Source organism: Copranaerobaculum intestinale, from assembly GCF_009831105.1.
Classification (GTDB): domain Bacteria; phylum Bacillota_I; class Bacilli_A; order Erysipelotrichales; family Erysipelotrichaceae; genus Copranaerobaculum; species Copranaerobaculum intestinale.
This window is the reverse complement of record NZ_WUUQ01000001.1, coordinates 1-461373: the sequence shown is the minus strand read 5'-3', so window position 1 is coordinate 461373 and position 461373 is coordinate 1. Positions and strand designations below refer to the sequence as shown.

Annotated in this window: 456 protein-coding genes, 1 rRNA gene, 1 other RNA gene, 4 riboswitches and 3 other annotated features; of the genes, 282 read left to right on the top strand and 176 right to left on the bottom strand. The window is 42.0% G+C overall.

All coding sequences use genetic code 11. The features are described 5' to 3' along the window. Positions 1-11: 11 nt before the first annotated feature. The 24 genes from GSF08_RS02280 to GSF08_RS02165 form a co-directional block, all read right to left on the bottom strand. Complete coding sequence (locus tag GSF08_RS02280; RefSeq protein WP_160624255.1) at positions 12-431, bottom strand: serine O-acetyltransferase; 420 nt, start codon at positions 429-431, stop codon at positions 12-14. Continuing rightward, positions 428-1405, bottom strand: coding sequence for an SDR family oxidoreductase (locus GSF08_RS02275; protein ID WP_249805814.1), 978 nt, complete (start codon positions 1403-1405; stop codon positions 428-430). The genes GSF08_RS02280 and GSF08_RS02275 overlap by 4 nt, the downstream gene beginning before the upstream one ends. Before the next feature lie 30 nt (positions 1406-1435). Next, positions 1436-2224: a polysaccharide deacetylase family protein gene (locus GSF08_RS02270; protein WP_160624254.1), complete on the bottom strand. Its 789-nt coding sequence runs from the start codon at positions 2222-2224 to the stop codon at positions 1436-1438. A 1-nt stretch (position 2225) separates the two neighbouring features. Next, positions 2226-3134: a UDP-3-O-(3-hydroxymyristoyl)glucosamine N-acyltransferase gene (locus tag GSF08_RS02265; RefSeq protein ID WP_160624253.1), complete on the bottom strand. Its 909-nt coding sequence runs from the start codon at positions 3132-3134 to the stop codon at positions 2226-2228. A gap of 52 nt (positions 3135-3186) precedes the next feature. Then, a complete protein-coding gene (locus tag GSF08_RS02260) occupies positions 3187-4494 on the bottom strand; it encodes a nucleotide sugar dehydrogenase (protein ID WP_160624252.1) in 1308 nt (435 codons plus the stop codon). Next, complete coding sequence (locus GSF08_RS02255; RefSeq protein WP_160624251.1) at positions 4491-5609, bottom strand: glycosyltransferase family 4 protein; 1119 nt, start codon at positions 5607-5609, stop codon at positions 4491-4493. The genes GSF08_RS02260 and GSF08_RS02255 overlap by 4 nt, the downstream gene beginning before the upstream one ends. Beyond that, entirely contained in the window at positions 5606-6760 is a 1155-nt protein-coding gene (locus GSF08_RS02250) for an ATP-grasp domain-containing protein (protein ID WP_160624250.1), read from the bottom strand. Before GSF08_RS02250 ends, GSF08_RS02255 begins: the two co-directional genes overlap by 4 nt. After that, entirely contained in the window at positions 6757-7776 is a 1020-nt protein-coding gene (locus tag GSF08_RS02245; RefSeq protein ID WP_160624249.1) for a hypothetical protein, read from the bottom strand. Before GSF08_RS02245 ends, GSF08_RS02250 begins: the two co-directional genes overlap by 4 nt. Before the next feature lie 29 nt (positions 7777-7805). Next, positions 7806-8393 carry a sugar transferase gene (locus tag GSF08_RS02240; protein WP_160624248.1) on the bottom strand — a complete coding sequence of 196 codons (588 nt, stop codon included), beginning with the start codon at positions 8391-8393 and terminating at the stop codon, positions 7806-7808. After that, positions 8386-9594, bottom strand: coding sequence for a DegT/DnrJ/EryC1/StrS family aminotransferase (locus tag GSF08_RS02235; RefSeq protein ID WP_160624247.1), 1209 nt, complete (start codon positions 9592-9594; stop codon positions 8386-8388). The genes GSF08_RS02240 and GSF08_RS02235 overlap by 8 nt, the downstream gene beginning before the upstream one ends. Positions 9595-9727: 133 nt before the next feature. Then, positions 9728-10234, bottom strand: a complete 507-nt coding sequence (gene loaP / locus GSF08_RS02230) for an antiterminator LoaP (protein WP_249805812.1) — start codon at positions 10232-10234, stop codon at positions 9728-9730. Next, positions 10231-12117, bottom strand: a complete 1887-nt coding sequence (locus GSF08_RS02225; RefSeq protein ID WP_160624245.1) for a polysaccharide biosynthesis protein — start codon at positions 12115-12117, stop codon at positions 10231-10233. Before GSF08_RS02225 ends, loaP begins: the two co-directional genes overlap by 4 nt. 28 nt (positions 12118-12145) lie before the next feature. Further along, the gene (locus GSF08_RS02220; RefSeq protein WP_249805810.1) at positions 12146-12895 is read right to left on the bottom strand and encodes a CpsD/CapB family tyrosine-protein kinase; all 750 of its coding nucleotides are present in this window, start codon (positions 12893-12895) and stop codon (positions 12146-12148) included. Further along, complete coding sequence (locus tag GSF08_RS02215) at positions 12888-13682, bottom strand: tyrosine-protein phosphatase (RefSeq protein ID WP_160624244.1); 795 nt, start codon at positions 13680-13682, stop codon at positions 12888-12890. Before GSF08_RS02215 ends, GSF08_RS02220 begins: the two co-directional genes overlap by 8 nt. 9 nt (positions 13683-13691) lie before the next feature. Continuing rightward, a complete protein-coding gene (locus GSF08_RS02210; protein WP_160624243.1) occupies positions 13692-14390 on the bottom strand; it encodes a YveK family protein in 699 nt (232 codons plus the stop codon). 609 nt (positions 14391-14999) lie between these two features. Further along, on the bottom strand, positions 15000-15299 hold the full coding sequence (locus tag GSF08_RS02205; protein ID WP_160624242.1) for a PTS sugar transporter subunit IIA: 300 nt from the start codon (positions 15297-15299) through the stop codon (positions 15000-15002). After that, positions 15299-15598: a PTS sugar transporter subunit IIB gene (locus tag GSF08_RS02200; RefSeq protein WP_160624241.1), complete on the bottom strand. Its 300-nt coding sequence runs from the start codon at positions 15596-15598 to the stop codon at positions 15299-15301. Before GSF08_RS02200 ends, GSF08_RS02205 begins: the two co-directional genes overlap by 1 nt. 4 nt (positions 15599-15602) lie before the next feature. Further along, positions 15603-16316 (bottom strand): MurR/RpiR family transcriptional regulator, encoded by a 714-nt coding sequence (locus GSF08_RS02195; protein ID WP_160624240.1) that lies wholly within the window; start codon positions 16314-16316, stop codon positions 15603-15605. A gap of 7 nt (positions 16317-16323) precedes the next feature. Next, entirely contained in the window at positions 16324-16848 is a 525-nt protein-coding gene (locus GSF08_RS02190; RefSeq protein ID WP_160624239.1) for an RDD family protein, read from the bottom strand. 5 nt (positions 16849-16853) lie between these two features. Next, positions 16854-18167 carry a PTS sugar transporter subunit IIC gene (locus GSF08_RS02185; RefSeq protein WP_160624238.1) on the bottom strand — a complete coding sequence of 438 codons (1314 nt, stop codon included), beginning with the start codon at positions 18165-18167 and terminating at the stop codon, positions 16854-16856. Positions 18168-18180: 13 nt separating this feature from the next. After that, positions 18181-19587 carry a family 4 glycosyl hydrolase gene (locus GSF08_RS02180; protein ID WP_160624237.1) on the bottom strand — a complete coding sequence of 469 codons (1407 nt, stop codon included), beginning with the start codon at positions 19585-19587 and terminating at the stop codon, positions 18181-18183. 269 nt (positions 19588-19856) lie between these two features. Continuing rightward, entirely contained in the window at positions 19857-20957 is a 1101-nt protein-coding gene (locus tag GSF08_RS02175) for a M14 family metallopeptidase (RefSeq protein ID WP_160624236.1), read from the bottom strand. After that, positions 20944-22386 (bottom strand): YfcC family protein, encoded by a 1443-nt coding sequence (locus GSF08_RS02170; RefSeq protein ID WP_160624235.1) that lies wholly within the window; start codon positions 22384-22386, stop codon positions 20944-20946. The genes GSF08_RS02175 and GSF08_RS02170 overlap by 14 nt, the downstream gene beginning before the upstream one ends. A gap of 82 nt (positions 22387-22468) precedes the next feature. After that, positions 22469-23038: a hypothetical protein gene (locus GSF08_RS02165; protein ID WP_160624234.1), complete on the bottom strand. Its 570-nt coding sequence runs from the start codon at positions 23036-23038 to the stop codon at positions 22469-22471. 272 nt (positions 23039-23310) lie between these two features. Here GSF08_RS02165 and GSF08_RS02160 point away from each other — a divergent pair, with 272 nt between their 5' ends. Further along, positions 23311-25212, top strand: a complete 1902-nt coding sequence (locus GSF08_RS02160) for an Ig-like domain-containing protein (protein ID WP_160624233.1) — start codon at positions 23311-23313, stop codon at positions 25210-25212. On the opposite strand, the gene GSF08_RS02155 is transcribed toward GSF08_RS02160, so the two are convergent. Beyond that, entirely contained in the window at positions 25209-25838 is a 630-nt protein-coding gene (locus GSF08_RS02155) for a cytidylate kinase-like family protein (RefSeq protein WP_160624232.1), read from the bottom strand. The two genes, GSF08_RS02160 and GSF08_RS02155, sit on opposite strands and share 4 nt — an antisense overlap. A gap of 135 nt (positions 25839-25973) precedes the next feature. On the opposite strand from GSF08_RS02155, the gene GSF08_RS02150 reads away from it, so the two are divergent. Both GSF08_RS02150 and GSF08_RS02145 read left to right on the top strand, forming a co-directional pair. After that, a complete protein-coding gene (locus GSF08_RS02150) occupies positions 25974-26345 on the top strand; it encodes an arsenate reductase family protein (RefSeq protein WP_160624231.1) in 372 nt (123 codons plus the stop codon). 20 nt (positions 26346-26365) lie between these two features. Further along, positions 26366-26743, top strand: coding sequence for a metal-dependent transcriptional regulator (locus tag GSF08_RS02145; RefSeq protein WP_160624230.1), 378 nt, complete (start codon positions 26366-26368; stop codon positions 26741-26743). Between the two features lie 156 nt (positions 26744-26899). On the opposite strand, the gene mnmG is transcribed toward GSF08_RS02145, so the two are convergent. Together mnmG and GSF08_RS02135 are read right to left on the bottom strand one after the other, a co-directional pair. Then, positions 26900-28762: a tRNA uridine-5-carboxymethylaminomethyl(34) synthesis enzyme MnmG gene (gene mnmG, locus GSF08_RS02140; protein ID WP_160624229.1), complete on the bottom strand. Its 1863-nt coding sequence runs from the start codon at positions 28760-28762 to the stop codon at positions 26900-26902. Positions 28763-28829: 67 nt separating this feature from the next. Beyond that, the gene (locus tag GSF08_RS02135; RefSeq protein WP_160624228.1) at positions 28830-29093 is read right to left on the bottom strand and encodes a hypothetical protein; all 264 of its coding nucleotides are present in this window, start codon (positions 29091-29093) and stop codon (positions 28830-28832) included. Between the two features lie 140 nt (positions 29094-29233). On the opposite strand from GSF08_RS02135, the gene GSF08_RS02130 reads away from it, so the two are divergent. Together GSF08_RS02130 and GSF08_RS02125 are read left to right on the top strand one after the other, a co-directional pair. Further along, a complete protein-coding gene (locus tag GSF08_RS02130) occupies positions 29234-30910 on the top strand; it encodes a MutS-related protein (protein WP_160624227.1) in 1677 nt (558 codons plus the stop codon). After that, positions 30900-32474 carry a MutS-related protein gene (locus tag GSF08_RS02125; RefSeq protein ID WP_160624226.1) on the top strand — a complete coding sequence of 525 codons (1575 nt, stop codon included), beginning with the start codon at positions 30900-30902 and terminating at the stop codon, positions 32472-32474. Before GSF08_RS02130 ends, GSF08_RS02125 begins: the two co-directional genes overlap by 11 nt. A 92-nt stretch (positions 32475-32566) precedes the next feature. Here GSF08_RS02125 and GSF08_RS02120 read toward each other — a convergent pair whose 3' ends face one another. The 4 genes from GSF08_RS02120 to GSF08_RS02105 form a co-directional block, all read right to left on the bottom strand. Continuing rightward, complete coding sequence (locus GSF08_RS02120) at positions 32567-34381, bottom strand: sensor domain-containing diguanylate cyclase (protein WP_160624225.1); 1815 nt, start codon at positions 34379-34381, stop codon at positions 32567-32569. A gap of 165 nt (positions 34382-34546) precedes the next feature. After that, positions 34547-34747, bottom strand: coding sequence for a hypothetical protein (locus GSF08_RS02115; RefSeq protein WP_160624224.1), 201 nt, complete (start codon positions 34745-34747; stop codon positions 34547-34549). A 21-nt stretch (positions 34748-34768) separates the two neighbouring features. Then, positions 34769-36751 (bottom strand): methionine--tRNA ligase, encoded by a 1983-nt coding sequence (gene metG, locus GSF08_RS02110; protein ID WP_160624223.1) that lies wholly within the window; start codon positions 36749-36751, stop codon positions 34769-34771. Positions 36752-36782: 31 nt separating this feature from the next. After that, positions 36783-36987 (bottom strand) — a binding site (T-box leader). A gap of 39 nt (positions 36988-37026) precedes the next feature. Further along, complete coding sequence (locus GSF08_RS02105) at positions 37027-37542, bottom strand: RDD family protein (RefSeq protein ID WP_160624222.1); 516 nt, start codon at positions 37540-37542, stop codon at positions 37027-37029. Positions 37543-37603: 61 nt separating this feature from the next. Between GSF08_RS02105 and GSF08_RS02100 the strand changes: the two genes are divergently transcribed. Further along, positions 37604-38167, top strand: coding sequence for a hypothetical protein (locus GSF08_RS02100; RefSeq protein WP_160624221.1), 564 nt, complete (start codon positions 37604-37606; stop codon positions 38165-38167). Between the two features lie 196 nt (positions 38168-38363). Here GSF08_RS02100 and GSF08_RS02095 read toward each other — a convergent pair whose 3' ends face one another. The 13 genes from GSF08_RS02095 to GSF08_RS02040 form a co-directional block, all read right to left on the bottom strand. Beyond that, the gene (locus tag GSF08_RS02095; protein WP_160624220.1) at positions 38364-39896 is read right to left on the bottom strand and encodes an RDD family protein; all 1533 of its coding nucleotides are present in this window, start codon (positions 39894-39896) and stop codon (positions 38364-38366) included. 8 nt (positions 39897-39904) lie between these two features. Next, positions 39905-40213, bottom strand: a complete 309-nt coding sequence (locus GSF08_RS02090) for a hypothetical protein (RefSeq protein WP_160624219.1) — start codon at positions 40211-40213, stop codon at positions 39905-39907. Between the two features lie 87 nt (positions 40214-40300). After that, positions 40301-41917: an ABC transporter ATP-binding protein gene (locus GSF08_RS02085; RefSeq protein ID WP_160624218.1), complete on the bottom strand. Its 1617-nt coding sequence runs from the start codon at positions 41915-41917 to the stop codon at positions 40301-40303. Between the two features lie 9 nt (positions 41918-41926). Beyond that, a complete protein-coding gene (locus GSF08_RS11635) occupies positions 41927-42052 on the bottom strand; it encodes a hypothetical protein (RefSeq protein WP_283809447.1) in 126 nt (41 codons plus the stop codon). A 245-nt stretch (positions 42053-42297) separates the two neighbouring features. Beyond that, complete coding sequence (locus tag GSF08_RS02080) at positions 42298-43089, bottom strand: class I SAM-dependent methyltransferase (RefSeq protein ID WP_160624217.1); 792 nt, start codon at positions 43087-43089, stop codon at positions 42298-42300. 226 nt (positions 43090-43315) lie between these two features. Further along, positions 43316-44986: a formate--tetrahydrofolate ligase gene (locus GSF08_RS02075; RefSeq protein WP_160624216.1), complete on the bottom strand. Its 1671-nt coding sequence runs from the start codon at positions 44984-44986 to the stop codon at positions 43316-43318. Positions 44987-44998: 12 nt separating this feature from the next. After that, positions 44999-46294, bottom strand: a complete 1296-nt coding sequence (gene purB / locus GSF08_RS02070; RefSeq protein ID WP_160624215.1) for an adenylosuccinate lyase — start codon at positions 46292-46294, stop codon at positions 44999-45001. Between the two features lie 9 nt (positions 46295-46303). Then, on the bottom strand, positions 46304-47539 hold the full coding sequence (gene purD, locus GSF08_RS02065; RefSeq protein ID WP_160624214.1) for a phosphoribosylamine--glycine ligase: 1236 nt from the start codon (positions 47537-47539) through the stop codon (positions 46304-46306). 59 nt (positions 47540-47598) lie between these two features. Beyond that, a riboswitch (purine riboswitch) is annotated at positions 47599-47698 on the bottom strand. A 402-nt stretch (positions 47699-48100) separates the two neighbouring features. After that, on the bottom strand, positions 48101-49435 hold the full coding sequence (locus GSF08_RS02060; protein WP_249805893.1) for a sensor histidine kinase: 1335 nt from the start codon (positions 49433-49435) through the stop codon (positions 48101-48103). Beyond that, positions 49428-50135, bottom strand: coding sequence for a LytR/AlgR family response regulator transcription factor (locus tag GSF08_RS02055; RefSeq protein WP_160624212.1), 708 nt, complete (start codon positions 50133-50135; stop codon positions 49428-49430). Before GSF08_RS02055 ends, GSF08_RS02060 begins: the two co-directional genes overlap by 8 nt. Before the next feature lie 340 nt (positions 50136-50475). Continuing rightward, positions 50476-51186, bottom strand: a complete 711-nt coding sequence (locus tag GSF08_RS02050; RefSeq protein WP_160624211.1) for a TIM44-like domain-containing protein — start codon at positions 51184-51186, stop codon at positions 50476-50478. 72 nt (positions 51187-51258) lie between these two features. Beyond that, positions 51259-51558: a hypothetical protein gene (locus GSF08_RS02045; RefSeq protein WP_160624210.1), complete on the bottom strand. Its 300-nt coding sequence runs from the start codon at positions 51556-51558 to the stop codon at positions 51259-51261. Positions 51559-51705: 147 nt separating this feature from the next. Next, a complete protein-coding gene (locus tag GSF08_RS02040; RefSeq protein ID WP_160624209.1) occupies positions 51706-52575 on the bottom strand; it encodes a methionyl aminopeptidase in 870 nt (289 codons plus the stop codon). A 258-nt stretch (positions 52576-52833) separates the two neighbouring features. Between GSF08_RS02040 and GSF08_RS02035 the strand changes: the two genes are divergently transcribed. Further along, entirely contained in the window at positions 52834-53637 is an 804-nt protein-coding gene (locus tag GSF08_RS02035) for a hypothetical protein (RefSeq protein WP_160624208.1), read from the top strand. Between the two features lie 19 nt (positions 53638-53656). Here GSF08_RS02035 and GSF08_RS02030 read toward each other — a convergent pair whose 3' ends face one another. The 5 genes from GSF08_RS02030 to GSF08_RS02010 form a co-directional block, all read right to left on the bottom strand. Further along, positions 53657-54601, bottom strand: coding sequence for a hypothetical protein (locus tag GSF08_RS02030; RefSeq protein ID WP_160624207.1), 945 nt, complete (start codon positions 54599-54601; stop codon positions 53657-53659). 98 nt (positions 54602-54699) lie between these two features. Continuing rightward, positions 54700-55824: a GGDEF domain-containing protein gene (locus GSF08_RS02025; protein ID WP_160624206.1), complete on the bottom strand. Its 1125-nt coding sequence runs from the start codon at positions 55822-55824 to the stop codon at positions 54700-54702. Positions 55825-56017: 193 nt separating this feature from the next. Beyond that, complete coding sequence (gene fba, locus GSF08_RS02020) at positions 56018-56884, bottom strand: class II fructose-1,6-bisphosphate aldolase (RefSeq protein WP_160624205.1); 867 nt, start codon at positions 56882-56884, stop codon at positions 56018-56020. Between the two features lie 205 nt (positions 56885-57089). Further along, the gene (gene rpoE / locus GSF08_RS02015) at positions 57090-57419 is read right to left on the bottom strand and encodes a DNA-directed RNA polymerase subunit delta (protein WP_160624204.1); all 330 of its coding nucleotides are present in this window, start codon (positions 57417-57419) and stop codon (positions 57090-57092) included. A gap of 94 nt (positions 57420-57513) precedes the next feature. Further along, positions 57514-57909, bottom strand: coding sequence for a DUF1934 family protein (locus GSF08_RS02010; protein ID WP_160624203.1), 396 nt, complete (start codon positions 57907-57909; stop codon positions 57514-57516). Positions 57910-58031: 122 nt separating this feature from the next. Between GSF08_RS02010 and GSF08_RS02005 the strand changes: the two genes are divergently transcribed. Then, complete coding sequence (locus GSF08_RS02005) at positions 58032-59933, top strand: transglycosylase domain-containing protein (protein ID WP_160624202.1); 1902 nt, start codon at positions 58032-58034, stop codon at positions 59931-59933. A 26-nt stretch (positions 59934-59959) separates the two neighbouring features. On the opposite strand, the gene GSF08_RS11695 is transcribed toward GSF08_RS02005, so the two are convergent. The 5 genes from GSF08_RS11695 to GSF08_RS01980 all read right to left on the bottom strand — a co-directional run bounded on the left by GSF08_RS11695 (position 59960) and on the right by GSF08_RS01980 (position 65947). Continuing rightward, positions 59960-61834, bottom strand: coding sequence for a histidine kinase dimerization/phospho-acceptor domain-containing protein (locus GSF08_RS11695; protein ID WP_160624201.1), 1875 nt, complete (start codon positions 61832-61834; stop codon positions 59960-59962). Then, positions 61827-62528: a response regulator transcription factor gene (locus tag GSF08_RS01995; RefSeq protein WP_160624200.1), complete on the bottom strand. Its 702-nt coding sequence runs from the start codon at positions 62526-62528 to the stop codon at positions 61827-61829. Before GSF08_RS01995 ends, GSF08_RS11695 begins: the two co-directional genes overlap by 8 nt. Before the next feature lie 143 nt (positions 62529-62671). Next, on the bottom strand, positions 62672-63577 hold the full coding sequence (gene miaA / locus GSF08_RS01990; protein ID WP_160624199.1) for a tRNA (adenosine(37)-N6)-dimethylallyltransferase MiaA: 906 nt from the start codon (positions 63575-63577) through the stop codon (positions 62672-62674). A gap of 74 nt (positions 63578-63651) precedes the next feature. Then, on the bottom strand, positions 63652-65247 hold the full coding sequence (locus GSF08_RS01985; RefSeq protein ID WP_160624198.1) for a hypothetical protein: 1596 nt from the start codon (positions 65245-65247) through the stop codon (positions 63652-63654). Beyond that, complete coding sequence (locus GSF08_RS01980) at positions 65240-65947, bottom strand: ABC transporter ATP-binding protein (RefSeq protein WP_160624197.1); 708 nt, start codon at positions 65945-65947, stop codon at positions 65240-65242. Before GSF08_RS01980 ends, GSF08_RS01985 begins: the two co-directional genes overlap by 8 nt. Before the next feature lie 142 nt (positions 65948-66089). Between GSF08_RS01980 and GSF08_RS11630 the strand changes: the two genes are divergently transcribed. From GSF08_RS11630 to GSF08_RS01970, 3 genes are read left to right on the top strand one after another with little or no spacing between them, the layout of a single operon-like run. After that, positions 66090-66224 carry a hypothetical protein gene (locus tag GSF08_RS11630; protein ID WP_283809446.1) on the top strand — a complete coding sequence of 45 codons (135 nt, stop codon included), beginning with the start codon at positions 66090-66092 and terminating at the stop codon, positions 66222-66224. Between the two features lie 50 nt (positions 66225-66274). After that, positions 66275-66976 (top strand): response regulator transcription factor, encoded by a 702-nt coding sequence (locus tag GSF08_RS01975; RefSeq protein WP_160624196.1) that lies wholly within the window; start codon positions 66275-66277, stop codon positions 66974-66976. Between the two features lie 17 nt (positions 66977-66993). Further along, positions 66994-69306: a HAMP domain-containing sensor histidine kinase gene (locus tag GSF08_RS01970; RefSeq protein WP_160624195.1), complete on the top strand. Its 2313-nt coding sequence runs from the start codon at positions 66994-66996 to the stop codon at positions 69304-69306. A gap of 47 nt (positions 69307-69353) precedes the next feature. On the opposite strand, the gene GSF08_RS01965 is transcribed toward GSF08_RS01970, so the two are convergent. Further along, entirely contained in the window at positions 69354-70574 is a 1221-nt protein-coding gene (locus GSF08_RS01965; RefSeq protein WP_160624194.1) for an HD domain-containing protein, read from the bottom strand. A gap of 255 nt (positions 70575-70829) precedes the next feature. Here GSF08_RS01965 and GSF08_RS01960 point away from each other — a divergent pair, with 255 nt between their 5' ends. Further along, positions 70830-71819 (top strand): Gfo/Idh/MocA family protein, encoded by a 990-nt coding sequence (locus tag GSF08_RS01960; protein ID WP_160624193.1) that lies wholly within the window; start codon positions 70830-70832, stop codon positions 71817-71819. 99 nt (positions 71820-71918) lie between these two features. On the opposite strand, the gene GSF08_RS01955 is transcribed toward GSF08_RS01960, so the two are convergent. The 5 genes from GSF08_RS01955 to GSF08_RS01935 form a co-directional block, all read right to left on the bottom strand. Further along, the gene (locus GSF08_RS01955; RefSeq protein WP_160624192.1) at positions 71919-72911 is read right to left on the bottom strand and encodes an asparaginase; all 993 of its coding nucleotides are present in this window, start codon (positions 72909-72911) and stop codon (positions 71919-71921) included. Between the two features lie 77 nt (positions 72912-72988). Next, entirely contained in the window at positions 72989-73528 is a 540-nt protein-coding gene (locus tag GSF08_RS01950) for a flavodoxin domain-containing protein (protein ID WP_160624191.1), read from the bottom strand. Then, entirely contained in the window at positions 73525-73917 is a 393-nt protein-coding gene (locus tag GSF08_RS01945) for an FMN-binding protein (RefSeq protein WP_160624190.1), read from the bottom strand. Before GSF08_RS01945 ends, GSF08_RS01950 begins: the two co-directional genes overlap by 4 nt. Then, positions 73914-74396, bottom strand: a complete 483-nt coding sequence (locus GSF08_RS01940) for a MarR family winged helix-turn-helix transcriptional regulator (protein WP_160624189.1) — start codon at positions 74394-74396, stop codon at positions 73914-73916. The genes GSF08_RS01945 and GSF08_RS01940 overlap by 4 nt, the downstream gene beginning before the upstream one ends. A 145-nt stretch (positions 74397-74541) precedes the next feature. Then, positions 74542-74865 (bottom strand): cyclic-di-AMP receptor, encoded by a 324-nt coding sequence (locus GSF08_RS01935; RefSeq protein WP_160624188.1) that lies wholly within the window; start codon positions 74863-74865, stop codon positions 74542-74544. A gap of 246 nt (positions 74866-75111) precedes the next feature. On the opposite strand from GSF08_RS01935, the gene GSF08_RS01930 reads away from it, so the two are divergent. From GSF08_RS01930 to GSF08_RS01920, 3 genes are all read left to right on the top strand, one after another. Next, complete coding sequence (locus tag GSF08_RS01930) at positions 75112-75975, top strand: patatin-like phospholipase family protein (RefSeq protein ID WP_160624187.1); 864 nt, start codon at positions 75112-75114, stop codon at positions 75973-75975. Positions 75976-76251: 276 nt separating this feature from the next. Next, complete coding sequence (locus GSF08_RS01925) at positions 76252-78021, top strand: oleate hydratase (RefSeq protein ID WP_160624186.1); 1770 nt, start codon at positions 76252-76254, stop codon at positions 78019-78021. Between the two features lie 113 nt (positions 78022-78134). Beyond that, on the top strand, positions 78135-79208 hold the full coding sequence (locus tag GSF08_RS01920; protein ID WP_160624185.1) for a lysylphosphatidylglycerol synthase transmembrane domain-containing protein: 1074 nt from the start codon (positions 78135-78137) through the stop codon (positions 79206-79208). 113 nt (positions 79209-79321) lie between these two features. Here GSF08_RS01920 and GSF08_RS01915 read toward each other — a convergent pair whose 3' ends face one another. The 12 genes from GSF08_RS01915 to GSF08_RS01860 form a co-directional block, all read right to left on the bottom strand. Then, entirely contained in the window at positions 79322-79942 is a 621-nt protein-coding gene (locus GSF08_RS01915) for an HAD family hydrolase (RefSeq protein ID WP_160624184.1), read from the bottom strand. 22 nt (positions 79943-79964) lie between these two features. Next, positions 79965-80780, bottom strand: coding sequence for a BtpA/SgcQ family protein (locus GSF08_RS01910; RefSeq protein ID WP_160624183.1), 816 nt, complete (start codon positions 80778-80780; stop codon positions 79965-79967). Positions 80781-80788: 8 nt separating this feature from the next. Continuing rightward, positions 80789-81640, bottom strand: coding sequence for a PTS system mannose/fructose/sorbose family transporter subunit IID (locus GSF08_RS01905; protein WP_160624182.1), 852 nt, complete (start codon positions 81638-81640; stop codon positions 80789-80791). Further along, entirely contained in the window at positions 81637-82383 is a 747-nt protein-coding gene (locus tag GSF08_RS01900; protein ID WP_160624181.1) for a PTS mannose/fructose/sorbose/N-acetylgalactosamine transporter subunit IIC, read from the bottom strand. The genes GSF08_RS01905 and GSF08_RS01900 overlap by 4 nt, the downstream gene beginning before the upstream one ends. A 13-nt stretch (positions 82384-82396) precedes the next feature. Further along, positions 82397-82873, bottom strand: a complete 477-nt coding sequence (locus GSF08_RS01895) for a PTS sugar transporter subunit IIB (RefSeq protein ID WP_160624180.1) — start codon at positions 82871-82873, stop codon at positions 82397-82399. Positions 82874-82885: 12 nt separating this feature from the next. Beyond that, positions 82886-83284 carry a PTS sugar transporter subunit IIA gene (locus GSF08_RS01890; RefSeq protein WP_160624179.1) on the bottom strand — a complete coding sequence of 133 codons (399 nt, stop codon included), beginning with the start codon at positions 83282-83284 and terminating at the stop codon, positions 82886-82888. Then, a complete protein-coding gene (locus GSF08_RS01885; protein ID WP_160624178.1) occupies positions 83281-83691 on the bottom strand; it encodes a PTS sugar transporter subunit IIA in 411 nt (136 codons plus the stop codon). The genes GSF08_RS01890 and GSF08_RS01885 overlap by 4 nt, the downstream gene beginning before the upstream one ends. Beyond that, positions 83688-84170 carry a PTS sugar transporter subunit IIB gene (locus tag GSF08_RS01880; protein ID WP_160624177.1) on the bottom strand — a complete coding sequence of 161 codons (483 nt, stop codon included), beginning with the start codon at positions 84168-84170 and terminating at the stop codon, positions 83688-83690. Before GSF08_RS01880 ends, GSF08_RS01885 begins: the two co-directional genes overlap by 4 nt. Before the next feature lie 189 nt (positions 84171-84359). Next, on the bottom strand, positions 84360-86288 hold the full coding sequence (locus GSF08_RS01875) for a BglG family transcription antiterminator (protein WP_160624176.1): 1929 nt from the start codon (positions 86286-86288) through the stop codon (positions 84360-84362). A gap of 239 nt (positions 86289-86527) precedes the next feature. Beyond that, complete coding sequence (gene ychF, locus GSF08_RS01870; protein ID WP_160624175.1) at positions 86528-87631, bottom strand: redox-regulated ATPase YchF; 1104 nt, start codon at positions 87629-87631, stop codon at positions 86528-86530. Positions 87632-87691: 60 nt separating this feature from the next. Further along, positions 87692-88102 carry an NADH-quinone oxidoreductase gene (locus GSF08_RS01865; protein WP_160624174.1) on the bottom strand — a complete coding sequence of 137 codons (411 nt, stop codon included), beginning with the start codon at positions 88100-88102 and terminating at the stop codon, positions 87692-87694. Positions 88103-88105: 3 nt separating this feature from the next. Next, positions 88106-88309: a helix-turn-helix transcriptional regulator gene (locus GSF08_RS01860; protein ID WP_160624173.1), complete on the bottom strand. Its 204-nt coding sequence runs from the start codon at positions 88307-88309 to the stop codon at positions 88106-88108. A gap of 195 nt (positions 88310-88504) precedes the next feature. On the opposite strand from GSF08_RS01860, the gene GSF08_RS01855 reads away from it, so the two are divergent. Beyond that, positions 88505-90982, top strand: coding sequence for a transporter substrate-binding domain-containing diguanylate cyclase (locus tag GSF08_RS01855; RefSeq protein WP_160624172.1), 2478 nt, complete (start codon positions 88505-88507; stop codon positions 90980-90982). A gap of 25 nt (positions 90983-91007) precedes the next feature. Here GSF08_RS01855 and GSF08_RS01850 read toward each other — a convergent pair whose 3' ends face one another. The 9 genes from GSF08_RS01850 to GSF08_RS01810 all read right to left on the bottom strand — a co-directional run bounded on the left by GSF08_RS01850 (position 91008) and on the right by GSF08_RS01810 (position 99570). Further along, entirely contained in the window at positions 91008-91217 is a 210-nt protein-coding gene (locus GSF08_RS01850) for a DUF951 domain-containing protein (protein WP_249805806.1), read from the bottom strand. A 1-nt stretch (position 91218) separates the two neighbouring features. Further along, complete coding sequence (locus GSF08_RS01845; RefSeq protein ID WP_160624171.1) at positions 91219-92082, bottom strand: bifunctional 5,10-methylenetetrahydrofolate dehydrogenase/5,10-methenyltetrahydrofolate cyclohydrolase; 864 nt, start codon at positions 92080-92082, stop codon at positions 91219-91221. Between the two features lie 9 nt (positions 92083-92091). After that, on the bottom strand, positions 92092-92541 hold the full coding sequence (gene dtd / locus GSF08_RS01840) for a D-aminoacyl-tRNA deacylase (RefSeq protein WP_160624170.1): 450 nt from the start codon (positions 92539-92541) through the stop codon (positions 92092-92094). Between the two features lie 332 nt (positions 92542-92873). After that, complete coding sequence (locus GSF08_RS01835; protein WP_160624169.1) at positions 92874-93797, bottom strand: DUF1848 domain-containing protein; 924 nt, start codon at positions 93795-93797, stop codon at positions 92874-92876. Then, positions 93794-94666 carry a hypothetical protein gene (locus GSF08_RS01830; RefSeq protein WP_160624168.1) on the bottom strand — a complete coding sequence of 291 codons (873 nt, stop codon included), beginning with the start codon at positions 94664-94666 and terminating at the stop codon, positions 93794-93796. The genes GSF08_RS01835 and GSF08_RS01830 overlap by 4 nt, the downstream gene beginning before the upstream one ends. 73 nt (positions 94667-94739) lie before the next feature. Beyond that, the gene (locus tag GSF08_RS01825) at positions 94740-95981 is read right to left on the bottom strand and encodes a pyridoxal phosphate-dependent aminotransferase (RefSeq protein ID WP_160624167.1); all 1242 of its coding nucleotides are present in this window, start codon (positions 95979-95981) and stop codon (positions 94740-94742) included. A 4-nt stretch (positions 95982-95985) separates the two neighbouring features. After that, positions 95986-97062, bottom strand: coding sequence for a bifunctional chorismate mutase/prephenate dehydratase (locus GSF08_RS01820; protein ID WP_160624166.1), 1077 nt, complete (start codon positions 97060-97062; stop codon positions 95986-95988). 102 nt (positions 97063-97164) lie between these two features. Further along, entirely contained in the window at positions 97165-98274 is a 1110-nt protein-coding gene (locus GSF08_RS01815; protein ID WP_160624165.1) for a DUF362 domain-containing protein, read from the bottom strand. A 243-nt stretch (positions 98275-98517) separates the two neighbouring features. Beyond that, positions 98518-99570, bottom strand: coding sequence for an Mbeg1-like protein (locus GSF08_RS01810; protein WP_160624164.1), 1053 nt, complete (start codon positions 99568-99570; stop codon positions 98518-98520). Between the two features lie 109 nt (positions 99571-99679). Here GSF08_RS01810 and GSF08_RS01805 point away from each other — a divergent pair, with 109 nt between their 5' ends. The 3 genes from GSF08_RS01805 to GSF08_RS01795 are packed head-to-tail and all read left to right on the top strand — an operon-like array spanning position 99680 to position 102649. Further along, positions 99680-101281, top strand: coding sequence for a glucosaminidase domain-containing protein (locus GSF08_RS01805; RefSeq protein ID WP_160624163.1), 1602 nt, complete (start codon positions 99680-99682; stop codon positions 101279-101281). Continuing rightward, a complete protein-coding gene (locus GSF08_RS01800; RefSeq protein ID WP_160624162.1) occupies positions 101278-101952 on the top strand; it encodes an HAD family hydrolase in 675 nt (224 codons plus the stop codon). The genes GSF08_RS01805 and GSF08_RS01800 overlap by 4 nt, the downstream gene beginning before the upstream one ends. Before the next feature lie 4 nt (positions 101953-101956). After that, a complete protein-coding gene (locus GSF08_RS01795) occupies positions 101957-102649 on the top strand; it encodes a GNAT family N-acetyltransferase (RefSeq protein WP_160624161.1) in 693 nt (230 codons plus the stop codon). Positions 102650-102934: 285 nt separating this feature from the next. On the opposite strand, the gene GSF08_RS01790 is transcribed toward GSF08_RS01795, so the two are convergent. The 5 genes from GSF08_RS01790 to ispF all read right to left on the bottom strand — a co-directional run bounded on the left by GSF08_RS01790 (position 102935) and on the right by ispF (position 105882). After that, on the bottom strand, positions 102935-103636 hold the full coding sequence (locus GSF08_RS01790; protein ID WP_160624160.1) for a hypothetical protein: 702 nt from the start codon (positions 103634-103636) through the stop codon (positions 102935-102937). Further along, positions 103611-103976 carry a PadR family transcriptional regulator gene (locus tag GSF08_RS01785; protein ID WP_160624159.1) on the bottom strand — a complete coding sequence of 122 codons (366 nt, stop codon included), beginning with the start codon at positions 103974-103976 and terminating at the stop codon, positions 103611-103613. Before GSF08_RS01785 ends, GSF08_RS01790 begins: the two co-directional genes overlap by 26 nt. 159 nt (positions 103977-104135) lie before the next feature. Next, positions 104136-104675, bottom strand: coding sequence for a rubrerythrin (rbr, locus tag GSF08_RS01780; protein ID WP_160624158.1), 540 nt, complete (start codon positions 104673-104675; stop codon positions 104136-104138). 58 nt (positions 104676-104733) lie between these two features. Then, complete coding sequence (locus GSF08_RS01775) at positions 104734-105126, bottom strand: Fur family transcriptional regulator (RefSeq protein WP_160624157.1); 393 nt, start codon at positions 105124-105126, stop codon at positions 104734-104736. A gap of 261 nt (positions 105127-105387) precedes the next feature. Further along, positions 105388-105882, bottom strand: a complete 495-nt coding sequence (gene ispF, locus GSF08_RS01770; RefSeq protein WP_160624156.1) for a 2-C-methyl-D-erythritol 2,4-cyclodiphosphate synthase — start codon at positions 105880-105882, stop codon at positions 105388-105390. Positions 105883-106030: 148 nt separating this feature from the next. Here ispF and GSF08_RS01765 point away from each other — a divergent pair, with 148 nt between their 5' ends. Together GSF08_RS01765 and GSF08_RS01760 are read left to right on the top strand one after the other, a co-directional pair. Beyond that, a complete protein-coding gene (locus GSF08_RS01765) occupies positions 106031-106816 on the top strand; it encodes a hypothetical protein (protein ID WP_160624155.1) in 786 nt (261 codons plus the stop codon). A 180-nt stretch (positions 106817-106996) separates the two neighbouring features. After that, positions 106997-107557, top strand: a complete 561-nt coding sequence (locus GSF08_RS01760) for a manganese efflux pump MntP (protein ID WP_160624154.1) — start codon at positions 106997-106999, stop codon at positions 107555-107557. Here GSF08_RS01760 and GSF08_RS01755 read toward each other — a convergent pair whose 3' ends face one another. The 5 genes from GSF08_RS01755 to GSF08_RS01735 all read right to left on the bottom strand — a co-directional run bounded on the left by GSF08_RS01755 (position 107558) and on the right by GSF08_RS01735 (position 112929). After that, complete coding sequence (locus tag GSF08_RS01755) at positions 107558-108805, bottom strand: ABC transporter permease (RefSeq protein WP_160624153.1); 1248 nt, start codon at positions 108803-108805, stop codon at positions 107558-107560. Next, positions 108798-109679, bottom strand: coding sequence for an ABC transporter ATP-binding protein (locus GSF08_RS01750; RefSeq protein WP_160624152.1), 882 nt, complete (start codon positions 109677-109679; stop codon positions 108798-108800). The genes GSF08_RS01755 and GSF08_RS01750 overlap by 8 nt, the downstream gene beginning before the upstream one ends. Positions 109680-109726: 47 nt before the next feature. Beyond that, positions 109727-110302, bottom strand: coding sequence for a YitT family protein (locus GSF08_RS01745; protein WP_160624151.1), 576 nt, complete (start codon positions 110300-110302; stop codon positions 109727-109729). A gap of 154 nt (positions 110303-110456) precedes the next feature. After that, positions 110457-112028 carry a 2,3-bisphosphoglycerate-independent phosphoglycerate mutase gene (gene gpmI / locus GSF08_RS01740; RefSeq protein WP_160624150.1) on the bottom strand — a complete coding sequence of 524 codons (1572 nt, stop codon included), beginning with the start codon at positions 112026-112028 and terminating at the stop codon, positions 110457-110459. Between the two features lie 322 nt (positions 112029-112350). Then, positions 112351-112929 (bottom strand): energy-coupled thiamine transporter ThiT, encoded by a 579-nt coding sequence (locus tag GSF08_RS01735; protein WP_160624149.1) that lies wholly within the window; start codon positions 112927-112929, stop codon positions 112351-112353. A gap of 33 nt (positions 112930-112962) precedes the next feature. Further along, a riboswitch (TPP riboswitch) is annotated at positions 112963-113071 on the bottom strand. 181 nt (positions 113072-113252) lie between these two features. Here GSF08_RS01735 and GSF08_RS01730 point away from each other — a divergent pair. From GSF08_RS01730 to GSF08_RS01720, 3 genes are read left to right on the top strand one after another with little or no spacing between them, the layout of a single operon-like run. Continuing rightward, complete coding sequence (locus GSF08_RS01730; RefSeq protein WP_160624148.1) at positions 113253-113624, top strand: hypothetical protein; 372 nt, start codon at positions 113253-113255, stop codon at positions 113622-113624. Between the two features lie 49 nt (positions 113625-113673). Then, complete coding sequence (locus tag GSF08_RS01725; protein ID WP_160624147.1) at positions 113674-114156, top strand: RNA polymerase sigma factor; 483 nt, start codon at positions 113674-113676, stop codon at positions 114154-114156. Further along, on the top strand, positions 114149-114898 hold the full coding sequence (locus GSF08_RS01720; protein WP_160624146.1) for an anti-sigma-I factor RsgI family protein: 750 nt from the start codon (positions 114149-114151) through the stop codon (positions 114896-114898). The genes GSF08_RS01725 and GSF08_RS01720 overlap by 8 nt, the downstream gene beginning before the upstream one ends. A 42-nt stretch (positions 114899-114940) precedes the next feature. Here the strand turns inward: GSF08_RS01720 and GSF08_RS01715 are convergent, their stop codons facing one another. Then, positions 114941-116050 (bottom strand): SIS domain-containing protein, encoded by a 1110-nt coding sequence (locus GSF08_RS01715; protein WP_160624145.1) that lies wholly within the window; start codon positions 116048-116050, stop codon positions 114941-114943. 139 nt (positions 116051-116189) lie between these two features. On the opposite strand from GSF08_RS01715, the gene GSF08_RS01710 reads away from it, so the two are divergent. Beyond that, positions 116190-116738, top strand: coding sequence for a chromate transporter (locus tag GSF08_RS01710; protein ID WP_160624144.1), 549 nt, complete (start codon positions 116190-116192; stop codon positions 116736-116738). Beyond that, positions 116735-117304, top strand: a complete 570-nt coding sequence (locus tag GSF08_RS01705) for a chromate transporter (protein WP_160624143.1) — start codon at positions 116735-116737, stop codon at positions 117302-117304. The genes GSF08_RS01710 and GSF08_RS01705 overlap by 4 nt, the downstream gene beginning before the upstream one ends. A 62-nt stretch (positions 117305-117366) precedes the next feature. Here the strand turns inward: GSF08_RS01705 and GSF08_RS01700 are convergent, their stop codons facing one another. Further along, a complete protein-coding gene (locus GSF08_RS01700) occupies positions 117367-118053 on the bottom strand; it encodes an AT hook domain-containing protein (RefSeq protein WP_160624142.1) in 687 nt (228 codons plus the stop codon). A 123-nt stretch (positions 118054-118176) separates the two neighbouring features. Here GSF08_RS01700 and GSF08_RS01695 point away from each other — a divergent pair, with 123 nt between their 5' ends. Then, the gene (locus tag GSF08_RS01695) at positions 118177-119220 is read left to right on the top strand and encodes an HNH endonuclease (protein WP_160624141.1); all 1044 of its coding nucleotides are present in this window, start codon (positions 118177-118179) and stop codon (positions 119218-119220) included. A 24-nt stretch (positions 119221-119244) separates the two neighbouring features. On the opposite strand, the gene GSF08_RS01690 is transcribed toward GSF08_RS01695, so the two are convergent. From GSF08_RS01690 to yabP, 3 genes are read right to left on the bottom strand one after another with little or no spacing between them, the layout of a single operon-like run. Then, positions 119245-119580, bottom strand: a complete 336-nt coding sequence (locus tag GSF08_RS01690; RefSeq protein WP_347337975.1) for a septum formation initiator family protein — start codon at positions 119578-119580, stop codon at positions 119245-119247. Further along, entirely contained in the window at positions 119516-119977 is a 462-nt protein-coding gene (gene yabQ / locus GSF08_RS11740; protein WP_430641172.1) for a spore cortex biosynthesis protein YabQ, read from the bottom strand. Before yabQ ends, GSF08_RS01690 begins: the two co-directional genes overlap by 65 nt. Further along, positions 119977-120276, bottom strand: a complete 300-nt coding sequence (gene yabP / locus GSF08_RS01685) for a sporulation protein YabP (protein WP_160624140.1) — start codon at positions 120274-120276, stop codon at positions 119977-119979. The genes yabQ and yabP overlap by 1 nt, the downstream gene beginning before the upstream one ends. Before the next feature lie 150 nt (positions 120277-120426). On the opposite strand from yabP, the gene GSF08_RS01680 reads away from it, so the two are divergent. After that, positions 120427-121272 (top strand): DUF3298 and DUF4163 domain-containing protein, encoded by an 846-nt coding sequence (locus tag GSF08_RS01680; RefSeq protein ID WP_160624139.1) that lies wholly within the window; start codon positions 120427-120429, stop codon positions 121270-121272. A 12-nt stretch (positions 121273-121284) separates the two neighbouring features. On the opposite strand, the gene GSF08_RS01675 is transcribed toward GSF08_RS01680, so the two are convergent. Together GSF08_RS01675 and GSF08_RS01670 are read right to left on the bottom strand one after the other, a co-directional pair. Continuing rightward, positions 121285-121575, bottom strand: coding sequence for an RNA-binding S4 domain-containing protein (locus tag GSF08_RS01675; protein ID WP_160624138.1), 291 nt, complete (start codon positions 121573-121575; stop codon positions 121285-121287). Positions 121576-121605: 30 nt separating this feature from the next. After that, the gene (locus GSF08_RS01670) at positions 121606-122100 is read right to left on the bottom strand and encodes an AbrB/MazE/SpoVT family DNA-binding domain-containing protein (RefSeq protein ID WP_160624137.1); all 495 of its coding nucleotides are present in this window, start codon (positions 122098-122100) and stop codon (positions 121606-121608) included. Positions 122101-122371: 271 nt separating this feature from the next. Here GSF08_RS01670 and GSF08_RS01665 point away from each other — a divergent pair, with 271 nt between their 5' ends. Then, positions 122372-122635 carry a helix-turn-helix domain-containing protein gene (locus GSF08_RS01665; RefSeq protein WP_160624136.1) on the top strand — a complete coding sequence of 88 codons (264 nt, stop codon included), beginning with the start codon at positions 122372-122374 and terminating at the stop codon, positions 122633-122635. 185 nt (positions 122636-122820) lie between these two features. On the opposite strand, the gene mfd is transcribed toward GSF08_RS01665, so the two are convergent. The 7 genes from mfd to rpmH form a co-directional block, all read right to left on the bottom strand. Beyond that, positions 122821-126252, bottom strand: coding sequence for a transcription-repair coupling factor (gene mfd, locus GSF08_RS01660; protein ID WP_160624135.1), 3432 nt, complete (start codon positions 126250-126252; stop codon positions 122821-122823). A 3-nt stretch (positions 126253-126255) separates the two neighbouring features. Then, entirely contained in the window at positions 126256-126816 is a 561-nt protein-coding gene (gene pth / locus GSF08_RS01655; protein ID WP_160624134.1) for an aminoacyl-tRNA hydrolase, read from the bottom strand. A gap of 89 nt (positions 126817-126905) precedes the next feature. Next, positions 126906-128036, bottom strand: coding sequence for a DUF6709 family protein (locus tag GSF08_RS01650; protein WP_160624133.1), 1131 nt, complete (start codon positions 128034-128036; stop codon positions 126906-126908). A 137-nt stretch (positions 128037-128173) separates the two neighbouring features. Further along, positions 128174-128794 carry a Jag family protein gene (locus GSF08_RS01645; RefSeq protein ID WP_160624132.1) on the bottom strand — a complete coding sequence of 207 codons (621 nt, stop codon included), beginning with the start codon at positions 128792-128794 and terminating at the stop codon, positions 128174-128176. Positions 128795-128809: 15 nt separating this feature from the next. Beyond that, complete coding sequence (locus GSF08_RS01640) at positions 128810-129706, bottom strand: YidC/Oxa1 family membrane protein insertase (protein ID WP_160624131.1); 897 nt, start codon at positions 129704-129706, stop codon at positions 128810-128812. A 24-nt stretch (positions 129707-129730) separates the two neighbouring features. After that, positions 129731-130063: a ribonuclease P protein component gene (gene rnpA, locus GSF08_RS01635; RefSeq protein ID WP_160624130.1), complete on the bottom strand. Its 333-nt coding sequence runs from the start codon at positions 130061-130063 to the stop codon at positions 129731-129733. A gap of 88 nt (positions 130064-130151) precedes the next feature. Continuing rightward, the gene (gene rpmH / locus GSF08_RS01630; RefSeq protein WP_008977969.1) at positions 130152-130286 is read right to left on the bottom strand and encodes a 50S ribosomal protein L34; all 135 of its coding nucleotides are present in this window, start codon (positions 130284-130286) and stop codon (positions 130152-130154) included. A 702-nt stretch (positions 130287-130988) separates the two neighbouring features. On the opposite strand from rpmH, the gene dnaA reads away from it, so the two are divergent. The 13 genes from dnaA (at position 130989) to GSF08_RS01565 (ending at position 145691) form a co-directional block, all read left to right on the top strand. Continuing rightward, positions 130989-132338: a chromosomal replication initiator protein DnaA gene (gene dnaA, locus GSF08_RS01625; RefSeq protein ID WP_160624129.1), complete on the top strand. Its 1350-nt coding sequence runs from the start codon at positions 130989-130991 to the stop codon at positions 132336-132338. Positions 132339-132483: 145 nt separating this feature from the next. Further along, entirely contained in the window at positions 132484-133602 is a 1119-nt protein-coding gene (dnaN, locus tag GSF08_RS01620; protein ID WP_160624128.1) for a DNA polymerase III subunit beta, read from the top strand. A 210-nt stretch (positions 133603-133812) separates the two neighbouring features. Then, complete coding sequence (gene yaaA / locus GSF08_RS01615) at positions 133813-134019, top strand: S4 domain-containing protein YaaA (RefSeq protein ID WP_430641171.1); 207 nt, start codon at positions 133813-133815, stop codon at positions 134017-134019. Beyond that, positions 134016-135134, top strand: a complete 1119-nt coding sequence (gene recF, locus GSF08_RS01610) for a DNA replication/repair protein RecF (protein ID WP_160624127.1) — start codon at positions 134016-134018, stop codon at positions 135132-135134. Before yaaA ends, recF begins: the two co-directional genes overlap by 4 nt. Continuing rightward, complete coding sequence (gyrB, locus tag GSF08_RS01605) at positions 135121-137061, top strand: DNA topoisomerase (ATP-hydrolyzing) subunit B (protein ID WP_160624126.1); 1941 nt, start codon at positions 135121-135123, stop codon at positions 137059-137061. Before recF ends, gyrB begins: the two co-directional genes overlap by 14 nt. Before the next feature lie 18 nt (positions 137062-137079). Next, positions 137080-139575 (top strand): DNA gyrase subunit A, encoded by a 2496-nt coding sequence (gyrA, locus tag GSF08_RS01600; RefSeq protein WP_160624125.1) that lies wholly within the window; start codon positions 137080-137082, stop codon positions 139573-139575. A 17-nt stretch (positions 139576-139592) separates the two neighbouring features. Beyond that, positions 139593-139799, top strand: a binding site (T-box leader). A gap of 41 nt (positions 139800-139840) precedes the next feature. Next, entirely contained in the window at positions 139841-141127 is a 1287-nt protein-coding gene (serS, locus tag GSF08_RS01595) for a serine--tRNA ligase (RefSeq protein WP_160624124.1), read from the top strand. A gap of 103 nt (positions 141128-141230) precedes the next feature. Then, positions 141231-141328: signal recognition particle sRNA small type (gene ffs, locus GSF08_RS01590), an RNA gene on the top strand. Between the two features lie 47 nt (positions 141329-141375). Further along, entirely contained in the window at positions 141376-141831 is a 456-nt protein-coding gene (gene tadA, locus GSF08_RS01585) for a tRNA adenosine(34) deaminase TadA (RefSeq protein ID WP_249805804.1), read from the top strand. Between the two features lie 68 nt (positions 141832-141899). Beyond that, positions 141900-143762 carry a DNA polymerase III subunit gamma/tau gene (gene dnaX / locus GSF08_RS01580; RefSeq protein WP_160624122.1) on the top strand — a complete coding sequence of 621 codons (1863 nt, stop codon included), beginning with the start codon at positions 141900-141902 and terminating at the stop codon, positions 143760-143762. A gap of 1 nt (position 143763) precedes the next feature. Beyond that, positions 143764-144069 carry a YbaB/EbfC family nucleoid-associated protein gene (locus tag GSF08_RS01575; RefSeq protein WP_160624121.1) on the top strand — a complete coding sequence of 102 codons (306 nt, stop codon included), beginning with the start codon at positions 143764-143766 and terminating at the stop codon, positions 144067-144069. Further along, positions 144069-144659 carry a recombination mediator RecR gene (recR, locus tag GSF08_RS01570; RefSeq protein ID WP_160624120.1) on the top strand — a complete coding sequence of 197 codons (591 nt, stop codon included), beginning with the start codon at positions 144069-144071 and terminating at the stop codon, positions 144657-144659. The genes GSF08_RS01575 and recR overlap by 1 nt, the downstream gene beginning before the upstream one ends. Before the next feature lie 87 nt (positions 144660-144746). Beyond that, a complete protein-coding gene (locus tag GSF08_RS01565; RefSeq protein WP_160624119.1) occupies positions 144747-145691 on the top strand; it encodes a hypothetical protein in 945 nt (314 codons plus the stop codon). Positions 145692-145711: 20 nt separating this feature from the next. Here GSF08_RS01565 and GSF08_RS01560 read toward each other — a convergent pair whose 3' ends face one another. Then, positions 145712-145975: a DUF1294 domain-containing protein gene (locus GSF08_RS01560; RefSeq protein WP_160624118.1), complete on the bottom strand. Its 264-nt coding sequence runs from the start codon at positions 145973-145975 to the stop codon at positions 145712-145714. Beyond that, entirely contained in the window at positions 145963-146514 is a 552-nt protein-coding gene (locus GSF08_RS01555; RefSeq protein WP_160624117.1) for a CYTH domain-containing protein, read from the bottom strand. Before GSF08_RS01555 ends, GSF08_RS01560 begins: the two co-directional genes overlap by 13 nt. A 58-nt stretch (positions 146515-146572) precedes the next feature. Here GSF08_RS01555 and GSF08_RS01550 point away from each other — a divergent pair, with 58 nt between their 5' ends. Beyond that, a complete protein-coding gene (locus tag GSF08_RS01550; RefSeq protein WP_160624116.1) occupies positions 146573-147361 on the top strand; it encodes an NAD kinase in 789 nt (262 codons plus the stop codon). Positions 147362-147382: 21 nt separating this feature from the next. Here the strand turns inward: GSF08_RS01550 and GSF08_RS01545 are convergent, their stop codons facing one another. Further along, positions 147383-148600: an FtsW/RodA/SpoVE family cell cycle protein gene (locus GSF08_RS01545; RefSeq protein ID WP_160624115.1), complete on the bottom strand. Its 1218-nt coding sequence runs from the start codon at positions 148598-148600 to the stop codon at positions 147383-147385. Positions 148601-148779: 179 nt separating this feature from the next. Here GSF08_RS01545 and GSF08_RS01540 point away from each other — a divergent pair, with 179 nt between their 5' ends. From GSF08_RS01540 to GSF08_RS01480, 13 genes are all read left to right on the top strand, one after another. Then, on the top strand, positions 148780-150327 hold the full coding sequence (locus tag GSF08_RS01540; RefSeq protein ID WP_160624114.1) for a PTS sugar transporter subunit IIABC family protein: 1548 nt from the start codon (positions 148780-148782) through the stop codon (positions 150325-150327). A gap of 129 nt (positions 150328-150456) precedes the next feature. Then, a complete protein-coding gene (gene mutS, locus GSF08_RS01535) occupies positions 150457-153024 on the top strand; it encodes a DNA mismatch repair protein MutS (protein ID WP_249805802.1) in 2568 nt (855 codons plus the stop codon). Further along, positions 153024-154964 (top strand): DNA mismatch repair endonuclease MutL, encoded by a 1941-nt coding sequence (mutL, locus tag GSF08_RS01530; protein WP_160624113.1) that lies wholly within the window; start codon positions 153024-153026, stop codon positions 154962-154964. The genes mutS and mutL overlap by 1 nt, the downstream gene beginning before the upstream one ends. 238 nt (positions 154965-155202) lie before the next feature. Further along, entirely contained in the window at positions 155203-155559 is a 357-nt protein-coding gene (locus GSF08_RS01525; RefSeq protein ID WP_160624112.1) for a hypothetical protein, read from the top strand. Between the two features lie 39 nt (positions 155560-155598). Beyond that, entirely contained in the window at positions 155599-156333 is a 735-nt protein-coding gene (locus GSF08_RS01520; RefSeq protein ID WP_160624111.1) for a tRNA threonylcarbamoyladenosine dehydratase, read from the top strand. A gap of 139 nt (positions 156334-156472) precedes the next feature. Then, positions 156473-157105: a dTMP kinase gene (gene tmk, locus GSF08_RS01515; protein WP_160624110.1), complete on the top strand. Its 633-nt coding sequence runs from the start codon at positions 156473-156475 to the stop codon at positions 157103-157105. Next, positions 157095-158081, top strand: coding sequence for a DNA polymerase III subunit delta (locus GSF08_RS01510; RefSeq protein WP_249805801.1), 987 nt, complete (start codon positions 157095-157097; stop codon positions 158079-158081). The genes tmk and GSF08_RS01510 overlap by 11 nt, the downstream gene beginning before the upstream one ends. Then, on the top strand, positions 158082-158942 hold the full coding sequence (gene ricT / locus GSF08_RS01505; protein ID WP_160624109.1) for a regulatory iron-sulfur-containing complex subunit RicT: 861 nt from the start codon (positions 158082-158084) through the stop codon (positions 158940-158942). After that, positions 158942-159790, top strand: a complete 849-nt coding sequence (gene rsmI, locus GSF08_RS01500; RefSeq protein ID WP_160624108.1) for a 16S rRNA (cytidine(1402)-2'-O)-methyltransferase — start codon at positions 158942-158944, stop codon at positions 159788-159790. The genes ricT and rsmI overlap by 1 nt, the downstream gene beginning before the upstream one ends. A 221-nt stretch (positions 159791-160011) precedes the next feature. Next, positions 160012-162360, top strand: coding sequence for an anaerobic ribonucleoside triphosphate reductase (locus GSF08_RS01495; protein WP_160624682.1), 2349 nt, complete (start codon positions 160012-160014; stop codon positions 162358-162360). Further along, entirely contained in the window at positions 162350-162871 is a 522-nt protein-coding gene (gene nrdG, locus GSF08_RS01490; protein WP_160624107.1) for an anaerobic ribonucleoside-triphosphate reductase activating protein, read from the top strand. The genes GSF08_RS01495 and nrdG overlap by 11 nt, the downstream gene beginning before the upstream one ends. Before the next feature lie 118 nt (positions 162872-162989). Next, entirely contained in the window at positions 162990-164147 is a 1158-nt protein-coding gene (locus GSF08_RS01485; protein WP_160624106.1) for a hypothetical protein, read from the top strand. 117 nt (positions 164148-164264) lie between these two features. Next, positions 164265-165410: a D-alanyl-D-alanine carboxypeptidase family protein gene (locus GSF08_RS01480; RefSeq protein ID WP_160624105.1), complete on the top strand. Its 1146-nt coding sequence runs from the start codon at positions 164265-164267 to the stop codon at positions 165408-165410. 73 nt (positions 165411-165483) lie between these two features. On the opposite strand, the gene GSF08_RS01475 is transcribed toward GSF08_RS01480, so the two are convergent. The 5 genes from GSF08_RS01475 to aroB are packed head-to-tail and all read right to left on the bottom strand — an operon-like array spanning position 165484 to position 170774. After that, entirely contained in the window at positions 165484-166365 is an 882-nt protein-coding gene (locus GSF08_RS01475; RefSeq protein WP_160624104.1) for a prephenate dehydrogenase, read from the bottom strand. Next, the gene (aroA, locus tag GSF08_RS01470) at positions 166358-167629 is read right to left on the bottom strand and encodes a 3-phosphoshikimate 1-carboxyvinyltransferase (RefSeq protein ID WP_160624103.1); all 1272 of its coding nucleotides are present in this window, start codon (positions 167627-167629) and stop codon (positions 166358-166360) included. The genes GSF08_RS01475 and aroA overlap by 8 nt, the downstream gene beginning before the upstream one ends. Further along, positions 167629-168645, bottom strand: coding sequence for a 3-deoxy-7-phosphoheptulonate synthase (gene aroF, locus GSF08_RS01465; RefSeq protein ID WP_160624102.1), 1017 nt, complete (start codon positions 168643-168645; stop codon positions 167629-167631). Before aroF ends, aroA begins: the two co-directional genes overlap by 1 nt. A 16-nt stretch (positions 168646-168661) precedes the next feature. Beyond that, the gene (aroC, locus tag GSF08_RS01460; RefSeq protein ID WP_160624101.1) at positions 168662-169762 is read right to left on the bottom strand and encodes a chorismate synthase; all 1101 of its coding nucleotides are present in this window, start codon (positions 169760-169762) and stop codon (positions 168662-168664) included. A 10-nt stretch (positions 169763-169772) separates the two neighbouring features. Continuing rightward, entirely contained in the window at positions 169773-170774 is a 1002-nt protein-coding gene (gene aroB / locus GSF08_RS01455) for a 3-dehydroquinate synthase (protein ID WP_160624100.1), read from the bottom strand. Positions 170775-171335: 561 nt separating this feature from the next. On the opposite strand from aroB, the gene GSF08_RS01450 reads away from it, so the two are divergent. Next, complete coding sequence (locus GSF08_RS01450) at positions 171336-171602, top strand: hypothetical protein (RefSeq protein WP_160624099.1); 267 nt, start codon at positions 171336-171338, stop codon at positions 171600-171602. A 913-nt stretch (positions 171603-172515) separates the two neighbouring features. On the opposite strand, the gene GSF08_RS01445 is transcribed toward GSF08_RS01450, so the two are convergent. The 9 genes from GSF08_RS01445 to GSF08_RS01405 are packed head-to-tail and all read right to left on the bottom strand — an operon-like array spanning position 172516 to position 179146. Beyond that, the gene (locus tag GSF08_RS01445) at positions 172516-172920 is read right to left on the bottom strand and encodes a PTS sugar transporter subunit IIA (protein ID WP_160624098.1); all 405 of its coding nucleotides are present in this window, start codon (positions 172918-172920) and stop codon (positions 172516-172518) included. Further along, positions 172917-173729 carry a BtpA/SgcQ family protein gene (locus tag GSF08_RS01440; RefSeq protein ID WP_160624097.1) on the bottom strand — a complete coding sequence of 271 codons (813 nt, stop codon included), beginning with the start codon at positions 173727-173729 and terminating at the stop codon, positions 172917-172919. Before GSF08_RS01440 ends, GSF08_RS01445 begins: the two co-directional genes overlap by 4 nt. Then, complete coding sequence (locus GSF08_RS01435) at positions 173726-174676, bottom strand: eIF2B alpha/beta/delta subunit family protein (RefSeq protein WP_160624096.1); 951 nt, start codon at positions 174674-174676, stop codon at positions 173726-173728. Before GSF08_RS01435 ends, GSF08_RS01440 begins: the two co-directional genes overlap by 4 nt. A gap of 50 nt (positions 174677-174726) precedes the next feature. After that, on the bottom strand, positions 174727-175455 hold the full coding sequence (locus GSF08_RS01430) for an amidohydrolase family protein (RefSeq protein ID WP_160624095.1): 729 nt from the start codon (positions 175453-175455) through the stop codon (positions 174727-174729). A gap of 30 nt (positions 175456-175485) precedes the next feature. Continuing rightward, complete coding sequence (locus GSF08_RS01425; protein WP_160624094.1) at positions 175486-176337, bottom strand: PTS system mannose/fructose/sorbose family transporter subunit IID; 852 nt, start codon at positions 176335-176337, stop codon at positions 175486-175488. A gap of 9 nt (positions 176338-176346) precedes the next feature. Next, positions 176347-177093 (bottom strand): PTS mannose/fructose/sorbose/N-acetylgalactosamine transporter subunit IIC, encoded by a 747-nt coding sequence (locus GSF08_RS01420; protein ID WP_160624093.1) that lies wholly within the window; start codon positions 177091-177093, stop codon positions 176347-176349. A 47-nt stretch (positions 177094-177140) separates the two neighbouring features. Then, positions 177141-177632: a PTS sugar transporter subunit IIB gene (locus tag GSF08_RS01415; RefSeq protein ID WP_160624092.1), complete on the bottom strand. Its 492-nt coding sequence runs from the start codon at positions 177630-177632 to the stop codon at positions 177141-177143. Positions 177633-177654: 22 nt separating this feature from the next. Then, positions 177655-178386, bottom strand: a complete 732-nt coding sequence (locus GSF08_RS01410) for an amidohydrolase family protein (protein WP_160624091.1) — start codon at positions 178384-178386, stop codon at positions 177655-177657. 16 nt (positions 178387-178402) lie between these two features. After that, the gene (locus tag GSF08_RS01405; protein ID WP_160624090.1) at positions 178403-179146 is read right to left on the bottom strand and encodes a GntR family transcriptional regulator; all 744 of its coding nucleotides are present in this window, start codon (positions 179144-179146) and stop codon (positions 178403-178405) included. A 434-nt stretch (positions 179147-179580) separates the two neighbouring features. Here GSF08_RS01405 and GSF08_RS01400 point away from each other — a divergent pair, with 434 nt between their 5' ends. From GSF08_RS01400 to purH, 9 genes are all read left to right on the top strand, one after another. After that, entirely contained in the window at positions 179581-179910 is a 330-nt protein-coding gene (locus tag GSF08_RS01400) for a hypothetical protein (RefSeq protein ID WP_160624089.1), read from the top strand. Between the two features lie 86 nt (positions 179911-179996). Continuing rightward, positions 179997-180098: riboswitch (purine riboswitch) on the top strand. 185 nt (positions 180099-180283) lie between these two features. Next, a complete protein-coding gene (purE, locus tag GSF08_RS01395) occupies positions 180284-180775 on the top strand; it encodes a 5-(carboxyamino)imidazole ribonucleotide mutase (protein ID WP_160624088.1) in 492 nt (163 codons plus the stop codon). Then, complete coding sequence (gene purK / locus GSF08_RS01390) at positions 180766-181857, top strand: 5-(carboxyamino)imidazole ribonucleotide synthase (protein ID WP_160624087.1); 1092 nt, start codon at positions 180766-180768, stop codon at positions 181855-181857. The genes purE and purK overlap by 10 nt, the downstream gene beginning before the upstream one ends. Positions 181858-181872: 15 nt before the next feature. Further along, positions 181873-185577, top strand: a complete 3705-nt coding sequence (locus tag GSF08_RS01385) for a phosphoribosylformylglycinamidine synthase (protein WP_160624086.1) — start codon at positions 181873-181875, stop codon at positions 185575-185577. Between the two features lie 10 nt (positions 185578-185587). Next, positions 185588-186298: a phosphoribosylaminoimidazolesuccinocarboxamide synthase gene (gene purC, locus GSF08_RS01380; RefSeq protein ID WP_160624085.1), complete on the top strand. Its 711-nt coding sequence runs from the start codon at positions 185588-185590 to the stop codon at positions 186296-186298. 1 nt (position 186299) lies between these two features. Then, complete coding sequence (purF, locus tag GSF08_RS01375) at positions 186300-187739, top strand: amidophosphoribosyltransferase (protein ID WP_160624084.1); 1440 nt, start codon at positions 186300-186302, stop codon at positions 187737-187739. 2 nt (positions 187740-187741) lie between these two features. After that, a complete protein-coding gene (purM, locus tag GSF08_RS01370; RefSeq protein WP_160624083.1) occupies positions 187742-188785 on the top strand; it encodes a phosphoribosylformylglycinamidine cyclo-ligase in 1044 nt (347 codons plus the stop codon). Further along, a complete protein-coding gene (purN, locus tag GSF08_RS01365; RefSeq protein ID WP_160624082.1) occupies positions 188779-189363 on the top strand; it encodes a phosphoribosylglycinamide formyltransferase in 585 nt (194 codons plus the stop codon). Before purM ends, purN begins: the two co-directional genes overlap by 7 nt. A 4-nt stretch (positions 189364-189367) precedes the next feature. Then, positions 189368-190900, top strand: coding sequence for a bifunctional phosphoribosylaminoimidazolecarboxamide formyltransferase/IMP cyclohydrolase (gene purH / locus GSF08_RS01360; protein WP_160624081.1), 1533 nt, complete (start codon positions 189368-189370; stop codon positions 190898-190900). Between the two features lie 220 nt (positions 190901-191120). Here the strand turns inward: purH and GSF08_RS01355 are convergent, their stop codons facing one another. Beyond that, entirely contained in the window at positions 191121-192605 is a 1485-nt protein-coding gene (locus tag GSF08_RS01355) for a DUF1846 domain-containing protein (protein ID WP_160624080.1), read from the bottom strand. A 306-nt stretch (positions 192606-192911) separates the two neighbouring features. Between GSF08_RS01355 and murA the strand changes: the two genes are divergently transcribed. From murA to GSF08_RS01315, 8 genes are all read left to right on the top strand, one after another. Beyond that, positions 192912-194180 carry a UDP-N-acetylglucosamine 1-carboxyvinyltransferase gene (gene murA / locus GSF08_RS01350; RefSeq protein ID WP_160624079.1) on the top strand — a complete coding sequence of 423 codons (1269 nt, stop codon included), beginning with the start codon at positions 192912-192914 and terminating at the stop codon, positions 194178-194180. 38 nt (positions 194181-194218) lie between these two features. Next, the gene (locus GSF08_RS01345) at positions 194219-194620 is read left to right on the top strand and encodes a type IV pilin protein (protein WP_160624078.1); all 402 of its coding nucleotides are present in this window, start codon (positions 194219-194221) and stop codon (positions 194618-194620) included. A 101-nt stretch (positions 194621-194721) separates the two neighbouring features. Beyond that, a complete protein-coding gene (gene rpmE, locus GSF08_RS01340) occupies positions 194722-194925 on the top strand; it encodes a 50S ribosomal protein L31 (RefSeq protein WP_160624077.1) in 204 nt (67 codons plus the stop codon). Positions 194926-195039: 114 nt separating this feature from the next. Beyond that, the gene (locus GSF08_RS01335) at positions 195040-195645 is read left to right on the top strand and encodes a thymidine kinase (protein WP_160624076.1); all 606 of its coding nucleotides are present in this window, start codon (positions 195040-195042) and stop codon (positions 195643-195645) included. A 141-nt stretch (positions 195646-195786) separates the two neighbouring features. After that, positions 195787-196860, top strand: coding sequence for a peptide chain release factor 1 (prfA, locus tag GSF08_RS01330; protein ID WP_160624075.1), 1074 nt, complete (start codon positions 195787-195789; stop codon positions 196858-196860). Beyond that, the gene (gene prmC / locus GSF08_RS01325; RefSeq protein ID WP_160624074.1) at positions 196860-197726 is read left to right on the top strand and encodes a peptide chain release factor N(5)-glutamine methyltransferase; all 867 of its coding nucleotides are present in this window, start codon (positions 196860-196862) and stop codon (positions 197724-197726) included. The genes prfA and prmC overlap by 1 nt, the downstream gene beginning before the upstream one ends. A gap of 112 nt (positions 197727-197838) precedes the next feature. Beyond that, positions 197839-199080 (top strand): RNA polymerase factor sigma-54, encoded by a 1242-nt coding sequence (rpoN, locus tag GSF08_RS01320; protein WP_160624073.1) that lies wholly within the window; start codon positions 197839-197841, stop codon positions 199078-199080. Positions 199081-199096: 16 nt separating this feature from the next. Then, positions 199097-199408, top strand: coding sequence for a hypothetical protein (locus tag GSF08_RS01315; protein WP_160624072.1), 312 nt, complete (start codon positions 199097-199099; stop codon positions 199406-199408). 27 nt (positions 199409-199435) lie between these two features. Here the strand turns inward: GSF08_RS01315 and GSF08_RS01310 are convergent, their stop codons facing one another. Next, entirely contained in the window at positions 199436-200224 is a 789-nt protein-coding gene (locus GSF08_RS01310; RefSeq protein ID WP_160624071.1) for a hypothetical protein, read from the bottom strand. Between the two features lie 125 nt (positions 200225-200349). Here GSF08_RS01310 and GSF08_RS01305 point away from each other — a divergent pair, with 125 nt between their 5' ends. The 5 genes from GSF08_RS01305 (at position 200350) to GSF08_RS01285 (ending at position 205178) form a co-directional block, all read left to right on the top strand. Then, positions 200350-201105, top strand: coding sequence for a DUF2087 domain-containing protein (locus GSF08_RS01305; protein ID WP_160624070.1), 756 nt, complete (start codon positions 200350-200352; stop codon positions 201103-201105). Between the two features lie 182 nt (positions 201106-201287). Next, positions 201288-202967 (top strand): bifunctional diguanylate cyclase/phosphodiesterase, encoded by a 1680-nt coding sequence (locus tag GSF08_RS01300; protein WP_160624069.1) that lies wholly within the window; start codon positions 201288-201290, stop codon positions 202965-202967. 140 nt (positions 202968-203107) lie between these two features. Next, on the top strand, positions 203108-203401 hold the full coding sequence (locus tag GSF08_RS01295) for a DUF2087 domain-containing protein (protein ID WP_160624068.1): 294 nt from the start codon (positions 203108-203110) through the stop codon (positions 203399-203401). After that, a complete protein-coding gene (locus GSF08_RS01290; RefSeq protein WP_160624067.1) occupies positions 203391-204635 on the top strand; it encodes an MFS transporter in 1245 nt (414 codons plus the stop codon). Before GSF08_RS01295 ends, GSF08_RS01290 begins: the two co-directional genes overlap by 11 nt. Before the next feature lie 126 nt (positions 204636-204761). Further along, a complete protein-coding gene (locus GSF08_RS01285) occupies positions 204762-205178 on the top strand; it encodes an Hsp20/alpha crystallin family protein (protein ID WP_160624066.1) in 417 nt (138 codons plus the stop codon). A 31-nt stretch (positions 205179-205209) separates the two neighbouring features. On the opposite strand, the gene agaB is transcribed toward GSF08_RS01285, so the two are convergent. The 5 genes from agaB to GSF08_RS01260 form a co-directional block, all read right to left on the bottom strand. Continuing rightward, the gene (agaB, locus tag GSF08_RS01280) at positions 205210-205683 is read right to left on the bottom strand and encodes a PTS galactosamine transporter subunit IIB (protein ID WP_160624065.1); all 474 of its coding nucleotides are present in this window, start codon (positions 205681-205683) and stop codon (positions 205210-205212) included. 12 nt (positions 205684-205695) lie between these two features. After that, positions 205696-206223, bottom strand: coding sequence for a 6-phospho-3-hexuloisomerase (hxlB, locus tag GSF08_RS01275; protein ID WP_160624064.1), 528 nt, complete (start codon positions 206221-206223; stop codon positions 205696-205698). Beyond that, the gene (gene hxlA / locus GSF08_RS01270; protein ID WP_160624063.1) at positions 206220-206852 is read right to left on the bottom strand and encodes a 3-hexulose-6-phosphate synthase; all 633 of its coding nucleotides are present in this window, start codon (positions 206850-206852) and stop codon (positions 206220-206222) included. The genes hxlB and hxlA overlap by 4 nt, the downstream gene beginning before the upstream one ends. Beyond that, the gene (nagB, locus tag GSF08_RS01265; RefSeq protein WP_160624062.1) at positions 206849-207607 is read right to left on the bottom strand and encodes a glucosamine-6-phosphate deaminase; all 759 of its coding nucleotides are present in this window, start codon (positions 207605-207607) and stop codon (positions 206849-206851) included. Before nagB ends, hxlA begins: the two co-directional genes overlap by 4 nt. A gap of 165 nt (positions 207608-207772) precedes the next feature. Then, positions 207773-208552 (bottom strand): DeoR/GlpR family DNA-binding transcription regulator, encoded by a 780-nt coding sequence (locus tag GSF08_RS01260; protein WP_160624061.1) that lies wholly within the window; start codon positions 208550-208552, stop codon positions 207773-207775. A gap of 131 nt (positions 208553-208683) precedes the next feature. Between GSF08_RS01260 and mnmE the strand changes: the two genes are divergently transcribed. The 28 genes from mnmE (at position 208684) to GSF08_RS01115 (ending at position 234869) form a co-directional block, all read left to right on the top strand. After that, positions 208684-210018, top strand: coding sequence for a tRNA uridine-5-carboxymethylaminomethyl(34) synthesis GTPase MnmE (mnmE, locus tag GSF08_RS01255; protein ID WP_160624060.1), 1335 nt, complete (start codon positions 208684-208686; stop codon positions 210016-210018). Between the two features lie 29 nt (positions 210019-210047). Beyond that, positions 210048-210821: a TatD family hydrolase gene (locus GSF08_RS01250; protein ID WP_160624059.1), complete on the top strand. Its 774-nt coding sequence runs from the start codon at positions 210048-210050 to the stop codon at positions 210819-210821. A gap of 121 nt (positions 210822-210942) precedes the next feature. Beyond that, a complete protein-coding gene (locus GSF08_RS01245) occupies positions 210943-213771 on the top strand; it encodes a sigma 54-interacting transcriptional regulator (protein WP_160624058.1) in 2829 nt (942 codons plus the stop codon). Between the two features lie 140 nt (positions 213772-213911). Further along, positions 213912-214346, top strand: coding sequence for a PTS sugar transporter subunit IIA (locus tag GSF08_RS01240; protein WP_160624057.1), 435 nt, complete (start codon positions 213912-213914; stop codon positions 214344-214346). Further along, complete coding sequence (locus GSF08_RS01235; RefSeq protein WP_160624056.1) at positions 214340-214813, top strand: PTS sugar transporter subunit IIB; 474 nt, start codon at positions 214340-214342, stop codon at positions 214811-214813. The genes GSF08_RS01240 and GSF08_RS01235 overlap by 7 nt, the downstream gene beginning before the upstream one ends. An 18-nt stretch (positions 214814-214831) precedes the next feature. Further along, positions 214832-215626 carry a PTS mannose/fructose/sorbose/N-acetylgalactosamine transporter subunit IIC gene (locus GSF08_RS01230; RefSeq protein ID WP_160624055.1) on the top strand — a complete coding sequence of 265 codons (795 nt, stop codon included), beginning with the start codon at positions 214832-214834 and terminating at the stop codon, positions 215624-215626. After that, on the top strand, positions 215619-216440 hold the full coding sequence (locus GSF08_RS01225) for a PTS system mannose/fructose/sorbose family transporter subunit IID (protein WP_160624054.1): 822 nt from the start codon (positions 215619-215621) through the stop codon (positions 216438-216440). The genes GSF08_RS01230 and GSF08_RS01225 overlap by 8 nt, the downstream gene beginning before the upstream one ends. Positions 216441-216541: 101 nt before the next feature. Further along, a complete protein-coding gene (locus tag GSF08_RS01220) occupies positions 216542-217615 on the top strand; it encodes an SIS domain-containing protein (RefSeq protein WP_160624053.1) in 1074 nt (357 codons plus the stop codon). A gap of 56 nt (positions 217616-217671) precedes the next feature. Next, a complete protein-coding gene (locus tag GSF08_RS01215; RefSeq protein ID WP_160624052.1) occupies positions 217672-219042 on the top strand; it encodes an MATE family efflux transporter in 1371 nt (456 codons plus the stop codon). After that, positions 219039-219296, top strand: coding sequence for an HPr family phosphocarrier protein (locus tag GSF08_RS01210; RefSeq protein WP_160624051.1), 258 nt, complete (start codon positions 219039-219041; stop codon positions 219294-219296). Before GSF08_RS01215 ends, GSF08_RS01210 begins: the two co-directional genes overlap by 4 nt. A gap of 2 nt (positions 219297-219298) precedes the next feature. Next, positions 219299-219937 carry an HAD family hydrolase gene (locus GSF08_RS01205; RefSeq protein WP_160624050.1) on the top strand — a complete coding sequence of 213 codons (639 nt, stop codon included), beginning with the start codon at positions 219299-219301 and terminating at the stop codon, positions 219935-219937. Positions 219938-220084: 147 nt separating this feature from the next. Further along, a complete protein-coding gene (locus tag GSF08_RS01200) occupies positions 220085-221428 on the top strand; it encodes an MATE family efflux transporter (protein WP_160624049.1) in 1344 nt (447 codons plus the stop codon). A 217-nt stretch (positions 221429-221645) separates the two neighbouring features. Then, complete coding sequence (locus tag GSF08_RS01195; protein ID WP_160624048.1) at positions 221646-222086, top strand: RrF2 family transcriptional regulator; 441 nt, start codon at positions 221646-221648, stop codon at positions 222084-222086. Continuing rightward, positions 222079-222723, top strand: coding sequence for a DUF302 domain-containing protein (locus tag GSF08_RS11475; RefSeq protein ID WP_249805798.1), 645 nt, complete (start codon positions 222079-222081; stop codon positions 222721-222723). The genes GSF08_RS01195 and GSF08_RS11475 overlap by 8 nt, the downstream gene beginning before the upstream one ends. Before the next feature lie 23 nt (positions 222724-222746). After that, positions 222747-223067: a thioredoxin family protein gene (locus GSF08_RS01180; RefSeq protein WP_160624047.1), complete on the top strand. Its 321-nt coding sequence runs from the start codon at positions 222747-222749 to the stop codon at positions 223065-223067. A 15-nt stretch (positions 223068-223082) separates the two neighbouring features. After that, positions 223083-224003 (top strand): thioredoxin-disulfide reductase, encoded by a 921-nt coding sequence (trxB, locus tag GSF08_RS01175; RefSeq protein WP_160624046.1) that lies wholly within the window; start codon positions 223083-223085, stop codon positions 224001-224003. A gap of 79 nt (positions 224004-224082) precedes the next feature. Next, positions 224083-225636 carry an ABC transporter permease/substrate-binding protein gene (locus tag GSF08_RS01170; RefSeq protein WP_160624045.1) on the top strand — a complete coding sequence of 518 codons (1554 nt, stop codon included), beginning with the start codon at positions 224083-224085 and terminating at the stop codon, positions 225634-225636. Beyond that, positions 225629-226351: an ATP-binding cassette domain-containing protein gene (locus tag GSF08_RS01165; RefSeq protein ID WP_160624044.1), complete on the top strand. Its 723-nt coding sequence runs from the start codon at positions 225629-225631 to the stop codon at positions 226349-226351. The genes GSF08_RS01170 and GSF08_RS01165 overlap by 8 nt, the downstream gene beginning before the upstream one ends. A gap of 653 nt (positions 226352-227004) precedes the next feature. Next, a complete protein-coding gene (locus GSF08_RS01160; RefSeq protein ID WP_160624043.1) occupies positions 227005-227811 on the top strand; it encodes a 3D domain-containing protein in 807 nt (268 codons plus the stop codon). 184 nt (positions 227812-227995) lie between these two features. Then, positions 227996-228583, top strand: coding sequence for a helix-turn-helix transcriptional regulator (locus tag GSF08_RS01155; RefSeq protein ID WP_160624042.1), 588 nt, complete (start codon positions 227996-227998; stop codon positions 228581-228583). Between the two features lie 65 nt (positions 228584-228648). Continuing rightward, on the top strand, positions 228649-229185 hold the full coding sequence (rnmV, locus tag GSF08_RS01150) for a ribonuclease M5 (protein WP_160624041.1): 537 nt from the start codon (positions 228649-228651) through the stop codon (positions 229183-229185). After that, positions 229182-230054 (top strand): 16S rRNA (adenine(1518)-N(6)/adenine(1519)-N(6))-dimethyltransferase RsmA, encoded by an 873-nt coding sequence (gene rsmA, locus GSF08_RS01145; RefSeq protein ID WP_160624040.1) that lies wholly within the window; start codon positions 229182-229184, stop codon positions 230052-230054. Before rnmV ends, rsmA begins: the two co-directional genes overlap by 4 nt. Next, entirely contained in the window at positions 230051-230911 is an 861-nt protein-coding gene (gene ispE / locus GSF08_RS01140) for a 4-(cytidine 5'-diphospho)-2-C-methyl-D-erythritol kinase (protein WP_160624039.1), read from the top strand. Before rsmA ends, ispE begins: the two co-directional genes overlap by 4 nt. A 268-nt stretch (positions 230912-231179) precedes the next feature. Then, positions 231180-231575 carry a DUF3830 family protein gene (locus GSF08_RS01135; RefSeq protein WP_160624038.1) on the top strand — a complete coding sequence of 132 codons (396 nt, stop codon included), beginning with the start codon at positions 231180-231182 and terminating at the stop codon, positions 231573-231575. Then, the gene (locus GSF08_RS01130; RefSeq protein ID WP_160624037.1) at positions 231575-232042 is read left to right on the top strand and encodes a hypothetical protein; all 468 of its coding nucleotides are present in this window, start codon (positions 231575-231577) and stop codon (positions 232040-232042) included. The genes GSF08_RS01135 and GSF08_RS01130 overlap by 1 nt, the downstream gene beginning before the upstream one ends. 88 nt (positions 232043-232130) lie before the next feature. Continuing rightward, positions 232131-232394 carry a thioredoxin family protein gene (locus tag GSF08_RS01125; protein ID WP_160624036.1) on the top strand — a complete coding sequence of 88 codons (264 nt, stop codon included), beginning with the start codon at positions 232131-232133 and terminating at the stop codon, positions 232392-232394. Positions 232395-232548: 154 nt separating this feature from the next. Further along, positions 232549-233904 (top strand): bifunctional UDP-N-acetylglucosamine diphosphorylase/glucosamine-1-phosphate N-acetyltransferase GlmU, encoded by a 1356-nt coding sequence (gene glmU, locus GSF08_RS01120; protein WP_160624035.1) that lies wholly within the window; start codon positions 232549-232551, stop codon positions 233902-233904. A 14-nt stretch (positions 233905-233918) separates the two neighbouring features. Then, positions 233919-234869, top strand: coding sequence for a ribose-phosphate diphosphokinase (locus GSF08_RS01115; protein WP_160624034.1), 951 nt, complete (start codon positions 233919-233921; stop codon positions 234867-234869). A 42-nt stretch (positions 234870-234911) separates the two neighbouring features. Here GSF08_RS01115 and GSF08_RS01110 read toward each other — a convergent pair whose 3' ends face one another. After that, positions 234912-236333, bottom strand: a complete 1422-nt coding sequence (locus tag GSF08_RS01110) for a hypothetical protein (RefSeq protein WP_160624033.1) — start codon at positions 236331-236333, stop codon at positions 234912-234914. 106 nt (positions 236334-236439) lie between these two features. Beyond that, a complete protein-coding gene (locus GSF08_RS01105; RefSeq protein ID WP_160624032.1) occupies positions 236440-237321 on the bottom strand; it encodes a Cof-type HAD-IIB family hydrolase in 882 nt (293 codons plus the stop codon). A gap of 158 nt (positions 237322-237479) precedes the next feature. Further along, positions 237480-237567, top strand: a riboswitch (SAM riboswitch). Positions 237568-237635: 68 nt separating this feature from the next. Here GSF08_RS01105 and metK point away from each other — a divergent pair. The 8 genes from metK to GSF08_RS11690 all read left to right on the top strand — a co-directional run bounded on the left by metK (position 237636) and on the right by GSF08_RS11690 (position 246330). Then, the gene (metK, locus tag GSF08_RS01100) at positions 237636-238730 is read left to right on the top strand and encodes a methionine adenosyltransferase (RefSeq protein ID WP_160624031.1); all 1095 of its coding nucleotides are present in this window, start codon (positions 237636-237638) and stop codon (positions 238728-238730) included. An 86-nt stretch (positions 238731-238816) separates the two neighbouring features. Beyond that, positions 238817-239770: a glycosylasparaginase gene (locus GSF08_RS01095; RefSeq protein WP_160624030.1), complete on the top strand. Its 954-nt coding sequence runs from the start codon at positions 238817-238819 to the stop codon at positions 239768-239770. Beyond that, positions 239739-240875 carry a Sapep family Mn(2+)-dependent dipeptidase gene (locus GSF08_RS01090; protein WP_249805795.1) on the top strand — a complete coding sequence of 379 codons (1137 nt, stop codon included), beginning with the start codon at positions 239739-239741 and terminating at the stop codon, positions 240873-240875. Before GSF08_RS01095 ends, GSF08_RS01090 begins: the two co-directional genes overlap by 32 nt. Before the next feature lie 96 nt (positions 240876-240971). Further along, positions 240972-242150 (top strand): NAD(P)-dependent malic enzyme, encoded by a 1179-nt coding sequence (locus GSF08_RS01085; RefSeq protein ID WP_160624028.1) that lies wholly within the window; start codon positions 240972-240974, stop codon positions 242148-242150. Further along, the gene (locus GSF08_RS01080) at positions 242147-243595 is read left to right on the top strand and encodes an aspartate ammonia-lyase (RefSeq protein WP_160624027.1); all 1449 of its coding nucleotides are present in this window, start codon (positions 242147-242149) and stop codon (positions 243593-243595) included. The genes GSF08_RS01085 and GSF08_RS01080 overlap by 4 nt, the downstream gene beginning before the upstream one ends. After that, entirely contained in the window at positions 243592-244440 is an 849-nt protein-coding gene (locus GSF08_RS01075; protein WP_249805793.1) for a fumarate hydratase, read from the top strand. The genes GSF08_RS01080 and GSF08_RS01075 overlap by 4 nt, the downstream gene beginning before the upstream one ends. Then, positions 244437-244961, top strand: a complete 525-nt coding sequence (locus GSF08_RS01070) for a Fe-S-containing hydro-lyase (protein WP_160624026.1) — start codon at positions 244437-244439, stop codon at positions 244959-244961. Before GSF08_RS01075 ends, GSF08_RS01070 begins: the two co-directional genes overlap by 4 nt. Next, positions 244954-246330: a copper homeostasis protein CutC gene (locus tag GSF08_RS11690; protein ID WP_160624025.1), complete on the top strand. Its 1377-nt coding sequence runs from the start codon at positions 244954-244956 to the stop codon at positions 246328-246330. Before GSF08_RS01070 ends, GSF08_RS11690 begins: the two co-directional genes overlap by 8 nt. 23 nt (positions 246331-246353) lie before the next feature. Here the strand turns inward: GSF08_RS11690 and GSF08_RS01060 are convergent, their stop codons facing one another. Beyond that, positions 246354-246581, bottom strand: a complete 228-nt coding sequence (locus tag GSF08_RS01060; RefSeq protein ID WP_160624024.1) for a hypothetical protein — start codon at positions 246579-246581, stop codon at positions 246354-246356. A 214-nt stretch (positions 246582-246795) separates the two neighbouring features. Continuing rightward, positions 246796-247266, bottom strand: coding sequence for a pyridoxamine 5'-phosphate oxidase family protein (locus tag GSF08_RS01055; RefSeq protein ID WP_160624023.1), 471 nt, complete (start codon positions 247264-247266; stop codon positions 246796-246798). Between the two features lie 101 nt (positions 247267-247367). Here GSF08_RS01055 and GSF08_RS01050 point away from each other — a divergent pair, with 101 nt between their 5' ends. The 9 genes from GSF08_RS01050 (at position 247368) to GSF08_RS01010 (ending at position 255556) form a co-directional block, all read left to right on the top strand. Then, on the top strand, positions 247368-248036 hold the full coding sequence (locus GSF08_RS01050; RefSeq protein ID WP_160624022.1) for a LytR/AlgR family response regulator transcription factor: 669 nt from the start codon (positions 247368-247370) through the stop codon (positions 248034-248036). A gap of 684 nt (positions 248037-248720) precedes the next feature. Further along, entirely contained in the window at positions 248721-249638 is a 918-nt protein-coding gene (locus GSF08_RS01045; protein WP_160624021.1) for a LysR family transcriptional regulator, read from the top strand. Between the two features lie 126 nt (positions 249639-249764). Further along, positions 249765-250085 carry a hypothetical protein gene (locus GSF08_RS01040; RefSeq protein WP_160624020.1) on the top strand — a complete coding sequence of 107 codons (321 nt, stop codon included), beginning with the start codon at positions 249765-249767 and terminating at the stop codon, positions 250083-250085. A 255-nt stretch (positions 250086-250340) separates the two neighbouring features. Next, the gene (locus GSF08_RS01035) at positions 250341-251210 is read left to right on the top strand and encodes a S24/S26 family peptidase (protein ID WP_160624019.1); all 870 of its coding nucleotides are present in this window, start codon (positions 250341-250343) and stop codon (positions 251208-251210) included. A gap of 482 nt (positions 251211-251692) precedes the next feature. Beyond that, positions 251693-252154: a DUF1307 domain-containing protein gene (locus tag GSF08_RS01030; protein ID WP_160624018.1), complete on the top strand. Its 462-nt coding sequence runs from the start codon at positions 251693-251695 to the stop codon at positions 252152-252154. Positions 252155-252387: 233 nt separating this feature from the next. Continuing rightward, positions 252388-253110 carry a 16S rRNA (guanine(527)-N(7))-methyltransferase RsmG gene (rsmG, locus tag GSF08_RS01025; protein WP_160624017.1) on the top strand — a complete coding sequence of 241 codons (723 nt, stop codon included), beginning with the start codon at positions 252388-252390 and terminating at the stop codon, positions 253108-253110. Next, complete coding sequence (gene noc / locus GSF08_RS01020; protein ID WP_160624016.1) at positions 253107-253871, top strand: nucleoid occlusion protein; 765 nt, start codon at positions 253107-253109, stop codon at positions 253869-253871. The genes rsmG and noc overlap by 4 nt, the downstream gene beginning before the upstream one ends. Positions 253872-253886: 15 nt before the next feature. Continuing rightward, a complete protein-coding gene (locus GSF08_RS01015; RefSeq protein WP_160624015.1) occupies positions 253887-254663 on the top strand; it encodes a ParA family protein in 777 nt (258 codons plus the stop codon). 5 nt (positions 254664-254668) lie between these two features. After that, positions 254669-255556: a ParB/RepB/Spo0J family partition protein gene (locus tag GSF08_RS01010; protein ID WP_160624014.1), complete on the top strand. Its 888-nt coding sequence runs from the start codon at positions 254669-254671 to the stop codon at positions 255554-255556. A 250-nt stretch (positions 255557-255806) separates the two neighbouring features. Here GSF08_RS01010 and GSF08_RS01005 read toward each other — a convergent pair whose 3' ends face one another. Next, a complete protein-coding gene (locus tag GSF08_RS01005) occupies positions 255807-256334 on the bottom strand; it encodes a DUF5662 family protein (RefSeq protein WP_160624013.1) in 528 nt (175 codons plus the stop codon). A 154-nt stretch (positions 256335-256488) separates the two neighbouring features. On the opposite strand from GSF08_RS01005, the gene GSF08_RS01000 reads away from it, so the two are divergent. Together GSF08_RS01000 and GSF08_RS00995 are read left to right on the top strand one after the other, a co-directional pair. After that, positions 256489-257079: a DUF6434 domain-containing protein gene (locus GSF08_RS01000; protein ID WP_160624012.1), complete on the top strand. Its 591-nt coding sequence runs from the start codon at positions 256489-256491 to the stop codon at positions 257077-257079. 278 nt (positions 257080-257357) lie between these two features. Next, a complete protein-coding gene (locus GSF08_RS00995; protein ID WP_160624011.1) occupies positions 257358-258779 on the top strand; it encodes a helix-turn-helix domain-containing protein in 1422 nt (473 codons plus the stop codon). Between the two features lie 90 nt (positions 258780-258869). Here GSF08_RS00995 and GSF08_RS00990 read toward each other — a convergent pair whose 3' ends face one another. Further along, positions 258870-260237 (bottom strand): NAD(P)/FAD-dependent oxidoreductase, encoded by a 1368-nt coding sequence (locus GSF08_RS00990; protein ID WP_160624010.1) that lies wholly within the window; start codon positions 260235-260237, stop codon positions 258870-258872. A 138-nt stretch (positions 260238-260375) separates the two neighbouring features. Here GSF08_RS00990 and GSF08_RS00985 point away from each other — a divergent pair, with 138 nt between their 5' ends. The 5 genes from GSF08_RS00985 to GSF08_RS00965 all read left to right on the top strand — a co-directional run bounded on the left by GSF08_RS00985 (position 260376) and on the right by GSF08_RS00965 (position 263532). Then, a complete protein-coding gene (locus GSF08_RS00985; protein WP_160624009.1) occupies positions 260376-260756 on the top strand; it encodes a multidrug transporter in 381 nt (126 codons plus the stop codon). Between the two features lie 104 nt (positions 260757-260860). Continuing rightward, entirely contained in the window at positions 260861-261481 is a 621-nt protein-coding gene (locus tag GSF08_RS00980) for an L-threonylcarbamoyladenylate synthase (RefSeq protein WP_160624008.1), read from the top strand. Next, positions 261478-261921: a ribose 5-phosphate isomerase B gene (gene rpiB, locus GSF08_RS00975; protein ID WP_160624007.1), complete on the top strand. Its 444-nt coding sequence runs from the start codon at positions 261478-261480 to the stop codon at positions 261919-261921. The genes GSF08_RS00980 and rpiB overlap by 4 nt, the downstream gene beginning before the upstream one ends. Before the next feature lie 31 nt (positions 261922-261952). Further along, positions 261953-262312: a transporter gene (locus GSF08_RS00970; protein ID WP_249805791.1), complete on the top strand. Its 360-nt coding sequence runs from the start codon at positions 261953-261955 to the stop codon at positions 262310-262312. Continuing rightward, a complete protein-coding gene (locus tag GSF08_RS00965; protein ID WP_160624005.1) occupies positions 262309-263532 on the top strand; it encodes a serine hydroxymethyltransferase in 1224 nt (407 codons plus the stop codon). Before GSF08_RS00970 ends, GSF08_RS00965 begins: the two co-directional genes overlap by 4 nt. A gap of 143 nt (positions 263533-263675) precedes the next feature. On the opposite strand, the gene GSF08_RS00960 is transcribed toward GSF08_RS00965, so the two are convergent. From GSF08_RS00960 to GSF08_RS00950, 3 genes are all read right to left on the bottom strand, one after another. After that, positions 263676-264041 (bottom strand): acyl-CoA thioesterase, encoded by a 366-nt coding sequence (locus GSF08_RS00960; RefSeq protein ID WP_160624004.1) that lies wholly within the window; start codon positions 264039-264041, stop codon positions 263676-263678. Positions 264042-264136: 95 nt separating this feature from the next. Next, positions 264137-264664 carry a biotin transporter BioY gene (locus tag GSF08_RS00955; protein WP_160624003.1) on the bottom strand — a complete coding sequence of 176 codons (528 nt, stop codon included), beginning with the start codon at positions 264662-264664 and terminating at the stop codon, positions 264137-264139. Next, complete coding sequence (locus tag GSF08_RS00950; protein WP_160624002.1) at positions 264661-265620, bottom strand: biotin--[acetyl-CoA-carboxylase] ligase; 960 nt, start codon at positions 265618-265620, stop codon at positions 264661-264663. The genes GSF08_RS00955 and GSF08_RS00950 overlap by 4 nt, the downstream gene beginning before the upstream one ends. 369 nt (positions 265621-265989) lie before the next feature. Between GSF08_RS00950 and GSF08_RS00945 the strand changes: the two genes are divergently transcribed. The 19 genes from GSF08_RS00945 to GSF08_RS00855 all read left to right on the top strand — a co-directional run bounded on the left by GSF08_RS00945 (position 265990) and on the right by GSF08_RS00855 (position 282981). After that, positions 265990-267177, top strand: coding sequence for a CaiB/BaiF CoA transferase family protein (locus tag GSF08_RS00945; RefSeq protein ID WP_160624001.1), 1188 nt, complete (start codon positions 265990-265992; stop codon positions 267175-267177). 23 nt (positions 267178-267200) lie between these two features. Further along, complete coding sequence (locus tag GSF08_RS00940) at positions 267201-268742, top strand: acyl-CoA carboxylase subunit beta (RefSeq protein ID WP_249805789.1); 1542 nt, start codon at positions 267201-267203, stop codon at positions 268740-268742. A gap of 24 nt (positions 268743-268766) precedes the next feature. After that, positions 268767-270005, top strand: a complete 1239-nt coding sequence (locus tag GSF08_RS00935) for an SLC13 family permease (protein ID WP_160624000.1) — start codon at positions 268767-268769, stop codon at positions 270003-270005. Between the two features lie 17 nt (positions 270006-270022). Then, the gene (locus tag GSF08_RS00930) at positions 270023-270361 is read left to right on the top strand and encodes an OadG family protein (RefSeq protein WP_160623999.1); all 339 of its coding nucleotides are present in this window, start codon (positions 270023-270025) and stop codon (positions 270359-270361) included. Positions 270362-270378: 17 nt separating this feature from the next. After that, positions 270379-270747 carry a biotin/lipoyl-containing protein gene (locus tag GSF08_RS00925; protein ID WP_249805787.1) on the top strand — a complete coding sequence of 123 codons (369 nt, stop codon included), beginning with the start codon at positions 270379-270381 and terminating at the stop codon, positions 270745-270747. 16 nt (positions 270748-270763) lie between these two features. Then, positions 270764-271918: a sodium ion-translocating decarboxylase subunit beta gene (locus GSF08_RS00920; RefSeq protein WP_160623998.1), complete on the top strand. Its 1155-nt coding sequence runs from the start codon at positions 270764-270766 to the stop codon at positions 271916-271918. A gap of 52 nt (positions 271919-271970) precedes the next feature. Next, positions 271971-273947, top strand: coding sequence for a BglG family transcription antiterminator (locus GSF08_RS00915; protein ID WP_160623997.1), 1977 nt, complete (start codon positions 271971-271973; stop codon positions 273945-273947). Between the two features lie 153 nt (positions 273948-274100). Then, entirely contained in the window at positions 274101-274721 is a 621-nt protein-coding gene (gene upp, locus GSF08_RS00910; RefSeq protein ID WP_160623996.1) for a uracil phosphoribosyltransferase, read from the top strand. Beyond that, entirely contained in the window at positions 274721-274909 is a 189-nt protein-coding gene (locus GSF08_RS00905) for an AtpZ/AtpI family protein (protein ID WP_160623995.1), read from the top strand. Before upp ends, GSF08_RS00905 begins: the two co-directional genes overlap by 1 nt. Then, positions 274906-275277: an ATP synthase subunit I gene (locus GSF08_RS00900; RefSeq protein ID WP_160623994.1), complete on the top strand. Its 372-nt coding sequence runs from the start codon at positions 274906-274908 to the stop codon at positions 275275-275277. Before GSF08_RS00905 ends, GSF08_RS00900 begins: the two co-directional genes overlap by 4 nt. A 3-nt stretch (positions 275278-275280) precedes the next feature. Beyond that, a complete protein-coding gene (gene atpB / locus GSF08_RS00895) occupies positions 275281-275991 on the top strand; it encodes a F0F1 ATP synthase subunit A (protein WP_430641166.1) in 711 nt (236 codons plus the stop codon). Between the two features lie 28 nt (positions 275992-276019). Then, positions 276020-276262, top strand: a complete 243-nt coding sequence (atpE, locus tag GSF08_RS00890; protein ID WP_160623993.1) for an ATP synthase F0 subunit C — start codon at positions 276020-276022, stop codon at positions 276260-276262. A gap of 37 nt (positions 276263-276299) precedes the next feature. Continuing rightward, complete coding sequence (gene atpF, locus GSF08_RS00885) at positions 276300-276821, top strand: F0F1 ATP synthase subunit B (protein ID WP_160623992.1); 522 nt, start codon at positions 276300-276302, stop codon at positions 276819-276821. Beyond that, a complete protein-coding gene (gene atpH / locus GSF08_RS00880) occupies positions 276806-277348 on the top strand; it encodes an ATP synthase F1 subunit delta (RefSeq protein WP_160623991.1) in 543 nt (180 codons plus the stop codon). Before atpF ends, atpH begins: the two co-directional genes overlap by 16 nt. Positions 277349-277362: 14 nt before the next feature. Continuing rightward, complete coding sequence (gene atpA / locus GSF08_RS00875) at positions 277363-278880, top strand: F0F1 ATP synthase subunit alpha (RefSeq protein WP_160623990.1); 1518 nt, start codon at positions 277363-277365, stop codon at positions 278878-278880. A gap of 3 nt (positions 278881-278883) precedes the next feature. Then, the gene (gene atpG, locus GSF08_RS00870) at positions 278884-279726 is read left to right on the top strand and encodes an ATP synthase F1 subunit gamma (RefSeq protein WP_160623989.1); all 843 of its coding nucleotides are present in this window, start codon (positions 278884-278886) and stop codon (positions 279724-279726) included. Positions 279727-279740: 14 nt separating this feature from the next. After that, a complete protein-coding gene (atpD, locus tag GSF08_RS00865) occupies positions 279741-281138 on the top strand; it encodes a F0F1 ATP synthase subunit beta (RefSeq protein WP_160623988.1) in 1398 nt (465 codons plus the stop codon). Position 281139: 1 nt separating this feature from the next. Continuing rightward, positions 281140-281529 (top strand): ATP synthase F1 subunit epsilon, encoded by a 390-nt coding sequence (atpC, locus tag GSF08_RS00860; RefSeq protein ID WP_160623987.1) that lies wholly within the window; start codon positions 281140-281142, stop codon positions 281527-281529. A 168-nt stretch (positions 281530-281697) separates the two neighbouring features. Continuing rightward, positions 281698-282981 carry an EAL domain-containing protein gene (locus tag GSF08_RS00855; protein ID WP_160623986.1) on the top strand — a complete coding sequence of 428 codons (1284 nt, stop codon included), beginning with the start codon at positions 281698-281700 and terminating at the stop codon, positions 282979-282981. A gap of 12 nt (positions 282982-282993) precedes the next feature. Here GSF08_RS00855 and GSF08_RS00850 read toward each other — a convergent pair whose 3' ends face one another. Then, positions 282994-283866, bottom strand: a complete 873-nt coding sequence (locus GSF08_RS00850; RefSeq protein WP_160623985.1) for a YitT family protein — start codon at positions 283864-283866, stop codon at positions 282994-282996. A gap of 204 nt (positions 283867-284070) precedes the next feature. On the opposite strand from GSF08_RS00850, the gene GSF08_RS00845 reads away from it, so the two are divergent. From GSF08_RS00845 to GSF08_RS00730, 24 genes are all read left to right on the top strand, one after another. Continuing rightward, complete coding sequence (locus GSF08_RS00845) at positions 284071-285081, top strand: hypothetical protein (protein ID WP_160623984.1); 1011 nt, start codon at positions 284071-284073, stop codon at positions 285079-285081. A gap of 95 nt (positions 285082-285176) precedes the next feature. Continuing rightward, positions 285177-286373 (top strand): O-antigen ligase family protein, encoded by a 1197-nt coding sequence (locus GSF08_RS00840; RefSeq protein WP_160623983.1) that lies wholly within the window; start codon positions 285177-285179, stop codon positions 286371-286373. 302 nt (positions 286374-286675) lie between these two features. Next, positions 286676-286879 carry a DUF1146 domain-containing protein gene (locus GSF08_RS00835; RefSeq protein WP_160623982.1) on the top strand — a complete coding sequence of 68 codons (204 nt, stop codon included), beginning with the start codon at positions 286676-286678 and terminating at the stop codon, positions 286877-286879. A gap of 41 nt (positions 286880-286920) precedes the next feature. Next, positions 286921-288492 carry a helix-turn-helix domain-containing protein gene (locus GSF08_RS00830; protein ID WP_160623981.1) on the top strand — a complete coding sequence of 524 codons (1572 nt, stop codon included), beginning with the start codon at positions 286921-286923 and terminating at the stop codon, positions 288490-288492. Positions 288493-288532: 40 nt separating this feature from the next. Then, a complete protein-coding gene (spoIID, locus tag GSF08_RS00825) occupies positions 288533-289471 on the top strand; it encodes a stage II sporulation protein D (protein ID WP_430641190.1) in 939 nt (312 codons plus the stop codon). A gap of 15 nt (positions 289472-289486) precedes the next feature. Next, positions 289487-290143, top strand: coding sequence for a M23 family metallopeptidase (locus tag GSF08_RS00820; RefSeq protein ID WP_249805786.1), 657 nt, complete (start codon positions 289487-289489; stop codon positions 290141-290143). Between the two features lie 88 nt (positions 290144-290231). Next, a complete protein-coding gene (gene mreB / locus GSF08_RS00815) occupies positions 290232-291218 on the top strand; it encodes a rod shape-determining protein (protein WP_160623979.1) in 987 nt (328 codons plus the stop codon). A gap of 18 nt (positions 291219-291236) precedes the next feature. Further along, positions 291237-292355 carry an MraY family glycosyltransferase gene (locus tag GSF08_RS00810; protein ID WP_160623978.1) on the top strand — a complete coding sequence of 373 codons (1119 nt, stop codon included), beginning with the start codon at positions 291237-291239 and terminating at the stop codon, positions 292353-292355. 72 nt (positions 292356-292427) lie between these two features. Continuing rightward, complete coding sequence (locus tag GSF08_RS00805; protein WP_160623977.1) at positions 292428-292994, top strand: hypothetical protein; 567 nt, start codon at positions 292428-292430, stop codon at positions 292992-292994. A gap of 86 nt (positions 292995-293080) precedes the next feature. Then, the gene (locus GSF08_RS00800) at positions 293081-294958 is read left to right on the top strand and encodes a SpoIIE family protein phosphatase (RefSeq protein WP_160623976.1); all 1878 of its coding nucleotides are present in this window, start codon (positions 293081-293083) and stop codon (positions 294956-294958) included. A gap of 80 nt (positions 294959-295038) precedes the next feature. Next, complete coding sequence (locus GSF08_RS00795) at positions 295039-296415, top strand: PH domain-containing protein (RefSeq protein WP_160623975.1); 1377 nt, start codon at positions 295039-295041, stop codon at positions 296413-296415. Positions 296416-296417: 2 nt separating this feature from the next. Continuing rightward, complete coding sequence (locus GSF08_RS00790) at positions 296418-296795, top strand: GntR family transcriptional regulator (RefSeq protein WP_160623974.1); 378 nt, start codon at positions 296418-296420, stop codon at positions 296793-296795. A 101-nt stretch (positions 296796-296896) separates the two neighbouring features. Next, positions 296897-298330 (top strand): beta-Ala-His dipeptidase, encoded by a 1434-nt coding sequence (gene pepD / locus GSF08_RS00785; protein ID WP_160623973.1) that lies wholly within the window; start codon positions 296897-296899, stop codon positions 298328-298330. 161 nt (positions 298331-298491) lie between these two features. Then, complete coding sequence (pepD, locus tag GSF08_RS00780) at positions 298492-299925, top strand: beta-Ala-His dipeptidase (protein WP_160623972.1); 1434 nt, start codon at positions 298492-298494, stop codon at positions 299923-299925. 46 nt (positions 299926-299971) lie between these two features. Next, entirely contained in the window at positions 299972-301204 is a 1233-nt protein-coding gene (gene tilS / locus GSF08_RS00775) for a tRNA lysidine(34) synthetase TilS (protein WP_160623971.1), read from the top strand. Between the two features lie 26 nt (positions 301205-301230). Then, positions 301231-301770, top strand: coding sequence for a hypoxanthine phosphoribosyltransferase (hpt, locus tag GSF08_RS00770; RefSeq protein ID WP_160623970.1), 540 nt, complete (start codon positions 301231-301233; stop codon positions 301768-301770). 14 nt (positions 301771-301784) lie between these two features. Further along, on the top strand, positions 301785-303920 hold the full coding sequence (gene ftsH / locus GSF08_RS00765) for an ATP-dependent zinc metalloprotease FtsH (RefSeq protein WP_160623969.1): 2136 nt from the start codon (positions 301785-301787) through the stop codon (positions 303918-303920). Between the two features lie 95 nt (positions 303921-304015). Then, entirely contained in the window at positions 304016-304951 is a 936-nt protein-coding gene (locus GSF08_RS00760; RefSeq protein WP_160623968.1) for a tocopherol cyclase family protein, read from the top strand. 186 nt (positions 304952-305137) lie between these two features. Then, on the top strand, positions 305138-306028 hold the full coding sequence (gene hslO, locus GSF08_RS00755) for an Hsp33 family molecular chaperone HslO (protein WP_160623967.1): 891 nt from the start codon (positions 305138-305140) through the stop codon (positions 306026-306028). Further along, entirely contained in the window at positions 306015-307031 is a 1017-nt protein-coding gene (gene dusB / locus GSF08_RS00750; protein ID WP_160624675.1) for a tRNA dihydrouridine synthase DusB, read from the top strand. Before hslO ends, dusB begins: the two co-directional genes overlap by 14 nt. Positions 307032-307112: 81 nt before the next feature. Beyond that, positions 307113-307760: a hypothetical protein gene (locus tag GSF08_RS00745; protein ID WP_160623966.1), complete on the top strand. Its 648-nt coding sequence runs from the start codon at positions 307113-307115 to the stop codon at positions 307758-307760. A gap of 400 nt (positions 307761-308160) precedes the next feature. Next, complete coding sequence (gene lysS, locus GSF08_RS00740) at positions 308161-309648, top strand: lysine--tRNA ligase (RefSeq protein WP_160623965.1); 1488 nt, start codon at positions 308161-308163, stop codon at positions 309646-309648. A gap of 396 nt (positions 309649-310044) precedes the next feature. Continuing rightward, positions 310045-310533 carry an MGMT family protein gene (locus GSF08_RS00735; protein WP_160623964.1) on the top strand — a complete coding sequence of 163 codons (489 nt, stop codon included), beginning with the start codon at positions 310045-310047 and terminating at the stop codon, positions 310531-310533. Between the two features lie 590 nt (positions 310534-311123). Further along, on the top strand, positions 311124-311525 hold the full coding sequence (locus tag GSF08_RS00730; protein WP_160623963.1) for a MerR family transcriptional regulator: 402 nt from the start codon (positions 311124-311126) through the stop codon (positions 311523-311525). Between the two features lie 21 nt (positions 311526-311546). Here the strand turns inward: GSF08_RS00730 and GSF08_RS00725 are convergent, their stop codons facing one another. Next, positions 311547-311822 (bottom strand): DUF1905 domain-containing protein, encoded by a 276-nt coding sequence (locus GSF08_RS00725; RefSeq protein WP_160623962.1) that lies wholly within the window; start codon positions 311820-311822, stop codon positions 311547-311549. A 116-nt stretch (positions 311823-311938) separates the two neighbouring features. On the opposite strand from GSF08_RS00725, the gene GSF08_RS00720 reads away from it, so the two are divergent. The 3 genes from GSF08_RS00720 (at position 311939) to GSF08_RS00710 (ending at position 315089) form a co-directional block, all read left to right on the top strand. Further along, positions 311939-312259, top strand: coding sequence for a hypothetical protein (locus tag GSF08_RS00720; RefSeq protein WP_160623961.1), 321 nt, complete (start codon positions 311939-311941; stop codon positions 312257-312259). An 80-nt stretch (positions 312260-312339) separates the two neighbouring features. Continuing rightward, complete coding sequence (locus GSF08_RS00715; RefSeq protein ID WP_160623960.1) at positions 312340-313629, top strand: adenylosuccinate synthase; 1290 nt, start codon at positions 312340-312342, stop codon at positions 313627-313629. 32 nt (positions 313630-313661) lie between these two features. Beyond that, positions 313662-315089 (top strand): DEAD/DEAH box helicase, encoded by a 1428-nt coding sequence (locus tag GSF08_RS00710; RefSeq protein WP_160623959.1) that lies wholly within the window; start codon positions 313662-313664, stop codon positions 315087-315089. Positions 315090-315224: 135 nt separating this feature from the next. Here GSF08_RS00710 and GSF08_RS00705 read toward each other — a convergent pair whose 3' ends face one another. Both GSF08_RS00705 and GSF08_RS00700 read right to left on the bottom strand, forming a co-directional pair. Beyond that, a complete protein-coding gene (locus tag GSF08_RS00705; protein ID WP_160623958.1) occupies positions 315225-316403 on the bottom strand; it encodes an aminotransferase class I/II-fold pyridoxal phosphate-dependent enzyme in 1179 nt (392 codons plus the stop codon). Then, complete coding sequence (locus tag GSF08_RS00700; RefSeq protein ID WP_160623957.1) at positions 316400-316888, bottom strand: Lrp/AsnC family transcriptional regulator; 489 nt, start codon at positions 316886-316888, stop codon at positions 316400-316402. Before GSF08_RS00700 ends, GSF08_RS00705 begins: the two co-directional genes overlap by 4 nt. 364 nt (positions 316889-317252) lie before the next feature. On the opposite strand from GSF08_RS00700, the gene GSF08_RS00695 reads away from it, so the two are divergent. Continuing rightward, positions 317253-318101, top strand: coding sequence for a hypothetical protein (locus tag GSF08_RS00695; RefSeq protein ID WP_160623956.1), 849 nt, complete (start codon positions 317253-317255; stop codon positions 318099-318101). On the opposite strand, the gene GSF08_RS00690 is transcribed toward GSF08_RS00695, so the two are convergent. After that, a complete protein-coding gene (locus GSF08_RS00690; protein ID WP_160623955.1) occupies positions 318093-318710 on the bottom strand; it encodes a YigZ family protein in 618 nt (205 codons plus the stop codon). The two genes, GSF08_RS00695 and GSF08_RS00690, sit on opposite strands and share 9 nt — an antisense overlap. A 114-nt stretch (positions 318711-318824) precedes the next feature. On the opposite strand from GSF08_RS00690, the gene GSF08_RS00685 reads away from it, so the two are divergent. From GSF08_RS00685 to GSF08_RS00675, 3 genes are read left to right on the top strand one after another with little or no spacing between them, the layout of a single operon-like run. Beyond that, positions 318825-319676 carry a DegV family protein gene (locus tag GSF08_RS00685; protein WP_160623954.1) on the top strand — a complete coding sequence of 284 codons (852 nt, stop codon included), beginning with the start codon at positions 318825-318827 and terminating at the stop codon, positions 319674-319676. 17 nt (positions 319677-319693) lie between these two features. Then, complete coding sequence (locus tag GSF08_RS00680) at positions 319694-320560, top strand: DegV family protein (protein ID WP_160623953.1); 867 nt, start codon at positions 319694-319696, stop codon at positions 320558-320560. 32 nt (positions 320561-320592) lie between these two features. After that, positions 320593-321441 carry a DegV family protein gene (locus tag GSF08_RS00675; protein WP_160623952.1) on the top strand — a complete coding sequence of 283 codons (849 nt, stop codon included), beginning with the start codon at positions 320593-320595 and terminating at the stop codon, positions 321439-321441. Between the two features lie 64 nt (positions 321442-321505). Here the strand turns inward: GSF08_RS00675 and GSF08_RS00670 are convergent, their stop codons facing one another. The 7 genes from GSF08_RS00670 to GSF08_RS00640 all read right to left on the bottom strand — a co-directional run bounded on the left by GSF08_RS00670 (position 321506) and on the right by GSF08_RS00640 (position 328838). Then, complete coding sequence (locus tag GSF08_RS00670) at positions 321506-322195, bottom strand: DUF2461 domain-containing protein (RefSeq protein WP_160623951.1); 690 nt, start codon at positions 322193-322195, stop codon at positions 321506-321508. Then, positions 322192-323040: an RNA polymerase sigma factor gene (locus GSF08_RS00665; RefSeq protein ID WP_160623950.1), complete on the bottom strand. Its 849-nt coding sequence runs from the start codon at positions 323038-323040 to the stop codon at positions 322192-322194. The genes GSF08_RS00670 and GSF08_RS00665 overlap by 4 nt, the downstream gene beginning before the upstream one ends. Positions 323041-323142: 102 nt before the next feature. Next, the gene (locus GSF08_RS00660; RefSeq protein WP_160623949.1) at positions 323143-323577 is read right to left on the bottom strand and encodes a GNAT family N-acetyltransferase; all 435 of its coding nucleotides are present in this window, start codon (positions 323575-323577) and stop codon (positions 323143-323145) included. 212 nt (positions 323578-323789) lie between these two features. Further along, positions 323790-325832 (bottom strand): FtsX-like permease family protein, encoded by a 2043-nt coding sequence (locus tag GSF08_RS00655; RefSeq protein WP_160623948.1) that lies wholly within the window; start codon positions 325830-325832, stop codon positions 323790-323792. Positions 325833-325869: 37 nt separating this feature from the next. Further along, a complete protein-coding gene (locus tag GSF08_RS00650) occupies positions 325870-327882 on the bottom strand; it encodes an ABC transporter permease (RefSeq protein WP_160623947.1) in 2013 nt (670 codons plus the stop codon). Further along, the gene (locus GSF08_RS00645) at positions 327872-328639 is read right to left on the bottom strand and encodes an ABC transporter ATP-binding protein (protein ID WP_160623946.1); all 768 of its coding nucleotides are present in this window, start codon (positions 328637-328639) and stop codon (positions 327872-327874) included. The genes GSF08_RS00650 and GSF08_RS00645 overlap by 11 nt, the downstream gene beginning before the upstream one ends. Further along, positions 328608-328838 carry a hypothetical protein gene (locus GSF08_RS00640; RefSeq protein WP_160623945.1) on the bottom strand — a complete coding sequence of 77 codons (231 nt, stop codon included), beginning with the start codon at positions 328836-328838 and terminating at the stop codon, positions 328608-328610. Before GSF08_RS00640 ends, GSF08_RS00645 begins: the two co-directional genes overlap by 32 nt. A 216-nt stretch (positions 328839-329054) precedes the next feature. Here GSF08_RS00640 and aguA point away from each other — a divergent pair, with 216 nt between their 5' ends. Then, the gene (gene aguA / locus GSF08_RS00635; protein WP_160623944.1) at positions 329055-330152 is read left to right on the top strand and encodes an agmatine deiminase; all 1098 of its coding nucleotides are present in this window, start codon (positions 329055-329057) and stop codon (positions 330150-330152) included. 35 nt (positions 330153-330187) lie between these two features. Here the strand turns inward: aguA and GSF08_RS00630 are convergent, their stop codons facing one another. The 3 genes from GSF08_RS00630 to GSF08_RS00620 form a co-directional block, all read right to left on the bottom strand. Beyond that, positions 330188-330508 (bottom strand): phage holin family protein, encoded by a 321-nt coding sequence (locus GSF08_RS00630; RefSeq protein ID WP_160623943.1) that lies wholly within the window; start codon positions 330506-330508, stop codon positions 330188-330190. 133 nt (positions 330509-330641) lie between these two features. Continuing rightward, complete coding sequence (locus GSF08_RS00625; RefSeq protein WP_160623942.1) at positions 330642-331649, bottom strand: sensor histidine kinase; 1008 nt, start codon at positions 331647-331649, stop codon at positions 330642-330644. After that, positions 331636-332313, bottom strand: a complete 678-nt coding sequence (locus GSF08_RS00620; RefSeq protein WP_160623941.1) for a response regulator transcription factor — start codon at positions 332311-332313, stop codon at positions 331636-331638. The genes GSF08_RS00625 and GSF08_RS00620 overlap by 14 nt, the downstream gene beginning before the upstream one ends. Positions 332314-332607: 294 nt before the next feature. Between GSF08_RS00620 and GSF08_RS00615 the strand changes: the two genes are divergently transcribed. The 24 genes from GSF08_RS00615 (at position 332608) to GSF08_RS00500 (ending at position 355919) form a co-directional block, all read left to right on the top strand. Continuing rightward, positions 332608-334542 carry a Clp protease N-terminal domain-containing protein gene (locus GSF08_RS00615; RefSeq protein WP_160623940.1) on the top strand — a complete coding sequence of 645 codons (1935 nt, stop codon included), beginning with the start codon at positions 332608-332610 and terminating at the stop codon, positions 334540-334542. 262 nt (positions 334543-334804) lie between these two features. Further along, positions 334805-335230, top strand: coding sequence for a PH domain-containing protein (locus tag GSF08_RS00610; protein WP_160623939.1), 426 nt, complete (start codon positions 334805-334807; stop codon positions 335228-335230). A 60-nt stretch (positions 335231-335290) separates the two neighbouring features. Then, complete coding sequence (gene ispD, locus GSF08_RS00605) at positions 335291-335926, top strand: 2-C-methyl-D-erythritol 4-phosphate cytidylyltransferase (protein WP_249805781.1); 636 nt, start codon at positions 335291-335293, stop codon at positions 335924-335926. 109 nt (positions 335927-336035) lie between these two features. Then, a complete protein-coding gene (locus GSF08_RS00600; protein WP_160623938.1) occupies positions 336036-338132 on the top strand; it encodes a sensor domain-containing protein in 2097 nt (698 codons plus the stop codon). Positions 338133-338294: 162 nt separating this feature from the next. Further along, positions 338295-340214 (top strand): BglG family transcription antiterminator, encoded by a 1920-nt coding sequence (locus tag GSF08_RS00595; RefSeq protein WP_160623937.1) that lies wholly within the window; start codon positions 338295-338297, stop codon positions 340212-340214. Between the two features lie 72 nt (positions 340215-340286). Next, a complete protein-coding gene (locus GSF08_RS00590; RefSeq protein ID WP_160623936.1) occupies positions 340287-340562 on the top strand; it encodes a PTS sugar transporter subunit IIB in 276 nt (91 codons plus the stop codon). A gap of 14 nt (positions 340563-340576) precedes the next feature. Beyond that, positions 340577-341833, top strand: coding sequence for a PTS ascorbate transporter subunit IIC (gene ulaA, locus GSF08_RS00585; RefSeq protein ID WP_249805778.1), 1257 nt, complete (start codon positions 340577-340579; stop codon positions 341831-341833). 1 nt (position 341834) lies between these two features. Further along, entirely contained in the window at positions 341835-342575 is a 741-nt protein-coding gene (locus GSF08_RS00580) for an SIS domain-containing protein (protein ID WP_160623935.1), read from the top strand. A 357-nt stretch (positions 342576-342932) separates the two neighbouring features. Continuing rightward, on the top strand, positions 342933-344096 hold the full coding sequence (locus GSF08_RS00575) for an N-acetylglucosamine-6-phosphate deacetylase (RefSeq protein ID WP_160623934.1): 1164 nt from the start codon (positions 342933-342935) through the stop codon (positions 344094-344096). 193 nt (positions 344097-344289) lie between these two features. Further along, the gene (rpsF, locus tag GSF08_RS00570) at positions 344290-344583 is read left to right on the top strand and encodes a 30S ribosomal protein S6 (protein ID WP_160623933.1); all 294 of its coding nucleotides are present in this window, start codon (positions 344290-344292) and stop codon (positions 344581-344583) included. Positions 344584-344601: 18 nt separating this feature from the next. After that, positions 344602-345075, top strand: coding sequence for a single-stranded DNA-binding protein (locus tag GSF08_RS00565; protein WP_160623932.1), 474 nt, complete (start codon positions 344602-344604; stop codon positions 345073-345075). An 18-nt stretch (positions 345076-345093) separates the two neighbouring features. Next, on the top strand, positions 345094-345324 hold the full coding sequence (gene rpsR, locus GSF08_RS00560; RefSeq protein WP_160623931.1) for a 30S ribosomal protein S18: 231 nt from the start codon (positions 345094-345096) through the stop codon (positions 345322-345324). A gap of 67 nt (positions 345325-345391) precedes the next feature. Continuing rightward, the gene (locus GSF08_RS00555) at positions 345392-346315 is read left to right on the top strand and encodes a DUF2232 domain-containing protein (RefSeq protein WP_160623930.1); all 924 of its coding nucleotides are present in this window, start codon (positions 345392-345394) and stop codon (positions 346313-346315) included. After that, complete coding sequence (locus GSF08_RS00550; RefSeq protein WP_160623929.1) at positions 346293-348272, top strand: GGDEF domain-containing protein; 1980 nt, start codon at positions 346293-346295, stop codon at positions 348270-348272. The genes GSF08_RS00555 and GSF08_RS00550 overlap by 23 nt, the downstream gene beginning before the upstream one ends. Next, complete coding sequence (gene rplI / locus GSF08_RS00545; protein WP_160623928.1) at positions 348250-348702, top strand: 50S ribosomal protein L9; 453 nt, start codon at positions 348250-348252, stop codon at positions 348700-348702. Before GSF08_RS00550 ends, rplI begins: the two co-directional genes overlap by 23 nt. Positions 348703-348715: 13 nt before the next feature. After that, positions 348716-350071 carry a replicative DNA helicase gene (dnaB, locus tag GSF08_RS00540; protein ID WP_160623927.1) on the top strand — a complete coding sequence of 452 codons (1356 nt, stop codon included), beginning with the start codon at positions 348716-348718 and terminating at the stop codon, positions 350069-350071. Between the two features lie 14 nt (positions 350072-350085). Next, positions 350086-351579, top strand: coding sequence for a M23 family metallopeptidase (locus GSF08_RS00535; protein ID WP_160623926.1), 1494 nt, complete (start codon positions 350086-350088; stop codon positions 351577-351579). Next, the gene (locus GSF08_RS00530) at positions 351554-352327 is read left to right on the top strand and encodes an MBL fold metallo-hydrolase (protein WP_249805776.1); all 774 of its coding nucleotides are present in this window, start codon (positions 351554-351556) and stop codon (positions 352325-352327) included. Before GSF08_RS00535 ends, GSF08_RS00530 begins: the two co-directional genes overlap by 26 nt. Continuing rightward, positions 352324-353397, top strand: coding sequence for a S1C family serine protease (locus GSF08_RS00525; protein WP_160623925.1), 1074 nt, complete (start codon positions 352324-352326; stop codon positions 353395-353397). The genes GSF08_RS00530 and GSF08_RS00525 overlap by 4 nt, the downstream gene beginning before the upstream one ends. A gap of 47 nt (positions 353398-353444) precedes the next feature. After that, entirely contained in the window at positions 353445-353855 is a 411-nt protein-coding gene (locus GSF08_RS00520) for an NUDIX hydrolase (protein ID WP_160623924.1), read from the top strand. Next, a complete protein-coding gene (locus tag GSF08_RS00515; protein ID WP_160623923.1) occupies positions 353852-354583 on the top strand; it encodes a DUF5131 family protein in 732 nt (243 codons plus the stop codon). Before GSF08_RS00520 ends, GSF08_RS00515 begins: the two co-directional genes overlap by 4 nt. Beyond that, positions 354580-355056: a 23S rRNA (pseudouridine(1915)-N(3))-methyltransferase RlmH gene (rlmH, locus tag GSF08_RS00510; RefSeq protein ID WP_160623922.1), complete on the top strand. Its 477-nt coding sequence runs from the start codon at positions 354580-354582 to the stop codon at positions 355054-355056. The genes GSF08_RS00515 and rlmH overlap by 4 nt, the downstream gene beginning before the upstream one ends. Before the next feature lie 18 nt (positions 355057-355074). Further along, positions 355075-355350 carry a hypothetical protein gene (locus GSF08_RS00505; protein WP_160623921.1) on the top strand — a complete coding sequence of 92 codons (276 nt, stop codon included), beginning with the start codon at positions 355075-355077 and terminating at the stop codon, positions 355348-355350. 125 nt (positions 355351-355475) lie between these two features. Beyond that, positions 355476-355919, top strand: coding sequence for a nucleotide triphosphate diphosphatase NUDT15 (locus tag GSF08_RS00500; RefSeq protein WP_249805774.1), 444 nt, complete (start codon positions 355476-355478; stop codon positions 355917-355919). A gap of 27 nt (positions 355920-355946) precedes the next feature. Here the strand turns inward: GSF08_RS00500 and GSF08_RS00495 are convergent, their stop codons facing one another. Beyond that, positions 355947-356297: a tRNA-binding protein gene (locus GSF08_RS00495; protein ID WP_160623919.1), complete on the bottom strand. Its 351-nt coding sequence runs from the start codon at positions 356295-356297 to the stop codon at positions 355947-355949. 212 nt (positions 356298-356509) lie between these two features. Here GSF08_RS00495 and GSF08_RS00490 point away from each other — a divergent pair, with 212 nt between their 5' ends. Beyond that, positions 356510-356842, top strand: a complete 333-nt coding sequence (locus tag GSF08_RS00490) for a helix-turn-helix transcriptional regulator (protein ID WP_160623918.1) — start codon at positions 356510-356512, stop codon at positions 356840-356842. Positions 356843-356865: 23 nt separating this feature from the next. Continuing rightward, entirely contained in the window at positions 356866-357132 is a 267-nt protein-coding gene (locus tag GSF08_RS00485; RefSeq protein ID WP_160623917.1) for a hypothetical protein, read from the top strand. A 21-nt stretch (positions 357133-357153) separates the two neighbouring features. Here the strand turns inward: GSF08_RS00485 and GSF08_RS00480 are convergent, their stop codons facing one another. From GSF08_RS00480 to GSF08_RS00470, 3 genes are all read right to left on the bottom strand, one after another. Then, a complete protein-coding gene (locus GSF08_RS00480; protein ID WP_160623916.1) occupies positions 357154-359412 on the bottom strand; it encodes an ABC transporter permease in 2259 nt (752 codons plus the stop codon). Then, positions 359412-360116 carry an ABC transporter ATP-binding protein gene (locus GSF08_RS00475; protein ID WP_160623915.1) on the bottom strand — a complete coding sequence of 235 codons (705 nt, stop codon included), beginning with the start codon at positions 360114-360116 and terminating at the stop codon, positions 359412-359414. The genes GSF08_RS00480 and GSF08_RS00475 overlap by 1 nt, the downstream gene beginning before the upstream one ends. A 73-nt stretch (positions 360117-360189) precedes the next feature. Next, complete coding sequence (locus GSF08_RS00470; RefSeq protein WP_160623914.1) at positions 360190-360786, bottom strand: TetR/AcrR family transcriptional regulator; 597 nt, start codon at positions 360784-360786, stop codon at positions 360190-360192. A 169-nt stretch (positions 360787-360955) separates the two neighbouring features. Between GSF08_RS00470 and GSF08_RS00465 the strand changes: the two genes are divergently transcribed. From GSF08_RS00465 to GSF08_RS00455, 3 genes are all read left to right on the top strand, one after another. Further along, on the top strand, positions 360956-362218 hold the full coding sequence (locus GSF08_RS00465; protein ID WP_160623913.1) for an MFS transporter: 1263 nt from the start codon (positions 360956-360958) through the stop codon (positions 362216-362218). A gap of 49 nt (positions 362219-362267) precedes the next feature. Next, positions 362268-363365: an ArsR/SmtB family transcription factor gene (locus GSF08_RS00460; RefSeq protein WP_160623912.1), complete on the top strand. Its 1098-nt coding sequence runs from the start codon at positions 362268-362270 to the stop codon at positions 363363-363365. A gap of 227 nt (positions 363366-363592) precedes the next feature. After that, on the top strand, positions 363593-364777 hold the full coding sequence (locus tag GSF08_RS00455) for a M20 metallopeptidase family protein (protein ID WP_160623911.1): 1185 nt from the start codon (positions 363593-363595) through the stop codon (positions 364775-364777). Between the two features lie 751 nt (positions 364778-365528). On the opposite strand, the gene GSF08_RS00450 is transcribed toward GSF08_RS00455, so the two are convergent. Beyond that, positions 365529-366935, bottom strand: a complete 1407-nt coding sequence (locus GSF08_RS00450) for a YfcC family protein (protein ID WP_160623910.1) — start codon at positions 366933-366935, stop codon at positions 365529-365531. 159 nt (positions 366936-367094) lie between these two features. Between GSF08_RS00450 and GSF08_RS00445 the strand changes: the two genes are divergently transcribed. The 3 genes from GSF08_RS00445 (at position 367095) to pcp (ending at position 369730) form a co-directional block, all read left to right on the top strand. After that, the gene (locus GSF08_RS00445) at positions 367095-368279 is read left to right on the top strand and encodes a M20 metallopeptidase family protein (RefSeq protein WP_160623909.1); all 1185 of its coding nucleotides are present in this window, start codon (positions 367095-367097) and stop codon (positions 368277-368279) included. 231 nt (positions 368280-368510) lie between these two features. Continuing rightward, the gene (locus GSF08_RS00440) at positions 368511-369098 is read left to right on the top strand and encodes a TetR/AcrR family transcriptional regulator (protein WP_160623908.1); all 588 of its coding nucleotides are present in this window, start codon (positions 368511-368513) and stop codon (positions 369096-369098) included. Further along, on the top strand, positions 369095-369730 hold the full coding sequence (gene pcp, locus GSF08_RS00435; protein ID WP_160623907.1) for a pyroglutamyl-peptidase I: 636 nt from the start codon (positions 369095-369097) through the stop codon (positions 369728-369730). The genes GSF08_RS00440 and pcp overlap by 4 nt, the downstream gene beginning before the upstream one ends. Before the next feature lie 20 nt (positions 369731-369750). Here the strand turns inward: pcp and GSF08_RS00430 are convergent, their stop codons facing one another. Then, positions 369751-370251, bottom strand: coding sequence for a sigma-70 family RNA polymerase sigma factor (locus GSF08_RS00430; RefSeq protein WP_160623906.1), 501 nt, complete (start codon positions 370249-370251; stop codon positions 369751-369753). 447 nt (positions 370252-370698) lie between these two features. Between GSF08_RS00430 and GSF08_RS00425 the strand changes: the two genes are divergently transcribed. The 5 genes from GSF08_RS00425 (at position 370699) to GSF08_RS00405 (ending at position 374864) form a co-directional block, all read left to right on the top strand. Next, positions 370699-371520 carry a leucine-rich repeat domain-containing protein gene (locus GSF08_RS00425; protein WP_160623905.1) on the top strand — a complete coding sequence of 274 codons (822 nt, stop codon included), beginning with the start codon at positions 370699-370701 and terminating at the stop codon, positions 371518-371520. Next, positions 371517-372257, top strand: a complete 741-nt coding sequence (locus tag GSF08_RS00420; RefSeq protein WP_160623904.1) for a YaaA family protein — start codon at positions 371517-371519, stop codon at positions 372255-372257. Before GSF08_RS00425 ends, GSF08_RS00420 begins: the two co-directional genes overlap by 4 nt. A gap of 3 nt (positions 372258-372260) precedes the next feature. Next, a complete protein-coding gene (locus GSF08_RS00415; protein ID WP_160623903.1) occupies positions 372261-372722 on the top strand; it encodes a 2-thiouracil desulfurase family protein in 462 nt (153 codons plus the stop codon). A 112-nt stretch (positions 372723-372834) separates the two neighbouring features. Beyond that, a complete protein-coding gene (locus GSF08_RS00410; RefSeq protein WP_160623902.1) occupies positions 372835-373101 on the top strand; it encodes a phosphocarrier protein HPr in 267 nt (88 codons plus the stop codon). 59 nt (positions 373102-373160) lie between these two features. Further along, the gene (locus GSF08_RS00405) at positions 373161-374864 is read left to right on the top strand and encodes a phospho-sugar mutase (RefSeq protein WP_160623901.1); all 1704 of its coding nucleotides are present in this window, start codon (positions 373161-373163) and stop codon (positions 374862-374864) included. A 120-nt stretch (positions 374865-374984) separates the two neighbouring features. Here the strand turns inward: GSF08_RS00405 and GSF08_RS00400 are convergent, their stop codons facing one another. From GSF08_RS00400 to GSF08_RS00370, 7 genes are all read right to left on the bottom strand, one after another. Continuing rightward, positions 374985-375752, bottom strand: coding sequence for a sulfite exporter TauE/SafE family protein (locus tag GSF08_RS00400; RefSeq protein WP_160623900.1), 768 nt, complete (start codon positions 375750-375752; stop codon positions 374985-374987). Then, a complete protein-coding gene (locus GSF08_RS00395) occupies positions 375742-376191 on the bottom strand; it encodes a MarR family winged helix-turn-helix transcriptional regulator (RefSeq protein ID WP_160623899.1) in 450 nt (149 codons plus the stop codon). The genes GSF08_RS00400 and GSF08_RS00395 overlap by 11 nt, the downstream gene beginning before the upstream one ends. A 106-nt stretch (positions 376192-376297) precedes the next feature. Next, positions 376298-377593 (bottom strand): phosphoenolpyruvate mutase, encoded by a 1296-nt coding sequence (gene aepX, locus GSF08_RS00390; protein ID WP_160623898.1) that lies wholly within the window; start codon positions 377591-377593, stop codon positions 376298-376300. A gap of 5 nt (positions 377594-377598) precedes the next feature. Continuing rightward, positions 377599-378732 (bottom strand): phosphonopyruvate decarboxylase, encoded by a 1134-nt coding sequence (gene aepY / locus GSF08_RS00385; RefSeq protein ID WP_160623897.1) that lies wholly within the window; start codon positions 378730-378732, stop codon positions 377599-377601. Next, positions 378729-379814 carry a 2-aminoethylphosphonate--pyruvate transaminase gene (locus tag GSF08_RS00380; protein WP_160623896.1) on the bottom strand — a complete coding sequence of 362 codons (1086 nt, stop codon included), beginning with the start codon at positions 379812-379814 and terminating at the stop codon, positions 378729-378731. Before GSF08_RS00380 ends, aepY begins: the two co-directional genes overlap by 4 nt. Positions 379815-380059: 245 nt before the next feature. Further along, positions 380060-381508, bottom strand: a complete 1449-nt coding sequence (locus GSF08_RS00375; protein WP_160623895.1) for a YfcC family protein — start codon at positions 381506-381508, stop codon at positions 380060-380062. Between the two features lie 354 nt (positions 381509-381862). Next, positions 381863-382591, bottom strand: a complete 729-nt coding sequence (locus tag GSF08_RS00370) for a GntR family transcriptional regulator (protein WP_160623894.1) — start codon at positions 382589-382591, stop codon at positions 381863-381865. A gap of 164 nt (positions 382592-382755) precedes the next feature. On the opposite strand from GSF08_RS00370, the gene GSF08_RS00365 reads away from it, so the two are divergent. Continuing rightward, positions 382756-383208, top strand: a complete 453-nt coding sequence (locus tag GSF08_RS00365) for an MFS transporter (protein WP_160623893.1) — start codon at positions 382756-382758, stop codon at positions 383206-383208. A 131-nt stretch (positions 383209-383339) separates the two neighbouring features. Here GSF08_RS00365 and GSF08_RS00360 read toward each other — a convergent pair whose 3' ends face one another. The 6 genes from GSF08_RS00360 to GSF08_RS00335 are packed head-to-tail and all read right to left on the bottom strand — an operon-like array spanning position 383340 to position 388876. After that, positions 383340-383768, bottom strand: a complete 429-nt coding sequence (locus tag GSF08_RS00360; RefSeq protein ID WP_160623892.1) for a secondary thiamine-phosphate synthase enzyme YjbQ — start codon at positions 383766-383768, stop codon at positions 383340-383342. After that, positions 383761-384621, bottom strand: a complete 861-nt coding sequence (locus GSF08_RS00355) for an amidohydrolase family protein (protein ID WP_160623891.1) — start codon at positions 384619-384621, stop codon at positions 383761-383763. The genes GSF08_RS00360 and GSF08_RS00355 overlap by 8 nt, the downstream gene beginning before the upstream one ends. Before the next feature lie 11 nt (positions 384622-384632). Beyond that, the gene (gene frlD, locus GSF08_RS00350; protein ID WP_249805773.1) at positions 384633-385445 is read right to left on the bottom strand and encodes a fructoselysine 6-kinase; all 813 of its coding nucleotides are present in this window, start codon (positions 385443-385445) and stop codon (positions 384633-384635) included. Next, positions 385426-386283 (bottom strand): PfkB family carbohydrate kinase, encoded by an 858-nt coding sequence (locus GSF08_RS00345; protein ID WP_160623890.1) that lies wholly within the window; start codon positions 386281-386283, stop codon positions 385426-385428. Before GSF08_RS00345 ends, frlD begins: the two co-directional genes overlap by 20 nt. Positions 386284-386318: 35 nt before the next feature. Beyond that, entirely contained in the window at positions 386319-387287 is a 969-nt protein-coding gene (locus tag GSF08_RS00340; protein ID WP_160623889.1) for an SIS domain-containing protein, read from the bottom strand. A 50-nt stretch (positions 387288-387337) separates the two neighbouring features. Further along, complete coding sequence (locus tag GSF08_RS00335) at positions 387338-388876, bottom strand: amidohydrolase (RefSeq protein WP_160623888.1); 1539 nt, start codon at positions 388874-388876, stop codon at positions 387338-387340. A gap of 335 nt (positions 388877-389211) precedes the next feature. On the opposite strand from GSF08_RS00335, the gene glgB reads away from it, so the two are divergent. The 6 genes from glgB (at position 389212) to GSF08_RS11615 (ending at position 399035) form a co-directional block, all read left to right on the top strand. Then, complete coding sequence (gene glgB / locus GSF08_RS00330) at positions 389212-391128, top strand: 1,4-alpha-glucan branching protein GlgB (protein WP_160623887.1); 1917 nt, start codon at positions 389212-389214, stop codon at positions 391126-391128. A 344-nt stretch (positions 391129-391472) separates the two neighbouring features. Beyond that, a complete protein-coding gene (locus GSF08_RS00325) occupies positions 391473-393212 on the top strand; it encodes an ABC transporter ATP-binding protein/permease (RefSeq protein ID WP_160623886.1) in 1740 nt (579 codons plus the stop codon). Beyond that, the gene (locus GSF08_RS00320; protein ID WP_160623885.1) at positions 393205-394860 is read left to right on the top strand and encodes an amino acid ABC transporter ATP-binding/permease protein; all 1656 of its coding nucleotides are present in this window, start codon (positions 393205-393207) and stop codon (positions 394858-394860) included. The genes GSF08_RS00325 and GSF08_RS00320 overlap by 8 nt, the downstream gene beginning before the upstream one ends. A gap of 272 nt (positions 394861-395132) precedes the next feature. After that, complete coding sequence (locus GSF08_RS00315; RefSeq protein WP_160623884.1) at positions 395133-395495, top strand: YbaN family protein; 363 nt, start codon at positions 395133-395135, stop codon at positions 395493-395495. A 216-nt stretch (positions 395496-395711) separates the two neighbouring features. Next, positions 395712-398126 carry a glycogen/starch/alpha-glucan phosphorylase gene (locus GSF08_RS00310; protein WP_160623883.1) on the top strand — a complete coding sequence of 805 codons (2415 nt, stop codon included), beginning with the start codon at positions 395712-395714 and terminating at the stop codon, positions 398124-398126. 189 nt (positions 398127-398315) lie between these two features. Further along, complete coding sequence (locus GSF08_RS11615; protein ID WP_160623882.1) at positions 398316-399035, top strand: collagen-like domain-containing protein; 720 nt, start codon at positions 398316-398318, stop codon at positions 399033-399035. 63 nt (positions 399036-399098) lie between these two features. On the opposite strand, the gene GSF08_RS00300 is transcribed toward GSF08_RS11615, so the two are convergent. Further along, positions 399099-399560 (bottom strand): low molecular weight protein-tyrosine-phosphatase, encoded by a 462-nt coding sequence (locus tag GSF08_RS00300; RefSeq protein WP_160623881.1) that lies wholly within the window; start codon positions 399558-399560, stop codon positions 399099-399101. A gap of 196 nt (positions 399561-399756) precedes the next feature. Here GSF08_RS00300 and pulA point away from each other — a divergent pair, with 196 nt between their 5' ends. After that, the gene (gene pulA / locus GSF08_RS00295) at positions 399757-401883 is read left to right on the top strand and encodes a type I pullulanase (protein WP_160623880.1); all 2127 of its coding nucleotides are present in this window, start codon (positions 399757-399759) and stop codon (positions 401881-401883) included. Beyond that, a complete protein-coding gene (locus tag GSF08_RS00290; RefSeq protein ID WP_160623879.1) occupies positions 401880-402644 on the top strand; it encodes a Tim44 domain-containing protein in 765 nt (254 codons plus the stop codon). Before pulA ends, GSF08_RS00290 begins: the two co-directional genes overlap by 4 nt. Positions 402645-402681: 37 nt before the next feature. Here the strand turns inward: GSF08_RS00290 and GSF08_RS00285 are convergent, their stop codons facing one another. Further along, on the bottom strand, positions 402682-403704 hold the full coding sequence (locus tag GSF08_RS00285) for a lysylphosphatidylglycerol synthase domain-containing protein (protein WP_160623878.1): 1023 nt from the start codon (positions 403702-403704) through the stop codon (positions 402682-402684). Between the two features lie 250 nt (positions 403705-403954). Here GSF08_RS00285 and GSF08_RS00280 point away from each other — a divergent pair, with 250 nt between their 5' ends. From GSF08_RS00280 to GSF08_RS00135, 30 genes are all read left to right on the top strand, one after another. Next, positions 403955-404608 (top strand): uracil-DNA glycosylase, encoded by a 654-nt coding sequence (locus GSF08_RS00280; protein WP_160623877.1) that lies wholly within the window; start codon positions 403955-403957, stop codon positions 404606-404608. Continuing rightward, entirely contained in the window at positions 404605-405861 is a 1257-nt protein-coding gene (locus GSF08_RS00275; protein ID WP_160623876.1) for a bifunctional folylpolyglutamate synthase/dihydrofolate synthase, read from the top strand. Before GSF08_RS00280 ends, GSF08_RS00275 begins: the two co-directional genes overlap by 4 nt. A 111-nt stretch (positions 405862-405972) precedes the next feature. Continuing rightward, positions 405973-406794 carry a folate family ECF transporter S component gene (locus tag GSF08_RS00270; protein ID WP_160623875.1) on the top strand — a complete coding sequence of 274 codons (822 nt, stop codon included), beginning with the start codon at positions 405973-405975 and terminating at the stop codon, positions 406792-406794. Positions 406795-406881: 87 nt separating this feature from the next. Further along, a complete protein-coding gene (gene pta, locus GSF08_RS00265; RefSeq protein WP_160623874.1) occupies positions 406882-407847 on the top strand; it encodes a phosphate acetyltransferase in 966 nt (321 codons plus the stop codon). A gap of 325 nt (positions 407848-408172) precedes the next feature. Continuing rightward, entirely contained in the window at positions 408173-409426 is a 1254-nt protein-coding gene (locus GSF08_RS00260; RefSeq protein ID WP_160623873.1) for a hypothetical protein, read from the top strand. A gap of 190 nt (positions 409427-409616) precedes the next feature. Next, positions 409617-410747, top strand: a complete 1131-nt coding sequence (locus GSF08_RS00255; protein WP_160623872.1) for a glucose-1-phosphate adenylyltransferase — start codon at positions 409617-409619, stop codon at positions 410745-410747. Between the two features lie 10 nt (positions 410748-410757). After that, on the top strand, positions 410758-411873 hold the full coding sequence (gene glgD / locus GSF08_RS00250; RefSeq protein ID WP_160623871.1) for a glucose-1-phosphate adenylyltransferase subunit GlgD: 1116 nt from the start codon (positions 410758-410760) through the stop codon (positions 411871-411873). Continuing rightward, positions 411870-413312 carry a glycogen synthase GlgA gene (glgA, locus tag GSF08_RS00245; protein ID WP_160624670.1) on the top strand — a complete coding sequence of 481 codons (1443 nt, stop codon included), beginning with the start codon at positions 411870-411872 and terminating at the stop codon, positions 413310-413312. Before glgD ends, glgA begins: the two co-directional genes overlap by 4 nt. Before the next feature lie 41 nt (positions 413313-413353). Further along, on the top strand, positions 413354-414031 hold the full coding sequence (locus GSF08_RS00240) for an LptM family lipoprotein (RefSeq protein WP_160623870.1): 678 nt from the start codon (positions 413354-413356) through the stop codon (positions 414029-414031). 235 nt (positions 414032-414266) lie between these two features. Next, on the top strand, positions 414267-415781 hold the full coding sequence (locus GSF08_RS00235) for an IMP dehydrogenase (protein WP_160623869.1): 1515 nt from the start codon (positions 414267-414269) through the stop codon (positions 415779-415781). Between the two features lie 127 nt (positions 415782-415908). Further along, positions 415909-417087 carry a phosphoglycerate kinase gene (locus tag GSF08_RS00230; RefSeq protein WP_160623868.1) on the top strand — a complete coding sequence of 393 codons (1179 nt, stop codon included), beginning with the start codon at positions 415909-415911 and terminating at the stop codon, positions 417085-417087. Between the two features lie 2 nt (positions 417088-417089). Further along, on the top strand, positions 417090-417833 hold the full coding sequence (tpiA, locus tag GSF08_RS00225; RefSeq protein WP_160623867.1) for a triose-phosphate isomerase: 744 nt from the start codon (positions 417090-417092) through the stop codon (positions 417831-417833). A 127-nt stretch (positions 417834-417960) separates the two neighbouring features. Further along, positions 417961-418968, top strand: a complete 1008-nt coding sequence (locus GSF08_RS00220) for a diguanylate cyclase domain-containing protein (protein ID WP_160623866.1) — start codon at positions 417961-417963, stop codon at positions 418966-418968. A gap of 242 nt (positions 418969-419210) precedes the next feature. Beyond that, positions 419211-420368, top strand: coding sequence for an ABC transporter substrate-binding protein (locus GSF08_RS00215; protein ID WP_160623865.1), 1158 nt, complete (start codon positions 419211-419213; stop codon positions 420366-420368). Positions 420369-420458: 90 nt separating this feature from the next. Further along, positions 420459-421346, top strand: coding sequence for a branched-chain amino acid ABC transporter permease (locus GSF08_RS00210; protein WP_160623864.1), 888 nt, complete (start codon positions 420459-420461; stop codon positions 421344-421346). Between the two features lie 9 nt (positions 421347-421355). Beyond that, the gene (locus GSF08_RS00205; protein ID WP_160623863.1) at positions 421356-422312 is read left to right on the top strand and encodes a branched-chain amino acid ABC transporter permease; all 957 of its coding nucleotides are present in this window, start codon (positions 421356-421358) and stop codon (positions 422310-422312) included. A 1-nt stretch (position 422313) separates the two neighbouring features. Then, complete coding sequence (locus GSF08_RS00200) at positions 422314-423090, top strand: ABC transporter ATP-binding protein (protein WP_160623862.1); 777 nt, start codon at positions 422314-422316, stop codon at positions 423088-423090. 2 nt (positions 423091-423092) lie between these two features. Further along, the gene (locus tag GSF08_RS00195) at positions 423093-423797 is read left to right on the top strand and encodes an ABC transporter ATP-binding protein (RefSeq protein ID WP_160623861.1); all 705 of its coding nucleotides are present in this window, start codon (positions 423093-423095) and stop codon (positions 423795-423797) included. Between the two features lie 4 nt (positions 423798-423801). Then, positions 423802-424449 carry a CBS and ACT domain-containing protein gene (locus GSF08_RS00190; protein WP_160623860.1) on the top strand — a complete coding sequence of 216 codons (648 nt, stop codon included), beginning with the start codon at positions 423802-423804 and terminating at the stop codon, positions 424447-424449. A gap of 182 nt (positions 424450-424631) precedes the next feature. Then, entirely contained in the window at positions 424632-425126 is a 495-nt protein-coding gene (locus tag GSF08_RS00185; protein ID WP_160623859.1) for a PTS sugar transporter subunit IIA, read from the top strand. Between the two features lie 17 nt (positions 425127-425143). After that, positions 425144-426001, top strand: a complete 858-nt coding sequence (locus GSF08_RS00180; protein WP_160623858.1) for a PRD domain-containing protein — start codon at positions 425144-425146, stop codon at positions 425999-426001. Positions 426002-426013: 12 nt separating this feature from the next. Beyond that, complete coding sequence (locus tag GSF08_RS00175; RefSeq protein WP_160623857.1) at positions 426014-427399, top strand: PTS transporter subunit EIIC; 1386 nt, start codon at positions 426014-426016, stop codon at positions 427397-427399. Between the two features lie 16 nt (positions 427400-427415). Then, entirely contained in the window at positions 427416-428369 is a 954-nt protein-coding gene (locus GSF08_RS00170) for an eIF2B alpha/beta/delta subunit family protein (protein WP_160623856.1), read from the top strand. Positions 428370-428638: 269 nt separating this feature from the next. Then, on the top strand, positions 428639-429154 hold the full coding sequence (locus tag GSF08_RS00165) for a UTRA domain-containing protein (protein WP_160623855.1): 516 nt from the start codon (positions 428639-428641) through the stop codon (positions 429152-429154). Further along, the gene (locus tag GSF08_RS00160) at positions 429151-429876 is read left to right on the top strand and encodes a GntR family transcriptional regulator (protein ID WP_160623854.1); all 726 of its coding nucleotides are present in this window, start codon (positions 429151-429153) and stop codon (positions 429874-429876) included. The genes GSF08_RS00165 and GSF08_RS00160 overlap by 4 nt, the downstream gene beginning before the upstream one ends. Positions 429877-430059: 183 nt before the next feature. Beyond that, on the top strand, positions 430060-430821 hold the full coding sequence (locus GSF08_RS00155; protein ID WP_160623853.1) for a PTS mannose/fructose/sorbose/N-acetylgalactosamine transporter subunit IIC: 762 nt from the start codon (positions 430060-430062) through the stop codon (positions 430819-430821). 4 nt (positions 430822-430825) lie between these two features. Next, on the top strand, positions 430826-431659 hold the full coding sequence (locus tag GSF08_RS00150) for a PTS system mannose/fructose/sorbose family transporter subunit IID (protein ID WP_160623852.1): 834 nt from the start codon (positions 430826-430828) through the stop codon (positions 431657-431659). Positions 431660-431674: 15 nt separating this feature from the next. After that, positions 431675-432157 carry a PTS sugar transporter subunit IIB gene (locus tag GSF08_RS00145; protein WP_160623851.1) on the top strand — a complete coding sequence of 161 codons (483 nt, stop codon included), beginning with the start codon at positions 431675-431677 and terminating at the stop codon, positions 432155-432157. 23 nt (positions 432158-432180) lie between these two features. Continuing rightward, on the top strand, positions 432181-433266 hold the full coding sequence (locus GSF08_RS00140) for an SIS domain-containing protein (protein ID WP_160623850.1): 1086 nt from the start codon (positions 432181-432183) through the stop codon (positions 433264-433266). Between the two features lie 4 nt (positions 433267-433270). Continuing rightward, complete coding sequence (locus GSF08_RS00135; RefSeq protein ID WP_160623849.1) at positions 433271-433702, top strand: PTS sugar transporter subunit IIA; 432 nt, start codon at positions 433271-433273, stop codon at positions 433700-433702. 195 nt (positions 433703-433897) lie between these two features. Here GSF08_RS00135 and GSF08_RS00130 read toward each other — a convergent pair whose 3' ends face one another. Then, entirely contained in the window at positions 433898-434572 is a 675-nt protein-coding gene (locus tag GSF08_RS00130) for a LytR/AlgR family response regulator transcription factor (protein WP_160623848.1), read from the bottom strand. 243 nt (positions 434573-434815) lie between these two features. Here GSF08_RS00130 and GSF08_RS00125 point away from each other — a divergent pair, with 243 nt between their 5' ends. The 3 genes from GSF08_RS00125 (at position 434816) to GSF08_RS00115 (ending at position 437849) form a co-directional block, all read left to right on the top strand. After that, positions 434816-435292: a hypothetical protein gene (locus GSF08_RS00125; protein WP_160623847.1), complete on the top strand. Its 477-nt coding sequence runs from the start codon at positions 434816-434818 to the stop codon at positions 435290-435292. A 23-nt stretch (positions 435293-435315) separates the two neighbouring features. Beyond that, positions 435316-436335, top strand: a complete 1020-nt coding sequence (locus tag GSF08_RS00120; protein ID WP_160623846.1) for an amidase domain-containing protein — start codon at positions 435316-435318, stop codon at positions 436333-436335. 464 nt (positions 436336-436799) lie between these two features. Continuing rightward, a complete protein-coding gene (locus GSF08_RS00115; RefSeq protein ID WP_160623845.1) occupies positions 436800-437849 on the top strand; it encodes a helix-turn-helix domain-containing protein in 1050 nt (349 codons plus the stop codon). An 84-nt stretch (positions 437850-437933) separates the two neighbouring features. Here GSF08_RS00115 and GSF08_RS00110 read toward each other — a convergent pair whose 3' ends face one another. Beyond that, a complete protein-coding gene (locus GSF08_RS00110; RefSeq protein WP_160623844.1) occupies positions 437934-438806 on the bottom strand; it encodes an aminoglycoside 6-adenylyltransferase in 873 nt (290 codons plus the stop codon). A gap of 152 nt (positions 438807-438958) precedes the next feature. Here GSF08_RS00110 and GSF08_RS00105 point away from each other — a divergent pair, with 152 nt between their 5' ends. The 21 genes from GSF08_RS00105 to GSF08_RS00005 all read left to right on the top strand — a co-directional run. Then, positions 438959-440062 carry an endonuclease/exonuclease/phosphatase family protein gene (locus tag GSF08_RS00105; RefSeq protein WP_160623843.1) on the top strand — a complete coding sequence of 368 codons (1104 nt, stop codon included), beginning with the start codon at positions 438959-438961 and terminating at the stop codon, positions 440060-440062. A gap of 97 nt (positions 440063-440159) precedes the next feature. After that, positions 440160-440672: a GntR family transcriptional regulator gene (locus tag GSF08_RS00100; RefSeq protein WP_160623842.1), complete on the top strand. Its 513-nt coding sequence runs from the start codon at positions 440160-440162 to the stop codon at positions 440670-440672. Continuing rightward, a complete protein-coding gene (locus tag GSF08_RS00095) occupies positions 440669-441388 on the top strand; it encodes a GntR family transcriptional regulator (protein WP_160623841.1) in 720 nt (239 codons plus the stop codon). Before GSF08_RS00100 ends, GSF08_RS00095 begins: the two co-directional genes overlap by 4 nt. 160 nt (positions 441389-441548) lie before the next feature. Beyond that, positions 441549-442019: a PTS sugar transporter subunit IIB gene (locus GSF08_RS00090; RefSeq protein WP_160623840.1), complete on the top strand. Its 471-nt coding sequence runs from the start codon at positions 441549-441551 to the stop codon at positions 442017-442019. A gap of 15 nt (positions 442020-442034) precedes the next feature. Continuing rightward, positions 442035-442790: a PTS mannose/fructose/sorbose/N-acetylgalactosamine transporter subunit IIC gene (locus tag GSF08_RS00085; RefSeq protein ID WP_249805769.1), complete on the top strand. Its 756-nt coding sequence runs from the start codon at positions 442035-442037 to the stop codon at positions 442788-442790. Then, complete coding sequence (locus tag GSF08_RS00080; RefSeq protein WP_160623839.1) at positions 442787-443620, top strand: PTS system mannose/fructose/sorbose family transporter subunit IID; 834 nt, start codon at positions 442787-442789, stop codon at positions 443618-443620. The genes GSF08_RS00085 and GSF08_RS00080 overlap by 4 nt, the downstream gene beginning before the upstream one ends. A gap of 17 nt (positions 443621-443637) precedes the next feature. Further along, a complete protein-coding gene (locus tag GSF08_RS00075) occupies positions 443638-444660 on the top strand; it encodes an SIS domain-containing protein (RefSeq protein ID WP_160623838.1) in 1023 nt (340 codons plus the stop codon). Between the two features lie 66 nt (positions 444661-444726). Continuing rightward, positions 444727-445218, top strand: a complete 492-nt coding sequence (locus tag GSF08_RS00070; RefSeq protein ID WP_160623837.1) for a PTS sugar transporter subunit IIB — start codon at positions 444727-444729, stop codon at positions 445216-445218. A 3-nt stretch (positions 445219-445221) separates the two neighbouring features. After that, positions 445222-446313: an SIS domain-containing protein gene (locus tag GSF08_RS00065; RefSeq protein ID WP_160623836.1), complete on the top strand. Its 1092-nt coding sequence runs from the start codon at positions 445222-445224 to the stop codon at positions 446311-446313. After that, positions 446310-446744 (top strand): PTS sugar transporter subunit IIA, encoded by a 435-nt coding sequence (locus tag GSF08_RS00060; protein WP_160623835.1) that lies wholly within the window; start codon positions 446310-446312, stop codon positions 446742-446744. Before GSF08_RS00065 ends, GSF08_RS00060 begins: the two co-directional genes overlap by 4 nt. An 89-nt stretch (positions 446745-446833) precedes the next feature. Then, positions 446834-447652, top strand: a complete 819-nt coding sequence (gene proC / locus GSF08_RS00055) for a pyrroline-5-carboxylate reductase (protein ID WP_160623834.1) — start codon at positions 446834-446836, stop codon at positions 447650-447652. A gap of 129 nt (positions 447653-447781) precedes the next feature. Beyond that, positions 447782-448525 (top strand): C39 family peptidase, encoded by a 744-nt coding sequence (locus GSF08_RS00050; protein ID WP_160623833.1) that lies wholly within the window; start codon positions 447782-447784, stop codon positions 448523-448525. Between the two features lie 145 nt (positions 448526-448670). After that, complete coding sequence (locus GSF08_RS00045; RefSeq protein WP_160623832.1) at positions 448671-449492, top strand: MerR family transcriptional regulator; 822 nt, start codon at positions 448671-448673, stop codon at positions 449490-449492. Between the two features lie 283 nt (positions 449493-449775). Next, complete coding sequence (rplK, locus tag GSF08_RS00040; protein WP_160623831.1) at positions 449776-450195, top strand: 50S ribosomal protein L11; 420 nt, start codon at positions 449776-449778, stop codon at positions 450193-450195. Between the two features lie 18 nt (positions 450196-450213). Next, positions 450214-450900, top strand: a complete 687-nt coding sequence (gene rplA, locus GSF08_RS00035) for a 50S ribosomal protein L1 (RefSeq protein ID WP_160623830.1) — start codon at positions 450214-450216, stop codon at positions 450898-450900. A gap of 29 nt (positions 450901-450929) precedes the next feature. After that, positions 450930-451056, top strand: a sequence feature (ribosomal protein L10 leader region). Positions 451057-451093: 37 nt separating this feature from the next. After that, on the top strand, positions 451094-451588 hold the full coding sequence (gene rplJ / locus GSF08_RS00030; protein ID WP_160623829.1) for a 50S ribosomal protein L10: 495 nt from the start codon (positions 451094-451096) through the stop codon (positions 451586-451588). Between the two features lie 22 nt (positions 451589-451610). Beyond that, on the top strand, positions 451611-451985 hold the full coding sequence (gene rplL / locus GSF08_RS00025; protein ID WP_160623828.1) for a 50S ribosomal protein L7/L12: 375 nt from the start codon (positions 451611-451613) through the stop codon (positions 451983-451985). 67 nt (positions 451986-452052) lie between these two features. Beyond that, positions 452053-452661, top strand: coding sequence for a class I SAM-dependent methyltransferase (locus GSF08_RS00020; protein ID WP_160623827.1), 609 nt, complete (start codon positions 452053-452055; stop codon positions 452659-452661). A 99-nt stretch (positions 452662-452760) separates the two neighbouring features. Beyond that, a complete protein-coding gene (rpoB, locus tag GSF08_RS00015; protein ID WP_160623826.1) occupies positions 452761-456957 on the top strand; it encodes a DNA-directed RNA polymerase subunit beta in 4197 nt (1398 codons plus the stop codon). 3 nt (positions 456958-456960) lie between these two features. Further along, positions 456961-460812 (top strand): DNA-directed RNA polymerase subunit beta', encoded by a 3852-nt coding sequence (gene rpoC / locus GSF08_RS00010; RefSeq protein ID WP_160623825.1) that lies wholly within the window; start codon positions 456961-456963, stop codon positions 460810-460812. A gap of 358 nt (positions 460813-461170) precedes the next feature. Then, a 16S ribosomal RNA gene (locus GSF08_RS00005) occupies positions 461171-461373 on the top strand; the annotation flags it as partial.

The following is a 461373-nucleotide window of genomic DNA, read 5'->3' as shown; positions in this document are numbered from 1 at the left end:
TTCTAATACATTTATCTTTTTTTTATTACTTTTGCAGGATTTCCTGCTACTATCACATCACTATCTACATTTTTAAGTACAACAGCGCCTGCGCCAATTATTACATTATCACCTATCTCTATATGTCCAATTATTTTTGCACCAGCACAGATAATTACATTATTACCTATGACGGGTGCTAACATTTCATCATCTTCACCTAGATTTGTGCCTATAGTCACATTTTGAAATATTTTGACATTATCTTTAATAATGACTCCTCTATGAATAACAACACCTAGAGCATTATGTGCAAAGTAAACATTATTTCCGATTTTCAAACCAATTGGAATATCACAACTATAAACTATTCTAAGATATACTTTCGCTAATCTTTTTAAGATTATACTAGCATTAATCCATTTTGATTTTATTATTTTAGATATTCTCATAAATGATTTTTGTACCAATCAATAGCCAAATTAATACCTTCTTCAAAGCTATATTCTGGATCGTATCCAAGCAACTTTCTTGCTTTCGTTATATCTGCATTACTATGCTTGATATCTCCATTTCGATCCGGACCAAAAGATGGATCTATATGTATATCCAACGCATCACATAAATGGTTATATACATCAATTAAATACTCTCTGCCTCCATAAGCTATGTTAAAAGCTTCGCCAGCGGCCTCACTAGATGCGAGACATGCCTTTAAGTTAGCCTCTATTACATTATCGATGTAAGTAAAGTCACGAGATTGTTTCCCGTCACCATTTATTTTAGGTTGCTCGTTATTTAATAATTGTTTTATAAATTTTGGAATCACAGCAGCGTATGCACCATCAGGATCTTGACGTCTACCAAACACATTAAAATAACGCATACCATATGTATCCAGATTATAAAGTTTTTTATACAATTTACCATATTCTTCATTTACCCTTTTAGTTAAAGCGTACGGACTGATAACATTCCCCTCTTTCCCCTCAACTTTTGGCAGAACAGGATGATCACCATATACTGATGAACTTGATGCATACACGAATTTTTTGACGTTATTCTGACGTGCGGCCTCCATCATATTTAATGTTCCACCGATATTTACTTTCTCATAATACAAAGGCATTTCAATGCTTCTCGGTACCGACCCCCATGCAGCTTGATGAAGTACGTAATCAACATTTTTACATGCATTCATACAAGTATCAAAATCGGTAATATCTCCTTGTATAAATGTATAATTGGGAGATTTTATAAACATATCTACATTTTCTTTTTTTCCAGTGGAAAGGTTATCTAGACATATAACTTTATATCCCATATTTAATAATGCTTCGCATAAGTTAGAGCCTATAAATCCAGCTCCTCCAGTAACTAAAAATACACTGTTTTCTTCAAATTTCAATTCACAATATCTCACCATGATTCCTCCTATAATATTATTAATTATTTATCACTTATATTTCAACTTAATATATTCACTATGAATATTTTCTCTACATTCCTCATAACGTTGAAATTCATTACTAAACGTATCCATTAATTCTAACGTTTTTTCATTAATTAAAGACTTAAAATTATTTTCATTACTTAATCCTTTTTCGGTCCAGCTAAATGGATGTATTAATATTTGTATTTTATCATTTTCACGTAATGTTTTTTCATCGGGAAAGCCATAGTTCCATCTATGCTTACTATCTGAAATATATTTCACACCTAAATTCGAAGTTATATTTGCATTTTCATCAAATACAAAATAATCTTCTGCATAAGTATTTATTATATTAGGTATTTTTATTTCCCAATACCTGCTTTGTTTTGCAGGTCTATGCATGGAAAATCGATCTATTTTAATATCATTGCCTAACATACTTTCTAAAACAGGAATTTCATTTTTGATTCCTTTTTTTATTTTCTTTGAATCAAGGCATCCATTACAATGATAGTGAAGACCAACATGATGCCCATTTCGTATCATTTCTTGGAGCATTTTAATATTTTTCTGAGAAAATGCATTATATGAGTTATTAGTAATTTGTACAAAATAGGATGATACTAGTCCATACTTTGTTTCTAATAAGCTCATATAGTAAGCCCTATCAATCGAAAATTCAATATCGTGTCTTAAAACAATAAACTTATCTTTTCTCGGTGCTTCAGAATAATCACAATATTTTCCACTATTGATAAGATTTTTTAGTATTTTTTCATATTCACTATAACTTGGCAAAAACTCGTGCATGTCATTTTTCTCCTTTAATTTTTCCCGGGTTCCCGTAAATAAGAGTATCGTCAGGAACATCCTTTACAACATTAGTAGCAATCCCTGTAAATACATTGTTCCCAAGGGTCAATCCATTTTTTATCGAAGTGTTAGGTCCCAACCAAGTATTCTCTCCAATGGTAACACTTCCCGATATCTCAGAACATGCTGTAATCATTGCCCCGTCTCTTAGATGAACACTGTGAGCTATATGACATAAGTTATCTATTTTCACATTATCTTCAATGATTGTGTCATTTAAACTTCCGCGTGCTATACATGTTCCAGCCCCAATAACTACTTTGTTACCAATAATAATTCTGCCAAGATGAGGAACACGTTCAGATTTATTCTGCTCATTCAAATAGTATCCAAATCCGCATACACCAATATTTGCACCAGATTCGATAAACACATCATCTGCGATTGACACATTACCTTGGATTACAACATTATGCAGTATTGTAACATTATTTCCTATAGATACGTTTCGATCTATGAATGAATGATGTCCAATATATACAGAGTTTCCAATTTTTTCAGAAAGAACAATAGCACTTTTTTCTACTTTTGGTATCTGTTGATCATAATCCATTTCACCAAAAAACTCTTTTATAATTCTGAAAAAAGTTCTTTTTAAATTAGCGACAAAAATAACATTATCTAAGTCTTCCCTATATTCATCAATATCACACAGAAACAACACGTTTGAAGTATTCTTTAGATATGCTACTGAATGTTCATTTATATGCTTAACCCACGTTATTGAATTCTCTTTTAAATCATTGAGAGAACTAAAAGCATTTATAGATATTTCGGCTAAGTAGTTATATTTATACTTCACCTTTCCTTTTTCTAATATTTTAAGAACATCGTTTATAGAGTACATAGTATCTTTACCTTTCTACCAGAATGGTCTACAATTGATTAACCCGAAACTACTATAACCGCCAATAAATATATCCATCAGAAACGTATTCATGTTTATCCAGAATTCCTTTGACGTCAATTAAGATTCTTTTATCATTAAACATAGAATCAAAACTTTGCTTTTTTATGTTTTTAAACTCATGATGTTGTGTAGCAATAATCAACGCATCTAGATTTACTAGTTCACTCATAGGTTTCAAATTTATACCATATAAATCTTTTGCTTCCTCCATATCTGCAACAGGATCAACAACGATAGGAACTACTCCATATTCTTTAAGTTCGTCTATGATATCTATTATTTTAGTATTTCTAGTATCAGGACAATTTTCTTTAAAAGCAAAACCTAAAATACCTATTTTGGAATTTTTTATATTGATATCCGCTTTTATCAAATGTTTTATTGTATTTTCTGCGATATATTTACCCATTTCATCATTAATTCTGCGCCCCGATAAAATTATCTGCGAATGATATCCCACAGACTCTGCTTTATATGTTAAGTAATATGGATCAACACCTATACAATGCCCTCCTACAAGCCCAGGATAAAAATTTAGAAAATTCCATTTAGTTCCAGCTGCTTTCAAAACAGCTTGTGTATCTATTCCCAACTTATTAAAGATAATAGACAGTTCATTCATAAACGCTACATTAATATCTCGTTGCGAATTTTCAATAACTTTAGCTGCTTCAGCAACTTTTATTGATTCTGCTTTATATACCCCAACCTCTACAACTAATTCATATACCTTAGCAATTTCCTCCAGAGCTTCTTCATCGCAAGCAGAAACAATTTTGGTAATGTTATTTAATTTGTGTACCTCGTCACTTGGATTAATGCGCTCTGGAGAATAACCGACTTTAAAGTCTAATCCGCACTTTAATCCAGATTCCGCTTCCAAAATAGGAATACAGATTTCTTCTGTTACTCCCGGATACACCGTAGATTCATAAACAACAATTGAACCTTTTGTCAAATTTCTGCCAACAGTATGACTAGCGCTGATAACTGGCCGTAATTCTGGTGTATGATCAGATTTAACTGGTGTTGGAACAGCCACTATATGAAAAATTGAGTCCTTTAGTGCTTTTTCATCGCTTGTGAAATTCACATTACAATTTTTAACAACATCATTTCCAACTTCTTTAGTAGGATCAATACCTTGTTTATAAAGATTCACTTTATCTTCATTTACATCAAAACCTATGACTTTTACTTTTTGAGAAAAGGCAACTGCGATAGGCATTCCTACATAACCCAAACCAATTAAACTTAATTGTGCTTCCTTCTTGCATAATCTTTCATAATTATTCATTTATTCATTACCTCCCATAATTTTTTTACCATCTTTTCATTGACTTTATTAACTTCGAATTTTGATTTGCATAATTCGTATCCTTTGAGTCCCATAATTGCAATGGACTCCTCATTCTCAATAAAATATTTCATAGCTATTGCTAAACTTTTCGCATCTTGAACAGGAATTCGCAATCCATTTACTTTATGTTCAACGGCTGAACGGTTGCCTGGAACATCACTGACTATTGCTGGTCTCTTCTTAGCCATACCTTCAATTACAACTCTAGAAAGTCCCTCACGATAAGAAGGCATAACTACTACACTTGTTTTATCTAGAATCTCATTTACATCTTCAACAGCTTCATAATACTCGAAAATGCCATTTTTCAATAAACACCTTTTTTTCTCCCCAAATCCAATATCGTCAACTCGGTAAATATTTCCCACAACAATAAATCTAATATGCGGGTACACTTCCTTTATAATTTCAGCAGCTTCTAAAAACTCTAAAATTCCTTTTTCTGAACAGATTCTTCCTATGTAAGTAAACGTAATTTGATCTGGATATGGAGTAGGCTGATACCTTTCCATATCAACTCCTGATCCATCTGTCAATACGGTCTTTTCTTGAGAAAGTAAGTGCCTATTTATCAATTCATCTATATCATCTTGATTTTGCAAAAAAACCAAATCAGATGAGAAAAAAGCAAATTTTAACATGGGAAAAGATATGAATCTAACAATTTTAAACTTCATCGTATTTTGAATAAACAAATTCCCTACGCCATTTATATAGCTAAATAAATAAGGCACCTTCGCAAAGCGTGAAGCTAAAATACAGGTTGGGATGAATTTCATTCCAATCACTATTACAGCATCCGGTTTCAAATTGAGTAACTGCCTTCTAATACGAATTAAACTTTTAATCTCTTTAAATGGGTTAATATTTTGGGAATCTGCGTCTAGATGGAAATACTTAATACCATGTTCGTCATACTCGTAAATTTTTTGATGATAAATCTCAGGGCCACATATGGTAATATTAGCTCCTAATTTTAATAAACGCAGAAATAAGTTCCCTCTTATCTTCCACAATGAATCCGCAGTATTTTCAATTATTAAAATATTCATACAAATGTTAACCTCTTAATATGCTCCATATCAGTTTCGATCACATGTTTTTCTTCACTACAAAATAAAGCATAACCCTTTCTATCATTACTACTTTCAACTTTAGTTCTTTGATATTGAGTCAGCTGATCTGAACTAAAACGTACGATGCTTTTGCATTTTAACAGGTCTTCCTCTATTGTGGATGGACCATTGAAGTACAAAATTCCGGAAAAATTACTCTTTGTTGCCGTAAATTCGCTTACTTTGTATAATGTGTCATCGATCAACATTTTTACCATATTAATACCTGTAGACATAGGAACAAGATCGGTTGTTATATGGTCACCGCCAAGTCTTGCTCCTACTTCAACTATTTTAGGCCCAGATTTAGTGACAATTATTTCTACATGTGCTGGTCCACGATCGATTGCTAATGCCTTAACGGCCGAAATCGCAACTTTTGAAATTTTTTCATATAAATTATGATTAACTGTGCTTGGCTGAAAATGACCAATTTCAATAAAATGCGGTGCTCCTGTAGTTATTTTATCTGTTATCTGAATAACCCGAGGATCATTATTCACAACAAAAATTTCAACACTTACTTCAAATCCTTTCATATACTCTTCAACGAGAATTTCATTATTAGAAGAGTTACTTAATGAATATTGATATACCGCCGATAAATCACTATCTTTATTTGCTAATACTACCCCCCTAGATCCAGAATTATCACTAGGTTTTACGATAAATGAATTCGAAAAATGTAAAATTGCTGCTTTGAACTCATTGAAGTTTTTACATACAAAAAATTCCGGTATGGGTACCTGATGTGCTTTGAGTCTTAATCTCATAAGAGCTTTATTTGTTGCTGATAATGCCGCATCACAAGATATAGTCTTTAAGTTTAGTTGTTCACCGATTTTAGCAATAATCGGCATCGGTTTATCACTACAAATCGTAACAATTCCATCGATATTTTCTTTTAATGCAATGTTATATATCGCATCATAGTCTAATGTACTTGAACAGTAAAACTTATCAGCGTACTTTTTACCAATACACGTATCATCCCAATCTACAACTAAAGTAATAATATTGGAGCGTTTTGCTTCTTTAATTAATGGTAATTGCAATTCACTTCCACCTAATATACATAATTTTTTCATGAGTTTTTCTCCTGGAAACAATTTATCTTATAACAAATTTCTTCCATATCATCCAGAGTATAACGCTGATCAATCGGAATACACAAAATATGATCAGAGAGATAGCCACATTTACCATACATCCGTTGTTCGGGATCTAACTCCCAGATTACAGGGCAATAAACATTGTTTTCAGAAAGATATTGCTGTAAAACATCTCTATTTTTTGTTAATATAGGGAAATACAAACTATTCTCGCAGGCTTCAATTTTACTAATATTTACATCTGTCATATTTTCTTTTAAATACACAAAATTTCCTGCACGAATCTTCTTTATTTGACTTATATCATATGTTAACAATTTAAAATAACTAAAATCGCTTATTGCATAATTATCCATTTTGCTAAGTATAGTATCAGCTTTTTTTGATGCATCTAAGAAATAACTTTTATCATCACACAAATTGTGTAAATATTCATATTTCGTAAATCCTGCGTTCAATTTTAAATTATAAAAACTGTCATCGTTTAGAAATTCAATATCTAGTTTATTTTTTGATACTAACAAGCCTCCATCAGGTAAACTGAACCATTTTCGTAGACTACAAACCACATAATCTGCATATTCATAATACCAAATATCTCCAAAAAAATTTTGCGTTTTATCAATAATTATGCAGATATTGGGATTTTTATTTTTAATTTTTTTTAAAAATTCTTCATCTACACAAGAAATACCAAAATAATCAATAAGTAGTAAAATATCAGCTTTTTCGCACAATCCCTCTACTTCTGATTTAAGAAATTTAAAATTATTATCAATCCCATAAAATTTGATATTATCTTCTTTTTTGCTAAATGGAGTAATAACCGAATCACAAGAATAGGCTGGGAGTACAACTTCAATATTTGATTTAAAGCAATGGGCGATATAGTTCAGTGCATCTCTACAAGAACGAAAGAAATAAAAATTGTCTTGTAAAAAAAATCTATTCATATATATTTCCCAATCACTTCCTATTTCTTTTCTTATCACAAACACACCCTGCTTTCTTACATTTTTACTTATTCATGATTTACATTTTTTGAAAACATGATAGTTACAATCGTTTTTAGTATAATTTTTAAATCAAGAATAAATGATATTTTTTTTGCATAGTACAGATCATTTCTCATTTTAGTAGCACCATCAACTGAATTTCTGAAATAAGCTTGATTATATCCGGTTATACCTGGTTTAACTTCTAAAAATTCTAAATATTCTTTAGGATATTTATCTAACCAATCTGGTGGATCCGGTCTAGGACCTATAACGCTCATATCCCCTTTTAAAACATTTATAAATTGGGGAAACTCATCCAAACTTGTTTTTCGTATGAATTTGCCAACTTTAGTTACTCGATCGTCATCATCGGCATTGTAAGTAGAGCCATCATCCAGACGAATATCTGGCGAATTCACTTTCATACTTCTAAGCTTATACATTGTAAATAAACTGCCTCTTTTCCCAATTCGTTCAGCTTTGTAAATTATAGGCCCTCCATCCTCAACTTTTATGAAAGCACCAATTATTAAAATTTCTAATACAACAAAAGGTAAAAAAAGCAAGCTAAATAAAATATCGAAAACCCGCTTAATTATTAGTTTATACATCTTTCAACACTCCTGTAAAACACTTGATAATATAAGTTACTTCATCATTTGTTAAATTACTTCTTAATGGTAATGTAATTTCATTTTCATACTGCCTATATGCATTAGGAAAATCCTTAATATCAAACCCCAATGACTTATAAGCTGTCAGCATAGGAAGGGGTTTATAATGTACATTACATGCTATACCTTTTTCCGCCATTTGGATAATCAGCGCATTCCTCTGCTCAACCCCTATATCATTAACTCGAATCATATATAAATGACCACTTGATTCATGCTCTTCATCATAGTGATTCAAAAGCTGCACATGCAAATTTATAAATGATTTATTATACATATCAATAATTTCTTTTCTTCTTAGCAATAAATTTGAATATCTTTTCAATTGGGCTAGTCCGATACCAGCTGTAATATCAGTCATATTACATTTATAGGCCGGAAATAAAATATCATATTCCCAAGAACCTAAACTCGTTTTATTTAAAGCATCCTTTGTTTGACCGTGTAACGAATACAACTGATATTGTTTATAAATATATTCATTATCTATTCCGGGAATATCCTTCCATACAACAGCTCCGCCTTCTGCTGTTGTAAGATTTTTTACAGCATGAAAACTAAAAGATGTGAAATCCGCCACTTCACCACATACATTACCTTTTCTAGAAGAACCAAATGCATGAGCAGCATCCGCAAGGACTAAAATTCTACCAAGCGCTTCTTGAAATTTATTGGAAGGGCAAAATTTATATTTGTTGGCTTCAATAACTTTATAAATTTGATCATAATTGCACATAATGCCTGCAAGGTCAACTGGAATAATAGCTTTGGTTTTATTTGTTATTTTTTCAGACAGTTGCTCATAATCCATTTCATATGAATTTTGCTTTACATCAATCAGGACAGGTTTAGCGCCTACATGACATATTACACTACATGTAGCTGTATAAGTATAGGCAGTAGTTATAACTTCATCACCCGGTCCTATACCAAATAACCGCAATGTCAGCTCCATACAAGCGGTTGCGCTGTTAAGACACACAGCCCTTTGAGCATGACAGTATTTCGCAATTTCATTTTCAAAAGCTTTTACTTTTGGACCAGTTGTAATCCAACCAGATCTTAATGCTTGTACAACTTCCTCAATTTCAGCATCCCCCACATCTGGTGGTGCGAAAGGTATATTTTTTTTCTTCATTCTGATCCTCCTAAATTATGAATCATATAATAACAAAAAAGGATATAGCTCCCCTTACCCAAAGAGCCTCTACAGGTAATGAACTATATCCTTGAATCATCCATAAAGTGCCTAAGCAACTATTATTTCAGAATCATATCTTTTTCAGTATTTCTAAACTAATTTTAATTGATTTTCCAAGTAATTCATTTTTCAAATACGCAATCCTCTTATGCCGATCTATTTTCTCGATCCTGCTTTCCATCCCGCATAACGGACCATCAATAATTACTATTCGACTGCCTTCAATCATACCCGATGATTGCCTTACTGTATAATTCTCATCCATAAGCTGTTCAAGAAAGGCAGCCTCTTCGGGATATAAAGCACTTGTTCCTTCTTTATCATTTTTTAGTTGTTTTACTATACCGTTATGATTTTGACAGAACTGGTATAACCATAAATCAAATGCAGTATGATCTAAATCCGTTTTGATAAAAATGTAATTTGGATATATAGGAGTCTTGATCATATAATACCTTCCATCCTTTTTATGTACCTTTTCCATGAGAGGTATAAATGCAATCATGCTTTCACTGTTCAGCAAGTTTACCAAATAATTCGCTTTACTGGATCTTACAAAAATCACGTACCAGTTCATATTATATAAGAACCATTATTAATACGCTCGTCATGAATCACTTGCAAAAGCAGCTTTTTCCATTCAGTATTTTCTAAATCACTTCTTAACGCCACATCCATTTTCTCTAAAGCGTTATTTATAAAACTATGGCTTATTGACATCCGATCATTTACGAAGATAAGATCATTATCAGTCTTTTTGACATTTTCACAATCCAATTTTAATTCTTCAAACATCTTTTCTCCAGGCCTTAATCCTATTTCCTTGATGTCGATATCTTTATATGGTCGGTATCCGGAGAGCTTAATCAAATTCTCGGCCAAATCCAATATCTTCACCGGCTCTCCCATATCTAAAACAAATATTTCTCCTTTATTTGCATAATAGCCAGCTTGCAAGACTAATTGCGCAGCTTCAGGAATGGTCATAAAATAGCGAACTATTTCTCTGCTTGTTAATGTCACTGGACCTCCTTCGGCAATTTGCTTTTTAAAAATTGGTATTACCGATCCAGCACTTCCTAATACATTCCCGAAACGGACAGCCGCAAGTTTAGTGACTCCGTTATCCTGATGGGATTGTAAAATCAATTCCGTCATTCTTTTGGTTGCTCCCATAATATTTGTAGGATTTACAGCTTTATCAGTACTGATCATAATGAATCTAGGAATTTCGCATTTGATACAAGCATTGATCACATTATTAGTTCCGAATACATTATTTTTGACTGCTTCTTCCGGTCTTGTTTCCATTAGAGGAACATGCTTATGTGCCGCCGCATGATAAACCACATCAGGCCTACACATTTGAAACAGCTTCAGAATTGTAGAATATTCTCGGATGTTTGCTATGTAGGAATATATTTGTATTGTTTCATCCATCTTTCCATGAACGATATCACGATTAAATTCTTGCTCCAGCATATATAAATTATTCTCGTTGATATCAACCATGTATATTATTTTGGGTTTAAATTTAACAATTTGGCGACACAATTCAGAACCAATTGAGCCAGCTGCACCTGTAACCAAAACTTTCTTTCCTTCTAAGTAAGATCTCAGTTCTTCTTTGTTAAGTTTTACTTCACCTCGCCCTAGTAAATCTTCTATTGATACATCAGCAATAGGTAGTTTTTCTGATATTTTAGAAAGTACTTCAGAACGTAATATTTTTGTTTCTGCATTTGTCATCTGAGCAATTTCACAAATTTTTCGAATTCTCTCTCTTCCAGCACTAGGCATCGCAATGTAAATTACACTTATTTTTTTACTCTCCACAATTTCTGGTATATTATTTATTTTACCTAATACAGGTAAACCTGACACAATTTTTCCAACTTTATAATCATCGATAAATCCGACCAGCTGCCCTTCAAATTGACTGTTTTGCTCCAATTCTTTCATAAGAAGATAACCGCCGTCACCAGCACCCACAATGATAGCACGCTTATTCTGCTTTTTCTTATCATCAGCAGATTTCCTTCTTTGCAGACGATAGCTGGATCTGATCAGCAGCATGATAACGATCGTCAATAAACTTCCAGTGAAGTAAATACCGATATCATGTCCTGGATGACCACCGAACAAACAAGCAATCAATAGAACTATTGTTGCACATGCACTCGATGCACAAATTCTTAATACCTCTTTGATGCCAACATATTTCCATAATGAATTTTGAATTTTAAATACTAGAAAAAACAAGAGATAGACCAACAGCACTATAGGTAAAATACGAATCATATCAAGCAGGATAACATCTTTATTGCGAAGTAGACCGAATTCGGCTTTTGATAAGACTGCCACAGTAAAGGACGCTGCCACAACCGTCAAATCTAAAATACATAACAGCATTTCTCGATATTTTCGATAAATTGAATTCCCTAAAATACGATCAAACATCTAATCCCTGCTTTCTTTAACTTCATCCTTAATCTGAATAATAATTGTAATAATTCAACGTATTTGAATCTTGCACTTTTGTCAAAACGGCTCCTAACAAATTAACACCGTTGCGTTTCAATTGTGTGACCGCCGTTTTTGCCTGAATTTTATCTGTATCCTTTGAAGAAACAACAAATATGGTGCCATCACTGACATGCGATACATAGATGGAATCGCTCACTGCCGAAACAGGCGGACAATCCATGATGATCATATTGAATTTTTTTCGCAGTTCAGCAATCAAATTTGAGAATTTTTCAGAGGCTAATAATTCTAACGGGTTATACACTTTGCTACCAGCTGATAAAACATACAGCTTACCATCATCCTCTTTATCTTTAAATCGTTCAAAATAAGGAGATGAGTTGATATCAATTGATGCCACATCAACACCATCTTTCAACAAATTTGATAAACCAGTTTTATTTGAAATCCGAAAAATCTTATGAATAACAGGTTTTCTTAAATCACAATCAATAATCAGTGTTTTTGGATATTTAGCTGCATAAATAAGAGCTAAATTTGCAGATACAGAAGATTTTCCCTCTGCCGGATTCGTGCTGGTCAAGTTTATGACCTGAAGCTCATCTTTATCCAAAGAAGCAAATTCTAAATTCGTACGCAGCTGTCGATAAATTTCCGAATAATCAAACTGCTTTTGCTGCTTTTTCCCCGTTTTTTTCTTATGATCTAAATCATGTATCATTTTACGTTCATTATTTTTTTTCTTAATCATTTTTCCCTCCAAATATTTTCTTCAATAAGGATCGTTTCCGTACCGAAATTGAAGAAAGCGGTGTACCTTCAATAACCCTAGACGGATTCACACAACACAATAATTCTGCTGCTGCTTCTCCACATCTATTTTTTATCAATTCATAAGCATCTGAAAGCTTAATAATACGATTTCCTTTTTTTCTATGCACATCGCTTGCAACAATATGTGCAGCACCATTCTCAATAATTGTCCATGCATTTTTCTCGTTTATTTTTCCATGACCGCCAACTAAACTTGAACGATTTATCTGTATAAAATAACCATTATCAATCCACTCATAAATTCTATTCATATCAACTCCATGAGGGAAATAACGTTCCGCATGAGCGATGATCGGCGTATATCCTTTAATCCCAATTTCATAAAGGCGATCTTCTACTTGTAACTCGTCAGGCAATTGTATTCTCGTATCAAACTCAACCAGCATATAAGATGTACCATTCATATTTCGATGCCAGCCGTTATCAATCATTACATCGTAGGAACTATTTATGAAAACTTCTCCGCCAGCATAACCATTGATTTGGTATTCCTTAGCTAGCTGGATTGCTTCTTGTACACGACCATCAAGCTGCGTTAATTCATCATCTGATTGATGCCCAGGAATAATATGAGGAGTAAATATAATATTTCTTATGCCGTCTGCATACGCCTGCTGAAGGCATGCTATTGCATCATCCTTATTAGGTATGCCATCATCGATATCCCATGCAATATGATTATGTATATCTGTATATTCCCTCATATTTCACCGTTAATTTGATTCAAAATAAGGAATTTCTACCAATACAGGTATGCCTAAGTAAGATTCTGCATCCTGTTTATTTTTCAACCGCTTATCAAGCATGGATTTGATAGCGATAAAACCACAGGATAGTACACCGCCAAGAAACGCGCCAATCAAAGAATTCGTTTTAACATTTGGTGATACAGGAGACTTATTTAAGTTAGCTTCATCACTAACAATAACATTGTCCAAATTCAAAATATCTTTCAAATCAGATGTAAAGACATTCACTGTCGTTTGCACGATCGCTTTTGCTTTTTCTGCAGAATCAGCAGTAGCACTAACCTTAATAATCATCGATGTACCCTCACGAACCGCGCTTAATCCCTTAGATAATTCCGCTGCTGTTACTTCATGATTTGTTCCTTTCAGACGATCTACCACACGATTACGAACATTACTGCCCTTCAGCAGTATCACATAGTTATCTGCCAAAGAATTGTTTACAGTAACAGAAGAATAATCAGCACTTCCCTCAGTCACTTTTGGTGTTAAAAGCAGCGTCGATTCACTTGCATATTTTTTTGCCAAAAAGAAATTGGAAATTAAAAAGAATACTACAGCAAAAAGTACAATCATAATTGCAATAAATTTCCAATTTTTTTTCAATGCTTTATAAACATCAATCAAATTTATCTCAATCTGTTCATTATTTGTTTCTTCCATGGGCCCTCCTTAATTATTCGTAAGTACGTTAATATATAGAAATATTGAACCCTACATTTCTGTGACATTTTCTCAGACATAAGTGTTTGTCTTATGATCAATTTCAATACAAATGCTCATAGCAGACATACAAACGTAAATCTTTTGTCTCAAATAGTGTACTATTATACAATTAAAAAAACAAGGATTTTTTTGACAATAAGAGAGATAAACGTGTATAATTAAAGCGGTATTTTTAGTATAAACACATTTTTTATTACAGATTGTTAATATATATAAATGTACACATTTCTACACAATTTTAAACAACTCAATAATACCCATTGATAAGTTCTTTAAAATGCAGTTTAATTCACTCAATTCAGTGATTTTTTCTTCATTAGCTGTAATAAATTATGTGTTTTTTTATTTAATTCCTTATTTTGGTTTATTAAAGGAAAATTGAAATATCCTATATATAATAAATCGTCATTTCAGTAAAACTTGTATATCTTACATTGAATTGATTCATTTATCTTCAACCCCCTAAAAAACAATAATGGTTAAACAACAAAAAAACTATCCGCCAGCTCATGCAGATAGTTTTTTTAAATATTTCATTTTATAAAATCATTGATTTATTAATTCAATAATTGTAACACTTAAATCGCGAATCGTTTCCGCGCTGCACAGGATCGTTTCCGCATGAACCAACAGCAAACCCACCGGCAGCTCCCGATTCGCTTCCATCGACAATGCCCGATGATGCGCCTTGGATGCTTCCTGAAAAGCTTGATTCCCTTCCTTCAGCAGATTTTCATAATCCTGCTTTTGCTTTGCGCATTCGATCGCCTCCAGAAAACAGCTCTTTGCAGTCCCCGCAAACGATATAATCTGAAAACAGACCGCTTCGTATTCCCGCATATCCATTACTTTACAAGCTCCATGATTTGTTCAAACACCGCTTTACCATTCATGGTTCCATATGTATACATATCGATGTCAGCCAATGGCTTATTCGGTACTTCCTTTTGTAATTTAGTCTGCATATAGCGAATCTGCGGTCCGATCAAAATCACATCAGCATCCTGCATATAATCGTCCGCAACCGCCAAAGCGACTGCCCGTACTTCCATATCGACATCAGCTTCCTGAGCCGCTGCCCTTATTCGATCACACATAATTGCCGTGGACGCTCCCTGCGAACATATTAGCAGCACTTTTATCATATCTTTACCTCCTTCGGTTAGCCTGTAAAATCGCTAAGATGCTTTCAATCAAATTCATACTGTTCCCGATAAAATAATTGGGGAATTTATTTTTGGTCTTCCGGCCTTTTTTGATAATGATATTTCGTTTTGTTTTTTTACATATGGTACTATTTTCATTCGAAGACAACGCATACATTTTATAATTTTTCAGTTTCAGCCGCTCCTCGATCGCAATCAGGTCACTCGTTTCTCCGCTCTCGCTGATAAAAATTACCAGTGAAGGCAGATCGCATTCGAAGTCCAGCGGACTTTTTGTAGTACAGAAATAATCCATCTCCAGCAGCTTGTCGCGAAAATACGCTGCCGCATAATCGGAATACCCAATTCCCATCACATGAACCCGATGAAACGCTGAAGAAACCAGATCATGAATCAGTTCATCGACAATCGAAAGCGAATTTTCCGTTGTCAAAACCGATAGAGTCATATCCGATACGTGATATTCCACAGCGGAAGTGCATTGAAGCTTCAGCTCATAAAGCATTTCACTGTATCCGTCATATCCCATTTTCTTGGCAAGGCGTACTACACTGGTCGTGGATACGAACGCTGCTTTGGCAATTTCACGGATCGGTATTTTATAAACACCCTTATCCATCCGCTGAAGAATGGCTTCCAGAACTGCTACTTCATTATCAGTTAAGTTATTTTGTCGGGCCAGATCATTCCTATTCATGGATTCATTATACCACAACGACTTTTGTCGAGCCTATAAAATCATGAAGCATTCTGCCCTTACGATCAAACAGCAGAAAGGCAATCGAAACAAAACCGGCAGCGAATGAGAAATAGATGAAATATTGAGTAAACGATCTGCCGATCACCAGCATCAGCACATTGCGTATATAATTGCTTAAGGGCATAAAGCATCCTTCGATCACGATCATTCCTAAAATGTCCCGCTTCCATAAATTCAAGAAGGAAACCTCGCTTCCATCCTTATTGACAACTTTAATTTTTGTCAGCTTCTTGCCTAGTGTCTGTCCTTTCAATAAATACTTCGGAATAACACAAAAGTATAAAATTTGGAGAAAGAACAAAATGATCAGCAGGAGCACTTGTTCACCAGCCTGAAAACGAGTGATTGGCATGACATTGGTTGTCATTTCCCCGGTCTGCATATAGTCGGCTGCGACCAACAGCAGATTCATCAAAAAAGTGATGAGATACCAGTCGATAAAATATGCGATTGCTCTACGAATTTTCATAGCTTTTATGATCCTTCTTTCGTATCTTCAAGCATTTCCTGTTTTGCTTTCTCTTCTTTGATATACTGCTTATCCAGCGTTTTAATAAATGGGTAGTAAATAACGGCTGCGATCACCAAAATCACCAGCTGTAGGATACCGCCGCGAATATCATTGCACATCAGCCAGCCGCCAAAGAAGAACGGCATTGTCCACGGCACTGCTACACCGGTTGGCAACGGTACCAATCCCCATGCCATTGAGAAAAAGGCAACTGCCGTACAGACCATCGGAACCAAAATAAACGGTATGACCATGACCGGATTCATAACCAGCGGCAGGCCGAAGATAATCGGTTCATTGACATTGAAGATTCCCGGAATCAAGCCGCCCTTGCCAATCGTACGCACCCGATCTGATTTACACATAAAGATCATTTCAAATGCCAGCGGCAATGTCAATCCGGTGCCGCCTAAAAAGATAATCATATTTGAGAAATCGTTGGTAACAATATATGGTCTGAGCGCCATTGGATCCGCCTGATAGACCAACAGATTCGCATCACGCGCGGCATACCATAACGGGGTCATTACTGATGATACTACGTTGGTTCCATGTAATCCAAAGAACCACAGAAAGGAATTCAGAAATGTAACAACCATTGTACCGGCAAAGGTTGTGCCGATCGTTGTAAGCGGGGCTTGAAGCAAGCCGTAAATCATATTGTAAGCAGTTGTATACGGAGTAATCTGTATCACATAGCGGGCTGCAAGAAAGATAACACCGCAAATAACTGCCGGAACCAAGGCAGTGAATTGATCCACAACAAACGATGGGATGCTGTCCGGCATCTTGATAACAAAATTCTTTTTCAGACACAGCGTATAAATTTCAACGGATAAAATCGCCACGATGATCGATAAGAATAAGGAAGAAGCACCAAATTCATTCATTGAAATCATGGAATCAGAATTGACATGCACCAGAATAAAATATCCCATCAGCGACATAACAATGCCGGGCAGCGGTGATACTTTATTTTTGCGTGACAGCTCGTAGGATGTACCGATCATTGTCACCAACGCAATCAAACCGAACGTTGCCGGATTCAATACACTCCAGTTCCATTCCCCCCAAGCTTGTTCTCCAAAAATTGAAATCATGAAATTTTGATAACCATCCCATGGAAAATCGCTGATAATACAGGCAAACGCACCTACCAACAGCAATGGAATAGTCAGCATGATTCCATATTGGATGGATGATAAATATTTGTTTTGTTCGAAAAAAGCTGCGAGCGGATAAACTTTCTCTTCTAGCCATCCAGTTAGTTTTTCCATAATATCCTCCTATTTATTGAAATTGCGGCCAAAAATCACCGTTCACTTCTTTAAAATCAGCAATCAGTTGCTTTGCCAAATCAGCATCGCGGACAATACGGTTTTCAGTAAACGCCTGCAGCAGCTTGAAGTCATCCTTATCCAAAATGGCATCAACCAGCAGTTTTTCACACGCATACTGATTCTCCAGCAGCCCCTTTTCAAACTGCGGAACCGGACCGTAATGCAGCGGAACAATTTCCTCCTTACCAATACGGCAAGCTACCTCCAGCATCATTCCGGCATCCAGATTTGGACAAATACCGTCATTCTTAACCATTACCAAACCGATTTCATTCGCATTGTTGATGATTGAAAGCACCAACTCTACTAAATATGCCGCGTGCACATCGTTGTCCGCATAAACAGTCGAAGCTGCCTGCGGATTGTCTACTTTATAGTCCGGATTAATTTTCGCGCTGATATCGTATTTCGTACCCTTCATTTTACCCAGCGCCGCGATTTCTTTACAATATGCAAATACCATCGTTTCCCGGCCCTGAATGACCTCATCATACCGAGTATGCCGGATATCATAATGTTTTAGACATTTATCTGGATAAAGATAATACAGGTTGTAGGTATTCGGCAATGCATACGGGAAATCATGAAGCATTTCCAGATGGTGCAGGAAGGTAATTCCCCAATGGTCATCTTTCCCTTTGATTTTTGCGGTAAATTGTTCATGAACCTCATCATAATGCTCTTTTACATAAGCAAGCAGCTCAGGCAGATAATCATGTCCGCTCTTTTTATCGTAAAGACCGGTAAACCATCCAAAGTGATTCAAACCGAAGAATTTCGGATATATCTGTGAGCGTTTTACATGAATCAAGGGCAGATAAGCATCCAGTACCGATGTTGGCATATCACAGATATTCACCAATTTCTTATCATGCGGAAACAAGCGCTTCGTGGCCTCAGCCACAATCGCAGCCGGATTAGAGTAATTGATGATCCATGCATCCTTGGAATAGGTGCGAATATCCTTAATCATATCAATCATTTGCACGACGCTTCTGACCCCGTATGCCAGCCCTCCCGGTCCGCAGGTTTCCTGACCGATGCAGTTGTACCGATACGGTACCTTTTCATCGTTATTGCGCTGATCCATACCGCCTGCGCGAATTTGGACAAAGGCAAAATCTATATCCTGAAACGCTTCTTCTTTATCCAGAGTATACGAATATTCAAGTTCCGGATAGTATTCCTGAAACATAATTCTTCCATACTCCCCGACGATCTTCTGCCGTTCTTCATCATTGTCAAACAGCACCACTTTTTTCAATGGGAAGTCTTTTTGCATCATACAAAGTAATTCCATCATGTCCGGGGTATATGTGCTTCCCCCGCCACAGATGACAACTGAATATTTTTTCATAGGCTCTCCTTTTAAGCAGCATAAATACACTTCGCGAAGTAATTAAACAGCTTATAAACAAATTATAAAAAGAAAAGCTCAAATGTAAATAAGTTAACCTGTTTTAGAATTTTGTGTCTTTTTTAGTAACCTGTTACATCAATCGAAGGAAATAATCAGCAGATAAAACAGCTGAAATAACCTGTCAAACCAAAATAAAAGGAACCATTCCGTTTGGTCATCCAAATTTCAAGGTTCCTTAACGATTATTTCATCAAGAAAATGAAACATCATTTTATATATTGATAATATTTCAGAATACCGTCCATAGCTTTTACAAACTGCGGATAGATTGCCTGATAAAACGCATCGTCCATCGGCTGATATAGTTTTTGATAAGCTTCTTTGATCGACTGTTTCTGCCGCTCATTGCCCGTTCCATAAAAATATGCCTGATTTTCATTCACAATGGCTTTCAGCGTGCGAATATATCCCATGATATCATTGCCCAGAGTTCCGAATTCAAAGGTGGCTGCATACATTTTCTTATCAGGAAATGTCTGGTACAAATAATCAATTTCATCTCCATAAATTTCATAAAATTCCTGTGCGTCACTTTTCACTACATCAGGATATTGAAAATTTTCTTTCATTTCCTTTGAGCTCTGTTTTTCAAAACGCGAATTCACAATACTCATGTGATTCGCCGGTCCGTATCCAGTATGCATATCCAACAGAATTACTTCTTCATACTTGGTGAAATATTCCTGATACAAAGCTTTCATGATTGCGGTTGCCGGTTCATCTTCATGGCCGCCGTAATACAGTCCCTTATCACATACAAACTGTCCAAGCGTCATCGCCTTTTCGATATTACCCATTCCCATTTTCATTAGTAAAGACACGGTCGATCCAACAAAACGAATCGTTTCCAGAAATGCATGCCGGTAACCGCGGGCAGGCTGAAACAGTTTCGCAGCTTTCAAATAGAAAGGATTCGCATCCGCAGCTGCTTTTGTGAAATCTACCATGAAGTTGCGGTTCAGATCGACATTGTGCTCATTGGTTTTCCGATAGTGCTTCATGCCCCAGGAATTCATACCATGGATCAATACGATTCCGATCGATGCATCCAGATTAGGTAAATACTCTTTGATAAAGCATTGAATCAGACCTGCTCCTACATAGCCCTCTATGCCGTGCTGACCGCTGGTAATAAACAGCAGTTTCTTTTTGTCTGTTCCCTCACGGCAAAATAGATCAATCGTACAGTCATCAATGATCGGCAATGCCTTTACTTTACCATATTGTTTTCCGCATGCTTCACGAAACATTGTCCGGCTTGTTTCATAATCGGAAGCAAAACCGCTTTTAAAGTTAGAAAGGTCCATACGCAAAACCTGTCGCCAGCATGATAAATATCACAGAAACCGCAAACAGCATCAGCTGCAGCTTATAGGTGAAGCGAAACCACTTTCCGTAACTGACCATTGTCAGACCAAGAGCAATCAAAAGTACCGGATTGGTCGGGAAAATCACGTTTGAGAAACCATCTCCAAAGCAGAACGCAAGTACCGATGTCTGACGGGTAATTCCCACCAAATCCGCCAACGGGGTGATGATTGGCATTACCAGGAACGCTTTTGCGGTAGCTGATCCAATAAAGAAATTCAGCGCCAATACCAGGAAGAAAATAAAAATACCCGCAGCGTAAATATTCGATGAAGAGATCAGTGAGGAGGCTGAATAGAGAATCGTGTCCATGATTCCACCCTCAGAAATAATGAATTTTACTGACATTGCCAATAAAATCAGAATGATACCCGGAGCAATCCCGGCAATTCCACCGGCGAATGCTTTCAGCACCTCCTTAAAGCGCAGGCCGGCAATCTTCCCGCATCCGATTCCTGCTAAAAAGAATAATAAACCTACCAAGGGCAGTGAAAGATCAGAAATAACCGAAACAAAAGATGCCGAAAGCATAACAATGAAGATTACTGTAAAGGAAGCAAGCAGAAAATAGCGAGCTTTCTTCAGCTGTTCATTATCTTCCATATCCAACAACTGTGAACCATGATTGCTTCCGCTATTGTAAAGCAGTGATTTGCTCGGGTCTTTATCTATCTTTTTCGCATAATGAAGAATATAAGAGGTTAGAATCAGATAGACAACCGCAAAGATCAATAACCGATATAAAAGACCACTGAAGGCCGGCAGTCCGGCAATGCTTTGGGCAACCCCAATGGAGAAAGGATTTGTCATCGCAGCGGAAAATCCAAACGCTGTAGCAAGCAGGGATATGCCAAGCCCCACCATAGCATCCCAGCCAAGTGAATAGGATAGCGTTACAATGATCGGCACTAGCGGAATTGCCTCTTCAAAAACTCCTAATACCCCTCCAAGAATCATAAAAAACAAAATAACCAAAGGAATGATCCGATACTTGTGATTTTTTACTTTTTCCACAATTAAGGCAATTGTGCTGGTCAGCACACCGCTCTTTTGTAATATCGCAAACGAGCCGCCAATCGCACAGATAAACAGAATAATCATGGAAATCATCAGTCCATCCTCACTGAAAAGAACTTCCACAGGTGCTGTTATCAGATGCCATAAAGGATACTTAGCCTCATGAATCACATGATAGCTGCCGGATACAATTACTTCTCGGCCATCTTTTATGACTCGATCAAACATTCCCTGAGGAATGATCTGGGTCATGGCTCCAGCGATCAAGACCAAAATAACCAAGATAGCCAATGAGCTAAGAAATGATTTTGTACTAATCTTTACACTGGATCGTGAATCCTGCTGTTCCATAGAATAAGCCCCCTTTTCCTAAAGTGTAGTCCCATTCCTTTGAGGATTCAACAAAAAAGGCGAAATCCATCGCCTTTTATCTCTACATTGCCGGCTGTGCCTTTAATAACCCAACCATAAATTCTTTTAAAGCTTTTCCGATAGAATAACTAATATGGGCAGTTATTCCTTCATGTGTACTCTGCATGAAGAATTGAATCATGTAGTCATTATCATTTCCATGACTGTCATCAATCATAAGAATAAACAGAATAAATAGGTAATTATCATTTATATACTGTTTTTCAGCTTCACTCAGATGATCCATGGAATATGGATATTCTTCCAACACATGCTGATCACAGATCATCATATATAACTGTTCCAAATTAAACTCTTGCGGGAAATTAATTTCTTTTCCATCTACAAACAAAGATTCTCCATGCTGAGTCAAATGAAACTGTAAAGCAAAATCTTTTGCCCGCACACACAATGGCAGTCTCCAATCTTCAAAAGCATCGATGATTCCATTATCATTCATATCCTTAAAAGCATAACCATCTGATTCTAAGATGCGAATGCCGGAACCCGGGAAATAACCAATTGTTTTCCCGTTTTCATTCACGATGAGGCCGCGATTCTGTGCGTGCACGAGCTTCCATTTCTTTTCCATGAAATACCTCCGCTCTCTATTTGCATTATAGCACTTACATCGGCATAATTTATCGAACTATTGTGTGAAATTATCGCATATACTTCCATTCGCTTTAAAAACAGAAATACTATTTGTTCACAAATGTCTACCTTTATAAATAGTATAAAAGGTAGACAAATAATCAAATTCAGACACCCATATTATAGCATAAAAACACTTTACCCAATCATAAATTGATATTTCCTTAAGTAGACAATTTCAAACAAAATGACGAGAATGGAGGATCATTTATGAAAAAATTTTTATCCGTATTTCTTTCACTAAGTTTGTGCTTTTGCTTCCTTTCCCGCACCGAAGCAAAATCAGCAGCAGACATCACATCCCTTCAGCAAATAAACGGTTCTGGATCATATCGCCTCACGGCTGATATCACAGCTGACAAAAATCTCGAAATTTCCGCTTCCGATGCAGTCATATTGGATTTGAACGGTCATACGATACAGCTGCAGGAAAAATCCATAATCAATCAAGGATCATTAACAATTCAAGATCGTAAAGCAACCGGAAAAATTCTAACTGACAATACTATTTTGATCCGCAACAATGCCAGCTTATATATAGCCGGGGGTTCTTATGAAACAAAAACAGTGGGCGGGGCGGTCTTCTTGAACGCAAATGCAGACAGCTATCTTCAGATCGACGATGCTTCCGTTGAAGCACGCAGCTATGCTGTCTATAATAAAGGAAAAGCCATCATCAATCAGGGCACCTTTCACTCTTCATCATCAAACACAGATAAAACTGCAAGCGGTGCTACTTTCTTTGCTTACTGTATAGCCAATAAGGATTTGCCAACTGCCTCAATGACCATCAATAATGCCAAAGTAACCGGTGTTCAGGGAGCAGTAGCCAATGCCACCGGAAATATCATAATTAAAGATGGTTACTTTGCGACCGAAAAAGATAATCCGAAATCTTTTTACGCACTCTATGTTGCCGGGGAATACAATGTAGCCCACGGGGAAATCTACGGCGGATATTTCTATAGTCCTAAATATGCAGTCAGTGTAGGCAACGATAATACCGATGGTGACGGTGGAGTCAACGCAGAAGCGACAACTGAAATTTATGGAGGTTCCTTTTACGGGGATCAGGGAGCTGTTCAATATGCCCCGATCACAGGTAAAAATCCATATATTCTTGGTGGTACATTCAATTCTGATATATCTGCCTATTTAGCCGATAATGCTATCATGAAAGAAGCCGACGGTTTGTTTACCGTGGGTAAAAAGCTTTCATCCATAACGATGCCAGAAACCCTTTCTGTTTCCGTTCATACAAAACGAAGCCTTTCTCCAGTAATTGATCCGGCAGATACGATTGAAACTATTTCTTGGACTTCCAGTGATCCTTCCATTGTATCCGTCGATCAAAACGGTACTATAACAGCTCATAAAAAAGGATCTGCTGTCATCAAGGCTGTGGCTGCTTCCGCGCAGGCTCAATGTCAAATTCAAGTCTATCAATTAGATGTACCAGGTCAGGAAACGACATCAGGTTCTGTATCTTCAAATATCAAAGATCAAGCTTCTAAAAACATCATTTATCAATTTCTGGATCAGGCTATAAACGATCCAAATTCCAGCTTGGATCCCGCTACGAAAACCAATTTACAAAATGCCATTACCGCTGGTAAAAAAATTACCGTATTACCTGCTGCTAAGCCGCTTAAAGCAAATACAATCAATTCAGATATAAAAAAATCAATTACAAAAGCAGCAGAAAAGCTCAATCAGAAAAACCAAACTATCATCTTTGGCGAATATCTGGATATATCTTTAAACATCGAGGCTGATGAACAACCATTAGGATCGATCCATGAGCTGCCGGCTCCGATCAAAATATCAATTTCAATTCCGAAGAAGTTAATAAAGCCAAATCGAACCTATTATATTATTCGGTACCATGACGGAAAAGCAGATGTTCTTCCGACCAGTCAGTCTTCTGACACATTAACATTTGAAACGGATCGTTTCTCAACCTATGCGATCGTTTATACCGATTCCCCAAAAGCTTCAGCCAACACATATGATTCTACTGATCCAATTTCATGGACATCAGTGATGATTTTGTCCGCCATAACATCAATTTTATGTGTTATCAGTTATCGTTCGATAAAAAAATTCGGTTAATTACCGAATTTTTTATTTTGCGCTTCCACCAGCTGTTTAATAACGGTTACACATTCATCAACACCAAAGCGGCTGGAATCTAAGGAAACATGATAGTTCTCAACCTTGCCCCATTTCTTATCCGTATAGTAATTATAGTAATTCGCACGGCGTTTATCGATTTTCTCAATTTCCTTTTCAAGATTATCGCCATCAACCTCATAAGAAGTTCTTGCCCGCTCGATACGGGAACGCATGTTAGCGTGAATAAACACATTAATGCATTCCGGATGATCCTTTAAAACATAATCTGCGCAACGCCCGACAATAACGGCTGAACCCTGCATAGCTATTGACTCAATAACCTCAGACTGTACTAAGAACATACGATCGTTCAGCGACATTTCATTAATAGAAGTGATTGGTGAACCCAGCGTATAGCCCATTGCGGCCAACAGATGAAATCCGCGGCTGGTACTTTCGCCCTCGGTTTCAAACAGCTCCTTATCAATGCCGCTTTCTTTTGCGGCCAATTCCAGCAGCTCCTTATCATAAAACGGTATATTCAATTCCTTCGCTAGTTTCTGTCCGATTTCACGACCGCCGCTGCCAAACTGTCTGCTGATGGTAATCAACGTCTTTTTCATAAGACATTCCTCCTTACCTTTGTTACCTATATTATACTACGTTTTCAAAGATCCTTCATGCCATTTAAAAATTTTCTCATGCATACGATTATCTTTTTTTCTGTTTTTCAGCTACACTATACATGAGGTGAAGTTATGAAAACCATATTTATTGCGTATCCGAAGTGCAGTACCTGCCGCAATGCGGAAAAATATCTGAAAGCGCATGCTATTGATTATGAATTTCGCCACATCACTGAAGCAGTACCTACTGCTGATGAGCTGCGAAACTGGATATCTCAAAATGACTTTCCCATTCGTAAATTATTCAATACATCCGGAAATGTATATAAACAGCTGAATCTGAAAGAGAAGCTGGACTTAATGAGGGAAGAAGAAATGCTGCAGCTGCTGTCGAGCAATGGTATGCTGATCAAAAGACCGATACTGATTCAGGGAAATAGAATGATCAACGGATATTCAGCTGAAAAATACGATGCTTTCTTTTCCGGTCAAGATTTTGTATAATAATAAAAAGGGGTGAAGCTATGGAACTAGGACAATCACGGGAAGATTATCTGGAATGCTTGCTGATGCTGGAGGAAAACGGTAAAATCCGTTCAGTTGATGTTGCCAAAAAAATGAATGTATCAAAGCCTTCGGTAAATAAAGCTATGAATGTTCTGAAAGAATATGGTTTTATTTCCCAGGAAAACTATGGTGACATCCATCTTACGGAAAATGGCAGAGCACTGGCGGAAAATATACTGAACCGACATCGCACGCTGCGGGGGTTTTTGTTGGAGGTTTTGAAAGTAGAAGCTTCACAGGCAGAGGAAGATGCCTGTAAAATAGAACATGTATTAAGTGAGGAAACCTTTATAAAACTCAGCAATTTTTATCATTCTTATCAAAATCACGAGTAATCGTGATTTTTTTACAGCTTTTTTGTTCTCATTCCTTATCCTGAATCCTGATTTCTTTTTATACTTTCCAAATGATTCTCTGATTATTCAGATTCATATTGTTTTTAACCTAGCTGCATCCATAATTTCAAAAAAAGAATGCATACAATGCATTCTTTAGCTCCGATGATTTTTGCGCTGTTCCAGATAAATAGAAAGTACTGCGATATCTGCTGGGTTGACCCCGGATATACGGGAAGCCTGACCCATAGTAAGCGGCTGAATTTGTGACAGCTTCTGACGAGCCTCTAATGATAAATGGATGACCTCCTGATAATCCAAATCATCCGGAAGCTTCACATTTTCTAGCTGACGAAGATGCTGGGCATCACGCCGTGCTTTTTTGATATAGCCCTCATATTTCAGTTCAATCTCCAGCTGCTTAACAGTATCTTCATCCATTTCAAATGGTAAATAAGGACTTAGCCCCATCGCTGTAACATGGGGACGGCGAAGCAGATCAGCAGCACTCATACCTTCACTCAGTGGCGGATATCCGATTTTCTGCATATACTCATTCACATCGGAATGAATGGAGAATTTCACCTGTTTTAATCGTTCCATGTCCTGTGCAACCGCTCGCTGCTTATCACAATAGGTCTGATAGCGTGCATCAGAAATTAATCCGATTTCATATCCGTACTGAGTCAAACGCACATCTGCGTTATCATGGCGCAGCAGCAGTCGATATTCCGCTCGGGAAGTAAGCAGGCGGTATGGTTCATTCGTCCCTTTGGTAACCAGATCGTCGATCATAACCCCAATATACGCTTCATCTCGGCGCAGCACCAGCGGTTCTTCATGATTCAGCTTATGCACTGCATTTATGCCTGCGATCAGCCCCTGGGCTGCGGCTTCCTCATATCCGCTGGTACCGTTGATCTGTCCCGCGGTAAATAGATTTTCAATCCGTTTATTTTCCAGGGAAGGCTTGCACTGCAGCGGATCGATCGCATCATACTCGATCGCATATGCATATTTTTTGATGCGGCAGTTTTCCAGTCCCGGCAGACTGTGCAGCATCTGATCCTGTATATCGTGCGGCATGGATGTGGAAAACCCTTGAATATATGTTGTATCCAGTTCCTTGCTTTCCGGTTCCAGAAAAATCTGGTGACGCTCCTTATCAGCAAATCGTACAAGTTTATCCTCAATGGAAGGACAATAGCGAGGACCAACGCCCTCTACCAATCCGGAGTACATCGCGGAACGCTCCAAATTTTCACGGATAATTTTATGGGTTTTGGGAGTCGTGTAGGTTAAATAACAGAGAACCTGCTCAGCAAACGGCTTGATCTTCTTTGTTTCATATGAGAAACACACAAATGCATCAGTACCAGGCTGCACCGTAGTTTTAGAAAAATCGATAGAGTCTGTATACACCCGCGCCGGTGTACCTGTCTTTAACCGAAAGGTTTTGAGTCCGGCATCACGCAGCGATTGTGACAGATTCACTGTAGTCGGTTCCTGATCGGGACCGCTGTATACAAAATCATGACCTACCATTACCTTACTGGTCATAAACGTTCCGGTCGTCATAATGACAATTTTGCTTCGCTCCACCAATCCGTCAGCAAGCTTGACCCCGCACACTTTTCCTTTATCACAAATCACCTGTTCAATCATCATCTCTTTTACTTCCAGATGTTCCTGTCGCAGGAGCACCTCCTGCATGTAGCGTGCATATGCCAGTTTGTCCGACTGTACCCGCAGGCTTTGCACCCCAGGGCCCTTTGTCGTGTTCAGCATCTTAAACTGCAGTGCTGTCGCATCTGCAGCTTTTCCCATTTCGCCCCCCAAAGCATCAATTTCACGTACAACAATTCCTTTCGCCGGGCCTCCGACACTGGGATTGCAGGGCATAGTCGCTATCATATCAATATGCATTGTATATAACACGGTATCTTTTCCTAATCGAGCGCAAGCCAATGCTGCTTCTACTCCAGCATGACCGCCGCCGATAACTATAACATCTCTCATTGTAATTCTCCTATTCAATACGTGTATTATAATACAAAAAGAAAAGGGATGTACCCTTTTTCAGTATTTATTTTGATTTCTGCCGGCGCAGTTCCATTGACAAATCATAGAGATGAATATCCTGCAATCTATAAGCTTCCGTATTACGATGATGACAAATCCAAGCGGAAAGAAACAGCATGCCGGTGAGGATTCCCAAATATATCATATCTTTGTAGGCTTTCTGATATCCCGAATAGCAGGTAAGCCCAAGCATTATCAGTGCCGCCAGGGTCAACAGTCGGCATAGCCAGGGATGAGACTTTATCTGATATTTTCGCATGCAACGCATAACACACCTCCAGCAATCTGCTATGTAGAAAATATACCCAGAAAAAAACGGTTTATGCATTGAAAAGCAGTTCCTTATCAGGGTGCTTGTTGACAGAGCGCAGATATTTCCTTATTCTATTATCATTGGAAGGTGATCTTATGGATTTTACAGCCGTAGTCGTAACTTTAGGAGTTTTGGTTGGTATAGAGGTTATCTATACCATCTATCATTTCTGGAGCAAGCATCAGCAGCAAACCGCCGTTTTTCAAAATTGGGGCGAACATTCCTCCTCAGGTTCTTTCAGTAAAGACGAGCTTTCCTTTATAAAAGAACAGACGCAGGAACATTATGAACCCTTCCAAGTAGACGATATCACCTGGAATGATCTGGATATGGATATTGTTTATCAGCAGATGAATCAATGCTTAAGTGCGGCTGGTGATCAGGCGCTCTACCATATGCTTAGAAATCCCCTGTACGATCCTGCTGCCATCACGCAACGCCATGCGATGCTGGAATGGGCAATGAATGATGAAGCCGGAAGAAATCTGATTCGCAGCGCCCTGATTAAGACTGACAGCCGAGGTGAAATTGCGATTGATGCACTGTATACCAAGCCTAAAAACGTCAAAATGATTTCACAGCCGCTGGTCTACATCCTAGCCGGTCTACCGGTATTCTTTCTGATTGCCGGAATCTTTTACTGGCCGATACTGACCTACGCATTTTTAATCGGCTTCATTAACTGCTTTCTGGCCAATTCCATACGTAAAAATATGGCAGATGATTTTGACTCTGCGTTATACCTATACAGCTATGCCCGCTCTTTGCAGGCAATTTCTAAAGCATCGCTCCCCCCGTTTATCCAGGATCAGTACCCACTGAAGAAAACCGCAAAAGCATTAGGAAGTATCAAGCGTTCCTTATTTCCTGATATCCACAGTGGAGACGGTTTCTTTCTGCTGATTATCGGCAATGCACTGCTTGGTGAAGCATTTACGTATTATCGGCTTCGCGATCATCTGTTTCAGCATCGTAAAAACATCGAAACCGCCGTTACGATCATCGGTGAGATGGATGCTTTGATCAGCACGGCTTCCTATTATCAAACACTGACGAAAACCTGTACGGCAGAATTTGTCAGCGATCATATTCTGGAAGCAAAAACAATGATTCATCCACTGCTTGAGAATCCCGTTCCCAATGATGTCGACCTGCATCAGAATATCTTGATATCCGGCTCTAACGCGTCCGGAAAATCAACTTACCTGAAAATGATCGCAATCAATACCATCTTTGCCCAAAGCTTCGGTTTTGCCTTGGCAGCTTCCTACCGCGCGTGCATCTTCCAGATTTATACATCCATGTCACTGCGGGATTCTCTGGAAACGAATGACAGCTATTTCGTTGCGGAAATCAAATCAATCAAGCGTATCCTCGATCATATACACGATGAAATTCCGATTCTATGCATGATCGATGAAATTCTGCGCGGTACTAACACCGGTGAGCGAATTGCGGCGGCGAGTGAAGTACTGATGGCACTGAGCCGTTCCCAAGCGTTATGTCTGGCAGCTACCCACGATCTGGAACTGACCCGTATCCTTTCTAATCACTATCAGAACCGTCATTTTACTGAATCTCTGCAGGATGATCAGATGCAGTTTGATTATCATATCCATGAAGGAGCGTCACACAGCCGTAATGCGCTGGCATTGCTTACCCGACTGGATTTTGACCGCAATGTTGTCAAGCAAGCAGAAGAACAGCTTCAATACTATGAAACCAACGGGGTTTGGAAAAAATTGCGGGAGGTGAGCGGATATGAAAAATAAATTTCTGTTTCTGGATGGAAGATTTGGAATGGAACCGCTCTTCCCAATCAAGGATGATGAAATATCAACTGTACACAAATATTATCGTTCCTTCCTGGATACAAGCCTGCATACGCTGGATGACATTACTTGGAATGACCTGGATCTGGATACAATCTATCGAAATATGAACGCGACTTACAGCGGAGCAGGTGATTTCATGCTGTACGGTATGCTCAGACAGCCTTGCTTATCCAATGAATCCCTGCATCATCGGCTGACTGTGATGAACTGGGCTCGTAACGAAGTCGAAGAGCGTGATGCAGTCATTCATCATTTATATGGAGCCGGCAAACGCTATGAGGATGATTTAGAACAGCCGTTCCAGCATGATTACAGTAATTCTTCCCGTCAGTACCGCTCTCGCGCACTTGTTTACAGTATGTTTATATCTGCCGCTTTCGCATTTTTAATGCCGATGCCATTTGCGGTCATTGCCGGCGTGCTGTTGATCTACAATATTTTTCGATCCTTCATTCTTCATAAACAGCTCGAGAATGAGATGGACTCCCTCGTTTATATGCTTTCTCATATTGAAACAGTGCATCAGCTGGCCGCTGAACCTTTCACCGGATTACCCGGATTAAAGAAGCATCTGGAAGAACTCAGCGAAGCCATGCACGATGTACATGCCAGACGTTCTCTGGATTATTTTGAAAAGAGCTCCTCTACCCTGAATTTCCTGTTTCAAAGTGAATCCATTTACTATGATAAATACGCTAAAGCAATCTATGAACGACAGGATATCGTTCGTGATATCTTTCAAACGATTGGTACGCTTGATGCCTGTATCGCTGCCGCTTCCTATCAAGATTATGCACATGCATCTGACAATGTATTGCTATCAGAGGAAGGACGCTTCATCGACGCGACAGATATGATCCATCCATTGCTTGAAAATCCTGTTTCCAATCATGTGGATATACACGAAAATCGTTTGATTACCGGCTCCAATGCGACGGGAAAATCTACCTATCTCAAAATGATTGCCATCAATGCGATTTTCGCTCAATCCTTCCATTTTGCATTTGCAAAGCAATATCGCGCTTCCTATTTCAAGATCGCAACCTCTATGACGCTTCACGACGATCTGTTTCAAAATGAAAGCACCTTTGTGGCGGAAGTGAAATCGCTTCATTCGCTGCTGGAGCTTTGCCATGATGATATCCCTGCCTTATGCATGGTCGATGAGATCCTGCGCGGTACTAACACACTGGAGCGGATCGCTGCCAGCTCAGCCATTTTGCATCAGTTTGCCCAGTCCAACTGTATTTGTCTGGGGGCAACCCATGATATCGAACTGACGCATATTTTGGAAAAGGATTATCAAAATTATCATTTTACGGAAAAAATGGAAAAAGATAAAATGGTGTTTGATTACAAAATTCACCGCGGCCCTACCACAACCCGCAACGCGATCTCACTGTTAAAGATTCTGGGCTATCAAAGCGATTTGATCGAACAGGCAAAATCACGCTTGAATCATTTTGAACAGCAAGGCGAATGGGAAACCATCGCATCTTAAAAAAGGACTAGAAATTTAGAAAGCTATTCAAGAAAACAAAATAAAACTATCGGATCAAACCGATAGTTTTATTTTGTTTGCACATTATTGTATCAGCGGCGATTCCGGCGCTTTTCATGATACATTGCAGAATCCGCATGACCATAGAGCTGTTGAAAATCAATGCCGTCACCAGGGTAGCGGGCAGCTCCGACACTTATAGTAATCGGCATATCTTGCGTGTTAAGTATTGCCTGTGAAATTTTTCTTGAAATAGATGAAATCTGCTCATCATTTGCGGTATCTTTCAAAAATACAACAAATTCGTCACCGCCGATCCGTCCGAGAATATCACTTTTCCGAATATTGCTTCTGACATTCGCCACCAGATCAATTAGCGTTTGATCTCCGACCAGATGACCGCACGTATCATTAATGTTTTTAAAATCATCTACATCCAGGATCAACAAAGCATGACAGCCATTGGAACCTTCTCCTCTTAAATATTGATTAATGGAAATCTCAGCCGTACGGCGGTTATAAATACCGGTCAAAGAATCCAGCTCCGCCTTTTTCACCAATTCATTATTTTTCTTTTTTTCTTCATCGATATTTGTCAGCTTACCGATAATTCGATTTGGTTGTCCCTGCTCATCGTACAGTACACTGGCAATAATGCGCATCCATACAAATTGCTTATCTTTTGACTGAATCTGAAAATCCATATTAATATCCTGTCCGCTTTTCAGCATTTCCTTATAAACCTGCTGAAGCCTTTGCCAATCGGGTTCGGGAATACATGCCTTTCCCGTATCCATATGAATCAATTTACCGTTTAAATCATTAAATATCTCAATATAATTATCACCGATTTCAATCGTACCTTTTTGACAATCAGCTTCAAACAAAATATCTCGGCTCTTTTCAGACAGGATACGATAACGTTCATCACTCAGGCGCAGGCGCTCCTTTTCTTCTTTCAGCCGCTTTGTTTGCCGGCGATCCATAAACGTGAAAAAGGCAAGCAGAAAAAGGAATATAGATAAAAGCTTAATCGTCAAAAAATACACTTGATCAGAGATAAAACGAAACTGTGTACGCACCGCAGATTCTGGAACGAGAGTAAAGATATACCAGTCGTGAATACCCAGCGGCGTATAATTTAGATATTGGGTTTTACCAGCCAGATCAAATGCGAAATTACCGCTTTTCCCCAGCTTCATTTGCTTTTTCAAAACGGTTGTTTGTGTTTCATCATACTGCTTCATATCCACTAGGATATTGTTGTGATCCAAACGTCCTTTATTATTAGCTGAGGATATGACATTGCCTTTACCATCAGTCAAAATCACATAATCATGATTATCCATTTCCTTACCGAAGAGCTGAAGATGAATGGATTCCACATGCAATACACCATTCAGCACACCGTTGATCTTATTAGGATCATTGGGATCGTACACGGGAACCGAAAGGATAATGCATTTCTCTTTGTCTACCTGTGAAACCAGCTGATCGCTGATGTAGTTCTCCCCTTTCATGGCATTTTGGAAATATTCTCTGCTTTTCGCATCAATCTCATGATTATCTGTACTATAGCTTTTCCCGTCGATATCTGACACCGATATACGAATGAAAGACCCTTTCTTAACCGTAGAAGTCAGTATTTGCTTTACTTCTTCCAGTGTGATGCCTGCCTTATCACTGAGAAAATCTGCCATCGCGTTAAGCTGTGTAAATTTTCCTTCAATTCTCATATTTACTGCTTCACTTTGATCCTTTGCCGCATTCTCCAGGGTTTGATAAGCGTGCTTTTTCAGCTTCGCATTGACACGATAGGAAAACTCAAACAATGAGCCCCATATCAAGGCTCCTGCCGCAAGTATAATGAAAGTGAAAATCATAAATTCCCGTTTTCTGCTTTTCATATAATCTCCGATAGATAAATTCTGCTTTTTCATATTATCATAATCATTATATTACTTTCTGATAGAATTATCAAAATGGATTGCGATTTCCTAAGCTTCCCGCGACTTCAAGTTATGAAAAAAAGACTCCGCATCAGCGAAATCTTTTCGTTACTCATAGAAGTATCACTCATTTAAATCATCATGCTTTACTATTTTCAGATAAACGATAATTCTGAATATGCCCATGACGATCAAAATACCGCCGATCACAGGCATCGCATATGGATATTGTTTTGACAGAGATGCACCACATACTAGCAGATAACAGCCGATTCCGATCAGGACAATGTAAACCACTATATTCCGTAATACAATCTTATTCACAATATCGCCTCTTTCTAACGTTTAATCGACGTTTGTCCCAGCCGGCAGATCACGTGCAATCGTCAGCAGATCCAGCTGTTCATCATTTGGTGTAGATGCGCACAGCAGCATGCCGTTTGATTCCAAACCGCGGAATTTAGCCGGCTTCAGGTTCGTAACAACCACCACATTTTTGCCAACCAGTTCCTCGCATGTAAAGAATTCTGCGATGCTGGAGACGATCTGGCGCTGTTCTTCTCCTAAATCAATCTGAAATACTAACAAACGATCCGCATTCGGATGTTTTTCACATTTTAAAATTTTACCAATCTTCAATTCAATTTTGTCAAAATCATCAATCTTAATCAAATCCTTCGCCATAGTTTCTTCCTCCTGTTTGGTTTCCTTCGCTTTTTTTGCCTCTGCCTTTGCCTTTTCTTCAGCAGCGCGGCTGTGATCACTTTCAATCTGTTCCAGCATTTTCGCTGCGTCAATACGGGCAAATAATATTTCCGGCTTCGTTTCTACTATTATACCACATTCCAATGCGCCAAATTCACGAATACTCTCATGTTCCGTTTGATTGGTATGCAGCTCCTTCAAAATCTTTTCAGCGGTTTCCGGAATGAAGCTCTTCAGCAGCACCGCCGCAATTCGGATACTTTCCAACAGATTATACAGCACTGTTGCCAAACGATCCTGTTTTGATTCATCCTTACCCAGCGCCCACGGCGTCGTTTCATCAATGTACTTATTGGATCTTCGTAACAGGGTAAAGATTTCATCAATCGCATCTCCGACCCTCAGCTCATTCATCTTCTCATCAACCCGCTTAACAGTATCCTTCGCTATGTCAATCAACTCTTGATCGATAGCCTCATAAGCCTTGGGATTGCTGACAACACCGTCAAAATACTTATTCTGCATAGACAGCGTACGGCTTACCAAATTTCCCAATATATTGGCAAGATCAGAATTGATTCGTTCAATCATCAATTCCCAGGTAATCGTCCCATCCTGGGCAAACGGCATTTCATGCAGGCAGAAATAACGAACTGCATCAACCCCGAAGTAATGAACCAGCTCATCGGCATAAATCGCATTGCCCTTCGACTTTGACATTTTGCCGTCCCCGACCAGCAGCCAAGGATGTCCGAATACCTGTTTCGGAAGCGGCAGATCAAGAGCCATCAGCATGATCGGCCAATAAATGGTGTGAAAGCGTAAAATATCTTTCCCGATGATATGCACATCGGCAGGCCAGAATTTCTTAAAATTATCCCCGTGATTTCCATCCGCATCATAGCCCAATGAAGTGATATAGTTGGACAGCGCATCAATCCACACATATACCACATGCTTATTATCAAAATCTACCGGAATACCCCAAGTAAAGGAGGTTCGGCTGACACACAAATCCTGAAGCCCCGGCTTCAGAAAGTTATTCAGCATTTCGTTCTTACGCGATTCCGGCTGAATGAATTCCGGATTGTCCTCAATATGTTTGATCAGACGATCGGTATACTTATTCATTTTGAAGAAATACGCTTCTTCACTAGCCTTCTGCACCGGACGCCCACAGTCCGGACATTTCCCATCAATCAGCTGACTCTCTGTCCAGAAGGATTCACAAGGCGTACAGTACATGCCTTCGTATTTACCTTTGTAAATATCACCCTGATCGTACAGCTTTTTAAAGATTTTCTGTACCTGTTTCACATGACCCTCATCCGTTGTACGGACAAAATAGTCATAGGATGTATTCATCATATCAAAATTTTTACGGATACTTCCCGCTATATCATCCACGAACTGTTTTGGTGTGATTCCTGCTTCTTTTGCCTTTTCCTCGATCTTTTGACCATGCTCATCGGTACCGGTCTGAAAAAATACATTATATCCCTGTTCTCTGCGATACCTGGCTATTGCGTCTGTCAGGATAATTTCATATGTATTTCCGATATGAGGACGGCCCGATGTATAGGCGATTGCGGTTGTGATGTAATAATTTCCTTTTTCACTCATAAAATTCCTCCTTATATAAATAAAAGCTCCCGCAAAGGACGAGAGCTCGTGGTACCACCTTTATTCATGCATAATCAAATACGCATCTTACTCGCTAACGCTGAGGTGCGTTTTATCCTACTGTATCGGATAAACAGTTCCGGGTCCATTTTCTGATCCTGCCGCCTGTCAGCTTCCACCAGCTGCTGACTCTCTGTCAAGCACATAGATCTTACTCTTCCCTTCATAACCTTTACAGCCTATATTATATAGAATCCTCATGCAGTTGACAAGTACTAAATCTGAATCACAATGCGCTCTTCTTGTTCTATACGGACTTTACCGGAAAGTCGGGTATGCAGCAGAACATCCACCCAGGAGCGATGATGACGATCGACGAGGATAAACAAGATACAGAAGAAAAAATACAGCAGTACACCAAATGTATGAAACAGCAGATACAGTCCCACAAACGGAACTGCCTTTTCCAACAGCTCTCTCCGACATTTTACGGTTATTGATGCCGGTATCTGATTTTCCTGATACAAGGATAGATGGAGCAGCAGATTACCGCAGGTACCGCCATAGCGAATAATCAAAAACAAGTTAAATCCCAACAGGGATATCAACAATACCGGAAACATCCAGTACATGATGATTTCCAGCACCGTAAAGGATATCACATTGCCAAACACTAAAATGAAAGAATCGATAAACAGCGTGATGGGCATGAGGATACCGATCATATCATATACATAATTTAAGATCATCATCATTTTCTGAGAATGATTGCTTTGCTTTTTTTCTTCCATAATTTGCTCCTCTTTTTTTGAAACATCAGTTGTGCTAAAATGGTCTCAAGGAGGGATCTCCATGAAAAAATTATTACCCGCTCTCTGCTGTTTATTCATGCTCGTTACTCTTGTCGGCTGTCACGGCGAGGACAATGAATATAATGCAATGCAGACAGTCAATGACTATCTCACCAAATTAAGCAAGCTGGATCTGAAAGGCGCCGCTGAAATTACCGGTGAAGTATACGATGAAGATAATTTCGCCGCCTCCGGATATACCGCTGATGATTTAAAAAAACTGATGTTTTCCAATCTAAAATATGCCATTCGTGGTGAAAGCTATGACAGCAGTAAGCATCGAGCTGCGGTAAAAGTGAACATTACCAACTCTGATTACCAAAGCATTCTCCAAGCAGCACAGGCTGCTGTAATCGCTGATCCAAACAATATTGGTCTAGACAGCGCGACCCTGAACGGACTGGTCATGAAGAAAGCAAAAAAGTTATTAAAAGACGCGGATAAGCGTACTCAGACAGTTACGGTGTTATTAGAAAAGGGAGAGGATGGAACATTTCGCATCATCGAAGACAATGCCGCTTTCCATTACGCAATTACCGGGCAGGATCAGCCTGACGATGAATAACGAAACATTCCTACCCATATAATAATCGGGTTTCTGCGAGGATTTTGTCGAAAAAACATCTGTTTCATTCATCCGATTTAAACTATTCAGTAAGAAATACTCAATGATATGATGGTTAGAAAATAAAAAACTGTGCAGGTTCGATAGCGTCCTTGTTAAAAGACAACAGGTCTATCGCTTACACAGTTTTTTAATATTATTTTTCTTTAAATTGCAGAAAACGGTTCAAGATTTTTTCACCGTCGATCGGACATCCGGTATCACCGATCTGAATTTTTGGCTTTACCTTGCCATGGAAATCACTTCCGGCAGTTATATAAGCATCATGCCGCCGGGCAATTTGAAGCAGCTCGGACATCTGACGATTGGTATGATAAGAACTGAATACCTCTACACCATCTGCCCCAAGCTCTAACAAATCCTCGATAACCGAAATATCATCCTTGAAGTTACAGTAAGGATGAGCAATGACTGATAATCCTCCAGTCACCTTGATCATCTGCATAATTACTTTCACATCCGGATACTGGATCGGAACATAGCACGGCTTACCTTGCGAGAAATAATCCCAATAGAAATTTACATAAGGCATGTCACTTCGATCTCCGTGCAAATATGGATCAAATAACGGGTTGTTTCGATATTTTGGGTTGTTCATTGCCTGTTCGGCAATTTGTTCGCCGGCAATGGTCTGGAAACGGTTGTTCGCCAGCAGAGCATCGACATCGATCTTCATACCGGTGTATTCTTCAAAGTTCATGACTCGCTTCATACTTGCATCACGTTCGCGTTTCAGATTCTGATTTTCGATCTTGGCAAACATTTCACTCTTATAATCAATGTAGTAGCCCAGCATATGCATATTCCTGCCATGGTACACACAGTCGATTTCAATTCCAGGTATATAACGAATATCATATAATTTTGACATTCGCTCCGCAATCACATTTGCCTTAGCGCTATTGTGATCGGTGATCGATATCGTTTCTACACCACGGCGCTTTGCCAACTGAAAAATTTCCTCAACATTGAATTCGCCGTCATCACTAAAGGTAGTATGCATGTGGAGATCCACTTTGTTGACGCTCTTTTTCAGCAGCGACTCCGGCTGTCTGATCGCTTCCTTTACCTGCTTGATCTTCGCATTTGCGGGAACCTCCAGCAAGACAACCGGACGTGTTCCCAAGAAAAAATCAGCCAGGCTGCGATGATTGGGATCGACCAGCATAACCAGCAGATTAACTGCAGGCCAGATGAACACACCAAGCGCTCCCAGCAGTATACTCAAAACAAAGATCGGAAGGCCTTTACCGATTGCCTCACGCAGATAGAGGACTTTACCGCTGGCTTCATGACCATCTCTACGCACAATTTTAAAATTACACATATATCGACCAAGTGATTCACCGTTCATTTTCACCACCATCAGCGGATAGAAAAACAGCAGGGATACAATCATCAGACCCAGCTCGATAATCTGTACGACCGGCAAAAGGGAAGCCGGAAGAATATCAGAAAAAATCAATAAAACGACAATCAGCCACAGATAGATCGGAAAAAACATCACGGAACAGTCGATCAGTACACTGACAAAACGTTTTCCGATATCTTTATAAGTTACTCTTGAGATAAAATAGCGTCCCTCTTTTTCATAATGACGAGAACGCTGTTTAAAGAAGATCGTCAGAATCTCTTTCCATGTATAGTTATCAATTCCTGAATTTTCCATAAAGCACCTCAATTCTCTTTTTCATATGTGATGATACCAAACCGTACCAGCAGACAATCCGCGATCATCGCCAGCAGAAAGGACAGACCAACGATAAACAAAAATTTCAAATCGATATTATCACGGGGAAAGATCTGCATGCTGAGAGCAACGCTGATTCCTACCGAAAGCAGCGGTACAGCCATATGCTTTTTCACACTGCTCTGGGTCATTTCATACTTTGCTTCACAGTTTTTACAGCGAAGATGGACTGCGCCTTTGACAAAAGAAGCTTTGATATCTGATCCGCAGGACGGACACTTCATAATTTTCGGCACACTACCACGCTCCTGTTTATCATTATACTACAAAGTTCTGCTTTCTGTCTGCCTCCGCATAAAAAAAGCGGCAGCGCCGCTTTCTCTTTACGCAATGGACTGACAAGCCTGATCCATCTTTATCACTCGATGGAAACGCTCAAGGAATGCCGGTGTCCAGTCATGGGTTACCACAATACACAGAATATCCTGCAATGAGAAGATTAGATCATTGATCATATGTGCATTATTGGGATCAAGAGAAGCACATGCTTCATCAAAGATAATCACTCTGGACTGCTTCAGTAAGGCGCGGGCAATCGCAATGCGCTGCTTTTCACCTCCGGAAATGCTTCGTCCGAAATCCCCGATCGGTTCATTGCCATGGGCCTTCATGAGTTCTGTCAAATTTACTTTATCAATCACGCTCTGTACCAGCTGTTCATCATAATCACGGTACATTGTGATATTGTTTAAAATTGTGTCATTGAAAATAAAGGTATTCTGGTGAACAACTGAAATCAGATCATAGATATCCTGCTTACGAATTCTGGAAGCTGACTGATGACCGATTTGAATGGTTCCTTGATAATCTTGATAATACTGCATCAGCAGACGAGTAACGGTTGATTTACCGCAGCCGCTGGTGCCGATGATGGCATATTTCTGACCGGCACTGAAGGTATCACTAAAGTTTTCAATGACCGGCCGTTCGGTATATCCGAAAGACACATTTTGATAAGAGAGATTCCATTCATCGGCCAGATCCAGAGACTGCTGCTTGTCTTCACGCTCCTCATTTTGATGCAGGAACGTCTGTACTTTATCAATGATCGGTTTTGCACCTTTCATATAAGTGAGTATTTCGGAAAAGCTGGCAATCGGATTTACTACATAATTCAGCAGCTGAACGGCTGTCATCAGCATACCCGCTGTCAGCTCGCCGCGGATAACCAAGAGACCCCCAATCAGAAAGCAAAGACATTGGGATATGGCGCCCAGCATTCCGGAAGTATTAAAGCTGTTCATTTCCAGCGCAGTTGAACGACGTCGGCTCGCTTCTCGCTGTTTGGTATCACGATCAAAGCGGTTTAAAAATTTTGCCGCAATATTATTGGTACGGATACATTCATAGCCTTCAATCATTTCCTTTACACAAAATGTATAAGCTTCATTATCTTCACTCAAATGTTCTTTATTACGCTGAAGCCGCTTTGAGAATAACATTGGAACAGAGATCGGAAGAAGCAGAAGCAGGGCAAAGCAAATCGTTAAAAATACATTAATAGAAAGCAGTGCCCCTAAGGCTAAAATAAACTGTGAAGCATGCATCGCAATCATCGTCATATATTTCAAGTACTCATCATCCAAAAGATTCATATCATTAGACAAGAGATTCAAATAGTAAGCATTATCTTCTGCTTCAAAGGCCGCATATGGAACACGAAAGAGCTTAGCGGCTATATCTTTCTTCACATGAGTCATCACTTTCTCCACAAACACACGTTTCGTATAGGTAGCGATGATCAGTGTAAGCAGGGTACCGACAACTGCCAGCACTACCTGCAGGGAGGCCCAGTACAAATTAGCTTCCTGTCCTTTTAATATATAGTCGATCATGTCACCTAAATAAAAGGCAAATAAAACTTCCAGCCCGGCAGATACAAGGTAGCACAAACTGCTGATCAATAAGGGCAGCTTATGACGGTAAATGTAATATTGCATATTGCTCACCTATCGAGGAAGGTACAGCGTGCTAAGTCCATGAGAATAATGCAGCTGTTCTTTCCAAATCTGATCATGAAGCTTTTTTGTGTTATATACATGTTCTGCCGACTTGGCAGTATTTCCTTTTTTCATATGATCTTTCTCCTTTATAGAACAATGTTTTGTTCTTCATGTATATTATATAACATAACATTGTTTTATTGTAAAGAGGTTTCTGTTAATTTTTATTTTTTTCACATTAGCTTTAAGCAAAACCGGTTCCGTCCCCGCGTACGATCGCTTCAAGATAGGTAATTGAGAACACTTGCTTCTCCTTTCTTTGATCCAAAAGAAAAACTCTGCCGCGTGCAGCGTACAGAGTTTTTGATTACATTTACTTATGCTTTTTTCGCAAACAGCAGATAGGACAGCGGTAAGCCGCATCCGTCATATACATCAGTTAAACCTATATCATAGTCATATTCATTCAGCTTTGTTACATACATACCTACATCGCTGACAGCATTCATGATCGCAGACATCGTGTGTGTAAAGCTGATGAACGTCTTGGATGTGTACGTCTTTGACATATAGCCCATCCCTTCATTTTCAATCCAAGGCTCCTTACGAAAATACGAGTATACAAAACGGTCCAGATGATTTTGATCAAATTCAGGTTCACCCGGCATCGGCAAGCTATTCATGATCGGATGAAAATCATGAATTATCAGCAATCCACCCGGCTTCAAACATTTCGCTGTTTTTTCAAACAGCAGATTCAAATCCTCAAACCAGGTAATCGCACCGATCGTAAATAAAACATAATCAAATTTATTATGATAAGCTTCTGGAATATCCAAAATACTACATGCCTGAAATTCACAATTTTTGATACCTGCCTGGTCAGCTGTATCACGCGCCTGCTGAATGATATTTTCCGCAATATCAAATCCATATCCCTGCTTCACTCCAAGCTGCATCAGCGACAAAAGCTCCCGGCCGTTGTTACAACAGAACTGGGCAACGGTTTTATTTTTAAATTCCAGCTTTTTCAATTCAGTTATCATGTCATTCTGAAAGAACGGCAGTTCTTCGGTTAATAAACGCTGCGCATTTTCTTCACCCCAACCCTCGTGACGATGTTCAAAGGCCTCTTCCCAAGCCTCCTTATTTCCTTGTATATAATCCATCGTGTTTCTCCTTTTATACTTCTACATGGTTTTCATGATTCCAGCACTCATAATAGCGGATATCCAGTACCTTAGTATCCTTCGTTCACTGCATACTGCTGTTCATCACTTCTCGATTCTCGTAATCGATATCTGTATCTGTTCTTCCTTATGCTTGAACATTCACCAATTACTTCTTCATAATATCATATATTTTTTATCTAAAAAAGAAGCGAAAAACCGCTTCTTAGAATAATCCTTTGATATTCCCTGCCTCATCAATATCCATCTTAAGCGCAGCCGGTGCCTTCGGCAATCCCGGCATTGTCAAAACATTGCCCGTCAGTGCTACGATGAAGCCGGCTCCCAGCGATGGCCGGAATTCTCTCACCGTGATTGTGAAATCCTTAGGCGCTCCGTAAATCTTATCCTGATCAGTCAGGGAGGTTGGTGTCTTTGCCATGCAAATCGGTGTTTTATTCCACCCTAGTCGGTTATATGTGGCAATCTGTGCTTTCGCAAGCTCACTGTATTCAACATGAGCCGCCCCATAACAAGTTTTCGCAATTACCGCAATTTTATCTTCGATCGAAGCTTCCACTTCATAGATTGGATGATATTGATTCGGCTGCTCACAAACCTCAACAATTTTCTCAGCCAGGGCAATACCGCCGGCTCCGCCTTTTTCCCAAACCTGAGAAAGTGCCATCGGATGATGATTTTCTTCACACCAGTTTTCCAGTGCCATCACCTCAGCCGCGGTATCACTGACAAATTCATTGATTGCGACAACATAAGGCAGTCCGAAATGCTTTACCGTATCAATGTGCTTCGCAAGGTTAGCACAGCCATTCAGCATCGCTTCTACATTTTCCTGTTTCAGATCATCAAATGCTACACCGCCATGCTGTTTCAAGGCTCTTATCGTCGCTACGATTACAACTGCATTAGGTTTCAGACCGGCAAACCGGCATTTGATATCCAGAAATTTCTCAGCGCCTAAATCGGCACCGAACCCAGCTTCGGTAACAACATAATCACCAAGCTTCAATGCGGTCTTTGTCGCAAGAATCGAATTGCATCCATGGGCGATGTTCGCAAATGGACCGCCGTGTACAATGACCGGATTATGCTCCAGCGTTTGTACCAAGTTTGGCTTCACCGCATCCTTCATGACCATGGCCAACGCACCCTCAATTTTCAGATCGCGTACATACAGAGGTTCCCCTGCAGTATTATAAGCGATCAGCATACTGCCCAAGCGCTGTTTTAAATCCATCAAAGAGGTGGATAAACAAAGCACCGCCATGACTTCACTGGCAACTGTAATATTGAATCCATCTTTGCGTTCTACGCCATTGCTTTTCGGTCCTAAACCGACTTCAATCTGGCGCAGCGCCCGATCATTCATATCCAGGCAACGTTTCCATGTGATCTTTTCCAGATCGATCTGAAGCTCATTTCCCTGATGGATGTGATTGTCAATACAAGCGGAAATTAAATTATTAGCGGTTGTGATCGCATGCATATCTCCGGTGAAGTGCAAATTCAAATCTTCCATTGGCACAACCTGTGCATAACCGCCTCCGGCAGCACCGCCTTTCAGTCCAAACACCGGACCCAAAGAAGGCTCCCGCAGCGCGATCACGGTTTTCTTATTGATCCGGTTTAAAGCGTCGCCAAGTCCCACCGTTGTAGTGGACTTCCCTTCACCGGCTTTGGTCGGATTGATTGCCGTCACCAGAATCAGTTTTCCATCCGGCTGTGATTCACGCTTCTTTAAAATATCCAAAGACAGCTTTGCCTTGTATTTTCCATAATGTTCAAGATCATCTTCCTCAATCTCGATTCGTTTTGCGACTTCACTGATGTTTTGCATTTTACATGCCTGAGCGATTTCTAAATCGGTCTTATACATAGCCTGTTCCTCCTATAATATATGAACGCGATGAAATATTTCATCGACATTTTTCACATGATGCATTGGATTAAAACAGTCGTCTATTTCTTCTTGAGTTAACTTGGCGCGGACTGTCTCGTTCGCTTCCATAAGACCTTTAAAATCAGTTTTTTCTTCCCACGAACGAATCGCATTCGGCTGTACCAAATCGTATGCTTCCTCACGTGACAAGCCTTTTTCGATCAGCTTCAGCATAAAGCGCTGAGAGAAAATCACCCCATAGGTTTTATAAACATTTGCCAGCATGTTATCCTCAAAAACAGTTAAATTCTCCAGGATGTTGGCAAAACGGTTCAACATGTAATCCAACAGCTCAGTCGCATCCGGTGCGATGATCCGTTCCGCACTGGAGTGAGAAATATCCCGCTCATGCCACAGCGCCACATCCTCATAGCTGGTCATCATATACCCGCGCATCACCCGGGCACATCCGCACATATTTTCCGACCCGATCGGATTGCGTTTATGCGGCATCGCGCTGGAACCTTTTTGCCCCTTGCGGAAACGTTCTTCTACCTCCCGTACTTCGGTACGCTGTAAATGGCGGATTTCGGTTGCCATCTTTTCAATCGAGGTCGCAATCAGTGCCAGTGTGGAAAAATACTGTGCATGACGGTCACGCTGCAGCGTCTGCGTCGATATATTCGAACTGGTGATTCCTAGCTTCTCACATACATAATCCTGGACATATGGAGGTGTATTCGCAAAGGTACCGACTGCGCCGGAAATCTTTCCCGCCTCGATCACCGATGCGGCTTCTTTGAACCGATGCAGATTACGCTGCATCTCATCATACCATAAGGCAAATTTCAAGCCGAAGGTCGTAATTTCCGCATGTACACCATGGGTGCGCCCCATCATGATCGTATCTTTATAACGGAGTGCCTGTTTCTTCAAAATTTCGATAAATCGCTTTAAATCTTTCAATAACAGTTCATTCGCCTGTTTGTATAAATAGCCGTAAGCGGTATCTACCACATCGGTACTGGTTAAGCCGAAATGCACCCATTTCTTTTCTTCGCCCAGTGTTTCTGAAACAGCTCTGGTAAATGCCACTACATCGTGATGTGTTTCCTGCTCAATTTCATAAATTCGGTCGATGTCAAAGTCGGCGCGCTCCCACAATTTTTTCACATCTTCTTTGGGAATCTCGCCGAGCATGGACCATGCTTCACATGCCAGCAACTCTACTTTCAGCCAAGCCTGAAAACGATTTTCCTCACTCCATATAGCCTGCATTTCTTTTCTTGCATAACGATCGATCATAAATGCCTCCTACTCCATATCTTTCTTACCGATATCATTTCGGTAAAATAAATGTTTACAATGTATCTTATGAACATCCTCATAGGCCTTCTCATAAGCTGCCGCTAAGGTATCCGCCTTTGCCACCACAATGAGCACACGGCCGCCGTCTGTCACCAGCTGAGCATTATGACGCTTCGCTCCCATGTAGTAAACCATGCTGTCAACATTCTCTACTCCTTCGATCAGGGCACCTTTGGTGGAGGATGCCGGATAATTCGTACTGGCCATTACCACTCCCAGAGTTACCTGATCATCCCATTCCAACGTGATTTCCTGATGATTCATAACGGCCTGAATAATCGAAATAAAATCAGTTTTCAAGCGCGGCAGGATGACCTCTGCTTCCGGATCACCAAAACGTGCGTTAAATTCAATCGTTTTTACACCGTCATCGGTAAGCATTAAACCGCCGTATAAGAACCCCGTAAAGCTGTGACCTTCCTCGACCATCGCTTCGGCCATCGGACGCATTACCTGATTCATGGTATCCTCAATAATAGCAGGCGTGATGCGCTTCACCGGTGAATAGACGCCCATACCGCCGGTATTAGGCCCGGTATCTCCATCATAGGCACATTTATGATCCTGGGCTATTTCCATCGGAATCACCGTCGTACCATTGACAAAACAGATCAAAGAAAATTCAAAGCCTACCAAACATTCTTCGATAACCACCTGATTATTGGGAATCTCAAAGGCAATTTTCAGTGCTTCCTCAGCCTCTTCGATCGTCTTTGCTACGGTTACGCCCTTGCCGGCTTTCAACCCATCCTCTTTGATAACGATCGGAGCACCCTGCGCCATAACATAGGCATAAGCGCAGTCATAATCACGGAAAGTTTGATAAGCTGCTGTCGGAATCTGATATTTCATCATGATTTTTTTAGCGAAATCTTTGCTTGACTCCACCTGCGCCGCATCCTTGGTCGGGCCGAAAGCAAGCAGTCCCGCCTCCGTAAACGCATCCACAACGCCAAGTGACAGTGATGATTCCGGTCCTACGATCGTCAAATCGATCGCTTCTTTTTTCGCAAACGCAACCAGACCTGCGATGTCACTGTCGCTGATCGCTACACATCGTGCAATATTCTCCATGCCAACATTGCCGGGTGCTGCATACACCTGATCCACTTGGGGACTGCGATAGGCCGCATGCGCAATCGCATGCTCGCGCCCGCCTTTACCGATTACCAATACTTTCATAATTACCTCCTGCTATGAAAATAAAAAAACGTGAAAGTCAAAAAGGATATTTCACGTACTTAACCGCAAAAATCCCTTGTAGTTCACCGATTTACGGTCGGTGAGTAGAAACGTGTCAACCGATTATGACCTTATACAAGGATTCTGTACGTACTTATTTTACTTGATTGTAATCACTTTTACAATGACAATTCCAAATTTACAAAGCTCTGCCATAAAAAAGACTCCAAGGGGTAGTTGGAGTCTTTTTTAAAGGGTTAAAATTTTATAAGATGATGGATTACAGAGGATTTAGACAAGATGTCGTACAAGATGAACGATCCTATCTGACGTGCATATCTGAAGGCCCTCCACATTGAGCTTTCAGTATGCGTTTTTGAAGCAGTGTCCGTTGTGTTTTTTAATTATGTTATGAAAGGGAAATTAGACAGAATTAACGGATATCACTGTTTCAGCCCACTAGATAATTTCTGCTTGAAATTATCTAACCTGTTTATACGAAATATTTGAAGATGTTTCAACCGGTTAGGGACAAGATGTCATTTTTAGGGACGAGTTGTATTAAATTCCTCGCCCCTCATCTTCTTCGTCATCACTGTCGCGGTGAAAGGCTATTTGCGCAACCAGCCGCATTCCTTCTTCATAATAATAAATTTCACCGCCGTAGCGTTCCACAACTTCTTTGATTTTTTTAATGCCTATGCCGTGCAGTTCTTTATCCGGCTTCGTTGTCTGCATCTTCTCAATCACATGAATGACACTTTCATGAATACTGTTTCGCAGATAAATGATATCCATCTGTTTTTTCTGCGTGATCGTCAGCTTGATATATTTTTCCTCGGTTTTTTCCGCCGCTTCGATTGCATTATCCAAAAGATTGCCGAAGAGCGAGGAAAGATCAGAATCAGCGATATACATCAAAGCGGTTTGTACCACCAGCTTACAATCGATATGGCGTTTGGCGGCTTCCTCCAGCTTGTGATTGATGACAAAATTCAAAATACTGTTATTGGTCTGAATCATTGCCGGTATATACTCAAGATCAGTCAGATTTTCCTGAATCAGCTTTTCAATTTCTTCCTTTTGACCATTTTTCACATACTGATTAATAACCATTAAAATCCGTTTATACTCGTGACGAAACATCCGAATTTCCTGTATATGATCATTAATTTCCCGACTGTTCTCAACTTGGAGCTCATACTTTTTCTGGTTAAACATCAGCTTCTGATTCGCCTGCTGTTCTTCGAAAAACTTTCGCATATAATAATAGAATACGACATTCAGAAAGATCAATGAGACGATAATGCCGCCGGCAACCAAAAAGGTTGGTCCCTGAACCGGATTTTCCATAAACATCGACAGGATGAATACGGTTATCAAAATACTCAAAAGGGGCAGGATGAAATAACCGCGTCCTTGAGAAAACCAGATACTGAGGCGCTGATGCCGGTGGCGGCTGATAACGATTGCCATACAGATAATCAATAACGTCTTGGATATACAGAAGATACCAATGGCCTGTAAAAAATTCGGATATTTGGTGATGATCTCCAGATTGGTCTGAGTCAGCCATGAAGCGGTGACCAGCACGCCGGTATTCATGATCGCTACCAAAACAAACGGCAAGAGCACTGCCGCGATGGCCTGCTTGATCGGTATATGCAGATTTACAACAGTAACCACAAACAGCGTCAGAATCGGGATTACTGAGAAAAATCCGCTGTATCCCAGCAGCTGATCGACAAAAATCTGTTCCACCGCCAATACCGCCGTGACAATCATTTGTTGTGCCAGGTCGCGATGCTCATAATAACGGTATAGAAACTCGACCACGATGATATTTTCCACAATCGGAAAACAAAGGGCGATAATCAGACTTTCCAGCTCATTCATCTTCTTCACCCAGAAGCATCATATACTTCTTCATCAGCTCCGTTTTCCGCGTTCGGCTGATGTGAAAGACATTATGATTTTTCAGTGTTAATTCATCATGATAAATATTGTCAACGTAGTCATAATTGACCATCATGCCTTTGATCGGCACTAAAAATCGACGGAACTTCGGATCTTCCATTACCGCTTGAATCGTATTACGATCCTGATACTTTGCTTTCTCGGTACGAATGGTGATGTAATTGCGGTAGCTTTCGATGAACATGATCTCATTGATGTTGACCCGCAGCACTTTGGTTGGCTTCAAAAAGGTATAGACCGCTTCACTGCTCACGATGGATTTATGAACCTTCTCAATAAGCTTGGTTAAATCTTCGTCGAGACATTCCTTGCGGATAAAATAGTATGGTGAAAAATGGAAGGTGTCAAAGACGAGGTTGCTGTGACTGGTAATAAATATGATTCGGGTTTTCTCACTGTTCTTCTGCGCAAACTCGGCAATCGTATACCCGTGGATCGGCATGTCGATGTCCAGAAATAGGTAATGATAGAAATGTTCCGTTAACGCTTTCTCATATCCTTTGCCTCCCAGCAGGGTATATACATTTGTCTGATGATCAATACGTCCAAAATATTCAGTGACAAGGGTTTGAAGCCGCGATAAAAAAAGCTCATCATCGTCACACAGCAAAATTTCCATTGCTTCACCTCCCTTTTGTGTATCTATTGTACCGTAAATGAAGCCAGAAAAAAAGATACCGAAGTATCTTTAACGGGTAGGTTAGGGAGACCACGCCTCATGAGTCTAAAACATAAGGCTTTGCTTTCTTTACATCGTGGTCGGAGTAATCATCACTCTTTTCTGCGTTTTTGAGTAACGGTAATCTCACACATCCCTATATCATGATAATGTATAAACTTGTGATTTTTTTGTTACTACTTTCTCACTTATCGTATTTCATAACGATTTATCATCCAATCAAGGTGCTTTTTTACCAAGGTGGTATGACAATAGGCACATTTTCCCGCTTCATCGATATTCAAGGGCGCTCCGCAGTTTGGACAGTTTTCCAACCCTGCCAAAGGTTTTCCCAAGGGACGCAGAAATTCAACTTCGTAGGTATGTTGATCTGCCTGCTGGTTGACCCGCTGATGACAGTACCTTCCGCATTCTTCGTATACTCGATCAAACTCATATAGCAGATCAGCGTAATCGTATCATATCCCAGACTGCGATGAAATCCATCAATCGTCATGCCATTCATTTTTTGAAACTCCATATAGACGGTGCGATCCTGCATATTTTCCAGCAGCTCTTTTTGACTGAGATACTGCAGCTCCGTATTCAGATACTTCAGCGTATTAAAATCTTTTTCACTCAATGCTTTTTGAAGCCGAAGAATCCGTTTTGCGGCGAATTGCTTAAACTCTTCTTCAAAAAAAGAAGGATCAACGCTTTGTATTTCGGATACAATACTATTATCATCGGTTTTTATTACCGTTAATATCGGCACATCATCCGTTTCCTTGTCACGATTCTGACTGAAATAAATAAACATGCCGGCGCCGATCGGCAGAATAATGATAAGTGCCATGGCCATTTTTTCTGACTGAAAGCTCGTTTGACCATCATAAGATCGATATTCATCACTGTAATCTTCTGCTTTTATTAATTCAGCTGACAGCAGGAAACAAATACATACCAAACATACAATTTGTTTCCAATTTCGCAGAATTTTTTTCTTTCTCATAACTATCCTCTTTTTCCTAAATGATCATAGCACATCAATCATCGCTGTTTTAAAAAATCCACTTTCGTGGATTTATGCCTGCATTGCTTCACTGTACTTTCGGCGTTCCGGACTCAAATTATCAACATAATAACGAATTGTCAGTGCCGCTGCACATTTGCTTTTATTTTTTGGTTCAACGATAAAGCCGTCCCCCTCCAGCATTTGATTCAGCATGGCTTTACAGCAGGACTGTAAATTTTTCACCCCAGGCTCGGATGCTTCCATGAAGTCTTTCGCATTGACTTCAATGTAGAGCCATTGTTTATTATGGGCTTCGACCTTTTCGGCCTGTAGACGATTTTCATATTCCTCAACTGTAAACTTTTCCATGTTTTTACCTCACCTTCTTATTCATATTATACCATGGATCCTTTACTTTCACAGATTTTTCATTGGATATCCAAAGCATATTGAATATGTAAGGCATTACAAATTTCTGTTTTATACAAATTCCGACAGTTGAAGAATATTTTTGTCTTATTTTGCAAGTATCTCGACCCCGTGTTCGGTAATCAAAACGGTATGTTCCCACTGTGCGGATAAAGAACCATCCTCCGTATAAGCGGTCCAGCCGTTATCCGCATCGACAAATAACTCATAACCACCGATATTGATCATCGGCTCTACGGTAATCACCATACCCGGCACCAACATCATACCGGTGCCCGCAACACCTACATGAGAAACGATCGGATCTTCATGGAACTCATTACCCACGCCGTGACCGGCAAAATCACGCACCACGCTGTATCCATACTTTTTCGCATGGGTATGGATGGCCGCGCCGATATCGCCGAGATACCCCCATGGCTTAATTGCCTGAATACCGATTTCCAAACACGATTTGGTTACCTCAACCAGCTTTTTTGCTTCTTCGCTAACTTCACCGATCATAAACATTCGTGAAGCATCGCTGTAATAACCATGAAATATAGTTGATACATCCACATTGACAATATCCCCTTCTTCTAAGATGACAGACGCATCCGGAATACCGTGACATACTTCATCATTGACTGATGTACACACACTCTTAGGAAAGCCGCCGTAGTTTAATGGCGCCGGAATAGCCCCATGTCCTACCGTATAGTCATAAACCAGTTTATCAATGTCTTCGGTGCTCATGCCCGCATGAATTTTAGAAGCTACCAGGTCAAGCACCCCATCGTTAATGACCGCACTTTTCTTGATACCCTGAATATCCTGTTTGCTTTTGATCAATTCCTTAGGTGGCATTTTATTACCTTTAGCGCGATACATTTCATATTTTTCATCAAATGCTTCATGACAGTTTTTATATTTCAATCCACTGCCGCACCAGCATTTACTGTTTCTTTTTATATCCATAATCATACCCTCCAATGCATGTATCAGTATAGCACCTTTTCTTTGGAAACTCACATAGAAACTTTTTTGCATCTTTTCAAAATGATAATTGACTTCATTGAAACGCTTTCATATAATGGAAATGGTATTACATATTCACAACTATGAGAGAGTCATGAACATGTATTCCAAAACGGCCGAGAGGCTGTGAGAAGCGGATCCTTTCTGGGGATTCCGCTTTTTCTTTCTTTATGCTATGATCATACCAGAGGAATAAATATGAAAAAAATAATAATATTGCTTATTCTCTGTTTTTTAACTGCCGGATGTGCCTCTAACAATACGATGGCATACCCTGAAATCAAGCGAAAATTCAAGGCAGAGGGATTCAAAATGGTATATCATCGAGATCGAGAAAAGGATATTGATATTTTATCCTTTGAATCTGAGAATATGGAATTGTTTTATAATTCAAAAAGAGTTATGGGTGTAATCAAGGGGAATGTGCTTTATTCTCCTTCCACCAACAAAGGATATGCGAATGGTTTATCGGGCTGTATATACAATTTCCGTAAACAAGAAACCGGAAATTTTTGTTATGATCATGATTTAGCAGCACTAAAGAAATTGAAGAAGCAATATAAAAACACCCTAAAAAAACTGAATCTTACGGAAAAGCAATTTTATATGTTCGCAAAACATGAACTACGCGCTTATTTAGACAAGGTGGCATCATTGACCGACGAACAAAAACTTGAACGCATTGGCTTTAAAAGAAGCAAAGATGAATATCAGATTCATTTTAAAACAGATAATGAAGACGAATCACCGATCCCGAATACGATGAGTATTAATTTGAAGAAAAAGCAGATGGATTTTAAATACGAGTCCAGTGTGATTACGCTGGAATGGGCTAACCAAATAATAGTGAAGGAAACTTACACAGACGGTACTGTTTGTGCGTATGATATCACAAATAAAACTTGGCTAGAGCCCTGTGACGAGATTGATAACGAAAATAAATTTTATGAATACTATGATTTCTTTCAAAAGTTTCAGAAAGAGTATCAATTATCTTTATGAAAAAACCGTCAGCGACGGTTTATTTTTTTACTGCTTCAATTTTTAGATACTTGACAAGCATATCGTGAATCGCTTCCAATCGATCCATCTCCAGCTTGCCATCCTTGCGGCTGCGGGTATTCTTAATCTTGACTTCATGTTGCTCATCCGCGGTGCCGCTAGTTACATACATCAGATTATTGAACCATTGCATGCATCCCGGAACATCGGTAGGGCGCTCCAGCAGCCGACTTTTCGGCAGATACTTCTGAAGCCCTTCAGCAAGCTGTTTATCGGCCTTTTTATGTGCGATAAATACATCGCCGTCAGATGCGATACAATCCATGATAATCATATTTTTGCCTTTCAGCTTTTTTTCCATATTCTCAGCAATTTGCGCATAGCCATAGAAGGATGCGGACACGTTGTCACAGAAGATAAATGCCGTGCGGTTATCCTTAGCGGCAGCTGCTTCCTGCATCAATGTAATCGCAACACACAATGCCGACGTATTCTTATTAAAGTTATACTTATTCGCCATTCCCTTCCCCAAAAAGAAACTGGCGATGATCATTGCTACGCCGACGATGACCGCTGCGACTTTCATCCAGATGTTGTAGTCATTAAAACCTCGTACCAGCAGATAAAACAGGAAAATAACAAAAATGGAAGAAGCCATCTGAATCGCCAGTGCGATCATCTCCTGCTTATGATCTTTTTTGAAGTTGAACGGATAATACGTATAACCGGGCATCATCACCTTGCTCGGCGTGTCATATCCGGTAACGACGATATTCTCACATTTAGTGAAATTACCGACCAGCAGATTACGGGAAGCAAGCTTGCCCTTTTTCTTTTCGTCGATGTGAACTTCAAATCCCAAATCCTGTGCACTATGGGCCAGCCATGCCAGGAAACGCTCTTTCCGTTTTGCCGTATTTCGCTTTGCGAACTGAACGCAAAGCAGTGCAAATAAGTCTCTCATTCTCGTACCTCTTATATCCCTTTCACATTGCTTTCATTATATACGTTTTTTGTCTTATTATCAATTAGACCCTTTAAAATAACACATTTCCATTACTTCTAAAACGATTCAGCCCTACCTTCATACAAAGTGATCGCGCTGCGGCTGCGTTTCTTTGATTCATAGAGCGCTACATCCGCAAAATGGATGATCTCCATCATGGATTGATCCGACTCCCGTTTCGCAAATCCGGCGCTAAAGGTAATCGAGCTATTATCGTTTATTTTGCACATCATCCGGCTGAAATCCTTTTGAAGCCGCTGCAGCAGCTGACGCACACTTTCCGCGTGAGATTCCATAAACAGCACACAGAACTCATCCCCGCCAAACCGATAAGGATAACAGGTTTTTCCTAAACCGCACATACATTCTCCAAAGCAATGAAGCACACGATCACCATACAGATGTCCATAACAATCATTGATATGCTTAAATTCATCAATGTCGATCATCGCGATAAAGAAATCTTGTTCCTGTTCATTTGCCAGCATCTCCAAATGCTGAAGCATCGCCTGCCGGCTGCCAACCCCGGTCAGCTCATCCAAATGAATCCGCTGCCGAAGAATCTTTCGTTCCACATCCTGATTGATTATAATCTGTTTCTTCATGCGAGCAAACTGAATCATCGCTATGGCAACAGCCCAGGACGCGCAGGTACATAATATGATAATTACAAGATTTATTAGGTATAGGGAAGTGAAGGTATCTCCATGAAGCATGATCCCCAATGCACTGATGATTTGAAGGAGTATTCCGAATACTGCCGTTACGCTGGTAAGCCGTTTCTGTTCGTAAATGACCGTCATCAAAAGTGGTACGATGGATACAAATAAAATCGTTACATAGCTGCTGTGGACAAAGGACAAATTAAAGGTTATCAGCACAAACAGAAAGGACATACAATATTCTTTTTGACGGACAGACAGTTTCTTATGGAGAACCACGGTACGTCCGATATGAATCAGAATCAAACCGATCAAACCGGGTATCAAAATATAGGTAAGCCAGTAATGCAGATCACTGCCGCTGATGAAATGACCAAGCCGCGCTATGATATAGACCGCAATTTCCGCTAAAACACTGACAATCACGCTTAACTGAAGTATCCGATAGTGAAACTTCAGCCACTGATGATTCATTGATTGATAGGAAGCCGCTGCTTCGCTGCGTAACGAACGATTCATTATTTGCCTCCTTTCTCAGAATTTTCACGTGTTATTATCATAACAAATAAATATAATTTACGTCTACAAAGAATCTTAATTTATTTTATATATTTATATATATTCTATTTATTGATAATTTATGTTGCGTCTCTTAAACATGAAAAAAGCAGCTTACAGCAAGCTGCATTCTGCTTTTCATACCTACTTTCAATTAAGCTTTATCTTTAGAACCAAATTCTGTCATCATCGCAATAACTTTGGCTTTGATTGCTTCAGCACCCGGTGCCAGCAGTTTACGAGGATCGTATCCTTTGCCTTCGTTATCCTTTCCAGCTTCGATGTATTTACGGGTAGCCGCCGCAAATTCAAGCTGCAGCTCTGTATTTACATTGATTTTGGAAACGCCCAATGAAATGGCTTTTGCGATCTGATCAGCAGGAATACCGGAACCGCCGTGCAGTACCAATGGCAGTCCGTTGGTAACCTCCTGAATTTTGCCTAATACATCAAAGTTCAGTCCAGCCCAGTTTGCCGGATATTTACCGTGGATGTTGCCAATGCCGGCAGCCAGGAAGTCAACTCCCAGAGCCGCAATTTTTTCACATTCATTTGGATCTGCAACTTCACCCATGGAAGTAACGCCGTCTTCTTCACCGCCGATGCCGCCAACTTCACATTCAACAGAGATTCCGCGTGCGTGAGCAAATTCAATGATTTCTTTTGATTTTTCCATGTTTTCTTCAAAATCATAGTGAGATCCGTCAAACATAACCGAAGTAAATCCTGCTTCGATGCATGCCTTCGCTCCATCATAAGAACCGTGATCCAAGTGCAGAGCAACCGGTACCGTGATACCAAGATAATCGTGGATTTCTTTTACCATGGCAGTTACGGTCTTGAAACCGCACATGTATTTGCCTGCACCTTCTGATACACCTAACATTACCGGTGATTTTGCTTCTTCAGCCGCAAGCAGAATTGCTTTTGTCCATTCCATGTTGTTAATGTTGAATGCTCCTACTGCGTAGTGTCCGGCTCTTGCCTTCTTGAGCATTTCTGTAGCTGATACTAATGCCATAACCAAATTCCTCCTTCTATTTACCTTTTTATTTTACTGCATTTTTCATCGTTTGAAAAGGTAAGAGGGGTATTTTCTACCCGATAAAAGCTGAATTCTGGAATATATCTGAAATCCCTGACAAAAAGCTTTCATCTAAGCGCTTACTTTTCAAATGTCGGTGAATACTCTTTTCCTAACCACTAAAAAAGCCGTTAGCACGGCTTTAGAATTCTTCGGCTGTTTCCTTTGGAGCCACTTCTTCCTCTTCAGTATAAGTGGTGTCGTCTTCCTCTTCATCGATCAAAAGTGAATTTGTATCAACCACCACTTCCTCATACTTATGACGGGAACGCAGATCCCATTTATTTTCCGGCATATGAACAAACCGTTCATCAAGTGAAATATCGGTATAAAATTGTGCGATATTATCTTCTGCCTGCTGTTCATTCAAACCGGATACCTGAGATACTTCTTCCCAAATTTTCAAAAAAGTCACCGGTTTTTTCTTTTTAGACATTAAATCAAATGCTACATCAACCATCGGTTTTTTCATAATCAGATTTCCTCCTACACATAACATTCTCTGCTTTTGAGAAACCGTCGCTATATCATATGCCGTTCTCATAAAAAGAATCGAAAAATTTCATTTAAGCACTTATATCTTTGATTTTCCATATAAGTCGGTATGACTCGATTACTTCATTTTCATTCAATACCGCATATTCCACCGCGATGACATCCCGGGTACAGATATATGTCTGTGTTTGAATGATCAGTTCCAAGTACCCTAATTCATTGGTGACAGAACCGACTGTCTGCGTTGTATTCTGATCAAAGTGGAGCTGCGTAAGCATTTCTCCGCTTCGCCTCAAATGGGCAAAGTCGGAATGAGCAGTAAATGTTACTTCGGTAGTGCCGTCGCTTTCCCGATAGATGATTTTGCGGTTCTCCCCATCTTCGACAACTTCTGCAATCCCGTTAAACAGAGTATTTCTAACATTGCTGCTGCGTTCTGTACTTGTGACTATCAGCTTTTTACGCACCCTATCACCACTTATCATGAGCATTATAGCAGAATATTTTTTTACTGCAACTATAAATACATATATTTTAATAAATTGTGTTAATTTCTATAAATTGAACAAAATAAGAACGAGGTGACGCTATGAAGAAAATCGGCAGACTTTTCCTCTGGTTTCTGTTTATCGCCATGACGCTTTTGGTTGCGGTATATACCTATGCGTGGATGGATAAACTGGAGCTGCATGAAAAACGATCAAGCATTACTATTTACGATGTAAATGGTAATGTGCTATATGAAACAAACTTTAAAAAAAATATGCATTGGACCAATATTGATGATATTCCAAAATCTGTACAGGAAGCGTTTGTAAGTGTTGAAGATAAACGCTTTTATTATCACGCAGGCTTTGATCCGCTCCGCATTGTGCAGGCGATGGGACGCAATATCACTTCCGGCAATATCTTGGAAGGAGGCAGTACCATCACCCAGCAGTATGCCAAAAATCTTTTTCTAACCAATGAGCAGACAATGGCAAGGAAAGTGGAGGAATTTCTCTATGCGGCCAGGCTGGAGATGCAGTATTCCAAAGAAGAGATATTGGAGGGCTATCTTAATACATTGTACTTCGGACATGGTGTATACGGTGTCAACAATGCCGCGAAATACTTCTTTGATAAACCTTTGACGAAATTGACAACTGCAGAAACCGCTATGCTGGTAGGAATACCGAATGGTCCTTCAATCTATTCCCCGTATCTATCCAAGGAAAACGCAATCAAGCGTCAGCAGCTGATTCTGCAAGTGATGGTCAATAATGATGTCATCACTGAAAAAGAGAAGCAACAGGCGGAAAAAGAACCGCTGCAGCTGGCAGTTCACACCGATCATGAAAAGGCCGGAAATGATGAGTATTATATCGATGCCGTCATTCACGATCTTCAGCAGCGTGATGATATTGACTTAGGCAAGGAGCTTCATGTTTATACGTATTATGATCCAAGTGTTCAGGCAACCCTGAATACGTCGATCAGTAACCATGTATCCCTGAAATCAGAACTGGAGATATCCGGAGTAGTCATGCAGCCGTTTACCGGCAATGTTATGGCGTTGGCAGGCGGAAAGGATTATACACTGTCACAGTATAACCGGGCGATTGATTCTAAACGGCAGGTTGCTTCCACCATCAAACCGCTGCTTTACTACTCTGCTCTGAAAGAGGGCTTCGCTCCGTCCAGCACCTTCTTATCAGAACCTACTACCTTTCAGATCGATGATAAAAATACTTACGCGCCAAAAAATTATGCTGAAAAGTATCCCTATAAAAAAATATCAATGATTCACGCAATATCCGTATCCGACAATATCTACGCTGTAAAAACACATATTTTCTTAGGCATGGAAACTCTCGCGGATTCCCTTCATGCCTTTGGGATCAAGGATGCCAAGCCGGAGGCATCGCTGGCGCTTGGAACCGTTAATATGTCAATTCTGCAGCTCAGTAAAATTTATAATACCTTCGCTTCGGAAGGATTGTATACAGAACCGGCCTTTATCTCCAGCATTACCGATGGTCAGGGCAGATCGCTGTATCAACATGACAGCAAGCCTAAACGGCTTTTGGACCGTGACGAGACACTCGTATTGAATCAGATGCTGACAGCAACCTATGACAACAAAAACGTTGCTCATACCTTCCCGACCATGTACGGTAATCAGCCTGATACTCAGGCAGGGGTAAAAAGCGGCACCAGTGATTGGGATGCTTTGGTAGTCGGCTTCAATCCCAATTATACAGTTGGGATCTGGAGCGGTTATGATGATAACCGAGCACTCCCGAAAGCTGATTTCAATATCTCAAAGGATATCTGGCAGGAAACTTTTGATGAACTGAATCAAGGCAAAGAAAATGTTTGGTATCAGCCAAGTGATAACATCGTTAGCCGGAAAGTAAATCCGATTACCGGAAAACCTTCCAATGACGGCAGTAACTACTGGTTTATCCGCGGCAATGAAGACGGCAGTGAAAAACTAAAAGACGATTAAAAAAGGACCGATTTGTCGGTCCGTTTTTATAAGATCGGGAAAGTTAATTTACAGATAAACGTCTGTTCCTCACCCGTAATATCAAGCCTGCCCTTCATCAGCGACATCATTTTCGCTGTGCTTTTCAATCCGATATGATTTCGCTCCACCTTATCGAGATCCTGACGGACATGATTGATAAAACTCATTTCCATGGTTTCCTCATGGCATAATACATCAATTTCTATCGGCTGTTCCTGATCCGCATATTTCATAATATTTGAAAAAATATTATTGAATACACGCTTCATCATCTGCATATCGATTTCCATCCGACATGTATTATCGGGGGAGTGGTATTGAATATGATAATGATTCATCTCCAGCTGCTCCATTTGGTCAATCAGCAGCGGAAGCAGCTCTTCCAAGGTGATGTTTTCAAGCTGTGCCCGATGATCCGGCTCAAACACTAAGGAATATTCAAACATCGCATCACTCATCTCTTTAATATCTTCAGCCTTTCGGATACACCGATCAAGACATTTTTCATACTGCGCTTCATCCTTGTACTTACGATATTTCAGAATATCGAGATACGCCTTTAAAGAGGTCAGGGGAGTACGAAGATCATGTGACATGCTGGTAATTAATTCACTGTTGTTCTTACGGCTCATTTCCTCACTTCGGATATTTTCACTCAGAATCAAGCGCATTTGATTCAGATCCTGACCAAGCTGAGCGATTTCATCACGCCCCTGCGGATTGATATCATGACTTAAATCACCGCTTGCCAACACCAGAATATCATTTTGAAGCCGTTTGATTTCAAATACCTTGCGATTCATAAACCGCATTACTGGAATTAAATACATTGATACTGCAATTAATACAATTGCGACAAGGTATGGGGTCACATAGGGAATAAGCGGATAAGAATAAATCATCAGCTGTCCTGTTTCTCCAGAAAAGTTCACACTGTACATGTAATATTCAGGTACATATATAGCCGATACATCATAGACCGTACCTCGCGTAAACAGCCGTTCAATGCTTCCAACGCGATTCCAATTACCGGCAAAATAATCACCATTATTATCATAAATATAACAGTAAAAATAGTTGGATGTATATTGATCTAATATTTTTTCCGCGGTTTTCTTATTTTTCTTTGAGAAAGTAAGATTCTTCGCCTTTTTTGTGATTTCCTGATGAATCTCATCATAGTTTGTCTGTTCGGATATTTCAGTTGCTCTTATAAATTCAAAAAACGAGTAACGGTTCTCATACATAAAGAAGAACATGCCAAACGCAAACACCCCAGCCAACAGATTTACTATCAGAAGCTTCATCGAAAGCTTGTGAAACAGCTTCCACCGCATCCGCTGCTGAATATTTTGAAAAATATGCCGAAGGATGCACCGTTTCTTTTCCAGAAGCATCAGATAGTAGAAAAATAAAGATATCAGCAGCGACACGGCTGCATCTGCTAAAATATAAAGCCTGCTGTATCCTGTGAATTTTGGATAAAGCACAACTCTGACTGTTTCATCAAGAAAGTTGATTTCTAAAACATCAGAAAATTTTGTAGACATTTCATCCGGTGCCATACCATGAGAAGCTAAAAAATAATCCTGCTCATTTTTCATCTGAAAGATAGAGAAAGTGTAATCTCCAACAACACTGTCAATACTTTTCTGGATAAAGTTTAAATTATCAATATCAAATTCCTCACCGCCCAGATCATTTTGGATTTTCTGCGCAACTTCATCACTGATGCGAAATGAAACAATATCGTTGTCCACGAGGATTGACAATACATTTTTACGGTAAGCAAAAATGATAAAGAATGAAAGCAAAAAGAGAATCGCCGCAAGATATACTCGAAGCAGTACCGTTATGTCAAATCTGCGCCGCTTAATCACAGCGATAGCCCTTGCCCCAAATCGTTTTTATAATTTGCGGATTCTGAGGATCCTTTTCTATTTTCTTGCGAAGATTGCGCATATGTACCATAACTGTGTTGTTGGCAGAATAATAATAGGATTCTTTCCAGATGGTTTCATAAAGACGTTCCGCAGAAAATACCTGACCGCGGTTTTTCACTAACAGCACCAATAGCTGGAATTCAATATCCGTTAAATCAATTTCCGCATCGTCAACGGTGACGATCCGCTTTTGTTCATCGATCACTACACCATCGACCTTCAGCGCTTCAGCAGGTTCCGACGTATTCTCATCCCCCTTATATACCATATAGCGGCGAAGCAGTGCTTTTACCCGAGAGACTAGTTCATTATATGAGAATGGTTTTGACATGTAATCATCACCGCCGCTGGAAAAGCAGAGGGTTTTGTCACTATCCTGTGATTTTGCACTCAAAAACAAAATCGGCGCCATGCTGTATTTCCGAATTTCCACGCATGCCTGATAACCGTTCAGCCCTGGCATCATAATGTCCAGTATCACCAGTCGAAAGGTGTTCTCCTTCATCATTTCCAATGCTTCCTGACCATCCTTTGCCTTATATACCTGATATCCTTCGCTGTTTAAAAGAATTTCAATGACATCTCGGATATCCTCATCGTCATCTGCTACTAAGATTTTGATTTCATCCATAGTCTTTTACCCCTTTATGTACCTTCATTATATAATACCCACATCGAAAATGGGGAATGTTTCATAATTTTAAGCTCGTTCTTCAGAATTATTAAGAATTGAAAAAGGGCATCACGCCCTTTTCTTTTTGTATACCAGTTGACCTACGATTCACTCAGGTAGTTTTCAACGAGCCTGACTGCCTCTTCAAACGGCTGTTGATCCATTGTCAGCCAATGAATATCCTGATCTTTACGAAACCATGTTTTCTGCTGCTTCGCAAAGCGCTTGATCGCTCTTCCAAGTGCTTCATACAGTTCATCCTTCGTCTTATAATCACCGCTGATATAACGATATATATAACGGTATTCCAATCCCAAGGCTTCTAAAAATTCACCGGTTGCTCCCTGCCGTAAAAGCTCCTTAACCTCTTCCAGCATCCCCTGATCAAAACGGCGTTTCATCCGTTCATCAATCCGCTTATGCAAAATTTCATTGGGCCAGGTAACACCTAGCTGAAGCGCTTCATAGCGCGGTTCAAATCCCTCTTCTAGTCCTGCTTCACCAATCGTGTAATATTTCTCCAATGCCCGAATAATGCGTCTGCGGTTGCTTGCGGTATTGCGGGCTGCGGCTGCTTCAGAAATATTCTTCAGCTCTTCATACAATTCCTCGGTAGTTTTGGTTTCCAGCCGTTCCCGCAGTTCATCATTTTGCGGTACATCACGAAAGGTATAACCCTTTACTACGGCACGTGTATAAAGACCGGTACCCCCGGCAATGATCGGCAGTTTCCCTCGAGACAAGATATCATCAATGATTCGATATACTTCTCTTTGATAATCCACAACCGAATACATCGTATTCACATCCAGAATATCGATCATATAATGAGGAACGCCCTGCATTTCATCGATTGTAAGCTTTCCAGTACCCAAATCCAGTCCCCGGTAAAGCTGCCGTGAATCCGCGGAAATCACTTCGCCGTTAAAATGCAAAGCAAGCTTTACCGCCAGATCACTTTTTCCCGATGCGTTGGTGCCCACAACAGATAAAATTTTTGGTTTCATAACGATTCCCCATTTCTTGTGTTTCAAGTATAGCACACGTAAGAAAAGGCGGTCAATTTACCGCCCTTATGAATTTACTTGATACGAAAGGTTTTCGGTGCATAACGATATACACAGAACAATGCGATCAGAATATACGTGATCGTAAATAGAAAAACATAGATAACAAAATTCGCAATCTCCACATGCAGATTCATGACGGTAAGACATACGATATACATTGCATTATTTAAAATCGTATAGAAAGGATTCTTTTCATTATAATCTTTTGTAAATGGCTGAAAAACATAGTACAAAAATAAATAGTGTACCGAAAACAGCACAGACAGCAATAAAATCGTTATGATCGAGATCGCCATATCAGCGGCACTAATCGGTATATGCAAAACCGATATACCAACTGTCAGATAGATACAGAGAACGGCGGCAGGTATCATGTTGTATGTTACCAGATGGCGAAGGCGAATCGCAAAGTTTTTCAAAACCGCGTCCTTGCGTCGATAGAAGCTGTATTGAAGCAGTGACGCGTCACAGTTATAAAATAGCGAACGGGTCGCTCGAATACCGATATTCATAATATACATGATAAAGACAAGCCCCGGGAAAAGCGCGTTTAAAGAAGCCGCAGCTTGATCGCTGACCTTGATGATCCTGCCCAATATGATAATAAACAGAGCAAGCGCAGTAAGAATCAGCAAACGATTGCGCACCGGACGAAAGAATATCCGTTTTTGACGATGAAAAAACAAGGCATTCAGGTATTCATATCCATGCCGGTTCGCAAAGGTATTTCTGTCACTCGTCATCTCTGCTATATCTTTATCTCGAATCACTACATCTTGAAAGGCTGAATCACCGGTTCCGGCCGCAGAAATCATTTGATTAAAATAGTTGATAGAGAGCTGACTTGCCTCACTGAAATACGGATAGCGGTTTATTTTCATAAAAACTGCCGCAGTGATCGGGATGCCGAGGAAGCCGATATAACAAATATTGACAAGCGGTTGCAAAATCCAGTCCTGCATGATGAGTACAATGCCTGCGATAAATACTACAAAGGAGATGAAAACAATCTTGATATTATGCTTGATAAGCGGCAGGGTATGGCGTTTTTCAAACCATTTCATCTGGAGATAGTCAATGGCCGTATGAGCACCCAATGCCAGGGAAAGCAGCGCCGGCGCCAGCAGTATATTCCCATCAAAAAGCAAAATGGCAATGATCATGCCGGGAAGCATGAACACCGTATACATGAGATATTCACTATATACATAGGTTCTAATGTAAAGCGAGCTGTCAAAACGCATGATTTTTAAAAACATCCGGCGTAATTCATCGGTCTGAAACATCATTAGATTATTCATGGAACCGCCGATGACACTAAAGAATAGAAATAGCTGCAGAAAAGCGGCTAACCGAGGTCCATCGGGCGGAACGTTCATGATGACCAAACCATACAGCACGGCAATATAGAAGCTCTTTTTGAATAGCTCTGACAAAACGGCATACAAAACCATAATACAGGACAGACCGTCTTTTAAGCCGGTTTTATGATAAAGTGAGGCAGGAAACAGATGCTTGATGAGCGGAATTTTCCGCAGATAATAAATCCAGCGGTTTACCGCTGTGCTGAGCCGAATCCGATAGGTTGTAAGAAAACATTTAAGCATGGGGCTCATCCTTCAAGATCTCCACGATTTCTGCTTCAAAATTGGGACTATGCATCGTTTCCTCATCCAGCGTCTGTAAGCTGCCGTTGTGCAAAATTACAATTTCATCACACAAATCAGTGGCAAGCTGCAGCACATGTGTAGAAAAGATCAAAATATGCTCCTGCCGCATCTGCCGCAGCAAATTTTTCATTTCCAGTGCAACAACCACATCGAAGGAGGTCAGCGGCTCATCCAACAGCACCACAAGCGGTTTCGCTATGATAAAACACAGCATCTGCACTTTATTTTTCATTCCATGTGAATATTCCTTGATAAGCCGATGTCGATCTGTTTCGTCTATTTTCACCAGATCAAAGTATTCGTCTATAGAACGCGCATCATGAATATACGCCGCATTGGCTTCCATATAAAACTTTATAAACTCATATCCAGTCAAAAAATCAGGAAGTACCGGAGTTGAAAATACAAATCCGATATCACTCTCATCAATCTGCCGTACTCGATCTTGATCTTTCAGATAACAGCTTCCGCTGTCCATCGGCAATTCTTTGGAAATACAGTTGAAAAGAGTAGTCTTCCCGGCTCCGTTGCGGCCCAAAAGACCATAGATTTTTCCTTTTTCAAAGGTGATGCTGACATCCTGTAAAACCTTCTTTTCATTGAATGATTTGTTGATATGATCACAGATCAGCTGCATAAGCAAATCCTCCCTAAAAGTAGTTTCAGTATAGCATGAATGTTCAATGCTTGTATATTCTTTAGAAATTCTTTATGTTTCTCTACCGGTAGATTTTATAATTCCTGGGTATACTCAGAGTAACTAAGAAAGGTGATGTAAAATGATTGATACCATCGTAACCATAATCGGTTCTGTCTTTTTTATTCTGGGGTTTCTTTTGGTAATCATCACCTGCCTGTATATCATGGGCAAAAAGGATGATGATACAATTCGTCAGGATCAGTATTACCATTAGTGTAAGCTGTTTGTTTCATGTATAATAGGGGATAGAAAAGAGGGATAGCTATGGATTACCGCATTTTGGTCGTAGAAGATGAAAAAGAAATCAATGATGCCATTCAGATTTATTTGAAAAATCAGGGTTATGAGGTAGTTCAGGCCTTCAATGGGAAAGAGGGGCTTGATACAATGGCCGTCTATGATATTCATCTGGCAATCGTAGATGTGATGATGCCGATCATGGACGGCATTTCCATGACCATGAAAGCAAGAGAACTTTACGATTTTCCGATCATATTCTTATCCGCCAAATCAGAGGATATTGATAAAATCACCGGCTTGAACATCGGCGCTGATGATTATATAACAAAGCCTTTTACGCCAATGGAGCTGTTAGCAAGGGTGAATTCACAGCTGCGCCGCTATCAGCGCTTCCTGGATTTAAAAAATGGACAAGAGAGTGAGATCAATGGTTATGTAATCGGCGGTTTGGAACTCAATCTGGATTCTAAGGAAGTCAGTGTGGATGGGGAACCGATCAAGGTTACACCTATCGAGTTTCGCATTCTGGAATTGCTGATGCAGCATCCGGGAAGAGTATACTCCGCAGATGAGATATATGAAAATGTTTGGCATGAAAGTGCCATCAGTACAGAAACTGTCATGGTTCACATCCGCAACATTCGTGAAAAAATCGAAATTGATCCAAAAAACCCCCGCTATATCAAAGTAGTATGGGGCGTTGGCTATAAAATGGAAAAGGTCTAAGAAATGAGTGATGAATTATGAAACGCAGAATTATCGCCACATTATTCATTCTATTGGTTGCAGTCACCGCAAGCGGGGTTATGCTTTCGCAGTACCCTGAAATCAAAAAGAGTGTCGACAGCCTAAATGAATACGATTACAGCAACAATCTGGTTCGTACAATTCTCGCGGCCAACTATGCTATTCACTATAATATGGCAAATGCCGGACAGCCAGGCGAAACAAGCCGAACGCCATCTGATGTCTACATTGCGCCGAGTGAAAGCGCTCGTGAAAGCACATCGGAAACGCAAAGTGATGAATCGAAAGAAAGCCAAGCCTTGGCTAAGGCAAACGCAAAATATATCTCCGGTTCACTAGATACCACCGTTCAGCAGTGGGACACAACTTTAAAGTATAACTGCCAGAATCTTGTCTACTATGCAGCAGATACAGTGACAAATCAGGTGCAGGTATCCAGCAATGATGTCGATTCCATACCGAACGGTATCAATCTGAAAACTTATGCAGGCAAAGTTGGTACGGTCAGTAAATCCAGCAAAGACAAGGATGGAACCCGCTATCATTATCAGTGGGTCATAACCATTTCCTATGATAATGATGGAATTGCTTCGATCAAAAATCAATCTTCTTCAAAAGTAAAAATGACGGATTATATGTATCGAACCGAACAGGAAATATTTCTCAATGAAAATTTTCCGATCTTCTTCAGCAACGATGCGAATGATATATACACATCTGATGTAGCTTTGACGCAGCAAGAAGTCCAGCAGCTGCGAAAGGATTATCGTTTTAATGGCATTCGCAATATGACATTTGTATATGCTGTACCAGAAAAGCTTATTTATAACGATGATATCGCCAATATGCTGGGATATTTCGACAGCGGTTATTACTGGTCAGAATCAGTAGTCTATTTGCTCAGCATTTTAGCCGCGGTGATCATCATTGCTTTACTGGTACCGGTCAAGCTGCTTCAAAGCAGTACGATCGCTTTTGAATTCAGTAAAATACCGCTTGATCTGTTAGCTATTTTCTGGATTCTGATACCGTTCTTCTATCTGATCGCAGGAATCCCCGAAGTCATGCCGTTAACTTATCCGGATCGGGCTATACATGTATTTAACACATCAAATATGTTCTTTCCATATGCGATTAATTTCCTGTACCTGTTTCTGCTGTATGCCAGTGCACTGCTTTCTGTCATATCCTTTAAAAAAGCATGGAAGCTGGGATGGAGAAAATTCTTTAAACATACTTTCTTATATAAAGTATTCCACAATCTGAAGCAGGGGGTGGGAAAACTATTTCGATATTTGGACCGCATCGATCTCAATGATTCTTCCAGCGCCCGATTGGTCGGAATTATTCTGGCAAATTTCTTCTTATTATTTATTATGATTTATCTGGTACCTTCCTCATTGGGCATTTTCCTAGCCTGTGTGTATTCTCTGGCACTGATGTTTATTGCCCGTAGCTATATCACCCGGGTAAAAGAAAATTACCGCAATCTTCTGCAGGTAACCAAAAATATTGCAAATGGTGATCTCGATAAAGAAATCAAACAGGATCTGGGTATCTTCAATTCGTTTAAAGAGGATATCTCCAGCATTCGACACAGCTTTAAGAATGCTATCGAAGATGAAGTTAAGAGTCAAAAAATGAAAACGGAATTGATCTCCAATGTATCTCACGATCTCAAAACACCGCTTACCACGATTATCACCTATACCGATCTGCTGAAGCAGGAGGATATCAGTGATGAGGAACGGCAGAATTATCTGATAACCCTTGAACGTAATGAAGTTCGGCTGAAACATCTGATCGAGGATCTCTTTGAAGTAAGCCGGGTAAACAGCGGTGATATTCAGCTGAATGTTCAGGAAGTCGATATCATTTCACTGATATCTCAGATTCTCGTTGAACATGCTGATAAGCTGCAGAGTCAGAATTTAACGATTCGGACCAACTACAGTGATGATAAAATCCTAATGATGCTCGATCCGCAGAAAACCTACCGTGTACTGGTTAATATCATCATTAATATCGGTAAGTACGCAATGCCGGGAAGCCGTGTTTATATTGATGTAACAGACTACGGTGAACAGGTTGAATTATCATTTAAGAATATGTCCGCAACTGAAATCACCTTTGATCCAAGTGATATCGTTGACCGTTTTGTCCGCGGTGATAAATCCCGCAATACTGAGGGCAGCGGATTAGGGCTTGCCATTTCCAAGAGCTTTACTGAAATTCAAGGCGGAAGCTTTCATATCTCTGTAGACGGAGATTTGTTTAAAGCTGTCATGCGGTTTCCGAAAACAAGATAGAAATAAAAAAGTCTGTTTCACTAAGTAAATGAAACAGGCTTTTCTTATCAATCACTGAAATCAGGGTAGAAGGCCTTGTGATCTTCCTGAAGTCTGCTCTCACAAAGTGCCTTTACAATTAAGGATATTTCTGACAGTTCAACAATTCGCCCATCTTGAGCCAGCACCCAAATCGCTTGGCCGCCATCTCCCTGATAGGGAAGATACGGGCGCTGTGATGCGATATCCGACAGGAAATAATAGCGTATATCATACCCGTCAGCAGTCAAACGCTGCTTGATGCGTTGCGCATCTGCTTCATTTTCAAGGGTACAATAGGCAAATAAATGGCGATTCAGCAGTCGGCTTGATAAATCCTTCAAGATAGGATCCTGACTTTTTTCCAATAGCGAAAAACCATAGAAAGCAGCTGCCTCATCCAATCGATAATGTTCTTCTACATCGGCCGGTGTGTCTTTCAGGAAGGCGTGGAACATCACTACCTCATCCAGCAGCTTCCGATTGCTTTTCCAAAGGTCTTTCATCCGCCGAAACAACAGCTCCAGAATGCTTTCATAGCTGCGGGCAGTCGGGTGGTAGTATACCTGCCAATACATATGATAGCGTGCCATGATATAGTCTTCCACAGTATGAATGCCGCTTTCCTTAACCACCATTTTATTATCCACAACACGGATCGTCCGCAGAATACGCTCCAAATCGAAATTGCCATAACTGGTTCCGGTAAAATAAGCATCGCGCAGCAAATAGTCCATGCGATCGGCATCGAGCTGGCCGGAAACCATTTGATTCAACAATTCATTGGGATGCCGGTGACGGATAATTTTTGCGATATCTTCAGGAAGCGATGGATCAGCTTGTATCAAAATCTGATGAATTTCGGTATTCTCTTCAATAATGCGACAGGTAAATTCCTCATGCTTGCAGGTGCTTACCGCTTCAAATGCATGGGAAAACGGCCCATGACCTACATCATGAAGCAGACCCGCCAGCATAACGGTCGCTTTTTCGTAATCACTCAATATATTTTTAATGCCGTCGATCTCATTTACCATACGCCGGATAATTTCATAAACACCGATTGAATGAGAAAAACGAGAATGCTCTGCAGTATGATACACCTGAAAGCTTCCGCCCAACTGCTGAATGCGGCGCAGCCGCTGAAACTCCCGAGCATTGATACAGTCCCACACTACCTGTAGATCCACATGGATATAGCCATGGATCGGATCACGCATGACCTTTACTTCATTTGTCGGATCAAACATAACAGCATCACCTCACAGCTTCATTATACCATTATCAGGTAAAAAGATGTTTATTAACAAGCAAACCATTTGAATACAACATTTGCTACGATGTTTAAATTAAATATAATAACCTGCAAATTTAATGATCGCAGGAGGCCGTTCGGAGTTCGATAACACATACATACAAATATAATCGTAACTCCTTTATCGTAAGACTGTTTATTACGCACCAGTTATGCTATATTTATAACATAAAAACAGGAGGGATTATCCATGAAAGTAGCTACAATCGGTACCAGTTTTATAACAGAATGGTTTTTAACCGCGGTTGAACAAAACGAAGGAGTGGAGTGTATTGCCATTCATTCCCGCAGTGAAGCAAAGGGAAAGGCTCTGGCCGATAAATTCCATGTGGGAAAAGTATATACGAATGTCGATGAAATGCTGTGTGATGAACAAATCGATACTGTCTATGTTGCTTCACCAAACGCACTGCATTATGATTATGCGCTGCAGGCCCTGGAAGCTGATAAAAACGTTATCTGTGAAAAGCCGTTTACTTCTACGACTGCTGAATTAGATCATCTGACTGAGGTTGCGAAAGCAAGAAAGTTGTTTTTGTTTGAGGCTATTGTTACGGTACATATGCCTAACTTCAAAACCATCCAGGAGCATATCGAAGAACTGGGAAAGCTGCGTATGGTACAGTGTAACTTCTCACAGTATTCCTCCCGCTATGACAAATTCCTGGCCGGCGAAAATCCGAATATTTTTAATCCGGAGTTTTCCGGCGGAGCGCTCGGTGATCTCAACATCTATAATATCCATTTTACAATGAAGCTGTTCGGAAAACCGAAACACGCTCAGTATTTCCCGAATATTGCGGAAAACGGCATAGATACTTCCGGCGTACTGATTCTTGATTACGGAAGCTTTAAATCGGTCTGCGTTGCCTGTAAGGATTCCCGCAGTAAAAATTCTGTCCAGATTCAGGGTGAAAATGGTTATCTGTATATTGAATCTGAATCCAGCAAATGTGACAATGTGTCAATGCATATAAACGACTCTGAAACACTTCTGTCAGTCGAACAGAACCCGATTGCACTGTATTATGAGCTGGGTGACTTTATTAAGATTATCAATGCAAAGGATTATGATACCTGCTATGAAATGCTGAAGTATTCACGCGATGTGCTGGATGTTGTTGAACATGCCCGAAAAGCTGCCGGCATTGTCTTTAAAGCTGACTCACGTACTATTTAATACAGGGATTTTTAAAAAGCCCGAAGGCAATATCTGCGGGTAAGAAAAATAGATCGATTATTAAAATCGGTCTATTTTTTCTGTCTTATTTGGTTGAGCTTATGATTCAAGCGTGATTTCGTTAACAAAACTGGTAGCAAAGCTGTTTTTTACATCCTCTTTTAAGGTACTTTGTCCCAATGACCACATCAATTTAGTGAGGCATGCTTCACTGGTCATGTCGTATCCCTGGATGACCCCCTGCTGAAGCACCTTCAAGCCGGTCTGATAAATTGAAAAGTCACTATGCTCATATAAGCATTGAGAACATACAACAACGGCAATTCCCGCCGCAGCCATTTTTTCCAGCTTAGCAATCAAATCGCGCCGGATGAAGTTAATGCCTCCGGCACCAAAGGCTTCAATCACAATTCCTTTGTAATTCATTTGAAGCAGCATATCAAAGATTTCCGGATTCATCCCCGGAGTCAATTTCAGCAGCATGACATCTTCGCATAATTGATCCTTTAAAATAAATTCACCCTTACTGCGAATAATCTGATTTAAATGCAGTCCTCTAGCATCTACAATGCCGATGGGCTCCACATTGACACTTTCAAATGCATCAAATCCCATGGTCCGTACCTTAACAGCTCGGCAGCCCAGCATAACTTTACGGTTAAATGCGATAAACACTCCTTGAAGATCACTGAGAACAGCCGCAAAGGCTACCCGGATATTATCCAATCCATCACTGAGGGGATGCACTAGCGGCAGCTGAGAACCGGTAATCACAACCGGAATCGGCAGATTTTGAAGCATAAAGGAAAGGGCACTTGCGGTATATGCCATCGTATCAGTTCCGTGCGTCAGCACGATACCGTCTACATCATGGACCAATTCAGCAATTCTGCGGGCTATCAGCACCCATTCCTCAGGCTGCATATTGGAGCTGTCCAGCTGTAATAAATCTTCACAGCAGATTTCCACTTCCTCATTCAGCTCACCCAAGTATTTCATAATATCATCACTGGTTAATGCCGGTACCAATCCCTCCTCGCTCTGTGCTGATGCAATCGTTCCGCCGGTGGTAATAAATACAATTTTCTTCATGCAGCTCATCTTCTTTCCTAACCCATTATAAAAGATATCATGAAGCTGTGCTACTCTTTTTCACGGTTCTTAATATTTTATGCTGATAAAATATTTTCTACAAACGCAAGCAGCGGTTCAATAAAGCTTTGATCCATCCAATCAGCGTGCTCCCCTTGAGATTCCACCAACCCCAACATCCAAGGCTCCGTAAAAGTTTTCGGATCTTTTTTCATCAACGATTTTCTCAGCATTCGACACATTGTCCGGTCTTTAAAGCTCATCACACTCTCATCATAGATACCGCGGCCATAAAACAGCGCAGCGGAGACTGGAAAATCTTTCAAATTGCGTTTTCTAAGCTCCTCAATCGCTTTTTCATCGTAGGGACTGGCGCCGGTCGCAAAGATCAGAACAGCTGCCTGCGATGATCCGCCCAAAAGCTTTTTCAGTTGTCTGATCCCGTCAATTCCTCCGGCATAAATTCCTCCGGCAAATATGATAACCTCATAGTTATTCAGATTTCCCCGATAATCCTTAATAGCTGCCAGCTCACAGGACAGTGAGTTTTTTATCCATTCTGCGTATTTCTTTGCAGAGCCGTATTTTGATTGATAAAGCACGATTGCATGTTTCATTTTTCCTCCTCTGTCAGTGATATTTCAACTGCTTTTAAGATACATTGACTGCTTACGGTAGCACCGGATACTGTATCAACCTTCAATGTCTGCTGTGCGATGATTGATTTCACGATTGCTTCCGCATCACGACCAAGTCCGTTTTGATGTTTTATAATTTGAATATCGGTTATCCGGTGATTGGTTATTATCACTTTTAATGCCACTTGTACGGGATCAATATCGTATGCTCCCTCATAGACTCCGTTTGTTAAATTTGAGAGATTTACTGAATGAATTTTTAGATGTATTGCTTTATTGACGATTGATCGCATGAGAAATAATCCGCCGGCACCAAGCAGAAGAATCATGCATAAAGCCGTGATTCCAATTGTTTTAGATCGTTTCATTTTGGATCTTTTGTTTCCATTTGATCAATTCCCTCATACAGTTTCATTATGAGTGAAAAAAACTGGTTCAGTTCCTTTGCGTCATAAACGCTGAATAACGTATGAAGCTGAGTTTCATATGCTGCAAAAGTATCCTGAAAATAACGATGCAATTGCTCGGTAGCTTTAATACTGGCAGCACGGGAATCCGAAGTACTTTGACCGATTTTCACATAACCCTTCCGCTCCAGCGTGCTTGCCAGTTTTTTAATATTTTGGCGCGAGCAGCCAAGCAGCCGGCCTGCGTGTGTCAGTGTCAATTCCGTATTTGACTGCCTCACCATCGTCAGCAGCATAAACTGTTTCAAGGTAATTTCCGGTATTTCTTCATCAAATAACGTCTGTAACCGATTACCGGCAATAAACAATGTACTGAATATTGCTTTCATTTTATGTTCATCTGTATCTGAAAAGCGCTGGATCAAATCCTTTATTTCCATGGTTTCCTCCTATGCGTAACTTATTACCATTATATTAGCAACTAGTTACGCATCTGTCAACAATATTTTATCAATGAAAAAGACACCCTATTATAAGAGTGTCTTCACTTTATACAATTTTCATTTTGATGCAAAAGCATTACATTTACAATTTGATGAAGTTTTCTACATCAACTACAAAGATCGTCGCTCCGCCTACTTGCACTTCCACAGGGAAAGATGCATAGCGTCCGATATCATAAGAAGCGGTGCTTGGTACAACCTCCGTACGTCTTCTGCTGTATTCACCGATAACTTCAATCGCTTTATCCACTTTATCATCATCAGTTCCGACAATTAATGTAGTATTGCCCGCACGCAGGAACCCTCCGGTTGTTGCAAGACGGGTAACCTGGAAATTTTCTTTGGTCAGTGCACTGGATACTGCAGGACTGTCATCATTAGACATAATCGCTAAAATCAACTTCATGAGAACATCTCCTTCCATTACTTTACAGCAATTTTGATTATTGTCATTTTACCATATTCACCCTCTGTTTACAATCCGTAAGGTATATTTTCACATGCTTGGGATGTAATTCGATCTTATTTTTTTACTATTTCATAAATCTCATAATATTGCCGTATTTCCCCATGATTCTGCGTTTTATTCTTCCAGCGTTCTTTTGAATTTTGTGATATAATGATAACCGTTCAATCGACTGGAGGGAAATCTATGGATAAAATCGGACTGGTTTTAGAAGGCGGCGGTATGCGCGGCATTTATACTGCGGGTGTATTAGACTGCCTGCTGGATCATGAAATTGAAACCGACGGCGTGATCGGTGTTTCCGCCGGGGCTTGTCATGCGACATCCTATTTGTCAAAACAACGGGAACGTAATTTCCGTGTCAATACAAAGTATTTAAAGGACAAGGAATATCTGAGTCTTCATTCACTGCTGAAAACCGGTTCCTTATTTGGCATGGATATGCTGTTTAATCGAATACCTCATGAACTTGAACCCTATGATTATGACACCTTCAATCAATCAAAAAGCGAATTGATCATTGTATCAACCAATATTGAAACCGGTGAACCCGATTATCACGTGATCAAAGATATGGATAAAGAGATAGGCTATATTCAAGCCTCCAGTTCGCTGCCGCTATTAGCGCAATATGTAGAAATCGACGGGAAAAAGCTAATGGACGGCGGATGCAGTGACTCCATTCCCGTACAGTATATGCGCTCTCACGGCTATCCTAAGAATATCGTTATTTTGACGCAGCATAAGGACTACCGCAAAGGTAAAAATAATCTGCTGCCAATTATCAAGCACAATTATAAGGAGTATCCTAAGCTGGTAGATGCATTGGCAAACCGCCATTTTCAGTATAATCGCACCCTGGACGAGCTCCAATATTTGCAGCGGCAGGGTGAAGTATTCATCATTCAGCCCAGCGAGCCTTTAAGCATTTCACGGATTGAAAAAAATATTGATAAATTAAAGAAGGTTTATCAGCTCGGCTATGAAGATTGTGAAAAACAAATGAAGGAGTTAAAGACTTTTATGACTGAAGAAAAAGCAGTGGTTTAGCTGCCGCACATCTAAATTCAAGAAGCGAAAGCGGAAGTGTCAGTTCCGTTTTTTTATCTTTAGCAAGATATCGTACCCAGCAATGTATGAGATACAGCTTTTTAATCACAGAAGCGAAAACATTACCTGATCTTTTTGACAAACGGATACATTCGTCTGAAATATGTACACTCCTGTGAGTATGTTGAAAATTGCGACATTTGATGTGTGCTGTCTATGGTGCGTATTGCCGATTCATTATAAGCTGATACCAGTAAACAGATGGAGGTATTTAATATGTATTACAGCAACGGCAATTATGAAGCATTTGCACATCCTAGAGCTCCCAAAGGAGTAGACCGGAAAAGCGCATATTTGGTAGGCAGCGGTTTAGCATCCCTCGCTGCAGCCTGTTTTTTGATCCGAGACGGTCAGATGAAAGGCGAGCATATCCATATTCTTGAAGAAATGAAACTGCCCGGAGGGGCTTGTGATGGCATTCAAGATCCTACGAAAGGATTCATTATCCGCGGCGGACGCGAAATGGAAAATCATTTTGAATGTCTTTGGGATTTATTTCATTCCATTCCTTCCCTGGAAACAGAAGGCGCTTCGGTGCTTGATGAGTATTATTGGCTGAATAAAGAAGACCCCAACTACTCGTTGATGAGAGCGACAATTAATCGAGGTGAAGACGCTCATACCGATGGGAAATTTGCATTAAGTGATAAAGCCGCTATGGAAATCATGAAGCTGTTTTTTACCAAGGATGAAGACCTGTATGATAAAACAATCGACGATGTATTTGATGATGAATTCTTTTCCAGTAATTTTTGGTTATATTGGAGAACGATGTTTGCCTTTGAGCAGTGGCACAGTGCGTTGGAAATGAAGCTGTATATACAGCGATTCATTCATCATATCGGCGGACTGCCGGACTTTTCCGCTTTGAAATTCACAAAATACAATCAGTATGAATCTTTGATTCTGCCGATGGTCAAATTTTTGGAAGACCATCACGTTGATTTCATATATGATACACGTGTTACGAATGTCGTATTTGATATTCGTAAGGATAAGAAAACCGCAACCCAAATCGAGTGTATCCGAAACGGTCAAAAAATGAGTATTCAGCTGACTGAAAACGATCTTGTCTTTGTAACGAACGGAAGCTGTACGGAAAATTCCACCCTGGGTGATGAAACACATGTACCGCAGTTCGATACGTTACCGGGCGGATGCTGGGAATTGTGGCGCAACATTGCTCGTCAGGATGCATCTTTTGGTCATCCCGATAAATTTTGTGCAAATCCCGAAAAAACCTATTGGGAAAGCGCTACTATAACAACCTTAGATAACAAGATTCCGCCGTATCTGCAAAAGATATGCAAACGGGATCCCTTCAGCGGAAAGGTGGTTACCGGCGGGATCGTCACCGCTAAGGATTCCAACTGGCTGTTAAGCTGGACGATCAATCGTCAGCCGCATTTCAAAAATCAGCCGAAGGATCAGCTGATAGTCTGGTTTTATGGTTTATTCGGCGATGTGCCGGGAAACTTTGTCAAAAAACCAATGCGTGAGTGTACCGGCATTGAAATCACCGAAGAGTGGCTGTATCACATCGGTGTTCCAGAAGATGAGATTCATGAATTGGCGCTTCATTCCGCTCGCTGCATTCCATGTATGATGCCCTATATAACAGCGTTCTTCATGCCGCGAACTGCTGGTGATCGGCCTAAGGTTGTACCGGATGGCTGTGTAAACTTTGCCTTTATCGGTCAGTTTGCAGAGACCCTCAGAGATACGGTTTTCACTACTGAATACTCAGTTCGTACCGCAATGGAAGCAGTATATACACTGCTTGATGTTGACCGCGGCGTTCCGGAAGTATTTAACTCCTGCTATGATGTAAGAGTGCTGCTGGATTCTACCTATAAAATGATGGACGGCAAAAAACTGGCTGATATCGATGTTCCATGGCTGGTCAAATGGATTGAGAAAAAAGGAATGAAAAAAATCCAAGGAACAGTTATCGAAGAAATGCTGCAGCGTTATCATCTCATATAATTACCTTGAAAGACAGATAACTCTGTCTTTCTTAATTTTTGTGAAGTTTCTGTAAAAAAGGAAAATTTCGCAGCTGATTTTGTTATAATGTGTCGAGGAGAGGAGAAAGATACATGAATCAGTCTTTAAAAAAGCGAATATTCAATATCATTCTGCTGCTCGCACTGACTGCATTCGCACTGTGGTTCGCGTTAAAGGATGATTATCAGGATGTCCTGAATAATCTGAAGCACCTGCCGCTTCGCTGGCTGCTCCTGATTTTAGCTCTCGGTATTTTATATTATGTACTGCAGGGAATCGCACTTTATCTCATTGGTCATACCTATAAAAAGGATCTGCACATTATTGACGGTATTGATAATGCTTATATTGCCGCATTCTTCAACGGAGTTACTCCGTTAGGCGGGGGTCAGGTCGCTCAAACCTATGCATTTCGCAAGCTGCATATGAAATATGCGGATATCGCTTCCATACTTTGGATGGATTTTTTTATTTTTCAAAGTGTTGTATTACTTTATGCCGGATTTTTCATTATTTTTCGCTTTTCGTATGCCATGAATCACTTTCCGCAATTTCTTCCTTTGATCATCCTCGGTTATCTGGTGAACAGCTCAGTCATTATCGGACTTTGGACCGTTATTCGATTTCCGACCTTTTACCAAAAAGTCAGCACCATGCTGCTAAAGCTATTGCACCGGATACGTATTGTAAAGGATGCGGAAAAAACCGCGGAAAAATGGAATAAGCAAATTCTTTATTTTCAACAGGAAGTAAACAATCTTAAGCAGCATAAAACTCTGATCCTGCAGTGTGCGGGTCTTTATATCATACGCCAAACGCTGTTCTACAGCATGCCGTTTCTGGTTGCGCATGCGATCGGGCTTTCTTTACAGCTTAGTGATCTGCTGAACATCATGGCGATATCTGCTTTCATTCATATGCTGAATGCCTTAACCCCGCTTCCCGGCGATACCGGATGGACGGAAACCGCCTTTATAATTTTATACAGCATCTTATTTGGAAAAGCTGACGCAGGCAGTGTAATGATCTTGTGGCGCATGTCTACCTATCACTTAAATGTGGTAATCGGCGGCATTCGATTTATGAGAGTAAAGTCCAAAAAATATCCCATACAAGATACGAACCCTATTGTTAAGACAGGCAAAAACGCAGAAATACATTCATAAAGCCTCATTGAATCATAATCTTAAAATAAAATGTATCACGAATACGATGAAGATTTATATGCTTCTAAGACAAAAAAGATTTGACAGGATTTACGTCAAATCTTTTTCTTACTTCATGATTGTAAATAGGTCAAAAGTTCATGATAACTCGCTACTTCATAATCTGCTAACGATGTGTCTTGCTGAATCTCTGATCCTTTGTAGCCGATTACAATGGTATGGGCTTGCTTTGCCGCTTGAATTCCAGACGTGGAATCCTCGATTACCAACACTTCCTCAGCAATTTGATTCATCTGCTCAAGAGCTAACAAATATACATCAGGAAAAGGTTTTCCTCGTTCCACAGCCGCCGTGGAAAGAATCAGATCAAAGGTATTTTCCATGCCGATCATCCGTAAGGTCTCCTTGATACCGAATAAGCTGGATGAGGATACTACCGCCATTTGGATATCATGCTGCTTGAATACGTTGATAAGTTCCAGCAATCCCGGCATCGGTTTTACATTTCCCTCGCCGTAAAACAATCGATCATAGTAGACAAGCTGATGTGCTCTGATTTCAGAAAGTGTTTCATGAATATGATAATCCTGTTTCAGCTGGCGGCATATATCATGCATGCTCATACCCAAATATCTGGTTAATTCCTGAATTGAAACCGTATGGTTCAAAGATGCTAAATATTGCTTCAAAGCTTCCAAATATAGCTTTTCCGTATCCGCTAAAACACCGTCCATATCAAAACAAACACTTTGAAATCTATGATGAAGAAAGCGCATGAACCTTGTCCATAAATGCTTTTACACGTTTTTCATCAACTTCATTTTCAAATATGCCATCGCGTTTAAATGTAGTTCCAACGAATGCCCCATCAGCAAGCTCCATTATTTTTTCAACACTGTCGATATGAACTCCGGTCGTAGCGAAAATAACAGCATCCGGAAATGTTTCGCGAACCCGTTTCATTAAAGAAACATCCGCTTCCTCTCCTGCAACCGGTCCGGTAACACCCAAGGCATCCGGTTTATCCAATTTATATACAGGGCGCAGGGCATCAATCGCATCACGATTTGCTATATCTGCACTCGATTCCACATTCACATAATATACAAGCTTAAAATCATCAATTCCCAGACGGTGACGAAGCCGATGAATCGCTGCCCCGTCAGTATCCATCAATCCGCCTGCCGTCGCATAAACACCATGATAGGTACCGCGTGTAAATTTTGCTCCTGTGACTGCCGCAAGACATACCGTTGCCTGCGCATCACCGATTAAATGAACCCCGTAAGGAATGGTGATAAGATCGCGCAGCGCACCGATTATATACGCCATTGCCGCAACCATTTCAAACGATGCTCCTTTTGGATATGGCAATGAAAATTCATTCGAAAACAATAGTCCATCCACACCGCCTCGCTGTAACGCAAGAACATCGTGCCGAGCTGCCTCGATTACTTTTTTCATACCGCCCGCTTCATCATATCCGGGATCTCCCGGCAATGCCAGAAAATGTACCAAGCCGATAATGGCTTTTTCTTGGTGAAACATATCAGTTATCCAATTTTTTGACATACGCACCTCTATAACAATCCCAACGCAACCAGAATAATACCGGCGATTGTCATTGTAATCATGATCTTAATCACAGAAACATTCTTTTTCAAACCAAAGAATACAAGCGCTGTCACAGCTACTCCCAGAAAGCCCGGAAGAATCTGATCAAACAATTCCTGAAATTTAACTGCTGTTCCGCCCATCTTCAGCACAAACGGTGTTTGTATCGCCAGTGTTGAGGCCACAAGTGAACCGGCAACCGTCAGTCCGATGATACACATACAGTCTGTTATCCGTCTCATGATGCTGGAATCTTTGATTTTACTAAATGCATTTTTACCGAATTTATAACCCTGGAAATATGTAAAATAACCAGTAGCTAAAATATATGCGGTATATAAGAGGAAGAATACGAGCGGTCCGGCAACTGAGCCTTTCTGCGCCATTCCAATTCCGATCGCCAATAAAATTGTCTTCACAAGACCCTGTGTAATCGTATCTCCGATACCTGCGATCGGTCCCATTAATCCCGTTTTGATACCGTTGATCATATCACTTGAAATATCAACTCCATTCGCTTTTTCTTCTTCCAGTGAAGCCACCATTCCGGGAATTAAGGCACCCCAGTTATTTTCTGTATTAAAGAATGCCATATGTCTCGTTAAGGCCTCAGCACGTTCTTCTTTGTTAGAATAAAGACGCTTAATGATCGGAGTCATTGCATGACAGAAGCCAAGTGCCATTAATCGTTCATAATTCAAACACATCTCACTGGTTAGTTCCCAAATAATCCAGCTTTTCATCAGATCTTTTTTTCTTAAATGAATTTCTGTTTTCTGTTCAGCCGTTTCTTGATTTATCATTTGATTATCCATCATGACGCTGCCTCCTCTCTGGCTCCAAAGAACCAATATAACAATGCGAATGAGATACCCAGCAGTGTTACCGCAATAATATCCAATTTTAAATACTGTACCGCTAGAAATCCGATTATAAGAAAGGAAATAAACTGGATTTTATAAATAGCCTTGATCAGCAATGCCAGACCCAGCGTAGGGAGCAGCATACCGACTGCCATCATCCCGTCCACCAATACTTCTGGAATGACCTTCATAAAATTTTCAAAATGCTCTGCACCGTAATAAACAGCTAGAAATGCCGGAATAACATATACGAAGAAACGCACTACCTGCGGCATAATCACGTTGTTGATGAAAATTCCTCTGGTGTCTCCGTTTTGAGCACATTTATCAGCACGGTGAACCCAAATACAATTTAGTGTCCAGCGGCTCTCTGTTGCCAGCATACCGATCAATCCCATCGTAACCGCAATCGTGCATCCCATTTCCGGCGGCTGTTTGGTTAAGATGGTAAGCGAAGTAGCTACGACTGACGCATAAGTAAAATCTACAGCGCTAACCCCGCCAATTACGATATTTCCTAAGTAAACCAATTGTGTCATTGTTCCGATTGCTAAGCCCGCCTGAACATCTCCCAGAATGAAACCGACGATCGGTCCCCATATAAACGGTGCACACAGGCCTACTGACCAGCATAAAAATTCGATATTTGCACAACAGATCCATGCGCAAATTGCAATTAAAATAGCTTGTACTAGCATACTATCCTCCTTCTTATCCCAATGCGTGTTTCAAGCTGACTACCTTATCAGAAGGTGTTGCCTGAAAATATACATCGATTCCCTGTTTTTCCAGTGCTTCCAGAATCTCTATTTCTTCTATACTGGCACTGACATTTTTATACAGCTGCTTCCGGTTAGGATTCGCACCCATTCCCCCTACATTCAGTTTTTTAACGGCAATACCGTTATCAAATAATTTTTTCGCTGTCATCGGGGTCTTTACTAATATCACCGTGTTTGCTTTATCTTCTTCAAACTTCGGCAGTTGTTCCTGCAGGTTATCTGTTCCGATAACTGCCAGTTCGATGCCGGAAGGCGCTACCATTTTCATGACATCGATCAAAAATTCATCCTTTACCACTTGATCGTCCACGATCACAACTCGCCTTGCACTATAATTCTTAATCCATGCCACAACTACCTGACCATGGATCAAGCGATCATCAATGCGTAAAAATTTAATTGGCATTTTACTATCTCCTTATTTACTTAAAATATCTTTTTTTGATGTAATGCTTGTTTTTCCGATTTCCTTTGCCAAATCACACAACGATTCAAAAGGAAGATGATCTTTTTGCATTGCCGCTTCCAATACCATGGGAAGATTAACACCGGTAACAAGATATACATTGTCCTGCTTCATACTTGCAATCAAACTGTTAAACGGACTTCCAAAAAGCAGATCAGCTAATACTAAAAAGTTCTCATTTTCACGTTCTCGGATATACGCTTCAATTTTTTCTTTAAAATCATCAAGCTGAACTCCCGGTTCCAGCCCATATGCAACAACATTTTGCTGCTCACCAAATATTAAGGACGCAGTCGCAACCAGCGAAGAAGCTAAACTGCCATGTGATACGATTAAAAGATTTGTTTTCATTCTTCCTGTTGATTCTCCTTTTTGAGTAGTGTATTCATGAATACAATATCCTCTTTGCCTTTTTCACAAATCAGTTTCCCCAAATCCCATGGATTTTGTGTATTTTCACCGTTCAGCACTTCAATCAACATGGATAAATTCGTACCGCACACCAAAGCAAACGCATGATCCTTCAACAAGCGGGAACAGAGTATATTCGGCGTCCCTGCCATCATATCCGTTATAATCAACACCTGATCGTGACGCGTTACATAGGAACGAATTTGATTTTCCAATTCATCAAGTGAATCACCAGGCTCCACCGGGATAATGTCAACCGGCGGATGTTCACAAATAAACATCTCAGCAGCTTTCAAAAGCGCCTCTGCGTAATGCCCATGCATGACCATCAAAATATTACACGTCATATTTTCACCAAACGATTTAATGAGATTTCCTGTTCACCAGGAATCTGACGTATTTCCATTTTTATGCCGCGATGCATGATCTTCTTGCAGATTTCAAGGTCTGACTGCTGCAGAATTACATGACTTCCAATCTGCAGTGCTCCTGTTTCTTTCTTTTTCCGCTGTCCGCCGATATTTATTTCACGAATATAGGGAATCATTTCCCACACATGATAAGCATCATTAAAATTCTCTACGATCAGCATCGTATTGTTTTCAGATGCCTCCTCCATTTGTAATGCTTGATAACATGAATCTGTTTCATAAAAATACAATTCAACATTTTGGGGTTTTGCAAGACAAAGTGTTACTTTGGAGAATTCGTCATTTGCCACTTTTGTATTTACAATCATGATTTTGTCAATGTGGTATTTTCTTGTCCAACTCTTTGCCACCTGTCCATGTAATAATCGATCATCAACTCTAAATATTTGAATCATAGAACACATCCTCCAGTTTGCTTTTGCTAGAAATACATACCTGAATCAGTTCGGCCGCACCCTGATTTACATTGACATCTTCTGTGTGTCAAGAAGCAAATCACTTCCTCCTCCTGTCAACATCATAAGATTGAAGTTCAATTTCAGATACACAACAATTTTCACTAATTCAAGTGAAATCTTAATTCACTAAACTGATTTTAAGCTTTCAATTAAATTCTGATAATTGGGATTCGCATATATTTTCTGCACATATTCTTTATCCTCGCACCAGCGTGAAATCATTTCGAATAAATATTCCGTTGTTTCCCGATCCCGGATATGGTTCAGGCTGGTTATGATGATCGTCTTGATATACTGCCGATTCCACGCGATTGGTGCGGCTGCGCGCACATAAGCAACAAACGGATCCTTTACATCGTACAATGAGTGCAGCAATATGATATCATTGCCTATCTCTGCCAAATCAAAACGACATCCGGCCATAAACTTTTTGGCTTCTCGTTCTCCGATTTCACTAGCTAAGACGGCTTCAAGTGAAAGCAAGCATGCTTGTTTGCCGGTTACATCTAACTGTTTGACAAAAAGACGTTCCGGAAGATACATGGTTAAATCTTGATGCAATTCTCCGGGACGATCCAAAATATCACTAATTTCTGAGAAATAATCAGAGATGTGTTCCTGCACATAAATAACCGGTATTTCCAATTCCACCGGAATTGGAATGGTCGTTACCAAAATATCATTCTTTTGAAAAGTAAATGTTTCTAATTCAAAAACATCAATCGTTTTGATTTCCGCTATTTCGGTACCGAATTTTTCATTTAGCTGATTTAAGGTCAAGATCATTTCCGGCCGTCCATGTCCGCAAATCAAAATAATACGTTTTTTATTTCGCTTGCGTTTTTTTGATATAGCGAGATTAAAATACAAAACCAGATATGCAAATTCATTTTCATCCATCGTTACTTGAAAGCACTTTTCTATTTCATCGACTGCTTCTAATCCTACTGAAACAGCATAGGGATATCGGCGCAGTGTTTCATACAATAGCGGATTACGCATGAACAATCCGGTTTTAAGTCGTTTTACCATCGGCGGAATATGTAATTTCAAAAATGAAGTCAATTCCTGATCTAAAAAAAAGGATAAATGGAACCGTTGGTTGATCCGTTTGTAAATATTATATAAAAGCTCTTCAATATCTCCCTGTTCCAGTTGGGATGGATTATCCATCAGAATCGCTTTGGATTGAAAATGCATTGCTAAATAGACAAGCTCTGCTTTGGGAAGAATGATCTCAAATTGTTCATCAATCATCTTTTTTAAATCACAAGCAGCCTTATAAGATGTGCTCTCTAAAAATTCGGTTATGACTGCTTCCGGCAAAGTTACGTATTGGTAAAAACTGCATCGCCGGATCATGATAATGATATGGACAACCATATTTTGTATGGATAAATCAGAAAAACGGATGGCATGCTGGTTTAAAACATGTAGCAGTGCCTCACGGATAAAGCGTACTTCCTTTTGATTTTGTTCACTGGACAGAAGTGCATGATCCTGGACAAAAAAGTTAGTATTGCTGCGCTGAAAAAAGAAGTCATTCACGCAGCGCCGTTTTTGCATTTCCTCTCCTTTGATCACAATTCCCTCATTCATCGAAACATCAATCTGCAAATGATAATTTTGCAGGATATCACGTACGACCCTCATATCATTTTTGATTGTATTACTGCTGACATATAGTTCTTCTGCAAATTCATTGATCGTAATTGGATAGTCCACAGTAAGCATTTTTCGAATTATGTAGTTCGTTCGTTCTTGATGATTACGGGGGATTGCTGTGAAGGAGTGTTCATTGGTACGGTATATATCCTGTATAGCAGAAAACAGCTTTTGATTTTTTATAAACAGCTGATATCCTTCCCCTCTTTTCGAATACAATTCAGCTCCATGCTTTTCAAATATCTCATACAGCTCCTTCATATCCGTTTTTACAGTACGTGTGGTAACATGTGCCAGCTGGGCAAGCTCCATGCTGGTTATATTTAATTCTGGATGTGTAATGAAGTACTTCAGAAAGAGCTGCTGCCGCGGTGTAAGATTTTCAAGCATGTTTAAATACCTCCAAGATTGCATTATTTTTTTAAATATAGCATTCTAACCAGAAACTGTAAACAGAGGGTGATTTTTTATCTGTATCAGCTAATAGGAAAGGTATGCGTTAATGTAATCATCAATAATTTCAGCTGATTAATAAGCGCAGTTTCCCCTTATTTATCAATCATATAATTCCGTATAGTACATAAAAAATGCAGACACAGAAATGTGTCTGCAAATATTCGTAAATTTTTTTAAACGTTAAATCGGAAGTGCATCACATCTCCGTCCTGAACAATATACTCCTTACCTTCTAAACGCAGCTTTCCTGCTTCTTTTATCGCATGCTCACTGCCCAGTTCATCAATATCCTTGAAAGAATACGTTTCCGCACGGATAAACCCTTTTTGGAAATCACTGTGAATCACACCGGCACACTGCGGTGCCCTCATGCCTTTATGGAAGGTCCACGCACGGCACTCGTCTTCGCCGGCTGTCAAGAAGGTACACAAATCGAGAATATGATAAGCTGCCTTGATCACCTTGTCCAAGCCGCTTTCTCCAATTCCCAAATCCGACAGAAACATATCTTTTTCAGTCTTTTCCAATTCACTTAATTCTTCTTCAATTTTGGCACATATCGGAACCACTTCATTATGTTCTGCTTCCGCAAAAGCCTTTACTTTTTGATAATAGGCATTGTTGGATGCATCTCCGATTTCTTCTTCGGACATATTTGCAATATAAATCATCGGTTTCAGAGTAAGCAGGCTCATGGATTTGATGATCAGCAGTTCTTCTTTATCCAGTTCGACACTGCGCGCTGCCTTGCCTGCAGCCAGCGCCTCCTGAATCTTTTTCAGTACCGATACTTCGGCCAAGGCTTCCTTATCTTTATTCGTTGCCGCTTTGCGTTCGATCTTTCCCAAACGATTCTCAACAGTCTGCAAATCAGCCATGATCAGCTCCAGATTGATGATTTCAATGTCACGAATCGGATCGACGGATCCCTCGACATGCGTGATGTCATGATCATCAAAACAGCGTACAACGTGACAGATTGCATCCGTCAGGCGGATATTGCTTAAAAACTGATTTCCCAGACCTTCTCCCTTGCTGGCGCCCTTAACCAGACCGGCGATATCTGTGAATTCGAAAGTTGTATAAATTGTTTTCTTAGGATGGAACAGCTCAACCAGACGGTCGATACGCGCATCCGGTACTTCCACTACTCCTACATTGGGCTGAATCGTCGCAAATGGATAATTGGCAGCCTCCACCTGACTTTTTGTGATAGCGTTAAATAAAGTGGATTTTCCTACATTAGGAAGCCCCACAATTCCGGCGGTTAACGGCATAGTATCATTCCTCTCAATTTACCGGTATCATTTTACCATTTTCCTATTCAGATATCTACTTTAATTGCGATTTTGCCTTCTGCGCATGCAAAGAAAGGAAATACTGATCGCGTTCACCATCACCAAGGATGCCGCAATGATCATGGTAAGTGTTTCGCCGCGCAGACGGTCACTCACAAACAGTACATCGTCTATAATTGTGATGATGAAAAAGAAAATCATGAAGAAGGTCATCTGCTGCTGACTATGCATGCCAAAATAAGCATCTTTAAAAAGCAGCGCGCAGGAAGCATATGCGGACGCCAGCATAACTATCGAAATTAAGAAGTCTGAAAATCCGATCTTGTTGACAATGTCATAAATTCCGAAATCCTGAATAAAAGCAGCGCACAGCAGAACAATGATCAGACCGGCCATTGTATGAAAAAAGATCCTGCCGCGAATTTGTATTTGTCGTTCATCCATATTCATAGACTATTCCTCCTCTTCCCAAAACAAGTCGTTCAGTGTCTGATGCAGTACCCTGCATATCGCAATACAAAGCCTGATGCTCGGATTATAATCGCCCTTTTCGATTGCGTTCATCGTCTGCCGCGTGACTCCCACTCGATCAGCAAGTCCCTGCTGGGTCAAATCCATCGCTGCCCGAGCGGCTTTTACCTTTAAATTTTTACTCATATACATCACCTAACTTGTCATCATTATATAAACAGTTATACATAAAGTCAAGTATATATTACATTTTATATGATTAATATTACTAACATAATTAATTACACTTCATAAATGATCTGAAAGCAAGCATTTATTCACCTGTCTTTTCTTTTAATATGTGATAAAATGGTTATATATTACGGAAGGGTTGAAATTCAGATGTTTAAAAAAAGAGTACACCGTATAATAATTGCTTTTTTTACAGTTCTGTTGACCTTTTCTTTAACGCTTCAATTTCCGCAGGCTAAACAGAAAAAAACGATTCGTGTCGGAATGGCGATGCAAAGCGGTCTGTCAATGAAGGATGATAAAAACAATTATTATGGTTATGACTATGATTATCTAATGCAGATTGCGCAGTATACCGGTTGGGAATATGAATTTGTTGAAGTAGAAGGGGATATTAACCAACGCCTCACCAAGCTGCTGAATATGCTGGAAAATGGTGAAATTGACATTATGGGAGCTATGAAATACAGTGAAAAACTCGAGGAGGTTTATGATTATCCAAGCGAACCATATGGCTATTCCTACAATGTTCTGCGGGTAAATGATAAAAATGAAATTTATGATTTTAATACTCTCACCCACAAAAAAGATTTAAAAATTGCAGTCTTGAAAACCGCAGCCAAGCGTATTCAAAAGCTGGATCAATTCGCATCTGCCAATGGTTTTGCTTATACAAAAGTTTTTTGTAATTCTGAGGATGATTTAGCAAATGCTGTCACATCAGGAAAAGCGGATGCCCTTTTGGAAGTGGATCTTATCGCAAACGATCATTTCAATAACATTGTTAAATTCTCTCCGGATCCGTTCTATTTCGCAGTATCAAAAGGAAAGAGTGAAATCGTGGCGGAGCTCAATCAAGCGCTGAATAATATCCAGCAAAATAATCCAACGCTTTCCAGCAATCTTTATAATCGTTATTTTTCAGGGATCAATACCTTTGTTCTAAGTAAGAAAGAAGAGGAATTCATCCAATCGAAAAAAACGATTAATGTCCTGGTAAAGGACGGGGCTGCGCCTATCCAATATACGTTAAATAAAAAAGCATCGGGAGTCGGTGCCGATGTCTTAAATTTCATCAGCAGACAAAGCAATTTAGAATGCAATTTTATTGTAGCGAAAACCAGTAAGGAGTATAAAAATTATTTAGATGAAGGAGATATTGATGTTCTGCTTGGCGTTACTTATGATGCCGATTATGCAGCTTCTCTAAATGCAGAATTGACCAATCCATATTTAAGTACGAGTATGCAGTTGGTTACCAACAAAGCTGTGAGTCCCTCTAAGCTAAACGGAAAAACATTGGGTGTCAATGAAGATGCCAGCGCCAATATCAATTATGCGGATGGTTCCGAAAAAATGAAGATATATGATACTCCGGAAGAAATACTGAAAGCTATAGACTCTGGAGAAGCAGATTACACCTACTTGAATAAGTATTTGGTAACGTATTATATGAATAAGCACCGCTTTAAGAATCTCTCTTTCTTTTCAGCTCCGGATTATATGCAGAGTCAATTTTCATTCGCGATTTTGAATCATAATAATCAACAGCTGAAGAGCATTTTAAATAAAGGAATACGCGCCTCTCAGGATGACATAACTACATATATTTATAAGAATGGATATGTAGAAAGCGGTTTTGATTTAATTAAATATACACAGGATCATCCGCTGATGGCAGGAAGTATCACGCTTTTGACATTGGCAGTCATCATATTCAGTATTTTACTGTACTATAAACGGCAGCTTCAAATCAAGCAGGAAATGGAGCTTGAATATCAGAGATTTCAGAAGCTATCCGAAATTTCCGGTGAAATGACTTTTACATATGATTACCGTAAAGATGAATTAAAAATTAGTAAATTCGGTATTCATCAATTGGCAGAGGTAGATCAGATTCCGTCCTTTGCCCAAGGCAGTCAATTATCCAATCATGCGCTTGAGAAAATCCTGTATTACCTGAAACAGGAAAACGATGTGAATGATGAATTAGAGCTTCAGCTATTGGATCAGGAAGAAAAATGGTATCGCTTGATCATTAAGGTAATCAAAGGCGCGGGAAAAGAAGATCAGTCTTATTATGCGGTTGGTCGTGTAAAAGATATTCAGAAAGACGTAGAAGAACGGGAAATTCTGCTCCGCAAAAGTATTACCGACAGCTTGACCGGTATTTATAACCGCCGTGGTATTATCGAACGTATTGAGGAAGGAATGCAGGGATGTTCATCCAATCATGCACTTATCTTACTGGATTTGGATAATTTCAAAGTAATAAATGATACCTACGGTCATCTGGAAGGTGACAAGGTTCTCTGTCAGACAGCTGAAATGCTGAAAAAGATTTTTCTGAACAGTCCGGTTGGCCGGTTGGGCGGCGATGAATTTATTATTTTCATCCAGAATACCAGTGAGCGGGAGGTTGCCGAATGCTGCAGTGTAATGCTTGATAAGATCAATCACATTCCGTTTGTGGAAAAGCATCATCTTTCCCTGTCCATGAGTGCGGGAATCGTAATGACGACATACTCATGTGATGTGACCGAGCTCATCCGCTTTGCCGATGAAAGTATGTATCATGTTAAGAAGAGCGGCAGAAACGGATATTATTTCTACCATGAAAATATGTAAAAAGATAACCAAACAGTTATCTTTTTTATTGAGATTCATGATGTTCAATTACTTTCTTTAATTTTTTTTCAAATTCAGTGCGGGGAAATAATACAGAAGCACCGCAGCCCTGACACTTAATGCGAATATCGGCACCCATGCGGATAATTTTCCAGGTAGTTGACTTCCGGCAGGGATGCTGCTTCTTCATTTCCACAATATCATTCATATCATATTCTGGTACAGGCAATGCCATCTTATCCCTCCTTTTCCATATGCAGATCGTACGCTTCCAGCGTATTCTCTAGTAGCATGGCTATTGTCATCGGTCCCACACCCTTTGGCACAGGTGTGATATAACGGCATTTGGCAATGACTTCATCAAGATCCACATCGCCGCATAGTTTTCCGCATTCATCCCGGTTCACCCCAACATCTATGACAACAGCCCCGTTTTTCACCCAATCGGCTTTCACCATCCGCGGCTGACCCGCCGCTGCGATTAGAATATCTGCATTAGCAGCTTCCTTCGCCACATCCTCGGTTCGCGTATGACAAACGGTGACTGTCGCATGCTGATTCAGCAGCAGCTGAGAAACCGGCCTGCCGACAACATTGCTTCTTCCTAATATAACTGCCCGCAAGCCGCTCAGATCCTCATATCCGATGTGTTTTAAGATGGTCATGATTCCCTTTGGCGTACAAGGAATGAATGTTTTTTCCTGAATCATCATTTTACCAACATTAAAAGGATGAAAACCATCGACATCTTTATTCGGATCGATCGCAAACAAAATTTCATTTTCCTGAATATGCTTAGGAAGCGGCATCTGAATCAAAATACCGTCAACCGTATGATCATGATTTAATTGCTGTATTACCCTCAGCAGCTCCTGCTGTGTAATCGCATCATCCAACTGAATCAGATCATTTTCCATACCGATCGCCTGACATGCTTTTTCTTTGCCCCGAATGTAAGATTGAGAAGCCACTTTACTTCCGACAACTACAACGACCAGCTTAGGCAGGCGTTGACCCTTTTCCTTGATTGTATCTATGCGCGCTTTGATAGAGTCTTTAATATTCTGCGCAATTACATCTCCGTAAATAATTTTGTCCATCATATTCTCCTATGCAAGCTCATCGCTGTCCAATAAAATGGTGATCGGACCCTGATTGCAGAGCTCACAGCTCATCTCAGCAGCGAATTTTCCTGTCTCCACATGAATGCCGAAGTCTTTGAGCTCCTGATTGAATAGCTCATAAAGTGCAATGGCCTGCTCCGGTTTTGCTGCCTTATCAAAACCCGGGCGGCGTCCTTTGCGATAGTCTGCATACAGCGTAAACTGCGAAATAGACAGAATACTGCCGTTAATATCTTTTAAACTGAGATTCATTTTTCCGTTTTCATCATCATTGATACGAAGATCTATACATTTCTTCGCAACCTTATGCACTGTTTCAGGAGTATCACTATGCGTAATTCCCACCAAAAGCATATACCCATTCTCAATCTGACCGATCACATTACCTTCGACGGTAACGGAAGCGTGTGTTACCCGCTGTATAACTACCCGCATAAAATACCTCCTGATTTTCCTTATTATCATAATCATACCGTGTCCCCCTGTATTTCGCAACCATAAAAAGCTGACTATTTCCTATCTCATTAGATGCGCTGCAAAATCTGGATACCGCAGAAAAACATCGTATACGATAAACACATGGAGACAATGAATTCAAGCTTCAAGGCTGCTTCATCATTGGTCTATTCAATGATTTTGATAACCGTTATTTGGTTGACAAGAAGATGAAGGCCAATTAATTTTTGTATCTGCTGAGACTTATCACAACTGCATCGTGCCAGCTATCCGTTATGAATGTATCTGAAAATGTTTTAAAAAAGCACAGATCACACTGCGCTTTTCTTCTTATAATCTTTTCGTATTGTAATTGAATCCTGTGCTTCAATATGACCCAATAGAACGCTTGCATTCGGATCGTGTGCAGCCATGCGTTCGCGAATGCTCCGTGCGTTGTAATTTGCGTAACAATACAGACATTCATGAGCACAGGCATTATAGTCTCCGATATCGACTGTTGGCAGACAGCCGCAAAGCTGCTTGCGGACTCCTGCTATTTTACGGTATTGAAGATTTTTTCCGCATAGCTTTTGAACTGCTTCCAATTCTACACAGGGACGATCATAGATTCGATAACGCTTTAAATCTATTTTACCTTCCGCACATGTCTGTATTTGAAAACCATATAACGCCGCATCCTTTTGAAAAGAACTGCACAAGGCATAGATATCATCAGGGGTGATTGGTTTCATCCGTATCAGCGACTGGTTCGCTCGCGTATTTTTATACAGATCGACAAAGGAGATAATACAGGTATCGATATAGCCGCTTAATTCTTGAAGTAAATGATGAAAAGCTCGCTGATGATACGCGACTGTATAACGATCATTCAATATGATCGGATCATAACGAAGCATGACTCGATCCTTACCTAGCTTCACCGCCATGTCCTTTACCGCCTGCAGGATCGTCCGTTTATCCGGAACACGGCACTCCATGTCGGAATGGTAAGGCGTTACGGTTACATGAACAAAGTATGGAAGTTTTATTTCATCCAAATAAGGAAGCATCGGTATCGGGTTCTTTGTGCAAAAGAACAGGCAATCAACCATATCCTCATTCAGCAGAATCCGACTGATCTGGTGTTCATTAAATGGATTTCGAACATCAACAAACCCAGCGGTCAAACGTTTCATAAACCACTGCATATAGAAAGCAGGTATATCACAGCGTCCGCTGACAAATAAGATCATTGGACCTCCTTTGTTTCAAGCATTTCCTTGGCGATCTCAAATGTAACAAACGTTGATGAACGGGATAACTGTTCCTGTACATACCGTGCCAGATTAAAGTTTCCTACTTGATTTCTCAAGGATTGTTCATAATCATTCACCAGCTTCTGATTGCGTTTCACAAAGATATACTCCTTCAACGCTGCTTCCATTCGCGGCGGATGATAATATTCTTCAAATCCATGGCAAATCAGGGATACAGAATGAAGGTGATTTAACGGAACCATTCCGGTGATCGTTTCACTCCATACTGACGGATCTTCTCCCAAAATGTAATAGCCCCCCGGCAAATTGCGATGCAGTCGATTTTCAATCATCATATGATCCATGAAGGTACGTACTTGGTAAAGCGGTACATGCTTCTTTTCTCGCAGATCACGGCAGATACTTGTCAATCTGGCATCCATATGCGGTAATCGTAAATCCATGACAGATTTGGTACTGCCGTCATCGAAATGAAAGAGTATTTCACATGGCCCCAGTACATGATAACACAACTGATTCTTCTGGACATAAACAAGCGCCAAGGCTGTATTGGGATACTCCATATCGGTGATTTCTTCATCGGACATTGCTTCATACTGCTCAATCACTGCTTTTTGAGCATTGTGAAACAGCTCATCCGCATCGCTGAAATTACTCACATGCTCGCGCAGATAATCATTAATTTGTTTCACGAACCACTTTGCATCCGATTCATCATCGCTGATATGAAAAGGAAACAAACTGTTCGCACCATCAAGAATCCAGGCGATATTCGGTTTCACATGGATGACATCGATATTTTGATCCTTACGGCTGGCTGATGCATATTCAATATTTTTAAACATGAAGTACCTCTTTATGGAGATAATCATAACAGTTTTTTTAATGAACGACAAATACCGCCAGCAAAAAAGGAGCTTACGCTCCCTTAATTTGATCCCAAATATCCTTCATCCGCTCAGCCAATCCATAACAATGCTTGACGCTTAAGGAACAAACCGCAACACGGATACCATGATTTACTTTCACCGTATATATTTGTTCCTTCATCAAAGCTTCATGATACAGATCCCGTAAGCTATTATCAGGCACTGCTACGGTGATAAAGAATCCTTCTTTATATGGGTATACCGGTAAATTTACTTCCTCAGCTTCCTTTAGGAATACCTCACTGCGCTGTTTCAGCAGCGCCACATATTTCGCTTTCTCTGCCAAATATGCATCTTTATCAACGCTCGTCACGTAAGTAAAGTTGTCCATAGCGGCATTGGGAATATTGGACCAAAGCGCCCGTGCGGTTTTTTCAAAGACTATTTCCACACTGCGCACTGCTTCCTCACTTGCCGAAAGTGCCAGCGCCGCCCCACAGCGAAGACCGTAAGACGTTAACGTTTTACTGCAGCTGAATGCTATAACACACATGACATGTTCGCTCATACTCTCGAGTGTTTTCAGATAGTCACGAGAGTGCTGGCAATCATAAGCATAATCGATGTAGGCAATATCATTCAGCAGTACGACCGGCGCCTTTTCTCCGCATTCATTCAGAAACTGTATAATTGTTTCCCACTCCTGGATCGACAAGGAATATCCGGTTGGATTATGACAAGGATCATTGATAACTACCATCAATTTATTTTGTTCATCTAAAACTTTAAGGCAAGTTTTCTGAAAGGATTCCATATCAAAGTGATTATCTTTAAACAAAGAATAACGGGCAATTTTTAAATTATGCATTTCTGCCATCAATGCATAGGATCCCCATGCGATTTCCGGAATAATCGCCGTCTGTCCTTCATCTAAAAGCTCATTGAAGCAAAGACTTACGGCGCCGGTTCCGCCCGGTGTCGCGATAACTCGATGCTTCAAATTCAGCTTGTGATTTTGACATACCCAATTATAAACCTGTTCGCGAAAATCATCATTGCCGGTAAAGCTAGCCGCGTAAGCAGCCTTTGTTTCTTTGGTGATTTCATCATAGTGATGAAATACTGTTTCAAATGCAACAAGCTTTTCATCCTCATCATAGAGTGAACCGATGGTCGCATTGATTACCCTATCCTCACCAAGCTCTGCAATCGCTGCCTTAGCTTTTTTTACAACCGCAAATACCGTATCCTCGATCGGTGTTGTATTCACTTCATCTTTCACAAAACGCATACAATTATCCTTTCCGGGCATTAAATGCTCCTAATAATTTTACTTTTTCACATTGTTTTTCCAGTGCTCTTAACAGATCAGCGGTATGCGGATCCGCGATATTGCCATCCAGTTCAACATAGAAATAATACTGCCATGGCTGATCATGCAGCGGCCGTGATTTGATGCTTTCCATATTGAAGCCGTATTCTGCAATCAGCTGCATAACCTTGGCAAGCTGCCCGGCATCGTGGCGCAGGGTAAACAGAATATGAAAACGATTTCCAAAGCTTCGCATCTGTTTGCTGATTACGATAAAGCGCGTGGTATTTTGATCACTGGTATTAATATGTTCTTTCAGAATCTCCAGACCATAAAGCGCCGCAGTTTCTCCGGACGCGATCGCAGCCTTAGAAGGATCTTTTGTTTCCGATACATATTTTGCCGCTGTAGCAGTATTCGTATAGGGAATCACTTCCCAGTGATAGCAGTCCAGAAACTTACGGCTCTGTGAGATAGCCTGCGGATGAGAATACACTTGCTTAATATCAGCAAGATCAGTACCAGGAAGCACCAGCAGATTCTGCTGAATCTTTAAATCATAAACATCCTGGATATGCAAATCGTAATACAGCAGATGATCGAGAACCTCTCCCACTTCACCGGTATAGGAATTTTCAAACGGCACCACACCAAATTCGGCTTCTCCGCATTCGACTGCCTGAAACGCTTCCTCAAAGGTATATACCTGATGTAATGATGCTTCAGGAAACAGCTGCTTCGCCGCAATATGAGAAAAGGCTCCTTCTACTCCCGGATAGACAACACAGCGCTGTCCAATTTTATGCTTTTGAAAGTCACGTGATACTTGCATCATCATTTCCAGCACCTGCTGAAAATACGGTTTTAAACTTTCATCCTGCAAATACTCCAGATTCTTACGAATGACCGCCTGTTCTCTGGATACATCCAGAATCGGCAGTTGATGAGCAAGCTTATAGGCAGCGACATCGTTTACTGCCTGCATACGCCGTTCGAAGAGAGCTGCCATTTCTTTATCGATCGCATTGATTTCTACTCTTGCCTGTTCCAACTGATCCATCGTATCACTTCCTTTTAATAGTGCTATTATAGCATATTATCATTATATCTTTACATTTACTTTCATGAAAGAAATATGAAAAACTCTCATCAAGGATGAGAGTCAATCTATTTTGATTAAGTTGTATGTTCGGCTTCCCATCCCAAGCTTTTCACCATGCTCAAGACATACCCGCCAGTCCGTATCCGGATGGTTGTTAATGAAATGATCGTGTGTATGATGCGGCTGATGATCTAATACACTATCCGGAATCACCGGTGCCTGATTCGCCATATCCGCGCATGCCTGATCCAGGGCAATCGGATCAAAAGAAGCAAACATACCTACATCACCGATGATCGGGAGATCATTTTCATCGTGACAGTCGCAGTTCGGAGAAACATCGATGACCAAAGATACATGGAAGTTAGGACGGTCTTTTATGACCGCATAAGCATATTCCGCAATTTTCTTATTCAAAAGATCATTCGCAGATCCATTATCAGGACTGATGGCATCGACATTACAGGCACCGATGCAGCGTCCGCAGCCAACACAACGGTCATAATTGATCATTGCCTTATTTTCATCTGTATAAGCAATAGCGTCCTGCCCGCAGATTCTTGCACACTGATGACAGCCGACACAAGCTTTTTGATCGATCACCGGTTTGCCGTCATAATGCATTTCCATTTTCCCGGCGCGCGATCCGCATCCCATACCGATGTTTTTTAAAGTTCCGCCGAATCCGGTTTCTTCATGCCCTTTGAAATGAGTCAGTGTCAGGAAAATATCCGCGTCCATAATTGCCGTTCCGATCTTTGCTTCTTTTACATAATCGCCGTCAATCGCAACCAACGTTTCATCCGTACCCTTCAAGCCATCCGCAATGATGCAGTGACAGCCGGTCGCAAAGGGATTAAAGCCATTTTCATATGCCGCATCTAAATGATCCAAGGCATTTTTTCTACGACCGACATACAACGTATTACAGTCCGTCAAAAATGGTTTTCCCCCCAGCTCCTTTACCAGATCAACCATGACCTTAGCGTAATTGGGACGAAGATAAGCCAGATTTCCCGGCTCTCCGAAGTGAATTTTAATTGCCGCAAATTTATCCTGAAAATCAATATTCTTAATGCCTGCCGCCAGCATCAGCTTTTTCAGCTTCTGCAGCAGATTCATGTTGAAACCGGTATGTAAATCACAGTAGTAAACATTTGACTTATTCATAATCATACCTCCGTTACTGTCATTATAAAGCGACTGGTAAAACTTTACAATGGATTATCAAGCATTACAGAAGAAAATGTAAGCAACGCAAAGTATATGGTAAAGGGTTTGATTCATGATTGGTGTGTTTTGATCACCGCTATGATCATATATACTTTTGAAATGAACTTCTCATTTATCTATATAAACATTTTTAGCACCTTTTATTTAACAGATCATAAAAAACAGACAGCAAACTGTCTGTTAGATATGCGTTTCAATCATTTGATTGCAGGCAGATACACTCAGTATATCCGGTTCTATATGCCATGATCCTTTTTTTGAAAGGTGCTTGAATACTCCGTTTGTCTGTTCCTGATGCACTTGATCCAGCTGTTTTTGACTCTGTTGAAGCATGGAATACAGATAGCGTATGAAGGACTCTAACGGTGTATCTAATGCAAAGTACGCAAAAGCAGGCAAGGTGAGCACTCGCAGCTCCTGCGGCGACAATCGAGTAAGCAGCGTATTGAATAAGAAATGAATTTCTCTGGCATAAACGGCACGATGCGCTGTCGTCACAAAGCGCATCCCATCCTCCTCATATTCGAATAATCCGTGCGCCTTTATCACATTCTCCAAGGTATCTCCTTTGCGTTTCGACTTGATGAAGATTGGCTTCACCACAGGATAGAAAAGCGCTGATACAATATCATATTCATTATCAAGCAGATATACTTTCTTTTGATAAGCAGCAGATTGTATCCGCTTGCGATATTGCTTCTTCATTTCCGGCAGAATGCCTGGGGCATTAAAACCCACTACCATTTCCATGCGATCATTCATCGAATCATCTATCTTAAGTGATGTGTAGACTGCCAGCTTCCCTCCCTTAGAATGTCCACAGAGTGTTATATGATCAAGATTATGATGATGATTGACAAATTCTAAAGCCGCTTGTTCCTGAACTGTATTCTCATTAAATATAGTATCGAAATTATCTTCCCAATCCTGCCATCCTTTCGCTTCTGTTCCTGCATGATAGGATTCACTGCCGCGAAATACAAACAAATGTTCATCACGGAATTGAAATAAATAAACAGCCAGACCAGTCGTTTCATTCTCATTCTCATAATCCTCAATGACAACCTGTTGATAAATATTATCATTTAGGTGCGCTAAATGCTCGTCCTTTTTATGATCACTTTGATTCAGCAGCCATTTCGCAAATGCCTTGACACTGTTTCCGATCCACGTTGAATCAGGCAGATCAAAATAAGCAAGATAAGCAAGCTCACGCAGTTGAAATAGATTCATAGTATCCCCCCTTCTTCATAGGATATGTGAGATAAAAATCACAGGCACGGCAAAGGTAATCGCAGGAAAGGTAATGCAAAAAGCAATTATATTGTGTAAAATGATAGTTATGAAAAAGCAAAAGAAAAGAAAACGTACAAAGATGAAAATGAAACCGGCTGAATGGGCAGCCTGCGGTATCTTACTGATCGCCGCTATATTTCTGCTTGTTATTTTTAAAAGCAGGCCGATCCTCTATGAAGTCGCAGTTTTTAATGAGCAAAATCAGAAAGAAACGATTCAGTATTATCACCAGTATCAACAGGCACAAGCCGCAATGAGCTCAATCATCACAGCCGGAACTGAGAATGCGGCAATTTTGGCAAATGACGAAATCATTGATATCCGATATGGAATCGTTAATTTCAGAACCAAGGCATGTCGCGAAAACACATCCTTTATAACAGATCAAACTAATCAGATAAACTATACAAACGGATGTTATGGAGCAGATGCCCTATTCCTTGGACGATCAAATGATCTGAAAAAGGTAAAGTTTAAGCAGAGCGGCACCATCGGCTGGGTATCTGCAAATGATGTGGAAATTCTAAGTATCAGTGATCCGAAGATCGCATCTCTATCAATCTATCAGCAGCGCGGCGGCGGCATGTACCATCTGATAACAACCAATCTCACAAAAAGCCATACCGCTGCCGTCAACATTGGAGAACCTGAATTTTCCAATCCGAATCAAGATTTATACAGCTATGACGGGCATTATTTCTATTCAGCTTTTTCCGACATGGCAGATGATGAACGCAATCAGTCACACGCTCATGCTCTGAATATCAATAAACCTTACTATAATTACTATCAGTTTTTGTCTCATCGCGCACGCAGCAGCTATTTTGCAGCGGATATCAACTGGTATATATCCAACTATCTGGGATATACAGGCAAACCCGTAGGAAATACTGCCGCAAGCAATGAATCGCTGCTTAGCCAAGAGGGCGCAGCATTTATCCGCTATCAAAATCAATACGGTGCAAATGCTTTGATGATGCTTTCCTTAGCCATGAATGAAAGCAGTTATGGCCGCAGTGAACTGGCACTGAAAACCAATAATTTATTTTCTCATGCTGCTTTTGATATAGATCCTGATGGCAATGCAGCGCGTTATAAAAATGCTGCCGCCAGTATTCACGCTCACGCAAAAGTTTATCTTTCCAATGGTTATTTGGATCCCTGTGATCAATCAATACAGACAGACGATCCGAAAGCTTGCCGTAATGCGAATGGGAATCGCTACTATGGCGGATTCTTTGGAGATAAAAGCGGCGGCATGAATGTACGTTACGCATCAGATCCCTATTGGGGCGAAAAAGCTGCTGCTCATTATCGCAATTTTGATGAAACTATGGGTAAAAAGGATCAAAGCATCGCTGTCATCGGTATTATAGACGGACGAAAATCATGGGGTGTTTATCAAAAGGCCGACCCTTCATCCAAATTGCTCTATTACTCACCCAATACTGAAAATTATGCGGTTACCCTATTAGAAAAGGTAAAAGGTTCCTATTATGAAAACAGTGATGAATGGTATCGCATTCAAAGTGATGCAGTTTTGAATGATGATCACACTGCGGTCAAGCATGATAACGGTGTATATGATCAACGGCATAATATAGCGTATATACCAGCGAGTGCAGTTAAGGAGGTAATCGGAAAATGAAGCAGATAAAAGGCGTTATTTTTGATTTTAACGGTACATTATTCTGGGACAGCTTAAAACATCAGGAAGCCTGGTCAATCATGGCAAAACGATTACGGGGAACCCCCTTGGATGACACAGAAATGGCAGAGCATGTACATGGGCAGATCAATACGCAAATTATCAGCTACTTGCTCGATCATTCGATCAGCGATGAAGAAGCTAAGAATTATTCAAGAATGAAAGAGGAAATCTATCGTATGCTGTGCAGTAAGGATCCATCCTTTTTGCATCTTGCGCCAGGGGCAGAAAAGCTTTTTGATTGGCTGCAGAAGCATGATATTCCGCAGAGCATCGCCACTGCATCCATCCGTGAAAACGTTGAGTTCTTCAAGTCAGTCTTTCAGCTGAATACCTGGTTTGACGATGAGCATATCACATATGATGACGGTGTCAATAAGGATAAAACTGATATGTTTTTAAAAGCAGCACAGATCATGCAGCTGCCGATTGAAAACTGTCTGATCATTGAAGATTCAATATCCGGTATTCAGTTTGCCAATCAGATAAACGCCGGTATGATTATCGCTCTTGCCCCAGCTGATAAAGCGAGTATCTATCAAGCTTTACCCGGTGTTATTCAGGTAATTCAAAACTTTACAGACTTTGATACATCTATTTTTCGGAGGTGAAAATATGCAAATAAATAAAAACATTCTGCTTTACACACCCATCCTGGAGATTATGCGTCACAATGATTACCAAGTATTATGGGAAAGCGAAGCCTCTTTGGTGCTGTATGATCGCTGCTCCGGCATATACATTGGAGCCTGTGAAAAGGATGAGGAAGCAGATCATGTAGTACAGGTTATTCCAAATACGGCAGAGGAAGTTTTTCTGTTTCAAAAACGATTGTTTGAAGTGAAATTAAAATCGCATATACTACCGGATATGCTGAGCTATAACAGCGTGAATTTAAAAGCAGAGCCGCTGCCGGTAAAGCTGCCAAAAGATTTTAAACTGGAATGGATGAAGGAAGAGCATATTCCTTTTGTGGTGGAGCATTACTCGGTAAAAGAGCTCTGTACATTTGAGCATATGCGGGATCGGATGAATGCTGGCATCCTCGGTGTTTTCTACTGCGATGAACCAGTCGGCTTCATTGGAACACATCGCGAAGGAGCAATGGGCATGCTGGAAGTATTGCCGCAGTATCAACGCAAAGGCCTCGCTTTGGCTTTACAAAATGCTATGTCCAATGAGCTGAAAAAGCAGGGTGCTTATGTGTACGGCCAAATTATTCAAAATAATACTGCATCTTTTGCCCTTCAAAAGAAAAGCGGATTTACAATCTGTAATGAACCGACTTACTGGTATTTCGGCAATTAAAAAATCCTAACTAAAATGCCAAAAGTTCTTGAGATCATTCGGCAGAATGAACCCTGAAATAATCATTGTTAATTGTTATAGGTCATGTAACTGATATCTTATAAAAAATCCCACCTTTTTTGATCTCCTGAAATTCATTTCAGCAAGCTTCTTTGGTGGGATCATATCATTGTTTTGCGCTTGTTAAGCTCATGGAACAAAATTTGCAATAAAATAGCCTGATCATTTCATGATAAAAATTTTACAAGCCTCGTCTTTCAAAGACTTATGAAATTAAAATAATCTTTATTGTATACCATGATTGCTTTTCAGTTGACAAGCAAAATAAGCATAGCACAAAATGACCGTAGCGATACTTAAACAGAAAATGGTAAGAAAAATCGGCAGCACAAGTATTGATTCCTCCAAAATGTTTTTAAAAACATACTGTAAGATCATGTTGATAATGAAATAACCGATAAATAGCAGAAAAATTAAGAGTCCTTTAGAAGCATAGACAAAACGATATTGTATTTGATTCATGAAAAAAAACAAAAGCGGTATGCCAAGCAGCGGTAAGAGGTTGTATGCACTGCAATACAAGGATCCCTGTTTTATATAAAGAGGCTCCATCATGGAAAAATCCGGATAAGCTTCCGATATTTCTATTGCGATGCAGATAAAAAGAAATCCTAGCAAGCTGAGAAAAACCAGCACGACCGCATATTCCAGTAATTTTTCCATCACGGTTTTGCGCTTGCAGTTTTCTATCAACGAATTACAGAAGGCTTTACTATTATGATTGAATACTTCTTCGATAGGGCTGTTTCGCTTTTGATTTTCAAGACAAATACCAGCAAGCTCCAGTAAAACCTCTTGCTTTGCATAATAATTTAGAGAAAAGCTTCCCAGATAAATATTCATATCTCGATATGTTTTTTTATATACTCCTCGCAGCTGTTTCACTTCCTGCTTCAGCATCTTATCCGTTTCTGTTTTTCTGAACATGTTGATCATCCTCTCTGTCATCTTCCTCAAAAAGCGTATGCACACTGTAATACACTTGTTTCCAGTTTTCATAGAACTCTGACAAATAGGCTTTTCCGAGTTCGCTGATTGTATAATATTTACGTTTGGGACCGAAGGGTGATTCCTTGAGTGTGGATTGAATGTAAGCCTGCCTCTCCAGCCTTAACAAAATTGGATAAATACTTCCTTCTCGTATATCCTGAAAGCCAATCTGCTGGAGCTGTTCTGTTATTTCATAGCCATAAGTCATTCTTTTTTCAATGATTTTCAGAATACATCCTTCCAGACTCCCACGCATTAGCTGCGTTTTATCAAACATGACCAACCACCTACCTTGTCTCGCAAGATACCTAACTTTATTATATCGGATAACAGCAATCTGTCAAGCGAACTATTGAGAATATGAACATGATAAAAAACCGCCCAAAAAATTGGACAGTTTTCATACGCATTACAGTAGCTTTCTAAAAATTTTATCTTAGTAGTTTTGAGCTTCCATTGAGAAATGAGCTTTTGAATAACCGCATACCGGGCAAGCACCTGGGGCAACAGGTCCTTCATGACGGTAACCGCAGATGTCGCAAACCCAAACAACAGACTCTTCTTTTTCAAATACTTTACCTTCTACTACATTTTTCAGCAGTGCCAAGTATCTTTCTTCATGATGTTTTTCAATCTTTGCTACCTGCTCCATCTGGAAAGCAATTTTATTGAAGCCTTCTTCTTTTGCAGTTTCAGCGAATCCTTTATACATATCGGTCCACTCATAGTTTTCACCGGCAGCAGCATCCTTCAGGTTAACATCAGTCGTATCAACTTTATCACCGTGAAGTGCTTTGAACCATAATTTTGCGTGTTCCTGTTCATTGCGGGCAGTTTCTTCAAAAATACGGGCAATCTGATCCATGCCTTCTTCACGAGCTTTTTCCGCATAGTACGTGTACTTGTTGCGTGCCTGTGATTCACCAGCAAATGCAGCCATTAAGTTCTGTTCAGTCTTTGATCCTTTTAAATCCATGTTAATTTTCCTCCTGTCATTTTATATCCTTCTGTGTCTTAACACAGATAAGGTCTGATTAATTTGCCGATTTTTTCCGGCAGTTCTCACACACACCCTCAAAAATCAGCGAGTGTGACTGCAAATCATGATTGCATAAATGTGAGAATTCTTCATTCATTGCATCCCGGTATGGTATGTCCAGATCCAGCAGCTCATTGCACTTAACACAATGAAGATGATAATGCGGTTTACATGTCTTATCATACACATAACCATATATAGGATGGGCAATTTTCTTAATTTCATTCATTTGCGCGAGAATATTCAAATTACGATACACGGTCGCCAGAGAGATTGTTTTTTCATCTTTATTCAGTGCCGCAAAAATTTCCTCCGCGCTGGCATGACCTTCCATAGTCTTCATGTACTGTAATACGATATCACGCTGCTTTGACTGTTTTCTAATCATAACAACGCCTCCATATTAAGAACAATTCTTATTATAATTCTTAATTTAAAAAAGTCAAGTACTTCATAGAATTTTCAATAGATTTTGATAAGAAACTTACAAGGTATTCTTTCAGCTTTTGATATTACGTGCAGTTCAATCATCGTTCACGCTTTGTTTGCATTCCTATCACCTTTCCTGACCTGAAAAACACTGCTGAGCGTCAAACATTTTATAAACATAAAAAAAGTATCCTGATGATACCTTTTTTCATACATGAATTTATAACAACTCAACAGCCTGCTTCTTTTCCAATAAAACAACCGCTTGTGCAAGTACTCCCTCTTCGCGCCCAACATAACCAAGCTTCTCACCTCTTGTTGCTTTGACATTGATTTGTGATTGATCACAGCCCAATGCTTCAGCGAGATTGGCTTTCATTTTTTCAATATGAGGAGCCATTTTGGGTCTTTCAATCATAATCAATGCATCAATATTTCCAAGTTCATAATTTCTGCTTCTCATGAGTTCAGCAGCTGCGCTTACCAGCTTCAGTGAACATATTCCGCGATAGCGTTCATCTGTATCCGGGAAGTGCCGGCCCAAATCACCTTCACCCAATGCACCAATAATACTTTCTGCGATCGCATGACAGAGCGCATCACCGTCAGAATGCCCTGCTAGACCTTTCTCATGGGGTATTTCTACACCTCCAATAACCAATTTGCGGCCTTCACATAATGGATGGATATCACTTGATTGTCCGATTCGAAACATATCATTCACTTCCTTGTTATCTTTATTATACCGTACTTATTCATTTCCGCCAGAAAAATAAACAACAGACATTTTCTATGATTCATACATCCTTATAAGATTATGTTATAATACATATAAAAATAGGGGTTCTTAAGGAGGATATCATATGAAAAGATTAGGGACATTTATGCTTTGTACCGCATTGTTGTTTTCAGCAGCTGCTTGCGGTAAGAAAAATCCAGTCGATGATAAAGCGCTGGATAAACTGGAGGAAGTTCAGAAACAAACAATGAAATATCAGTCAGCGAGCTATGAGCTGCGTGTAAAAACTGCTGTGGATAAGGAAACCGCATCAATCAAAGCTGCCGGCAAATTTGTATTATCTGATAAACCACAGTTCTCTTTCATTTTGGACATGACTGCTAACGGTCAGTCATATAAGGATTTTGCGGACATTTATATGTACGACAATACCCTGTACTTGAATATGATGGGAAGTAAAATGAAAATGCCTTTTTCTTCTGCTGAAAATACCATAGAGGAGTTTACCGACGAAGGAAAAGGAATGGATCGTAAGACATTTAAAAAATTGTTGAAAAAGGCATCTTTTGACAATGATAAGATTGTTTTGGTAATCGACGGTAAAAAATTAACCAAATATGTGAAGGAAGCAAGTAAAGATACAGAAACCTTTACGAGCCAATACAAAAATACCGAATATGAGGATATCAAGTTGGAAATCGCGTATGATAAAAAAGCATATTTGACAGGCTTAACATCTAATTTCACAATGCTTTCTAACGATCAGACCTCTAAAGCGTCATTCACTCTGAAACTGTCTGAGCGTGATCGAATCAGTGATATTGACTTTCCTGATAATCTCAATGAGTATCAGATTCCGGGTACCGCCGGTCAAGAAATTCCAAGCTTGATTCCGGGACAAGGATTGTAAGAATTTGTTGCAATTTTTTTCCTTCTTTGATATGATATCTTCACTCGATAAGGGAGTAGTTAGCTCATCACCGCATGAGTCGTTAAGTCAACAGAATGATCGAAAGATCTGGCTTAGTGTTTAATAACGAGACTTATTCATGGTAAACATGATAGGTCTCGTTTTTTACTGGGAGGGAATATGAATCTTACATCTATCTTTATGATCGGCATCGGTCTTTCCATGGATGCCTTCGCTGTTTCTATTGCAAAAGGCATGTGTCTCAGCAAAAAGGATGTCGCAAAAAGCGCATGGAAGCTTGCCTTTTATTTCGGATTGTTTCAGGCAGTTATGCCGCTTTTGGGTTGGTGGATCGGCAGTTATTTCCAAAGCTTGATCACATCCATCGATCATTGGATCGCTTTTATTCTATTAAGTATCATTGGCGGCAAAATGATATATGATGCCTTTCATCCCGAGGAGGCAGAATGTGCCCCTTTAACTGCTAAGCTCGTATTGCTTTTGGCGATAGCTACCAGTATTGATGCATTAGCCATCGGCGTCAGCTTTGCTTTTCTTCAGGTAGAGATAATTTCTGCTGTACTGATTATCGGTATCACAACCTTTATCCTCAGTTTTACGGCTGTTTATCTCGGCAACCGCTTAGGCGGCTTTTTACAAAAATACGCAGAATTGCTGGGCGGCTGTATACTTTTTATCATTGGTTTAAAAATTCTGATTGAACACTTATTTATATCCTAATCAAGTATTTTTTAATTGTCTTAAAATATGAAGCAATCCTTTTGACGAATAATCCAGAACACCTTTTTGATAAATGTGCGAGCCGCTCTTTGCCAGCATGAAGAATGCACTGCAGGCAAAAAAGAAGGATAATCCCAATTCATAAAAAGAAACCGAGCCCTGTAATATACGGCAAGGCATAAACAGCATAGATAAAAACGGAATAAAGGAAAAATAATAACCAATCCCTTCGTTTAGATGATAAGGCGTATTCAAGGAGATAGCCAGATAATAGACGATCAACATAATAATATAAAATGGAGCCTGTATATTTCCGGCTTCTTCAATATTGCTGATAAAGCTGGACACGATCACCATTAACAGTTGAATCAGCAGAATGCCCGCAAATAAAAATAAGAATACAAACATCAGTTTGACAAGAAGATCACCATGAACTGATAGACTTGACAGAAAGGATCCGAATGTTCGTTGGGAAATAGACGCAAGATGGAGTTGATCAATCACTTTCAGCAAACCGGTTCCCTGATCATAAAAATTCCTCACCAGCAGCCAGAACCCTGTGTAAACGCATATAGAAAGACACTGAAAAAGCACCACCAGCCATCCGACAATAATTTTGCTGATAAAATGCGTACGAGCGCTGACACTGGTCAAAATCAATTCCAAAGTCTTCGTAGCTTTTTCATAAACCACTTCATTGGCTACCGTAGTCGCAAAGGATATCATCATAAAATAAATACCCGTTATTACCATAAAGGTCATATTACTCTGCTGTTCATTATGATTTGTTTGTTTATCCGTTATCTGATTTTTCATAGTTATCGGAGTAATATATGCGTTCAGCATCTCATTCTGACCTTGCGTTTCATTCAGAATAGCTGTTTGTCTAGCTTGGGCGATCATTGCGGTCAACGCTTCTTTCATAGCCGGTTCAACCTTATACTGCGATTTTAGAGTGTATGTATTTTGTTGTTCCAGAATATAAGAAGATGTTCCTTTCGCTTTTTGATGCTTCCATTCTTCAAAATGAAAGAGCGTGGAATTCTGAGAAAGCAAAAATTCCTTCACATTTTCATCCAGATCCGCCAGATATACAGTTGGCGGTTCCAGCATATCCGGATTGATGAAATCGATGATACGGTCAGCAAATACAGCACATCCGATTAAGACAATCAAAATGATATTTAAAAGGATTTGTGCACCATTGCCAAAACGCCGCTTTAACGAAAAGTGTATCAGCTCATTCATGGATGCGTTCCTGAATAATTTCCGATAATGAAGGAAGTGCTAATGCATACTCATCCAAGCCTAATTTCATCGCTCTGCGAATAAGCTTCTCTGCGGCCGGCAGCGTATTCATATACAGGATCAATCTTCCGTTTTCATAAAAATAGTCACATACTCCCGCTTCATCGATCCAGCGGTCGATTTTCGTATCATTCATAATAACCCTGGTGGAGGAAGAGGCTCTTTTTAATGACGAAATTTTTCCTTGAAACAACAATTCCCCTTCTTTTAAATATAAAACACTGTCACAAAACTGTTCGATCACTTCATACTGATGTGACGAAATCATAATACACTTCTTATTCTTTTGGAGCTTGCGGATAACCTGCTGAAACAGGGTTACATTTTCAATATCCAGTCCATTCAGCGGCTCGTCGAAAATATAGATGTCCGGCTGATGAACCAGCGCACACGCCAATTGAACCTTCTGCTGATTTCCTTTAGAAAGCTCAGCAATTTTTCGATTCCGATATTTTGCAATATCGAGATAGCTCAGCCAATACCCTATCTGTTCCTCAAGCTCTCCGGTCGACATTTCTTTTAATCGTCCCAGATAAAAAATCTGATCATGTACCCGCAGATCACGCAGCAAACTGCGCTCTTCCGGAAGATAACCGAATAATCTGGTATTCGTTCGATCAATCGGCTTATTTTCGTAAAAAATCATTCCCTGATCCTGCTTCAAAAGACCTAGCAGAATACGAAACGTCGTAGTTTTTCCACTTCCGTTACTTCCCAAAATTCCCAGTATTTTACCTGGCTTCAGGGTAAAAGATATATCATGAATTCCTCGGTTGTTTCCATACATTTTGGATAAGTGTTCAACTTTCAGCATAAATATCACCTATTACCTTATACGAAAAAAAAGAGTTATTCCTAACTCTATTTTGAAATAAGTGTATAATCAAGAACTCTTGAACAGATAAATACAGAAATCAGGCCAAGTATCACCTTCACCGGACCATAGAAGACAAATCCCAGCAGCACGGTTGTCGAATCCATGATCATCAGGATCGTCGCGACTTTTATATGGAAGAATTTATTGATAATGATCGGTGGGATATCCATTCCTCCGGTACTCGCGCCAGCTCGCAGCACCAGTCCTATGCCAAAGCCAACCAACACCGCGCTTATAACTGTTGCGATCAAGATATTGAAGGTAAATGAGGGAAGGTACCGCATAACCAATTCCAGTAATACCGGATAAATAATACTGCTTACGATCGTCTTGCCGGCAAATTCTTTTCCCATGAATATAAATCCGCATACAAAGGTTACTGCGATCAAAAGATTAATAATGGAGTTCACCGGAACATGAACGATCGGCTCCAGCACAAGCGCAATTCCGTTGACCCCACCGCTGACAATCTGGTTAGGCAGGATAAAAACGCCGCCGGCAATTGCAAGCAGCAGGTTTCCGATGAAGATCATAATCAAATTGCGCATCCATTTTTGCATACTTATATATTTCCTCGTAAACATCACTAATTGTAACACACTTGTTATGAATGTAAACAGCAATTCCTATTCCAATAATCATGTCCCTCCCTTATCATAACTGTGTTATATTTTCATGAAAAAAGCAGCTCTTTTTTAAGAACTGCTCCTTCCATTATTTTATGATTGACGGAAGCCAGTGAGAATCAGGCTCCAGCTCTAATAATTTTGCAACTGTTGAGGCTACGTTTGCCAAGCCGAAATCACCTTCATCCATTGTTACATCACGATTGTAAATGATAAATGGAACTTTATTTAATGTATGAGAAGTCTTTGCTTTCAAAGCTGCTCCTTCTTTTTTCGGTTTTTCATACATCTCATCTGCATTGCCGTGATCCGCGGTTACGATCAGAATACCATTTACTGCATCCACAGCTTTCTTGATGCGCTTCAGATTCAGATCAACAGCTTCAACACCGATGATCGTTGCTTCATAGTCACCGGTATGTCCAACCATATCTCCGTTAGGATAATTCGTGCGCAGGAAATCATACTTGCCGCTTAAAATTGCTTCTACCAGGACATCCGTGATTTCTGCGGATTTCATCCATGGACGCTGATCGAATGGAACAACATCAGATTTGATTTCTACAAAATCCTCAAGTTCATTATCAAATTTTTCGCTGCGGTTGCCGTTCCAAAAATAGGTAACATGTCCAAATTTCTGCGTTTCGCTGATTGCATACTGACGGATGCCCTTATTTACTAAATACTCTGATAATGTAAATTTAATTTTTGGAGGATACGTCAGGAAATGATGAGGAATATTCAAATCTGCATCATACTGCAGCATTCCCGCATACATCACCTTTGGGATGCGGACACGATCGAATTTATCAAATGATTCATCGCCATCAAACGCCAATGAAATTTCCTGAGCACGATCACCGCGGAAGTTAAACAGAATGACACTGTCACCATCCTCGATCGTACCGACCGGCTGATCATCCTTTGCAATAACGAAAGGCGGCAGATCCTGATCGACTACACCAGTTTCGTTGCGATATGTTTCAATCGCTTCCTTTGCGGATGCGAACATTCTTCCTTCGCCCAGAACATGTGTATGCCATCCTTTTTCAACCATTGCCCAATTTGCTTCATAACGATCCATTGTAATATTCATGCGTCCGCCGCCGCTGGCGATGCAGGCATGAAATTGATCGTCATTCAAGGCTGCCATGTAAGCTTCAATCTCATCGACATAGATCAGCGCGCTGGTCTCAGGCACATCACGGCCGTCCAGCAGAATATGTAAACGAGCTTCCTTTACACCGTCCTTCTTAGCTTGACTGAGCAGTGACTTCAAATGGTTAATGTGAGAGTGAACATTTCCATCTGAGAGAAGTCCCAAAAAATGCATCGTACCGTTTTCGCAGTTAGAGATAAGCTCTTTCCATGTTTCGGTCGTGAACATATCACCACTGCTGATAGATTCATTTACCAATTTTGCACCTTGACTGTAAATCTGTCCACAGCCAAGTGCATTATGCCCAACCTCGCTGTTTCCCATATCTCCATCACTCGGCAAACCTACTGCCAAACCATGCGCTTTGATTTCTGTATGAGGACATGTCTTCCATAACTCATCAAGGGTAGGCGTATATGCATTTTTAACGGCGTTGCCCAGCTCATTATTGCTAATACCAACTCCGTCCATAACAACAAGTACTACAGGTCTTTTACTCATTACTAAATCCTCCTTTTACTATATAAGTATACAATGAAAAAACGTTATTCTCAACGATGTTACTCCGATGAAAGGGCTGTCATTTTTAAAAAATCAAAAATTTCACAAGATTGTGTCGATTTTTCGTGATCAATGCTCTTTTATGTGGATACTTATATACAGATCACAGGAAAATTTCATTCGCAGCTTTCATCAATACAGAGAACAACGGCTTGATGAATGATACTTTGTTAGCGAATTCATGGAGTTTACAAGTCATAATTCAACCTAGAGGAACTGAGGACACCAACTTAAACAAACAAAAAAAGCGCATGTGCGCTTTTTAATCTTTTACTCCAATAAATTCCTTTGGCTTTACTTTGCGCAGACGTCTCACCAGAACCGGGGTGATGATCAACGCAGCGACCATTGTAATAAAATTATAGCCGGCATTGTAATTGATTGAGAACAAAAATGCGGGCATACTGCCTGCCGCTCCTTCTCCCGGCCAAAAATATACACCCGAAATCACTTGGGAAATATATTTCAGCAGCATGCCGCCGACAACTCCGACATATACATTAGAAATTCTGATTTTCCCAATATGAATTGCCGGAAACAGAGAAGCAAGGCCGACGGCTACAAACGGCGCAATATAATCAAATACGACTTGTAGCGGCCCAACCATATAATTATTCATGCCAAACATCATACCCAGCAGCCAAGCCAAGAAACTGATACCGGCACCCCATTTCCACCCCATATGATAGGAAGCCATAAAGAGCGGAATTACCATTAATTCCAAAGATCCGCCGTTTGGCATCTGAATGATCGGCATTACCGTATTCAGATAATTGAGCGCGATGGCAAGCGCCAGATAAAAAGCTGCAAAAACAATTTTTCTAGTTTGTTGATTAACCATAAAAAAACACCTCCATGAGGCGTAAGCAAGCAATCGTAAAACGATTCGACTCCCTACGCTAGTACTAACTAGATCAGGTCATAAGGGACCGGCTGGATCACAGCACATCTCAGCCCATATTTGGGCGCCCCTGTCTTGACAGATTTTATTATAGCGGAATTTGGATGAAATTACTATCCTTTTCTATTACTTTAGCTGTTCAAAAAAATAAATGCTGCTTGAAAATAAAGAAAAGTCACTGCTTTTTTAAAATAAATATTTAATTTTGAAAGGTTTCGATGACGCTATGCGTATTTAGAGTGAAACACATATGGAGGTCTTTTATGAAAAAGAAAAATTTAATATTTATGAGCAGCACCGCAATCGTTTGCGCATTAGGGTTTGGATTACAGGTTCACGCATACGATGCAGATAACAAACCGACAGATAATTCGCCAGCGGAGAGATCATCTCAACAGACAGAAAAACCTGCAAAAGCATCTTACAACACTACAGGATCAGCAGTCGATGCTGACTCCACCGTTATCCAGTATCAGAATACCTGTTCGAAAGGTCATCTGAACTGTGACGGTCTTCACGCTAACAGCAATCATCAAAATCATGACCGAAATGATCATAGCGGTTCTGCGCACCACCAAAGTAATCTACACGGACATAATGAAAGCGTAGATCATCATGGTAAACACCATAATTAACTATGTTTTCCCAATGGATAGAAGTATACTTTAGATAAGAGGAAATTACATGCGATGTGAAGAAGAAGTATCTCAAGCAATTGACAAATATGGAGATATGATTCGTCGTATCTGTTTCATTCATTTAAAAAAAGAAACAGACGTAGATGATATTTTTCAGAATGTCTTTATAAAATATGCTACAAAAGATATCGCCTATGCTTCTGCAGAGCATGAAAAAGCATGGTTCATCCGCGTGAGCATTAACGAGTGTCAAAGTATGCTGCGGGGCTGGTTTCACCAGAAAGTAGATTTGCGTGATGATTTGAGTAAATACGGACTTGCGGAACCGGCCCATCATCCAGAAGTGCTGCAAGCAATCTTAAAGCTAAGGGATACATATCGAAATGTTGTTTATCTATATTATTATGAAGGATATAAAATTACGGAAATAGCCAAAATTCTAAACCGCAGTGAAAACACTATTCACACCTGGATGAAGCGAGCAAAGGAGCAACTGAAGGAAATGTTGGGAGGTGATCCTCTTGCGTAACCCATTATCTGATCTGGACAGCATCAAAGCAAACTCACAGCTAAAAACGAAAACGCTGCAAGCCGTTATGAAAAAACAGCCGTTAAAGCATAGAAGCTATGGTTGGGGCATCTTGGCATTGGGCTTTTGCTTTTTGCTGGCGTTCTTTCTGCAATTACCATTTAGCCGTTCCAATACTGCACCTGCGGTAAAAAAAGACATTTATGCCTATGTCAGTATTGATATTAATCCCAGCATGGAATTTCAACTCGATAAAAATAATAAAATTATCCATATTATCGATTATAACAAGGAAGCTGCTAATGTTTTGAAGCAGAAGGATCTAACCGGCTATACGATCGAAGAAGCAATGGACTGGCTCCTGACTGACAAGCTGATTCAAGATTATATGACAAAAGGATTTATGCAGGTAAGTGTATACAGTAAGGATACTACTCATTCAGTTGCCCTTGAAAAAGTCTTAAATATGGTTCTGTCCGCAAATCTTGATGCTTCGCAATATGGATGTTCGCACGCCTCCGAAGAGGAGCACCGATCAGCAAGTAAACATCATATGTCCTTTGGAAAATATCAGGTAATTGAAGAAATCATAAAATTGAATTCTGACTACCGTATCGATGATCTTCAAAACAAGAGCATGCAGGAACTGAAAACAATATATACTCAATTAAGTGGAAACACCAGTTTCCCAAATGATCATGATTCCCATCATAATGAAAATTCTAAACATCATAACAAATAGCTTGATAAAAAACAGTCTTCTGTATGGAAGACTGTTTTGCAATTATTTTGGACTTACTTTTTCGCGGAATTTTGGAGTTCGGAAATCGACACGCTTATTCATTTCAAAATACAGCGGGTGTTTATCCCAGCTGTTTAATGCTTCTGCAGAATAATGTGCAATCAACTGAAAGAATGGAAGATAATAGAAACATGTGAAAGGTTCTTCACAAGGCTTAGATACACGAATTGCACGTGCATCCTCCACCGATTTATCATTTGTTAGGATATAGATATGATCAGTAACATAACTCATTGCATGATACAGATCTACGGCATGCTGACTAGTTTCATCCCCACTGTCAATCAGGAACACAGTATACGCAGGATCTAACTGCAGTGCCGGTCCGTGAAGTACTTCATCCAATTCATAGCATATCGCAGGAATCTTAACTGCTTCACCAACCTTTAAAGCACCTTCCATCGCAGTACCATAGTTGGTTCCGCAGCCGCAAACATATGCTTTACTCATAGAAGTCATATCTTTCATATGGGATTTGAAAAATGCTTCTGTCTGATCACACACTTCTTTATGCATTTCCATAGCCTGCGTAATCTGTGCTTTTACTTCATTCACACGTTCCGCTTTGATGAATCCCTTTGCTTTCGCTGCATATGTTGCAAACATCATCAAATATTCTGTCAGCGTTTCTACCCCTTTTGTAACATAACCGACAGTTTCAATACCCACTCCCCAATCCAGCAGATAATCGCTGTAATCTTTAAAGTCACAGTCCTCGGTGCCGGTCAGTGAAATAGATTCATGATTGATCTCTTTCAGCTTTTTCAGTACCTCAACGCCGTTTGTGCTGGCTCCGCTTTGTGACAATAATACACAGAAGTCATCATCGCGAAGTAACTTATAGTCATGGTGAGCAAAATTATATGGAGTGACAATTTTCACATCGGTATGCAGCGTTTCCGCAACATATAAACGAGCACAGTTGCAGGATGTATAAGATGAACCTGACGCTACCAAAACAATATTGTGATATTCCTTTCGCAAATATAGATCAACCAGCGGTTTGGTCAGCTCCTCTGCTCGCTGTAAATTCGCTAAAACAGCTTTCGGGGTTTCCAGGATATAATCCATCATAGTTTCTTTCGTTTCCATATTTCCTCCTTATATGTTATGACAATATGTCATTAATAATATAGCACACCACCCTTTTAAAAGCAAGAAAGCATCCGTTCCTGCCTTGCCTATTAGAACCTGGTACCGTATAATAAAAAACAGAAAAAGAGGGGATTTTATGAAAGAATATTGGGATTTATTTTATACCTTCTGTAAACTGGGAGCCTTCACGTTTGGAGGCGGATATGCCATGCTGCCATTGATCGAAAAAGAAATCGTGGAAAAGCATAAATGGGCTACGCAGGAAGAAATTATGGATTATTACGCTGTTGCTCAGTGTACCCCTGGCATCATCGCGGTAAATGTAGCTACTTTTGTGGGCTATTATCGCAAACATATTTTAGGTGGTATTATCGCTACGATCGGAGTAGTATTTCCATCCATCATCATTATTTTGGTTATTGCATCCCTGCTTCAGAATTATTCCAGTCTTGCAGTGGTGCAGCATGCTCTCAGCGGTATTCGGGTTGCAGTATGCGTATTAATTTTGAACGCTGTCGTAAAATTGTGGAAATCAGGTATTCAAGACCGTTACGGTGCGGTTATTTTTGCCATTGTGCTCCTCATTGCTTCTTTTACCGGAGTACCAACAGTAGCAATCGTGGTTTCAGCGGCATTTGCCGGTTTTCTGAAAGTAAAATTCACAAAGGAGACATCTGACCAATGATATATTTGACCCTGATATATGAATTCTTTAAAATCGGTCTGTTTGCGATCGGCGGAGGACTCGCCACCATTCCGTTTTTAAGTGAACTGATTAACCGATATCACTGGTTTACTACCAGCATGCTGGCTGATATGATTGCGGTATCCGAATCCACACCCGGTGCAATCGGCATTAATATGGCGACCTTTGCCGGTTTCCATACCGCAGGAGTTTGGGGAGGAATATTGGCAACTCTGGGCTTGATTGCCCCAAGCATCATGATCATTTGTATTGTCGCAAAGCTATTGAAGCAGTTTAAAGACAGTCCCCTTATCGCGGCGCTGTTTTATGGTCTGCGCCCTGCTGTTACCGCCCTAATAGCATCAGCCGGACTCACTATCTTTGGCACTGCTCTCTTTCATATGGATGCCCTGCAGGACAGATCCATAAATGTACTTACCCTATTCAACCTGCCATGTATAGTATTGTTTGTTATTCTCTATTATCTTTCTAACCGTTATAAAAAGCTGCATCCAATCGTTTGGATTGCTTCTGCAGCAGTTATCGGTATTGTCTTCCAATTATAAAAGATCGTCATGATGACGATCTTTTTCTATTGCTGATAATTTATGCTTACATGGTTACACTATTACAGTTCTGTGATATTTCCTTTTTTATCAGCCAGAATAACACTCATATTTAAACTTTCCTTGACTGCTTCAGGAATTTCGTTCCACTGACGCCGGTATGTAATGGAATCATTAAATGCAATACTATAGTGTGTATCCACATTATCTATACGTTTAATGACTTCACTCAGTTTAACCGGCAATGTCTGACGGCGGCCTCGTTTGATGCCTTGAACATTGATGACCCAGCGCTTTTGATCGCTCTGCGCTTCAATATAGTCTTTATTTTCTTCATATTGCCAACCATGCTCCTCAAGCCATGATTTTACTAGATTGCTGAGATCTTCTGTATTATGCTTCATTTTTGCTTTGCGAGCCATTCGTTTTTCTTCTTCGCTTTTTGCGGGACGGCCGCGTTTTTTGTCAGGGAACATGCGGTTACGATTTTCCATATCATTTAAATGAAATTTAACCGTTAAATGCGAACCAAATCCTGTGGTTCCCTTTGGTCTCCGAATAATTTCATCACCCTCAAGCAGCATCTTGTAAATTGCCTGACAACAAGTCGGCATCGTCGCATGCTGCGGTGATACCTCTTCATGAAGCTGTTTGGAGTTAATTTCTAATGTAGTTTCTCCGGCCTGTAATGCATTCATTTTTTTCTGATTTAGTATATGTAGGTAGTCCTTGATTCCTGGTCCTTTCATATGTGCTTTCACGCTCCTTTATTGGTTACATTGTAAGGGTTTCAATTTGTCGAATTCCCACGATTGATGTCATCGTGCGAAAAAATTAAAAATATCGGTTATAATAGAAAAAAAGGTGATCATATGAAGAAATCTGTTTTTAAAAAAATTCTAGTCATTCTTGATGCAATTGAGACAAATGGTATAACGATTGATACAGCTCTTTTGATGATTCAACAGAAGCTGAATCAGGAAAATATCCAAATGGAAGCTTCCGAAACAGCTGAGCTGCTGAGACAGATGGATGAACTGCGTTTTTTTCGCCATGTTCCCCGCGGCATTGACTTAAGTCCGTCAGCTACAATCATGTCTCGAAGTGATCCTTCCACAGAAGTGGAAGCTCTTGCTCTGCTGGAATGTTTAATACGCAATAATGACTATCGCAATCAATTTCGTGAGCTGATCAAAACCAATCCGTTTCTAAGCGATGCACAACTCGCATCGCTTCTGCCTTCTCCGATTTTTTTTAAGCTTTTAAAAGAAACGGTACTTTATGAAATCAAGCAGGATACCTACCGCATCAATCCGCTGCTGCTAAGTGATGCAGCCCATATCATTATGGAATATGATGAATTGCACCCCTTGGTATCCACAACCCTATGCGCCTTATATACAGCCGATATCGTCAACCATGAAGATCAGTCGATTCCTTACCGAAATACTGATATGAAAATGATCGACTATCCCTATCGAAAAATTATTATGGATATTATTCCCCGTACCGGCATCCCCTGTGAACGTGAAGAAACCAAGGCTTTGCAGACATTCTATAAGGATACGCTTTTTCATGAATTTGAGCACTGCTGTCCGCTCTGCGGCATTGATCTTCCGCATATGCTGATTGCCTCACACATTAAACCGTTTCGTGACTGTGCACACATATATGAGTGCAGCGATTATCACAACGGCCTGCTGCTGTGCCGCAATCACGACTACCTGTTTGATCAGGGCTATATATCCTTTCAGGATGATGGATCAATTATGATCAGCGAAGAGCTGGCAGCAAAAGAAAATCTGGAATATGCCTATGCGATTCACACTGATGATGTACTTAGAAAGCCTTACCTTAATGAAACTCGCCGGATGTTTCTCGATTATCATCGCCAACATATTTTTAAAAAACAGTAAAAAAAGACTGCTTCACAACAGTCTTTATTTATCTTTGCTCGGCAGCTTGAATACTTGCTCTCCGTCTACTTTTTTGGTAACCATAAATTTACCGCGCGCATATCGCAGCACATAATCAGGATCTTCCAGGTTCTTCTTTTCGGTTTTCAATTCCTTAGTATCCTTTTTAATCTGTGCCAGCTCCTGTTCGGAAGCCTCAATATTCTGTTTTAGTTGAATCGTGGTAAATACTTCTTTCAAAGAATCATATGTCAGAAGGCAAGCAATGGCAAAAGCTAAGGTGCTCATCATCACTTTAAGCGGGCGACGCTTTTTCTTTGCCGTTTTCTTCGTGTCCTGAATGCTTCTTACTTCGCTCACGCAGCTTCCTCCTTCTCTTCCATTTTCTAATCGGTACTTTTATTATACCAACAAATTTCTTTTTGGCAATAGCCAGAGATTGGAAGAGCGGTCTGAAAAACCGGCCTATTTGTTTATATATATGTGTAAAAATCATAAAATAAAAGCGGTAAAAAAGATATATTCCAACTAAAAACAAGACAATCAGATAAAGGGTGGTTACTCCCCCGTTTATAAAAAACAAACCGCGAAACATCAGCAGTGTAAATATTAGATGAAAAAGGATTTCTCCCGTGCCTTTCAGAAAACGAAATCTAACGTATTTTAATAGATATTCAAGAAAACTAAAGGTACAGCCATAGAGCCATCCCATCATCAAATGATATAGAATTGACTGTACCTGCTGTCCCAGCAGCATTATTTAAAGATACGGGACATCATAGAATCTTTACCGCCTTTTTTATTAGAAACATAACTCATGCTTTCGATCAGCCCGCGAATTACTACATCACCGCGTTCCGTATCCAGTTTATCCAAGGTCAAATCTTTACCCTGCACAACCATCCAACCCTGTGCCGTTTCCATTAGGAACTCATTCGCATCGAAGCTGTCAATCTGTTTTACCCCGGTCAGTTCCATGATCTTGCGATCCTTCAATACCACATTGTGATAAGGGTTTGTTTCAAAACGCAATGGATTATTCGTATCGTCTATCATATATATCCTCCTCTTGATAAAGAATATGAAAGATTCAATCGGTTTATGACACCCGCATGCTTGTGTCAGGATTATGAAAATGGTACACTGTAAACATGTTGAAGCAGGAATATCGGACATATTATACCAAAGAGAAGAGGCGGTGATAGGATGAAGAAAATAGATGATTTAAAATCAGAATATGAAGAGATCGAAATCCCAAAAGATTTAGATACCTTCATCGATCAGGCTATTCATACTGCTTCAAGATCTCGTAAAAGAAGGCAAATTTTTATCGGAACGGGATGTGCCGCCGCTGCGATCGTTCTATCCTTCGGTGTTGCGGTTAATACATCAAAAGTATTCGCTCAAAGCGTTTTTAAGCTGCCGATCATCGGCGATGCAGCGAAAATAATCTGTATTCGCAATTATCAGGAAACGGATGCCTTTGCACAGTTTGATGTGATTATTCCGAAAATTGAAAATACCGGGAACCCAAAACTTGAACAAAAGGTTAACCGTGAAATAGAAAAACAAATGAATTTACTGATCGAACAATCTAAAAAAGAGATTCGAGAAATTCGCGATTTTGAGAAAGAAAACAAGCTCTCACCGGCATCCGGTAAAACAAAGATTACCGGTGATTATGCAATTACTTATAATAAAGATACCTATCTGTCCTTTCAGGTAACCGTCTCTGCTGTGCGTGCTGCCGCCTATACTCATACCACATTCTATAACCTTAATATTAAAATCGGAAAGACCTTCACCCTACAGGATCTTTATGGTGATAACTATGCGGATGTAGTACGGTCTGAAGTTTTGAGACAAATGGATGAGCGAAAGGCAAAGGATAACAGCCTTGTTTTCTTTGATACCTTTGAAATCAAAAAAGACCAAGCTTTTTATATCAATGATAAAAAACAAGTTGTTATTTATTTTGAAAAGTATAAATGTGCAGCAGGATACATGGGACCACAGGAATTCATTATGCCCTTTCCCTTCACCCTTCCATGAAAAAAGCAGCTATTACAGCTGCCCGGCAGATGATTCATCATCTGCTTTTTTTATGAATTTTTCTTCCATGATCTCAAACATTGTACCGGCTTCTGCCTTACTAACCTGTTTTTGAATCATCGATACGCGTACAGTTATCTCCCGATTTCCAAATAAAACCCGAATTACATCGCCGACCTTTACATCGGTACTGGGCTTGGCCACCCGTCCGTTCACATAGACACGTTCACTGTCTGCCAGTTCCTTGGAAACACTGCGCCGTTTCAGAATCCTCGCTACTTTCAGATATTTATCTAAACGCATATCCTCACCTCGCTAGGATTAGTGTATCATTTATTGTTCCTGTTGGCGAGTTAAAACTTTCGCAAAAGCCTCTACCGCAGCCAGTTCCGATTCACTCAGCTCCCGTTTATCATATAATACCACAAACGCTCCATACCAGTCACCATAGGCTACTACCGGATATAACACACCGTTATACAGTGCAGGATCATTTTCATATACCGCCTGCTGTTCAAAGTGCGTTATACGATGTACTTTACATTTCTTTGCGAATCCCTCTGAGATGGTTTTTCCATGACTTGCCAGCATTTCATCCTGCATAAACAAAACGGTATCCTCAAACATAGCTGTCAGAGTTTCACACATGATCTTGATTTCTTCCACATGACGTGACAGCAGATCATATTTTTGAATGATGATCCGATCCTGATCAATATAAAACTCTATAGAATCGCCCTCTTTCAGGCGATATTGTTTACGAATTTCCTTGGGTATTACCAATCTGCCTAAATCATCCAAACGACGTACTATTCCTGTTGATTTCACATTCAGACACTCCTTTACTAATCAATAGTATGGTCATAATTATTTCCAATATACCCCTGTTTCTGGAAATCCCATATAACATTTTTGTTATCCGAATTCAGGTAAAGTGACATGACCCTACCGCAGTGCGGTTCTTCCCTTTTCATCCTATTTTTTCATCACTATCATTGAATTTATGGTTATTATAACACTTAATTGCAACATTAACTATATATAATTAACCTTTTTATATTAAATTTAATAAAATGAATTTACGGAGGGGTGGATAAAAATGGTAATCACGCAGGAACGTGTAAGTATAGGCAAAGCGGTGGGAGATCGCATTACCTATCTTTGTAAAGAACGTAATATTTCTCTGAATAAATTAAGTATCATGTGCGGAATGACACAATCAACACTCAACAACATCATGAATGAAAAATCAAAGAATCCTACAATTGGTACAATCAAGATGGTTTGTGATGGGTTGGATATCAGTCTTGCTGAATTTTTTGATACGGACGCATTTCGCGGTCTAGATCAGGAATTGCAATAATTAAACACATGCTTATGAAAAGAATCCGGTTAAAATAGACAATAAAGACTTTTATCTATTAGCGGGATTCTTTTTCTTTTATGTAAAAAAGCTGCTGAATCAAGGATGAACTGTTCATCATGATTATTAACGATCAAAAAAAGGCATGATACCGGATACCCATGCCTTTTTCTTTTTTATCCTTTTTATGAAGGAGTTTTTGTATGTTCCAAAATTTCAATAACCGTTTTCAGCCAATCTTTATACTTGGGCAGACGGACAGTTATCTTCTGATTGGTATAGCGAATTTTTATATCTTTGGAGATTGTGGTCATGCGTTCAAATAACTTTATCCCATCCACATGGCTGCTCCAGGATTCATCAAATGTAATGATAACTTCTTGAGTAGTTTCCCGGAAAGCTTCCACATGCTCCTCATTAACAAGAATATCCAGACGCTTCTTCTCAAACAGCAGTTGCACAGCTTTAGGAAGTTTACCGTAATTATCGGCAATTTCATCCATCATGCTCAGCAGCTCCTGTTTGGTCGTAATCTTTTCCATGCGCTGATACAGCGTTAACTTTTCATAGTCCTCTGGCGCGAATTGTTCAGGGATATATGCATCTAGTTTTGCATTTGTCTTTTTGAGCTCTCTGATTTCCGCTTTAGGAAGTCCTTTTTCTTCACGAATGGCTTCGTTCAGCATTTCGATATACATATCAATACCAATAGTATCAATGAAACCTGCCTGCTGCGGTCCTAACATATCACCGGCACCGCGGATCGTCAGATCTCGCATCGCAATTTTATAACCGCTGCCAAGCTGTGTAAACTCTTTGATCGATTTCAAGCGCTTCATTGCTATCTCTGACAGCTGTTTCTGCGGAGAATACATCAGATAAGCATAAGCCAGACGATCACTTCGGCCAACCCGACCCTTGATCTGATACAGCTGTGATAGGCCAAATCGGTCGGCATTCTCAATAAGAATCGTATTGGCATTGGGAATGTCAATGCCGGTTTCAATAATTGTCGTACATACCAAAACATGATACTCATTATTCGTAAACCGCATCATAACATCCTCGATATCGTCGCGGCTCATCTGTCCGTGAGCAACTCCGATTGCCACATCCGGAAGCATGTTTTGAATACGCCGGGCTGTCTGATAAATTTCTTTCACATTGTTGAAAAGATAGAATACTTGTCCGTTCCGAGATAATTCACGCTGGATAATTTCTTTGATAACTTGAAAATTTTTTTCGATGACATACGTTTGTACCGGCATGCGGTTTAATGGCGGTGTATCCAGCTGCGATAAGGCGCGGATACCGATGAGTGACATTTGAAGCGTTCGGGGAATCGGAGTCGCGGAGAGCGAAAGCACATCTACACTGTGCTTTAATTCCTTGATTTTTTCTTTATGCTCAACACCGAAGCGCTGTTCCTCATCAATTACCAGAAAACCCAGATCCTTGAATACAACATCCTTGGACAACAGCCGATGGGTACCGATCAGAATATCCACGTTTCCTTTTTTTAAATCAGAAATGATCTTTCTTTGATCAGAAGGAGTAACAAATCGATTCAATACTGCGATTTTCACAGGATAGTTCTGAAAACGATGCAGGAAGGTCTGATAGTGCTGAAGTGACAGAATCGTTGTCGGACACAAAAAGGCGACCTGCTTATTATCCAAGACGGCCTTGAATGCGGCACGGATCGCTACTTCCGTTTTACCGAAACCCACATCTCCGCACAACAGCCGATCCATCGGTTTATCAAGCTCCATATCGGCCTTGATTTCCGCGATCGCCCGGCGCTGATCATCCGTTAATTCATATTCAAAATCATCTTCAAACTGTTTCTGAAAGACTGTATCCTTACTGAATGCATGACCGATATGCTCTTCTCTATTTGCATATAAATGTACAAGCCGCTGTGCAAGCTCCGCGATATTTTCACGGATTTTTGACTTTGTACGTTCCCAATCGCCGCTTCCAATTTTATTTAATTTTGGGACAGCTCCTTCCTTTGAAACAAATTTACGAATCAGCTGAAATTGCTCCAGCGGTACAAATAAGACATCATTGCCTTTGTAAGCAATCTTTAAAAAGTCCTTATGTACATTGTCGATTTCCCGATTGACAATACCAAGATATTTACCGATACCGTGTTCGTTATGCACAACATAATCACCCGGGTCAAGCTCCTGAAAATTATGGAGCACTTCTGCTTCTTTAAATTTGTTCTGATAGCGGGCCAGCCGCGGTCTCACCTGAAAAATTTCTTTTGCGGTACATACCATTAAATTCTCCCGATTCATGATAAAGCCTTCCGGAAGTTCTTTTTCAAGCAATGAGATCCCCTTTGGAATACTATCCTCTTGAGAAAGCATCGTCCATTCATAATTATGCTCATTCAAATATTGCTTCACCTGCGGCAGCTCATGATGATTTAAAGTAAATAATAGACGCATATTTTTTGCTTCCAGCAGGATATTCTCCATGATTTTATCAAATCCTAAATTGGGCTGTGAAATACTTGTAATCTGCGAACTTACTGCTTTTACTCCCTGAACAAAAAGTCCGATATTCATCGGATGATAAGGGGCTGTAATACGATCCAAATCCGCAAACAGCTGATAAAGCGGAAGCATTTTTTGTTCATTGACAAGCTCCTGAACATAAGAGATTGTTTCTTCTTGGATATGTTTGTAAGAAGTTTTCAATTCTTCCAGGCTGGAAAAAATGATTTGCGGTTGTTTGGTATAATCCAAAATGGTGTAGTGTTTGGACAGCAGCGAAAAATATGGGTAAAGGTGTCCATCTGTCTGATGATTGGTAATTGCATCTAAGTCGTCATTGATATAGTTTTCCAGTTGGTTTGAAGCTTTCTGTTTTAAAGTCAACTGGCTGAGCTTCATCTGTGTCTGTTCCGCCATTTCTCTGAGTTCTTCATTATCTAACAGAAAATCCGTAGCCGGGATGATCCATGCATTTTGTATAGTTTCAATCGTTCGCTGTGTGCTGATATCAAAATATCGTATGCTATCTATCTCATTATCGAAAAATTCAATACGCAGCGGATGTTCATGATTGATGGAGTACACATCAACGATCCCGCCGCGGCTTGCATAGCACAAGGGCTGATCAATTCGGGATACCCGCCGATATCCTGCCTGAAAGAGCTGCGCCTTTAGCTTTTCAAATCCATATTCATCCCCAGTCTTTATATGAAGGGCACAGGACTGAAAAACCTCCGGTTTGGGCAAATAACGCAGCAGTGCTCCGATGTGCGTAACTAAAATACATGCTTGCTCCTCCAGCAACTGTGACATGGTTTCTAATTGATTTGCCTTCATTTCCGGAGAAGCCGCGATTGCTTCCACTCTTAGTGAATCCTCAGCCGCAAACAATAGAACATGATCATCCAGCAGCGATAAAAGACGCTGATAGAGCTGCTGCGCTGAATATAAAGTATTCTTAACAATTACCATAGAACGCTTTGTCTGCACAAAGGCTGTACTAAGCAAAAGCGCTTCTTCCATCGGCTGAACGTTGCCAAGATGATCCTCGTTCCGAATTAAACTGGAAACTGCCGGATTGGCCGCACATTCACGAAGTATCGTATTCATGATCTACTTCCTGTTATACAAACCCATCACATCCGAAAAGGGTTTTATAATGCTTGCTTCTGCGGCTTGAGCAGCTCGTTTTACTGCGTCCTGATGAAGCTCGCGGTCACTCTTAGGAATTTTACCTAATACATAGTCTGCTGTCAGCATCAGCTTATCATTGCCGATGCCAACACGAATACGCTTAAAATCTTGGGTATGCAGATGAGCGATAATATTTTTAATGCCATTTTGACCGCCGGCACTTCCTTGTTCGCGAAGCCGCAGCTTGCCAACCGGAAGATCAAGATCATCATAGATAACAAGAATATCATCCGCTGTAAGCTGATAAAATTTCATTGCTTCATATACAGCTTCCCCGGACAAATTCATATATGTCTGCGGTTTCATCAGAAGTATCTTTTCTCCCTGTACCATTGTTTGACCAATCAAAGCTTTGAATTTTTTTTGATCGATGGGACAATGAAGGGATGAAGCCAATTCATCCATAACCATAAAACCAGTATTATGTCTGGTTTTTTCATATTGTTTTCCGGGGTTTCCTAATCCTACTATCAATTTCATGATCCACCTCACTACATTCTTGCCTATCTATTATACCCCAAAGTATCATGAAAGCCAGCATAAATAAAAAAGATAAAGCATGAATAACTTTATCTTTCAGATCGTAAAATAGGTGTTTTTCGGATATGAATCACATGAGAAGATTTACGCTTGCGATAAATCGGTCCCTCTATGATCCGTCGTTTGATCGGTGTACGGCGATGATAATGGGTTCGAATCAAGCTTTCATCCTGTTTCGCTTCCGAAAGCTGTTTGCTTATTTCTTGCCGATCGCGCATTTCCTGTACCAGATTATCAAAATAATATAGCTGCATATTTTTACGCGCTGTTGTATTTTCAACTGTAATTTCCGGATTGCGCTCATAGATCAATTGAATATAACGATGAAGTTTTTCCTTTGTCAGCGTATTGGATAAGGTTACATGGTGTTTAGACGTATCCCAGGCAACCAGTGAATAGCGATTAAAATCACCATAGCGGTATACGTGGTAATGAAGCAGGGTAATATCCTCAAACGGATAGATTTCATATTGCCAGTTTTTTGATACATAGAGAAACTGATCGCCGAACCCCAGACGGTTTTTGCGCAGGCGCTCGCGGAAATCCTCATCAATTGCCTGACGCTGGTCTTCTCGCAGTGCCTGAAGCTGTTTTTTTATTTTGTGTTGGTAAATACCGCTGACTTCCAGCAAAATCACAATGATGATCAAAATAATCAGGAGAATTGTACTGTAAATGGATACGGTTATTTCGATTTTTTTACTGTTCCCTATATATCCATTACGAAAAATTAATTTGGTATAAGCCTCTTCAGACATATCATCTGCGATGATTTGTTCACGTTTATCTAATTCATCAAAACCGCCTCGCAGGACGATCGACTGATGATTTTGAAGCTTCATCATTAATTCTGCATCTAATTTTTTATCAAATCCAATCAAAATCGGTTGCTTATGTCCGGAATGATATAAGTAATACATATACTTTGATTTTTGAATTTGACGCAGCGGTATCATCGACTGATCATTTGCCTGAATCTCTAAATATTGATTATGCGGATCATGGATATCAAAGGAATCTTTTGGCTTGTCTTTCAGCAATTGCGGATATATTTCATCAAGTGCTGCCGGACCGCTCTGGTAATTTATTATTTTTGTCCCCCAGCTGCTTCCAATCACATAAAGAATCATGATCAAGCCGATCAGAATTAATTCTGTCATCTGCCTCGATCTCTTTTTACATTCGCGATAAAATAAACTCATATCAAAATCCTTTCATCTTAGGAAATCAATAAAATTTTAACATAAACCATTAATAATACAAGTAAGGCATGAAAAAAAAGCAGAATTGCTTCTGCTTAATTATCTTCCTTTCCAGGATTGTATACAATCTTTATACGCCGCTGATTTCCTTCACCCTCACTGACCGTGGATACATACCTCATATTCGTCAGATAATTATGAATTGCCTTGCGTTCATCTGCCGGCATCGGATCAAGCAGCGCGTCCGTCTTAGTGCGCTGTACCGTTTTCGCAACCCTTCCTGCCAATGCGCAAATCTTATGATATTTTTCTTCTTTATATCCGTTGATATCAATCAGCAGACCAATTCTTTTTTTAAATTCGCTGGATGCGGCAGATTTCAGAATACTATTCAGTGACTGAAGTGTCTGTCCATTGCGTCCAATCAGAATTGCATTGTTTTCAGCATTCAGAGTAACGCGGTAAAAACCGTCATCATTGATTACTTCAACCGTTACTTCCATTTCAATGTTTTCAAAATAGGTTTGCAGATATTCTTTGATAAAATTTTGAATATCCTGTTCACAATAAACAGTAGCACTAACTTCTCCGCCTAAACCAAGAAAACCTTTTTTTTCTTCAATAACATTGTAAGTTAAATTCTCTACAGAAGTATTTTTTCTGCGAGCTGCTTCCTGCAGTAATTCTTCCAGATTTTTACCAGTGTAAATTTCCATAACTGCCTCCTTCTGCTATACGTTTCCTTTAATAAAGAATTTATCGATAATCAAAGTCTGCAGAACACGGGCGATAGATGAAATCAGCCAGTAGAATGACATACCTAGAGGCCAAGAGAGGGCAAATACAGAAATCATTGCCAAACTCATGTACATCATCATATTCATCGACTGCATCATGCCAGAACCTTTCTGTTCCGGCTGTGCATACTTCTTTTCTTTTACGTTTGCTTTTTTCTTATGATGCTTCTGCATCCACTGTGGGAATTTCATTGATAGGAACTGCGCGATAATCATCAGCAAGAAAATCAACAGATATGCCCACTGACTGTCGCGGATACCGGAGATAACCGTTGTATCCAAATGAATGCCCATGAAATCACCGGAAATAACCGTATAGGCGCGCATGACCGCTTGATACATACCCAGAATGATCGGAAACTGGATAAACATAACCAGAATGGAACCAAATGGATTGATTTTGTTTTTACTGTAAATAGCCTGCATTTCCTGTGCCTGCATCATCCGAGAACGATCATCTGTCTTACCTGCATATTTTGCTTGGATACGATTCAGTTCCGGCTGAAGCATCTGCATTTTTTGAGACGCTACTTGTGATTTGATTGAAAAAGCGGATGTGATCAGTTGAATAAATAAAGTAACGACGATGATGGCAATACCAGCATCGGTATATTTACCAACAAAGTTGATCATCTGAGAAATCGGCCATACGATAATATCAAACCAACTTCCGTTTGTCACCGTGTCCCAAAACGGTGTATTCAGATAAATAATCTGATCTTTTAAGATATCACCATTGGCACCTCGAGGTTGTGAACACGCTGCCAGCGTAATCAGCATAAAGACACTGAGAAACAGCAGCTTTTTTTTGTCTTTAAAAAATCTTTTCATTCTTATTCTCCTCGCTAAGATAGCTTACCTATCTATTTTAACTTTTTTAACTACGCTTTCCAAGAGTTTTTTATTAGTATTGTATTTTTCTTCAAGAAAATGGGGGCGAACGAGGATAATTATGTCAAAATTTTCTTTGAATGTACAAGTTTCCATTATCATCATTCTCAGCTGCCGCTTTACTTTGTTGCGGACAACCGCGTTGCCCAGTTTCTTTCCTGCCGATATACCGACTCGCATATGATCCAATTTCCGCGGTTTTACATAAAGAGTGAAGGATGGTGTATGATAAAATTTTTTATATTGAATAATCGACAAAAATTCCTGGCTGTCTTTAATTCGATACTCTTTTTTCATGAACATTCCTCCCTTTCCTTATATACTAACTAAATATTTACCTTCAAACATTCCCTGAATTACAAAAAAATCACCTCGGAGGTGATTTTTAAGCTGATAACACTTTTCTACCTTTGCTGCGACGACGCGCTAATACTTTACGTCCTCCTACAGTAGCCATACGGGCCCTGAATCCATGAGTTTTTTGGTGTTTTCTTTTGCTCGGTTGATATGTTCTCTTCATAGGAGCCACCTCCAATTCTATTGTTAAACTTTCTATAAATTGAGCATTGCTTTTAGATTATACATAAAAACATTTATAAAGTCAATAAAATAACGTATCTTATGAAACTAAAAATATTCTTTTTTTGGATCCTTTTTTTCGATATCAAAATGAAGACTCTTTTTATAAGGTAACCATTTCATTTATGAAGAAAAATAAGCAATTATGACAGAAAGGTTTTGAAATTAGAAAAATTTACGTAAAATAACTAAAAATATGTGGATAAAAAAGAAGTTTTCAACAGTTTTAAGAATCTTTTATTTAATTTTGTGGAAAAACTCAGTTTTAAGTTAATTTTTGATAAAAAGTAACAATAAATTCACTTATCAACAAATTATTAACACTTTGAATAGCATAGTTTTCCACCATGTGTTGAAAAGGTGGAAAAGTTATTAAAATCCTTTGTTTATTATATTTTTTTAATATTCATATCGTGGAGTTTACAACTGTTATACCGAAGATAATCCCCATTTTCCACAATTAAAGTTATAAACAATTACTTTTCAACAACTTTTCCCAGTGGAATATTGTGGAAAACTACATAAAAAACCTATTTATCAAGGATATTCTATATTTTTGGTGGAAAACTCATTCTTTTTTATATAGTCATAGTAAATTATCCACTTTTATAGTAAAATTAACAAGTATAAATGAGGGATGATTATGGCAGAATACACGAATCAAAATTTAAAAAAAATATGGCAGGATACTTTAGATTTGATTCAAACAAATCATGATTTTGACAATGCGATTTTTAATACATGGATCAAAGATTCTTCTCTGTACGATATTGATGAAGAATTTGCAATCATTGTAGTTCCTTATAAAATTAATAAACAGATTATGCTTGAAAATATATTAATGATTCAGTCACGGCTGAGTTCTGTTTTGGAAAAAGACATGCAGTGTCAAATATTTCTTAAAGCAGAGGTGGATAATCTAACACCTAACAGTGTGGTGAAACGAAGAAATGATGAATTATTTGAGAATAAAATTAAAAAGCAATACAATTTTGATAATTTCATCATCGGTAAAAGCAATCGGGATGCGCAGGCCGCAGCTCTGAACTGCTGCTATTATCCCGGTAATTACAATCCGCTTTTCATCTATGGCAATTCCGGACTCGGTAAAACTCATCTTCTGCACGCCATCGGTAATTATGTACTGGAAAATCAACCAGATAAACAAGTTCTCTATATATACAGTGAAGATTTTGTTACATTGTTGATCGACGCCATGAAAAATAAAACGGTGGAAGACGTAAAGGAAAGAATCAGCAAAGTAGATTATCTGCTGATTGATGATATTCAGCGCCTGACGCAGAGTGCTTCACAGGAAATTTTCTTTAATTTATACAATAAGCTGGTTTCTGATAATAAACAGATTGTCATTACCAGCGATATGCACCCTGCTGAACTAAAAGGCATAGAAAATCGTCTGATTTCACGATTCTCCAGCGGTTTATCAATTACCATCGGATCTCCGGAATTTGAAACCGCAAAAGCAATTTTACGTAAAAAATTGGAAGGACGTCAAGACGATATCATTATTGAGGATGCCGTATTGGATTACATAGCAACCCGCTTTTCCAGCGATGTACGGAAATTAGAAGGAACTCTGAATGAATTATTTTTTAAAGCAATACTCTACAATCCGGAAACGATCAATTTAGAATTCGCAAAAGAAATATTCAAAGAAGATCCGTCCTTTTCAAAAAGTGAAAACATAACCCCTGCTAAAATAAAAAAAGCTGTCTGTGATTTCTATGGGCTGACCAAACATCAAATTGAAAGTAAATCACGCACTGCCAATATTGCCAATGCACGTCATATTGCCGTCTATTTATGCCGAAAGCATTTAGAAATGCCATTCGCAAAAATCGGTTTTGAATTTGGAAATCGCGACCATTCGACAATTATGTCTTCATATGAAAAAATGGTTAAGATGCTGAAAGAGAAAGAAAGCTTCCAACAGGCGGTTATTAAAATCGAAAATAAACTAGGTATCCACTAAAGTTTTCAACACTTTCACACTTTTATTCCCCATCGAATTTTGTTAAAATAAAGGTTGAAATACAGTTTATTTCAAGTTTTCCACATTTTCCACATGCTTATTGTTGTTATATATAAAAAATATATATCTAGAAGGGAGAACATTCATGTATTTTAAAGTATCGAAAAAAGATTTTCTAAATGCATTAACAGTTGTTTCAAGAGCTATTTCTACTTATTCACCATTACCGGCATTCAGCGGCATTAAAATAGAAGCAGGTGACAATGTTCTGACATTGACCGGAAGTGATTCTGATATGTCTATTCAAACCTTGGTGAAAAAAAGTGAAGAAGTATCCCTTGATGTGAGAGATAAAGGTTCCATCGTTCTGGAGGCAAAATATATACTTGAAATTGTAAGAAAGATCAACTCAGATGATATTGAAGTAGAGATCATTGATGGTTCATTAACAAAAATCAGCGGTCAAAATGCTGAATTCAAAATCAATGGTATGAAAGCTTCAGAATATCCAACAATTGATTTTAATCGTCCAAATGATGTTTTTACGATGAAATCGGATGTATTGACTCAAATTATCAATCAAACTTCTTTTGCAACAAGCGATAAGGAAACACGGCCAGTTCTGACCGGTGTCAATTTTAAAGCAGATGGTACGAAACTGGAATGTGTGGCTACCGACAGCTACCGTTTAGCAAAAAAAATGATTGAAATGGAAAGTTCGTTAAATTTTAATATCACGATTCCTGCTAAAAGTCTTGCTGAGGTTAATAAAACCCTTACTGACGGAATTGAAGTTCAGGTTGCCGTGGATGATAAAAAAGCACAGTTTATAATTGAGGATACACTGATTCAGACACGTTTGATCGACGGTGTATATCCTGAAACATCCCGGTTGATTCCATTGTCTTTTGATTATGAAATGACAATGGATACTCATGATCTGTTAGGCGCGATCGATCGTGCATCATTTATTAAAAATGATGGTGTATCGGTTATTAAACTCACTATGGATGAAACGGAGTGTGTGTTATCTTCCCGTGCGATTGAAGTCGGTTCTTCCACTGAAATCTTAAACAGCGCAAGCTATAAGGGCGGACATTTGGAAATCAGCTGTAACGGTAAGTATGTCTTTGATGCAATCAAGGCTTTGAACGGTCAGTTGGTGAAATTTAGCCTATGTGGTGAAATGAAGCCGTTCATTATCCAGTCTGTAGACGATGACTCGGTTTTGCAGCTGGTATTGCCGGTACGGACATACGCGTAAAAAATAAATGTGTATTTCAAAATCTGTTGATATATTTGTCAGCGGATTTTTTTTATTTTTGATTGACCTATATTGTTTGATTTTTATAAATTATTTATGCATGAAAAATATGTCGTAAAAGGTATGAAAATTTTATGGAAAAGCATCGTTAAAATCAACAAAAACAGTACTATTTATGATATAATATATAAGGTACGCGAAAGAGGTTTTATGATGAAAATACAGATACATACAGATTATATTACGTTAGGTCAGTTATTGAAGCTGGCGGATGTTATTCAGTCCGGCGGAGAAGCAAAAATAGCTGTGAAAACACTTCCGATTCAAGTAAATGGAGAACCGGAAAATCGCCGTGGCCGAAAGCTGTATAAAAATGATGAAATCATCATAAACGAAAAGCATATAACAATCGTATGATTTTAAAAAAAATGCGGATTCGCCAATTTCGCAACTATGAAGATCAGACGCTGATGTTTGATCAGGGGATTCAATATATTACCGGCCGAAATGCTCAGGGGAAAACCAATCTGTTGGAAGCTATTTTATATTTGTCAACAACACGTTCTCATCGGGTGAATGATGATGCGGAATTAATCAAAGAAAGTCGTGATTTCTTTTTAATTAACGGAACTTTGGAAAAAGGTAATCGAAGCATCGAGCTTAGAATCCATGTCAGTAAAGAAGGAAAAAATCTCTTTATTTATAAAAGTCCGATACGAAAAGTTTCTGATTTTGTAGGTACTTGTAATGCCGTAATGTTCTGTCCGGATGATTTGACGCTGTTTCAGGCAGCTCCGCGCGTCCGCAGACGATTTATCGATATGGAGCTCAGTAAAATGAGTAAGACATATATGAATGCATTAACGAAAGCCAATCGGCTTCTGAAGGAACGTAACGCGGCGCTGAAGCTGGAATCGATAAATCAGGAATATGTGAAAGTGATTGATGATCAGTTTCTTGATTTGCAGGTTCTGATTATGAAACAGCGAAAAAAATTTCTCGATGAATTGATGAGTTGCGGAAAGAATTTTTATGAAGATATCTCACAGGATCTCAGCGATCTTGCTTATACATATGTATCTGCTGTTCCCTATGAGGAAGATGAAAATGCTGTAAAACAGTCGCTGCGGAAGAAATATGAAAAGAACTGGACGCGTGACTGTATGATGAAACAGACTATGATCGGTTTTCATAAGGATGATGTGATATTTACTATCAATGGTAAAGAGATGTCAGTTTATGCGTCACAAGGTCAAAAGCGCAGTGCGCTTCTGGCATTGAAACTCGGTATTGTATTTATGAATAAAGAAGTTACCGGAGAATATCCGATTCTGCTGCTGGATGATGTGTTCTCAGAATTGGATGAATATAGGAGAAAAAAACTTCTGGAGGTGCTGCCTTCAGAAGTTCAGATATTTATTACGGCAACTGATCGCTATTCCATTCCGGAAGAATGCGGAAAAAAAATAACGGATTGGTATGTCGAACATGGAACTGTCAAAAAAGGAGCTGAAAATTATGGATCAAAGTAAAGAGATTGAACAACTGGAAAGGAAAGTTGAACATTCTTATACAGCCGATGATATTCAAGTATTGGAAGGCTTGGAAGCAGTCCGAAAACGTCCGGGCATGTATATCGGAAGTACATCGGAAAGAGGTCTGCATCATCTGGTTTGGGAAATTGTCGATAATGGTATCGATGAAGCCTTGGCCGGTTACGCTACTGATATTACGGTTGTGCTGGAAAAAGATAACATTGTCCGGGTAGAAGATAACGGACGCGGTATGCCGGTAGGTATTCATGAAAAGACCGGTATTTCTGCAGTAGAGACTATTTTTACAATTTTGCATGCCGGCGGAAAGTTCGGCGGCGGTGCCTATAAAGTATCCGGTGGTCTGCACGGTGTTGGCGCCAGTGTTGTAAACGCTCTTTCTAAATGGTTGGAGGTATTTGTCCATCAAGATGGAAAAATTTATTATCTGAAATTTGAAAACGGCGGACATGCGGTAGAACCACTGAAGGTTGTGGGTGAAACTGATAAGCATGGATCGATCGTACGCTTTGCGGCTGATCCTGAAATATTTCAGGAAACCACCGAGTACAATTATGACGTATTGAATTCCAGAATTCGTCAGCTGGCTTTTTTGAACCGTGATATTAAGCTTGTATTCCGTGATGAGCGCGGAGAAGAAGTTCGTGAAGTGGTTTATAAATATGAAGGCGGCATCAAAGAGTATGTAGAATATTTGAATAAAAATAAGGATGTTCTGCATGAGGATGTTGTCTATGTAGAAGGAATTGAGGACGGTATTTTAACGGAAATTGCACTCCAATACAATGATGGATATATTCCTAATATTTATTCATTCTGTAACAATATCAATACGCAGGAGGGAGGAACGCATGAAGATGGATTCCGATTAGCCTTAACCCGCGTTATAAATAACTATGCCAAAGACAACAATTTCATTAAAAAGGAAGAATCACTCGCCGGAGATGATGTGCGTGAAGGATTGACCGCGATCATATCCATCAAGCATCCGGATCCTCAATATGAAGGACAAACCAAAACCAAATTAGGAAACAGTGAATGCCGCAGAATCGTATCCAGTATTCTGGGTGATCAGCTGGAACGTTTCTTTATGGAAAATCCCGATACAGCTAAGATAATCGTTGATAAAGCGATCCTCGCCAGTAAGGCCAGAATGGCCGCAAAAAAGGCACGTGAGCTGACGCGCCGCAAAAGCGCATTGGAAATTTCTTCACTGCCTGGAAAATTGGCTGATTGTTCATCGAAAGATGCCAGCGAATGTGAAATTTACATTGTCGAGGGTGATTCCGCCGGCGGAAGCGCAAAGCAGGGTCGAAATAGTAAATATCAGGCGATATTGCCGCTGCGCGGTAAAATTTTGAATGTTGAAAAGGCACGTCTGCACCGTATCTTTGAAAATAATGAAATACGTTCCATGATAACTGCATTCGGGTGCGGAATCGGTGATGAAATGGATGTGACAAAGCTTCGTTATCATAAAATCATCATCATGACCGATGCCGACGTTGATGGTGCGCATATTTGTACGCTGCTGCTGACATTCTTCTATCGTTATCTGCGGCCAATTATCGAAGGCGGATACGTATATATTGCTCAGCCGCCACTGTTTAAGCTGCAGAAGGGTAATCATATTGAATATGTATACAAGGATTCAGAAAAAGACCGGGTTATGCATGAATTGGGTGAAAATGTAAAAATTCAGCGCTATAAAGGTCTTGGAGAGATGAATGCGGAACAGCTATGGGAAACAACCATGGATCCGGAATACCGTATTTTGAAAAAAGTCGAAATTCAGGATGCTATGGATGCAGATAACGTATTTGAAATGCTGATGGGCGATGAAGTAGAGCCTCGTCGTAATTTCATTCAGGAACACGCAATGTATGTTAAAAACTTGGATATTTAATTAGGAGGTGCAAAAAAGATGGATATAAGCAGGGATAAAGTAGAACTGGTCAATATATCGGAAGAAATGAGAAATTCATTTTTGGATTATTCCATGTCTGTAATCGTATCACGAGCACTTCCGGATGTCCGCGATGGATTAAAGCCGGTACATCGCCGAATTCTTCACGCAATGAATGAGCTTGGCATTGTAGCCAACAAATCTCATAAAAAATCAGCACGTATTGTCGGTGAAGTTATCGGTAAGTATCACCCGCATGGTGATACTGCTGTATATGATGCTATGGTGCGTATGGCACAGGACTTCAGTTATCGCTATGAACTAGTTAACGGTCACGGTAACTTTGGTTCCATGGATGGTGACGGAGCTGCTGCAATGCGATATACCGAAGCAAAAATGTCTAAGATCGCAATGGAAATGCTGCGGGATATTCAAAAGGATACTGTAGATTTTGATTTTAACTACGATGGTGAAGAACGAGAACCGGTGGTATTGCCATCTCGTTTTCCAAATCTGATCGTAAATGGTTCAGTCGGTATTGCGGTTGGTATGGCAACCAATATTCCGCCTCACAATCTGGGAGAAACGATTGACGCAGCCTTAGCGGTTATGGACAATCCGGATATTACAGTCATGGAGCTGATGGAAAACCATATCAAGGGTCCCGACTATCCAACCGGCGGCATCATTTTAGGCAGAGCTGGTATTAAGCAGGCGTTTGAAACCGGCCGCGGTGCGATTGTTACACGTTCTCGCGTTGAGGTTGATGAGTTACCGAATGGTAAACCGCGGATTGTGGTTAAAGAAATTCCTTATCAAGTGAATAAAGCTAATCTGGTAGAGAAAATAGCTGCTTTGGTACGCGAAAAAATCATTGACGGTATTACTGATCTGCGTGATGAAAGTAACCGTGACGGGGTACGAATTGTTATCGAATTAAGAAAAGACGTGCAGCCGGATGTTATTTTAAATCAACTGTACCGAATGACAGCATTACAAACTTCTTTCGGTGTTAATTTTCTGGCACTGGTTAACGGCGCCCCTAAACAGATGGGGATAAAAGAAGCATTACAGCATTATGTCAATCATCAAATTGATGTAATTGAACGCAGAACACGCTTTGATTTAAAAAAAGCTGAGGATCGCGCACATATCTTAGAAGGTTTGAAAATTGCATTGGATCATATTGATGAAATTATCCGTATTATCCGTTCTTCTAAAGAAGACGGAGAAGCTTCATCAAGATTGATTGAAACCTTTCAATTATCGGAAATTCAAGCCAAAGCAATATTAGATATGCAGTTTCGTCGTTTGACCGGATTGCAGAGAGAAAAAATTGAAAATGAATATAACGAATTGATCGCTCTGATCAGTGATTTGAAAGATATTTTGGCAAATCATTCCCGTGTTTTGGAAATCATTCGTACTGAATTGACGGAAATCAAAGAAAAGTATGGCGATGCCCGCAGAACCGAAATAAGTGATGCGGAAATTGATATGAATGATGAGGATTTAATTCCAGTTGAAGATATTGTAATAACAATGACAACCAATGGTTATATCAAGCGGATGCCGGTTGATACCTATCATACCCAACATCGCGGCGGTAAAGGTATTAAGGGAATGACAATTCATGAGGATGATGTCATTGAACTTTTAATTTCTATGTCAACACATGACTATTTACTGGTATTTACAAATATTGGTAAAGTATATCGTTTGCGCGGATTCAATATTCCGAATGCATCCAGAACCGCAAAAGGATTACCGGTCATCAATCTGTTAAACCTCGATAAAGAGGAAAAAGTAAGAGCATTGGTTCCGGTTAAACGTGATTCTGAATCAAAATATTTGTTCTTTGTAACGAAAATGGGAATTGTAAAACGGGTGAATATGGATGAATTTGAATCCATTCGTACCAACGGTAAGATCGCAATCACGCTCCGTGAGGATGATGAACTGCTCGGAGTTAAAGAAACAACCGGTGATGATGAAATCATTATTGCAGGATCAAATGGTAAGGCAGTTCGCTTTAATGAGGATGATGTAAGACCGATGGGTCGTACTGCCAGCGGCGTTAAGGGATTTAATATTGATGGCGGTGAAGTGGTTGGAGTAGCTACTACTAAAGAAGGAACGCATATTCTGACTGTCAGTGAAAATGGATATGGTAAACAGACACCGATTGATGAATACCGTTTAACATCACGTGGAACAAAAGGTGTTAAGACAATCAACGTAACAGATAAAACCGGTAGTCTTGTCAATGTACGTGCAGTAAATGGTGATGAAGATGTCATGATTATCACATCTGATGGTATCATCATTCGAATTTCATTAGATAATGTTGGAGTTTACGGTCGAAATACACAGGGCGTACGCTTGATCAATGTTAATGATAACACCAGTGTTGCCAAAGTGGCGATTGTCGCAAAAGCAGAAGAAGAGGCTGATGATTCAGCTGAAACAAGCAGCGAGACTGCAAATGAGGTTGACAGTGAATCAAATCAATGATATAAATTTCTTAAAATAAGAAATCGATGACAGGGACAAGTAAGATACAAGTATATTTCAGAGACATGACGGCGGGTGTGAGTCATGATATGATGTATTGGAAATCCCCCCTGGAGTGAATAGGTGAATGAAGTAGCTTATTTCGGTTGTACCGTTATCACATCAAGAGAAGTCTAATTTTTATGGACTTAAAAAGGGTGGCAACGCGAGGTATCGTCCCTTTACGGGGCGGTGCCTTTTTTCTATTCAAAAGGAGGAAATGAATATGTTGGATATGAAATTTTTACGTGAAAATCCAGAATTGGTGAAAGCAAATATTAAAAAGAAATTCCAGGAGCATAAGCTGGAATTGGTGGATAAGGTTATTGATCTGGATGTCAATAACCGCAAAACTAAGCAAGCTGCGGATGAACTTCGGGCAAAACGTAATACAATTTCAAAAGAAATTGGTGGTTTAATGAAAAAGGGGTTAAAAGAAGAAGCAGAAGCTAAAAAGAAATTAGTCCAGGAAATGGTCGGTGAATTAACAGCGCTGGAAGAAAAAGAAACTGCTCTTGCGGAAGAAATTAAGAAAATTATGATGGTTATTCCTAATATGATCGATGCATCGGTTCCGATCGGTAAGGATGATAGTGAGAATGTAGAGGTTCAAAAGTATGGAGAGCCAATCGTTCCAGACTTTGAAATTCCTTATCATAGCGAGATTATGGAACGATTTAATGGCATTGATCTGGATAGTGCCCGAAAAGTAGCAGGAAACGGTTTTTATTATTTAATGGGAGATGTTGCACGTCTTCATTCTGCGGTTATATCATATGCACGAGATTTTATGATCAATCGTGGATTTACCTATGTTGTACCGCCGTTTATGATTCGCAGTGATGTTGTTACTGGAGTAATGAGCTTTGCGGAAATGGAAAATATGATGTATAAAATTGAAGGTGAAGACTTATATCTGATTGGTACAAGTGAACATTCTATGATAGGAAAATTTATTGATACCATACTCGATGAAAAAGATATGCCTTACACATATACCAGCTATTCACCGTGTTTCCGTAAAGAAAAGGGTGCGCATGGAATTGAAGAACGTGGCGTGTACCGTATCCATCAATTTGAAAAGCAAGAAATGATCGTTGTCTGCAAACCGGAAGAAAGTATGGAATGGTTTGTTAAACTGTATACAAATACTGTTGATCTATTCAGAAGCTTGGATATACCGGTGCGTACTTTAGAATGCTGCTCCGGTGATCTGGCTGATTTAAAATGCAAATCTATTGATGTTGAAGCGTGGAGTCCGCGTCAGAAGAAGTATTTTGAAGTAGGAAGCTGTTCTAACTTAACCGATGCACAAGCAAGAAGACTGGGAATCCGGGTAAAAGGCGAAAATGGAAAATACTTTGCGCATACATTGAACAATACAGTGGTAGCACCACCGCGAATGCTAATCGCATTCTTGGAAAATAACTTAAATGCTGATGGCTCAGTCAATATTCCAGAAGTACTTAGACCATATATGGGTGGTAATGAAAAAATAGTTCCGTCAAAGTAAGAACAAACGCTATTTCTTGTTTTTTGTTTCACGTGAAACATTTGAATGATTTGTCGAAATACTATTCATGAAAATGTTGAAATATTGCTTGTCTATGATATAATATATAAGCTACTACAATGACATCTACTGAATCAGGTCAGATTGGGAACAAAGCAGCCTTAAGGGAGCTCTGTCATGTGTAGTAGTTTTTATTTATTATAAAAGAAGTATTGAGGATATAAAACATGACAAATGATGAAAGGTTCATGAAAGCAGCTTTGCGGGAAGCTGTGAAAGCAAGAGATATGAATGAAGTGCCGATTGGATGTGTAATTGTTCATGAAGGGAAAATTATAGCCAAAGCTCACAATTTAAGAGAGAAAAAGCAATTATCAACTGCGCATGCGGAAATATTGGCAATTAATAAAGCCTGTAAAAAAATCGGAAGCTGGCGATTGGAAGAGTGTACCTTATATGTAACATTGGAGCCATGCGTAATGTGTTCAGGAGCCATTCTATTATCCAGAATCAATCGTGTCGTATATGGAGCTAAAGATCCTAAAGGGGGATGCTTGGATAGTTGTATACAAATATATAAAGTAAAAGGATTCAATCATTATCCGATATGGAATGGCGGCATCCTTAAGGATTCCTGCAGTGAAATTATTTCTTCTTTTTTTCGTGAAAAGCGCAGACAAAACAAAGTAAAAAGCAATTTTTAGAATTGCTTTTTTTCATAGTTATAGATGTATAAATTTGATATAATATTAACAGAGAAAGTTGGTGGCATATGGCTTATAAAGCATTATATAGAACGTATCGTCCCAATGGGTTTCAGGATGTAGCCGGTCAGCAGCATATCGTGAAAACCTTGCAGAATGCTGTTCAGCAAAATAAAATCGCACACGCTTATTTATTCTGCGGACCTCGCGGTACAGGAAAAACATCAATAGCGAAGATTTTCGCAAAAGCAGTAAACTGTACCGGAGAAGGGAATAAACCTTGTTTAACTTGTGAGAATTGTCTGGCAATCACTGAAGGTAATCATCCGGATATCGTAGAAATAGATGCGGCGAGTAATAATGGGGTAGAAGAAGTCAGAAATTTGATTGAAAAAGTTAAATATGCTCCAATCAAAGGAAAGTATAAAGTTTATATCATCGATGAAGTACATATGATGTCAACTGGTGCATTTAATGCACTATTAAAGACAATAGAAGAACCACCAGCACATGTTATTTTTATTTTGGCTACAACAGAGCCGCATAAAGTGCTGCCAACAATCATATCGCGGTGTCAGCGCTATGATTTCACCAAAGTACCAAATAACGATATAGCTGAATATATTGATAAAATATTAAAAAAAGAAGCTGTGAACTGCAGTGATGAAGCAGTTCGCTTAATTGCTCAGCTGGCTGATGGCGGCATGCGAGATGCATTGAGTATTCTTGATCAATGTATAGCATATGCACAAAATAATATAGAAGCACATCATGTAAATGAAATTTACGGTATCGCAACTATTGAAGATAAACTGACCCTCTTAGAATCAGTTTTTCAAAAAGAAGCAGGAAAGGTATTAAATGAAATTGAAGAACTAACTGCAAAGGGAACGGATCTAAAACGGCTGACTACCGATTTAATCAATTTGTTAAAGGAAACAGTCATTTATGACTATACGAAGGATGCATCTCTTTTAAGAATTATTTCTGTCGAAGAAGTGCAAAGACTGAAAGTGAACAATGACATCGATAAACGATTAAATATGATTGATGTGTTGATGCAGACATTTGATAAGTATCGCAATGCAGCCAGTGTTCGTTCTTATTTCGAAGTATGTTTATTAAAAATGATGAATATTAGCGGGGAGCCAGTTATCCTACAAAAAAATGAGGCAACAACCGTATCACATAAACCAACTGAATCATCAGACTTATCCGAATTTACAGAAACCAAGCAGAACGGTAAACAGGTTGAGGAAACAGAAAAAATCGTCCAGGTAGCTAATGATGTTTCACGTGAAACAAATAACGACGAATTTGCGGAATCAGCGTTTGTATCGGATGATGATTCTTCGTCAGAACCGGAATTAACAATGGTTATGGAAATGATTCCAGAAGAACAGGCGAGTGAAACGCCATCTGCACAAGCGTATGAAAACAAAAGCGCAAATCCACTAAAGGATGAGTTTATTCTGCAATTATTGGTTGGTGCGAATAAGCAGGAAAAGAAAAAAGTTAATGACGCTTTTACCCATTTAGATGACTATTTGTATGAATTGAATTGGGCTAAGCACGCCAGTTTAATAAAAGGGGCACAAAATATCGCAAGTGGTGAGCAATATGTGGTCCTGGCAGTAGAAAATCAAGCACGAGCCAATGAAATTAATGAAAATGATAAGAACAATGAATTTATATCTTTCACTAGAGAACTGTTTCATCAAGATAAAAAAATATTTGCAGTCACATTTGAACAAAGCAAGCAAGTCATTCAAATTTTTAAAGAGCGAATGCTATCCAATTCGCTGCCGGAAGCAATTCAATTTGAAAATGTAGGAAAGAATTATGAAGCTGAAGAAGCACATGAATTAACACCGGAAGAGTCTATATTGAATTTGTTTGGTGAAAGTCATGTAACAGTAACGGAGGAATAATATGAATATTCAAGGTTTATTAAAACAAGCGCAGCAAATGCAGCGTGATATGAGCAAGGTGGAAACTGAATTAAAGGAAAAAAAATATGAAAAGACGATCGGCGGCGGTGCCGTCAAAGTGGTTGCGAACGGGGCTATGAAACTTGTAGACCTGCAGCTTGATGATTCATTATTAAAAGAAGATAGAACAGAAATTCAGGAAATGATCATGACAGCTGTGAATGAAGTATTGGCTGAAGCAGTAGAAGACAAAGATTCTGCGATGAATGAGTTGACAGCGGGTATCAAGCTGCCTGGTGGATTCTAATGTATCCAAAGCAATTTGAAGCACTTGTTGATTGTTTCCAGCATCTATCCGGAGTAGGATTGAAAACTGCAGAGCGATATGCATTCGAGGCATTGGAGTGGGATGATGAACAGATTCATCGATTCATGCAGGGGTTGGATGGCATAAAGGATATTCATCACTGCTCAAAATGCGGTCATTTAAGTGATGAGGATTTATGTGATATTTGTAAAAACAGCGATCGTGACCAAAGTGTTATTTGTGTAGTTCAGCAATCAAAGGATGTTGTGGCCATGGAGAAAACCCATGAGTATCATGGTGTCTATCATGTTTTGGGTGGAGTTATTTCTACTTCTAAAGGAATTCTCCCGGAAGATTTAAATATTGATAAACTAATCCAGCGAGTGGATCAAGAATCGGTAAAGGAAGTGATTCTTGCGACAAATCCGACTGTAGAGGGAGAGACCACTGCCCTATATCTGTCAAAGCTTCTGGAAAATAAACCGGTGGAGATCACACGGATCGCTCATGGTCTGCCGATGGGCGGTCATTTGGATTATGCCGATGAAATGACGCTGATCAAAGCATTAGAAGGACGCAAGAAAATGTAATAAAAGAGGAAATGTCCTCTTTTTTTTGTATCTTCCTTTGAAAATTGATTCATGATAAAATAGAGATATATAAAAGCAGGTGATAATATGGCTTCAATTGCTTATATTACCGATCAGAATATGATTTCTTATCATCGTTTAAATGGAAATACGGAAATAAATTTTTGGCGGCCTTCCGCCGGTAAAAAAATCAGCGACTTTAAAAAAGGGGATATGTTGTTTTTTTTGGCAAAAGGTACAGAGAAGGGAAGAGGACGAGAAAAAGGATTGATCGGTTACGGTAAACTGAAACAAACTAAAACTTTATCCTTAAAGGGGATGTGGAATCGTTATCAGGAACGAAACGGATATCCGTCTTTTAATCAGTTGTCAGAAGCAATTTGTAAGGTTTCAAAAGATAAGAAAATACCGGCACGACTGAACTGTATGGAATTGGAGTCAGTTGTTTTTTTCCAAGAACCGATTTATTTAAGTGAATTTGGAATAGTTATCTCTAATAAAATAGAAAGCTTCTTTTATCTGGATAGAGAAGATCCGATGATCACATCAAAAATATTACAGAAAGCCGATGAATTTGGAGTTGATATGTGGACAGCTATGCTTCAGGACGATCCAGCTGCTGATTTTCGAAACGATGCGGTATTCAGTGCTGTTGTGAATGCATATGAAATGATCAAGGAAAATTATTATACGGTATATGAAAATAAGCGCAATGCAAAATATGCTATTTCCTTGATGCAGCATTATCCGCATTCACAATTTCTGCCGGATTCTCGCAGCGATTTTATTATACGTTCTGCAAATGAATTAATCGTTGCGATTCCACTGATTGTGAATAGTAATGCATTTCAAGCTTCTTTTCAATATGCGATAGGACACTACCTTATCTACCGCAGCTATTTAAAATCCGCATTAGAAACCTATGAGGATGTTCATCTTATGATGTTTTTTAATCAGGAAATTTCAATTGATGTAAAACATATTCTAAATGATCTGCATATTCAGTATCAAATAATGCGTGAAATAAAATAAAAAAATGAGATGATAAATTCTCATTTTTTTATATAGAGTATGAGTAACCCAAGTTGAAGAATCGTCATAATGGGAACTGTAATGAAAAAGCGCGGTTTTCTTATCTTATGGCGAACCAAAAGCATGCCGATGAAACAGCCGGCAGCACCTCCAGCTGCTGAAAGGAGAAGAAGTGTTGCTTCGGGAATTCTTGGTTTCTTTTGCTTTGCCTGGATTTTATCCCATATCATAAGGAGCAGTACGATAAAGCTGATACAAATAATATAAGCAATTATTCCTCGCATAAGGCATCCAATGCTCGTTTGATCTTTGAATCACAGTTTTTTTCATAGTGAAGTCCTACGGTATCCAATATCTTTTGAAAAGCTGTTATTCCATCATGCGGTTTAATAATTTCATATTCGATTTCATAATCATGGTGATTACCATAGCGACTGCTATCAAAACACAATTCGGCATAACCGGTATCAATGACTGCTCGTTTCGTAATCAGCTTTGCGGTTTCGTGGAATGGCCCTTGAATATGGTATTGAGCCAATAATGCCTGTATATCCGCTTGATTCAAAGCAGAACAATCATCGCTTGTTACTACGCTTTCATATTCCAAAAGACCTTCCTCAGAAGGCATTTTTAATGTGAACATAAAACCATTCTTTTCACGGATTCGCATCGCTCCATGTGCTTTAGCAATATCCTGCTGATTGTTATCAAAGTAGGTATTGATCTGTTCTTTGAATACAGCATTCGGATACTTCGCAAGCAGTCGGTTAAACGTTTCCCTATTCACTAAAATCTTATACTCGGTTTCAATATTTTTTTCCATGTTTCTCACCTGCCTCTGTTATGATACAATAGAAAGTAAGGTAAAAGGAAGTCATATCATGAAAAAAATTGCTTTTGTAATAAGGAAGGATGATCATTCCTTATCCATTAAAAATCAACTGGAAATCAATCTTGTGAAAAGCGGTATGATCGTAGATGAAAAAAACCCGGATCTGGTAATTTGTGTCGGTGGTGATGGAACGATACTGTATGCTGTTCATAAATATTTGAATAAGTTAGACACAGCTAAGTTCATTGGCGTGCATACAGGTACGCTTGGATTCTTTACGGAGTATACAGATCAGGAAATAGATAGTTGTATACACGATATTCTCAGTGAACCGTGTGATGATTTTACCGCAGCTTTGCTGGAAGTCAATCTGATTGGTGATGTTCCTCAGTATTCCAAAACAATTTATGCATTGAATGAAATGCGCATTGAAAATATTATCCGTACGCAAGTCATTGATGTCTATATTGACGGTGAGCATTTTGAAAAATGTCGTGGTACCGGCGTATGCCTGTCAACACAGGTAGGATCAACCGCTTATAACCGTTCTTTGGGAGGTGCGGTTATTGACAGTGGTTTATCGATTATGCAGCTTAGTGAGATAACCAGCATACAGCACAGTAAACATCATTCCTTAGGCGTCCCGTATATCATGATGAGAAATCGTTCAGTAACATTTATGTCCGATACATTCAATCACGCATTGTTATGCTACGATCATTTATATATGGACTTGGAAAACATTCAAAAGGTAGTCTGTACTATTTCTGATCGCTGTGTTCATTTTGCTCGTTATCGTCCATACAGCTATCTTAAACGGTTAAAAAATCTATATTAAAAGACCGGCAATTACCGGTCTTTATTCATATTTGTAATCTGAACTTCTGCGAGCTTTGGCACTGGTATTCATCACAATTCCAAATGCGAGCAGGTAGGATAAAATCGAAGAACCTCCATAAGATATAAAAGGCAGGGTAATCCCGGTAATCGGCAATAAACCAATTATCATACCGATATTTTGAATCTGCTGAAACAAAAGTATTCCCAAAATGCCGATTACAATCAGTTTTTCAAAAGTATTTCGCGAACGGATAATAATTCGATACAGACAATAATCCAGCATGATACACAAGGCGATAATCAACAAGGTTCCGATCAATCCAAAACTTTGTCCAAATACAGCAAAGATAAAATCTGTCTGCGGCTCCAGAATTGTAACCACTTTTGCCTGCAATCCATAGCCGAAGATCCCGGCAGAACCAAGAGCAAGCAATGCAGTATAAAGCTGATTGCCGTCACTTTGAATATAGTTTTCCGTGCTTAACCATCCGGTAATGCGTTTTACTTTATAAGAACCGCCCATCATAGCAATAAAATCTGCATTATGATAATAATACAAATATAAGAATAGAGCGACTCCGACCACCAGAATACTTAATCCTACCAATATCCATTCTCTGCGGATTCCTGAACACATCAGCATAATCAGGATGCTGATTGCGATAATAATAACCACTCCGGTATCCGGTTGGATCAAAATAAGAAGCATCGGCGGCACTGCCCATTTACCAATTTTTATAAATAATTCAAAATCGCTCTGAAACGTAAATTCTGTTTTATCTTTGTTATGCTCATTGATAATATTCGCTACAATAATGATCAGAATGATTTTCATGAATTCACTTGGCTGAATGGAAAACCCAGGAAAGTAGAACCATGAGGTCGCACCGTTTGTCGAGTGAATGAACGGCAGATTGACAGAATCACCAAAGATGCGATTTACTCCCTGATTGATTAGCAGAAGAACCAACGCACCCATCAATATCCAATAACCGATTTTCGCAAAATCATATATATTATCATTTCCGTTAAACATAATTACACCAAGAGCAATAAATCCCAGCACGTACCACATGATCTGCTGTGCAATCAGTTTGGTGCCGCTGAGGTATGCCGGCAGCAGCGGAAATGCTGAATAAATTGCAACCAGACTAGTTAAGAACATGACAAAGATAACTCCTATTAATAAGAAGTCAAAATGCTTCGCCTCTTTTACACGGGATAGTTCTTGTTTCATAACATCACTCCATTGGATACGTTTCTTATTATATCATTGTTTTGTTTTTATATCATTAAATGTTTCCGCTCAAAATATTGAAAAACGTGTTCTTTTCCAAAATTGTCAAATTTGGAAAAATCGAACTTTATGGATTTTAAAGCTTTTTCTATGGTATCATAATATGGCGAGGTGATGGTATGGAAAGATGGCATGGACTGCTGGAATATGTGCAGTTTCCATTAAAAATTCTGTTCTTCGGAGTTGTGCTGCTGGGGCTTGGCAGTTCCGTCTTAAATCCCAACCTGAATTATATATGGCAGGTCGATAACGAATATATCATCCGTATCTGTGAGATGCTGAAATATATCGGCGGATTTATGATTCAAATATTTCCGTTAATCGTATTTATCAAAGTTTTATCAAAGCGTTTTGAAGATTCTGTACCAGTACTGATAGGTTTCTTTGGATTGATTATTTTATATATCGGTATTCTGTTTTTTATGAAAACCGATCTTCCCACTTATTTCTATAACGATGTATTGGGCATCGAAATAAATTTTACTAAATCAAAAATATTTGCGGAAGGTTATTTAGTCCCATATAATATGGGCATAATTCCGATCGTCGCAACATACTTTATCACAAAGTTTGCGTATCTTCGGTCTCGCCATCATTCCATGCATGGAGTTTTATCCTTTATCGATCATGATGCCTGGGCAATGCTTTCTGTATTTGTCTGTTGTCTGATCACAGGAATTCTATTTGCTTTTATCTGGCCGCTGATCGTACAGGGAATTGAGTTTATACATAATTTTATTGCCGATGATATCACAAGTCCGATTAACCTTTTCTATTATGGATTGATCGACAGAATATCCGAAATTCTGCATATGTCAGATATCACACACAGCGCTTTTTGGATGGGTGAGGCAGGCGGCAGCCTGATTGATGCTTCAGGGATCAAACATGTTGGAGATGTAGCAATTTGGACCTATCAGGCTACAAATTCACTTGATTTAACTGCCGGCAGATTTATCACACCTTATTACATCATGAATATCTTTATGATACCGGGATTTCTGCTCGGCTATTATTCACTGGTAAAAAGCAAGCGGGACCGCAGCCGATATCTGATGTTTTTCATCCTAGCAGTTGTATTAAGCATTCTATGTGGAAATACTTTCCCATTTGAAATTTTTATGCTGGTCATGGCGCCGCTTCTCTATGTTACATACTTAATCATATCAGCAATGCTGTTTGCTGTTTTCCAGATATTGAATGTGCATATCGGCTATAATTTAAGCGGAACCCTGATGACTGCAAATCCAGGCAGTCTGCTTGATCTCATTCCATATTTTCGAAATCCAGATATGGTGAGAAGTATTATTACCGTCTTAGTCGTGGGTATTATTTGTTTTTTGTTATTTTTTATGCTGACCCGGATATATTTCAAAAAATTCGCATTGGGACTGCTCCAGCTTGGCAATCGCAGTGAGGTCGCAGAGAAAGTTGTGAATGCACTTGGCGGCATTGATAATATTCTGGCTATTGAATCCAGTCCCGATAAATTGACTGCTTCTTTGATCAACCGTGATCTGGTCGATTTTGAAGCATTAAAAGAAAATGGTGCCTATTTGATATTGCAGGCAAAGGAAGGCTATCTGATACGATTAGGAAATATATCGACGATCGTAGGTGCAGATATCAATCATTTATTGAAACAGAAACAATGGAAAACCGAATAAGTTCGGTTTTCTTTTTTGTCGTGAGATACCAATCAAAGGTTTCAAACATTTTTATAATGTTCTGTTATTCTTACCATTCCCCAAAGGATCAGAAATTTGATATAATATATAAGTTAATAAAGAATGTTTATGGTGGAAGGAAGTGCGCAGAGAATGCCGGAAGCAGGAATATATACACCGATGATGAATCAGTATCTGGAAGTTAAGAATCAGCATATGGATGCGATTGTATTTTATCGGCTTGGAGATTTTTATGAAATGTTTTTTGATGATGCGAAAACGGCTTCAAAAGAATTGGATCTTGTACTGACCGGAAGAAATGCCGGAGTAGAAGAACGAGTACCAATGTGCGGGATTCCTTATCATGCCGCAAACGGATATATTCAGCGTCTGATCCAAAAAGGATATAAGGTCGCAATCGTAGAACAGATGGAAAATCCTGCGGAAGCAAAGGGGCTGGTAAAGCGGGATGTGATCAAGATCGTCACACCGGGAACGATTATGGAAGAGATCGGCGATGAAAAAACGACGGTTACGATTGCTTCTCTTTCAGATTATCAATACGGACTGGCTGTAGTATTATGTGAAATGACCACTGGAGAAATGCATGCTCAGTTGGTTGATCGTAATGTTATGGCACTTCAAAAGGTGCTGCTCGGAAACAATGTGAAAGAAATCGTCATCAATGAACATTTTGATAAAAAGCTTATCAAAATGATTCAGGAGCTGCGAATGATTACCGTTTCTTTACAGAAGAATCAAACGATGAATGAGAATTATACACATCTTATTGAGCATATTGATGATGAAAGGATTCTGAAAGCATTTGCTCAGTTGACCAATTATTTGGAAGAAACACAGCGGCGAAACATGTCGCACCTGAGCATGGTTGAAATGATCTATGAAGATCAGTATGTACAAATGGATTTTTCAACAAGACAGAATCTGGAATTGACCTCACCTTTGAGAACAACAGGGAAATCACAGACCTTATGGGGATTTCTGGATAAGTGCCAAAGTGCGATGGGAAGCAGACTGCTGCGGCGTTGGATCGAATATCCGCTGATTCAGGAAAAGTCAATCAATCAGCGTTTAGATGCCATTGATTTTTTAAATGAAAATTTTATAACGAAAGATGAGCTTCGTGAAGAACTAAAGAATGTATATGATCTGGAGCGTCTGAGCGCCCGTATCGCATACGGAAATGCAAACCCGCGTGATATTCAGCGGCTTTCTAAAACGCTTGCTTGTGTACCTGCCGTTTTTGAGCTTTGGAAAGACTGTAAAGCGTATCCGCAGTTTCAAAGCGTTGACCAGCTGCATGAGCTTCATGATCAAATTCAAGGAATCATTGCAGAAGAAGCTCCGATTGGAATTCGCGACGGCGGTATCTTTGTCGAAGGATATAATGATGAACTGGATCGAGTAAGAGAAATCGGCAAAAACGGGAAAAACTGGATTTTGGAACTGGAGAATAAAGAACGGGACCGCACCCAGATCAAATCTTTAAAAATCGGATATAACCGAGTATTCGGTTATTATATTGAAGTAACAAAAGCAAATTTAAATCAAATAAAAGATGAATTTGGATATATTCGCAAGCAGACATTAACCAATGCAGAGCGTTTTATCACCGAAGAACTGAAGGAAAAGGAAGATGCTATCGTGCATGCGCAAGAGCGCAGTGTGCGATTGGAAACCGAGCTGTTTCTTGATCTGCTTGAAAAAATTCGTGTCTATCTGCCAAAACTTCACGAGCTTGCCAGTACTTTGGCAACAATCGATGCCCTTTATGCGCTGGCTGTTATTTCGAATGAAAATGGCTATATTCGTCCAATGTTCCATCCAAGACATGAAATTCTTCTGGAAGAAGCCAGACATCCGATTTTAGATAAAATGATGAAAGAGACGCGGTATGTATCCAATGATCTGCATATGAATCCGGATTGCAGTGTATTAATGATTACCGGTCCGAATATGGGCGGTAAATCAACTTATATGCGGCAAACGGCCTTAATTGTACTGTTGGCACAAATCGGGTGCTATGTTCCGGCGCGCCGGGCGGAACTTCCGATTTTCGACCAGATTTTTACCCGTATTGGGGCGAGTGACGATATTATGAGCGGGCAGTCCACTTTCATGGTGGAAATGATCGAAGCGAACAATGCCCTGCAAAACGCAACAGAAAATTCATTGATCCTATTTGATGAAATAGGACGTGGAACATCAACTTATGACGGCATGGCGCTGGCACAGGCGATGTTGGAATACATTACTGTACATATTCGGGCAAAAACGCTTTTCTCAACACATTATCATGAACTGACAGCATTGGCCGATCAAAATCCGTCAATTCAAAATGTTCATGTAGAGGTACATGAAGAAGATGAACATGTTACTTTTCTATATCGTATGGCTGAGGGGAAAGCGGATAAATCCTATGGTATCAATGTTGCCCGTTTAGCCAAGCTTCCGGATTCCGTCTTGGAAAGAGCGAAACAGCTCTTGAATGATCTGGAGGTGCAGACAAAGGAAGTCTCCTTCGAACAACCGATTGTGATTGAAAAGGAAAATCGTACTGATAAAAAAATAAGAGCGATGCTTGAGCAAATTGATATCAATGCAATGACGCCGATGGATGCTTTAAAAATGATTGATGATTTAAAGTGTGAATTAAAAAAGGACGGTGATGCTTAATGGGAAGAATTAATCGTCTGGATGAACATTTAAGCAATATGATCGCGGCCGGAGAAGTTGTAGAGCGGCCGTCGGGAATCGTAAAAGAATTGGTTGAGAATAGTATTGACGCATCGGCAAAGCATGTTGATATTTACATCAAGCAGGGGGGAATCGAATCCATACAAATTATTGATGATGGTATCGGTATGGATTCTCAGGATGCAGTGCTGGCATTTGAGCGTCATGCGACAAGCAAAATAAAAGAAACCGATGATCTTTGGAATATTCGTACAATGGGATTTCGCGGGGAGGCACTCCCCTCTATTGCTTCGGTTGCGCATACAATCTTGAAAACAAATGACGGCAAAGATGGTACGGAGGTAGAAATTCGCTTTGGTAAGCTCATCAAAGCGCAGCCGGTAGGCACACCTCGCGGGACATCAATTGAAGTACGAAATCTATTTCAGAAAACACCGGCTCGCTTTAAGCATTTAAAAACTCCGCAATATGAATTTTCACTGATCAGTGATGTTGTGCAGAAATTCGCAGTGTCGCACCCACAAGTTGCCTTTTCTTTAACCCACGATGGACGAGCTGTTTTTAAAACCAATGGCGGTGGTAATCTAAAAGAGGTCCTTATGCAGATTTATGGCCGAGAAGCCGCAAAATCTGCCATTTCGGTAAATCAAGGTGACGGTGATTTTATCGTAACCGGCTATGCGGTACAACCGATGTTTCATCGTGCCACAAAATATTATATGCTGTTATTTGTGAATGAACGAATGGTTCGTTCTTATCATTTACAAAAAGCAATCCAAGATGCTTATGCGCCTTATATGCCGAAAGACCGTTATCCGATCGTAGTACTTGATATTAAAATGGATCCGCATTTGGTTGATGTCAACGTTCATCCATCAAAATGGGAAATCCGTCTATCAAAAGAAAAACAGTTGGAAAAGCTGATTTATACTGCATTGCATCATGCATTAAAAAAAGATATAGCTGTTAATGAAGTCACAAAAGTTAGGCAGGAAAATCATCGGGCACCGCAAAAAGTAGAAATGCCTAAGATGACCTTTACCTATGAAAATGACCGAGAAGTTATGAAGCTTCATACCGATGTGGATGAAAGCTTTATGAAAATATCCGATGAAGCAGAAGCCGATTTGGATCGGTCAAAGTCCGCTAAGGAGGAATTTCAGAAACCGATACCACAGCCGGTTTATGAAGATCGAAGCGTACATGAACCAGAAGTAGATTATCCGATTGATGGCGTCAACGCAATGAAAAAATCAGCGATATTACTCGATGAAACAAAAAAGCAATCGAATCCTTTACATTCACAAGGTGTCGGAAATATGTCGGATCATTCTGATACACTGCCCCATATGGAGGTTATCGGACAGCTTCATGGCTGCTATATTCTGGCGCAGGGGGAAGATGGATTATACATCATTGATCAGCACGCTGCTCAGGAACGCTATAATTTTGAGCGGCTGTCAAATATGCTGTATGCCGGCAATAAAGATATGCAGCCATTGCTGATCCCGATAACGGTTGAAACATCCTCTGCCGTAGTAGCCCGCATTGATCAAATCCATAAGGCATTAGAAGAAATAGGTATTGATATTGAAGCCTTCGGAGCGAATACGGTGGTATGCCGACAGCTTCCGGTATGGATGAGCGGCATTGATGAAACCGGGTTTCTTCAGGATTTGCTCGATATCTGGAATAAAGATGAGGAAATCGATATTCAGAAGCTGCGTGAAAATGCCGTCGCAACAATGGCCTGTCATTCCTCGATTCGCTTCAACCGTATTCTCACCCTAGATGAAATGAACAAGGTTATTGAAGATTTGCATCGCTGTAACCAGCCATATCATTGTCCGCACGGACGGCCAACCTTTATTAAAATGACCACAAAGCAGCTGGAGAAAGAATTTTTGCGTATCGTATAAGAATAGTCTGACTTGCCATTACAGAGAACCATGATACAATCAAGGTATAAAGATGAACTCAGATTGTTATTCTAAAAATGCAATCAATGATCACAAGCAGTGTTCTAGGACAGTGCCTATCGAAAGTACGCCCTGCTGATCAGGTATAAGATTTATGGCCAGCTCGATGTTTTTAGCTTATACATTCCCGTATATTGTTTGAAACTCAGATTCAAAGCACTGGGAAGAGGGTGAAAATGTGGTAGATAATATTTTGGAAGAAATCAGAATTTGCAGTAAATGCGGCACAAAAACATTCTGTGACTATTGTCCAAAATGCGGATCAAAAATGCCGGCGAGCCGCAGCATGAACCGATCTATTTTTAACCGTACGGATTTTGACAGTTATCGCCGTCGGCAGGCAAACAGCCACAGTGGGACTACGCAAAAAATGATTCGGCAGGTACCGGGAAAAGCGGCCGCAAAGCAGACAAAAATTACTGCACAGCAAACATCTGTCAATGGTTACAAGATCATTGCCTATGTGATCGTGATCATCATCATTGTTGTTTTGATGTTTATTTCCAATTTTTCGATTGACCAGTTTTTTGAGTAAGAAGAAGGTTTTCCTTCTTCTTTTTATAGGAGTGAAAACATGAGTGAAGCATTAGAAAGAATGAAATTATTAATTCATGAAGAAGGTATTCAAAAACTAAAAAATACCAGTGTTATGGTTGTCGGCATCGGCGGAGTTGGTTCATACAGTGCGGAAGCTTTGGCACGTTGCGGAATCGGACGGCTTATTTTAGTTGATGGGGATGAGATTGCGTTAAGCAATTTGAATCGGCAGATTCACGCGACCTTTGAAACAGTCGGAAGAAGCAAGACAACAGCGATGCATGAGCGAATAAAGTTATATCGAGATGACTGTGAGGTCTTAGAAGCGCCGCTTTTCTATTCCGCTGCGGAAAATGAAAAGCTGCTTTCTCTTCAGCCGGATTATATCATTGATGCGATTGATACGGTCACCTGTAAAGCAGATCTGATCGAGATGGCGCATGAACATGGAATTCCGTTTATCAGCTCTTTGGGGATGGCTAACCGATTTGATCCAACCATGATCGAAATTACCGATCTTTGGAAAACCAATTATGATCCGCTGGCGAAGGCAATGCGCAGTCAGCTGCGAAAACGCGGCGTCCACTATCGAGTTCCGGTGCTTTTCTCAAAGGAACCTCCTTTTGTTCAGCGTGCTGTCGTCGATCCGGACGCGGTTATCAGAAAAGTTAAAATGCCTCCTGCCAGCACCCCGTTTGTACCTTCTGCTGCAGGGCTGGCAGCGGCATCCTATATTGTCAGAAAAATCCTCAAACATGAAAAACCGGTCTAATCAGATCGGTTTTTCATTGGCATGCCGCATATATAAAAGGGATGATGAAATCCCTACTGATAGTCTATGTGGCACAGATAAAGTTATTCATTAATCTTTGGATAAATGATATAATAAATGCAGATTGTGAGGATGCAATATGACAAAAGGCTTGTTTATTACATTTGAGGGAAATGACGGTGCCGGAAAGACGACAATATCAAAACTGGTATACGAACGTATGCTGGATAAAGGCTATCCGGTTATTTATACGAGAGAACCAGGCGGAATCAAAATTGCGGAACAAATTCGTAAGGTGATTCTTGATCCTGAAAATATTGAAATGGATGCGAAGACGGAAGCGTTGCTGTATGCGGCCAGCCGCCGTCAGCATTTGATAGAGAAAGTTCTGCCAGCCATAGAACAGGGAAAGATCGTGCTGTGTGATCGCTTTATCGACAGCTCTTTGGCATATCAAGGAGTCGGACGTCAATTAGGCATTAAGGAAGTATTTGAGATCAATCAATTTGCAATCGAAGGGCATATGCCTGATGCAACTGTTTTTCTTTCCCTGCCCCCTGAAACAGGACTGTCCAGAATCAAAAGCCGGGCATTTAAGGATCGGCTCGATCAGGAAACAGAGAGTTTTCATCAACGAGTAGCCTTAGGGTATGAACAAATCCTAAAGCAGTTTGCCGAGCGCATGCATATTGTCGATGCTTCACAATCAATTGATAAAGTTGCAGAACAAGCATATGAAGAAGTGATCGGAGTGCTGAAACATGTTGTTTAAGGACACTTTGAAAACCTTTCAGCCAGTGGTATACCAAACCCTGCAGCATGCGCTGTCATCAAAAAAGTTAGCGCACGCTTATCTTTTTCAGGGCCTTGCCGGTACACCAAAGAAGGAAGCGGCATTTTTGCTGACCCAGAGCTTGCTATGTCCGCATGCCGATCCGTTTGGTTGTGAGATCTGTGATATCTGTCAGCGGGTGGTGAATGGCCAGTATGCTGATATGATCATGCTGGATGGTACTAAAGGATCAATAAAAAAGGAAGATGTGCTGAAGCTTCAGGATACCTTTTCGAAAACCGGCCTCGAAGCAGCCGGACATAAAATTTATGTGATTGACCGGGTAGAAAATGCGACGCCGGATGCATTGAACAGTTTGCTGAAATTTCTGGAAGAACCAACCAGTGATCTGACCGCAATCTTAATCAGCGAACAGATAGATCGAGTGCTGCCGACGATTGTTTCCCGCTGTCAGGTTGTAGCTTTTAAGCCGATGGATCATAAATATAGCTTGAAATTGTGCAAAGAACAGGGCATGGATGATTTGGATGCTTATTTACTGAGCCAGATGGTACATAGTCCGGAGGAAATTCAGACAACGCTGGACAGTGATGTTTATCAGCATGCGCGTTTCTGTATGAAAGAAGTAGTCACATTGTTTCGAAAGGATGTCTATCGGGCCCTGTTGTTTTTGGAAACAGAAGCATTTCCCGGGAAAAACAAGGGAGCAGATAAAATCTCACTACAATATCTGTTGGATATGCTGGTTATATACTATAAGGATTGCCTGAAGCAAAAATCTGTTTGTACCGATGCTTGGTACATGCAGCAGCTGCAGGATGGAAAACAAGCTGCCGATCAAATTTGTCAGATTCTGAATATTCTGATGGATACCAAAGATACACTGATTCGTACTTCAGTAAACATCGCACTGCTGATTGATCAGCTGGTGTATCGAATAAAGGAGGTTTCATAAATGAGTGACAATCACAACAAACGTAATCATAAGCCTTGTAAACAGACCTATGAGCTGTTGGCTTTTGTAAGTTTTGATAAATCAAAAAAAATATATACTTTCGGAACCGATGACCATCATTTAAAAATGAATGATAAGGTCGTTGTAGAAACGGTCCGGGGGCTGGAGCTCGGCACTCTGGTTAAAGAACCGGAACCGTTTATTGCCAATACAAATGGTATGGAAATTAAACCAATAGTACGCAAAGCAACGCAGAAAGATTTACAAAATGCGAAGCGTAATGTCGAACGCGCTGAAGAAGCTATGGAGAAATGTGCGGAATTGATTCGCAAGCTGAACCTGGATATGAATTTGATTGAGGCTGAATATACCCTGGATGCCAGTAAAATCATCTTTGTATATGTTGCCGATGAACGTGTAGATTTTCGTGAATTACTGAAAGAATTGGCATCTGTGTTCAAGTGCCGGATCGAGCTTCGTCAGATTGGACCGCGCAATAAATCGAAAATTATCGGCGGGCTGGGAACCTGCGGAATGGAAACCTGCTGCTCTCGTTTTCTGAATGACTTTGACGTAATATCCATAAATATGGCTAAAAATCAGCTGTTGGCGTTGAATGTGCAGAAGCTGTCAGGTCAGTGTGGAAAATTAATGTGCTGTTTAAAGTACGAAGATGAACAATATAAAAAGCTTCGGCAGGGTTTGCCGAAACTAAATTCACAAATTGAATATAAAGGAAGACGCTACCGCATTACCAGTATGAATGTTTTGCTTCAGCAGGCAAAAATAGAAAATAAGGAAGATGTCCAATTCTTGAGCTTTCAGGAATTATGGCCGGACATTGATTTCTCAGATCGCTGATGCATCGACAAAAGAGCTTTGAAGAAAATCGGCCTTCCTTATATTTGGTAGCGACGCCGATCGGCAATCTGGATGAATTTACTCCGCGAGCCGTTCAGATCCTGCGGGAAGTGGATGTCATAGCGGCTGAGGATACAAGAAATACGATGAAGCTGCTGTCACATTTTGACATTAAAACGCATCTGGTTGCTCATCACGCCTTCAATGAAAAAGAAAGCGCCAAAGGACTTTTGAAATTTTTGGAAGAAGGGAAGTCTGTTGCAGTGGTCAGTGATGCCGGATATCCGCTTATTTCCGATCCGGGACTTCCGGCAACACAGCTGATTAGTGAAGCAGGTTATCCGGTTATTCCAATTTCCGGTGCAAATGCGATGCTGAATGCCTTGGTCGCTTCTGGTCTTCCGGTTCAGCCGTTTCTATTTTATGGCTTTTTGGGAAGCAGTGAAAAGGAGCGTACGGTACAGCTGCATGCATTGGCGCAGTATCCTCAGACTCTGATCTTTTATGAGGCTCCTCATCGAGTGCGTAAAATGCTGATGAGCTGTCTTCGAGAGTTAGGTGATCGAAAAATGTGTCTTGCTCGGGAGCTGACAAAAAAGCATGAAGAGTTTATCCGCGGAACAATATCTGAAATACTGAATATTGATGAAGAGCTGAAAGGAGAAATGGTAATTGTGATTGCCGGGGCGGCTGCTTGTGAATCAAAGGATGATTTGCTGCAAAAGGCTTTGATTGATGTACAGCAATTTGTCAATGATGGAATGCGGGCAAAAGCTGCCGTACAAACTGCAGCCGATCTTCATAAAGTATCTAAGAATGAGCTTTATCAGCTATATCATCAACAGTAAGGACTGCCAGGCAGTCTTTTTTTCATACTCGAAGATACAGATAACCTATTGCTTTGCCTTGTGAATGTAACCGATTATCGGTACTAATGAAATTAATTTCAAATCGATTTTCCTTTGATTTATGGTAAAATAAACAGGCAGAAATAATTCTGACAAAAGAACGAACACAGTAAGAAAATATTACTGTGCCGTTTTTTATGAAGACATAGGGAGATAATATGATGATTACACATATTCAAAAACGAGATGGAAGAGAAATACATTTTGTACCGGAGAAGATAACCAGAGCTATTTTTCTTGCCGCTTCCAGTGTAGCAAAGGAAAAGGGAAGCGATGCAGATTATCAGACTGCCGAAGCACTGACCGCTAAAGCAGTAGGGATGCTTGAGCGCTTGTATCCTAACGGTAAACCAACGGTGGAGCAGGTTCAAGATGCTGTTGTCAAAACGTTGATTGAATCCGGTCATGCAAAAACCAGTGAGGCATACATCCTGTATCGAGCTGAACGCAGCCGTGTTCGCAGCATGAAAACCAGATTGATGAAAAATATCAGTGAGATTACCTTTGCGGATTCAAAAGATGCTGATGTGAAACGTGAAAATGCCAATATTGACGGCAATACTGCAATGGGTACCATGCTTCAGTACGGCAGCACAGTATCGCGTGAGTTCTGTATGTCAGAGCTGATGAGTCCAAGACATGCTCAGCTTCATGAGAATGGTGATATTCATATTCATGATATGGATTTTATGAATATGGGAACACTAACCTGCTGTCAAATTGATTTAAATAAATTGTTTGAAGGAGGCTTTTCCACAGGTCATGGTTTTCTGCGGGAACCGCAGGATATTACAAGCTACGCGGCTCTGGCAGCGATTGCAATCCAGAGTGATCAGAATGATCAGCATGGCGGACAGAGCATTCCGGCATTTGACTACTATATGGCACCGGGCATTACCAAAACATTCCGCCGTGAATATATCAACAATATGAATCGCGCTCTGCGTTTATTCATCGATGCGGATATTGATGTGAAAGAAGCGTTGAAAAGTCTAATGGCAGAACATTTATCCTATCCGGCACTTGATATGGATGATGCATACCTCGACATTCAGCGTGAGTATTTAAGAACTGAATTTTGTTTGGATGAGAAAATGCTTCAGAAAATTGAGGCATTTGTATATAAGGAAGCATATGTGGAAACAGACAAAAAAACGTATCAGGCAATGGAGGCATTTATCCATAATTTGAATACGATGCATTCTCGGGCCGGGGCACAGGTTCCGTTCTCCAGCATTAACTTCGGTACGGACACATCGTCTCAAGGACGTATGGTAAGCCGTAATCTTCTGCTGGCTCAGGAGGCTGGGCTCGGAGACGGAGAAACTCCGATTTTTCCTATCCTTATTTTTAAAGTTAAGGAGGGTGTAAACTTTAATGAACAGGATATCAATTATGATTTATTTAAATTGAGTTGCCGAGTTTCCGCCAAGCGTTTATTTCCGAATTTCAGCTTTATCGACGCACCGTTTAATTTGCAGTACTATAAAGAGGGTCATCCGGAAACAGAAGCAACCTATATGGGATGCCGTACCCGTGTAGTCGGTAATGTATGCGGAGATGAAATTGTTACCGGACGAGGTAATCTCTCTTTCACAACCATCAACCTGCCGCGTCTGGGAATCAAGCATGGTGTGGTGTTAGGCGGTGAATTTGATGAAGGTGGTTTTTTTGATGAACTGGATGAAAAAATTGATGCTGTCATCGAACAGCTGCTGGAACGCATGGTCATTCAGGGCAATAAAAAAGTGAAAAATTTTCCGTTCTTGATGGGACAGGGGGTTTGGCTCGGTGCTGATAAGCTTGGTGCGGAAGATACGCTAAACGAAGTTATCAAACAGGGAACCCTGACAATCGGATTTATCGGACTTGCTGAATGCTTAAAGGCATTGATTGGAGAGCATCATGGTGAAAGTGAACAAGCACAGGAGCTCGGCATCAAAATTATTTCTCATATGAGAGCGCGAATGGAGGATGCGTCAGCAACGTATCAGTTAAATTTCTCATTGATTGCAACACCGGCCGAAGGATTATCCGGACGTTTCACGCGCATGGATAAAAAAGCATACGGCATCTTACCGGGAGTTACGGATCGAGATTACTATACAAATTCGTTCCATGTACCAGTGTATTATCCGATAACTGCATTTGCCAAAATACAGAAGGAAGCACCGTATCATACCCTTACAAATGCCGGCCATATCTCTTACGTAGAAGTAGACGGAGATCCCAGCGGAAACTTAGAAGCATTTGAATCCATTATTCGCTGTATGAAGGAGTCCGGAATCGGTTATGGCAGTATTAATCATCCCGTTGATCGCGATCCAGTATGTGGCTACAGCGGTGTCATTGAATCACATATTTGTCCGAAATGTGGCAGAGATGAAACATTGAGCGCCTGTAAATTTGAAAAAATCAGACGCATTACTGGCTATTTAGTGGGAACGGTTGATCGCTTCAACAATGCCAAAGCAGCTGAAGAGCACGATCGTGTAAAACATGGAATCTAATCAGCTGCAGCTTGCTTCTAAGCTAACCTATGACAGTATTGTCGATGGACCGGGGATCCGCATGGTAATATGGACACAGGGATGTCTGCATCACTGTCCAGGCTGTCACAATCCGCAGACTCACTCTGTAACAGGCGGGTTTCAGGAAAATACGTCTGTCATCATACAGGCCATTCACGATGCACAGCTTCAAACCGGATTGACCTTATCCGGCGGAGAACCATTTGACCAACCGATTGCCCTGTTAGAAATCGTCAAGGAAGCAAAGAAAGATGGCCTCTCTGTGTGGGCTTACAGCGGTTATACATATGAAGAATTGGTAAAGGAACCAACACGCAAGAAGCTGCTTGAAGAAATTGATATTCTGGTAGACGGCCGATTCATGGAAGATCAAAAAGACTATCGGCTTCATTTTAAAGGATCAAAAAATCAGCGTATCATCGATGTGCAGAAAAGCTTGAAGAATGAAAAGATTGTTCTTTCATCCTATGACAAATCGAATCAATTTTAAGCAATGATCATTCATTGCTTTTTTTATCATTGTTTTGTGATAAATGTAATTTATGGCAAAGTTGTTAATTTACCAAAAAATATCTTCTATGATAAAATAAAAGAAAAGGAGAAGAATCATGAAAATAAAAGCAGCTTATGCAGTCTGCGTGATGTTATCGATTTCGATGCTTGCAGCCTGCGGTTCTGGGGGAAAGGATACACCGAAGAAAACTGATTCCTTAGCAGATATGGCAGTTGAAATCAATGGCAGTACGCTGCAGATTTATGGAACAGCCAATGAATTTATGCAGAATAACTGGAAAATCAGCTACACTGAAAATGATAAAAAGAAGGTTGATGATCTGGGGGAACTATACGCAACCATAACTAATAAAGAGGATGAAAACCAAGAAATTAATGTTCTATTAAAGAATTGGGAGGATGACGCTGTTAAGGTAAATGACGCCCAAATCGCCAGATTTTCGATCAGCCATATGGAAGAAATCGGAATGAAGATTAAGCTTCCTAAAAAAATAACGGAAAAATCAACAATCAGGGATGTAATAAAAGCTTATGGACAGCCTTCCGCTTATTATGTAAATTCGTTTATGGGCAGCGTGGATAGTTACTTAATTTATGAATCAAAAGGAGATTATCAAAAACGCGAGATGATTACATTTTCATTTGAAAATACTAAACTGAAAAGGGTTGATTTTGAGGGAGCTGAAAAGAAGAAGAAAGCAAATAAAAGTACGGTATTTACATTCAAGGATGTATTTGGATATAAAGCCTTTACGGATATAACAGAACCTTCGGTGATATATGATGATGTATTGCTAAATGGGAAGGTGAGAATCGGATCGATAGAAATAGGAAAAGACTCCGCCCTGGGTACGCTGATGGATGAAGGTTGGATGATTGACAGCACTTATGGGGATGAAACCACAACTGAAATTTATCTTACGAAGGATGATGCATGGCTGAGTGTAACAGCTGCTGGTGTATATCAGGAAGGCACTCAAATCGATAAAACCATGCCAATCATAAGTATAAATGTGCAGATCATCGGTTTAGATGATATTGAGATGGTTCTTCCCGGGGGACTGAATACTTCTGCCTCAGCCAAGGATATTATGAAACAATATGGCATGGCACACAGCCTGTACTATACAAAGGATGGGTTGGAAATGAATTATGCTTTATATACAGATGATTATGATATCGGTGCGCAAACCAGCTTTCAATATAATAAAAAAGGAGAAATGACCGATTTCAGTATTACTTTCCGGAAATAATAATAAGGTTCGATTTATTTCGGACTTTTTTATTACAAGTTATCTTGTGAAAGCATTTCCTTTGTTTAGGTTATTCTATATAATGTACGTATATCGGTTTAGAAGTGAGGTAGGATTATGAAAAATAAGAAGCTCATAATTGGTATTGTTATTGGAATTATAGCTGTGCTTGCGGCAGTCATCATAAGTTTGCTTCAATCCAATGAGCCGCAAATTGCTTTTTATATAAAAAATGGAAAAGCAAAAGAGTGCAGGGAAACCATTTCCTATGGTAAGACAGTGTCTTTGAAACCCACATCTTTTCATCTAACGGCGAAGGAAGGCAATACTGACATAACCGATAAGCTAATATATACGAAAGTGAATTTCAAACAGCTGCGTACATATAAAATCACGTATTCTTATAAGGAGAAAAGGTTTTACCGCTATATAACAGTTGAAGATAAAAAAGCACCAGTGATTACCGGAAAGAATACTTTGGAAATTGAACAGGGAAGCAGCTTTGATATGAAACAGCTTGAGCTGAAAGCTGAAGATAATTATGACGGTGATATGAGTGATCAAATAAAGCAGGAAGGAACTGTCGACAGTAATACCCCGGGTGATTATGAACTCACATATACAGTAAAAGATTCCTCAGGTAATCAGGCAGTATTCACGGTAAAGGTTACGGTTCTAAAAAAGGGAGCAGTCCAAGCTCCATCTGTATCTCATGTTCAGGTCCGTGTCGTTGCTGATCCCAATGATATTACCGCACTGGTAAATAAACAGAACATTCTGCCGGATGGCTGGGCACCTTCTGATTTGGTTACTATCCAGAATGGATTTCTGCTTAGGGCTGTTGCGGCTCAGGCATGGAATGCGATGATGAACGCGGCAGAACAGGATGGAATTACGATTAATGCGGTCAGTGCTTATCGAACGCAGGCATATCAAGCGAATCTATATAATCAATATTATGCAGCAGATCCAGTCAACACACCATTTTTGAGTGCACTTCCACGAAGAAGCGAACATGAGATGGGATTGGCTTTGGATATTAGTAACGGCGATTATCAGCTGCACAGTGATTTTGAAAGTACAGCTTCCGGTAAATGGCTTTCTGCACATGCCCATGAGTATGGATGGATACTGCGGTATCCTAGCAACAAAACCAATATAACCCAATATGCATATGAAGCATGGCATTATCGATATGTAGGACCAAGTTTAGCGAAACAGCTGAAAAGCAGTGGTCAAACGCTTGAAGAATATTATCAGTAAACAAAAAAAGCCGTCATAACAAGAAACGGCTTTTATACGCAGATAGCTGTATATATACTGATCATACATTCATTTATTGATTGCTTTTATGCTGATCAGGCTTATCAATTTTGTCGAAAAGCGTACGACGCTGGGTAGACTGACGGAAAAGTGCTTTTAAACCGGCTTCATCATTGTCTGCCAGCTTTTGTTTTAAGTGATTGAGCTCTTTCTCAAAATCTTCGATTTCCCGAATAAGATTATCCTTGTTTAGAAAAAATAGCTCTGACCACATATTTTCATTGATCTTTGCAATACGGGTTAGATCACGGAAGCTGTCACCGGTGTATTCGACAAGATGAGTATTGTCGTTGGTATTCATGAGACTAACCGCGATTACATGTGTTAGCTGGGATACAAAGCCGATCATTTCATCATGTTGTTTAGGCGTTAACGTTGTAATATGGTGAAAGTTCAGAATTGCCGCAAAATCCTTCATAAATGCGATTGCCCTTTTGGAATTGTTTGGAGTTGGCGTGATTATGAAATTTGCGATTTCAAAAATATGATCATCACTGTTTCTTACCCCGCTGACTTCTTTTCCGGCCATTGGATGAGAAGCGATAAATTCAACATCCTTTCTGAGATTTCGCTGAACGGTCTCAACGATATGCTGCTTGACCCCGCTAACATCAGTGATGAGAATACCTGATTTGAAGAATTCCTGATAGGTGGAAATCCAATCAATCATGGTTAGTGGATATAATGCAGAAATAATAACATCTGCATCCTGAATCAATTTTTCATCGAAAACAGCACCATTCTCAATATATTGATGATCTAGTGCAAATTGAATGCTGTCTTCATTGGTGTCAAGCGCGCTGACATGATATCCCTGACGGGTTAAGCCCATTGCATAGCTGCCGCCGATCAACCCTAATCCAACAATTAGAAATTTTGTATCCTTATCAATCATCTGAGATCACCACCTTGCCGCCGATTTTCTGTAAATCTTGGAAAAAATTCGGATAGGACTTTCGTATAGCCTGAGCACCATGGATGGTGCATGGCTGTTCCATTCGAGAAGCCGCTATTGCTAGACTCATGACAATTCTATGATCATTATGTCCGTTAAAATGCACACCGCCCTGATACTGTGTTTTACCACATATGGTAATAGTATCCTGCGTAGAATGAATATTGACTCCGCATTTACGAAGCTCTGTTTCCATGGCTTCAATCCGATCACTTTCCTTGATGCGTAATCTGCCGGCATGAATGATTTGAATCGTTCCTTTTGCATACATGCCCAGAACGGTCAGAATTGGTCCTAAATCAGGACAATCCTGCAAATCAATGGTTATCGGATTGATGATACCATGTTGGATCTGATAGCCGTTTTCCTCGGTATGAACAGTAATGCCAGCCTGCTCCAATATTGAAAGAATTGCCTTATCACCCTGTTTAGAAGTAATATCCATACCTTTAATGCAGAGATCATGATTGATTGCCGCCAATACTCCAAAAAAAGCAAACTGTGAAAAATCTCCTTCAATCGTATAATCGCATGGTTGATAGTGTTGCTTGCCCTCAACTGCAATCGTATTTTCATCCAGCCATTCAACATCAATCTGAAACCGTTTCAGCATATCAATTGTCAGTTGAATATAGGAACGAGATTCAAAAGGCTCCATGATATGGATAATTGATTTCTTATCCAAGAGAGGAAGGGTGAATAATAGGCCGCTGATGAATTGAGAGCTGATATCACCTCGCACGGTATATTCACCGGCTTGCAGCTGACCGTTTATTTTGATATGATCTTGATCCTGTTGAAAGGATAAATGTTGCCGATCGAATATCTCTTTATATACACTCTGCGGCCGCTGCATTAGTCTTCCCTGTCCATGAAATGTAATTGCTTGCTTACAAAGAGAAAATATCGGAATGAAAAATCGAAGGGTACTGCCTGATTCATTACAGAAGATATTTGTATCCTGAATATCCTGAAAGCTTTGGATGCCGGTGATTTCCGCATAATCATCATATTGATTGATGTGCGCACCCAATTTTTTCATTCCTTCCAATGTAACCAGAATATCTTCAGACCATGCAATATTACGGATTATGCTGGTTCCGGAAGCGAGTGAAGCACAGATGATTGCGCGATGTGACATGCTTTTGCTGGGTGGAACAGTAACGGTACCGGCAGGGTGAAACGGATATACTACTGCTTTCATCAGATATCTCTGCCGATAACCTGAGCGATTGCTCTGCCTTTACGGATTACCTCAGCAAATCGTTCCGGTTTTAAGCTTTGCATGCCGTCACTCCATGCGCATTCCGGACAATTATGAACTTCAATAATCAGACCATCAGCCCCGGCGGCAATAGCCGCTAAGCTCATTGATTCTACAAGCTCCCAGTCACCGGTCGCATGAGATGGATCAATGATGATCGGCAGATGACTTTTCTTTTTCACGATCGGAACAACACTGAGATCCAAGGTATTACGAGTGTATTTTTCAAACGTACGAATACCGCGTTCACACAGTATTACATTCTCATTTCCGCCGGCCATAATATATTCAGCAGACATCAGCCATTCTTCGATCGTATTGGATAATCCGCGCTTCAACAGAATCGGTTTGTTGATCTTACCTAGTGCTTTCAGCAGATCGAAATTCTGCATATTGCGGGCTCCGACTTGAATCAAGTCAACATTTTCAACAAATTCATCTATTTTATCAATGCTCATGATTTCACTGACGATTGGCAGCCCAGTCGCTTTTCGGGCATTTACCATGCATTTGATTCCTTCGCTTCCCATACCCTGAAAGGCATAAGGAGAAGTGCGCGGTTTGTAAGCACCGCCGCGAAGCATAACGCCACCGGCTGCTTTTACTTCTTTTGCGATTTCAGTAATCTGCTCTTGACCTTCAACACTGCAAGGACCACCGATAACAACAATATTTTCCTTGCCTCCTACTTTGATGCCTGCGACATCGATAATGCTGTCTTCGGGGTGAAATAAACGATTTACTTTCTTGTAAGGAGCGGCAACCCGTACAACATTTTCGACATGCTTATTTGCTTCAATTTGTTTCGCATCCAGAATGGTCGTATCACCAACCACCCCAAATACATTGTAATTTGTTCCTGATATCATATTAACATTGAGTCCTTTATTTTCAATGCTTTGGATAATACGGTCGATTTCTTCTTTTGGTGCGTCTTTTTTCATTGTTATAATCATGATAGTTTCCTTCCTCTTATGAATAGAACGGCTCAATCGCCTGTGAACATGTAATTGCTTCTAATATTCCGATTGCGGTAACGGCATCTACGACGATGCGAGCGCGGTGGATGATAGCAGGATCATGTCTGCCTTGAATGGTTAATGATACTTCTTTATTTGTTTCCAAATCAATAGTATTTTGCGGCTTATAGATAGATGGGGTTGGTTTTATAATCGTTGTAAACCGTAAAGGCATTCCATTGGTAATACCGCCATTGATACCTCCGTTATGATTGGTAGCTGTTTTTACACCTTCCTCATATATAAAGGAATCGTTCATTTCACTGCCGTAATGATCTGCAAAAGCAGTGCCTGATCCGAAGCTTACTCCTTTTACACCGGGAATTGAAAATAATAGCTGTGAGAGAGTGCTTTCCATAGAATTGAAGAATGGTTCTCCCAATCCCGCCGGTACATTGATGACAGCCGTTTCGAGTACGCCGCCGACACTGTCTTTCATATGGGCAGTTTTCTCAATAAACTGAATCATATCCTTGCCAATAGCAGGCTCAAGAACCGGAAATTCGGTTTCTTTCAGCCGTTGTATTTGATCCTTGAGCGTTGCTTTGTTATCACTGAACGAATTATCCTTTATCTGATGACACTGCAATATGTGAGTACCCATATCGATATTCATGGTTTGCAGCAGCTGCATAGCCACTGCCCCGGCAGCTACGATAGGAGCGGTCAGACGTCCACTGAAATGTCCGCCGCCTCGATAGTCCTGATTACCATGATATTTTACATGTGCTGTATAATCTGCATGACCGGGGCGCACTCGGTATCGCAGTGATTGATAGTCATTACTATGCTGAGCGGTATTTTTTATCAGCATAGTAAGCGGTGTTCCGGTTGTATGTCCTTCAAACAACCCACTGATAATTTCCACTTTATCCGCTTCGTGACGCTGGGTGGATATTTTACCGACTGCTTTGCGCTTATCCATCTGCTCAGCGATGAACTTTTGATCGATGAGAATGCCCGCCGGCAGACCGTCGATGACAATGCCAACTGCCTCGCCGTGGCTTTCTCCAAATAATGTATAGGTGATATTTGTTCCAAATGTATTTTTCATATTGTTCCCCTTACAGATAGTTATATAAATCAATGAATGGGACAGTAACCAGTTTTGCTTTTCCGCATTCTGCCACCTTGACGATGGTAATCAGATCTTCGCCATCTGCTTTTTTATCTTTCAGCATCCATTCGTAAATAGCTTCCTTAGACAAGTCATAGGTAAGTGGCAGATCTAACTTTTTATAGATATCTCGGCATCGCTTTCGCAGCTGCTCATCTTCAATCATCGGCAGCATGCCCAACGCAACCGCCTCTCCATGCAGGAGCGCTGTCAGTCCGCCGGCACTCTCAATACCATGTCCGATCGTATGTCCGAAATTCAGAATTTTGCGTATACCTTTTTCTTTTTCATCCGCTTCAACCACGGCTTTTTTAACCCTCAGTGATCGCTCGAGAATTGTTTCCAAGGAAGCGTGAATATCCTCATTCTCAAAGATTTCAAATAACTCACGATCATAGATCAGTCCTGCTTTCAACGCTTCTACAAGTCCGTTACGATAATGCCGCTTTGATAATGTGGAAAGTACAAGCGGATCGATAATAACCGTTTTCGGCTGATAGAAAGCACCGATGATATTTTTTGCGTCATCCAGATCTACCGCCACTTTACCGCCGATACTGCTGTCAATCTGAGCGAGGGTAGTAGTGGGAATATTAATGAAGTCAATGCCCCGCATATAACTCGCCGCCGCAAACCCAGCCAAATCACCGACTACACCGCCTCCCAGCGCAAGCACAGCATCCTTTCTGGTAAAGTGGTGATCAAGCATAGCTTTACATACCGCTTTGAAATTTTCCAGAGTTTTGCTGGATTCACCGGCCTTTAAACAATAGGAATAAGGGTGAGAAAGCTGCTTCATAACCGTATCCAGATATTGACCTGGAACCCCGCTGTCGGTTACAACCATCACTTTGCGGTGGACGTCCATAAAATCTGCTATTTTATGAAGAAGTCCGTTATCCAAATGGATATCATAGCTATTTGTCTCTAAGTCCATTGTTAGTTTCATGATCTGCCCTCCTTTAATGAAAAAAAAGCACCAACTTAATCGTCTGTGCTTTTTTTGTCCCAAATAAACAACAAAATAACCATACAATCTTTTGATGGTTTATTTGGGACTATCTAAAATAAAAATAATAGTTCTGAGTTTGGATTTTCATATTTATCACTCCAAGCATGTATATCATAAACCTAAATGAAAATAATTGCAACACTTTCCTGAAAATAGTTTCTGAAACACATCTTTAGATTCTCAATCCAAATCTTAACATAATTCAATAAGCTTTTAATAAGGTTGTAGTTTTTAGTAATGATGAGTTTTAAGAAAATCAAAAATAATGCATTTCATACATAAAAAGTGACATCTCATACCAAATCTATTCACATATATAGATAACTTGATACAATAAAGTTGTCAGAGTTAAGGTTGATTAATGGGTGCGAAGGGAGGCAATTATCATGATTTATCTGATGGGATCAATAATTGAATTTGGATAATTTAAATCTGTTAAACGATGAGCTATTATGATAATTAGCACAAATATTTAGAAAGGAAAAAGGGTTTAAGATTATGGAAAAAAAGATAAAAGAGGAAACGTTTATAAAAAAATATGGATCCCTTATCGTATTATTAATTTGTATAGTCATTTCAGGAGTACTTTACTTCAATAAAATTATTAATCATCAAACAAGTACAGTCATTGATGCTTTAGCGGGTCTTGGATGGATTATCTACGAGGCTAGAAAAGCAAAATTGGAAAATCGTACTATCGTCGCTAAAATTTTTTTCATCGGTGTGTGTATAGAGGCAATCATGCTGATTATTGATTTATTGTAATGACATCAAAGAAAGATGAAAATTTTTCTTATGAAGAATTAGATGAAGTTATTAAATAGTAACTTGATTTTCTTGCTAGAATCATTATTTTAGGGATTGCTGACATTTTATATTCATTTCCTATCATAAGCATGAATATGTTTGGTGTAAGATCGAATCTAAGTTATTGTATAACCGGCCATCTCAATAGGTTTTTGATCGTTTTTAAAATAGTATTCATTTTGATGTTTGTATTTTATTTTTTGTAATAAAAAAGAAAAAGTAATCTATCAAAATAATGAATTATATGATAAACACAGGGTGCTTTCTTATTGATATACAAAATAAAGTACAATGCAATAATAGACAATACGCCTTTCTTTATTGAAGAGAAAACCATATATATACGCATGATTATAAAGAGAGATGATTAACATGAAAAAAAGCATAAGCTGCTAACTACATTTTTATTAATTATTATTTTCATTGGAATACTTTTATTACATGTTAATTTATTTTAGACTCTAAAACGTCTGAAGTGCTTGGTGCTACGACGTTGACAATATTGGGTATTGGGGAAGCATATCGAGCTCAGAAATTGAATCGGAGCAGTGATTTTAAAGTTTATCAAACTTTAGCACTATTGGGAGTAATAATGATGATTATTCGTTTTATGATTGATTAATAAGCATCATCTAATATTTAGATACGCTTATCGCTTTGTCGTTTCTTTCGTTTAACTTTTATAATTATGCGGAAGTTCGTTTTATAAAAGAATAAATTACCTGTGCTTTCCATCGCTGGGTGGTAATTGACAAGTCTTTGCAGACAATGAATGGGATATTTAGGGAAAGAAGCACTAAAAAATCAGTATGCACCTTGTGAGAGCGATACTGATTTTACATAACTGTCAGTTAGAAGTTAATATACAGACCTATTGATAATCCTTAGCATGAAATTCAACCATGGAACCGGCTGCTTCCTTAATCGAAGATTGAATCAGTTCATCGGTATTTTTGATCGTGCTGCGGGATAGAACCATCTGTAATAACAATGGCAGACTGGTTCCTGTCAGAACCCGCACATGTTCTTCCTGCATGGAATAGAGGACACTCATTTTGAAGGGAGTTCCCCCGACGATATCAGTGAGAAGAATCCATTCCTTACAGTCAGACAGCTGTTCTTTTGCCTGCTTAATTTTTTCTAACAGATCATACTGATCCATACCTGCGGGAAAATCAACATAAGCATACTGTTCCACTTCACCGGCTAATAAATGCATAGAGCTGGTTAAACCGGATGCGAATTGGGCATGTCCGGTCAAAATAATGCCGATCATAGATTGCCTCTTTTTCGATCTTCACGGGCTTTTTCAATCTCTTTTAAGAATATCTCAGCACGTTTTGGATCAATGGGATTTTTCATGTCTCCGTTCTTGATCCAAGTAGCGACGCTAACCCCATCATAATATCTCATTAATTCACGAATATTATCGCCATTCGCTCCGCCGCCTAGAAACGTCAACGTGTTGGGAAGGCGTTTTTTCACATCTTTAATCAACTGTAAGCTCTCTTCAGTATCACTACCGCTGATAAACAGTCCATCCGCAAACGCACTTTTTACGACATCGACCGCAGTCTGTACTTTTGGTTTTGGCGCAACGTACGTGCTGTTTACTTCCTGAGCATCGGCATAGACTGGAATATTCAATCCAAGCCGTTTCTTAAATTCACAAATTTCACGACATTGACCCTGCATGAAGCCGACATTGCCGACCGCAACTCCGGTATACAAATGCTCAACCCTGATGAAATCCGCGTTGGCCGCTGCCGCTGCCGCAAGCGATGCGACACCATCCCAATTCACAAGAATTCCCAGCACTTTGTCAGGATAACGATCCTTTAAGTATTTCGCGAGAACCGTCATATATGCAATTGTTTCCGGGTTTGCGGTTTGTCCAATCGGTCCGTCATGCATATTTTGCAAAATGAACCCGTCAAATCCGGTATTCACGATCATTTCTGCTTCGTCCATGACTCGTTTTTGGATCGCTTCAAAGCTGTCTCCTTGGTGCAGATAGCTGCCCGGCAGCGGATCCGGCTGAATCATCACCAATGCCAGCGGCAGCCTAACCTCTTTCATATTCATAGAGATCCTCCTTTCGTAATGCGTTCTTGATAAGCAAGTGCCTCTGTATAAACAGCAGCGGGAGGAAGGATACCTGCTTCAGTAATCACTGCGGAGATGTATTGAGGTTTTACCCCAACCAGTTCAATGCTGTAACAGTCAACGGCATCAGCTTGTTCCGCTTCCCATCCCGCTGTTAGCTTTACTTTCAGATCTGCTGCGATCACATCTTTATAAATTCCCTGTAAAGCCCGCATGTCAATTTTTAAAAGGGGCGTTAATACGTAATAAGGAATATTGAACTCTTTACAGAGCACAGCCAGAATATCTGATCCGGCGGTATTGAAGCTAGTGCCGTCGGGATATAAAGTTTCTGCTCCGATACATACCGCATCACAATCTTTCAGCACGCTCATCATACAAGCATCGGGAATATAACGCAGATCATGTCTCGCTTTTTTTAATGGTTCGATAAATGGTCGGCCGCCGTCAATGGTACGGCTTTCCGGAATATAAATAACCATGCCCGGCTCCAATGCTTTTACAAATTTCTCGACGGTGCTGGAATAGTCGTACAGCATAATTGTCTTACTTCCGGCAACTGCACGTTTTGCATAGGTAATGATTCGTTCACAATTCGCTTCGTTTCCTTTATCATAAGACAGCACCGCCGTTTCTATATCGGCTACGGTACAGTTTTCCTTATGGAGAAAAGATGTCATAATATTCATTGCATTGATAAAAGCATAACTGGATTTGCCGCGGGTCGCTTTAAAAAATTCACTGACTGCTTCAATTTTCTGCTTCTTAATTTCGATGGGAGCCTCTTCTTTTTGAGCAATATTCAAAATAATATTGCCGATGATTCTGATATGATTACCAGCTCCCAGCACCGCTCCGGTAACAATTTGATCAAACAGCTGCTGATTTTCAACACTCAGCATGCTGCGGATTGTTTCTCTATCCATTTCCTCACCTCTATATAAATGGGATAGCCGAGTAATCTATCCCATTCTCACTATTTCTTGAACAATGCTTCTGCATTTTTATAAAACATATATGCCTGATCTTCTTTACTCAAGTGCAGACAATCGAAGGTATCAATGGAGCATTTGGTAAAGTTCTTCGGATAATTTGATCCAAATAACATCTTCTGGATTGGCAGTTTCTTAAACGCTTTATGCAAAACCTGAATTTCTGTCTGATCAGATGTTTCGGTCATCACATTTGGCATTTCTTCAATGAAGTCAATCGCTCCATAACCGAAATCAATACCGCCGATGTGGAGTACGACAAAGGTTAAGTCGGGGAATTTCAAACAATAACGGGTCCATTGCTCCGGCATCGTGCGCGGTCCCCAGCCCGCAAACATTTTGATAATAAATCCATGCTCCTGAGCAATTTCGAAAATTTGATCCAAGTGATAGGAATAGCGTTCCGGTAAGAAACCATGCTCCCATGGGTCAAATTCCAAAATCTTGATCTGCGGTATCGTTGTAAGCCGTTTTACTTCCTCTACACAGTCATCTTCTTTTGGATTAATGGCCGCACATCCTATAAAGCGATCCGGGTACTGATCAACTAAGGAAGCGATGAAATCGTTTTGATCCCGTGTCGATTTTCCTTCCAAGGTCGAAATGACTCGTTTATTGATATGATTTTTCTCCATATCATTCAGACAGTCTTCTACATCATACTGCTTAGTTATCATATCGCGTATTAAATGCGCGTGAAAATCAATAATCAAAGGATAAAACCTCCTTTCTGAATCATACAGTTATGCTAGAATACCACAGTAAACCAAGACAATGCCGAGTATCATAGTTGCCAGCATCAACAGGACTGCAGAAACGCGTTTCTTGTTAATCAGCCAATACATCAATAAGGTATACAGAAGTGGAATCAGGTTAGGCATCAAGCCATCCAACATTTCTTGAACACTGATAACTGTTTTTCCACTGGTATACGTAAGCGGTGTAGAACAATAAACCAATGAAGAAATAAACCCACCGCAGACAATGAAGGCAGCGATGGCTGCATATTTTGTCAGTTTGTTCAGCAAACCGCCTTCTTGCATGCTGGCAACCAGCTTCATACCGCTTTCATAACCCTTAAAGACACCGAGATAACGAATGGTCAGCGTTACCGCAGCCATTACGATGAAGAACAGCAAGGGTCCTAGTGCACTGGTATTGGAGCTGGCAGTTACTAATGAACATGCGATGCCTGCCATGATCGGACGCAGCGTGCCATGAATAATCGAATCACCAATGCCGGCAAGCGGTCCCATCAGCGCAACCTTTACCGCATTGATTGAATCCGGATCAATATCACGATGATTTGCATAGCGTTCTTCCATTGCGGCGGATACTCCAACGCAGAACTCAGCAAGATGGCCTTCCGTTAAGAATAATTGAGTATGACGTGTATACGCTTCTTTTTTATCTTCATCCTTATCATAGCATTTTTCGATAACAGGAATCATACCCTGAGTAAATCCAGGAGCTTCCTGTTTGGTAACATTACATCCACTCTCAATCGCAGATGAATAAATCAATATTTTCCAGAGATCTTTTTTAGTCAGTGTTACATCATTAGACTGAACCTCGTTATTAATAGTTTCGCTCATGATATCCTCCTATTCCTCTTCCTGAGATAGTTTATCTTTGTAGTAATTCAACGCTACGCATACGATTGCCACAACGGCAACACCAATCATATTGACGCCCAGATAGGATGCTACAAAGAATCCTACCAAGAAGTACGGCCAGGTAGTTTTATCCTTGATCGTTCCTAGCAGCAGCGCCACACCAACCGCACCGATCAAGCCGGCTCCCGCTGCGATACCGGAGATAACTTCTTTCGGAATAAAATTGATGAAATCCTGAATGTACTCTGCACCGAAGTAAACCCCGATAAAAGTCGGTAAACCAAAACAGAGATATTCAATGATACTTGGAATGATTGTCGTATACATGATAATTCCGTGCGTATTACCTTCCTGTGCGTAGTGCTCCATACGTTTAACGGTAAACTCATAGATGGTCGCGTTACGGGTCTGACGGAAAATCTGACCGATGATTGCGATCGGCAGGGCAGTAGCGATACCGACTGCGGCACTTCCGGCTAAACAGGCATAGGCTGCGGCTAAACCTGAGCTTACGGTTTCATCAGGCGGAACAGCTGTTCCAACGAAGACCATGGCTAAGAACATCGTTTCAACTGCGACACCGACTTCTAAGCCGATACTGACATTGCCCATGATTAATCCTACGACCGGGGCAACAATGATGGGGCGGTAAATAAAAGTGTGTAGGAACGCTTTATCGAGGAAGCCGATCCATACAACGAGCGAGACTAAAACAGCTTGCAATAACAAACTCATATTTCATATCCTCCTATTATTTTGATAGTTCTCGATTAATCTATATATTAATAGTGCTTTTTGATCAATTCCAATATATCTTTACTGCGATCGGTAGGAATGGCACGAATTTCCAATGTCACACCTTTGGCTCCGATCGACTGTAATTCTTCCACATCCTGTTGTTCCAGGTAAATGAAATCCAGCATCTTTTTTCGACCGGTTTCGGATTTGGAATTGCTGATGTTTCCGACATTGATCGTATCAACCTTTAGACCCATTTCCAGCAGAGAATTTGCTTCTTTAGGATTTCTCACCATCAGCAGCACGTTAATGGAAGAAGTATCTTCCTGAATCATTTTTAATGCATCAGCCTTAGTTAAAATTTCCAGTTTTACGCCGCTTGGCACCGCAAGCTTCAAAAGCATCTGCTGCATCGGATCGCCGGCCGCCTTGTCATCTACCACAATGATTTTTTTCGCATTGGCATAATCGATCCATTTGGTAACGATTTGTCCGTGAATCAAACGATCATCAATTCGCATTACCGTGATATTCATCGTTTTCTCCTTTCCCACCGAGTCACTTTTTTGTCCAAAGTAATTCAGCATTCTTATACATAACATCTTCGAGTTCAGTTTCTGATAAACCTAACATGTACATTTTTTCAATTTCCATATTCGTTGGCTTGTACGGCCAGTCCGTTCCAAGTACAATGCGTTTTGAACCAAGCTCCTTAACCGCAAGCTTCAGGTTCTCAACTTCATTTTGACAGGATGTTTCCACTACAATGTTTTCTACATTCTTGATTGCTTCAATCGTACTGTAACCGAATTCTCGGCATCCCATGTGAGTGAATAGTACACGCAAATTCGGGTGACGTTTAGCATAACGAATCCATGGGAATGGTGTACACAGCGGACTAGTTCCTACATGAACCTGAATGTGAACACCATATTTCTCAATAGCACTCAGCACACCGTCAATTTGGGAGCAGTTATCGGAATAATAACCATGTTTCCAAGGATGAAATTTCACACCATTCATGTTATATAAACCAAGACAGCGTTCAATTTCTTCATAAACATCGGGTGCTTTTGGATTGATGAATGCATACCCTTTAATAAATTCCGGAAATTCTGTCATGGCATCATGAACCAGATCGTTCTGTTCTTTGGTTACCGTACCGGATAAACTACTGATCCCCACCTTGGAAATGCCGAAACTCTTCAACTCTTCCACCAGCATGGCGGCGCTGTTTGATTCACCGGAGCTTGTTTTTCCCAGATGTGCGTGAACATCATATATCTTCATTCAATTCCTCCTCTCTTCAATTTACTTTGTCTTTCGTCAAATGAACAAAATAGTTATAGTCGTCTGCACGATAATAGTTTCGAGAGTATTCCACAACCCCTCCTTTACTGTCATACGTAACACGCTCTCGATAAAACACGGGTTGATTCTCGTCCATATATAGCTCTTTACGAATTGCCGAATTCGGCATTTTTGCGGAGATACTCTCATCCGCACTGTCCAGTATGATGCCATGCTTATCATAATAATCGTATAGCGATGTCATGGAATCAAAATCCGTTATCCTGATCCTAAAATCATAACGATGTGAGATATAGGTTTCATGCAGCCCATTGATTTTTCCGTTCAATAAACGCAGTCGTTTTAAATAGGTAACGGTTTCCCCAGGTTCTACTTTCAGCATCTCACTAACGCGGATGTCGGCGGGAAGATCAACGCATTCCAGCACGATGGAACCAGGATGATTCCCGTGCGCAATCGCATCCTCGCTATACCCAGTGAATTGGAATCGGTCATGATAAGTCTTCTGTGGCAGAACAATTGTGCCGGAACCACGTTTCTTGCGAACGTAGCCATCACGTTCAAGATCACTGACAGCCCGGCGTACGGTAATTCGGCTTACTTCAAATTCTGACTGTATATCTGCTTCGGAAGGCATAACACTATTAACGGGATATACCCCCTCAGTGATACGCTTTTGAAGAATCTGATATAGTTGTGCGTGCATTGGCACGTTTGTTTGCTTGTCAATCACAGCCATAAAGAAACCCCTTTCACACTTATTATAACAACATTCTAAGTTATTATAACAAGTTTGTCAACTATACATTTAAAGTATGTAACAATAAAATTTAGATAGTGATAACCAGATAAAAATTAGAGTTAACTGACATACATATGAAATAAGTGAGTTTATGCTTTTTAAGAGGGATCGTTTCATTTCTTTCGGTTTAATGTTTTGAATATGTAATAGCATTTCGTACTATGATCATTGTTTTTACTTTACAATTGATGGATAAAGGTATTATATAGAAATATAGTTATTCAAATTTTTTTGGCAAATCACCACTTAGACAAATATTAGATTAATCCTCTTGCATATCTTAATATCTGAAATATATTTATATTCATATTATAAAATTTATAGGTGAAGATGGAATCATAGTCAATTTGCTTGTAAAGGAGGCTTGGCTTATGAGATACAAACAGATAATGATGATCTATACGTTTGGATTTATTGGAATTATATTGCTGTCAGTCTTTTGTGTACCAAATTTCGTCTTGGTTTTTCATGCCGGAATGATACTGCTGATGCTTACCATGATGGTTGCGCTTGAATGGGTGATGTATGGAACGGGACAGCGTTTTTTCGTGGATCTCTTCTTATTTGCAGGAATCAGTATTGGTGTTCTGCTTGGTTTATTTGAGAATCCGCACTTGGAATGGATCATCACGAAGCAAAGTGTAGTATTCATTTTTGTTCTTACTATGATCGCAACATATCGCGCTTTACGAGAAAAATAATGGAAATGCTTACACTAAAATACAATCTTTTTCATGTGGGAATTTCTGATTTTCTCCTTGATATATACATATATCTCTTGTAAAATAAAAATGTAAATAGTTATGCTTGTATAATAGTCATGATATGGATGACAAGTTTCTACCTGCTGACCGTAAATCGGCGGACTACAAGCGGATTTTTGCTTTTTCGACTTTTGAAAACGTAAAAGTTTGCTTGCTAGGCATGCTTTTACGTTTTTTCTTTTTTATAGGAGGTACAGCTTTTATGCGAAATATGAATGTGTACTCTATAAAGGATTCGACAATCTATTTTCACGCTACATATTGAGAGTATTTTTCACAATATGTTTTTTTAATTTAGGAGGTAGTTACGATGGCAAAAGTAAGTGTTATTATGGGTAGCCGCAGCGATCTTGCGACAATGCAGAACGCTGTGGATATGCTGAAAGAATTTCAGATTTCCTATGAAGTAAAAGTGATTTCCGCTCACCGTACTCCGCATTCGATGGTTGAGTATGCAAAAGAAGCAAAGAGAAACGGCATTCAGGTGATCATTGCGGGCGCCGGAGGGGCAGCTCATTTACCGGGCATGGTTGCGGCCATGACTACCTTACCGGTAATCGGTGTTCCGGTTCAGTCGAAAGCGCTGAATGGTTTGGATTCGCTGCTTTCCATCGTTCAGATGCCGGGAGGCATTCCGGTTGCGACCGTTGCGATCGGTACCGCAGGTGCGAAAAATGCTGGAATTCTGGCCGCGCAGATCGTGGGGCTTCAAGATGAAGCAGTTGCGAAACGGCTGCAGGAATATCGTCATAAACAAACCCAGACAGTGCTGGATGACGCGCTGATTGAAGTATGCGAGTAGGTATTATCGGCGGCGGACAGCTGGGCATGTATCTGGTCGATGCCGCTCATGCACTCGGTCATACCACGGTCGTGCTGGATCCGGGACATGATGCTTCGGCACGGCAAAACAGCGATGAGTTTGTATGCGCGGAATATGATGATCATGACGCGCTCAGTATCCTTGCATCACAAAGCGATGTCATCACCTATGAATTTGAAAATGTCAAAGCCGAGGTCATTGATTTTCTCAAATCCATACATGCGAATGTTCCGCAGGGAAAGAAGCCGCTGTTAATTGCTCAGCATCGAATTACCGAAAAAACCAGCATTCATGAGGCAGGCATCAAGACAGCGAATTTTTTACCATTACATACGATTGAAGAAGCACAATCGCTATCCCGCCTTATGGAATATCCTTTTCTTATCAAGACCTGTACCGGCGGCTATGATGGAAAAGGACAGTGGGTCATCCGTAATGATTTTGATCTGTATGATTTTGTTACCCAGTTCAAAGCGAATGAATACATTGTGGAATCGATGGTCGATTTCGCATGTGAGATATCCGTAATTGCCGTACGCGGGAAGACCGGCAAGACGATTACTTTTGAACCGATCGAAAACATTCATGAAAATGGCATTCTGCATTTGTCCATTTCACCGGCAAGAGTCGATGATGTGATGAAAAACAAGGCGAAGCGGATTGCCATACAGATAATGGATCGCCTTGATTTCATTGGTATCGTGGCGATTGAAATGTTTGTTGGGAAAGACGGAGAGATTTACGTGAATGAAATCGCACCGCGTCCCCACAACAGCGGACACCTTACTATGGATGGTTATCAAGTCAGTCAATACGAAAATGCTCTGCGTGCAATTCTGAACGGCGATGTGCTGGAGCCGGCTATAACCAAGCCATGTGTGATGGTGAATGTCCTGGGGCAGTATCTGGAAGCGGCAGTCAGTCATGAGCTTCCCGATCACGCCCGTTTATACCTGTATGGAAAACCGGAAGCACGGATCAATCGTAAAATGGGACATATCACCTTCTGGGGTGAAAATTTGGAAGAATTGATTCAAGAAGCGGAAGCCGCGATTATATAAACAGAGGAGAATCTTATGAATACACGTATCTATGTTACAAAGAAGCCTGCCTATCGAATCGAATCACAGTCACTTTTCGAGGAACTGAAAACAAATTTTGATTTATCCGGCGTTACATCACTGCAGCTGTTTAATATCTATGATGTATTTCATGCGGATGATCAGGATATAGCACTCCTAAAACAGCGGGTGCTGTCCGAGGTGGTAACGGATGAAGTGCTGAATGATCTAGCCTTGGAAGGAAAGTCATACATTGCGATGGAATATCTGCCGGGACAGTATGATCAGCGTTCGGACAGCGCGCAGCAATGCTTAATGCTGCTGAATAATAAGGAAGAAGTTATCATCAAGAGCGGTAAACTTGTTGTTTTTGAAGGTGCTGTGGATGAAGTCACCATGCAGGCAGTACGCAAATATCTGATCAATCCGGTAGAAATGCGTGAAAAGGATTTATCTGTGCTTGCCTGTGAGGAAGAAGTGGAGATCGAACCGGTGCTGACGATCGATGGATTTTGCGGTTGGAGCGAGAAAGAAATCGCCGCATACCGGGAAAATGAAGGTCTGGCGATGAGCGATGAAGATCTGCTGCACATCCAGAAATATTTTGATAATGAAGAACAGCGCGACCCGACAATTACTGAGATCAAAGTGCTTGATACCTATTGGAGCGATCACTGCCGTCATACGACCTTTGAAACGGTGCTGGATGAAGTAACGATTACAGCCGGTAAGTTTCATGATCAATTACAAAAGGTTTATGATGATTATGTAGAACTGCGGAAAGCAGTACACGGGGAAAAGAAATACATGACCCTGATGGATATGGCTACGATAGCCGGTAAATATCTGCGCAAAACCGGTTATTTGGACGATCTGGAGGTAAGTGAGGAGATCAATGCCTGCAGTGTGGAAATCGAAGTGGATGTCAATGGGGTGAAAGAGCCATGGCTGTTAATGTTTAAGAATGAAACCCATAATCATCCGACCGAAATCGAACCGTTTGGCGGTGCCAGTACGTGTATCGGCGGAGCGATCCGTGATCCGCTGTCGGGAAGAAGCTATGTTTATCAGGCGATGCGGATTACCGGCGCTGGAGATATTAATAAGGATTTGAACGATACATTAGCGAATAAGCTGCCGCAGAGCGTGATATCAAAATCAGCCGCACAGGGTTATTCCTCTTATGGTAATCAAATCGGACTGGCGACTACGTATGTAAAAGAGCTGTATCATGAGGGATATGTTGCGAAACGTATGGAGGTTGGCGCGGTTGTCGGGGCAGCTCCGAAGGCTTGGGTTGTACGCAAGGAGCCGTGTGCCGGAGATATTGTTGTATTATTAGGCGGAGCAACCGGACGTGACGGTATCGGCGGAGCAACCGGTTCTTCTAAAGAACATAATGAATCTTCTTTAACGAAATGCTCCAGTGAAGTTCAAAAGGGAAATGCCCCGGTGGAAAGAAAGCTGCAGCGATTATTCCGCAATCCCGAAGCAACGCGTATGATCAAGCGTTCCAATGATTTCGGAGCGGGCGGCGTGAGTGTTGCGATCGGTGAACTGGCACCCGGCATTGATATTGATCTGGATGTCGTTCCGGTAAAATACCGCGGTCTGAATGGAACTGAGCTGGCAATCAGCGAAAGTCAAGAGCGTATGGCTGTGGTTATTGAAGCTGCTCAGTTTGAAGCCTTTAAAGAATTGGCGTATCAGGAAAATCTGGATGCGACAAAAGTTGCGGTAGTTACCGATGATAATCGTTTGGTCATGCACTGTAAAGGAGAAACAATCGTCGACATATCCCGCGCCTTTCTTGATACCAACGGTGTTCGTCAGCATCAGAAGGTAACGATCACCACCGTGGAACAGGATGAAAATCCATTTCACCATGAGGAAGTCTGCACCAAAGAAAATCTGCTGGAAAATTTGGCGAAAGAGAATACCGCTTCACAAAAGGGATTGGTTGAGATGTTCGATTCAACGATCGGGAAATCAACGGTTCTCATGCCTTACGGCGGTAAATATCAGCTGACGGAGAGTGAAGCATCCGTCCAAAAGCTTCCGGTTATGGGGTTAACCGATACCTGCAGCATCATGTCCTATGGATTTCACCCAGGCGTGAGCTGTTATTCGCCATATCTGGCCGGTGCTTATTCAGTTGTCGAAGCACTTGCCAGAGTGGCGGCAGTCGGTGGCGATATACATAAAGCACGCTTGACTTGTCAGGAATACTTCGAGCGGCTGCATCAGGATGAAGTGCGCTGGGGCAAGCCGGCACAGGCACTATTGGGTGTCATTGAAGCACAGCTGGCGTTTAAGACTCCGGCAATCGGCGGCAAGGACAGCATGAGCGGTACTTATAAGAATATCAGCGTTCCGCCAACGATCATCACGTTTGCGGTTGCGACTGGCAATACAGGCAATATCATCTCCAGCGAATGGAAAAAATCCGGTTCCAAGATTTATTTGGTCAAGCATCCGATCCATGATGATGAAACTCCGGATTATGAAGCACTGAATAAAAACTTTGATACCGTTCATTCGTATATTAAAAAGAAAACGATTCTTTCTGCCGCAACCGTGAAATTCGGCGGTATTGCGGAAACCTTATGCAAGATGAGCTTTGGCAATAAAATCGGTATTCGCGTTGATACAGAAGAAGCGTTATTCGCACTTTCCATCGGTTCTTTGCTGGTGGAGGCAACGGAAGATATACAGGACGAAAATTTCATTCTGCTGGGTGAAACCGGCGGTGATGAAATTGTCATCAATGGTGTATCCTTGAACATGGAAGAAGCGATCGCAAAATGGATGAGTCGTTATGAGCAGCTGTATCCAACGAAAACGGATACGGATGGTAAGCCGGTACAAACACCGCTGTATCATATCCAAGAGCATAAACATGCTCGTACCAGAATTGATAAACCAAAAGTAATAATCCCGGTATTCCCTGGCAACAACTGCGAGTATGATACGAAACAGCAGTTTGAACGGGCCGGTGCCGAGGTGGAAGTGTATGTTTTTAATAATCTTTCTGTCGAAGCGGTAAAACGCTCTTTGAAAGAATTGAGTGAAAAAATTGCATCGTCACAGATTCTGATGCTTGTTGGCGGCTTCTCCAGCGGTGATGAACCGGACGGAAGCGGGAAATTTATCGCCAATGTTTTGCAGAACGAACAGGTATATCAGGCAGTTCAAACCCTGCTTGCCAATGATGGATTAATTCTCGGCATCTGTAACGGATTCCAGGCGCTGATCAAATCCGGGCTGCTTCCATACGGCGACATCACGAAGCTTGATGAAGCTTCGCCGACGCTGTTTCGAAACAATATCAACCGTCACGTTTCCCGTATGGCGATGACACAGATCGCTTCCAACAAATCACCATGGTTATCCAGCTTCACGCCAGGAGAACTGCATAACATTGCATTCTCACATGGTGAAGGTAAATTTGTGGTTGATGAAGAGGTAGCGAAAGAATTGTTTGCCAACGGTCAGATCGCAACGCAGTATACCGATTTAGAGGGCAATCCGACCATGAACGGAGCCTTCAACGTGAACGGTTCCAGCTATGCCATTGAAGGCATCACTTCGGTCGACGGTCATATCTTCGGTAAAATGGGACACTGTGAGCGTTACGAAGAAGGACTTATGAAAAATATTGACGGAAATAAGGTTCAGGATATCTTTCTGAATGGTGTAAATTATTTCCGAGGCCGTTAGGAGTACCGGTATGAAGCTGCTGTACGAAGGCAAGGCCAAGCAAATATTGGAGGCTGATCAGCCAGATCAAGTCATCATCCGGTACAAGGATGATGCGACTGCCGGTAACGGCGCGAAAAAAGGAACCATTTTGAATAAGGGTGTATTAAACAATGAAATTACGACCTTGCTTTATGATTATTTGAAAACTAAAGGGATACCTACCCATCATTTAAAAACCTTGAATGACCGAGATCAGCTCTGTATCAAGGTTGCTATTATTCCCTTGGAGGTGATCATCCGCAACCGCTTTGCCGGATCTATCGCAAAGCGCCTGGGGGTGGAAGAAGGCAGAATTTCACCGGTTACGATCAAAGAAATCTGTTATAAATGTGATGAACTCAACGATCCATTGATCAATGACGATCAAGCATTGGCACTGGAGCTGGTTACAAAGGCTGAATTGAAGCAGATTTATGAATATGCACTGCAAATTAACCGTGAGCTTTGTGAATTATTTCATAGCATCCACATCGATTTGATTGATTTCAAGATCGAATTTGGAAAAACAAGCAACGGTACGATCCTGCTGGCGGATGAAATATCACCGGATACCTGCCGCTTATGGGACAGCGATACCCAGGAGAGGCTGGACAAGGATCGTTTCCGCCGGGATTTGGGCAATGTGGAAGCAGCTTATCAGGAAATCGCAAAACGATTAAAAGAAAGAATGGGGTTTTAAGATGAAAGACTTGTCAATAGATTTTATCAAGGAAAATGAATATTTCCTGGACGGAGAAATGCATGAGGAATGCGGTGTGTTTGGTGTATATAATGTATCTGATAATGCCAGCTCCTTGGCATATTACGGTCTGCATGCATTACAGCACCGCGGCCAGGAAGCCGCCGGTATCGCCGCAAGTGATAATCAAAAGGTAGAGTGCTATAAGGGCAAGGGTCTGTTAACGGAAATTTTCGATACGCAGACCATTGATCGGCTTGGAGGGGTACATGCCGTTGGACATGTCCGTTATTCAACCGCCGGCGGGAATGAAATCGAAAATGTACAGCCGATCATGGTGCGTGCGCATACCGGAAATTTTGCGGTTGTACACAACGGCAATATCGTGAATGCCCGAGAAATCCGCATTGAACTGGAAAATGAAGGCCGGATCTTTCAGGGTACCAGTGATTCTGAAGTCATTGCTCATCTGATTCAAAAAGAAACCGGAACCTTTGTTGAAAAGATTATAAAAGCGGCCAATCGATTAGAAGGGGCATTTGCCTTTATCATCATGACAAAAGACTGCATGTATGGTATTCGCGATAAAAACGGACTGCGTCCGCTGACGATCGCCAATGTTGATGAAGCCGGATACTGTCTGAGTTCTGAAACCTGTGCTTTTAATATCGTTAATGCGACAACGATTCGTGACATTGAACCGGGTGAAGTAGTACGTATCGCTGATGACGGTCTGAAATTCTTTCAATATACAACGGAAATTCAAAATAAGATGTGTGCGATGGAATATATTTATTTTTCCCGCCCGGATTCTAATATCAACAATATCAACGTTCATACGGCACGTCGATACAGCGGTCATATGCTGGCTCGTGAAGACAAGGGAAAGGTTGAAGCGGATATCGTGGTCGGAGTTCCTGATTCTTCCTTGTCCGCTGCGATCGGCTATTCCGAAGAAAGCGGATTGCCCTATGAGCTGGGTTTAATCAAGAACCGTTATGTCGGCCGAACCTTTATCCAGCCGACGCAGAAACAAAGAGAGCGCGGCGTTCGTATGAAGCTGAGCGCGGTGCGTGATATTGTTAAGGATAAGCGCATCATGCTGATCGATGACTCAATCGTCCGCGGTACGACCTCTAAGCGTATTGTTCAGCTGTTAAAGGAAGCTGGCGCAAAAGAAGTTCATGTTCGTATCGGATCTCCGGCAATTACCCATCCTTGCTTCTATGGGGTGGATACATCCACATATGAAGAGCTGATTTCTGCCCGAATGAGCGTGGAGGAAGTCAGAGCGTATATCGGGGCGGATTCATTAAAGTTCCTCTCCTGTGATTCACTGGTTGAAGCATTTGGAACGAAAGATTTATGTCTGTCCTGCTTCACCGGAAATTATCCGACACGTTTATTCAGTTTGGCGAAAACGCTGGTAAGGGAGGATTAATCATGAGTGAAATCAGTAAGAGTGATTTATATAAGGAAGCGGGAGTTGATTTAGAAGCCGGATACGAGTCGGTGCGGTTGATTAAATCTCATGTTGCCCGTACCCAGATCAAAGGAGCGATAGATTCAATCGGTGCTTTCGGCGGTATGTTTGACTTATCAGCGCTCGGGTTGAAAGAACCGGTGCTGGTGAGCGGGACTGACGGCGTCGGTACGAAGCTGCTGCTGGCATTTGCGATGGACAAGCATGATACGATCGGTATCGATGCGGTAGCGATGTGTGTCAATGATGTGCTGGTACAGGGTGCTTCACCGATTTTCTTCCTGGATTATCTGGCTGTGGATAAAAACCGGCCACAGGTGATCGAGCAGATTGTAAAAGGTGTGGCGGATGGCTGTGTGCAGGCGGAATGTGCATTGATCGGCGGGGAAACCGCGGAGATGCCGGATATGTACGGCGATCATCATTATGATGTGGCCGGCTTCTGTGTCGGCGCGGTTGATAAAAGCAAATTGATGGATAATCGAGGTATCGCACCCGGTCAGGTATTGATCGGACTGCCGAGCTCAGGAACGCATTCAAACGGATTTTCATTGATCCGCAAGGTGCTGCTGAAAGACGGTCATCTCGATCTGCATGAAACCATTCCAAGCCTTGGGAAGCCACTGGGTGAAGAGCTTTTAACCCCGACCCGAATCTATGTAAAAGCGATGAAACACCTATTCGGCAAGGTTGACATTAAGGGAATGTCTCATATAACCGGCGGCGGTTTCTATGAGAATGTACCGAGAATGCTGAAAGCCGGAGTCGGTGTAACAATCGATACCAAATCCTATCCGCGTCCGGCTATCTTCGATCTGCTTCAGCAGACCGGTAATATTTCAAATAAGGAAATGTACAACGTCTTCAATATGGGAATCGGATTTGTCATGGCAGTTGATAAGGCTGATGCCAAAACAGTCATTGACTTATTGGCGGAAATTGATGAAAAAGCGTATATCATAGGTGAAACTACAGCTAGAGAGGGTGTTGACCTGCAATGGTAAAATTTGCGGTTTTTGCCAGCGGAAGCGGTACAAATTTTGAAAATATCATTCATAATTTGGAGACCGGAAACATTCAAAACGCGAAATGTGTCACCTTGATTGTAGATAAGGCACAGGCTAAAGTGATCGATCGGGCCAAAAGACTCGGGATTGCTTACCATGTGGTGCTGCCAAAAGAATTTGCGGACAAAGAAGCATATGAACAGGCAGTGCTTGAAATCCTGAAAAAAGATCAAGTCGAGCTGATTATACTAGCCGGCTATATGCGGATTATCACGCATGTGCTGCTGGATGCGTATCCGAAACGCATCATCAATTTGCATCCTGCCTATTTACCGGAATTTCCGGGAAAGCAGAGCATTCTGGATGCATATGAAGCAAAAGTCACATACAGCGGGGTCACGGTTCATTATATTGATGAAGGAATTGATACCGGTGAAATTATCCGCCAGGAAAAAGTTATGATTGATCCATCCTGGAGTTTGGAAACCCTGGAGGAGCATATTCATGCTTTGGAATATCAGCTGTTTCCGGAAGTGATCAATTTAGTATGTAAACAGATAGAGGAAAGAAGGTAATTGCATGAAACGAGCATTAGTAAGTGTATCTGACAAAACCGGTCTGGTGCCTTTTGTTTCCGGGTTGGTAGAATTGGGTTATGAAATCATCTCTACCGGCGGAACGAAAAAAGCCTTAGAAGAAGCCGGCATCAAAACCATCGGTATTTCTGATATTACCGGTTTTCCGGAAATTATGGACGGTCGTGTAAAAACGCTGCATCCTAGTGTGCACGGCGCATTGCTGTGTGTGAGAAGCAATCCTGGGCATGTCAAACAGCTTCAGGATCTGAACATTGATTATATCGATCTGGTCTGTGTAAATTTATATCCGTTTAAACAAACGCTGATGAAGCATGGAGTAACCCATGAGGAAATTATCGAAAATATTGATATCGGCGGACCGAGCATGCTGCGCAGTGCGTCTAAGAATTACCAGTCTATTCCGGTCATTGTCGATCCGAAGGATTATGAATCGGTTCTGACGGAACTGCGTGAAAAGGGTGATACCAGTTTGTCTACCCGTGAATTTTTGGCTGCGAAGGTTTTCCGTCATACAGCTGCGTATGATACCATTATTGCCCAGTATCTGACAGAACGCACCGGTGAAAAATATCCGGAAAACTTTACGATGACTTTTGAAAAGGTTCAGGATCTTCGCTATGGTGAGAATCCGCATCAAAGCGCAGCCTTCTATAAAAATTTTGATCCGAAGTATTCACTTGCCAATGCCAAACAGCTGCACGGTAAGGAATTGTCCTATAACAATATTCAGGATGGCAATGCGGCGATTGAAATTTTAAAAGATTTTGAAGGTCAGCCGGCTGCGGTTGGTCTGAAGCACATGAACCCATGCGGTATTGGAATCGGTAAGACGATTGAAGAAGCTTGGAATAAATGCTTTGAGGCCGATCCGGTTTCTATTTTCGGTGGGATCGTAGCCTTCAATGAAGCGGTAACCATGCCGATCGCAGAAAAGCTGTCACAGATGTTCTTAGAGATCGTTATTGCCCCGGGCTATGAGCGGGAAGCGTTTGAACTCTTATCCAAGAAGAAGAATATTCGTTTGTTGGAATTGGATACCACATTAACGGTACATACAAAATTTAAGGTAACCAATGTAAATGACGGTTTATTGGTGCAGGATGTTGATGATAAGAAAGTAACCAGAGAAGAACTTACATGTGTAACAAAACGCAAGCCGACTGAGGAAGAAATTGCACAGCTCTTGTTTGCTTGGAAAGCGGTGAAGCATGTGAAATCCAATGCGATCGTACTGGTTCGTAATGATATGACGGTCGGTGTCGGTGCCGGTCAAATGAATCGTGTCGGCGCGGCGAAAATTGCGATTGAGCAGGCAGGTGAAAAAGCCAAAGGATCGGTAATGGGATCAGATGCATATTTCCCGATGCCGGATACCTGCGAAGCTGCTGCCGCTGCCGGTGTTACGGCGATTATTCAGCCAGGCGGAAGTATTCACGATCAGGACTCCATTGATGTCTGTGATCAGTATGGAATCGCAATGGTATATACAGGCATTCGCCATTTTAAACATTGATAAATTTAATCTGCACAGTTGGAAGACTGCGCAGATTTTTATATACATCCCTTTTGATTAATCGGTTCATAAAAAGAGAATAAGCTATTGAAAAGTAAAAAGATAACCATTTTTGAAGCATTTACTGAAAATGCTATTGGGGTTGGTTATGAGGCTGATAATACAGAAAGAATCAATAAAAAATCGAGATCGTTTTAAGATCTCGATTTTTTAATATCGTTTACTTATGATACAGTTTTTTTGTTTGATAGGAAGGCTCGCAGGTCAAATTGACTTTCAGCTTCCGAAAGACATTGCGATCCACTTCTGATAGAATGACCGTGCTATGAGCTTCACAGCCTTTCAATTTTGGCAGCTGCTGGAGCGCGAAGTGAGAAAGCGGATTGGTTGTCGCGGAAATAGACAAGGCAATTAATACTTCATCAGTATGTAAACGGGGATTGTTGTTTCCCAGCGAGTTGGTTTTCAATTTCTGAATTGGCTCAATGATGCTTGGAGCGATCAGCGGCAGGTCGTCATTGATATTGCCGATAGCTTTCAGGGCATTCAGCAGCGCGGCAGCACTGGCACCGAGCAGCGATGAAGTTTTGCCGGTGATAATGCGGCCGTCATCCAATTCGATCGCAACCGCCGGTGCGTCGGTATCTTCTGCCTTGGTGAGAGCGGCCTTGACACAGGAACGACGATCCGGGGATACATTTGCCTGGGACATTACCAGTTCAATTTTCTCGATGGTCGTTTCATCCGTAGCACCGGTTTTGAAATCCTCTCGAGCCTGATAATAACGGCGTACGATTTCATCCTTGCTGGCTTCGATCGCAGCTTCATCATCAATGATGCAGTTGCCGACCATGTTGACACCCATATCAGTAGGTGATTTATAAGGACTTTCCCCTAGAATTTGTCGGAATGTTTCATTCAGAACCGGGAAGATTTCCACGTCGCGGTTATAATTCACAGTCGTTTCACCATAGGCTTCTAAATGGAACGGATCAATCATATTTATATCATTCAAATCTGCGGTAGCCGCCTCATAGGCCAGATTGACCGGATGCTTCAGCGGCAGATTCCAGATCGGAAAGGTTTCAAATTTCGCATATCCGGCTTTTACACCACGCTTGTGTTCATGATATAGCTGGGAGAGGCAAGTAGCCATCTTTCCGCTTCCCGGGCCCGGACCGGTTACAACGACCAACGGCTTGCTGGTTTCCATATAATCATTTTTTCCATATCCTTCATCACTCACAATTAAGGAGACATTGTTCGGATAACCGTTGATTGGATAGTGAAGTCCGACCTTCACGCCCAGGTTTTCAAGATTTTTCTTAAATGTATCAGCGGCAGCCTGATTGTTGTACTGGGTAATCACAACACTGCCTACATATAGACCAATTCCCCGAAAGGCATCGATCAGACGCAGGACTTCAACATCATAGGAGATGCCTAAGTCACTGCGAACTTTATTTTTTTCAATATCACTGGCATTGATACAGATGATAATTTCCACCTGATCCTTCAATGTCAACAGCATTTTCAGTTTACTGTCTGGTTGAAATCCCGGCAGCACGCGTGCCGCATGGTGGTCATCGAATAATTTACCACCGAATTCCAAATACAGCTTATCACCGAAATTAGAGATTCTTTCCTGTATATGCTTTGATTGTTGTTTTAAGTATAAATCATTATCAAAAGCAATTTTTTTCATACATCCGCCTCCTTCACACCTTTTTCTATTATACCAAAAAAAAAGATACTTTACTAATAATCCAGCTATAAAAATTATTTAATAATTCTGGAAAAAGCATTCATAAAATGTGATTGTAAAAAATACACAAAACGGGACATTTATAATATAATAGAATAGAGAAATTGACAGATCGCTTTGCCGGCAGGGCTGCTTCTGAACTCATGTAAGAGAAATATCTGCCAAGTCGAGTTTTTGGTGGATAAACCCTATGAAATGCTTTATAATAGTAGCACTGTGAGGTATATGCGAAAAAGGAGAAACCGAATGAAAGAAGTTATTAAAATCGAGGGTGGCCATAAATTGAATGGCACCGTGCGTATTTCTGGTTCTAAAAATGCCACAGTAGCATTGATCCCGGCTTCGATTCTGGCGAACGGACCGGTTACAATCTGCGGTGTTCCTAATATTTCTGATGTGCAGGCACTTTCAGTGCTGCTTCGTGATCTTGGTGTGGAAGTTGTCTTTAAAGCTGAGGATCATATTATTATTGATCCTACGCATATGGAAAATAAACCGATGGTACAGGAGGATGTATCAAAGCTGCGCGCTTCCTATTATTTTATGGGAGCACTGCTTGGCAAGTATGGCCGGGTAGAAATGAAAATGCCGGGAGGGTGTTATTTAGGCCCTCGTCCGATCGATCTTCATTTAAAAGGCTTTGAGGCCTTGGGAGCAACGGTGCGCAATGAACATGGCGCCTATGTGATTGAGGCAAAGGAGCTGCGCGGAACGAAGATTTTCCTGGATATTTCCAGCGTGGGAGCAACGATCAACATCATGATGGCTGCGGTTTATGCCAAAGGCAGAACGGTTATTGAAAATGCGGCCAAGGAGCCGGAAATCATTGATGTCGCAACCCTGCTGAATAAGATGGGCGCACAGATTCGCGGTGTCGGTACCAATGTGATAACGATTGACGGTGTTGATAATTTAAGCGGATGTTTTCATGAGATCATTCCGGATCGTATTGAAGCGGCTACCTATATTGTACTGGCTGCGGCAGCGGCCGAGGAAATGACGATTGAAAACATCATTCCTCAGCATTTGGAATCCTTACTGTCTAAGCTTCATGAGATTGGTATTGATATGGAAGTCGGTGTAGATCACGTGAAGATTCGTCATCATGACGGCCCATTGCGCGCTACGGAGATCAAAACCTTGCCGTATCCTGGATTTGCCACTGATATTCAGCAGCCGCTGACTGCTTTAATGACCCAAGCGGAAGGACAAACCGTTGTGACCGAGACAATTTATACGGAACGATTTAAGCACTGTCATGAGCTGAATAAGATGGGTGCGGATATCAACGTGATGATACCGAGCTCGTTTATCAAAGGACCAACTCCGCTGTATGGTGCACAGGTGGTTGCGACCGATCTGCGCTGCGGCGCGTGTTTGGTCATCGCCGGATTGATTGCTCAGGGTATCACGGAAATTTCAGAAATTTATCATATCGACCGCGGGTATGAAAATCTCGATGGAAAGCTGAATGCGTTAGGAGCGAAAATCTGGCGGGAAAAGAAGGAAGACTAAGCGGGCCGGCTGCTCGCTTTTTTAAGGAGAGAATTCATATGCGCAAATGTAATCAGGGATTTACCCTTGTTGAAATTATCGTCGTGCTTTTGATTTTGGCAATCCTGAGCGCGATAGCAATTCCCTCCATGTTGGGATATGTTAAGGAAGCACGTAATTCCGCAAAGCTGGCAGATGCTCGTACCGGTTATCTTGCCGGTATGATTGGACTTGACCGCTACCTCGCTAAAGCTAAGCCCGCCTTTGACAAAGATGCCGCTTACTTTGAGGTACGGGAGGAAATCATTCAACAAACCGATGAAGAAATATTTACCTTATACAGCTGTAAATTTGATGCGGATAAGCGACAAATCAGTGAGATCATTTTCTATTTTCATGATGATGATACCTATGTGAAAATCACTTCCAATAAGGAAGCGGAAGTTATCGACAATCTGTGATAAAATAGTTGCATATTGCATTTCTTATGCTATAATGGTATAGCACTTACTTTAGATCGACAGAGAATTAAAATGGTCTAAGGCGGAAGGAGAGTAAAATCATGAAAAAAGGCATTCATCCTGAATACAACCGTATCATGGTAAAATGTACTTCTTGCGGTGCAGAATTTGAAACTGGATCTACATCTAAGGAACTGCGTGTAGATACTTGCTCAAACTGCCACCCATTCTTCACTGGACGTCAGCGCTTCGCTGCTGCTCAGGGTAGAATTGAGAAGTTCAACAAGAAATACGGACTTAAGTAAAAACACGAAAAACGGAGCTGGCAATCAGCTCCGTTTTTACATCCCTTTACACTTAAAAAGACCACCTATTCATGCTATAATCATTACGTGTGAAGATAAGTGAGGAGAATGATCATGTATCAGCATTATAAAGAGGGATGGATCGAAGTGATATCGGGCTGTATGTTTGCCGGTAAAACGGAAGAATTGATCCGCCGCATCAAGGTACTGCAGTATGCGAAAAAGAAAATTGTTGTTTTTAAACCGGCAATCGATAATCGTTATGATGAGCAGATGGTAGTATCACATGCCGGAACGAAGGTTGACAGCTTTGCGATTCGCAGAGCACATGATATTTTTAAATATATGGATGACAGTGTTGAAGTCGTCGCGATTGATGAGGTTCAGTTTTTTGACGATGAGGTTGTAGATATTTGTGAATATCTGGCTGATCAGGGAAAACGCGTAATGGTAGCAGGCTTGGATATGGATTTTCGCGGGGTTCCGTTTGGCATCATGCCGCGTCTGTTTACCATGGCTGAATTTGTTACGAAGCTGACAGCTGTTTGTACCAAATGCGGCGCGCCGGCAACGCGTACGCAGCGCTTGGTAAATGGTCATCCTGCCAGCTATGATGATCCGATCATCATGGTCGGAGCCGCCGAAAAATATGAAGCCAGATGTCGGCACTGCCATGAAGTAATAGGAAAACCACAGCTGGTAAAGCATAATTTGAAATAAAAGGAGGTGTGCATCATGAATAGCATGGTGAAAATCGTTCAAAATGATGATGTGCACATGAACCGAAAATACTATATCAGAGCGTTTCATTTATAGCGATGAAATGCTGTAAAGGAACGATTCAACAAGGAGGTATAGGATATGAGTGTAATGATTGAACGTTTAGAAGGCATGGTGAACCGCTACCATGAAATCAACGATATGATGATGTCGCCGGATATCGTCTCAGACAGTAAGATGCTGGCAAAGCTGGGAAGGGAACAGGCGGATTTGACGCAAATCGTTGAAACCTATCAGGAATATAAAAAGAATGCCGATGCGCTGGAGGAAGCCAAGGCTCTGCTTGGTGAAGAAGATAAAGAGCTTCGTGAAATGGCAAAAATGGAAGTGGAAGAGCTGGAACCGCTGTGTGAAAGCTATCTTCAGAAGCTGGAGGTACTGCTGATCCCCAAGGATCCAAATGATACGCACAATGCTATCATGGAGATTCGCGGTGCAGCCGGAGGTGATGAAGGCAATATTTTTGCCGGTGATCTGTACCGTATGTATGTGAAGTATGCAGAATCTTTAGGCTGGCGCATTGAAACGATTGAAATGGCCGAAGCGGAAGCCGGAGGCTTCTCGTTGGTTTCCTTTATGGTGAAAGGAAATGGCGCCTATGGTAAATTAAAATTTGAATCCGGTTCTCACCGCGTACAGCGGGTACCAAAGACTGAATCACAGGGACGCATTCATACATCAACAGCAACCGTGCTGGTATCTCCGGAAATTGAAGCGGATGATTTTGATATTGATATGAATGATCTGGAAATAGAAACCATGCGTGCCAGCGGTGCCGGCGGACAGCATATCAATAAAACTGATAGTGCGGTTCGTATTGTGCATAAGCCGACCGGTATCGTAGTGAAGTGTCAGGATGGACGTTCACAGCATGAAAACCGTGCTACTGCGTTGCTGACGATTCGTTCCCGTGTCTATGAGGAACATCAGCGGCAGATCGAAGCAGCAGCCGGAGCAGAACGGCGCAGTAAAATCGGAACCGGTGACCGTGCGGAGAAGATACGTACGTACAACTACCCCCAAAACCGAGTAACCGATCATCGTATCGGCTATACAGTGAATCAACTGGATCGTATCATGGAAGGCCGTATGGATGATTTGATCAACGCTTTGATTACCGCAGACCAACAGGCGAAACTGGCAGGAAATGCGTAATGGCCAGCTATAAGCAAAGCTTACGGGCTGCAGAGAAACAGCTGCAAAACGCAGAGTGCGGTGAACAAGCGGCATTTATGCTGCTGCTGGAGCTGGCGCAGATGGAAGCTCACAATTTATATATGGAATTTGACCAAGAAATTCCCGATGCCTTAAACAAACAGTTTCAGGAAGGGATCGCACGGCTGGCTGAAAATGAACCCCTTGCCCATATCCTCGGATATGAATGGTTCTACGGATATCGCTTTCTGGTGAATGAGGATGTTTTGATTCCTCGTCCGGAAACCGAAGAGCTAGTAGCAAATATTTTATCAGCCTATGATGATTACTTTAAAATGAATGGAAATATCATTGCGGCGGATATCGGAACCGGCAGTGGAGCAATCGCGATTTCGTTAAAAAAAGAGGAGCCCTCTTTGCATGTACTGGCTACCGATATCAGTAAAAAAGCAGTGGATGTGGCAGCGCGGAATGCGGAACTGAACGAAGTTTCAATCAGCTTCTGTATCGGTGATATGTTGGAGCCGTTGATTGATCGGGATCTTAAGGTGGATATTTTAATTTCCAATCCACCGTATATTCCCCAGGAAGAAATTTTGGAAGCCAGTGTAAAGGATCATGAACCGCATGTCGCTTTGTTTGGCGGGGATGATGGTTTGAAGTATTACCGCATCATGTTTGAGAAGGCAAAACAGGTATTGAAGCCGAGATCAATGATGGCTTTTGAGATGGGTTGGAATCAGCGGGAAGCATTATTGAATGAAGTGAAAAGGTATTTCCCGGATGCTTGTACAGAGGTATTGAAGGATATGAATGGTAAGGATCGAATGCTGTTTGTCTATTTTGGCATTCAACCTAATTCATAAATAAAAAGGTTTATCGGCGGCTGCTGGTAAACTTTTTTAATACAGATGTTTATCCTCATATGGTACAGTGCTTTATGTTATAATAAACATACATGAAAACTAAAGAGGTATTATGAAACTAGTCAATGTTGTAACCCAAAAAATGTCAATGCGTCAGCAGTTTTCTTTGAAAGTGCTGGAAATGAATACGCATGATCTTTTGGATGCAGTTATCGAAGAATTAGAAATGAATCCAGTATTGGAAGCAAATGAGCATATTTATAGTATGCAGTCAACGCATAAGGATACAGATTTTGACCTGCTGCTGAATTATGTGGAGGATCGAGAGACCTTATCCGATGTTTTGATGAAACAGTTGGAAACATGCCGAAAGTCAGTGGATATCTCATTAGGGGAATTTTTGATTGAATCATTAGATGATGACGGTTACCTGCGTATGAGCAATCATGAAATCAGCAGCTATACAGGTAAAAGCGAGGATGATATCGAGGAGATGATCAACCGGATTCAGACCTTTGAACCATATGGTGTTGCAGCTCGTTCGCTGGATGAGTGTCTTCTGATCCAGCTGAGTTTTCAGGAAAGCCCGTATCGTCGGCTGGCCATGAATATCGTATCTGAATATCTGATGCAGGTTGCCGATAATCGACTGCCGGAAATAGCGCAGAAGATTGGCTGTGAAATGGCTGATGTCGTGCAGGCAGTTCAATTGATAAAGCAGATGGACCCGCGGCCCGGAATCAATTATGCCAGCGGCAGCGATTATGTCGAAGCAGATGTTCGGGTCATGGTTGAAGATCAGGAAATCAAGCTGGAATTATTAAGTGAACAATATGATCTTAGGATCAACCATAATTATGAGCAGACAAAAGATAAAGAGGTCATTCAATATTTGGAACAGCATATGAAAAGTGCCAAATTGCTGATTGAAAGTATGAGGAAACGAAATGTTACGCTTTTAGCGATCGTAAACTGTATTGTTGAGCATCAGCGTGTGTTCTTTCTGGAGCATGCACAGCTTTCTCCGCTTACTTTGAAAAATATCGCTGATGAAATCGGCATTCATGAGTCTACCATTTCCCGGGCAATATCTAATAAATATATGGAATTTGAACAACGGCTGATTCCCTTAAAATTCTTTTTCCAAGCAAAGCTGGAAAGTGGAGAATCCGCTAATGAAATCCACATCCAATTGAAAAAGATGATTGAGGAAGAGGATAAACATGCACCATATAGTGACCAAAAGCTGGCTGACCTGCTAAGTGAACATGGTGTGAAAATATCACGCAGAACCGTTGCGAAGTATCGTGAACAGCTGCAGATACCGCCGGCGTCCCGGCGCAAGCAGTTTTAGAGAGGAGCTATTTGATATGCTGAAATATAAATCCCATTGTCCGAATTGCGGTGCAGAGATTACCGTTGATGTTCTGCATGGTAAAATTAACTCGCCGTGCGGTCATCATCTGCGTATACGGGCAAAACGAAATGGCTGGATCAGCTGTATGTTTGCTTTTTTCTTAGTTGTAACCTTGTCCAATTATACGCATTCCTATTTTGTAAAAATACCGATGGGAGGGTTTCTGGAACTCGTACTTGCGATGCTGCTGATTCTGGCTACTGTATCTGTTTTGTATAAAGTATTTGGTTTTGATAATGTATATCGGGTTGTGGAGCGTAAATAACAAGAAAAAATGAACCGAAGGCTCGGCTCATTTTGTTTTTAAAAAAGTCTTCCATCCCTTTTTAAAGGTGAATACAACCGCGTCAATTCCGCCGCCGCGATATAGGGAGTCCCAGATGAACATCCCGCCGACTGTACCGAATTGCTTCCAAAAGGAAGAATTGCTGACTGCATAGTTCAGCAGTGTTTGCTGAAGCTGGGGGTCTTCTTCTTTCAAGGCCTGTGTCAGCATCAGCAGATTCTGCTTGCGATAGGGCTCATATTTTTCTGTATGCAGCAAATAATTCTCCGCATTCGGACCCCAGGCGAGATACTGTGTGATTCCTTGACAGAAAGCATGGTAGGTAAGTTGGTCATGATACCCTTTCGCATAGCGGAACGGATAATAATTCTGCACTCCATGGAGAACTAGCCGCTTGGTCATTTCACTGCGCATCACATACATCATTTTATCAAGCTCCGGTCCATAATCCGCAAACTGCAGAAGATCCATGATCATCGTGTAAGTGCCGTTTGGCTGTAAGGTTAGAAAACAGTCATAACCGGGTTCCATTCCCACTGCAGGTATAATTTCAAAATCATAAGGCCCGCCTTTTTTGGCAAAGAGTTCTTTTATCATATTAAAATTAAAAAAAACATGTTCCTGTAATTTATAAATTCTTTGATCTAATTCTTTTACTACTTCTTTACGTCGATGATCCGGTGCATGATAGATATGCTTTCCCATCTGGCGCAAGTCATATATCCAGCCGTAAATTCCTGCTTCAAGCGGTTTATCATGAAGGTACAGCTGAATAACGTCGTGATTGAATTTCATGTCTACCCCTCGATTCATTCAAATTGTAACACATTTGTAACATTGATGAAAGAATCATTGCATTATGATAATATTATCGTATAATAGAAACATGATTTAAAATATAGGAGTAAGAACGGACAGGAATGGCAAAACAGGAAGAGCGTTATTTAGAGGAAATCAAGAACGGATATCGTGAAGAAGCGAATGGCTATCGCTGCAGTTTTTGTGAACAGCTATTTGAAAAAGGTGAAATCTTTCATATAGACGACCGTTTTTTTGATGCGGAACGGGCTGTGAAAATCCATATCTGTAAGCAGCATGGTTCTGTATTTGATCGCTTGATGGAAACGGATAAGAAACAGAACGGGCTGACGGATGTTCAAAAACAGCTGCTGCGCCTGATGAAAGAAGGCAATAGTGACAAGGAAATTGCGAAAATTACCGGCACTTCTGCTTCTACGGTCAGACATCAGCGGTTTGTGTTTAAAGAAAAAGCAAAGCAAGCCAGATTGTTTTTGGCAATGTATGAGCTGGCGCTTGAACAGGCGGAACAGCCGCAGGAAGAAAAGCTGGTAGAAGTACATATGGGTGCTAATATGATTGACGATCGTTTTATCACAACGGTAGCAGAAAGCGAGCAGATTCTGAATACGATGTTCGCGTCATTTGAACCTCTGAAGCTGAAGCAGTTTCCCGGCCGTGATAAAAAGAAAATTGTGGTACTGCGCCGGATAACCGAAGGTCTGGATTATGGACGTCATTACAGCGAACAGGAAATCAATGCATATTTAAAGGATATCTACAGTGACTTTGTGACGATTCGGAGGGCGCTGATTGAATATGGCTTTCTGATGCGTACGGAAGACTGCAGTGAATATTGGGTAAAAGGTACTGACTGATGAGAAATCATCAGTTTTTTTCTTTATAAACACGATCAAGAAAAAGAATGGATAGATGTGCTGAAAATTGTACAAGAACGGATATATTGTGCAGGAATTTGATACAAAACTAAAAAAATCAACGGATTTTATTTTTGTATTCCGGAAAATCCTGTTACTATTAAAACGGAGGTGTACAGCATATGGCTAATGGTGATTCTCATCTGAAAGAGTTCAGCTTTGATGCGGAAATGTTTTATGACGCATTGGTGAAAAGTACCGACAATTATGTATATATTGTTGATATGCTGACAGATGTTGCCTTGGTATCTCCGCAGATGTATGAGCGATTTGAACTTCCGGGACGTTTGGTTTCAGGATTGATTCCGATTTGGGGAAGTCTTGTGCATCCTGAGGATAAGGCAATTTATGATGAATCAATCGACAAAATGCTGAGGGGGGAGACCAACGAGCATAACGTAGAATATCAGATAAGGAACCGGAAAGGGGAATATATCTGGGTGCAGTGCCGCGGTTATCTGCAAAAGGATGATAATGGCAGGGCGATCATGTTTGCCGGAGTTGTGAACAACTTGGGTAGTAAAGGCAAGATCGACTATACAACAGGTCTGTTTACATATCGTGAATGTGAGAAATATGTGGATCATTTACTGGAAAAGAAGAAGACCGGCGGATTGCTGCTGATTGGTTTGGATGACTTTGTGCGGATCAATGATTTGAATACACATATGTTCGGTGATGCAGTGCTGCGTCAGTTTGCGCAGAGTGTACTGCAGCTGCTGCCGCCGAAAGCACGGATGTATCGTTTTGACGGCGATGAATTTGCAATCGTGCTGTCACCCGCGATTGAACAGGATATGGAGCAGCTATATCAAAAAATCCATGCTTATTGTAACCGGACTCACCGGCTCGACAACATTGATTATTATTGCACGGCTTCAGCAGGCATCGCGATGCTTGGTGCGGATGGAAACGACTATCAGGAGCTGTTAAAATGTGCCGTGAGCGCTTTGGAAATTTCCAAGCAGAAAGGAAAAAATAACGCAACCTTCTTTTCTCAGAATATTATGAATCATCGGCTTCGCACTCTGGAGCTGGGAAATGAATTACAAAACAGTGTTATTCATCATATGCAGGATTTTCATCTGGTCTTTCAGCCGTTTGTTCATGCCAACACTCTGGAATTAGCCGGTGCAGAGGCTCTGCTTCGCTGGTCCTGTGCGAAGTTTGTTGGGGTCGGTCCAATGGAGTTTATTCCGGTGCTGGAATCCAGCGGCTTGATCATACCGGTTGGTAAATGGGTGTTGGAAGAAGCAATTAAGGTTTGTTCAGAATGGATCAAATATCAGAAAGATTTCATAATGAATGTCAATGTTTCCTATTTGCAGCTGCTTGATGAAACCTTTCTTACTTATATGAAAAAGCTTTTGGATCGTTATCAGGTAGCGCCCAGTCATATCGTGCTGGAGCTTACCGAGAGCTGTTTCGTTACTGATATGGGAGCCTTGCGGGAAAGCTTTAAAAAGATACGAAACCTGAATATGAAAGTGGCAATGGATGATTTTGGAACCGGATACTCATCTCTTGGGATGCTTTCACAGATGCCGGCGGATATTGTGAAGATTGATCGATTGTTTATTTCCGCAATACATGAAAGTAAGAATGATTTTAATCGCAGTTTTATTGAATCAGTCATTCAATTATGTCACCAGGTTGGTATTACCGTTTGTGTGGAAGGCGTGGAAGTCAGCGAGGAGCTGCATGCGGCAGGTGATTTGCATGCGGACAGTATTCAAGGTTATTTTATTGCCAGACCACTTGTGAAAACAGATTTTGAAAAACGGTTTTGGGACAAAAAATAATGGTATATCATTTAAAGAAGGGAAACATTCCCTTTTTTTGTTTATATAAAGCATAAACGAATATTACACATGTTGACATATAGTGTAAATATGATATATACTGTGTTTATCATTGTTATAAACATATGGAGGAAACGTTTATGTGTGAAACAAACAAAAAGAAGCTGGAGCATATGCTGGATACTGCATTTTCATCTCGGGAACCACTGATTTTAAAGGAAATGCCGGTGAAATTTGAGAAACAAAGACTCGTAATGGAGGTTATTGCGGATGCTTTTCCAAAGCATACGGAAATGACCGAAATGGAATTGAATAAAAAGCTGAAAGCAATCTATTCTGATTATGCGTCATTACGCAGAATGCTGATTGATTTTCATCTGTTTGAACGAACAGAGGATGGTCGTTGTTATTGGAGAGTCGATTATGAAGACTGAAGCTTCACGGCGCATGAAAAATGTCCGTCAGTTACTATTGGGAAGAAGCATATCGCTGATGGGTTCTGGTATCTATACGATCTGTCTGCCGCTTTATATTTTAAAAATAAGCGGTTCGCTGACTCAAATGGGTTTCTTTTATGCCCTGACAGCGTTGCCTGCGGTAGCCTTCACAATTCCGCTCGGTATTTTTGTTGAGCGAAGAAATCATAAAAAAATACTGATCATTTGTGATGTTGTAAGCGGCACGCTTTTTTTATTTATGGCACTGCTGAGTATGAACAACCGATTAGAAATGCTTTGGCTGTATGCGTTTGGTATGATATTGGGAGTGATTGACCGTATCTTTTATTTGTCGTCATCGGTACTGTTCAGTGAGCTGAATACTTCAGACACCTTGGAGAAAATGAATGGATTGAAAAGCATCTGTGATAATACGGCCTCCGTGTGTGCTCCGATGGTTGGAACAATGCTGTTCGGCGCATTCGGTTTCACTATGGTGCTGCTGATCAACGCTTTCAGCTTTCTGTTGAGCAGCTTACAGGAAATGCTGATAGAATATCCGCGTATACAATCAACTGAAAAATCGGATAAAGTGCGAAATCAGCTGAAGGAAGGGATTCATTATGTAATTCACGCAAAGCATATTCTGGCGATGTTTCTATTGGTGATGAGTCTGAATTTCTTTGTTGCTCCCAGTGAGGAGATTTATTATCCCGGGATTTTAATTCAGCTTCATCATTTACCCGAAGCATGGTACGGATTCACCAGCGGCTGCTTTGTGATTGGAACCCTGCTCGCCGGTATTCTTGTTTATCGTATAAAGAATATGAATCTGGAACGATACATGAAAGAATTGTTTCTGGCCAACAGTTCGGTTATGGCATTTATGGGACTGTTATCCCTCATTATGCCGAGCGATTGGAAGCTGTTATTCTATCTATTGTTTTTGATTTTGATGATGATAGAAGGCATGCTGAATGCTTTTGTGAACATTCCGCTGATTTCCGGTTTTCAAAGAGACGTGGATATATCCATGCAGGCGCGCTTTTTCTCACTGCTTACCTTTTGCTCCAATTTGCTGATTCCCATAGGCATTGCATACGCAGGGATACTCAGTGAATGGCTGCGTCCCGACGGAGCATTTATCGTACAGAATTTAATGGTTATACTGCTTGTTATGATAGTTTACTATCTAAAAGATAAAGGGTCAAAAAAATTAGAAAAAAGTTAGCACTCTATACTTGACAGTGCTAAAAATGGTGTTATAATATAGTCGAAGTTAAGGTAAACCCCTTAACGAAAGTAATTTCATGTAGTATATATTGTTATGATAAACAAAGAAAAAGAGGCGATGTTTATGAAATTACTACCAGGATTCAACTTATTCGACAGTGCGTTTGACGATCTGTTTTATGATCCATTTATGAAGAAAACAGAAGGCTACATGAAGACGGATGTCACTGAGAAAGACGGCAATTATTTGCTGGATATGGAGCTTCCGGGCTATAAAAAGGAAGATATTAAATTAGAGCTCAAAGACGGATATCTGAATGTGTCAGCGGTTCGAAACAATGAAACGAGTGAAAAGGATGATCAGGGAAACATCATTCGTCAGGAGCGCTTCAGCGGTTCCTGCAGCCGTAGTTTCTATGTAGGTGAAGGTATTACTGAAAAGGATATCAAGGCGAACTATGATAATGGTGAGTTGAAAGTCATCGTTCCAAAAGAAGCACCGAAACAGGTCGAAGAAAAACGCTTTATTCCAATCGATTAATCAAAAAGGCCGCTCAAAGCGGTCTTTTTCTTTATAGTGAATATTTTCGTTCTTCGGGTGAAAATTGCAGGAATACTTCGGCACCGCTGTCAGCGATGAAACGTAAATCTTCAAGATCCTTTTCATCGACATAGACATGTTTTTCATGCCAGATCTTCTTACCGTCGGCATAATGCATGTTGCCGACATTTACGCGGTGAATCGCAATTCCGCCCTCGATCAGTGCCCGCACCGTAGCAGGAGTACGAGCAATCAAAAAGATTTTTTGACTCGGCTTGGCTTTGCCGATGATTTCAATTGTTTTTTCTATCGTGAAGAAGCGAATGCCAACCTGTGCGGCTTGTGCAGTCATTTTCATAACCGACTGCTGAATTGGATCAACGGCAGCCTTGTCATCAACCACAACAATCAAATTACAATTTAACGAGGAAACCCAGACGTTGCCCACCTGACCGTGAACCAGGCGGTTGTCGATACGAGTCAATACAATATTGGGCTCAGACATGAACCTCACCTCTTATTCTAAATTGGCATGCCGCTTATATACTTCATCCGGCGGCAGTGCTTTATCCTCCATGATCGCTGCGACAAAGGCATCCAGTGCCAACAGCAGCGATTGTTCAAAAAGCGATGCTCCCGGCTGGCCGCTTTGATGATTCTGCAGACTGACACAGACATCACTCAATTCAGCCATCGGTGAAGCGGGAGATTGTGTCCATACAATGAGCTTTGCCCCTAGTGCTTTCGCTTTCTTTGCTTTTGCCAGAATACCGGCGGTAGTTCCGGATCCGGATGCGGCGATCAGGACATCCTGTTTCGTGATTGCGGGACAGGTCACTTCATCCAGGATATGAACTTCATAGCCAAGATGCATCATCCGCATCGCAAAGGCTTTCATCATTAATAGGGAACGGCCTGCCGCAATGATGAACAAGCGAGATGAATGATCGCATATCCGCCGGCAGCCTTCGAGCGCGGCTTTATCCTCCACCTGGAAGCGGGATACTTCGGTGCGGATTAATGCACATGCCTTTTCATAATTCATGAGGAACACCCGGAAATAATATCCTTCATACGGGAAGCAACCATTTGTGGATCGTCAGCATTAGTGATGGCACTGCCGACAATCAGAATATCCGGATGCTGCTTCGCTATTTCTTCAATAGAATCCAGACGTACACCGCCTGCCACCGCGGTTTTTATCGAAACACTCTTTTTCAGGGTGATCAATTCTGCCAACGGCCCCGCTTCTTGTCCTTGAACATCCACTGCGGTATGGACGCAGAAGTAATCTGCACCTAAGGGCTCCAGCCGCTTTGCCAAGGATGAAACATTGGCAGCGATGAAATCAACGAGCACTTCTTTTTGATACATTCTTGCGCAGTCAATCGTATCCTTGATCGTCTGTTCATTAGCAAGCCCGACTACCGTTACGATATCCGCACCTGCTTCAAAAGCGCTCTTTGCTTCAATACTGGCGCCGTCGATGATTTTCACATCCGCCAGCACGGTCATATTTGGATAACGCTTCTTGATTTCACGTACGGGCTTCAGTCCCTCTTCGATAATAAAAGGAGTACCGACTTCAACGATATCCACAAACGGCTCGATTTTCTCTAACAGTTGCAGCGCTGCTTCCAGTGACAGGGTATCCAGCGCTACTTGAAGCTTCATGATGTATATTCCTTCAAAACAGCCGGATCAACCAAAGCAGCAGCGGCTTCATCTAGGATAAGAATGGCATTGGGATGCATACGGGTGAAAGATACCGGATACATAGGATCGATATGATCATTTGCGAACAGCTTCTGCAGCAGCGGCGCCTTTTTCTCACCGCTGGCAACAACAAGGAATGTTTTGGTACGCATGATATCTTCCATGCCGATTGAAACGGCTCGCTGCGGAACTTCCTCAATCGAGTTAAAGAAACGGGCGTTTGCCTGAATGGTAGATTCTTTCAGATCGACCGCATGAGTGCGCGGAAGCAGGTACGTGTCCGGCTCGTTGAAGGCAACGTGTCCGTCATCACCGATTCCGGTAATTGCGAGATCTAATCCGCCCATAGAAAACATATGCTTGCTGTAAGCGTCGCACATCTGATCGATATCTTTACTTAAACCATCCGGATAATACACATTTTCAGGCTTTACATCCACATATTTCAGGAAATGCTTCTGCATGAAATACGCATAACTGTTTTCATTTTCCGGACCGATACCGACATATTCATCCATATCAAAGGTAATCATATCCTTGAAGCTGACATTACCTTTTTTAAATTCCTCAACCAATACTTGATACATGCCGATAGGGGATCCTCCCGCCGGCAAACAGAAAATCATATTCGGTTTTTCTTTTACCATGGAGATGACAATATCCGCTGTAACTTTACTCAATTCTTCGTAATCCTTCGTAACAATAACCTTCATGTTATGTCCTCCTTCTAGTGGTTTTATTATATCACCAAATTTATTGAAGTCAATAATTTTGGTGATATAAAATATTGAAATCAATATAATTGTGTCAAAGAAAAGGATCAAGTATCATATCTGTTTCCCTTTGCTGCTTTGCATTATCAATAAAAAAACAGGCCGTTATGCCTGTTCTACATGCAAACCGCATTGCTCAATTTTTTGTAGCTCATCACGATCTGCCTGCTGGTCGGTAATCAACACTGCCGCGTCCTCAAGCCGGCAGATTACTTTGATCGCAGATTTACCGATTTTTGAATGATCCGCGACAAGGATTATCTGGTCACTTTGATGAATGAATGCCATTTTGGCTGCGTGTTCATCAATTGCTGTACTCGTTACCTGTGCTTCGGAATCGATTCCGTTCGGAGAAAGAAAAAAACGGTCACAGTGTATGGAGTTGATCATATCCAGGGTATTGTCATCGTGGCAGGAGCCATGGTTGCGATCGATCCGCCCACCGGCCAGAAACAGATCAATCTGTTCCCCCTTCATAAGAATAGAAGCCGCATGAAAATTGTTGGTAATTACCTGTACCGGTATTTTCGATTCCACCAGAGCCTGGGCGATAAAGCGGCAGGTGGTTCCGGCATCCAGCGCGATCGTCATCCCCGGTTCAATATAATGCTTTACCGCATAAGCGGCAATATTCTGCTTATCTTCATTGTATAAGGCAGTTCTGAGGTGCAAACTGGTATTGCGCGGGGTTCCCTCGGTGGAAATGGCTCCGCCCAAAACCCGCTTCAATACATGCTGTGATTCTAAGAACGTCAAGTCATTGCGTATTGTCGCTTCTGATGCATGAAGTTTTTCACAAAACTCATGGATCGTCACCACATCTTGAGTGAGCAGCATATCCCGTATTTTATCTTGTCTGATTTTTGCTTTTTTTGAATTATTCATACTATCCGTCCACTTTCATATTCCAGTTTATTATGGATAAACGGTAATGTCAAATTATGAAGGCAGGCAAATATCAGAAGAATGATAATTCGTGCTATAATACTAACAGTTATAAGGAAAGAGGAATCAACATGAATGAAACCATAGCTGCGATCGCGACACCGCTTCAGGAAGGTGCAATTTCCATTATCCGCATGAGCGGTGATGAAGCAATTTCAATCGCTGATAAAATTTGTACGCTGAAGCTGACCGACGTGCCGGCGAATAGTATTCGCTACGGTTTTATCGTGGATCCGCAATCACAAATGAAAGTGGATGAGGTACTGATTTCCGTTTTTCGATCTCCCAAGACCTTTACAACAGAGGATATCGTGGAAATAAACTGTCACGGAGGCGTGTATATTACCAGGCAGATCTTGAAGCTGTGTCTGGCGAATGGTGCGCGGCTTGCGACCCGCGGAGAATTTACCCAGCGGGCTTTTCTGAATGGACGCATTGATCTGACGCAGGCCGAAGCCGTTAACGATATGATTGAAGCTGATAATCACGCCAATGCGCAGATGGCGATGCAAGGAATACGCGGCAGTATTCGCAGGCTGCTGGATCCGCTTATCAATGATATCTTGAATATCATAGCGAACATTGAGGTAAATATTGATTATCCCGAATATGATGATGTGGTGCAGCTCACCAATGATCTGCTGCTGCCGATGGCACGAAGCTGGGTGATGAAGATCGATGAGATACTGAAACGTTCTGAAAGCGGACGATTGATAAAGGAGGGTATACAGACAGCGATTGTCGGAAAGCCAAATGTGGGCAAGAGCAGTTTGCTGAATGCTTTGCTGGAGGAAGAAAAAGCAATTGTTACGGATATTGCGGGAACGACTCGTGATATTGTTGAGGGAAACATTCAGTTGGGGAATTTCACCCTGCATTTGATCGATACTGCGGGTATTCGTGATACTGACGATACGGTAGAAAAGATCGGAATCGAACGATCTTTGAAAGCGATAGAAAACGCTCAGCTGGTAATTGTAGTGCTGGATGGCAGCCGGCCTTTGGATCAAGAGGATGAACAGCTGTTGGCAATGACTGAAGAGAAAACCCGTATTATTCTTTATAATAAACGTGATCTCATGGAAAAAACGAATGAGGAGCATCTAACTGTATGTGCCGCAAACGGTGAGATTGATCCCCTATTGACGCGGCTTCATGAATTGTATGACAAGCATTTGATCGCCTTAAAGGAACCGTCCTTGGCAAATGAGCGTCAGTCCGGTTTGATGATGAAAGCCCGCCGCTGCATGGAAACTGCGATTGAGGCGATGGAAGCGGGCTATGAACTGGATTTGATCACGATCGATATTCAGGAAGCATATACAGCTTTGAAGGAAATTTTGGGAGAAGTCCATCGTGAAGATTTACTGGATGCTCTGTTTTCAAACTTTTGTCTGGGAAAATAATCATTTATATATAGAAAGAAGGAATTGTCATGGAAGGAATCATTGATACACATGCCCATATCACTGCGGATGAATTATACGATCGAGTTGATGCGGTCATCGCTACCGCAAAGGCAGCGGGCGTTTCCAAAATACTGGCGATCGCGCAGAATCGCATACAGTGTGAGCGGGCACTAGAACTCACTGAAAAATATGATATGATCGACGTTGCGATGGGATTGTTTCCGGTCGACATGCCTGATTTAACGGAACGGGATTTTCAGGATCTGGAAGAGCTTGCTCAAGATCCCCATGTGGTCGCAATCGGTGAGATCGGTCTTGACTATTATTGGGATAAGGAACATAAGGATATTCAAAAGGCAGGGTTTATTCGCCAGATTAAGCTGGCTGAACAGTTGAATAAGCCTATTTTGGTTCATATGCGCGATGCTGCACAAGACACGTTAAGTATTCTGCGGGAACATCTGAAAACTGGAGGCATCATGCATTGTTACAGCGGGAGCGTTGAAACAGCCAAGGAAGTGTTAAAGATCGGTATGCATATTTCCTTTGCCGGTCCGATTACCTTCAAGAATGCCCGGGGATTGATCGAAGTGCCCAAGGTTGTACCGCTTGACCGCTTGTTTGTAGAAACCGACTCCCCGTATTTGACACCGCATCCGCTGCGCGGCACACAAAATGAACCAAAGAATGTCGTCCTCACGTTTCAGAAAATATGCGAACTGAAACAGATTGAGCCGGCGGATTTTATCAAAGCGATGAATGAAAATTATAAAAACTTGTTTTATAACCGAAATCGCTGAGCACAGATCATTCAATCTGTGCTTTTTTATCATCCAAATCTAAATTTCATACACTATACATGGTTAATCCTGCTATAATAAGCATAAACATGATAATGTAATGACAAATGGAGATGGGTTTATGACAGATCAGGTAAAGGAACAAGTTTTAAAGTATCTGGAAGATGCCACAATCGGGCTTGATCTTTTTGGAGAATGGAAAGAATCACAGCTGAAGGAGCTCACAGCAGGTCACCTTGCGAGTAAATTGGGGGTTAGCCGCAATCTGATATCGCATTATTTTAATGAATTTCATCATGATGGTTTGGTAGTAAAAGTCAATTCTCGTCCGGTCTATTTCTTTCATATGCAGTCACTTTGTGAGTATTTTCATACCAAGGCTGATATGCGCACCTACGATACGCTTGATGAGCTGCGTAAAAATCTGCTGCATAATGCACATCATTCATCCGCTTTTCATGATTTGGTCGGAGCGAATGAAAGCTTGAGCTACTGTATTGAACAATGCAAGGCGGCCATCACGTATCCCAACGGCGGTCTGCCGATTCTTTTGCAGGGACCGACCGGGACCGGCAAGAGCTTGATCGCCCGGCTGATGTATGATTACGGCGTCGAAAAGGAAATCATCGATAAGAACGGAAAGTTTGTGCATATCAACTGCGCTGAATTTACCAACAATCCGGAAATGCTGATGACCAATCTGTTTGGCTATAAAAAGGGCGCCTACACCGGTGCGGATAAGGATACGCAGGGTTTAATAGCTTTGGCAGAGGGCGGTGTGCTGTTTTTGGATGAGGTGCATGGCTTGAAACCGGAGTGTCAGGAGAAAATCTTCCTATTCATGGATAAAGGTATTTATCATATGGTAGGGGATAATGAAACTTGGCATGAGGGCAAGGTACGACTGATTTTTGCGACGACTGAAAATCCCGATGAGGTGCTGTTGAAAACGCTGCTGCGCCGTATCCCGATTTTGGTAAAAATCCCTCCGCTGTCTGATCGTCCCTTACAGGAAAAGAAAGAGCTGATCCATCATGTGGTATCCAAGGAAATGGAACACATCGGACGCACCGTCAAATTGTCTAAGCTTGCTTATCAAATCTTAGAAACAGCTGCTTATCCCGGAAATGTCGGAGAGTTAAAAAACTGTATCCGGGCAAGTGTTGCCAAGGCATTTCTGCGCGCTTCCAACAAGGATGAGGAAGTAGAACTGCACTTATTTGATCTGCCGGGAACAATGATCGCGGCACAGAGCGAAAATGAAACACTAGCGGAATATGATGACCGTACCATGCTGAGTGTATCGGATATTTTGAATGCCACCCGTACAGAAAGCACATTGTATCTGCTGAATCAGCAGTTCCTGCGGCTCTTTACCATGATTCCGCACAATGAAGCAGGGATGGAAGAATTTATCCACTCTACATACAGCAAGATCGAACCGTATATCGATTATCTGTTTTTCAATGAACAGACGCAGAATCTGCCGAAGTTCAAGCTGCTGAATAATCTGCTTACCAGTATTTTTAATATTTTGGCGCATAAATATAATATCGACCAGCTGTCAAATAATGAAATCAGCATCATGACGTACTTTGTCATGGACTATACACAAAATTTTACCGGACGGCAGGCACTCTTGAAGCAATATAAAAAAGAGTGCAGTGAATTTATGGATTTGATGCAGGATTACTACATTATGGATGATAAGGTGATCATGGATACAGTCCAGCTGTTGGAGGATGCATTAGATACCAAATTTGATTATCTTGGCTCGCTCGATCTGTTCCTGTTTTTTCATTATTTTGATCGGGATCAGGGACGGGCCGCAATTCCGGCAGTTATCATCGCGCACGGTTATTCGATCGCCAGCAGTATTGCGGAAACCGCAAATCAGTTATTACAGAGGCGAATTTTTGACGCGATCGATATGCCGATTGAAAGTGATTTTGAAGTGGTGGTCAAAAAGTTGCGCGAATATCTGAGCCGTCTTCCTGGATGTAAGGAAGTCGTGGTCATGGTGGATATGGGTTCTCTGCAGGAAATTTATAAACATCTGGAGAATATAAAGGATATGAATATCGGCGTCATCAACAATGTCACGACGATGCTGGCGCTGGATATCGGTACGATGATCTTGGAAAATGATCCAATCAGCTACATTTTGCGGGAGGCAAGTGAACGAAATCAGCATAACTTTGTGATTGTGGAAAACCGTCATAAGCCGGATGTGATCCTATCGGTATGTGAGACCGGTATCGGTACCGCCGAAAAGATATCCGAATTGATCGGTTCCTCACTTCCGGCATCCAGCGATATCACGATTGTTCCCTATGACTATCGCAGCTTAAAAGAAATGGGCACTAAATCACCGGTATTTGAGAAATATCATGTGCTGTTTATTGTCGGTACCTGTGATCCGGAAGTATACGATATGCCATTTATCTCGATTGAGGAGCTGATCCAACAAAAGAGCACGGATAAAACCGATGAAGTATTTGCGGATTATTTGACCAAGGATGAATTAATGCAGTTCAATAAGGATATGATCAAGAACTTCTCGCTGGATAATCTGCTGAACTATCTGACCATTTTGGATTCGGAAAAAATTATCAACAGTGTGGAGGAAATCATACGGGAGATACAGAATGATCTGAATCTGCATCTGGATTCCGGGATCGTACTGGGGCTGTATATTCATATCAGCTGTTTGATCGAACGCCTGATCATTGATAAGTATATTACGAAGTTCGATCATCTGGAGGAATTCATCCGCGATCATCAGGATTTTATTCAGGTGGTGAAAAAGGCGTTTGTGAAGGTGGAGAGCTGTTACAACGTAGAAATTCCGGTCAGTGAGATCGGGTACCTTTATGAATATATCTATAACCGTAATCGCCATAGTGTCAATGAAGAAGCGGATAGTGTCAATGGACTTTGGGAAATTTAATATTCAAAATTTATATAAAGTTAAAAAGAGCCGATAAACAGGCTCTTTTTTATGCTTCTACAAACTTTGACAAATAAGCTGGCACGCTTTTTGCTTTATGAAGAGTGAAGAATCACTCGTCAAGGAAAGGAGGAAGAAGCTTGCGTAAAATCATTTTGGCTTCACATGGTTCGCTGGCCGAGGGGATGCTAAGCGCTGGCAAAATGATCTTGCAGGACTGTCCTCAAGTAAGTGCATATGGGTTAGACACCTATGGCAGTCCCACGGATATCTATGAAATTTTGAATACTGAAATCAGCACGCATACGGATGATACCTACATCATTCTGTGTGATATCAATGGCGGCAGTGTTCACAATCAGCTGCTCCACCTGTGTGTTTATGAACATGTACAGCTTGTAACCGGCATGACGCTTTCGATGCTGCTGGAACTGGTGCTTGATCATGAACGAACCGATACGGCAGAACTGCTGGAGAAGATCATTCAGTCGGCAGGTCAGAATATGCTGATCTTCAACAGGGAGCGCGTTCAGGCAGAACTAGAAAAAGGAATCGAGGACGATAAATTATGGTAGAACTTTTAAGAGTAGATGATCGCCTGCTGCATGGTCAGGTCGCGGTAACATGGGTAGGAGCGGTCGCTCCGGACGCTATTCTCATTGCGAATGATGAAGCAGCCACCAATGAAATGAGTAAATTGGCATTGAAGATGGCAAAACCGGCTGGCGTCAAGCTGGCAATTAAAACAGTTGACGACGGCGCCGCATTGTTAAACAATCCAAACGCTCAGAAAACGAAAATCTTCGTGATCGTTAGAACGATCCAGGACGCGTTGAAAATTGTAAAGGCTACAGCCAACCAGATCCATCGGGTAAACATCGGCGGGGTAAAAAACAAGGAAGGAGGAAAAATGATCGCCGCAGCGGTTTGTCTGGATGATCAAGATCTGAAAGATTTAAAAGAATTAAAGACTTTGGTTACTGATTTAGAGCTGCGTATGGTTCCGTCAGAGAGCCGTACGAATATTGACAAATTTCTATAATAAAAAGGAGGAGTAGAAATGATTCAGGCATTACTTGTCGGATTGACAGTTTTGATTTTGATGTTCTTTGAGAACTGGCTGTCCTATCCAATGATTTCTCGACCGCTGATTGTGGGAACCGCAATCGGTATCGCATTAGGGGATATTAAGACCGGTGTCCAGGTCGGTGCTTCACTGGAACTGGTATTCATGGGGGTTATGGCTATCGGCGGTACGGTTCCGCCTGATCCGGTTTCCGGAACCGCGGTTGGTACGGCATATGCGATTATTCTCGGTAAAGGTGTAGAAACCGCCTTCGCATTGGCAGTACCTACTTCTATTCTGTGCCAGATGCTGTTCGTTCCGTTTGTCGCAACTCGTTCCATTTATACACCGTTCATCGATAAGATGATCGAAAAGGGAAACTGGAAAGGTATCCAGCGTTTATTCCCAATCGTTTCTATTACCAATGAAGTCTGCAGTGCCGCTGTCTGTGCCTTGGCAGTTGGCTTAGGATCTGATGCAATCAAATCCTTTATCGATGCAGTTCCGCAAACGCTGTTAGATGGTATGGGCGTATCTGCCGGTATGTTAGGTGCTGTCGGATTCGGCTTACTGTTAAAAATGATGTGGCAGAAGAAACTTGCCGTTTATTATTTCTTAGGATTTATTATGGCTTCTTATTGCGGTATGCCGTTGATGGCAATCGCAATCGTAGGTATCATCTTAGTTATCATCCTGTACTTTGAGGGTGAAACAGCGAAACGTAAGACTGCCCCGGCATCCGCTGCGGCAGGTGCTGATGCGGGAGAGGAGGACTTATTCAATGATTAGCGAAAGATTTGGTCTAAAAGGCGAAGATGCGAAAATGATGGCCAAAGTCATGCGCCGCTCCCACCAGAGTGATGCCGTATATACTTGGGAGAAATTCCAGGCAATGGGCTATGTATGGTGTATGATTCCGGTTATCAACCGTTTATATGATAAAAAAGAAGATCGTGTTGAAGGATACAAGCGTCACTGGGAGCTGTATAATACAAATCCTACAGTCGGCGGATTCGTAATCGGTCTGTCCGCTGCCATGGAAGTACAGGCAGCCAATGATCCAAACTTTGATAAATCTTCCATCAGTGCAGTAAAAACTTCCCTAATGGGTCCATTTGCCGGTATCGGTGACTCTATTTTCCAGAGTACATGGCGTGTCATCACCATGGGTATCGGTTTATCACTTGCCAAGGACGGAAGTCTGCTCGGCCCGATCATGTTCTTATTGCTGTATAATTTGGTTGCTGAACCTTGCCGTGTCCTGCTGCCTTATGTAGGATACAGTCTTGGATCAAAATTCATGACACAGGCAGAAGAAAGCGGAATTATGAGCTTCGTTACCAAAGCTGCCAGCATCGTCGGATTAATGACAGTCGGGGCAATGACGGCTACCATGGTTTCCCTACAAATCGGTTATGTCTTTAAGATGAACGGAGCTACACAGTCCATCCAGGAAATGATCGACTCTATCTTCCCATGCGCACTGCCATTACTGCTGACACTGGGATGCTTCAAGCTGTTGAATAAGAATGTAAAACCGACTACCCTGATCGTTGCGATCATGATTCTTGGCATCGTCGGAAAATACGCAGGTATATTCTAAAAATACTCCCTATCTTTACTTCCCACTTCTGGCTGAACGACCGCTTATCGGCGGTCTTCAGCACGCTTATGAAAATATGTATATAAAAGGAGGAAATAAATATGACTTTAGTTGATACAATCCGCCGAGTTCCTTCGGTTGTAGAAAAAGTGATCGGTGAAAGAGAAGCGCTTACCAAAGCGATGTTTGATTATCTGGGTGACCGCATCAATACGATTGATGAAATTGTATTGGTTGGTTCCGGTACCAGCAACACCTGTTCTTTGACTTCTCAGGAATTTGTGGAAAAGGCAAGCGGTCTGCGCACTCAGGTTGTACTGCCGAATCCATTTTTAAATAAAAGCGTGTATAATCCGAATGCTTTATACATCTTTACGTCACAGAGCGGAACCAGTACGTTGACGCAGGAAGCACAGATCAAAATGAAAAATGCCGGTTATGCGACTGTCGCATTGAGCGAATCCCATGATTCGCCGCTGGCTAAAGAAAGCGGAACACATGTTTTGATGGAAACGGATAACGAAGAATACGGATGCCGTACGATCGGTTATTGTCTGTCTGCTTTTACCCAGATGATCATTGCGATGGAAATCGGACGCAAACGCGGAGTCTTACATGACACAGATTATGATGCATATCTGAAACAGGCTTCTGCCGCAGCGGCACACCACGCTCAGCTATGTGATGAAACCTTAACTTGGTTCGATCGTAATAAATGGAAATTGATGAATAAGGACAGCTTCATTATGTACGGCGCCGGTTCTTTATACGGTGTTGCCGTAGAAGGCGCTTTAAAAGCTCTGGAAATTGCGAAGCGTTATATCTGCATCGGGTATGAGATGGATGATGGCATGCACGGTCCGACAATGGGATTCACAAATCGCCATGCGGTGATTATCTTGAACGACGGACGTAATGTAAACATTGCCAACGGTCTTGCGAAATACGTGAAAAACGAAGTCAGTGATGCTTTTGTTATTGGTCAGAACACACTGGATGACCGTGATCTGGCATTTGATCCGGTTGGCGGCCCATTTGAATTTCTGGAATATGCACCGGTGCTGGAAATTCTGGCATATCGTTTGGCGGTTGACTATGGTGTAGAAGTTCTGCCTTGGGGCGAGGGCGGCCCGCTTCCGGAAGGAAAATACTTCAATACACATGATGAAGAATAAGTAAAAAAAGCATGGTGAGCGATCACTATGCTTTTCAAAAGTAAGGAGGATGGGATATGAATAAAAAGCGTTTTTATCGGCATATGATGATTCTGGCAATTCCGATAGCTTTGCAGAATCTGATAACTGTGGGTGTCAGTATGGCGGATACGCTGATGCTGGGCTCACTGGGAGAAGTGCCGTTGTCTGCATCCTCGCTTGCGAATCAGCTGTTTTTCATTTTTACGCTGGTGATTTATGGCACGGCCGGCGGAACCAATGTATTAGTAGCACAGTTTTGGGGAAAACAAGATGTACCCTCCATTAAAAAAGTGCTCGGATATTCCTATCGGGTCATGGCAGCGTTTGCTTTTGTCATCGTTATTTTGGCAGCGGTGTTTCCGCAGTATGTCATGGCGGTCTTTACGACTGATCCGGAAGTTATCGAACAGGGTATCGCCTATCTGCACATTGCTTCCATATCGTTTATCTTTTTTGGCATCACGACGATTACGACCAGAGTGCTCTGTGCGGTACAGACGGTAAATATTTCTTTGGGGGCTTCCATAGTATCCCTGATTACCAATGTGTTTTTCAACTGGGTATTTATCTTCGGCAATCTGGGTGCTCCGGCGCTTGGGGTAGCGGGGGCGGCGATCGCAACGACGATTGCCCGTTTTGTCGAATGTGTCATCGTTCTGTATTACGTGCGCTTTAAGGAGACAAAGCTGCATCTTCGGCTGCGTGATCTGCGTCATCTGGATAAGGAAATCCGTCCTGCCTTTATCAAAAACAGCACCCCGGTTATCTGTAATGAGCTGCTTTGGTCAACCGGCACGTCACTTTTAAGTGTTATTATCGGACGCATGGGAACATCCTTTGTTGCGGCGTACAGCATCTATAATGTCATTTCACAGCTGTCAAGCGTCATGTCACAGGGGGTTGCTTCTTCAGCTGCGACCATTGTCGGCAATACCATCGGAGCCAAGGATTATGAACATATGCCGTTTATTACCTGGCATTTGCAGAAAGCATCAATGGTCGTGGGGATCGGAGCCTTTCTCTTCGTGCTGCTGATTCGTCCCACGATGCCGTTCTTCTATCATTTAGGTTCTGAAAGCATGGGATATCTGATGCAGATCCTATTGATTGGGGCGGTCATGGAAGGACTGCGGCCGATGGCTTTTGTCAATATGGTCGGTATTCTGCGGGGCGGCGGCGATGCGAAATTTGTTTTGGTCAATGATATTATCTTTCTGTGGACAATCTGTCTGCCGCTAGGCTTTGTCAGCGGTCTGATCTGGAAATGGCCGGTACCGATCGTATTTACGATCCTGCGTTTTGACGATATGATCAAGCTTGTGACCAGTACGATCCGAATCAAAGCAAATCACTGGATCAAAAATGTTACCGAAATCGGTCCTGAAAAAAAAGAGGCGATACAATGAAAGAAATCAGACATATCATAAAAAATAAAATGGGGCTTCATATTCGGCCGGCTTCTCATTTAGCAGCGTTGGTGAGAGAATATCATTCTACGGTCATGCTGTATTATAAAGAACACATCGTACGAGCCAACCGCATTGTGGAAATCATGCACCTGAATATTCCCTGCGGTGCGGATATCAAGCTGGTGATTGAGGGAAAGGATGAAGCGGAAGCCTATCAGGCCTTATCACGTTTCTGTATAAAGGAGCTGTGAATATGTATCAAATGGTAGTATGGGATTGCGATGGTACGCTTGTGAATGCATCACGGATGATTGACTGTCTGTATGAGGGATACCATCGAATGTATCCGGATCGTCCTCATAAGCCGCGCTCGGAATTTGTGTGCTGTTATTATTTCACGGATCGGGAAACCCGTGATTATCTGAATATTGCCCCGTCGGAAGAAGAAACCTTTCATCACATCTGCTTCGGAGAAAACAGCGAGGCGATGGACAGTGTTCAGGCATTCGACCACATCGTTGAAGTAATTTTGAAACTCAAGGAACTGGGAATCCGCCAAGGCGTGAATACCTCCCGTAATCATTTGATGTGGAATGAAGCGATCAAACAGTTGGGTAAGGAGGCGCATGAAGCGCTGGATACGGTCGTGACGCAGGAAGAGATCAAGCATCCCAAACCGGCTCCGGATTCTTTAGAATATCTCATGGATATAACCGGTCTGGCCGCGGAAGACATTCTGTTTATCGGAGATTCTATCAATGATGCGCTATGTGCCGAAAGTGTCCATGTGCCGTTCGCCTATGCCAAATGGGGAGAAGTGCTCCCGCAGCATATCCCTTGCCGCTATGTACTTCAAAACCCGCTGGAAATTTTGCAGATTATTAAAAATTAACCCTTTACAAGCTTACTATTTTGTATTAATATGAGCATTGACAAACAGGAGATGAGCCTGTTTTACATCGGAGGTATGGATTACCGGATAAGATGGTTAACAACGTTAATCGCTTATCCGGTTTTCTTTGTTTAAGGAGGAGATTATATGAAAAAATCCGTAAATAATCTGGCAGAGGGAAATTTGTATCGCTCGCTGATAGCATTTGCAGTTCCCTTTTTAATTGCGAATTTTATTCAAATCTTATATGGAGCAGTTGATCTGGCAATCGTGGGGAGATTCACCAATGATGTAAGTGTTGCGGCAGTATCGGTCGGTTCGCAGGTAACTGCTCTTCTGGTATCACTGATCACCGGACTGACGATGGGTTCCACTGTTTTGGTTGCGCAATATATCGGCGCCGGCAAGGAGCAGGATGTCAAAGAAACGGTAGCGACGACCTTTACGCTGTTCATATTGGCCGCGGTTGTGTTTACGATCATTATGTTTTTATTTACCCCGCAAATACTGGAATTGATTCAGACCCCCGGCCCGGCAATGGCAGATGCCAAAAATTATGTCTATATCTGTTCCGCAGGCATCTTTTTTATCTTTGGATATAATGCAGTCAGCGCGGTGCTGCGAGGTATGGGAGACGCAAACAGTCCGGTGCTTTTTATCGGTATCGCCTGTATATCCAATATAGTGCTTGATCTGCTGCTGGTCGGAGGCATGGGCATGGGAGCGGCCGGAGCGGCTTTCGCAACAATGCTTTCACAGGGTATCAGTTTGGTTTTATCAATAGCCTATCTGCGCTCGAAAGAATTTGTCTTCGATTTCCGTCTGCGCAGCTTTGTGATTCAGAAGGAAAAGGCAGTCAAGCTGATTAAGATTGGAATACCGGTATCGCTGCAAGAAACAATTTCTGCTGTTTCCTTCTTATTCATAGCGGCGATCGTCAATACCTTCGGTGTTACCGCGGCAGCGGCAGTCGGCATCTGTACAAAATTTGAAGGATTTGCGATGCTTCCCAGTACGGCGATGGCCGGAGCGATTTCCACGGTTGCGGCACAGAATATCGGAGCCGGAAAACCACAGCGGGCAAAACGAGCGATGTGGATCAGTATCGGATTTGCACTTGGTGCGTCCTTTGTCTTCTTTGTCTGGGGCCGTATGGCGCCGGATACGATCATGCGGATTTTTACCGACAGTAAATCGGTGATTACAGCGGGCAGTCAATACCTGCACTGGTTCAGTGTTGACTTTTTACTGGTAGCGTTCGGCTTTACGATGAATGGCTTCTTCAACGGCTGCGGAAGAACTTTCTTCGCCATGGTCAATGGCATTGCGGCATCCATTTTTATCCGCATACCGCTGACCTATCTCTTTGCGCATCTGATGGAAGGTGATCTTACCGGAATCGGCGCTGCTATTCCGATGGCTACCGCTGTTTCGGTCATTGCCGGTTTGATCTATCTGCGTATGGGCCGCTGGAAACGCCAGCTTATCTAGGTGAAAGGCTCATGCGCACCACTTACAAAGGAAGCTCTGCTGATAATTTGCAGGGCTTTTTTTGCTGAATGTGAAAATGAAACGATGTTGTTGTAAGACTTATTATTTGTTTAGTAAAGCAGAAATTAACCGGAAGCATTGAGTTTGACGAAGACGGAGAAAAGGAATACTATATAAATGTAATAAAAATAATTACAGTTAAGAGGTGATGTGTTCAATGTCAAGCGATTTTATGATTGCTATTCACGCGTTGGCGTATTTGAAGATTCATGAGCGACAGGTATCCAGTGAAGAGCTGGCGCAGAATATGTGTGTGAATCCGGTACGGGTGAGAAAGGTCATGGCAGCGCTCAATAAGGCGGAAATAATCTCTACACGGAAAGGAATCGACGGCGGCTACAGCTTTTCCCTTCCGGATGAGAAAATTACGCTGGCAATGATCTATGATGCTTTACCGATTCAAATGTTCAATACTTCGTGGCGAAGCGGTGATGTGAATATGAATTGTATGATCAGCAGCGGCATGTCTCAACTGATGGACGGCGTATATGCCGATATGGAGAAAAGCTGTCGAGCAACCCTTACAACGATGACCCTGCATGATGTGGTTGATCAGCTGGAGGCAATCCGAGAAAGCAGGAAGCATGAGCATGAATAAATCAACTTACTGCCAAGTAAAAAGCGGTGATTCCTTTGAAATGACGCGAAATCGTTTAAAAACAGAAATCATGAAACGTGATATTACGATCTTTGCGGAATTTGATCATCATCAAAATGCTTTGGAAGCAGGATTGGATTTGCCAAAATCCACCGTACTCGTTTTTGGTTCTCCCCAAGCCGGTACTCAGCTAATGCTTGAAAATCCGGCAATTGCACTGGAACTGCCGCTGCGAATTGCCGTGTGGGAGGATCGTGAGAAAGCTGTTTGGATTGGCTATAACGATCCAATAAAAGCAGCAGAGCCATATGGCTTATCAAATCATAGCGTTACGATAGCTATGCAAAAGAGCCTGGCGGACATTGTGCATCATGCAGTAAATACAAAAGAGGTGAATACTATGCTGGAAGAGGGCACTGAGGTTTATTTTTTGGTCAGCGGCTATGTACTAAAGGGTAAGGTCATTGATCTTCATAAGACTAAGGATTCCTATACCTTTAGTATCGAAGGCTATGGCGGATGCGGTGGAAATCATATTTTGAGCGGTGATCAGCTTCACCGCCGGATTTTCCTAAGTGAAGCAGAAGCGCAGCAATATAAAGATATCGAGCAGATGTATCTTGAAGGACACTGCTGAAAATCAGACAAGGAGGAAATGATATGAGTTTGATTACGGTAACAAAAGACAATGTGAATGAGGTAACAGAAAGTGCTGCAGTTGTTGTAGAATTCTGGGCGCCTTGGTGCGGATATTGTAAGCGTTTGGCGCCGGTCTTGAAACAGCTGGCACAGACCTATGAAAAGGATTTGGATATTTTACAGGTAAATATTGATGATTTTGAAGCACTGGCGGAAGAATATGGTATTGAAACGATACCGACGCTCGTTGTGATGAGACAAGGAAAGGCCGGAAAGCTGCTGATTGCTCCACAGGCAAAAACGTTGATCATTGACTGGCTGAAAGAAGAAAACCTGCTTTAAGAAGGGAGTTCAGACATGAACACATATGATGTAATTATTATCGGCGGCGGTCCGGCAGGCTACAGCGCGGCGCTGTATGCGGCACGTAATGCTCGTTCCGTGCTGATCATTGAGAAATTATCAGCGGGCGGTCAGATGGCGACCACCGGCATAGTGGAAAACTATCCGGGATTTGATGATGGAATTGACGGCTTTGATCTGGCGGAAAAAATGCAGGCCGGTGCTGAAAAATTCGGTGCAGAAACCGTTTATGACACGGTGGAGGCGGTAGATTTAAAAGCGGAACCAAAACAGGTGAAAACAAGTGAAAGTACCTATTATGGAGAAACGATCGTCATTGCGACGGGAGCACATCCTCGGGAATTGGGCGTTGCGAATGAAGCCAGCTATCGCGGTCGGGGCATTGCATATTGTGCAACCTGCGATGGAATGCTATATAAAGGTAAGGATGTTGTGATTGTCGGCGGCGGAAACAGCGCGGTCGCGGACGCCTTGTTTTTATCGAAGATCTGTCATTCGGTTACATTGATTCATCGCCGCCATGAGCTGCGCGCTTCCCGCATTTATGAAAAACAGCTATATGAAAGCAATATTTCATTCATTTGGGACAGCAAAATTTCAGAAATCATTGCGGATAAGAAGGTTACCGGGATAAAAGTAAAAAATTTGCTAACTGATGAAGTTCAGGAAATTGCTTGTGACGGTGTGTTTGTAGCGATTGGCAGAGTACCGGATACGGAGCTGTTTAAAACACAGCTGACACTTGATAAGAGTGGTTATATCATTGCCGATGAATCTACCCGCACCAATATTGAAGGAGTATTTGCGATCGGCGATGTTCGGACAAAAGCACTTCGTCAAATCGTAACAGCGGCGAGTGATGGTGCAGTCTGCACCAAATATATTGAAGATTATTTTATCAATAAGGAAAGTTAATTAGAACATAGGATGAGAAAACCAAACTCTCGATCGCTGACAAGCATTACATACTATATAAGAAAGCGAGGGAATCATCATGTTAGATGATCTTCTGAAATTTTATACCGAGCGCTTTGACTTTCTGTACCCTTTAATATGTGAACATCTTCAGATTTCGGTTATTGCGATTATCATCGCAACATTGATCGGGGTATCCCTCGGAATTTTTATTCATGAGAAAAAACGGCTGTCACCAATCATTTTGGGAATCGTGAGTTTTTTGTATACGATTCCCTCTATTTCAATGCTGGGTTTTCTTATCCCGCTCAGCGGAATTGGAAATAAAAGTGCAATTATTGCTCTTAGTATTTATGCATTGCTTCCCATTATCCGAAGCACCTATACCGGCTTGGAAAATGTTGATAAGGATGTTATAGAAGCAGCCCGCGGAATGGGCAGCACCAACCGGCAGATCCTAACCAGAATCAAGCTGCCGTTAGCTATGCCGGTGATCATGTCCGGATTCAAAAATATGACGGTTATGACCATAGCATTAGCAGGAATTGCCTCTTTTATCGGGGCTGGCGGTCTTGGGGTCGTGATTTATCGCGGAATTACAACCAACAACATCACCATGACTGTGGCCGGAAGTCTCGCGGTGGCATTGTTGGCCTTTTTGGCTGATATTTTAATCGGGCTGTTGGAACGGTATATGATGAATCGGCGAGCTAATGCGAAGCGTAAGCGGGCGGTACTAACTGCTGTCGCTGCGGTCTTTTTACTGTTTTCGACAAGTCTGTTTTACACTCCTTCACATAAAAAAACTGTCCATATCGCGACCAAACCGATGACCGAGGAATTTATCATCGGTGAAATGATGAAGCTGCTGATTGAGGACCGCACCGATATTGAAGTGGTTATGACCAAGGGTGTGGGGGGCGGCACCAGTAATATCCATCCGGCAATGGTAAAGGGAGACTTTGATATCTATCCGGAATATACAGGTACTTCCTGGAGCTTTGTATTAAAAGAAAAAACCATCCCCAATGATCAGACGCTGTATCAAAAGCTGAAAAAGAAATATCCAAAAGCATATCAGCTGGAATGGTTGGGACTCTATGGTTTCAACAATACATATGGACTGGCAGTCTCAAAAGAGCTTGCGGAAAAGTATCAGTTAAAAACCTATTCCGATCTTGCGACAGTATCCGATAAGCTATCCTTTGGCGGTGAATATGATTTCTATGAGCGGGATGACGGCTATGATGCTATGGTAAAAGCAAACGATTTTCACTTTCAAAAAACATCGGACTTGGATATTGGACTGAAATATGATGCCCTGAAGAAGGGAGAGGTTGATGTTATCATAGCGTTTACCACAGATGGTCATTTAAGTGATCCCAATGTGGTATTGCTGAAGGATGACCATCATTTTTTCCAATCATACTATGCTGGTACGGTTATCCGCAGTGAAACCATGAAAAAATATCCGGAGCTGAAACGTGTGCTGAAACTGCTTGACGGGATTATCAGCGAATCGGAAATGGCAGAGATGAATCATCAAGTGGAAAGTGAGAAGAAGGATGAAAGGGATGTAGCGCAAACCTTCCTGATTCAAAAAGGACTGCTGGAGGTGAATGACCATGAGTGAGATCATACTGGAACATATACAAAAGCAATATGACGGGAAGCCGGTATTGAATGACCTCTCGCTGACGATTCGATCCTGTGAGCGGGTAAGCGTCATTGGCGGCAGCGGCAGCGGTAAAACCACGATGCTGAAGCTGATCAACGGATTGATCGTGCCGGATCGAGGCCGCGTTTACATCGATCAGGAGGATATTCAAACCAAGGATATGAATAAGCTAAGGCAAAGCATCGGCTATGTGATTCAAAGTATTGGTCTGTTTCCGCATATGAATATCTATGATAATATTTCCTATGTCCTGCGTTTGCGCGGATATGAATCTGATATCATCAGGCAGCGGGTGCATGAACTGGTGAAGATCGTACATTTGGATGCGGCCATGCTGAAACGCTTTCCGGATGAGCTCAGCGGCGGTCAGAAACAGCGGGTAGGTATCGCCAGAGCACTGGCTAGCGATCCGGGCGTTGTTTTGATGGATGAAGCGTTTGGCGCAGTTGATGAGATTACTCGTCACTCACTTCAGGAAGAATTGCTTCGCATACACAGCGAAGCTCCGTTCACTATGCTGTTTGTCACCCATGATATTCGCGAGGCGCTTTATCTTGGGGAACGGGTGATCGTTATGCGGGACGGCGGAATCGATCAATTCGATACGCCGCAGCAGATCAAGGCGGCTCCGGCAACACCCTTTGTCCGTCAGCTGTTATCGTATTTATAAAAATCCAATTATTTTCAGCTCGCAAGGCGTTATGAAGATTCCAATAGTCAATGGGCACTATATTATATAGAAAGAATATGAAAAAGCGAATGGAAAAAGGCAGGCAGTCATGATTTTTATGCCTGTCTTTCTTTGTGCAGATAAAAATTTATTTTGTTCATGCACATACCGCTTTTTGTTTATGGAATACAAATAGAGAACGGTGTGGAAATTACAATCATAAAAAAATCTGCGTTCAGAATTTGATGATTGCACCGAAAAAGAAAGTGACAGAAGATGACAAAAGCCATGTGTATTTTCAAAAGTAAAACCGTTCTGTTTCACAAGCACAGCAGAAAAAAAGATAAGGTTATTTTATCAGGTATTTATGAATATTGATCGTAAATAAGAAAGACAACCTCATGCAGTATATGTGAAATATAAGATTATTTTAACAAGCTTTAAAATGGTATAAATAGGGAGTTATTAACATACGATTGTAAGAAAATCCTTGAATTAAAGGGTTTTTGTGAAAGGGCATTCATTCATGTTCAAGTATAATGTGTGGGAATGTGGGTAAAATCAGAATAACTGCATGTGAAAAAATAAAAAATTGGACAAGCAGGACAAAGTATGCTAGAATAGCGATTGCTTTGGAAAAAGGAGGAAAATAAATGAACTTAAAACGAAGATTCTTCGCTTTATTCATGACTGTTTTCGCTTTGAACGGCTGTATCTCCGCACGGGAGATGGAAGTCAGCACAGCTTCTGCCGTTCGTAAACCGAACCAAAACATCATCGACCGGGTGGCGCTCACAACAACTGTTGAGAATGTCGTTATGTCAAATAACGACGCGCAGCCGGGTCTGATATTAGACACAACGACTACAGAGGGCGGTCTCGCTTGGGTGATCACGCAGGTAAGCGCTGGTACACCCGGTAAAATAGAACAGGCATATCGGGTTACGAAGGATGCCTTGGGAAAAGAAATTTCACGAGTGCCGATTCCCGGCGCGAAGAAAGTTATTCCCAGTCAGGATGCGGTACTGCGTTATGGCGGTACGATTCGTGCCGGCAACTATTTCTATGCCAAAACTACGATGTATGGTGTAGACTGTGTTGGATGCAGCGGTCAATTCACCGGACGGGGCAATACCGGTACCGGTATTCAGTTGGACGCATCAAGAGGTGTCATGCAGCCAGATGGTTCATGGAAGCAAGGCATCACCTACAACGGCTACTACATCGTGGCAGCTGATAAAAATATTCCGATCGGAACAGTATTGAAAATTACTGATCACGGATATAGCGGCTGGGGCATTACTCCCGGTCAGCCGTTTTACGCGATGGTTTTGGATCGCGGCGGCGGTATTTCCGGCAATCACCTTGATTTATATGCCGGCAGTGAAAAAAGTCTGATGCTGAGCATCGACAATAGTGTGCATCATCCCAAGGCGGAAATTGTTTCAGTTGGGAACTGATGAAAAAGCGAAAATCAAAAGCTGACAGAATTTAGAGGTCAGTATGAGTACATTATCTGATGTGCTCTTTTTTTTCATCTTCATCGGTGGTATGCTTACTAAAACGATGAATTATTGTTGATGTCAAATACATTTGATAGCGAAAATTAACTGCGTCCTTTACGATATGGACAGGAGGTGCACCATGGAACTAAATACGCAAATTAAAAAGTATCGTACGGATATGAATTTATCCCAGGAGGAGCTGGCGGATAAAATCTTTGTTACCAGACAGACCATATCCAATTGGGAAAATAACAAGAACTATCCGGATATACACAGTCTGCTGCTGATGAGCTCACTATTTGGTGTTACTCTGGATCAATTGATCAAAGGAGACTTGGATAAGATGAGACAAGAAATTCAAATGAAAGAGATCCAAAAAATGAATCGTGATTCATGGATATTTTCCTGCCTGCTGATACTGACGATCATCAGTATCGCTCCGCTGTTTTATTTTTTTGGGACGTATGGGCTGCTTGGCATTACAGTGTTATTTTTGGTTACACTGTTTTATGCGGGACGGGTCGAGAAGCTGAAAAAAGAAAATGATATTCAAACCTATCAGGAGATTCTTGCTTTTATGAACGGCAAGCATTTAGACGAAATCACAAAGCAGCGGGAAGTGGGCAAACGTCCCTATCAGAAATTTTTATTGGCTGCCGGGTGCGGTGTTATCACCTTTTTGGTATGTATGGCGCTGATGCAGCTGCTTACGATGCTGAATGGATAGGCCGCAGCTCCTGCGGCTTTTCTTTTTCTCTGCAGATGTGATAAAATAAGCTGGTAGGTGACGGCATGAAGATAAAAGAAGTATTGGTCGTGGAGGGCAAACACGACAGTGATACATTGAAAAAATATTTTGATTGTGACACGATTGAAACAAACGGCACACATGTAGGACGTGAAGTGCTGAAGCTCATCGAGCAGGCACAGAAAACCCGCGGTGTGATTGTCTTTACCGATCCGGATGCTCCCGGTGAACAAATACGGAATAACATCAATCAAGCAATCCCCGGCTGTTATAATGCTTTTATCGAACGGAAGAAAGCACGTACTGCCAAGAAGGTTGGCATCGAACACGCCAGCCGCGAGGATCTCATAGAAGCGCTGGCACACCTGATGCATTATCAGGAACTGGATATGGAAACATTTACTATGTCAGATATGATGGAACTCGGTTTCATTGGGAAACATGACAGCGCTGAACGGCGGGCCAAGGTGGCGCAATGGCTCTATTTGGGAAAACCCAATGCCAAAACGCTGAAGAAACGTCTGAATATGCTTCAGCTCACCAGAGCGGATGTAGAAAATTATTTAAAGGAGCATGCATGAAAAAAGTAATTGCAACCCCCAGCAGAACGAAAGAGATACTGGAAACCTATCAGCTGTTCGCAAAGAAAAACTACGGACAGAATTTTTTGGTAGAACCGGGCATCGTTGAAAAAATAGCTCGTTTGGCAGTAATATCCGATCACTGTGCGGTCTTTGAAATCGGGCCGGGAATCGGAGCACTGACCCAATTTCTTGCGGAATACGCGAAAGAAGTAACGGCATTTGAAATTGACGATCGGTTGATACCGGTTTTAGCAGATACGCTTCAAGATCAAAAAAACGTTACCGTGATTCACGGTGATTTTTTGGAACAGGATATCAGCATGCTGATGCAGGCAAAGCAGCGGCAAGGACTGGATGTTGTGGTAGCGGCGAATCTGCCGTACTATATCACGACACCGATCCTGTTTAAGCTGTTTGAAAGTCCGGTGGCATTTCAGGCAATCACCGTGATGATGCAGAAGGAGGTCGCAGATCGTTTTGCGGCCGTTCCCAGTACCAAGGAATACAACGCGTTGTCGGTGCTGACGCAGTATCGCTGTCATGTTAAGCAGCTTATGAAAATACCGACCGAGGTGTTCCAGCCGCGGCCAGCGGTTGAGAGTGCAGTGGTGCAGTTTACGTTCAAGCCGCAGCGAGAGCTGCAGGCAGGAGCGGAGCCGCAGTTTTATGAAATGGTCAAAGCCTGCTTTAAACAGCGGCGCAAAACAATTTTAAATAACTATGGAGAATATTGCGGAGATAAACAGTTGGCCAGAGATATTTTGGCCGCAGCTGATATTGATGCCGGTATACGCGCTGAAGCTTTGACACTTGATCGGTATTTAACACTGTTTTCCGTCCAACAGGAAAGAGGTTTATCAAAATGATCGTTGAAGCCAATGCGAAAATCAATCTATGTCTGAATGTGATCGGCCGCCGAGCGGATGGTTATCATGATCTTGATATGATCATGGTTCCGTTGAAGCTGGCCGATCAAGTAGAGATAACTTTAGCACAGGAAGACCGTTTAAGCAGTGATGACCGTAACATGCCGTTAGACAATACGAATACAATCTTGAAGGCAATTCAAAAAATGCGAAGCGTATACGGCTTTACGCAGCGCTTCCATGTTCATGTCCAAAAGCGTATTCCCATGGAAGCGGGGCTGGCCGGAGGAAGCAGTGATGCGGCTGCCGTAATCCGCGGCATAAATAAATTGCTGGAACTGAACCTTCCGTTGCAGGAATTATTGCCAATCGGAAAAGCGGTAGGAGCGGATGTTCCCTTCTGTATCATGAACTGTCCTGCCCGTGTGCAGGGCATTGGGGAACGGGTGGAACCGATTTTGACAAATCTCGATTTTTCGGTTCTGCTGGTAAAACCATCGGTAGGAATTTCTACAAAAGAAGCGTATCAGACGCTTGATTTCACCAGATGTGCACATCCGGCTTGTGATCGTACCGCGGCCGCATTGAAGAAATCCGATTTTTCTGCTTTATGTGATTCGATCGGCAATACCCTTGAATCAAGCGCATTCACGTTAGCTCCTAAAGTGTGTGAACTGAAACAGCGTATTCTTCAGGCCGGATTTGAAGGGGTTCTGATGTCGGGAAGCGGATCAACTGTATTCGCAATTACCCGAAATGAAAAGCTGCTTAAAGAACAGGCAGCGTTACTGAAACAAGACTATCCATTTGTCGAAATTACGGAAATGAAAAAAACCGATTGTGAGATCTTATTATGATCTGATGATCGGCTTTTCTATTTTCTGATGTTAATTAGAGCTATTATTGGTAAGTCTTTTTATTAACTATGGATATATTTTTTGCATATGCTTTAGATCATCCATACCCTAAAGAACCTTGTGGATTACTTCAACCGTATCCTTTACCATCTGAACAGTATAGAAACTGATAAATGGAAAGAGCTGGAAAATGAGAGGAAACGATATATAACGACTTGCCGGTGGTATTTGAACGTGGTATAGTTGGATTAATATTAAAGGAGGAATTATGGAAAAGTTAAAGTTGACGTTTCATGGTAAATCTTTTACCGCCGCATTACTGGAAAAAGAAGCTCCTAAAATGGTGCAGGCGCTGCGTGAGGTCTGTCCGTTCAAAACACGAATTGCTTATGCGAAAATCTGTGAGAATGAAATATTTTTCCAGGCGCCGATTGCCCGCTATGAAGTGGAGAATCCGGTCTATTCCGTTAAGGGACATATTGCTTATTATGCACCGAAGCAAACCATCTGTATTTGGTATGGGGATACGCCGTCATTAGGTGACTGCGATTTATTTGCCCTGCTGGATGAGGATCAGATTCCCGCTTTCAAGGAAGAATCGGATAAGGTTTGGGATCAGGCCGGTGATATCATGCTGGTTGAGATCGTAGAGGAGGATGCATAATGGAAAAGTACCTTCAGGAAGTATCTGCGTATTTGGATACGCTGTGGATCGATATGCCGTCAGACATCGAAGAAATCCGCAAGCGCAACCGTATAGACGGTTTGAATTACGGTGTTGTTACTATGGCTTACTGTGACATGGAGGCAGCTGATGCATCACTGTACCAGCTGATATGCATGGTGATTGAAAGAAAAGGCGATCTGGAAACCATTAAAATGATGGCAAAGAATGTCGTTGACTGGAATGCCGGCGGTATGTCCAGCAGTTATGATATGGCAAAGGGCTGCGAATTGCTGAAAGCTGCCGATAAGCATATTGACGCATGCCAGGACTTTGCGTCGTTGGAAACACTGCTGCGGCTGCTGCATCGTTTCTTTATCCATATGACCTACTGGATCGATCTGATTCTGCCATGGGCAAAATTATCTTCAGTGTATGATGAATCCACATCAAAATTAACGTTTTAGAGGGGATGTTATCCCCTTTTTTTGTATCAGTCATATCAATTGGCATACACTAGTCGGTGTGATATGGTATAGAAAAGGAGCTGATCATATGGCAAAAGCAGTAAAGATGATGGTGCTGGATGGATGCCCGCACTGCCGCAATGCATTTCGCATGATAGAAGAGCTGAAGCAGGAGCATCCGGAGTATCAAAACGTAGACATTGAAGTGATTGAGGAGCAGCGTGAAGAAGAAAAAACCAGAGGTTATGATTACTGGTATGTACCGACATTCTTTGTTGACGATGTGAAAATTCATGAGGGTGTGCCTACGAAGGATAAAGTAGAAGCGGTATTTAAAGAAGCAATCCAATAGAACTGTGGTTTCTGCACAGTTTTTTTATATATGCGAACGCAGAAGGACATATCTACGAACAGTTTTAGTAAAAAATAATAAAATATAAAAGAAACGGGATAAAACCTTTTTTACACAAGCAATTTTTGATAAAATAGGTATGGAGGTATTTTTCATGAAATCAGCTATTATTCTGGCGGCCGGAAAAGGTACCCGGATGAAATCAGACTTGAATAAAGTCATGCATCCGGTTATGAACAAACCGATGATCGGCCATATTGTAACGAATCTGAAAAAAGCCGGCGTTGAAAAAATTGTCGTAGTAGTAGGACATGACGCAGACAGTGTTAAAGACTATTTAAAAGATGAAGTTGAATACGCACTTCAGGAACCTCAGTTAGGTACCGGTCATGCGGTAATGCAGGCTTCCGCTTTGGAAGGAATCGGCGGAGATACGCTGGTACTGAACGGAGACGGACCGCTGATTCAGCCGGAAACCATTCAGGAAGCGTTTGCCGCTAACCGTGAAAATGGAATGGTGGTATTAACTTCCATATTGGATGACGGTGCCCGTTATGGACGTATCATCCGTGATGATAAAAACCATGTTGTGAAAATTGTAGAAGCGAAAGACTGTACGGAAGAAGAACAGAAAATTTGTGAAATCAACACCGGATTATTCTGTTTCAACAACCAGCTGCTCTTTGAAAGTTTAAAAGAAATCAAAAATGATAATGCCCAAAATGAGTATTACCTCACTGATCTGGTTGCGATCTTCAACCGGAAACAGGTACCGGTCACCGGATTGGTCGTTAAAGATCCTGATGAATGTATGGGATGCAATGATCGCGTTGACCTGGCCAAAGCCCAGAATTGGCTGAAGCATAAGATTAATGAAATGCATATGCGAAACGGTGTTACCATCATCGATCCTGATCATACGTATATCGATGCAGATGTAGAGATCGGTAATGATACGGTTATTTATCCGAATGTGTATATCGAAGGAGCTACAAAAATCGGCAGTCATGTGACGATTTTACCCAATTCCTTCCTTCGCAATGCAGTGATTCATGATGATGTTACCATTGATTCATCAAAAGTCGTAGAAAGCAGTGTAGGAAAGGGTACTACGGTTGGACCGATGAGCCATCTGCGCAATCAAACGGAAATCGGTGAAAACTGCCGAATCGGAAACTTTGTTGAATTTAAAAACAGCCGCTTTGGAGATGGCAGCAAGTGTGCCCACCTTACCTATATCGGTGACAGTGATTTTGGCAAGAAAATCAACGTCGGCTGCGGTGTCGTTACGGTTAACTATGATGGCAAGCATAAATTCCGTACTGTGGTCGGGGACGGCGCATTCATCGGAAGCAACGTTAATTTGATCGCACCGGTTACAATTGGTGAAAATGCCTTGCTGGCAGCTGGCTCTACGATCACCGACAGTGTAGAAGCCGGCGACATGGGAATCGCCCGCGCTCGACAGACCATTAAATCAGGCTTTGGAACAAAATATAAAAACAAATAGAGGGGTATAAAAAAATGAACGAAAAGACTGTTGTATTTGCACTCACATCCAGTGTTGGACTGGCCAATGAAATTGTTGCACAGCTGGGTATTCCATTAGGCAGCTGTGACGTCCGCCATTTTGCGGATGGTGAAATTATGGTAGAATTAGGTGAATCTGTGCGTGGTAAAAACGTTTACATCGTACAGTCCACCTGTAATCCGGTTTCCAGTAACCTGATGGAAGTATTGATCGCTATTGATGCCTGCAAACGTGCCAGCGCTGCCCACATTGCTGTAGTTATGCCGTATTTCGGCTATGCACGTCAGGATCGTAAAGCAAAGCCGCGGCAGCCGATCACATCCAAATTGGTTGCTGATTTGATTGAAAAAGCCGGCGCTCACCGTATTATCACAATGGAGCTGCACGCCACACAAATTCAGGGATTCTTTAATATTCCGGCAGATGATATCAGTGCGATTGGTATCATCGGCAATTATTTTAAAGCGAAAAACATGGATGATATCGTAGTCGTATCACCGGATCACGGCGGAACGACCCGTGCTCGCCGCATGGCAGAAATGCTTCATGCCCCGATTGCCATTATTGATAAACGCCGTCCAAAACCGAATGTAGCGGAAGCGATGAATCTGATCGGCGATGTTCAGGGCAAAAAAGCAATTTTGATCGATGATATTGTAGACACGGCTGGAACTTTGGTTTCCGGAATTGATATGCTATATGCAAAGGGTGCTACCGAAGTTTACTGCTCTTGTGTACATGGTGTTCTGAGCGGACCGGCTATCGAACGCTTGAAAAATTCTCCGATCAAAGAATTTATCTGTACGAATACCATTCCACAGGATGATAAAAAGGCAGAGCTGCCAAACATGGTAGTGCTGTCAGTAGGTGAAATTCTTGGTCAAATCATCAATCAAATTGAAAATAACCACTCTATTAGTGAAGTGCTTACAAAGTTCAATTAATACATAAAAAAATACGGACCTCGAAATGTCCGTATTTTTTTGTTATGCTTCTTTCTTGATTCGTTCGTCTTTGTATATTTCACTGCCGGGATTGGTTTTCACGGTTTCTACATCGCTGTGATAACGTGTGAATTGTTTCAATGCTTTGGCATCGGTCTTATCTTTCTCATAGATACTCAGCGAATCCACGATCATATCCTTTGATTCATCGGATAGATCCAGCTTGTAGGAAGAGCTGATATTCTCAAGAATAACAGAATAATAGTTCACTTCCTTGCTTGTATCGGAGCTGCGCTCGCGGGTTTCCTTGGTACGGAAAATATAATAGGCAGTACCGCTGTTGTTATAGGATGTATATTTGTAGTAAATGCCAATCAGGGCAGCATCCTCTACCGTAATCGTGTCATAACCGAATAAACCATTGACATTGCTTTGAATATCTTTTTCTAAAAATGCTTTGGCAGCTGCTTCAAATTCATTGGATACTTTTTTAGGAATATCAGCAAAATCACGATATGCGATTTCTAATCCTTTCACTTTAAATTTTTTAGATGTTTTTACCGGATTGATTTTACTGCTCTCTGCAGTTGCCTCGCTATAATTTGCTTTCAGTGTTACTTCCATGCCATTTTCTAAGCGGCCGTCATTATCAATGGTGTAGGACACATTACTCATAAAGGAAGCAATGTTCTCGTTGTTGTGATCATAATCGGGAGAACAGTGAATATTAGCAGAGCCGTTTCCGGATACTCCTTCAAAAGTGACGGCGCAGGCAGAAGTCAGATCAATTTCGGTACGCCGATTGCTTTCATAAACATTCACAATAACGAGCAGCACGATGAAGACGGCGACTGCCGCACCGCCGATGCGAATATTGCGTTTGCCTTTTTCCGTTGCATAATATGCCTTGACCTGATCGACGATTGATTCATGATCAGAAGCTTCCTGATTTTCCTTATCCGATTCTTCCTCGCCGATGCGGCGGTTCTTTTTATAAAAAAGGAAATATGCTGCCGCAATTCCAGCGGCGATTTGAATCAACAGCATGATGCGCAGGATCGAAAATTGTCCTTCGATATCCCCCAACTGCAAAAGCGATGCGAAATCACCGCTTAAACCTGCTTTGATGCTGTGAATGGTGCTGAAACAGATGAGTCCAAATAAACATGCAATACCATTCAACGGTGTCAGAACCTTGATACTGAGGCTTGTATCCTTTTCATAAAAGATACGGAAGGCGTAGCCGGCCGTAGCAGCCAGTACAACAAAGAAATCCAGATAAAAGATATTACAAAAGGTTTTTAAGCTGGATATCAAGCCTCCAATATCTGAAAAGCTGCTGATTGACTCGGTGCTGCTGCCAATGGATGATGACATGATAAACATCATGATTGTGAAGGCAGTACCGATCAATGTCATAATCTGCAGATTTTTGCCTGTCACATATTTTTTTAACGTTTCCATAAATCTCCTTTCTATCCCTATGAATACATTGTATCACACAATTTCACATGATCGCTAACCTTATATGGGTTGAAATGAAAAAAGGACTGGGTTTCAGTCCTTCTCTTTATTCAAATCCCATTTTAATCAAACAATCCATGACGCCGTCTTCATCATTTGTCTTTTCACTGAGCAGCTTCGCCTTGGCAATCGTTCTTGATGAGCCGTTTTTCATCGTTACCGATATACCGGCACTCTGTAATAGCATTTCATCGTTGGAATTATCGCCGAACGCGATGATATTCTCCATTGTGAGCCCCAGCTCCTGTAAAATCCAATCCACGGCATTTTTCTTACTGACATTGCTGTGACAGATTTCTGCGGCAGTGCGATTTACCACCACAAAGAAATGATATTTCATCTGATAAGTGTTTTGAATATATTCCATAAATGGATTCAGTCTTCCGCAAGGTGTCAGATAGACGATCTTATGTACCTGATCCGGCGACATTTCCTCCAAATTACGGACAAAATGAATAGAATGAAGCAGGGAAATCAAATATTCCAGCTTATGTGAGGCAAACGGTTTGATGATTTTCGTGAAGATTTTCAACAGCGGCAGAATAAAACGGAAAAGTCCAACGGTCTGACAATAAAAATCATCACCGATGCGCATATGTACTGATAAGCCATAATCCAAACCGGTGCGGATCAGCATCTGGGCTTCTTCCTTATCCAAAGCGGAAAATGCTTCGCGATGACCCGTTTTCAGATTGTAGACGGTTGCGCCGTTGGAGGTAACTAGAAAGCCTCCGTAGTGTTCCATTTGCAGCTGCGCCGCATAATCCACAATTTCTTTACGATAGCGGCTGGTAGCGAGGACCAGACGGTAACCGTTTTTCTGTAACTGAATCAAATACTCACAGGTTTCCTTACTGATTGTTTTATTATCACGGAGCAGGGTGTCGTCGAGGTCGCATACGATGACCTTTATTTTGGTAATATCCATTTGTGCGTACACCTGTCTTTCCTAAAAAAACAGTATGACGAGGGCATACTGTCAAGCAAATTCATTTTAGTATTTCATGGGGTATTTGTCAAATAACTTTTGAGAGGTAAAAATATTCGGTTGCATGTTTCAGAATATTGTGCTTTAATATACATGCCTTTTTATCAAGAGACGGAGGAGAGAGTCAGCTCGTGGATCCCGCGCCAACCTGCCAAGGCAAGGTGGTACTGCTGACAGCGATAAGAGAGAACGTAATGATATGGATACTGTCTTCTCTACCGCGGGAAGGCATTTTTTATACGAGGAGGGTTATTATGAAGAACTACATTTTTACATCAGAAAGTATTACCGAGGGTCATCCGGATAAAATCTGCGATCAGATTGCGGATAGTATTTTGGATGCGGCGCTTACGCAGGATCCAAATGCGAAAATGGCAGTAGAAGCGACGATCAAGGATGATTTTGTCTTGATTTACGGTGAAGCGGATACGAAAGCAAAGCTGGATTATGAAGCGATCGCAAAGGCGACGATCAAGGAAATCGGTTATACGGAAGATTATCAGGTCTGTGTGCATGTGAATCACCAGTCAGCGGAAATTCATCAGGCAGTCGTCCAAAACGGCGGAGAAATCGGCGCTGGTGATCAGGGGCTTATGTTTGGTTTTGCTTGTGATGATACTGATAACTATATGCCGGCTCCGATTGACTATGCACATCAATTGGCAAAGCGTTTGAGTGAAGTCAGAAGAAAAGATAATCGGCTTCGCCCGGATGGAAAGACGCAGGTTTCCGTAGAATATGAAGATGATAAGGTGAAGCGCATCGATACTATTGTGGTATCAACCCAGCATGCGGCAGCGGTTTCACAAGAGGAGCTGGCACACGTAATTATGGAGGAGGTTATCAAACCGGTAATTGATGAAAAGCTGATTGATGAGCATACGAAATACCTGATCAATCCAAGCGGCAGCTTTGTACTAGGCGGTTCCTTTGGCGACAGCGGTACGACCGGCCGTAAGATCGTTGTCGATACATACGGCGGCATGGGCCGTATCGGCGGGGGATGCTTCTCATCTAAAGATCCATCCAAAGTAGATCGCAGTGCGGCTTACTACGCCCGTTATGTTGCGAAAAATATCGTAGCGCATGGCTATGCCCGCAAATGTGAGATCCAGGTTGCTTATGCGATCGGCAAAGCGAAGCCGGTATCCATCATGGTAGAAACATTCGGTACCAACACCGTATCTCATGGTGAAATTTTGGAAATCATCGACCGCAATTTTGATTTCTCTGTAAGCAATATCATCAAGGAGCTGGATTTATGCAAGCCGATTTATAAAAAAACTGCCTGCTACGGTCATTTTGGCCGTGATGAATTTAGCTGGGAACAGATCATTGACTTAAAATAACGGAAAGAAGCAGCTGCGGCGCTTCTTTTTTCTTAGGATTCTTGGTAAAATAGGTAGATAAAAAGGAAGAATAAGGAGGTATGACTATGTGGGGCATTATTGCGACATGGCGAATGGCGATTGAAGGAATTGAAGAAGCGGGAAGACGGCTGGATGATGGTGCTGAAAGCGGGGATGCACTGGAAGCGGCCATCCGTATTGTCGAGGATTATCCGTTTTATAAGTCTGTCGGATATGGGGGACTGCCGAATGAGAATATGGAGGTTGAGCTGGATGCAGGATTTATGGATGGTGATACCCTCGATGTCGGTGCGGTAGCGGGGATACGTGATTATGCCAATCCGGTATCAATCGCGCGATTGTTGTCTAAAGAAAAGGTGAATAACTTTCTCGTCGGAGCAGGTGCGGAAGCGTATGCGCATAAACACGGTTTTGAACGTAAAAATATGCTGACGGATCGGGGCATTGCTCATTATCAGAAACGCAAAAAAGAAACGGTCGATAAAGGTCTCAGTCCGTACAGCGGTCATGATACAGTCGCAATGGTAGCGCTGGACGAGCATCAGAGCATGTGCGCGGCAACATCCACAAGCGGTCTTTTTATGAAACGGCCTGGTCGGGTCGGGGATTCTCCGATGTCCGGATCCGGTTATTATGTGGATAGTGAAGTAGGAGGAGCTGGTTCAACCGGGCTTGGTGAGGATATCATGAAGGGCTGCGTATCCTATGAAATTGTTTCAAAAATGCGCAGCGGTATGCATCCGCAAACAGCCTGTGAGCAAGCGTTGAATCAATTTGAAAAAGCGTTGATCCGCCGCCGCGGTAAAAGCGGGGAAATGTCATTTGTGGCAATGAACAATAAAGGAGAATGGGGCGTTTCTACCAATGCGCCTGAATTCAGCTTCTGTGTCGCCACGAAGAAGGAAGCGCCGATCGTTTATCTGTCACACCGCGATGAAGCCGGTCACTGTCATCATGAGCCTGCCAGTGAGGAGTGGCTGGAAGCGTATGCAAGAAGAATCAAAGCGCCGATTATATAAGGCATGTGATGAGCTGTTTCCGCAGCTCGTCAAAACCCTTCAGGAAATTGTATCGATTCCCAGCGTAGAGGGAAAACCGGCTTTGGATGAACCGTTTGGCAATGCGGTGGCCAAAGCACTGAGGGCAGCCTTGCAAACTGCGGAATCACTGGGCTTTAAAACCGATTATGGCAGCGGCCATGTCGGCTATGCACAGTTGGGCGCACAAGCTGATTATGTAGCGGCATTAGGTCATTTGGATGTTGTGCCCGAAGGCAAGGGCTGGGTTCATGATCCTTATGGCGGTATCATCGACGAAACGAATAATTGTATGTATGGCCGCGGTGTACTGGATAACAAAGGGCCGATTTTGAGCTGCCTGTTCGCAATGAAGGCAATATCCCAAGCTCAGCTTCCGCAGCGCCACGCCATTCGAATCCTCTTTGGTACCAATGAAGAAACCGGTTTTCGTGATATACCTGTATATCTGGATAAGGAACGGCCGCCGGTGGCCGGTTTTACTCCGGATTGTAAATATCCGGTAGTCTATGGGGAACGCGGCCGTTTAAAGCTCCGCCTGCTATATCACGGAGCTGATCAGGGTGTTTTTTTTGCCTTTCTTAATTCGTATTTTCTAAGCGGTGATCGTACCGGAAAGGAATTGCATATCGACTGTCATGATCAAGAATTCGGAACTTTGCAGATGGGTGGCTTTCGGATGATTCAGGAGCAAGGCTGTCCGGGCTTTGAGGTTTCTATCCAATACCCTGCCTGCTGCAGTAAAATAGATCTGCTTGCTTCAATTCGGGAATGTCTGATCGCGGATGTAGAACTCATCGAGCTGCTCCATTATGCACCGGTGCGCTTTGCGAAGGACAGTCGGCTGATTCATACTTTGCAAACAGCTTACGAAGAGGTTACCGGGATGGATGGTACGCCGGTTACGACAAGCGGCGGCACGTATGCCAAGGTCATGCCAAACATTGTACCGTTTGGGCCAAGCTTCCCTAATCAAAAAGGAATTGCCCATCTGCCGGATGAATGGATGAGCCTAAAGGACCTTAAAACAAATATGAAGATTTACGCATTGGCATTAGCGATGCTTGCCGATACAGCGGAATTTTAAAAATTCCGTTTTTTTATTTCTGATAAGACGGCGTGCCGGGGAAATGGTTTTATGTTAGAATAATCGTAGGATGTTTAACCAACAAGGAGGGTTATCATGAGTTCAGTATATGAGGAATCTTTAGCTTTACATAAATTACACAAGGGTAAACTGGAGATTCATTCAAAAGTGGCAGTAGAGCGTATGGAGGATTTAGCACTTGCTTATTCCCCGGGGGTAGCACAGCCATGTCGTGAAATTGTCGACGACGAAGAGAATGCTTATGTGTATACCAATAAAGGAAATACGATTGCGATTGTAACTGACGGCAGTGCCGTGTTAGGGTTAGGTGATATAGGTGCGAAAGCAGCGCTTCCGGTTATGGAAGGAAAAGCAGTGCTGTTTAAACGGTTTGCTGATATTGATGCGATTCCGCTTTGCATCGATGTACATGATGCTGAGGGTATTATCACCTTAGTAAAAGCATTGGAACCGACATTTGCCGGTATTTTGATGGAAGATATCAGTGCACCGAAATGTGTAGCAATCGAGCGTACTTTAAAAGCGGAGATGAATATTCCGGTTTTCCATGATGATCAGCATGGTACGGCAATTATCACAATTGCGGCGATTGCGAACATGCTGCGGCTGACCGGTAAGAAGAAAGAAGATTTACGTGTTGTTACCTGCGGCGTAGGAGCGGCGGGCAGTTCGATTATTAAAATGATGCATGACTTTGGGATTCGTCATATTGAGGCGTTCAGCTCAAAGGGACAGATGCATCAGGAAAAGAAAGCACAGTATGATTTTCTGAAACAAGAGCTTTTGCAGTATGTCGATCAGGATGGTCTGCGCTTTGATACAATGGCTGATGCAATGGTCGGTGCTGACGTATTTATCGGTGTCAGTGCACCGGGACTGGTGAATAAAGATATGGTGGCATCGATGAATGAAAAATCATGCGTACTTGCGATGGCAAATCCGACTCCGGAAATTATGCCGGAAGATGCGCTGGCTGCCGGTGCTTATATTGTGGGAACCGGCCGCAGCGATTATCCGAACCAGGTAAATAATGTATTGGCATTCCCAGGATTATTCCGCGGTGTGTTGGATGTGAAAGCGACTAAAATTACCGAGGGCATGAAAATGGCAGCGGCGATGGCACTGGCTGATTTGATCAGTGATGAAGAGCTTGATCCGGAACATATTATTCCGACAGTATTTGATCCACGGGTTGCCCCGGCAGTCGCAAAGGCGGTTGCCGCTTGTGCGAAAAAAGAGGGAAATGTCAGATGAGTGAAGCGGAGTATCGAATAGAACGAGATTCACTTGGCGAGGTACATGTACCGTTTGACGCGCTGTATGGCTGTCAAACGGTACGGGCGACACAAAACTTTTCGATCACCCATATGAAGACGCATCCGATGATGATACGTTCGCTAGGTATGGTGAAGAAAGCCTGCGCAAAAGCAAATTGTATCTGCGGCCACTTAGATGAGGAACGCACCAATTATATTGTGTCGGCATGTGATGAGGTCATTGAAGGAAAACTTGATGCGTGGTTTATCACCGATGTTATCCAAGGCGGAGCCGGAACCTCGGTCAATATGAATACCAATGAGGTAATTGCGAATCGGGCAGCTCAGCTGGCCGGTAAACCATTAGGACAATATGATTATATTCACCCTAATGATCATATCAATTTCGGACAGTCGACCAATGATGTATTTCCGACAGCCGGGAAATTAACCTGTTTATTTTTAGTGGAAAATCTCTTGGAAGAAATTATGCTTCTTCAGGAAGCGCTGCTCGATAAAAGCATCGAATTTAACGATGTGATCAAACTGGGCCGAACGCATTTACAGGATGCTGTACCGATTCGTATGGGTCAGGAATTTCATGCGTTCGCAACTGCTTTTGTCCGGGATATACGAAGAATTAAATTGGCGTTTTCCAATCTGAAATCGATCAATATGGGAGCGACTGCCATCGGCACCGGAATCAATGCTGATGAAGATTATAAGCGTATCTGTGTCAGTCTGCTGTCCGATATCTCCAACGTCGATTTAACCAGTGCCCGGGATTTGATCGACGGAACGCGCAATGTCGACCCGTTTGTTTGGGCGCACAGCTCCTTGAAAACGTTTTGTGTGAACCTCTCGAAAATGTGCAATGATCTGCGTTTGATGGCATCCGGCCCGAAAACCGGGCTTGGTGAAATCATATTGCCTGCCCGTCAGCCCGGTTCCTCGATCATGCCCGGTAAAGTCAATCCGGTCATTCCGGAAGTATGCAATCAGGTGTGCTTTCAGGTGTTCGGCAACGATGTAACCATTCTGAAGGCGGCTGAAGCAGGACAGATGGAACTGAATGTATTTGAGCCGGTGCTTTTCTATAATCTGTTTCAGAGTATTGATATTCTGGCAAATGCCTGTCATACGTTGCGGGTCAATGCAATTAGCGGTATTGTAGCAAATCGCGAGCACTGTAAGGATCTGGTGGAAATTTCACTGGGAACCGCAACTGCGCTGGCACCGCATATCGGTTATGCGAACGCTTCAAAAATGGCAAAGCAGGCACTTCATGAAAACCGTAAGCTGCGGGAATTGATTTTGGAGCATGATTTGATGTCACGGGAAAAGCTTGATGAAGTCTTGAATGTGAAAGAGATGACACGTCCGGGGATACCGGGCATGCATAAGCGGAATTCCAAACCCAAAAAGAAGAAAGAGGAATCATGATGCGTGCTATCCAGGTAAAACAGGTGCAGAATGCAGTATGCACCATGGTACAGAAGATCAATTATCAGTATCCCAGTGATATATATGCCTGTCTGCAAGCTGCGGCAGATAAAGAAACTACACCGATCGGGAAAGAAACCCTGCGGATTCTGCTTGAAAACAGCCGGTTGGCAGCGGAAAAGCATATTCCGATCTGTCAGGATACCGGTATGGTTATCGTTTTTTTGAGAGTTGGACAGGATGTTCATTTTGAAGGCGGAAGCATTCGGGAAGCGATTCAGCAGGGAGTGCGCGATGGCTATGAACAGGGTTATCTGCGGAAATCAGTTGTCAGTGATCCTTTATTTGACCGTATAAATACGAAAGATAATACACCTGCGGTTATCTACATGGATATCGTAGACGGTGATCAGGTCGAGATTGAGCTCTCCTCCAAAGGCTTCGGCTCTGAAAATATGTCAGTATTAAAAATGCTGAAACCGGCGCAGGGATTAACAGGTGTGAAAGAAGCCGTTTTGGAAGCGGTAAAGAATGCCGGACCGAATGCCTGCCCGCCGATGGTTATCGGAGTTGGGATCGGCGGAACTTTTGATTACGCGGCAGTCCTTGCGAAAAAAGCGACGGTGCGTCCGGTGAATGAACCGAATCCTGATCCTCGTTACGCACAGCTTGAACAGGAGCTGTTAAATGAGATGAATGCTTTGCATATTGGTCCACAGGGATTGAAGGGCGATATAACTGCATTTCATGTGAATGTGGAACAGTACCCGACACATATTGCCGGGTTACCGGTAGCGGTCAATATCTCCTGCCATATCACAAGGCATGCCCGGGAGGTGTTATGATGATCAATTTGACGACGCCGCTTACGAAGGATAAAATAAAAGGCTTAAAAAGCGGGGATATGGTTACCATTACCGGTACGATCTACACCGCTCGTGATGCTGCCCATAAGCGGTTGAAAGAGATGCTGGAAAAAGGTGAAACCCTGCCCATAGATTTAAAGGACGCAGTCATTTACTATGTGGGTCCTACACCGGCAGCTCCCGGAAATGTGATCGGTTCGGCAGGCCCTACAACGAGCTCCCGCATGGATGCCTATGCACCCCAGCTGTATGATCTTGGAATGAGTGTTTCCATTGGTAAAGGCTATCGTACAAAACCTGTTTTGGATGCGATTGTCCGTAATCAAGGCGCTTATATGGTAGCGATTGGCGGTGCCGGCGCATACATCAGTCAGTGTATTACCGCTTGTAAAGTGATTGCTTTTGAGGATCTTGGTGCAGAAGCAATTCATGAGCTGCTGGTCGATCATTTTCCAGCCACGGTATGTATAGATGCGAAGGGGCATAATCTTTATGAATAAATATGTTTTGGAGGTTTGCTGCGGCAGTGTATCAGACTGTGTGCGGGCCGAAGCCGGAGGAGCGGATCGCATTGAACTCAACAGTGCCTTGTATATGGGTGGTTTGACGCCTTCTGCGGCAGCGGTTCGCTTGGCTAAGCAAAAGGTACATATACCGATTATCGCGATGGTTCGTCCTCGCGGCGCCGGTTTTGCTTATCATGATACAGAGCAGGAAGTCATGCTTGCGGAAGCAAAAGAACTGCTGGAAGCGGGTGCGGATGGAATTGCATTTGGTTTTTTGCATAAAGACTGCACGATTCACAAAGAAGCAACTAAAGCGATGACTTCACTTATTCACAGCTATCATAAAGAAGCCGTTTTTCACCGTGCATTCGATTGTGTAAATGATCCTTTTCAATCGATAGAAGTACTCATTTCGCTTAAAATCGATCGGGTTTTAACCAGCGGGTTACAGCATAAAGCGATTGAAGGGCTTGATCTGATAAAGGAGCTGCAGTATCGGTACGGTAAGCAGATTGAAATTTTAGCGGGAAGCGGTGTGCAGGCAGAGAATGCCTTGCATATTTTGAGAGTTTCGGGAGTGAGTCAGATTCACTCTTCCTGTAAAAGCTGGAATTTTGATCCAACAACATCATCAAATGGGGTAACCTATGGCTATGCCGATGCACCTCATGAGATGGATTATGATTCGGTATCCGCATCAAAAGCGATAGACATCAAAGCAGCGATTGCGGTTCCAGAAACGATTCATTATCAGCATGTGTTATTTGATATTGACGGCACATTACTGGATAATACCTATTCGGTTATCACTTCATTACAGGATACGTTGCGCTTGATTCTTAAGCGGGAATATAGTGAGGCAGAGCTCTCTTTCTGTCTTGGCATAACCGGGAAGCAGGCGCTGCATCAGTTGGGATGTCCGGATGTGGATGAAGCTCAGCGAATCTGGGATGAGGAGCTGCAAAAATATTTGCATACGGTAACGGTATTCACCGGTATCACGGAAACTGTAAAGAAATTGCATAATTTAGGTATTAGGCTGGGAATTGTATCGTCAAAGACTCGTTCTGAATTTGAGCATGAAATGCGAAATTATGAAATGATGCCATATTTTGATACGGTTATTCTCGCGGATGACACGTTAAAGCATAAGCCAAATCCTGATCCGATTTTGGCTTATTTAGAAAAAACCGGCGCTGATCCATTCAACACGGTATATGTTGGAGACAGTATTTATGACATGCAGTGTGCTGATGCCGCTAAGGTGGGGAAACTTTTGGCATTATGGGGATCACAGCTTAACACATGTGAACTTGCAGATGGATGTCTGCAAAAACCTGCTGATCTCTTTGCACATTTATAAAAAAGCTCACTTTTATAGTGAGTTTATTTTTTTAATCGATTGATTAATTCATTCTTGATTGCTTCACAACTTGTTTCAGTCGCATTATCTTCCGTTATGTATGTAAATGTTTCCTGCCAAGATGCTGCTGTGTATTCGCTGGGATCAATTTCTTCTAATACATGTATTAAACGTTTGCGTTTTTGATCTAATTTCAAATCAGATATGAAGCAGCCAGCTTTTTCAGCTAAATTCTCTAATAATTCTTCCACTAGAATCCCATCCTCTCTTGTTCAGAAACGTATACAAATGTATACGTATTCAAACAATCATAAATGGTTATAAAAACATATGTTTTTATACCGATTTATATCGGAATATACGGAAACTTGTAGCTTCTCAAAATCTATACGTTTATAAATAGAAGCACGTATCGTCTCTAATCATAATTCAATTTTACCAATACATGGAAGAATTTGCAATCTTTTACGCATCTCTATTCGCTTTTGCCGTGATATTTTTTATGGAGATTTTGCAAATTCCAACCACCGGGAGGAATTTGGCGATTACTTCTTCTCTGCGCTCTACAGCATCAGGGCAAAGACGCTGGCAAAGAATTCTGAGCTTTGCCTCGATTTCGTCGATGTTATCGATCAATTCTGCCGATCCTTCTACAATAATGCTTTGATAATGCGTGGTAAAACGTTCCTGAACAATTTTTTCCATACCATCGGTAATGAAAACGGAAACAATTGGATGATTTTTTATATTATTCATTTTTTTGCCGATTTTTTTCGTATGAAAATAGAGTGCATGTTCTTTTTCCATATAAAAACAGTTAATCCCTACCCCATAAGGATTTCCATGCTCATCAACAGTAGATAGGACTCCATAATGACAGTTTCTAAGTATATCCTGTGCCTGTTCTTCTGACAATTTACGATTTGGTATTGCCATCTGTAACGCCTCCTTTTTTCTATACGATAATCGCAGGGAACGAGTTTGTCAATTGAAAGCGCTTCATTTTCCGTCTATAATAAAAAGAGAGGGTGATCTGCATGCTGAAAGTAGCAGTGGTAGAAACCAAAGAGATTGCGAAAGAAGTTATTTATGATCTTCAGGATGTTCTTACGGATTACGATTGGAAATTTTGCTGTTATGCAAGCGTATCACAATTTGTTAATCAGGAAAATCCCCATACAATCGATATTCTGGTGCTGCCGAAGCGGTATAATCGGCAGCGTGTTTATCATGCCCTCATTGAGCCTTATCCAAATATGGTCGTAATCTGCACCTGTGAAAATACTGAGGATGGTATGATTGATCAGATTCTTTACATCAATATTGATCAAATTGAAAAGGAACTTCATAAAAATAAAGGGGAGATCCTGAAACGTCTGAAGGGACGGGATACTCTGTTTTTTCAGTACAATCAGGTAAAAGTGCCGCTTAAAATAATGGATATCATTTATTTGGAGAAAGAAGACAAGCTGGTTGTTTACCACACCCGCCGCGGAGTTTTTAAGGAACGCGGCAGTATCTATGAAAAAGCAGATGTGCTGGCTGCTTATGATTTTATTCGGATTCATAATTCATTGGTGGTAAATATGAACAGTATAGCCTATGTCGATGGGGAGATGGTTGTCTTGATCGATCAGACACGACTGCCGATTTCCCGTTCACGCCGCAGTGAGGTCATCGATAAACTAAAAAAACATGCTATGTAAGAAGCAGGTTTTTCCATAAAGTTAACCGATTTTTCCAGTAGTCTTACACTTATTTGAAGATTGACTATAATAAAAGTAACAACAGATATGAATATAAGAGAGGGATGAGAAGATGACTAATTCATAGATGTTAAATAATTGTATGATAAAGAATCGTACAAGCCGAAAAAAGATAAGCATATTGGACAGAATATGCGGATGTACAGAAGAACCAATAATATAATTATTTAACATAATCGGAAATACGGTGAAGGAGCATCGGAATTGGATGCCTGCGGACGTACAGGTGAAAGATGTACTAGGCAGCAGGAAAGGTTAAAAGTGATTTTAACACTTATGTATCTAAAACATAGGAGCTTCCACTGACAGAATATGAATTTCGCAACATGGAGCAAAAGGAGGCAGTCATTCATTAAGAAAACCGCAAAGAATGCGGAGGAATGATAAACAAGCTGAATTTGAAAGGATTATGATGCAGTGACTCAGTCAGATGATATTGGATAGCGAGGCGGGCAAGGTAGGAAAAATGTCTGCTGGAAACTAAATATTGGAAAATCTGATGAGGATAAAAGTGAATATTCAATAAAAAGCGAGAAATTGTCATAAATTCTCGCTTTTTTAAATGTTCTGCGAATTTGAATATGGTATCCTATATATAACAAATAACATTTACGAGGTGAGAAAATGGATAGAATGCAGCTAAAATACTTTGTCGAAGTGATTGAGTCCGGAAGTATCAGTAAAGCAGCGGCATCGCTGTATGTCAGCCAGCCGAACTTGAGCCGTGTCATGCATGCGATAGAAACAGAAATGGGGAAAGAGCTGCTGATTCGCGGCAATCGAGGAATTATGCCGACGAAAACCGGGGAACAGCTTTATTATTATGCACGTTCTTTATTAAATCAATTTGATTTATTAGAACAATTAAAAAATATAGATGAGGAGGTTGCTTACAGCAAGCTTGCGATTTCTGTTTTTGCGTTATTCATAAAAGATGACTTATTACTGAAATATTATGAACAGGCGAATTCATCACAGTCAGAAATACAGCTAATTGAAACGACCGCAGAAAAAGTTGTTGAAAATGTATCGTCAACTGCCTGCGAGCTTGGTATTTTGGTCTTGAATAGTCATCAGCTGACAGTATTCAAGCGGATCATGGAGATAAAGGATATTCATGTAGACGTATTGGATGAAGGACCACTGAGCATTCACCTCAGTGAAAAGCATCCTTTGGCAGTACAGGATGAGGTATCGGCGGCTCAGCTTTTGCCGTATCCTTATCTGCATATCCCAGATGATTTCTATTCTAATTTAAGTCATCCGCTGAATGTTGATGGAGTGCAAATTTCCAGCTTTCCCAGAACAATCATCATGAGTAATTATCATTCACTATTGAATATGCTGAATCATACCGACTGCTTTATATTAGGACATCCTTGGCAGAAGACAGAGCTTATGAAAAGTCATGTGAAAACCTTGAAGCTTATCCATAATACCATCAACAAGCATTTAGTAATAATTTATCGAAAAAAGCAGTTATTGTCAGATGAAGCTGAATTATTTCTAAAAATATTCAAAAAAGATTACCATGTATCCTGATATGCGCTTTTTGCATAGCTGACTATGATAATATAAGCATTACTCACTTTTTCTTGCAACGTATATAATAAAGATAGAAATAATCGCGATATGAAAGGGAATGTAGTTCGCAAGAAGGAGAATCTTATGAAAAATCAAACTATATTATCATTACTGACAGCTGGCGCTATCGTTGCCACTTCAGCCGCATCATTTGCCGCATGGGATAACACAACAGGAACAGCAACCGGGAAATTGAATGTTGCCAATCCGGTCGATATCGTTTCTACACCGATTGCTGATTTCACTGCCGGTACACGTACCTTGGGAGCAGCACCGGAATATTCTTCTACGGTTAAATTTAATGTCAAGAGTTCCAGTTTGGTAGATACGTTGTCATTATCCACAGTTATTAAAAAAGCTGACAATACGGTTGTTACTGATAACTTTACCGTTAGCTATGAATAGACAGGTGCTGATAATGGATTAGTCGGTGCTGTTGACAGTAAGATCGTAGATGGAGACAATGATTATACAGTGAAGATTACACCAAATGATACAGCTGAGGCAAGAGCATTGGCTGGGTCTGATTTAACTGTTGAAGTAACCGGCACATTGTCAAAAGCAGGAGCTTAAATTGAAAATACCGCTGCGGCGGTATTTTTCATCTAGTAAAACCGGTCAGAATTCGTTAAAATAACAGTAGACAGGAAAAGGTAACGTATGAAACTGTTTAAGAAAATCATGTCGTGGGTCTCCACTATATTAATTGCGAGCATTCTGATTTATTTTGTGGGAATGTATTTTTGGCCTGATGAAATATCTGAATTTGCCGGTTACCGGTTTTATACGATCCTGACCGGAAGTATGGAACCTACGATTCCCACCGATTCCCTTGTGCTGACAAAACTTGTTCCTGAAGATGAAAAAATAAAACCCAATTCAATTATTACGTTTCATGCCGACCGATTCGGAAATGACATTGTCTTGACGCACTATTTCCGGACAACTGAAAAAAATCAGAAAGGGGAAACCATTTACCGCACCCAGGCTGAGGGTGTCGATAAATATGATGATTATCAAACCAAGCGGAAAGATATCATCGGAACGTATGTAGGCCATGTACCTTTCATGGGAAAAGTCTTTCGGTTTCTGCAAAGCACATGGGGCATCATGACGCTTCTTGCCATACTGGTAATGCTGATCATAAACCGAATCATCAGCATGCGGCTGGATAAAGCGGAGGATAACGGAGATAAGGTTGTCTTTAAGGAAAAGCAGCATCGTCATAAAAGCGATGATCCTAATCAGGGCATTATAATCCGAGATACGGATATGCTGGTTATGAAACACAGTATGCAGATGCGCGGCATCGTTGTGAATCAGACAACGCAGAATATCACCTTTCTGAAAGTAAAAATTAAATTTACGGATAAGGAGGGTCATGTCATCGACAGTGTACCATGGTATATGGTCGGAGCGGAAGGCTTGGGACTCCATGAAGAAAAACGCTGGAGCTGTACCATTGAACGAGATGATCGAATCGAGAAGTGCCAGTTTGAAATTCTATCCTGCCGCCGGTCATGGAAATAGCAGGGCAGTGACAGTGTCGCTGCTCTTTTGTTTGAATAATCACGTTTCTTACTTTTAGAGCGAACGATATTCATCCTATAATATCAAATTGTGCAGGGCATTGGGCTTTTTGTATTTAAGTTGACGTGAAACGCTTAAACCTGTTCATGATATATATTAAAAAGTTACTGAGAAAAGCTCTTCTCAGCAATAGATTGTTTAGTGTTCTGCGTAATTCTCATGTCATGTTGTCGCTGCGCATGAAACCGGACTGCCCATTGTTTTCACACCGAATTTGAAAGAGAACCGAGATGTGGAGCAGATTCTCCCACGATGTGAAAACAGAAACATTTCATCAGAGAATATAGATATTGGCAAAAAAAACAATTTATTTCAAATTTTCAACCGCAATAATCAGGTAAAACTGTTTTTCTTATCCCAATTATGTGAAATATCCTCTATAATAAAAGTATGAAAAGTACGAAAGAGGAGGATCATTTCATATGAAAAAATTATTATGTTTAGCTATGGCAGCTTTGGTGTTAGGAGGATGCGGGGGAGATAAAACAAAAACAATGACTTGCAAGCTGTCAAAAGAACAATCGGGGATTACGACTGAAATCGACATGAAGCTGGAGTATAAGGGAGAGGTTGTAACAAAGCAGATTCAGACCGGAACAGTTAAGACCGACAATGAATCCGCATTGGATATCCTATTTTCTTCTATGGAATCACTTGGATATGCAGATAAAGCTGATGGAATGAAGGGTGTAACATATTCATTAAAAAAGTATGATGACAAAAAAGAAATCGTAGAAAAAATGACGATGGATCTGGAGAAAATTTCTGCGAAGGATTATAATACGATGACAAACAATGCATCCCAAGCAAGCGACAATTTCAAGGTTGGGTTAGAGAAAACACGCGATGGTTTAGAAGCACAGGGTTTTACCTGCGAGGAGTAATAAAATGTTGTTGAAACTGATTTCCCGGGAAATCAGTTTTTTCTTACGTGAATCAAAAGGACTGGGAAGAAAGAAGAATTTTTGGTAAAATAGATAAGTTGTCATAATACCATGCACAATTCTTACCAGAATGATGAAATCGATAGGTAAATACTCGGCCACGAATTTGACCGCATTACTGGTTTCGTTAATGTTGGAATTTTGATATAATATTGGTTACCGGAGGGACACGCATGAGGAATGAAAACTATCTGGAAAATTTCAAAGAACAGCTGCAGAATCATGGTGTCTGTCTGAGCGATCAGCAGTTGAAGCAATTTGCGGAATATGCACAGCTGCTGCAGGAATGGAATCAAAAAATGAATCTAACCGCAATTACGGATGTAGCGGATATTTATGAAAAACATTTCTTGGATTCGATTCTTCCTTCTTTTGATACTTTGATCACTGGAAAACTTTGTGATGTCGGAGCGGGAGCGGGGTTTCCAAGCATTCCGCTGAAAATCGTATACCCGCAGCTGTCGGTAACGATTGTAGAACCGCTGGGCAAGCGAATTTCTTTTTTAACTGCACTGACTCAGGAGCTGGGGCTTTCGGTGGAACTGATCAATGAACGGGCTGAGGATCATGCTTCCGATCGGCGAGAGTATTATGATTTTGTGACGGCCCGAGCGGTAGCGAACCTCGCTATGCTGAGTGAATTGTGTATTCCGCTGGTAAAGCTAAAGGGAACATTTTTGGCAATGAAGGGAAGCGCCGGCACGAAAGAATATTATGAGGCTGAAGCAGGCATTCAGAAATTAGGCTGTCGTCTTGCACATACCTATATAAATACCTTGCAGGATGGTTCAAAGCGAATCAATCTTGAATTTTATAAAGAACATGTTACACCAAAACAATATCCGCGCCCATTTGCGTCAATAAAGAAGCATCCTTTAAGGGGAGGAACAAAATGAAAGAAACAAAATTGATATCCATTGATTTGATTCAACCAAATCCTTACCAGCCGCGCCTTGAATTTGCCGATGAAGCACTGATGGATCTCGCGCAGTCGATTCGGGAGAATGGACTGATACAGCCGATAACGGTGAGAGAAAAGGATCATGCTTATGAAATCGTTGCCGGGGAACGGCGATATCGAGCGATGAAGCTGATCGGACAGACTGAAGTGCCGTGTATCGTTATGGATGCGAGTGAAATTCAGATGGCACAGATGGCGCTGGTTGAAAATGTACAGAGGGAAAACCTGAGCGCAATCGAGGAGGCGAAGGCTTATGTGCAGATTATGAAATATGCAAATCTGACACAGGCTGAACTGGCACTGAAAATGGGTAAATCTCAGTCTTCTATTGCCAATAAGCTGCGGCTGCTGAATCTTGATGAAAATATTCAAAATGCTGTATCATCAAAAATCATCAGTGAACGTCATGCGCGGGCACTGTTGAGCGTTGAGGGTGAAAAGCAGCAGGAAGTGCTTGATAAAATAATAAAAAAAGGTCTGACTGTAGCGCAGACTGAAAAAATGATCAAAGAAGAGAAACATGAAAAAATACATCCGGGAAAGCCCTTGCTAAAGGGCGTTACCCGTAATGTGAAAATAGCGATCAATACGATTCACCAGGCCGTCATGATGGTGAAGCGAAGCGGCTTGGAGCCGCAGGTCAGTGAAGATGAAACGAATGAAGAATATATCATAACCATTCGTTTTCCGAAATAGATAGGACGTGAAGAAATGGGAAAAATCATAGCAGTCTCCAACCAGAAGGGAGGCGTCGGTAAAACCACAACGGCAATCAATCTGGCGGCCGGACTTGGTTATCTGGGAAATAAGGTGCTGCTGGTGGATTTCGATCCGCAGGGCAATGCAACACAAGGGGTAGGTGCAACAACAAAAGACAGCAAGCTGAGTGTTTATAATCTAATTATGGAGGATTATCATCCCCATGATCTGATTCAGCACTTGAGTACTCCGCCGCTCGATATTATTCCGGCCAATATTTCATTATCCGGAGCGGATCTGCAAATGGTGAAGTTTGAAGCTGGTAAGGAACAGCTGCTGAAAAATAAATTAGATACCGTAAAAGAAGAATATGATTATATCATCATTGACTGTCCGCCTTCTTTGGGCTTGTTGAATACCAACGCGCTGACGGCAGCTGATTCAGTGATGATTCCAGTGCAGTGTGAGTATTATGCCCTGGAGGGAGTCACGCAGCTGCTTTTGACCATCCGTCTGGTTCAGCAGCTGTTTAATAAAGAGTTGATGATAGAAGGTGTTGTGCTTACGATGTATGATGCGCGCACCAAATTGAGCGTAGAGGTTCAGCAGGAAGTCCGCAAGCACTTCAAAGATCGAGTATACCGCAGCTATATACCGCGTAATATCAAGCTGTCGGAAGCACCTTCCCGCGGTATGTCTATTTTTGAATATGATGTGCGCTGTGAAGGCGCCAAAGCATATGCCGGACTTGCAAACGAAGTCGTAAAAACGAATGAGAAAAGAGGGTGAGGTAAATGGCTAAGAAAAATGATGCCCGTCTCGGTCAGGGACTCAGTGAAATATTCGGCATGAATATTGATTCGGTGCTGGAAGATATTCAGCAGGGCAAAAGCGAGCTTTCAAACAGCAGCGGAAAAATTGAAATTTCTGTAGATGAAATCAAAGCCAATCCCTATCAGCCCCGTAAGGATTTTGATGATGACAAGATTCATGAGCTCGCTGAATCTATTCGCCAGCATGGTGTATTTACTCCGATTTTGGTAAAAAAAGCGGTAAAGGGATATGAGCTGGTAACCGGAGAACGCCGTTTACGGGCAAGTCGTCTTGCCGGATTAGAAACGATTCCGGCCATCATTGTTGAATTTGATGATCAGCAGATGATGGAAATTGCCCTGCTTGAAAATATTCAGCGTGAAGACCTAAACGCAATCGAAGAGGCAACCGCTTATGAGAAGCTGATTCGCAAATTATCTTATACCCAGGAAGAGCTTGCATCCCGCATTGGTAAATCGCGTGAACATGTAGCCAACATGCTGCGGCTGCTGAAGCTGCCGAAAAAGGTACAGCAATTTGTTATTGAAAAAGAATTAAGCATGGGTCACGTACGTGCGCTGTTGGCTTTAAAGGATGAAAAGCAAATGGAAGCAGTAGCTAAAAAGGCTATTCATGAAAAGCTTTCGGTTCGGGCAGTAGAGGCATTGGTAAAAAAGGTTAATGCCCCCGCTGCTGAAGTAAAGGAAGCAAAGACTGAGGATGTAAATCTTCGTCCGGTACGGCTGCGGCTGCAGGATAAATTTCAGACACAGGTACATATTGATGAAAAACAGATCAGTATTCGTTACCGCGGAGTCAGTGATCTAAATCGCATATTAGAAATCTTGGATTGCTTAGAAGAGGAATAGGCGCATATGCAGCGCTTTTCTTTTTTATCATTCTGACAAAGTTTTAAAGAACGCCGGCTTTACCGCTTCCAAATAGTTATGAATTTCAATATCGCTGATTCAAATTCACGTCAATCAAGAATTTGCGATAAGTAAAAATGCATATGCTTCGTGAATATATATTGAGGAATTTTTTGTATTGAACTTTAGGTAACAAATTTATATCCTGTTAAAAAAGGCTGTCTGCTGTCAGACAACCTTTTATAATCTTTTATTTATTTTTTAAGACATTGCGGCGAATAAACTGTATGGTAACATCTAATCCATTCTCCTTCACCCGCAGCAAAAGCTCTTCAATCAGAGCCATCGTATTTTCATGCATGACCACATGGCTTTTACCGTTCATTAAATATTCATAGGCACTGGCATCTGTGCAGGCCTGCTTTAAATATATTTGGGTAGCCGCAATCCGGTCACAGAACATTTCTACAACATAGGGGATCGGCATTTCCAGCGGTTTAATACCATCATATGCATTATCGAGCCAGTATTCCCAGTGATGTTTATTTCTGCCCTTGTGATGAAGCCATCCCAGTGAATATCCCTTTACCTCTTTTTCTCGATCAATAGGACTTCGGTTTCCTTGAAAATATCTTACCCCTGACCAGAATTCAACCGGGCTGTATTTTGACAGATCGTGTAGCAAACCCTGTTTGTATAATCCGCAGCGGAAACAGAGCATCGTCACTTTCCATTTATGTCGGGTTATTGTTTGTAAATGGCCCCAAAATTTCCGCATTCTTCATCACCTTTCATTTCTCCCTATTTTATCATACGATTTTGCGGAAAACAATGAAAGGTCATACTCCCATGAAGGGTTTATAAAATATCATGTTATAATAAAGTAATCTGAATAAATGCAGTGGAAAGCTGATATATATAGGGAGAAAGATATGGAAACTAGACCGGAATTACATACGGGATTAAGCAAAGAACAATTTCTTCAGTACTATTATCTGTTGGAGGAATTAAAGGGCTTTTGTCGGAAAGAAGGTTTAATGACAACCGGGAGTAAATCTGAAATAACGAAACGAATCGCACATTATCTGGAAACCGGAGAAAAGCTGACGAGCCCTGTCAGAAAATCACCAGCAGGTAAGTTAATCGAAAATATCACCAGAGATACTAAAATTGAGAAGAATATTCGATGTTCACAAATACATCGGGCATTTTTTGAAACAGAAATTGGCCCTAAATTTCATTTTTATTTGGCGTTTCAAAAATGGCTGAAAGCAAACGCCGGCAAAACTTATGCAGATGCGATCCTTGCGTATGATGAGCTTCAAACCAAGAGCAAGCATCAAAAGACCATTATTGATCGTCAGTTTGAATACAATACGTATATCCGAGATTTCTTTGCGGCAAACCAGGGGCTGTCACTAGAGCAGGCGATCCGCTGTTGGAAGTATAAGAAGGGACTCCCTGGAAGCAATCATTATGAGGAAGCTGACTTGGATGTTTTGAAGAAGCAGGATGAAAACTAATGATTGAATATAAAGCTGTTATGATTGATATCACGATGATCATTTTGGTAAAAAGCATTTACTGTATCAAAACGATGAAATGATTCAGTATATATAATCGTTGCGTGAAGCGGATCTATTATCTGGAATCGACTTATTAAATTTGGCAGATCGAAGAGCATCTGCCTTTTCTTATATTTGACGGGTTTTAATAAATACATTTACTGGACAAATATGGTCATAATAAAACAGGAAGAATTGCCGATACCACGATATAATGGATAAAAAGGAGTGATAGTATGGAATGGATCGAGGTTATTCAAGGTGCGATCAATTACATCGAGGATCATTTGTTGGAGGATATTAATGCGGATGAGGTTGCTAAGCAGGTTTATACATCCTCAGCATACTTCCAGAAGATTTTTCGGATTATCACCGGTATTACATTTGGTGAATACGTCCGCAGCCGTAGATTATCTCTGGCGGCGGAAGAAATTGCCCGGGGCTCTATGAGAATAATTGATATCGCCTCAAAATATGGATATGAAACTCCGGAGAGCTTTACCAAAGCCTTTGTGCGTTTTCACGATATGACACCCTCGGCTGTCCGCAAATCGGCAAGCAGAATGCGGTACTTTTCTCCATTACGAATTCAAATTAATATCGAAGGAGGAACAATTATGTCTCGTAGACTCATACCCAATGTAGAGAAACTATATGATACGAAAACAGAGAACTATATGTTTCCCAGCTGTATGCGTTCTTTGATGGCTTCTCTGAATGAAGATGAAGGTTATGATTTTTCGTTTTTTGCCGGAGTGACTGGTGATCTTTTCAATATGACATGGCTGGAGCCGAAATGGCGTTATAATGATTCGTATTCCAATGTCTGCAAGGATTCACAGATACCGATACGCAGAGCCTTTGATGCCTGCGGATATGCGTATTCCTATCATGCGCATGAGGAAATCATCACCCATAAGAAGGAATTTACCAAACGTATTATGGATTCAATCGATCGCGGTATTCCGGTCCTTACCTTTGGAATAGTCGGTCCGCCGGTTTGTTCGATCATTAGCGGTTATGCTCAAGACGGTGATATTTTAATCGGATGGTCACAATTTACCGGAGAGACGCAGGATGATGAGATTTTCGATCATGTGTTCTCAAGTAACTATTTTCAAGTGAAAAACGATCTTCATCAATCAGAAGCTTTGATTTTTATCGGCCCTAAAAAAGCAAATCCAAGCATTGCGGAAAGTATTAGAAAATCGCTGAAAAATTTAATTGAGATAAAAAAATTGGAATCTACAGATGAAATTATCTTGGGAGGAAAGGCATTTCAGGCATGGGCGGATTCACTGCGGTGCGATGAGTTGTTTCAAGATGAAGCGATGCTGGAGGGAGCGTTGGATACCTACCGCAGCTGTGCTGTACAAGTTGGGACAAATCTATTTTATATGGATGACTACTTAAAACGAGCGATGACATTATGTCCGGATCTCAAAAATTTCATCAGTCATCTAGCAGAATTGTTTATGAAGGAGAAAATAGCTTTTGATAAGGTTATAGAATTTCAAGGCGGCTATTTCTTTGAGAAAGATCGGCATGCGCTTCTGGATAAGGATTTCCGATATACTTTAGCTGAGTATGTCAAAGCGGTAGGAGCGCGTTATGAAGATGTGATTTCCTTTGTATCGAGTTATCCGATGATAAGCTGAAAGTTAATCATTCAGCACAAAATAGATCGCATGAAGCACTGCGTATATACAATAAGAAAAAATGATGTCCGACGACATCATTTTGCTTTTTTATTTGGAATAAAGATGACGCGCTGCATAGACGCCGGAGGCGCTGGCATGAGACAGCGAATGTGTAACACCGGAACAATCTCCGATCACATACAATCCTTTATGAATGGTTTCCAAATTCTCATCTACCTCTACTTCCAGGTTGTAAAACTTCACTTCAACACCGTATAAGAGGGTTGAATCATTTGCGGTACCGGGCGCAACCTTATCAAGCGCATAAATCATTTCGATAATTCCGTCCAACTGACGCTTAGGAATAACCAGGCTTAAATCACCAGGAGTAGCGCTCAGAGTAGGCGTCACAAAGCTTTCTGCTACACGGTTTGGTGTACTTCGCTGACCGCGGATCAAATCACCGAAGCGTTGTACGATGACCCCTCCGCCAAGCATATTAGATAAGCGGGCAATGGATTCACCATAGCCATTACTGTCCTTGAACGGTTCTGAAAAATGATTGCTTACCAATAAGGCAAAGTTTGTATTTTCCGTATAACGTGCCGGATCATCATAACTGTGGCCGTTCACGGTAATGATACCGTTGGTATTTTCAGATACCACGACACCGCGGGGATTCATACAAAATGTACGAACCAAATCCTGAAATTTATTGGTCCGATATACGATTTTACTTTCATATAATTCATCAGTCAAATCTGCGAATACCTCTGCCGGAAGCTCAACTCGGACACCGATATCCACGCGATTGCTGGAGGTTTTGATGCCTAGAGAATCACAGATTTCGCCCATCCACTTACTGCCGCTGCGGCCGGTCGAAATAATACAGCTAGTACCGGAATACGTTTCTCCTTTGGAGGTAATTTCATAACCCTCATCCAATTTCTTCACCGAATCCACCGGAGAAAGAAAGTGGAAATCCACGTGCTCAGAAAGTAATGCGTACAAATTTTCCAGCACCACATAGTTAATGTCTGTGCCCAAATGACGAACCTGTGCATCAAGCAGATGCAGGTCATTCTGCAAACATTTCTTTTTTAAGTGCGTGTTGGATGTGGAATACAGCTTGGTTCCTTTACCGCCGAATTTCAAATTCAGAGTATCGACGTATTGCATCAGCGCAATTGCCTGATCACGTCCCACATGCTCATATAGTGTACCGCCGAACTGATTGGTAATATTGTATTTGCCGTCGGAGAAAGCACCGGCTCCTCCAAATCCATTCATGATGGCACAGGATGGGCAGCTTACACAAGACTTAACCTTTTTACCGTCGATCGGACAGTGTCTTTTCTCCAAGGCATTTCCGGCCTCAAAAATACCGATTTTTAAATCAGGGCGAAGCTGCAATGCCTCATAAGCAGAAAAGATTCCGCCTGGTCCAGCTCCGATAATGATTAAATCATACTTCATACTATCCCTCATTTCCTCATGAATTTTAACATAAACCTCAAAATTAATCATCTGTTTGTCCTGAAAACTTTTATGAAAATGATTCCTGCGCGTTTAGAAAAGTGATTGCTGCCCATAATGCTGATAACGAGGTGAAGTATGAAGAAGTATTGGCTGATCATAGGTATCTGGTTTTTGGCAGTAACTACCCAGGTTTCCTGTAAGGGAAGTGAATCGGTAAGCTATCGTATCTATTACGATTCGTCAACATCATCTACCTATGAGATCAAGGATGACGTACAGCAGATATTTGATTATCTGACCAAGGGATTAGATAAAGATTCCTATGCGACGATTGTCATGAACAATCTGGAAAAGTTTGAAGCGATTCCCGATGTGAGTGCGCGCTGGAAAAGACAAACGCTTATAATTACAGAGGGAGATGGAGAAGGCAGTACTGTAAAAGGAAAATTAAAACGGGAATCCGTTTGTATGGAAAATGTAAAACCAAAGAGCTTCATTGTGGAACTGTTTCAATAATCATAAGAAGGAATATGATGAAAATATTCCTTTTTTTGTTTGTCGCGGATGATTATCTGTACCTATCTGTGATACAATGATGCCAGTTAGAAAGAGGTGATGGTATGGATACGATCCGATATCAGAAAGAAGATCAAGCGGTAGTAGCAGAGCTTCTGAAAGAGGGAGAAGTGATTGCCTTTCCTACCGATACAGTATATGGTCTGGGAGTCGTTTATTATAATGAAAATGCGTTGATGCGGCTGAAAGAAGCAAAGGGCCGTCCGGAAGCAAAACCGATTCCGACAATGGTGGCAGATGTCGGACAAATTGAAAAAATTGCTTATGTAGAGCCTAAGGCAAAAGCATTGATTCAGGCATTTATGCCGGGCGCTTTTACAATTATCTTAAAAAAGCGGGAAGATCTGCCGGCATATGTAACCAATGGGTTTCCTACCATCGGAATCCGCATGCCGGATGATGATTTTGTATTAGGCTTGATTCGCGCATGTGAAGTGCCGCTATTAGTTACCAGTGCCAATTTATCCGATTATCCCAGTGCTGTCACTGATCATGAAGTGCTGGATCAGTTAGATGGCAGAATCGATGGTATCGTGATGGGAAAAAGCAAAGCAACACAGGCAAGCACAATTGTCGATGTCAGTGACGGGAGCTTACAAATTATCCGCAGCGGTTTGATAACAGAAGCGGAAATCAGAAAGATCTGGGAAGGAGCAGAAGGATGAAAGTAGCGATAGGTTGTGATCACGGAGCATTTGAATACAAACAAATTTTAATGAAGGAACTGAAAAGCTGGGGACATGAAGTAAAGGACTTCGGAACCTTTACGCAGGAAAGCTGTGATTATTCAGATTTTGCGGCTGCAGTAGGTAAAGCGGTAGCCAGCGGTGAATATGATCGCGGAATTGTCATGTGCGGTACCGGCATTGGAGTCAGTATTTCAGCCAATAAAATAAAAGGGGTTCGCTGTGCGCTGTGCAGTGAAACAACCTCTGCACGGCTGACCAGAGAACATAATGATGCGAACGTATTAGCGATGGGGCAGCGCATTATCGGTGAAGAGCTGATGAAAGATATTGCGAAAATATGGCTGGATACACCATTCTCAAACGGTGAGCGCCATGTCCGAAGAATTGCGAAAGTCGCAGCTCTGGAAAAGGAATAGATACGTTATGGAACAAAACTGCCGGACGTTCATGATTAAAATCATGCGCATCATTGAGCTAGTGGTAGCTGTGCTGCTGGTGATTGCGATTGTGACAGCTTTGTTATTTACAATCAAGGATACCCTTCAGCTGACACTGAAAGGTTCTTTCTCTTTAGATTTGGTTATGAATGCCTGTTTGATGATTGTCATAGGGGTTGAATTTGTGAAGATGCTGATTCTGCACACACCGGAATCAGTGATGGAAGTACTTTTGTTTGTCGTTGCCCGCTATGTGGTAATGTCTCATTCAGGCAGCTTAGAGATCCTGTTTGGAATGATCTCGATCGCTTTGATCTTTTTTATAAGAAAATATCTGTTTGATAAAACAAACAAGGAGGAAAAGGAATGAACGATACTCAAATTGCGCAGATGATCGAAAAGGAACACGATCGGCAGCTTTATAATATTGAATTGATCGCTTCAGAAAACTATGTATCTCACGATGTTTTAGAAGCCGCAGGTAGTATTCTGACCAATAAATATGCGGAAGGCTATCCGGCAAAGCGTTATTACGGCGGCTGTGAATACATTGATGAAGTGGAAGTGCTGGCAAGGGAACGGGTAAAAGAAATTTTCCATGCTGAACATGCCAACGTACAGCCGCATTCCGGATCACAGGCAAACATGGGTGTTTATATGGCGGTCTTGCAGCCAGGCGATAAAGTCATGGGTATGGATCTAAGCGCAGGAGGTCATCTGACTCATGGGCATCCTCTGAATTTCAGTGGGACGATCTATGATTTTTGTGCTTATGGTGTACGCCGGGATGATGAGACGATCGATTATGAGGAGGCCCGTCGGGTTGCCCTGCAGGAAAAGCCAAAACTGATCATCGCGGGAGCCAGTGCCTATCCTCGGTTCATTGATTTTAAAAAATTCCGTGAGATTGCGGATGAAGTAGGTGCCTATTTTATGATGGATATGGCCCATATTGCCGGCTTGGTGGCAGCAGGACTGCATCCCAGCCCGGTGCCATATGCAGATTTTGTCACCAGCACCACGCATAAGACGCTGAGAGGTCCGCGCGGGGGCATCATTCTCTGCAAGGAAAAGTACGCAGCTCTGCTAGATAAGAAAGTATTCCCGGGAATGCAGGGTGGACCGCTGATGCATATCATTGCGGCGAAGGCGGTTTGCTTCCATGAAGCAATGGAGCCTGGATTCTTGGATTATCAGAAGCAGATCCTTACAAATGCGAAGACTTTGGCTGCGCGTATGCAGGAACACGGTTATCGTATTGTCAGCGGCGGTACGGATAATCATATGATGCTGGTTGATGTAAAAGGCAGTATTGGCATGAGCGGAAAGCAGGCAGAAAAGCTGCTTGATCTGGCAGGGATTACCTGTAATAAAAATACCATTCCTTTTGATCAGGAAAAACCATTTGTCACCAGCGGCATCCGTTTGGGTACACCGGCGATGACTACCCGGGGATTCAAAGAAAAGGAATTCACACAGGTGGCAGATTGGATTCATGAGGTACTCAGTCATCCTGATGATATGGCATACATTGAAAATATACGCAAGGAAGTTCGCGCATTAACAGGTCAATTTCCAATCGAGCGCTAATACATTTATTCAATAGGGTAAGCAATATCTTACACGATATAGGTACATGTGAACGTTATATGATAAAAGCAGAAGTTTATCAGCTGTTTTGCTGAAGCTTCTGCTTTTTTGTTTAAAAATGGATCAATGCGCTTCGGTAGGTTTTATTGTGCGGTTAATCCGTGCGGTACTTTGTTTCCTTCTTTATCAGTTGTGACAAAGATAATATCGGAACGGATATAAATTTGATTCGGATCCAGCACACCGCAGGCTTCACAGTGCACCTGAATGCTGGTTGTACCGACTGCGGTTATTTCACTTTCCATATGAATAAGGGCTCCCAGCGGAATCGGCAGCAGAAACTCCAGATTTTGAATACATCGGCAAACAATCTGATGGTTGCCCTGTACTGCGGCACCGGCAGAGAGAAAGCCCGCCTCCACCATCCAACTGGAGCCTTGTCCGGCAAACAGCGTTCCATGATCATTCAGATCGGTTGATTTTACAAATCGTTCTACTATATGTTTCATCATTTATTCTCCTTTGTCACTATTGTATCGCTTTTTTCAAAATCGTACGATCAAATTTCTTCCTTTTTTGATGCTTTCATTTCGATTTGACATCATTATTTAATAATGTGTGATAAGCGGCGATACAGGAAAGTGCTCAAGCAGACGCTGACAGTATCACCGGGCAGAAAGATAAAGCAGTAGGAAGTGAATAAAGCGGGAATAGTAATTGCAATATCCATGACATAGGTGAGAATAAAATACAAATAAGGCAAAGCGATCAGATACATACAAAGGATGGCGACTATTCCGCCAATTAGCGGTGATAAACGATGATGAATATGTCGGGTAATGTAACCGCTGATAGCTGCCGCGGGAAGAAATCCTAACAGAAAACCAAAGGTTGGATGCAGTACATAGCCTAATCCGCCGCCGCTGGTGAATACCGGCAGTCCAGCCAGCCCAAGCGCGATATATACAAGCACACTCAGCATCCCATATTTCCAATCTAACAGCATGCCGGATAATACGACAAATAAAAATTGGAGGGTGAAGGGCACGATCGGTACTGGAATCCGTAAAAAGGCACCAACACAGATCAAAGCAGTAAAAATGGCTGATAGGGTCATTTTTTTTGTATTCATTGGGCTCTCACGCTCACTTCCCCGCTGAAAACTTTTTGGGTGCGATTTTTCATCTGTACCAAAAGATTTGCTTGTTCGTCTATCCCGACCGCAGTTCCTTCCATAATATGATTCCCTTCATAGATAATGATCCGCTTGTTCATCAATATGGAAGCCTGCCGATATTCATCAAGATACTCACGCTGATCCAAATGCCGATAACATGCATCAAAATGTGTCAGAACCGAAGCGGCCAGGGCTGCTCTGGTAAACGGTTGGTCAGTATAGGTGTGCAGTGCTGCGGCTATGGGTTCCAGATCCTGCGGGAATGTTTCTTCCCAGCAATTGATACCGATTCCCAGTACTGCCCATTCAAAGCGGGCAGCGTCGGTTTCCAGATTTCCTTCACAAAGAATGCCGCAAATTTTATGATTATCGATCATCACATCATTGACCCATTTTATATCGGCATCAATGCCGCAGACATCTTTTATAGCACGGCGGACTGCCACCGCTGCGGCTGCTGTAATTAAAAGCGATTCATGAATGGAGCACGCAGGTCTTAGTACTAGGCTCATATAAAGACCTGCCTGCTTCGGAGAATAAAACTGTTTCCCTTTTCGTCCCTTGCCTTTGCTTTGATGTTCACTGATCACCACGGTACGTTCGGGAGCATTATGAAAGGCGAGCTCTTTCGCGGCGTCATTGGTAGATGTTACCGTTTTGCGGATATCAATATGAAAGTCATGATCGATCGGAAGATGCTTTTGTATCGCAGCTTCACTGAGCAAATCATCGGTTAAGCTCAAGGCATACCCTTTTCCCGGAAACCGCTGGATATCATAGCCTTCCTCAATTAGCACCCGGATACTTTTCCACACCGCGGCTCTGGTTATATGCAAAGATCGGGCGATTGCCTCACCGCTGACGACCGTTCCCTGATGCTGAATCAATAATTTCAATAATTCTGATTTCATGCTGGATCACCTCCTGTCTTAATCTTAGAAAATTCATACTTTTATGTAAACTTCAAAATTGGATTTGGTTTACGGACAATTTTGTTAAAATCCGTTATTAAATCACTGTTTCCGAATATTTCCATTAGATGTTGTATTTTAATTACCTTATATTAAGGAAAAAGTCTGTTTTTGTGGAACTGTTAAGCAGAAAAAATTACTTTTTATACCTGATATAGAACTATAAAAGGTATTAAATCTTCAGTTTTTAAAGGTTTTTTTCAATGTTTAGATGCGTTTCGACCCTATTTATAATGAGGGTATGAGCAGGGACTGTGAATTTTACAGAAAACTGCTGAGCATAATGGGTTGCAGAAGGAGGAAACTGAAATGTTGCCATTAGAAGGTATTAAAGTCGTCGATCTTACTCGTGTATTGTCGGGACCGTACTGTACGATGATCCTTGCCGATTTCGGAGCAGAAGTCATCAAAGTAGAAATGCCGAAAACAGGGGATGATTCAAGGGCATACGGACCTTATGTAAATGGGGAGTCCGCCTATTACATGAGTATCAACCGCAATAAGAAAAGCATTACCGTGGATACGAAGAATCCGGAAGGTATCGCATTGGTCAAACAGTTGATTGAAAAAGCAGATGTAGTGGTTGAAAACTTCAAACCGGGAACCATGGAAAAATTGGGCATGGGTTATGAGGATTTAAAGAAAATCAATCCGGAACTGATCTATGCCGCATGCTCGGGCTTCGGTCATACCGGACCGTATTCCAAGCGTCCGGCTTATGACGCAGTCGTTCAGGCAATGGGCGGTATCATGAGCATTACTGGGCCGGGAGAAGGCCAGTATACGCGTGTCGGCGCATCCATCGGGGATATCACCGCCGGACTGTTCTCAGCAATCGGGGTCATGATGGCGCTGTATCACAAAGAAAAGACCGGTAAGGGACAAAAAGTTGATGTTGCGATGCTGGACTGCCAGGTTGCGATTTTGGAAAATGCGATTGCCCGCTATTGTGTAAATGGTGAAATTCCGCAGCCAAGAGGTAACCGTCACGCATCCATTACGCCATTTGAAGATTTCACTTGTAAGGACGGCGTCAAGGTTATGGTCGCGATCGGCAACAATGGCTTATGGAAAAAATTCTGTACTGCCGCCGGTCATGAAGAACTGATCGAGGATGAGCGCTTTGTCGCAAATCCGCTGCGTACAAAGAACTATGATCAGCTGAAGCCGATCATGGATGAAATATTCCTGTCTAAAACCAGTGATGAATGGTATGAGTCATTGGTTGCAGCGAATGTTCCGGTTACCTATGTCAATACTGTCGATAAAGTTGTCAGCAATGAACAGGTTCTTGCTCGCGACATGATCGTCGAAGCAAATCACGAAGGGGTCGGACCGTTCAAGATGGCTAATACACCGATTAAAATGTCTGAAACCAAAGGTGGTTATCGTGAAGCAGCACCTCTGCTTGGCGAGAATACCGATGACATCTTAAAGAATTACCTGCAACTTAGCGATGAGGAAATCGAAGCTGTAAAAGCAAAAGGAATTCTTTAATAAATGAAAGAGGAAGAATTTATATGAATAAAATAGACGATTTAAAAGAACGTAAGAAGGTCATTGCCCTGGGGGGCGGAGAAAAGGCCATTGAGAAGCAGCATGCCAGCGGCAAGCTGACAGCGCGTGAGCGTATCGCAATGCTTCTGGATGAAGGCAGCTTTGAAGAAATTGATGCCTTTGTAACGCACCGCTGTACTGATTTCGGCATGGCCTCTAAAAAAACCCCGGCTGATGGTGTAGTCTGCGGTTTCGGTCTGATCAACGGACGCCGTGTATGTGTGTACGCACAGGATTTCACGGTGCTGGGTGGATCACTGGGCGAAATGCACGCGAAAAAAATTACCAAGATACAGGATCTGGCGATCAAAGCCGGCGTTCCGCTGATTGGTATGAACGACTCCGGCGGTGCCCGGGTACAGGAAGGGATCGCGGCTCTTCAGGGATATGGCGAAATCTTCGCCAGAAATATTTCCGCAAGCGGTGTAATTCCGCAGATTTCCGTTATTCTGGGACCATGTGCCGGCGGGGCAACGTATTCTCCGGCTTTAACCGACTTTATTCTGATGGTCAATAATGTGGGAAGAATGTTTATCACTGGACCGGATGTTATTAAAACTGTAACCGGCGAGGAAATTGAACAGGAAACGCTAGGCGGAGCCAGAACACATAATGAGGTAAGCGGTGTTGCTCACTATATGTCTGATAATGAAGAGGAATGCTTTGACTGCATTCGTGAGCTGCTTTCCTATCTTCCGCAGAATAACATGGAAACGACTCCCGAGGTTGCCTGCGATGATGATGTAAATCGTTTGTGTCCGGAGCTGGATACGATCATACCAGAACAGGCAAACAAAGCGTATGATATGAAAAAAGTTATTGAGTCTTTAAGTGACAACGGTACGTTTATGGAATATCAGCCGCTGTTTGCCCGCAATTTAATATGCGGTTATATGCGTTTAGATGGTAAGAGCGTCGGAGTAATTGCCAATCAGCCGAATATGATGGGCGGTTCTCTTGATATCGATGCATCCGATAAGGGGGCACGATTCATCCGTACCTGCGATGCCTTCAATATTCCCTTGCTGACTCTGCAGGATGTACCTGGCTTCCTGCCGGGCAGTGCCCAGGAATACGGCGGTATCATACGCCATGGGGCAAAGATGCTGTACGCATATGGAGAGGCTACCGTGCCTAAGATTACCGTAATCACGCGTAAGGGTTTCGGCGGCTCCTACATCGCAATGTGCTGTAAAGCGCTTGGCGGGGATCTGGTTTATGCTTGGCCTAGTGCTCAGATCGCGGTTATGGGCGCCAGCGGCGCGGCGAATATTGTATTTAGAAAAGAAATCAAGGCTGCGGATGATCCGGCTGCCTTACGAGTTGAAAAGATCAAAGAATATGAAGATACGGTCGCAAATCCGTATGTAGCAGGAAGTTTAGGCTACATCGATGATGTTATTGTTCCGAGCAAAACTCGTCAATATATCATTAATGCATTTGATATGCTTTCCGGCAAACGTGTGAGCACGGTATCAAAAAAACACGGGAACATACCTTTGTAAAAAAAAGAAAAGAGGAAAAAATTTATGAATATAGCACTCATAACCCTACTTTCCCTTGTCGCTACGATTGCCATTGGTTATTTCTTTAATGTCAATACCGGTATTCTCGGTATTGGCATGGCCTTCATTATGGGACAATTTATTGTAGGTTTAAATGCAAAGGAAATCGTGGGAGGTTTCCCTACATCAACCTTCGTTACACTGTTAGCGATGACGTTTTTGTTCAGTATCGCAAAGGTCAACGGTACGCTGGAAACGATTGCTTTAAAAATCGTTCAGCTGGCTAAGGGAAAAAGCAAGCTGCTGCCGTTTATCTTCTTTATCATTACCGGTGTATTATCTGCAGTTGGTGCAGGACCGATCGTTGCTCCGGCATTGATCTTCCCGATTGCCACAAGTGTTGGTAAACGTCAGGGTATCTCTGATATCCTTATGATTATTTCCGTTACAACCGGAGGTCTGGCCGGTGGTATGACACCGTTTGGACCATCTGGTATTATTGCGAACAACCTATGCGCAGAAGCGGGCATGACCAATTATCTGCCGGTTATTTTGACCATGGCAACGGTTGCCGTTGCACAGTTCTTAGTTCTGTTTACGATTTTCAAAGGATGGGGTATCAAAAATATGGGTACCTCTGATGAAGAGAAAATTGAAGCGCTGAATACTAAGCAGTATCTTACGTTGTTTGTCATCGTCTGTGTTATCATCGCGGCGATGTTCTTAAAATACGATATCGGTTTATGTGCAATGCTGGGCGGCGGCGTTCTGCTGCTGTGCAAGGCTGCTGATCAGAAGCCGGTTATCGCGGGCATTCCTTGGGGAACACTGCTGTTGGTCGGCGGCGTTACCGTACTGATCAAGGTAATTGACACAGCCGGCGGCATTACTCTGTTATCTGATTTGTTGTCTAACATTATGAGTGAGCAGACAGCCGGTTCCGTTATGGCAGTTATGGCCGGTTTGCTTTCAGCAGTATCCAGTGCATCCGGCGTCGTTATGCCGACTCTGATTCCGACCGTTACCAATATCGCCTCCGGTCTTGGCGGTATGGCTCCGCTGATTCTGGCGAGCGGTGTTATCATCGGTGCGCACGTTGTTACCATTTCTCCATTATCCACCATCGGTGCACTTGGCTTATCCTCAGCCAATGCGGAAACCGATAAAAATAAATTATTTGGCCAGCAGCTGATCTGTGCCGGTGTATCGCTCGCTGTAGCATTTGCACTTGGCTTGATCGGAGTCTATGGTTGGTTCATCTAATACGAAGGAGGTAACAAATGTACGGTAATCAAATATCCATGGGTGATGCGTTCACCATTACCATATTCAGTATGCTTCTGGTATTTTCAGCACTGATCATCATCTCTTATTTTATCGATCTGGTAGCCATGATGGTAAATCGAAAGAAAAAACCGGCCGCGGAACCTGTTTCCGCGGTACCGGCTGAAGCAAGCGTACCGGATACAGATGATACGGAATTGATCGCGGTGCTGGCTGCTGCGGTAGCGGCAACTAGTGGGAAATCTTTGGACAGCTTCATCGTCCGCAGCGCCCGCCGCGCAGACCGCGCAAAATCACCATGGGAACAAGCCGCATTACGGGATTTAATGAGATAGAAGGAGAAACGAAAACAATGATTAAAAAATACAACATTACAGTAAATGGCTCTTTATATGAAGTAGAAGTAGAGGAGCTGGGCGGTGTTGAAAGCAGCGCTGCCCCAGCTGCTGCGGCAGCCCCGAAAGCTGCCCCAAAGGCAAAATCAGCCGCACCGAAGCCAAGCGGGCAAGCGGGAGCGGTCAATGCACCGATGCCGGGAACGATCCTGTCCGTTGATGTGAAAGCTGGGGATTCGGTAAAAGCCGGCGATACGCTGTGCATTCTTGAGGCAATGAAAATGGAAAATGAAATTGTTGCCCCGGTTGATGCCACGGTAAAAGGTGTTCATGTAAACAAAGGTGACACAGTGGCAAATGGTGACCTGCTAATTACCCTGGAATAGGGAAAGGAGGTAAACCATGTTAGAAATCTTATCTAGTTTCTGGGAGAGTACCGGTTTCTATCATATCTTCGATATGTTCGATCTGAACCTGTTTGGTTTAGAGCTGCAATTACCGGGCTATCTCATTATGATTTGTATTGCCTGTCTGTTTCTGTATCTGGCTATTTGGAAGGGCTATGAACCATATTTGTTGATTCCGATCGCATTCGGAATGCTGTTAGTAAATCTTCCGATGGCCGGCTTAATGGAAGAGGGAGGATTATTGAAGCTTTTATATATCGGAACGGATCTAGGTATTTATCCGCCGTTGATATTCCTGTGTATCGGCGCATCAACGGACTTTGGACCGCTGATTGCCAATCCCCGCAGCTTATTGCTCGGTGCGGCGGCACAGTTTGGTATCTTCTTCACCTTTGTCGGAGCGATCCTGTTAGGCTTTACCGGTCCGCAGGCAGCTTCTATCGGTATTATCGGTGGAGCAGATGGTCCTACTGCATTGTACCTGACCTCTCGTTTGGCATCGGATCTGCTGGGTCCGATCGCGATTGCCGCTTACTCTTATATGGCGCTGGTGCCGATTATCCAGCCGCCGATCATGAAACTGCTGACAACGAAAAAAGAGCGAGAGATCAAAATGGTTCAGCTGCGTCAAGTTTCTAAGACGGAGCGCATCATTTTCCCGATCGCAACAACTTTACTGGTTATTCTTTTATTACCATCGGCCGCCGCATTAATCGGTATGCTGATGCTGGGCAATCTGATCAAGGAATCTGGTGTTGTTCCGAATTTGGTTGAAACAGTGACCAAATCGCTGATGTATATCGTATCTATTTTATTGGGCATTACCGTTGGCGCGAAAGCCGATGCCATTCACTTTCTGAATACGCAGACGATTTCTATCATCATTTTGGGTCTGCTTGCATTTTCTATCGGAACGGCTGCCGGTGTATTGTTAGGCAAGGTTATGTGCAAGCTAACCCATGGCAAGATCAATCCGCTGATCGGTGCTGCCGGTGTATCTGCCGTACCGATGGCTGCCCGTGTCGTTCAGAAAGAAGGACAGAAATACAATCCGAGCAACTTCCTGCTGATGCACGCAATGGGGCCAAACGTTGCCGGTGTTATCGGATCGGCGGTTGCGGCCGGAGCACTGCTGATGTTCTTCGGTTAATATTTACTATTGAAATAGGATAGTTTAGAATGAATAAAAGGTTGTGATATGCATGAAACGACTTACAACAAGACAGTATGCCATCCTCACGCAGCTGATCGAAAATGATGAATTTATCAATTCCGATCAGCTCTCTGTCCTGGTAGGTGCAGCCGGTAAAACGATCCGAAAGGATATCGAACACATGACAACGTTTCTGTATCGGGACTATGGTATCGATATTGAAGCGAAGAGCGGTATCGGCTTTTATCTGCACCGGGAAGACAGCGATAAATTCAAACGATTTATCGCTGATTTTCATAACGCCTATCAGAGTATTTATCCGTATACTAATAACGATTACCGCATGCATTATCTGATGCAGCGGCTGCTGTCGGCCAATGAGCATATCAAAATCAGTGATCTGTGCGATGAAATCTATTCAAGCCGAACCATTATTACCTCAACTTTAAAAACCATCCGCCAGATTTTTGTAGACTATGATCTGCTTCTGGAACAGACACCAAATCACGGCCTTATCGTTACCGGCAAGGAACGAAACAAACGAATCTGTTTAATTAATGAATATATGTATTATCAGGCAATGCGGGGAACGATTTATGAGGTTAAGGAATATCATGATCTCTTTTGGATCGATGAAGCATCCTATAAGATCATTCGTGAAACGATGATGAATTACCTGAAGCGTGAACACAATTATATTATTTCACATCAGGGATCCAAAAAAGTCATTCTTGCGATCATCCTTATGCTGAGCCGCCGCCGCTATGCACAGGTGGTATCATTTACCGGTGAGGAAAGTTTTAAAACCTTCCATACCTTCTCTTACGGGGCAGCAAAAGAAATTCTGGAAATACTGTCCAAAAAACTTCATTTTGAAGTACATCCGGAAGATATCACCTTCATAGCGATCATTATGCTTGGCTTTAGAAACATCCTCTCGTATCAGGAAGTACACGTAAAGAAGCGCCTTGATGAAGGTATGATGCTGATTGATGAGGCGCTTCATTACATCTATGAAAAAACCGGCACACAGGAGCTGCTGTATGATCAACATTTAAAGGAACAGCTCGACTTCCATTTTGTTTCTATGAAAGTTCGTTTTGAGTATAATTTAATTATTGACTATATCTCCGGTGATCTGGTCAACAAGAAATGTCCGATTGCGGTGGAATACGCGGTTCTGTGCTGTGACTATATCCAAAATTATACTGGTTTTCCAATCAATCGCTGCGAAGTGATGTACATGGCTTACCTGTTTATGGCTGCACTATCGCGAATTGACAAGACTTACAGCAGAGACAATCGAATCGCAGTCATTGCAACGGTTGGACGTGATGTCGCTCTGGCGATTGCCGAAACGGTGTTTAAGCAGTTTCCGCGCTTTGCCCGCAGTATTGATACCTTTGAGGAATATCAGCAGGAACTGATCGAGGATCATACCTATGACTATATCCTGACCGATCTTCCGTTTTCCGGGTTTCATTTGCCGCATACGAAACTGATTCACTTTGATTTTTATCTACAGGAGAGCGATTATCAGAAGGTACGCTATATTTATCAGAATAAGCCGTACATGCTGGAACGCTATCGCGCGATCTTTCGCAAGGATCTGTTCTTTCAACTATCGATCAGCGGCACCAAAAACGAGATCATTCATGAGTTGTCGCAGTGCATCGCCCAAAAGCTATCGGGAATGGAACAGCTGGAAGCGGATATTCGAATGCGCGATCGCATGACGCCGTTAGAGAACAGCAATAATATTGCATTCTTCAAAACCTCGGAGAACTTTCAGGACAGATCCTTCGCAGCAGTATTCTTTCTGGATAAACCGATGATCTGGTTCCGTGAATCGGTACAATGCTTCATCATGCTGAGTATCGGCAGCGAAGAAAAAGAGGACATTCTGCTGTTTCAGGAACCGTTTGCGAAGTTTCTGAATGACAATAAAGCAATGCTAAGTGTGCTGGAAGTACCAACGTATGAGAATTTTATGGTATGTCTGGAAGACTCCCTGAAATCACTCTAATAATTATATAGAAAGCCACTTTGTGGCTTTTCAAATGCTCATTTGAAAAATTTATCAATCCATGCGGCAAACCGTCATAAACATTTTGTATTTTAAAAACTGGTTTGTTATAATGAAAGCAGTATGTAAATAAGTACAGAAGGAGATGAAGTCATGCTGCATGTTTTAAAGCATCCATTAATTACGCATAAGCTGACGCAGATGCGTAAAAAAGAAACAGGAACGAAAGATTTTCGTCAGAATCTGGATGAGATCGGTGGTTTGATGGTATATGAAATTACCCGCAATCTTCCAGTGCAGCCGGTTACGATAGAAACCCCGGTTGCGACCTGTGAAACATTTGAACTGAAAAAAGAAGTTATTTTGGTTCCGATTCTGCGTGCCGGACTTGGCATGGTCAGTGGAATCTGCAATTTGGTTCCGACGGTAAAGGTCGCTCATATCGGTTTGTACCGCGATGAGGAAACGCTGGAGCCGCATCCGTATTTTGAGAAGTATCCAAAACAGATGCCGGAGGCTACCGTGATCATTGTCGATCCTATGCTGGCAACCGGAGGAAGCGCCAATGCTGCCATTGATATGGTAAAGCGTCAGGGAGCCAAGGATATCCGACTGGTGTGCTTGGTCGGTGCCCCGGAAGGTGTGGCGGCTGTTGAAAAGCAGCATCCGGAAATTGATATCTACTTGGCAGCGCTTGACGAAAAGCTGAATGAAAAAGGCTACATTATACCTGGCCTTGGTGATGCCGGAGACCGTATTTTCGGAACGAAGTAATGCATGATTATCACCGGGCAATGCGTTTCATCGGGATGATGGCGATCTCATCCATACTGGCGGTGTTCATCGGACATTGGCTGGATGAAGTGTTACATACAACCCCGATCATTATGCTGGCGCTGTTAGCATATGCGATCGGCGGAAGCTTTTATCAATTATTGAAAGATACGGGTGATGAGTCATGAATGAAGAACAGCAGGAATATCAAAGAATCCGTCGGCTGAATGTGATTCTGGTGATAATCGCTGCCCTTTGTTCCATACTAATCTTTGGAAAATCCGGCGTTACCGTCAGTGCCGGTGTCGTTATCGGCGGCTGTGCCGGAATATTAGGCTTCAATAGTATCATCCGTATGAGTGAGAAGGTAAGCGGCGAGCTTCAGGATGCCTCGCGCTTCGCATATACTCGCTATATGCGCCGTTATCTCATGTATACCGTAATTTTCGCTTTGGCCGTATGGCGGGGCATTCATCCGATTGCGCTGCTGGCCGGTTATCTCTGCAACAAACTTGCAATTCTGATTGATACCGCAAGGTATAAGGAAGGAGGTTAGATAGTGGAAAACTTTGACGGACTGCTGATTCATATCGGCGGTATGGATATACAGCTGCACACATCCATTATTAACTGGCTGATGATCGGTCTGGTACTGTGCCTGTTCTTCATCATCGTCGGCAAAAAATTTGAGACTGCTGATGAACGCAAGGCGCCCAAAGGGATCTTGCTGATCGCAGAAATGATTGTTGGCCTATGCAAGTCGATCATCGGTGACAACCTGAAAGAATCGACTCGTCATTATATCCCGTTCTTTGGAACTTTGATCATGATGATGGCCGTCAGCAACCTTTTGGGGCTCTTGGGACTTCAGCCACCAACATCAAATTTAAGTGTCAACGTTACGCTGGCATTGATGATGTTTCTGCTGATTCAGTTCACCAATGTAAAGGAAAACGGTCTTGTAAATCGTTTGAAACAATGGCTGGATCCATTCCCATTCTTGGCTCCGCTGAATATCATTGGTGATTGTGCACTGCCGATTTCCCTATCGTTACGTCTGTTCGGCAACCTGCTTGCCGGAACGATCATCATGGGCTTGTTTTACAGCCTTTTACAGTCGGTATGGCCGTTTACGATCTTAGGATATGTCGTAACGCCGTTCCTGCATTTCTATTTTGATATATTTTCTGGTCTGATTCAGACCTATATCTTCTTTACTCTTGCAAGCTTCTTCTTAAGTGAAGCTAAAGCATCTGAGGAAGAAGCGTAATCGTAATTAACACAAGGAGGAAAATGTTATGTTTAACGATTCTTTTGTACAGGGTATGGCACTGTTGGGTGCTGGTATCGCAATGATCGCTGGTTTAGGTCCTGGTATTGGACAGGGTATTGCCGCAAGTAAGGGTGCGGAATCCGTGGGAAGAAATCCGGATGCGGCCGGTAAGATCCGTTCCATCATGGTACTGGGTATCGCACTTGCCGAAACCACGGGTATTTACGCTCTGATCATCGCCCTGATTCTGATTTTCATGAAAGGTTAATCAAAGCCGAATGCTGTTAATTAGGAGGTGATCAGCTATGGGAATTACAATCGATAATTATCTGCGCTTAAATGTGACAGATATGCTTATGGTACTGATTTCGACATTTCTAATCGTGCTGATCGCATATAAATTCTTCTGGAGTAAGGTTCTTGATTATCTGAAACGTCGGGAAGACGCCATAGCCGGTGATCTAAAAGCCGCGGCGGATGAAAAGGCCGCTGGAGAAGCCATGCGAGTGGAATATGAAACCCAGCTGGCTGGTGCGAAAGGAGAAGCGCTGGAAATCATCGATAAGGCAAAAGTACATGCCAAGGATGAAAAACAGGCTGCTTTAAAACAGGCAAAGGCGGAAGCCGATAAAATCAAAGAAAAGGCATTGCAGGATATCGAACGGGAAAAACTGCAGGCAAAGGAAGAAATCAAAGATCAGATTACGGAAGTTGCTTTTCTGGCTGCTGAGAAGATCGTCGGAAAAGAACTGGATGAAGCCAAGCATAAGGATTATGTCAAGGACTTCATTGATAACGCTGGTGAAGCATCATGGACAAGCGAGTAGCCGGCGGATACAGCGATGCGCTGTTTGAACTCGCATCGGAAGAAAAAAACTGGGACAGCTATAAGCAGGATCTTTTGAAGGTTGCCGATACGCTGAAGGCCAATCCGGAAATGATGACGGTGCTGGCACATCCCAAAGTAACGAAGGATGACAAGAAAGCGATCCTCACTACGGTTTTTGAAAATGAGGTAACGCTTCATATATTGTATTTCCTGAAGCTGCTGATCGATAAGAACCGATTTGGCGGTATCTTTGATATTGTCAAGGCATTTATCGCGCAGTACAATGAAGCATTTGGTATCGTTGTGGCACATGTATCCACAGCGCATGCGCTTGATGAGCAGGAACGTGCTGATCTGATCAAAATGCTGGAAACGAAAACAAAGAAGAAAATTGAACTGGTGATCCGCGTAGATGAAAGTCTGCTGGCTGGGCTCCGGATTAAAATCAAGGATGAAGTGCTGGATAATACCGCAAAGACACGTCTGTATCGGATGCGCAATACGGTTGACAGCGCAGTCCTGTAAGTGAGGTGAAAGCTGTGAGTTTAAGACCTGAAGAGATCAGTAAAATTATTAAAGAGCAGATCAAGCACTATGATGAAAAGCTGGAGGTTGGAGAAACCGGTACGGTAATCACGATCGGAGACGGCATCGCGTTGGTGCATGGTTTGGAAAACGCAATGGCCGGTGAGCTTTTATTGTTTCCGCATGATGTATACGGAATGGTGCTGAACCTGGAAGAGGATCATGTCGGAGCGGTGCTCATGGGCGAAGATTCGGGAATCAAAGAGGGTGACGAGGTTAAGCGCACCGGACGGATCGTAGAGGTTCCGGTCGGTGATGAGCTTTTAGGACGTGTCGTCAATGCTCTGGGTCAGCCGATTGATGGCGGAGTGCCGTTTACAACGAATAAACGCCGTCCGATTGAGCGTGTAGCGCCAGGGGTCATGACGCGTAAATCAGTACATCAGCCGGTGCAGACCGGACTCAAAATCATTGACTCTATGATACCGATTGGCCGTGGTCAGCGTGAATTGATCATCGGCGATCGTCAAACCGGAAAGACTGCGATTGCGATCGATACGATCATCAATCAAAAGGACTCCGGAATCAAATGCATTTATGTTGCAATCGGACAGAAGGCGTCTACGGTTGCGCAGATTGTCGAAAAGCTGCGTACCCACGATGCATTGAGCTATACTACCATCGTTTCCAGTACGGCCAGTGAGCCGGCACCGCTTCAATACATCGCTCCTTATGCGGGCTGTGCTATCGGAGAGGAATGGATGGAAAACGGTGAGGATGTTCTGATTGTTTACGATGATTTAAGTAAACATGCGGTCGCTTATCGAACCATGTCATTACTGTTGAAACGTCCGCCGGGACGTGAAGCATATCCGGGCGATGTTTTCTATCTGCATTCCAGACTGCTGGAGCGGGCGGCGAAAATGAGCGATGAATACGGAGCCGGTTCCTTGACTGCGCTGCCGATCATCGAAACGCAGGCAGGTGATATTTCTGCCTATATTCCAACCAATGTTATTTCAATTACAGACGGACAGATATTCTTGCAGACTGAGCTGTTTAACAGCGGTGTTCGTCCAGCCGTTGATTCCGGACTTTCGGTATCACGCGTAGGTTCTGCGGCACAGACCAAAGCGATGAAACAGGTATCCGGTTCATTAAAGCTGGAACTGGCTCAGTATCGGGAAATGCAGGCATTCGCAAAATTCGGAAGCGATCTGGACGCGGCGACCAAAGCCACATTGGATCATGGAGAGCGACTGACTCAGCTTTTGGTTCAGAAGCAATATGATCCGCTGACCATGCCGCAGCAGGTATTATCCTTATTTGCAGCGAAGAATAAATATCTAAAATCTATTCCGGTGGCTAAAATTTCTAAATATGAACAGGAAATGCATGCTTATATCGAACGGAACCATCAGGAAATTATGAAGCAGCTGGAAGAAAAACAGAAAATCGATGAAAGCCTGGATTCGGAAATCAGAAAAGCGCTGGATGCGTTCGCTGTTGAATTTGCGCAGCTGGAAGGATAAACCATGGCTGTCAATAAACTGGCTATCAAAACACGAATCCGTTCGGTTGAATCGACCAGTAAGATCACCAAAGCGATGCAGTTAGTTGCTGCCAGTAAGCTGAAACGGCAGAAAGAGCACATGGAGAAAAACCGTGAATATGCGTATTACTTTAAGGAAACTGTAAGTGAAATTCTGCCGACGATCAAATTTTCCAAGCATCCGTTTTTGAAAGCGAATGCTGAGGGTAAGCCGTTAACGATTGTCTTTACCAGTGATATGGGATTATGCGGCGGATACAATGCCAATGTATATCGTATGATTCAGGAAGAAATTGGTGAAGATGATCCGATTATCATGGTGGGAAGCCGCGGTGAGGGATGGATTCATCATCGTTCTTTCCGCGTCATCAAAACCGTCTCGGGAATGGATGACAATGATTATGGAATGATTGCATCGCTTGCGGATGAGGCGCTTGCGATGTTCTGCAGGCAGGAAATTGCATCGATTCGTATCTTATACACGCATTTTAAAAATGCCGTTACGTTTGAACCGCAGCTGGTTACTTTGCTGCCGATTGAAGCAGAAGCTGATGAACAGCAAATTACCAGAGATACCATCTTTGAACCGGAAGGGGATAAGATATTGGACACCTTAGTACCAATGTATGTTCGTTCACTCTTATTCAGCTATTATCTGGAAACCAAAACGAGTGAGCAGGCAAGCCGCCGTACCGCTATGGAGACGGCTACCGATAATGCGGATGAGCTGCGTACGACATTGGAATTGCAGTATAACCAGGCGCGCCAGGCAGCGATTACCCAGGAAATAACGGAAATTGTCGGCGGCGCCAACGCACTCGAGTGAAAGGAGTGAAAGCTTTGTCAAATATAGGAAAAGTAGTACAGGTCATCGGACCTGTTGTTGACGTATTGTTTGAAAATGAACTGCCTTCCCTGTTGAATGCTATTGATATTCCGTTGGCGGACGGCAAAAAACTTGTTGTGGAGGTTGCTCAGCATGTCGGTGATGATCACATTCGCTGTATTGCCATGGGTTCCACGGATGGATTAGTTCGTGGAATGGAAGCGATTGATACCGGCGCACCGATTCAGGTACCGGTAGGCAAAGAAGTTTTGGGCCGCATGTTCAACGTGCTCGGGGATGAGATTGATGAATTACCGCCGCTGGATAGCTGTGTAAAGCGGATGCCGATCCATCGCGACGCACCGGCTTTTGATGAACAGCAGACCGGAACAGAGATTCTGGAAACCGGAATCAAGGTCATTGACTTGCTGTGCCCATATGCCAAGGGCGGTAAGATTGGATTATTTGGGGGTGCCGGTGTCGGCAAAACTGTTCTGATCCAGGAATTGATTCACAATATCGCCAAGGAACACGGGGGCATGTCTGTTGTTACCGGTGTTGGAGAACGCACCCGTGAAGGAAACGACATGTATCATGAAATGAAAGACAGCGGCGTTTTAGATAAGACGGTGTTGGTATACGGTCAGATGAATGAGTCTCCGGGAGCCCGCATGCGGGTTGGCTTATCCGGACTCACGATGGCGGAGCATTTCCGTGACAGCGATCATCAGGATGTATTGCTGTTCATCGATAATATCTTCCGCTTCACCCAGGCTGGTTCAGAAGTGTCCGCACTGCTGGGCCGCATGCCTTCAGCCGTCGGTTATCAGCCGACGCTGGCCACAGAAATGGGACAGCTTCAGGAACGTATCACATCGACCAAGAACGGTTCTATCACGTCCGTGCAGGCAATCTATGTACCTGCGGATGACTTGACCGATCCGGCTCCGGCAACCGCGTTCTCTCATCTGGATGCGAAAACCGTACTGGATCGAGGCATTGCGGCACTCGGTATTTATCCGGCAGTTGATCCGCTGGAATCCAATTCTCGAGTACTGGATCCGCAGGTAGTAGGTGACGATCACTACGAGGTTGCACGCGGTGTTCAAAGCCTGCTTCAGCGTTACAAAGAATTGCAGGACATTATTGCCATTCTCGGAATGGACGAATTAAGTGAAGAGGACAAGGTAGTTGTAAACCGTGCCCGTCGTGTCCGCAATTTCCTGTCGCAGCCATTTAACGTGGCGGAACAATTTACCGGTATGCAGGGACGCTATGTACCAATGGAAGAAACAGTGCGAAGCTTCAAGGAATTGCTGGATGGCAAATACGATGATCTGCCGGAGCAGGCATTTATGTTCGCCGGTACAATTGAAGAAGTTGTAGAAAAAGCGAAAACTTTAGGTGAATAGTATGATCCAGGTAAAGATTATCACGCCCGTAGGATTATATCTTGAAACTGAAGCAGAAGCGGTTCACGTAAGAACCGTGGATGGCGAACGCACACTGCTTCCCAATCATATGCCGATTGTGGCGATGCTTGCGACCAGCCGGCTGCAGCTGAAGATCAAAGGTGAATATCAGGACTATGCCGTTTCCGGAGGAATTCTTCAATTTCAGGACAATGCATGCCGAATCCTGTGTGATGCCATTGAAGGAAAAAGCGAAATCGATTTGAAGCGAGCAGAAGAAGCACGGAAACGGGCCGAAGCGAGGCTAGCGAAAATTGATTCTGAAACCAATATGGAACGGGCGCAGATCGCTTTAGAAAAAGCGATAAATCGAATCCGTGTAGGACAATAAACAACAGTTATCATGACTGTTGTTTTTTTCAATCATCAAACCTAAAATTGATTAAGCAGCTATTTTATAATATAATATGTTCAGAAGCTATTATTACATAAAATGAGAATTTTATCTTTCGCAGCATATATTCGACAAGATGATATTCATGTAATAAAAGGAGAACGTATGAATCAATCGGAACGGTCTGAAGGTACGATTAAAACGGAAGCATGGCTGAGACAGAAATATGATGAAATAGTAAAAAGCGGGGTTGGACCCTGTTCATTGGTCTGCGCGAATATCAAGCAATTCCGTAATCTGTACACCCTGCATGGAAAAGAAAAAAGCGATCAGATGCTGGCAGATGTATTGCATTGTTTGGCTGATTTTATCGGTGATAAGGGTTACGTGACACGCAGTTATGCGGATAATTTTACGATGCTGTTGAATATGGATTCAACAAAGTTCGAAGAGTTGTTTTTTGCACCATTTGTTGATGTGATCTTTGAAATAGATAATCCCTATCTATATAAAAATATTTATTTATCCTTTGGTGTTTATGATATAAACGATGATACCGTAGATTATTATCAGGCTCAGGCATATGCGAATGTAGGACGATTAAGCGCACCGACTATTCGTAACCGTTCATTTTGTTCGGAAATATTTAAGCAGGAATTCTATGATGCATTTATGAATCCCTATTTAATGGAAGAAAGAGTTTCAAGGGCATATCAAAACAAAGAATTTGTAGTGTATCTGCAGCCCAAAGTGTGCCTGCATGATCATAAAGTAATCGGCGCTGAAGCATTGATACGCTGGTTTGATGAGGCTGGTAATATGGTGCCGTTGAGTTCCTTTCTGCCGATCCTCAACCAAAACAATTATATCCGTATGCTGGATATTCAGACTTTTGAGGTTTGCTGTGATCTAATAGCTGAACGTTTAAAAAAGGGATTGCCGATAGTACCCATCAGCTTTAACATTTCACAGTCATTTTTCTATGATACAAAGATGATGTCAGATTATATGGAAGTTTACAATCGTTATCAGATTCCCCGAAAATACATACAGTTTGAGCTTATGGAAAGCATTTCTCTGAATGATTCTCAGCAGCTTGTTAATGTTATTGATGATTTTAAGAAAGAGGGATTTACCTGTCTGCTCGATGATTTTGGAAACGGGTATTCTTCATTTGGCGTCCTGATCAATTCCCAACTGGATATTCTGAAAATGGATCGCCAATTCTTTGCTGATCCGCTGACTGAGAAAACCGGCAATATCATCAAAACGGTGATTAAACTGGCTAAACAGCTTCATTTGGAAGTGATTGCCGAAGGTGTGGAAACAGAAGAATATGTAGATTTTCTGAAAGAAGCGGGGTGCGACATTATACAAGGCTTCTATTTCTATCGCCCGCTGCCGATTCAAGAGCTGCTGTCTTTACTGGACGAAGAAAAAAACCGGTGATCGCCGGCTTTTTTATAATCGCTTTTCATAATTTCCTAATACCTGAAGTCCTTCATTCAGTATGATAAATGCATTTGGATCAACATCAAGAACAGCCCGTTTTAGATGATTGATTTCATATTTTGAAATAATGGTTACCAGGATATGTGTATATTCTCCGGTGTATGCGCCTACCCCGTCCCAATAAGTAACACCGCGGTGGAGCTCAAATAAAATCTTTTCATGCAGATTAGTCTCTTTTGTAAAAATCATAACGCTCATATTGATGTTTTGATAATGGATGCGATCAACGACCAGGGAGAAGACACCTGAGACCATAACGGAATAAAGCGCGGTATTCAAATCAAATAGAACAGCACACACAACATAAACCATGGCATTGAAGATAAGATTCATTTTTCCTATGCTAAAATCTTTTCGTTTTAGGGTTAAATAAACACCCAAAATGTCGATACCGCCGCCGGAGGCTCCTGCGCGCAGAATCAATCCAACTCCGACTCCTGTGATCATGCCGCCAATCAAACAGGCAGATAAGCGGTCAGCCATGATCGGTTTTTCCGGAATCAGGATAACGGACATGAAAATCGTCATCACAATAACGCTGAAGATCGTACGGCAGAAAAACTTTCGTCCAAGCTGCCGGTAAGCCAGATAAAGCAGCGGCACATTAATTAGAAAATTTATGATGCCTGAAACATCAACGTTGGAGGGAATCGGCAGATGCAAGGTTTGTACCATGATGGTACGCAGGATCTGAGCGACTCCGACTACGCCTCCGTTATAAAGATCAACCGGCACAATAAATAGATTCAGACCGGCGCAAAAAATGATGGAGCCTGCAGCAATGACCAGATACCGTTTAAGGCCGCTCAAATTATTAAACATAAAAACCCTCCGTTTTACCACTTTCATTTTTCTCCAAACGAGGGGGTTTGTCAATCAAATATTTTCATATATGATACTGGTATGATATAATTTTATAAGAAAAAGATAAAAACATGTGATGATGTGTGAAAATTCCCCAGAACTTGCAATTCTTCTTTCTTATGATATTATATGGATTTGAAGTACGGATAGGAGGTTTTTACTATGTTTGACAACAAAAACCGCAAAGACGAACTGTCGTCGGATGAGTTAGAATTAATGAAAATGATCAAAGAATATGAACAGGATGAAGCAGCAGAACAGCTTCGGGAATCGGAAGAAGTACAAGACGAATATAATACAAAAGCAAACCAATATGAGCCGGTATCTGATCAATTTGAAGATACCGCACTGATCAATCGCTGTGACCGCACCAAGGTGATGTCACGAGATCAGCTGGAAGATAAAACCTTAACGATCATGCCGGTAAGCGGAGTTAAGCCAAAGGAGGAATCAGGCGGTCAAACCCAGAACTTAGATTTCTCACAATTGGATGAAGATGCGGAGGATGATGATCCGCGTTTTGAACTGCATCGCAATAAAGATAAAAAACCAAAGCAGAAAAAAGATAAGAAGCCGAAAAAAGGCAAGAAGAAGGATGAAAAGCTGAATAAGACGGTTATTATCACGATTGTGGTTGCTTCCGTCATCGCTTTGATTGCCGGTGGTGTTTTGGTGTATAACTCATTCTTCAAAGATAAAAAAGCAGATGATGATAAAATCACCGATGTGACGAAAAAGAAAACCAAGAAGAAAACTACGAAGAAAACAGAGGATAAAGAAGAAGAGAAGGAAACACCGAAGGATGATCATTCAGCCGAAATAAAAACGCTGCAGGGCTTGATTGAGCAGGAGCGTACCAAATACAATGATTATATCAGTCAGGTGAACACCAAGCAGGAAGAACTGAATGCGTATAATACCTCCTTGAACACTTTGCAAAATAAAGTAGCTGAGGCTCAGAAAGCGATTGATGATGCCGGAGGAGAAGAAAACGTAACTGAAGCAATGCGAACGGAATTAGCGAATGCACAGGAGAATTTGGCAAAATTCAAGAACAATAATCCAAATCCACCAACCCAAGCTTCTATTGATGAGTTGAACCGCAAAGCGCGGGAGTGTCAGGATAATATAACCAATTATCAGAATCAGATTTCTCAGTATCAAAATAGTTAATTAAGCATACCTTCGAGTATGCTTTTCTATTTCTTGGAAGAATTGAAGTTTTTACTTGAGAATGTTATAATATGTGAGATTTTAAGGAGAATACTATGACAGAAATATTGCAGTCGATCAAAAGCTTTCCCAAACAGTGTTCAAGTGATGAAAAAACTGTTTTTATTGTTGGTGTCAGTCTATTCCTTCCCTATTTTATAACCGTTCCGGTTATTTTGTGGGCCGTAGCCAAGGCAGCAATGAAGGGCCGCCTGATGTATGCGGTGAAGCATGTGCCCAAGGCTTATGTGTTGTTAGGGTTCAGTGTGCTGATAACGATCGTAGCGCTTGTATATGGGAACTGGTTAGGGGCAGTGCTAGGTATCGGCATTCTGCTGCTGCTGTTGTTTGTGCTTTATTATCGGACCGTAGTTACCAAACCGCTGCTGGAAGTGTTGATGGATATCTTTATCGTCATGTCACTTCTGTGTGCTGTTTATGCAGTGTTTGAATATACTTATTACATTGTAGTACAGTTAAAATGGAATATCTTTACCCTGCCGATAGCGGCAAAGCGTGAATATCGGGTACACGTAGGATTTTTCAATTCTAATTACTATGCAATGATGATAGAATTTGTAATTTTGATGTGTGTATATAAAATTTATCAGATCAAAGTAAAAAAACAGCAAATTTTCTATTTGGCAGCGATATTTGTCAATGCCTTTATCTTATATATCAGCGGCTGCCGTACGGCATGGCCTGCATTGATCGCCGGAGTTGCACTGATTTTGATTCTGCATAAAAATAAGATAATGCTGGGCTTAGTAGGTATCGGTGTCGTTGGGGTAATCGGTTTCTTTGCTTGGAAGCCGCAGTATATTCCGCGTATTGCTTATTTAAAACGCAATGTTGGCGTACGCTTTAAAATATGGCGCGCTGCGGTCAAGGGAATTAAACTGCATCCGCTTTTGGGTCAGGGAGCTCTGACGTACTTCTTTACGTATAAGCTTTACAAGGGTCATAAGACACAGCATGCTCACAATATCATTCTCGATCCGCTTATGAGCTTCGGTATTATCGGAACATTGATGGCGTTGATCTATCTTGCGAGCAGCTTTAAAGAAATATGGCAGCTGTACCGTAAGAAATATGACATGGGATTATTCGCGCTGATTTTAGGTATGATCACTGTTACATTTATTCACGGCATGCTTGACTATACCATTTTTTGGGTACAGACTGCGCTTTGTTTCTTTATGATTTTTCATGGGGCATCCATCTACGCTACATCATATCGCGAACAAAAATAGGAAGGTATCTCGGATACCTTCTTTTTTGATATTTCTAGTTAAGACGAATTGAGAATACTAACGTTGAACATGGTTTCAGCTAAGATGATTCAATATAAAAAGCAAGAGCTTAAGAAAGGTTAACATTAAAAATTTCATAAACTGCTATTTTTGTTTTGGTATCCTATGGCTGACATCATACATTTCCATCGGTAAAAACTGCGGTGAAAGCTAAGACATATGTAATATTTCGTTCATAATATGAAATATTTTGCACTTTGAAGCATACGCGATTATAATAGATATAGATGGAGGATTTTCTTATGTTATATAATATTCTTTCTATTGCGGTTTATCTGCTGTCGTTTGTCGCCAGCTTTTATGCCTTGAGTTCTGTTCGCTTTGAACGATTTACCGACGTAAGAAAGCCCGCAAAAGTGCAGACACTGCTGCTTCTATTGTCCATGGGACTAGCCTATGTGGTTGCGCAGTTTCTAATGAGCTTTGTGATGTGGAAAGCCATGTAGGATTTTGATTATCATTGCATCATCCATGGAGGGGAGAAGCTATGTTTGATATTCTGATTGTCGATCAAGAAAAGGATTTTTGTGATGGACTAAAAGAGATGATCCGCTGGTCAGATGTGAACTGTCAGATTTCATCCAGTGTTTTTACGAGGGAAGAAGCACTGCGAGAGGTACAGCGCAAAATGTATGATATGATGTTTTGCTGTCTCTATCATACCGGTGCGGATGAAGTTGCTTTTATCCGTATGATAAAGCGTGAGTATCCGCATATTTTAATCTTGGCAATAAGTGATCATTCGGATTTTGATCTGGTACGTTCCGTAATGAAGGCTGGAGCGTATGATTTTTTGCTTCGCGGATCGCTCACACCGCCGCTGCTGCTGGAAGCGATGGAAGAATATAAGAAAGCTTATTTGTCCAGCTATGAGAATTTACGGATTCAGGAAGAAGCGATCATGGATAAGCTGCGCCAGTATTTGATCCTGCGCAAAAATCATCATGATGTGACGAGTGAACAATTTAATGCGGTATTAAGCAGATCCCGCTATGGCAGCTTGAATATTCCGTATCAGCTGGCCTATTTTCGTATCGACAATATCAATTTGATGTATCGAAACCAGATCAAGGATCATGCGTTACTGAAACAGCGTCTTTTTGAATGTATCAAACAGATGATACCGCCTTCGATCCGATACCGTTCGGTTTTTCTATCTAATCATTCAGGATTGCTGATTCTTGACAGTGAGAACCGCCATCAAGCTGTATCGATATGCAGTGACATTATGAAACAAGTAGAAGCTGCGATGCATCTGAATGTTTCTATTTCACTATCCTCGGTCAGTGAATCCAGGATGGAGCTGTTTACCCTGTATGAAAAACTGTTGGAGCTGCATGAAATGCGCTTTTACGTGGGAGACCGGGTATTGATTGAATCCGCAGATATGCATCCTTTTCAAGACTTGGACATGAATGCGATTGACTATCATTTGGATATCATGAATAAAATGAGTGAGCGGGATTTCATCGCTGTACTGCGCCTGCTGCGGCAGACGTTGGAATATATGCGGAAGCATTACATCCGCCCTGATGCGGTAAAGGAGTACTTTATTTTCATTCTCAACAATGTTGAGGGTAATGAAATTATGAAAGGCTCGCGCAATGCCAGCAGCTACGATGAACGTAAGCGGGATATTCGTGAATGTGAGGGCATTGCATCGCTCAGTGAAATGGTTTGGGACAGCTTTGTCCAAATTGAGTTGTGGTTGAAGGATAAGGGCAGTATCAAGTATCGCCAGGATATCAGTGATATCATTGATTATATCAATACAAACTATAAGAATAAGCTGACTCTGAAAATGATCGCAGATCATTTTGAAATGAATGAAAGTTATTTAAGTCGAATGTTTAAAAATGAAACCGGTAAGAATCTTATTTATTTTATCAATGAGCTGAAAATGAAAAAAGCATTGGAGCTGTTGAGCGAGCCGCATATGATGATCAAAGAAGCTTCTTCATTGGTCGGTATGGATGATCAGTTTTATTTCAATAAAGTCTTTAAGAAATTTTATGGAATTTCACCGAGCGAGTTTCGCAAGAAACTGCATGCCCGATGACATATAACTGAAATCACCCTCATATCTTTACTGTATGAAGGTGATTTTTTTGCGGAATGGAATCAAGCTGCTGACAGTTCTGATGATGACGGTGACGGCCTTTTTGATGTGGCTTGATTTGTCGGGGAAATCGGTGCATGAGAAGGCATCACCGCCAAAAAAAACAGATGCGAAGAAGGAAGTTCTCGCAAATAAGCATACAGTAGCGGTTGAGCGCAGCGACGGTACGATGCTTACGATTGATCTTGAGGACTATGTGCGTGGTGTAGTGGCATCGGAAATGCCGGTACGCTTTGAGAGCGAAGCTTTGAAAGCGCAGAGCGTCGCAGCTCGTACATTCGCTCTGCAGCGCAATCTGATGGTGGATGATACAACCAGCTCACAGGTGTATAAGAGCGACGATGAGCTGAAAGCACAGTGGGGTGACAGCTATGAAACCAATCTTGCGAAGATCAAAGCCGCGGTGAAAGCGACCGAGGGTGAAGTACTTACATATGACGGAGACTATATAACTGCCGCCTTTTTTTCAAGCTGTGATGGGAAAACGAATAACGCCGGAGAGTATTGGGAGAAAAGTACACCCTATCTGGTATCGGTGGATTCCCCTTGGGATGCACAAGTGAATGATGAGCTGATCCAGGTTCAGGAGTTTACTGCATCACAGATAGCGCAAAAGCTGGGATTTTTGAATCCCATTCAGTCCATTACTGATATTCAGCGTTATGATTCCGGATATGTGAAATCAATTATGATCGATTCTATCACTTTCAGCGGCCGAGAGCTTCGCGAGAAACTGAATCTTCGTTCCAATAAGTTTACGGTTACGATGAGCGGGAGCGATATTTCTTTTCAGGTAGCTGGTTTTGGACATGGCATCGGTATGAGTCAGTATGGTGCGGAAGGGATGGCGAAAGCCGGAAAGGGATACAAAGAGATTTTGCTTCATTATTACACTGGGGTAAAATTGGAAAAAAGATAGGTATAAGGAGCCTGTATGCAGGGCATAATCATCACTAGAGGTGATAATGTGTATTCCTATACGAAAAAGGGCAATAAAAAAGCAAGACGATATGTGTTACTGGGATTCAGTGCAGTGCTGGTGCTCAGTGTCGGCATTCTGTCATACAGCTATATGCAGAATCAGAATAAACCGGAGGATCAATCCGTGTTCGCAGAAGCGAAGATTCCGGTTATCACACTGCCGCCGACCAGTGAGAAAGCGATTCGGCCTTACAATGGTGAAGGCAAGATCGTGTTGGATTATTATGACGGCAAAGCTGGTGATGTGGAAAGCATCTCTGAATTTGAAGGTGTGTATCGTCCCAATCAGGGAATTGACTATGCGATGGACAACCAGAGCTTTGATGTCATCGCAATATACGGCGGCTCGGTGAGTGATGTACGCGATGATGCGCTGTTCGGCAAGACCGTCGTGATTAAGACTGGTGATGTAACCATCACCTATCAGTCCCTGTCTGATACCAAACTGAAAAAAGGTGATGTGATTAAGCAGGGTGATGTAATTTCCCAGGCTTCCACCAATATATACAACAAGGATCTGGGCAATCATGTCCATATTGCGGTTGTGAAAAATGGTAAGATTATCGATCCGGAAAGTATCTATAATCAAAAGGCCAGTGAAATAAAATAGTACCCATGCGGGTACTATTTTATTTACTATTTTATCCTTTAAAAAATTATGATATAATGTATATACTCGTATGATGGAGGATTTTTTTATGTTTTCTAAAGAAGTTGGGATCGACTTAGGAACAGCGAACTTATTGATATATGTTAAAGGAGAAGGTGTCGTTATAGATGAACCTTCGGTAGTTGCGATTGATGCGGATACCAAGAAATGTTTGGCAGCCGGCTCTGAAGCAAAGGAAATGCTGGGTAGAACTCCGGGCCGCGTCATTGCGATCCGTCCATTAAAAGATGGCGTAATTGCGGATTTTGAAGTTACGGAGATCATGCTTGAATTCTTCCTGAAAAAGCTGAACATCAAAGGTATGTTCAAACGTCCTTCTATCTTAATCTGTTGTCCTTCCAATATCACCAGTGTTGAGCGTAACGCGATTCGCGATGCGGCATATCGTGCCGGAGCGAAAAAGGTGTTTATCGAGGAAGAGCCGAAAGTGGCCGCAATCGGTGCCGGTCTCGATATCAGCAAGCCAAGCGGATGCATGGTTTTGGATATCGGCGGCGGTACAACCGATGTTGCGGTTCTTTCACTCGGTGAAATTGTATCCAGCACTTCATTGAAGGTTGCCGGTGATACACTTGACCGTGATATTATCAAATATCTAAAAGAAGAAAAGAAATTGTTGGTTGGTGATCGTACGGCTGAAGAAGTAAAGAAAAAAGTTGGAACGGCGTGGAAGGGTTCCCGCCATGACGTCATGGAAGTCAGCGGACGTGATCTGGTTACGGGGCTGCCGCATACGATTAACTTGACCAGTGAAGAAATCGAAGCCAGTATTCGTGAAAATTTACAGAACATCGTCCGTGCAGCGAAAACGGTTTTGGAACAGACTCCGCCGGAGCTGTCCAGCGATATCGTTGTACGCGGTATTGTATTGACCGGCGGCGGAGCGCTGCTTCACGGCATTGATGAACTGATGCGCAATGAATTGCATGTACCGGTGTATGTAGCGGAGAATGCACTTCGCTGTGTAGCGGAAGGTACTGGAATTATGCTGGAGAATCTGCACTTGGCAAAATGATGAATAAGAGGTGATTATATGGATTGGCTTCAATATTTGGTCGTGCCTTTTATCATTTCGGTTCTTGCGACGCCAGTCCTGAACATAATCGGCTGTAAACTGAATATCTATGCTGAGATGAATGAGCGGACGATACATAAAAAACCTATGGCAAGAGTGGGCGGTGTAGCCATATACATCGCTTTCATTATATCTATGGCTATGTACATGAAGGTAGATACGTCATTAAACGGTATCCTGATCGGGGGAACGATCATGTTTATCGGAGGACTGATCGATGATATGGACAATCTGAAACCGATTTATAAGCTGAGCTTTCAAGTGGTAGCGGCGATCGTCTTGATGTGGTATGGCAATGTCTATCTGGATGTTATTCGTCTGCCGTTTTGCATAACGATCAATATGGGAATCGTCACGACGGTTGTAACGTTTTTCTGGGTTGTCGGAATCACCAATGCGGTAAATCTCATTGACGGGCTTGATGGTCTCGCATCAGGCTTAGGTGTGATTATTCTGGTAGTGATTGCTTCACTGTCCGCGATCGAGAGCCGTGATGAAATTACGATGATGTCGCTGATTCTGGCAGGCGCTACGCTTGGTTTCCTGATTTTCAATACGCATCCTGCTTCCGTCTTTATGGGTGACTGCGGAGCGTTGTTTCTCGGTTTTATGATTTCCGCAATTTCACTGATGGGCTTCAAAAGCTCGACACTGATTACCCTAGGACTGCCGATCCTGCTGTTAGCGGTGCCGATCGTCGATACAATATCGGCGATATTGAGGCGAATGTTAAGCGGGAAAAAATTTTCCGAAGCAGATAAGAATCATCTGCATCATAAGCTGATGCAGCGGTTCGGTCATCGCAATACTGTTTTGATTTTATATGCAGTAACCGCAATGTTTGGTGTGACTGCCTATATCTACATCATTAATAAGGCGGCGGGACTTTCCTGTCTGTTTGTAATTGCGGTGATTGTAGAAATTTTTATCGAAACATCAGGAATGATTTCACCGAACTATCATCCGATCCTATCGGTATTAAATCGTTTAAAGCTGATGCTTCAGCCCAAGGATGAAAATAAAGACATTGATAAAACCAGAGAATTTAAGGTGAATGAGATAAATCCAAAAGAGTGATGAGAAATCATCATTCTTTTTTTAGGTTATTTTACATTTGTTCGTATAGAAAAGGGGGGGAGGTATACAAGGATGGAAGTAAAAAAACTGCAGGCGCTGCTGAAGCATCCATCAACGTATCAGATGAAAGAAGTTAGCGCTTGGCCGAAGCTGCGCAGGGATTATATTGAAGAACGAAGTGCGGAATATGAAGCGCTGCCGCTTCGCGAGGGAGTAGCCAAAATGATCAGCGAACAGAACTTTCGAGATTGGTCACAGTGCTATTCCTGTATGGAAAGGGGCATTCATATTGCAGAGGGTGATGTGTGCTTTTTGGATTTTGGGGATGCCTTTATCAATGAAGCCGGTTTTCAGCATTTCGGCGTGATTTTAAAGATTTTCCATGGCAAAGCCTTCGTCATACCCATGTCGAGCAATGCAGCTACCTATGCGCAGGCTTATCAGGAGGAAACGGGATGCGGGAAAAAGCATTTGATGCAGATTGGGTTAATTCCTGGACTGGTGAAGGAGAGTGTATTATTTATGAATGATGCCAAATTCATTAATACAGCGAGAATTATTGAAGTGAAAGCACATATTGATGTAAATAGTGAACTCTTTTTGAGAATCAAAACACGGCTCCTGCATTTTCTGGAATGATCATATACAAAGAAGCCATACATGATTCGACAGAATTTGTAAAAAATCTTCTTTACAATACAAATTACAGTAAAGGAGAGATATTGATGGAACACCTCTTGAAAAAAGAATCCATTCAAAACAGTATCGCAGCGAAGCATGAAGCTGCTTTCCTAGTACCGGCGCTGCTGATTGGATTAGTGCCTGATCCGTGGACGATCTGTTTTGTATTTCCATATTTGACTTACGCTTTTATGAAGAATGCGCGGGGATGGATTTATGCGATGGCAGGAATCCTCATTGCGGGGACGGCTGTAAATGTTGTGAATGCGTATATGTTTGCCGTATTGTTTTCGGCATTTTGTCTTTGCATACAGATTATCAAGTTTATGGAGCGTAATATTTATCAGGCGCTGACCGGATTATGCACGATGCTGTGCATCCCTTATCTGTTGGCATTGCCGGTAACATTGCGAGAAGGTGTGATTATTCTGGGCTTCACCGCGTTATATACCTATCTTGTGCAGACCGGTTATCATTGGACAAAAAAGACTTGCTCAATCAGCAAGGCGGTATATCCGCTATTGCTGTATGCGCTGTTTCTCTTGATCATGCCATGGATCCCAGAGGGTTATCAATTTGGTACGGGAATCGTGATCCTGACCTTGGCAGCGCTCAGCTCGAATCGGGAAGAAGTATGTCTGATTCTGCTGTTTCAATTTTTGATGACACCATTTCCGATAGGTGGTCCCTGGCTGGTTCTGCTGGCTTGCTTGAGTATCTATCAGGGGAGAAAGCTATTCCAGCTCATCTTTATTACGATAGCTGCTCTGTTTTTGGCGACAAATAGCTCGGCAATTTCCGTTTTCATCATCATGATGATCCTAACTCTACTTTATAAAGAGCGGCTGTTACCTTTTTTAGCCGAGGATCGTGAGCCGATTTCTATTTCACAGAATTTGGCGCTTCGAGATATGAATTTAAAATTACATAATTTTTCTGCTATCTTTGATGCCCTGTCTAATTTCTATATGGAAACCAGTGATATTCAGGGAGAAATGCTTCAAAATATGTCACAGGCTCTTTCATATACGGCTGCCGAAATGCGGGTGAACACAGATTATGATGATCGGCGGCTGAAAATTTTGGATGCGCTGGAAGGATATCAATATGAGGTAGAGGATCTGTTGTTTGAGGAAATGGAAAACGGGAATATTCATATTGAAGTCACAATACGAAATATCAAGCGCGATGAGATTAAGACTACGCTGATTCCGCTTTTGGAGGTTCTTGTAAAAAGCCGCTTGGTCATTGCTGATGATCAAACCCGTAAATTCCATAAGGCCTGCCATCACATTGTACTGGATAGTGCCGTTCCGTATTATATTGATGCTTATGCTGACAGTTTAAAAAACATCAGTGATAAAAGCGGTGATTGCTTTTCCATATATCGGTATCGTCAGAATGTGGTCTGTATGATCAGTGATGGGATGGGGCACGGATCAAAAGCAGCACAGGCATCTCATCTGATTACTGATATTTTTCAGCGGATGATGTCCAGCGGAATTGCTCAGGATCGGGCAATTTGCTGTATTAATCGGCTGCTTCAAAGTGACACATATGCGACGCTTGATGTGATTACATTTGACCGGATGCGGGGTGCAGCATATATTTCAAAAGCAGCAGCATGTCCGACCTATCTGATCCGTGCGGGAGACCTACATGAAATTTCAAGCAGTGCACTGCCGGTAGGCATTATTGCCTCAAGCGAGCCGGATTACTTCATTGTAGAACTGCAGGAGGAGGATGTTTTCCTGATGGCTTCAGACGGTGTTTATATGGATGAGATCATGAGCTGGATGAAGAATCGTGAAAAGGGTTCTGCCAAGGAACAAATTAATTGCTTCATGGATATATTGAAAAAACAGATCCGTGAAGATGATTCAACCATACTCCTAGCACAAGTCACAAAATCGAAAAATTAATTCAAGTACTGTGAGAACAGTACTTTTTATTGACATATGTATTATTTGTATTATAATCAATAATACAAAGAGGTGTATGTATGATGAATTTTCTGTTTACGATTGTCTGTTTGTTTATTAATTTGTGTATTTACTTGTCTATGCGTAAGAGTGGGGAGTACCGCAGCGGCAAGATGTTTCTGGTATCCATTCCGGAATGGGAATCTCGAGATACGCAGGTACAGGAAATTAATCAGCAGTTTCGAAAAGAGTTTCGAATTGTTCTATGGATCAACACCGGTCTGGCTTTGACACGTCTTATCCTGCCGAATATGTGGCTTCTGCTGTACTCCTTGCTGATATTTGTGATGCTCATGCTTTATGAGCTTCCGCTTCGTAAAGCGAATCGTCTCATGAAAGAACTCAAAAAAGAGCGTTCATGGCCGATCGTAAACGGGAGTCAAAAGCTAATTGATATTACGATAGCGGCACATATGAAGGAAAGCATCGTACGTCCGATCTGGTATGTCATTCCTTTTCTTATCGCTTTAAGTGCTTATCTGATGAGTCCCAAGCGTTCTTTCATCATCAATGGCTATCTTCTTCTCATTGCCGTGATTCCGGCATGCTTATATGTGACGATACGGCGCCTCCCTAATCACACCTATTGTGAGGATTCCGTTTTGAATATTCGATTGAATCGAAATCGCCGGCGCACATTTAGTCTAGTCCTGTTAATGCTGGCTTGTGGGGACGCCTTGATGTTCACCTTAATTTCTGTTTTAACTGCAGACGGTCCGATTTGGCTTGTTTTTGTATTGCTGTTTTTCGCAGTTGTTACGGTGTTATCTTCCTTATGGATTTTTTATCACTATCATTGCAGCCGACAGGAAATTATTCGGACGATTAAAAATCCAATCCGATATGATGACGAGGATGACTACTGGAAATACGGATGGATAGCAGGTCCCTGCTACAACAATCCGAATGATCCGGAAGTATTCAAAGACAATGGTTCTGACTCCAGTATGACGCTGAACAGCGGCAGACCATCGGTTAAGATCTTTTACAGTGCGGTGGTGCTGGGACTTTCCTGCCTTATGATCGGTATTTTTGCTTATCCTGCCGTATTGGATTATCAGCATAAGCTGGTCGATGTGTCGATCACCGGTGAAAAGGTCAAGATCGACAGCCCATTCTACGGAAAGGAAATACCGCTGGCGTCCATTCAAAAAGTTGAACTTCGTCAAAAATTGGGTAACATGACAAGAGTTGGCGGGACTGATACAGGTATCTATGCCACCGGCAATTATGAAACCGATGCGTTTGGACGTGTGAAAATGTATATTGCGTCCCGTCATAAACAATTTATTATCGCCTATACTTCAGACGGTATCATTATATTTAATGATGATGATACTGGTGAAACAAGTAAGCTGTATCAAGCGTTGGATCAGTTATGTAGGGAGCGTGAGTAAATATGTTGATTCATCTGGATTACAGCAGCGACATACCGATCTATGTCCAGCTGCGAAATGAAATTGTTCGGGCCATCGGTTCCGGCACCCTCAAAGACGGCGAATCGCTGCCGACCGTGCGCGCTTTGGCCAACGACCTGCATGTGAATGCGATGACCGTCAACAAGACATATGCGGTTTTGAAGCAGGAGGGCTTTATCGAAATTGACCGCCGGCATGGCGCTAAAGTGAAACAGCAGGGTTCCTGTTCGATGCTGTATCGAGAAAAGCTTGAGAGTGAGCTGGAGCTGCTGGCTGCTGAAGCTAATGCCAAGGGGATGAGCGAAGCTGATTTTCTAAAAATGTGTCAGTCTTTTTATACCAAAACAGCAAAGCGATGAGCCTCTCTCTGAAGGTTGTATGCAAGAAATAAAATTTGTAATGTATGCCTTTACAACTCTCATTTGTTGTGGGACAATGGTCGTATACAGGAGGTATTTACATGAGCGTTTTAGATCAGAATAAACCCTATCAGAAATATTTTGAAGAATTGACAAAGATCCCGCACGGATCGGGAAATGAAAAAGCAATCAGTGATTTCCTGGTGAATTTTGCGAAAGAATTGAATTTGGAAGTTGTTCAGGATGAAGCAAACAATGTCATTGTCTATAAAGAGGCAAGTAAGGGATATGAAGACCACCCTTCGGTTATGCTGCAGGCACACATTGACATGGTGAATGAGAAAAACGGTGACAGTGATCATGACTTTGATAAGGATCCTCTGGATATTTATATTGAAGATGGTTATTTGAAAGCACGCGGCACAACGCTGGGTGGTGATGACGGAGCCGGTGTTGCCTATATTATGGCGGTATTAGCAGATGAATCATTAGAACATCCGCGTTTGAATGCGCTGTTCACGACCGGTGAAGAGGCGACCATGATCGGTGCCTTTACGGTTGATCCAAAATTGTTGGATGCCCGCCGCCTGATCAATATTGACGGTGAGGAAGAAGATGTATCCAATACGGCAAGTGCGGGTGGAATCGACGTGTTGTTTCACCGTGCTGTCAACTGGACAAAGAATGACACAGACTGCTATGAGCTGAAGGTCAGCGGCCTGAGCGGCGGACACTCCGGCGGTGAAATTCATAAGGAAAAAGGCAATGCAAACAAAATTGCGGCTCGCATTCTGCATAATCTTGCGAAAGATGGAACAATTACACTTTGTGAAATCAGCGGCGGTTTGAAGGTCAATGCGATTCCTCGTGAAGCAAAAGCGGTTTTCGCTGCCACAGCTGGTGAGGCTAAAGTAAAAGAAACGGCACAGCGTGTGATCGACGAAATAAAAAAGGAATTGGAATACACAGACAGTGGGCTGTGTGTCGAAATAAAAGCGGTGGATAAAGCAGCGGAAGCGATGGATCAGAAAACGAGTGATGCGATCGTTGATCTCATGTATCTGATGCCGACCGGACTTCGTCACAAAAGCGATCACCTGGATGGATTAACGGTAGCATCTGAAAATATCGGGGTTGTGACAACTGGGAAAGCGGGTTTTGACCTGGCTATTTCAATCCGTGGAGCACTGGATTCCTACGTTCAGGATATGACTGATGAATTGAAAACCTTAGGCTCGCTGCTTGGCTTTACCTGCAAAGATGATAACTGGTATCCTTGCTGGGATTACATGGATGTAAGCCCACTGCGTGATACAATGAATGAAGTATACAGAGAAGTACACGGCAAAGATTTGATTCTGGAAGCAATCCACGGCGGTTTAGAATGCGGCATCTTCAAAGAAAAAATGCATGATCTGGATATCGTGACCATGGGTCCGAATCTGTATGATGTGCATACACCGGATGAAAAATTAAACATGGAGTCATTCGACCGTACCTATACATTCCTGTGTAAGTTCCTGTCAAGACTGTAAACGGGTTGGTTATTCTTGAGAATCCTTACAATGAGAAACGGAAAACAGGGGTGTTTTCCGTTTTCTTTTACATTTATGGACTTTTTTACAGATAAATCTGTCAAATCTATTATTATAGAAACTGAAGATGCCCAGCGTGAAAAATACCGGAGGTGAACAATATGAGTATTTTGGATGAGAAGAAACCGCATCAGAGATTTTTTGAGGCTTTGACTAAGATCCCTCATGGTTCAGAAAATGAACAGGCAATCAGTGATTTTTTGGTTGAATTTGCGAAAACGCGAAAACGAAAGGTTATTCAGGATGCGGCAAATAATGTCATTGTGTATAAAGAGGCAAGCCGCGGCTATGAGGATCACCCGGCGGTGATGCTGCAGGCGCATATTGATATGGTCAATGAAAAGAGCAGTGACAGTACTCATAATTTTGAAACTGATCCATTGGATATTTATGTAGAAGACGGCTTTGTGAAGGCACGGGGAACTACGCTTGGTGCCGATGACGGAGCGGGTGCTGCTTATATCATGGCAGTGCTGGATGATGATACGCTTATGCATCCAAGAATCAATGCAGTATTTACAACCGGAGAAGAATCTACAATGAATGGTGCTTTCCAGATTGATCCAAAGCTGCTGGACGCGCGTCGTTTGATAAATCTGGACTGTATCGATGAGGGAATATCCACAACTGCCAGCTCAGGGGGAATGGATGTGCTGTTTCATCGTAAACTAAACTGGATAAATAATAATCAAAATTGCTGCCAATTATGTGTATCTGGGCTGTATGGAGGTCATTCAGGCGGGGATATTCATTTGGAACGAGGCAACGCTTTGAAAATTATCGCGCGGGTACTCCACGTGCTTCAAAAACAAAATACCATAATGCTCAGTTCTCTTTCGGGCGGTTTTAAAGTAAATGCCATTCCGCATACTGCAGAAGCGGTGTTTGCCTATGACGGGGATTTCTCACATCTGTCATCGATTGTGAAGGAAACGGCAGCAGCAATCCAAAAGGAACTGGCGTATAGCGATCGGGAACTTCAAATCGAAATAAGACAGATTGAACCGGTAAAGGAGGTTGTCGATCAAAATGACAGCGAAGCGATCGTGAAGCTGCTGTATCTGCATCCGACCGGACTCCGCCATAAGAGTGAACACATGGATGGCTTAACGGTAGCGTCTGAAAATATCGGCGTAGTAACGCTTGACCGCATGCATTTTGAAGCGGCTGTGTCGATGCGCGGCGCTTTGGATTCATATGTGAAGGATATGCAGGATGAAAGCCATACGCTGGGAGCTTTGCTGGGGTTTGAATGTGAAGACGCAAACTGGTATCCATGCTGGGAGTATGTTGAAAATAGTGCTCTGCGGTCGATCATGAAAGAGGTTTATCATGATATGTACGGTACGGATCTAATTTTAGAAGCAGTTCATGGTGGCTTGGAATGCGGAATCTTGAAGGATAAGCTGCCAGACCTGGATATTGTGACTCTGGGCATGGACATGTATGATGTGCATACACCGATGGAAAAACTGGACTTGGCATCATTTGACCGCTCCTATCATTTCTTATGTGAATTTCTGTCAAAACTGTAAAAAAGGCTCGTCAGAGTCTTTTTTTTCGATTATAATGTACGATGATATGGATATCTTTAAAACTTTCAAAAAAGAAAATAAGCGATGGGTCATTGGAGTTTCGGGAGGCGCCGATTCAATGTCCCTGCTCGATATGTGCCGTTCTAACGGTATTTTTGTCGTTGCCGCGCATGTAAACTATCGTAAGCGCAGCACTGCGGATCGGGATATGAACGGCGTACAGCGCTACTGTGAACGTTTCAGTATACCTTTTGCCTGCAAGATCGTCGATGAGTTTCCGAAGTCGTGCAACTTTCAGAATTATGCACGGCAGCTCCGCTACGCATATTACCGTGAAATTTGTGATATGTATCAGTGTGAAGGTGTTATGGTTGCGCATCAGTTGGATGATCATTTGGAGACCTATCTGCTTCAGAAAAAACGCGGTGCACATATTCGATATGCCGGTATTCAGCCGGAAATCACCTTATATGGGTTGCGTGTGGTTAGGCCGCTTTTGGGCTATACCAAGCAGGAGCTGCAGGAGTACTGCCATCGCCATCATGTGCATTATTATGACGATGAAAGCAACTTTACCGATCATTATGCCCGCAATCAGATACGGCATCAGGTGATTGATAAACTGACTTATGATGAGAAGCAGCGGATGGTGAATGAAATTGCCGCGTTCAATGAACACGGGAAGCAGCGGGAAGAACGAAATATGGCGCTGCATGAGGAATTTATTCAAGAATGTACCTCGGATTTTCTGCACAGACTAAGTGAAGGAACTTGCTTGAATGTGCTTCGCAGTTTTCTGGAAATGCATGATATTTACAAAGTCAGTGAACCCCAGCTGCGAAATATCCGCCAGATGCTTCTGCAAAAGGAAGGAAATCATGCCTGCCGGGTAGGAAATTATACACTTCGCTGTGAGTATGGTATGATTTCTCTGACCCAACAATCCTGTCTAGGATATTCTTATATTGTTCACAGCCCTGCGATTTTGACTACTCCGTATTTCCGCACCGTTAAAACAGGTACGGTGATCGATGGTGTAACAGTATCGGAAAGTGATTTTCCGTTAACGATACGAAATGCCCGTCCAGGTGATGCTATTTCGCTGCGATTTGGCAAGAAACGGCTCAATCGATGGTTTATCGACCGTAAAATACCTGCTTCCCAGCGAGAAATCTGGCCGGTAGTTGAGAATAAAAACGGGAAAATTATCTTTGTTGTGGGAATTGGGTGTGATATTGAACATTTCTCTAACAATCCGAATCTGTTTGTGTTAAAATAATTTATGTGTATATCAGGAGGAGTCGTATGCATAAGGATGTCAAAAAAGTTCTCGTATCACAGGAAGCGATCATTGCCCGCTGTGAAGAACTCGGAAAACAAATCAGCGATGAATATCGCAAAATAGAAAGCACCCCGCTGTTGGTTGCCCTGCTGAAAGGAAGCGTTCCTTTTTTAGCTGAATTGGTGAAGCATATTGATCTGGATATTCAGTTTGATTTCATGGATGTATCGAGTTATGAAGGTACTGAATCCATTGGTGATATCCGTGTTGATAAAGATCTGGACTGTTCGGTAAAAGGAATTGATATCCTGCTTGTCGAGGATATTGTAGATACCGGCAGAACCTTGCTGGAAGTTACAAAATTACTGAAAAATAAAGGTGCCCGTGATGTAAAGGTTGTATCCCTTTTGGATAAACCGGATCGTCGCGTTGTTGATATAAAGGCTGACTATGTCGGTTTTGAAGTACCGAATGAATTTGTTGTCGGCTTCGGTCTTGATTTCGATCAGAAGTATCGGAATCTCCCCTATGTTGGAGTATTAAAAGATGAGGTATATCAGTAAAAGGAGCGAATTAAATGAAAAACAAGAAAGTTGTTAACGGTCTTCCGTATCTTCTGGTAATCTTGATCTTAGTGATGCTGTTTACATACAGCGGCGGATCCAATACAAAGCAGTTCAGTTTTAATGCATTTAAAGAACAAGCAGAAAAATTGACGTTTACCGATACAAGTGTCGGCATGTATTCGACCGTTATGGATGTCAGCGGAAGCTATTTGAAGGGTGGAGAAGAAGTCAAATTCTCTGTAACCGTCCCGCGTACCGAGAAAAATGTGGAGTGGTTAACGAAAGTATTAAATGACAAAGGCAAAAATCAGGTTGTGTTCAGCGATCCTACCCGCCGTAATTATTGGATGGATTTTCTGCTGAATATCGTACCTTTGTTACTGCTCGTCGGTGTTGCCATCTTCATGTTTACGAAGATGAATGCCGCTGGTGGAAACAATAAGGCATTTGAATTCTCAAAATCACGCGCCCGTATTGAAGGCGATGTGAAAGTGCGGTTTCGTGATGTAGCCGGATGTGATGAAGAGAAAGAAGAAGTAAAAGAAATTATTGATTATTTAAAAGCACCGAAGAAGTTTTCGGATATGGGAGCCCGCATTCCTAAGGGTATGCTGATGGTAGGTCCTCCGGGTACCGGTAAAACATTGCTTGCAAAGGCAGTGGCCGGTGAAGCGGATGTTCCGTTTTTCTCTATTTCAGGATCTGATTTCGTGGAAATGTTCGTAGGTACTGGTGCAAGCCGGGTTCGCGATATGTTTAAAAAGGCGAAACAGACTGCTCCGTGTATTGTCTTTATCGATGAAATCGATGCAGTAGGACGGATGCGCGGTGCCGGCATGGGCGGCGGAAACGATGAGCGAGAGCAGACGCTTAACCAGTTGCTGGTTGAGATGGATGGTATGAGTGAAAATACCGGTATCGTTATCATTGCAGCTACCAACCGTCCCGACGTATTGGATCCGGCGCTGCTTAGAAGCGGCCGGTTTGATCGTCAGATTACGGTAAATCTTCCGGATAAAAAAGGCCGTCAGGCAATTTTGGAAGTGCATGCTAGGAACAAGAAGCTGGCATCGGATGTCAACTTAGATAATTTGGCAAAACGTACCCCGGGATTCAGCGGAGCGGATCTGGAGAACGTATTGAATGAAGGAGCCATCCTGGCCGTTCGCGACAGCCGCAACCTGATTACTATGGATGATCTGGATGAAGCTATTGACCGCGTTATGATGGGCCCTGCTAAGAAAAGTAAAACTTATACCGATAAAGAAAAGCGTCTTGTGGCATATCACGAGACGGGACATACGATTATCGGATTAAAACTGGAAAATGCCGATATGGTACAGAAGGTTACGATCATTCCGCGTGGTGATGCAGGCGGATATAATCTGATGACACCAAGAGAAGAAAAAATGATGCCGACGAAGGCGGATTTCATGGCTCAAATCACGGGACTGCTTGGCGGCCGTGTGGCAGAAGAAGTTGTCTTTAATGAAATTTCTGCCGGTGCCAGCAATGATATTCAAAAAGCTACGAAAATCGCGAAAGCAATGGTACGCAGCTTTGGTATGTCTTCGCTAGGACCGATTCAGTATGATGACGGCAGCGGCAACGTATTTTTGGGCCGTGACTATGGCAGCAGAAACAATTACTCCGGAGAAATCGCATTTGAAATCGATAAGGAAGTACGCCGGATCATTAATGAATGTTATGAAAATGCCAAAGCGATTATCAAGGCAAACCGTACACTGATGGATCTGATTGCGGTAACCTTAATGGAAGAAGAAACACTGACAAATGAACAAATTATGAATCTGGTCGAATATGGAACCATTACCAATCCCAATGAACCAGTTAAACCAGCAGTTACAGAACCTGTTGAAGCGACTGAAACACTTGAAGAAGGTGTTGAAGCCGCCACTGCAGCTGCAATCGTCGCTGGAAGTGATGTAACAGTAGCGACCGATGCTGATGTTGTGGTTGAAGCAAAGCCGGTTGAGAAACCAAAGGCACCGCGTAAGCCGCGGGCTCCTCGTAAACCGAAATCTGAAGGTGAAGCAGAGGAAAAAGTACCGGTGCGAAAGCGTTCTCCTAAGAAACCAAAAGCTGAGGATTCAAAACCATCTGATGATGAAAATAAAGATGCATAAGCAATCTTCAAACTATTTTATCTACAACTAAGACGCACGTAAGTGCGTTTTTTTATGGGTCATACTTTAAGCGCTTTTTTCATAAAGTAATGTAGATGAAAAATATAACATATGAACAGGAGCTGCAGCTTCATGAATCCCTGAAGATACCATTTTTTGAAGGATGGTATTTTCGTTTTGTCAGTGATGAATTTTCGGCGGCGATCATTCTTGGAATTGCGAGAACCGCAGAAAATCAGGAAGCATTTATTCAAGTCTTTCATACTGAAGCACAGATCATGGAAAAAGCATCTTATAATCAGGATGAATGGCGGTATCAGGCAAAACCGTTTGAGCTTCATATAGGACGCAGTGTATTTCTCGGAAATTATCTTCATATTGAAGATACAAGACTTTCTAGAGTGTTTGATTTTCAGTTTCAAAATGCTGTTCATATTCACCAGAGTGTTTACGCGCCTACTATTATGGGTCCATTTGCTTATCTGAAAAATATGCAGTGCAATCATGCCATTATCAATCTTGGCAGCCGTGCTGTCTGTTTTATGGAAAATAATCAACAGATACTGAAGCGAAAAGGAATTGTTTATCAGGAAAAGGATTGGGGAACCTCCTTTCCTCAAAGATATATATGGGCACAGTCTAATTGTTGTGATGAGCAGCCAGCCGCGCTCTTTTTTTCCTGTGCAGCGATTCCGCTGGGGCTTTTTCATTTTACCGGTATCATTATGGTGGTGAAGGATCAGCATACAGAGTATCGTTTTGCTTCTTATCATGGAGCAGTTCTGACAAAAGCAAGATCTAATGAGAATGGCTTTTATCTGTGCATCCGTCAGGGTTTTTATCAGATCGAATGCACGATACGGATGAATACAGCCTTTCAGCTGGAAGCACCGCAGCAGGGAGAAATGAACCGCATTGTGCAGGAGTGCTTATTGGGTCATGTTGATCTGTATATATCAAGATGTGGAAAACGTATCCGTAAGCTCACATTTCATCATTGCGGCATTGAGAATGATCATTTCTTTTCATAAGGATTGAGCTTGGCAAGTTTTTTCATGTTCAACGCAATACAGAAAATTCGCAGAAGCATAAATGATTTGTGAAATGGCTAATGCTTGAGAATTATTTTAATATACTGATGATCTGCTTATTACATCAAAGTCGTGATTTTTTTAGGAATATGGTATACTTATACATGCTTAAAAGGATGTGAAGATATGGAAGATCAATTAATAAAAGCATTGGCATGCGACGGACATGTCCGAATTTATATATGTGCTACAACGTCCATGGTAGAAGAAGCGAGAACACGCTTTGATATGTGGCCGACAACAGCTGCAGCGCTTGGACGTACACTAACGGTCGGTTCTATGATGGGAAGTATGCTGAAAAGTGAAAAAGAGCAGCTTACAATTCTTATCAATGGCGGCGGACCGATTGGGACCATCATGGTAGATGCGTACAGTGACGGTCATGTACGCGGTTTTGTCAGTGAACCGCATTGTCATTTTCAGTATGAAGAGACCGGTAAATTGGCGGTTGGTATTGCGGTTGGCAATGCGGGTAATCTGGAGGTTATCAAGGATGTCGGAGGGCGCGATAACTGGAAAGGCACCGTCCAACTGCAGACCGGTGAAATCGGTGATGACTTTGCTTACTATTTCACAGTGAGCGAGCAGACGCCTTCTGCAGTATCAGTAGGGGTTCTCGTAGATACGGATAATCATATTCTTTCCGCAGGCGGCATGATATTACAGATGATGCCGGATGCAACTGAGGAAGATATTGCGGTCTGTGAAGAAGTATTGAAGCAGCTGAAGCCAATGTCGACAATCATTCATGAGGAAACTGATCTGGAAATGGTATTGCATGATATGTTTGGTGATGTAAAGATCTTATCTAAACAGCCGGTTGCTTTTCGCTGTGACTGCTCCCATGCAAAAATGAAACGGGTGCTGACTACCCTTACCAAAGAAGAACGTATGCAAATGATCGAAGAAGACCACGGCTGTGAGATTACCTGTAATTTTTGCAACGAACGATATCAATTCAGTGAACAGGAGCTGCGCGATTTGGAGGATTTCATTGATACTTATGGGAGAACATAGCTGGAAAATCGGCAACGTTGAAATTGCCAATCAGGTAGTCATTGCACCGATGGCTGGTATCAGTAATATTGCTTTCCGTCATATCTGCAAGAAGTTTCAGGCCGGATTGATTTATACGGAAATGGTCAGTGACAAGGCGCTTTATTATCAAAATGTCAAAACACTGGGGATGACGCAGGTGGATGCGATCGAGCACCCGCTAACCATGCAGATATTCGGCAGCGATATTGAGACGATGGTGTATGCAGCGAAGCTGCTGGATACTCAAACGGCTTGTGATATCATCGATATCAATATGGGATGTCCGGTAAACAAGGTAATTAAGAGCGGTGCGGGCAGTGCCCTGATGCTGGATGAAAATCATGCGGCAGCGATTGTAAAAGCAGTGGTGGAGGCAGTCCGAAAACCGGTTACCGTGAAAATGCGGATCGGTTATGATGATTACCATTTAAACGGTGTATCCATGGCGAAAAAACTGGAAGCTGCCGGGGCATCGGCATTAGCGGTACATGGACGAACCCGCAAACAGATGTATGAAGGGAAGGCTGATTGGAATGCCGTGAAAGCTGTCAAGGATGCGGTATCTATACCGGTGATGGTAAACGGCGATATCAAAACGCCTCAGGATGCACTTGCCGCATTGAAGCAGACCGGCTGTGATGCGGTAATGATCGGACGTGGGGTGCTCGGTGATCCATGGGTCATAAAACAAACAGTGGAATATTTGGAAACGGGGAAAATACCTGAAGAAGCATCCATGGATGAAAAATTCCGGCTCGCGCGTGAACATGCCAGTCGCTTGTGCGACTTAAAGGGAGAAGCTGTCGGAATGCGTGAAATGCGCGGTCATGCAGCCTGGTACGTAAAAGGACTGCATCAATCTCATCGGCTGAAGGATGCCTTAGCTCATATGAATACATACGAAGATTTGGAAACAATCCTAAATGATTATGAAAAACAAGAAGAAATAAGAATAAGAAATACGGAAATTGGCAATATCTAACTTTGCATTTCTTTACAAGCATTTTCACATACGATATACTTAAGTTATATAAACCCAATCAAGGGGATAGAAAGGGGTCGCATGATGAAAAAGTTTTTCAAAGTTTTTTTCGTGGCAGCGATGGTGCTGTCATTAGCCGCATGCGGAGGTAAAGATTCTACCGATGCACAAAAGAAAGCGGTGAATACCTTCTTCACATATATGAAGAAAGCGGATTTTGATAAAATCAAAGGTATTATGACGGATGATGGATACAAGGATGTAGAGGATCTGCAGAAAATGGCCGGTTCCAGTTTCGATGAAATGCTGGACGCAGAAACTTATGGGGATGAAGCTGCGAAATCTGCCCAGAAGTATATAGACTATGCTTTTGAAAAATTATTTAAGGATACAAAGATCAAAGAAGTAGAAGTCAAAGACGGGAAAACGATTATTAAGGTAAAAGGGAAAATGGCTTCCTTTGATGAATTGAAAAATATTGAATCTTCTACGGAGATACAGAACCTGGCAACCGATTTTGAGAATAATGAAGAAAATAAAAAGCAAGCTATGGAAATTTATTTAAGTCAAGGTCAGGATGCCATGATGAAGTATATTTATAACAGTATCATGCCGAAATTCTTTGAGGAAGCAATCAAGTTGATCGACAAGAGCAGCTATAACACATATAACGCTACGTTTACGCTTATTGAGAAAGACGGGAAATGGCTGATCGATAATATCAAATAAAGAATACAATTTGATATTATAAAAAATTGAACGGTATATCAGAGGGATAAGCCGTTCTTTTTTATGAAATTCTTAGAGTGCTTAGGATTTGATAATTGTGGTTGACAAAGCATTGAAAGCAATTTATAATGCAGATGTTAATATGGCTGTGAAGAGAGAGTAGCATGTGTGAAAGCATACAAGAGAGTCCCGGATGGTGGAAAGGGATGTGCAGAAGCCTTGTGAAATAAAGACTTGGAGCCTTCCTGTTAGGACGTTTCATTCACGTTACGAATAACTTTTATAAGTTGCTAAGACTGCAGCGGGAGACCGTGCAGTGAAGTAGGGTGGTACCACGATCTAAGCTCTCGTCCCTAACGGATGAGAGCTTTTTATATGTGAAAGAAAGGATGTAGAACTCATGGAAGAATTAAACTTAACCGATCAGGAACAAGTAAGGCGCGAAAAGCTGAAGTTCCTCGAAGAAAAAGGAATTGCTCCGTTTGGGCACCGCTATGACCGTACGCATAAAAGCGGTCAGATCAAGGCGGAGTACGAGCAGTTTTCTAAAGAAGAATTAGAAGAAAAACATGTTGAAGTAAAGGTAGCCGGCCGTATTATGACAAAGCGTATGATGGGCAAGGCAGGATTTATGCATATTCAGGATCTGGACGGCCAGATTCAGGTATATGTTCGCAAGGATGCGATTGGCGAAGAAATGTTTGAGGTATTCAAAAAAGCCGACATCGGCGATATTGTCGGTATTGAAGGCTCAGTGATGAAAACAAATCACGGAGAGCTTTCAATCAAAGCAAGAGAATATACACATCTGTCCAAAGCGCTGCGTCCGCTTCCGGAAAAGTTTCATGGTTTGCAGGACGTTGAAGAACGTTACCGCCGTCGTTATGTAGATCTGATCATGAATGAAAGAAGCCGTCAAATTGCCTTAACCCGCCCAAAAATCATCCGTGCGCTGCAGGAATATCTGGATGGTCAGGGTTATGTAGAGGTAGAAACGCCGGTGCTGCAGCCGATCTTGGGTGGTGCGAATGCGCGGCCGTTTATTACCCACCATAATACGCTGGATATGGAATTCTATCTGCGTATTGCAACTGAGCTGCCGCTGAAGCGCTTGATTGTGGGCGGATTGGAAGCAGTTTATGAATTTGGCCGACTGTTCCGCAACGAAGGCATGGATACGAAGCACAATCCGGAATTCACGACCGTGGAAGTGTATAAAGCGTACTCAGATATGGAAGGTATGATGGAGCTGACCGAAGGTATGATCGATTACGCAGCGAACAAGGTATGCGGAACTACCGAGATCACGTATCAGGGAAAAGCGATTTCACTAAAAGCACCGTTCAGACGTCTGCATATGGTGGATGCAATCAAGGAAGCATGCGGCGTTGATTTCTGGAAAGAGATGAGTGTAGAAGAAGCATTGGAACTGGCGAAGAAACACAACATTGAGGTTGAGAAGCATGAATACTCAGTGGGTCATATCATCAACAAGTTCTTTGAAGAATTCTGTGAAGATAAGATTATTCAGCCTACATACGTATATGGCCATCCGGTAGAGGTTTCACCTTTGGCGAAAAAGAATCCCGATGATTCACGCTTTACCGATCGTTTTGAATTATTCATTGATGGCAGTGAATACTGTAACGCATTCACGGAATTGAACGATCCGATCGATCAGCGTCAGCGTTTTGAAGCACAGATCGCGCAGAAGGAACTGGGTGATGATGAGGCTTGTGAAATGGATGTTGACTATGTAGAAGCCCTGGAATACGGTTTGCCGCCGACCGGTGGTATGGGTATGGGAATTGACCGCTTGGTGATGCTGCTGACGGATTCCGATAGCATCCGCGAGGTGCTGTTATTCCCGCACATGAAGAACAAATAAGTAAAGTAATACGCTAATGCGGCTTAAATAAAGGGAAATACAGTTATATCATGTAAAATGAAAAACGGTATTTACACCTGATTTACACCACAATAATACATTACAAAAACACTGCAAAATTCATAGATTTTAAAGGGCGTTGGTTTTAACCAATGCCTTTTTCAATATGTTTCAAGCGACGCATGCTGAATTGCTGTGACAGAAATAGGATTTGGTTTCAAACGATACTCTTTTTATGATGCTGTTAAAGTATCCTAGTGATTTAGTAAAAAGCTTAGCCTGCATAATTCGCATAGGGAATCATGTATTCCAACATACAAATTTATATTTATTTTAAAACTGCCTCATTGCATACCCATAGAAAGTGTTGTATGTTTTACTTAGGAGGTGGATGTCATGGCAAATGAAGATCAAAAAGATTTTAATGTAATGCTGAAAAGAAAAAATGGAATGCCTAAGATTCAGATTATTGATGATGATGCATCGATCAAAAAATATGGGGGAAACAGAATGTATTTTGCTCCGCCGATTGATTATGATATGGTTATGAAAAAGATACCAAATGGCAAGGTGATCACCGTGGGAGCGATTCGTGAATATTTTGCTAGGCATCATGACGCGGACTTTACCGATCCGATCACAGCCGGTATTTTTGTATCAATCGCTGCCTGGGCCAGTCATCAGCGTGATGAAGATAAAACACCGTATTGGCGAACTTTGAAAGCAAAGGGTGAACTGAATCCCAAATATCCGGGTGGGGTTGTGAAGCAACGCAGTCTATTGGAAGCGGAGGGACATGAAATTATTCAGCGTGGCAGAACGAATCTACGCTATTATGTCAAAGATTATGAAAATGTATGTGTGAATCTTGAGGAGCTGCTGTGAAGGGCTTCGTCAGAAGCAATCAAAGCTTGTCATTATGCGGCTTAAACTGAATATCGTGCTCAATGTATCTGGATAATTTCTGCATGGGATGCGGCGGAGCAGGAAACCGGCCTTGTAAAATAGCTCGATGCAGTCTTAAACATAATCATGTTCAATACTGTTCCTATTGTGAGAAGTATCCTTGTGACATCTGAAGCAGAAGAAAACTATGCTTCTTTTTCAGTCACCGACACCGTCGTGCAGATTTAAAGCACATCGTCGAGAACCGCCAGGATACTTACCATACAGAACAGCAGAAAAAAGAAAAAATAGCACTTTATTTGTTGCAGGAATGCAGCGACTGATGCCGAAAAAGCTTCTATTGTCAGGCAGTTAATTTATTAAGCTTATTTGATTTGCAAATAGTAATGAAAGATATACAAGATAAAAAAGTAATGAGGATTCGATAAAAGAACGTGCGGTTTTTCTGGTACACAGCCTTAAAACACTGTCATAGCGATCCAATATAGATAAAAATTGCGAAAAAAGAAAAAATGATTGACTTGGAGTGAGCTCCAGATGTTACACTATCATCAGATAGAGGTGATGGTATGACGATTAAAGAGGTAAGTTTAAAATTTAATTTATCTCCGGATACCCTTCGTTATTATGAGCGTATCGGTCTGATTCCTCCGGTTCCCCGCAGTACCGGTGGAAATCGTGATTATGATGAAGAATCCTGTAACTGGGTAGAATTCATCAAATGCATGCGTTCATCAGGACTTCCCATCGAAGCCCTGATTGAATATGTCCATTTATATCAGCAGGGTGATTCCACATTGGATGCGCGGCTTCAACTGCTGAAGGAACAGTACGAACTATTGAATGAGCGGATTACAGAGATGCTCGCGACGCAAAAACGGTTGGAGGGCAAGATTGAGCACTATACCGAGCTATGTGCGGTGGAAATGAGCTCTTGCGGTTTATCTGACGGAACAAATGCTATGAAATAAAATAAAAAATGAGAGCATTTCTCATTCTTTTTTGACTCGTTCTTGAATGGTTACGCGGACGGTGTCACCTGGCTTTTTTTGAATCACGGCGCGGATATTTTTTCGGATACCGATGATATGACAAGGGGTTTTCATACGCACCAAAGAACCCTGATAGGGATAGCCGTCAAAGGTTGCGTAGATGGATACCCGCTTCTTTCCAAATACCGCTTCAACATCAAACGGGATTTCCACATAGGCGCCGTCGATATTTGCGACTTTTTTGATTACGGCATCAAATTCAAATATTTCAGACATTATAGCACCTCCTATTCACTCTGAATAGGATACCCTAAAAACCATGAAAAGACACGGTTTTCTTGTCTTATATGGAAAACTCGCATATAATTATGATGTTGAAAAGGAGGTATCCTATGCCTTTAACAGTGGATACAGGACCGCGTATTTATCTGGAAATCGATAATCACAGCGATACTGAAATGCATGCGCATTTTACATGGAGTACAATGGATATGGAACAATTTTTAATTAAGAATGAAAGCAGCGATACGGTAATTTTAAAAAACGGAAAAGAAACTTTCACTTTTGATCATAACTGCAATCATATCATGCTTTCGATTTTGCAAGCAGATTTAGAAGTTTTTCAAGCTAAGCTGGAATCATACACAGTCTCGCGAACCTATACGATCAGCGGGGCAAATGGGGTTTATGAATGCACTTCACATGAGAATTAATGAAATCATTTACATGTTGAAATAAACGGTACATACCTTTATAATGGTAAAGGATTGTTGTCCGAAAAAGGAGAAGCATCATGTCAGGATATGTAGTAGTTGGGACCCAATGGGGCGATGAGGGAAAAGGTAAAATCGTCGATGTTCTGGGTGAAAAAGTAGATTATGTTGTACGTTTCCAGGGCGGAAACAATGCTGGTCACACGGTTATCGCAAACGGTGAAAAAACCGTGCTGCACTTGTTGCCTTCCGGGGTTTTACATAAGCAGGCAAAATGTATCATCGGCCCAGGGGTGGTAGTTGATCCATTCGTTTTACTGGAAGAAATTAAAGTATTGGAGGATCGCGGAATTGATACCTCCCACATTTTTTTAAGTGACTGCGCGCATTTGATTATGCCGTATCACATCAAACTGGATGAATTGCAGGAAGAACGCAAAGGTGATAAGAAAATCGGTACAACGAAGCGTGGTATCGGACCTTGTTATGCTGATAAATATACACGTATCGGGATTCGGGTCGGCGATCTCGTCGATTGGAATATTTTTAAGGAAAAACTGGCTGATACCTTAGCGATTAAGAATGAACAGATCGTTAAGTTGTATGATAAAGAACCTTATGAATATGATGAACTGCTGGAGAAATTCCGCGATGTCCGTGAAAAGCTGCTGCCGCGAATCATCGACAGTGTAGTTGAAGTAAACAAAGCACTGGATGAACATAAATTTGTACTATTCGAAGGTGCCCAGGCAGCAATGCTGGATATTAACTACGGAACCTATCCATATGTAACCTCTTCTTCACCTACATCAGCCGGTGTGTGCGAAGGCGCAGGAGTTTCACCAAAGAAATTAGACCGCATCGTCGGTATTGTCAAAGCGTATTCGACCCGAGTGGGAGAAGGACCTTTTGTGACCGAGCTTTTCGATGAAGACGGCGAAACGATCCGCAATAAGGGAAATGAATTCGGAGCTACGACCGGACGTCCGCGCCGCTGCGGCTGGCTGGACATGAATGTAGTTCGTCATGCGGCGATCATCAATGGCTTGACCGATCTGGTCATTACTAAGATTGATATCCTGAGCGGATTTAAGAAACTGCCGATTTGTGTCGGCTACGACATTGACGGTGTGATGTATGAATCCATTCCTGCTTCTTTGGAAAAAGTATATCGTGCAAAACCGGTATATGAAGTATTGGATGGCTGGGATGAGGATATTTCTACTGTTCGTTCCTATGAGGAGCTGCCGGAAAATTGTAAGAAATATCTAAAGCGTATTGAAGAGCTGGCAAAAACACGAATCAGTATTGTTTCGGTTGGACCGGACCGTACGCATAACATTTATATCAATGATATCATAAGTAAATAATCCCGGTCATACCGGGATTTTTTGGAGGTTTTATGGATTTTAAACAACTTGGATTAAAAAACGAATTGCTTCGCTCTTTGGAAAAACTGCAGTATACGAACTGCACATCAGTTCAAGAGAAAGCGATCCCCTGCCTTCTCAATAAACAGGATTGTATCATTCAAGCAAGAACGGGAAGCGGAAAAACCGCTGCATTCGGGCTTGGTATTTTAGAACAGCTGGATTGGAATACAAGATTGCCGCAAGCGTTAATTCTGGCTCCGACCAGAGAGCTGGCACTACAGATTCAGGAAGAATTAAAAGCGTTGGGTATTTATCAGAAGCTGCGCAGTGTGCTGCTTCTGGGACGGCAGCCGTATAAACGGCAGATGGAACAGCTGAAAGATCACTGTCATTTGGTGATTGGTACTCCGGGCCGTGTGAAGGATCATATTGACCGCGGTTCATTCAAACCGGATCAGATACAGACAGTCGTGCTGGATGAGGCCGATCAAATGCTGAATATGGGATTTATCGATCTTGTACGCGATATTTTAAAGCTGCTCCCCAAGAAGCATCAAACCGTACTTTGTTCAGCGACCATGCCGGAAGCGGTAAAAAAAATTGCCGATGATTTTCTGCAGGAACCGATCTGGATTCAAGCTGAAGCAGCATCCTCTCTGCAAATTCATCAATCTGTTGCCTATTGTGATGAAGCACAGAAGGCTGAGCTGCTAGCTAGACTGCTGGCATATGAGCAGGTTGAAACAGCAATGATCTTTGCTTCTACGCACGAAGCGGTTGACGAGCTTCACGATATCTTGTTGGGGCTGCATTACAGCTGCGGGAAACTTCATGGGGGAATGATGCAAAATGATCGGCTTGCGGTGATGGAAGATTTTCGCCGTGGAAAGTTTCGTTATCTTGTAGCAACCGATGTAGCAGCACGGGGCATTGATATTGCTTCCTTGGCAATGGTCGTGCATCTGCACCTGCCGCGCTCCCGGGAAACCTTCGTGCATCGGATGGGCAGAAGCGGACGCATGCAGGAAACTGGTCAGTCGGTATTGCTGGCTGCCTTTCGAGAGAAAGCATATATAAAGGAAATGTTTGAGAAAATGGGTCTGATATATGAAGAAAAGGATGTCGAGGCACTGATGAACACCGCTCTCGATGAATCACAGCTGCGCTTCGTATCGAATCCTCCAAAAACCCGCACGACCAAAACCGATATCATTCGTGAGGACGTTATGCGCCTTCATTTGAACGGCGGAAAGAATAAAAAAATTAGAAAGGGTGATATCGTCGGGGCAATTTGTGAACTGGATACGATAAGCGGAGAGGATATCGGTGTAATTGAAATCAAAGATAACGGTTCTACCGTTGACATTTTAAACGGTAAGGGGATGGCAGTGTTAAAGCATTTGCAAAACGTTACCATTAAGGGTAAAAAGCTGCGGATTGAAAAAGCACGTGATTGAGCTTGCAGTATATTCTGTATGGAAGCTTTTTAAGATTTAAAATGATATAAAAAAGCATGGTTTTTAATAAGATCACTTTTATAGTATTCAGCAAGTTCATTCCCGCTGCCCACTTGAAAGTGATCTTATCATCATTCATGCTTTTTCTTTTTGATATTTTTTCATGAAAATTTCAATACGTGCTAAGGCGGCTCGTATTTCCTCAATACTGTAAGCATAGGATACTCGAATATATCCTTCTCCTGCTTGTCCGAAAGCAGTACCTGGAACGCAGGCAACTTTTTGTTCCTTCAGCAGCTCCTCGCAGAATTCATCAGATGTTAATCCGGTTGGCTTGATACATGGAAATATATAAAAGGCACCCTCCGGCATATGCGTCGGTAAACCGATGCGATTGAATCCCTTTACGATATAATTACGGCGTTGTCGGTAAGCTTCTTTCATTTCCGCGACATGCTGATCACCGTGCCGCAATCCTTCAATTGCTCCATATTGGGCAGCGGAAGGTGCTGACATGATGATATATTGGTGTATCTTGTTCATCGCCATAGCAAACACTTCATGAGCACACAAATAGCCAAGCCGCCAGCCGGTCATCGCAAAAGCTTTTGAGAAGCCGCTGATAACGATGACCTGATCCTTGATCTCAGGGAAATTAGCCGGTGAGCAGAAGGCATCGTCATAGGACAGCTCTGCATAGATTTCATCACTGATGACGATCAGATTGTGTTTCTTGATGATCGGAACCAATTCTTTATAGTCATCGTAATTCATCATGCCGCCGGTTGGATTGCTTGGAAAGTTAATCAGCATAGCTTTGGTCTTATCGGTGATTGCCGCTTCCAGCTCAGCTGCTGTCAGTTTAAAATGATTTTCTTCTTTCAGTTCGATGAATTTGGGAATAGCGCCAGCCAGCTGAACTCCCGGCTCATATGCGACGTAGCATGGCTGTAACAGGATCACTTCATCGCCTGGATCAACGACTGCCCGCAGGGCAATATCAATCGCCTCACTGCCGCCGCAGGTAACCACAACATTTTTGATCGGATCATAGTCTAAATGGAAACGCCGCTTCTGGTAACGGCAGATTTCTTTGCGCAGCTCCAAAAGTCCCTGATTTGCTGTATAAAAGGTTTTCCCGCTCTCGATTGAATAAATCGCAGCTTCGCGTATATGCCATGGTGTATCAAAATCCGGTTCACCGACACCAAGGGAGATAACGCCCTCCATCTCATTAGCGAGATCGAAAAACTTACGGATACCGCTTGGCTTGATTTCCTGCACATGTCTGCTTAAATATTCTTTGTGATTCATGGCGTCATAATCAGCCGTTCATCCGGCTTGCTTTCTTCATCAAAAACTACGCCGTTCATTTTGTACTGCTTCAGTACAAACAGCGTTACGGTTGATTTCACATGCTCAATGCATGCGAGCTTTGCTCCGACAAAATTGCTGATCTCCTGCATGGTCTTACCGTAGATAATTACGATAAACTCACTCTTGCCGCTCATCAGATACATGGTATCGACCTCTGGAAAGCGGTAGATATTGCTGGCAACGCGGTCATAACCAAATTCCCGTTCCGGAGTGACCCCGACTTCGATCATGGCCATCACCCGTTCCTGATTTGCTTTATCCCAATTAATAACGGTATGATAGCCGCAGATAATTTTGTTTTTTTCCAATTCATCCATTGTATGAATGACACTCTCTTCATCAGCCAGCAGGATATCTGCGAGATCTCTGGTTGACATACGCGCATTTTTTTCAAGCAGCGATAAGATAACTTGTTCTTCCATTTCATCACCTTTTCTATAAGTATGTATATTTTACCTCTGGATAAAGTATGTGTAAATAAAAAGATATCACATTGTTCACTGTCGTTCTTTATAGATTGCATACCTGTTGTTTTTGTTTGATTCTTTCAAATAAGCAAAAGAATGTAACATTTCATGAATTTTGTCGAAAAATTAAGAAAAACCTGCATTTTTATTCGTTAGCGCTTACAAAATATCGGAAATACTATTGAAGTTCGCATTCTTTAAAGGTAAAATAAGACTAGAACATGGGGTAATGAATACTTTTTAACATAGCACAATACAATATTAGCAAAGTATGTACTGCTGAATGGATGATGCCAGTCAGGGAAAGGAGGGATATTGTATGGCGATTTATGATATCCTAAAAGAATTGAAAGATCAAAGAGAAAGTGAAACAGGGGTATGTTCCTTCAATGGCTATCTGGAAGATTATCTGGGAATGCTGGAAGAGGATGAACGCAATCAAGATCTTCTATCAGTTCTGCAGGAGATCTATGAAGAAGATGACAGTCTTCGTATCTGTGTCGATCTAGAGCTGAATATCAATAAAGAGGCGATTGCCAATCAAATTATTCGCTATAAGGATTCCTTTAAATTACCGCATGGTGAGATCAAATGTCCTTACCTGATCTATGGCAAGAGTGATGATATGCAGCGGGGACTGATTTTGAAAACCGGAGATAGAGAGGCTTATATTCTTGCAAAAGCATTATATTATGTCATCAGTGAACCGGAGAATGAATTTGAGGGCACTCGTAATGAAATTATTTCAATGAATATGAATCAGGATAACCGGGAGCTGGTGCGTAAAACGGTTCAGCGCTTCTTTATGAAAAAAGAAAAAGCCGGAATCGTACAGCGTTCACTGGATCGTACGGTATTTAACAGCTATGAAGAAATGTACGAAACAGCCGCAAAGATCGGAAGCGATCAGATGGAGCATTTGAGCGAACTGCTAAAGGATGCAGAAAATAAGGAACATGCGATCAATCAAATGATTGCGACTTGGTTTCTTTTGAAGAAATTTTCTTATGTGCAGTATATGATGGATAAAAATACATTGAATACGATTCATGAGGGAAATGTAAAGAAACAGCGGCAGGTCGCAAAAGAGAAATGTGATGCAATAGCCTTTGTTTCGTATGCGGAACTTTGGAAATTATCGAAAGAAATAGAAAATGGCTCAGTCTGAGCCATTTTTTTTGTATATCGTTTCTACGGTGACGGTTTCCAAAAAATGGGGCAGGCAGCGTCCGCTGGTTATTTCACTGAATTCATTTTCCCATGATTGATCACTTTGATATTGATAATAGACCTGTTCTTCATATTGTTTATCGATCACTTCAATCTCATGGCTGGCAAAAAAATAATCCAGCTTACCGATAAGATCATATGAAAAGGTGAGCTGATAACGGTTCATAGTGCGGGTTTCGGTCAGCACCGCATGCTGAATTGCTTCACTGACACTTCCGCTATACGCACGGATTAATCCGCCGGTGCCTAACAATGTACCGCCGAAATAGCGTACCGTAACGGCCACGATGTCCTGAAGCTGATGTCCCTTCAGTGTTTCCAGCATCGGCAGCCCGGCCGTCCCATGCGGTTCACCGTCATCGTTGGATCGCGTGAGCTGATCTTTGATAATCATCGCGTAGCAGTGATGGCTGGCATCCGGATGAGCACGCTTGATTTCCAACAGAAAATCCTTTGCATCAGCTTCACTGAAACAACGGTGCAGGTAACAGATAAACTTAGATTTTTTTATTTCCGTTTGATTCCAGACATCCTCTTTGATTCGCATACGATCACCAGCTTTATTATAACGGTTTTTCAGATGCTTGCAAAGAATAAGTTTGACAATCAAAGCGATAATGATATAATAGTCCCGACCAAACGTGTCATAAAGGAGATTCATATGAGTCAGATAAGAATTGTAACCGATACGACATCAACTTTGACTTTTGCGGAAGCAAAGGAATACGGAATTGATTTAATACCGCTTTCCGTTGTATTACATGACGAGGAATATAAAGACGGAGTAGATATGAATGCTGAGGCATTGTATAATAAGTTAGGACAGGGAGAAGTTCCGACGACTTCACAGCCCAATATCGGATTGGTAGAAGAAGCGATGATGAAATGGCGGGAAGCGAAAGACGACGCGATTATTATCATTACGATTTCATCCGGATTGTCCGGAACCTATCAAGGTTTTTCATTAGTGAAAGAACAGTTGGGTATGGATCAGGTATATCTGGTCGATTCTAAAACTGTCGCAGCTCCGATTCGTGATGCGGCGCTGAAAGCAAAAGCAATGGCTGATGAAGGCGCTGATGTTGATGCGATTTTAGATATGCTGGACAATTGCTTCAACAATACGATATCCTTTCTGTATCCCCATGATCTGGTACAGCTGAAACGGGGCGGCAGAATATCACCGGTAGCGGCAAACATGGCGAGCTTATTGAAAATTAAACCGCTGCTGTTTCTTTTGCCGGATGGTTCCGTAGTAGATAAATTCGGCATGGCCCGTACTGAGAGTAAAATTTTTGATATGGTCCTTGATCATTTTCTCGAACAGGGAGTTACAGCCCAAACCCATAAATTGTATATACCGCATGCTTTGGCGGCTGATACAGTGGATCGTTTTCTGAAAGCGGCAGCGGCAAAATTGGGAAATATTGAATATGAAATTTTGGCACTGCCGGCAGTACTCACCTGTCATGGAGGACTTGGCTGCATTGCCATACAGAGCACGATCCGTTAGGATCAGGAGGAAATAGTATGAAAACAGCGATTATTACAGACAGCGGCAGCAGTTTGAGTGAACAGCAGGCAAAAGAACTGGGAATTTTCTATCTGCCGCTTCAGGTGATGAATGGTACGGAAACATTATTAGACGGGGTTGATCTGGATCAGCGCATGATCTATCAGTTTTTGCATGAAGAAGCGGATTTATCCACTTCTCAGCCTCCGATCGGTATTCTGGAAAGTGTCGTCCAGGATATCAAAAAACAGGGTTATGATGAAGCAGTTGCGGTCACGATCTGCCCCGGTCTGTCTTCAACGATGTCTACATTGCAGGCGCGGTGTAAATATATGGAGCTTCCGCTGTATGCCGTGAATACCTTCACGACTTGTTTTGTCGAACAATATTTGGCGGTGAGCGCCAAAAAGCTGGCTGATCAGGGAATGTGCGGGACAGATATCAAAGCTCGGCTGGAAGCGAGCATATCGCACAGCGATACCTTGATCGTGCCTGACGATCTTCAGCATTTAAAACGCGGCGGACGGCTTACTCCGCTGGCTGCGGCACTGGGCGGTTTGTTGAAAATTAAACCGATTCTGAAGCTAAATGCGTCCTCAGAAGGAAAGATTGATGTTTTCGCAAAAGTGCGGACGATGTCAAAGGCTTTGCAGATGACAGTTGATACTTTTAAAGAAGCCGATCTGGATGAACGCTATATTCTGTATATTCTGCATACGGATGCGTCAATAGAGGGCAGAAAGTTCTATGAACAGATGAAAGAGGCCTTCCCTTTGACAGAAATTGTTTTTGATCACATCGGACCGGTGATTTCTGTTCATACGGGAATCGGATGTATGGGGGCACAATATATTCGCAAGGTGGATTTTGAAGATAATCTGTGAGATAATACTGAACAGAAAAATGAGGTGGATGCATGAAAACAGCGTTTGTTACAGACAGCGGTACCGGTAAAACAATCGAAGCGCTGACAGCGAAGGGGATCTTTTCGGTTCCTTTACAGATCAGCTTTGATAATGTGAACCGCAACGATCTTGAAAATATAACACTGCCGGAAGTCTTTGATTTGATCCGGCAGGAAAAAATGCTGACTACCAGTCTTCCTTCACTAGGAAGAATTACCGCATTGTTTGAACAGTTGAAGGCAGACGGATATGAACAAATTTTTGCCGTACCGATCTGTAATGGCTTATCCGGAACGATATCTGCGATGGAGATGATCGCCGCACAGGTTGGGATCGTATTTGATTATCTGGACTGTTATGTGACAGCGGTGGTACAGGAATATCTAATTGAAAATGCCAAGCGGATGCACGAGGCAGGTATCGCCCTTTCAGCAATTAAGGAGAAACTTGCGGCAGTCGTAAAAACGACCGATACGCTGCTGCTTCCTAACGATCTTCAGCATCTGAAGCGCGGCGGACGGCTGACCCCGCTGGCCGCGGCACTGGGCGGTCTATTAAAAATTAAACCGATTCTGAAAATTAATCAGGAAACAAACGGTAAGATTGATGTGGTTGGAAAAGTACGTACGATGCATCGGGCCATGGATGAAGCTATCAACATCATGAAGCAGGAGGGTGTAGATGACAGCTATTGGATCACGGTTGCCCATGCGGATGATGAAGCTGAAGCGAAAGTGCTTCAGGAAAAACTCAAGACAGCGTTTCCAAATGCCCAGCATTCCCTGATTCCTCTCGTCTCGGTGGTTTCTATTCATACCGGACGCGGCTGTCAGGCAATTCAGTATTTCAAAAAATTATAAAAAAAGCAGGAAGCTTAAGCAAGCCCGAACCATGAAATGGGGGATGCTTCACCTTCCTGCTATTTTATTGCCGTTTTGGCATTTCAAATCCAACCAAAGCAGTATTTAAAAAATCATTGAATGGTTTTATGATCTCGCAAAGCTCTGCGCTTTTCTGAAGAAATTTCATATCGTTTTTTACCAGATCATCTGACAAAGCGTATTCAATATACCAGCTTTTATGTTTCAGATAATCGCCATAGGGGTGATTTTTATCATATCCGCGCGGTACATTTTTCAGTTTGGTTCCCTTTAGCTGAAAATATGATGCGAATTGCGGATCAGAAAGGATCGCATCAAAGGCTGCTCCGTGTTCATTCAAATAATTGCGGATACGCATCGTTGCATCCTGAAACATATCTGCGAAGAGTCCACCGCAGATCATCGTTTCTTGATGAGGCTTTATTACGATATAGTAGCCTACCGGTATTGGCAGTTTTCCCTTCGCTGCGATGTGAGCACGAAAAGCCGGCAGATAAGGCGATACATCATGACTGAAGCGGGTATCGCGCACCATTTTAAAGGTCAGCGTGTGCGGATCAAGCAGCGGGATGGAAGCATCAAATTTGCTGATTTCAACAATGAGGTCCTCAAGAAAACTTTCGAACGCTGCTTCCGCTTCCTTACGTTCCTCTTTATGCGCATGATACCATTCTCGATCGTTGTTTTCCTGGAGCTCCTGCAGGTAGTTCAGTATCGTTCTTGTATTGCTCATACGGTTTCCTTATAGGTGCGGATTTTCATCATCGCATCTGAGCTTACAAGCTTTTGTATAAATTGCTTTGTTTCAATCGGTGATTGATAATGCGGCAAGTTTTCAAAGATATCCATTTGTTCATCAAAAACCTCCATCGCTTCTGTATATTCTTCCAGCAGGGAATGGTTCAGTGTTTTCAGATGAGTGAATTCCAATCGGGCAGGATCGAGACGATGGGTCTTGATTGCGTATCCCACTCGTTTAAAACAATCGCAGGAGCCTTTTGCCAAACCGCAGTTCGCTTGTAGAAAATCAGCCATTTTATGACGTGCCCGTGATAGCTTTTGACGGTAATTTTCAGGACTCATATCCAAGATTTCGGCAGCGATGCGGCTGTCAAAATGAAACATCGTGCCAAGTATGTAAATACAGCGGCTCTGTGCATCAAGACATTGAAGCATGACATTCGTACAGGACAGCTTGAGTTCATTTGCCAGAGCCTGGCGGTCTGCTCCAAACAGCAGTTCATTGTCATCAGGCAGATATCCGGCACGGATATCATTGGCATAATACTCAAAATCCAGCGGATGTTGGGCAAACATTGATTTTTTGTAGTCGATCAGATAACGTACGGCTATCCGATAGACCCAAGTTTGAAAGGCAGCCTCCTGACGGAATGCTGATAAGTTGGTAATGACCTTTATCAGAATATCCTGTGAAGCATCTTCTGCATCAGCGGTTAATCCCAGCATTCTTAAAGATAGATTGTAAATTGGGTCCTTGATTTCCCGGATGATCTCCTCCAGGGCGGTACTGTCCCCGTTTACCGCTTTCAAAATCGTTTGATTGATGGATTTGTTCATAGAAATCTCCTTTCAATAGATTAGACGGCTGGTTTTCATCATTGTGACATATTTTTAGAAGAATTCTATCGCTTGTTTTAAAATATACCATGATTCTAATAACTAGCAGTCCTTATAAAAGGAATATCCCTTTTTACGGAAGCCGAATTGCTCATAGAACCGATGAGCTTCTTTTCGCTGCAAACCGCTGTTCAAAGATATTGATGCTATGCCGCTTTTTCGCGTATATGCTTCTACGGCCTCCAACAGCTTTGTGCCGATTCCTTTCCCCTGATAAGCATGCTGAACTGCGAGTGCGGTTACACGCAGATAGTTACCCTCAAGCTCGTATGCGATTTCCTCGCTAAGACCGACAAAGCCGACAGTTTTTTTCTGAACCTCCGCAACCAGTGTATGACATGTATCATGATGTTGAATCTTTTCCAGTCTAGCATAAATCTTTGCTTCGCTATTTTCTTTATAACCAAGCTCATTCATAATCAATTGACTGATTGCTGAATAATCACATGCTTTCATTTCGCGGATCAAAATTTTCATAAGATGCCTCCTTAATAGCTTCAGTATACACCCAGCAAAGCGCGGGCAGCCATTTTTATCGAAGATTTTCGTTCACGATCATTACTCATCAAAGAATCCGCTTATGGTTAGCCTGAACGGATTTGGCATTGAGCGATTCCTGACAGCCTTTGTATCGTACAATTATTCACATTCACATATGAAAAATGCGGATGCTAAATCACCCGCAATTCTTATTGGATACTTCGGTTTTTTAATATATATCGGTAGCTTTGATATGCTGCATAGAAATAAGAGATATAGATAATCGCAATGATACCTGCGGTAATCAGTGAGGACTGGAATATATCACCTTTCCCCAGCAGCGAGATCACTTCACTGACTGCCTTGATGCCGACGTAGGAATGAACGATGGCCAGAGCGAGCGGAAGCAGAAAATAAACCGCAATTTGCAAACAGACGCTGTGATTGATCATCTTATCTTCTGTGCCGAGTTTCCTTAAAATCATATAACGCTGACGGTTATCTTCAGCCAGGGTAAGCTGATGCAGAGCCAGCAGCACGGTACTGGATAAAAGAAAGACGATTCCCAGATACATTCCTACATAACTGAAGGTTACGGACATTTGCGATTTTGTTTGATAGACATCGTCCTTTTCTGTCATGGTGAATTGGATACGATTCTCTTTTGATACCTCGTTCAAAGTTTCAAATGTGCGATTCTCTAAATCGCGCAGCGGTTTTACATTCACGTTCTTTTTAAATGTAACATTATAGTAATGAAAAGAATAGGAGAATTCTAAATCACGGCTTTCCTGTTCTTTCAGCCAATCATCGTTCACGATCATATAAACGCTGTATTCGGTATCAGCAGAATTATACGGTACAAAGAATCCGGCTTTTTTGGTTTTCAGCTTGAGCGTTTGATCGTGGAACGGGATAGAATTCGTATTGTGGGAAATAGTGCTGAGGGCATCGGTGATAGATTCATCCGAAGCCCCGAGATATACTTCATCATGATTCAGTTTCAGCGGTTTTTGATGGGTCTGGCGCTGGAATGCCTGATATTGTGATAATGGTATAAACCATACGGAAATCGCTCCGATGTGTTCCAGCTTGCTGTCGATGACATCCTGATCCATATACTGCCAAAGATCGGTCAGCTTCATATCGTTAGAGGCGATTGAACGAATCGGCTGGACATCTGAAAAATAGCGGTCAGACTGAATACCCTGCTGTTTTAGATAGGCATCCAAATTCATTTCATTACTGCGATAATCATAAAATTGAATGGTGCCGTCAACCGGCGTGTAAACTTTCATATCCTGATTAATCGTTTGGGTAATAGAAATCCCCGATGCGATTGCCCCGATGCTTAACAGAAGCATCAAACAGATAATGGAAATAGAAACAAAGGAGGAATTGATGGAGGCGTTAAGCTGGCGCATTGTAAATGCATTCAAATTGCGCAGATAGAGGCTAGGACAGCTTTGTACCAGTTTCAAGAAAAAGCCGGATAAGGAGAAAAAGAACAGAAAAGTGCCGATCGTACCGCATAACAGCATGATGGGATCAAGTGCCGCATAGAGGAAACCATCACGCAGCAGAGTGTGATAAGCATATGCGAGCAGGAGCACGGATACGATCAATAAAAAGATACTTACCGGGATGCTTCGGATCATGATTTTTTCATTTTGAGCTTCGGCCTGTAAAAGTGAACGCAGATTATACCGGCGTAAAACGATCTGATAGAAACAGATCATAATCAAGAATATCAAACAGAATGCGGCTATCGTAAGAAGGAACGCTTCCGGAGAGAAGAATACCCGATACTGCGTTACCTCCGCCAAAAACATCTGAGCGGTTATCAAACTCATGATCTGCGAGAGAAAGATTCCTAAAATCAAGCCGATCACCAGGGATAACACACCGATGATAATCGTTTCCAGAGTAAACAGGCGAGCTGTCTTTTTGGCATCCATGCCCAAAATCATATAGACAGCGAGTTCCCGTTTGCGCCGGCGGATCAGGTAATGGCTGGCATACAGGATCAGAAACCCGAGAATCACTGCTACCAGAATGGACAGATAATGCATGATATCCCCGGTTGAGCGCATGATCTCGGATTGTGTTTTTGTTATGACCATGACTGCCTTTTGCGATTCAAAGGAGTTAAAAGTATAGAACAGACACACCGAGAAGCTCAATGTGAGAAAATAAATCAAATAGTCACGATAACTCTTTTTTACATTTCTGAATGCTAATTTCCATAGCATAAAAGGTCTCTCCCTTCACGGCAGAAAAAGCATGAAATCATGCTTTTTCCTGTTGCAGTATGCGATTGTATCCAAAGTAGGTAAGAAGAAAATAGGAACCGTAGAAGATAAGGATCAGCAAAGCGGTAAACAGTGAGGAGGACATGATATCCAGCTTACCGAAAAGGATCAAAACACTGTTCACGACCTTGATGCCGATAAAGGAATGTACGATCGCAAGTCCCAGCGGCATGATGAAGTAGATACCGATCTGCATCAATACAGACTGATTCAGCATGCGCTTCTCAGCACCGATCTTCTTTAAAATCTGATAACGGTGATGGCTGTCCTCTGCTTCTGACAACTGCTGAAGAGCAAGAATTACAGCACTGGCAACTAGGAATACAATTCCCAGATACAAGCCGACATACGTAAACATGACGGATGTTCCAACGGCATTTTCTAAAACTCCGGAGCGGGTTTCATTGGCTAAGTAGCTATGCCCCATATAAGCTTTTTGTCCCTGCAGCTCGAACATTTTATCTGACATTTCACTTTGAAACTTCTTTTCACTGACGCCTTTATTTAAGTTGACGTTCCAGATGCTGCTTGCCGGTAAGGCGTTGTTTGGAATATAGGCATCATCGACTACCAGCCCGATGGAGGCTGAAGTAACATTATAACCGGCTTGTGCAGTACCTAACTGTTCCAGCTCATAGGCTTTGTTCGTAACGGTAATTTCTTTTCCATAGAGTTTTAAAACGGCATTTTTACCTAAAATCGGGTCTACATATTCCGTTAAGCTGTCTAGTGAAGTAAACATATATGCTTCATTCGCTTTTAAGCTTAGCTTTGGTTTTCCGGTTAATTCCCGTTTTCGGTTAAATTCAGATAATTTATATATATCAAGCGGTGTATTCTTTATATTTTTGGGATCTAGTTTACGCATCGGTTTTGAATAGGGAACGAGGAGATCAGCGGTTAAATCCTTATCCTGATAGCTGTTGATCACCATTTGGTTTTTTATACGGCTGTCATCCTTGGCGTACTGAACCAGTTCAGTTATGATTTCATGATGATTTGACACACCGGTATAGTTGAACGGAATGGTGACCTCGGTGCTGTCATTGATCGTGTTGCGCAGGGTGATGCCGGTGGATAAGGCACCGATGCTGAGCAGCAGCATGATACAAACGACGCTCATTGACAGGAAGTTACTGTTGATTTTTGAATTGATCTGCCGCAGCACAAACATATTCAGCTTGCGGTAATACAGACGTTTGCTGGTCTGAATAAACTTTAGAAGAAATCCGGACAGTGATAAGAAGAACAGCACGGTTCCGATGCTTCCGGCAAGAATGATCGGAGTCAGGGTTTCAACAAACATCATGCCTTTATCAATAGCTGTGTAGTAAGCATAGCCAAGCAGGGCGAGGGAAACTAAGAAGATCAGTACCGAAAGCCAAAGGTTACGGACTCTTGGCTTTTCGTTGCGGTGACCGGCCGTAATCAAATCAATTAATTTATAGCGGTTAATGATAAAGGCATTGAAGATCATCACGATAAAGAAGATGACCGCAAAGGCAAATATGGTTATGAATGTAGAATCAAATGAGAATACAAAGTGATAATTTAAGGTAACGGTAAACATGGATGCAGTTAATACCGTTAGCAGTTGGGAAATCAGAAGTCCTAAGGCAATACCGGCAATCAGTGAGATCAATCCAATCAGCAGAGTTTCGTAAACCAATACTTTGGAAATCTGCTGTTTTGGCATACCCAACAGCATATATAAACCAAATTCGCGTTTACGGCGCTTGATCAGAAAGCTGTTGGCATATAAAATCAAAAATGCCAAAACGACTGATACAAAGTTAGATAGCAGACCCATGATGACTGATATAGAATCCACGATTTGAGACTGCGCTTTATTCAGGTTCAGCACTGCCTGCTGAGCCTGAAAGGAGTTAAAGGTATAAAACAGGCATACTGAAAAGGCCAGGGTAAGGAAATAAATTAAAAAATCCTTATAGCTTTTCTTAACATTCTTTAAGGCTAATTTAAAGTACATGAGAGGTGTCACCTCCAAGCAGTGTCACAACCTCAATGATCTTGTTGAAAAATTCCTTGCGGGAGCTGTTGCCGCGGACAATTTCATTGAAGATTTTACCGTCTTTAATGAATAAGATACGATGGGCATAAGAGGCTGTGAATGCATCATGAGTAACCATCATGATCGTAGCATTCATTTCGGTGTTCAGTTTTTCCATGGATTCCAACAGCATCCGGCTGCTTTTGGAATCCAAAGCACCGGTTGGTTCATCAGCTAAGATCAGCGATGGGTTGGTAATCAGCGCACGAGCGCTGGCAACGCGCTGTTTCTGACCGCCTGACATCTGGTATGGATATTTCTGAAGCACATCATTGATCTCTAATTTCGCCGCAACCGCTTTGATGCGTTTATCAATTTCGTTTGGCTTTACTTTTTGAATGGTCAGCGCCAACGCGATATTCTCGTAAGCGGTTAGGGTATCCAGCAGATTGAAATCCTGAAAAATGAAGCCCAGCTCTTCACGGCGAAAACGTGACAGTGAATTCTTCTTCAAGGTGGTAATGTCACGGCCGTTGATCAGAATATGACCGCTGGTGACATGGTCGATGGTAGAAATGACATTCAGCAGAGTCGTTTTACCGGAACCGCTGGGACCCATGACACCGACAAATTCACCTTCATTTACCTGGAAGCTGATATTGTCAACTGCTTTGGTGATATTCCCTTTACTGCCGTAATATTTTTCAATTGCTTTTACATCTAAAATGGTATTCATAATGATCCTCCTTAATATTTGATCTTGTTTTTAAATGCTGATCCATTTGATCCAGTTTGAGTATAATAAGTGTCAGTATCAGCAGCACCAAGGACAGCATATGCATCCATTCGGGAAGCACGCTGATGTGGAAAATGTTCAGACACTGAATGACACCCAGAACAATGATCAGGGTATACAGTAAACCTTTTTTACTCATAACCTTCACCTCCATGTTACACCCATATTGTAAAGCGGAGGAAGTTTTTCAGCCATCGAATCAACTTACAGATGACTTACATTTTTGTAAGTTAAGACTTTCTATCTTGTATTATAACCAATCTAACCAAACAGGACTACGTTCCGTACAGATTTAATTGTCTTTGGTATCGGAATTTGATATTATGGAAACAATTATGACGAAAGGACGGATCTTATGAAAACTTTGACAACAACTCCAAGACAAGACGGCTTTTATATGCCGGGTGAATTTTATGAGCATGAGGGATGCTTTATGGTTTGGCCGCAGCGCCCTGATAACTGGCGTAACGGAGGAAAGCCGGCACAGCGGGCATTTGTGGAAGTGGCAAAGGCAATTTCTCAGTTTGAACCGGTAACGATGCTGGTGAATTCCGATCAATACCAGCATGCCCGTTATTTACTGCCGGAATCCATTCGGGTGTTGGAGGCTTCCAGCAATGATGCGTGGATGCGCGATATCGGTCCTTCCTTTGTGACAAACGGAAACACGGTACGGGGCATCGACTGGCGGTTCAATGCCTGGGGCGGTTTGGTAGACGGCTTGTATTTTCCTTGGGATAAGGATGATGCGATGGCACAGAAAGTTTGTGAGTTTGCCGGAAAAGATCGCTACCGCTTAAATAATTTTGTTTTAGAAGGAGGATCAATTCACGTAGACGGAGAAGGAACGGTCATTGTTACCGAAGAATGTCTTTTAAGCAAAGGCCGTAATCCGCATTTATCGAAGATGGAAATTGAAGCGGTATTAAAAGAATATCTGAATATCGAAAAAGTCATCTGGATCAAGGACGGTATCTATTTGGATGAAACCAATGGGCATGTGGATAATATATGCTGCTATGTAAAGCCGGGAGAAGTCATGCTTGCATGGTGTGATGATGAGGCTGATCCGCAGTATGCAATCAGCAAAGCGGCCTATGATCTGCTGACAAAGGAAACGGATGCCAAGGGCCGCAGACTAAAGATACATAAAATCCATGTGCCAAAGCCGATTACCATTCGGGAAGAAGAAAGTATTGGGGTTGATGCCAGTGAAGGTACTCTGCCGCGCTTGGCCGGTGATCGTTTGGCGGCTTCCTATGCGAACTTTTATATTGCCAATGGCGGTATTGTCTACCCAACCTTTGATGACCCGATGGATCAGGAAGCTCAAAAAGTTTTGGAATCAGCCTTTCCGGATCGCAAGGTCGTTGGGGTTTATGCCCGTGAAATTTTATTGGGTGGAGGGAATATCCACTGCATAACCCAGCAGCTGCTGAAAAGCAAGGACTAGAAAAGTGAAGCGATCAATCCGCTTCACTTTTTTTGTTATGGCTTCTTCACACTTTCCTTTTTGGCTTTCATAAGATTGCCCAGTATACCGCTGAATACCGCACTGCCCGATAAAAGAATTCCTTGAATCAGGGTTGAAAAAGCAGCCATCAAGAATGTTTTCAAACTGTTAACCGGCATTACGGCAAATGTATATATACCAGCCAGCGTCACCGATATGATCAGCAGTATCAGCGGAATTTCACGATTTGGCACTTTGCTTGCGGCAAATATCTTAGCCAATACATATAGCACCGGCACGACCACAAGCAGCTCACTGCGGACATACTGATTCAGCAGCGTAATAAAATCCTGCATATGATCACCCCCTTTCTATTATTCAGTTTATGGATTTATTTAGAAAGAGGATGGGATAACGTATAAGCTGTTCAGCATACTCATGAAAGTATAACTGCTGTACTGATATAAAAGCGATGTCTTATTGACATCGCTACTTTAATAACATCATATCACTGATCGGGAATACAATTTTAACACAGGTTCCTTGTTTATCTGATTGAATCGTTATATCAAGATTTAATTTTTCACAGAGCTTTTTACATAAATACAATCCCATGCCGGTTGATTTCTGATTGGTACGGCCGTTATGACCGGTAAAGCCTTTTTCAAACACCCGACTCAAATCCTCACTGCGTATACCGCAGCCGCTGTCCTGAACTGACAGAATAATTTTATTCGGGAATACTTCCGTTGACAGTGTGATAGTCCCCTCACTCGGCGTATAGGTCAAGGCATTGGCAAGAATTTGATGCAGGATAAACTCCAGCCACTTGCTGTCGCTGTATACCATAACATCCAGCTGGATCATAACCACTTTAATTTTCTTATAGATGAAGCTTTTGGAATGACGTTTGATGACTTTGGAAACAACCGGCTGAAGCTCCAGCCGCTTGATCATATAATCTTTTTCAGTATTATTGCTGCGGGCATAGTACAGCGCCTGTTCTACATATTCTTCAACCTTGGCAATTTCTTCTTCCAGACTCGCATTTGCTGGAGAAGGGTTGTTGGTGAGGATCAAGTGAGCAGCGGCCAGTGGTGTTTTGATTTCATGCACCCACATTTCGATGTATTCCTTATAATCCTGCTGCGCGTACTTGTAGCTGTTCACATGATCGATCATTGACTTATTCACTTCCTGCAAACAGTCGAACAGCTCTCTTCCATCGGCAAATTCCGGTTCATTGATCATTTCTGTAATCAGATATTTCTGATCGAGCTCATTTAAAGTTTCACTAAGCTGAAGGTAAAACGGTGCCCGGCGTGCATATTCAATGATCAGCGAGGCAATGATAATCATCCAGTATAAGATCAATAGCATTACGATGACCGGCTGCTGTACCTGCGTCGCATACAGAAATAGGAAAGCTACGATACTGAACAGAATGGAAAGGATCAGCAGATAACCCTTTTCCTTAATATATTTAGAAATCTTCATAAATAATATAACCCAAACCCCGTTTTGTCTGGATCAGGTCGTCAATTCGCAGATATTCCAGTTTTTTTCTAAGTCGATTAATGTTTACGGTCAAGGTGTTATCATCGACAAATAAATCACAGTCCCACATGTGCTGCATCAATGCTTCTCTTGAAACGATGGTGTTCTTATGCTGAAACAGACAGTGCATGATTCGTAATTCGTTCTTAGTAAGATCAACGTTTTGCCCGTGATAGGTCAAAACACTTTTGGAAATATCCAGTGTAATCTCACCGATATGCAGGACATGCGATGCTCCGCTTTCATATACACGTTTTAAAACGCGTGATAAATGAGCCAGCAGTACCTGTAAATTATAGGGCTTGGCAATGAAGTCATCAGCTCCCAGATTCAAGGAAAGCAGTTCGTCTACATCAGAATCGCGGCTGGTTACAATGATGATGGGAACCGTGCTGGTCCGGCGCACCTCACGGCAGATATAATGACCGTCCATTACCGGCAGATTCAGGTCCAGCAAAAGCAGGTGCGGCTTTTCCTTATGTATGACAGACAATATGTTGCCAAAGTCATCGGGCATTGATACTTCATAGCCGTTTTTGCTTAAAAATTCCCCAAGCTCACTGCGGATCTTCTCGTTATCCTCAATGATCATGATTTTATACATGCTACCACCTCACATTTATTAACAGTATACACAGAATAAAATTGAAAAACAATGAAGGAAAATGAAAGAATAATTCTTTGAGAACCTTATATATATCCTTAGAAACCGTTATAGTCTGAAAGAAAAAAGGAATATTTACACATAAAATCTGATTTCAGTCAGTTTTTGCAAGGCGGTGAAATCATACTGCCGGTTTTCATCAGTAAAATTGAAATATCCTTCGATAACCTGGATATACTAACAAATGCAGGCACATTCAGACATAAGATAGAAGTGCGAGGATGGTGACACTTTATGAATATACGTTTTAATAAACAGGTTGCGGCAATCATGAAAGATGCACGGCAGGAAGCAAAGGACATGGGCAATAATTATATCGGCAGTGAGCATTTGCTGCTGTCGTTGATGAAGGATACAACAACGACATTCTCTAAGGTTCTGGCAGCACAGGGCGTTTTTTATTTTCAGGTAAAAGATGATCTGATGATTTTATTCGGTTTAAAGGATAAGGAAGTACAGGAGATTTCAATTACCCAGGTAGTTGATGATATCCTGGAGCGCAGTCAGCTGATGGTGCAAAGCCGTAAAGGAAAAAGCATTGATGCGGATACGCTGACACTGGCGATGCTGCAAACTGAAAGCTGTGTGGCAACAGAAATATTGAACCGCTATGATCTGCAGGTGAATATGCTGCTGCGGGAATTTTCCTGCGGCAATATGAGCGAACTGGATAAGATTGAAGAGCTGCGTAACTTGAATGCATTAAGAAACAACCGGGACATTGTGGGGCGCGATAAAGAGATCGATCTGATGATTTCGGTGCTTTCACGTAAGGACAAGGCAAATCCGATGCTAATTGGGGATCCCGGAGTAGGCAAGACAGCACTGGTAGAAAAATTAGCCTGTTTGATTGCCGATCGGGAGGTGCCGGAAACGCTGAAAAACGCTGTCATTTATGAACTGCATCTCAATACCTTGGTCGCCGGAACGAAATATCGCGGGGATTTTGAGGAGAAGCTCCAAAATCTCATCAAGTCACTTCAAAAATATCCCGAGGTAATCCTGTTTATCGATGAAATCCATCAGATGATCGGAGCGGGAAAATCAGAGGGATCTATCGATGTGTCATCAGTGCTGAAGCCATATCTGGCCCGCGGTGATATTCGCTGTATTGGTGCGACGACCTTTGATGAATATGAGAAATATATCGCTAAGGATCGGGCTTTGGAACGCCGCTTTCAGATCATTCAGGTTAAGGAGCCGGATAAACGGGCAACCAAGGATATGCTGCTGGCAAAAATGAAGGAATACAAGGAATATCATCATGTGGATATACGTGAATCCATTCTTGATGAAATTGTCGAATACTGTGATTATTTTATGCCGAACCGAAAGTTTCCCGATAAGGCGATTGATGTGCTTGATCTTGCTTGTGTGCGGGCAAAAAGACAGAAGCTTTCGGAGGTGAACGAACTGGTGATCCGTGATGTCATCGAACAGCTGATTGATATTCCGATTGCTTCCAAGGATCGGGTCGCGTACCTAAAGGCATCCTTAAAAGAACGCATCATCGGTCAAGAGGAAGTTGTGAATAAGATCATGCGTCAGGTATCGTGGATTGAACAGGGTGTTATCTCCAATCGTCCGCTTGGTGTATGGCTGTTTCTGGGCAGCTCAGGGGTTGGTAAGCATACCGCGGTGGAAGCCTTCAATCGGGCCTACTTCAACCAAGAGGACTTGATTGAAATCGATATGGCGGCTCCGGAAGCTACGCTGAATTCGGCAATTACAAAAATTCACAGAAATCCCTATGCGGTGCTGTATGTATCCAATTTACATGCGGCGCAGCCAAAGTATCTGCAGTTTCTAAAGCAATCGATTACCCGGGGGTATATGGAACAGGACATGCAGAAGATCGATCTGCGTCACTGCATCGTGATCATGAGCGGTGACTTTAAACTGGAAAGCACTGTCAGTCTTCGCTTCAACGACCGGCAGGACTTGATGAAGCAGATTAAAAAAGCACTGGGTGAGGAGTTTATGGAGGTTTTTGATGAAGTATATGATTTTAAAGACTTGCAGGATGAGGATAAATATTCCATTATGAAAAAGATGCTACATGTATGGCATAAGGAAGTGGATGAAGCCGCAATCACAGCGGTGATTCAAACCTCTGCCACACTGGATGAAGCGGCCCGTAAGCTGCGTAGTCATATCGTACACAGCTGAACATACCACATCGGTATGTTTTTTTCTGTATGTATCATAAAAGTTTGATATTTCACCTTAGGCAAACCGCACATAAGGTTATCCTTTCACTCATCATCATTTTTAAATCCTATCGTATTGGGCAGACACGTTTGTCTGCACTTGATTTTTTTTCATAATTCTGATATATTGTGGTTCATTTCGGAAGAATATAACGACTGTTCCACAATAGGGCTTTCGCTGTTGATAATCTGTGATAGAATAATAGGAGAAGAGGTGGAATATGACATTTAGAGGAAAGATCGAGTGGTGGTACTATGTATTGGTGATGGCAATTTTTGCCTGCTGTATCCAGGCGGGAAATGTTGCGATCCGAATGATGGAATGGTTCTATTGGGCAACCTTTGTATTTGAACTGTTTGTACTGCTGCTGATGTTAAGTGTATTTGTGTCGAATGAGTATACATTTCAGGACACTTATCTGGAACTGCGTTTTTCCATTTTCTCCCGTCAGAAGATATTCTATGAATGTATCCATCACATTGAGAAGGAAACAAGATTGTTTGTTTTATCCTCGACGGCCTCCCTTCATCCGCTGCGTTTGGAATATGCGGAAAGCAAAGCGATCTACGTAGCGCCGATGGATGAGATCGGGTTCATCAAAGAGTTGAAAAAGCGGATCAGCACAAAGCAGGATGAAGTTAATTGATACCGCAAGGTATCTTTTTTTATGAGGATAATGATTAACCGGTAAGGAGAGGTAATGATTATGGACTATACAGCTTTGATCGTAGCCGCGGGGAGCGGTTCAAGAATGGGATTGGGATACAATAAGCTGCTGTTTCGTTTTGATAATGATGAGACGATCATTGAACGTACGATTCAGATATTTGAAAAGGATGAACGATGCAGACAGATTGTTGTGGTAATCAGCGAACAGGATGAGGAAATCATGCGGCCGATGTTAAAGGATCGGGTGCAGCTTGTCTATGGCGGGGAAAAGCGCTCTGACAGTGTATACAATGGTCTGTCTGCGGTTGAACAGGATACGGTATTAATTCATGACGGGGCACGGCCATGGCTGTCTAAGGATTCTTTGGATGCGCTGCTGGCGAAAAAAGCAGAATGTCGGGCATGCCTTTTGATGACTCCGGTAAAAGATACGATCAAGGAAGTGATTGACGGTAAAATTGTGAAAACACACGTTCGCAGCACGCTCATGCAGGCACAAACCCCACAGGCGTTCGATACGGCGTTTTTACTGTCCTGTTATCGCACATGCATGGCCTCTGGCTATTCGGTTACCGATGATGCTCAGGTGGTGGAGCTTTGCAGTGATGAGCCGATCTATGCGGTTTTGGGAAGCTATGAAAATCGCAAAATTACGACCAAGGAAGACTTATAAAAAAATACCAAGCCTGCTGTTTTGATTTTCATAAAAAACAGAAAAGGTTTTGTTTTTTATAAAAAGTTTTATAATAAAGATAATGGTTTAACCTTGGAGGCACTATCTCATGAATAAGAAAGCTGCGGAATTATCAAAAGATTTAGAATATCATTATCTGATGACATCCTTAAATGCCAGTATCAGCAAGCATATGCTGGATGAACATTTTACCCTTGTGGCGGCGAATAGCCGTTATTATGAGTTGTTTGGATATACAAAGACAGAATATGAGGCATTGTATGAAAATCGCCCTGATCTGTTTTTTAAAGACAGCCCCGAAGAATGGAAAAAGTTAAATGAATACGTGATGGATGCGATCCAATCCGGCCGCAATCGCTATGACTGTATTATGCAGATGAAGCATCGAAATGGTCAAAAGCTGTGGATCCGCTTGATTGGTATTTTTATTGATGAATATGTAGAAGGATGTCAGATCTCTTATTCCATTATGATGGATATCACCGATTCAATGCAGACAAAAATCGAAAGAGATGCGGTTCAGGATACAATGCCGGGACTTGTATCAAAATATCGAGTAACGGCAGATGGTTATGAATTTTTAGAAGGAAACCGCAATTATTATGCTTTTTTTAAACAGCCTCTGTCTTTTCATAAGGATGAGATTCAAAAACATGCAGGATTGGATTCCCTTGTTGATATGTATCCTGCGTTTCGCCGAGGACAAAGCTGTTCCTTTATGATTTCGCCGATTGATCAGGAGGGTAAAACCACATATTTTACGGTGAATGCACAATGTATCTACTGGATTGGGGAGGATCCGATCTATATGCTGATCTACAATGATATCACCGAGCTTAAGGCGCAGCAGCAGCAATTGGAGGAATACAATCAAATGCTTCATACACTTGCATATTCCGATGAGCTTACGGGCGGATACAATCGCCGTAAGTTTGAACAGGATGCGGCTGAGTGTGTAAGCGGCGCTCCGGAAGGAAGCTATTGTATGCTGTGGCTGAATTTACAGAAATTTAAAGCGATCAACGATACGGCTGGCGCGGATTTGGGAGATGCCACGCTTGTGTATATTCATAATGCGATCAGAAAACATCTTGAGAAGAATGAATTTACCGCACGCATTTATTCCGATAATTTTGTGATTCTCATGAAGAACAATGAATCGATGGAAGCGCGTATTCAGAAAATGATAGAGGATGTAAATAGTTATAACCGAGATTCTGAATACAAGTATTATCTGACCTTTACGATCGGCGTATATCGTATTGCCGATCCGCACATGCCGATCACGTATTGTGAAGACCGTGCTCATGCCGCAAGAAAATCGGCAGAGACGAAAATAAATGAATACTATACGCTGAACTATTATACAGATTCGGTGTTTCAGAAAATGCTCTATGATAAAAAGCTGGAAAACCGTATGCAGGATGCACTGAAAAATCAAGAATTCAAGATTTATCTTCAGCCGAAGTTTTCTATCAAAAAACAGGCTTTTACCGGTGCCGAAGCGCTGATTCGCTGGGATGATCCCAAACAGGGAGTCCAGCCGCCGGATACGTTCATCCCATTATTTGAAGCAAACGGCTTTATTGTACAGATTGATTACTTTGTTTTTGAAGAAGTATGCAAATTGATCAAGAGCTGGATCAGTGCGGGCTGGGAGCCTGTCAAGGTATCAGTTAATATGTCACGAAGACATTTTTCAAGTCCGGGCTTCATGGATTTTTATGTGCGTACAAGTGAAAAATATGAAATACCCAAACAGTATCTTGAAATTGAATTAACGGAAACCATGGTATTTGAAAGTCCTGAAGCATTCGCAAAAATCGTTCAGCGTATCCACGATGCCGGATTCAGCTGCTCTTTGGATGACTTTGGAAGCGGATATTCCACCTTGAGCACATTAAAGGATCTGGATGTTGACGCAATTAAGCTGGATAAGTCCTTCTTTACTGCTGAGCAGATGAATAATACGAAGGAAAATATCATCGTAGAGAATATTTTAGATATGTCCAAAGCACTGGAGATGGTAAGCATTGCGGAAGGAATTGAAACCGACGAACAAAAAGAGTTCCTTTATCGTACATCCTGTGACTTGATTCAAGGATATGTGTTTTCAAAGCCGGTGCCGCCTGATGACTTTAATGAGCTTGTTTATGGAAACTGTTCTGAACCGAAAGCGATCTGAAAATGATCGCTTTTTTTATGCAGGATGAATGTCGTTTGAATTCGACAGTATCTGTAAAATAAAAGAGAGCAGCTGTGATAAAATAATGTGCAATCACTGTGCAAGCATTTGGTATTGAGGACAGTCGAAATCTGATGAATAATGAAATCAGCGGAGGGTTGAATGAAAGAAAGAGAAAATCGGATATTAGAATATATCATCGAGCATAATCGAGTTGGGTTGGAGGAATTGCTTCAGGAGTTTTCCATATCAAAGCGTACGCTATATTACGATATTGAATCCATCAACTACCATATCCGGAATTGCGGTCAGATCAAAAATATTGAACGCAGCTTCTGTTATGTGGGTAATTATCATTCTCTGCAGGATATTCTCAACAATACAGATGAACGATACAATGCAATGGAAAACCGTAAACCGTATATTTTGTATCAAATTCTGAATCAACACCGCAAATTGACAATCGAAAGCTTAGCGGATGAAATGTATGTCAGTAAGAATACGATCGTTCAGACGCTGGATGAAATTAAAAAGGATCTGGCTGAACAGGGTTTGGCATTGAAAACCCGGCCTGCTTATGAAATAGCGGGTGATGAGTGGCAGATACGAAGCCTGTATATCCTGCTCATGCAAGAGGATAACAACCTGCTGAATCATCTGCAGAAAGAGGTTTTGGCATTTGATCGAGCCGCCGGATTAAATCTCACCGATTATTCACTGGCTACGTTGTCACAGTTCTGCAGTTTCTTAAAGAAACGCTTTTCCAGTCGTAAATGGATATCACCGCTTCCTTTTAAAGATGAAGTACAGCAGTTTCCCTATTATCCTTTTATCAAGAATTTGATTGCGGATATGCCGGAAGCGGAACAAATTTATCTGGGGGCTTACATCTCATCGCTGCCGTCCTTGAATGCACAGGTGGAAGCATCGCGCATCAAGCATTACGTTGAGACGTTGATGATGCAGTTTGAAGCACGGACCGCAGTCAGTATCGACAACCCTGAAGAATTTAAGAAAAACATTGAACGGCATCTGCTGTCATCCTATTATCGTATTAAATTTCGATTTCCGATCGCCAATCCTTCCTTGGAGGAGATCAAGCGCAATCACGGTTCATTGTTTAAGATCATCAAGAACCTGATCGAAGATGAATCCCGGTTTCCGGATTTTAAGGGAATACGAGAGGAAGAGATCGGTTTTCTGGCAGCGTATTTCGGCGGTTATCTGCGCGGCAGTAAAACCGGCTGCGGACGCAAAAATAAGGTGCTGCTGGTGTGTCCGAATGGCTTGATGGTTTCCAAGACCTTGGAAATACAGCTATATAACTATATTCCAGCCATTCAGATTATCGGCAACATCGCATTGAAGGACCTGCCGGACTTTCAAGCGCAATATGATTATATCGTTTCGACGATATCCATACCGGATCATGAAAATGTGCTGGTCGTGAATCCGCTTCTGACGCGATTGGATATTGACATGCTGATGAGCAAGCTGATTCATATATCCGCAATGAATGTGCATTTCGATGTAGAAAGTATTATGCATTTGGTGAAGCAGCATGCTTCCGATGTGGATGAAAATAAATTAAAGCAAGATTTAGAACGACTGTTATATAAACGAGAGGAAAAGGAGAATTATCAGCCTATGTTGAAAGAGTTACTGAATGAAAAAAGAATCCGAACCGCGGATTATGTAGATAATTGGAAAAGTGCCATCGAGCTGGCGGCGAAACCGCTGCTGGAAGAAGGAACGATTGAACAGACCTATGTTGATCAGATGATAGCAAGCGTAGAGGAACACGGTCCGTATATCGTACTGGCGGATGAATTCGCGCTGCCGCACGCCTCCGCTGCAAGCGGGGTGCATGAACTTTCGATGTCACTTCTGATTGTGAAAGAACCGGTTGACCTGCTGGGAAAACCGGTAAGACTGTTCATGGTGCTGGCGACCATTGATAATTCTTCTCACATGAAGGCATTGGCGTCCTTGACGGAAATTCTGTATGACGATGCGAATATGAAGCTATTTCAAAGCGGTGATATATCCGCCATCATGAAATTGATTCAGGATAAAGGGTAGCTCTCAGGAAGTTTCCTGATCTATATAAAGAAAATTAAGAATTTCACATACAAACCAAAGGGAGGTGAAGGAATGAAATTTTTAGCAGTGTGCGGTTTCGGCGTCGGATCATCGATGATTCTGCGAATGAGTATTGAAAAGGTCTGCAGGGAGCTGAATCTGGATGCAGAAGTAGAAAACACAGATATCAGCAGTGCTCACGGTGCGCAGTGTGATGCGATTTTCACCAGTGCAGAGCTGCAGGCAGAACTGCAGAACTCCGACATTCCGGTTTATCCGATCAAAAAATACATGGATCTGGCGGAAGTGAAGGAAGCGGTTCAAAAATTTTTAGAGGAACAGAAATAGGAGGATATTAAAGTATGATGGATTTTATTATTAACAATATATTTCGCAATCCACCGGTACTGCTGGGACTGATCGCAGCCATCGGTTTGATCCTGCAGCGCAAGGGAACTGCAGAAATCGTAAAAGGAGCTTTGATGGCTGCCTTCGGCATGGTAATATTGAATGCCGGTGTCGGCATGCTGGTCGGTTCCATTTCCCCGATCAACGCGGCTTTCCAAACGCTGGCAGGATCGGGTGCGGCAGAGGGACTGAATGATATCACCTTCACTGCATCATATGGCGGAGACATCGGACTTGCGATGTTCTTCGGTTTGGCTTTGCATTTATTGATTGCGCGCTTTACGCCAATTAAGACTATTTTCTTAACCGGTCATATGCTTTGGTGGTTCCCGTTTATCTTCGTCGCTGCCGGCGTTGAAGGCGGTATGAAGGGTATTCCTTTGATTGCCTTCGGTGCAATCACCAGTGCTTTGTATTGGTCGATCATGCCATGGGCACTGCGCAAATATGTATTTGCGGTAACCGGGGATGAATCATTTACCTTGGGTCATCCTACTGGATGCCTGTCGTTAGTTTCCGGATTCGTTGCCGGCAAGCTGGGAAATAAAAAGAAATCTACCGAGGATTTAAACCTGCCGAAGGGTTTATCCTTCTTCCGTGAAATTTCGATTACCGGAGGTTTCGTTATCTTCATTATGTTCGTTGTGGTTGGTTTAGCGGTACCTTCATCCGTAGCAGAAGGTGAAAACTTCTTCATGGCGGCAGTTACACAGGGCCTGAATTTCGGTGCCGGTCTGATTATTATGCTTCAGGGCGTTCGTATGTTAATCAATCAGATCGTGCCTGCTTTCAAGGGAATTTCCGAAAAATTGGTACCGAATGCCCTGCCGGCATTCGACTGTCCGATTATCTTCAATTACAAACCTAACGCTGTCCTGATCGGCTTCGTTACCGCAATGATCACTTCCACGGTTTTGGTACTGATCTGTAATTCATTAAATGTGTTCAATGTCATGTTGATTCCATTGGTTATCACATCATTCTTTGAATGCGGTGCCGCAGCGGTTATCGGTGAAGGCCAGGGCGGCCTGCGCGGCTCTGTCATCGGTACAGCAGTCGCTGCGATCCTGATGGTTGCGCTGGTCGGCTTCTCGGCGGTTATTTATTCCGGTACGATTCAGAATTGGATGCTGATCTTCGGCGGCAATGATCTGTCTTTATTCGGCATCATCGGCAAATTCATCGCTTCGCTGTTCGGCGGTATCCTGTAACATGAAGTTTTCATATCTGGATGAAATACGCCGTCTGATCGATGTGATCGAACGTCAGGAGCAGGCTTCCATGGAGACTGCGGTCAACTGTATCAGCGACGCGATTCTAAACAAGCATGCGATTTTCACCTTTGGGGCTTCGCATGCCGGTATCCTCAGTGAGGAGCTGTATTACCGGGCTGGGGGTCTTGTGGTCATGAATCCTATCTTTGGACGGGAGCTCATGCTGGATACAACGCCGATTACGCAGACGAGCCGCATGGAGCGGTTGGTTGGCTATGGCACCGCTTTGATTGAGAAAACCCCAATACAGGCTGACGATGTATTGATCATACATTCGGTATCCGGCCGCAATCCGGTCAGTATTGAAGCCGCGATGAAAGCAAAGGAACGCGGGGCGAAGGTAATCTGCATCACCAACCTCGCTTATTCCAAAACTGTTTCATCCCGCCATCCATCCGGAAAAAATCTCTATGAAATCAGTGATATCATTCTTGATAATCACGGAGAAAAGGGTGATGCGTGTGTTGCGATCGAAGGGCTCGATCAAAAAGTCAGTCCTACTTCCACCGTCATCGGCGCTGCGATCTTGAATTCCATCGTAGCTGCCGTTACTCAGAAATTGGTGGATGCAGGTCTGGAAATCCCTCCGATATTCTACAGTGCCAACATTGACGGTGGGGATGAAAAAAACCGTAAAATTTTTGAAGAATATCGAGATCAGATTCATTATAAATTCTAAAAACAGGCTCTGTCCGTATGGATGGAGCCTGTTTCTTGAGGCTTGGTTTAAGCGTTGTTCAGCAGTTTAAAATACGATGATACAGGAAATGCCGGCATAGCATAAAAAGGGTTCTGATGAAGGAATACAGATTTGGTTGGAATCTTTGAAAAATAATGATATTATTATAACATAGTAACAATATGATGAGAGCTTTGTTATCATGAGAAAACAGCCTGAAAAATACACGATAAGATAAAGTAAACATGATATATGTCAGGAATGATGTGTATATTTGAATATATCTGCTTATCGGATTTTCCTATCCAAGTCACGGATAGAAGGATAAAGAAATCTGGATGAAAGAGGAGGAGCATTATGAAAATTAAAAATGCCAAGGTATTTATCGACGGGAAGTTCAACGATGTGGAGGTACAGTTTCAAGATGGGATCATTACCGCTGTCGGTGAGCATATCGAGGATGATGAAGTCATCGACGCGATGGGGAACTATCTATACGCCGGCGGGGTAGAAACGCATATGCACGGCGGCTTTCTGTATTCTTTTTATGACAATGGTCAGGTAGCGTTTCGCGGTCATGGGGAAGAACATGTCAGAGAGATCTGTAAGCGGCTGCCGCAGTATGGTGTCACCTCGGTGCTGGCAACGCTAGGTGCGGATTCTTCCCTGGAAAATCTGAATTACGCTGTGAAATGTATTCGTAAAGCCCGTAAGGATATTGTCGGAGCCGATCCCTTCAAGCTGCATTTTGAAGGGCCGTATACCAATCCCAACCAGCATTGCTGTTACAATCCGGAATTTTCGGCACAGCCGACCAAAGAACATACGCTGGCAATGACGGACGGAGATTTGAGCGATGTCGCATTGATCAATGTGGCACCGGAAGCTCCCGGGGCAATGGAATGGATTCGCTGGGTGACTTCCCAGGGTGTAAAAGCGGAGGTGTGCTACACGCACTGTACCAGCGATCAGGTACGGGAAGCAGCTGATAACGGGCTTGATCAGACATCTCATCTGTACAACTGTTTTCAGCCGATGCATCACCGCATCAACGGTCCGGTGATCGGCAGTCTTTTGGATGATCGTATCAAGGTGCAGCTGACCTGCGATAACTATCATGTGGCATCAGATTGGATCAAGCTGGCGATCCGATTGAAAGGAATTGACAAATGCTATGGCATTACTGATATGACAAGTCTGGCAGGTCTTGGTGAAGGAGAGCATGACAATGTACCGTACTATGGCAAAATTTTTGTGAAGGACGGTATCATCAAGGCACCGGATGGAACGATCTGCGGCGGCAGCAACACCTGGAATGAAATTATGCGGGTATGCCGTGACAAGGTTGGTTTGACCATGGAAGAAGTGGGCAGTCTGTATTGTGAAAGTCCGGCAAAATGTCTGGAGATCAAGGATCGCGGCAAAATCGAAGCCGGCCGTCGGGCTGATTTGGTAATGATGGATCATGATTATCATGTGTTGCGTACGATCATTCAGGGTGAAACCTATTATCAGGTGTAAGCAGGGCAGAATAAAGTAAATTGTGATTCGATTTGAGGCGGCCGTAAAGCAGCTTTAATCGCTTGTGTTTGTGATAGAAATTTCTTTACAGTTTGACAGTTGGATGCTATAATCATTAAACGGGTAGATTTGAATTTTCTACTCCTTGCTTTCCCGCAGGAGGAAAGCCAATAGACCATAAGGAGGTGTACACATGAAGAAATATGAGATTATGTACATCGTGAAGGCTGATCTGGATGACGCAAAGCGTCAGGAAGTAATCGATGGATTACACAAGATCATCACTGACCACAACGGAACTATCGATAAGGTAGACGAGTGGGGCGTGAAAGAATTCGCGTATGAAATTAATCACATGACGAAAGGTTATTATGTTGTTATTAACGTAACTGCCGGCAACGAAGCAATCGCTGAGTTTGACCGTCTGATTCGTATCAACAATAATGTAGTTCGTCACATGACAATCAAAACGCAAGATGAAGAATAATAAAAGGAGTGGATGTTTATGATTAACCGAGTTGTATTGGTTGGACGTCTTACCAAAGATCCGGTAATGCGGAAAACAGGATCAGGAGCATCTGTTGTTTCTTTTACCGTCGCATGTGATCGTCGGGTAAAAACCCAGGATCAGACGGCTGACTTCATCAACTGTGTCGCTTGGAACCGCGTTGCGGAGCTGATGGCGCAGTACTTGCATAAAGGATCATTGGTCGGCGTGGAAGGAAGGATCCAGACACGCAGCTATGATGATCAAAGCGGCAAACGTGTATATGTCACTGAAGTAGTTGCGGATTCCGTACAGTTCCTCGATTCCAAATCGGCGAGCGGCGAACGGGCTCAAAGCGCGCCTGCTTATGATAACGGATTTGTACAGCCGAGTGCGGAATATACACCGGACTCAGAACCGGCAAACAGTTATTCAAGTGACTTTGCATCCTCGGACACACTGGATATCGCCAGTGATGACCTGCCCTTCTAAAGAAAGGAGAATTTATCCATGGCATACAAAAAACAGCGTATGGGTCGTAAAAAGGTTTGTTATTTCACAAAAAACCATATCGAAACCATTGACTATAAAGATACTGAACTGTTAAAACGTTTTATTTCTGCGAACGGAAAAATTATTCCGCGCCGCGTAACCGGCACTCGTGCGAAATATCAGCGTATGCTGGCAACGGCTATCAAACGCGCGCGTCAGATGGCTCTGCTGCCTTACGTAAGCGAATAAGAAATTGTAAAAAAACCTCCGTCGTGTGAAAGTGATGGAGGTTTTGCTCATTGAAAGGGGTATTTTCATGAAGCAGAATGTCAGAAGAATCACCGAAGGAAGCATGATGTGTGCGATTGTCGGTGTAGTGCTACTGATGAACCGGGAACTTGCCGGTATTTTGGATAATATACTCTGCTGGCTGCTGAGTCTTCCCATCATTATTTATACGGTTAAATACGGCTGGAAAAGCGCTCTGGTACCGGCAGCGGCAATGCTTATGCTGTCGTTTATGATATCGATGCCTTCCAGTACCTTTTATCTGTTTGCGGCCTTGTTAGTAGGAATTGTCTATGGCCAGGCATGCAATTTGGGCGTGTCCAACCGTATGAAATTGATTTTGGTTATTGTTCTGACATTTATCGCGACGCTGATCACCATGGTGATTTTCGCCGGTTTCTTTGGCTATTCACCAGAGGAGGATTTGGAACTGCTGAAAATGGTCTTTCAAACGCTGCAGCTTCATGTGCCGGGAGGGATCGCCAAGCTGGCGCCGCTGTTCTCTTTGCTGTTAGTGGTCTTAATCAGCGTCTTGCAGGGAATTACGATCCATTTGCTGGCATTTGTGCTGATGACGCGGCTTAAGCTGCCGGTAAAGCCGATTAAAACAATTTTGGATATTCGTGTGCCAAAGGCAGCCGGCTGGATTTGTCTGTTGCTTTGGCTTCTATTTTTAGGTACATATGTGTTAAAATTAGATAGTAATACCGCAGCGATCATTACCGGCTGTTATTTCGTGATGCTGGTATTTGCTGTAAGCTACGGATGTTTGAGTGTTATGAGTTATTTCATTCTCAGCAATCATAAAAAATGGATCTTTATCCTGCCTGTTTTGGCATTTGTGCCTTATCTGCAGTCAATTCTCATGCTCATCGGTATTGCTGACATGATCAAAGATCTGCGGGGCAGAATGAAACGAGGTGTAATATATGGAAAAACTGGAAAACTTTAAGGTTCAGGTGGGCATTATCATGTTTGCCCAGCTGGTGGCGATTATTGGCTTCTATGTGACCGGATTTGAAAATGTCGCCAAGGCGCTGTTCTGCTTTTTTATTATCAATCTGGCGATTGTTATGTGGGTGTTCATGCGCTTGGAAAAGGACAAGCTGAATCGGGAGCTTGATATTTCAAGGATTCTGGGTCGTGATGCCAAGGATGCGTTGTTGTTTGGTGAAATCGGTATCCTGACCTATGATGATCAGTATATGGTTACCTGGACGAATGAATTTCTGGATCAGCGGGGAATTGATATCGTCGGTAAGAAGGTTACGGCATGGATTCATGAGATCAACGATCTCTTCTATGGTGATGTGGATCGCATCACTGCCCATGATGGGGATTATATTTATGAGATTACCCGTAAGGATAATGCACAGGTGCTGTATATCCGTGATGTGACAAAGCTTGAAGATCTGGCCGAGCGTTTCGATCGGGAACAGGTGGTCATCGGTTTGCTTCAGTTAGACAACTATATGGAGATTCAGCAGTACGAAGATGAAACGATGATGGCCAATATCAATACCAATTTGCGCCAGCCGGTATCGGAGTGGGCAAAGAGTTACGGCATGCTGGTAAGACGCATGCGTTCGGATCGGTTTTTGGTCGTGTTAAATGAAGCAACGTACGATAAGGTCAAGGAAGATAAATTTTCGATTCTGCAGCAGATCCGCAAGGCGGCAGAGGATATTGATGTGCAGATTACTTTAAGCATGGCATTTGCCCGCGGTACCAGTGATCTGCATGAGCTGGATGAAATGGTCAGCAGTCTGCTGGAACTGGCGCAGAGCCGAGGCGGGGATCAGGTCGCGGTGAAACGCTATGGTGAAAGCGTGAAGTATTACGGCGGTGCCAGTGAAGCGCAGGAAAAGCATAGCCGGGTTCGGGTGCGGGTCATGGCACAGGCGATCAAGGAAGCGATTCAAGATGCCGATAAGGTATTCATCGTCGGACATAAGGAAATGGATTTTGACTGTATGGGCAGCGCGCTCGGTGTAAGCCGGATGGTCAGCTCATACGGGCGGGAAGCATATATCGTTTCAAAAGGCGGAGGAATTGAATCACAACTGAGTGAAGCACTGGATCTGTATTCTAAAGTGCTGGAGGAACGTCATACCTTTATCAGTGATACGGAGGCTTGTAAAATCAGCGGAAAGAACGATTTGGTCATCGCAGTCGATCATCATAATCCGCAGCAGAGCGGGGCACCGCTGATTATCGAAAAGCTGTCAAAAGTGATCGTTATCGATCATCATCGCCGTTCGGAAAACTTCATTGACAATCCGCTGTTAGTTTATGTGGAATCGGGAGCGTCCAGCGTCAGCGAGCTGGTAACGGAGCTGCTTCCTTATCAGACCCAGAAAGTAGATGTCTGTGAAGAGGAAGCAACGATCATGTATTTGGGTATCTTGATTGATACGAATCGGTTTAAATCCCGTACCGGAAGCCGAACCTTTGAAGCGGCTGCGGTCTTAAAGAAAATGGGAGTGGATCCGATTACTGCCGAGAATTTATTGAAAGAGGATTTCTGTGATTTCGAAGCAAAGACCCAGGTCTTAAAGTACGCCCGCAAATATAATGGCAGTACGATTATCGCGGCGGTCGAGGACAAACAGATTTTAAGCCGTACGCTGATGAGTCAGGTAGCGGATCAGTTATTGAATATCAAAGGTATTGAGGCAGCTTTTGTCATCGCCAAAATCGATGAGGAAACATCTGCGGTCAGCGCTCGCTCCAAGGGCGTCATGAATGTTCAGATCATCATGGAAAAAATGCAGGGCGGCGGTCATTTTACGGCGGCGGCGCTGCAGCGAAAAGAAACAACTGTAGCTGCAATTGAAAAGGAATTGCAGGAAACAATCGATGCATATTTAAAGGAGGAATCAGGGAATGAAAGTAATACTGCTAAATGATGTGAAAAAAGTAGGTAAAAAGGGTGAATTGGTGGAAGTAGCCGATGGGTATGGCAGAAACTTTCTGATTCGTCAGCGGCTTGCCGTAGAAGCGACGAAACGCAGTATGGAAATATTGGATCGCCAGAATGAAGAGCACGCGCAGCATGAGAAAGAGCTGGAAGCTGAAGCGGAAGAACTGAAGCGGAAGTTGGCGGATATCACGCTGGAATTTACCTTGAAAACCGGTAAGGACGGCCGGACTTTCGGATCGATATCAACCAAACAGATCGCAGAGCAGCTTCATAAGCATTACAATATTGTGATTGATAAGCGTAAGATCATCGACGCGGATCATATTGATTCACTGGGGGTTGCTTATGTGAAGGTAGATCTGTATCGTAACTCCGTAATCGGTACGATCAAGGTTCACGTAAGTGAAGCGAAATAGAGGATAAGGGAACATGGGACGAGAACTGCCGCACAGCATTGAGGCGGAACAGTCACTTCTGGGGGCATTGCTGATTTACCCGAGTGTTGGGAAAACCGTATTTGATCAGGGATTGGAGGAGTCCGACTTTTATCTGGATATCCATGCCCGCATCTTTCATGAAATGATGGTGCTGATCAATAACAACAAGCCGGTGGACGTAACAGGCTTGATTACGCGTCTGTCCGATACCAATCAGCTGAATCTGGTCGGCGGTGCCGATTATGTGGTGAAACTGAGTGATACTGCGGTATCCAGCGCCAATAGTAAATATTATATTGAAATTATAAAAAATCGCTCGCACCTGCGCCGTTTGATTGAAACAGCGGAAAAAATCGCAGCCGAGGGTTTTGATGCGGGCAATGAGCTCGATGATATTATGGATGAAGCAGAAAAACAGATCCTGGATGTCACCAGAAGCCGCCGTGCCACGGATTTTAAGAGCAGTAAGGATGTCGTATCCGAAGTAATTGAGGAAATCATCAAGCTGCGGGCAGCGGATCAGCGTATAACCGGCATCAAAACCGGCTATACCGATTTGGATCATATGACCAACGGGTTTCAGCGCGGAGATCTGATTATTTTAGCGGCACGTCCGGCGATGGGAAAAACTGCATTTGCTTTGAATATCGCCATGCACTCTTCTTCGTTCAATGATGGAGCCATAGCGATTTTTTCACTGGAAATGGGCGCCGAACAGCTGATGAAGCGAATTTTATCGGCAAAGAGTCAGGTAGAGGCCTCTAAACTGAAATCCGGTTATCTGCGGGATGATGAATTTAATAAGCTGAATGAAAGTGCGAATGAGTTGATGAATACGCAGCTGTATATTGATGATTCTGCTTCGATCAAGATGGGTGAGATATTTTCCAAGTGCCGTAAGCTGAAAAGTGAGCATGGCCTGGATATGATCGTAATTGATTATCTCCAGCTGATTACCGGTTCCGGCAAGGGCGGCAGTGATAACCGTCAGCAGGAAGTATCCGAGATATCGCGTTCCCTGAAAGCACTGGCTCGTGAGCTGAAAGTGCCGGTCATCGCACTGTCACAGCTGTCGCGAAGTGTCGAATCCCGTAAAGAGGACAAACGTCCGATGTTATCGGATTTGCGTGAATCAGGGGCGATCGAGCAGGATGCCGATATCGTTATGTTCCTGTACCGCGATGCGTATTATGCAAAGCCGGAGGAAACCGGAGCGGTATCTGAAGAAACAATCGACAATACCGAAGTGATCATTGCCAAGCATCGAAACGGGGCTACCGGTACGGTTAATCTAGGCTTCAACAAGTCGATCAGCGCCTTCTTCAATGTCGCCAAGGAAGGATACTAGGAAGGGGGAGATTCATGAAGAAAACATATGGAATTTTGATTCTGTCAGCGTTCTTAGCGCTGCTTCTTGCTTTCCTGATGCCTGGTGACCACGGTACGGTGGATGCCAAGTCCTTTTCTGAAAAAGCTTTAAAAGAGGCAGTCATTCCACAGAAGATTGCGAAAATCAATAACGATGAAAAAGAAGTATCCATTATTTATTATAAAGATCAGGCGATCGGGGTTTTAAAGGATCATGCAAAGCTGGATTCGATGCTTACCAAAATCTATAACGATAAATATAAGACAGAATTTCCTGACGCCAGGCTTGGTTTGGGAGAAGATATACATATCACGAATACGCTGAGCCTGTTTCAGTATGAAGATAAGGATCAGGAAATATTGAATTATTTGAAAAAACACGATCTTTTTTCGATCGAAGTCAATAAGATTACCTTTTCCAACGGTGAAGAATGCTACGTGAAAAACATTGATGATTTTACAAGAGCCAGGGAAGCGTTTGTAAAGACGTTTATTCCTAAAAAGGATTATCAGCTGATTAAAAGCGGACAGGGAACGGATGCGCTAACCACCTATGGAAATCGCTATGTATCCTTTCAAATCCTGGAAGGGGCAACGGTTTCAAAGGGGCTGGCTTCACAGTCAAAAATATTGAAGAATGAAAAGGATGTGCTGATGTATTTGAGCTATGGCTACGATCATCAGGAGGTATATTACACAACGCAGGAATTTGATACGGTGGCCGGTATAGCGTGGCTGAACCGTTTGGAGCCGAAACAGCTGATGGCGATCAATAGTGATATTCTGAAATCCAAGGATCAGGTCATTCAGGCCGGTCTGAAGTTAAATGTCACCAAGATCTCCCCGCCGATATCCGTTGAGGTCGTCAAACAGGAAATGGTAAAAGAATCCATCGCTCCGGAGAATACAAAAACGATTTATGATGAAACACTGCGTGAAGGCAAGGAAGTCATCGTGCAGAACGCTGAAGAGGGAAGCCGTGATGTGACATATGAAATAACCTATATCAATGGGGAGCAGACGGCATCTAAGGAGGTTGCACAGAAAATCACCAAGAGTCCAGTACAGGAAATAATTCGAATCGGTACGAAAATAGAGCCTAAGATCGGTAGCGGTCATTTTGGCTGGCCGGTACGAAATCCACTGGTTACCTGTCCGATGTACTGCTATTCCGGTCATGTGGGTACGGATATACAGAACTATACAGATTTATATGGTGATGTGCTCGCATCTGACCGCGGAGTCGTCGTGACCAATTCCTATACCAGTATCAACGGGAACTACATGGTTATTAACCATAATAACGGCTATGAAACATATTATGGACATATGGCGCGGCCGGGTTACTTCCAACCGGGAGAAACAGTAGCGAAGGGTGAAGTGATCGGACCGATCGGGATGACTGGTTTTGCGACCGGACCGCACGTGCATTTTGAAATTCGTCAGAATGGTCAGCGCCTGAATGCGCTGGATTACATTGGTAAATAAAATGAAATTCGCACTATTAGCGAGCGGTTCCAAGGGCAACTGCTGTATTGTAAAAGCCGGCAATACACAGCTTGTTATCGACTGCGGGTCTACCAAGCGATATCTCAGCGGATGCTTTGATCAGCTTCATGTCGATCATATGCAGTCCGATGGATTATTGATCACGCACACCCATACCGATCATGTATCACAACTGAAGATGTTTTATGATGTGCCGGTCTATGCGCCGGAATCAGTACAGGGAAATCGGGTGACAACGATTATGCCGTATCAACACTTTCAGGTGCGGGATATTGACGTCACAGTACTTCCGATGTCCCATGATTGTGAACACACCGTAGGCTATGTTTTGAAATGTCAGGATAAGAAAATGGTATACATAACTGATACCGGGTATATTAAGGAAGAAGTAAAGCCGTATATCCAAAATGCGGATTATTATGTATTTGAAAGCAACCACGATATTGAAATGCTGATGCAGACGCGGCGGCCGGTATACGTCAAACAGCGTATCATCAATGATTATGGCCATTTATGCAATGAGGACAGTGCGTATATCCTGTCCAACTGCATTGGGGATCGCACGCGTGAAATTGTATTGGCGCATATTTCTCAGGAAGGAAACACCCGGGAGCTGGCGCTTCAGACCTTGAAACAGACATTGGTAAAAAAACAGGTTTCACTTGATCGGATGAAGCTATATGCGGCTGATCAGTTCTCAATCTATATCGGAGGCGGTAAAGAATGAAAAAAGCATTGACGATAGTCCTGATGATACTTTTGGTTTGGAATGTACTGCTCACCATTCAAGTTGTGAAAATGAAAAATCAGGATCCTGCGGTGCAGGAAACAAAGATCGTACGGAAAGCCTCCACCGATATCAGCAGTGATTTAACCGAGCTTGTAAAAAAATGCGAGGATAAGGTAGTTACGATCACAACTCTTGTTTACGGTGAACAGGCATCCAGCGGCAGCGGAGCCATTTATCGTACTGATGGTAAAACTGCATTTATCATCACCAATAATCACGTTATTGAAAGCGGTCAGAAAATTATGGTATCTTTTGCGAACGGCAGTGAAAAAGAAGCCAAGATCGTCGGTAAGGACGCGATCAGCGATTTGGCGCTGATAAAGGCAGAAACAGATTTCCAGCCGGAAGCATTTACATTGGGTGATTCCTCACTCGTCAAAAAAGGAGAATATGTCATGGCGATGGGTTCGCCGCTGGGGATCGAATACCAGGGCAGTGTATCCTATGGGGTGATCTCCGGTGTCGATCGTCGTATTGATATCGACGTCGATCAAAACGGTACCGCCGATTGGGATATGCTGGTGCTGCAAACAGATGCTGCGATTAATCCGGGAAATTCCGGAGGGCCGCTTATCAATATGGCGGGAGAGCTGATCGGCATCAATTCGCTTAAAATTTCGGATGAAAAGGTCGAGGGATTCGGTTTTGCAATCCCTTCAAATGAAGTCGCAACGATCATTACTCAGTTGGAGAAGGATGGAAAGGTGGTACGGCCGATTATGGGTATTACCGCCGCATCGGCGTCTGATTTCACAGCGTACGAAAAAGCCCGATATCAGATTGATGATGACACAAGCGGGATTGTCATAACCAGTGTGGTTAAGGATGGTCCGGCTGCGAAAGCGGGCATACGCGCAGGTGATGTAATCACTAAATTTGACGGCAAAGAGCTGACTTCCTTCAAGCAATTTAGAAAATTGCTTTATGAAAAGAAAGTCGGAGACAAGGTAAAAATTGAATATCTCCGCGAACGTAAAAAGAGCGAGACATCGGTTGTCTTATCGTAGTATAATAAAGCTGGCTAAACGCCGGCTTTTTTCATGGGAGAAATAAAATGATGCAATATTGTGACCGCAGTTCTATTTTGGATCATCAAATTAAATATGTTGTGATCGTTAGCCGTGAACAGGATAAATGGCTTTTTGTGCGCCATCGGCAGCGGACGACCTGGGAATTGCCGGGCGGCAAACGTGAACCAGGTGAAGCTGTGATTCAAGCAGCACGCCGGGAGCTGTATGAAGAAACCGGATCATTATGCTACCGGATGCAGGAAATCTGTGCATACCGAATCAGTGAAGAAGATCCATACTGGGGACTTCTGCTGTATGCGGAAATAATCGATCGGGGGGAATTGCCGGAAAGTGAAATCAAAGAAGTAAAGTCTGATGAGGGAGAACCCGTTTATTGGACATATGAGGCTCATGCAGAGCTTCTTAAACGGATCAAGCAGGAAATGAATCTATGAACAGCTGGAGTCCATGGCACGGCTGTCACCGCATCTCTGAGGGCTGTCTGCACTGCTATATGCATCGAAGCGATCTTCGCTATGACCGAAATCCCGATCATGTCTATAAGACAAGCATGTTTGATCTGCCGCGCCGACACTGCCGCGATGGCAGTTTTAAATTAAAACCGGATTCTTATGATGTCTTTACCTGCGGCTCCAGTGATTTCTTTTTAGAGGAAGCGGATGCTTGGCGGCTGGAGGCTTATCAAATGATGAAGGAGCGTCCGGATTTACACTTCTTTATTATCACCAAGCGAATTGAGCGGCTTTATGAGGTTTTGCCCGAGGACTGGCAGGAAGGCTATGATAATGTGATCATCGGCTGCACGGTGGAGAATCAGAAAATGGCTGATCAGCGACTGCCGTTTTTCCTGAATGCACCGATTGCCCACCGTAATATTATCTGTTCGCCGCTGCTGGAAAAGCTGAATCTGAAACCGTATTTGGATCCGAAAAAAATCGAGTTGGTGGCGGCTGGAGGAGAAAGCGGTAGTAACGCGAGAATCTGTGAGTTTGAATGGATTACCGATATTCGCAGCCAGTGTCTGGAAAAACATATTTCGTTTCACTATCATCAAACAGGCACATATCTGAGAAAAGATAAGAAAATTTATCACATTCCAAAGCGGGAAGAGTATCATCAGGCAAAGAAAAGCGGACTTGATTGGAGGAGCGATCAATTATGATAAAGATCATCGCCGTAGGAAAATGTAAAGAAAAAGCAACTAGGGAACTGGTCAATGAATATTGTAAAAGGCTAGGAGCTTATACAAAGCTGGAATTGATCGAGGTTTTGGATGAGCAGACACCGGATCGTAATTCCGCTGCGCAGAATGATGAAATTAAGCGGCGTGAAGGTGAACGGATCCTGCAGAAAATACAAAAGGATGAGTATTTGATTCTGCTGGATTTACAGGGAAAAATGCTCAGCAGTGAAGAGCTTGCGGATAAGGTAGCTGAGATTCAGACGTATCAAAGCTCTAAACTGACCTTTGTGATCGGCGGTTCGCTTGGCATCAGCGATGCGGTGAAGGAACGAAGCAATTTCAGATGGCAGCTCTCCAAATTGACGTTTCCTCATCAGTTAGTAAGAATCCTTTTATGTGAACAAATCTATCGCGCCTATAAAATTATGAATCATGAGCCTTATCATAAATAAACAGAAAGAAGGAATGATATGATCAAAGCTATGAGAATAAGTTTGACATGCTTTATCATCGGCATTGGCTGCTTTGCTGTTGCTGCAGCTGATGTAATCAGCATTGGAGCAGGTATCGTGAATACATTGTTTCATACATCGCTGCCGGATGTGTTTTTCAGCTCTTTGTTGTTTCGAACCGGCATACTGATTGTCGGTGCAATATTTCTGCTCATCGGCGGTATATTATATAAAAAACTGGAACCGGAAGCGAAAGATTCAGAACATAATAATCATACGGATGAAGCGCGTTGAAAGATTTAAGATGGATTAAATGTAAATGAATATATAGAAGCGAGTGATATGCACAGCGATACTTATGCTGGTAATGTATCTATTTAACCTTTAGAAGATAGAGAAAGTGAAAGGGGATGGCAGTTATGCAGTCGATTAAAGTAGGGATCGGAGTACTGCTGGTAGATCATCATCGAATTTTGCTGGGGCATCGGACAAAATCTGCCGTTGATACCGGCGGTATCTATGAACCGGACAGCTGGTGTCTGCCGGGCGGTAAGCAGGAGTATCATGAAACGATTTTTGAGGGTGCTGCTAGAGAAACAAAGGAAGAAACAAATTTAACCATTCATCAGATGAAAATTTTTTCAGCAGCAGATGATATTCAGCCCGCTAAGCATTATGTGACGATACATGTGATCGCTTACGATTTTGAAGGAACGCTGAAGGTCATGGAACCGGATAAGCAGGATGCTTGGGAGTGGTTTGATCTGGATAATTTGCCTGATCGTATCTATTCTCCTTCGCGTCAATTCATTGAAGCTTATTTAGCAAGTATACAGAGCGATGAAGGTATAACATGCATTTGATGTAAAAGAAAAGGTCTTTGGTAAGACCTATCCTAAACGGGTACCATTCGGTACCTTTTTTTCTGGAATGGCGAGCACCGGCACAATACCATCTTCAAAACCGATATCATAAACCATTCCTTCGGAATACTCTCCAGCGATTAAGCGCGGCTCTAAATTGACCACAAATAATGCCTGCATACCTTCTATTTCAGTTGGATCCTCACGCTCTTTTTTCATACCGCAGAGGATCGTGCGCTGAAAATCTTGGAAATCTACACGCAGGCGGCAAAGCTTGCGGGAGTTTTTTACATCCTCCACTTTTTGAATGGTTCCCACCCGGATATCAATTTTTTCTAAATCTTCAAATGTAATAACTGGTTTTATTGGCAAAGTCATCTCATCACCTCTTTCTAATATCATCATATCACACTTATAGTGGATAGACATTTTATCAATTATTGATATACTGAAAATGTTAAACAAGCTAGAGAAAGTATAGAACCTTACCCTATAGATTCACGTACATTGAATCAATTTCATAGTTAGGGTAAAAGTCTTCGTTGTACCGGATAATGTTTATAATATATCTGACAAAGGGATGGTTTTATATGACAAAAGCTGGAGACGTTATATTTCGTAAACTGGAAGAACTGGACATCACCCAGGTGGAGTTTGCTAAGCGAATGAATATCAGTCGCAGCTCGCTGAACGGATATCTGCATAATGAACGCCAGATACCTTTTGATTTACTGGTTAAGATTTCACAGGAATTGGAAATTTCTTTGGATAATATCTATCATCTGCAGCCAAAAGCCGATGATCGTATGATGTCCGAACGGGAATATGAAATCATCCGTGAATATCGGAAGCTAAGTGATGATAAGCGGGAACATGCCCATGAAGCCTTTATGAAAATACTGAAGATAACCAATCAGACATAAACAAGATAAAGGGGAGTTATGTGATGGAAGATCATGTATTGGCATGGCTTAAGAAGGAATTGAATATCACTGATGAAACGAGGTATCTCAACGACTGGATCAAGGCGCGCGGTGACATCATGGATGTGGTTGTGGAAGCGCTGGATCTCCACAGTAAGGAAAATATCCTAAGCCGTCGGGAACGCGATTTGATCAAAGTATTTCGCTGTATGAGTCCGGATGGGAAAAGCAAGGCTGAAACAATGATCAATGTGTTCTATGATGAGGAATGCCGTAAAGAAAAGGAGTGACGTTGGTCATTCCTTGTTTTCTTATTCCATGATTTTTAAAGCACTTACCATATTGATTCGCTTGACTTTCCGTGATACGATGCGCATTACCAGCGCGGATACGAGCAGTGTAGCAAGACTGCATCCGATATAGGTCGACGGTTGAATGACGATCAGCACATCTAAGGAATCTCCTACTGTGGATATAACGGTATAGATCAAAGCATAGCCAAAGGGCAGACCCAGGAGAATACCGCAAATCGTAAGCCAGAGGTTTTGCTGCCGCAGCAGCTTTTTAACCTGATGATCGTGGAATCCGAGAACTTTCAGGGTTGCCAAATCGCGCACCTTTTCCAGATAGGAGAATGAACCGATATTATAAAGCACGACAATACCGAGCACGACGGCGCCCATGATCAGGATCGCAATCATCACCATCATACCGTCGAGCATTTGATCCATGCTGCTTTCAATATCAGTTTTTAAATACTGGATGTTCTTGATACCGGAAAGCGTCTTGATATCAGCAGCTTTACCAACTACGGAAGTCGGCAGGAAGCTGTGTCCGCTTTGAATAAAGCTATTAGCCGACATTGTGATCCCTTGAGATGATGGAGTGTGAAGGATGGCGTTAATTTTGCTTTTCGTCCAAGCTGTGCTGCCGATAATCCGCCAGGAAATCGAATCGCCTGCTTTCAGACCAAAGCTTTCCGCAAGCTTATAGGATAGGGCTATCCCGTTGTTAGGCAAGGAGACAGTATGCAAGTCCTGATTTTGCAGCTTGAGATATTTGGTGGATTCCTGAACGGTCAGACTGCCGGTCTTTTTTACGCTGTTGAATTTCATTTCAACTGCACTTTCCTGTATGGCATTGCCGTTCATTTTTGATTTTAATACTTTCAGGTCAGCGGTTTCATCTATTTGCACCCGCATATCATATGTTTGCAGCTCATGAAACATCATATTTATCATATGATTCATGCTGTCCTGCATACCAAAGGCACAGATCAGCAGTCCCATGCATCCCGTTACGCCGATTATGGCAATCAGCGAGCGAAGCTTATTTCGCAGGATATCACGGATATTCCACTGTGCACAGAAGTTTGCACGCTTTATAAGGCTGTTTGGTTTGTGATGTGACTGTTTATAAGATATATTGGCGGAGCGAAAGGCATCTGCTGGTTTCTCCTTTAAGTGGCGGTAACATACGATAAAGGCAGTCATAAAACAAATGCTGATACTGCCGATAACCATATACAGACTGTTATCCAGCGGTACAGCATGCAGTTGCGGCAGAATATATATGGCACTCATCATCGGATAGATGAAGGTTGGTACAACGAGCGGACCGATCAAGTAACCAAGGATGGCACCTAAGATAACAATCACCATTGCATGTGAGAAATAATGAAAAATAATTTTGCGGTTCTTGAATCCCAATGCTTTTAGTATGCCGATCAAAAGCCGCTGATTCATGATCATTTTACTGACCGTGGTAAGGGTCGTTAAGACTGCGATCAGCAGGAATACGATCGGAAAGACTTCACCGAATGCCTGATGTTGGGTTATTTCATCCTCCAACATGGAATAGCTCGGTAAATCTTTTCTTTCCATAAAAACTAGATTATTTTTTTGGAGCTTATCGCTGATGAGTTTCTCCATTTTCTGCGGTACCTTGGTTTTTATCAAAAGCTGGGTATAAGGAATTGTATATTGATCGGTAAAATGGTTCATCGATATACATGCATAGCCGTTATTTTTATGATCGGGAATAATATTTCCAGCTGTATTTTGATAGACCAGCTCAGGATGCAGGATCAGTCCCTTTACCGGTTTGGTGATCTTAAAGCCATTGACTTGCAGAGAATAGCTGTCGCCAACGCGAATATGATTTTCTTTCGCAAAGACTTGATCTAGCCAGATGCCGTCCTTATCAGGTGAATAGGATTCTCCCTGCATTCGCTTTGGCTGGGACAGGGTATTGGACTCGTCCAGATATAAGGTTAATTTTTGTTTTTTATTGATTGTTGAAGTGGCTTCAATCACGGCTCGGCGGGTAACCTCCGTTACTTCATTTAACTCTTTTATTTGTTTAATATCCTGCTTGGTAAAGCCGGTGCCGTATACCCAGACATCCGCAAGCTCGGTTTCGCGATAGAGCTTTTGAGCGTGAACCCGCATGCCGTTCCATTCGCTGTTTACTCCGGTATAAATGAATACACCAAGGAATATCATCAGGAAAATTGCGAGGAACTGAGACATGTTCGCGCGCAGATCACGCAGCATTTTGCGTATCAGCATTACCAGTTTACCGCATCGATATCACATGGGTGTTCCTGCGTCACCACATTTTCAATCATGCCGTTTTTTACATAAATTACTTTATCTGCCGTGTTCTTCAGCGCGCTGTTATGCGTGACGATAATGGTGGTATGACCATACCTTTTGCACATATCTTTCAGCTGCTTCATCACCAGCATGCCGGTTTGGGAATCTAGTGCGCCGGTAGGTTCATCACAGAGCAGCAGCGCCGGTTTCTTACTGATGGCGCGGGCGATGGATACTCGCTGCTGTTCACCGCCCGATAACTGTGCCGGGAATTTATGCTGATGAGCCTTCAAACCCACCCTTTCCAGCGCTTCCTGTGCGGACAATACATCCTTCTTTAATTCTTTCATCAGCGCAACGTTCTCAAAAGCGGTGAGCGTCGGGATAAGATTGTAAAATTGAAATACAAAACCGATTTGCTTGGCTCGATAATCAGCCAGTTGGGTTTCGCTCAACACTTCAATTTGCTGATTGTTAATGCATATAGTTCCAGATGATACGTCATCCATACCGCCAAGCAGATTCAGCAGGGTACTCTTTCCGGCTCCGCTTGGCCCTAAGATCACTACAAATTCTCCTTGGCAGATTGTGAAACTGACATCTCTTAATGCGTATATCAGATTCTCTTTATCTCCGTATGTCTTGCATACTCTTTTAAATTCGACAATGGTTTTCATCCTATTTCCTCCTTTTGAGTTTTATAAAAACAACAGGTCAATGCCTGCTGCCTTTTCTTGAAATGTATATTGATCAGGAAGGATCTTCCTCATCGGTATGCTGAACGGCAACACAGCGGCACAGCATACTGAACATTTCAATCATATCCTGTTTTTTATGCTTGACACAATCATCACAGCGGATGAGATGAATAGCACATTCAATGATCATCTTAGAAATAATAGCCGCAAAGTGGTTATTGGCTTTCGGTGAATGCATATGCCATGCGATATGTCCTTCAAATACCTTCATAATCGCATCGCGGCGTTTCATGTAATCAGGATCTTTGGTCTGTATAAATATCGCAAATTCTTTAGACAGCAGGGAATGCATAGGTTCCTCTTCAAAGTTTGCGGCCTCCAGTAAGCGGTTGATTTCTTTCATGTCGGTAACATGCTTCTGCGAGGAAACATGTTCATGAAGAAATACATCGATCCTGGATACTACCGGTTCCAATAAACGATCAAGCATTGCTTTTTTATTGGGGAAGTAATGATAAATATTTCCTAGAGAAGTATTTGCTTTTTTCGCAATTGTCCGCAGCGAAGCATCCTCATAGCCATGTATGAAAAATTCATCACGCGCAGTCATCAGGATTGTTTGCTCCATATCTGCTTTTTTTACTTGCATCTGATCATCCCCTTTTTCATAATGCTACCCTCTTTTGTCTCAATCATCAATACTTTGATCGGATAAAAAAACATAACTTAACATGCGTTCATTATATAAGATACGTCTAATTAATGTTTGACAAATATCTAATAAACGAATATACTTAGGTGCAAGGAGATAGATGAGTATGAAACGATTATTAGATAAATACAAAACATTATCTAGTCAGAAAGAATTTCTGAAAATGATATTAGCAAATGTGATTAATCGCTTCGGTGATTCAATTGATGCGATTGCCTTTACTTGGCTTGTGTACCAGATTACGCAGGATGCAGCATGGAGCGCCATAATATTCGGTGTAAATATGCTTCCGACCATTCTGCTTCAGCCCTTGGCAGGACCGTTGGTAGAATGCATCCGCAAGCAGAAGATCATGGTACTTTGCGATATTGCGCGGGGATTAGCGGTTACAGCGATTGCAGTCTGTTATATGGCAGGGCTCTTAAACCCTTGGCTTCTGCTGTTGATAACCTTATTAAATTCAAGCTTTGAAGCGCTGCGGGTACCGGCTGGCATCGCTATTGTACCAAAGCTGTTAAGCCGCGAGCATTACGATACCGGACAAGCGTTAAACTCCAGTATATCCCGCATTATGGAATTGATCGGAACCGGCTGTGCGGGATTGATCATTGCGGCTCTTGGTATTCAGACAGCGATTTTGATCGATGCCGTGACTTTTTTCGGGAGTGCCTTTATTATCTATCTGATTCAGTATCAAGAGACAGTTCGAAAAAGCAAGATCAGTATGAAGGAATATATGAACACAATGAAAGAAGGATTCAGCTATGTGTTCCACCGCCGAGCCATTGTACTGCTGTGTGTGCTGGGGGCATTGATGAATGTAATGGCAGTGCCGATCAACAGCCTGTTCCCCGCATTTGTCAGTGAAGTGATGAAAGGAGACAGTCAAACTCTTTCTGCACTGAGCTTAGGACTTACGATCGGTATGATGATTGGCAGCTTTGTTTATCCGGTCATAGCAGAAAAACTAAAACGCCGTTTTCTTATGATCGGAGCTCTCTTGTTTTCCGGCTTTGTCTATATTATTATGATTCTGCTTCCGATGGTATTTCAACCTCAGCTGGCCCTGTTATTGAGTATTCTGCTCTTCACTGTGTTCGGTATGATCATGGCTTTTGCGAATACTTCACTTTCGGTTTATTTTATGGTCGTTGTAGAAGAAGATTACATGGCCCGGGTTGGTTCAGTGTTTAATGCGAGCGTGACATCGATCATGCCCGTCAGTTCCTTTCTGATATCCGGGATTGTATCGTTTGTTTCCGTTTCAACGGTTATTATGGTTGCCGGTATCATCTCGATCATCATTTCACTGGTTTGTTTTACCTCCAAGTGCTTGTATGTATTGGATGAGGATAGAAAGGCTGCCTGATTGGTGAAAATTTATGATATACTAATGCTACAAGATAGATGGTGAGAACATGTTTACATTTTATGAGAACTGTAATTTAGTTAAGGAAGCATCGCTTTTGATGTATCGCTTCTATAATCAACATGATTTTCTTGATTTAAAGGAGAGCATATCTAAAAAGAGCGGGTATAATCAGGAAATTGGTGACATGATCGATCTGCTGCAGGAAATCTATGAGAAGATCATGAGACAGGTGAGCCTTCCCGATGATTTGAAGGTTTTGTTTGAACCCCTCTATGAACAAGATAACGTATTATGCATAGCGGATTCGATGATCATGACCGATTATGAAATGCTTATGCATAAGGTTGACCGTAAGGCCATCAAAAAGAGATTTGAGGAGGATAACGGGCGAAGCTTTATAGATGGTTTGGTCAATGACTTCCTCGATGATCCAAAAGAGAATGATCAAGGGATACCTTTAACAGTGGATGAACTCATGGATAAGCTCGATCAATCGGAAATGCGTGTGAAGATGAAATGGGAAGTGCTGCGGGTCTATCATTATTATCTGGAAACAGTGGATCGGCTGTTTGATGTCATGGAGCCCTTAATAGCGATTATGGAACCTTTGTATCGGGAGTATGCCTTCCATTTTCAAAAATTTTATGATTTTTGGAGTAGAGTGTGTACTCAGGGCACACTTAAAGAAGCGCTTGAACATGCGGTGAAATTGAAGATTGAGGATTCCAATCATATCACGGTTGTCCCATCCTGGATGGGGTGCAACGCAATTGCCATGCAAGCGATGGATGCGAAAGCAGATACGCCGATCGTAATGTATATCGGTTTATTTTTCCGGGATTCCGATTTCTTTTTCCACAGTCAAAAAATCAGCCGGGAAGAAATGTGCAGTCATCTGAAGCTGCTCAGCGATCCCAGCAAATACGCAATACTATGCCGGGTCAAGGATCAGGCTCGCTATGGCTTACAGCTTGCAAAGCATTTGAATTTGACAACGGCAACAATCTCTCATCATGTCAATGCCTTAAGCAATGCTGGATTGTTATCTTTAGAAAAGGATGCTAATCGAGTTTACTATCGGATGAATAAAGAACATCTGGGAATGCTGCTGGATCAGCTGCGAGAGGATTTGTTAGAGTCATGAAAATAATAAATGAGGAAGCTGCTTGAACGGCAGCTTCCTTTTGTATGGTATGCATGGGAACGTTATCTTAAAATGGATGTCTGTATGAGCACTAGGCAAAGTGATGCATCTTGACAGATCACCGAATATTTAGTAGAATAAATTCATCGAATTAGTTCTATGAAAATTAGAGTTGAGAATCATAGAGACTGAATAAAGGATCAGTATATCGGAAAGGGGATTCTTATATGCATCGATTTTTAGAGGAAGCAAAAGCACTGGAACAAGAAATTATTGCCAATCGCCGATACCTGCATGAACATCCTGAATGCGGATTCAATCTGGAAAATACTTGTCGTTTCGTTATGGATAAATTGACTGAATACGGCTATCGTCCGAAGCTGATCTGTGAATCGGGTATTGTTGCGACAGTAGGCAAACCGGGCAGCACCATTCTGCTGCGAGCGGATATGGATGCACTGCCAATGGAAGAAATCAACGATCTGCCATTTCGCGCGAAGGGAAATATGGCGCACACCTGCGGACATGATACCCACACAGCCATGCTGTTGGGAGCGGCGAAAATCTTAAAGCAGCATGAAGCAGAGCTGAACGGTACGGTTAAGCTCATGTTTCAGCCTGATGAAGAAGGTACCTCACCAACCGGAATCAGCGGCGGAGATGCCATGGTATCAGCTGGTGTGCTGGAAGATCCGAAAGTTGATGCGGTAATGTCACAGCACATTACTTCCGGTACGATGCATGCTGGTGAATTAGGGGTCCGCAAGGGACCTCTGCTTTCCTCAAGTGATACCTTTGAAATTACCGTTGAAGGAGTCGGAACACACGGTTCACAACCCAATCTTGGGGTTGATCCGATCAATGTAGCAGTCCATATCTATCAGGGCATTCAGAACTTAATTGCCCGTGAGCTGGCTCCGGAAGAACAGACTGCACTGACAATCGGTTGTCTGCAGGCCGGTGATGCGGCAAATATTATTCCGGATAAAGCTAAAATAACCGGTACGCTTCGCGCGACACGCGAACGTACACGGGCTATGTTTAAAACCAGAATCGAGGAAATCAGTGAGCATTGTGCAGCTGCGTTTCGTGCTAAAGCAGATGTAAAATTCATGCATGGTATCCCCAGCGTGTATAACAATCCAGAGCTGACCGAAGAATTATTAACCTATGCTGAAAAGCTATTCGGCTATCCATGTACCAATATGGAAAGTCCGCTGAATAATTCCGATGACTTAAGTGTCATCTCACAGCTGGTACCTACGACATATTTCATGTTAGGCTGCGGTACTGAAGAAGAAGGATATTGTTATCCGCACCACAATCCACATGTTCTTTTTAATGAAGATGTGTTGTATAAAGGAACTGCTCTTTACGTCCAATCCGCAGTCGAATGGCTGAATCATCATTAATTTGTCTTTCTATTTCGGCATACAAATTTACTTTTGTATGCTTTTTTATTTGTGAATGAATTAGATGCGCGAAGATGAAAAGCTATGATTAACTTTTCAGAGTATACGATATGGCATGGAAAAGATACAGCTGTTCGAGTTTGATCTCTTTGAGATATGTTCAATCGGATTTGTTGAAGTGTCCGTATTTGAATAATCATATATTGTTATAAAAGCATAATTTACATCGATTTATATCGGAATATACGGAAATTTGCAGCTTCTTAAAATTTATGATAATCAGTATGAATATTATCAAAGCTTACGATATCATGTTTGATATTGTAAATCTTCCTTAATTGAGCACTTTCGATATTTCAATTTGAAAAAGATCATCCCGTTTTCTGATTGATGCTTAAATCAGTGAAGGGTGTCCTTAAATTTAACTTGCTCTGGGAGATGAGACTTGTAAAATGTATGACCCTAAAAGAGCTTTTTGATGAAGCCTTGTCTGTACTCCTTTTGCATCAGCATAATCTTTTCATGTTTGGTATCCCTCAAGTAAGCGTATTGAAGGGATTCTCCATGGTCTTTCTTACGTTGGCTTGCTTTAATGCGTTTACCAATTTATCAGAATGAAACGGATATACTGATCTGTTATTCTATTTGATTGTCTTATCATTTGTAATGCCATTATGATGAGGGGAGGAAAGGATATCATAATAAAACAAAAAAAGCCGTTCCTCGAACGGCTTACGTGCATGGTATTGATTTAGAAAATTACCATAGCAGCTGATAGAATCAGAATGTGGACAACTAACAGCAATAAGAAAATTTTCCAAATGTATTTTAACCAAGTTGAATATTCAATTCGGGCAATTGAGATACCGCCCATCAGCACACCGCTGGTCGGGGTTACGGCATTGATCAGTGCGCATGATCCGCTCAGAATACATACCGCAACTTCCGGTGCCAATCCCAAGCTTTGAGTCAGCGGCCCGATAATTGGCATTGTTACAGTAGCCAAGCCGGAGCTTGAAGGAATCAAGAAGGATAACAGCAGATATACCATATAGGCAAATCCCGTATACAGTACAGAGTTTGTACCCTGCAGCGCTTGGGAAGCGGCTTTCAGGATATACATATCCAAACCGGTTGTGGACATAACCACGGAAATACCGCGGGCTACGGCGATGATTAAGGCAACACTCATAAGATCGCTGGCACCGCTGATAAAGGAGGATACAATTTCATGCTCTTTCAAACCATATACCAATCCGGTAATAATAGCAATTAGGAAGAACCATGTTGATAAATCAGAAAACCACCATGCACCCAATGGGGCACCGGTAAGGAAATCGGTATTCTTAAAGATTGTGATACCGAAGTTTTCCCAAGGGATAACACCGATGATCATAATCACAAAGGAAACAGCAAAGAGAACCATGACCAGCTTTTGCTTTCCGGTGAATACAATTTCTTTGCTTTCGCTTTCCTCTCCGCCGTATTTTTCAAAGACGGCTTTCTGTTCTTCTTCGGTCAGTAATGTCGCTTCTTTATTCGCTTTCACTTTCTTAGCATAGCGCATAACGAAGATTGCAGCTAGTACATAGCAGGTGATCCATGAAATCGCACCGACGATAATCACGACACTCTGATTGATCTGAATTCCAGAATCGGCAAGTGCGGCCATACTGGAAGATACGACGAACGGGTTCACGGTAGAGCCGAGAACTCCCGTTGTAGAACCTAGCAGGATTGTCGAAGCAGCCACCAGAGAATCAAATCCGGCAGCTACCATTGTGGCGGTTACCAGCGCGTAAAATGCGATGGTTTCTTCGGCCATTCCATAGGTGGTGCCGCCAAGTGAAATCAAGAACATCAGAATAGGAATCATATATAATTCTTTTCCGTTCAGTTTTTTTACAACGGTGTCAATAGCAGCATCAAGTGCACCTGTTTTTGTAACAACCCCTAAAAAACCTCCAAGTACTAATACAAATAAGGAAACATCCAATGCGCTTTTGAATCCGGAAACCGGAGCCATCAGCAAGTCTGAAACTTTTGCGCTCTTTACATCTGGTATAAACCAGGTTATGATACCGATCACAAAGATTAATGCGATGAGAACGGTAAAGGCGGTGGGCATCTTAAATGATTTTTTCTTTGTCTTCTCCATCGAAGAAACTCCTTTCCAAAATAAATTTTGTTCTTCCTCTTGACAGAATCCCAATTGTTTTATAGAATGAATTCACCGAATTAATTCCATGAACGTATTCTATCATACGTCATGGAAAAAGACAACACCCAAAAGGAAAATTTGAAAGGAGAAATTCTCATGCATCAATTTTTAGAAGAAGCAAAGGCTTTAGAAGCTGAGATTATCGCAAATCGACGTTATCTGCACGAACATCCTGAATGTGGATTCGATTTAGAAAATACTTGCCGTTTCGTTATGGAAAAGCTTACTGAATATGGTTATGAGCCGAAGATGATCTGCCGTTCGGGCATCGCCGCGACAGTAGGCAGACCGGGAAAAACGATTATGCTGCGAGCGGACATGGACGCGCTGCCGATGGAAGAGGAAACGGATCTGCCGTTTCGTTCAAAAGAAAAACGTGCGCATACATGCGGGCATGACACCCATACGGCAATGCTTCTGGGTGCCGCTAAAATCCTGAAGCAGCATGAAGCGGAGCTGAATGGTACGGTTAAGCTTATGTTTCAGCCGGATGAGGAAGGCACCTCACCGACCGGAATCAGCGGTGGTGATGTTATGCTGGAAGCCGGGGTATTGGAAAATCCGAAAGTTGATGCAGTCATGTCGCTGCATATCATGTCCGGCTCTTATCCAAGCGGCAGTATCAATATCCGTAAAGGACCGATGATGTCATCTAGTGATACTTTTGAAATTACAGTGCAGGGAAGCGGAACCCACGGCTCACAGCCCAACCTGGGAGTAGATCCGATCAATGTAGCTGTTCATATCTATGAAGGGCTGCAAAATCTGATTGCCAGGGAGCTGGCACCGGAGGAACAGGCATGCTTAACTGTGGGCAGCTTTCAATCTGGTGATGCCGCAAATATCATTCCGGATGAAGCCAAAATAACCGGTACAATCCGAACAACACATGAAAATACCCGTACCGCATTCAAGGATCGGATCCGGGAGATCAGTGAACACTGCGCAGCAGGATTCCGCGCAAAGGCGGATGTGAAATTTATGCATGGCATTCCGAGTGTTTACAATGATCCAAAGCTTACAGAGGAACTGATCGCCTATACCGAGGATATGATGGAGTATCCATGTGAAATACTGGAATATCCGATGAGCGGATCAGACGACCTGAGTGTGATCTCACAAAATGCACCGACAGCATACTTCATGCTGGGCAGCGGAACAGCTGAGGAAGGTTATCTGTATCCGCATCATAATCCCCATATTTTATTCAATGAAGAAGTTTTCTATAAGGGAACTGCCATGTATGTGAACGCAGCTATTGAATGGCTGAAAAATCATTAATTTGCCTCTCTTTCTGGCATACAAAGATATCTTTGTATGCTTTTTTTGTTTTAAAAGCCTGAAAATGAGTATAAAATTATTGTTGAAAAGAAAATATAGTAGCCGTATCTGATACTTGCTTCAGTGAGCTTTTTTATATTGAAAGAAAGCGTTGTTAAGAGCTTTTATCCATCTTATATACTGTATTTTCTTACCTAATAATGGTATGATGATACAGATAGGAGTGGTAGTATGGAAAAAAAACTTACTTCACGGCAGAAGCAGGCGATTGCCACAAAAAAGAAAATTTATAAAACAGGTGTTACAATGTTTAAGGAATACGGTTATCATAATGTGTCCGTAGAAGAAATTGCAAAAAAAGCCGGTGTGGGTGTCGGAACTTTTTATCATTACTATAAATCAAAACTGGAATTGTATACAGAATTGTTTATTAACGCTGAGGATTATTTTGAAGAATTTCGGAATATTGATCTTACCAAGGAGGATATGGTTTCTGTGCTTCAGCGATATTTCCAGCAGTATGCGAGGCTGAATGAGGAACCTGGTTTAGAATTTGCGCAAATGCTCAGCAATCCTTCAGGAAGAAGCGTGCTGGAGGGCAATCAGGATTTTGAAAAGCAGCTTGAAGAAATGATTGCATATTACCAAAAGAGCGGTAAGCTGATCGATGAACGGTCAGCGGCTGAGTTATGTGATTACTTCTTTGTATGTGCCCGCGGGGTACTGTTTGACTGGTCAATTAAAAACGGTAACTTTGATTTAAAAACAAAAATGCATGCTGTCATGGATTATTTTATTGCGGGTGTGACCAAGCGATGAAAGTCTTGGTAACCGGATTTGAACCCTTTGGCAACGATGTAATCAATGCATCGCAGGAAGCGGTTCAGCAGCTTCCCGACCGGATTGAAGAAATGGAAATAATCAAGAAAATCATTCCGACGGCCAAAAGAGCCGCAATGAATCAAATTGAACAGCTCGTGTTTCAGTACCGGCCGGATGTAGTACTGTCGATCGGACAGGCTGCCGGCCGCAACGCTATCACCGTTGAACGAGTTGGTATTAATATTGACGATTACCGTATTCCGGATAATATGCAGGAGCAGCCGATCGATCAGCCGATTGCGGTGAACGGACCGGATGCTTATTTGTGCCGGCTTCCTATTAAGCGCATGGTGCAGGCCATTCGCAGCGAACATCTCCCTGCCGATATATCAAATACCGCCGGTACTTTTGTATGCAACCATGTCTGTTATGCTACAGCGCATCTATTGAAAGAAAGTGGTCTTTCAGCAAAGTCGGGTTTTCTGCATGTTCCGCTGCTGGAATCACAGGCAAAGCCAGGACAGCCCAGTATGACGCTTACTGATATAGTGCGGGGGCTGATTGCAGCAATCGCATCACTGCGGGTTTTGGATGAGGATGTGAAACAAACGGAAGGCACCTTCCAATAAAAAATGAACACGGTCGGTGTTCATTTTCTTTTTATGCAGGTATCTTCATATTCCATAAAGACGCGCAGTTCTTCCAAACTTTTATATAAACGGCTTTTAACCGTACTGAGCGGCATATCCATGATTGCGGCAATCTCTTTCAGCTTTCGTTCTTCAAAGAAGCACAGCACGATGATCATCTGCGATTTTTCATCCAGTCGATGAATCATATCCCAAAGCTGTTCCTGTTGGAGCGTATCCTTTGTTTTGATTGAGAATACATCCATCTCCTGTGTATCCTCACGACGCTTGCTTTTACGGATGTGAAGCAGACATTCATTAATCAGGACATGATAAAACCAACTGGATAATGTATCGGCTGAACGTATCTGATGATACTTGCGATAGGCCTTCAATATAGTATTCTGCAATATGTCTTTTGCATCTTCTTCATTTCGCACATACATGGCGGTAAAACGATACAGTTTCTGTTGATTTTCCTTGATGAAATGAAGCAGCTGTCCCTCACTGATTTTATACACGGAATATCCTCTCAAATGATTTGTCACGGATAATAGAGAAATCGATTATCGGCCGAACCTTGTACCATATGGTATTACCATAAAATTAACGCATTATTGTAAACAAGTCAAGGTTTTTAGACAAATATGTACTGAGATTCGGAAAGGTTTCAAAAATATGAAATTTTATGGACATATCTAATAAAAGCATATTAGAGTGTTTTTTTAAAAAATCGAAAAGAAAGCTGGGTTATTCGAAGCTTTGTTTTGTGTTTTTGTAAATAAAAAAAGACAATGAATTATTTTTTGATTATTTCGGCAAGCTTAGATAGGACTTGAAAATTTGTCGTCAGAATACTTTTTAATAGGCACTGCTTTAATCGGCATAGAAAGGTTTTCAGTGGTTTTTTAGAAAAGAATCAGGTAAAATTACAGTATCTTAAAAGAATCTTAGGGAGCAGGGATACAATGCCGGTTATTACGAACGATGAACAGGGAATCCAAAATCCAATTTTGTATCAGCAATTTCTGATGCAGTTTGGAAAAGGTATGTTTCATAAAAAATTATATACAAAGGAACTTGCAAAGGTAACCTCACTTTCCGTTTTTCGAAGGGAGCTCCGGGATTTGGATTTTTTGAAATTCTTTCCCAATTTACAGGAGCTGTCACTTGCCGAGAATGAGGTAAGCGATCTGCGTAAGCTTCATTATGTCCCAAAGCTTCGCTCACTGGTGTTAATGGGCAATCCAATCGTGGATTTGACCCCGCTTCAGAATTGTCCGAATCTGGAAGTGCTCGATCTGGATCATACGCTGGTTGAAGATATACATGTATTATCAGGACTTCGGCATTTGCGTATGCTGAGTGCCTGCTCCTGCCGAATTATGGACACGACGCCGCTGAAGGTCTGTGTAGGACTAGAGATTTGCATTCTTGAGCATAATGGCATCATTGATCTTTCCTTTACTGCCGGCATGAAGAAACTGACGGAAGCAAATTTTGCGTATAATGAGATTTCAGATTATCGCCCGCTGCTGAACTGTTTGAATTTGGAAATTCTTCATTTGGAACATAATCATATTTCGGATCTGGAAGGTTTTTCAACATTGGAAAATCTCCTGTATCTGAATCTGTTTGATAATGATCTGCAGATGGATCTGGATTGTTGGTATGACCGTTTATTTTATATTGATCAGCTGATTTTAGATGAAGCAGATCTCATGCATATGAAAAATGAGGATTTTGAGACCGGTCTCTATGAGAAAACAGATGAGGAGGAATCAGGATGAAGTATGTTATATCGCCGGCTAAAACAATGAAAGAGTTTACCTATGCCTATGGTGATATTGTCCAGATGCCGCGTTATCCGCAGGCGACGCTGGCGCTTTATGAATATATGCGCGGATTGGATCTGGAGGCGATTTGCAACTTTTGTCGGATAAGTGAAAAGCTGGGCCGGAAAAGTATGCGCGAATATGAGGAATGGGCATGGGATACGATGGGAAATCCAGCGATATTCACCTATCATGGAATCCAGTATCAGGCTTTAAAGCCGATAACGTTTCATGCGCAGGAGCTGGCTTATGCCAACGATCATGTGCGTATTTTATCCGGTTTATACGGTTCACTTCGTCCGCTCGACTGCGTGCATCCGTATCGCTTGGAGATGCAGGCACCATTGACACTGGGACACTTTCATAATCTGTATGAATACTGGAAGGATCGTTTGGAAAGTGATTTGCGGGATGATTGTCTGGTTGATTTGGCCTCTCAAGAATATAGTAAAGTGATCAGCGAAGCTATCAGGAACAGTGATCAGTATGTAAGAATTGAATTTTACGTGATGAAAAACGGAGTCCCCAAAGCGATCAGTACGGCGATCAAAGCGGCACGGGGTGCAATGCTTCATGAAATTATCCGTATGCAGCCGAAACAGAAGGAAGATTTGAGGCAAATAAAGGTTGATGGCTTTTGTTTTTGTTCAGCTCGATCAGATGAAAAACGATATGTCTACATAAAGGAGTAAATGATGAAAATAATGGTGAGTGCCTGTTTATTAGGGCAAAACTGTAAATACAACGGCGGCAACAATCGAAATGAAATCCTTTTGGAGCTCATAAAAGATCATGAAGTTGTTTCAGTATGTCCGGAACAGCTGGGCGGCTTGTCCACCCCAAGGCCCTGTGCGGAACGCTGCGGCAGTCAGGTAATGAACGCGGACGGGGAAGATGTGACAAAGGAGTATATGCTGGGTGCAGAGCGTACAGTAGCTATCGCATGCAGGGAACAGATTGATCTGGCCATTCTGCAGCCACGCAGCCCATCCTGCGGGTGCGGAAGTATTTATGACGGTACCTTCAGCGGTCGTCTGATTCCAGGCGAGGGAATTACCGCAAACGCTTTGAAACGGAATGATTTTCCAGTTTTCAGCGGGAATGAACCGGAAAAAATATCCATGTTTCTGGCTGTTTATGATAAAATTAATGAATAATGATTGTTTTTCCTATTATCCAGGGAAAAAAGCAAAAATAAGATTGTAAGTGTTACCAAAATGAGTTAGAATAGAGAGGAAAAAGAAGAGAATTAATAGGAGGAATCATTCGATGAAACAGATTACTGTAAATGTAATTGATCCAGTAGGATTACACGCACGTCCTGCTACAGTAGCGGTTAATGCGGCCAGCAAATTTAAATGTGAAGTGAACGTGTCCTTCAAGGGACGCGAGGTTAACATGAAGTCCATCATGGGAGTTATGTCCCTGGGAATTCCTACTCACTCTGAAATCACAATTTCTTGTGACGGTGATGACGAAGATTCAGCAATTGCGGCCATCGAAGAAGTATTGCGCGCACAGAAAATTATCGGTTAATAAAAAAAGATGGCGAACGTCATCTTTTTTTGTAAAGAAAGACAGAAAGGGGAGTAATTATGTCTATTCAGGAATCTTATCAGCATTGGTATCAGCATCCTTTCATCGATCCGAATTTGAAAGCGGAATTGGCACAAATGAATGAGGAAGAGAAAGCCGACGCATTTTATACAAATATTGATTTTGGAACAGCCGGTATGCGCGGTCTATTAGGAGCCGGAACCAACCGGATCAATGTCCACACCATCAATAAGGCAACTGACGGATTTGCCCGAACAATATTAGAACAGGGAGAGGAAGCGGTTAAAAAAGGGATTGCAATCGGTTATGATAATCGTCACATGTCCTACGAATTTGCGATGGCCTCAGCAAAAGTGCTGGCAAGCTACGGCATTTGCGCATATGTATTTACATCGCTTCGTCCAACTCCGGAGTTGTCCTTTGCGGTTCGTTATCTCCACTGTGCCGGCGGGATTATGATTACAGCATCTCATAATCCGAAAGAATATAATGGATATAAGCTGTATGATGATAAGGGCTGTCAGCTGGTGCCAGAGCTTGTGGAAAAGGTGATTCAAAATATCAATATGGTAAAGGATGAGCTGGATATCCATCCGACTTTGAGCGAAGCCCAAAAACAGCTGATTACAATGATCGATCATGATATCGATGAAGCGTATTATAAGGAAGTACTCAGTATCCAGTTGAATCCGGATGTTGATAAGTCATTGGTGAAGATCGTATTTACTCCGGAGCATGGGACTGCGAATATACCGGTCAAGGAAGTATTTAACCGCAGCGGATATCAGTATGTTGCGGTGGAAGAGCAATGTACTCCTGATCCGAATTTTTCGATGACAAAGACTCCGAATCCGGAAGAAAAAGGGGCTTATGAGCTCGCACTGAAACTGGCTGAAAAGGAAAATGCCGATATTATATTGGTATGCGATCCTGATGCCGATCGTATGGGAGTCGGGGTTAAGCATGACGGTGAATATGTACTGCTTACCGGTAATCAGAGCGGATCTGTCCTAATTGAATACATTTTTTCTCAGCTGCGTGATAAAAATCTAATGCCCGCGCATCCGGTTATGTTCAATACTGTGGTTACCAGTGACCTTGGAGAGGCTATCGCTAAAAAATATAATGTAGAGACCGAAAAGACCTTGACCGGCTTTAAGTTCATCGGTGAAAAGGTTGCGAAATATGAAGTTACCAAGGAAAAACAATATGTATTCGGTTATGAAGAAAGCTATGGTTCTTTGATCAAGCCATTTGTCCGTGACAAGGATGCTCCACAGGCTTGTCTGATGCTTGCGGAAGCAGCGGCATTCTATAAAGCGAAAGGTAAAACACTAGTTGATGTACTGAATGATCTGTATGATGAATTTGGTACGTATCAGGAAAGTCAAACCTCTTTGACGTTGAAAGGGGAGGAAGGTGCAGCCCGCATCAAACAGATACTGAGTGATCTGCGTACTTCCAAGCCGGACTTGATTGCTGATCAGAAAGTGATTCGGTTTGAAGACTATAAAGAACAAATCGTGGAAGAAAACGGCAATGTTTCAACGCTGAGCGGCTTTACAAAATCAGATGTATTGAAATTTTATCTGAAAGACGGAAGCTGGATCGCAATTCGTCCAAGCGGTACGGAACCGAAATGTAAATTTTATTACTGTGTAAAAGGTGAGGATAAGCAAGATGCGGCAAATAAAACCACAGCATTTGTTTCTGCTATGAAAGAATTAAGTGAAGCATCATAAAACGCGAGAAAACAGGACGTATTATCGTTCTGTTTTTTTATGGATGAATGAAAACAGTTTCTTATCATCCCTTGCGGGGATGGTGAAACAAGCAATAGAAAAGCCTGCGGAAACAGGCTTTTACAAATATTGAACCGCGATGATTGCCGCGCCGAGAATGGTTAAGACAATGCCGGTGGCTCGATTCAGGATAATTGGATCAGCACGGTTGGCGAATTTGGCGGCAATTCTTGCCCAGAGCAGGGTAAAGATGATGCAGGCGCCCAGAATATAGAAGTCAGGAGCTCCGCCGATGGTAAAATGACTTAAAGAACCGGTTAATGCAGTGAAAGTCATGATGAAAACGCTGGTGCCGACTGCTGTTTTCAATTCATAGCCCAGTACACTGGTCAGTATCAGCAGCATCATCATACCGCCGCCAGCACCGACAAATCCGCAGATAAAACCGATCAGAGTACCGCAAAGTACAGATTGAAGGATTCGCTTTTTCACGCTGACATCGGCCATTGCTTCCTTTGTAGTTAACACCGGCCGCACAATAAATTTAATCCCTAATAGCAACGTCATAAAGACTGAAAAACCACCCATAGCCGTTCCCGGCAGCAGACTGGATACCCAGCTTCCCACTAGGGTGAAGCAGAGAACTGTAATCATCATGACCATACCGCTGCGGATATCGAGATTTTTATGTTTGCCGTATGTATAGGCACTGACGGCACTTGCTAAAACATCACTTGCAAGGGCGATGCCTACCGCTTCATAGGCAGGAACGTCCAGAAAGGTAATCAGCATAGGACTGATAACGGCTGCGGCGCTCATTCCTGCAAAACCAGTTCCCAGACCAGCGCCGATACCAGCCAGAAAGCATATGAAAGTTTTATACAGCATGCGTATTTCCTCCCGTTAATGATAATTGAATGTTTTGAATCAGTTTGCTGCTAAGTTTTGCGAATTGTTCTTTTTCCTGTATCGAAAAATGGCTGAAGACAGTTTCCGTAAATTGTTTTTGGCAATCACGTCCGCAGGCGATGATCGGCGCTGCTTTAGCGGTCAGCTTCAGGTAAACCGTCTTGCGATTATCTTTTTCATAATATTTTATTACAAGCTCTTTTTCTGCCAGCACTTTCAGTGCGGATGAAACATGAGATTTGGTCAATCTTCGATGCTCAATGATATCCGTAGCGGTACGGTGCTGCGGGTTGTTGGCAAGGAAAACCAGAATGTCCAGCTCCATACGGGTAATGGAAAAAGCGGTACATGCCGGCAGCATGCTCTGGTCATAAAGCCGCTTAACCAGAGATATGGTTTCAATAAAGGATACTTGCATGTTACACCTCTTATAGTTCTAAATAGAACAATATATATTGTAATCTATTCCTTTGGAAAGTCAAGCAAAGAAAAAGCCCCGTTTGCTTTTTAAACAGGGCTGATGTTTAAATTTCATCGATCAGGGTGATGATTTCTTTGATTGGCATTAAGTGACTGTCAGTCTCCTTTGCCCGATGATTTTTCAATATTTCAACTGCAGTTTCCTGCATGGCCGGAAAAGCACTGCGGGTCAGCTGATTAGCATAGATAACGAGATTGACACCATGCTTGATGAACTCTGCCTCCGTTACCGAATTGAAGGAAGTTGGCACTACGATAATTGGTGTCGTACTATCAAAGGAGCGAAAGCGACGACAGAATTCGAATATTTCATCCGGCTCCTTGCGCCGTGAATGAATCATGATGCCGTCTGCACCGGCCTCGACATAAGCGGCGGCTCGGGCGATTGCATCCTCCATGCCCTGTTCCAGAATCAGACTTTCAATTCGTGCGATAATCATAAATTCATCGGTACGCAGTGCCTGCTTGCCAGCCTGAATTTTTGCACAGAAATTTTCAATGGTATCCTGCTGTTGAACAACCTCATTGCCAAACAGTGAATTTTTCTTCAAGCCGACCTTATCCTCGATGATAACTGCTGAAACACCCATTCGTTCCATCGTTCTTACATTATACACGAAGTGTTCGATCAATCCGCCGGTATCGCCATCGAGAATGATTGGTTTGGTGGTCACATCCATGACGTCATCGATCGTACGCATTCGGCTGGACATATCAACCAGCTCGATATCAGGCTTGCCTTTCGCTGTGGAATCGCAGAGACTGGAAATCCACATCGCATCGTATTGATCGATTTCACCATCATGCGCGACGACTGTTTTTTCCGCAATTAATCCGGTCAGTCCGCTGTGTACTTCCAAAGCTTTGACGATCGGCCGCAGTGACAGCAGCTTTTTCAGCCGTCCGCGGCGGTATTCCGGCATTGCCAGAATTTCCTTCATATGCTTATCAATTGCTTTTACTTGGGGATTTCGCGTATAAGGGATTTCTATCAGCTCACCGCTCCATTCCTGTAAAAGCTCAATAACCTCATTTCGTACACTTTGTAAGGCATCGCTTCGCCAGTTATCGCCATGTACGACATAATCCGGTTTTCGTTTCATCAGCACCTCGCGATAGGAGATAGTGGTTTGAGGAACAACCTCATCAACCTGTGGCAGTTCCTGAATCATATGACAGCGCTCCTCAAATGAAATAGTCGGAAAGCGATCAAACCGAACCATTGCCTGATCACTCAATACACCGACGGTAACTCTGCCAAGTGATTTCGCTTTATCTAAAACATGAAGATGTCCTTCATGGATGACATCGGTACTCATACAGACATATACATTTTTCATAATCTTTATCCTTTCAGTTTCTTCATAAACATCAACTTGTTTTCGATCGGCGTTTCTTTGGGCCGTCCCAGATCGTCTCGCGAGCCAAGTGCGACCTGCACTTCGGTCAGGGAAAGGGCGGGAGTTTTCTGATGCAGTAATACATCTATGCACGTATGTAATTCAGTTTCATTTTGAACACGGCAGGTGTTGGGATAGCCGCAGGCTGCGGCTATTGTCGTCCAATCACTATCAGGAGCACCGATCGGCATTCCGCCGACTGATTCATGTGCTTGATTGTTAAAGATGATGTGAATCAGATTGGCAGGTTTTTCTGTTCCCAGAAATTTTAAGGCGCCCATATGCATGAACGCTGCCCCATCTCCATCCAGACAGATCACCCTGCGATTTGGTTTTTGCAGCGCAATACCATAGGCAATCATGCTTGCGTGGCCCATCGAGCCGACGGTTAAAAAGCACTGTCCGTCTTCTAGCCCAAGGCGTTTTCCCTGTTCATAAACTTCTCTGGATATTTTTCCGGTCGTTGATACGATAATCGTATCATGATCCAGCTTACTGAGAATGATTTGAATTGCTTGTTCTCGTTTCATCATAAACTTATTTTGATAAGGATGTGATATTTCCTTGGCAAATGCATCCTTTTCGACGATGATGGCGTATGGATGGTTTGAAGAAAGGGTTTTGCCTGCTTCCTGAAAAATCGTATCCAACTGGTTATTTGAAGTGTTTTTTCCCAGAAACGCATAGGGTATTTCGAACACATCGAATAACGGAGCGGTGATGCGCCCCTGAAAGATATGCTGTGGTTCATCTTTGATACCGGGTTCACCGCGGTATCCGATCAAAAACAACATCGGTATTTCATACACGTCCTTATGAATCAGGGAAGCAATCGGATTCAAAGCATTTCCGATACCTGAATTCTGCATATAGACGCATGCTGGATGACCGGTGGCTAAATAACTGCCGGCCGCGATCGCAACCGCTGCTCCTTCATGCGCAGGTACGATATGGTTGAAAATTTCCTTACCTTCATGATTCATATAGTCACAGAAGACTTTCAGCTGGGAATCCGGGATTCCGGTTACTGTGGTTATCGACAGGCTTTGAAGCTGCTTGATAAAGTGTTCCAGTTTCATTTAATTTCCTCCATATACTGTTTCATACAAGTCATAAAATAGCTAATATCATCATCACTTAGTTCTCCGATATTGCCGATGCGGAAGGCTTCTATTCCCGGAAGCTTACCGGCATACAGCAGAATGCCCTGCTGTTTTAAAGCATCATAGAGTGATGAAAAAGAAATGGTATCAGGAATCGCAAAGGTAGTAATGATCGGAGCCTGATAAGCGGGCTCGACCAGAAGCTGAAATCCCAGTTCACGCATAAAGCCGGAAATACGCTTCTGCAAGTTACAGTATCGTTGATTACGCATAAGCACACCGCCGCTTGCTTGAAGATCATGCAGCGCTTGATGAAGGGCCAATAGCACATGAGTAGGTGAGGTGAAGCGGAATCCGCCGTTATCCTTCATGAATCGATACTGTTCATAAAGGTCGAGCGATAACGACGGGCAGTTGCCTGCACATTGTTCAAGTGAAGAAATGCGGGAAAAGAGAATGGCAATGCCCGGAACGCCGTGCAGACATTTATTGCTGCTGGTAATCAAATAATCAACCGGGGTTTCCCGCAGCGAAATGGGGATTCCACCGAAGCTGCTCATAGCATCGACAATTACCTGTTTGTGATAGCGGGATGCCAGCTGATACAGCTCGTTCAGCGGATTCAGAATTCCCGCCGTTGTTTCATTGTGCACAAACGCAACGTGCGTGAAAGATGCTTCCTTGATATAATCCTCTGCCTGATCTAGGGGAATCGGATGAAGCATATCAAACGTTATCAGCGTATACGGCAGACCGGCTTTCTGAGCGATAAGACCCATTCGCTGCCCATACGCTCCATTGGCGAGAATCAATAAATGATCCTGCTTGCTGATGCAGGTCGTCAACACGCTTTCCACACCATACGTTCCCGACCCCTGAAGCAGGGTACATGCATATTCATCTGAATCCGCCTCGGCAATATCCAATAGTGAATGCTGTATTGTCTTTACCAGATCCATGTACTCCTGATCACGGGTTCCCAAATCCAACTGCATCGCCTGTTTTACTTCTGATGAAGTATTCAGCGGTCCCGGAGTAAATAAAATTGCTTGCTTCATAGTCTTGATTTTCCTCTCTAATGTTCATAAAATATAATATTATTCACAATAAATACATTTAAATAGAATAACCCTTATAAAAACGTTCATTTTATTAAAATAATATATAAAAATGTACATTTATGGATACATCATAGTCCGTGCGGCACAAAAAAACAACCCCTAAGGCTATAATTTGTACAAAAAGATAATGTTATATATGAAAATTGAACAAAAAAAGAACCCAATTGGGTTCTTTTTGTCTTTTATACTGGAAGCATACCGGAAATTGCGGTAAATACCAATCCTAATAAGGTTAATAACAGAACAAACTTCCAACAAGTTTTCCACCACTGTGGGAATGAAATCTTACATACTGCCAATCCGGCAACTGTCATACCAGCTGTAGGGCTGACGGTGTTCATAACCTGATTTGCATACTGCAGGGCAGTAACTGATGCTTCCGGGTTAACACCCATCAGTTCGGTAAGCGGTCCCATAACTGGAATTGTCAGAGCGGCTAATCCAGAAGAGGATGGAATCAGGATTGTTAAGATAGATTGCGCAATATACATCATCGTTGTATAAATGAAGGTTGGAACTCCTGCCAATACGGTAGCTAGCGAGTTCAGGATCGTATCAATAATCATACCGCCTTCGGCAACGACCAAGATACCGCGGGCGATACCGATGATAACAGCCGCATAAGCGAAGTCTTTCATACCAGTTACAAACTGTTCAGCCATTTCTTTTTCACGTAAGCCGCCGACAATACCGGCTAAAAGCCCCATGCCAAGGAAGACCATACTGATTTCATCCATGTACCAGCCGTAATTCAGCAAGCCAAAGACGATCAATCCCATGCCGCCGGCAAACACCAGCAGAACCAATTTGTGACGGGTGGTAAACGGTATATCAACGTCACTTTCATTAACGGAAAATTCCTTATGCTTTTCAATATCATCATGATAGGTAACTGATGATTTTGGATTTTTCTTAACCCGACGGGCATACCACATAACCCAGATAATACCCAGAACCGTGAAGATCACCCACTGAATGGCACGGAACCATAACTGCGGATTACCGGAAATACCGGCGATACCCTGAGATATCAATACGTTAAACGGGTTCACGGTCGATGCACAATAACCTAATTGCGGTCCCATGAAACAGATCATGAAGGCGGTCATGGAATCATATCCAAGACCCATCATGATCGGCATGAAAATCGCATAGAACGGCAATGCTTCTTCGGACATACCGAAGGTACTGCCGCCAATACTCAGCAAGGTCATAACGATTGGAATAATCATAATATCCTTGCCCTTTAACTTCTTGATAACACGGCTCATACCGGCGTTGATAGCATTTGTTTTTGTGATGATCTGGAATGTTCCTCCGATTAATAAAACGAATGCTACAACATCCGCAGCGGCCTGGATACCTTTGGTCGGTGCCATCAATACTGCATCAACACCTTGCCGCAGATCATTTCCATCCTTATCAACTTTCGCTACTTCATGATACGTACCTGCAACAGCGACTTCACGATCACCGGCTGCCGTCGAAACAACCTTGCGATCGAAGGAACCGCTTGGCACGACCCATGTAAGGATAGCAAAGAAGATGATCAATCCAAATGCGATCGTATAGACGTGGGGTAACTCAAACTTTTTCTTTTTCTTCTTTGGGGTTACAGCTTCAGTCGTCATAAATTTTCCTCCTCTATTTCCCTTTACTGTATGTATTACTTATTGAATCCTGCCATACAGCCAACAGAATCGGCGAACGATAACGCAATCATCTTCATGATTCGTCTTATCAGCACATTGTCCAGGCAATGATGGATAGAAGCGGCCCTTCCTATGATGTGCTAATATGAGCTAAGACGTAATATATCGTTATATATAAAATACCAGTAGTCAAGACGTTTGTCAAGATTATATAGTTAAAAAATGAAACCCCTATCATATTTTCGTCTCAAAAACCTATTTATGATGAAATCGAGGGGATTTTATTCCATAAGCTAATCCATAAAAAAAGTCTGCTATTGAGCAGACCCTTGTTTATATATTGAACATGTAGCGGCTGCCTACGATGTATTGCCGTCCAATGAACAGCGGCGTGCCTGAGGCATCGGTAAAGTAGGCAGTCATGAAGAACAGCGGCTCGCCTACTGCAACATGAAGCAGCTTGGCATTGGTACTGGTAGCCCGTACAATTTCTAACGTACACTTCTTAGTTGATGATGGGTCAATGTTATATTTTTCCCGCAGCAACGAAAACAGCGATGTTTTATCCAGCTTTTCATTTTCCAGAAAATGAAACTTCTCATAGTTGAAATAATTGTTTTCCAGCATGATCGGTTCGCCGTTTGCAGATAATACACGCTGCAGATACAGGACACTGTCTCCCTCATCCAAATGCATGAATTTTTGTTCATCCTTACGGGAAGGAAGCTTTTGTATGCCGATGACTTTCGCTCCCGGCTTCATACCGTTGGCCCGGCATGCGGCTGAAAAGCTCTGCACATCATCTGCTTGTTCTATTTTACGCAGCAGCTTGGGTTTATTTACATAGGTACCCTTACCCTGCTTCTTAATAAGATAACCCTCATTACACAATTCATCGATTGCCCGGCGCACCGTGATGCGGCTGACACTGTATGATTCACTGAGCTCCGGCTCAGATGGTATTTTATCCTCATATTTATACTTGCCTTCTTCAATCGCAATTTTGATGTCTTCCATCAGCTGCTGATAAAGCGGTGTTAAAGATTCTTCATTTAACTTCATTGTATCCCACTCCCTTATGAAAAAATATACATTTATAACCCAAGTATACTGGATTTATCCTGTTTTTACAAGTTTATCATAATTCCATACTTGCCATAGCAGGAAAAGGTGTGCTATACTCTGTTTAAGATATGATGTTATATGACGTGTTATAGGAGAATGATATGGAACAGGAAAGTAAATTCATCCAGGCCCCGATCTTTATCGGGACGCGCAGTGTACAGGACGACGGGGTGCATTTCCGCTATGAAAAAGCAGAGTTTCCGGTAGCAACAGCACTAATTAATGAACATATGAGCCATAATTACAGCGGGATGTTCTTTTATATCGGATTACAGATGTGCTGGCTGGTAACCGCTAAGTACGGCTTATTTTCACCGTTTGGAGGATTTGGTGCACTGATTGCTTTGATTGCCCTGTGGCGTCTCTATGTGATGCTTGCAAAACGTAACTGGCAGCGGAAACACCCGGACGCACCGCTTCCAAAATATTTATTTCGCGATGACGATCTGATCGAGGAAGCCAGCGAGATCATTAAGGAACAAAAGGCTGCTGAGTATCAGCAGAACGGTAAAAAAGTTCTTTCTTTAAAGGAATATCGTAAATTAGCTTCCTAAACATACCGAAAGGTGTGTTTTTTTGTATCAGGATGAATGATCACAGTAGTATATTTCAATTATATACATATGCTTGGGATGATACCACCAAAGAGAACACCACCCTCTTTCATGGACATAAAAAAGGGAGATTACTCTCCCATTACTTGTATATAAACCTTGCGGGTCTGCGGCCCGTCGAATTCTACTAGGTAGATATCCTGGGCGCCTCCGCATATGATCTTTCCATCCTTTACCGGAAAGATACAGTGATTTCCGCAGATCATGCTGCGAATGTGACCTACTGAATTATTGCCGGTTGCGCCATACGATGGTAAAAAGTGTGCATGCATATAGTTATTATCTTCCGGAACCATACGGGTGAGGGTATCCATAATATCCGTTTCTACACAAGGGAGGCCTTCATTGACCATGATGCCGGTGGTGGTGTGGGCGGTCATGACTAAGACGATTCCGTTTTTTATCGGACTTTCGGATACGATATGATGTACCTCATCGGTGATCATATGGAATTCTTCCGGTTTCCTGCTCATCCAGGATAGGGTGTGTAAATCAGTCATATGCATCCTCCTCTCCAAGGAAAGCAAGCGCATTGCGGTAGTAGATATTCTGTCTTGTATCATCGCGCATTTCCACCTGCTTCAGTCCTCTCAATAGTTTGAACTGGCGGAAACGCGGACCGTTTGAAGCAAACATGATCTGTTTAGCTAAAGCGCGGTCTGCCCATAAAGGGCCCATGTCTATGGTAAATAATCGTTTCATTGATGCTTCGGGAGAATCCAGATACAAAAGGGATGTATCGGCATAGACATTCGGATATTTAATCATCAGCATGACTGTCTCCCGAACAAACGGCCATCCAAAGTGAGCCAGACAGAAGCGCAGATTCGGATACTCGATGGCAACCCGTTCAAATTTCAGCGGATGCGCATACTCCGTAACTGCATTCGGCTCCCAGCTTAGACCGGCATGAAAAATGATTGGTTTATGATATTCCAGACATTTCTCATAAATTGGCTTCATGATTGGATCGTCCGGGAAAAAATGCTGCTTGGCCGGGTTTAGTTTCAAGCCTTTCAGCTGGAGGGTGCCGAAAGCTCGATCAAGTACCTCCAACGCATCTTTGCGGCGCGGATCAACGCTGGCAAATCCGATAAAACGATCCGGCTGCTCGCTGATGATCTTTGCGATCTGCTCATTGGTGACAACCGCTCCGCCCTCGGTGGTGGTTAGATCGAGGGGAAGCAGGGCCGCCTTGTCCACTCCTGCATAATCCATTTCCGCAAACATTTCCTCATAGCCGTAAGGTGCCTGTTTATAGACTCCGAACGCTTTGGAACGAAAGGCTTCTTCGTTTGGATCACCGCAGATGCTCTCATAGTAAATTGGGTGAATGTGCATATCAATAATCATAGCTTCACCTCCTAGTAAGGTTCAAACTTTGTAATGACACCGGCACTGGTATGCGCGCCGTTTTTCATGCAGGCGGGAATATCCCATCCCATCATAATGCCGTACGTAAACCCGGCAATATATGAATCACCAGCACCTACGGTATTTACCACTTCAACCGGTTCGATACCGCAGTGATAGTACTGTTTGCCATCGTAGCTGACACTGCCGTTTTCCCCGAGCGTTGCGGTTACAATTTTTGGACCGTGAGCCTGAATGTTCTTAATATGCTGTAAAATATAGTCATCTTCCTGCTCATAAGACAGGAATGCATAATCGACGTATTCAAAACAGTCTTTCGCATGAAATTCATCCTCATCGCTGAAGGTTGAGAAATCCATGACAATTTGAATTCCGGATTCATGCAGTTCCTTTAAATCCGGCAGTACATTTCCAAATAAATCGGTATGCATATAGTCAAAGGTTTTAATGTATGCCTTATCCTCTTCGCTGAGCGCGAAGTCTTTCATAACCCCTTCAATCTCTTCTAAATGAACCCGGTCAACACCGTTTTTCAAATCCATCAGCATTTTGCATGTTTCCCCTTGCGCCGTCCGCAGATGTGAGATATCAAAGCCTTCTTTGGTTAATGCTTCCTTCATTTTTGCGCCGTAGGCATCAGTACCTACTACGGAAAGAATGCTCACCGGGATACCCATACGAGAAAGGTGGACTCCCCAGTCCACACCATTTCCCGTCGGATAGAATTTATCTAATTTTTCATAAATATCCACACATGAGAATCCAACCGCAATCGCTGTTGGTTTATTCATAGATCTTTCCATGTCCCCATGCACCCGCTACGCCGCAAATCTTAGATGCAAATCCAGCTGCCTTGTCCAGACATTCACGGATGGCATCCGGTCCTGCTTTGCCATCTTTTACTTTCTCAACATAACCTACTAAGAAAGAGGTTAGTAAGCTGTCACCGGCCCCCATCGTATCAACAATATTTTCAACCGGCTTTGCGCTTTGATGATAGAATTCTTTGCCGTCATAAGCGATGCATCCATCGGCACCGCGGCTCGCACAAGCAAATTTAGGACCCAGTCCTACAACCATTTTCAGGTGTTCTTTTACGTCCGCTTCACTCATCTCTGAGCAAGACATAAAGGCATAATCAACCATTGGTGCAATCTGTTCATAATATTCCTTAGTGGAATCATCTGAGAAGTCAAAGCTGATCGGGACACCGGCTTTTTTGATTTTTGGCAGCTGACGTTCCGTGAAGCAGTAGTTTCCGCTGTGAACCAAATCAAATTGTTTCACATACTCCATATCAAAGCGATCTAGGGCAAACAGCATTTCACCGCGGATGCCGCCTTCATTGGATCCCAGGAAAACCCGGTCATTATCAATTACCGTTGCCCGTGCGCATCCGTTTTCACCGACAACCTGACGGCATTTAATCAATTCAATATCCTCTTCCTGCATGGAAGTGATGACATGCTCGGCTTCTTTATCATCACCGAAGATTCCCATGTAGGCTGCGCGCTGCGCGCCGAACATTTTCGCGTAGACGGCGAAGTTTACCGTATTACCGCCAGGGTACATCGTTTTGAGATGTTCATATTTATCAACAACATTATCGCCAAAGCCTAACACATTTACATGATATGTCATAATTGTTTTCTCCTATTTAAATGTTTTTGATCTTTTTAATACTTTTCAATGCCCATGTAACGACGGGTTTCCGGATCATGATCAAAGCGTTTTCCGCGGGCTGCGCGAAGCTCCACATTCATTGCATAGAACAATGCCGGTTCAACAAAGTCACGGACGCTGGCATCAAGCTTATCCATGCCGTATTCCATAGCATCCAGCACCATATATGCATCGGTATGCGTTTTCAAGAAGGCCTCAGCACGTTCATCACATACCCGGTTAACACCGCTGCCTTTCTGTAAGAAGTAGAATACACCGTTTTCAGTACATTCAAATGGACCATGGAAGTATTCGGCACTGTTGATGTAGGAGCAGTGCTGCCACTGCATTTCCATCAGGGAACAGATAGCGAATCCATAGGTCTGTGAGAAGTTGGGACCGCTTCCTAAAATGTAGAAAAAGTCATGCTTTTCACATACATCAGCGAATTTTTCACCCAGCTCATTATTTACTTTTACTTTTGCACTTTCAATGATCGGATCGATATCGGTTACGGCTTTTGCCAGGACATCGTATTTCGGGAAGCCTTCCTGTGCCTTGATCAACTCAGCTGCCAGCATCAGGGTAATGCCGATCGGCACTTCTTTAGTCGGCACGCCTTCACCCCAAGGATACACCCAAGTGATAAAACGACTGTCATCGCATTTAGAACCGGCATTATCAGTTAAGGTAATAACTGAAGCGCCCAGTTCAGTAGATTTGACTGCTGCTTCAAATGCTTCCGGGGTATTTCCAGAGTGTGAACAGACAACCACCAATGAGTTTTTTCCAACCTTCTTAGGCGTCGTCAGATTAAATTCCGCTGCGGTAATCCAGCCGGATTCAATTTCCGCACTTTCTGCATTCAACAGACAGTGTGCCGGATACAGATCGATCAAAGATCCGCCGCATGCTACCCAATAAACCTGTTTGATACTGCCTTTTTCTTTTAACACCTTTGTAATTACTTCATTTGCATTCATATTCATTCTCCTTTTCCTATACATTTATCTGATTGGATTTCATCCATTGTTCAGTTTTCATAAACGATGCGTCCATCGCTGATGGTGAGACATACCTTCACATCCCGCATATCTGCCAGTTCTTTGGTGAAGACATTCTGGTCGAGTACCGCGATATCGGCGCGCTTGCCGGCTGTCAGGGTGCCGACATAGGCGTCACGCCCGCAGTTGATCTGTCCGTTGCGCGTCCAGGCAGTCAGCATTTCTTCCACCGTCAGCATATTTCCTTTATTGAAACTCTGACCGTCCTTGAAGTAGCCGCCGCAGCCGCAGTAAATTCCTTCGGGAATATCGGGAATCAATAAGGGCAGATCAGTACCGCAGGATACGGTTATTCCGCTGTCCCACATGATTCGGCGGTTCCAGTAGTTGACACTTCGCTCCATGCCCAGCTGATGATCGATCATATCCATAACATCCTGCTTATTGTCCAGAGACTGGATCTGAGAATAGATTTCCGTGATGCCGCCGATCTTTCCGAATTTCTCTAAATCCTTTGGATTTGAATATTCCAGATCGGTGATCGCATGACGATTTTTGAGCTTGCCGTTTACTTTTTCACAGCGGTCGAACAGTTCCACACAGTGGCGTACTGCGCCGTCACCCTGCGCATGCAGGGAATAGCGGAATCCATTTCGATCCGCTTCCAGCGTTTCCTGTTCAATCAAATCCCATTCTACCGGTACTGTGCAGGTAACACCCGGATGTGATTTATAAGGTTCGATCAGCTCTGCTAGAGAAGATGGAATACCGCGATCGGTCATGCGGTTGTATCCGCTGAACTGCAGAAATTCACTGTGGAAACGTTCCCGCATGGCTAGGCCGTGAGGAATGTTGATACCCTCTGCTACCGGCTGAGACATCATGTCAACGCGAACCGTCAGTTTCTTTTCCTGTTCAAGCTTCTCCATCACATCCATGAAACCATAATATGTGTCAAAGGTCATCTCTTTAATGGAAGTTACCCCGCGCTCATTCAGCATTCGCATATATGCGAGGTATTTTTCTTCCATTTCCGTATCCTTCAGATACTCCGCCATCATCTTTACGATCTTTTCCGCATAACACTCCTCCGGTGTAAATCCATAAGCTTGTCTCGCGGCTTCATTCATCCAGCAGGTGTCGCGATCAAAGGTAAAAATCACAACCGGCGTATGCGGGAATGCACGATTTAATTCGTCGACATCCGCATTGGGAAAATCAGGATGCAGGTTATGCCCGAACAAGGGTTTGTCTACTCTTGTTTTCGCATATTCCTGAAGTGCGGTGATCCCTTCACTTACCGTGTGTACATCAGTGAAGTCAATGCCCAAACTGCGCAATACCCAACCGCTGAAAAACGTGTGAACATCACAATAGCCCGGGGTAATGACCTTATCACCGAGCTCTATGACTTTTTGTGCCTGATCCAACCATGGCTGGATCACATCATCGGTGCCGACCGCTGCGATATCAGAACCTTGGATCGCTACAAATCCGCGAAACGGGGGAGTACCGTCAGCCGGGAAAACATTGTCGGCTCTTAAAACTAAAATAGCCTCATCTTTCATGTCTCTTTCCTCGCAAAATAAGTTGTTTTGCTTCTATCCAATACCAGTATAACATAATATAACGTTATAATACAAGTTGTTAAATAGAAAATGTTTATAATTTAAAAAAACAGTGGTTATGTTTTCTATATAAATGATGAGAAAATTACTTCCTTTTTCAAATGGCTGTATGGCTAAATAGACACAGAACTCTTTAAACTGCGTGTTTTTGCGGAAAACAGGTTGAGAAAACCAATTAATCAGACATCGGGCATACGACAAATTACCGGTTTTATCTATGGGCAATCCCTGTAAAATGAGTTACAATAAAATAAGAAGTGAAGGGAGAGAATCATATGGATAGATTAAAGCTGGAAAAATTCTATGCCGGACATTGTCTGGAGGCTTATGAGCTATTTGGAGCACATCTCTGTTTTGAGGGCAGAAAGGGAGCGAGATTTACTGTCTATGCGCCGCATGCCATGTCGATTCAGGTGATCGGTTCTTTCAATGACTGGAGCTGTGAGGGCTGTGTCATGAAGCGTGCTGATGAATCTGGTGTCTATTCCTTGTTTATACCGGATGTCAAGCATGGCGATATGTATAAATATCGGGTAACACAGGCTGACGGGCGAGTTGTGGATAAGATGGATCCGTATGCATTTCACAGCGAACTGCGTCCGAATACTGCATCTATCGTGACTGATCTTGACTTTCACTGGCATGATGAGACATGGATGAAAAATCGCGACCGTAATGTTTCTAAGGCCATGAATATCTATGAAGTACATATCGGTTCCTGGAAGCAGAAGGAAGATGGCTCTTGGTATACGTATCGTGAGATTGCGAAAGAATTGATCGCCTATGCGAAGGAGCATCATTTTACGCATCTTGAGTTTATGCCATTGAACGAGTATCCGTTTGACGGTTCATGGGGCTATCAGTGCAGCGGTTACTTTGCGGCGACTTCCCGTTACGGCAGCTGTGAAGATCTCATGAGCTTAATCGATCAGTGCCATAAGGCGGGCATTGGGGTAATTCTGGATTACGTTCCGGTGCATTTTGTCCGCGATGATTTCTCACTGTCTTATTTTGATGGAACTCCTTTGTATGAGTATCAAAAGGATGTCGATGCCAACAGTCAATGGGGAACCTCCAACTTTGATTTGTGGAGTGAAACTGTTCGCAGCTTCTTAATGTCAGCCGCTTCCTTTTGGCTGGATAAATATCATATCGACGGTTTGCGCATGGATGCGATTTCTAATATTATCTACTGGCACGGCAATCGTGATAATGGCGTCAATGAAGGTGCGCTGGCATTTATCCGCCGCATGAATTACAATCTGCACCGCCGTTACCCGGGAGTAATGCTGATTGCGGAAGATTCCAGTGATTTTCCAAATGTCACAAAGTCCACCCTGGATATGGGGTTGGGATTTGATTATAAGTGGGATTTGGGCTGGATGAATGATACCTTGAAGTATATGGAGCTGGATCCGGTCTACCGTAAATGGCACCATAATCAAATTACCTTTTCCATGGCTTATTTCTATTCGGAAAAATTTCTGTTGCCGTTTTCACACGATGAAGTCGTACACGGTAAGAAGACGATCGTTGATAAAATATGGGGAACCTATGAGGAAAAATTTGCCCAGCTGCGAACCCTGTATATGTATATGTTTACCCATCCCGGCAAAAAGTTGAATTTTATGGGGAATGAATTTGCACATTTTCGCGAGTGGGATGAGAGCAAGGAAAACGATTGGTTCTTACTCGGTTATCCGGTACATGATGCCTTTCACCGCTTCTTTGCGAAACTGGGGGAATGCTACTCAAATATTCCGGCGCTTCATGAGAATGATTACAGTATAGACAGTTTCCGATGGATCAACGCGGATGATGCGGATGAGAATTTATTCAGCTATATTCGCATCGGTTCAACGAGCGATGTTGTTGTAATATTAAATATGTCACCGAATGCTTATCGGCAACATGCTTTCGGAGTGTTGAAAGCAGGTTCCTATAAGGAAATTTTGAACACCGATCAGGATATCTATGCCGGCGGTAATATGGTAAATTCCAAGGCGGTCAAGGCGGTAAAAGCAGAATGCGATCAGCTTCCGTATCGGATAATTGTGGATGTACCGAGCTTTGGCGGTGTCATGTTGGAAGTGAAGAAGCGCGCGGTTAAAAATGCAGCTGATAAAGCAGAAAAGAAACCAATTAAAAAAACAGTGAAAAAAGCTTCGAAAAAAATCGCTGCTGGTGATTAGACATACTTCATTTTGCTTATAGATACATGCCGCAAGGCTTATGGGAAATCGTTTAGAACAAAATTGAGTAAATGCGGAGCGAAAACAGTTGATCATGGTAATCCATATGGTATACATGGCTAGAAGCTCGATTGGCTAGGGGAGTGTAAGCAGAAAATAAAACAGCGGATATCGAAAGCGGTATCCGTTTTTTATGATCTTTCTTAATAAAACACGTACTGCTGTTGGTGAGTCGGAAAAGTTATCCATATCTAACAAAGGGATTGACAAGAGGAAAAGGGAATGCTAAACTCTCTTCATGTGTTAAGTAAGCCAAGGCTAACTATATAAGGGATGGTGAATGAATGATCAAGAAACGATTATTGAAGGAAGTGCCGAGTGCACGTAAATATGTTTGGTATCAGGTAGGTTTACAGTGGGTTTCACTGTTGGCAAATGCTGGAATTCTGTTTCTGGCAGCGGAGCAGATTCAGCGTGCTGGACAGGGCGTGCTGACCCACGGTGATCTGGGGTACGGTTTTGGCGGTATGCTTGTTTTGATCGGATTAAAGATGCTTTGTGCAAGCCGGGTTCAGTATTATTCCCATCTTGCATCCTGCACTGTGAAAAATCAACTGCGTTATGCGATCTATGATAAGCTGCTTCATTTGAAACAGAATTATCAGGCATATGTTTCCACCAGTGAGCTTGTACAGCTGAGCGTTGAGGGAATCGATCAGCTCGAAATTTATTTTGGCCGATATCTGCCACAGTTCTTTTACAGTATGTTAGCACCGATCACACTATTTGTAATGCTTGTTTGGATAGAGTGGAAAAGCGCTTTGGTGCTGCTGATCTTTGTTCCGTTGATACCGATTTCCATCATTGCGGTACAAAAATTTGCGAAACGCTTGCTGAGCCGCTATTGGGGGGCATATACCGACTTGGGTGACAGTTTTCTCGATAATCTGCAGGGATTGACAACATTAAAAATTTATCAGGCCGATGAATGGAAGCATCATGAAATGAATAAGGAAGCGGAGCAGTTCCGCCGTATTACGATGAAGGTGCTTACGATGCAGCTGAATTCCGTCAGTGTTATGGATATGATTGCCTACGGAGGCGCTGCTTTAGGCTGTATTACTGCGGCATTTGCATATATAAACGGCAGTTTATCACTGGTCGGTGTGCTTTTGATTATTCTGTTATCCTCAGAATTCTTTTTACCGCTGCGGCTGCTTGGTTCTTATTTTCATATCGCCATGAATGGTATGACTGCCAGTGATAAGATCTTTCGTATTTTAGATATACAGGAAGATAAAGCATCAACGGATTCATTGACGGATTCACTCTTTCCGATTCATGTGGAAAATTTGCAGTATGGTTATCTGAAGGATCAGGATGTTTTGAAGAAGATTCATCTGGATATTCCTAAAGGAACCTTTATCGGCGTGTGCGGAGTCAGTGGCAGCGGCAAGAGTACACTGGCGAAAGTATTATGCGGCATGCGGAAGGATTACCGCGGTCATATTACCTGCGGAAAACAGGAGCGTTCAAAAATTGAGGATGCATCCTTTTGGAAATCTGCCTGTTATGTTGGACATCAGGGATTTATCGCAAAAGGTACGGTAAAAGAAAATCTGCTGATGGGTAATGAATATGCGAATGATGATGCCATGTGGAGGGCGCTCAAACAAGTCCGGCTTGATGCCTTTATACAATCGCAAGGGGGATTGGATACGGAACTCGAAGAAGGCGGTGCGAATTTCTCCGGGGGACAGCGGCAGCGTTTGGTGTTGGCGCGAGCTTTATTAAAAGATTGTGTTTTTTATATCTTTGATGAAGCTACCAGTAATATTGACAGCGAAAGTGAACAGGCAATCTTAGATGTCATTCAGGAATTGCGATCTAAGAAAACGATCTTTATGATCACGCATCGCTTGCGTGCTATGACTGAATGCGATCATATTTATTTGCTGGATAACGGAGCATTGCAGGAATCGGGCAGTCATCAGGCTTTGATGAAAAAACGAGGGAAATATTATGAGCTTTATTCCGCCCAGCAAGAACTGGAAATGATTCGGGGAGGTGAGCGTTATGCGTAAGTGGAGCAATCCTGTTGTTATGAGAAAAATGCTGAAGCTGGTAACACCGCTTAGCGGATGGATGTGCATGGCTGTACTGCTGGGAATCCTTGGATTTCTGTGTGCGATCTTTATTCCGGTCGGAGCAGTCCTGTTGGTCATTGTGAGAATGGATTCCGGTATTCACCTATCCTATGGAGCGCTTATCAGCTTAATGATCGCCGCTGCAGTGCTGCGGGGAGTCCTTCGCTATGGGGAACAGGCATGCAATCATTATATTGCCTTCAAGCTTTTGGCCCTATTGCGGGATCGCATCTTTGGTAAGCTGCGGACTCTTGCACCGGCACGTCTGGAGGGACAGGATAAAGGAAATTTAATCAGCGTCATTACCAGTGATATTGAATTGCTGGAGGTGTTTTATGCACATACGATATCTCCGATCATGATTGCATTTTTGACAAGCCTACTTTTACTGGCAGGTTTTTGGGTGATTGAACCGGTCTTTGCTTTGATTGCTGCGCTTGGCTATCTTTATGTTGGACTTTGGATCCCCGTCCGTATTTCTAAGCTGGGAAAGGCTGATGGTGACGAATACCGCAAGCAGAGCGGAGATTTAAGTGCTTATATGCTGGAATCACTACGCGGCATTGATGATATTCGTCAATTCGGACAGGGTGATGAACGTTTATCGCAAATGAATTATCAAAGCAATAAATTGAATGCGTTGGGTCGTAAGCTTAAAAAATATGAGGGGAAGAGTACATCGCGCAATACAATGGCAATTCTGATTTTTCCCCTGCTGCTGTTGTTCTGCGGTTTGGGACTGCATCAGCATGGAATGCTTTCAATCGAGCGAATTATTTTGGGAACAGTTTTACTGTTTTCCAGCTTCGGACCGGTTGTCGCATTATCCAACCTATCCAATAACTTGTTACTGACCTTAGCGAGTGGCCGCCGGGTACTTTCATTATTGGAAGAAGCACCGGAGGTGGCGGAGCTCAGTCATCAAAAACCGATTGAAATGGGTGATGTAACGATTGAAAAGGTTCGTTTCGCATACCGTGACAAATGGGTTTTAAAAGATTTTGATCTTAAATTAGAAAAAGGAAGTGCGTTGGGTATCTACGGTCCCAGCGGATGTGGGAAAAGCACTTTGCTGAAATTGCTGATGCGTTTTTGGAGTATTGAGAAAGGCTCCATCCGTATTCACGGCCGTGATCTGCGTACGATCAACACAACGGATCTGCGTGATCTGGAAAGCTATATGACACAGGAAACGGTTTTGTTTCAGGATACGATTGAAAACAATATTAAAATAGCGAATCTTACCGCATCGCATGAACAAGTGGCAGATGCATGCCAAAAGGCTGGACTTCATACATTTATCATGTCGCTGCCGGAGGGTTATCAAACCAAGGTAGCAGAGCTGGGGGAATCCCTTTCCGGCGGAGAACGTCAGCGTATCGGATTAGCCAGAGTTTTCCTCCATGACAGCGAGCTGATTCTGCTGGATGAACCAACCAGTAATTTGGATGCGCTGCACGAGGGAATGATTTTAAAATCTTTGAAGGCATTAAAGGGGAAAACGATCGTCCTAGTATCTCATCGCCGTTCCACGCTGCAATCCACCGATACCATTCTCAATATGGATCAGGGTCGTCAAAGCTGATGAATGATTCGGCTGATAAGATACATTCAAAACGGATGATGGAATAACCTTTTGATAAAGCCTGTGCATGTATATGGATTGCGAAACACATATGGGAATAACAAATATCCAAATCGAAAAACAGATTGCTTTGCCCGCATGATTTACTGCTGTCAAAAGGAACAGCAAAAATAAATCCTTAAGGTAATGCGATATAGTAAGCTGCGCATGCTGAAATATCATTCGTATATGATCGATCAGATATATCAATTTGGACACAAGGAGCGAAATTTATGAAACTAATCTATATTGTAATCGGCTGGATCGCCGTCATTTTGGGTTCGATCGGCGTTATGCTGCCCGTGCTTCCGACAACTCCGTTCGTATTGTTAGCGGCATGGTGCTTTGCGAAAAGCTCACCGAAATTTCATCGCTGGCTGACTAGTACGAACATGTACCAAACGCATTTACAGTCTTTTGTGGAACATCGCAGCATGACAAAGAAAACCAAAATTACCCTGCTCACGTTTGCGACTGCTATGCTGCTGATCGCGATGTATTTTATGGAAGCTTGGTATTTGCGGTTGTTTCTGCTCTTTCTGATTCTTTTTAAATACTATTACTTCTTCTTTAAAATTCGTACCATTCCCGCATAAACGATGTAAGGAATCCAACGGACAGTGATTTTCTTCACTGTCTTTTTTAAATTCTGATTATTTTATAGTCTTTTTTATTCTTCATACTTAAAAAGAGTGATAAACAACTGCATGAAAATGTCTATGACCGATATACTAAGGTAAGCTATTCATTCATTGTCATGAACGGCAAAATTTGTTAAAATACTTGTTGAGACACAATAAGAGGTGTAAATAATGGAAAATAAATTCAGTAATAAAGAAGAATTTAAGAATGAATTTAAACGACGGATTATCGAAAAGTATGGCCGTTCCATCGAGCAGGCTCATAAAACAGAAAAATATATGGTACTTGGAACCATGATTCGCGACTTTGTCGGTGTAAACTGGAAAGCCAGCAAAGAAACGATTGCGCAAAAAGGACAAAAGCAGATGTTCTATTTCTCTATGGAATTTCTGATTGGAAGGCTGTTGACGAACAACCTGATGAATTTGGGTGTCTATGATATCGTAAAAGACGGACTTGCGGATTTGGGTATCGATATTAATGAAATTGAAGATATGGAAAGTGATGCAGGTTTGGGCAACGGCGGTCTGGGGCGGCTGGCAGCCTGCTTCATGGATTCACTCGCATCCCTGAATTTACCGGGACATGGCAACTGCATTCGCTATGAATACGGTTTGTTTAAACAAAAGATCGTGGATCATGAACAGGTGGAAGTGCCGGATCAGTGGCTGCGCCTTGGCAATGTGTGGGAGGTCAGAAAGCCAAAGCACGCTGTCGATGTGAAATTTGGCGGTCATATTGAAATGTACATGAACGAACACGGGAAAACCAAAGTGAATTATGTGCCGGATATGATTGTGAGAGCAGTCCCTTATGATGTACCGATCGTCGGTAAAAATACAAAGGTAACGAATACCCTTCGTTTATGGAGTGCCGAAGCTGCCGAGGATCCATGCAATGCAAATGATTTCGGACAGTATATCGCCGATGTAAAAGCAATCTGTCAGAATGTATATCCGGACGATTCTACCGAAGAAGGACGCAAGCTGCGCATCAAACAAGAGTATTTCTTTGTTTCTGCCGGTATCGCACAGATTGTGAAAGCGCATTTGAGAGTTTACCCTTCTTTGGATAATCTGGCGGATAAAGTATGCATTCAGCTCAATGATACCCATCCGGTTCTCGCCATTCCGGAATTGATGCGGGTGCTGATGGATGATTATGAATATGAGTGGGATGATGCATGGGGAATTACCCATAATACAATTTCTTATACGAATCATACCGTGCTGTCGGAGGCGCTGGAAAAATGGCCGATACCTTATATACAGTCATTGTTGCCGCGTATTTATCTGATCATCGATGAGATTCATCACCGGTTTGAATATAACTTGAGTCATGTTTATAACCGGCCCGATATTGCGAAAAATGTAGAAATCTTAAAAGACGGACAGGTGCATATGGCGAATCTGGCGATTGTCGGATCGCATAGCGTCAATGGTGTCGCTGCACTTCATACTGAAATCTTGAAAAAGGATGTATTTAAGGATTTCTATGCGATCATGCCGGAGAAATTTAATAACAAAACCAATGGCATTACCCATCGCAGATGGCTGCTGTATTCCAATCCCCAACTGACAAAGCTGCTTCATGATACAATTGGCAATCGATTTGATGAGCATCCGGAAGATTTGATTCAGCTGATGGATCACGTAGAGGATAAACAGCTTCAGGAATCCTTTATGCAGGTAAAGCTGGAGCGAAAGAAAATATTAGCAGATTATATTAAGAAAACCTTGCATATCGATGTGGATATTCATTCCATTTTCGATGTGCAGGCAAAACGTCTGCATGCCTATAAACGGCAGCTGCTGAATGTTATGAATATCATCGCTGAGTACCAGCACATGAAGGCCGATCCAAGCTATCGCATTTATCCGAGAACCTTCATTTTTGCGGCAAAAGCGGCACCGGCCTATCTATTTGCCAAGCAGGTTATCAAGCTCATCAACTGCATGGCGGATGTCATTAACAATGATCCGGAAATCAGTCCGTATATGAAAGTGATTTTTATTCCGAACTACGGTGTCAGCATAGCGGAAATTTTGATGAACGCGGCTGATGTCAGCGAGCAGATTTCTACTGCCGGAAAAGAGGCAAGCGGTACCGGAAATATGAAATTTATGATGAACGGAGCGATAACTTTAGGTACCATGGATGGCGCAAATGTGGAGATCGTCGAACGCGTCGGCATGGAAAACGCAGAAATATTTGGACTGCGCGCAGAACAGGTAGATGAAATCGTTCATGAAAAATCATATAATGTATGGGATTATTATCATCATGACGAGAAATTGAAAAAAGTAATTGATGCGTTGGTAGATGGAACATTCTCGGAGGAGAAAGAGGATTTCCGTCTTGTATATAATGAATTGATGTTTAAAAATGATGAATATTTATTGCTTCCGGATTTTGAAGCATATGCGGAAGCACAGAAGCATATTGAAGCACGATATCAGGATCGCAGCGGATGGGCTAAAATGTGTCTGATTAACGTGGCCCAGTCCGGTTATTTCTCAAGTGATCGGACAATTCAGCAATATGCGGATACGATTTGGCATATTCAGCCTGTTGATGTTGAATAATACGATTATTCTACAGCTTTATAGAAGAGAATAAAGAAATAGATACACTACCGATTACGATGCTCGTAATTGGTAGTGTTTTTTTAGGGCAAAGGATTGATGCAGCAGATAACGATTTTGAAATTTTCTTCTTATTGTCCAGAACGCTTGAAGGCTGCTTCATAGTATAGTATCAAGAGGTGAAAATATATGAATATTTATGATACGGATTGTTGTATACCGTGTTGTGCAGAAGGTCCGCAAGGTCCAAGAGGAGCCACCGGACCCCGTGGTCCGATGGGAGATACAGGCGCAACTGGCAGCACCGGAGCTGACGGCATTACTGGACCGCAAGGACCCACAGGTCCGCAGGGACCAATCGGAAACACCGGACCCAGAGGTGAAGCAGGACCTAGAGGGAATACAGGAAGCACCGGTCCGACTGGGGCTGTCGGAATAACAGGACCGATCGGCCCTACCGGCCCAACCGGAGCTGTTGGTCCCACCGGAAATACTGGGGCTGTTGGCCCCGCGCTGATTCCTTCCTATGCGTCCTATTATAATTTCATGCAGCAATTTGAAAATGGCAGTACCATACCATATTTGATCCTGCTTGCGGATCGCACCGATCAAATTGTTCTGGAAGATAAAACCCGCATCCATTTACAACCGGGTGATTATATGATCAGCTATCATGTATCAGCATTGATGCCCAATCCCGGTTATATCCAGGTAACGCCATATTATAACAACGCACCCCGTTTAGATTTAGGAATTTATTTTCGTACCGCTGCGAGCAATTCCAGCGTAACCGGTTCACAGTCGATCATCGTCCATACAGCGGATTCAACATTTTTTTCACTGACCTTCAATACTGATGTAACCGCGAATGAATGCACGGTCACACTTACATTTTTGAAGCTTTCATAAAAAAGAACCGAATCATAGAGCTTGTTCACAGAAAAGTGAATCCTCTATAGCTTCGGTTCTTTGTTAGTCTGATGAAGTCAAAAGATAGGAGAGGAAGGCCTTGCAGCCTTTTGTAATATCAGAAAAGGTTTCATCAAAGTCACCCGTATACCAAGGATCGGCAATGGCTTTTGGATGATCGGTAAAATCCAGCAAAGCAAAGATCTTATGATTTGGATCATCCCCGAAAATCCGTTTCATATTTCGCAGATTCGCATCGTCCATTCCGATCAGATAATCATATTGCTCATAATCAACGGGTGTTAAGCGGCGGGCACTTCTTGGTGAAAATGGGATATTTTCAGTTAGCAATTTCTTCCTCGTTCCCCAATGTATATCATTTCCGATTTCTTCAGCACTGGTTGCGGCAGAAGCAATGATAAACCTTTGTTTGATTCCGGCTTGTTCAACAAGCTCTTTCATCACAAATTCTGCCATCGGAGATCGGCAGATATTGCCGTGGCAGACAAACAGAATCTTTATCATTTAGACACCTCCTCAATTTATAGATCAGAAAATACATGTATTGCTGTTTTTCCACTCTATTATATCCGGTGTATGATCGATTTATCAATCACTCCTTATGCAATAGCATTCTGTTTGTTTATCTGATCTTCATTGTTCATATGAAAATAGTCCAAGGAAATCAACTTACATGGTATAATGGAACTAAGGTGATTGTATGAGACAACAGAAGTATTTTGAAGCATATCTTGATGACTATAATAAAATTATTGTATATATGTCACGCAACAGCTATGAGGGACAAAGCAGCCGTTTTTATATTCGGGACTGCAGCGGTTTTTTAGAGCCATTGTCCATATTATCGGTAGAGCAGACACCGCAGTATTATAACCGCTACACATTAATGGTCAATTCCTCGTTGGTGATCGGCAGAGAGTATTATGTAATGCATGAATATGCCCGCAGTACACCGCTTCAATATGCCAATATTGTAAAAACGAAGCGATTTGATGAAGAATTCTATTACGATGGCAAGGATTTAGGCGCGATGTATAGTCCGACCAGTACTGTATTTAAGGTATGGGCACCGACAGCCAGCCGGGTACGAGTAGAATTTGATTATCATAATGAAAAGATTACCCGGGAAATGAAACGGGAAAACTGCGGTATTTTTGCTTCTTTGGTTGAAGGTGATCTGGAAGAATCACGTTATACATATCATGTCTATGTTAATGGGGAATGGAAGGAAACGATTGATCCTTATGGTATTGCTTCTGATACAAACGGACGTCATTCTGTCGTTATTGACCGGCGGAAATTGACTGCGGTTCCCTATGTATTACCAATCACGGATCATTACAGCGATGCTATTTTGTATGAAGCGAGCGTCCGTGATTTCACGATGCAGGAAAACTGCGGTGTTACAGAACGCGGTGGGTTTGCGGGGTTTGTTGAGGAAAATCACATGACCAAGTCGCGTCAGACCGGGTTTTCTTATCTAAAATCGCTGGGCATCACCCACGTTCAGCTGATGCCGGTAATGGATTTTGGCAGTGTTGATGAGTTCTATCCGCAGCTGTATTATAATTGGGGCTATGACCCGGTGCAGGCAAGATGTCCGGAAGGAAGCTATGCCCGAGACAGTGAGGATCCTTACAGCCGTATCCGTGAATTGATTCGATTGGTTGAAGAATGCCATAAGAATGGTATCAAGGTGAATTTGGATGTCGTATTTAATCATGTGTATGATGTGGAAACGCATCCGCTGAATAATATGGTTCCTTATTATTATTTTCAGATGAATGAAAATGGGGAATATTCCAATGGTACCTTCTGCGGAAATGATATCGACAGCTTAAGAAAGATGTGCCGCCGGTTTATTATTGACACATGCCGTTATCTGCAGGATACCTTTTTAATTGACGGTTTCCGATTTGATCTTATGGGGATTCTGGATATGGATACTGTTAATGAGGTGTATTGGGAATGTGCCGTACATGATCCGGATTTCATGGTATATGGAGAAGGCTGGGACATGCCTTCTCTGCTAGACTATCGGCTGCGCGCATCCCTTGCAAATCAGGATAAGATGCCGCATATTGCCCATTTTTCCGATCGTTTCCGTGATGTGGTTAAAGGGCGGACAGCCGCCAATGAAGTTAATGTAAAAGGGTATATCAGCGGGGATATCAGCTTGATTGAGATCATGAAAAATTGTCTTAGCGGCAGTGTTACCGATAAGGGAGGATCCCGTATGTTTCATTCTCCTCAGCAGGTCATCAATTATGTGGAATGCCATGATAACATGACGGCCTGGGATAAACTGAAAGAATGCTGCAAGGAAGATACCCGAGAGATTAGAATGCGCCGTCAGGAAATGCTGAATGCTTGTGTGCTGCTGGCACAAGGAATTCCGTTTTTGCACAGCGGACAGGAATTTGCCCGAACGAAGCATGGTTTGAATAATACCTATCACGATATGGATTCCATCAATATGATCGATTATGAAAGGCGGGATCGCTACCGGGAAATGGTCGATCATACCAAGGCTTTGATTCAGCTGCGCCGTACGTATGAGTGCTTTCGCTATTCCGATGCTGAAAGGATTGAAAAATATGTGCATTATCAAACGATCGACGGTAAAGTGCTGATTTATGAAATGGATGATGAAAAGGGCACGATGCAGGTTATTTTTAATCCTTTAACAGAAAGCTTTCATCATTCTTTGAATGCTGCATATAAGCTGCTTTACTATAACGGATCAGTACAGCCGGATGAATTTATCACCGCGGTTGCGGTTGAACCTGTCAGTACCATTGTATTGTGGAAAGAAAAAACATCATGAGAAAACGTATTGTTTTCATAATACTCATCGGAGCGCTGTGGATATCAACGATCCCGGTGTCAGCACATGCCGGAGGCAGCGTCGGGGGAGGGAGCGGTTCTTCATCTGGCGGCAGTTCTGCTTCCCCTAATAATGATACAGAGACTCACCCGCCTGCAAAAGCGGGCAGCCAAATTCTCTCCCTGCTTCCTTATCTGCTTGTATGCGGAGCTTTTACGTATGCCGGAGCCTATGTGATGCATAAAAAACATCGGGAAGGACATCAGCTGATGAAACAGCTGGAAAAACTGGATCCGATTTGGAATGAAGAAGCGATGAATCATTATGTGACGGATACCTTTTATGCCGTACAGTATGCATGGATGGAAATGGATATCGAGAAGCTGAAAGAATATTTGACACCGCGGCTGATCGAGCAGTGGACGGCAAAGCTGGCATGGATGGAGCAGCGGGAAGAAGTATCCGTTATGAAGGATATTCATCTAAAGGGACGACAGATAATGGGAGTTTATGATTATTTGGATGATGACAGAGATTTTGTTTGGTATTATATCAAAGCGAGCATGATCGATTACAATCAGAATATACGAACTATGGAGGTTACCGAAGGGGATGCGGAACACAGCATTACCTTTGAAGAATATTGGAAGTTTCAAAGAGTAGGCAGCCGATTTTTGCTGGATGATGTGATGGGGATTGATGAGGTAGCGGCGGAAGCATTTCGATCCATGAGTGAAAGTGTAACAAATGAGGACAGCTAAATGAGCTGTCCTTTTTCATATCGGCATATTTATCAATTTATGGATGCAAAGACTTCCATGTGATATCGGGCGTCAGCATAAAAATCAAAATGGCAAAAACAGTGGGAATATAGTAAACCGCGAGCCGCCATAGGATCATGACGCCAAGACAGGCGCCTTTAGGCAGCAGCGGGGTACAGATCAATAAAAATGCGCTCTCGGCAATACCGTGTTTACCGGTAACCGGAACGACCGATATCATAAGCTCGATGAAGATGCTGGCAATGAATAAATGAATATACTGGGATGGCAAAATCTCTACATGTAAGGCATAGGCAGCCAGAATCGGGAGGGAATGGCGGAAAAAGATACGAATGAAATTACTGATGAGTACCATGAACACACGGCTTGGCTCCTGCTGAATGCGGCGCTGCTGTTTCAGGGTGCGCGCCCCCTTTTTCAAACTGGATAAAAGCTGGCGGCGCGGCCGCATACGGATTTTCGTTTCGAGGAAATGAAGCAATGAGGCAATGCCCGGCATATACAACAGCAGGGCAGCAGCCGCTAACGGGGCAATATCGCATAAGAATCCGGTAATCACAACTGGCATTTCCACGGCGAACTGCCGCATCATGAAGGAGTCACAGAATACAAGCATTGAAAAACAAAATGTTACCATTTGAAAATTAATGAAATCGAATCCTACACAGCATAATGATTGTTCCCAGGTGAGCTTCTGCCGATGAAGCAAAAGCATCTGTGTACCCTTTCCGGCTGCTCCGATCGTAAGATTTTCCACCATTAACGCGATGAATTCCAGTTTTATGCCGCGCCAAAAGGAAAAGCAAGGATCGTAGGCTCGGGCAAACAGCGTCATCGTAATGCCGCCGATCATATAGATGAACAGTGAAATGAAAATGAGGATACAAAGAAAAAACGGCCTGGTATGAAGCAGGATCGATAGATTATCTAAGGATTGTGTTTTCAGCATCACACCTAACAAAACCGCTCCGATAAAAAACATGAAGGCTTGTTTCAGGAACGGCTTGGCGGATTGCTTTGCCTGAGTCAACGCTGTCATATTACTTTTTATGCGAAAGCGGCATTTTCAAGAACCGCTCATGCATGATTTGATGAACGTAAGCCTTTTGTTTTTGATCCCGTAAAGCTGTGATTTCATCTTTGTCAGCTTAACCGCCTTGTCTGTACGTAATGTAAGTTTTCTTTCTTATGCCTTTCGGCTTGAATATCAAATCCTATTCTGGTTTATTTTAATGTAAATACAGCGATTCTGTGATAGTATTATATACGTGAAAAAATGAGGTGGAAGCATGAACTGGAGCACATTTTTTGAAGAAGAAAAAAGACAGGATTATTTCCAGAAGCTCATAATGCATCTGGATGAGGCATATGCGTCAGCTCGTGTATATCCGCCTCGAGAAAAGCTGTTTTCCTGTTTTGAAGCATGTCCGCTGGATCAAGTGAAGGTAGTCATAATCGGACAGGATCCTTACCACCAGCCGGGACAGGCTCATGGATTATGCTTTTCGGTTTCACCTGATACCAAGCTTCCGCCCAGTCTAAGAAATATCTATAAGGAACGGGAAACCGATCTTCAAATTCCTGTTTCTAAACAGGGATATTTACAGCATTGGGCTGATCAGGGAGTACTCATGATGAATGCGGTAATGAGTGTGGAAGAGGGCAAACCGGGCTCTCATCGAAAATTCGGATGGGAAATCTTTACTGATCATGTGATCGACATGCTGAATCGTCAGGATCAGACCATTGTTTATATTCTTTGGGGAAACTATGCCATCAGTAAAAAGTGTAAGATTACCAATCCTATGCAGTACTGTTTATGCAGCGCGCATCCCTCACCGCTTTCAGCGTATCACGGCTTCTTTGGCAGCCGGCCTTTTTCCCGCACCAATGCGATTTTAGTTGAACACGGCTTAGCCGCGATTGATTGGAGTAATGAATGATGTTTAAGGATGTGGAGACGGCGATCGCCGTTATTGAGAAAAGATGTAATCAGTCACATGGATTAGCGCCGATTCAAACCTTTATGCATGAGCTCGGTGATCCGCAGGATGATCTTAAAATCATTCATGTGGCCGGTACCAATGGTAAGGGCAGTACCGTGAATGATCTGCGCTCGATATTACAGATCGCAGGATATACCGTGGGAACCTTTACGTCACCTTATCTGGAAAAGCACCAGGATCGCATCCGCATCAACGATGAATTTATTGATGATGAAGAGCTTTTGGAATACTTCAACCGCTATTTCGATCGATGGTGCGAGCTGGAACTCAGCATGTTTGAAATTGACACGGCAATCGCTTTTTTATATTGTCATAATCATCATGTGGATTTTATGGTTTTGGAAACCGGCTTGGGCGGGCTGTTGGATTCAACCAATATTATCAAGGCACCTTTGATATCTGTCATCACCAATATCGGGATGGACCATATGGCCGTGCTCGGCAATACCTATGAAGCGATCGCTCATCAAAAAGCAGGCATCATCAAACCGGATTCGCTGTTTGTAACGGCTGAGCGAAAGCCGGAATGCTTGAAGGTTTTTCAAACTGTATGTGATGCAAAGCACACCGCCTTTCATCAGACTGCCGAACCAAAAAAAGTGCGCTTGGAAAATGGGCATATCCATTTTGATTATCGAGATTGCAAGAATATATCTCTGTATGGACCGGCTCGCTATCAGGCGGACAACGCATCGCTGGCGATAGAAGTGATACAACTGCTGCGCGGCGCGTCATATGTGCAGGTGAGCGAAGCACAGCTTCGGGAGGGTCTGCTTCAGGCAAACTGGAAGGGACGTTTTGAGGTAATTCACCAGCATCCAACTGTAATTCTGGACGGTGCTCACAATCCGCAGGGTATTGATGCCTTATGCCGTTCCCTTCAGGATTATCCACAGGTGCATATTCTGTTTACCGCGCTGCGTGACAAAAAAAGTGATGATATGATTCGATCATTGTTGGCAATAACGCCTGATGTAACGGTGACCACCTTTGATTTCTATCGTGCCAGCAGCTTGGAAGCATTGGGAAACGATTTGCCGATCAAGCGCGCCGCTGATTATCGGCAGGCTATTGAAGCCGGATTGAACCAACCCGGAACCTTTGTGATTACCGGAAGCTTGTATTTTATTTCAGAAGTAAGAGCTTATTTTAAAAAACGAAAGGAGAGCCTACTCAGCGAGTATCGTTAGCACATGTCAAGCATGTACGGGAGTCATCCCGGAATTAACGCCTGTGGAGTACGTGAAGTACGGAGAAGCAGGAATCTCTCAGTCCGAGGACTTGAGTAGCAATGAAACAGTATGATAGAACAGTTAATCGCAGGCGCAGTAATCGCTGCCCTTGGTATCTATGTCTTTAAAAAATATCCGATCCATTTTCGGGTTCAGGAGCTTGTAACATCCTCTTTTATGATCATTATCGGAACGATTCTTTCATTTTTGTCAGTCATGGTACCGGTACTGGGATTTCCGGCGGTGAAAATCGGATTTGCCCAGCCAGTCATGATGATGGTGGGAATTCTCATGTCACCGTCTTGGGCCTTTTTGACCGGACTGGTGTTTGATATTGTCGGAGTGATTTTAGTACCGAGCGGATTTCCATTTCTCGGCTTCACATTAAACAATATCCTAGTCTGTGTGATCCCGGCACTCTGGTATCAGCATCAGCAGAAGCTGCGGGAAAAAACGGTCATGCGATTGGTATGTACTGTACTGGCCGCTGTCAGTGTTTTGGCAATCGGATATATCTCCGCTCTGTCACAGGTTGTGATTGAGAAACAGACGATTGTGATGAGTACTCCTCTGAAGCTTGGTATAATCGTGCTGATTATCGTGATCATGATCTTTATGCTGACGATTCTCTACGTTTTGAAACAGCGGATGCATACGGAACACGCTCATTTATTTGCGGTGTGGATCCTTAGTGTTGTCATGATTGAAATCAGTATACAGTTTATGCTGACACCGATCTGGCTGCAGAGCATGTATGGCATTCCGTGGGTGCTTTCTTTATTTATACGAGTCTTAAAAGCCTGCATCACGATTCCATTGAATGTAGTGGTCGGCTTCCCGCTTTTGAAGCTGATGATGCGTTTGAATCATCAAAATTTAAAAGGGGCGTAATTTAAAGGGGATTTTCTAGGAAAGTCCCCTTTTTTATTGCTTGGAACGGGTGTATAATAAACAAGTATGAAAGTGAGGAAATAAGGAATGCTGGACACATTAATTGGCAAGATCAAAGGAAAGAATGTACGGATTGTTCTTCCCGAAGGATCGGAACCGCGGGTGCTGGAAGCAGCCAGCAAACTGCAGAAGGAAGGAATTCTGCAGCCGATTTTACTGGGTAATCCCGATGAGATCATAAACGCGGCAAGAGAATACGGCTTTGATATCGAAGGGGTAAAACTGGTTAATCCCCTGACATTTGAGAAGCTGGATGAAATGATTGATCTGATGGTAGAGCTTCGACGCGGTAAAGTCGATGCCCCAACGGCAAAAAATATGCTGGAGCACACCAATTACTTTGGAACGATGTATGTAAAGATGGGCTATGCAGAAGGACTGCTGGGCGGAGCGACCTATTCCACTGCGGACACGGTGCGGCCGGCGCTGCAGCTGATCAAAACCAAGCCTAATAATAATATTGTTTCCAGCTGCTTCATCATGGTAAATGGTGATGAACGGCTGGTGATGGGAGACTGTTCCATTAATATTGATCCCAGTGAGGATGATATCGTGGAAATTGCTTTGGAAACGGCACGGACGGCACGTTTCTTCGGCATTGAGCCGATTATGGCTCTGTTGTCTTATTCAACGCTGGGAAGTGGAAAAGGGCCAAGTGTAGATAAGATGCGAAAGGCTGCCGAGCGGCTGAAGAATATGAAGGTGGACTTCACCTTTGACGGAGAATTTCAGTTTGACGCGGCGGTGTCCGATACGGTAAGTAAGCTGAAGGCGCCGCAGTCACCGATCGGCGGTAAAGCGAACACCTTTATTTTCCCGAATATCGATGCAGGAAATATCGGTTATAAAATTACTCAGCGGCTGGGCGGCTATGAGGCGATCGGACCAATTCTGCAGGGCTTGAATGCACCGATCAATGACTTATCACGCGGCTGCACTTCAGATGAAATCTATCAGATGGCGATTGTAACAGCGATCGCTACAACCATGTAAATTATTAATAGGCCGTTATATCTTATGATATAGCGGTTTTCCTTTTTTAGCAGACCGCTTATTCACATCGCACGCGATGAAATGTTTTATTTAAAAAGCTTGGGTATTTTATCTGCATCATGAATTGGCTGATACTTTTAAAGTGCTGAAATTTGTACGCATCACATTTTTTACCTTTGTAAGCGGCTTTCAGTATTTTCATTGAAATATGATGAGAATGCGTGACTTGCTTTAGGTGCTTACAAAGGACCAACGTACAAGCTAATGAAGAAGTGTTATACTGAAATTGATACAAGTGTTTTGAATCAGGAAAGAAGGAGTGAATATGAATCAAGAAACAATTCGTTTGGGTATCGGGTTTGCGACGGGACGAAAAGCTTTTCGGAAAGTGATGTCAGCGTATATATACAGCTGGAATGAATTTATCAAAAAGGAACAACCGTCAGCTAAGATCGAGCTGTTTCTGTTTGTTGCTTATGATCTGTCTTATTCAAACGCGCAGTCCACAGATTTCACGAATTTGAGTCAGGAAATCGTCGACTCCTTTGAAGATATTATTTTTATTGATGAAAAACGTGCAAAACATACAGCTATGGACATTATACATGATGATAATTTACAGGAAGAAGATATGAAACTGATTTTTTCTTCCGGCTATGCAGGCAAGCGCAACGCTATTGTATATGCAGCGTTAAAGAATCAAATGGATTATTTGTTATTTCTGGATGATGATGAATATCCGGTAGCGGTGACGAACAGCAAGGAAAGCTGTCTGTGGAGCGGTCAGTATGTAATCCCGATGCATTTGAAAAGTATTGTCCACGCCGATATCACAAACGGATATCACTGCGGATATATATCACCGATCCCTCAAATTTCATTTGATAATACATTATCGCAGACGGATTTCCGTCAGTTTATCGAAGCTATCAGCAATGATGTTATTACATGGGAGTCGATTCGGACGATTATGAAAAACGGAGGTGTTACATATGCCGATACGAAGATCTTAACTGATTTAAAACCGCAGGATGTACCGCAGATGCATTCTTGTAAATTCATAACCGGTTCAAATCTTTGTCTGAATCTTACCAAACCAAAACGGTTGTTTCCGTTTTATAACCCTCCTGGCGCTCGTGGTGAGGATACCTTTTTAAGTACTCTGTTGACGGATCGCTCGGTGGTGAGAGTTCCCTGCTATACCTTTCACGATGGCTTTTCTGCATATCGTCATCTGCTGGACGGCGTTTTGCCGATTCGTTTGAATTCCATAACCGCAGAATCCTCGGCGATCATAACCCGATTTTATCAAGCCTGTATCGGATGGGTACGCTATAAACCGCTGCTTCTTTATATTACGGATGCATGCGGGTATGATAAAAAAATACTGGAAATACAACACATACTGGAATTGGTGCTGCCGAAAATATGCGCTTGCTTTCAGGATGATAATTTCTACAATTTATTGCCAGAGTTTCGTAAATACAGTAAAAATGCTGCCAAGCATTATCAAAAATTTATAGAGACGCAGCAATCATGGGCAAAATTGATGGATCATATTGAAAGCAGCTGCCGGTAATTCAACCGACGAAAGGAAATTAAAAAAATCTCTTGACTTTTTCTGAAAACATGCTGTTTTGCTAAGAAATGTCGAAATTTACAGAAATTTCTGTAAACGCATACATAAATAATACTTTTATATCCAAAACAGTGGTATTTCATTCTTGAATTGAGTATAATCAAATTATAAAAAGCAGGGGGTTTTGCTTATGAAACAGGAGAACATGCTGGCCATGATTCTGGCTGGCGGCCGGGGTACTCGTCTGGAGGCTCTGACCAAAAAGGTTGCCAAACCTGCGGTATTCTATGGTGGTAAATATCGTATTATCGATTTTCCACTGAGTAATTGCGCAAATTCTGGCATTAATGTTGTAGGGGTTTTAACCCAGTATGAATCGGTGCTGCTGAATTCGTATGTTGCCGGCGGTTCACGATGGGGACTGGACGCGAAAAACAGCGGTGTCTTTGTATTACCGCCGCGCGAAAAAGAAGATACGGACTTCAATATTTACCGCGGTACTGCTGATGCGATTTCGCAGAATATCGATTTTATCGATAGCCATGATCCGGATTATGTATTAATTTTATCAGGTGATCATATTTACAAAATGGATTATTCCAAAATGCTGGCACATCATAAGGCATGCGGCGCAGATGCAACGATTGCCGTGCTAGGGGTTCCCATGAAGGAGGCCAGCCGATTCGGTATTATGAATACGGATGAGACAGACCGTATCATTGAATTTGAGGAAAAACCGGAAAAACCAAAGAGCAATTTGGCTTCTATGGGAATTTATATCTTTGACTGGAAGCTGCTGAGAAAGATGCTGATCGCAGATATGGATAATCCAAATTCCAACCATGACTTCGGCAAGGATATCATCCCTACCATGCTGGAGGATAACAAGAAGCTGTATGCCTGGAAGTACAAGGGCTATTGGAAGGACGTAGGTACGATCGATTCACTCTGGGAAGCGAATATGGATCTGCTGGATAAGAATAATGAATTGGATCTAAGTGATCCGAACTGGAAAATTTATACGGAAGATGTATGTGCGATGCCGCACTTTGTCGGTGAACATGGTAAAATTATCCGATCCTATGTAAATCAGGGCTGTGTGATCGATGGCGAGGTGACAAATTCCGTTTTGTTTACCAATGTGAAAATTAATCAGGATGCTAAGGTGAATGATTCTGTAATCATGCCGGAGGCGGTCATCGGAGCCGGAGCCGTACTGAATCGCGTGATTGTTGCCGAAGGCGTGAAAATTGCCCCGAATGCGGTCGTAGGCGATCCAAACAGCGATGAGATTGAGCTGGTCGCTAAAAACGTAAGGTAGGTGGATGAGTATGTGTAATGCATTTGGTATTATCAATTCCGAAGGATCCAACGTGAATGTAGAAGGTGTGCAGGACTATCGTCCGGTAGGAGCGTTTTCATTTCTCGGGCGTTACCGCATCATCGATTTTCCAATTTCCAATATGACAAATTCAGGTGTCAATCACATTCAGGTCTATGTGAAAAGCAAACCGCGTTCGCTTATCGAACATTTGGGAACCGGCCGTCACTATAATCTGAATTCAAAACGAGGAAAGCTGCATATCCTCTATGGTGAGAATCTGTCTGATTCCAGTTTCTATAATCACGATGTAGCAGCGTACCGTGCCAATATGTCAGCGATTGAAGAGGTCAATTACCCATATGTAATTATTGCGCCGAGCTATATGATCTATGCGATGGACTACAGCAGTCTGCTGAATAAGCATATTGAAAGCGGTGCGGACATTACCATGGTATATCAGAGCGTGGAGGATGCACGCAATGAATTTATTAACTGTGATGTACTGAATCTGAATAAGCAGAAAGGGGTTTTGAGTATTGAGCGTAATCGCGGCAATTACAAGACCCGAAATATTTCATTGGAGACCTATGTGTTAAGCAAGGAATTGTTTATCAGTCTGGTGAATAAAGCGGCGAATATTTCTTCACTGTACAGCTTCCGCGATATGCTGAATGATGAATGCAGCGAATTGGATGTACGAGGAGTTGCCCACCGGGGTTATTTTGTCGCCATCAATGATTTTAAGAGCTATTATCATGCCAATATGGAGCTGATCAACATCAATAAGGCAATGACGCTGTTTGATGATGAATGGCCGATCTATACTCGGACCAATGATTCCGCACCGACCCAATACTATGCATGCAGCGATGTGCATCACAGTGTTGTGTCAAATGGCTGTCTGATTGAAGGAACGGTTGAAAATTCCGTTATCGGCCGTGGCTGTACCCTGAAAAAGGGTTGTGTAGTCAAGGATTCCGTTGTTCTGCCCGGGGTTATGATTGGCGAGGATGTGCATATCGAGGGTGCGGTTGTCGATAAGAAAGCGAAAATTACCCGTGTGAAAGAGCTTATCGCAGATGCTGAACATCCTGCATATGTAAAGCGTGGGGATCGTATCTGATGCGGATTCTGCACGTAGCCGCTGAGGGCCTGCCGTTTGTTAAGAGCGGCGGTTTGGCTGATGTTATAGGATCACTGCCGCAGGAGCTGGCAGCCAAGGGGAATGATGTACGGGTCGTTCTTCCCCTGTATCGTAAAATAGCCTGCAATTATCATCAGGACTTTAATCTGGCAGCACAATACAGTGTTTCGATCAATTATCGCGAGATACCGGTATCCGTATGGTATCAGCAGGTAAAGAGCGTTACGTATTATTTCGTCGAACATCAGGGCTATTTCGAGCGAGATGCACTGTATGGATATATGGATGACGGTGAACGTTTTGCGTATTTTCAGAAGGCAGTAATCGAAATGATGAATCAGCTTGATTACTTTCCTGATATTCTGCATTGCCATGATTGGCATACCGGTATGATTCCGGCAATGATCAAAGAGACGCATCATTATGATGACCGTTATGCCCATATTCGCCATGTTTATACGATTCATAATCTGGCTTATCAAGGAAATTTCGGTCCGGAAATGCTGGACAGCTGTCTGGGACTTCCGTGGTCGGTATACGACAACGGAAATGTACGCTTTGATGGAGGAATCAGCTTTATGAAATCCGGTATTCTATATGCGGATAAAGTGACAACAGTTTCTCCGAGCTATGCACAGGAGATTTTGACTCCGCAGTATGGGGAGCATCTGGATCTGGTGCTGCGGCTGCGGGAATATGATCTATGGGGCATCACCAATGGTATCGATTTGGAGGAATGGAATCCGAAAACAGATCCATGTCTGCCTTATCATTTTAATAAAGTAAATGTAAAGCGAGGTAAGTCAGAAAATAAGCTGGCTTTACAGAAGGATATGGGTTTACAGGAGAACAAGGATGTCATGATGGTGGGAGTTGTTTCCCGTCTGACGTGGCAGAAGGGTTTCTATTTGGTGATCGAACAGCTTAGCCGCTTATGCGCGGAGCCGATTCAGATAATGATATTAGGCAGCGGTGAGGCGGCATTGGAAGAAAAAATGTATCAGCTGGAAGCGGGAAACCGGGGTAAGATTGCATTCTACCGCGGTTACAACGAAGAATTGGCACATCGCGTTTATGCGGCGAGCGACTTGTTTTTGATGCCTTCGCTGTTTGAGCCATGTGGTATCTCACAGCTGATATCAATGCGCTATGGTGCCCTTCCGCTGGTTCGTGAAACCGGCGGATTGAAGGATACCGTACAGCCTTTTAATGAATTTGAAAAGACCGGAAACGGCTTCAGCTTCACCAATTACAACAGTGATGAAATGATGACAGTGCTGGAATATGCAATTCATTTGTATTATGACAAAAAAGACGATTGGCGAAAGCTGGTACAAAATGCGATGAATACAGATGTTAGCTGGGAACACAGCGCTAATCATTACATGCGGCTGTATCAAGAGGTAAGCAAACAATAATACAGCGGAAACGCTGTATTTTCAAAATAAGGGGTAGACCAATGAAAAAGATAATCCTGGCACTTACAGCCACTGCCTTTCTGTTTGCGATGACAGGATGCGGAAAAGAAGATGAGCAAAAAGCAGAAAAACCTAAAGCTGCAGAGAAGCAAGAAAAAAAAGCAAAAGAGGATGATTTCATTCGCGGTAAATGGGTGGATTTCGTTTATACCAATGAATTTTTAAACCTGTCCTTTCAACTTCCGGAGGGGTTTATCCATGCGAATGATGAACAATTAGCAGAAATGATGAACCTTACTCTTGAAGATGTCAGTAATGGTTCAGAGCTGAGTAAAGAGATACTGAAACAGCGTGTTATTATGGATATGGTCGTTAAGCAAAGCGATGGCGGCAGCGGTGTGAATATTGTATTGGAAAACCTGTCCACTGTGAATAACTATCAGGAATTTACGGTTGAGCAGTATGCGGAATCGGCCCGGGATTTACTGACAAGGCAGGGGGCGGTCATTCAGGGAACACATCAGGAGGAGTTGGCGGGTGAAACTTACTTGGTCATCACATCCGATTTGAAGCAGGGGGAAGAAATTGTTCATAATCGACAGTTTTGTAAAAAATACGGAAAATATATGATGGTCATCACATTCAGTACTCTGAATGATCACGAGCATTTTTATGAACAGCTGAAAGCAAATTTCCATCATGGTTATCAGGAGGTGTAGGCACACCTCTTTTTTTCTGTATGAAGATCAAATATTTCCTTTATCAAAAAAAATGAATTTTTGTCCGTTTACAAGGAAGCGGATATGATGTGAAAAAGATTGTAAAAAATGTAATTTATGTGAAAAAACGCTTGTAAATAAATAGTTTTATTACGTTTTCATAAACGCTTGACACAGAACAGGCAAATCTTTATAATGTATGAAAATTTACATTTTTAGAGAAGGAGATTACATTATGGCGTACTTTTTTGATGAACCATCTCACACTTTCAGTGAATACCTGCTCGTACCTGGATATTCTTCCAGCGAATGCATTCCTGATAAAGTTTCGTTAAAGACTCCCTTGGTGAAATACCGCAAAGGGGAGGAAGAGCCAAAACTCACGATGAATATACCGATGGTTTCTGCCATCATGCAATCTGTTTCCGGTGAGCGCATGGCCACAGCTCTGGCTCGTGAAGGCGGTGTTTCCTTTATTTACGGATCACAGAGCATCGAGAATGAAGCTGCGATGGTAGCTCGAGTGAAAGCGACAAAAGCGGGATTTGTGACCAGCGATTCTAATATTTCCGTTGATGCGACCTTAGCGGATGTGATTGCAATGAAGGAGCGTACCGGTCATTCTACCATGGCGGTAACAAAGGACGGTACAGCCAAAGGCAAATTGGTAGGTATTGTTACCAGTCGTGATTATCGTGTAAGCAGAATGGATCCTGCAACAAAAATTACGGAGTTTATGACGCCGTTTGAAAAATTGATTTATGCGAAGGACGGCTGTACCTTGGGTGAAGCAAACGATATCATCTGGGAATACAAGCTGAATGCATTGCCGGTGATCGATTCTGATCAGCATTTGACAGGCTTTGTATTCCGTAAGGATTATGAATCTCACAAAGAGAATCCAAATGAACTCCTGGATGAGCACAAGCGCTATGTTGTCGGTGCTGGCATCAATACCCGTGACTATGAAAAACGAGTACCGGCGCTGGTAGAAGCAGGAGCGGATATTTTATGTATTGATTCATCTGAGGGGTTCAGTGAATGGCAGCGCATTACCCTGAAATGGATTCGTGAAAAATACGGAGATACGGTAAAAGTAGGAGCCGGTAATGTCGTGGATGCGGAGGGCTTTCGTTTTCTGGCAGAAGCTGGAGCGGATTTTATCAAAATCGGCATCGGCGGCGGCTCTATCTGTATTACCCGTGAACAGAAGGGAATCGGGCGCGGTCAGGCTACGGCAACCATTGAAGTAGCGAAAGCCCGTGATGAATATTTTAAAGAAACCGGCATTTATATTCCGATCTGCAGTGACGGCGGTATCGTCCATGATTATCACATTACCCTTGCCCTGGCGATGGGAGCTGACTTTGTCATGTTGGGACGCTATTTCTCCCGCTTTGAAGAATCTCCGACGAACAAGGTAACGATCAACGGTACTTATATGAAAGAATACTGGGGAGAGGGAAGCGCCCGCGCCCGCAATTGGCAGCGCTATGATTTAGGCGGTTCTGGGAAACTGTCCTTTGAAGAAGGGGTTGACTCCTATGTACCTTATGCCGGGGCATTGAAGGATAATGTCGATCTGACCTTGAGCAAGGTTCGTCATACAATGTGCAACTGCGGTGCTTTAAGCATCCCAGAGCTGCAGAAGAATGCCAAAATCACACTGGTATCCTCTACGAGTATCGTAGAAGGCGGTGCTCATGATGTAGTGGTCAAGGATAACAAGTACGACGCGAAAGTAAATTAATGATCAGAAGGCGTAAAAAGCCTTCTTTTTTCATGCTGATAACCCAGTCGATAGCGCTGTTTTTACATTTACTAACATTTTGGTTAGTGTTATAATAATACCGATTCATTAAGGAGGAAATTATAAAATGGCAAAAAGAACCGTTCAAGATTTAGATGTTGCCGGAAAGCGTGTCATTGTACGTGTGGACTTTAACGTACCGCGCAAGGATGGCGTCATCACAAACGACAATCGTATTGTGCAGGCATTGCCTACCATCAACTATCTGGTAGAGCATCATGCTAAAGTGATTCTGATGTCTCACCTTGGTAAAGTGAAGACAGATGAGGATAAAGCAAAAAACAACATGGATGTGGTTGGTAAACGCTTAGCTGAACTGGTAGATGCGAACGTTACCTTCGTTCCGGTTACACGCGGTGAAGCATTGGAAAAAGCTGTTGCCGATATGAAAGACGGAGACATCGTTCTGATGCAGAACACTCGTTATGAAAAGGGTGAAAGCAAGAATGATGAAGAGTTGGCAAAATATTGGGCTGGCTTAGGTGATCTGTTCGTAGAGGACGCATTCGGTTCCGTACACCGTGCTCATGCTTCTACCGCAGGTATTGCGGCAATTCTGCCAAATGCAGTTGGCTTCTTGGTTGAAAAAGAAGTAAGCATGCTGGATGCTGCTGTCAATAATCCGAAACATCCTTTTGTTGCCATTATCGGCGGCGCGAAAGTTTCTGATAAGATTGCAGTAGTTGATAATCTGCTGAAAATTGCCGATAAAGTATTGATCGGCGGCGGTATGGCTTATACCTTTATGGTAGCTAAAGGCGGTAAGGTTGGTACATCGCTGCTGGAAGCAGATAAGGTTGAGCTTGCGAAGGAATACTTAAAGAAGGCTGGTGACAAGCTGGTTCTTCCGGTTGATAATGTATGTGCTGATGCTTTCTCTGAAGAAGCCAATACAATGGTATGCAAGAGCGGGCAGATCCCGGATGATTACATGGGATTAGACATCGGACCGGAAACGATCGAATTGTTCAAAAAAGAGCTCGAAGGTGCGAAAACAGTTATCTGGAACGGCCCGATGGGTGTGTTTGAAATGGAAAAATTCGCGAAAGGTACCCTGGAAGTTTGTAAATCAATTTCAGAACTGCCGGATGCTACCACGGTTATCGGCGGCGGTGACTCTGCAGCTGCAGCTATTCAGCTGGGCTTTAAGGAGAAATTCTCGCATATTTCTACCGGCGGCGGTGCATCACTTGAATTCATGGAAGGAAAGGAATTACCGGGTATTGCGGTAATCGCGGATAAATAATTATGAGAAAACCTATTATTGTCGGAAACTGGAAAATGAATAAAACAATCGCGGAAGCGGTAGATTTCATTAAAGCAGTTGACCCGGTATGTCATGATGGAGCTACTTATGGTGTTGGTACATCTTTCCTGGCGTTGCAGGATTCTGTCAAGCATGCTAAAAATTTAATTATTGCGGCTGAAAATTGTCATTTTGCTGATAGTGGTGCATTCACTGGTGAGGTAAGTGTTCCAATGCTGGAAGAAATCGGCGTGAAATACTGCATTATCGGTCATTCTGAACGTCGTCAGATGTTTGGGGATACAGATGAAAGCGTCAATAAAAAGGCAAAGCGCCTGATTGATGCAGACATTACACCGATCGTATGTATCGGTGAAACAGAAGCACAATACGATGCCGGAGAAACTGAAACGGTTATCCGCAGTCAGCTGAGCGGATCTCTGGCTGATCTGTGCCCTGACTGCGTAAAGGGTATCGTGGTTGCCTATGAACCAATTTGGGCAATCGGTACCGGTAAATCTGCTACCAAGGAAGATGCACAGAAATGCTGTCATATCGTTCGTGATCAGATTGAAAAGATGTATGGCAAGGAAGCGGCAGATGCAGTGCGTATTCAGTACGGCGGATCGGTAAAACCTGAGAATATCGTGGAATACATGGCTTGTCCGGATATTGATGGTGCTCTGATTGGCGGCGCTTCTTTAAAAGCGGACAGCTTCACGGAAATTATCAATAAGACAAAATAAATGTTTGAAACTGCTGAGCAATCAGCAGTTTTTTTATGCATCGTGGCATTGCACAGAATTATATAGGATCTGCCTTGGCAATCTAGGCTGAGGTATTGTATACTTGTACTAGAAATGATGAGATGTCATGGATCACAGGGTATCAGCAGAACAGTTTTGTCTGGGAGTATGGAAAGCCTACATGGAGAATCATAAATATGATCTTTTGCATGAGGTTATGGATGAGCGTCTTACAGTAATCGGTACTGGTGCTCATGAAATTAGCCGAACAGCAGAGGAGTTTGCGGCCTCTATGGCAAGGGAAGAAACCTCTTGGAGCGGAACTTTTCATATGGAGCCAAAATGGATTCAAGCCACGCCGCTCAGTGAAGTAATATACAATGTGATCGGTGAGATGGCTGCACGGGAAAATGCCGATGATCGAATCATCTACGATTTTGATTTTCGTTTTACCATGATTTTGAGGCATATCCACGATAATGATTGGAAAATTATGCATGTTCATCAATCGGTAGCCGATCGGTATCAGTCCGAAGAAGAATTTTTTCCGCAGAAAATCACGGAACAAAGCAATCGTCTGCTGCAGGAGAAAATAGAAGCCAAGACAGCTGAACTGGAGGAAGCGACCAAGAAGATTATCTATTACTCACAATATGATTCCTTAACGGATGTATTCAACAAGCATTTTTGTGAAGAAGCTGTGGAAACGAATATGAAACAGTATCCGCATGGAATTATGGTCATGTTGGATATGGATAGTTTTAAGCTGGTAAATGATCGGTATGGACATCCGTTCGGAGATGTGGTGCTGAAGCGCTTGGCGGATACGCTGAAGGAATCGTTTGCGGACAGTGTGATCGGCCGTATCGGCGGAGATGAATTTATCCTGTATATGCCGTTTTCCAAGGAGCCGGATGATGCGGTTATCTATGATCGAGCAACCCAATTTCAAGCGCGATGGGATGTGTATAAAAAGCAGTTAGGGGTAGACGACATCGGGGGTGTCAGTATGGGAGTTACCAGCTATCCTAAGCATGGATGTAATTTCGACACCCTTTGGAATTGTGCTGATCGAGCCTTATATCAAGTTAAAAATCACCGTAAGGGTGCTATACACTTTTATCAAGATTCATAGGTGCTGCTTAGCGGCACTTTTTTAATTTACCTTGTCAAAATCTTGATTATGATAGATATCCTAATGTAAGAGCTCGATTATTATGTGAAAGTGTGTGAATGAAACTGAATGAAAATGGTGAAAAATATGTAAAAGATGTGAAAAGGTGTTGAAAAAGGCTGTAAATAAGTTTATACTATTGTCAATATACTTGTACACGAGAGATAGACAAGATATGAATAAGGGAAAAGGAGAGAAGACATATGAGGAAGCACATGAAAATGATGGCAGCCGGATGTATGGCATTGACTGTACTGGCCGGATGCGGTGGATCGGGGGATGATTCAAAAACCATTAAAATCGGCGTGGATTATGAGCAAACCGGCGGGGTAGCTGATTACGGGAAAGCTCATGTAAACGGCATTAAGCTGGCAATTAAAGAAATCAATAAGAAGGGCGGCGTCAACGGCAAGAAGCTGGAGCTGGTCGTTGCTGATAATAAGTCAGAAATTACGGAAGTCGGAACCGTTACAACCAAGCTGATGACCGAGGATGAAGTCGTTATGGTGCTGGGGCCTGCCACTTCGGGAAATACAAGCGCGGCGATTAATGTCGCCAACAAAAACAAAATACCGGTAATTTCCGCATCGGCAACAGCGAATAACGTTACGGAAAATAAAGACGGCTCCGTTACTAAATACGGTTATAAAATCTGTTATTCCGATAACTATCAGGGAGAGGCGCTGGCGAAATTCGCGCTGTCTAAAGATGCGAAAAGGGCAGTTATCGTTTCTGACAGCGGCTCTGATTATGCAAAAGGCCTTGCGGAATCCTTTAAAAAGGAATTCGCGGACGGCTCCGGAACGATTGTCGCAAGCAAAAGCTATCAAACCGGCGATACCGATTTTAAGAGTATTCTTACTAGTTTGAAATCTGAGAGCTTTGATGTTATGTTCGTACCCGGTTACTATCAGGAGGCCGGGCCGCTTGTAAAACAGGCACGCGAAATGGGAATCGACGCTATGATTCTTGGACCGGATGGTTTTGATTCTGAAAACTTTATCAAACAGGCGGGGAATGCCAATTTAAATAATGTATTCTTCTCAACTCATTTCTCCAAGGTCGGTGAAAATCAGAAAGTAAAAGATTTTGTGAAAAAGTATCAGGCAGCTTATGACAAGGAACCGGGATGCTTTGAAGCATTGGGTTATGATCTTGCGTACTATGCCGCAGATGTTATCAAGCGTGCAGGTAAGGATGTAACACCGGAAACAGTCAATAAGGCATTGGGTGATACCAAGGCAAAATTCAGTGGTGTTACCGGTTCCTTCACGATGAAAAAGGATCATACACCCGATAAGGTGATCACGGTTGTTGAACTGAAAAATGGTGAACAGGTGAGCGCTGCGGAAGTTAAATAAATAGATCATGATAAGATGATGCACAAATAGGTGAAAGTCGATTTCGCCTATTTGTTTCATTTTTAATTAATGAGGAAGGGAGAGAATGCAATGGTACAGTTTATTCAGCAATTAGTAAACGGTCTTTCCATTGGCAGTGTTTTCGCTCTTGTCGCACTTGGATACACGATGGTTTACGGGATTATCAAATTGATCAACTTTGCCCATGGTGATATTTATATGCTGGGAGCTTTTATCGGATATTTTTCGTTTAAATATATCGCCGGAGGATACGGCGGCTTTATCCTTGCGCTGGTGCTGGCAATGGGCGGCTGTGCACTAATCGGGATGCTGATTGAAAAGGTGGCCTATAAACCGCTTCGCAATGCTTCACGGATCACCGCTTTGATTACGGCAATGGGGGTTTCCTATTTCTTAGAGTATGTCATGGTGTATTTCTTCGGAGCAGAGCGCCGTACGCTGACAGCTCCGTTTGAAAATACCGTTTTTCATATCGGAGAAATTACGTTTACGTTATCGACGATGATCATTGTTGTCACAACGATCATCTTAATGCTTCTGCTAACCTATATCGTTAATTGTACGAAGATGGGAAAAGCAATGCGGGCGGTTTCAACAGATCCGGATGCGGCGAGATTGATGGGCATCAATGTTGATCATACCATTTCCTTTACATTTGCGCTTGGAAGCGCACTCGCCGGCGCAGCAGGCGTTCTAATTGGCCTTCATTATAATATCGTTGAACCGTTAATGGGTATGATTCCGGGATTAAAAGCATTTATTGCGGCAGTTTTCGGAGGCATCGGCATTATTCCCGGAGCGATGTTCGGCGGCTTGTCAATCGGCGTCATCCAAACCTTTGCATCAGGTTATATCTCCTCACTTTGGCAGGATGCCATCGTATATGGTCTTTTGATTATTATTTTGGTTGTGAAACCGGCAGGCTTGCTCGGTAAAAATAAAAAAGAGAAAGTGTAGGTGTTTGACATGAAACAATCCTTTTCAAGAAAAAACATCACTGCACTGCTCATCCTTGTTGTTTCGGTTATTCTGTTATCAGTAATGTTTGGGTTGATTCCGCCGAAATGGCAGAAAACGTTTATTACCGCGTGCTATTATATCATCGGAGCGCTCGGGCTGAATCTGATCATCGGGGTCAGCGGTCAGTTTTCGCTTGGGCATGCCGGCTTTATTGCCATCGGTGCATACAGTGTGGGCATCATCTTTCAAAGCAATGCGACAATCTACGGTTTTGCCTTAGGTACTGCGTTGGGAATCGTTATTACATGTGCGGTAGCGTTGATCATCGCGATTCCAACCTTTCGCTTGCGCGGAGATTATCTGGCTATCGCAACATTGGGCTTTTCCGAAATTATCCGCATTGTGATTCAAAACTTAGATATTACCGGCGGAGCCAGCGGCCTGAGTTATTTATCCTTTGAAGGAATCAACGATCAGGGGATGTTCATTATGATGGTGATCACGATTATGCTGGCTATTTTATTGATCGTCAATTATGTAAAGTCATCACATGGCCGAGCTACTGTTTCCGTGCGTGAAGATGAAATTGCGGCAGAGGCGATGGGTATCAATACGACGAAATACAAAACCGTTGCTTTCTTGATCGGAGCGAGTCTAGCGGCAGTAGCGGGAGCGTATTTCGGACCGATGAATTTCTTTATCAAACCGGGGGATTTCGGTTTTACCAAATCGATCGATGTATTGGTCATCGTTGTGCTGGGGGGGATGGGTTCGCTCAGCGGTACGGTTGTAGGCGGTATTTTTATCGCTGTCATGAATACGTTTTTACAGGATTACTCGGAAATTCGGATGATCCTGTACGCGCTGATTCTGGTGCTGGTGATGATTCTGCGCCCCCGCGGTTTGTTTGGGAATAAAGAAATCACCGACATATGGAAGAAAAAGACAAAGGGGGCTGAATGATATGGCACTTCTCACCGTCAAAAATTTAACTAAGAATTTTGGGGGATTGTGTGCAAATTCCAATATCAGCATGGAAGTGGCATCAAATGAACTGGTCGGTTTGATCGGTCCCAACGGTGCCGGCAAAACAACGCTGTTCAATATGCTTACCGGGGTTTATGAACCAAGTGGAGGGACGATTCTTTTAAACAATGGTGATCATGAAGTCAGTATCGGCGGAATGAAGCCCTATAAAGTAACAGCTATGGGAATCGCGAGAACTTTTCAAAACATTCGGCTGTTTAAGGGACTAAGCGTATTGGAAAATGTAAAGATCGCGATGCATAAAGATGTTCACTATCATCTTGCCCAGGCGATCTTTCGAACCCCTAAATTTTATCAGGAAGAAGCCCGTATGGAAAAGCAGGCTCGGGAATTGCTTTCCATTATGAAACTGGATCAGAAAAGCGGAGAGCTGGCGGATAACCTTCCCTATGGAGAGCAGCGCCGACTGGAGATTGCCCGCGCTCTGGCTACCAACCCCAAGCTGTTGTTTCTGGATGAACCGGCAGCCGGTATGAATCCTCAAGAAACCGCGGAGCTGACTGAATTGATTCGCTTTATCAAAGAGCGATTTCAAATCAGCATTGTGCTGATTGAGCATGATATGTCATTAGTCATGAATTTGTGTGAGCGGATTTATGTGCTGGATTACGGAAAAATGATAGCAAAGGGAACACCGTCGGAAATTGCGGTAAACCAGAAGGTTATCGATTCTTATCTGGGTGAGGAGGTGTAGTGATGCTGAAGATTGACAATCTGGAATTGAACTACGGCGTCATCCGCGCTTTGAAGGGCATCACCATGGAGGTTAACGAAGGAGAGATCGTAACCCTGATCGGGGCAAACGGAGCGGGCAAGAGCTCGACGTTAAAAGCAATTTCCGGTATCGAAAAAATCAAAAGCGGTTCTATTACATTTATGGAAGAGAATCTGCATCGGAAAAGCGCACAGGATATTGTAAAACGGGGAATTTCACACGTACCGGAAGGAAGGCGCATATTTCCCGGTTTAACCGTACTTGAAAATCTGGAGATGGGAGCTTATCTGCGAAAAGATAAGGAAGGGATCCGCCAAGATTTGAAAATGGTCTATGAACGCTTTCCAATCTTGGAGGCTAGAAGCAAACAGGATGCGGCTACTTTGAGCGGTGGTGAACAGCAGATGCTGGCGATGGGCAGGGCCTTGATGTCACGGCCGAAGCTGCTGCTGCTGGATGAGCCTTCTATGGGATTGGCGCCGATTTTGGTAAGGGAGATTTTTTCGATCATCAAGGACATTAAGAAGCAGGGTACAACGGTTTTGCTGGTAGAACAAAATGCCCGTATGGCACTTTCAATCGCAGACCGTGCCTATGTTATGGAAACCGGAAGCATTGTTCTATCCGGGAGTGGAGAAGAACTAGCTTCCAGCAAAGATATTCAAAAAGCGTATTTAGGAGGATAAACTCATGTATGTAAGAGATCAAATGACCAGAAATCCGATCTGTATCGATATCAACAGTAAAATATCCGAAGTAGTCGATCTGATGAGCGAAAAAAATCTGCATCGCATTCCGGTTATTCAAAACGGTAAGCTGGCAGGGCTTGTCACGGAGGGGCAGATTGCGAAAAAGGGTCCCAGCAAAGCAACCAGCTTGAGTATTTTCGAATTGAATTATTTGTTGTCAAAAACCAGTGTGGATGCAATTATGATTCGGGATGTGATCACGATTCACGAGAATCGCTTTCTGGAAGATGCGGCGCTGCTGATGGAAAAGCATGATATCGGATGCTTGCCGGTTGTTAATGATTATCAGGAGGTAGTTGGCATTCTGACTCAGAATGATGTATTTGCGGCTTTTTTGGATATTCTGGGATATCGCGAGCGCGGCAGCCGGGTTTGTATCAAGGTGAAGGATAAGCTGGGAGCGATCGGTGAATTGTCACAGGTATTTGTACGCAATGCTATCAATATCACACATGTCGGTGTCTATCACAGCGAAAATGGCATGGCCGAATTAATTTTTAGAATCGATAGTTTTAATACCGATGCTCTGGAAGCTGATTTGAAGCAAAGCGGCTACGAGGTATTAAATATCACTAAAAATCCGAATTAGGGATTGTCATAAATTGGTAAAATATCAGGAATTGACAAATTGCTTGTAAACGATTACAATTATTATGTAAATACGGAATGAATTTGTATTCCTGAGTTTGTTACTTATTGATGTAATAAGGCAAGGCTCAAAACGTTTTTTAAACGTTTTGGGCCTTTTCTATTTCACGGGAGGTATACCGAATGATAAATTGGATGAAAGCAAAAAAGAAGGACAAGACACAAGACTTGATACAGGTGTTAGCTCCCTGTGACGGTACGGTGCTGCCGCTGGGGGAATCGCAGGATGAGATGTTTCGAAGCGGCTTATTAGGACATGGCTGCTTCATTTATCCCAAAAGCAAGAAAATCTTCGCACCGGTGAGTGGAGTGGTTAAATCGGCCTTTCCCACCGGTCATGCGCTTGGCATCGTCAGTGAGGAGGGTGTGGAGCTTTTGCTTCATTTCGGGATTGATACGGTGAATCTGAACGGTCGTTTTATTCATACCACAGTTTCGGCAGGAGATTTAATCGAGGCAGGAGATAAGCTTGCGGAAATTGACTTTCCAATGATTAAAAAGGCAGGCTATGCGCCGGATGTCTATGTCATTATTTTAAATTCTGAATCGTATCAAATAAAGATACGGGAACAGGACTGTGAAAGCGGACAGACGGTGATGACCCTTGCTCGTAAATAGAGAGGCAGGCGAATTTCATGCGCTACACATATGTCAGAGTAATCAATAACAATGCGGTCGTAGGGCTCGACCAAAACGATGAGGAAGCTGTGCTGTTGGGCAAAGGCATCGGTGTGCGTTGTGTGAAAAACCGTCGGTTTGTGATTGATGAGCGGTTGATTGAAAAAGTATTTGTGATGGAAAAAAAGTCCAATTATATGGAAGCATTGATCCAATCCATTTCTTTTGAAACAATTCAAGCGGTCGATCAGGTAGTAAAGCTGGCTTCACTTCGTTTAAAGCATGACTTCAAGGATCAGCTGTTCCTTACTCTGCTTGACCATATTGCCTTTTCCAGACAGCGGCTGGAAGCAAATGAATATATCGAAAATCCCTTGGCCGGTGAAATTCGACAATTCTATCCGCAGGAATATGAGACAGCTTTAGAAGCTGTACGACTGCTGAATCGAGAGCTTCATGTGACCTTTGATGATAATGAAGCCTCCTTTATCGCTTTTCATTTTATTAATGCGATGTCACCGTTGGGACATTCACTCAATAAAAAAATGACCATGATATTAAAGGAATTGACCGATTTGGTAAAGGGTTACTTTTCAATCGAGATCGATGAGCAGTCGGTTTATTATATCCGATTTCTGACACATTTAAAGTATTTTCTCAGCAGGGTGCTGAAAGGAGAGCTTCATAGCGATGAAAGTGAGGTGAAACTATACGAAGTAATCCAAGATCATTATCAGTACGAGTGGGGCTGTGCAGAACGTATCCGGGAATTTCTGCTGGAACACTATCAAGTAGATACATCCTATGAAGAAATGGGATATCTTACGATGCACATTGTACCAATGCTGTTAAAAAAGGATTCTTATGGGGAGTGAAAGGAGAAAGCAATGGCTTTAAACAAAAGCGCGCTTGCGCAGGAAATCATTCGCCTGCTGGGCAGCAGTGACAATATCAAGGATGTGGCTCACTGCATGACTCGGCTTCGTATCGTTGTGAAAAATGAATCGCTGGTACAGCTGGAGGAGCTTCAGAAGCTGAATGGGGTCATGAAGGTTATCCTGATAGGCGGACAGTATCAAATCGTGCTGGGCGGGATTGTCGATGATGTATTTGATGAGACCGTAAAGCTCTGCGGTAATGTCGCACATATCAATGAAGAAGTGATTGATGAAAATTTGGATGCGAAATCCGATACAACGCATCGCTCTTGGCTGGGCAAGCTGGTAGAAACCATCTCCGGTATTGTGACCCCAATCATACCGGCGATGCTTGCCTGTGGATTTATCAAGACTTTGGCAGTACTTTGTACGGTTGTATTTAAGGTTCCGGAGGACAACAGCACCATTCAGATATTCAATGTGATTTCAGATACGCTGTATGCCTTTTTTCCGATTATCATCGGATGGTCGGCAGCTAAAAAATTTCGCACAAACATGGCAGTATCGCTGGTCATCGTTGGCTTGCTTGTAAATCCTGCCTTTACCTCACTGTTTGCGAATGGCGCTAAGGTCTCATTTTTGGGTATTCCGGTAACAGACGTCTACTATGGTAGTTCAGTTCTGCCGGCTATCCTATCAATTTACTTATTATCGAAATTGGAGCTGGGGCTGCGCAGAGTGATTCCCTCAGCGCTGCGCAGTATTTTCGTCCCATTCTTATCCACATTGATTATCGCGCCGCTGCTGATTGTCGCAATTGGGCCGATCGGCGTATGGGGCGGAAATCTCTTTGCTTCCATCTTTACCAAACTCTATGAATTTTCACCAATCGTAGCCGGTGCACTGATCGGCGGCACATGGCAGATTTTGATTATCTTCGGCATGCATATTGCTATTCTGGGTCTTGTTTCAGTTCCTAATATTGCCCGTTATGGCCGCGATACGGTCATCATGACACATGCGCCGAGTCTGATTTGTCAGGTTGCGGCTGGTTTGGCGGTCGGATTAAAGGCTAAGAATCCGGAAATTAAGAAGAATGCTTTAACGCTGTCACTTACTTCGTTTTTTGCCGGAAGCGTAATAGAACCGGTAATGTACGGTGTTAACCTGAAATATAAGAAACCATTTATTGCGGTATGTATCGGCGGTGCGGTCGGTGGGGCGATCACCGGAGCATCTTTAGCAGGCACTACAGCGGCAGTCGCCTTCAGTCTTTATACAATTCCTGCTTATCTGGGAGCTGGCTTTACCGGATTGCTGATCGGCTGCGGAGTTGGCGCACTGATTACCTTTATCCTTACTTGGTTAATGGGAATTGATGAAAGCATTGCATAACATAGGAGGAAAGAGAATGAAAGTAGAAGATCTTACATTTACTTCAGCGGATCATGTTATTCGTGAAATTCGCAATATGAACGTAAAGGGTGGCAGTCCATTTGGACGAGCAGCTGCATGGGCATTTAAACTGGTCTCCGAACAGGAAGACATTCAGGATAAGGATGTATTGTTTCAGCGCTATGATGATGTAGCAAAGCAAATGATTGACTTGAAACCAACCATGGCAACTATTTATAATACCTGGTATCTGGTACAAAAGGTTCTTGAACAAAAGCGGCATGAGGATATTGAAACCCTAAAGCACGCAGTTATCGAGCTGGCTGACCGCATCATTGATTATTCCTTTGAGGCAGTAGATAAGCTTGCTGGATATGGAGCGAATTTGATTCAGGACGGACAAACTATATTGATGCACAGTTACAGCAGTACGCTGATGGGTATCTTTATTCAGGCAGCGCAGGCCGGCCGTAAGTTTACCGTGATCTGCACGGAGTCCAGACCGCTGCGTGAATCTCGTGTGGCAGTTCGCCTGCTTCAGAAATTACAGGTTCCAGTAATTTATATTACCGATGCGGCTGTATATGAATTCATGCCAAGAGCTGATTTCATCGTTATGGGAGCAGATTCACTCTGTGTGAATGGAGACGTGGCAAATAAGATGGGAACGGCTATGATCAGTAAGCTGGCAAAGGTATGCAAAAAACCGGTTTACATCGCCAGTGAGTTATATAAGCTCGATCTGCGCACCGCTCAGGGTTACCCAGTTATGCTGGAGCGGCGTACAGAAAAGGAAATTATCCTGCCGGACGATTTTGAGTCGCTGGAGGGTATTGATGTCATCAATCAGTTTTTTGATTTAACGCCGGCACGTGATGTAGACTCTATTATCTGTGAATTTGGGTGTATCGCGCCCGGCGCAATGATCAGCTATTGGGAGAAACTAGAATGTGATTTATTGGAGTGCTAGATGTTTGGCCCCGTTACCCTTTTGGATAACGGGTTTTTTTGTGAGTCCGCATCAGCTTCAGCAGGTGTGATCGGCAGATGATTAACGTGGATACAATTTTATAAAGGTGGATATCGGTACAGAACTTGATTTGGTTACTTATGCTGAAACAAACAAATATAATGATATAATGTAATTTTTATACGTACGGTAAAAATTCGTAAAATGGGGGAAATAGTGTATAATAGAACTAACAAATAACAAAAATGAGGGGGAAAGGAGGACCTTTTGTGGACAGTGAGGATATCTACGTCATTAAGGAGCTTGATAAATATGTGTCCATTACCGAGTATCTGAAGAGTCAGGAACTTCATTACCGCTATCAGATTCTGGAAAATAAGATTGTGGAAGCGAATCGCTGGATCGCCAGACAATTACAGATCCCGCTTGCGACAAAGGTGTTTTCTTTTAAGAAATTGAGGATCGTCAATGATCTGCCAAAGTCGATCGATCATGTCTATCTTGAGTACAGCAGGGTGCCGGGGATCGAACAGCTTGATCTCAGCGATGTGTCTTTTTATGCAGTTTTGAAGGAGCATTTCAATTTGCAGGTGACTCGTAATGAAGAGGAGCTGGCAATTGTCATGCCTACGAAGGAAGAGGCAGAGCTGCTTCAGCTGCGTGAAAACGAAGAAGTACTGACAACCAAGGGCCATACATATACTTCCTCGATCCAACCGCTGGAGTACTTTGAGATCACTGCCGTAACCTCTTTCTATCGTTTTAGGAGCGTGAGCAGCACATGAGCAGAGAGAACTATGCCATCTATCTGGAACTTGTCGATAGTATCAAAGAAAAAATCATTCAAGAGGAATATCAGCTGGGGGAGCGGATCATGTCGGAGCGAGCCATGGCGGAAGCCTATGGATTGAATCGATTGACGGTGCGCCGTGCACTTCGTAAATTAGAAGCGGAAGGATGTATTCAGGCAATTCAGGGAAAAGGAACCTTTGTGAAAGCAATTCCGATCATTGAAAAAAAAGTAACCTTGGGTACCGAAGAAAACGTCAGCTTAAAGGCTACCATTAAAAAAGGCGGTATGAAATCCTCCCGTCGGGTGCTGGCCTTTACCAAAATCGCGGCAGCCGGAGAGATCGCTGATTATTTCCCTGATACAGAAGATGTATACCAGTTGGTTCGCCTTTCATTGGTGAACGATCATCCCTATGCGGTGCAGGAGGCGTACTTCCCCTGTAATTTGTTTCAAAATGCCGAAAGGTTCAATTTTGAAGAGGACTCTTTATATGATTACATGGATATATACGGGCATTGTCCACAGAAGGTAGTATCGTATCTGCAGGTGGAAAAGGTTCCTGACGAGTATGCTGAAGTATTAGAAATCGATCCGGGAAAGTGTATTTTTCATTTTAATTATTTCGGATTTGATATTCATCACAAAATTACGGAGTTTACCCGCTCTTATCATAAATCGGAATATACAGCGGTAAAATATCTGACAGAGGTATAAGAATAAGAATGAAATATTTATGTTATTTCATTCTTTTTTATTGCAATTATGAATATTAAGTGGTATATATGTAATATACTGGTATATATGATATACAATGCATTAGATGTATACCACTTGAAAGGAGGATCGTATCCGGTTATATCATTGAAATACCAATAATTGATAGGGAGGATATAAACAATGAGCTTAATACAAGCAATACTAGTCGGAGTTGTCGCTGCTTTAACACAATTCGAAGGTGGTTGGCTCGGTGAATGTAAACTGCGTGAACCAGTCGTTACCGGATTCTTAGTGGGGTTGATTTTGGGGGATGTTACAAAAGGATTGATCATCGGAGCAGAGCTGCAGATGATGTGGATGGGCGCTACCGGAATCGGTCCTACAGCACAGCTGAACATCGGTACCGGAGGTACAATGGGTACGGCGATCGCCCTCACCACCGGCAAAGGCGCCGAAATAGCGATAACCTTTGGACTGCCGGTAGCTGTCATTATGCAGTTTTTGGGAACACTGCTGATGACCGCATATTCCGGAGTTATGCATCATGCGGATAAACTGATTGATCAAGGTAAGGACAAACAGGTTGAATACATGCATTATTTATGTGGCTTCTGTGATTTTATGATGTATTTTTCTTTGACCTTTATCGTTATGTATTTCGGCAATGGCGCGATTCAGGGTATTGTTGACAGTTTTCCGGAATGGGCAAATGCCGGTATGGCAGCAGTTTCGAAGATTTTGCCGGCGATGGGATTTGCGCTGCTGCTGAATTTGCTGTTGGAAAAAGATTTGATTCCGTTTTTCATCTTGGGATTCATTATCACAGCTTACACCGATTTGACAATGGTTGCGGTAACTGCAATCGCAATTGGTATCGCCTGGATCGTATATTTACTGAAGTCATCGAGTATGCAGGCGAAAGTCGATGAGTGGGAGGAATAAGGATATGAGTAAAAATAATATTGTAAGTGCAGAAAATAATTTGACGAAAAAGGACTTCCGGCAGATTTTCTGGCGTTCCTTTACCTTATTGGGTTCCTTCAATTATGAGCGAATGGAAGGCTTAGGCTTCTTATATGCAATCCGCCCGGCACTGCGCAAAATATATAAAGATGATGACGAAGCGTATAAAACAGCGATGCATCGTCATATGGAAGCATTTAACATGACGGTTGCGCCGTCGCCATTTGTCATGGGCATTACGGTGGCAATGGAAGAAAATGCAAAGCGTGATCCGAATTTCGATGTTACTTCTATCAATGCGATCAAGGTTGCGCTGATGGGACCGCTGTCCGGTATCGGCGATACTTTCTTCTGGGGTATTTTTAGAATCATCGCCTGTGCTATCGGTGTATCGTTTGCCAAGGAAGGAAATATTATAGCGCCGTTCGCATTGTTGATTCTATTTAATATTCCGAATTTCTTAACCAGATGGTACGGTTTGAAATTTGGTTATCGCAACGGCAGTACAATGCTTACGCAAATGGAAGAATCGGGGAAGATGGAGCTGTTCACATACTGTGCCGGCATTGTCGGTGTCGCGGCAGTTGGCTGTATGATTGCATCATGGGTAGGCTTGACATCACCACTGACCTTTACCATTTCAGGCAGTAAAATTGTCATTCAGGAATATTTGGATCAGGTCATGCCACAGCTGCTTTCATTAACGGCAACCTTGATTATTTTTGGATGCCTGCGCAAGAAAATAAAAGTGGTATACATTATCTTGGGGATCATTGTAGTGGGATTCCTTGGCGGTGTATTCGGTATTTTAGGTTAAACGGGAGGAATCATTATGGCTATCGTAGATGTGAGAATTGATGATCGATTGATTCACGGACAGGTTTGCGGATATTGGATTCCGCACTATCAGGTGGATCGGATCGTCATTGTCGATAATGAGATCGTACATGACAGCATGCGTAAAACGGCGTTGAAATTCGGCTGTCCGCCCAAAGTCGCATTGGCCATTTTGAGCGCTTCCTCAGCTGCTGAAAAATTCAAGCGGCATTTGGATAAGGGAAGTAAGGTCATGATTCTTTGCAGCGGACCAAAGCCTTTGTTGGAGATGGTAGAAGCCGGATTTACGTTTCCGTCCATCACAGTTGGGAATATGTCCAGTAAAGAAAATACGAAGTCCTTAAAACGGACGTTATTTATCTCACCAGAAGATAAGGCGAATTTTGAAAAGCTGGCACAGCACGGTATCAAGCTGTATTCACAGATGACGCCGAGCGATACGAAAGAAGATTTCAGTGAAATGATCAAATCAATTTAGAATGAAGGAAGGATGGTACCATTATGGATAAACCAACGGTTTTAGGATATATGAAGGATCAGCCGCGTGCATTGCAGGCTGCCTTTGCTCATCAAAGTGAATTTGTTGATCCGTTTGTGGAAGTTTTTAAACGTCATGATATTAAGAAAGTGATTTTCTTTGGATCGGGAACTTCCTATAACGCATCAATCATCGCATCATACTATTTCAAGCAGATATTGGGAATTGATGCATCCGGACAATATCCGACTGTATTTCAAAATTATGAAAAGGCAGATTGGACTGGTACGCTGAAAAAAGAGCAGATATTATTTGTAGGAATATCACAATCCGGAACGTCCATTTCCACGGTTGATGTAATGAAATTTGCAAAAGCAAACGGTTATTTGACGTTGGCACTGACGGAAGATCTTAACTCTGAAATTACCAAGCATGTCGATCAGGTTGTGCACCTGCTTTGCGGTAAGGAGCTGACGCCTCCGGAAACCCGCGGTTATACGGTTACGCTGCTGACGCTGTACCTTTGGGTACTCGGCGCAGCGAAGGCGCTGCACATTTATGATGATCAAAAATATGAGGAAGAGATGGCAGCAGTCAAGCATTTGACGGATCAATTTGAAACCGTTGTCGATGAGAGTGAAGCGTGGTATGAACGAAATAAGACAACCATTGTGAATTCTGATCGCATCTATGTGTTAGGATACGGTGTGGATTATGGTTCGGTTTTAGAAGGTATGCTGAAGATCGGCGAGATGCTGCGGCTGCCGACCATCGGTTATGAGATCGAAGAATATGCTCATGGCCCGACGATGGCGATCACGAAACAGCAGACACTGTTTATGATCGGTTCGGATGATGCGGAATGGAATCGCATGCTGGAATTCCGTAAGGTTTTCAAAAAATATACGGATCGCGTACATTTGATTACCTGCAAGGATACGGATGTTGATGATCGTGATGTAAACTTCAGCGTAAAAACGAATAAATATTTAGCTCCATTGATGTATACCGTGCCATTTCAGTTCGTATCTGCAAAAGGTGCGCTTGATATCGGAATTGATACCGGAATAAATCCATTTACAGATCAGTTGGCACATTTACCGGAATAAAGCTATGATCGGAATTATTGTAACCGGGCACGGATACTTTGCGGATGGTATCAGCAGCTCTATCGAATTGATTATCGGGGCACAGTCCAATTATCAAAAAGTGAATTTCCCGCAGTCAACCGATCCTGACAAACTCGGCAGTGAATTGAAAGCTGCTTGTGAAAAACTGTCTGCCTGCGAAAAGGTGCTGATATGCTGTGATCTGTTCCATGGAACTCCCTTCAATCAAGCGATGATGCTTGCACTTTCTATGGAACATGTCGATGTGATTTACGGGGTGAACGTCGGTATGCTGATGGAGCTGCTGATGAACCGCCAGCAGGATATGGATTACGAAGTCATGCTGCAGTCGGTACTTGAAACCGGCCGTCAGCAAATCGGACGCTTTCACGCGGATGATCTTCCGGATGAGGAGGAAGATGACCCATTTGCATAATGAATCATATAAGAATCTCCATGAGAAAAGACATCGTTTTAAAACAGATGTCTTTTCTTTATTAAAAAAGCGAATAGCCCTATATAGGGCAGTTAAAAAATTAATTACGGGTGACAGTTCAACGACTTCGATATTTATAGATTCAGCAATATTAAAACGTCGTACGCATGTAACGCTTATTTCTTTTAAGTAAATTCATAATAGACTGGTCATTTTATAAATACCAGCTCTGCTTGCATGTATATATTTACCATTTTCTAAATATATAATTTTCTGTTTTTTATCCACTTTATTTACAAAATCAGAATTAACAATAACACCTCTATTTACCTCTACGAAAACTGACTTAATAAATTTGTTTTTAATACTTTTAAAAACTATTCTGAATTTATACATACCATTTAACGTTTCAATGAATGTATAATTATCATAAGAAATACAGTATAAAATATCTTTGAATTTTAATTTATGTAAAGTACCTTTATATTCCAAAATAAGATAATGCTCATGAAATCTTCTGCAAGCCTCCCCCTTTAATTCTTCCATGATTTCCTTGATGTTTTCTATAAAGATACGTTTTTTATAATATCGATATACATTGTGACGGTAACCTTCTAATACGAAGCATGAATTTGTGTCTATCAGTATTACGAGCTTGTCCCGATCAAATTTTGAAATGTTTCTTGCTAAATTTAAACTTTCCTCACCTAGATCATCAACATCAAATATAAAAATATGGTTGTTAAAAAAATCATTTTCTGTGTCTATATATGGATAAATTAAAAAAACAACATTTAAAAATTTTTTCGAACGTAAATAATTTATGTGAGTAATAACATCTTTATCATTTCCAAGATATGCAACTTTCATAAATGATGTCCCCCTATACTGAATATAACAAGTAAAATTTATGCGGTCAACGCATTTTTATTCAATTACTGTCGAAGTTTGCAGTAAATTCAATTAAACGACAAAAAGTGCAAATTTAGTAACGTAATTTCAAAATTATCATTCATATATGATTTAATGTAGATGATGATAACGGAGGTGGTATTATGGTTTTTTAAAGATTTCAAAAGGTTTTAATGTGTATAGACAGCATGGAGGAAAGCTATGGACAATAGAAAACGCATTCTGATCTTTGCTTGTATGATTATCTTTCTTTTTTTATCAGGATTATTATTTGTGTTAATAACAGATAATGGAGCCGGTGCACTGCCCGAAGGTTACTTCGTTTCACTGGCTGAATTTTGTCATGATAGTACGGAACTTTACTATGCTTTTTTTGAAGTATCCAATTCAGTTATTGTTATTACTTTTTTGCAGATATTAGTATATGGATTTCTATTTTTCTTATCTTCGAGTAAGCATAAATTACAAATATTATTTTTTCTTCTTTCAATTACTTTTATTATCATAACCTTAATATTATCCATATTTGCAAAATTTAATGGGTCTGAAATGTTTATTATATTAACGTCTTATTTTGTTGGTGTCTTAGCTTTTAAGAATTATTTTCTGTCTTTTTTATTATTCGTTTTCACATTGTTTTCTATTCTAAACATAAAAGCAAAGGAGTGGTATAACTAAATGGGTTTATACCAAAGTCAATTATGAAAAAATTTAAAGTTTTATTACTTACTTTTTCTATTTTTTGCTTCATAACACCTTTTAGCAATGTTTATGCTGAATCAAATGAAAATCAAATTAATAAAGGCGAGTATTATGCAGATAGATTAAACAAAAATGGTAGCTTTGATAAAGTAACAACAAATGAGGCAAAGTTACGTAATTCACAGATTGACTTATTGATAACATTTGAGAATCAAGAAAGAGCTTTATCAAATTTCATTGATAAATATAAGTCACAATTAAGCCTTATTAAGGAGAAATTTGACCTTGATGATTTGATTTCATCAAATTATCAAACATACTACCAAACTGTTAAAGAAATCACTGAGAATGGGATTTTATCTTATGAAGACATAGGTGAAATGCTAGCCTTTTTTGATATTTTTGAAAATTTTGATGTTAATAAAGAATTGCAAGCTTCTATATCTGAGTATAATAAAACTGGATCTCAATCAACTCTAAATTATTTAGAAGAAAATTTACCAAACTATTATGACTCAATGAGTATTGATGATTTAAAAGTAAGTTTACGTAGTATGCCTTTGCCAAACTTACAGGCAGGCATAAATTACGCAACAAAATATGCAGTTAAGCCAAATCCTAATTATTATACTTGGAGCAGTGACTGTACAAATTTTGTTTCCCAAATATTAAAAGCCGCTGGAGTAAATGAAGTATATACAGGAAATGAGAATTCAGGTTGGTGGTATCGTAGCGGATCTAAAAGATCGATTTCTTGGATAAATGCAGATACATTTACAAGATATATGGGAAGAGGATCTACCAACAAATGGTCACTGCTAATGGCAACCGCTAAACCGGGAAGCTTTATTGCATCAGATTTTGGCGGAGATGGAGTTGCAGACCATTGTGCATTTATCACTAGCAAAGCAGGTGGAACTGTCAAAATAGCACAACATACAACTAATTATCACAAATGGAGTAATGAAACAAATTGGCCAGTAGATAATAATAAAAGAATTCTATATCATGTACGATAAATTAGGGATTTTGATTATCTAACGGAAGTCCTCAATTATAAATATGCGATTTTTTAACAGAGAATCAAGAGAATGATTGTTTATTAAATTACTACCTTAGACTGTTGACAAAAAAGTTGACAGTCTTTTCTTATTGGCATTCTTGAATTTGATTTTTGAGATAATAATAAAAGCTTTCTATCTATTCATAAAGCTGAAGCTGAGATATTCATTGCACCTTTTCAAGCCAAACATTATTGCATATAATATGAAAAATGTTGAACTATCGGGATTATTTAAGTAGTTTTCCTGTCCTTATAATTGAATGATGTGAGAATCTATTTCCCATCTTTAATAAAATCTTGGATTTGTCTGCTGTACAACTCTTTTCATTTCGGTTAACTTTTCTAACAAAAAGTTAATGATCCTTCAATGGCTGATGATCAGGGTTGTTGCTATAATGGATACAGATAAAGGAGAAATGTATGAAATTTCAGGAAATCATGAAGGCAAAACGACGGTATTTAAAATTGACGCAGGAGGATATAGCCAATGCATTGGGTGTCAGCACTCCCGCAGTTAATAAGTGGGAAAAGGGAATCAGTTATCCGGATATAACTCTACTGCCCGCCTTGGCAAGACTTCTGGAAACTGATTTAAATACCTTGCTTTCTTATCAGGAGGATTTAAGCGAAAATGAAATAGGAGTATTTTTAAATGATTTATCCGCAATGACTGATACTTCTGAATTTGATGATGTTTATCAAAAGGCAATGCAAAAAATCCGGGAATTTCCTAATTGTTATTTGTTGCTTGTAAGTACAGCGGCAGTGCTGGATGGTATGCTAGTCATGAGCTCAGTTCATGAAACGGTGAGAGCAGAAGCGGAAAAAAATATTGAAAAGCTGTATGAACGGGCGCTTGCCAGTGACCAGCCGCAGGTTGTTGCCCAAGCGCAGCAAATGCTGATCTCGCGTTATATGAATCGCCATGAGTATGAAAAAGCTAAGTCTATGCTGAATGAAATTCCAGATCGGCTATCAATCGATAAAAAACAGCTTCAAGCAAATTTGTATGCAGCACAAGGACAATATGCAAAAGCAGCTTCTATGCTTGAAGAAAAGCTGCTGGTTACGGTTCAGGAAATGCAGAGCTTACTTTCGACACTCATGAATCTTGCATTTAAAGAAAACCGTAAGCCTGACGCGCTGTATATCGCAGAAACCTCCAAGACTGCTGCTGAAATATTTCATCAGTGGGAATACACGTCCTATATTGCGCATTTTGAATATTATGTGAAATGTCAAGATGTGAAACACACCTTGGAAATCCTACCGCACCTGCTTACTTCCATACGCCGACCATGGAACATGAAGGGAAATCCGCTGTACCAGCACCTGAAAACGAAAGATCTGGATACGGGATTTCAGGAAGCTATGCAAAAAAATATTATAGAAGCATTGCTTCACGATGAAGAAACTGCATTTTTGCGGGAGCAGGATGCCTTCTTTGAGATTGTAAATCAATATTGCTGAATATAAAAAGGATATGCGCATGCATATCCTATTTCATCATGTAACAAAAGGAAGATAAGCACTTATATCATCCAGTAAACAGGATCAGGATGAGAAAATTGATGTGGCATCAGGGGATAAAGAGAGAACCTGACGGACATAAAGCTGGGCATTTTTACCCTCTTTTATATGATAGGAGTAATGAAGTGCCTGACTGACCAGTATTGCCTGTTCCTCAAATAGTGTCATCATATCCAGCAAAGCAGAAGTAAGGTCACTGTCATATCCTACATACGTCTTCAAATATCGTTTCCAAAGGTGTTCACTTAAATAGATTTTCAGATATTTTCCGCTTTTTCCGCCGCTGCACTGAAAATCTTGCATGCTTCCGGCTTTCCATTCCAATAGTCGCAACAGCATCGGACGCACATAGTAATTCAGCTGATCAAATGCGTAACTGTCATCACCGCGCCAAATACCTTTTGCTACATTGTTAAGACACCACCAAAATTCATTGCAGGTCTGTGAGAATTCCGTTTGGGATGGTTTTTTGATCCAGAAGGAACGGTCGCTCGAAATGGGCAGCTCTGGGAAAACATCCTGCTTGTCCAGCAATATCTCACAGAGCGACTCATCACTGATGTGTGCCTGCATATGGGAGATTGTTTCAATATGCAAATCAATGCGGTTACCATCTGTAAACAGCATCAGCCAGCCGTAATATTCATGCTGCTGTGCGTTTGTTCCCTCTGCTCCTACATCCTGCATCAATAACCGTTCGCCAAATCGGTCAATCCATGTTTTATCGAAAATGTAGGGCGCGGTTTTCTGCACAACATAGACAATATCATAATCCTGAAATATGTCTTTCTGCACCTTGGGATTTGCACGGGAACCGTTTTGGTAAACACCTACAATATTTGTATCCTGCTTTGCCGTTTCCAGTAAAAGCTGCATCATTTCTGCTTCTGTTCGCATTGTATCACCTATCCTTATTATAACGGATAAACATGGATTTACAATCATTCACAAGTGGAGTACAATAAAGGAAAGTTCATCATCAGCGAAGAGAACAAGAAAACGACCAGCAGCTAAGCTTTTTTTGTTCTTCTTTTTTTTGGAGGGTTCTTATGAAAAAACGTACAAAACGCATTCTTTTAACGATCGGTATTCTGCTTCTGATACCAATTTTGTTTGTAGCCGGATATGTTGGCTACATGAGTTTCCAATATTATCGCATTGCCGACAATACCAATGTGAAAACAGAGAATCAGCAAATTTCAATGGCAAAAGCTTCACAAACGTTTACGTTAACCACGTATAATATCGGTTTCGGTGCTTATGACCATGATTTTTCATTCTTTATGGACAGCGGGGAAATGAAGGACGGTACGAAAGTCCAGGGTAAAAATGGACGTGCGCAAAGTGAAAAAATTGTATTAGACAATACCAGCGGGGTAATTGATACAATTCAACGGGAAAGCTCTGATTTCTACTTTTTTCAGGAAGTAGATGTTGACGCAACCCGCAGTTTTCATGTTGATCAGCGGGCAAAGATCGAAAAGGCGATGAAGCATTATGCGGATATTTTCACTTTGAATTTTCATTCTGCGTATTTACTGTATCCATTTCATGAACCGCATGGGGCAGTAAAGGCGGGACTGCTTACCTTGAGTAAATATCAAGTCAAGGATACGGTACGCCGCCAATATCCGGTAGATAACAGCTTCATTACAAAATTCACAGATTTGGATCGCTGTTTTATGGTTAGCCGGATACCGTTGGATAACGGCAAGGATCTGGTGTTGATCAATTCGCATATGTCAGCTTATGATAAAGGCGGTAAAATTCGTCAAAAACAGTTGAAAGTATTAAATAAGGCAATGAGTGATGAATATAAAAAGGGAAATTATGTAATTGTCGGGGGCGATTTCAACCATGATATTGCAGATTCCCTTCATACATTTCAAACTGAACAGAAAGTACCGGCATGGGTATTCCAGATTCATGATAAAGATATCGCAGAACATTTCCATATTGTTCAGGCAGATAATAAAAAAGAAGTTGCCACCTGCCGAAGCACGGATATGCCATATCAAAAGAATGTAAATTACACGGCAGTTCTGGATGGATTTATCGTATCTGACAATATTGAAGCAGCTGCTACCAACATTGACACGGATTTTATGTATTCAGATCACAATCCGGTAACGGTTACTTTCCAATTAAAATGATCGTTATCGTTTGGACTTGAAGAACTTTCGTGAATTCGATACAATAGAGGAAATGGTTTAGACCACTTATACCACTTTGCATGGAAGGCGAGGTCTTATGAAGAATAAACGAATCCAAATTACACGTCAGCTAGCTAAGTTTTCGTCTACGACAAAAGCACTGGAAGATGCTGGCTTGACTTGTGAAATCCGTATTTTAAAAAATGAGATATTAGAAGCAAATCGATATCTTTCTCAGAAATTGCAGGTTTCTCTGGCCTCGCCGTTAATCTTTTTTCAACGTTTAAGAATTGTAGAGGGTCAGCCTAAAACGATTGAAACGAGTTATATTCCTGAAGAGCTGGTACCGGGAATGGAACAGGTCCAATTGAATGATCGTTCCTTTTACCAATTTCTGAATGATGAATATCAAATTGAAATTAGAAAGAGTGAAGAGGAAATTCTGCTTGTGAAAGCTAGCGAAAATGAAAAAAGGTTGCTGGAACTGACAGATGATGAAGTGCTTGTCTTAAAAGGAAAGACATTTGATAAATCGCAGCGCTGCATAGAGTATTTTGAAATTGCGGCTGTTCCGGATTTTTATGTTTTCGAAAGCGGGGTTTCCGTATGAATAATTATGCTCAGCCTTTATATTTACAACTGAAGGACAGTATCATTGAAAAAATTCATCGCGGAGAATATTGCACAGGAATGAAAATACCATCCGAGCGGGAAATGGCTAAATTATATGGTATTAACCGCATGACGATTCGCAGAACCGTTGGTCTGCTGATTGAGGAGGGCTATCTTGTCAGCGTTCATGGAAAAGGAACCTATGTAACAAAAGCAAACAGCAATCGTATTGAATTGGGAATGAATAGTTCTACCCGTTTAAGTGTAGATATCCGTATGGGGGGGATGGATCCCCGCAAGGAGATCATCTCTTTTCAAAAAATTGCGGCGATTCCCAGACTGCAGGAGCTGTTTCCGCAGTATGATACCTTTTATGAACTGGTACGTCTTCTGTTTGCAAATAATGAACCATATGCTTTACAAAAGGCTTATTTCCCTTATTTGTTATTTCCTGATGCAGATCGCTATGATTTTAAAGATGGTTCACTTTATGACTATATGGATACGAAGAAAAAAATGCCGGTTCATATTAGTTCGCGCTTATGGGTGGAACCGCTTGATGCAGATAAAGCTCGATACCTGAATATGAGGGAAGGGGAGCGGGCATTTGTATTTGCTTATCAAGGACATAGTGAACAGCAGGAATTAGTGGAATATACGTTATCCTATAATCGCCCGGAATATACATCTTATAAATATGTGAGTATTCGTTAGATCCGATAAAAGTCGGATCTTTTTTAATGGTAATAATTGTAAGCTAAAAAATAAGATTGCTTTTTCTTATACACGTTGTATAATGATGGTGTAGAGTGGTATATAAATTATACCAGTTATACCTCGAAGGGGCTGTATAAGAGAGAAAGGAGGTTACAGAATGATTAAAGTTTTGCGTATAGATGATCGGCTTATGCATGCACAAGTAACGTTTGGTTGGTCCACCAGCTTAAATGTTAAGGGAATTCTAATAGCAAGTGATGCAGTTGCGGGTAATGAAACAATGAAAATGGCCGTTCAATTTGCGAAACCGGCAGCAGTAAAGCTATGGGTTAAACCGCTAGATGAAGCAATCGCGGTAATTCCCAAGCTAAATGGATTCGATTACAATACCATGGTTTTGGTAGAGCATGTGCAGGATGCTTTGAAAATTGTACAGAACTGTGATTGTATTCCATTTGTCAATATGGGAGGAAATCGGATCGCAGAGGGAAAGCGGCCTATTCTTGGTACGATTTATGTATCGGATCAAGACCTGCGTGATTTAGCTGTCATTGAAAAAATGGGAATCAAAGTAGAAGTTCAGAAAATGATAACAGACCCTTCACATTCGTTGGATGAATTTATTTAGAAGAGGAGATAAATTATGATACTACAAGCTATGTTGATTGGATGTATCGCTGCCCTTACCGCTTTGGAAGGTGACTGGCTCGGTGAATCGAAATTTCGAGAGCCGTTGGTCACCGGCTTCTTAGTCGGTTTGGTTCTGGGAGATGTAAAGCAGGGGGTTATCATAGGCGGTCAGCTGCAGTTGATTTGGATGGGCGCAACCGGTATCGGCTTATCCGCGCAATTGGATATTGGAACCGGAGGTACGATTGGTACGGCGTTTGCTTTAATGACAGGAAAAGGTGCAGAGGTAGCAATTACCTTTGGATTACCGGTGTCCATTCTGATGCAATTTATGAATACCGTAAAAATGACGTTCTTTTCTGGAATGATGCATAAGGCAGATCAGTATGCAGAAGCCGTGAATATCCGGGGCATGACCTGGATTCACTATTCTTGTGGACTCATAACATTCGTATTATATTTCTTCCCTACGTTTTTTACGATTTATTTGGGAAGCGGGGCTGTGGAAGCGATTGTAAAACAGCTTCCGGAGTGGGTGACTCAAGGGCTGACAGCGGTTTCGTCCCTGCTGCCGGCGCTAGGCTTTGCGATGCTTATGCAGATCTTGATGGAGACGCGCTTGATTCCTTTTTTCATCGTCGGATTTGTTGCGGCTGCTTACACAGGTTTGGATATGATGGCAATTACTTTAATTGCGGTTGCGATTGCATGGGTAATGTATATGCTGAAGGCAGACAGTGTTAAAAAAGAAGAGGAGGATCTCCTATGAGTAAAGACAAAAATTTTGTAAATAAAGAGTACAATATTACCAAAAGAGATTTTCGTAAGGTATTCTGGCGTTCTTTCACCCTGCTCGGTTCCTATAATTTTGAACGTATGGAAGCACTGGGTTTTGATTATAGTATGATGCCAGTGCTTAAAAAGATTTATGGGGATGATAAGCAGCGTTTAGCCGAGGCTCTTCGCAGACATATGGAGGCCTTCAATATGACCGTTGCCCCATCGACCTTTGTTATGGGAATTTCAATCGCAATGGAAGAAAAATATGAAAAAGATCCTAGTTTTGATGTTAACTCAATCAATGCGATTAAGTTGGCGCTGATGGGTCCGCTTTCGGGTATCGGTGATACGTTCTTCTGGGGTATTTTTCGGATTTTGGCCGCTGCTATTGGTGTAAGCTTCGCTTTAAAGGGAAATATCATCGCCCCGTTTGTATTTTTGATCATGTTTAATGTTCCTCATTTTCTGGTTCGCTATTTTGGGTTATTTATTGGCTATCGGAACGGCAATGACTTTTTGACAAAAATTGAGCAGAGCGGTCAAATGAGTTTGTTTACCTATTGTGCAGGAATTGTGGGAATCACAGCGGTTGGCTGTATGATAGCGACACAAATTGCAGTTTCCAGTCCGCTTCAGTTTACGATCAGTGGCAATAAAATTGTAATTCAAGAGTATTTGGATCAAATCATGCCGCAGCTGTTACCCCTAATTGCCACGTTGGTAGTGTATTACTGCCTAAAAAAGAAAGTTAAAGTCGGTTATATTATGGCTGGTATCATCATTGGATTTATCTGCGGTGTCTTAGGCATTTTAGCATAGAATGAGAGGTGATTATTGTGTATAAGGATTTAGTATCTGAATTTAAGCACATCTATCGTGAACATGGTAAAACGACCATTGCCGCCCGAGCGGAAGCAGAGCAGGCAGCGGATCGCATATCTCAGCATGGTTATAAAAATATATTCTTTGCCGGATCAGGCGGTTCGATTACTACCATTATGGCGTTTGCTGAAATCATAAAACGATTATCGGATATTCCGGCGTATTGGGAAGAAGCAGCAGAACTTATGGTATCAAACTATAAACAGTTGAATCAGGATTCTTTGGTTGTGATTATGGCAAAGACCGGAACGATGATTGAAACCGTACAGCTTTCAGCGTATTGCAAAGAACATCATATTCCATGCATCGGATTCGTTATGATTGATGATACTCCGGTTGCTAATCAAGTTGCATATAAAGTAATGCTTGATGTAGAAAGTTCGCCTATTCGTTATCTTACCCTATATTATTTTGTATTTCGTTTGCTTTATAATCATGGTGATTTCCCCGATTATGAGTCCTTTTGTGCATCGCTGGAACAGTTACCGGAAGCCCTTTGTCATGTTTTGGACGCATATGATGAAACTGCTCAAGGTTTTGTTGAACGCTATCATGAGGAACCATTTCAGCTTTGGATTTACTCGGGACTTAATCAGGGAGAAGCTTTGAAGTATGCGGCGGATATTGCGGAAGAATTATTCCGTCAAAAAACACAAATAATGAATGCGGCAGAGTTCTTTCACGGCTGCTTGGAAATAGCGGATGATGACACAAATATCATTTTGCTGAAAAGTGAAGGTCCTACAAGAGTATTGGATGAGCGGGTCGAACGGTTCTTAAGAAAATATGCTTCTAAAAAGCTTGTTGTAATTGATACTGCACAGTTTGAGCTTCCGGGAGTGGATGACGCGTACCGTGGTTATTTTTCACCGGTTATCCTCAATGTCTGCATTGAAGAACTCATTACGAACTACATGATCGAACGTACCGGGAAGAGTGCAGCGACACGCCGCTATTATGGAATCGTGGATTATTAAAATACTCTGTGAAAAGCTATATGCTTCCATCTCATATAGCTTTTCACTTTGAAAGGGGAAAGGCACATGAGTATTGTTGATATACGAATAGATGATCGTCTCATACATGGACAGGTCAGTAATTTTTGGATACCGCATCTCGGCGTGCAGAAAGTGCTCATCATTGATGATATGATCGTTCATGATAATTTGCGTAAAACAGCTTTGAAATTTGGATGTCCGCCGTCAGTGTCCTTAACCATTCTAAGTCCAAAAATCGCTGCAGAAAAATTATTGAGACATGCGGATCGCGGTGCACGGGTTTTGATCCTTGCAAATTCTCCACAGCAGTTGGAAGCACTCTTGAAATCCGGCTATCCATTTACTGATATTACGATCGGCAATCTGTCAAATCGGCCTAATACAATACCGATTAAGAAGACAGTTTATGTCAATCAGGAAGAAATCCATTCTTTGATCTATCTAGCTAAAAAGGGAGTTCGTCTCTTTGCGCAGATGGTTCCTGGTGAGGCAAAACTGGATTTTACGGACACAATTTTAACATTAGGAAAGGAGTAGTTTATGGAAAAACCTACCGTTATTGGGTATATTATGGATCAACCGCGGGCATTGAAGCAGGCTTATGCTGATCGGCAAGTATTTATCCGACCGTTTATAGAATTATTTCGTCGTTATCCTATCAAAAAAATTTATTTTTTAGGATCGGGTACTTCTTATCATGCTTCGGTGATCGGAAGCTATTATATGAAGCATTTGCTGCACATTGATGCGGAGGCTCATTATCCAACAATATTTGCGAATTATGAACGGGTCGATCCGCATTATGATAAAACAGAAGTTTTATTTTTAGGTATTTCCCAGACCGGTACGAGCATTTCTACGATTCAAGTGATGCAGAAAGCAAAACAGGAAGGTTATTTAACTGCGGTGCTGTGTGAGGATCTAAATAGCGAAATCACCCATCATGTCGATGAAGTCATTCATCTTCGCTGTGGAAAAGAATTGACGCCTCCTGAAACCAGAGGCTTTACAGTTACGGTGCTGACACTTTATTTGTGGACACTTGAGCTAGGACTTGCACAGCAGAAAATGACGAATGAAATATATGAAAAATACCAAGAAGAACTGCGTCATCTTTTAGAAGAGCTGCCGGCGGTCTTTGATGACTGTATCAAATGGTATCAAGAGAATAAAAATGATTTTTTGGAAAGCGAACGTCTTCATGTTTTGGGATATGGAGTAGACAGCGGTTCTGCCCTTGAAGCGGCTTTAAAGATCGGTGAGATGTTTCGCAAACCGACGATAAGCTATGATATTGAAGAATATGCACACGGCCCCAATATGGCGCTGAAACCTGATCAGGCAATCTTTATGATCGGAGCGGATGAAGTAGAGTGGGAACGGCTTCTGCAGTTTCGAGATGTATTTAAAAAGTATACCGAACGTATTTATGTAATCACGACGAAGCATTTGAAAGACGCAACTAAGCGAGATATGATCTTTCCGTTAACCGTTAATAAATATTTGGCAGTTATTCTACATGCGATTCCTTTTCAACTGGTAGCTGCGATGGGAGCGCGGGACAGTGGTATTGACACGGCTGTTAATCCATTTGAAGAGCCGCTGTCTCATCTGCCGGATAAAGCATCATGATACGGATCTTTGTGAGCGGACATGGATCTTTTGCCAGTGGAATCCTATCTGCCTTTACGCTCATTTTGGGCAAAACGGCCGGTGCTGAACTATATAGCTTTGATTTTCCCGAGGGTGATTCAGCGCAGCAGCTGCTTGCTCGGATGAAATGTGCAATTTCAAAATTTGCCGGCGAAGATGAAATTCTGATTTTTACTGATGTGCGAGGAGGTTCTCCTTTTCATATGGCAGTATCATGTATGAGTGATGATGCCCGCTGCCGTGTCCTTTACGGTGTCACCTTAGGGATGCTGATAGAAACCTATATGGGACGGGAGTCTTATGAGGATGCAGATGAATTGATTGATGAAGTGCTGAAAAATAAGGATCACCAGAGCGGCTGCTTTAGAATTTCTGATGCTGAAAGTTCCTGTGATCTGGATGATCTTTAAAAAACAGGGAGTGCTGACTGCACTTCCTGTTTCGTTCTTGCTGATGTATTGAGAAATGCGTATAATAAGGATAGAAAAGAGGTAGGATCATGAAAAAAACGATTGGCTTTATCGGATGCGGAAATATGGGCAAAGCGATTGCCGAAGGTATTTTGAAAGCCGGCGCTGTTTCCGGCGAAAATATGTATATTACCGATCATCATCTGGATCGCTTAAAGACATTGAAAAACACATATCACGTACAACTGGCTGAGCAGGCTGAAACGGCAAAAATCAGTGATATTCTGGTGCTGGGAGTTAAGCCGCATATGTATCGTGATCTGATTGAAGAAATTCGCGATCAGGTTAAGGAAAATGTCATCATTGTAGATATTGCGGCAGGTCAGACAATCGATAATGTACAGCACATGTTCGGAAGGGAAATTAAGGTTGCACGCATTATGCCAAACACTCCTGCAGCGGTAATGGAAGGGATGACGGCGTTATGCGGCAGTTCTAATATGAACACGGACGAAATTATCATGATGAAAGAGTTGTTTTCCAGCTTTGGACGCTGTGAAATTTTGAGTGAAACAATCGTATCAGCAGCGGGTACTGCCAGCGGTGCTTCACCTGCCTTTATATATATGTTGATTGAAGCGATGGCAGACGGTGCGGTTTTATTAGGAATGAAGCGGGAACAGGCGTATACCTTCTGTGCCCAAGCGGTTCTTGGTTCGGCACGTATGGTGCTGGAAAGTGGCCTGCATCCCGGTGCCTTGAAAGATCAAGTATGTTCACCAGGCGGCTCTACGATTGAAGGGGTGGCAGTTTTGGAGAACCGTGGTTTTCGATCTGCTGTGATCGAGGCAATGCGTGCCGCAAATTCGAAAAGTGAAGCGATGAAAAAGCATAACGAAGCGAACTAATCGCAAAGCTGCGAAAAACCAAAAAATATAAATGAGCTAATATTGTGCAAATGTCTTTATAAAAAGATTGGATAGATTTTACATATTATATGAGCAAGGAAAAAATTATCCGTGCTTCAGGTGATGATTATGAAACAAAAAAAGGTGATTTATATACTGCTGGCTGGGATGATGCTGAGCTCTTCAATCGTGCTTGGCGGCTGTTCGATTCATAATGAACAGAATAAAGCGCCGCAAACTGTTAAAGAAACAAAAACAAAAACGAATGTTGATCAGAATACGAATTTTGAGGTTCCGGCGAAATCAGAAAAGCAGGATAATAAAGTGATCATGAATATGGAGCTGGATGTGCAGGAGAATAATTTTTATTGCGGACCCGCTGTTGTGAAAACGATATTACAGTATTTTGGAATTGATCGGACACAAGGTCAATTGGCCGAGGCAATGCATACAAGTTCGATTACAGGTACGGAATACGCAGATATCACCCAGGTTCTCAATCAAGAAGTTTTTCATCGAGAGAATCCCGGATATCAAGAAAATGGGTATCATGTGCACACATTGCCGATACAGAATAATAGCCCGGATGAAAAAAAGAATTGGCAGCTGCGGATGCGGAAAAATATCGATGATGGTTATCCCAGTATATTAGCAGTTGACATGCATACCTTATATCCGCAGATGAAGCGAGCGAATCATTTTGTAATTTGTGTTGGATATCTGGCGGATCAAGAAAATGAAATTACATATTTTTACATTTTAGACCCTTTCTATGGGGTACAGGATGAAACATATGGAGGCCTGAAATACTTCTCACCGACTGAATTGTGGAGTGCGATTGCGGAAAACGAAGAACCGGCTTACATATATTAAGGAATGAAATTGATGATTTATTGATCAAAATGAATTCACTTTTATAAAAAAATGAAGCGAGAGAAATTTCTTTCGCTTTTTACTTGACTCTATCATGATGTCATACTCTAAGATAGATGTGTGCACAGAATTCAGGAGGTCCTCTATGTTTAAGATTGGTGATTTTTCACGTTTGACCAGCATTAGTATCCGCATGCTTCGTTTTTATGATCAAAACGATATATTAAAACCGGTTTTCATCGATGAGGAAAGCGGTTATCGCTATTATCGAAGAGAACAGATTTTCGAAGCATCACAGGTTCGGTTTCTTCGCGATATTGGGTTAAGTACGGCGCGTATCAAAGAGATTCTCGAAAATTATCAAAATGCGGAAGAGGTCCAAAAACATTTGGAGATACAGCTGATCGAACTGCGTGAAGAAGCCAAGAAAATCGATATGCGAATCAAAATGATTGAAACAGCAAAGCAAATTCTTGTAAAGGAGGACATGTTTATGAATTACCAAGTAGAAATTAAAACCATTCCTGCGATATATGCAGTCACCAAAAGAGGTATTATACCAAGCTATGAAAATGAGCATCTGATGTGGATGGGAATGACCAAAGAACTGCAGGCGCTGCAGCTGGATCTGCCCTACACGAAGGATAAGCAGACCCGCTGCTATTTCCATGATGAGGGCTTCAAGGAGTCGGAAGTCGATGTGGAAATAGCGGCAAGCATTCAGCCGGGCCAATATCAGGACACAGAAAATTTGAAATTTAAGGAACTGCCGGAAACTCGTGTCGCGTCAATCACTTTTAAAGGCGATTACAGTCAGTGTACGGATGTCAGCATGGCTTTGTCCGCATGGTTCGCCGGCCATGATTATGAAATCAACGGCTGTCAGTTTGCAATTTATAGAGTTGGCTATATGGCAACCCAAAATCCTAATGAATTTGTGACAGAAATCTGTTGGCCGATCAAATAAACACAATGTGCTGTACACAGCACATTTTTAATGGCAAGGGAGGATTGGATGCAGTTGATAAAGCTCAGCGGCAGCTGCAACGAATCATTTACAAACCGGGTGGATCATATCGGATTGGGGTTTTGTTTTTTTTAAAACCGCACAGGAAACAGTTGCTTTTTCATGCGAAACTCGCTATAATACATGAGCACCACTTTTGCGTGGTGTTTTATAAGTGCGTGGGAGAACGTGCAACCGTTCTATTACCACAGCATGAGACAACAATTTATAGGAGGTGTGTCTTGTGAGTAAGAAAAAAGTTGCTAAAGTGTGCAAACTGCAGTTTATGGCAGGCGGCGCAAAACCAGGACCGGCTTTGGCTTCTGCAGGCATCAACATGCCGCAGTTCTGTTCGGCATTCAATGATGCGACAAGAGAACGCGCAGGAGATTTAGTACCGGTTATCATCACAGCGTACGAAGATAAGACTTTCGACTTCGTATTGAAAACGACACCAGCTGCAATTCTGTTAAAGAAAGCTGCCGGTATCCAGAAAGCATCTGCAAATTCAAAAGAAATCGCAGGTAAGATCACAGTTGATCAGCTGCGTGAAATTGCAGAATACAAAATGCCAGACCTGAACGCAAACGATGTTGAAGCAGCTATGAAAATTGTAGCTGGAACTGCTAAAAACATGGGTATTGCCGTTGAAGGCATGGAATAGGAAGGAAGGTAAACGAAGATGGCAAAAGTAGGAAAGAACTATGCTGAAGCTGCTAAAAAAGTTGACCGTTCAAAATCTTATTCTATTGATGAAGCGGTAAAACTGGCGAAAGAAGCAAGCTTTGCAAAATTTGATGAATCGGTGGAAGTAAGCTTCCGCTTAAATGTAGACCCTCGTCATGCTGATCAGCAGATCCGCGGTGCGATGGTGCTGCCCAACGGTACCGGACGTTCTCAGAAGGTTTGTGTCATTGCACAGGGACCTCAGGAACAGGAAGCAAAAGATGCCGGCGCTGATTATGTTGGCGGCAAAGAATTATTAGAACAGATCGGAAAAGGCTGGTTTGACTTTGATGTCATCGTAGCCACTCCAAACATGATGGGAGAACTTGGTAAACTGGGACGCGTATTAGGTCCAAAAGGTTTAATGCCAAACCCGAAAACCGGCACGGTAACAATGGACGTTGCCAAAGCGATCGAGGATATCAAAAAAGGTAAAGTAGAGTACCGTGTTGATAAAGAAGGAAATATCAATATGTTGATCGGTAAAAAGAGTTTCGACGATGCAAAATTGGTTGAAAACTTCAAGGCGATCTATGATGTACTGCTGCGTGCCCGTCCGGCTGCCGTCAAGGGCGTTTACATGAAAAATGTAGTGCTGTCCACAACCATGGGCCCGGGCATTAAAATCGAAACTTCCCGCTAGTTGACAAACAGCGGAGTTTCCTTTAGAATATCGTTGTTATCAATATACCATAGACAGTAACGGTGCAATGCACTTAATCATGTTACCGAGGTGTAGAGCGAAACATAAATGTTCACTCACACTGTCTTGCGGTGTGAGTGTTTTATATTTTTCCCTGGTATATTGTGACATATAAAATCAGGAGGTGTAAGATATGAATCAGTCGATTATCGACGCTAAAAAGGCGGTCGTTACTGAAATTGCAGACAAAATGAAAGCATCTCAGTCAACGGTTGTTGTCGAGTATCGCGGTCTTACCGTTGCCGAAATGACCCAGCTGCGCAGAGCGCTGCGCGAAGAGAACATCGAGTTTAAAATTTATAAGAACTCATTGACTCAGCGCGCTGCAGTTGAAGCTGGATTTGACGGTTTAACGGAAAGCTTGACCGGACCGAATGCAGTTGCATTTGGTGACGATGCAGTCGCTCCTTCCCGCATCCTGGCGAAATTCGCCAAAACTCATGAGCACTTAGTGATCAAGGGTGGTGCCGTTGAAGGTAAGGTTGTAAGCGTAGATACAATCAAAGAATTATCTGTTCTGCCGAACCGTGAGGGTATGCTGTCCATGCTGTTAAGCTGTCTGCAGTCACCGGTTCGCCAATTCGCATGTGCTGTAAAAGCGGTAGCTGACAGCCGAGAAGAAAACTAATAACCAATAGGAGGAAATGAACATGGCAAAATTAACACATGAGGAAATTTTAGCTTACTTAGAAGAAGCTACTATTCTTGAACTGAACGACTTAGTAAAAGCAATCGAAGAAAAGTTTGACGTTACTGCTGCTGCACCGGTAGCTGTAGCTGCTGCACCGGCTGATGGCGGCGCTGCTGAAGGACCAAGCGAAGTTACAGTAACGCTGACAGATGTTGGACCTACTAAAGTAGCTGTTATTAAGGTTGTGCGCGAAGTAACCGGTTTAGGTCTGGTTGAAGCAAAGGGCTTAGTTGACAAATGCCCATCTGCAATCAAGGAAAACATCAAGCCTGAAGAAGCAGAAGAAATCAAGAAAAAATTAATGGATGCAGGAGCTACTGTAGAAGTTAAATAATTCTTATATCACTGATAACAACAAAAAGCCTTCGGGCTTTTTGTCACCTAAAAGGGAGGACGATCGTATGGATCATTATTTTACCGATAATCGTCATCTGGAAAATAACCGGAAGGAAATTTCTTTCCGGTTTTGGTGTTTTAATCTGCGCTTTATTACGAATACTGGTGTTTTCTCAAAAAATGAAGTGGATTACGGTACCCGGGTGCTGTTAGACACGATCGCTGAACGAAAAGAGCTCGGTGATGCGGCGCTTGATCTGGGGTGCGGTTACGGTCCGGTTGGTATTACCCTGAAATCGTGCTTTCCGGATACGGACTTTACGATGGTCGATGTGAATCCGCGGGCGGTTGAGCTTGCCAAAGAGAATGCAGCACGCAATCACGTTGCTGCGGAAATTCTGGTGTCTGATGTATATCAGGCAATATCTGGGAACACTTTTACTGATATCATTACCAATCCGCCGATTCGTGCCGGCAAGGCAGTTATCTATAAAATGTTTGATGAAGCCTTAGATCATCTGCGGGATAAGGGCGTGCTCTGGGTTGTGATCCGCAAACAGCAGGGCGCAGAAAGCGCTTGTGCGCATATTGCTTCCGTGTTTGGTAATTGTGAAGTCATAAACAAACAAAAAGGATATTTTATATTAAAGGCCATAAAAACGTTGACATCTTGAAAAAGAGTTGCTATTATAATAAATTGCATAATACTAGTATAGTAAAATGGGATTTTCTGCCCTTCCCATGGCAGAAAAAATGTAGAAAGGATGGCGTGCATGGACAAAAAAGAAACTTATCGTGTAGTTGATGCTGGTAAAAAGGCACAGCGGCGCGACTATTCAAAAGTGAGCGGTCACTTAGAGCTGCCGAATCTGGTTGAAGTACAGACAGACTCTTTTGAATGGTTTACAGATGAGGGTATTGCTGAAGTATTTAATGAGATTTTTCCAATCCAAAACTATGGAGGTAACATCAGACTCAAGTTCTTGGATTATGAATTTGGAACGCCGAAATATACTGCGGAAGAAAGCCAGTTCCGCGAATGTAACTTTGCGGCTCCGCTGAAAGCAAAAATGGAGCTGGAAATTACTGATACAACAACCGGTGAGGTTATGACAAAATGGGAAGATGTCTTCCTGGGTGACTTCCCGATGATGACGGAAACCGGTACTTTTATTATCAATGGTGCGGAACGAGTAATCGTTTCACAGATTGTACGTTCTCCGGGAGCCTACTTCTCAACCGGATATGATATGAAGACCGGACGTGAATCTTATGCCTGCGAGTTGATTCCTAGCCGCGGTACTTGGCTTGAATTCATGACTGAAATGAAAAAGACGTCCAGCGGACGTATTTTGAGCATGAGCATCGATCGCAAACGTAAGATGCTGTCAACAATTTTATTTAAAGCATTGGGCATGTCTGTCGATCTTGATCGCAGCGAGGATGCTTTTGATACTACACATATCAAAAACTTCTTAACGGCCATGGGCCGTGAGATTCCGGTGGATCTGCCGGAAAACACCGACAATGTAGAGTTTTTTGATCTATATCAAAACCTGTACGCCGCTTATTTTGGAAAATATGAGGAAATTGAAAATACCTTATTATCAGATAAGGTAAAAACTACGCAGGAAGCGCTGCTTTCTATTTATGAGAATCAGCGTTCGGATGAAATTCCTACGCTGGATGGATCCATCAACCTGATGAATGCGAAATTTTTTGATGCACGCCGCTATGATCTGACCAAGGCAGGACGCTTTAAATTATGTAAAAAACTGAATGCGATCAATCGTCTGGAACATAACCTGCTGGCGCAGGATATTTTAGATGTTAATGGCAATGTGATTGTGAAGAGCGGTACGCATATTACCCGTGAGGAGCGCGAAAAATTGCGTGTTGAATTGAAAAAGGGCGTTTATGTAACTGCTTTCCCATTCAATCCGTTGTTTAATCATGAAGATCCGGTCGTTGTCCCAACCGACTACGCAAGCGGTTTGGTAGGCCGCGTACTGGCTGGTGATATTGAATTGGATGAGATTACGCTGTATGCCGGTGATATCTTGAGTGAAGAAGATGTTCAGCTGTTGATGAGCAAGGCTGAGAAAATCACGGTTGAAGGCGGTATTATCGCAAAGAAAATAAAGCTTGATAAAAGCAATATGGATGATGTGCTGAATTATGGACAGCGCATGTATTCATTGGGTCGTTTAACCGATGAGCAGGGGCATGATCTGATGGATGAAGACGGTGAAAAGTTCGCTTACGGATACACTCCGCGGGTACGTAATGAAGTGCTTTCCAGTAAGGCCTTGGAAGAAGTGAAAAATCGTGTGCAGAAGGGCACGGTTTATGCATGGTTAGTCGGTGCCGCAGTACAGGAAATCAAGATCCGTACGCTCGACAGCGATGCGGTGGTAACGGTAATCGGCAACGATCCGTTTGCCAATAAGCACACTATTACCATTTCCGATATGTATGCATTCTATTCCTATAATCTGAACGTAATGGAGGAGGCCGGCGATACCGATGATATTGATATGCTGGGCAACCGCCGGATTCGTTCGGTGGGCGAGCTGATTCAGAACCAGTTCAGAATCGGTTTATCCCGTATGGAACGGGTTGTAAAGGAACGTATGTCCATCGCGGAGGTAGCAACCTTAACACCGAAAAAACTAATGAACATTCGTCCGCTGACAGCTGCCATTAAAGAGTTCTTCTCGAGTTCTCAGCTTTCTCAGTTCATGGATCAGCAGAATCCGCTGGCTGAGCTGACCAATAAGCGCCGTATTTCAGCATTGGGACCGGGCGGTCTGACACGTGATCGTGCCGGCTTTGAAGTTCGAGATGTACATTCTTCTCACTATGGACGAATCTGTCCGATTGAGACCCCTGAAGGACCGAATATCGGATTGATCTCCAACCTGACTACATATGCGAAGATCAATGAATATGGTTTTATTCAGACTCCGTATCGTAAAGTAGAAGCAGATGGAACTGTATCGGAAGAAGCGATTTATCTCTCTGCCGATGAAGAAGCAGATTATGTAATTGCCCAAGCCAATGAAGTTATCGATGGCAGACTTGTAAATGAGCAGGTCGTATCCCGTTTAAACGGTGACACGATCTTGGCGAAGCGCGAAAGCGTAGAATTAGCCGACGTCAGTCCGAAACAGATCGTTTCGGTTGCGACTGCCTGTATTCCGTTCTTAGAAAATGACGATGCTTCCCGTGCCCTGATGGGTGCCAATATGCAGCGTCAGGCAGTGCCTTTGGTTAAACCGCATTCACCGTTTGTCGGAACCGGCATTGAGCACGTGATCGCAAAGGATTCCGGTGCTGGTATCGTTGCGAAGAATGATGGTGTCGTTGAATATGTTGATTCACAGCGTATCATCGTTGCGGAAAAAGAAGGCAAACGCGAATATCGTGTAAAGAAATTCACCCGTTCCAACAATTCAACCAGCATGAACCAGATTCCGATTGTTCGCAAGGGCGAGAAGATCGAAAAAGGCGATATCTTGGCCGATGGTCCATCCATGGAAAACGGTGAATTAGCACTTGGACAAAACGTCACGATCGCATACATGACTTGGTATGGCTATAACTATGAGGATGCAATCATCATGAGTGAACGTTTGGTTCGCGATGATGTCTATACATCCATTCATATTGAGGAATATGATATTGATTGTCGTGAAACAAAATTGGGACCTGAGGAAATCACCCGTGATATTCCGAATGTTTCCGAAAACGCATGCCGTAATTTGGATAGCCGCGGTATTATCATGGTCGGCGCTGAAGTTATGGAAGGCGATATCTTGGTTGGTAAAGTTACGCCGAAGGGACAGAGCGAAATTTCTCCGGAAGAAAAGCTGCTGCTGGCGATCTTTGGTGAAAAATCACGTGAAGTCCGTGACAATTCGTTGAAAGTACCGCACGGCGGAGCCGGCATTGTTCATTCAATCCGCAGCTTTAAACGAAGTGAAGGACATGAACTGCCGCCTGGAGTAAATGAAACCATCAAAGTATATATCGTTCAGAAACGTAAGATTTCTGAAGGTGATAAGATGGCCGGACGCCATGGTAATAAGGGTGTCATTTCCAAAATTTTACCGCAGGAAGACATGCCGTATATGCCGGATGGAACGCCGATTGACATTATGCTGAATCCGTTTGGTGTACCTTCCCGTATGAATATCGGTCAGGTATTAGAAATCCACTTGGGATTTGCGGCAAAGAAATTGGGAGTTAAATTCGCCACTCCGGTATTTGACGGTATCAGCAATGATGAACTGCGTCAGATCATGGAAGAAGCAGCCATGACAAAAGATGGCAAGATGGTTCTGTATGACGGCCGTACCGGTGAGGCATTTGATGAACGTATCTCAGTAGGCGTCATGTACATGATCAAGCTGGCTCACATGGTTGATGATAAACTGCATGCCCGTGCAACCGGACCGTATTCTCTGGTTACGCAGCAGCCGTTGGGCGGTAAAGCACAGAATGGCGGTCAGCGTTTTGGTGAGATGGAAGTTTGGGCATTGGAAGCATATGGTGCTGCGCATACTCTCCAGGAAATCCTAACCGTTAAATCTGATGATATTGTTGGCCGCACCAAAACCTATGAATCTATCATAAAGGGTAAAGATATTCCTGAACCGGGAATTCCAGAATCATTCCGCGTATTGAAGCATGAGCTGCAGGCTTTGGCGATCGATGTGAAGATGCTGGATGAAGCTGGCAATGAAGTTGATCTGATGAAACCCGATGGCGATGAAGCAGCGGCGCTGCCTCCGATCACTGCTCCGATAGAAGCAGCTGATGAGGAAGAAGTCGTCGTTGATCTGGATGAAGAATCTGATGAAGACGGTGAAGAAATTGATCTGAGCGATCCGGTAACAATAATCGAAGAAGACGAAGAATTTGAAGTATTAGAAGAAGAAACAGATGTAGAAGAGAAGGAGGCGTAAGAGATGAGCGTTAACAATTTTGCTTCCATTCAAGTATCACTGGCGTCACCTGATCGCATTCACGAATGGTCTCATGGCGAAGTAAAAAAACCGGAAACCATCAACTACCGTTCTCAAAAACCAGAACGAGATGGTTTGTTTTGTGAGCGTATCTTCGGTCCATCAAAGGACTGGGAATGTTATTGCGGTAAATATAAAAAAGTTCGTTACAAAGGTGTGATCTGCGATCGCTGCGGTGTTGAGATAACAAAATCCAGTGTTCGCCGTGAGCGCATGGGACATATTGAACTGGCTGCTCCGGTTGCCCATATCTGGTATCTGCGCGGAATCCCATCCCGCATGGCACTATTATTAAACGTAACACCGAAGCAGCTGGAAGAAGTCGTTTATTTTGTCAGCTGGATTGTTACGGATCCTAAGGATACGAAGCTGGAATATAAACAGGTTCTTTCTGAAAAAGAATACCGTGAAAATATTGCAATCTATGGGCCGGGTTCTTTCACTGCCCAGACTGGTGCAGAAGCAGCTCAAACCCTGTTGGAAGAAGTTGATCTTGAAAAAGAATATACGGAAATCCAAACACAGCTGGAAACTGCTCAGGGTGAAAAGCGCAAAAAGCTGATCAAGCGTTTGGATACGGTAGAGGCATTCCGCCATTCTGATAACAAGCCGGAATGGATGGTGCTTTCTGTAATTCCGGTAATTCCACCAGATCTGCGCCCGATGCTGCAGTTGGACGGCGGCCGTTTTGCGACCAGCGATCTGAATGATTTATATCGTCGTGTTATCACCCGTAACAACCGTTTGAAGAAACTGCTGGAGCTGGGTACTCCGGCAATCATCGTACAGAATGAAAAGCGTATGCTTCAGGAAGCGGTAGACGCTCTGATTGATAATGGACGCCGTTCCAAACCGATCACCGGTGCCGGTGGCCGTGCTCTGAAGTCGCTGTCTCATTCTTTAAAAGGTAAACAGGGACGCTTCCGTCAGAACCTGTTAGGTAAGCGTGTTGATTTCTCAGGACGTTCCGTTATTGCGGTCGGCCCAGATTTAAAGATGTATCAGTGCGGGCTGCCTAGGGAAATGGCAATCCAGCTGTTTAAGCCTTTTGTAATCAATGAAATTGTGAATCGTGAAATCGCCAGCAATCCTAAGACTGCGGAAAAATTAATCGATCGTTTAGACCCTAGGGTTTGGGATATCGTAGAAGATGTCATCGAAGGCTACCCGGTTCTGATGAACCGTGCACCAACTCTGCATCGTCTTGGTATTCAGGCCTTTAAACCGAAATTGGTTGAAGGCCGGGCAATTCGTCTGCATCCGCTAGTATGTACTGCGTTCAACGCCGATTTCGATGGTGATCAGATGGCCGTGCACGTACCGCTTAGTGAAGAGGCACGAGCCGAAGCTCTGATCCTGATGCTCGGTTCTCACAATATTTTGGGACCAAAGGATGGTAAGCCAATCGTTACCCCTGGACAGGATATGGTCATGGGTAACTTCTATCTGACAATGGAAGAAACAGCAGAGGAGTTCCGCCGTGAGGCTGAACGTTATCTGTCAGTGGACTGTCCGGATGTAGCTGCTTTGTGGAATACGTATGCGGACAGTGAAGGCCATGTTTACCGCAGTGTCAATGAGGTATTGATGGCATATGAGAGCAAGGAAGTACACCTGCATTCCCGCATTGCCGTTTTGGCAAGTGCGATGAAGAAGACTTCTTTCACTGAAGAACAAAACCGTAAATATCTGCTTACAACTGTCGGTAAGGTTATTTACAATGATATGTTCCCAGCTGACTTCCCGTATTTAAATGAAGTGAGCACCGAAAATTTCCAGGCAACACCGGATAAATACTTTGTTCCGATGGGCTGTGATATTAAGGCTGCGCTGCAAGAGCTGCCGATTGTATCTGCCTTTAAGAAAAAGGATTTAGGAAAAGTTATCGGTGAAGTCTTCAAACGTTATGATGTGGACACAACCGCTGAAATTCTGGATGAGATCAAGAACATGGGATTCAAATACTCAACAGTTGCCGGGGTTACGGTGTCTTTGGCGGATATTGAGGTTGCGCCGAATAAATACGAGCATGTTGAAGAGGGCAAGAAAAAGGCTGCTCAGCTGATGACAATGCGCCACAAAGGTAAGTTGACGATGCAGGAGTGGGAACGTCACTTAAACAAGCTATGGGCTGATGTTAAGGATGACATTGCTGGAGAATTGATGAAATCATTGGATCGGAAAAATCCGATCAACATGATGTCCCGTTCCGGAGCCCGTGGTAATATCTCGAACTTTACTCAGTTAGCCGGTATGCGCGGATTGATGAGTAAGCCGTCTCAGTCAAAATCGACGAAAGATGGATATGTTCCAAGTATCATCGAGGTACCGATCTATTCCTGCTTCCGTGAAGGACTGAACGTATCAGAGTTCTTTATTTCCACCCATGGTGTGCGTAAAGGTCTGACGGATACCGCATTAAAGACTGCAGAGTCAGGTTATCTGACCCGCCGTCTGGTAGATGTAGCCCAGGATGTTATTGTTAAACAGGAAGACTGCGGTACTGATAAGGGCTACTATATTGAAGAAATTATTGACCGCAAGACAAACAGTGTCATTGAGTCACTGGAAGATCGTTTGGTCGGACGCTATATCAAGGAGACGATCATCGATCCGAAAACCAAAGAGGTTATCATCGAATCTGATGAATTTGTTACAGAGGATATCGCGAAACGTATTGTTGATGCAGGCGTAACCGGTGTCCGTATCCGTTCTGCATTCACTTGTAAATCTATTTACGGTGTATGTAAGAAATGCTATGGACGTAATATGGCAACCGGTAAAGTAGTGGAAGTCGGAGAAGCTGTCGGTATCATGGCCGCTCAATCAATTGGTGAGCCAGGCACACAGCTGACCATGCGTACTTTCCATACCGGTGGTGTAGCTTCTGCTGACGGCGGAGATATCACCCAGGGTCTGCCACGTGTTGAGGAGCTGTTTGAAGCTCGCCGTCCGAAGAGCGCAGCTGTATTAGCGAAGATCACGGGCGAGATTACCGCGATCAACCAGCTGGAAAGCGGAAGCGGTTATGAAGTAATGATAACCAACGATAAGGAAACCATTACTCATAAAGTGAACTTGGCGCAGGCAATTCGTCCTTGGATGCAGGTCGGCGCTACTGTTGAAGCAGGCGATAAGATCACAGAAGGCCAGGTTGATCCAAAAGAGCTGTTAGATGTAGCGGGAGTACGCGATGTACAAAACTATATTCTAAAAGAAGTAAAGAAAGTATATCAGAGTCAGGGTATCGAAATTTCTGATAAGCATATCGAGGTCATGATCCGTCAGATGCTGCGTAAAGTAATCGTAGTAGAAGGCAACGATACGAAGCTGAACCCGGGTATCCAGATTTCTCTGACGGAAATTACAAAAGTCAACCGCGCAGCTTTGCTGAGCGGTCAGGTTCCGGCAACTTTCCGTCCGGTTCTGCTGGGTATTTCAAAAGCATCTGTAGAAACGGATTCCTTCCTGTCTGCGGCATCCTTCCAGGAAACAACCAAAGTACTGACTGAGGCTGCTATTAAGGCGAAGAAGGATTATCTGATCGGACTGAAAGAGAATGTTATTATCGGTAAGCTGATTCCTGCGGGAACCGGCTGTCACAGCGACCGGGAAACTTCAGTTCTGATTGAAGAAAAAGCTGCAGAGCTGAAAGCAAAACGAGAAGCTCGTAATCACAATGATGAAGATGATGATCAAGGGTTAATGGCATTTGTACCAACTGATAAAATGTCCGGTGCTCAGATCAGCGAGATTCTTGCAGAAGAGGATTTAAGTGTTGAGGAAGCAGAATAAAGTTTCACTGTATTTATATGAAAAAGCAGATGGGCCATCCGGCGCATTTGCTTTTTTTCTTTTTCGATGTATAAAAGTGAAAAATCAGGGGATATAAGGTTATGGGAATAGGGTAGAAAAATCACAAATCTGTCGTTATTTGGCGGAATCTGTATATGATGCTTAAACATTTGAGATTTCTTCAAAAAAAACAGAAAAAAGTAGTAAAAAAGATTGACATAGGTAGAAGAGATTTGCTATTATATACAAGCGCTCAAGCGAGGGCGACGATCTTTGAAAACTAAACAGAATACGTCAATTCAAAAGAAACTCAAGAAAACAGAAACGCGAAAGCGTAAAGAAGAGCTAAACAAACAATCAAATGGAGAGTTTGATCCTGGCTCAGGATGAACGCTGGCGGCATGCCTAATACATGCAAGTCGAACGCATAGAAGAGAGAGCTTGCTTTCTTGGAAGTGAGTGGCGAACGGGTGAGTAACACGTAGGTAACCTGCCCATGTGCCCGGGATAACTGCTGGAAACGGTAGCTAAAACCGGATAGGTGAGGAGAAGGCATCTTCT

What these genes read in the sequence shown, in the direction of transcription:
- GSF08_RS02280 (WP_160624255.1), bottom strand. Translation starts at nt 431, where the DNA reads ATGAGAATATCTAAAATAATAAAATCAAAATGGATTAATGCTAGTATA.
- GSF08_RS02275 (WP_249805814.1), bottom strand. Translation starts at nt 1,405, where the DNA reads ATGGTGAGATATTGTGAATTGAAATTTGAAGAAAACAGTGTATTTTTA.
- GSF08_RS02270 (WP_160624254.1), bottom strand. Translation starts at nt 2,224, where the DNA reads ATGCACGAGTTTTTGCCAAGTTATAGTGAATATGAAAAAATACTAAAA.
- GSF08_RS02265 (WP_160624253.1), bottom strand. Translation starts at nt 3,134, where the DNA reads ATGTACTCTATAAACGATGTTCTTAAAATATTAGAAAAAGGAAAGGTG.
- GSF08_RS02260 (WP_160624252.1), bottom strand. Translation starts at nt 4,494, where the DNA reads ATGAATAATTATGAAAGATTATGCAAGAAGGAAGCACAATTAAGTTTA.
- GSF08_RS02255 (WP_160624251.1), bottom strand. Translation starts at nt 5,609, where the DNA reads ATGAATATTTTAATAATTGAAAATACTGCGGATTCATTGTGGAAGATA.
- GSF08_RS02250 (WP_160624250.1), bottom strand. Translation starts at nt 6,760, where the DNA reads ATGAAAAAATTATGTATATTAGGTGGAAGTGAATTGCAATTACCATTA.
- GSF08_RS02240 (WP_160624248.1), bottom strand. Translation starts at nt 8,393, where the DNA reads ATGTATAAACTAATAATTAAGCGGGTTTTCGATATTTTATTTAGCTTG.
- GSF08_RS02235 (WP_160624247.1), bottom strand. Translation starts at nt 9,594, where the DNA reads ATGAAGAAAAAAAATATACCTTTCGCACCACCAGATGTGGGGGATGCT.
- loaP (WP_249805812.1), bottom strand. Translation starts at nt 10,234, where the DNA reads ATGAACTGGTACGTGATTTTTGTAAGATCCAGTAAAGCGAATTATTTG.
- GSF08_RS02225 (WP_160624245.1), bottom strand. Translation starts at nt 12,117, where the DNA reads ATGTTTGATCGTATTTTAGGGAATTCAATTTATCGAAAATATCGAGAA.
- GSF08_RS02220 (WP_249805810.1), bottom strand. Translation starts at nt 12,895, where the DNA reads ATGATTAAGAAAAAAAATAATGAACGTAAAATGATACATGATTTAGAT.
- GSF08_RS02215 (WP_160624244.1), bottom strand. Translation starts at nt 13,682, where the DNA reads ATGAGGGAATATACAGATATACATAATCATATTGCATGGGATATCGAT.
- GSF08_RS02210 (WP_160624243.1), bottom strand. Translation starts at nt 14,390, where the DNA reads ATGGAAGAAACAAATAATGAACAGATTGAGATAAATTTGATTGATGTT.
- GSF08_RS02205 (WP_160624242.1), bottom strand. Translation starts at nt 15,299, where the DNA reads ATGGATATGCGGGAATACGAAGCGGTCTGTTTTCAGATTATATCGTTT.
- GSF08_RS02200 (WP_160624241.1), bottom strand. Translation starts at nt 15,598, where the DNA reads ATGATAAAAGTGCTGCTAATATGTTCGCAGGGAGCGTCCACGGCAATT.
- GSF08_RS02195 (WP_160624240.1), bottom strand. Translation starts at nt 16,316, where the DNA reads ATGAATAGGAATGATCTGGCCCGACAAAATAACTTAACTGATAATGAA.
- GSF08_RS02190 (WP_160624239.1), bottom strand. Translation starts at nt 16,848, where the DNA reads ATGAAAATTCGTAGAGCAATCGCATATTTTATCGACTGGTATCTCATC.
- GSF08_RS02185 (WP_160624238.1), bottom strand. Translation starts at nt 18,167, where the DNA reads ATGGAAAAACTAACTGGATGGCTAGAAGAGAAAGTTTATCCGCTCGCA.
- GSF08_RS02180 (WP_160624237.1), bottom strand. Translation starts at nt 19,587, where the DNA reads ATGAAAAAATATTCAGTTGTCATCTGTGGCGGGGGAAGCACATATACC.
- GSF08_RS02175 (WP_160624236.1), bottom strand. Translation starts at nt 20,957, where the DNA reads ATGGACCTTTCTAACTTTAAAAGCGGTTTTGCTTCCGATTATGAAACA.
- GSF08_RS02170 (WP_160624235.1), bottom strand. Translation starts at nt 22,386, where the DNA reads ATGGAACAGCAGGATTCACGATCCAGTGTAAAGATTAGTACAAAATCA.
- GSF08_RS02165 (WP_160624234.1), bottom strand. Translation starts at nt 23,038, where the DNA reads ATGGAAAAGAAATGGAAGCTCGTGCACGCACAGAATCGCGGCCTCATC.
- GSF08_RS02160 (WP_160624233.1), top strand. Translation starts at nt 23,311, where the DNA reads ATGAAAAAATTTTTATCCGTATTTCTTTCACTAAGTTTGTGCTTTTGC.
- GSF08_RS02155 (WP_160624232.1), bottom strand. Translation starts at nt 25,838, where the DNA reads ATGAAAAAGACGTTGATTACCATCAGCAGACAGTTTGGCAGCGGCGGT.
- GSF08_RS02150 (WP_160624231.1), top strand. Translation starts at nt 25,974, where the DNA reads ATGAAAACCATATTTATTGCGTATCCGAAGTGCAGTACCTGCCGCAAT.
- GSF08_RS02145 (WP_160624230.1), top strand. Translation starts at nt 26,366, where the DNA reads ATGGAACTAGGACAATCACGGGAAGATTATCTGGAATGCTTGCTGATG.
- mnmG (WP_160624229.1), bottom strand. Translation starts at nt 28,762, where the DNA reads ATGAGAGATGTTATAGTTATCGGCGGCGGTCATGCTGGAGTAGAAGCA.
- GSF08_RS02135 (WP_160624228.1), bottom strand. Translation starts at nt 29,093, where the DNA reads ATGCGTTGCATGCGAAAATATCAGATAAAGTCTCATCCCTGGCTATGC.
- GSF08_RS02130 (WP_160624227.1), top strand. Translation starts at nt 29,234, where the DNA reads ATGGATTTTACAGCCGTAGTCGTAACTTTAGGAGTTTTGGTTGGTATA.
- GSF08_RS02125 (WP_160624226.1), top strand. Translation starts at nt 30,900, where the DNA reads ATGAAAAATAAATTTCTGTTTCTGGATGGAAGATTTGGAATGGAACCG.
- GSF08_RS02120 (WP_160624225.1), bottom strand. Translation starts at nt 34,381, where the DNA reads ATGAAAAGCAGAAAACGGGAATTTATGATTTTCACTTTCATTATACTT.
- metG (WP_160624223.1), bottom strand. Translation starts at nt 36,751, where the DNA reads ATGAGTGAAAAAGGAAATTATTACATCACAACCGCAATCGCCTATACA.
- GSF08_RS02105 (WP_160624222.1), bottom strand. Translation starts at nt 37,542, where the DNA reads ATGGAAGAAAAAAAGCAAAGCAATCATTCTCAGAAAATGATGATGATC.
- GSF08_RS02100 (WP_160624221.1), top strand. Translation starts at nt 37,604, where the DNA reads ATGAAAAAATTATTACCCGCTCTCTGCTGTTTATTCATGCTCGTTACT.
- GSF08_RS02095 (WP_160624220.1), bottom strand. Translation starts at nt 39,896, where the DNA reads ATGGAAAATTCAGGAATTGATAACTATACATGGAAAGAGATTCTGACG.
- GSF08_RS02085 (WP_160624218.1), bottom strand. Translation starts at nt 41,917, where the DNA reads ATGCAATATTACATTTACCGTCATAAGCTGCCCTTATTGATCAGCAGT.
- GSF08_RS11635 (WP_283809447.1), bottom strand. Translation starts at nt 42,052, where the DNA reads ATGAAAAAAGGAAATACTGCCAAGTCGGCAGAACATGTATATAACACA.
- GSF08_RS02080 (WP_160624217.1), bottom strand. Translation starts at nt 43,089, where the DNA reads ATGGATTATATACAAGGAAATAAGGAGGCTTGGGAAGAGGCCTTTGAA.
- GSF08_RS02075 (WP_160624216.1), bottom strand. Translation starts at nt 44,986, where the DNA reads ATGTATAAGACCGATTTAGAAATCGCTCAGGCATGTAAAATGCAAAAC.
- purB (WP_160624215.1), bottom strand. Translation starts at nt 46,294, where the DNA reads ATGATCGATCGTTATGCAAGAAAAGAAATGCAGGCTATATGGAGTGAG.
- purD (WP_160624214.1), bottom strand. Translation starts at nt 47,539, where the DNA reads ATGAAAGTATTGGTAATCGGTAAAGGCGGGCGCGAGCATGCGATTGCG.
- GSF08_RS02060 (WP_249805893.1), bottom strand. Translation starts at nt 49,435, where the DNA reads ATGAATGAGCTGGAAAGTCTGATTATCGCCCTTTGTTTTCCGATTGTG.
- GSF08_RS02055 (WP_160624212.1), bottom strand. Translation starts at nt 50,135, where the DNA reads ATGGAAATTTTGCTGTGTGACGATGATGAGCTTTTTTTATCGCGGCTT.
- GSF08_RS02050 (WP_160624211.1), bottom strand. Translation starts at nt 51,186, where the DNA reads ATGAGAAAGAAAAAAATTCTGCGAAATTGGAAACAAATTGTATGTTTG.
- GSF08_RS02045 (WP_160624210.1), bottom strand. Translation starts at nt 51,558, where the DNA reads ATGGAAAAGTTTACAGTTGAGGAATATGAAAATCGTCTACAGGCCGAA.
- GSF08_RS02040 (WP_160624209.1), bottom strand. Translation starts at nt 52,575, where the DNA reads ATGGATATAAAAAGAAACAGTAAATGCTGGTGCGGCAGTGGATTGAAA.
- GSF08_RS02035 (WP_160624208.1), top strand. Translation starts at nt 52,834, where the DNA reads ATGAAAAAAATAATAATATTGCTTATTCTCTGTTTTTTAACTGCCGGA.
- GSF08_RS02030 (WP_160624207.1), bottom strand. Translation starts at nt 54,601, where the DNA reads ATGAGAGACTTATTTGCACTGCTTTGCGTTCAGTTCGCAAAGCGAAAT.
- GSF08_RS02025 (WP_160624206.1), bottom strand. Translation starts at nt 55,824, where the DNA reads ATGAATCGTTCGTTACGCAGCGAAGCAGCGGCTTCCTATCAATCAATG.
- fba (WP_160624205.1), bottom strand. Translation starts at nt 56,884, where the DNA reads ATGGCATTAGTATCAGCTACAGAAATGCTCAAGAAGGCAAGAGCCGGA.
- rpoE (WP_160624204.1), bottom strand. Translation starts at nt 57,419, where the DNA reads ATGAAAAAACCGATGGTTGATGTAGCATTTGATTTAATGTCTAAAAAG.
- GSF08_RS02005 (WP_160624202.1), top strand. Translation starts at nt 58,032, where the DNA reads ATGAAGAAAATCGGCAGACTTTTCCTCTGGTTTCTGTTTATCGCCATG.
- GSF08_RS01995 (WP_160624200.1), bottom strand. Translation starts at nt 62,528, where the DNA reads ATGGATGAAATCAAAATCTTAGTAGCAGATGACGATGAGGATATCCGA.
- miaA (WP_160624199.1), bottom strand. Translation starts at nt 63,577, where the DNA reads ATGAAACCAAAAATTTTATCTGTTGTGGGCACCAACGCATCGGGAAAA.
- GSF08_RS01985 (WP_160624198.1), bottom strand. Translation starts at nt 65,247, where the DNA reads ATGCTTAAATGTTTTCTTACAACCTATCGGATTCGGCTCAGCACAGCG.
- GSF08_RS01980 (WP_160624197.1), bottom strand. Translation starts at nt 65,947, where the DNA reads ATGCAGCTGATCTGTGATCATATCAACAAATCATTCAATGAAAAGAAG.
- GSF08_RS11630 (WP_283809446.1), top strand. Translation starts at nt 66,090, where the DNA reads ATGATTGATACCATCGTAACCATAATCGGTTCTGTCTTTTTTATTCTG.
- GSF08_RS01975 (WP_160624196.1), top strand. Translation starts at nt 66,275, where the DNA reads ATGGATTACCGCATTTTGGTCGTAGAAGATGAAAAAGAAATCAATGAT.
- GSF08_RS01970 (WP_160624195.1), top strand. Translation starts at nt 66,994, where the DNA reads ATGAAACGCAGAATTATCGCCACATTATTCATTCTATTGGTTGCAGTC.
- GSF08_RS01965 (WP_160624194.1), bottom strand. Translation starts at nt 70,574, where the DNA reads ATGTTTGATCCGACAAATGAAGTAAAGGTCATGCGTGATCCGATCCAT.
- GSF08_RS01960 (WP_160624193.1), top strand. Translation starts at nt 70,830, where the DNA reads ATGAAAGTAGCTACAATCGGTACCAGTTTTATAACAGAATGGTTTTTA.
- GSF08_RS01955 (WP_160624192.1), bottom strand. Translation starts at nt 72,911, where the DNA reads ATGAAGAAAATTGTATTTATTACCACCGGCGGAACGATTGCATCAGCA.
- GSF08_RS01950 (WP_160624191.1), bottom strand. Translation starts at nt 73,528, where the DNA reads ATGAAACATGCAATCGTGCTTTATCAATCAAAATACGGCTCTGCAAAG.
- GSF08_RS01945 (WP_160624190.1), bottom strand. Translation starts at nt 73,917, where the DNA reads ATGAAACGATCTAAAACAATTGGAATCACGGCTTTATGCATGATTCTT.
- GSF08_RS01940 (WP_160624189.1), bottom strand. Translation starts at nt 74,396, where the DNA reads ATGGAAATAAAGGATTTGATCCAGCGCTTTTCAGATACAGATGAACAT.
- GSF08_RS01935 (WP_160624188.1), bottom strand. Translation starts at nt 74,865, where the DNA reads ATGAAGTTGATTTTAGCGATTATGTCTAATGATGACAGTCCTGCAGTA.
- GSF08_RS01930 (WP_160624187.1), top strand. Translation starts at nt 75,112, where the DNA reads ATGGATAAAATCGGACTGGTTTTAGAAGGCGGCGGTATGCGCGGCATT.
- GSF08_RS01925 (WP_160624186.1), top strand. Translation starts at nt 76,252, where the DNA reads ATGTATTACAGCAACGGCAATTATGAAGCATTTGCACATCCTAGAGCT.
- GSF08_RS01920 (WP_160624185.1), top strand. Translation starts at nt 78,135, where the DNA reads ATGAATCAGTCTTTAAAAAAGCGAATATTCAATATCATTCTGCTGCTC.
- GSF08_RS01915 (WP_160624184.1), bottom strand. Translation starts at nt 79,942, where the DNA reads ATGGACGGTGTTTTAGCGGATACGGAAAAGCTATATTTGGAAGCTTTG.
- GSF08_RS01910 (WP_160624183.1), bottom strand. Translation starts at nt 80,780, where the DNA reads ATGTCAAAAAATTGGATAACTGATATGTTTCACCAAGAAAAAGCCATT.
- GSF08_RS01905 (WP_160624182.1), bottom strand. Translation starts at nt 81,640, where the DNA reads ATGATGGATAATCAAATGATAAATCAAGAAACGGCTGAACAGAAAACA.
- GSF08_RS01900 (WP_160624181.1), bottom strand. Translation starts at nt 82,383, where the DNA reads ATGCTAGTACAAGCTATTTTAATTGCAATTTGCGCATGGATCTGTTGT.
- GSF08_RS01895 (WP_160624180.1), bottom strand. Translation starts at nt 82,873, where the DNA reads ATGCCAATTAAATTTTTACGCATTGATGATCGCTTGATCCATGGTCAG.
- GSF08_RS01890 (WP_160624179.1), bottom strand. Translation starts at nt 83,284, where the DNA reads ATGAAAACAAATCTTTTAATCGTATCACATGGCAGTTTAGCTTCTTCG.
- GSF08_RS01885 (WP_160624178.1), bottom strand. Translation starts at nt 83,691, where the DNA reads ATGACGTGTAATATTTTGATGGTCATGCATGGGCATTACGCAGAGGCG.
- GSF08_RS01880 (WP_160624177.1), bottom strand. Translation starts at nt 84,170, where the DNA reads ATGATTCAAATATTTAGAGTTGATGATCGATTATTACATGGACAGGTG.
- GSF08_RS01875 (WP_160624176.1), bottom strand. Translation starts at nt 86,288, where the DNA reads ATGCTTGAAAATCTTACACCGCGGCAGCAGCTCTTTCTGAAGTACTTC.
- ychF (WP_160624175.1), bottom strand. Translation starts at nt 87,631, where the DNA reads ATGCCGTTAACCGCCGGAATTGTGGGGCTTCCTAATGTAGGAAAATCC.
- GSF08_RS01865 (WP_160624174.1), bottom strand. Translation starts at nt 88,102, where the DNA reads ATGAATATGGATGAACGACAAATACAAATTCGCGGCAGGATCTTTTTT.
- GSF08_RS01860 (WP_160624173.1), bottom strand. Translation starts at nt 88,309, where the DNA reads ATGAGTAAAAATTTAAAGGTAAAAGCCGCTCGGGCAGCGATGGATTTG.
- GSF08_RS01855 (WP_160624172.1), top strand. Translation starts at nt 88,505, where the DNA reads ATGTTTAAAAAAAGAGTACACCGTATAATAATTGCTTTTTTTACAGTT.
- GSF08_RS01850 (WP_249805806.1), bottom strand. Translation starts at nt 91,217, where the DNA reads ATGGCATTGCCTGTACCAGAATATGATATGAATGATATTGTGGAAATG.
- GSF08_RS01845 (WP_160624171.1), bottom strand. Translation starts at nt 92,082, where the DNA reads ATGGACAAAATTATTTACGGAGATGTAATTGCGCAGAATATTAAAGAC.
- dtd (WP_160624170.1), bottom strand. Translation starts at nt 92,541, where the DNA reads ATGCGGGTAGTTATACAGCGGGTAACACACGCTTCCGTTACCGTCGAA.
- GSF08_RS01835 (WP_160624169.1), bottom strand. Translation starts at nt 93,797, where the DNA reads ATGATCTTATTTGTCAGCGGACGCTGTGATATACCTGCTTTCTATATG.
- GSF08_RS01830 (WP_160624168.1), bottom strand. Translation starts at nt 94,666, where the DNA reads ATGTTTAAAAATATTGAATATGCATCAGCCAGCCGTAAGGATCAAAAT.
- GSF08_RS01825 (WP_160624167.1), bottom strand. Translation starts at nt 95,981, where the DNA reads ATGCGTTTTGTGAAAGATGAAGTGAATACAACACCGATCGAGGATACG.
- GSF08_RS01820 (WP_160624166.1), bottom strand. Translation starts at nt 97,062, where the DNA reads ATGGATCAGTTGGAACAGGCAAGAGTAGAAATCAATGCGATCGATAAA.
- GSF08_RS01815 (WP_160624165.1), bottom strand. Translation starts at nt 98,274, where the DNA reads ATGAATAAGTCAAATGTTTACTACTGTGATTTACATACCGGTTTCAAC.
- GSF08_RS01810 (WP_160624164.1), bottom strand. Translation starts at nt 99,570, where the DNA reads ATGAATCTATTTCAACTGCGTGAGCTTGCTTATCTTGCTTATTTTGAT.
- GSF08_RS01805 (WP_160624163.1), top strand. Translation starts at nt 99,680, where the DNA reads ATGAAAAAGCAAAAGAAAAGAAAACGTACAAAGATGAAAATGAAACCG.
- GSF08_RS01800 (WP_160624162.1), top strand. Translation starts at nt 101,278, where the DNA reads ATGAAGCAGATAAAAGGCGTTATTTTTGATTTTAACGGTACATTATTC.
- GSF08_RS01795 (WP_160624161.1), top strand. Translation starts at nt 101,957, where the DNA reads ATGCAAATAAATAAAAACATTCTGCTTTACACACCCATCCTGGAGATT.
- GSF08_RS01790 (WP_160624160.1), bottom strand. Translation starts at nt 103,636, where the DNA reads ATGTTCAGAAAAACAGAAACGGATAAGATGCTGAAGCAGGAAGTGAAA.
- GSF08_RS01785 (WP_160624159.1), bottom strand. Translation starts at nt 103,976, where the DNA reads ATGTTTGATAAAACGCAGCTAATGCGTGGGAGTCTGGAAGGATGTATT.
- rbr (WP_160624158.1), bottom strand. Translation starts at nt 104,675, where the DNA reads ATGGATTTAAAAGGATCAAAGACTGAACAGAACTTAATGGCTGCATTT.
- GSF08_RS01775 (WP_160624157.1), bottom strand. Translation starts at nt 105,126, where the DNA reads ATGATTAGAAAACAGTCAAAGCAGCGTGATATCGTATTACAGTACATG.
- ispF (WP_160624156.1), bottom strand. Translation starts at nt 105,882, where the DNA reads ATGTTTCGAATCGGACAATCAAGTGATATCCATCCATTATGTGAAGGC.
- GSF08_RS01765 (WP_160624155.1), top strand. Translation starts at nt 106,031, where the DNA reads ATGAAAAGATTAGGGACATTTATGCTTTGTACCGCATTGTTGTTTTCA.
- GSF08_RS01760 (WP_160624154.1), top strand. Translation starts at nt 106,997, where the DNA reads ATGAATCTTACATCTATCTTTATGATCGGCATCGGTCTTTCCATGGAT.
- GSF08_RS01755 (WP_160624153.1), bottom strand. Translation starts at nt 108,805, where the DNA reads ATGAATGAGCTGATACACTTTTCGTTAAAGCGGCGTTTTGGCAATGGT.
- GSF08_RS01750 (WP_160624152.1), bottom strand. Translation starts at nt 109,679, where the DNA reads ATGCTGAAAGTTGAACACTTATCCAAAATGTATGGAAACAACCGAGGA.
- GSF08_RS01745 (WP_160624151.1), bottom strand. Translation starts at nt 110,302, where the DNA reads ATGCAAAAATGGATGCGCAATTTGATTATGATCTTCATCGGAAACCTG.
- gpmI (WP_160624150.1), bottom strand. Translation starts at nt 112,028, where the DNA reads ATGAGTAAAAGACCTGTAGTACTTGTTGTTATGGACGGAGTTGGTATT.
- GSF08_RS01735 (WP_160624149.1), bottom strand. Translation starts at nt 112,929, where the DNA reads ATGGTTAATCAACAAACTAGAAAAATTGTTTTTGCAGCTTTTTATCTG.
- GSF08_RS01730 (WP_160624148.1), top strand. Translation starts at nt 113,253, where the DNA reads ATGAAAAAGAAAAATTTAATATTTATGAGCAGCACCGCAATCGTTTGC.
- GSF08_RS01725 (WP_160624147.1), top strand. Translation starts at nt 113,674, where the DNA reads ATGCGATGTGAAGAAGAAGTATCTCAAGCAATTGACAAATATGGAGAT.
- GSF08_RS01715 (WP_160624145.1), bottom strand. Translation starts at nt 116,050, where the DNA reads ATGGAAACGAAAGAAACTATGATGGATTATATCCTGGAAACCCCGAAA.
- GSF08_RS01710 (WP_160624144.1), top strand. Translation starts at nt 116,190, where the DNA reads ATGAAAGAATATTGGGATTTATTTTATACCTTCTGTAAACTGGGAGCC.
- GSF08_RS01705 (WP_160624143.1), top strand. Translation starts at nt 116,735, where the DNA reads ATGATATATTTGACCCTGATATATGAATTCTTTAAAATCGGTCTGTTT.
- GSF08_RS01700 (WP_160624142.1), bottom strand. Translation starts at nt 118,053, where the DNA reads ATGAAAGGACCAGGAATCAAGGACTACCTACATATACTAAATCAGAAA.
- GSF08_RS01695 (WP_160624141.1), top strand. Translation starts at nt 118,177, where the DNA reads ATGAAGAAATCTGTTTTTAAAAAAATTCTAGTCATTCTTGATGCAATT.
- yabQ (WP_430641172.1), bottom strand. Translation starts at nt 119,977, where the DNA reads ATGCTGCTGGGACAGCAGGTACAGTCAATTCTATATCATTTGATGATG.
- yabP (WP_160624140.1), bottom strand. Translation starts at nt 120,276, where the DNA reads ATGATAGACGATACGAATAATCCATTGCGTTTTGAAACAAACCCTTAT.
- GSF08_RS01680 (WP_160624139.1), top strand. Translation starts at nt 120,427, where the DNA reads ATGAAGAAAATAGATGATTTAAAATCAGAATATGAAGAGATCGAAATC.
- GSF08_RS01675 (WP_160624138.1), bottom strand. Translation starts at nt 121,575, where the DNA reads ATGCGTTTAGATAAATATCTGAAAGTAGCGAGGATTCTGAAACGGCGC.
- GSF08_RS01665 (WP_160624136.1), top strand. Translation starts at nt 122,372, where the DNA reads ATGGTAATCACGCAGGAACGTGTAAGTATAGGCAAAGCGGTGGGAGAT.
- mfd (WP_160624135.1), bottom strand. Translation starts at nt 126,252, where the DNA reads ATGAATACGATACTTCGTGAATGTGCGGCCAATCCGGCAGTTTCCAGT.
- pth (WP_160624134.1), bottom strand. Translation starts at nt 126,816, where the DNA reads ATGAAATTGATAGTAGGATTAGGAAACCCCGGAAAACAATATGAAAAA.
- GSF08_RS01650 (WP_160624133.1), bottom strand. Translation starts at nt 128,036, where the DNA reads ATGACAGAATTAATTCTGATCGGCTTGATCATGATTCTTTATGTGATT.
- GSF08_RS01645 (WP_160624132.1), bottom strand. Translation starts at nt 128,794, where the DNA reads ATGGAAATTTACACTGGTAAAAATCTGGAAGAATTACTGCAGGAAGCA.
- GSF08_RS01640 (WP_160624131.1), bottom strand. Translation starts at nt 129,706, where the DNA reads ATGAAAAGATTTTTTAAAGACAAAAAAAAGCTGCTGTTTCTCAGTGTC.
- rnpA (WP_160624130.1), bottom strand. Translation starts at nt 130,063, where the DNA reads ATGAAAAAAGAGTATCGAATTAAAGACAGCCAGGAATTTTTGTCGATT.
- rpmH (WP_008977969.1), bottom strand. Translation starts at nt 130,286, where the DNA reads ATGAAGAGAACATATCAACCGAGCAAAAGAAAACACCAAAAAACTCAT.
- dnaA (WP_160624129.1), top strand. Translation starts at nt 130,989, where the DNA reads ATGGCAGAATACACGAATCAAAATTTAAAAAAAATATGGCAGGATACT.
- dnaN (WP_160624128.1), top strand. Translation starts at nt 132,484, where the DNA reads ATGTATTTTAAAGTATCGAAAAAAGATTTTCTAAATGCATTAACAGTT.
- yaaA (WP_430641171.1), top strand. Translation starts at nt 133,813, where the DNA reads ATGATGAAAATACAGATACATACAGATTATATTACGTTAGGTCAGTTA.
- recF (WP_160624127.1), top strand. Translation starts at nt 134,016, where the DNA reads ATGATTTTAAAAAAAATGCGGATTCGCCAATTTCGCAACTATGAAGAT.
- gyrB (WP_160624126.1), top strand. Translation starts at nt 135,121, where the DNA reads ATGGATCAAAGTAAAGAGATTGAACAACTGGAAAGGAAAGTTGAACAT.
- gyrA (WP_160624125.1), top strand. Translation starts at nt 137,080, where the DNA reads ATGGATATAAGCAGGGATAAAGTAGAACTGGTCAATATATCGGAAGAA.
- serS (WP_160624124.1), top strand. Translation starts at nt 139,841, where the DNA reads ATGTTGGATATGAAATTTTTACGTGAAAATCCAGAATTGGTGAAAGCA.
- tadA (WP_249805804.1), top strand. Translation starts at nt 141,376, where the DNA reads ATGAAAGCAGCTTTGCGGGAAGCTGTGAAAGCAAGAGATATGAATGAA.
- dnaX (WP_160624122.1), top strand. Translation starts at nt 141,900, where the DNA reads ATGGCTTATAAAGCATTATATAGAACGTATCGTCCCAATGGGTTTCAG.
- GSF08_RS01575 (WP_160624121.1), top strand. Translation starts at nt 143,764, where the DNA reads ATGAATATTCAAGGTTTATTAAAACAAGCGCAGCAAATGCAGCGTGAT.
- recR (WP_160624120.1), top strand. Translation starts at nt 144,069, where the DNA reads ATGTATCCAAAGCAATTTGAAGCACTTGTTGATTGTTTCCAGCATCTA.
- GSF08_RS01565 (WP_160624119.1), top strand. Translation starts at nt 144,747, where the DNA reads ATGGCTTCAATTGCTTATATTACCGATCAGAATATGATTTCTTATCAT.
- GSF08_RS01560 (WP_160624118.1), bottom strand. Translation starts at nt 145,975, where the DNA reads ATGCGAGGAATAATTGCTTATATTATTTGTATCAGCTTTATCGTACTG.
- GSF08_RS01555 (WP_160624117.1), bottom strand. Translation starts at nt 146,514, where the DNA reads ATGGAAAAAAATATTGAAACCGAGTATAAGATTTTAGTGAATAGGGAA.
- GSF08_RS01550 (WP_160624116.1), top strand. Translation starts at nt 146,573, where the DNA reads ATGAAAAAAATTGCTTTTGTAATAAGGAAGGATGATCATTCCTTATCC.
- GSF08_RS01545 (WP_160624115.1), bottom strand. Translation starts at nt 148,600, where the DNA reads ATGAAACAAGAACTATCCCGTGTAAAAGAGGCGAAGCATTTTGACTTC.
- GSF08_RS01540 (WP_160624114.1), top strand. Translation starts at nt 148,780, where the DNA reads ATGGAAAGATGGCATGGACTGCTGGAATATGTGCAGTTTCCATTAAAA.
- mutS (WP_249805802.1), top strand. Translation starts at nt 150,457, where the DNA reads ATGGTGGAAGGAAGTGCGCAGAGAATGCCGGAAGCAGGAATATATACA.
- mutL (WP_160624113.1), top strand. Translation starts at nt 153,024, where the DNA reads ATGGGAAGAATTAATCGTCTGGATGAACATTTAAGCAATATGATCGCG.
- GSF08_RS01520 (WP_160624111.1), top strand. Translation starts at nt 155,599, where the DNA reads ATGAGTGAAGCATTAGAAAGAATGAAATTATTAATTCATGAAGAAGGT.
- tmk (WP_160624110.1), top strand. Translation starts at nt 156,473, where the DNA reads ATGACAAAAGGCTTGTTTATTACATTTGAGGGAAATGACGGTGCCGGA.
- GSF08_RS01510 (WP_249805801.1), top strand. Translation starts at nt 157,095, where the DNA reads ATGTTGTTTAAGGACACTTTGAAAACCTTTCAGCCAGTGGTATACCAA.
- ricT (WP_160624109.1), top strand. Translation starts at nt 158,082, where the DNA reads ATGAGTGACAATCACAACAAACGTAATCATAAGCCTTGTAAACAGACC.
- rsmI (WP_160624108.1), top strand. Translation starts at nt 158,942, where the DNA reads ATGCATCGACAAAAGAGCTTTGAAGAAAATCGGCCTTCCTTATATTTG.
- GSF08_RS01495 (WP_160624682.1), top strand. Translation starts at nt 160,012, where the DNA reads ATGATTACACATATTCAAAAACGAGATGGAAGAGAAATACATTTTGTA.
- nrdG (WP_160624107.1), top strand. Translation starts at nt 162,350, where the DNA reads ATGGAATCTAATCAGCTGCAGCTTGCTTCTAAGCTAACCTATGACAGT.
- GSF08_RS01485 (WP_160624106.1), top strand. Translation starts at nt 162,990, where the DNA reads ATGAAAATAAAAGCAGCTTATGCAGTCTGCGTGATGTTATCGATTTCG.
- GSF08_RS01480 (WP_160624105.1), top strand. Translation starts at nt 164,265, where the DNA reads ATGAAAAATAAGAAGCTCATAATTGGTATTGTTATTGGAATTATAGCT.
- GSF08_RS01475 (WP_160624104.1), bottom strand. Translation starts at nt 166,365, where the DNA reads ATGATTGATAAGGATACAAAATTTCTAATTGTTGGATTAGGGTTGATC.
- aroA (WP_160624103.1), bottom strand. Translation starts at nt 167,629, where the DNA reads ATGAAAGCAGTAGTATATCCGTTTCACCCTGCCGGTACCGTTACTGTT.
- aroF (WP_160624102.1), bottom strand. Translation starts at nt 168,645, where the DNA reads ATGATTATAACAATGAAAAAAGACGCACCAAAAGAAGAAATCGACCGT.
- aroC (WP_160624101.1), bottom strand. Translation starts at nt 169,762, where the DNA reads ATGAAAAATACATTTGGAACAAATATCACCTATACATTATTTGGAGAA.
- aroB (WP_160624100.1), bottom strand. Translation starts at nt 170,774, where the DNA reads ATGAAACTAACAATGGACTTAGAGACAAATAGCTATGATATCCATTTG.
- GSF08_RS01450 (WP_160624099.1), top strand. Translation starts at nt 171,336, where the DNA reads ATGGAAAAAAAGATAAAAGAGGAAACGTTTATAAAAAAATATGGATCC.
- GSF08_RS01445 (WP_160624098.1), bottom strand. Translation starts at nt 172,920, where the DNA reads ATGATCGGCATTATTTTGACCGGACATGCCCAATTCGCATCCGGTTTA.
- GSF08_RS01440 (WP_160624097.1), bottom strand. Translation starts at nt 173,729, where the DNA reads ATGAATATGAAAGAGGTTAGGCTGCCGCTGGCATTGGTGATGATTCAG.
- GSF08_RS01435 (WP_160624096.1), bottom strand. Translation starts at nt 174,676, where the DNA reads ATGGATAGAGAAACAATCCGCAGCATGCTGAGTGTTGAAAATCAGCAG.
- GSF08_RS01425 (WP_160624094.1), bottom strand. Translation starts at nt 176,337, where the DNA reads ATGAGCGAAACTATTAATAACGAGGTTCAGTCTAATGATGTAACACTG.
- GSF08_RS01420 (WP_160624093.1), bottom strand. Translation starts at nt 177,093, where the DNA reads ATGAGTTTGTTATTGCAAGCTGTTTTAGTCTCGCTCGTTGTATGGATC.
- GSF08_RS01415 (WP_160624092.1), bottom strand. Translation starts at nt 177,632, where the DNA reads ATGAATATCACGGTAATGCGAATTGATGATCGTTTGATTCACGGACAA.
- GSF08_RS01410 (WP_160624091.1), bottom strand. Translation starts at nt 178,386, where the DNA reads ATGAAGATATATGATGTTCACGCACATCTGGGAAAAACAAGCTCCGGT.
- GSF08_RS01405 (WP_160624090.1), bottom strand. Translation starts at nt 179,146, where the DNA reads ATGGCTGTGATTGACAAGCAAACAAACGTGCCAATGCACGCACAACTA.
- GSF08_RS01400 (WP_160624089.1), top strand. Translation starts at nt 179,581, where the DNA reads ATGAGATACAAACAGATAATGATGATCTATACGTTTGGATTTATTGGA.
- purE (WP_160624088.1), top strand. Translation starts at nt 180,284, where the DNA reads ATGGCAAAAGTAAGTGTTATTATGGGTAGCCGCAGCGATCTTGCGACA.
- purK (WP_160624087.1), top strand. Translation starts at nt 180,766, where the DNA reads ATGCGAGTAGGTATTATCGGCGGCGGACAGCTGGGCATGTATCTGGTC.
- GSF08_RS01385 (WP_160624086.1), top strand. Translation starts at nt 181,873, where the DNA reads ATGAATACACGTATCTATGTTACAAAGAAGCCTGCCTATCGAATCGAA.
- purC (WP_160624085.1), top strand. Translation starts at nt 185,588, where the DNA reads ATGAAGCTGCTGTACGAAGGCAAGGCCAAGCAAATATTGGAGGCTGAT.
- purF (WP_160624084.1), top strand. Translation starts at nt 186,300, where the DNA reads ATGAAAGACTTGTCAATAGATTTTATCAAGGAAAATGAATATTTCCTG.
- purM (WP_160624083.1), top strand. Translation starts at nt 187,742, where the DNA reads ATGAGTGAAATCAGTAAGAGTGATTTATATAAGGAAGCGGGAGTTGAT.
- purN (WP_160624082.1), top strand. Translation starts at nt 188,779, where the DNA reads ATGGTAAAATTTGCGGTTTTTGCCAGCGGAAGCGGTACAAATTTTGAA.
- purH (WP_160624081.1), top strand. Translation starts at nt 189,368, where the DNA reads ATGAAACGAGCATTAGTAAGTGTATCTGACAAAACCGGTCTGGTGCCT.
- GSF08_RS01355 (WP_160624080.1), bottom strand. Translation starts at nt 192,605, where the DNA reads ATGAAAAAAATTGCTTTTGATAATGATTTATACTTAAAACAACAATCA.
- murA (WP_160624079.1), top strand. Translation starts at nt 192,912, where the DNA reads ATGAAAGAAGTTATTAAAATCGAGGGTGGCCATAAATTGAATGGCACC.
- GSF08_RS01345 (WP_160624078.1), top strand. Translation starts at nt 194,219, where the DNA reads ATGCGCAAATGTAATCAGGGATTTACCCTTGTTGAAATTATCGTCGTG.
- rpmE (WP_160624077.1), top strand. Translation starts at nt 194,722, where the DNA reads ATGAAAAAAGGCATTCATCCTGAATACAACCGTATCATGGTAAAATGT.
- GSF08_RS01335 (WP_160624076.1), top strand. Translation starts at nt 195,040, where the DNA reads ATGTATCAGCATTATAAAGAGGGATGGATCGAAGTGATATCGGGCTGT.
- prfA (WP_160624075.1), top strand. Translation starts at nt 195,787, where the DNA reads ATGAGTGTAATGATTGAACGTTTAGAAGGCATGGTGAACCGCTACCAT.
- prmC (WP_160624074.1), top strand. Translation starts at nt 196,860, where the DNA reads ATGGCCAGCTATAAGCAAAGCTTACGGGCTGCAGAGAAACAGCTGCAA.
- rpoN (WP_160624073.1), top strand. Translation starts at nt 197,839, where the DNA reads ATGAAACTAGTCAATGTTGTAACCCAAAAAATGTCAATGCGTCAGCAG.
- GSF08_RS01315 (WP_160624072.1), top strand. Translation starts at nt 199,097, where the DNA reads ATGCTGAAATATAAATCCCATTGTCCGAATTGCGGTGCAGAGATTACC.
- GSF08_RS01310 (WP_160624071.1), bottom strand. Translation starts at nt 200,224, where the DNA reads ATGAAATTCAATCACGACGTTATTCAGCTGTACCTTCATGATAAACCG.
- GSF08_RS01305 (WP_160624070.1), top strand. Translation starts at nt 200,350, where the DNA reads ATGGCAAAACAGGAAGAGCGTTATTTAGAGGAAATCAAGAACGGATAT.
- GSF08_RS01300 (WP_160624069.1), top strand. Translation starts at nt 201,288, where the DNA reads ATGGCTAATGGTGATTCTCATCTGAAAGAGTTCAGCTTTGATGCGGAA.
- GSF08_RS01295 (WP_160624068.1), top strand. Translation starts at nt 203,108, where the DNA reads ATGTGTGAAACAAACAAAAAGAAGCTGGAGCATATGCTGGATACTGCA.
- GSF08_RS01290 (WP_160624067.1), top strand. Translation starts at nt 203,391, where the DNA reads ATGAAGACTGAAGCTTCACGGCGCATGAAAAATGTCCGTCAGTTACTA.
- GSF08_RS01285 (WP_160624066.1), top strand. Translation starts at nt 204,762, where the DNA reads ATGAAATTACTACCAGGATTCAACTTATTCGACAGTGCGTTTGACGAT.
- agaB (WP_160624065.1), bottom strand. Translation starts at nt 205,683, where the DNA reads ATGTCTGAGCCCAATATTGTATTGACTCGTATCGACAACCGCCTGGTT.
- hxlB (WP_160624064.1), bottom strand. Translation starts at nt 206,223, where the DNA reads ATGAATTATGAAAAGGCATGTGCATTAATCCGCACCGAAGTATCCCGC.
- hxlA (WP_160624063.1), bottom strand. Translation starts at nt 206,852, where the DNA reads ATGAAGCTTCAAGTAGCGCTGGATACCCTGTCACTGGAAGCAGCGCTG.
- nagB (WP_160624062.1), bottom strand. Translation starts at nt 207,607, where the DNA reads ATGAAGGTTATTGTTACGAAGGATTACGAAGAATTGAGTAAAGTTACA.
- GSF08_RS01260 (WP_160624061.1), bottom strand. Translation starts at nt 208,552, where the DNA reads ATGAATAATTCAAAAAAAGCAAAAATCAGACAAGATAAAATACGGGAT.
- mnmE (WP_160624060.1), top strand. Translation starts at nt 208,684, where the DNA reads ATGAATGAAACCATAGCTGCGATCGCGACACCGCTTCAGGAAGGTGCA.
- GSF08_RS01250 (WP_160624059.1), top strand. Translation starts at nt 210,048, where the DNA reads ATGGAAGGAATCATTGATACACATGCCCATATCACTGCGGATGAATTA.
- GSF08_RS01245 (WP_160624058.1), top strand. Translation starts at nt 210,943, where the DNA reads ATGACAGATCAGGTAAAGGAACAAGTTTTAAAGTATCTGGAAGATGCC.
- GSF08_RS01235 (WP_160624056.1), top strand. Translation starts at nt 214,340, where the DNA reads ATGGTAGAACTTTTAAGAGTAGATGATCGCCTGCTGCATGGTCAGGTC.
- GSF08_RS01230 (WP_160624055.1), top strand. Translation starts at nt 214,832, where the DNA reads ATGATTCAGGCATTACTTGTCGGATTGACAGTTTTGATTTTGATGTTC.
- GSF08_RS01225 (WP_160624054.1), top strand. Translation starts at nt 215,619, where the DNA reads ATGATTAGCGAAAGATTTGGTCTAAAAGGCGAAGATGCGAAAATGATG.
- GSF08_RS01220 (WP_160624053.1), top strand. Translation starts at nt 216,542, where the DNA reads ATGACTTTAGTTGATACAATCCGCCGAGTTCCTTCGGTTGTAGAAAAA.
- GSF08_RS01215 (WP_160624052.1), top strand. Translation starts at nt 217,672, where the DNA reads ATGAATAAAAAGCGTTTTTATCGGCATATGATGATTCTGGCAATTCCG.
- GSF08_RS01210 (WP_160624051.1), top strand. Translation starts at nt 219,039, where the DNA reads ATGAAAGAAATCAGACATATCATAAAAAATAAAATGGGGCTTCATATT.
- GSF08_RS01205 (WP_160624050.1), top strand. Translation starts at nt 219,299, where the DNA reads ATGTATCAAATGGTAGTATGGGATTGCGATGGTACGCTTGTGAATGCA.
- GSF08_RS01200 (WP_160624049.1), top strand. Translation starts at nt 220,085, where the DNA reads ATGAAAAAATCCGTAAATAATCTGGCAGAGGGAAATTTGTATCGCTCG.
- GSF08_RS01195 (WP_160624048.1), top strand. Translation starts at nt 221,646, where the DNA reads ATGTCAAGCGATTTTATGATTGCTATTCACGCGTTGGCGTATTTGAAG.
- GSF08_RS11475 (WP_249805798.1), top strand. Translation starts at nt 222,079, where the DNA reads ATGAATAAATCAACTTACTGCCAAGTAAAAAGCGGTGATTCCTTTGAA.
- GSF08_RS01180 (WP_160624047.1), top strand. Translation starts at nt 222,747, where the DNA reads ATGAGTTTGATTACGGTAACAAAAGACAATGTGAATGAGGTAACAGAA.
- trxB (WP_160624046.1), top strand. Translation starts at nt 223,083, where the DNA reads ATGAACACATATGATGTAATTATTATCGGCGGCGGTCCGGCAGGCTAC.
- GSF08_RS01170 (WP_160624045.1), top strand. Translation starts at nt 224,083, where the DNA reads ATGTTAGATGATCTTCTGAAATTTTATACCGAGCGCTTTGACTTTCTG.
- GSF08_RS01165 (WP_160624044.1), top strand. Translation starts at nt 225,629, where the DNA reads ATGAGTGAGATCATACTGGAACATATACAAAAGCAATATGACGGGAAG.
- GSF08_RS01160 (WP_160624043.1), top strand. Translation starts at nt 227,005, where the DNA reads ATGAACTTAAAACGAAGATTCTTCGCTTTATTCATGACTGTTTTCGCT.
- GSF08_RS01155 (WP_160624042.1), top strand. Translation starts at nt 227,996, where the DNA reads ATGGAACTAAATACGCAAATTAAAAAGTATCGTACGGATATGAATTTA.
- rnmV (WP_160624041.1), top strand. Translation starts at nt 228,649, where the DNA reads ATGAAGATAAAAGAAGTATTGGTCGTGGAGGGCAAACACGACAGTGAT.
- rsmA (WP_160624040.1), top strand. Translation starts at nt 229,182, where the DNA reads ATGAAAAAAGTAATTGCAACCCCCAGCAGAACGAAAGAGATACTGGAA.
- ispE (WP_160624039.1), top strand. Translation starts at nt 230,051, where the DNA reads ATGATCGTTGAAGCCAATGCGAAAATCAATCTATGTCTGAATGTGATC.
- GSF08_RS01135 (WP_160624038.1), top strand. Translation starts at nt 231,180, where the DNA reads ATGGAAAAGTTAAAGTTGACGTTTCATGGTAAATCTTTTACCGCCGCA.
- GSF08_RS01130 (WP_160624037.1), top strand. Translation starts at nt 231,575, where the DNA reads ATGGAAAAGTACCTTCAGGAAGTATCTGCGTATTTGGATACGCTGTGG.
- GSF08_RS01125 (WP_160624036.1), top strand. Translation starts at nt 232,131, where the DNA reads ATGGCAAAAGCAGTAAAGATGATGGTGCTGGATGGATGCCCGCACTGC.
- glmU (WP_160624035.1), top strand. Translation starts at nt 232,549, where the DNA reads ATGAAATCAGCTATTATTCTGGCGGCCGGAAAAGGTACCCGGATGAAA.
- GSF08_RS01115 (WP_160624034.1), top strand. Translation starts at nt 233,919, where the DNA reads ATGAACGAAAAGACTGTTGTATTTGCACTCACATCCAGTGTTGGACTG.
- GSF08_RS01110 (WP_160624033.1), bottom strand. Translation starts at nt 236,333, where the DNA reads ATGGAAACGTTAAAAAAATATGTGACAGGCAAAAATCTGCAGATTATG.
- GSF08_RS01105 (WP_160624032.1), bottom strand. Translation starts at nt 237,321, where the DNA reads ATGGATATTACCAAAATAAAGGTCATCGTATGCGACCTCGACGACACC.
- metK (WP_160624031.1), top strand. Translation starts at nt 237,636, where the DNA reads ATGAAGAACTACATTTTTACATCAGAAAGTATTACCGAGGGTCATCCG.
- GSF08_RS01095 (WP_160624030.1), top strand. Translation starts at nt 238,817, where the DNA reads ATGTGGGGCATTATTGCGACATGGCGAATGGCGATTGAAGGAATTGAA.
- GSF08_RS01090 (WP_249805795.1), top strand. Translation starts at nt 239,739, where the DNA reads ATGCAAGAAGAATCAAAGCGCCGATTATATAAGGCATGTGATGAGCTG.
- GSF08_RS01085 (WP_160624028.1), top strand. Translation starts at nt 240,972, where the DNA reads ATGAGTTCAGTATATGAGGAATCTTTAGCTTTACATAAATTACACAAG.
- GSF08_RS01080 (WP_160624027.1), top strand. Translation starts at nt 242,147, where the DNA reads ATGAGTGAAGCGGAGTATCGAATAGAACGAGATTCACTTGGCGAGGTA.
- GSF08_RS01075 (WP_249805793.1), top strand. Translation starts at nt 243,592, where the DNA reads ATGATGCGTGCTATCCAGGTAAAACAGGTGCAGAATGCAGTATGCACC.
- GSF08_RS01070 (WP_160624026.1), top strand. Translation starts at nt 244,437, where the DNA reads ATGATGATCAATTTGACGACGCCGCTTACGAAGGATAAAATAAAAGGC.
- GSF08_RS11690 (WP_160624025.1), top strand. Translation starts at nt 244,954, where the DNA reads ATGAATAAATATGTTTTGGAGGTTTGCTGCGGCAGTGTATCAGACTGT.
- GSF08_RS01055 (WP_160624023.1), bottom strand. Translation starts at nt 247,266, where the DNA reads ATGGCAATACCAAATCGTAAATTGTCAGAAGAACAGGCACAGGATATA.
- GSF08_RS01050 (WP_160624022.1), top strand. Translation starts at nt 247,368, where the DNA reads ATGCTGAAAGTAGCAGTGGTAGAAACCAAAGAGATTGCGAAAGAAGTT.
- GSF08_RS01045 (WP_160624021.1), top strand. Translation starts at nt 248,721, where the DNA reads ATGGATAGAATGCAGCTAAAATACTTTGTCGAAGTGATTGAGTCCGGA.
- GSF08_RS01040 (WP_160624020.1), top strand. Translation starts at nt 249,765, where the DNA reads ATGAAAAATCAAACTATATTATCATTACTGACAGCTGGCGCTATCGTT.
- GSF08_RS01035 (WP_160624019.1), top strand. Translation starts at nt 250,341, where the DNA reads ATGAAACTGTTTAAGAAAATCATGTCGTGGGTCTCCACTATATTAATT.
- GSF08_RS01030 (WP_160624018.1), top strand. Translation starts at nt 251,693, where the DNA reads ATGAAAAAATTATTATGTTTAGCTATGGCAGCTTTGGTGTTAGGAGGA.
- rsmG (WP_160624017.1), top strand. Translation starts at nt 252,388, where the DNA reads ATGAGGAATGAAAACTATCTGGAAAATTTCAAAGAACAGCTGCAGAAT.
- noc (WP_160624016.1), top strand. Translation starts at nt 253,107, where the DNA reads ATGAAAGAAACAAAATTGATATCCATTGATTTGATTCAACCAAATCCT.
- GSF08_RS01015 (WP_160624015.1), top strand. Translation starts at nt 253,887, where the DNA reads ATGGGAAAAATCATAGCAGTCTCCAACCAGAAGGGAGGCGTCGGTAAA.
- GSF08_RS01010 (WP_160624014.1), top strand. Translation starts at nt 254,669, where the DNA reads ATGGCTAAGAAAAATGATGCCCGTCTCGGTCAGGGACTCAGTGAAATA.
- GSF08_RS01005 (WP_160624013.1), bottom strand. Translation starts at nt 256,334, where the DNA reads ATGCGGAAATTTTGGGGCCATTTACAAACAATAACCCGACATAAATGG.
- GSF08_RS01000 (WP_160624012.1), top strand. Translation starts at nt 256,489, where the DNA reads ATGGAAACTAGACCGGAATTACATACGGGATTAAGCAAAGAACAATTT.
- GSF08_RS00995 (WP_160624011.1), top strand. Translation starts at nt 257,358, where the DNA reads ATGGAATGGATCGAGGTTATTCAAGGTGCGATCAATTACATCGAGGAT.
- GSF08_RS00990 (WP_160624010.1), bottom strand. Translation starts at nt 260,237, where the DNA reads ATGAAGTATGATTTAATCATTATCGGAGCTGGACCAGGCGGAATCTTT.
- GSF08_RS00985 (WP_160624009.1), top strand. Translation starts at nt 260,376, where the DNA reads ATGAAGAAGTATTGGCTGATCATAGGTATCTGGTTTTTGGCAGTAACT.
- GSF08_RS00980 (WP_160624008.1), top strand. Translation starts at nt 260,861, where the DNA reads ATGGATACGATCCGATATCAGAAAGAAGATCAAGCGGTAGTAGCAGAG.
- rpiB (WP_160624007.1), top strand. Translation starts at nt 261,478, where the DNA reads ATGAAAGTAGCGATAGGTTGTGATCACGGAGCATTTGAATACAAACAA.
- GSF08_RS00970 (WP_249805791.1), top strand. Translation starts at nt 261,953, where the DNA reads ATGATTAAAATCATGCGCATCATTGAGCTAGTGGTAGCTGTGCTGCTG.
- GSF08_RS00965 (WP_160624005.1), top strand. Translation starts at nt 262,309, where the DNA reads ATGAACGATACTCAAATTGCGCAGATGATCGAAAAGGAACACGATCGG.
- GSF08_RS00960 (WP_160624004.1), bottom strand. Translation starts at nt 264,041, where the DNA reads ATGAAACATATAGTAGAACGATTTGTAAAATCAACCGATCTGAATGAT.
- GSF08_RS00955 (WP_160624003.1), bottom strand. Translation starts at nt 264,664, where the DNA reads ATGAATACAAAAAAAATGACCCTATCAGCCATTTTTACTGCTTTGATC.
- GSF08_RS00950 (WP_160624002.1), bottom strand. Translation starts at nt 265,620, where the DNA reads ATGAAATCAGAATTATTGAAATTATTGATTCAGCATCAGGGAACGGTC.
- GSF08_RS00945 (WP_160624001.1), top strand. Translation starts at nt 265,990, where the DNA reads ATGTTGCCATTAGAAGGTATTAAAGTCGTCGATCTTACTCGTGTATTG.
- GSF08_RS00940 (WP_249805789.1), top strand. Translation starts at nt 267,201, where the DNA reads ATGAATAAAATAGACGATTTAAAAGAACGTAAGAAGGTCATTGCCCTG.
- GSF08_RS00935 (WP_160624000.1), top strand. Translation starts at nt 268,767, where the DNA reads ATGAATATAGCACTCATAACCCTACTTTCCCTTGTCGCTACGATTGCC.
- GSF08_RS00930 (WP_160623999.1), top strand. Translation starts at nt 270,023, where the DNA reads ATGTACGGTAATCAAATATCCATGGGTGATGCGTTCACCATTACCATA.
- GSF08_RS00925 (WP_249805787.1), top strand. Translation starts at nt 270,379, where the DNA reads ATGATTAAAAAATACAACATTACAGTAAATGGCTCTTTATATGAAGTA.
- GSF08_RS00920 (WP_160623998.1), top strand. Translation starts at nt 270,764, where the DNA reads ATGTTAGAAATCTTATCTAGTTTCTGGGAGAGTACCGGTTTCTATCAT.
- GSF08_RS00915 (WP_160623997.1), top strand. Translation starts at nt 271,971, where the DNA reads ATGAAACGACTTACAACAAGACAGTATGCCATCCTCACGCAGCTGATC.
- upp (WP_160623996.1), top strand. Translation starts at nt 274,101, where the DNA reads ATGCTGCATGTTTTAAAGCATCCATTAATTACGCATAAGCTGACGCAG.
- GSF08_RS00905 (WP_160623995.1), top strand. Translation starts at nt 274,721, where the DNA reads ATGCATGATTATCACCGGGCAATGCGTTTCATCGGGATGATGGCGATC.
- GSF08_RS00900 (WP_160623994.1), top strand. Translation starts at nt 274,906, where the DNA reads ATGAATGAAGAACAGCAGGAATATCAAAGAATCCGTCGGCTGAATGTG.
- atpE (WP_160623993.1), top strand. Translation starts at nt 276,020, where the DNA reads ATGTTTAACGATTCTTTTGTACAGGGTATGGCACTGTTGGGTGCTGGT.
- atpF (WP_160623992.1), top strand. Translation starts at nt 276,300, where the DNA reads ATGGGAATTACAATCGATAATTATCTGCGCTTAAATGTGACAGATATG.
- atpH (WP_160623991.1), top strand. Translation starts at nt 276,806, where the DNA reads ATGGACAAGCGAGTAGCCGGCGGATACAGCGATGCGCTGTTTGAACTC.
- atpG (WP_160623989.1), top strand. Translation starts at nt 278,884, where the DNA reads ATGGCTGTCAATAAACTGGCTATCAAAACACGAATCCGTTCGGTTGAA.
- atpC (WP_160623987.1), top strand. Translation starts at nt 281,140, where the DNA reads ATGATCCAGGTAAAGATTATCACGCCCGTAGGATTATATCTTGAAACT.
- GSF08_RS00855 (WP_160623986.1), top strand. Translation starts at nt 281,698, where the DNA reads ATGAATCAATCGGAACGGTCTGAAGGTACGATTAAAACGGAAGCATGG.
- GSF08_RS00850 (WP_160623985.1), bottom strand. Translation starts at nt 283,866, where the DNA reads ATGTTTAATAATTTGAGCGGCCTTAAACGGTATCTGGTCATTGCTGCA.
- GSF08_RS00845 (WP_160623984.1), top strand. Translation starts at nt 284,071, where the DNA reads ATGTTTGACAACAAAAACCGCAAAGACGAACTGTCGTCGGATGAGTTA.
- GSF08_RS00840 (WP_160623983.1), top strand. Translation starts at nt 285,177, where the DNA reads ATGACAGAAATATTGCAGTCGATCAAAAGCTTTCCCAAACAGTGTTCA.
- GSF08_RS00835 (WP_160623982.1), top strand. Translation starts at nt 286,676, where the DNA reads ATGTTATATAATATTCTTTCTATTGCGGTTTATCTGCTGTCGTTTGTC.
- GSF08_RS00830 (WP_160623981.1), top strand. Translation starts at nt 286,921, where the DNA reads ATGTTTGATATTCTGATTGTCGATCAAGAAAAGGATTTTTGTGATGGA.
- GSF08_RS00820 (WP_249805786.1), top strand. Translation starts at nt 289,487, where the DNA reads ATGCAGGGCATAATCATCACTAGAGGTGATAATGTGTATTCCTATACG.
- mreB (WP_160623979.1), top strand. Translation starts at nt 290,232, where the DNA reads ATGTTTTCTAAAGAAGTTGGGATCGACTTAGGAACAGCGAACTTATTG.
- GSF08_RS00810 (WP_160623978.1), top strand. Translation starts at nt 291,237, where the DNA reads ATGGATTGGCTTCAATATTTGGTCGTGCCTTTTATCATTTCGGTTCTT.
- GSF08_RS00805 (WP_160623977.1), top strand. Translation starts at nt 292,428, where the DNA reads ATGGAAGTAAAAAAACTGCAGGCGCTGCTGAAGCATCCATCAACGTAT.
- GSF08_RS00800 (WP_160623976.1), top strand. Translation starts at nt 293,081, where the DNA reads ATGGAACACCTCTTGAAAAAAGAATCCATTCAAAACAGTATCGCAGCG.
- GSF08_RS00795 (WP_160623975.1), top strand. Translation starts at nt 295,039, where the DNA reads ATGATGAATTTTCTGTTTACGATTGTCTGTTTGTTTATTAATTTGTGT.
- GSF08_RS00790 (WP_160623974.1), top strand. Translation starts at nt 296,418, where the DNA reads ATGTTGATTCATCTGGATTACAGCAGCGACATACCGATCTATGTCCAG.
- pepD (WP_160623973.1), top strand. Translation starts at nt 296,897, where the DNA reads ATGAGCGTTTTAGATCAGAATAAACCCTATCAGAAATATTTTGAAGAA.
- pepD (WP_160623972.1), top strand. Translation starts at nt 298,492, where the DNA reads ATGAGTATTTTGGATGAGAAGAAACCGCATCAGAGATTTTTTGAGGCT.
- tilS (WP_160623971.1), top strand. Translation starts at nt 299,972, where the DNA reads ATGGATATCTTTAAAACTTTCAAAAAAGAAAATAAGCGATGGGTCATT.
- hpt (WP_160623970.1), top strand. Translation starts at nt 301,231, where the DNA reads ATGCATAAGGATGTCAAAAAAGTTCTCGTATCACAGGAAGCGATCATT.
- ftsH (WP_160623969.1), top strand. Translation starts at nt 301,785, where the DNA reads ATGAAAAACAAGAAAGTTGTTAACGGTCTTCCGTATCTTCTGGTAATC.
- GSF08_RS00760 (WP_160623968.1), top strand. Translation starts at nt 304,016, where the DNA reads ATGAAAAATATAACATATGAACAGGAGCTGCAGCTTCATGAATCCCTG.
- hslO (WP_160623967.1), top strand. Translation starts at nt 305,138, where the DNA reads ATGGAAGATCAATTAATAAAAGCATTGGCATGCGACGGACATGTCCGA.
- dusB (WP_160624675.1), top strand. Translation starts at nt 306,015, where the DNA reads ATGGGAGAACATAGCTGGAAAATCGGCAACGTTGAAATTGCCAATCAG.
- GSF08_RS00745 (WP_160623966.1), top strand. Translation starts at nt 307,113, where the DNA reads ATGATGAAAAAGTTTTTCAAAGTTTTTTTCGTGGCAGCGATGGTGCTG.
- lysS (WP_160623965.1), top strand. Translation starts at nt 308,161, where the DNA reads ATGGAAGAATTAAACTTAACCGATCAGGAACAAGTAAGGCGCGAAAAG.
- GSF08_RS00735 (WP_160623964.1), top strand. Translation starts at nt 310,045, where the DNA reads ATGGCAAATGAAGATCAAAAAGATTTTAATGTAATGCTGAAAAGAAAA.
- GSF08_RS00730 (WP_160623963.1), top strand. Translation starts at nt 311,124, where the DNA reads ATGACGATTAAAGAGGTAAGTTTAAAATTTAATTTATCTCCGGATACC.
- GSF08_RS00725 (WP_160623962.1), bottom strand. Translation starts at nt 311,822, where the DNA reads ATGTCTGAAATATTTGAATTTGATGCCGTAATCAAAAAAGTCGCAAAT.
- GSF08_RS00720 (WP_160623961.1), top strand. Translation starts at nt 311,939, where the DNA reads ATGCCTTTAACAGTGGATACAGGACCGCGTATTTATCTGGAAATCGAT.
- GSF08_RS00715 (WP_160623960.1), top strand. Translation starts at nt 312,340, where the DNA reads ATGTCAGGATATGTAGTAGTTGGGACCCAATGGGGCGATGAGGGAAAA.
- GSF08_RS00710 (WP_160623959.1), top strand. Translation starts at nt 313,662, where the DNA reads ATGGATTTTAAACAACTTGGATTAAAAAACGAATTGCTTCGCTCTTTG.
- GSF08_RS00705 (WP_160623958.1), bottom strand. Translation starts at nt 316,403, where the DNA reads ATGAATCACAAAGAATATTTAAGCAGACATGTGCAGGAAATCAAGCCA.
- GSF08_RS00700 (WP_160623957.1), bottom strand. Translation starts at nt 316,888, where the DNA reads ATGGAAGAACAAGTTATCTTATCGCTGCTTGAAAAAAATGCGCGTATG.
- GSF08_RS00695 (WP_160623956.1), top strand. Translation starts at nt 317,253, where the DNA reads ATGGCGATTTATGATATCCTAAAAGAATTGAAAGATCAAAGAGAAAGT.
- GSF08_RS00690 (WP_160623955.1), bottom strand. Translation starts at nt 318,710, where the DNA reads ATGCGAATCAAAGAGGATGTCTGGAATCAAACGGAAATAAAAAAATCT.
- GSF08_RS00685 (WP_160623954.1), top strand. Translation starts at nt 318,825, where the DNA reads ATGAGTCAGATAAGAATTGTAACCGATACGACATCAACTTTGACTTTT.
- GSF08_RS00680 (WP_160623953.1), top strand. Translation starts at nt 319,694, where the DNA reads ATGAAAACAGCGATTATTACAGACAGCGGCAGCAGTTTGAGTGAACAG.
- GSF08_RS00675 (WP_160623952.1), top strand. Translation starts at nt 320,593, where the DNA reads ATGAAAACAGCGTTTGTTACAGACAGCGGTACCGGTAAAACAATCGAA.
- GSF08_RS00670 (WP_160623951.1), bottom strand. Translation starts at nt 322,195, where the DNA reads ATGAGCAATACAAGAACGATACTGAACTACCTGCAGGAGCTCCAGGAA.
- GSF08_RS00665 (WP_160623950.1), bottom strand. Translation starts at nt 323,040, where the DNA reads ATGAACAAATCCATCAATCAAACGATTTTGAAAGCGGTAAACGGGGAC.
- GSF08_RS00660 (WP_160623949.1), bottom strand. Translation starts at nt 323,577, where the DNA reads ATGAAAATTTTGATCCGCGAAATGAAAGCATGTGATTATTCAGCAATC.
- GSF08_RS00655 (WP_160623948.1), bottom strand. Translation starts at nt 325,832, where the DNA reads ATGCTATGGAAATTAGCATTCAGAAATGTAAAAAAGAGTTATCGTGAC.
- GSF08_RS00650 (WP_160623947.1), bottom strand. Translation starts at nt 327,882, where the DNA reads ATGTACTTTAAATTAGCCTTAAAGAATGTTAAGAAAAGCTATAAGGAT.
- GSF08_RS00645 (WP_160623946.1), bottom strand. Translation starts at nt 328,639, where the DNA reads ATGAATACCATTTTAGATGTAAAAGCAATTGAAAAATATTACGGCAGT.
- GSF08_RS00640 (WP_160623945.1), bottom strand. Translation starts at nt 328,838, where the DNA reads ATGAGTAAAAAAGGTTTACTGTATACCCTGATCATTGTTCTGGGTGTC.
- aguA (WP_160623944.1), top strand. Translation starts at nt 329,055, where the DNA reads ATGAAAACTTTGACAACAACTCCAAGACAAGACGGCTTTTATATGCCG.
- GSF08_RS00630 (WP_160623943.1), bottom strand. Translation starts at nt 330,508, where the DNA reads ATGCAGGATTTTATTACGCTGCTGAATCAGTATGTCCGCAGTGAGCTG.
- GSF08_RS00625 (WP_160623942.1), bottom strand. Translation starts at nt 331,649, where the DNA reads ATGAAGATTTCTAAATATATTAAGGAAAAGGGTTATCTGCTGATCCTT.
- GSF08_RS00620 (WP_160623941.1), bottom strand. Translation starts at nt 332,313, where the DNA reads ATGTATAAAATCATGATCATTGAGGATAACGAGAAGATCCGCAGTGAG.
- GSF08_RS00615 (WP_160623940.1), top strand. Translation starts at nt 332,608, where the DNA reads ATGAATATACGTTTTAATAAACAGGTTGCGGCAATCATGAAAGATGCA.
- GSF08_RS00610 (WP_160623939.1), top strand. Translation starts at nt 334,805, where the DNA reads ATGACATTTAGAGGAAAGATCGAGTGGTGGTACTATGTATTGGTGATG.
- ispD (WP_249805781.1), top strand. Translation starts at nt 335,291, where the DNA reads ATGGACTATACAGCTTTGATCGTAGCCGCGGGGAGCGGTTCAAGAATG.
- GSF08_RS00600 (WP_160623938.1), top strand. Translation starts at nt 336,036, where the DNA reads ATGAATAAGAAAGCTGCGGAATTATCAAAAGATTTAGAATATCATTAT.
- GSF08_RS00595 (WP_160623937.1), top strand. Translation starts at nt 338,295, where the DNA reads ATGAAAGAAAGAGAAAATCGGATATTAGAATATATCATCGAGCATAAT.
- GSF08_RS00590 (WP_160623936.1), top strand. Translation starts at nt 340,287, where the DNA reads ATGAAATTTTTAGCAGTGTGCGGTTTCGGCGTCGGATCATCGATGATT.
- ulaA (WP_249805778.1), top strand. Translation starts at nt 340,577, where the DNA reads ATGATGGATTTTATTATTAACAATATATTTCGCAATCCACCGGTACTG.
- GSF08_RS00580 (WP_160623935.1), top strand. Translation starts at nt 341,835, where the DNA reads ATGAAGTTTTCATATCTGGATGAAATACGCCGTCTGATCGATGTGATC.
- GSF08_RS00575 (WP_160623934.1), top strand. Translation starts at nt 342,933, where the DNA reads ATGAAAATTAAAAATGCCAAGGTATTTATCGACGGGAAGTTCAACGAT.
- rpsF (WP_160623933.1), top strand. Translation starts at nt 344,290, where the DNA reads ATGAAGAAATATGAGATTATGTACATCGTGAAGGCTGATCTGGATGAC.
- GSF08_RS00565 (WP_160623932.1), top strand. Translation starts at nt 344,602, where the DNA reads ATGATTAACCGAGTTGTATTGGTTGGACGTCTTACCAAAGATCCGGTA.
- rpsR (WP_160623931.1), top strand. Translation starts at nt 345,094, where the DNA reads ATGGCATACAAAAAACAGCGTATGGGTCGTAAAAAGGTTTGTTATTTC.
- GSF08_RS00555 (WP_160623930.1), top strand. Translation starts at nt 345,392, where the DNA reads ATGAAGCAGAATGTCAGAAGAATCACCGAAGGAAGCATGATGTGTGCG.
- GSF08_RS00550 (WP_160623929.1), top strand. Translation starts at nt 346,293, where the DNA reads ATGGAAAAACTGGAAAACTTTAAGGTTCAGGTGGGCATTATCATGTTT.
- rplI (WP_160623928.1), top strand. Translation starts at nt 348,250, where the DNA reads ATGAAAGTAATACTGCTAAATGATGTGAAAAAAGTAGGTAAAAAGGGT.
- dnaB (WP_160623927.1), top strand. Translation starts at nt 348,716, where the DNA reads ATGGGACGAGAACTGCCGCACAGCATTGAGGCGGAACAGTCACTTCTG.
- GSF08_RS00535 (WP_160623926.1), top strand. Translation starts at nt 350,086, where the DNA reads ATGAAGAAAACATATGGAATTTTGATTCTGTCAGCGTTCTTAGCGCTG.
- GSF08_RS00530 (WP_249805776.1), top strand. Translation starts at nt 351,554, where the DNA reads ATGCGCTGGATTACATTGGTAAATAAAATGAAATTCGCACTATTAGCG.
- GSF08_RS00525 (WP_160623925.1), top strand. Translation starts at nt 352,324, where the DNA reads ATGAAAAAAGCATTGACGATAGTCCTGATGATACTTTTGGTTTGGAAT.
- GSF08_RS00520 (WP_160623924.1), top strand. Translation starts at nt 353,445, where the DNA reads ATGATGCAATATTGTGACCGCAGTTCTATTTTGGATCATCAAATTAAA.
- GSF08_RS00515 (WP_160623923.1), top strand. Translation starts at nt 353,852, where the DNA reads ATGAACAGCTGGAGTCCATGGCACGGCTGTCACCGCATCTCTGAGGGC.
- rlmH (WP_160623922.1), top strand. Translation starts at nt 354,580, where the DNA reads ATGATAAAGATCATCGCCGTAGGAAAATGTAAAGAAAAAGCAACTAGG.
- GSF08_RS00505 (WP_160623921.1), top strand. Translation starts at nt 355,075, where the DNA reads ATGATCAAAGCTATGAGAATAAGTTTGACATGCTTTATCATCGGCATT.
- GSF08_RS00500 (WP_249805774.1), top strand. Translation starts at nt 355,476, where the DNA reads ATGCAGTCGATTAAAGTAGGGATCGGAGTACTGCTGGTAGATCATCAT.
- GSF08_RS00495 (WP_160623919.1), bottom strand. Translation starts at nt 356,297, where the DNA reads ATGACTTTGCCAATAAAACCAGTTATTACATTTGAAGATTTAGAAAAA.
- GSF08_RS00490 (WP_160623918.1), top strand. Translation starts at nt 356,510, where the DNA reads ATGACAAAAGCTGGAGACGTTATATTTCGTAAACTGGAAGAACTGGAC.
- GSF08_RS00485 (WP_160623917.1), top strand. Translation starts at nt 356,866, where the DNA reads ATGGAAGATCATGTATTGGCATGGCTTAAGAAGGAATTGAATATCACT.
- GSF08_RS00480 (WP_160623916.1), bottom strand. Translation starts at nt 359,412, where the DNA reads ATGCTGATACGCAAAATGCTGCGTGATCTGCGCGCGAACATGTCTCAG.
- GSF08_RS00475 (WP_160623915.1), bottom strand. Translation starts at nt 360,116, where the DNA reads ATGAAAACCATTGTCGAATTTAAAAGAGTATGCAAGACATACGGAGAT.
- GSF08_RS00470 (WP_160623914.1), bottom strand. Translation starts at nt 360,786, where the DNA reads ATGCAAGTAAAAAAAGCAGATATGGAGCAAACAATCCTGATGACTGCG.
- GSF08_RS00465 (WP_160623913.1), top strand. Translation starts at nt 360,956, where the DNA reads ATGAAACGATTATTAGATAAATACAAAACATTATCTAGTCAGAAAGAA.
- GSF08_RS00460 (WP_160623912.1), top strand. Translation starts at nt 362,268, where the DNA reads ATGTTTACATTTTATGAGAACTGTAATTTAGTTAAGGAAGCATCGCTT.
- GSF08_RS00455 (WP_160623911.1), top strand. Translation starts at nt 363,593, where the DNA reads ATGCATCGATTTTTAGAGGAAGCAAAAGCACTGGAACAAGAAATTATT.
- GSF08_RS00450 (WP_160623910.1), bottom strand. Translation starts at nt 366,935, where the DNA reads ATGGAGAAGACAAAGAAAAAATCATTTAAGATGCCCACCGCCTTTACC.
- GSF08_RS00445 (WP_160623909.1), top strand. Translation starts at nt 367,095, where the DNA reads ATGCATCAATTTTTAGAAGAAGCAAAGGCTTTAGAAGCTGAGATTATC.
- GSF08_RS00440 (WP_160623908.1), top strand. Translation starts at nt 368,511, where the DNA reads ATGGAAAAAAAACTTACTTCACGGCAGAAGCAGGCGATTGCCACAAAA.
- pcp (WP_160623907.1), top strand. Translation starts at nt 369,095, where the DNA reads ATGAAAGTCTTGGTAACCGGATTTGAACCCTTTGGCAACGATGTAATC.
- GSF08_RS00425 (WP_160623905.1), top strand. Translation starts at nt 370,699, where the DNA reads ATGCCGGTTATTACGAACGATGAACAGGGAATCCAAAATCCAATTTTG.
- GSF08_RS00420 (WP_160623904.1), top strand. Translation starts at nt 371,517, where the DNA reads ATGAAGTATGTTATATCGCCGGCTAAAACAATGAAAGAGTTTACCTAT.
- GSF08_RS00415 (WP_160623903.1), top strand. Translation starts at nt 372,261, where the DNA reads ATGAAAATAATGGTGAGTGCCTGTTTATTAGGGCAAAACTGTAAATAC.
- GSF08_RS00410 (WP_160623902.1), top strand. Translation starts at nt 372,835, where the DNA reads ATGAAACAGATTACTGTAAATGTAATTGATCCAGTAGGATTACACGCA.
- GSF08_RS00405 (WP_160623901.1), top strand. Translation starts at nt 373,161, where the DNA reads ATGTCTATTCAGGAATCTTATCAGCATTGGTATCAGCATCCTTTCATC.
- GSF08_RS00400 (WP_160623900.1), bottom strand. Translation starts at nt 375,752, where the DNA reads ATGCTGTATAAAACTTTCATATGCTTTCTGGCTGGTATCGGCGCTGGT.
- GSF08_RS00395 (WP_160623899.1), bottom strand. Translation starts at nt 376,191, where the DNA reads ATGCAAGTATCCTTTATTGAAACCATATCTCTGGTTAAGCGGCTTTAT.
- aepX (WP_160623898.1), bottom strand. Translation starts at nt 377,593, where the DNA reads ATGAAAAATGTATATGTCTGTATGAGTACCGATGTCATCCATGAAGGA.
- aepY (WP_160623897.1), bottom strand. Translation starts at nt 378,732, where the DNA reads ATGAAACTGGAACACTTTATCAAGCAGCTTCAAAGCCTGTCGATAACC.
- GSF08_RS00380 (WP_160623896.1), bottom strand. Translation starts at nt 379,814, where the DNA reads ATGAAGCAAGCAATTTTATTTACTCCGGGACCGCTGAATACTTCATCA.
- GSF08_RS00375 (WP_160623895.1), bottom strand. Translation starts at nt 381,508, where the DNA reads ATGACGACTGAAGCTGTAACCCCAAAGAAGAAAAAGAAAAAGTTTGAG.
- GSF08_RS00370 (WP_160623894.1), bottom strand. Translation starts at nt 382,591, where the DNA reads ATGAAGTTAAATGAAGAATCTTTAACACCGCTTTATCAGCAGCTGATG.
- GSF08_RS00365 (WP_160623893.1), top strand. Translation starts at nt 382,756, where the DNA reads ATGGAACAGGAAAGTAAATTCATCCAGGCCCCGATCTTTATCGGGACG.
- GSF08_RS00360 (WP_160623892.1), bottom strand. Translation starts at nt 383,768, where the DNA reads ATGACTGATTTACACACCCTATCCTGGATGAGCAGGAAACCGGAAGAA.
- GSF08_RS00355 (WP_160623891.1), bottom strand. Translation starts at nt 384,621, where the DNA reads ATGATTATTGATATGCACATTCACCCAATTTACTATGAGAGCATCTGC.
- frlD (WP_249805773.1), bottom strand. Translation starts at nt 385,445, where the DNA reads ATGGAAAGATCTATGAATAAACCAACAGCGATTGCGGTTGGATTCTCA.
- GSF08_RS00345 (WP_160623890.1), bottom strand. Translation starts at nt 386,283, where the DNA reads ATGACATATCATGTAAATGTGTTAGGCTTTGGCGATAATGTTGTTGAT.
- GSF08_RS00340 (WP_160623889.1), bottom strand. Translation starts at nt 387,287, where the DNA reads ATGAATGCAAATGAAGTAATTACAAAGGTGTTAAAAGAAAAAGGCAGT.
- GSF08_RS00335 (WP_160623888.1), bottom strand. Translation starts at nt 388,876, where the DNA reads ATGAAAGATGAGGCTATTTTAGTTTTAAGAGCCGACAATGTTTTCCCG.
- glgB (WP_160623887.1), top strand. Translation starts at nt 389,212, where the DNA reads ATGGATAGATTAAAGCTGGAAAAATTCTATGCCGGACATTGTCTGGAG.
- GSF08_RS00325 (WP_160623886.1), top strand. Translation starts at nt 391,473, where the DNA reads ATGATCAAGAAACGATTATTGAAGGAAGTGCCGAGTGCACGTAAATAT.
- GSF08_RS00320 (WP_160623885.1), top strand. Translation starts at nt 393,205, where the DNA reads ATGCGTAAGTGGAGCAATCCTGTTGTTATGAGAAAAATGCTGAAGCTG.
- GSF08_RS00315 (WP_160623884.1), top strand. Translation starts at nt 395,133, where the DNA reads ATGAAACTAATCTATATTGTAATCGGCTGGATCGCCGTCATTTTGGGT.
- GSF08_RS00310 (WP_160623883.1), top strand. Translation starts at nt 395,712, where the DNA reads ATGGAAAATAAATTCAGTAATAAAGAAGAATTTAAGAATGAATTTAAA.
- GSF08_RS11615 (WP_160623882.1), top strand. Translation starts at nt 398,316, where the DNA reads ATGAATATTTATGATACGGATTGTTGTATACCGTGTTGTGCAGAAGGT.
- GSF08_RS00300 (WP_160623881.1), bottom strand. Translation starts at nt 399,560, where the DNA reads ATGATAAAGATTCTGTTTGTCTGCCACGGCAATATCTGCCGATCTCCG.
- pulA (WP_160623880.1), top strand. Translation starts at nt 399,757, where the DNA reads ATGAGACAACAGAAGTATTTTGAAGCATATCTTGATGACTATAATAAA.
- GSF08_RS00290 (WP_160623879.1), top strand. Translation starts at nt 401,880, where the DNA reads ATGAGAAAACGTATTGTTTTCATAATACTCATCGGAGCGCTGTGGATA.
- GSF08_RS00285 (WP_160623878.1), bottom strand. Translation starts at nt 403,704, where the DNA reads ATGACAGCGTTGACTCAGGCAAAGCAATCCGCCAAGCCGTTCCTGAAA.
- GSF08_RS00280 (WP_160623877.1), top strand. Translation starts at nt 403,955, where the DNA reads ATGAACTGGAGCACATTTTTTGAAGAAGAAAAAAGACAGGATTATTTC.
- GSF08_RS00275 (WP_160623876.1), top strand. Translation starts at nt 404,605, where the DNA reads ATGATGTTTAAGGATGTGGAGACGGCGATCGCCGTTATTGAGAAAAGA.
- GSF08_RS00270 (WP_160623875.1), top strand. Translation starts at nt 405,973, where the DNA reads ATGATAGAACAGTTAATCGCAGGCGCAGTAATCGCTGCCCTTGGTATC.
- pta (WP_160623874.1), top strand. Translation starts at nt 406,882, where the DNA reads ATGCTGGACACATTAATTGGCAAGATCAAAGGAAAGAATGTACGGATT.
- GSF08_RS00260 (WP_160623873.1), top strand. Translation starts at nt 408,173, where the DNA reads ATGAATCAAGAAACAATTCGTTTGGGTATCGGGTTTGCGACGGGACGA.
- GSF08_RS00255 (WP_160623872.1), top strand. Translation starts at nt 409,617, where the DNA reads ATGAAACAGGAGAACATGCTGGCCATGATTCTGGCTGGCGGCCGGGGT.
- glgD (WP_160623871.1), top strand. Translation starts at nt 410,758, where the DNA reads ATGTGTAATGCATTTGGTATTATCAATTCCGAAGGATCCAACGTGAAT.
- GSF08_RS00240 (WP_160623870.1), top strand. Translation starts at nt 413,354, where the DNA reads ATGAAAAAGATAATCCTGGCACTTACAGCCACTGCCTTTCTGTTTGCG.
- GSF08_RS00235 (WP_160623869.1), top strand. Translation starts at nt 414,267, where the DNA reads ATGGCGTACTTTTTTGATGAACCATCTCACACTTTCAGTGAATACCTG.
- GSF08_RS00230 (WP_160623868.1), top strand. Translation starts at nt 415,909, where the DNA reads ATGGCAAAAAGAACCGTTCAAGATTTAGATGTTGCCGGAAAGCGTGTC.
- tpiA (WP_160623867.1), top strand. Translation starts at nt 417,090, where the DNA reads ATGAGAAAACCTATTATTGTCGGAAACTGGAAAATGAATAAAACAATC.
- GSF08_RS00220 (WP_160623866.1), top strand. Translation starts at nt 417,961, where the DNA reads ATGGATCACAGGGTATCAGCAGAACAGTTTTGTCTGGGAGTATGGAAA.
- GSF08_RS00215 (WP_160623865.1), top strand. Translation starts at nt 419,211, where the DNA reads ATGAGGAAGCACATGAAAATGATGGCAGCCGGATGTATGGCATTGACT.
- GSF08_RS00210 (WP_160623864.1), top strand. Translation starts at nt 420,459, where the DNA reads ATGGTACAGTTTATTCAGCAATTAGTAAACGGTCTTTCCATTGGCAGT.
- GSF08_RS00205 (WP_160623863.1), top strand. Translation starts at nt 421,356, where the DNA reads ATGAAACAATCCTTTTCAAGAAAAAACATCACTGCACTGCTCATCCTT.
- GSF08_RS00200 (WP_160623862.1), top strand. Translation starts at nt 422,314, where the DNA reads ATGGCACTTCTCACCGTCAAAAATTTAACTAAGAATTTTGGGGGATTG.
- GSF08_RS00195 (WP_160623861.1), top strand. Translation starts at nt 423,093, where the DNA reads ATGCTGAAGATTGACAATCTGGAATTGAACTACGGCGTCATCCGCGCT.
- GSF08_RS00190 (WP_160623860.1), top strand. Translation starts at nt 423,802, where the DNA reads ATGTATGTAAGAGATCAAATGACCAGAAATCCGATCTGTATCGATATC.
- GSF08_RS00185 (WP_160623859.1), top strand. Translation starts at nt 424,632, where the DNA reads ATGATAAATTGGATGAAAGCAAAAAAGAAGGACAAGACACAAGACTTG.
- GSF08_RS00180 (WP_160623858.1), top strand. Translation starts at nt 425,144, where the DNA reads ATGCGCTACACATATGTCAGAGTAATCAATAACAATGCGGTCGTAGGG.
- GSF08_RS00175 (WP_160623857.1), top strand. Translation starts at nt 426,014, where the DNA reads ATGGCTTTAAACAAAAGCGCGCTTGCGCAGGAAATCATTCGCCTGCTG.
- GSF08_RS00170 (WP_160623856.1), top strand. Translation starts at nt 427,416, where the DNA reads ATGAAAGTAGAAGATCTTACATTTACTTCAGCGGATCATGTTATTCGT.
- GSF08_RS00160 (WP_160623854.1), top strand. Translation starts at nt 429,151, where the DNA reads ATGAGCAGAGAGAACTATGCCATCTATCTGGAACTTGTCGATAGTATC.
- GSF08_RS00155 (WP_160623853.1), top strand. Translation starts at nt 430,060, where the DNA reads ATGAGCTTAATACAAGCAATACTAGTCGGAGTTGTCGCTGCTTTAACA.
- GSF08_RS00150 (WP_160623852.1), top strand. Translation starts at nt 430,826, where the DNA reads ATGAGTAAAAATAATATTGTAAGTGCAGAAAATAATTTGACGAAAAAG.
- GSF08_RS00145 (WP_160623851.1), top strand. Translation starts at nt 431,675, where the DNA reads ATGGCTATCGTAGATGTGAGAATTGATGATCGATTGATTCACGGACAG.
- GSF08_RS00140 (WP_160623850.1), top strand. Translation starts at nt 432,181, where the DNA reads ATGGATAAACCAACGGTTTTAGGATATATGAAGGATCAGCCGCGTGCA.
- GSF08_RS00135 (WP_160623849.1), top strand. Translation starts at nt 433,271, where the DNA reads ATGATCGGAATTATTGTAACCGGGCACGGATACTTTGCGGATGGTATC.
- GSF08_RS00130 (WP_160623848.1), bottom strand. Translation starts at nt 434,572, where the DNA reads ATGAAAGTTGCATATCTTGGAAATGATAAAGATGTTATTACTCACATA.
- GSF08_RS00125 (WP_160623847.1), top strand. Translation starts at nt 434,816, where the DNA reads ATGGACAATAGAAAACGCATTCTGATCTTTGCTTGTATGATTATCTTT.
- GSF08_RS00120 (WP_160623846.1), top strand. Translation starts at nt 435,316, where the DNA reads ATGAAAAAATTTAAAGTTTTATTACTTACTTTTTCTATTTTTTGCTTC.
- GSF08_RS00115 (WP_160623845.1), top strand. Translation starts at nt 436,800, where the DNA reads ATGAAATTTCAGGAAATCATGAAGGCAAAACGACGGTATTTAAAATTG.
- GSF08_RS00110 (WP_160623844.1), bottom strand. Translation starts at nt 438,806, where the DNA reads ATGCGAACAGAAGCAGAAATGATGCAGCTTTTACTGGAAACGGCAAAG.
- GSF08_RS00105 (WP_160623843.1), top strand. Translation starts at nt 438,959, where the DNA reads ATGAAAAAACGTACAAAACGCATTCTTTTAACGATCGGTATTCTGCTT.
- GSF08_RS00100 (WP_160623842.1), top strand. Translation starts at nt 440,160, where the DNA reads ATGAAGAATAAACGAATCCAAATTACACGTCAGCTAGCTAAGTTTTCG.
- GSF08_RS00095 (WP_160623841.1), top strand. Translation starts at nt 440,669, where the DNA reads ATGAATAATTATGCTCAGCCTTTATATTTACAACTGAAGGACAGTATC.
- GSF08_RS00090 (WP_160623840.1), top strand. Translation starts at nt 441,549, where the DNA reads ATGATTAAAGTTTTGCGTATAGATGATCGGCTTATGCATGCACAAGTA.
- GSF08_RS00085 (WP_249805769.1), top strand. Translation starts at nt 442,035, where the DNA reads ATGATACTACAAGCTATGTTGATTGGATGTATCGCTGCCCTTACCGCT.
- GSF08_RS00080 (WP_160623839.1), top strand. Translation starts at nt 442,787, where the DNA reads ATGAGTAAAGACAAAAATTTTGTAAATAAAGAGTACAATATTACCAAA.
- GSF08_RS00070 (WP_160623837.1), top strand. Translation starts at nt 444,727, where the DNA reads ATGAGTATTGTTGATATACGAATAGATGATCGTCTCATACATGGACAG.
- GSF08_RS00065 (WP_160623836.1), top strand. Translation starts at nt 445,222, where the DNA reads ATGGAAAAACCTACCGTTATTGGGTATATTATGGATCAACCGCGGGCA.
- GSF08_RS00060 (WP_160623835.1), top strand. Translation starts at nt 446,310, where the DNA reads ATGATACGGATCTTTGTGAGCGGACATGGATCTTTTGCCAGTGGAATC.
- proC (WP_160623834.1), top strand. Translation starts at nt 446,834, where the DNA reads ATGAAAAAAACGATTGGCTTTATCGGATGCGGAAATATGGGCAAAGCG.
- GSF08_RS00050 (WP_160623833.1), top strand. Translation starts at nt 447,782, where the DNA reads ATGAAACAAAAAAAGGTGATTTATATACTGCTGGCTGGGATGATGCTG.
- GSF08_RS00045 (WP_160623832.1), top strand. Translation starts at nt 448,671, where the DNA reads ATGTTTAAGATTGGTGATTTTTCACGTTTGACCAGCATTAGTATCCGC.
- rplA (WP_160623830.1), top strand. Translation starts at nt 450,214, where the DNA reads ATGGCAAAAGTAGGAAAGAACTATGCTGAAGCTGCTAAAAAAGTTGAC.
- rplJ (WP_160623829.1), top strand. Translation starts at nt 451,094, where the DNA reads ATGAATCAGTCGATTATCGACGCTAAAAAGGCGGTCGTTACTGAAATT.
- rplL (WP_160623828.1), top strand. Translation starts at nt 451,611, where the DNA reads ATGGCAAAATTAACACATGAGGAAATTTTAGCTTACTTAGAAGAAGCT.
- GSF08_RS00020 (WP_160623827.1), top strand. Translation starts at nt 452,053, where the DNA reads ATGGATCATTATTTTACCGATAATCGTCATCTGGAAAATAACCGGAAG.
- rpoB (WP_160623826.1), top strand. Translation starts at nt 452,761, where the DNA reads ATGGACAAAAAAGAAACTTATCGTGTAGTTGATGCTGGTAAAAAGGCA.
- rpoC (WP_160623825.1), top strand. Translation starts at nt 456,961, where the DNA reads ATGAGCGTTAACAATTTTGCTTCCATTCAAGTATCACTGGCGTCACCT.